At 62.8% G+C, this 425,384-nt stretch carries 375 protein-coding genes, 3 tRNA genes, 1 other RNA gene, 69 pseudogenes and 3 riboswitches (1 of these 451 running past the window's edge); of the genes and pseudogenes, 205 read left to right on the top strand and 243 right to left on the bottom strand.

Translation table 11 applies throughout. The features are described 5' to 3' along the window. Positions 1-513 precede the first annotated feature (513 nt). The 3 genes and pseudogenes from G5575_RS07405 to G5575_RS22150 all read right to left on the bottom strand — a co-directional run. Positions 514-1,269, bottom strand: coding sequence for a glycosyltransferase family protein (locus tag G5575_RS07405; RefSeq protein WP_164533683.1), 756 nt, complete (start codon positions 1,267-1,269; stop codon positions 514-516). Between the two features lies 1 nt (position 1,270). After that, positions 1,271-2,131 (bottom strand): glycosyltransferase family 2 protein, encoded by an 861-nt coding sequence (locus G5575_RS07400; RefSeq protein WP_164533682.1) that lies wholly within the window; start codon positions 2,129-2,131, stop codon positions 1,271-1,273. A 241-nt stretch (positions 2,132-2,372) separates the two neighbouring features. After that, positions 2,373-2,648: pseudogene (locus G5575_RS22150) on the bottom strand (aminotransferase class I/II-fold pyridoxal phosphate-dependent enzyme); the annotation flags it as partial. A gap of 313 nt (positions 2,649-2,961) precedes the next feature. On the opposite strand from G5575_RS22150, the gene G5575_RS07390 reads away from it, so the two are divergent. Beyond that, positions 2,962-3,474: a hypothetical protein gene (locus G5575_RS07390; RefSeq protein WP_164533681.1), complete on the top strand. Its 513-nt coding sequence runs from the start codon at positions 2,962-2,964 to the stop codon at positions 3,472-3,474. A 524-nt stretch (positions 3,475-3,998) separates the two neighbouring features. On the opposite strand, the gene G5575_RS07385 is transcribed toward G5575_RS07390, so the two are convergent. From G5575_RS07385 to G5575_RS07365, 5 genes and pseudogenes are all read right to left on the bottom strand, one after another. Continuing rightward, positions 3,999-4,751, bottom strand: a complete 753-nt coding sequence (locus G5575_RS07385; RefSeq protein ID WP_164533680.1) for an amino acid ABC transporter ATP-binding protein — start codon at positions 4,749-4,751, stop codon at positions 3,999-4,001. Continuing rightward, positions 4,748-5,427, bottom strand: a pseudogene (locus tag G5575_RS07380) (amino acid ABC transporter permease). The gene G5575_RS07385 and the pseudogene G5575_RS07380 overlap by 4 nt, the downstream one beginning before the upstream one ends. A 71-nt stretch (positions 5,428-5,498) precedes the next feature. Further along, entirely contained in the window at positions 5,499-6,269 is a 771-nt protein-coding gene (locus G5575_RS07375) for an amino acid ABC transporter substrate-binding protein (protein ID WP_164533679.1), read from the bottom strand. Between the two features lie 180 nt (positions 6,270-6,449). Continuing rightward, positions 6,450-9,043, bottom strand: a pseudogene (ligD, locus tag G5575_RS07370) (DNA ligase D). Positions 9,044-9,255: 212 nt separating this feature from the next. Continuing rightward, positions 9,256-9,459 (bottom strand): hypothetical protein, encoded by a 204-nt coding sequence (locus G5575_RS07365; protein ID WP_164533678.1) that lies wholly within the window; start codon positions 9,457-9,459, stop codon positions 9,256-9,258. A gap of 188 nt (positions 9,460-9,647) precedes the next feature. Between G5575_RS07365 and G5575_RS07360 the strand changes: the two genes are divergently transcribed. After that, positions 9,648-10,340 carry a DNA topoisomerase IB gene (locus G5575_RS07360; protein ID WP_328765888.1) on the top strand — a complete coding sequence of 231 codons (693 nt, stop codon included), beginning with the start codon at positions 9,648-9,650 and terminating at the stop codon, positions 10,338-10,340. A gap of 55 nt (positions 10,341-10,395) precedes the next feature. Here G5575_RS07360 and G5575_RS07355 read toward each other — a convergent pair whose 3' ends face one another. Beyond that, positions 10,396-11,004 (bottom strand): biotin transporter BioY, encoded by a 609-nt coding sequence (locus tag G5575_RS07355; RefSeq protein ID WP_164533677.1) that lies wholly within the window; start codon positions 11,002-11,004, stop codon positions 10,396-10,398. Positions 11,005-11,093: 89 nt separating this feature from the next. Between G5575_RS07355 and G5575_RS07350 the strand changes: the two genes are divergently transcribed. Continuing rightward, positions 11,094-12,098 carry an MBL fold metallo-hydrolase gene (locus G5575_RS07350; RefSeq protein WP_164533676.1) on the top strand — a complete coding sequence of 335 codons (1,005 nt, stop codon included), beginning with the start codon at positions 11,094-11,096 and terminating at the stop codon, positions 12,096-12,098. A gap of 82 nt (positions 12,099-12,180) precedes the next feature. On the opposite strand, the gene aroC is transcribed toward G5575_RS07350, so the two are convergent. After that, positions 12,181-13,296, bottom strand: coding sequence for a chorismate synthase (aroC, locus tag G5575_RS07345; protein ID WP_164533675.1), 1,116 nt, complete (start codon positions 13,294-13,296; stop codon positions 12,181-12,183). A gap of 128 nt (positions 13,297-13,424) precedes the next feature. Between aroC and G5575_RS07340 the strand changes: the two genes are divergently transcribed. Then, positions 13,425-14,270, top strand: a complete 846-nt coding sequence (locus tag G5575_RS07340) for an MBL fold metallo-hydrolase (RefSeq protein ID WP_164533674.1) — start codon at positions 13,425-13,427, stop codon at positions 14,268-14,270. Between the two features lie 25 nt (positions 14,271-14,295). On the opposite strand, the gene G5575_RS07335 is transcribed toward G5575_RS07340, so the two are convergent. Beyond that, positions 14,296-14,928, bottom strand: a complete 633-nt coding sequence (locus G5575_RS07335) for a histidine phosphatase family protein (RefSeq protein ID WP_164533673.1) — start codon at positions 14,926-14,928, stop codon at positions 14,296-14,298. Positions 14,929-14,940: 12 nt separating this feature from the next. Next, positions 14,941-15,747 carry an enoyl-ACP reductase FabI gene (locus tag G5575_RS07330; protein ID WP_164533672.1) on the bottom strand — a complete coding sequence of 269 codons (807 nt, stop codon included), beginning with the start codon at positions 15,745-15,747 and terminating at the stop codon, positions 14,941-14,943. A gap of 103 nt (positions 15,748-15,850) precedes the next feature. On the opposite strand from G5575_RS07330, the gene G5575_RS07325 reads away from it, so the two are divergent. Both G5575_RS07325 and G5575_RS21610 read left to right on the top strand, forming a co-directional pair. Then, a complete protein-coding gene (locus G5575_RS07325; protein ID WP_328765887.1) occupies positions 15,851-16,783 on the top strand; it encodes an FAD-binding oxidoreductase in 933 nt (310 codons plus the stop codon). Then, complete coding sequence (locus tag G5575_RS21610; RefSeq protein WP_328765886.1) at positions 16,705-17,265, top strand: FAD-binding oxidoreductase; 561 nt, start codon at positions 16,705-16,707, stop codon at positions 17,263-17,265. Before G5575_RS07325 ends, G5575_RS21610 begins: the two co-directional genes overlap by 79 nt. Here G5575_RS21610 and G5575_RS07320 read toward each other — a convergent pair whose 3' ends face one another. Then, a complete protein-coding gene (locus tag G5575_RS07320) occupies positions 17,266-17,655 on the bottom strand; it encodes a type II toxin-antitoxin system VapC family toxin (RefSeq protein ID WP_164533671.1) in 390 nt (129 codons plus the stop codon). It lies immediately after the preceding gene. After that, positions 17,639-17,959, bottom strand: coding sequence for a type II toxin-antitoxin system Phd/YefM family antitoxin (locus tag G5575_RS07315; protein WP_164533670.1), 321 nt, complete (start codon positions 17,957-17,959; stop codon positions 17,639-17,641). Before G5575_RS07315 ends, G5575_RS07320 begins: the two co-directional genes overlap by 17 nt. Before the next feature lie 113 nt (positions 17,960-18,072). On the opposite strand from G5575_RS07315, the gene G5575_RS07310 reads away from it, so the two are divergent. Next, on the top strand, positions 18,073-18,636 hold the full coding sequence (locus tag G5575_RS07310) for a hemerythrin domain-containing protein (protein WP_164533669.1): 564 nt from the start codon (positions 18,073-18,075) through the stop codon (positions 18,634-18,636). Positions 18,637-18,726: 90 nt separating this feature from the next. Next, complete coding sequence (locus tag G5575_RS07305; RefSeq protein WP_164533668.1) at positions 18,727-19,341, top strand: hypothetical protein; 615 nt, start codon at positions 18,727-18,729, stop codon at positions 19,339-19,341. A gap of 38 nt (positions 19,342-19,379) precedes the next feature. Here G5575_RS07305 and G5575_RS20195 read toward each other — a convergent pair whose 3' ends face one another. Together G5575_RS20195 and G5575_RS07300 are read right to left on the bottom strand one after the other, a co-directional pair. Next, a complete protein-coding gene (locus G5575_RS20195) occupies positions 19,380-19,529 on the bottom strand; it encodes a hypothetical protein (protein ID WP_207633014.1) in 150 nt (49 codons plus the stop codon). Then, on the bottom strand, positions 19,496-20,119 hold the full coding sequence (locus tag G5575_RS07300; protein WP_207633013.1) for an SOS response-associated peptidase: 624 nt from the start codon (positions 20,117-20,119) through the stop codon (positions 19,496-19,498). Before G5575_RS07300 ends, G5575_RS20195 begins: the two co-directional genes overlap by 34 nt. A gap of 62 nt (positions 20,120-20,181) precedes the next feature. On the opposite strand from G5575_RS07300, the gene G5575_RS07295 reads away from it, so the two are divergent. The 3 genes from G5575_RS07295 to G5575_RS07285 all read left to right on the top strand — a co-directional run bounded on the left by G5575_RS07295 (position 20,182) and on the right by G5575_RS07285 (position 21,477). Next, the gene (locus tag G5575_RS07295; protein ID WP_164533667.1) at positions 20,182-20,583 is read left to right on the top strand and encodes an NUDIX domain-containing protein; all 402 of its coding nucleotides are present in this window, start codon (positions 20,182-20,184) and stop codon (positions 20,581-20,583) included. A 153-nt stretch (positions 20,584-20,736) separates the two neighbouring features. Beyond that, positions 20,737-21,120, top strand: a complete 384-nt coding sequence (locus G5575_RS07290) for a TIGR02301 family protein (RefSeq protein ID WP_164533666.1) — start codon at positions 20,737-20,739, stop codon at positions 21,118-21,120. 78 nt (positions 21,121-21,198) lie between these two features. Next, positions 21,199-21,477 (top strand): hypothetical protein, encoded by a 279-nt coding sequence (locus tag G5575_RS07285; RefSeq protein ID WP_164533665.1) that lies wholly within the window; start codon positions 21,199-21,201, stop codon positions 21,475-21,477. A 135-nt stretch (positions 21,478-21,612) separates the two neighbouring features. Here the strand turns inward: G5575_RS07285 and G5575_RS07280 are convergent. Then, positions 21,613-22,925: pseudogene (locus G5575_RS07280) on the bottom strand (dihydroorotase). Positions 22,926-23,259: 334 nt separating this feature from the next. Between G5575_RS07280 and ygfZ the strand changes: the two are divergent. From ygfZ to G5575_RS07265, 3 genes are all read left to right on the top strand, one after another. Next, positions 23,260-23,820: a CAF17-like 4Fe-4S cluster assembly/insertion protein YgfZ gene (ygfZ, locus tag G5575_RS07275; protein ID WP_164533664.1), complete on the top strand. Its 561-nt coding sequence runs from the start codon at positions 23,260-23,262 to the stop codon at positions 23,818-23,820. Positions 23,821-23,889: 69 nt separating this feature from the next. Beyond that, positions 23,890-24,507, top strand: coding sequence for an HD domain-containing protein (locus tag G5575_RS07270; protein ID WP_164533663.1), 618 nt, complete (start codon positions 23,890-23,892; stop codon positions 24,505-24,507). A gap of 109 nt (positions 24,508-24,616) precedes the next feature. Continuing rightward, entirely contained in the window at positions 24,617-25,060 is a 444-nt protein-coding gene (locus tag G5575_RS07265) for a hypothetical protein (RefSeq protein ID WP_164533662.1), read from the top strand. Here G5575_RS07265 and G5575_RS20190 read toward each other — a convergent pair. The 4 genes and pseudogenes from G5575_RS20190 to G5575_RS07245 form a co-directional block, all read right to left on the bottom strand. Then, a pseudogene (locus tag G5575_RS20190) lies at positions 25,057-25,485 on the bottom strand (cell wall hydrolase); the annotation flags it as partial. The gene G5575_RS07265 and the pseudogene G5575_RS20190 sit on opposite strands and share 4 nt — an antisense overlap. Before the next feature lie 806 nt (positions 25,486-26,291). Beyond that, positions 26,292-26,849, bottom strand: coding sequence for a hypothetical protein (locus tag G5575_RS07255; protein WP_164533660.1), 558 nt, complete (start codon positions 26,847-26,849; stop codon positions 26,292-26,294). Between the two features lie 76 nt (positions 26,850-26,925). Then, positions 26,926-27,915 carry a putative PEP-binding protein gene (locus tag G5575_RS07250; RefSeq protein ID WP_328765885.1) on the bottom strand — a complete coding sequence of 330 codons (990 nt, stop codon included), beginning with the start codon at positions 27,913-27,915 and terminating at the stop codon, positions 26,926-26,928. Next, a complete protein-coding gene (locus G5575_RS07245; protein WP_164533658.1) occupies positions 27,878-29,209 on the bottom strand; it encodes a PEP-utilizing enzyme in 1,332 nt (443 codons plus the stop codon). The genes G5575_RS07250 and G5575_RS07245 overlap by 38 nt, the downstream gene beginning before the upstream one ends. A 69-nt stretch (positions 29,210-29,278) precedes the next feature. Here G5575_RS07245 and ispH point away from each other — a divergent pair, with 69 nt between their 5' ends. Together ispH and rnhA are read left to right on the top strand one after the other, a co-directional pair. After that, entirely contained in the window at positions 29,279-30,280 is a 1,002-nt protein-coding gene (gene ispH, locus G5575_RS07240) for a 4-hydroxy-3-methylbut-2-enyl diphosphate reductase (protein WP_235935658.1), read from the top strand. Beyond that, positions 30,277-30,717, top strand: a pseudogene (gene rnhA, locus G5575_RS07235) (ribonuclease HI); the annotation flags it as partial. The gene ispH and the pseudogene rnhA, both read left to right, overlap by 4 nt. A gap of 12 nt (positions 30,718-30,729) precedes the next feature. Here rnhA and G5575_RS07230 read toward each other — a convergent pair. The 9 genes and pseudogenes from G5575_RS07230 to G5575_RS07190 all read right to left on the bottom strand — a co-directional run bounded on the left by G5575_RS07230 (position 30,730) and on the right by G5575_RS07190 (position 38,499). Then, positions 30,730-31,725: a DUF808 domain-containing protein gene (locus G5575_RS07230; RefSeq protein WP_164533656.1), complete on the bottom strand. Its 996-nt coding sequence runs from the start codon at positions 31,723-31,725 to the stop codon at positions 30,730-30,732. Positions 31,726-31,737: 12 nt separating this feature from the next. After that, positions 31,738-33,764 (bottom strand): annotated as a pseudogene (gene glyS / locus G5575_RS07225) (glycine--tRNA ligase subunit beta). Positions 33,765-33,827: 63 nt separating this feature from the next. Then, complete coding sequence (locus G5575_RS07220; RefSeq protein WP_164533655.1) at positions 33,828-34,541, bottom strand: DUF2207 family protein; 714 nt, start codon at positions 34,539-34,541, stop codon at positions 33,828-33,830. A gap of 20 nt (positions 34,542-34,561) precedes the next feature. Then, entirely contained in the window at positions 34,562-35,716 is a 1,155-nt protein-coding gene (locus G5575_RS07215) for a DUF2207 domain-containing protein (protein WP_164533654.1), read from the bottom strand. A 127-nt stretch (positions 35,717-35,843) separates the two neighbouring features. Beyond that, on the bottom strand, positions 35,844-36,398 hold the full coding sequence (locus G5575_RS07210) for a LemA family protein (protein ID WP_164533653.1): 555 nt from the start codon (positions 36,396-36,398) through the stop codon (positions 35,844-35,846). A 72-nt stretch (positions 36,399-36,470) separates the two neighbouring features. Next, the gene (locus G5575_RS07205; RefSeq protein WP_164533778.1) at positions 36,471-37,409 is read right to left on the bottom strand and encodes a glycine--tRNA ligase subunit alpha; all 939 of its coding nucleotides are present in this window, start codon (positions 37,407-37,409) and stop codon (positions 36,471-36,473) included. A gap of 35 nt (positions 37,410-37,444) precedes the next feature. Further along, positions 37,445-37,666, bottom strand: coding sequence for a hypothetical protein (locus G5575_RS07200; protein ID WP_164533652.1), 222 nt, complete (start codon positions 37,664-37,666; stop codon positions 37,445-37,447). A 51-nt stretch (positions 37,667-37,717) separates the two neighbouring features. After that, entirely contained in the window at positions 37,718-37,894 is a 177-nt protein-coding gene (locus G5575_RS07195) for a hypothetical protein (RefSeq protein ID WP_164533651.1), read from the bottom strand. Positions 37,895-37,941: 47 nt separating this feature from the next. Further along, complete coding sequence (locus tag G5575_RS07190) at positions 37,942-38,499, bottom strand: tRNA1(Val) (adenine(37)-N6)-methyltransferase (RefSeq protein WP_164533650.1); 558 nt, start codon at positions 38,497-38,499, stop codon at positions 37,942-37,944. Between the two features lie 145 nt (positions 38,500-38,644). Between G5575_RS07190 and G5575_RS07185 the strand changes: the two genes are divergently transcribed. After that, the gene (locus G5575_RS07185; protein WP_235935656.1) at positions 38,645-39,601 is read left to right on the top strand and encodes a polyprenyl synthetase family protein; all 957 of its coding nucleotides are present in this window, start codon (positions 38,645-38,647) and stop codon (positions 39,599-39,601) included. Here the strand turns inward: G5575_RS07185 and G5575_RS20185 are convergent. The 4 genes from G5575_RS20185 to G5575_RS07170 form a co-directional block, all read right to left on the bottom strand. Next, positions 39,585-39,794, bottom strand: a complete 210-nt coding sequence (locus G5575_RS20185; protein ID WP_207633012.1) for a hypothetical protein — start codon at positions 39,792-39,794, stop codon at positions 39,585-39,587. The genes G5575_RS07185 and G5575_RS20185 overlap by 17 nt on opposite strands. After that, positions 39,773-40,477, bottom strand: coding sequence for a 4-(cytidine 5'-diphospho)-2-C-methyl-D-erythritol kinase (locus G5575_RS07180; protein ID WP_207633011.1), 705 nt, complete (start codon positions 40,475-40,477; stop codon positions 39,773-39,775). The genes G5575_RS20185 and G5575_RS07180 overlap by 22 nt, the downstream gene beginning before the upstream one ends. Before the next feature lie 6 nt (positions 40,478-40,483). After that, on the bottom strand, positions 40,484-42,214 hold the full coding sequence (locus G5575_RS07175; protein WP_164533649.1) for a tetratricopeptide repeat protein: 1,731 nt from the start codon (positions 42,212-42,214) through the stop codon (positions 40,484-40,486). 94 nt (positions 42,215-42,308) lie between these two features. Further along, positions 42,309-43,955 carry an electron transfer flavoprotein-ubiquinone oxidoreductase gene (locus G5575_RS07170; RefSeq protein WP_164533648.1) on the bottom strand — a complete coding sequence of 549 codons (1,647 nt, stop codon included), beginning with the start codon at positions 43,953-43,955 and terminating at the stop codon, positions 42,309-42,311. Positions 43,956-44,023: 68 nt separating this feature from the next. Here G5575_RS07170 and G5575_RS07165 point away from each other — a divergent pair, with 68 nt between their 5' ends. From G5575_RS07165 to moaB, 5 genes are all read left to right on the top strand, one after another. Continuing rightward, entirely contained in the window at positions 44,024-44,824 is an 801-nt protein-coding gene (locus G5575_RS07165) for a uracil-DNA glycosylase (protein ID WP_164533647.1), read from the top strand. A gap of 44 nt (positions 44,825-44,868) precedes the next feature. Then, complete coding sequence (locus G5575_RS07160) at positions 44,869-45,099, top strand: antitoxin MazE family protein (protein WP_164533646.1); 231 nt, start codon at positions 44,869-44,871, stop codon at positions 45,097-45,099. Continuing rightward, positions 45,086-45,409, top strand: coding sequence for a type II toxin-antitoxin system PemK/MazF family toxin (locus tag G5575_RS07155; RefSeq protein ID WP_164533645.1), 324 nt, complete (start codon positions 45,086-45,088; stop codon positions 45,407-45,409). The genes G5575_RS07160 and G5575_RS07155 overlap by 14 nt, the downstream gene beginning before the upstream one ends. A gap of 78 nt (positions 45,410-45,487) precedes the next feature. Then, positions 45,488-46,813: an MFS transporter gene (locus G5575_RS07150; protein ID WP_164533644.1), complete on the top strand. Its 1,326-nt coding sequence runs from the start codon at positions 45,488-45,490 to the stop codon at positions 46,811-46,813. After that, a complete protein-coding gene (moaB, locus tag G5575_RS07145; protein ID WP_164533643.1) occupies positions 46,791-47,327 on the top strand; it encodes a molybdenum cofactor biosynthesis protein B in 537 nt (178 codons plus the stop codon). The genes G5575_RS07150 and moaB overlap by 23 nt, the downstream gene beginning before the upstream one ends. Before the next feature lie 51 nt (positions 47,328-47,378). On the opposite strand, the gene G5575_RS07140 is transcribed toward moaB, so the two are convergent. Further along, positions 47,379-48,857, bottom strand: coding sequence for an MDR family MFS transporter (locus tag G5575_RS07140; RefSeq protein ID WP_164533642.1), 1,479 nt, complete (start codon positions 48,855-48,857; stop codon positions 47,379-47,381). Positions 48,858-49,198: 341 nt separating this feature from the next. Here G5575_RS07140 and G5575_RS07135 point away from each other — a divergent pair, with 341 nt between their 5' ends. Beyond that, a complete protein-coding gene (locus G5575_RS07135; protein ID WP_164533641.1) occupies positions 49,199-50,347 on the top strand; it encodes a PA0069 family radical SAM protein in 1,149 nt (382 codons plus the stop codon). A 159-nt stretch (positions 50,348-50,506) separates the two neighbouring features. Here the strand turns inward: G5575_RS07135 and G5575_RS07130 are convergent, their stop codons facing one another. Both G5575_RS07130 and G5575_RS07125 read right to left on the bottom strand, forming a co-directional pair. Beyond that, complete coding sequence (locus G5575_RS07130) at positions 50,507-51,184, bottom strand: HAD family hydrolase (protein WP_164533640.1); 678 nt, start codon at positions 51,182-51,184, stop codon at positions 50,507-50,509. Between the two features lie 18 nt (positions 51,185-51,202). After that, positions 51,203-51,784 (bottom strand): hypothetical protein, encoded by a 582-nt coding sequence (locus G5575_RS07125; protein ID WP_164533639.1) that lies wholly within the window; start codon positions 51,782-51,784, stop codon positions 51,203-51,205. Positions 51,785-51,931: 147 nt separating this feature from the next. Here G5575_RS07125 and G5575_RS07120 point away from each other — a divergent pair, with 147 nt between their 5' ends. Continuing rightward, positions 51,932-52,594, top strand: coding sequence for a ribonuclease HII (locus tag G5575_RS07120; RefSeq protein ID WP_164533638.1), 663 nt, complete (start codon positions 51,932-51,934; stop codon positions 52,592-52,594). A gap of 113 nt (positions 52,595-52,707) precedes the next feature. After that, positions 52,708-53,804: pseudogene (locus G5575_RS07115) on the top strand (DNA methyltransferase). Positions 53,805-53,875: 71 nt separating this feature from the next. Here the strand turns inward: G5575_RS07115 and G5575_RS07110 are convergent. The 3 genes and pseudogenes from G5575_RS07110 to G5575_RS07100 all read right to left on the bottom strand — a co-directional run bounded on the left by G5575_RS07110 (position 53,876) and on the right by G5575_RS07100 (position 55,609). Then, positions 53,876-54,274, bottom strand: coding sequence for a type II toxin-antitoxin system VapC family toxin (locus G5575_RS07110; protein ID WP_164533637.1), 399 nt, complete (start codon positions 54,272-54,274; stop codon positions 53,876-53,878). Further along, positions 54,271-54,501: an AbrB/MazE/SpoVT family DNA-binding domain-containing protein gene (locus tag G5575_RS07105; RefSeq protein WP_235935652.1), complete on the bottom strand. Its 231-nt coding sequence runs from the start codon at positions 54,499-54,501 to the stop codon at positions 54,271-54,273. The genes G5575_RS07110 and G5575_RS07105 overlap by 4 nt, the downstream gene beginning before the upstream one ends. A gap of 56 nt (positions 54,502-54,557) precedes the next feature. Then, positions 54,558-55,609 (bottom strand): annotated as a pseudogene (locus tag G5575_RS07100) (A/G-specific adenine glycosylase). Between the two features lie 73 nt (positions 55,610-55,682). Between G5575_RS07100 and G5575_RS07095 the strand changes: the two are divergent. The 12 genes and pseudogenes from G5575_RS07095 to gcvPB all read left to right on the top strand — a co-directional run bounded on the left by G5575_RS07095 (position 55,683) and on the right by gcvPB (position 68,780). Then, positions 55,683-56,105, top strand: a complete 423-nt coding sequence (locus G5575_RS07095; protein WP_164533636.1) for a DUF721 domain-containing protein — start codon at positions 55,683-55,685, stop codon at positions 56,103-56,105. A gap of 167 nt (positions 56,106-56,272) precedes the next feature. Then, a complete protein-coding gene (locus G5575_RS07090) occupies positions 56,273-57,085 on the top strand; it encodes a thioredoxin domain-containing protein (protein WP_164533635.1) in 813 nt (270 codons plus the stop codon). A gap of 170 nt (positions 57,086-57,255) precedes the next feature. Then, positions 57,256-60,709, top strand: a pseudogene (locus G5575_RS07085) (AAA family ATPase). Between the two features lie 212 nt (positions 60,710-60,921). Next, positions 60,922-61,314 (top strand): AtpZ/AtpI family protein, encoded by a 393-nt coding sequence (locus tag G5575_RS20180; protein ID WP_235935650.1) that lies wholly within the window; start codon positions 60,922-60,924, stop codon positions 61,312-61,314. Between the two features lie 21 nt (positions 61,315-61,335). Continuing rightward, positions 61,336-62,115 carry a F0F1 ATP synthase subunit A gene (locus tag G5575_RS07075; protein ID WP_164533634.1) on the top strand — a complete coding sequence of 260 codons (780 nt, stop codon included), beginning with the start codon at positions 61,336-61,338 and terminating at the stop codon, positions 62,113-62,115. 57 nt (positions 62,116-62,172) lie between these two features. Beyond that, the gene (locus G5575_RS07070; RefSeq protein WP_046108093.1) at positions 62,173-62,400 is read left to right on the top strand and encodes a F0F1 ATP synthase subunit C; all 228 of its coding nucleotides are present in this window, start codon (positions 62,173-62,175) and stop codon (positions 62,398-62,400) included. A 103-nt stretch (positions 62,401-62,503) separates the two neighbouring features. Next, the gene (locus G5575_RS20175) at positions 62,504-62,806 is read left to right on the top strand and encodes an ATP synthase subunit B family protein (RefSeq protein WP_235935648.1); all 303 of its coding nucleotides are present in this window, start codon (positions 62,504-62,506) and stop codon (positions 62,804-62,806) included. After that, positions 62,713-63,150: a F0F1 ATP synthase subunit B family protein gene (locus G5575_RS20170; protein ID WP_328765916.1), complete on the top strand. Its 438-nt coding sequence runs from the start codon at positions 62,713-62,715 to the stop codon at positions 63,148-63,150. The genes G5575_RS20175 and G5575_RS20170 overlap by 94 nt, the downstream gene beginning before the upstream one ends. A gap of 5 nt (positions 63,151-63,155) precedes the next feature. Then, positions 63,156-63,644, top strand: coding sequence for a F0F1 ATP synthase subunit B family protein (locus G5575_RS21040; RefSeq protein WP_164533633.1), 489 nt, complete (start codon positions 63,156-63,158; stop codon positions 63,642-63,644). A 472-nt stretch (positions 63,645-64,116) separates the two neighbouring features. Continuing rightward, a riboswitch (glycine riboswitch) is annotated at positions 64,117-64,207 on the top strand. Between the two features lie 146 nt (positions 64,208-64,353). Further along, positions 64,354-65,889, top strand: coding sequence for a glycine cleavage system aminomethyltransferase GcvT (gene gcvT / locus G5575_RS07055; protein ID WP_328765884.1), 1,536 nt, complete (start codon positions 64,354-64,356; stop codon positions 65,887-65,889). 2 nt (positions 65,890-65,891) lie between these two features. After that, entirely contained in the window at positions 65,892-67,235 is a 1,344-nt protein-coding gene (gene gcvPA, locus G5575_RS07045) for an aminomethyl-transferring glycine dehydrogenase subunit GcvPA (protein ID WP_164533631.1), read from the top strand. Next, a pseudogene (gcvPB, locus tag G5575_RS07040) lies at positions 67,232-68,780 on the top strand (aminomethyl-transferring glycine dehydrogenase subunit GcvPB). The gene gcvPA and the pseudogene gcvPB overlap by 4 nt, the downstream one beginning before the upstream one ends. A gap of 29 nt (positions 68,781-68,809) precedes the next feature. Here gcvPB and G5575_RS07035 read toward each other — a convergent pair. From G5575_RS07035 to G5575_RS07020, 4 genes are all read right to left on the bottom strand, one after another. Further along, on the bottom strand, positions 68,810-69,391 hold the full coding sequence (locus tag G5575_RS07035) for a hypothetical protein (RefSeq protein WP_164533630.1): 582 nt from the start codon (positions 69,389-69,391) through the stop codon (positions 68,810-68,812). A 22-nt stretch (positions 69,392-69,413) separates the two neighbouring features. Beyond that, the gene (locus tag G5575_RS07030) at positions 69,414-69,905 is read right to left on the bottom strand and encodes a peroxiredoxin (protein WP_164533629.1); all 492 of its coding nucleotides are present in this window, start codon (positions 69,903-69,905) and stop codon (positions 69,414-69,416) included. A gap of 61 nt (positions 69,906-69,966) precedes the next feature. Next, a complete protein-coding gene (locus G5575_RS07025) occupies positions 69,967-70,134 on the bottom strand; it encodes a hypothetical protein (RefSeq protein WP_164533628.1) in 168 nt (55 codons plus the stop codon). Further along, entirely contained in the window at positions 70,134-70,811 is a 678-nt protein-coding gene (locus G5575_RS07020) for a protein-disulfide reductase DsbD domain-containing protein (RefSeq protein WP_164533627.1), read from the bottom strand. The genes G5575_RS07025 and G5575_RS07020 overlap by 1 nt, the downstream gene beginning before the upstream one ends. 119 nt (positions 70,812-70,930) lie before the next feature. Here G5575_RS07020 and G5575_RS07015 point away from each other — a divergent pair, with 119 nt between their 5' ends. Next, positions 70,931-71,506 (top strand): YqgE/AlgH family protein, encoded by a 576-nt coding sequence (locus G5575_RS07015; RefSeq protein ID WP_164533626.1) that lies wholly within the window; start codon positions 70,931-70,933, stop codon positions 71,504-71,506. A 3-nt stretch (positions 71,507-71,509) separates the two neighbouring features. Here the strand turns inward: G5575_RS07015 and G5575_RS07010 are convergent, their stop codons facing one another. From G5575_RS07010 to coxB (G5575_RS06965), 11 genes are all read right to left on the bottom strand, one after another. Next, positions 71,510-74,392: an EAL domain-containing protein gene (locus tag G5575_RS07010; RefSeq protein WP_164533625.1), complete on the bottom strand. Its 2,883-nt coding sequence runs from the start codon at positions 74,390-74,392 to the stop codon at positions 71,510-71,512. Positions 74,393-74,556: 164 nt separating this feature from the next. After that, a complete protein-coding gene (locus tag G5575_RS07005) occupies positions 74,557-75,177 on the bottom strand; it encodes a GNAT family N-acetyltransferase (protein ID WP_164533624.1) in 621 nt (206 codons plus the stop codon). A gap of 6 nt (positions 75,178-75,183) precedes the next feature. Beyond that, positions 75,184-76,446 (bottom strand): M16 family metallopeptidase, encoded by a 1,263-nt coding sequence (locus tag G5575_RS07000; protein ID WP_164533623.1) that lies wholly within the window; start codon positions 76,444-76,446, stop codon positions 75,184-75,186. Between the two features lie 50 nt (positions 76,447-76,496). Next, positions 76,497-77,888 carry a threonine synthase gene (gene thrC, locus G5575_RS06995; protein WP_164533622.1) on the bottom strand — a complete coding sequence of 464 codons (1,392 nt, stop codon included), beginning with the start codon at positions 77,886-77,888 and terminating at the stop codon, positions 76,497-76,499. A 33-nt stretch (positions 77,889-77,921) separates the two neighbouring features. Next, positions 77,922-78,734 carry an SURF1 family protein gene (locus G5575_RS06990; RefSeq protein ID WP_164533621.1) on the bottom strand — a complete coding sequence of 271 codons (813 nt, stop codon included), beginning with the start codon at positions 78,732-78,734 and terminating at the stop codon, positions 77,922-77,924. A 63-nt stretch (positions 78,735-78,797) separates the two neighbouring features. Next, on the bottom strand, positions 78,798-79,634 hold the full coding sequence (locus G5575_RS06985) for a cytochrome c oxidase subunit 3 (RefSeq protein ID WP_164533620.1): 837 nt from the start codon (positions 79,632-79,634) through the stop codon (positions 78,798-78,800). Positions 79,635-79,636: 2 nt separating this feature from the next. Further along, entirely contained in the window at positions 79,637-80,200 is a 564-nt protein-coding gene (locus tag G5575_RS06980; protein WP_235935647.1) for a cytochrome c oxidase assembly protein, read from the bottom strand. Between the two features lie 58 nt (positions 80,201-80,258). Further along, complete coding sequence (locus G5575_RS21035; protein ID WP_268904376.1) at positions 80,259-80,384, bottom strand: hypothetical protein; 126 nt, start codon at positions 80,382-80,384, stop codon at positions 80,259-80,261. Continuing rightward, entirely contained in the window at positions 80,384-81,280 is an 897-nt protein-coding gene (locus G5575_RS06975; protein ID WP_164533773.1) for a heme o synthase, read from the bottom strand. The genes G5575_RS21035 and G5575_RS06975 overlap by 1 nt, the downstream gene beginning before the upstream one ends. 96 nt (positions 81,281-81,376) lie before the next feature. Next, on the bottom strand, positions 81,377-83,077 hold the full coding sequence (gene ctaD / locus G5575_RS06970; protein ID WP_164533619.1) for a cytochrome c oxidase subunit I: 1,701 nt from the start codon (positions 83,075-83,077) through the stop codon (positions 81,377-81,379). Positions 83,078-83,098: 21 nt separating this feature from the next. Beyond that, complete coding sequence (gene coxB, locus G5575_RS06965; RefSeq protein WP_456236459.1) at positions 83,099-84,016, bottom strand: cytochrome c oxidase subunit II; 918 nt, start codon at positions 84,014-84,016, stop codon at positions 83,099-83,101. A 325-nt stretch (positions 84,017-84,341) separates the two neighbouring features. On the opposite strand from coxB (G5575_RS06965), the gene G5575_RS06960 reads away from it, so the two are divergent. Next, the gene (locus tag G5575_RS06960; RefSeq protein WP_164533772.1) at positions 84,342-84,842 is read left to right on the top strand and encodes an invasion associated locus B family protein; all 501 of its coding nucleotides are present in this window, start codon (positions 84,342-84,344) and stop codon (positions 84,840-84,842) included. Beyond that, positions 84,842-85,087: a PilZ domain-containing protein gene (locus tag G5575_RS06955; RefSeq protein WP_164533617.1), complete on the top strand. Its 246-nt coding sequence runs from the start codon at positions 84,842-84,844 to the stop codon at positions 85,085-85,087. The genes G5575_RS06960 and G5575_RS06955 overlap by 1 nt, the downstream gene beginning before the upstream one ends. A gap of 178 nt (positions 85,088-85,265) precedes the next feature. Here G5575_RS06955 and G5575_RS06950 read toward each other — a convergent pair whose 3' ends face one another. Beyond that, the gene (locus G5575_RS06950) at positions 85,266-85,496 is read right to left on the bottom strand and encodes a DUF1127 domain-containing protein (RefSeq protein WP_164533616.1); all 231 of its coding nucleotides are present in this window, start codon (positions 85,494-85,496) and stop codon (positions 85,266-85,268) included. Positions 85,497-85,639: 143 nt separating this feature from the next. Between G5575_RS06950 and G5575_RS06945 the strand changes: the two genes are divergently transcribed. The 4 genes from G5575_RS06945 to G5575_RS06930 are packed head-to-tail and all read left to right on the top strand — an operon-like array spanning position 85,640 to position 89,597. Further along, positions 85,640-86,527 carry a LysR family transcriptional regulator gene (locus G5575_RS06945; protein ID WP_164533615.1) on the top strand — a complete coding sequence of 296 codons (888 nt, stop codon included), beginning with the start codon at positions 85,640-85,642 and terminating at the stop codon, positions 86,525-86,527. 36 nt (positions 86,528-86,563) lie between these two features. Continuing rightward, positions 86,564-88,177 carry an exodeoxyribonuclease VII large subunit gene (gene xseA, locus G5575_RS06940; protein ID WP_164533614.1) on the top strand — a complete coding sequence of 538 codons (1,614 nt, stop codon included), beginning with the start codon at positions 86,564-86,566 and terminating at the stop codon, positions 88,175-88,177. A gap of 47 nt (positions 88,178-88,224) precedes the next feature. Beyond that, positions 88,225-88,446, top strand: coding sequence for a DUF2093 domain-containing protein (locus G5575_RS06935; protein WP_164533613.1), 222 nt, complete (start codon positions 88,225-88,227; stop codon positions 88,444-88,446). Positions 88,447-88,448: 2 nt separating this feature from the next. Then, the gene (locus G5575_RS06930) at positions 88,449-89,597 is read left to right on the top strand and encodes a glycosyltransferase family protein (protein WP_164533612.1); all 1,149 of its coding nucleotides are present in this window, start codon (positions 88,449-88,451) and stop codon (positions 89,595-89,597) included. Positions 89,598-89,753: 156 nt separating this feature from the next. Here G5575_RS06930 and G5575_RS06925 read toward each other — a convergent pair whose 3' ends face one another. Then, complete coding sequence (locus tag G5575_RS06925) at positions 89,754-89,990, bottom strand: DUF4170 domain-containing protein (RefSeq protein WP_164533611.1); 237 nt, start codon at positions 89,988-89,990, stop codon at positions 89,754-89,756. 3 nt (positions 89,991-89,993) lie between these two features. Then, on the bottom strand, positions 89,994-90,698 hold the full coding sequence (locus G5575_RS06920) for an inositol monophosphatase family protein (RefSeq protein ID WP_164533610.1): 705 nt from the start codon (positions 90,696-90,698) through the stop codon (positions 89,994-89,996). A 385-nt stretch (positions 90,699-91,083) separates the two neighbouring features. Between G5575_RS06920 and G5575_RS06915 the strand changes: the two genes are divergently transcribed. Further along, entirely contained in the window at positions 91,084-91,599 is a 516-nt protein-coding gene (locus tag G5575_RS06915) for a DUF6101 family protein (RefSeq protein ID WP_164533609.1), read from the top strand. Between the two features lie 180 nt (positions 91,600-91,779). Here G5575_RS06915 and ubiA read toward each other — a convergent pair whose 3' ends face one another. After that, positions 91,780-92,706, bottom strand: coding sequence for a 4-hydroxybenzoate octaprenyltransferase (ubiA, locus tag G5575_RS06910; protein WP_164533608.1), 927 nt, complete (start codon positions 92,704-92,706; stop codon positions 91,780-91,782). A 155-nt stretch (positions 92,707-92,861) separates the two neighbouring features. On the opposite strand from ubiA, the gene G5575_RS06905 reads away from it, so the two are divergent. Both G5575_RS06905 and G5575_RS06900 read left to right on the top strand, forming a co-directional pair. Next, entirely contained in the window at positions 92,862-93,602 is a 741-nt protein-coding gene (locus tag G5575_RS06905) for a 16S rRNA (uracil(1498)-N(3))-methyltransferase (protein ID WP_235935645.1), read from the top strand. A 72-nt stretch (positions 93,603-93,674) separates the two neighbouring features. Next, complete coding sequence (locus tag G5575_RS06900; protein ID WP_164533607.1) at positions 93,675-95,045, top strand: glutamate--cysteine ligase; 1,371 nt, start codon at positions 93,675-93,677, stop codon at positions 95,043-95,045. Here the strand turns inward: G5575_RS06900 and G5575_RS06895 are convergent, their stop codons facing one another. Beyond that, positions 95,046-95,519 carry a hypothetical protein gene (locus G5575_RS06895; protein ID WP_164533606.1) on the bottom strand — a complete coding sequence of 158 codons (474 nt, stop codon included), beginning with the start codon at positions 95,517-95,519 and terminating at the stop codon, positions 95,046-95,048. 188 nt (positions 95,520-95,707) lie between these two features. Between G5575_RS06895 and purD the strand changes: the two are divergent. The 5 genes and pseudogenes from purD (at position 95,708) to G5575_RS21025 (ending at position 101,095) form a co-directional block, all read left to right on the top strand. Beyond that, positions 95,708-96,981 (top strand): annotated as a pseudogene (gene purD, locus G5575_RS06890) (phosphoribosylamine--glycine ligase). 112 nt (positions 96,982-97,093) lie between these two features. Further along, the gene (locus G5575_RS06885; RefSeq protein ID WP_328765915.1) at positions 97,094-97,999 is read left to right on the top strand and encodes a patatin-like phospholipase family protein; all 906 of its coding nucleotides are present in this window, start codon (positions 97,094-97,096) and stop codon (positions 97,997-97,999) included. Positions 98,000-98,046: 47 nt separating this feature from the next. Further along, positions 98,047-99,902: pseudogene (recQ, locus tag G5575_RS06880) on the top strand (DNA helicase RecQ). Between the two features lie 208 nt (positions 99,903-100,110). Beyond that, entirely contained in the window at positions 100,111-100,581 is a 471-nt protein-coding gene (locus G5575_RS21030) for a heparan-alpha-glucosaminide N-acetyltransferase (RefSeq protein ID WP_164533604.1), read from the top strand. A 34-nt stretch (positions 100,582-100,615) separates the two neighbouring features. Then, a complete protein-coding gene (locus G5575_RS21025) occupies positions 100,616-101,095 on the top strand; it encodes a DUF1624 domain-containing protein (protein ID WP_328765882.1) in 480 nt (159 codons plus the stop codon). Here G5575_RS21025 and G5575_RS06865 read toward each other — a convergent pair. The 3 genes and pseudogenes from G5575_RS06865 to G5575_RS06855 all read right to left on the bottom strand — a co-directional run bounded on the left by G5575_RS06865 (position 101,092) and on the right by G5575_RS06855 (position 106,158). Next, positions 101,092-102,357 (bottom strand): hypothetical protein, encoded by a 1,266-nt coding sequence (locus G5575_RS06865; protein ID WP_164533603.1) that lies wholly within the window; start codon positions 102,355-102,357, stop codon positions 101,092-101,094. The genes G5575_RS21025 and G5575_RS06865 overlap by 4 nt on opposite strands. 58 nt (positions 102,358-102,415) lie before the next feature. After that, positions 102,416-104,315: pseudogene (locus G5575_RS06860) on the bottom strand (ABC transporter ATP-binding protein). Next, a pseudogene (locus G5575_RS06855) lies at positions 104,312-106,158 on the bottom strand (ABC transporter ATP-binding protein). The pseudogenes G5575_RS06860 and G5575_RS06855 overlap by 4 nt, the downstream one beginning before the upstream one ends. A gap of 251 nt (positions 106,159-106,409) precedes the next feature. Between G5575_RS06855 and G5575_RS06850 the strand changes: the two are divergent. The 6 genes from G5575_RS06850 (at position 106,410) to G5575_RS06825 (ending at position 112,106) form a co-directional block, all read left to right on the top strand. Continuing rightward, on the top strand, positions 106,410-107,159 hold the full coding sequence (locus G5575_RS06850) for a sulfite exporter TauE/SafE family protein (RefSeq protein WP_164533602.1): 750 nt from the start codon (positions 106,410-106,412) through the stop codon (positions 107,157-107,159). Between the two features lie 13 nt (positions 107,160-107,172). Then, positions 107,173-108,084, top strand: a complete 912-nt coding sequence (locus G5575_RS06845) for a LysR family transcriptional regulator (RefSeq protein ID WP_164533601.1) — start codon at positions 107,173-107,175, stop codon at positions 108,082-108,084. 225 nt (positions 108,085-108,309) lie between these two features. After that, positions 108,310-109,119, top strand: coding sequence for a siderophore ABC transporter substrate-binding protein (locus G5575_RS06840; protein ID WP_207633010.1), 810 nt, complete (start codon positions 108,310-108,312; stop codon positions 109,117-109,119). 200 nt (positions 109,120-109,319) lie between these two features. Continuing rightward, positions 109,320-110,300, top strand: a complete 981-nt coding sequence (locus G5575_RS06835) for an ABC transporter permease (RefSeq protein ID WP_164533600.1) — start codon at positions 109,320-109,322, stop codon at positions 110,298-110,300. A 94-nt stretch (positions 110,301-110,394) separates the two neighbouring features. Beyond that, positions 110,395-111,351 (top strand): iron chelate uptake ABC transporter family permease subunit, encoded by a 957-nt coding sequence (locus G5575_RS06830; RefSeq protein WP_164533769.1) that lies wholly within the window; start codon positions 110,395-110,397, stop codon positions 111,349-111,351. After that, entirely contained in the window at positions 111,348-112,106 is a 759-nt protein-coding gene (locus tag G5575_RS06825) for an iron ABC transporter ATP-binding protein (protein WP_164533599.1), read from the top strand. Before G5575_RS06830 ends, G5575_RS06825 begins: the two co-directional genes overlap by 4 nt. Here G5575_RS06825 and G5575_RS06820 read toward each other — a convergent pair. The 6 genes from G5575_RS06820 to G5575_RS06795 are packed head-to-tail and all read right to left on the bottom strand — an operon-like array spanning position 112,087 to position 117,766. Continuing rightward, entirely contained in the window at positions 112,087-113,823 is a 1,737-nt protein-coding gene (locus G5575_RS06820; protein ID WP_164533598.1) for a PAS domain S-box protein, read from the bottom strand. The genes G5575_RS06825 and G5575_RS06820 overlap by 20 nt on opposite strands. A 52-nt stretch (positions 113,824-113,875) precedes the next feature. Continuing rightward, positions 113,876-114,706 (bottom strand): sugar phosphate isomerase/epimerase family protein, encoded by an 831-nt coding sequence (locus G5575_RS06815; protein WP_164533597.1) that lies wholly within the window; start codon positions 114,704-114,706, stop codon positions 113,876-113,878. Positions 114,707-114,721: 15 nt separating this feature from the next. Beyond that, the gene (locus G5575_RS06810; RefSeq protein ID WP_164533596.1) at positions 114,722-115,552 is read right to left on the bottom strand and encodes an amidohydrolase family protein; all 831 of its coding nucleotides are present in this window, start codon (positions 115,550-115,552) and stop codon (positions 114,722-114,724) included. A gap of 9 nt (positions 115,553-115,561) precedes the next feature. Then, positions 115,562-116,623 (bottom strand): D-TA family PLP-dependent enzyme, encoded by a 1,062-nt coding sequence (locus tag G5575_RS06805; RefSeq protein ID WP_164533595.1) that lies wholly within the window; start codon positions 116,621-116,623, stop codon positions 115,562-115,564. Continuing rightward, positions 116,620-117,381 carry an SDR family oxidoreductase gene (locus G5575_RS06800; RefSeq protein WP_164533594.1) on the bottom strand — a complete coding sequence of 254 codons (762 nt, stop codon included), beginning with the start codon at positions 117,379-117,381 and terminating at the stop codon, positions 116,620-116,622. The genes G5575_RS06805 and G5575_RS06800 overlap by 4 nt, the downstream gene beginning before the upstream one ends. Position 117,382: 1 nt before the next feature. Continuing rightward, positions 117,383-117,766 (bottom strand): RidA family protein, encoded by a 384-nt coding sequence (locus tag G5575_RS06795; RefSeq protein WP_164533593.1) that lies wholly within the window; start codon positions 117,764-117,766, stop codon positions 117,383-117,385. Between the two features lie 149 nt (positions 117,767-117,915). On the opposite strand from G5575_RS06795, the gene G5575_RS06790 reads away from it, so the two are divergent. Continuing rightward, positions 117,916-119,376: a M81 family metallopeptidase gene (locus tag G5575_RS06790; RefSeq protein WP_164533592.1), complete on the top strand. Its 1,461-nt coding sequence runs from the start codon at positions 117,916-117,918 to the stop codon at positions 119,374-119,376. 75 nt (positions 119,377-119,451) lie between these two features. Here G5575_RS06790 and G5575_RS06785 read toward each other — a convergent pair whose 3' ends face one another. Both G5575_RS06785 and G5575_RS06780 read right to left on the bottom strand, forming a co-directional pair. Further along, positions 119,452-119,895 (bottom strand): nucleoside deaminase, encoded by a 444-nt coding sequence (locus tag G5575_RS06785; protein WP_164533591.1) that lies wholly within the window; start codon positions 119,893-119,895, stop codon positions 119,452-119,454. Beyond that, positions 119,892-121,516 (bottom strand): annotated as a pseudogene (locus G5575_RS06780) (alpha/beta hydrolase). The gene G5575_RS06785 and the pseudogene G5575_RS06780 overlap by 4 nt, the downstream one beginning before the upstream one ends. 178 nt (positions 121,517-121,694) lie before the next feature. Here G5575_RS06780 and mutL point away from each other — a divergent pair. The 4 genes from mutL to G5575_RS06760 all read left to right on the top strand — a co-directional run bounded on the left by mutL (position 121,695) and on the right by G5575_RS06760 (position 124,634). Next, positions 121,695-123,467 (top strand): DNA mismatch repair endonuclease MutL, encoded by a 1,773-nt coding sequence (gene mutL / locus G5575_RS06775; RefSeq protein WP_164533590.1) that lies wholly within the window; start codon positions 121,695-121,697, stop codon positions 123,465-123,467. Beyond that, on the top strand, positions 123,464-123,973 hold the full coding sequence (locus G5575_RS06770) for a metallophosphoesterase family protein (RefSeq protein ID WP_164533589.1): 510 nt from the start codon (positions 123,464-123,466) through the stop codon (positions 123,971-123,973). The genes mutL and G5575_RS06770 overlap by 4 nt, the downstream gene beginning before the upstream one ends. A gap of 61 nt (positions 123,974-124,034) precedes the next feature. Beyond that, positions 124,035-124,316 carry a type II toxin-antitoxin system RelE/ParE family toxin gene (locus G5575_RS06765; RefSeq protein WP_164533768.1) on the top strand — a complete coding sequence of 94 codons (282 nt, stop codon included), beginning with the start codon at positions 124,035-124,037 and terminating at the stop codon, positions 124,314-124,316. A 12-nt stretch (positions 124,317-124,328) separates the two neighbouring features. After that, positions 124,329-124,634, top strand: coding sequence for a HigA family addiction module antitoxin (locus G5575_RS06760; RefSeq protein ID WP_164533588.1), 306 nt, complete (start codon positions 124,329-124,331; stop codon positions 124,632-124,634). 76 nt (positions 124,635-124,710) lie between these two features. On the opposite strand, the pseudogene edd reads toward G5575_RS06760, so the two are convergent. The 4 genes and pseudogenes from edd to G5575_RS06740 form a co-directional block, all read right to left on the bottom strand. After that, positions 124,711-126,527, bottom strand: a pseudogene (gene edd / locus G5575_RS06755) (phosphogluconate dehydratase). 120 nt (positions 126,528-126,647) lie between these two features. After that, a complete protein-coding gene (pgl, locus tag G5575_RS06750) occupies positions 126,648-127,343 on the bottom strand; it encodes a 6-phosphogluconolactonase (RefSeq protein ID WP_164533587.1) in 696 nt (231 codons plus the stop codon). Beyond that, on the bottom strand, positions 127,343-128,824 hold the full coding sequence (zwf, locus tag G5575_RS06745; RefSeq protein ID WP_164533586.1) for a glucose-6-phosphate dehydrogenase: 1,482 nt from the start codon (positions 128,822-128,824) through the stop codon (positions 127,343-127,345). The genes pgl and zwf overlap by 1 nt, the downstream gene beginning before the upstream one ends. Before the next feature lie 11 nt (positions 128,825-128,835). Continuing rightward, positions 128,836-129,777, bottom strand: coding sequence for a BadF/BadG/BcrA/BcrD ATPase family protein (locus G5575_RS06740; protein WP_164533585.1), 942 nt, complete (start codon positions 129,775-129,777; stop codon positions 128,836-128,838). A gap of 198 nt (positions 129,778-129,975) precedes the next feature. Here G5575_RS06740 and cobU point away from each other — a divergent pair, with 198 nt between their 5' ends. Further along, a complete protein-coding gene (gene cobU, locus G5575_RS06735; RefSeq protein WP_164533584.1) occupies positions 129,976-130,506 on the top strand; it encodes a bifunctional adenosylcobinamide kinase/adenosylcobinamide-phosphate guanylyltransferase in 531 nt (176 codons plus the stop codon). Here cobU and cbiB read toward each other — a convergent pair. The 4 genes and pseudogenes from cbiB to G5575_RS21600 form a co-directional block, all read right to left on the bottom strand. After that, on the bottom strand, positions 130,499-131,461 hold the full coding sequence (cbiB, locus tag G5575_RS06730) for an adenosylcobinamide-phosphate synthase CbiB (RefSeq protein WP_164533583.1): 963 nt from the start codon (positions 131,459-131,461) through the stop codon (positions 130,499-130,501). The genes cobU and cbiB overlap by 8 nt on opposite strands. Then, positions 131,462-132,912 (bottom strand): annotated as a pseudogene (locus G5575_RS06725) (cobyric acid synthase). It abuts the gene before it with no gap. 7 nt (positions 132,913-132,919) lie between these two features. Next, complete coding sequence (locus G5575_RS21605; RefSeq protein WP_328765881.1) at positions 132,920-133,429, bottom strand: hypothetical protein; 510 nt, start codon at positions 133,427-133,429, stop codon at positions 132,920-132,922. Next, the gene (locus G5575_RS21600) at positions 133,377-134,213 is read right to left on the bottom strand and encodes a cobyrinate a,c-diamide synthase (protein WP_328765880.1); all 837 of its coding nucleotides are present in this window, start codon (positions 134,211-134,213) and stop codon (positions 133,377-133,379) included. Before G5575_RS21600 ends, G5575_RS21605 begins: the two co-directional genes overlap by 53 nt. Positions 134,214-134,275: 62 nt before the next feature. On the opposite strand from G5575_RS21600, the gene G5575_RS06715 reads away from it, so the two are divergent. Beyond that, positions 134,276-134,998 carry a cobalt-precorrin-6A reductase gene (locus G5575_RS06715; protein ID WP_164533582.1) on the top strand — a complete coding sequence of 241 codons (723 nt, stop codon included), beginning with the start codon at positions 134,276-134,278 and terminating at the stop codon, positions 134,996-134,998. Here G5575_RS06715 and G5575_RS06710 read toward each other — a convergent pair. Continuing rightward, positions 134,938-135,390, bottom strand: a complete 453-nt coding sequence (locus G5575_RS06710) for a cobalamin biosynthesis protein (RefSeq protein WP_164533581.1) — start codon at positions 135,388-135,390, stop codon at positions 134,938-134,940. The genes G5575_RS06715 and G5575_RS06710 overlap by 61 nt on opposite strands. Before the next feature lie 241 nt (positions 135,391-135,631). Here G5575_RS06710 and G5575_RS06705 point away from each other — a divergent pair, with 241 nt between their 5' ends. Next, positions 135,632-136,528, top strand: a complete 897-nt coding sequence (locus G5575_RS06705; protein ID WP_164533580.1) for a cation diffusion facilitator family transporter — start codon at positions 135,632-135,634, stop codon at positions 136,526-136,528. Here the strand turns inward: G5575_RS06705 and cobO are convergent. The 8 genes and pseudogenes from cobO to G5575_RS06680 all read right to left on the bottom strand — a co-directional run bounded on the left by cobO (position 136,529) and on the right by G5575_RS06680 (position 143,884). Then, positions 136,529-137,135 (bottom strand): annotated as a pseudogene (gene cobO, locus G5575_RS06700) (cob(I)yrinic acid a,c-diamide adenosyltransferase). It lies immediately after the preceding gene. A 21-nt stretch (positions 137,136-137,156) separates the two neighbouring features. Then, a pseudogene (gene cobN, locus G5575_RS06695) lies at positions 137,157-139,864 on the bottom strand (cobaltochelatase subunit CobN). 26 nt (positions 139,865-139,890) lie between these two features. Further along, positions 139,891-140,121 carry a cobaltochelatase subunit CobN gene (locus tag G5575_RS22480; protein ID WP_328765914.1) on the bottom strand — a complete coding sequence of 77 codons (231 nt, stop codon included), beginning with the start codon at positions 140,119-140,121 and terminating at the stop codon, positions 139,891-139,893. Beyond that, positions 140,067-140,339: pseudogene (locus G5575_RS21015) on the bottom strand (cobaltochelatase subunit CobN); the annotation flags it as partial. The pseudogene G5575_RS21015 and the gene G5575_RS22480, both read right to left, overlap by 55 nt. Before the next feature lie 150 nt (positions 140,340-140,489). Further along, entirely contained in the window at positions 140,490-141,017 is a 528-nt protein-coding gene (locus tag G5575_RS20155; RefSeq protein ID WP_235935642.1) for a hypothetical protein, read from the bottom strand. A 95-nt stretch (positions 141,018-141,112) separates the two neighbouring features. Beyond that, positions 141,113-142,156, bottom strand: a complete 1,044-nt coding sequence (gene cobW / locus G5575_RS06690; protein ID WP_164533579.1) for a cobalamin biosynthesis protein CobW — start codon at positions 142,154-142,156, stop codon at positions 141,113-141,115. Positions 142,157-142,198: 42 nt separating this feature from the next. Beyond that, the gene (locus G5575_RS06685) at positions 142,199-142,870 is read right to left on the bottom strand and encodes an energy-coupling factor ABC transporter permease (protein ID WP_164533578.1); all 672 of its coding nucleotides are present in this window, start codon (positions 142,868-142,870) and stop codon (positions 142,199-142,201) included. Between the two features lie 131 nt (positions 142,871-143,001). Next, positions 143,002-143,213: riboswitch (cobalamin riboswitch) on the bottom strand. Between the two features lie 20 nt (positions 143,214-143,233). Continuing rightward, a complete protein-coding gene (locus G5575_RS06680) occupies positions 143,234-143,884 on the bottom strand; it encodes a hypothetical protein (protein ID WP_164533577.1) in 651 nt (216 codons plus the stop codon). Positions 143,885-143,983: 99 nt separating this feature from the next. Between G5575_RS06680 and G5575_RS06675 the strand changes: the two genes are divergently transcribed. Then, positions 143,984-144,235 carry a DUF2164 domain-containing protein gene (locus tag G5575_RS06675; RefSeq protein ID WP_164533576.1) on the top strand — a complete coding sequence of 84 codons (252 nt, stop codon included), beginning with the start codon at positions 143,984-143,986 and terminating at the stop codon, positions 144,233-144,235. Between the two features lie 63 nt (positions 144,236-144,298). Continuing rightward, the gene (locus G5575_RS06670; RefSeq protein WP_164533575.1) at positions 144,299-144,655 is read left to right on the top strand and encodes a DMT family protein; all 357 of its coding nucleotides are present in this window, start codon (positions 144,299-144,301) and stop codon (positions 144,653-144,655) included. A gap of 18 nt (positions 144,656-144,673) precedes the next feature. On the opposite strand, the gene G5575_RS06665 is transcribed toward G5575_RS06670, so the two are convergent. Then, positions 144,674-145,609 carry a zinc ABC transporter substrate-binding protein gene (locus tag G5575_RS06665; RefSeq protein ID WP_164533574.1) on the bottom strand — a complete coding sequence of 312 codons (936 nt, stop codon included), beginning with the start codon at positions 145,607-145,609 and terminating at the stop codon, positions 144,674-144,676. A 92-nt stretch (positions 145,610-145,701) separates the two neighbouring features. Here G5575_RS06665 and G5575_RS06660 point away from each other — a divergent pair. The 3 genes and pseudogenes from G5575_RS06660 to G5575_RS06650 form a co-directional block, all read left to right on the top strand. Beyond that, a pseudogene (locus G5575_RS06660) lies at positions 145,702-146,481 on the top strand (ATP-binding cassette domain-containing protein); the annotation flags it as partial. Positions 146,482-146,628: 147 nt separating this feature from the next. Further along, positions 146,629-147,447 carry a metal ABC transporter permease gene (locus G5575_RS06655; protein ID WP_164533572.1) on the top strand — a complete coding sequence of 273 codons (819 nt, stop codon included), beginning with the start codon at positions 146,629-146,631 and terminating at the stop codon, positions 147,445-147,447. Then, complete coding sequence (locus tag G5575_RS06650) at positions 147,437-147,850, top strand: Fur family transcriptional regulator (RefSeq protein ID WP_164533571.1); 414 nt, start codon at positions 147,437-147,439, stop codon at positions 147,848-147,850. The genes G5575_RS06655 and G5575_RS06650 overlap by 11 nt, the downstream gene beginning before the upstream one ends. Before the next feature lie 130 nt (positions 147,851-147,980). On the opposite strand, the pseudogene G5575_RS06645 reads toward G5575_RS06650, so the two are convergent. The 7 genes and pseudogenes from G5575_RS06645 to ileS form a co-directional block, all read right to left on the bottom strand. Beyond that, positions 147,981-148,357, bottom strand: a pseudogene (locus G5575_RS06645) (GFA family protein). A gap of 185 nt (positions 148,358-148,542) precedes the next feature. Then, positions 148,543-149,103: a 16S rRNA (guanine(966)-N(2))-methyltransferase RsmD gene (gene rsmD / locus G5575_RS06640; RefSeq protein WP_164533570.1), complete on the bottom strand. Its 561-nt coding sequence runs from the start codon at positions 149,101-149,103 to the stop codon at positions 148,543-148,545. A 117-nt stretch (positions 149,104-149,220) separates the two neighbouring features. Beyond that, positions 149,221-149,592 carry a hypothetical protein gene (locus tag G5575_RS20150; protein ID WP_235935640.1) on the bottom strand — a complete coding sequence of 124 codons (372 nt, stop codon included), beginning with the start codon at positions 149,590-149,592 and terminating at the stop codon, positions 149,221-149,223. Continuing rightward, a complete protein-coding gene (locus G5575_RS19300; protein ID WP_235935638.1) occupies positions 149,552-150,940 on the bottom strand; it encodes a pseudouridine synthase in 1,389 nt (462 codons plus the stop codon). Before G5575_RS19300 ends, G5575_RS20150 begins: the two co-directional genes overlap by 41 nt. Positions 150,941-151,097: 157 nt before the next feature. Then, a complete protein-coding gene (locus tag G5575_RS06620) occupies positions 151,098-151,796 on the bottom strand; it encodes a hypothetical protein (RefSeq protein WP_164533569.1) in 699 nt (232 codons plus the stop codon). Between the two features lie 47 nt (positions 151,797-151,843). Next, entirely contained in the window at positions 151,844-152,437 is a 594-nt protein-coding gene (gene lspA / locus G5575_RS06615) for a signal peptidase II (protein ID WP_235935636.1), read from the bottom strand. Between the two features lie 3 nt (positions 152,438-152,440). Beyond that, a complete protein-coding gene (gene ileS, locus G5575_RS06610) occupies positions 152,441-155,440 on the bottom strand; it encodes an isoleucine--tRNA ligase (protein ID WP_164533568.1) in 3,000 nt (999 codons plus the stop codon). Positions 155,441-155,596: 156 nt separating this feature from the next. Here ileS and G5575_RS06605 point away from each other — a divergent pair, with 156 nt between their 5' ends. After that, positions 155,597-155,833, top strand: coding sequence for a hypothetical protein (locus G5575_RS06605; RefSeq protein WP_164533567.1), 237 nt, complete (start codon positions 155,597-155,599; stop codon positions 155,831-155,833). Positions 155,834-155,841: 8 nt separating this feature from the next. Here G5575_RS06605 and ribF read toward each other — a convergent pair whose 3' ends face one another. The 4 genes and pseudogenes from ribF to G5575_RS06590 form a co-directional block, all read right to left on the bottom strand. Beyond that, a complete protein-coding gene (gene ribF, locus G5575_RS06600; RefSeq protein WP_328765913.1) occupies positions 155,842-156,543 on the bottom strand; it encodes a bifunctional riboflavin kinase/FMN adenylyltransferase in 702 nt (233 codons plus the stop codon). An 86-nt stretch (positions 156,544-156,629) separates the two neighbouring features. After that, positions 156,630-156,818: pseudogene (locus tag G5575_RS21595) on the bottom strand (bifunctional riboflavin kinase/FAD synthetase); the annotation flags it as partial. A 152-nt stretch (positions 156,819-156,970) separates the two neighbouring features. Beyond that, positions 156,971-157,837, bottom strand: a complete 867-nt coding sequence (locus tag G5575_RS06595; protein WP_164533566.1) for a TIGR01459 family HAD-type hydrolase — start codon at positions 157,835-157,837, stop codon at positions 156,971-156,973. 68 nt (positions 157,838-157,905) lie between these two features. After that, a complete protein-coding gene (locus tag G5575_RS06590; protein ID WP_164533565.1) occupies positions 157,906-159,171 on the bottom strand; it encodes an EAL domain-containing protein in 1,266 nt (421 codons plus the stop codon). Positions 159,172-159,360: 189 nt separating this feature from the next. Here G5575_RS06590 and G5575_RS06585 point away from each other — a divergent pair, with 189 nt between their 5' ends. Continuing rightward, positions 159,361-160,791 (top strand): sigma-54-dependent transcriptional regulator, encoded by a 1,431-nt coding sequence (locus G5575_RS06585; RefSeq protein ID WP_235935634.1) that lies wholly within the window; start codon positions 159,361-159,363, stop codon positions 160,789-160,791. Here the strand turns inward: G5575_RS06585 and G5575_RS06580 are convergent. The 3 genes and pseudogenes from G5575_RS06580 to G5575_RS06570 all read right to left on the bottom strand — a co-directional run bounded on the left by G5575_RS06580 (position 160,788) and on the right by G5575_RS06570 (position 162,476). Then, positions 160,788-161,646: pseudogene (locus G5575_RS06580) on the bottom strand (DMT family transporter). The gene G5575_RS06585 and the pseudogene G5575_RS06580 sit on opposite strands and share 4 nt — an antisense overlap. Before the next feature lie 116 nt (positions 161,647-161,762). Next, entirely contained in the window at positions 161,763-161,951 is a 189-nt protein-coding gene (locus G5575_RS06575) for a hypothetical protein (RefSeq protein WP_164533564.1), read from the bottom strand. 177 nt (positions 161,952-162,128) lie between these two features. Further along, complete coding sequence (locus G5575_RS06570) at positions 162,129-162,476, bottom strand: DUF427 domain-containing protein (protein ID WP_164533563.1); 348 nt, start codon at positions 162,474-162,476, stop codon at positions 162,129-162,131. Positions 162,477-162,657: 181 nt separating this feature from the next. Here G5575_RS06570 and G5575_RS06565 point away from each other — a divergent pair, with 181 nt between their 5' ends. The 6 genes from G5575_RS06565 to G5575_RS06545 all read left to right on the top strand — a co-directional run bounded on the left by G5575_RS06565 (position 162,658) and on the right by G5575_RS06545 (position 165,765). Beyond that, the gene (locus tag G5575_RS06565; RefSeq protein ID WP_164533562.1) at positions 162,658-162,948 is read left to right on the top strand and encodes a co-chaperone GroES; all 291 of its coding nucleotides are present in this window, start codon (positions 162,658-162,660) and stop codon (positions 162,946-162,948) included. A gap of 53 nt (positions 162,949-163,001) precedes the next feature. Beyond that, positions 163,002-164,642, top strand: coding sequence for a chaperonin GroEL (gene groL / locus G5575_RS06560; RefSeq protein ID WP_164533561.1), 1,641 nt, complete (start codon positions 163,002-163,004; stop codon positions 164,640-164,642). Positions 164,643-164,915: 273 nt separating this feature from the next. Beyond that, entirely contained in the window at positions 164,916-165,116 is a 201-nt protein-coding gene (locus G5575_RS06555; RefSeq protein WP_164533765.1) for a type II toxin-antitoxin system HicA family toxin, read from the top strand. A gap of 1 nt (position 165,117) precedes the next feature. Then, positions 165,118-165,312: a type II toxin-antitoxin system HicB family antitoxin gene (locus G5575_RS21010; RefSeq protein ID WP_207633008.1), complete on the top strand. Its 195-nt coding sequence runs from the start codon at positions 165,118-165,120 to the stop codon at positions 165,310-165,312. After that, on the top strand, positions 165,309-165,518 hold the full coding sequence (locus G5575_RS21005; RefSeq protein WP_328765878.1) for a type II toxin-antitoxin system HicB family antitoxin: 210 nt from the start codon (positions 165,309-165,311) through the stop codon (positions 165,516-165,518). The genes G5575_RS21010 and G5575_RS21005 overlap by 4 nt, the downstream gene beginning before the upstream one ends. 10 nt (positions 165,519-165,528) lie before the next feature. Further along, positions 165,529-165,765: a BrnA antitoxin family protein gene (locus tag G5575_RS06545; RefSeq protein ID WP_164533560.1), complete on the top strand. Its 237-nt coding sequence runs from the start codon at positions 165,529-165,531 to the stop codon at positions 165,763-165,765. Here the strand turns inward: G5575_RS06545 and G5575_RS06540 are convergent. From G5575_RS06540 to G5575_RS06510, 8 genes and pseudogenes are all read right to left on the bottom strand, one after another. After that, positions 165,762-166,250: a TSUP family transporter gene (locus G5575_RS06540; RefSeq protein ID WP_268904375.1), complete on the bottom strand. Its 489-nt coding sequence runs from the start codon at positions 166,248-166,250 to the stop codon at positions 165,762-165,764. The genes G5575_RS06545 and G5575_RS06540 overlap by 4 nt on opposite strands. A 118-nt stretch (positions 166,251-166,368) precedes the next feature. Further along, positions 166,369-166,428: pseudogene (locus tag G5575_RS21000) on the bottom strand (hypothetical protein); the annotation flags it as partial. An 83-nt stretch (positions 166,429-166,511) separates the two neighbouring features. Then, complete coding sequence (locus tag G5575_RS06535; protein WP_207633007.1) at positions 166,512-167,732, bottom strand: glycosyltransferase family 2 protein; 1,221 nt, start codon at positions 167,730-167,732, stop codon at positions 166,512-166,514. Between the two features lie 62 nt (positions 167,733-167,794). Then, the gene (locus tag G5575_RS06530) at positions 167,795-167,986 is read right to left on the bottom strand and encodes a hypothetical protein (RefSeq protein WP_164533559.1); all 192 of its coding nucleotides are present in this window, start codon (positions 167,984-167,986) and stop codon (positions 167,795-167,797) included. A gap of 1 nt (position 167,987) precedes the next feature. Beyond that, entirely contained in the window at positions 167,988-168,680 is a 693-nt protein-coding gene (gene hisG / locus G5575_RS06525) for an ATP phosphoribosyltransferase (RefSeq protein ID WP_164533558.1), read from the bottom strand. Then, on the bottom strand, positions 168,640-169,740 hold the full coding sequence (locus G5575_RS06520) for an ATP phosphoribosyltransferase regulatory subunit (RefSeq protein WP_164533557.1): 1,101 nt from the start codon (positions 169,738-169,740) through the stop codon (positions 168,640-168,642). Before G5575_RS06520 ends, hisG begins: the two co-directional genes overlap by 41 nt. Before the next feature lie 118 nt (positions 169,741-169,858). Then, positions 169,859-171,355 (bottom strand): histidine--tRNA ligase, encoded by a 1,497-nt coding sequence (hisS, locus tag G5575_RS06515; RefSeq protein WP_164533556.1) that lies wholly within the window; start codon positions 171,353-171,355, stop codon positions 169,859-169,861. Between the two features lie 163 nt (positions 171,356-171,518). Beyond that, complete coding sequence (locus G5575_RS06510; protein ID WP_164533555.1) at positions 171,519-171,782, bottom strand: hypothetical protein; 264 nt, start codon at positions 171,780-171,782, stop codon at positions 171,519-171,521. Positions 171,783-172,266: 484 nt separating this feature from the next. Between G5575_RS06510 and G5575_RS06505 the strand changes: the two genes are divergently transcribed. The 3 genes from G5575_RS06505 (at position 172,267) to G5575_RS06495 (ending at position 174,793) form a co-directional block, all read left to right on the top strand. After that, positions 172,267-172,896 carry a L,D-transpeptidase gene (locus G5575_RS06505; RefSeq protein ID WP_235935632.1) on the top strand — a complete coding sequence of 210 codons (630 nt, stop codon included), beginning with the start codon at positions 172,267-172,269 and terminating at the stop codon, positions 172,894-172,896. A gap of 62 nt (positions 172,897-172,958) precedes the next feature. Further along, positions 172,959-173,345, top strand: coding sequence for a TadE/TadG family type IV pilus assembly protein (locus G5575_RS22145; RefSeq protein ID WP_164533553.1), 387 nt, complete (start codon positions 172,959-172,961; stop codon positions 173,343-173,345). Beyond that, positions 173,231-174,793 carry a ubiquitin-activating E1 FCCH domain-containing protein gene (locus G5575_RS06495; RefSeq protein WP_164533552.1) on the top strand — a complete coding sequence of 521 codons (1,563 nt, stop codon included), beginning with the start codon at positions 173,231-173,233 and terminating at the stop codon, positions 174,791-174,793. The genes G5575_RS22145 and G5575_RS06495 overlap by 115 nt, the downstream gene beginning before the upstream one ends. A 10-nt stretch (positions 174,794-174,803) precedes the next feature. Here the strand turns inward: G5575_RS06495 and G5575_RS06490 are convergent, their stop codons facing one another. From G5575_RS06490 to G5575_RS06460, 7 genes and pseudogenes are all read right to left on the bottom strand, one after another. Then, on the bottom strand, positions 174,804-175,055 hold the full coding sequence (locus G5575_RS06490; RefSeq protein ID WP_164533551.1) for a hypothetical protein: 252 nt from the start codon (positions 175,053-175,055) through the stop codon (positions 174,804-174,806). Positions 175,056-175,314: 259 nt separating this feature from the next. Next, a complete protein-coding gene (locus G5575_RS06485) occupies positions 175,315-176,601 on the bottom strand; it encodes an amidohydrolase family protein (protein ID WP_164533550.1) in 1,287 nt (428 codons plus the stop codon). 13 nt (positions 176,602-176,614) lie between these two features. After that, positions 176,615-177,561 (bottom strand): annotated as a pseudogene (locus tag G5575_RS06480) (ABC transporter permease). 2 nt (positions 177,562-177,563) lie between these two features. After that, positions 177,564-178,645 (bottom strand): annotated as a pseudogene (locus tag G5575_RS06475) (ABC transporter permease). Continuing rightward, positions 178,642-180,171, bottom strand: a complete 1,530-nt coding sequence (locus tag G5575_RS06470; protein ID WP_164533549.1) for an ABC transporter ATP-binding protein — start codon at positions 180,169-180,171, stop codon at positions 178,642-178,644. The pseudogene G5575_RS06475 and the gene G5575_RS06470 overlap by 4 nt, the downstream one beginning before the upstream one ends. 49 nt (positions 180,172-180,220) lie before the next feature. Then, a pseudogene (locus G5575_RS06465) lies at positions 180,221-181,176 on the bottom strand (BMP family protein). Between the two features lie 153 nt (positions 181,177-181,329). Next, positions 181,330-183,196 (bottom strand): annotated as a pseudogene (locus G5575_RS06460) (adenine deaminase). A 200-nt stretch (positions 183,197-183,396) separates the two neighbouring features. Between G5575_RS06460 and G5575_RS06455 the strand changes: the two are divergent. From G5575_RS06455 to G5575_RS06420, 8 genes and pseudogenes are all read left to right on the top strand, one after another. Then, positions 183,397-184,430: pseudogene (locus G5575_RS06455) on the top strand (ABC transporter substrate-binding protein). 55 nt (positions 184,431-184,485) lie between these two features. Continuing rightward, entirely contained in the window at positions 184,486-185,310 is an 825-nt protein-coding gene (locus G5575_RS06450) for an ABC transporter permease (RefSeq protein WP_164533548.1), read from the top strand. Beyond that, complete coding sequence (locus tag G5575_RS06445; RefSeq protein WP_164533763.1) at positions 185,307-186,098, top strand: ABC transporter permease; 792 nt, start codon at positions 185,307-185,309, stop codon at positions 186,096-186,098. Before G5575_RS06450 ends, G5575_RS06445 begins: the two co-directional genes overlap by 4 nt. Positions 186,099-186,102: 4 nt before the next feature. Continuing rightward, positions 186,103-187,164, top strand: a complete 1,062-nt coding sequence (locus G5575_RS06440; RefSeq protein ID WP_164533547.1) for an ABC transporter ATP-binding protein — start codon at positions 186,103-186,105, stop codon at positions 187,162-187,164. Beyond that, positions 187,161-188,492 carry an amidohydrolase family protein gene (locus G5575_RS06435; protein ID WP_164533546.1) on the top strand — a complete coding sequence of 444 codons (1,332 nt, stop codon included), beginning with the start codon at positions 187,161-187,163 and terminating at the stop codon, positions 188,490-188,492. Before G5575_RS06440 ends, G5575_RS06435 begins: the two co-directional genes overlap by 4 nt. Beyond that, positions 188,479-189,873, top strand: a complete 1,395-nt coding sequence (locus G5575_RS06430; protein ID WP_164533545.1) for a M20/M25/M40 family metallo-hydrolase — start codon at positions 188,479-188,481, stop codon at positions 189,871-189,873. Before G5575_RS06435 ends, G5575_RS06430 begins: the two co-directional genes overlap by 14 nt. Continuing rightward, positions 189,870-191,667: pseudogene (locus G5575_RS06425) on the top strand (adenine deaminase). Before G5575_RS06430 ends, G5575_RS06425 begins: the two are co-directional and overlap by 4 nt. Further along, positions 191,660-192,549, top strand: a pseudogene (locus tag G5575_RS06420) (nucleoside hydrolase). The pseudogenes G5575_RS06425 and G5575_RS06420 overlap by 8 nt, the downstream one beginning before the upstream one ends. Here G5575_RS06420 and G5575_RS06415 read toward each other — a convergent pair. Further along, positions 192,546-193,711: pseudogene (locus G5575_RS06415) on the bottom strand (M20 aminoacylase family protein). The pseudogenes G5575_RS06420 and G5575_RS06415 overlap by 4 nt on opposite strands. Positions 193,712-193,784: 73 nt before the next feature. Between G5575_RS06415 and G5575_RS06410 the strand changes: the two are divergent. From G5575_RS06410 to G5575_RS06375, 8 genes and pseudogenes are all read left to right on the top strand, one after another. Continuing rightward, on the top strand, positions 193,785-194,465 hold the full coding sequence (locus G5575_RS06410) for a phosphoribosyltransferase (protein WP_164533544.1): 681 nt from the start codon (positions 193,785-193,787) through the stop codon (positions 194,463-194,465). A gap of 95 nt (positions 194,466-194,560) precedes the next feature. Then, positions 194,561-195,604 carry a LacI family DNA-binding transcriptional regulator gene (locus G5575_RS06405; protein ID WP_164533543.1) on the top strand — a complete coding sequence of 348 codons (1,044 nt, stop codon included), beginning with the start codon at positions 194,561-194,563 and terminating at the stop codon, positions 195,602-195,604. Beyond that, positions 195,601-197,219 (top strand): annotated as a pseudogene (locus tag G5575_RS06400) (FAD-dependent oxidoreductase). The gene G5575_RS06405 and the pseudogene G5575_RS06400 overlap by 4 nt, the downstream one beginning before the upstream one ends. A gap of 22 nt (positions 197,220-197,241) precedes the next feature. Next, positions 197,242-198,513: an ABC transporter substrate-binding protein gene (locus G5575_RS06395; protein WP_235935623.1), complete on the top strand. Its 1,272-nt coding sequence runs from the start codon at positions 197,242-197,244 to the stop codon at positions 198,511-198,513. Between the two features lie 54 nt (positions 198,514-198,567). Next, positions 198,568-199,482: a carbohydrate ABC transporter permease gene (locus tag G5575_RS06390; RefSeq protein ID WP_164533541.1), complete on the top strand. Its 915-nt coding sequence runs from the start codon at positions 198,568-198,570 to the stop codon at positions 199,480-199,482. Beyond that, positions 199,472-200,312 (top strand): annotated as a pseudogene (locus G5575_RS06385) (carbohydrate ABC transporter permease). The gene G5575_RS06390 and the pseudogene G5575_RS06385 overlap by 11 nt, the downstream one beginning before the upstream one ends. 11 nt (positions 200,313-200,323) lie before the next feature. Next, entirely contained in the window at positions 200,324-201,367 is a 1,044-nt protein-coding gene (locus G5575_RS06380) for an ABC transporter ATP-binding protein (protein ID WP_164533540.1), read from the top strand. A gap of 1 nt (position 201,368) precedes the next feature. Beyond that, the gene (locus G5575_RS06375; RefSeq protein ID WP_164533539.1) at positions 201,369-202,052 is read left to right on the top strand and encodes a hypothetical protein; all 684 of its coding nucleotides are present in this window, start codon (positions 201,369-201,371) and stop codon (positions 202,050-202,052) included. A gap of 89 nt (positions 202,053-202,141) precedes the next feature. Here the strand turns inward: G5575_RS06375 and G5575_RS06370 are convergent. After that, positions 202,142-202,218 (bottom strand) — tRNA-His (locus G5575_RS06370). A 300-nt stretch (positions 202,219-202,518) separates the two neighbouring features. On the opposite strand from G5575_RS06370, the gene G5575_RS06365 reads away from it, so the two are divergent. The 6 genes from G5575_RS06365 (at position 202,519) to G5575_RS06345 (ending at position 209,894) form a co-directional block, all read left to right on the top strand. Next, entirely contained in the window at positions 202,519-204,024 is a 1,506-nt protein-coding gene (locus G5575_RS06365; RefSeq protein WP_164533538.1) for a hypothetical protein, read from the top strand. 7 nt (positions 204,025-204,031) lie between these two features. Then, on the top strand, positions 204,032-204,946 hold the full coding sequence (locus G5575_RS21585; RefSeq protein WP_328765912.1) for a sensor histidine kinase: 915 nt from the start codon (positions 204,032-204,034) through the stop codon (positions 204,944-204,946). 130 nt (positions 204,947-205,076) lie between these two features. Then, positions 205,077-206,555, top strand: coding sequence for an ABC transporter substrate-binding protein (locus tag G5575_RS06360; protein WP_164533537.1), 1,479 nt, complete (start codon positions 205,077-205,079; stop codon positions 206,553-206,555). Positions 206,556-206,579: 24 nt separating this feature from the next. Continuing rightward, positions 206,580-207,527 (top strand): ABC transporter permease, encoded by a 948-nt coding sequence (locus tag G5575_RS06355; RefSeq protein WP_328765875.1) that lies wholly within the window; start codon positions 206,580-206,582, stop codon positions 207,525-207,527. Next, positions 207,524-208,363 carry an ABC transporter permease gene (locus G5575_RS06350; RefSeq protein WP_164533536.1) on the top strand — a complete coding sequence of 280 codons (840 nt, stop codon included), beginning with the start codon at positions 207,524-207,526 and terminating at the stop codon, positions 208,361-208,363. Before G5575_RS06355 ends, G5575_RS06350 begins: the two co-directional genes overlap by 4 nt. Then, complete coding sequence (locus tag G5575_RS06345) at positions 208,350-209,894, top strand: dipeptide ABC transporter ATP-binding protein (RefSeq protein WP_164533535.1); 1,545 nt, start codon at positions 208,350-208,352, stop codon at positions 209,892-209,894. Before G5575_RS06350 ends, G5575_RS06345 begins: the two co-directional genes overlap by 14 nt. Here the strand turns inward: G5575_RS06345 and G5575_RS06340 are convergent. The 10 genes and pseudogenes from G5575_RS06340 to G5575_RS06300 form a co-directional block, all read right to left on the bottom strand. Then, a complete protein-coding gene (locus G5575_RS06340; RefSeq protein WP_164533534.1) occupies positions 209,891-210,118 on the bottom strand; it encodes a DUF3072 domain-containing protein in 228 nt (75 codons plus the stop codon). The two genes, G5575_RS06345 and G5575_RS06340, sit on opposite strands and share 4 nt — an antisense overlap. 81 nt (positions 210,119-210,199) lie before the next feature. After that, positions 210,200-211,174, bottom strand: coding sequence for a Bug family tripartite tricarboxylate transporter substrate binding protein (locus G5575_RS06335; RefSeq protein ID WP_164533533.1), 975 nt, complete (start codon positions 211,172-211,174; stop codon positions 210,200-210,202). 98 nt (positions 211,175-211,272) lie between these two features. Next, positions 211,273-212,588: pseudogene (locus G5575_RS06330) on the bottom strand (GH1 family beta-glucosidase). 215 nt (positions 212,589-212,803) lie between these two features. Then, positions 212,804-213,502 (bottom strand): annotated as a pseudogene (locus tag G5575_RS06325) (Mrp/NBP35 family ATP-binding protein); the annotation flags it as partial. Then, positions 213,502-213,726: a hypothetical protein gene (locus tag G5575_RS06320; RefSeq protein WP_164533532.1), complete on the bottom strand. Its 225-nt coding sequence runs from the start codon at positions 213,724-213,726 to the stop codon at positions 213,502-213,504. The pseudogene G5575_RS06325 and the gene G5575_RS06320, both read right to left, overlap by 1 nt. Before the next feature lie 145 nt (positions 213,727-213,871). After that, entirely contained in the window at positions 213,872-214,525 is a 654-nt protein-coding gene (gene fsa, locus G5575_RS06315; protein WP_164533531.1) for a fructose-6-phosphate aldolase, read from the bottom strand. 79 nt (positions 214,526-214,604) lie between these two features. Further along, positions 214,605-215,789: an amino acid aminotransferase gene (locus G5575_RS06310; protein ID WP_164533530.1), complete on the bottom strand. Its 1,185-nt coding sequence runs from the start codon at positions 215,787-215,789 to the stop codon at positions 214,605-214,607. Positions 215,790-215,915: 126 nt separating this feature from the next. Then, on the bottom strand, positions 215,916-216,635 hold the full coding sequence (locus G5575_RS21580; protein WP_328765874.1) for an electron transfer flavoprotein subunit alpha/FixB family protein: 720 nt from the start codon (positions 216,633-216,635) through the stop codon (positions 215,916-215,918). A 17-nt stretch (positions 216,636-216,652) separates the two neighbouring features. Further along, positions 216,653-216,838, bottom strand: a complete 186-nt coding sequence (locus G5575_RS20120; RefSeq protein WP_235935622.1) for a hypothetical protein — start codon at positions 216,836-216,838, stop codon at positions 216,653-216,655. Next, entirely contained in the window at positions 216,838-217,596 is a 759-nt protein-coding gene (locus tag G5575_RS06300) for an electron transfer flavoprotein subunit beta/FixA family protein (protein WP_164533529.1), read from the bottom strand. Before G5575_RS06300 ends, G5575_RS20120 begins: the two co-directional genes overlap by 1 nt. 259 nt (positions 217,597-217,855) lie before the next feature. On the opposite strand from G5575_RS06300, the gene G5575_RS06295 reads away from it, so the two are divergent. Both G5575_RS06295 and G5575_RS06285 read left to right on the top strand, forming a co-directional pair. Next, positions 217,856-219,025: a M20 aminoacylase family protein gene (locus tag G5575_RS06295; RefSeq protein ID WP_164533528.1), complete on the top strand. Its 1,170-nt coding sequence runs from the start codon at positions 217,856-217,858 to the stop codon at positions 219,023-219,025. A gap of 268 nt (positions 219,026-219,293) precedes the next feature. After that, positions 219,294-220,359: pseudogene (locus G5575_RS06285) on the top strand (AbrB family transcriptional regulator). A 69-nt stretch (positions 220,360-220,428) separates the two neighbouring features. On the opposite strand, the gene G5575_RS06280 reads toward G5575_RS06285, so the two are convergent. The 3 genes and pseudogenes from G5575_RS06280 to G5575_RS22140 form a co-directional block, all read right to left on the bottom strand. After that, positions 220,429-222,060, bottom strand: a complete 1,632-nt coding sequence (locus tag G5575_RS06280; protein ID WP_164533526.1) for an alpha-glucosidase — start codon at positions 222,058-222,060, stop codon at positions 220,429-220,431. A gap of 106 nt (positions 222,061-222,166) precedes the next feature. Further along, positions 222,167-222,919, bottom strand: coding sequence for an SDR family NAD(P)-dependent oxidoreductase (locus G5575_RS06275; RefSeq protein WP_164533525.1), 753 nt, complete (start codon positions 222,917-222,919; stop codon positions 222,167-222,169). A gap of 64 nt (positions 222,920-222,983) precedes the next feature. Beyond that, a pseudogene (locus tag G5575_RS22140) lies at positions 222,984-223,915 on the bottom strand (2-hydroxyacid dehydrogenase). A 158-nt stretch (positions 223,916-224,073) separates the two neighbouring features. Here G5575_RS22140 and G5575_RS06265 point away from each other — a divergent pair. The 3 genes from G5575_RS06265 (at position 224,074) to G5575_RS06255 (ending at position 227,446) form a co-directional block, all read left to right on the top strand. Continuing rightward, entirely contained in the window at positions 224,074-225,495 is a 1,422-nt protein-coding gene (locus G5575_RS06265; protein ID WP_164533524.1) for a circularly permuted type 2 ATP-grasp protein, read from the top strand. A gap of 221 nt (positions 225,496-225,716) precedes the next feature. Further along, a complete protein-coding gene (locus G5575_RS06260; RefSeq protein WP_235935620.1) occupies positions 225,717-226,667 on the top strand; it encodes an alpha-E domain-containing protein in 951 nt (316 codons plus the stop codon). Then, the gene (locus G5575_RS06255) at positions 226,667-227,446 is read left to right on the top strand and encodes a transglutaminase domain-containing protein (protein ID WP_164533523.1); all 780 of its coding nucleotides are present in this window, start codon (positions 226,667-226,669) and stop codon (positions 227,444-227,446) included. The genes G5575_RS06260 and G5575_RS06255 overlap by 1 nt, the downstream gene beginning before the upstream one ends. A 9-nt stretch (positions 227,447-227,455) precedes the next feature. Here the strand turns inward: G5575_RS06255 and G5575_RS06250 are convergent, their stop codons facing one another. Beyond that, positions 227,456-228,391, bottom strand: coding sequence for an AEC family transporter (locus tag G5575_RS06250; protein ID WP_164533522.1), 936 nt, complete (start codon positions 228,389-228,391; stop codon positions 227,456-227,458). 138 nt (positions 228,392-228,529) lie between these two features. Here G5575_RS06250 and glpD point away from each other — a divergent pair. Both glpD and glpK read left to right on the top strand, forming a co-directional pair. Further along, positions 228,530-230,046, top strand: a pseudogene (gene glpD / locus G5575_RS06245) (glycerol-3-phosphate dehydrogenase). A gap of 106 nt (positions 230,047-230,152) precedes the next feature. Continuing rightward, a complete protein-coding gene (gene glpK / locus G5575_RS06240) occupies positions 230,153-231,640 on the top strand; it encodes a glycerol kinase GlpK (protein ID WP_164533521.1) in 1,488 nt (495 codons plus the stop codon). Between the two features lie 92 nt (positions 231,641-231,732). Here the strand turns inward: glpK and G5575_RS06235 are convergent, their stop codons facing one another. Beyond that, positions 231,733-232,542 (bottom strand): DUF1499 domain-containing protein, encoded by an 810-nt coding sequence (locus tag G5575_RS06235; protein ID WP_164533520.1) that lies wholly within the window; start codon positions 232,540-232,542, stop codon positions 231,733-231,735. A gap of 104 nt (positions 232,543-232,646) precedes the next feature. Beyond that, complete coding sequence (gene pdxH, locus G5575_RS06230; RefSeq protein WP_164533519.1) at positions 232,647-233,270, bottom strand: pyridoxamine 5'-phosphate oxidase; 624 nt, start codon at positions 233,268-233,270, stop codon at positions 232,647-232,649. Positions 233,271-233,366: 96 nt separating this feature from the next. Here pdxH and G5575_RS06225 point away from each other — a divergent pair, with 96 nt between their 5' ends. Both G5575_RS06225 and G5575_RS06220 read left to right on the top strand, forming a co-directional pair. After that, entirely contained in the window at positions 233,367-234,308 is a 942-nt protein-coding gene (locus G5575_RS06225; protein WP_164533518.1) for a DnaJ C-terminal domain-containing protein, read from the top strand. 17 nt (positions 234,309-234,325) lie between these two features. Further along, positions 234,326-234,640, top strand: a complete 315-nt coding sequence (locus G5575_RS06220) for a hypothetical protein (protein ID WP_164533517.1) — start codon at positions 234,326-234,328, stop codon at positions 234,638-234,640. On the opposite strand, the gene G5575_RS06215 is transcribed toward G5575_RS06220, so the two are convergent. After that, on the bottom strand, positions 234,637-235,575 hold the full coding sequence (locus G5575_RS06215; RefSeq protein ID WP_164533516.1) for an L-threonylcarbamoyladenylate synthase: 939 nt from the start codon (positions 235,573-235,575) through the stop codon (positions 234,637-234,639). The two genes, G5575_RS06220 and G5575_RS06215, sit on opposite strands and share 4 nt — an antisense overlap. A 65-nt stretch (positions 235,576-235,640) precedes the next feature. On the opposite strand from G5575_RS06215, the pseudogene G5575_RS06210 reads away from it, so the two are divergent. From G5575_RS06210 to G5575_RS06195, 4 genes and pseudogenes are all read left to right on the top strand, one after another. Then, positions 235,641-236,568: pseudogene (locus G5575_RS06210) on the top strand (histone deacetylase family protein). A 19-nt stretch (positions 236,569-236,587) separates the two neighbouring features. Further along, the gene (locus G5575_RS06205) at positions 236,588-236,839 is read left to right on the top strand and encodes an exodeoxyribonuclease VII small subunit (RefSeq protein ID WP_164533515.1); all 252 of its coding nucleotides are present in this window, start codon (positions 236,588-236,590) and stop codon (positions 236,837-236,839) included. 145 nt (positions 236,840-236,984) lie between these two features. Beyond that, entirely contained in the window at positions 236,985-237,584 is a 600-nt protein-coding gene (locus G5575_RS06200) for an SCO family protein (RefSeq protein ID WP_164533514.1), read from the top strand. Between the two features lie 20 nt (positions 237,585-237,604). Continuing rightward, positions 237,605-238,330, top strand: a complete 726-nt coding sequence (locus G5575_RS06195) for a TlyA family RNA methyltransferase (RefSeq protein ID WP_164533759.1) — start codon at positions 237,605-237,607, stop codon at positions 238,328-238,330. Here G5575_RS06195 and G5575_RS06190 read toward each other — a convergent pair. The 10 genes and pseudogenes from G5575_RS06190 to G5575_RS06145 form a co-directional block, all read right to left on the bottom strand. Continuing rightward, complete coding sequence (locus G5575_RS06190) at positions 238,327-238,842, bottom strand: CAP domain-containing protein (protein WP_164533513.1); 516 nt, start codon at positions 238,840-238,842, stop codon at positions 238,327-238,329. The genes G5575_RS06195 and G5575_RS06190 overlap by 4 nt on opposite strands. 3 nt (positions 238,843-238,845) lie before the next feature. Next, positions 238,846-239,694, bottom strand: a complete 849-nt coding sequence (locus G5575_RS06185) for an aminoglycoside phosphotransferase family protein (protein WP_164533512.1) — start codon at positions 239,692-239,694, stop codon at positions 238,846-238,848. Between the two features lie 186 nt (positions 239,695-239,880). Continuing rightward, the gene (gene uxaC / locus G5575_RS06180) at positions 239,881-241,299 is read right to left on the bottom strand and encodes a glucuronate isomerase (protein WP_164533511.1); all 1,419 of its coding nucleotides are present in this window, start codon (positions 241,297-241,299) and stop codon (positions 239,881-239,883) included. A gap of 402 nt (positions 241,300-241,701) precedes the next feature. After that, positions 241,702-243,555, bottom strand: coding sequence for a bifunctional diguanylate cyclase/phosphodiesterase (locus G5575_RS06175; protein WP_164533510.1), 1,854 nt, complete (start codon positions 243,553-243,555; stop codon positions 241,702-241,704). Positions 243,556-243,677: 122 nt separating this feature from the next. Next, positions 243,678-243,842: a DNA gyrase inhibitor YacG gene (gene yacG / locus G5575_RS06170; RefSeq protein WP_164533509.1), complete on the bottom strand. Its 165-nt coding sequence runs from the start codon at positions 243,840-243,842 to the stop codon at positions 243,678-243,680. Then, on the bottom strand, positions 243,842-244,480 hold the full coding sequence (locus G5575_RS06165; protein WP_164533508.1) for a Maf family nucleotide pyrophosphatase: 639 nt from the start codon (positions 244,478-244,480) through the stop codon (positions 243,842-243,844). The genes yacG and G5575_RS06165 overlap by 1 nt, the downstream gene beginning before the upstream one ends. Before the next feature lie 9 nt (positions 244,481-244,489). Further along, positions 244,490-244,707 (bottom strand): annotated as a pseudogene (gene infA, locus G5575_RS06160) (translation initiation factor IF-1). A gap of 75 nt (positions 244,708-244,782) precedes the next feature. After that, positions 244,783-245,745 (bottom strand): UPF0262 family protein, encoded by a 963-nt coding sequence (locus G5575_RS21565; protein WP_164533507.1) that lies wholly within the window; start codon positions 245,743-245,745, stop codon positions 244,783-244,785. An 8-nt stretch (positions 245,746-245,753) separates the two neighbouring features. Further along, a complete protein-coding gene (gene hisD / locus G5575_RS06150; RefSeq protein WP_164533506.1) occupies positions 245,754-247,046 on the bottom strand; it encodes a histidinol dehydrogenase in 1,293 nt (430 codons plus the stop codon). 4 nt (positions 247,047-247,050) lie between these two features. Continuing rightward, complete coding sequence (locus tag G5575_RS06145; protein ID WP_164533505.1) at positions 247,051-247,476, bottom strand: DUF2948 family protein; 426 nt, start codon at positions 247,474-247,476, stop codon at positions 247,051-247,053. A gap of 153 nt (positions 247,477-247,629) precedes the next feature. On the opposite strand from G5575_RS06145, the gene G5575_RS06140 reads away from it, so the two are divergent. Continuing rightward, complete coding sequence (locus G5575_RS06140; protein ID WP_164533504.1) at positions 247,630-248,346, top strand: DUF72 domain-containing protein; 717 nt, start codon at positions 247,630-247,632, stop codon at positions 248,344-248,346. A gap of 93 nt (positions 248,347-248,439) precedes the next feature. Here the strand turns inward: G5575_RS06140 and murA are convergent. After that, positions 248,440-249,731, bottom strand: a pseudogene (gene murA / locus G5575_RS06135) (UDP-N-acetylglucosamine 1-carboxyvinyltransferase). Between the two features lie 410 nt (positions 249,732-250,141). Between murA and G5575_RS06130 the strand changes: the two are divergent. After that, positions 250,142-250,216 (top strand) — tRNA-Thr (locus G5575_RS06130). A 34-nt stretch (positions 250,217-250,250) separates the two neighbouring features. Here G5575_RS06130 and G5575_RS06125 read toward each other — a convergent pair. The 3 genes and pseudogenes from G5575_RS06125 to G5575_RS06115 all read right to left on the bottom strand — a co-directional run bounded on the left by G5575_RS06125 (position 250,251) and on the right by G5575_RS06115 (position 253,339). Beyond that, a complete protein-coding gene (locus G5575_RS06125) occupies positions 250,251-251,330 on the bottom strand; it encodes an AI-2E family transporter (protein ID WP_164533503.1) in 1,080 nt (359 codons plus the stop codon). A 74-nt stretch (positions 251,331-251,404) separates the two neighbouring features. Then, a pseudogene (locus G5575_RS06120) lies at positions 251,405-252,143 on the bottom strand (phosphodiester glycosidase family protein). A gap of 158 nt (positions 252,144-252,301) precedes the next feature. Further along, positions 252,302-253,339: a LysR family transcriptional regulator gene (locus G5575_RS06115; RefSeq protein WP_164533502.1), complete on the bottom strand. Its 1,038-nt coding sequence runs from the start codon at positions 253,337-253,339 to the stop codon at positions 252,302-252,304. A 205-nt stretch (positions 253,340-253,544) separates the two neighbouring features. On the opposite strand from G5575_RS06115, the gene G5575_RS06110 reads away from it, so the two are divergent. The 8 genes from G5575_RS06110 to G5575_RS06075 all read left to right on the top strand — a co-directional run bounded on the left by G5575_RS06110 (position 253,545) and on the right by G5575_RS06075 (position 263,525). Next, complete coding sequence (locus G5575_RS06110; RefSeq protein ID WP_207633003.1) at positions 253,545-254,420, top strand: ABC transporter permease; 876 nt, start codon at positions 253,545-253,547, stop codon at positions 254,418-254,420. After that, positions 254,421-255,263 carry an ABC transporter ATP-binding protein gene (locus G5575_RS06105; protein ID WP_164533501.1) on the top strand — a complete coding sequence of 281 codons (843 nt, stop codon included), beginning with the start codon at positions 254,421-254,423 and terminating at the stop codon, positions 255,261-255,263. Positions 255,264-255,349: 86 nt separating this feature from the next. After that, positions 255,350-257,083: a DUF1800 domain-containing protein gene (locus G5575_RS06100; RefSeq protein ID WP_207633002.1), complete on the top strand. Its 1,734-nt coding sequence runs from the start codon at positions 255,350-255,352 to the stop codon at positions 257,081-257,083. A gap of 18 nt (positions 257,084-257,101) precedes the next feature. After that, complete coding sequence (locus tag G5575_RS06095) at positions 257,102-258,349, top strand: DUF1501 domain-containing protein (RefSeq protein ID WP_164533500.1); 1,248 nt, start codon at positions 257,102-257,104, stop codon at positions 258,347-258,349. Between the two features lie 46 nt (positions 258,350-258,395). Then, complete coding sequence (locus G5575_RS06090) at positions 258,396-259,457, top strand: ABC transporter substrate-binding protein (protein WP_207633001.1); 1,062 nt, start codon at positions 258,396-258,398, stop codon at positions 259,455-259,457. Between the two features lie 148 nt (positions 259,458-259,605). Then, positions 259,606-262,155 (top strand): membrane-bound PQQ-dependent dehydrogenase, glucose/quinate/shikimate family, encoded by a 2,550-nt coding sequence (locus G5575_RS06085; protein ID WP_164533499.1) that lies wholly within the window; start codon positions 259,606-259,608, stop codon positions 262,153-262,155. 117 nt (positions 262,156-262,272) lie between these two features. Then, the gene (locus G5575_RS06080) at positions 262,273-263,028 is read left to right on the top strand and encodes a cytochrome c oxidase assembly protein (RefSeq protein WP_235935618.1); all 756 of its coding nucleotides are present in this window, start codon (positions 262,273-262,275) and stop codon (positions 263,026-263,028) included. Beyond that, the gene (locus tag G5575_RS06075; RefSeq protein ID WP_164533498.1) at positions 263,025-263,525 is read left to right on the top strand and encodes a CopD family protein; all 501 of its coding nucleotides are present in this window, start codon (positions 263,025-263,027) and stop codon (positions 263,523-263,525) included. Before G5575_RS06080 ends, G5575_RS06075 begins: the two co-directional genes overlap by 4 nt. On the opposite strand, the gene G5575_RS06070 is transcribed toward G5575_RS06075, so the two are convergent. Continuing rightward, positions 263,506-264,093: a DUF2231 domain-containing protein gene (locus G5575_RS06070; RefSeq protein ID WP_164533497.1), complete on the bottom strand. Its 588-nt coding sequence runs from the start codon at positions 264,091-264,093 to the stop codon at positions 263,506-263,508. The genes G5575_RS06075 and G5575_RS06070 overlap by 20 nt on opposite strands. Positions 264,094-264,135: 42 nt before the next feature. Here G5575_RS06070 and coxB (G5575_RS06065) point away from each other — a divergent pair, with 42 nt between their 5' ends. From coxB (G5575_RS06065) to G5575_RS06055, 4 genes are all read left to right on the top strand, one after another. After that, a complete protein-coding gene (coxB, locus tag G5575_RS06065) occupies positions 264,136-264,768 on the top strand; it encodes a cytochrome c oxidase subunit II (protein WP_328765872.1) in 633 nt (210 codons plus the stop codon). Positions 264,769-264,832: 64 nt separating this feature from the next. Next, positions 264,833-266,485, top strand: a complete 1,653-nt coding sequence (ctaD, locus tag G5575_RS06060; RefSeq protein ID WP_328765871.1) for a cytochrome c oxidase subunit I — start codon at positions 264,833-264,835, stop codon at positions 266,483-266,485. Further along, complete coding sequence (locus G5575_RS21560) at positions 266,458-267,249, top strand: hypothetical protein (RefSeq protein WP_328765869.1); 792 nt, start codon at positions 266,458-266,460, stop codon at positions 267,247-267,249. The genes ctaD (G5575_RS06060) and G5575_RS21560 overlap by 28 nt, the downstream gene beginning before the upstream one ends. Then, positions 267,246-267,557 (top strand): hypothetical protein, encoded by a 312-nt coding sequence (locus G5575_RS06055; protein ID WP_164533495.1) that lies wholly within the window; start codon positions 267,246-267,248, stop codon positions 267,555-267,557. The genes G5575_RS21560 and G5575_RS06055 overlap by 4 nt, the downstream gene beginning before the upstream one ends. A 38-nt stretch (positions 267,558-267,595) precedes the next feature. Here G5575_RS06055 and G5575_RS06050 read toward each other — a convergent pair. Further along, a pseudogene (locus G5575_RS06050) lies at positions 267,596-267,984 on the bottom strand (PRC-barrel domain-containing protein). Between the two features lie 151 nt (positions 267,985-268,135). Between G5575_RS06050 and G5575_RS06045 the strand changes: the two are divergent. Both G5575_RS06045 and G5575_RS06040 read left to right on the top strand, forming a co-directional pair. After that, positions 268,136-268,393, top strand: coding sequence for a hypothetical protein (locus G5575_RS06045; RefSeq protein WP_164533494.1), 258 nt, complete (start codon positions 268,136-268,138; stop codon positions 268,391-268,393). Then, a complete protein-coding gene (locus G5575_RS06040) occupies positions 268,393-268,731 on the top strand; it encodes a hypothetical protein (protein WP_164533493.1) in 339 nt (112 codons plus the stop codon). The genes G5575_RS06045 and G5575_RS06040 overlap by 1 nt, the downstream gene beginning before the upstream one ends. Positions 268,732-268,777: 46 nt before the next feature. Here the strand turns inward: G5575_RS06040 and G5575_RS06035 are convergent, their stop codons facing one another. From G5575_RS06035 to G5575_RS06025, 3 genes are all read right to left on the bottom strand, one after another. After that, a complete protein-coding gene (locus tag G5575_RS06035) occupies positions 268,778-269,443 on the bottom strand; it encodes an OmpA family protein (protein ID WP_164533492.1) in 666 nt (221 codons plus the stop codon). A 97-nt stretch (positions 269,444-269,540) separates the two neighbouring features. Then, complete coding sequence (locus G5575_RS06030) at positions 269,541-270,308, bottom strand: SDR family NAD(P)-dependent oxidoreductase (protein WP_164533491.1); 768 nt, start codon at positions 270,306-270,308, stop codon at positions 269,541-269,543. Further along, positions 270,309-271,634 (bottom strand): hypothetical protein, encoded by a 1,326-nt coding sequence (locus G5575_RS06025; protein WP_164533490.1) that lies wholly within the window; start codon positions 271,632-271,634, stop codon positions 270,309-270,311. A 327-nt stretch (positions 271,635-271,961) separates the two neighbouring features. Here G5575_RS06025 and hemA point away from each other — a divergent pair, with 327 nt between their 5' ends. The 5 genes from hemA (at position 271,962) to G5575_RS06000 (ending at position 277,846) form a co-directional block, all read left to right on the top strand. After that, a complete protein-coding gene (gene hemA, locus G5575_RS06020; RefSeq protein ID WP_164533489.1) occupies positions 271,962-273,239 on the top strand; it encodes a 5-aminolevulinate synthase in 1,278 nt (425 codons plus the stop codon). A gap of 250 nt (positions 273,240-273,489) precedes the next feature. Beyond that, positions 273,490-274,152, top strand: a complete 663-nt coding sequence (locus tag G5575_RS06015) for a PAS domain-containing protein (RefSeq protein ID WP_164533488.1) — start codon at positions 273,490-273,492, stop codon at positions 274,150-274,152. Continuing rightward, a complete protein-coding gene (locus G5575_RS06010) occupies positions 274,041-275,162 on the top strand; it encodes a PAS domain-containing protein (RefSeq protein ID WP_164533487.1) in 1,122 nt (373 codons plus the stop codon). Before G5575_RS06015 ends, G5575_RS06010 begins: the two co-directional genes overlap by 112 nt. Next, a complete protein-coding gene (locus tag G5575_RS06005; RefSeq protein WP_164533486.1) occupies positions 275,056-277,479 on the top strand; it encodes a PAS domain-containing protein in 2,424 nt (807 codons plus the stop codon). Before G5575_RS06010 ends, G5575_RS06005 begins: the two co-directional genes overlap by 107 nt. 1 nt (position 277,480) lies before the next feature. Beyond that, a complete protein-coding gene (locus tag G5575_RS06000) occupies positions 277,481-277,846 on the top strand; it encodes a response regulator (RefSeq protein ID WP_164533485.1) in 366 nt (121 codons plus the stop codon). 62 nt (positions 277,847-277,908) lie between these two features. Here the strand turns inward: G5575_RS06000 and G5575_RS05995 are convergent, their stop codons facing one another. Then, positions 277,909-278,544 (bottom strand): response regulator transcription factor, encoded by a 636-nt coding sequence (locus G5575_RS05995; protein ID WP_164533484.1) that lies wholly within the window; start codon positions 278,542-278,544, stop codon positions 277,909-277,911. Positions 278,545-278,785: 241 nt separating this feature from the next. After that, positions 278,786-279,229, bottom strand: coding sequence for a large conductance mechanosensitive channel protein MscL (mscL, locus tag G5575_RS05990; protein ID WP_164533483.1), 444 nt, complete (start codon positions 279,227-279,229; stop codon positions 278,786-278,788). A 130-nt stretch (positions 279,230-279,359) separates the two neighbouring features. Between mscL and G5575_RS05985 the strand changes: the two genes are divergently transcribed. After that, positions 279,360-280,979: an ATP-binding response regulator gene (locus G5575_RS05985; protein ID WP_164533482.1), complete on the top strand. Its 1,620-nt coding sequence runs from the start codon at positions 279,360-279,362 to the stop codon at positions 280,977-280,979. On the opposite strand, the pseudogene sthA reads toward G5575_RS05985, so the two are convergent. The 5 genes and pseudogenes from sthA to G5575_RS05960 all read right to left on the bottom strand — a co-directional run bounded on the left by sthA (position 280,976) and on the right by G5575_RS05960 (position 284,935). After that, a pseudogene (gene sthA / locus G5575_RS05980) lies at positions 280,976-282,446 on the bottom strand (Si-specific NAD(P)(+) transhydrogenase). The gene G5575_RS05985 and the pseudogene sthA overlap by 4 nt on opposite strands. Before the next feature lie 80 nt (positions 282,447-282,526). Continuing rightward, complete coding sequence (locus tag G5575_RS05975) at positions 282,527-283,366, bottom strand: LOG family protein (protein WP_328765911.1); 840 nt, start codon at positions 283,364-283,366, stop codon at positions 282,527-282,529. Between the two features lie 192 nt (positions 283,367-283,558). Next, positions 283,559-284,134 (bottom strand): hypothetical protein, encoded by a 576-nt coding sequence (locus G5575_RS05970; RefSeq protein ID WP_235935615.1) that lies wholly within the window; start codon positions 284,132-284,134, stop codon positions 283,559-283,561. Positions 284,135-284,204: 70 nt separating this feature from the next. Further along, positions 284,205-284,546, bottom strand: coding sequence for a phosphatase PAP2 family protein (locus tag G5575_RS05965; protein ID WP_164533481.1), 342 nt, complete (start codon positions 284,544-284,546; stop codon positions 284,205-284,207). Beyond that, positions 284,543-284,935 carry a hypothetical protein gene (locus tag G5575_RS05960; RefSeq protein WP_164533480.1) on the bottom strand — a complete coding sequence of 131 codons (393 nt, stop codon included), beginning with the start codon at positions 284,933-284,935 and terminating at the stop codon, positions 284,543-284,545. The genes G5575_RS05965 and G5575_RS05960 overlap by 4 nt, the downstream gene beginning before the upstream one ends. Before the next feature lie 86 nt (positions 284,936-285,021). Between G5575_RS05960 and G5575_RS05955 the strand changes: the two genes are divergently transcribed. Both G5575_RS05955 and G5575_RS05950 read left to right on the top strand, forming a co-directional pair. Continuing rightward, entirely contained in the window at positions 285,022-285,948 is a 927-nt protein-coding gene (locus G5575_RS05955) for a diacylglycerol/lipid kinase family protein (RefSeq protein WP_164533479.1), read from the top strand. Continuing rightward, a complete protein-coding gene (locus G5575_RS05950) occupies positions 285,945-286,769 on the top strand; it encodes a metallophosphoesterase family protein (protein ID WP_164533478.1) in 825 nt (274 codons plus the stop codon). The genes G5575_RS05955 and G5575_RS05950 overlap by 4 nt, the downstream gene beginning before the upstream one ends. Position 286,770: 1 nt before the next feature. Here the strand turns inward: G5575_RS05950 and G5575_RS05945 are convergent, their stop codons facing one another. Further along, positions 286,771-287,523, bottom strand: a complete 753-nt coding sequence (locus tag G5575_RS05945) for a ZIP family metal transporter (RefSeq protein WP_164533477.1) — start codon at positions 287,521-287,523, stop codon at positions 286,771-286,773. A gap of 121 nt (positions 287,524-287,644) precedes the next feature. Here G5575_RS05945 and ffs point away from each other — a divergent pair. The 4 genes and pseudogenes from ffs (at position 287,645) to recR (ending at position 290,661) form a co-directional block, all read left to right on the top strand. Beyond that, an RNA gene (gene ffs / locus G5575_RS05940) (signal recognition particle sRNA small type) lies at positions 287,645-287,740 on the top strand. Between the two features lie 117 nt (positions 287,741-287,857). Next, positions 287,858-289,633, top strand: coding sequence for a DNA polymerase III subunit gamma/tau (locus G5575_RS05935; RefSeq protein WP_164533476.1), 1,776 nt, complete (start codon positions 287,858-287,860; stop codon positions 289,631-289,633). Beyond that, positions 289,630-289,953, top strand: coding sequence for a YbaB/EbfC family nucleoid-associated protein (locus G5575_RS05930; protein ID WP_164533475.1), 324 nt, complete (start codon positions 289,630-289,632; stop codon positions 289,951-289,953). Before G5575_RS05935 ends, G5575_RS05930 begins: the two co-directional genes overlap by 4 nt. A gap of 112 nt (positions 289,954-290,065) precedes the next feature. After that, a pseudogene (gene recR / locus G5575_RS05925) lies at positions 290,066-290,661 on the top strand (recombination mediator RecR). Positions 290,662-290,681: 20 nt separating this feature from the next. Here recR and G5575_RS05920 read toward each other — a convergent pair. After that, on the bottom strand, positions 290,682-291,140 hold the full coding sequence (locus tag G5575_RS05920) for a hypothetical protein (RefSeq protein ID WP_164533474.1): 459 nt from the start codon (positions 291,138-291,140) through the stop codon (positions 290,682-290,684). Positions 291,141-291,242: 102 nt separating this feature from the next. Here G5575_RS05920 and G5575_RS05915 point away from each other — a divergent pair, with 102 nt between their 5' ends. Then, the gene (locus G5575_RS05915) at positions 291,243-291,395 is read left to right on the top strand and encodes a hypervirulence associated TUDOR domain-containing protein (RefSeq protein ID WP_328765866.1); all 153 of its coding nucleotides are present in this window, start codon (positions 291,243-291,245) and stop codon (positions 291,393-291,395) included. A 188-nt stretch (positions 291,396-291,583) separates the two neighbouring features. Here the strand turns inward: G5575_RS05915 and rmuC are convergent, their stop codons facing one another. Continuing rightward, on the bottom strand, positions 291,584-293,008 hold the full coding sequence (rmuC, locus tag G5575_RS05910; RefSeq protein ID WP_164533473.1) for a DNA recombination protein RmuC: 1,425 nt from the start codon (positions 293,006-293,008) through the stop codon (positions 291,584-291,586). 120 nt (positions 293,009-293,128) lie between these two features. Between rmuC and def the strand changes: the two are divergent. From def to truA, 3 genes and pseudogenes are all read left to right on the top strand, one after another. After that, positions 293,129-293,643: pseudogene (gene def / locus G5575_RS05905) on the top strand (peptide deformylase). A gap of 110 nt (positions 293,644-293,753) precedes the next feature. Continuing rightward, complete coding sequence (gene fmt, locus G5575_RS05900) at positions 293,754-294,674, top strand: methionyl-tRNA formyltransferase (RefSeq protein WP_164533472.1); 921 nt, start codon at positions 293,754-293,756, stop codon at positions 294,672-294,674. A gap of 187 nt (positions 294,675-294,861) precedes the next feature. After that, positions 294,862-295,596: a tRNA pseudouridine(38-40) synthase TruA gene (gene truA / locus G5575_RS05895; protein ID WP_164533471.1), complete on the top strand. Its 735-nt coding sequence runs from the start codon at positions 294,862-294,864 to the stop codon at positions 295,594-295,596. On the opposite strand, the gene G5575_RS05890 is transcribed toward truA, so the two are convergent. The 8 genes and pseudogenes from G5575_RS05890 to G5575_RS05865 all read right to left on the bottom strand — a co-directional run bounded on the left by G5575_RS05890 (position 295,593) and on the right by G5575_RS05865 (position 300,164). Continuing rightward, positions 295,593-296,027, bottom strand: coding sequence for a hypothetical protein (locus G5575_RS05890; RefSeq protein ID WP_164533470.1), 435 nt, complete (start codon positions 296,025-296,027; stop codon positions 295,593-295,595). The genes truA and G5575_RS05890 overlap by 4 nt on opposite strands. A 20-nt stretch (positions 296,028-296,047) precedes the next feature. Beyond that, on the bottom strand, positions 296,048-296,170 hold the full coding sequence (locus tag G5575_RS20995; RefSeq protein ID WP_268904374.1) for a hypothetical protein: 123 nt from the start codon (positions 296,168-296,170) through the stop codon (positions 296,048-296,050). Positions 296,171-296,187: 17 nt separating this feature from the next. Beyond that, complete coding sequence (locus G5575_RS05885; protein WP_164533469.1) at positions 296,188-296,730, bottom strand: hypothetical protein; 543 nt, start codon at positions 296,728-296,730, stop codon at positions 296,188-296,190. After that, complete coding sequence (gene dapE, locus G5575_RS05880) at positions 296,727-297,527, bottom strand: succinyl-diaminopimelate desuccinylase (RefSeq protein WP_328765865.1); 801 nt, start codon at positions 297,525-297,527, stop codon at positions 296,727-296,729. The genes G5575_RS05885 and dapE overlap by 4 nt, the downstream gene beginning before the upstream one ends. Then, positions 297,425-297,871, bottom strand: coding sequence for a M20/M25/M40 family metallo-hydrolase (locus G5575_RS21555; protein WP_328765864.1), 447 nt, complete (start codon positions 297,869-297,871; stop codon positions 297,425-297,427). Before G5575_RS21555 ends, dapE begins: the two co-directional genes overlap by 103 nt. Before the next feature lie 91 nt (positions 297,872-297,962). Further along, positions 297,963-298,803 (bottom strand): annotated as a pseudogene (dapD, locus tag G5575_RS05875) (2,3,4,5-tetrahydropyridine-2,6-dicarboxylate N-succinyltransferase). Between the two features lie 101 nt (positions 298,804-298,904). After that, positions 298,905-299,303, bottom strand: a complete 399-nt coding sequence (locus G5575_RS05870) for a nitroreductase/quinone reductase family protein (RefSeq protein ID WP_328765910.1) — start codon at positions 299,301-299,303, stop codon at positions 298,905-298,907. A gap of 27 nt (positions 299,304-299,330) precedes the next feature. Beyond that, entirely contained in the window at positions 299,331-300,164 is an 834-nt protein-coding gene (locus G5575_RS05865; RefSeq protein WP_164533468.1) for a prephenate dehydratase, read from the bottom strand. Between the two features lie 254 nt (positions 300,165-300,418). Between G5575_RS05865 and G5575_RS05860 the strand changes: the two genes are divergently transcribed. From G5575_RS05860 to G5575_RS05850, 3 genes are all read left to right on the top strand, one after another. Continuing rightward, on the top strand, positions 300,419-301,345 hold the full coding sequence (locus tag G5575_RS05860) for a c-type cytochrome (RefSeq protein WP_164533467.1): 927 nt from the start codon (positions 300,419-300,421) through the stop codon (positions 301,343-301,345). A gap of 71 nt (positions 301,346-301,416) precedes the next feature. After that, positions 301,417-302,355, top strand: coding sequence for a 2-hydroxyacid dehydrogenase (locus G5575_RS05855; RefSeq protein ID WP_164533466.1), 939 nt, complete (start codon positions 301,417-301,419; stop codon positions 302,353-302,355). 160 nt (positions 302,356-302,515) lie between these two features. Further along, positions 302,516-303,124 carry a YqaA family protein gene (locus tag G5575_RS05850; RefSeq protein ID WP_164533465.1) on the top strand — a complete coding sequence of 203 codons (609 nt, stop codon included), beginning with the start codon at positions 302,516-302,518 and terminating at the stop codon, positions 303,122-303,124. Here the strand turns inward: G5575_RS05850 and G5575_RS05845 are convergent, their stop codons facing one another. Continuing rightward, positions 303,125-304,474: a leucyl aminopeptidase family protein gene (locus G5575_RS05845; protein ID WP_164533464.1), complete on the bottom strand. Its 1,350-nt coding sequence runs from the start codon at positions 304,472-304,474 to the stop codon at positions 303,125-303,127. It lies immediately after the preceding gene. A gap of 143 nt (positions 304,475-304,617) precedes the next feature. On the opposite strand from G5575_RS05845, the gene G5575_RS05840 reads away from it, so the two are divergent. Beyond that, entirely contained in the window at positions 304,618-305,379 is a 762-nt protein-coding gene (locus G5575_RS05840) for a tetratricopeptide repeat protein (RefSeq protein ID WP_164533463.1), read from the top strand. 55 nt (positions 305,380-305,434) lie between these two features. On the opposite strand, the pseudogene G5575_RS05835 reads toward G5575_RS05840, so the two are convergent. From G5575_RS05835 to G5575_RS05800, 8 genes and pseudogenes are all read right to left on the bottom strand, one after another. Further along, positions 305,435-306,440: pseudogene (locus G5575_RS05835) on the bottom strand (type II secretion system F family protein). Positions 306,441-306,443: 3 nt separating this feature from the next. Beyond that, a complete protein-coding gene (locus G5575_RS05830; RefSeq protein WP_164533462.1) occupies positions 306,444-307,415 on the bottom strand; it encodes a type II secretion system F family protein in 972 nt (323 codons plus the stop codon). Then, positions 307,412-308,914 carry a CpaF family protein gene (locus tag G5575_RS05825; RefSeq protein ID WP_164533461.1) on the bottom strand — a complete coding sequence of 501 codons (1,503 nt, stop codon included), beginning with the start codon at positions 308,912-308,914 and terminating at the stop codon, positions 307,412-307,414. Before G5575_RS05825 ends, G5575_RS05830 begins: the two co-directional genes overlap by 4 nt. Positions 308,915-308,943: 29 nt before the next feature. Continuing rightward, a complete protein-coding gene (locus G5575_RS05820; RefSeq protein ID WP_164533460.1) occupies positions 308,944-310,218 on the bottom strand; it encodes an AAA family ATPase in 1,275 nt (424 codons plus the stop codon). Positions 310,219-310,239: 21 nt separating this feature from the next. Further along, a complete protein-coding gene (locus G5575_RS05815) occupies positions 310,240-311,697 on the bottom strand; it encodes a type II and III secretion system protein family protein (protein ID WP_207633000.1) in 1,458 nt (485 codons plus the stop codon). An 8-nt stretch (positions 311,698-311,705) separates the two neighbouring features. Further along, positions 311,706-312,647, bottom strand: coding sequence for a Flp pilus assembly protein CpaB (gene cpaB / locus G5575_RS05810; protein ID WP_164533458.1), 942 nt, complete (start codon positions 312,645-312,647; stop codon positions 311,706-311,708). 161 nt (positions 312,648-312,808) lie between these two features. Beyond that, the gene (locus tag G5575_RS05805; protein ID WP_164533457.1) at positions 312,809-313,309 is read right to left on the bottom strand and encodes an A24 family peptidase; all 501 of its coding nucleotides are present in this window, start codon (positions 313,307-313,309) and stop codon (positions 312,809-312,811) included. A gap of 119 nt (positions 313,310-313,428) precedes the next feature. Beyond that, positions 313,429-313,602 (bottom strand): Flp family type IVb pilin, encoded by a 174-nt coding sequence (locus tag G5575_RS05800; protein WP_164533456.1) that lies wholly within the window; start codon positions 313,600-313,602, stop codon positions 313,429-313,431. 374 nt (positions 313,603-313,976) lie between these two features. On the opposite strand from G5575_RS05800, the gene G5575_RS05795 reads away from it, so the two are divergent. From G5575_RS05795 to G5575_RS05780, 4 genes are all read left to right on the top strand, one after another. Beyond that, positions 313,977-314,420, top strand: coding sequence for a pilus assembly protein N-terminal domain-containing protein (locus G5575_RS05795; protein WP_164533455.1), 444 nt, complete (start codon positions 313,977-313,979; stop codon positions 314,418-314,420). 84 nt (positions 314,421-314,504) lie between these two features. Continuing rightward, entirely contained in the window at positions 314,505-315,065 is a 561-nt protein-coding gene (locus G5575_RS05790; RefSeq protein WP_164533454.1) for a TadE/TadG family type IV pilus assembly protein, read from the top strand. A gap of 25 nt (positions 315,066-315,090) precedes the next feature. After that, positions 315,091-315,645: a TadE/TadG family type IV pilus assembly protein gene (locus tag G5575_RS05785; RefSeq protein ID WP_164533453.1), complete on the top strand. Its 555-nt coding sequence runs from the start codon at positions 315,091-315,093 to the stop codon at positions 315,643-315,645. Between the two features lie 64 nt (positions 315,646-315,709). After that, entirely contained in the window at positions 315,710-316,327 is a 618-nt protein-coding gene (locus G5575_RS05780) for an HAD family hydrolase (RefSeq protein ID WP_164533452.1), read from the top strand. Between the two features lie 38 nt (positions 316,328-316,365). On the opposite strand, the gene G5575_RS05775 is transcribed toward G5575_RS05780, so the two are convergent. The 13 genes and pseudogenes from G5575_RS05775 to G5575_RS05720 all read right to left on the bottom strand — a co-directional run bounded on the left by G5575_RS05775 (position 316,366) and on the right by G5575_RS05720 (position 329,437). Beyond that, complete coding sequence (locus tag G5575_RS05775; protein ID WP_164533451.1) at positions 316,366-316,761, bottom strand: VOC family protein; 396 nt, start codon at positions 316,759-316,761, stop codon at positions 316,366-316,368. A 3-nt stretch (positions 316,762-316,764) separates the two neighbouring features. Next, the gene (upp, locus tag G5575_RS05770; RefSeq protein WP_164533450.1) at positions 316,765-317,394 is read right to left on the bottom strand and encodes a uracil phosphoribosyltransferase; all 630 of its coding nucleotides are present in this window, start codon (positions 317,392-317,394) and stop codon (positions 316,765-316,767) included. An 11-nt stretch (positions 317,395-317,405) separates the two neighbouring features. Next, positions 317,406-318,622: pseudogene (locus G5575_RS05765) on the bottom strand (phosphopentomutase). Between the two features lie 3 nt (positions 318,623-318,625). Continuing rightward, a pseudogene (gene deoA / locus G5575_RS05760) lies at positions 318,626-319,938 on the bottom strand (thymidine phosphorylase). Further along, positions 319,938-322,316, bottom strand: coding sequence for an aldehyde dehydrogenase family protein (locus tag G5575_RS05755; protein WP_164533449.1), 2,379 nt, complete (start codon positions 322,314-322,316; stop codon positions 319,938-319,940). The pseudogene deoA and the gene G5575_RS05755 overlap by 1 nt, the downstream one beginning before the upstream one ends. Positions 322,317-322,325: 9 nt before the next feature. After that, complete coding sequence (deoC, locus tag G5575_RS05750) at positions 322,326-323,315, bottom strand: deoxyribose-phosphate aldolase (protein WP_164533448.1); 990 nt, start codon at positions 323,313-323,315, stop codon at positions 322,326-322,328. A gap of 41 nt (positions 323,316-323,356) precedes the next feature. Beyond that, positions 323,357-323,768: pseudogene (locus G5575_RS05745) on the bottom strand (cytidine deaminase). A gap of 2 nt (positions 323,769-323,770) precedes the next feature. After that, on the bottom strand, positions 323,771-324,772 hold the full coding sequence (locus G5575_RS05740) for an ABC transporter permease (protein WP_164533447.1): 1,002 nt from the start codon (positions 324,770-324,772) through the stop codon (positions 323,771-323,773). After that, a pseudogene (locus G5575_RS05735) lies at positions 324,772-325,868 on the bottom strand (ABC transporter permease). The gene G5575_RS05740 and the pseudogene G5575_RS05735 overlap by 1 nt, the downstream one beginning before the upstream one ends. A 113-nt stretch (positions 325,869-325,981) precedes the next feature. Then, a pseudogene (locus tag G5575_RS05730) lies at positions 325,982-327,528 on the bottom strand (ABC transporter ATP-binding protein); the annotation flags it as partial. A 24-nt stretch (positions 327,529-327,552) separates the two neighbouring features. Continuing rightward, a pseudogene (locus G5575_RS05725) lies at positions 327,553-328,553 on the bottom strand (BMP family lipoprotein). 191 nt (positions 328,554-328,744) lie between these two features. After that, on the bottom strand, positions 328,745-328,867 hold the full coding sequence (locus G5575_RS20990; protein WP_267911592.1) for a hypothetical protein: 123 nt from the start codon (positions 328,865-328,867) through the stop codon (positions 328,745-328,747). A gap of 105 nt (positions 328,868-328,972) precedes the next feature. Continuing rightward, positions 328,973-329,437, bottom strand: coding sequence for a CoxG family protein (locus tag G5575_RS05720; protein ID WP_164533446.1), 465 nt, complete (start codon positions 329,435-329,437; stop codon positions 328,973-328,975). A gap of 178 nt (positions 329,438-329,615) precedes the next feature. On the opposite strand from G5575_RS05720, the gene G5575_RS05715 reads away from it, so the two are divergent. The 4 genes and pseudogenes from G5575_RS05715 to G5575_RS05705 all read left to right on the top strand — a co-directional run bounded on the left by G5575_RS05715 (position 329,616) and on the right by G5575_RS05705 (position 333,350). Continuing rightward, positions 329,616-330,842, top strand: coding sequence for a cell surface protein (locus G5575_RS05715; RefSeq protein WP_164533445.1), 1,227 nt, complete (start codon positions 329,616-329,618; stop codon positions 330,840-330,842). 21 nt (positions 330,843-330,863) lie between these two features. Continuing rightward, positions 330,864-331,061, top strand: a pseudogene (locus tag G5575_RS22135) (DUF6384 family protein); the annotation flags it as partial. 16 nt (positions 331,062-331,077) lie between these two features. Then, positions 331,078-331,812: a DUF6384 family protein gene (locus tag G5575_RS05710; protein WP_164533444.1), complete on the top strand. Its 735-nt coding sequence runs from the start codon at positions 331,078-331,080 to the stop codon at positions 331,810-331,812. Continuing rightward, positions 331,809-333,350: a coiled-coil domain-containing protein gene (locus tag G5575_RS05705; RefSeq protein ID WP_164533443.1), complete on the top strand. Its 1,542-nt coding sequence runs from the start codon at positions 331,809-331,811 to the stop codon at positions 333,348-333,350. The genes G5575_RS05710 and G5575_RS05705 overlap by 4 nt, the downstream gene beginning before the upstream one ends. Positions 333,351-333,470: 120 nt before the next feature. Here the strand turns inward: G5575_RS05705 and G5575_RS05700 are convergent, their stop codons facing one another. Beyond that, positions 333,471-333,872, bottom strand: a complete 402-nt coding sequence (locus G5575_RS05700) for a VOC family protein (protein ID WP_164533442.1) — start codon at positions 333,870-333,872, stop codon at positions 333,471-333,473. Between the two features lie 3 nt (positions 333,873-333,875). Further along, the gene (locus tag G5575_RS05695; protein WP_164533441.1) at positions 333,876-334,547 is read right to left on the bottom strand and encodes a response regulator; all 672 of its coding nucleotides are present in this window, start codon (positions 334,545-334,547) and stop codon (positions 333,876-333,878) included. 176 nt (positions 334,548-334,723) lie between these two features. On the opposite strand from G5575_RS05695, the gene G5575_RS05690 reads away from it, so the two are divergent. From G5575_RS05690 to G5575_RS05670, 5 genes are all read left to right on the top strand, one after another. After that, the gene (locus tag G5575_RS05690) at positions 334,724-336,214 is read left to right on the top strand and encodes a coiled-coil domain-containing protein (protein ID WP_164533440.1); all 1,491 of its coding nucleotides are present in this window, start codon (positions 334,724-334,726) and stop codon (positions 336,212-336,214) included. Continuing rightward, on the top strand, positions 336,160-337,071 hold the full coding sequence (locus tag G5575_RS05685) for a hypothetical protein (RefSeq protein WP_164533439.1): 912 nt from the start codon (positions 336,160-336,162) through the stop codon (positions 337,069-337,071). The genes G5575_RS05690 and G5575_RS05685 overlap by 55 nt, the downstream gene beginning before the upstream one ends. Next, complete coding sequence (locus G5575_RS05680) at positions 336,966-338,267, top strand: SEL1-like repeat protein (protein ID WP_164533438.1); 1,302 nt, start codon at positions 336,966-336,968, stop codon at positions 338,265-338,267. Before G5575_RS05685 ends, G5575_RS05680 begins: the two co-directional genes overlap by 106 nt. Before the next feature lie 96 nt (positions 338,268-338,363). Next, positions 338,364-339,281, top strand: coding sequence for a sulfite exporter TauE/SafE family protein (locus G5575_RS05675; RefSeq protein ID WP_164533437.1), 918 nt, complete (start codon positions 338,364-338,366; stop codon positions 339,279-339,281). Beyond that, on the top strand, positions 339,278-340,039 hold the full coding sequence (locus G5575_RS05670) for a TIGR02186 family protein (protein WP_164533436.1): 762 nt from the start codon (positions 339,278-339,280) through the stop codon (positions 340,037-340,039). The genes G5575_RS05675 and G5575_RS05670 overlap by 4 nt, the downstream gene beginning before the upstream one ends. Here G5575_RS05670 and pdeM read toward each other — a convergent pair. Together pdeM and G5575_RS05660 are read right to left on the bottom strand one after the other, a co-directional pair. Continuing rightward, positions 340,036-340,755 (bottom strand): ligase-associated DNA damage response endonuclease PdeM, encoded by a 720-nt coding sequence (gene pdeM / locus G5575_RS05665; protein WP_164533435.1) that lies wholly within the window; start codon positions 340,753-340,755, stop codon positions 340,036-340,038. The genes G5575_RS05670 and pdeM overlap by 4 nt on opposite strands. 36 nt (positions 340,756-340,791) lie before the next feature. Continuing rightward, positions 340,792-343,288 (bottom strand): annotated as a pseudogene (locus G5575_RS05660) (ligase-associated DNA damage response DEXH box helicase). Between the two features lie 68 nt (positions 343,289-343,356). Here G5575_RS05660 and G5575_RS05650 point away from each other — a divergent pair. The 3 genes from G5575_RS05650 to G5575_RS05640 all read left to right on the top strand — a co-directional run bounded on the left by G5575_RS05650 (position 343,357) and on the right by G5575_RS05640 (position 344,310). Then, complete coding sequence (locus tag G5575_RS05650; protein WP_164533434.1) at positions 343,357-343,647, top strand: DUF6460 domain-containing protein; 291 nt, start codon at positions 343,357-343,359, stop codon at positions 343,645-343,647. After that, the gene (locus tag G5575_RS05645; protein ID WP_164533433.1) at positions 343,644-343,937 is read left to right on the top strand and encodes a hypothetical protein; all 294 of its coding nucleotides are present in this window, start codon (positions 343,644-343,646) and stop codon (positions 343,935-343,937) included. The genes G5575_RS05650 and G5575_RS05645 overlap by 4 nt, the downstream gene beginning before the upstream one ends. A gap of 199 nt (positions 343,938-344,136) precedes the next feature. After that, on the top strand, positions 344,137-344,310 hold the full coding sequence (locus tag G5575_RS05640) for a nucleoside/nucleotide kinase family protein (RefSeq protein WP_164533432.1): 174 nt from the start codon (positions 344,137-344,139) through the stop codon (positions 344,308-344,310). Here the strand turns inward: G5575_RS05640 and G5575_RS05635 are convergent. Beyond that, positions 344,307-345,336: pseudogene (locus G5575_RS05635) on the bottom strand (quinone-dependent dihydroorotate dehydrogenase). The gene G5575_RS05640 and the pseudogene G5575_RS05635 sit on opposite strands and share 4 nt — an antisense overlap. Before the next feature lie 71 nt (positions 345,337-345,407). Next, positions 345,408-345,764, bottom strand: a complete 357-nt coding sequence (locus tag G5575_RS20105) for a DUF952 domain-containing protein (protein ID WP_164533431.1) — start codon at positions 345,762-345,764, stop codon at positions 345,408-345,410. Positions 345,765-345,886: 122 nt separating this feature from the next. Here G5575_RS20105 and G5575_RS05625 point away from each other — a divergent pair, with 122 nt between their 5' ends. Together G5575_RS05625 and G5575_RS05620 are read left to right on the top strand one after the other, a co-directional pair. Continuing rightward, entirely contained in the window at positions 345,887-346,540 is a 654-nt protein-coding gene (locus G5575_RS05625) for a S24 family peptidase (protein ID WP_164533430.1), read from the top strand. Continuing rightward, positions 346,537-346,866: a DUF2087 domain-containing protein gene (locus G5575_RS05620; protein WP_164533429.1), complete on the top strand. Its 330-nt coding sequence runs from the start codon at positions 346,537-346,539 to the stop codon at positions 346,864-346,866. Before G5575_RS05625 ends, G5575_RS05620 begins: the two co-directional genes overlap by 4 nt. A gap of 2 nt (positions 346,867-346,868) precedes the next feature. Here the strand turns inward: G5575_RS05620 and G5575_RS05615 are convergent, their stop codons facing one another. The 4 genes and pseudogenes from G5575_RS05615 to G5575_RS05600 all read right to left on the bottom strand — a co-directional run. Beyond that, positions 346,869-347,162, bottom strand: coding sequence for a sensor histidine kinase (locus G5575_RS05615; protein ID WP_328765909.1), 294 nt, complete (start codon positions 347,160-347,162; stop codon positions 346,869-346,871). 14 nt (positions 347,163-347,176) lie between these two features. Next, positions 347,177-347,548: a histidine kinase dimerization/phosphoacceptor domain -containing protein gene (locus G5575_RS05610; protein ID WP_164533428.1), complete on the bottom strand. Its 372-nt coding sequence runs from the start codon at positions 347,546-347,548 to the stop codon at positions 347,177-347,179. After that, entirely contained in the window at positions 347,548-347,904 is a 357-nt protein-coding gene (locus G5575_RS05605; protein ID WP_164533427.1) for a DUF4118 domain-containing protein, read from the bottom strand. The genes G5575_RS05610 and G5575_RS05605 overlap by 1 nt, the downstream gene beginning before the upstream one ends. A gap of 77 nt (positions 347,905-347,981) precedes the next feature. Further along, a pseudogene (locus tag G5575_RS05600) lies at positions 347,982-349,579 on the bottom strand (lysine--tRNA ligase); the annotation flags it as partial. Positions 349,580-349,774: 195 nt separating this feature from the next. Between G5575_RS05600 and G5575_RS05595 the strand changes: the two are divergent. Continuing rightward, the gene (locus G5575_RS05595) at positions 349,775-350,191 is read left to right on the top strand and encodes a tellurite resistance TerB family protein (RefSeq protein WP_164533426.1); all 417 of its coding nucleotides are present in this window, start codon (positions 349,775-349,777) and stop codon (positions 350,189-350,191) included. 103 nt (positions 350,192-350,294) lie between these two features. Here the strand turns inward: G5575_RS05595 and G5575_RS05590 are convergent, their stop codons facing one another. Continuing rightward, positions 350,295-351,086 carry a transporter substrate-binding domain-containing protein gene (locus G5575_RS05590; RefSeq protein WP_164533425.1) on the bottom strand — a complete coding sequence of 264 codons (792 nt, stop codon included), beginning with the start codon at positions 351,084-351,086 and terminating at the stop codon, positions 350,295-350,297. A gap of 141 nt (positions 351,087-351,227) precedes the next feature. Further along, a pseudogene (gene metZ, locus G5575_RS05585) lies at positions 351,228-352,438 on the bottom strand (O-succinylhomoserine sulfhydrylase). A gap of 32 nt (positions 352,439-352,470) precedes the next feature. After that, positions 352,471-352,546, bottom strand: a riboswitch (SAM riboswitch). A gap of 75 nt (positions 352,547-352,621) precedes the next feature. Between metZ and G5575_RS05580 the strand changes: the two are divergent. From G5575_RS05580 to G5575_RS05555, 6 genes and pseudogenes are all read left to right on the top strand, one after another. Then, positions 352,622-353,723 (top strand): annotated as a pseudogene (locus G5575_RS05580) (2'-deoxycytidine 5'-triphosphate deaminase). Positions 353,724-353,740: 17 nt separating this feature from the next. Beyond that, positions 353,741-354,928 (top strand): Kelch repeat-containing protein, encoded by a 1,188-nt coding sequence (locus tag G5575_RS05575; RefSeq protein WP_235935611.1) that lies wholly within the window; start codon positions 353,741-353,743, stop codon positions 354,926-354,928. 177 nt (positions 354,929-355,105) lie between these two features. Beyond that, positions 355,106-355,708, top strand: coding sequence for a c-type cytochrome (locus G5575_RS05570; RefSeq protein ID WP_164533424.1), 603 nt, complete (start codon positions 355,106-355,108; stop codon positions 355,706-355,708). Further along, positions 355,705-357,477 (top strand): pyrroloquinoline quinone-dependent dehydrogenase, encoded by a 1,773-nt coding sequence (locus G5575_RS05565; RefSeq protein WP_164533423.1) that lies wholly within the window; start codon positions 355,705-355,707, stop codon positions 357,475-357,477. Before G5575_RS05570 ends, G5575_RS05565 begins: the two co-directional genes overlap by 4 nt. Positions 357,478-357,557: 80 nt before the next feature. After that, on the top strand, positions 357,558-358,403 hold the full coding sequence (locus G5575_RS21545; RefSeq protein WP_164533422.1) for a substrate-binding periplasmic protein: 846 nt from the start codon (positions 357,558-357,560) through the stop codon (positions 358,401-358,403). Continuing rightward, positions 358,400-359,011 (top strand): zinc metalloprotease, encoded by a 612-nt coding sequence (locus tag G5575_RS05555; RefSeq protein WP_164533421.1) that lies wholly within the window; start codon positions 358,400-358,402, stop codon positions 359,009-359,011. Before G5575_RS21545 ends, G5575_RS05555 begins: the two co-directional genes overlap by 4 nt. A 2-nt stretch (positions 359,012-359,013) precedes the next feature. Here the strand turns inward: G5575_RS05555 and G5575_RS20095 are convergent, their stop codons facing one another. The 12 genes from G5575_RS20095 to G5575_RS05490 all read right to left on the bottom strand — a co-directional run bounded on the left by G5575_RS20095 (position 359,014) and on the right by G5575_RS05490 (position 374,714). After that, the gene (locus G5575_RS20095) at positions 359,014-360,618 is read right to left on the bottom strand and encodes an ABC transporter permease (protein WP_328765861.1); all 1,605 of its coding nucleotides are present in this window, start codon (positions 360,616-360,618) and stop codon (positions 359,014-359,016) included. A gap of 60 nt (positions 360,619-360,678) precedes the next feature. Further along, the gene (locus G5575_RS05540; RefSeq protein WP_235935609.1) at positions 360,679-361,521 is read right to left on the bottom strand and encodes an ABC transporter ATP-binding protein; all 843 of its coding nucleotides are present in this window, start codon (positions 361,519-361,521) and stop codon (positions 360,679-360,681) included. After that, positions 361,518-362,528, bottom strand: coding sequence for an ABC transporter substrate-binding protein (locus tag G5575_RS05535; RefSeq protein WP_328765860.1), 1,011 nt, complete (start codon positions 362,526-362,528; stop codon positions 361,518-361,520). The genes G5575_RS05540 and G5575_RS05535 overlap by 4 nt, the downstream gene beginning before the upstream one ends. Before the next feature lie 32 nt (positions 362,529-362,560). Beyond that, positions 362,561-363,313 (bottom strand): ABC transporter permease, encoded by a 753-nt coding sequence (locus G5575_RS05530; RefSeq protein ID WP_164533419.1) that lies wholly within the window; start codon positions 363,311-363,313, stop codon positions 362,561-362,563. After that, the gene (locus tag G5575_RS05525) at positions 363,310-364,284 is read right to left on the bottom strand and encodes an ABC transporter ATP-binding protein (protein WP_328765859.1); all 975 of its coding nucleotides are present in this window, start codon (positions 364,282-364,284) and stop codon (positions 363,310-363,312) included. Before G5575_RS05525 ends, G5575_RS05530 begins: the two co-directional genes overlap by 4 nt. After that, positions 364,281-365,105: a DUF58 domain-containing protein gene (locus tag G5575_RS05520; protein WP_164533418.1), complete on the bottom strand. Its 825-nt coding sequence runs from the start codon at positions 365,103-365,105 to the stop codon at positions 364,281-364,283. The genes G5575_RS05525 and G5575_RS05520 overlap by 4 nt, the downstream gene beginning before the upstream one ends. 47 nt (positions 365,106-365,152) lie before the next feature. After that, a complete protein-coding gene (locus tag G5575_RS05515; protein ID WP_235935607.1) occupies positions 365,153-366,124 on the bottom strand; it encodes an AAA family ATPase in 972 nt (323 codons plus the stop codon). Between the two features lie 61 nt (positions 366,125-366,185). After that, positions 366,186-370,418, bottom strand: coding sequence for a VWA domain-containing protein (locus tag G5575_RS05510; protein WP_164533416.1), 4,233 nt, complete (start codon positions 370,416-370,418; stop codon positions 366,186-366,188). Beyond that, complete coding sequence (locus tag G5575_RS05505) at positions 370,419-371,834, bottom strand: hypothetical protein (protein ID WP_164533415.1); 1,416 nt, start codon at positions 371,832-371,834, stop codon at positions 370,419-370,421. Positions 371,835-371,918: 84 nt separating this feature from the next. Beyond that, entirely contained in the window at positions 371,919-372,362 is a 444-nt protein-coding gene (locus G5575_RS05500) for a pseudoazurin (RefSeq protein ID WP_235935606.1), read from the bottom strand. 164 nt (positions 372,363-372,526) lie between these two features. After that, positions 372,527-373,450, bottom strand: a complete 924-nt coding sequence (locus G5575_RS05495; protein ID WP_207632998.1) for an ATP/GTP-binding protein — start codon at positions 373,448-373,450, stop codon at positions 372,527-372,529. Between the two features lie 112 nt (positions 373,451-373,562). Beyond that, positions 373,563-374,714 (bottom strand): alpha/beta fold hydrolase, encoded by a 1,152-nt coding sequence (locus tag G5575_RS05490; protein ID WP_164533414.1) that lies wholly within the window; start codon positions 374,712-374,714, stop codon positions 373,563-373,565. Positions 374,715-375,021: 307 nt separating this feature from the next. Here G5575_RS05490 and G5575_RS05485 point away from each other — a divergent pair. Further along, positions 375,022-375,095 (top strand) — tRNA-Gly (locus tag G5575_RS05485). A 132-nt stretch (positions 375,096-375,227) separates the two neighbouring features. Here G5575_RS05485 and chvE read toward each other — a convergent pair. Beyond that, positions 375,228-376,301 carry a multiple monosaccharide ABC transporter substrate-binding protein gene (gene chvE, locus G5575_RS05480; protein WP_164533413.1) on the bottom strand — a complete coding sequence of 358 codons (1,074 nt, stop codon included), beginning with the start codon at positions 376,299-376,301 and terminating at the stop codon, positions 375,228-375,230. Positions 376,302-376,501: 200 nt separating this feature from the next. Further along, entirely contained in the window at positions 376,502-377,737 is a 1,236-nt protein-coding gene (locus G5575_RS05475; RefSeq protein WP_164533412.1) for a glycosyltransferase, read from the bottom strand. Positions 377,738-377,959: 222 nt separating this feature from the next. Between G5575_RS05475 and crtY the strand changes: the two genes are divergently transcribed. From crtY to G5575_RS05460, 3 genes are read left to right on the top strand one after another with little or no spacing between them, the layout of a single operon-like run. Further along, complete coding sequence (gene crtY, locus G5575_RS05470) at positions 377,960-379,138, top strand: lycopene beta-cyclase CrtY (RefSeq protein ID WP_207632997.1); 1,179 nt, start codon at positions 377,960-377,962, stop codon at positions 379,136-379,138. Next, positions 379,135-380,628: a phytoene desaturase gene (locus tag G5575_RS05465; protein WP_164533410.1), complete on the top strand. Its 1,494-nt coding sequence runs from the start codon at positions 379,135-379,137 to the stop codon at positions 380,626-380,628. The genes crtY and G5575_RS05465 overlap by 4 nt, the downstream gene beginning before the upstream one ends. Beyond that, on the top strand, positions 380,625-381,548 hold the full coding sequence (locus tag G5575_RS05460; RefSeq protein WP_164533409.1) for a phytoene/squalene synthase family protein: 924 nt from the start codon (positions 380,625-380,627) through the stop codon (positions 381,546-381,548). The genes G5575_RS05465 and G5575_RS05460 overlap by 4 nt, the downstream gene beginning before the upstream one ends. Here the strand turns inward: G5575_RS05460 and G5575_RS05455 are convergent, their stop codons facing one another. The 5 genes and pseudogenes from G5575_RS05455 to G5575_RS05435 all read right to left on the bottom strand — a co-directional run bounded on the left by G5575_RS05455 (position 381,549) and on the right by G5575_RS05435 (position 385,941). Next, positions 381,549-382,079, bottom strand: coding sequence for a sterol desaturase family protein (locus G5575_RS05455; protein WP_164533408.1), 531 nt, complete (start codon positions 382,077-382,079; stop codon positions 381,549-381,551). A 6-nt stretch (positions 382,080-382,085) separates the two neighbouring features. Further along, positions 382,086-382,847: a fatty acid desaturase gene (locus G5575_RS05450; RefSeq protein ID WP_164533407.1), complete on the bottom strand. Its 762-nt coding sequence runs from the start codon at positions 382,845-382,847 to the stop codon at positions 382,086-382,088. An 11-nt stretch (positions 382,848-382,858) separates the two neighbouring features. Further along, complete coding sequence (locus G5575_RS05445) at positions 382,859-384,061, bottom strand: ABC transporter permease (protein ID WP_164533406.1); 1,203 nt, start codon at positions 384,059-384,061, stop codon at positions 382,859-382,861. After that, a complete protein-coding gene (locus G5575_RS05440) occupies positions 384,058-385,017 on the bottom strand; it encodes an ABC transporter ATP-binding protein (RefSeq protein WP_164533405.1) in 960 nt (319 codons plus the stop codon). Before G5575_RS05440 ends, G5575_RS05445 begins: the two co-directional genes overlap by 4 nt. Then, a pseudogene (locus G5575_RS05435) lies at positions 385,014-385,941 on the bottom strand (polyprenyl synthetase family protein). The gene G5575_RS05440 and the pseudogene G5575_RS05435 overlap by 4 nt, the downstream one beginning before the upstream one ends. A 108-nt stretch (positions 385,942-386,049) precedes the next feature. On the opposite strand from G5575_RS05435, the pseudogene fni reads away from it, so the two are divergent. From fni to mnhG, 8 genes and pseudogenes are all read left to right on the top strand, one after another. After that, positions 386,050-387,098, top strand: a pseudogene (gene fni, locus G5575_RS05425) (type 2 isopentenyl-diphosphate Delta-isomerase). A 126-nt stretch (positions 387,099-387,224) separates the two neighbouring features. Next, positions 387,225-390,161: a monovalent cation/H+ antiporter subunit A gene (locus tag G5575_RS05420; protein ID WP_164533402.1), complete on the top strand. Its 2,937-nt coding sequence runs from the start codon at positions 387,225-387,227 to the stop codon at positions 390,159-390,161. After that, positions 390,161-390,493: a Na+/H+ antiporter subunit C gene (locus G5575_RS05415; protein ID WP_164533401.1), complete on the top strand. Its 333-nt coding sequence runs from the start codon at positions 390,161-390,163 to the stop codon at positions 390,491-390,493. Before G5575_RS05420 ends, G5575_RS05415 begins: the two co-directional genes overlap by 1 nt. A gap of 4 nt (positions 390,494-390,497) precedes the next feature. Continuing rightward, positions 390,498-392,125: pseudogene (locus tag G5575_RS05410) on the top strand (monovalent cation/H+ antiporter subunit D). Then, positions 392,122-392,298 (top strand): hypothetical protein, encoded by a 177-nt coding sequence (locus G5575_RS21540; RefSeq protein ID WP_328765858.1) that lies wholly within the window; start codon positions 392,122-392,124, stop codon positions 392,296-392,298. The pseudogene G5575_RS05410 and the gene G5575_RS21540 overlap by 4 nt, the downstream one beginning before the upstream one ends. Next, positions 392,250-392,611, top strand: a pseudogene (locus G5575_RS21535) (Na+/H+ antiporter subunit E). Before G5575_RS21540 ends, G5575_RS21535 begins: the two are co-directional and overlap by 49 nt. Then, complete coding sequence (locus G5575_RS05400; protein ID WP_164533400.1) at positions 392,608-392,889, top strand: K+/H+ antiporter subunit F; 282 nt, start codon at positions 392,608-392,610, stop codon at positions 392,887-392,889. Before G5575_RS21535 ends, G5575_RS05400 begins: the two are co-directional and overlap by 4 nt. After that, positions 392,886-393,245 carry a monovalent cation/H(+) antiporter subunit G gene (gene mnhG / locus G5575_RS05395; protein ID WP_164533399.1) on the top strand — a complete coding sequence of 120 codons (360 nt, stop codon included), beginning with the start codon at positions 392,886-392,888 and terminating at the stop codon, positions 393,243-393,245. The genes G5575_RS05400 and mnhG overlap by 4 nt, the downstream gene beginning before the upstream one ends. 4 nt (positions 393,246-393,249) lie before the next feature. Here mnhG and G5575_RS05390 read toward each other — a convergent pair whose 3' ends face one another. After that, complete coding sequence (locus G5575_RS05390) at positions 393,250-393,708, bottom strand: PTS sugar transporter subunit IIA (RefSeq protein WP_164533398.1); 459 nt, start codon at positions 393,706-393,708, stop codon at positions 393,250-393,252. A gap of 112 nt (positions 393,709-393,820) precedes the next feature. Here G5575_RS05390 and G5575_RS05385 point away from each other — a divergent pair. Next, a pseudogene (locus G5575_RS05385) lies at positions 393,821-395,285 on the top strand (NAD-dependent succinate-semialdehyde dehydrogenase). 51 nt (positions 395,286-395,336) lie between these two features. Here the strand turns inward: G5575_RS05385 and G5575_RS05380 are convergent. From G5575_RS05380 to G5575_RS19265, 6 genes and pseudogenes are all read right to left on the bottom strand, one after another. Beyond that, positions 395,337-396,225, bottom strand: a pseudogene (locus G5575_RS05380) (carbohydrate ABC transporter permease). Then, positions 396,222-397,100 (bottom strand): carbohydrate ABC transporter permease, encoded by an 879-nt coding sequence (locus G5575_RS05375; protein ID WP_164533397.1) that lies wholly within the window; start codon positions 397,098-397,100, stop codon positions 396,222-396,224. Before G5575_RS05375 ends, G5575_RS05380 begins: the two are co-directional and overlap by 4 nt. A 66-nt stretch (positions 397,101-397,166) precedes the next feature. Beyond that, the gene (locus tag G5575_RS05370) at positions 397,167-398,447 is read right to left on the bottom strand and encodes a type 2 periplasmic-binding domain-containing protein (RefSeq protein ID WP_164533396.1); all 1,281 of its coding nucleotides are present in this window, start codon (positions 398,445-398,447) and stop codon (positions 397,167-397,169) included. 145 nt (positions 398,448-398,592) lie between these two features. Beyond that, a complete protein-coding gene (locus tag G5575_RS05365; RefSeq protein ID WP_164533395.1) occupies positions 398,593-399,675 on the bottom strand; it encodes an ABC transporter ATP-binding protein in 1,083 nt (360 codons plus the stop codon). 175 nt (positions 399,676-399,850) lie between these two features. Beyond that, complete coding sequence (locus G5575_RS05360) at positions 399,851-401,482, bottom strand: glycoside hydrolase family 2 protein (protein WP_207632996.1); 1,632 nt, start codon at positions 401,480-401,482, stop codon at positions 399,851-399,853. Next, positions 401,479-401,697, bottom strand: a complete 219-nt coding sequence (locus G5575_RS19265) for a hypothetical protein (RefSeq protein ID WP_207632995.1) — start codon at positions 401,695-401,697, stop codon at positions 401,479-401,481. Before G5575_RS19265 ends, G5575_RS05360 begins: the two co-directional genes overlap by 4 nt. A gap of 217 nt (positions 401,698-401,914) precedes the next feature. On the opposite strand from G5575_RS19265, the gene G5575_RS05355 reads away from it, so the two are divergent. Next, a complete protein-coding gene (locus G5575_RS05355; protein WP_164533394.1) occupies positions 401,915-402,841 on the top strand; it encodes an ArsR/SmtB family transcription factor in 927 nt (308 codons plus the stop codon). A 98-nt stretch (positions 402,842-402,939) separates the two neighbouring features. Then, complete coding sequence (gene arfA, locus G5575_RS05350) at positions 402,940-404,451, top strand: arabinosylfuranosidase ArfA (protein ID WP_164533393.1); 1,512 nt, start codon at positions 402,940-402,942, stop codon at positions 404,449-404,451. A 24-nt stretch (positions 404,452-404,475) separates the two neighbouring features. Here the strand turns inward: arfA and G5575_RS05345 are convergent, their stop codons facing one another. Genes G5575_RS05345 through G5575_RS05330 form a run of 4 tightly spaced genes read right to left on the bottom strand, consistent with a single transcriptional unit; the run spans position 404,476 to position 408,375 of the window. Then, complete coding sequence (locus G5575_RS05345) at positions 404,476-405,615, bottom strand: AAA family ATPase (protein WP_164533392.1); 1,140 nt, start codon at positions 405,613-405,615, stop codon at positions 404,476-404,478. 50 nt (positions 405,616-405,665) lie between these two features. Continuing rightward, a complete protein-coding gene (locus G5575_RS05340) occupies positions 405,666-406,553 on the bottom strand; it encodes an NAD(P)H-hydrate dehydratase (protein ID WP_164533391.1) in 888 nt (295 codons plus the stop codon). Continuing rightward, entirely contained in the window at positions 406,553-407,311 is a 759-nt protein-coding gene (locus tag G5575_RS05335) for a histidine phosphatase family protein (RefSeq protein ID WP_164533390.1), read from the bottom strand. The genes G5575_RS05340 and G5575_RS05335 overlap by 1 nt, the downstream gene beginning before the upstream one ends. A gap of 11 nt (positions 407,312-407,322) precedes the next feature. Then, on the bottom strand, positions 407,323-408,375 hold the full coding sequence (locus G5575_RS05330) for a YihY/virulence factor BrkB family protein (RefSeq protein ID WP_328765856.1): 1,053 nt from the start codon (positions 408,373-408,375) through the stop codon (positions 407,323-407,325). A 263-nt stretch (positions 408,376-408,638) separates the two neighbouring features. On the opposite strand from G5575_RS05330, the gene G5575_RS05325 reads away from it, so the two are divergent. Both G5575_RS05325 and G5575_RS05320 read left to right on the top strand, forming a co-directional pair. Continuing rightward, complete coding sequence (locus tag G5575_RS05325) at positions 408,639-409,592, top strand: hypothetical protein (protein ID WP_164533388.1); 954 nt, start codon at positions 408,639-408,641, stop codon at positions 409,590-409,592. Next, entirely contained in the window at positions 409,582-409,968 is a 387-nt protein-coding gene (locus G5575_RS05320) for a hypothetical protein (protein ID WP_164533387.1), read from the top strand. Before G5575_RS05325 ends, G5575_RS05320 begins: the two co-directional genes overlap by 11 nt. 59 nt (positions 409,969-410,027) lie before the next feature. On the opposite strand, the gene G5575_RS05315 is transcribed toward G5575_RS05320, so the two are convergent. Further along, positions 410,028-410,669: a hypothetical protein gene (locus G5575_RS05315; RefSeq protein ID WP_164533386.1), complete on the bottom strand. Its 642-nt coding sequence runs from the start codon at positions 410,667-410,669 to the stop codon at positions 410,028-410,030. 273 nt (positions 410,670-410,942) lie between these two features. Here G5575_RS05315 and G5575_RS05310 point away from each other — a divergent pair, with 273 nt between their 5' ends. The 10 genes from G5575_RS05310 to G5575_RS05265 all read left to right on the top strand — a co-directional run bounded on the left by G5575_RS05310 (position 410,943) and on the right by G5575_RS05265 (position 421,635). Then, a complete protein-coding gene (locus G5575_RS05310) occupies positions 410,943-411,449 on the top strand; it encodes a ferritin-like domain-containing protein (protein ID WP_164533385.1) in 507 nt (168 codons plus the stop codon). A 253-nt stretch (positions 411,450-411,702) separates the two neighbouring features. Further along, positions 411,703-412,656, top strand: a complete 954-nt coding sequence (locus G5575_RS05305) for a sugar-binding transcriptional regulator (RefSeq protein WP_164533384.1) — start codon at positions 411,703-411,705, stop codon at positions 412,654-412,656. 127 nt (positions 412,657-412,783) lie between these two features. Continuing rightward, a complete protein-coding gene (locus G5575_RS05300; protein WP_164533383.1) occupies positions 412,784-414,094 on the top strand; it encodes an ABC transporter substrate-binding protein in 1,311 nt (436 codons plus the stop codon). A 216-nt stretch (positions 414,095-414,310) separates the two neighbouring features. Then, a complete protein-coding gene (locus G5575_RS05295) occupies positions 414,311-415,183 on the top strand; it encodes a carbohydrate ABC transporter permease (RefSeq protein WP_164533382.1) in 873 nt (290 codons plus the stop codon). A 9-nt stretch (positions 415,184-415,192) separates the two neighbouring features. Continuing rightward, positions 415,193-416,023, top strand: coding sequence for a carbohydrate ABC transporter permease (locus tag G5575_RS05290; protein ID WP_164533381.1), 831 nt, complete (start codon positions 415,193-415,195; stop codon positions 416,021-416,023). A gap of 154 nt (positions 416,024-416,177) precedes the next feature. Further along, positions 416,178-417,173, top strand: a complete 996-nt coding sequence (locus G5575_RS05285) for an ABC transporter ATP-binding protein (protein ID WP_164533380.1) — start codon at positions 416,178-416,180, stop codon at positions 417,171-417,173. Positions 417,174-417,177: 4 nt separating this feature from the next. After that, positions 417,178-418,659, top strand: a complete 1,482-nt coding sequence (locus G5575_RS05280) for a mannitol dehydrogenase family protein (protein ID WP_164533379.1) — start codon at positions 417,178-417,180, stop codon at positions 418,657-418,659. A gap of 30 nt (positions 418,660-418,689) precedes the next feature. Next, a complete protein-coding gene (locus G5575_RS05275) occupies positions 418,690-420,273 on the top strand; it encodes an FGGY-family carbohydrate kinase (RefSeq protein WP_164533378.1) in 1,584 nt (527 codons plus the stop codon). A 49-nt stretch (positions 420,274-420,322) separates the two neighbouring features. After that, positions 420,323-420,658 carry a hypothetical protein gene (locus G5575_RS05270; protein WP_164533377.1) on the top strand — a complete coding sequence of 112 codons (336 nt, stop codon included), beginning with the start codon at positions 420,323-420,325 and terminating at the stop codon, positions 420,656-420,658. A gap of 17 nt (positions 420,659-420,675) precedes the next feature. Continuing rightward, on the top strand, positions 420,676-421,635 hold the full coding sequence (locus G5575_RS05265) for a TIGR03885 family FMN-dependent LLM class oxidoreductase (protein ID WP_328765855.1): 960 nt from the start codon (positions 420,676-420,678) through the stop codon (positions 421,633-421,635). 81 nt (positions 421,636-421,716) lie between these two features. On the opposite strand, the gene G5575_RS05260 is transcribed toward G5575_RS05265, so the two are convergent. The 4 genes from G5575_RS05260 to G5575_RS05245 form a co-directional block, all read right to left on the bottom strand. Next, positions 421,717-423,405 carry an alpha-amylase family glycosyl hydrolase gene (locus tag G5575_RS05260; RefSeq protein WP_164533375.1) on the bottom strand — a complete coding sequence of 563 codons (1,689 nt, stop codon included), beginning with the start codon at positions 423,403-423,405 and terminating at the stop codon, positions 421,717-421,719. Positions 423,406-423,553: 148 nt separating this feature from the next. Next, a complete protein-coding gene (locus G5575_RS05255; protein WP_164533374.1) occupies positions 423,554-424,741 on the bottom strand; it encodes a zinc-dependent alcohol dehydrogenase in 1,188 nt (395 codons plus the stop codon). Beyond that, positions 424,741-425,214 (bottom strand): SRPBCC family protein, encoded by a 474-nt coding sequence (locus G5575_RS05250; protein WP_164533747.1) that lies wholly within the window; start codon positions 425,212-425,214, stop codon positions 424,741-424,743. Before G5575_RS05250 ends, G5575_RS05255 begins: the two co-directional genes overlap by 1 nt. Positions 425,215-425,292: 78 nt before the next feature. Next, a protein-coding gene (locus tag G5575_RS05245; RefSeq protein ID WP_164533373.1) for an SDR family NAD(P)-dependent oxidoreductase crosses the window boundary here: on the bottom strand, positions 425,293-425,384 show its end. 703 nt of this gene lie beyond the right edge of the window; the window shows 92 of its 795 coding nt (coding positions 704-795); the start codon falls outside the window, past its right edge; it ends in the stop codon at positions 425,293-425,295.

The raw sequence follows: 425,384 nt of genomic DNA, 5'->3' as shown, positions 1-425,384 counted from the left end.
ACCAGGTCGGCATTAACGAGCGCCAGGCCGCTAGCCCACACGCCTTCCGGCGGTCAAGGACGACAATGACATCACGAGTCCCAGGAACGCCGCCTTATTGGCCGACCGGCGGCTGACTGTTCGTCGACGCTTTTCTTCGACTCAGAAGATCGTTTTGCCGACGCCGATCGCCCTGGCGTGATCCAACAAGTATCAACGAGGCGAAGATCGACGGCGCCGATTCGAGGTAGGGAGGACGTATCGTTCCTTTACGTTAACACCAGGTCGGCATTAACGAGCGCCAGGCCGCTAGCCCACACGCCTTCCGGCGGTCAAGGACGGTCGACGAGGTGTGTAAGCTCGGGATCAAGAAAATCCAGCTGCCCCCGTATCCGGTCATAATTACAGGTGTTCCCAACAGGGCAGCGTCGAAAGCACCAAGACCCCAGCCTTCGGTGCGAGCCAACGACACGTAGCAGTTGCCGCGCTGATGCAAGGCTAACATCTGCGCGTCCTCTAGTGACTCATCTGGAATTACAAAGATTGGAGGAGTGGCTCCCTATCCTTCAGCATTCGGCGAAGCTCAAGCATTGGCGAAGGATGACGGCGCCGGAAGGCATTACGCCAATGACGGTGCCAGCGAGTAACATCATTCCGACTGGTCTTAACCAGCAAAGACACAGGATCATTCGCCCCAAATGCTCGTAAGAATGCCTGAACAACCAAGTTAGGCGCTTTGCGGTTGGACCAATGGCCAATGCTATAGAACATAAATCGGTCAGGCGATGTTGCGGTTGCTGGAAGCCATCTGTAATCCGCTTCACGCAGAACCTGACCCGGCAAGTCACCGAACTGGCTAAGATGAGGAACCACATGGATCGGGACAGTTACGCCGGAGTGGCGAAATACTTCGACATTCCACGAGCAGGGCACGACTACCGCGTCGAGTTGGTTGAGGATAGCTGGCCAGTGATCTGGAAGGCGTTCAAGCTCCCATACTGTGTAGCCCAAGACTCGCTTCCCCTTCGATCGCGCTTCTGCAACCCACGGAGCGTAGTATTCGGGAACCGTATGGATCACCATAAGATCGTAGTCGCCACCTTTCGCTAAAAGGCCAGCGAGTACTGAATCACCGAGCTGCAATTCACTAGATGGCGAATAGCCGTGTTTGTTAGGTAACATCGGTGTCCAGGAGATATTCTGACCGGCGCGATAGAATGCGAACAAATATGATTTTGCCGCAACAGCATAACCTGTATTGTCGGCCCAGGAGATGTATCTGATCTTCATCTTAACGCCCTGTAAGCCTATCTAGATAATAGCGACCGAATCCACGTAATAGGCCTAAGAGGCGCGATGCAAAAGAGAGACCGCGCCAAGGTGGCAGTGAGAAGGCCTGGATGATTGAGGAGATTACGGTGCGACTGCCCCATCGAAGCACATGCGATTTTGGGCTTTTTGCAATTAACGCACCGTCGCCAATGGCGTAGCTGTGAAACCTCTTTGCTGACCACCTGTTGAAGGGCGGTATTTTACTCGGATGCTGCATCTGAATGGTTGGACTATAGTAGGCGCAGGCATGACCGTGCAGCTCGAAGAGCCGATTCACAAGTTCGATTCCTTCTGCGGCCGGGTAGCGAGTGCCAGGTCCGAAACGTTCGTCAAAGCCGCTCACAGAAGCATAAGCCTTTGCGTCGACAAAAAGAGTTGCCTCAGTCACTGAAGAGAACATGGTTGCGGGCGTAAAAGCGCTTGGCTCGGTTTTCCAGCGCAACACATTTGCAAGCCCACCTTCGTCAACGGTCTGGCCAGTAATGATTTTTAAGGCCGGATTGGCGCTCTGAATACGAGCAAACTCGGCCAAAGCATTCGGTCGCAGTTCACAGTCGTCATCTGGGAAACTTAGCCAGTCGCCCGATGCCAGCGAGGCGCCGTGGTTTCGTGCTCTCGATGCGCCTCGGAAGTTTACCTGCAAGTGGTGGAGAGGTAACCGGGGCAAATATTTAGGGATCAACGAGGCAGCTCGGTCGTCGCTGTTCTGATCCACGATGATGACTTCGAAAGATGGCGCCCTTTCTTGATCGCAAAGGCTTTCAAGGCAGGCCACGAGAGTACCGTTATCAGACAGGGTAGCAATGATGAGGCTGAGCATGGTCGTACTGCCTCTCCAGCACGAGTGATGAGTTCACTTCCCGAAAGGAGTTCAGCAAGAGGCGCCATAACTATGGGGCTTGGCGACTCATATCCGGGCTTGTGTTAAGATCGGTGCCGCAGCATCTCAACAAAGCCGGTCAAGGAGCCTTGTGTGAAGTTGCGGAATGCGACTTTGTGATGACCGTTCACTAACATGGACTAGGAAGCAGCGTCGACCGATTAACTGACATACACAGATCTTATGCTACTTGCGCTGGCGGAAGCGTTATAGGCGTCGGCCTCGATGCCGTCGCCGAAGCACAGATAAGCCAAGTCGATGAAGGGTCGCGCGCCAGTGCGGACAAGACTCTCGCGATCTGATCCCACTGTGCATCCGAGCGATTTGCCCCGTTATGATTGCGGCAGCAGACATGGAGAAGGACGACGTCCTCGGCGATCAGTCGGTTAAGGTCTGCAAGCATTTGCTCGGATTTAATGCCGCGGGTTTCGGGGTCGAAATAGGGGTAAGTCGCGACCTTAAGGCCGGATTGATGGCGACCGGGTCTTGGCTGTTTAGGTAAGTCATGCGTTCATAATTAATGGCCTCGAAAAAACTTTTGAATCGTCGCTACACTTGAATAAGCCTAAATGGCCAAAAGAACTTTCGCGCTGCTAAGCATTTGAATTTTGTATCCAGCATACATACTCATCAGCTTCGTCGGCGGCTATGCGGACACTCGCTAAAGCTCTGCCAGCAACCGAAATTCCTGCTAACTCTTTGTTTTCATGCAACTTTTAACTAACCTGTGCGTCTATGCTTCGCGGTGGGGAAACACCATGGAGCCTCGAATGAAGAAGAATGTTCTGGTTACGTCTGTCGCATTCATCCTCGCGACCACTTCTATGACTTTCGCCCAAGACCTGAATGTCGGCGGCGCGGGTGCCGACGCGTCGGCTGGCGCCTCGGTAGAAACACCAAGCGTTGACGCAGACGCAAGCACCAGCACCTCGCTGGATGCAGGTGCCACCGTATCTAGCGATGCCAGCAGCACTGCCGACACATTGGGGTCGCTGATCGCATCTCTGTCAGGATCTGCCGACGTCGATGTTTCCGCTGTCACCGACGAAGCGTCCGTAACCATCGTGCTCTTGTCTTCCTACGCTGCCGACGCGCAGAGTGAAGCATTCGATGCTGCTCTGGAGGCCAATGCAGATGCGCAGGCCGAACTTCGTTCGAAGGTCGATGGTAACGCCGCTATTCAGGCAAAGCTTGCTGCTGAAGGCTTTACTTCAAGCGATGTCATCAGCCTGCAAAGCAATGCTGAAGGCAGCGTCACTGTAATCGTGGACGATCGCTCGTAATATAGCCTTAGTGTCTGGGAGCCCCTAGGTTAGCCCTGGGGGCTCTTCATTTTTGCCGATGTGCTAGTCGATCAAGTCTTTTGGGGCGTTAATTTCTCACCTGCGGAGGCGCATCTTCGTGGGTGTAATTTCTAGAACTTATAAAACATTGCCAGTTCGTATCAGGGTGGCACCCAGCCAGCGGTTAAAGATCGACCGAATTAGAGCAAATCTTGGGGAACAGACAAATATCCGACGATGGTTTCGAACTTCAAGATGTTTGAGCGGCATGGCTGAGCTAGGACCAAAATATATCCCAAACTTCGAATGATAGTGGAGCAAACGCTATTGGTGACGGGATCGCATGACCGACCAGCCAGTCAAAGGAGTAGACACCGTAATGGGCGTTCTAAAACAACGAACGAGTCTGACCGGGTAATGCAATGACCCCGTTGCCAACAGAGATCGCTTTGCTCGGTTCAGCTATTGACGACATTGTGGGTGCTGACGTTCGTCTAAGGTAGGGTTGTCTGGTTGGCGACTGGCTAGAGCGTTAGCGAGCTAAGCGTTGCGACGAAGCGCTTGGTACTCTCGTCTTGCGGCGCGCGAAACACCTGCTGTGCCGGGCCGGACTCCACGACATTGCCGCCTTCCAAGAACACCACATTGGTGGCGATGGTCGCGGCAAGACGGAGGTCATGCGTGGCCATCAGCATGGTTGTGCCTTCGCGGGCGAGCTGCGCCAAGACCTCCACCACTTCGATGGCGAGTTGCGGATCGAGCGCAGAGGTCGGCTCGTCGCAGAGCAGCACCTTTGGTGCCGGCGCCAAGGCCCGCGCAATGGCGACGCGTTGCTGTTGGCCACCGGAAAGACTCGAGGGCCAGGCGTCGGCCTTTTCGCGCATGCCGACCTTGTCGAGCAGTGCCATAGCCCTGCCCCGCGCCTGTTCGCGCGGCTGGCCGAGGACGGTCACGAGGCCTTCCATGACATTTTCCAGCGCCGTTTGGTGCGGAAAGAGCTGAAAGTTCTGGAACACCATGCCGGTCTTGCGGCGCAGGGCCAGCACGGCGTCCTGCCGCGGCTTGCTGCCGGGTGAAAGATGCACGTGGGCGTCGTCGATACGCACGTCGCCCGATTGCGGCGTTTCGAGCAGGTTGACGCAGCGCAACAGCGTGCTCTTGCCGCTGCCCGACGCCCCGATCAGCGCGGTGACGCCGCCCTCCGGCACCTCGATGCTGACGCCCCTCAGCACATGGTTGGTGCCAAAGCTTTTCTCGATCTTGTCCAGCCGGATCATGACGCGGCCTCGATGCTGCCGCCATAGCGCGACAGGCGTTTTTCGAGGCGCCCCTGCAGGTTCGAGAGGACGGAGCTCAGGACCAGGTAAATTAGCGCCACCTCCACATAAAGGATCAGCGGCTCATAACTCGTGGCGACGATGCGCTGTCCGGCACGGAAGAGCTCGGGCACGGTGATGGCCGCGGCGAGCGAAGTGTCCTTCACCAGCGAAATGAAAGTGTTGGAGAGCGGCGGCACGGCGATGCGGGTGGCCTGCGGCAGGATGGTGCGGCGCATGGCCTGCGACCAGGTCATGCCGATCGAGAATGCTGCCTCCCACTGACCCTTGGGCACGGCCAGCAGCACGGCCCGGATGATCTCGGACGTATAGGCGCCCACATTGAGGGTAAAGCCGATCAGCGCTGCGGGGAATGCGTCGAGCGTGACGCCGACGCTGGGCAGGCCGTAAAGATCAAAAAGAGCTGCACCAGAAGCGGCGTGCCGCGAATGATCCAGACATAGAAGCGGACGATCCAGGCGATCGGCGCTGGAGCGAAAAGGCGGAGCACCGCCGCAAAGAAGCCGACCGTGAGGCCGAAGACGAAGCTCAACAAGGTCAGCGGCACGGTGAACAACACGCAGGCCCAAAGCAGGGAGGGCAGCGAGTCGAGCATCAGGGACAGCCAATGCGGCATGGGCACTTTCCACGAAAAAGGGACCGGCCGATTCTCGGCCGATCCCCAAGGATGTTATCCGGTAAAGTCGCTTACTGCGACACGTCCTCGCCGAAGTACTTTTCGGAGATTTCGGCATAGGTGCCGTCGGTCTTGATGGCTTCCAGCGCCTCGTTGATTGCCGCCAGGAGTTCCGGCTTGTTCTTGGCAAGGATCACGCCAGAATAGTCGGCGTCCTCGGCCGTCGCCACGACCTTGACCGGCGCGTCGGGCTGCTGGGTCTTGAAGTCGAAGAAGGAAAGGCTGTCGTTGATGGTGGCGTCGGCGCGGCCCTGGATGACGAGGGCGATCGACTGGTCGAAGCCTTCGGTGCCGACGAGTTCGGCACCATAGCTCTGGGCGAGCTTGCCGAAGTTGGAGGTCAGCGACTGGGCCGAGGTCTTGCCGGAGAGCGATTCAAAGCTCGTGATGTCGGTATTGTCGTCCTTGACCACCAGCGCAGCCTTGGAGGCGATGTAAGGCTCGGAGAAATCGTACTTGGCCTGGCGCTCTTCGTTAATGCCGACCTGGTTGATGACGACGTCATAGCGGTTGGCGTCGATGCCGGCGATCAAGCCGTCCCATGGTCCTTCGACGAACTGGGCTTCGACGCCCAAATGCTCGGCGATGGCGCGGCCGATTTCGACGTCGAAACCGACGAGTTCACCGCTGGCATCGTGGAAGGTGAAGGGCGCGTAGGTGCCTTCGGTGCCGATGCGCAGCGCGCCGGCGGACTGAACCTGTTCAAGCGCATTCTGGGCGAAAGCGGGGGTGGCGAGGCCAGCCAGCAGAGCACCGGCCAAAAGAAGTTTCGAGAATGTCATGGTCGTCTCCTCAGCCGGCTTTCCCGGCGGTCTGGCGTGAAAATGGCTTAAAAGCGAAGTGGTTTCAACGGCTTGGATGGATGTTTTCCTGGCAGCACTGACGTTGCAATGGCATCCTTCACTTGCCTCTTCGGAGAGGCGAACGTTTTCGGGCAACCATCTTCGGCGTTACTTTGATGCTCATTCCGACACCGCCTTTAGCATCTTTGCCGTGAGCTTTTGCTTGAGCTTGAAATAGTCCGGCCAGGCATTGTCGCCCTGCGCCCGTTCGGCAGCCGCTTCGAGCGAAAAGATATTGGCGCCCTTGAGCCTTGGCACTTCGTCCCAGGTCACCGGCACGGCCACCGGCGCGCCTTCGCGGGAGCGCACCGACCAGGGCGCGATTGCTGTTGAGCCGCGCTCGTTGCGAAGATAGTCGATGAACAGCCGCCCCTTGCGCTTGGCTTTGCTGAGATTGGCGGTGAACCGGTCGGGCTCGTCACTTTCGAGCTTCTTGGCAAAGTCGCGGCAGAAGGTCTTGGCCTCGGCCCAGTCCATTTCCGGCTTGAGCGGCACGATGACGTGCACGCCTTTGCCGCCCGACACCATGGGCACGCTCTTGAGACCGAGGTCGGCGAGCCGGTCGCGAATGTCAGTTGCGGCACTGATGATGTGCGAGAAGTCGAGCCCTTCATCGGGGTCGATGTCGAAGACCAGCCGGTCTGGCTTATCGACGTCGTCGAAATGGCTGCCCCAGATATGCCATTCGAGCACGTTCATCTGCGTGCCGGCGACGAGGCCGGCCAGGTCCTTGATGAAGAAATAGTTCTGCTTGTCGCCGTCTTTTTCGGTGATGGTCTCAGAATAAATCTGCTCGGGGAAGCTGCCGGTATCGTGCTTCTGGAAGAAGCAATGCTTGGCCCTGCCTTGCGGACACCGCACGAGGCTCAGCGGCCTGTTGGCGATGTGGGGCAGCATGGCTTCGGCGACTTCGGAATAATAGTCGACCAGTTGCGCCTTGGTCGTACCCTGGTCGGGGTATACGACGCGATGCGGCGAGGTCAGCCGTACCCCGAGCCGTTCGGCGACTTCCTCGCCCTCTTCGTCCTTGAGCTCGATGCCCTGGGGTGGCTCGAATTCGTCGAGTGCCTGTGCCTTTTCCATATGCACCTCCTCCGCTGCCTTGTCTCCCCGCAGGGCAATAAAGCTCGGGTGGCGCAGGATGTCTTCGCTGGTCAGCTCGGTATAGGCGATCTCGGCCACGAGCTGCGGCTCCACCCAATGAACGCCGCGGGCGCGATCTCTCGCGGCACAGCTTCGAAAGGGTTGTCCTTGCGCGCCAGCCTGGCCAGTTTCTCATCCATTTGCCCCAAAAGCTCCTGGCTGAACCCCGTGCCGACCCGGCCGCGATAAAGCAGCTTGCCGTTCTCCCAGGTGCCCAGCAGCAGCGAAGCAAAACCCTTGCGCTTGGTCGAAGGCGACCAGCCGCCGATAACGAACTCCTGGCGCTTGAGGCATTTGATCTTGAGCCAGGATTTGGTGCGATCGCCGCGATAAGGCGCCTTGGCGCTCTTGGCGATGACGCCTTCATGACCATCTCGGCAGAGCGCATCGAGCACCTTTTGCCCGTGCCCGGCGACATGCGACGAATATTGGATCGGCGAGCCCTTGGCCAATTTGCCCAACATCTTTTCCAGACGTTCCTTGCGCTCGATCAGCGGTAGCTTGGTGACGTCTTCACCATCTGCCTCCAGCAGGTCGAAGGCGAAGAACTCGAGCCGTCTGCCTTCGGACAGCACCTTCTGCAGCGTTGAAAAGTCGGTGCGGCCCTTGTCATCAAAGGCGCAGATTTCTCCGTCGATCAGCGCCGATCCGATCTTAAGCTTCTGCAACGGCTCGACCAAAGCGGCGAACTTGTCGGTCCAGTCTAGCCCAGAGCGCGTGTAAAGCTGCACGCTGTTGCCAGCCACCGCGGCGAGGCACCGGTAGCCGTCATATTTCATCTCGAAGAGCCAGTCCTCGCCGGACGGCACGGTGTCGACGAGGGTTGCGAGCTGTACCGGGCGGAAGCCGGGCCCCTTGCCCTTCTTTGCGCTGGCGAGAATGCGCGTGGTCTGGTCCGCCTGTTCGGCCTCGTCGGCATCGGAATGCCAGACCGCGTCGGCCTTGACCTTGCTGGTCTTGATCGGCTTGGCGCCCGCAGCGATCTGCTTGAGATCGCGCCCGGTATCCACAGAGCGCGTGAAGCGGGTGGTCAGCGTGTCCTTGTCGCGCGCGTAAGCATCCTTGTGCTTGATCAGCAGCCAATTTTCGCGCGGCGGGCCGGACTTCCTTTTGGTGTCGCGGCCCTTCATGTGGACCAGCACCCACTCGCCATTGAGCCGTTCGCCATAGAGGCGGAATTTGAGGTCCCCCTTTTCAAGACCTTCATGCGGATCGCCCACCGGCTCCCAGGTGCCGCGGTCCCATAGCATCACCGTGCCGCCGCCATATTCCCCTTCGGGGATGGTGCCTTCGAAGCCGCCATATTCGAGCGGATGGTCTTCGACATGGACGGCAAGGCGCTTGTCTCCGGGGAAATTGGAAGGGCCCTTGGCGACTGCCCAGCTCAACAAAACGCCATCGAGCTCGAGGCGGAAGTCATAGTGGAGACGGGTCGCATCGTGCTTTTGCACCACGAACGAGCCCCTGCCCTCCTTGCTCACCGGCTCGGCGCCGGCCGGCTCCTGGGTTTTGGCGAAGTCGCGCTTGGCCTTATACTCCTTGAGGAGATCGGCCCCCGATGCTCGAGCCATGTCTTAGCTCGCTTTCTTTCGCTTGGATGCAGTCGCTTTTGCCGCTGTAGCTGCCGCCGTTTCGACGGGGATGGACACCAGCGACAGGCGAAGCTGGCCTTTCCAGATGGGACGCGAAGCAGGCATGGCCGATCCTCAGGGGTGCCGATTTTGCGACTCAACGCCGGATGTTCGCCCGCGTTCCGAGTCACGTTTCTGAGGTTGCGGAACGCTTAGCGCCGCCAATCATTCTGCGCCCGAGTGAGGCTAATGCCATGAGATTTGCGCACCAGGTGTTTGATCGTATGCGGGCTGACGAAATCGGTCCCGCCCCGACGCTTGCCTTTTCCTCCGACGACGGCCCCGGCTGGCAGCGGGTGAAGCGCGGCAAAGGCGTGAGCTATGTCGATGAAGCCGGCAACAAGCCCGAAGAACATGACCTCGCCCGCATCCGCGCCCTCGCCATTCCCCGGCGTGGTCGGACGTCTGGATCTGCAAGGATCAGTGCGGACATATCCAGGCGACCGGCCGCGACGAAAAGGGCCGCAAGCAATACCGCTACCATGCCGAGTGGACGCAGCTGCGCTCGACCAACAAGTTCGAGACGCTTCCCGCTTTCGCCAAGGTGCTGCCGAGCCTCCGCGCCCAGGTGGAGAGCGACCTGCGCCGACGCAGCCTCTGCTTCGAACGCGTTGTGGCCTCTGTCGTCTGGCTGCTCGATCATAGCCTGATCCGTGTCGGCAACGCCGCCTATGCGCGGCAGAACAAGAGCTTCGGTCTAACGACGCTCAGAACCAAGCATGTCGACATTACCGGCCATAAGCTGCACTTCCAGTTCAAGGGAAAGTCGGGCAAGCAGTGGAACCTCCATCTTGCCGATCGCCGCATCGCCAATACGCTGAAATCGCTGCAGGACATTCCGGGCCAGCACCTTTTCACCTATGAATGCGACACCGGCTACTCGACGATCTCGTCGCGCGACGTCAACGACTACCTCGCTGCCTTTGCCGGCCCTGAATTCACCGCCAAGCATTTTCGCACCTGGGCGGGCACGGTACGCGCCTTCGGGCTTTTCGCCGACACCGAGGTGCCGGAAACGAAATCGGCGCAGAACCGCGCGATGAACGCCATCATCGACCAAGTCGCATCGCGCCTTGGCAACACGCGTGCCGTCTGCCGCTCCGCCTATATTCACCCAGCGCTTGGCGAGACCTGGCTCAAGGGCGAGCTGCACCGATCCGGCCGGTTGAAGCCGATCGAGGGGCTCGACGAGGACGAGGTCGAAACCGCCGCTTTCCTGCGCAAGCTCGAAAAATAGGCAAAAGAAAAAGGCCGGTGTTTCCACCGGCCTTTGTTTGTTCGCGAGACGAAGCTTAGCGCTTCATCGCAGCCCAGAGGCCGGTCACGGTCAGCGTGGCAAAAGCCATCTTGAGCGCATCCCAGACCAGGAACGGCTGCACGGCCTTGGAGAAGGCGGAGGCAACGATATTGGTCTGGTCGACCCATGCAGCCTGGCCGGCCATGGCCACGAGCCAGGCAAAGCCGAAGGCATAGAGTACGGCCGTCGCGACCAGCATGGCGCCAAAGAGGGTCAACGGACGCGCCAGCGCGCCGCGGTCGGCGGCATAGCCGATGATGGCTGCCTGGGCGAGGAAGCCGAAAAGGAAACCGGCAGACGGACCGGCGAGATAGGCAAGACCGCCGCCGACAGCGAAAACCGGCAGCCCCAAGGCGCCTTCGAGCAGGTAGGCCGCAACGGTCGCGACAGCGAGGCGCGAGCCGAAGGCGGCTGCAATGGTGGCGATAGCAAAACTTTGCAGCGTCACGGCAATCGGCCATACCGGCACGCTGATCTTGGCAGCAGCAGTGATCAGCAGCGTGCCCAACAGAACAGTTGCAGCATTGATCGCCAGCTTGGCGACGTCGCCCTTGGGCTGGAACACGCCGAGCAGCGTGTTGGGCGTGGTCAAAGTGACGGCCATTTCATAACCTTCCATGCGAAAGATGCTCCGGCTCCCATCGGCGCCGGTTCGGTTCATCACGTTCATACTTTCTCGTTATCGTCGGCGCAATGGCAAGCACTCTCCAGTTCAACACGAGCTTTGATCCGCAAACCGGAACCCCGGTCCCCGTCGCGCCCGGCCTCGTCCGCATCACCGCCCCTAATGCGTCACCCTATACCTTCACTGGTACCAACAGTTTCCTCCTCGGCCACGAGCGCCTGGCTCTGCTCGATCCGGGGACCTCGGACCCTGCCCACATGTCGGCCATTCTTGCCGCAATCGGCGGACGTGACGTCGCCGCCGTAATCCTCACCCACACCCATCGCGACCACTCGGCATCCGCCGCGGCGTGGAGCAAGGCACTCAAGGCCCCGCTCTGGTTTGGAGGGCAGCACCGCCTCTCGCGGCCATTGCGCCGATTCGAGATCAACCCGATCCGCAAGTCCTGCGACTGGGATCTGGCCCCCGATCGCGTGCTGCACGACGGTGAAACTTTTGAGGCCGGAGACCTGAACCTAACCGCCTACGCGACGCCAGGCCACTGCGCCAACCACCTCGCCTTCGGCCTCATCGGGAGCGACCTGCTCCTGACCGGTGATCATATAATGGGCTGGAACTCGACGCTGGTTTCGGTGCCGGACGGCTCGATGGCCGATTACCTTGCCTCCCTGGACAAGGTCATCGCCCTCCCCTACCGCCGCTACGTGCCCGCCCATGGCGGCGAGATCGAAGACGGGGTCGAGTTTGCAACCGCGCTCAAGGCGCACCGGGAGATGCGCAACCGGCAAGTGTTGGAAGCCGTCAGCGGCGGCGCCCGAACCATTGGCGCCGTTGTAATGGCGATCTACCCGACGCAACCACCAAAGGTGCGGATTGCGGCCCGGATGACCATCGCGGCGCACGTGGAATATCTGGAGGAGCGGGGGAGATTAAGGTTCGCCGCGGACTGTTGGGCACGCATCTATATGCAGTTTGACCACCGACTTTCCCTCCCCTTGAGGGGGAGGGTAGCGCCGCTAGGCCGTCAGGCCGTAGCAAAGCTGGGTGGGGTGGAGCCAAGAACACAGTCTTGAGCGCGTAACCCCACCCCACCCTCATTCCCTCCCCCTCAAGGGGAGGGAGGCGATAAACATCAGCCTTACTTGGTTGAAAGGCTCAATTCCGCTGAAACCCCACGCCGCCCTCGCGTCCCGTCTGCCCGCGGTGGCGCAGCATGTGATCCGCCAGAACCAGCGCCATCATTGCCTCACCGACCGGGACTGCCCTTATGCCCACGCAGGGGTCATGCCGTCCCTTGGTGATGATGTCGGTATCCATGTTGGCGCTGGTGACAGTCTGCCGCGGCGTCAGGATCGAGCTCGTGGGCTTCACCGCAAAGCGGCAAACGATCGGGTCGCCATTGGACACCCCGCCCAGAATGCCACCGGCATGGTTGGAGAGGAAATATGGCCGCTCCGTTCCCGCACGCATCTGGTCGGCATTTTCGACCCCGGTGAGGCTCGCCGCTTCAAAACCCGTGCCGATCTCGACGCCCTTGACTGCATTGATGCTCATCATCGCCGAAGCCAAATCGGCGCTGAGCTTGCCATAGATCGGCGCGCCCCAGCCTGCGGGCACGCCTTCCGCCGCCACCTCGATCACCGCGCCGACCGAATTGCCGTCCTTGCGCAGACCATCGAGATAGTCCGCCCAAAACTCGGCCGCCTTGGGATCGGCGCAGAACATTGGGTTCTGGTCGACTTGGTCCCAGTCGAAATTGTTGTAGTCGATCTTGTGCGGCCCCATCTGCACGAGGCTGGCTCGGATGGTGACGCCGGCCAGCACCTGCCGCGCCACAGCCCCCGCCGCCACACGTGCCGCCGTTTCGCGTGCCGAGGTGCGGCCACCACCGCGATAATCGCGAATGCCGTATTTCTGGTCATAGGTGTAGTCGGCATGGCCGGGGCGATATTTGTCTCGGATATCGCCATAATCCTTGGAGCGCTGATCGGTGTTCTCGATCATCAGCGAAATCGGTGTTCCCGTCGTGCGCGGCCCGTCGGTGCGCTCGTCCTCAAAGACGCCGGAGAGGATCTTGACCTCGTCGGCCTCGCGGCGTTGCGTCGTATACTTGCTCTGCCCCGGCTTGCGACGATCGAGGTCGCGCTGGATCATTTCAGGCGTCAGCGTCAGTCCCGGCGGGCAGCCATCGACGACGACACCCAGCGCCGGCCCATGACTTTCGCCCCAGGTGGTGAAGCGGAAAAGATGCCCGAACGTATTGAAAGACATGGCGCGGCCCCGGTTATGCGGCGGTTTTAGGGGCGCGCCAATCGGGGTCAATGTTCCGTCACATTGATGTTTGGCATTGAGCGCAACCGGAGCAGGCAAACGTCATTAGCCGCAGCAGGAGGACAGCCATGACCGTTCAAATCGCCCTGCCGGACAGCGCTCTGGCTTCAAGCCACGAAGGTGGCGGAGCAGCGCACGAAGTCACCCCTGACCTTGCCTACTTGCGCACCATGCTCGTCAACGTCGTTTTTCTGGGTGTGCGCAATGCCGGCCCTGGTGCCTGGATCCTGATCGATGCCGGCATCATCGGCTCAGCCGGCGCCATTCGCAGCGCTGCGGAAGCGCGCTTCGGCAAGCATGCACCACCCGCCGCCATCTTCATGACGCATGGCCACTTCGATCACGTCGGTGCCTTGGAAGAACTCAGCGATTATTGGGACGTGCCGATCTACGCGCATCCCCTCGAAGCGCCGTATCTTACCGGCAAGGCCTCATACCCGCCGCCGGACACCAAGGCCGATGGCGGCATCATGCCAAAACTTGCGCCATTGTTTCCGCGCACGCCGATCGACGTTTCGGCCCGCCTTCGCGAATTGCCACTGGACCACAGCCTGCCTTACGTCTCGGATTGGAAGTGGCTGCACACGCCCGGGCACACGCCGGGCCATGTGTCCTTCTGGAACGAGCGCACGCTCTGCATGATCGTGGGCGATGCCTTCATCACCACCGGCCAGGAATCGGCCTATGAGGTGGCGCGGCAGACGCTCGAAATGCACGGTCCCCCGCGCTACTTCACCCCGAACTGGCAGGCTGCAGCCCTGTCGGTGCGCATGCTCGCCGCCCTGCAGCCGGACCTCGTGATCACCGGCCACGGTCGCCCCGCGGCTGGGCCGCAGATGCGGACCGCCCTCGAGCAGTTGGCAACCGAGTTCGAGACGATAGCTCCGCCGCAGCATCTGCAAGCTACCGAGTAGACCTCATCCGGAGCCCATGAGGTTCCTAGAGTAGCTCGTCCCAGGTATTGGTCGCCGAGTGCAGCGTCATGCGGCCGCGGGTGAAATGCGCGATCACGCCTTGCGGCGGCGGCCAGTTGAGCACGTCACCGCGCGGCGCGCCTTCCACCAGGTGCCGCAAGACGCGCAACACGCCGCCATGCGCGACCACCACGGAGTGAAGGGTGAGGACGCGCGCAAAGTCGATCAGGCGCTCCGACACATCCTCGTAGTTCTCGCCGCCATCCGGGCGAAAACCCCAATAGCTTTCGTCGCGCTGGCCCGGTGCCAGAGCTTGCGCATGCACTTCGGAATGAAGCTTGCCTTCGAGGGCGCCGAACGAAATCTCGATCAGCCGCTTGTCATGAATCACCGGCGGCAGCTCCACATCGAAGGCGGCCCGCATGCGATCCATGGTTTCGCTGGCGCGGCTCAGCGGCGACGCAAACCAGTTCAGCGAGCGCGGATCGACGCCATCGCGCTCCAGCAGTTCGCGCAGCAGCACGCCATTGGCGTCGGCCTGCAGCTGCCCGGTGCGGTTGAGCGGAATGTCGCGGCTGCCCTGGTAGCGCTGTTCGCGGTTCCAGTCGGTCTCGCCGTGCCGGGCGAAATAAAAGTCCGGCCACTCGATGGCAGTCATATGCTCTAAACCTTATTCGGACGCGTCGCCGGTATTGTCGAGCAGCTTCATGCCCACGACGTTGAAGCCGGCGTCGACATAGTGGATTTCGCCGGTCACCCCGCCCGCCAGGGGCGAGAGCAGGTACGTCGCGGCGCCGCCGACATCGTCGATATCGACATTCTTGCGCATGGCCGAATTGGCTTCCTGCCAGTGCAGCATGTCGCGCAGGCCGGAAATGCCCGATGCGGCCAGCGTCTTGATGGCGCCAGCGGAAATGGCGTTGACGCGGATGCCCTTCTTGCCGAGGTCGACGGCGAGATAGCGCACCGACGCTTCGAGCGCGGCCTTGGCAACGCCCATGACGTTGTAGTTCGGCACGTATTTGACGGCGCCATAATAGGTCAGCGTCAAGAGCGCCCCGCCTTCGTTCATCAGCGGCTCGGCGCGCTTGGCGACGGCGGTGAAGGAATAAACGGAGATATCCATGGTCAGCGCGAAGTTGTCGCGGCTGGTGTCGAGGTAGCGGCCTTCGAGCTCGTCCTTGTTGGAGAAGCCGATGGCGTGGACCACGAAATCGAGCGAGCCCCACTTGTCCTTGATCTGGCGGAAGGTTTCATCCATCGCCGCTTCGTCGGATACGTCGCATTCGACCAGGAAGTCGGAGCCGACTTCGGCCGCCAGCGGCTCGACGCGGCGCTTCAGCGCTTCGCCCTGATAGGAGAAGGCCAGCTCGGCGCCCTGCTCGCGCAATTGCTTGGCAATGCCCCAGGCGATCGAACGATTGTTGGCGAGGCCCATGATCAGCCCGCGCTTGCCTTGCATCAATCCAGTGGCCATTCTTCTTATCCGTTGCTGGAGTCGTTGCGCCGCTTGTGGCATATGGCGGGCCTGTCGGGCAAGTTCGCCGCCCCGTAAGAGGCAGCCAAACTCTGGTTTTCCCATGACCCTTTCCGCCGCCGAGATCGTCACCCAGCTTTCGAGCCTCGTCGGCGCCAATGCCGTCATCGGCGAGCCAGGCCGCATGACCACCTATCTCAGCGAACCGCGCAAGCGCTTCACCACGGGCGCCGCCGCCATCGTCACCCCTGGCTCGGTAGCCGAGGTGCAGGCCGTGCTGCGCTGGGCCAATGCCAACGATGTCGGCATCATCCCGCAGGGCGGCAATACCGGTCTCGTCGGCGGCCAGGTGCCCCGCCGCGGCGACGAAGTAATCCTCAGCCTCGCCCGCCTCGATAAGATCCGAGGCATCGACACCGCATCGGGAACGATGACCGTCGAATCGGGCGTCATCCTTTCCAAGGCCCACGACGCGGCCGAAGCCGAGGGCGTGATTTTGCCGCTCTGGCTCGCCTCGCAGGGCTCGGCCCGCATCGGCGGCGTCCTGTCCACCAATGCTGGCGGCGTCAACGTCCTTGCCTATGGCAATGCCCGCGACCTCACCATGGGCATCGAGGCCGTGCTTGCTGACGGGCGGCTCTATCAGGGTCTCAACTCGCTCAAGAAAGACAATACCGGCTACGACCTCAAGAACTTGCTGGTCGGCGCCGAGGGCACGCTCGGGATCATCACCGCCGCGACGCTCAAGGTCTTCCCCAAGCCCGAGGACTACGAAACCGCTATCGTCAGCCTGCGCGATCTCGATTGCGCCCTCGGCTTCTTCGACCTCCTGCGCTCCCGCGCCCGTCGCCGCCTCAGCGCCTATGAAATCGTGCCCCAGCTCGGCCTAGACCTCCAGCTCAAGCACGGCATGCTCGATCGCGACCCCACCCCCGGCCCCTCCCCTGGTATGCGCTGGTGGAAGTCTCTCGCCTCTCCAAAGGCGCCTCCGACACCCTTATTCGCGCCGTTGAAGCAGCCTTCGGCGAAGGCCTAATCGACAACGCCGTATTCGCCGAGTCGCTGGCCGATCGCACCCGCATGTGGGCCTTCCGCGAACAGATGAGCGAAGTGCAGTCGCGTGAAGGCGCCTCGATCAAGCACGACGTTTCCGTGCCGATCCACGCCGTGCCACAGCTCATCACCGAAGGCATTGCCGCGGCTGAACGCGTCGCCCCCGGTATCCGCGCCGTGCCCTTCGGGCATCTCGGCGACGGCAACATTCACTTCAACTTCAGCCAGCCGGTCGGACCTGATCCAAAAACCTTCATGGCCGAGTACGACGAGAAGGTGCACGAGGCCATCTACGAGATCGTCCTGCGCCTCGGTGGTTCCGTCTCCGCCGAACACGGCATCGGCCAGCTCAAGGTCGACCTCCTGCGCCAGGTCAAGGACCCGATCGCACTCGAAATGATGCGCGCCATCAAGACCGCCCTCGACCCCAAGGGCATCCTCAATCCAGGCAAGATGCTGGGCTGATCACCAGGTGATGACGGTGTCGCTGTAGCGCGACAGTGCTGCGTCATGGGTGACAAGGCTCATCGGTTCAGACAGCGCCTGAGCCAGGATCAAGCGGTCAAACGGATCACCGTGATATATCGCCACTGCGCCGACTGAGACTGCGTGGGCGGCTGTCACATCCAAAATAGCAAAGCCCGCCAACTGAAACTGCATCAGTGCCGTCTCGGCATTGAACGGGAACGCATTGTTGCGGCCCAGACCTGCCTTGATGGAAATCTCCCACAGACTTACTGCCGAAACAAACGTACTTCCCTGAGCACGTTCAATCTTTCTACGTATCTGTTGCGGCAGCCGACTGGGTAACGCAACGCTCCACACTGCAACATGAGTATCAAGCAGAAGCCGCATCATCACCCTGCTGGCCAGCATCCTTTTCTTCAAGCGCACGAAGAACCTCTTCATCCCGTGCTATGCTTGCCTCCAACATCGCGATATTTTCCGCATGCCGAACCTCGGGATCGGTCCACATAGAGATGTCGTACTTTCCCTCAGCCAGCCCTAGGCGGATCTTCTTTTTCGCCGCAATCGGCACCAGACGCGCCGCAGGCTTCCCGTTGCGGGCGATGATGATCTCTTCCTCGGCGCCGCTTTCGACCGCTTCCACAAGCTTTGAAAGCTGCGTCTTGGCCTGCAGCATGTTGACCGTGCTCATCGAAGGCTCCTTAGCTAAGCTTGGCTAACATAGGCCTTGAACCGTTCAAGGGCAAGAAGGTCACCCCCGTGTGCCTTCTTGATCGTCCCGCCCGAGCGACCCATCTACCGCCCATGTTGCTTAAAGATATTCAGTTCTTCGACGACGCCACCCGTCCGCCGATCCCCGCCCTGCCCGGTATTACCGAAAGGCAAAAGCTGCCTGGCCAGCATCTCAAGATGATCCACGATCATCTGCGCGACAACATGGTGACCCTTGGCCGCCTGATCGAACGCGCCGCCGAGGGCAAGGCCAGCGCCGAAGAGGTCAAGGCCGAGACTGCCGACCTCGTCATGGTCACCAATTATCGCCGCTTTGGCACGCTCTGCGGGCAATATTGCCAGTTCGTCCACGGCCATCACTCGATCGAAGACCAGGCCCTGTTCCCCTCCATCCGCGCGCAAAGTCCGGCCTTCAAGGCCATTGCCGACCGTCTCGAAGCCGAGCACGTGGTCGTGCACCAGCTGCTGGAAAGCCTGATCGACGCTCTTATCGCGCTCGCCGACGCGCCATCGCGCGAAAAATTCGACGATGCGGTGGAAGTCTATCGCGCCCTCGAACGCGTCCTTCTCAGTCACCTCGGCTATGAAGAAGAAGCGATCGGCGACGCGCTCGGATACTTTGACATCGGAGTCTAGGTCTAAAGTTGATGGGTTATCCTCGGCAACCGGCGCAATACTTGCTCGTTGGCTCCCCCAGGCAGAAGCCCATGAGAAGAGGAGTCTCACATGAACAAGAACCTGCTTAAATCGGTGGCCGTTTTCGGCCTTGCGCTCGCCAGCCCGGCTTTTGCGCAGCAAGATTACACCTTCCGCGAAGTGCCTGTGCCGGAGGATCAGGTCGCCAAGATCCAGGCCCAGTGCGATGTGCTCTACAATGAGCAAAACGCTGCCGGTGCATCGACCGATGCCGGCGCGACGACATCAAGCGACAGCAGCACGAGTGGCTCGACGGGCAGCGATGCGGCTGCGACCACGTCCACCTCCACCGATGCTGCCGGGGTCACCACCGGCATGGCCAGCGACGCTAATGCTGCAACATCGACCGCCACCACCACGGCCACCGACGCCGCTGGCGCCACGGCTGGGTCGGATACCAGCACCGATGTCGGCGCCAATGCCGGCGGCGGCGTGGGATCGAGCCCGGTCGGCAACATCGATTTCTCGACGCTTAACGTCTCGACCATCACGCTTGAGGACTGCAACCTTGGCGGTTTCACCTCCGCCGGTGCTGATGATGCTGCCGGCAATGGCGCGGCGGCCGCTGGCGGCTCGACCAGCACAGACTCGACGAGCACCGATGCCGGCGCATCGACCTCGACGACCACGACCACGTCGAACTAAAGGTGTCGACCCCCGCCTCGGCGGGGGTCACCCTTTCGCTAGAAGAGATCGAGCTGCCCGCCGCCTGCGGCTTTTTTCATTTTTGGTGGCGCTGGCACGAACTCTTCCAGGATCACGGGCGCGAGCAGATCAGGATCGTCGTCCCGTGCCGAGTTCACCCGCATCGAGACCGGATGAAACTGCAGCACGCCGTCTTCGAGCGGCAATGCCAGCTGCGCGGCTTCCTGGCGCGTACATCCCGTACGTTGAGCCAGGCATCCTGGGCTTCCTCGTCCAGCAAGATTGCCGGCATGCGATCGTGGATCACCGAGAGCTGCGGATTGGCCGCGACGGTGATGGTGGCAAGGCTATCCACCTCTTCCCCGTTCGGTCCCGACCAGGTGGCATAAAGGCCGGCCAGCGCCATCGGCTTTCCGTCGGCACGCGTAATGTAATAGGGCTGCTTTCGCTTGTCCGGCCCAGTATGCCATTCGTAATAGCCGCTGGCAGGAACGATGCAGCGACCGTGCTTGAGAGCATCGCGAAAAGCGGGCTTGCTCTCCATGCCCTCGGCGCGCGCATTGACCAGAAGCGGGAACTCGCGCGGATCCTTGACCCAGCCGGGCACCAGGCCCCAGCGCGCAAAATGCGGCTCGCGCCGGCCCTCGGCCTCCCAAATGCCGACCACAGGTTGCGTCGGCGCGATGTTGAAGCGCGGCACGACATCGATGCTCTTTAAGAGCTTGAACAGCTCGACCATCATTTCGGGCGGCAATGTCGAGGCGTAGCGGCCACACATGGCATGTCTCCTTCACCCTTGGACAGGTAATGTCTTAGGACACGAATCGCAAACCGGCTGCCATGACCGACCTCCCCAATGCTGCCAGCGTCGGTCTTGTCCGCGAAGGCAAGATCCTCCTGATCAAGCGCGCCTACGCGCCCTACCAGAACCTTTGGACCTTTCCCGGCGGCCGGCTCGAGCCAGGCGAGACCATCGAGCAATGCGCCGCCCGCGAATTGCAGGAAGAGCTCTCCATTGCCATTCGCAATCCAAAGCTGGTCATGCAACAGGCGCTAGGCCGCGAGGGCGAGTATCGCCTCGCCATATTCGTCACCAGCGACTTTTCGGGCGTCCTGCGCCAGTCCGATGAAATCTCGGCTCATATGTGGGCCGATCCGAGCATGGTTCATGCCCTGCGCACCACGTCGCGCCTCGATGACGTGATCAGAGAATGCTTCAAGGTTCTGGGCCAAAGCTGGTAGAGAGCGGATCATGAGTTCCAACGTCGACCCTCCCGCCTTGCGCAGCCCCTACCCCACCTCGCCCGTAAGGCGGGGGAGGAGTTCGGCCCGAGCACGCCACACATCTAGCAACATACTCGATGCGGCTCCTCCCTCGCCTTACGGGGAGGTCGGGTGGGGGCTTTTCGGTCAACCTTCAAGCGCCTCCTCACTGCTCTAGTTTTAGCCATCTCCCTCACGGCCCCCGCCCTCGCCATCGACCCGCCCTACCAGCGGCAGATGGAGCGGCTCGCCGAGATCATGGGCAGCCTTTACTACCTGCAGCCGCTCTGCGAAGCGGGCGTCGAGGACTGGCGCGAACAAATGGGCGAACTCATCGCCCTCGACGAGCCCGACGACGACCGCCGCCAGCGGCTCGCCGGTGCCTTCAACGGCGGCTATACGGCCTTTTCCCGTTTCCACAAACAGTGCACGCCCGCCTCGCGCGAGGCGCTGACCCGCCTCCTCACCGAAGCGCAAAAGCTCGCCCGCGAGATCCACACCCGCTTCGCAGAATAGCCGCAATTGCTGATGCGGCATTAACCTTCGGGTTACTTCTCGCGCGCGGCGGCCGTTATCCCATGATATGCCCTTCCCATGAGCACGACCAAATCCCTCTTCTCGCCAGCCTCCGGGCAAGGACCGTTTGATCTTGGCCAAGCCGAGCGCCAGCTGGCCCTCGAGTACCTGGCCGAAGCCTGGAACGAAGCCGAAGAAGACGGCGTCGAAACCGCAGCGCTCGCCCACGCCTCGCTTTTTGCCGCCCTTGCCACCTTCGTGCGCCAGCACGGCGACGAAGCCACCGCCGACCTCGTCGCTCAACTCCCCGACCGCATCCGCAGCGGGGAATACAATCTCGACCGGATTCTGCAGTAGATCGAGCAGGCCCCTCACCCGGCCTTCGGCCGACCTCTCCCCCAGAGGGAGAGGTGTCGCTTTGCGACTCTGAACCCTCTTCACCTCTCCTTAGGGGAGAGGTCGCCGCGTAGCGGCGGGTGAGGGGGCCTTCCCTTACCCCGCCAGCGCCTCCAAAAACCGCATCGGCTGCCCCTGGCTGGGGGTCACCAACTCCCCTGCCACATCACCGTCTTGCCACGCACCACCGTGCCAACTGGCCAGCCGGTAACCGTCACCCCATCATAGGGCGTCCAGCCGGCGCGGCTGCGGATCCAGTCATTGGTGATGGTCTCGCGGCGTTTTAGATCCACTACCGTCAAATCGGCATCATACCCCACCGCAATCCGCCCCTTGCCGGCAATGCCGAACAGCCGGTTCGGACCCGCACTGGTCATATCCACGAACCGCTGCAGCGACAGCCGCCCGGCATTGACGTGATCCAGCATGGTCGGCACCAGCGTCTGCACGCCCGTCATGCCCGAATGGCTTTGCGGATAGGGATGGTCTTTTTCCTCGCGCGTGTGCGGGGCGTGGTCGGAGCCCAAAATGTCGGCAACGCCATTGGCGACGCCCCTCCAGATGCCTTCGCGATGCGCCTTATCGCGCACAGGCGGGTTCATCTGGGCATAAGTGCCGAGCCGCGTATAAGCCGTCTCGTCCAGCGTCAGATGGTGCGGCGTCACCTCGACGCTCGCCACGTCCTTGTGGTCGGCGAGGTAGACCATCTCTTCCTTGGTCGAGATATGGAGCACGTGGATGCGCTTGCCGGTCTTGCGCGCCAGGTTGACCAGCCGCGTCGTGCAGCTCATCGCCACTTCCGGCGAGCGCCAGACCGGGTGGCTGGACGGGTCGCCCGGCACACGCAGATGCTTGAGCTCTTCGAGCATATACTCGTCTTCGGAGTGGAAGGCGGCGCGGCGGGAGATCGCGCGCAGGATCGCTTCCACCCCGGCATCGTCCTGCACCAGGAGCGAGCCCGTGGACGAGCCCATGAAGACCTTCACGCCGGCACAGCCGGGCAGTTTTTCGAGCGTGGCCAGTTCGCCGACATTTTCATGAGTGCCGCCGATGTAGAAGGCGAAGTCGCAATGCATGCGGTTGGTGCCTGCCGCGATCTTGGCCTCGAAGGTCTCGCGCGTCGTGGTCAGCGGATTGGTGTTGGGCATTTCGAAGACGCCCGTCACCCCGCCCATCACCGCGCCGAGCGACCCCGACTCGAGGTCTTCCTTGTGCGTCAGGCCTGGCTCTCGAAAATGCACCTGAGTGTCGATGACGCCGGGCAGGATATGCAGCCCCTTGCAGTCCACCACCTCGGCGGCCGAGCCCTCGATCGTGCCCAACGCCGCGATCTTGCCGTCACGCACAGCGATGTCCGCCAGCCCCTCGCCGTCCTGGTTGACCACGGTGGCGTTCTTGAAAAATGGTATCGTACTGCGCCATGTCTCGTGATCCTGTTGCGTGATGTGTCGGGTTTGTAGAGCGCCCTACACGACAAAAGCAACAAGGCAACGAGGCAAGCCATGACCACCTACCTTCGCGCCGACCGCGCCGTGTTTCCGCTTCTCGGGCGAGGACGCGCACCGCCTCATCAACGATGTCGTCACCGGCCAGATCCCGACCGAAGCCGGCACCGCCGCCTGGTGGGCGCTGCTGTCACCTCAGGGCAAGATTCTTGCCGAAGGCCTCGCGAGTTTTGCCGACGGCGGGCTTTGGCTCGACGTCCACCAATCCGTTGCCGACGACTTCTTTAAGCGCATGCGCATGTACAAGCTACGCGCCAAAGTCGAGATCGAAGACCTCCGCGCCACACATCGCGTCGGCTTCTCCACTGATGCCGGCGACCGCGACCGGGATCTTGGCTTCCGCGTCATCGCCCCGGTCGAGCAAACAGCCGATTGGGTCGCCGACGACACCCAATATCACCGGGCCCGCATCGCCTCCGGCATCCTGCACCAGGGCAATGACTTCCCTGCCAACGACACTTTCGCCCACGATATCGGCATGGACATCCTGGGCGGCATCGACTTCGCCAAGGGCTGCTATGTCGGCCAGGAAGTCGTCTCCCGCATGAAGCATCGCGGCACCGCTCGGCGCCGCCCGGTGATCGTTTACGACATCGACGCTCCAACCGGCTCTGCTATTGCGGCGAACGGGCGAGAGGCCGGCACGGTGGGCCAGGTCGTCGATGGTGGCGCCGTCGCGATCATCCGCCTCGACCGCATCAGCGATCCAAAGGCCGTCACAGTGGACGGCAAACCCGTCGAAATCGCCCTCCCTGCCTGGGCCACCTACCAATTCGGCGATACTGCCGCAGAAGAGTAGCTCCTCGTTCCAGAATCGACGTCATTTGCTAATGTCGGCGCTCACAGCGATCTGGCACTTCTGGCTCACATGACACGTCAAAGCTCCCGTGCCTGGCAGCGCATGCTGTCGGGCCGCCGCCTCGATATTCTGAACCCCTCGCCGGTCGATGTGGAGCTTTCCGACATCGCCCACGGCCTTGCCCGCGTCGCCCGCTGGAATGGCCAGACCTCCGGCGACTATCCCTTTTCCGTCGCGCAGCACTCCGTCCTCGTGCTCGAACTTTTCCGCGCCGCCAATCCCGAAGCCGGCCCTGCGGCGCAGCTTCAGTGTCTCCTCCACGACGCCCCCGAATATGTCGTCGGCGACATGATCTCGCCCTTCAAGGCAGTGATCGGCGGCAGCTACAAGGAGGTCGAAAAAGGTTTGCTGGCGGCCATTTACCTCCGCTTCTCGCTGCCCGCCACCATGCCCGGCGCCATCGGCAAGCTGGTCAAGAAAGCCGATCAGGAAGCCGCGTTCTTCGAGGCCACCAATCTTGCCGGTTTCGAACCGCCCGAAGCGCGCCGGCTCTTCGGCACGCCGGCCCAGGAAGCCTTCGAAGTCGACAATTTCGAGCGGCTGATCCGCCCCTGGCCGACGCATCAGGCGCATGACCAATTTATTGCGGCTTTCGAAGCCATTAGCGCCCTCATCCCCGCTCGCTGACCCCGTGCAAATTAACCTTTTGTTCACTTAGGCGTCGCCGCTCCCAAACTTGATGGTTACTGATCCGTTAAGGCCGCGTGCCGATGTGGAACAGTTTGGGGACTAAGCGATGAGCCTGCCGACCCGCCAAGTTTTGTTGGGAATTGCCTTGGGTGCCGTCTGCGCCACCGCAATCAATGCGATCGGACCCGGCTACGTGCTGGAGGCTGTCGCCGACGAAATGCCGGCCGGATTTGACACCAGCAAACTGGTCAAGTTCGATGATCGCTACTACGAGGTCAATTACGACGCCTCGGTGTCGACCGACCCGATCTCCACCGCCACGGTCAAGAAGATCGAGGCGGGCCGGGTTTCCTACGTCCAGATCGCGTCAACTGCGACGGGTACGTACTCGACCGACGCAATGACCTCGCCGCATGTGCAGTATCCTGGCATTTCCGTAGAGCCGGTGACCAAGAAGAACTTCTTCTTCTCGTCCTGGTCGCGCGGCAAGTGGACGTCGTTCGGATCCTATAACGGCCATTCCTTTATCCGGATCAGCCGCTGGCGCTAACCGAAGAGCCAGCCGGTCTTGAACTTATAGAAGACGTGCAGGCCAATCTGGGTAAGCTTGGTCATGCGCGGCGCCCAGGCGGGGCGAACATAGGTGGCGTGGTAATGCGTCGCTTCACCCACTTCGGTGAGATAAAGCTCGCCGCTCGTCACCTTCTGGGCAATTTCCTCGGCCTGCGCCCAAGGCTGCTTTTCGGTCACGGCGTCGGAAATGCCGTCACAGGCGAAGGAGAACTGGCAGGCATTGCGCTTGTGCTGGTTCTGGAAGACCACGCCGCAGATGGTGTTGGGATAGCGGTGATCCTTGACGCGGTTGAGCACGACCTGCGCCACAGCGACCTGACCGCGATAGCTTTCGCCGCGGGCTTCGAAGTAAATCGCCGTCGCCAGGCACCACATTTCCTTGTCCGACAGGTTCGCCATCGGCTCGCCCTGCAGTTCGAACACGGTCGCCGGAGCCGAGGCGCGGGCATAGGCCAGCTGTTCGGGCATCGACTGTGGCATGGTCACGTCTGAGGTAATGCTACCGGTCGTGGGGGCGATGCCGGCGATTGCGTCGAGCGCCGCGGCAGCACCGGGATGAAGCGATGCCACCGACATGCGGGGGCCGTCTTCCTCGATCTTGCCATCGGCGGCGGCAAAGCCCGACTGGCCGAAGGCTGCCGGGTCGGCAGGGCCGCGAAGGGCGGCAAGCTTGGTGCGGATTTCGGAGAAGCTGCGCGAGATCGCGAGCGGATCGGCCTCGGGCCGAACGCGATCGGTTTTTTCGGCCCGGTTGGGACCGGTAAAGCTGGCGCTGGCGAAGAGGTGGTCGACGGAGCCGGTGATGACGGGATCGGCGCCGGCAGAAAAATTGATGCTGGCTTTAGCAACAACCGGCTTGTCGGTCAGCATGGCAACGGCGGCATTGTCCGAGCCGGGACCGAAGGCGCCGCTAGCGAGGCCGAGATAGGCGAGGGAGACTGCAACACTCGCCGTCAGGGTTCTGACGGCCAGAAGTCTCCAGCTAACCGCTCTGACCGGGCGCGACGGCACCGGCCGGTGGGAAAGGGCCATAAGTTCTACTCAACGCTACGCTACACAACACAAGCCTGGCAAAAGTGTCACAATTGCCGACGAGGTTGATCATCTGCGATTAGGGTTAGCGCGAGGTAAATGTCTTTGCAGGCGGCGAAAGGGCGCTGATGTGGCAGCGATGCGGCAAACGAAATTGTCGCAGCCCGCACATGGAACTATTGGGCACAAGCCTCAACCACCGGCGCCACGACCTGGTCGAAGTCGGCTACGTTGAACCGGACATTGAGCGAGCGTGTAGACGCTGGCGTCACCCGAACCGTCAGATTGGTCGCGCCTTCCAGGGCATTGAGGAAGGCCACGGCATCGTTGTTGTTGTTGAGAAGGATCGCCGTATTGGCGGCATTGACCGGAAGCGTGCTCGAGCGGGCGCGCTGCAGGTCATACTGCAAGGTAAGACCGGTATCGTTGCCCTGGATCGACATCGTGTTGCCGGCAAAGCCGAAGGCCACCTGTAAACCACTGGCTTCACAGGAAACGGTAATCGTCGCGGGTGCCCGCCCACTCGGCCGGGCCGGGATCAACTGCTCGGATTCAAGCGTCACAGCGGCGCCCGTCGCAGCAGCCTCGGTGTTGCGAAAGAGACCGTCGTAGCAGGCCAGGCGCTCCGTATCCTCTTCGAGAACGGCGCATTGCGCGCCACCCGTCTGTGCAAAGACGGGCATGGGAAACGACATCAGCAGCGGCAATGCCAGAACGGTCAGAACTCTCTTCACAGGCGACTTGCCCCTTTCCTCCATGCCAGCCGTTTCCCGGCCGTGTTTTCTATATAGGTGCAGTCGATCGAAAATTTTAGCCCGACGACTGAGCCAGTGTCAGCCGCGCCACTGGAACACGATAGGGTGAACAGCTGACATAATCGACGCCCAATCCCGAAAAGTACTGCAGCGAAGCCGGATCGCCGGCGTGTTCGCCGCAGATACCGATTTTTAGCTTCGGGTTGGCGGCCCTGCCCCGCTGGATGGCGATCTGGATCAACTCGCCGACCCCTTTTACGTCCAGCGAAACGAACGGATCACGCTCGTAAACGCCCTTGCGCTGGTAGGCGGCCAGGAAGGCTGGCGCATCGTCGCGCGAAATCCCGAAGGTCGTTTGCGTGAGATCGTTGGTGCCAAAGGAAATGAAATCGACCATGTGGGCGATGTCGCCGGTGCGGAGGCACGCCCGCGGCAGCTCGATCATGGTGCCAAAGGAAAAACGCACCCGCTCCGATCGGCTGAGCCCGGCATTTTCCACGATGGCCATGGCGCGTTCCCGCACCCAGGAGACTTCGGTCGCGGTCGAAACGAACGGCACCATCATTTCGACGATGACGGGCTCGTTCTGCGTTTCGCTCGCCGCCCGCGCGCCCGCCAGCATGGCCTGCATCTGCATTTGCAGGATTTCGGGATAGGTGATGGCGAGGCGAACACCGCGATGCCCGAGCATCGGGTTGATCTCGGCAATGCGCTCCAGCCGCAACCGCAGCGCGCGCACCGCGACGCCCAGAGACGCGGCGGTTTCCTCGATTTCTTCGTCGGTGCGCGGCAAAAATTCATGCAGCGGCGGATCGAAGAGGCGCACCGTCACCGGCAGACCCTTCATCGCCGAAAACAGCGCCGAATAGTCGCCGGTCTGGTAGTCGACGAGCCCAGCCAAAGCGCGGGAGCGCGCATCCTCGTCTTCCGAGAGGATCATGCGGCGCAGCGCCACCATTCGTTCGGTAGAAAAGAACATGTGCTCGGATCGCGCGAGACCAATGCCCTCAGCGCCAAAGCTCAGCGCCGTCCTGGCCGATTCCACCGTCTCCACATTGGTCCGCACCGAAATGGAGCGGCTGGCATCGGACCAACCCAGAAGCTTGCCGATCGAGCCGCCGATCTGCGGCTGGGTCAGCGGCAGCGAACCGAGATAGACGGAACCATCGGTGCCATCGATAGTCAGCCCTTTCGCCGGCGCGGAACTCACGATCGCCGATGCGGCACACCATTTCGACGGCATCGACCGACAAGGTGCGCACACCGGCGACGCAGGGCTTACCGGTAATGCGGGCGATGACGCCGGCATGGCTCGACATGCCGCCGCGGGCGGTCAGGATGCCGGTTGCGGCACGCATGCCCTCGATATCGGCCGGGCCGGTCTCATTGACCACCAGAATGCAATGCTGCCCCCGCGCACGCAGCCGCGCCGCATCTTCGGGGTTGAAAACGATGATGCCCGTCGCGGCACCCGGCGACACGCCGAGCCCCACCGCGATCGGCGCCACGCCCTCCGGCGACTTCAACCGCGGATGGAGCATCAGGGCCAGGCGATTGGCGTCGACGCGGCTGACGGCGCTTTGCGGCGTCCACACCTTGCGATCGACCCGGTCCACCGCAGCATTGAGCTCTGCGCCCGGGGTCGCCTGCACGGGACGCGCCGAGATAAAGCGCAACGTGCCTTTCTCTACCGAAACCAGGCAGGCCATGTGCCGCCCCGCCTTGGCGTCGAGGAGGGCGATCAGCGCATTGACGCTTTCGGGCATGCGCGGCAGCGGGCTGCCATCGAGTGGCGCGGGTCCCAGCGCGCCCGTTGTCGCATTGCGCGTCAGAAACTGCTCATCGTCACCGCCTGCCATGACCTGGACCAGGACGATCTGGCGGCTGCGATCTTCTTCGCGCCCGGTCCAGGTTCGGTCCGAAAAGCCATAGCTTTCGAATGCCTGCTTGATCGCGCGCGCAAGAGGCCGGCTCGGGTCCACCGCGTCTTCCGGCAGATCGGGTGCGGGAATGCCGATACGCGCCGGCATCAACCCACCATTGTGGGCAGAGGCCGAGGTGCGCACAACGAGCTTTGGCGGCACGCCATCCTTGTCGACCAGCTTGAACAGGCAGGCGACCCAATGGGTCCGCAGCCTCTTGTCCTTGCGGCCGCGCTCAGCCTGCAGCTCGTCCCAGGCAGCACGAGTAATGGCGATGGTCGGGACCGTGGGGAAACCTGCATCGGCGACACGGAAAATCCAGCGCGCCTTGCCCGTCAGAAGCTTGAGCTGACTGGCGCTGAGGTTCGCTTTCGCCATTGCCGGGGCAATCGCAAACATTTCCTGCGCCAAACTCACTGTGCGGCTTCCCTGTCCATCGACCTGCTCATATTGCCCATGCCCTCAGCGACCGCAACAGCACTTGACTTGCAGGCAGCGCGAAAGCATCTGATCTGGCATGGAAAAAGGCCGCACCTCGACATTCTGCTCTGTGCGCCGCGCGGATTTTGCGCCGGCGTCGACCGCGCCATCCAGATCGTGGAACTGGCGCTCGAAAAATATGGCGCCCCGGTCTATGTGCGGCACGCCATCGTTCACAACAAGTATGTCGTCGACGGCCTCAAAGCCAAGGGCGCCGTGTTTGTCGAGGAACTCTCCGAGATCCCCGATAGCGCCGCACCCGTCGTTTTTTCCGCCCATGGTGTGCCTAAAAGCGTCCCGGCCGACGCCAAGACGCGCAACATGTTCTTTCTCGATGCCACTTGCCCGCTGGTCAGCAAGGTGCATGTGGAGGCGTCGCGCCATTTCGAGGAAGGTCATGAGATCGTCCTCATCGGCCACGCGGGTCACCCTGAAGTGATCGGCACGATGGGCCAGTTGCCGGAAGGCGCCGTGACGCTGATCGAGACCGTCGCGGATGCCAATGCCTTCATCCCGCGCGATCCGAACACCCTTGCCTTCGTCACGCAGACGACGCTCTCGGTCGACGACACCCGCGAAATCGTTGAAGCACTCAAGGCACGCTTTCCGGCGATCAACGGACCGCACAAGGAAGACATCTGCTACGCGACCACCAATCGCCAGGAGGCCATCAAGGCCGTGGCGCCGCTGGTCGATGCCATGATTGTCGTGGGGTCCAAGAACTCGTCCAACTCGCTGCGCCTCGTCGAAGTGGCGCTGCGCTCCGGCTGCAAGGTCGCAACGCTTGTCGACCGCGCCGAAGACATCGACTGGTCGCTTTATTCTGGCCTCTCCTCCCTCGGCGTCAGCGCCGGCGCCTCGGCGCCCGAAAAGCTGGTCGAGGAGGTCATCGACGCCTTCGCCCTGCGCTATGACGTTCGGGTCGAGACCAAGGTCACAGCCGAAGAAAACATCGCCTTCAACATTCCCCGCGTGCTGCGCACGATGGAAGTGGCCGTCGGCCGATGAGCGACCGCGTGGTGATCCACACGGACGGGGCCTGTTCAGGCAATCCCGGACCTGGCGGCTGGGGTGCGATCCTGCAGTTTGGCGCCCACCGCAAAGAGCTCAAGGGCGGCGAAGCTTTGACCACCAACAACCGTATGGAGCTCAAGGCCGCCATCGAGGCGCTGACCGCCCTCACAAGGCCCTGCAACATCGATCTTCATACCGATAGCCAATACGTCAAGAATGGCGTCCAGAGCTGGGTGCATGGCTGGAAGCGCAATGGCTGGCGCACCGCCGACAAGAAGCCGGTCAAGAATGTCGAGCTCTGGCAAGCGCTCGACGAAGCGACGCAGCGCCACGAGATCGAGTGGCACTGGGTCAAGGGTCACGCCGGCGACGAACTCAACGAACGTGCCGACGAGCTCGCTCGCGAAGGCATGGCCCCATTCAAGCAGAAAAAGCCGTCCCGCTCACGCCGCCGGTTTAGCTTCCCGCTTGGGCAGCATGCCCTTGATCGCCCTCCAGGCCGGCGCAATGACGTAGCCGGCCACCGGGATCAGCAGCGCGCCGATCAGGATGCCGAAGACGAAGTCCACTGCAGCCGTCGCCAGCCAGCCGGCAAAGCTGGCAATAGCCGGGAACGTGGCTTCGGCCCAATGGGCTGCTGTTTCGATGATGTGCTCGGGCCAGGCCAGGCCAAACTCGTAAAGCCCATGCACGACGATGCTGCCGCCGACCCAGGTCATGGCAGCGGTGCCGATGATGCTGAGGATGCGCATGAAGTGTGGCATGGCGACGACGATGCCGCGGCCAAGCGCACGGCCACCGCCGGTGCGGCCGTTCTTGGCCAGAAACAGGCCAAAATCGTCGCCCTTCACGATCAGCGCCACGACGCCATAGACGGCAAAGGTGATGCCGATGCCGGCCACCGCCAGGATCGCCGCGCGCGTCCAGAAGTCCGGCGTTTCGATCGCGGCGAGGATGATGGTCATGATCTCGGCCGAGAGAATGAAATCGGTCTTGATCGCGCCGCCGACCTTCTGGTCTTCCAACGTCTGCGGGTCGATCGCCGCCGGCTCAAGCGACGCCTCATGATGCTCGGCCTCGTGCGGCATCAGCGCGTGGAATATCTTTTCGGCGCCTTCATAGCAAAGATAGGCGCCACCGATCATCAGCAACGGCGTGATCAGCCAGGGCGCGAAAAGGCTCAGCAGCAGCGCCGCCGGCAACAGGAACAAAAGCTTGTTCTTGATCGAGCCCCAGGCGATCTTGCCGACAATGGGCAATTCGCGATCGGCCTTGAAGCCTTGCACATAGTTGGGGGTCACCGCGGCGTCGTCGATCACGGCGCCGGCGGCTTTTACGCCTGCCTTGGCAGCCTGCCCGGCAATGTCATCCAGCGAGGCGGCAGCGATCTTGACGATGCCCGCAATGTCGTCGAGCAGAGCTAAAAGACCGACTGCCATCAAAAATCTCCGTTAGCCGGCGACCTTCGAAAAGTCCGCCACAAGGTGCATGGTAACGCGAAGGCGAGCCAAGAGGTTCAAGCGATTAACGCGCACGGCCGGATCGGCGTCGTTGACGAGCACAGCCGTAAAGAATGCGTCGACCGGTGCCCGCAGTGTCGCAAGTTCCGCCATGGCGCCCTTGTAGTCGTCCTTGGCGACATGCGCGGCGACGGCGGCGTGCACGCCATCGACGGCAAAAGCGAGCGCTTCTTCCTCGGGCAGGCGGAACGCAGCCTGGTCCACCGGACCATCATAGCGCGTGCCGTCCTTCTTTTCCTCGGCCGCGAGGATATTGGCGGCACGCTTGTAGCCGGCCAAAAGATTTGCGCCATCGTCTGTCGCCAGCAGCGTCGACAGCGCCTCGGCGCGCTGGCTGATCTGCAGAATGTCGTTGCTGTCCGAAGACAGAACCGCATCGACCAGGTCATGCCGGGCCCCGGCGTCGCGCAAGGTTACCTTGAGGCGATCGTGGAAGAAGGCGAGGAGATCGGCGTCGACCTTGAGCGTGAAGCGCAGGTTATTTTCGGAAATGATGCGAATGATGCCCAGCGCTGCGCGGCGCAGCGCGAAGGGGTCGCGTGAGCCGGTCGGCTTTTCGTCGATTGACCAGAAGCTCGTCAGCACATTGAGCTTGTCGGCCAGCGCCACGGCGATCGACACCGGTTCGGTCGGCACGCGATCGGAGGGGCCGACGGGCTTATAATGCATTTCGACGGCGTTCGCGATTTCCGATGGCTCGCCTTGCGCGGTGGCGTAGTAGCGCCCCATCAGTCCCTGCAGCTCGGGAAATTCGCCGCGACCATCCCGGTGACGAGATCGGCCTTGGCGAGCATGGCCGCACGCTTGGTCTTTTCCACGTCGGCACCCACCTGCGGCGCGATCTCGGCGGCGAGCGCCACAAGCTTTTCCACCATGGCGAACTGGGTGCCGAGCTTGGCGTGGAACACCATGTCTTCGAGCTTGGGCAGGCCGTGCTCGAGCGGAATGGCAAGGTCACCCTGATAGAAAAAGGCGGCGTCCGAAAGGCGGGCGCGAATGACGCGCTCATTTCCTGCCACGACGATCGAGCCGCCGTCGGCAGGGATGGTGTTGCTGGTGATTATGAAATTGGGCGCCAGCTTCCCCGACGCATCGCGCAGGCAGAAGCATTTCTGGTTGGCACGAATGGTGGCGATGATCACCTCTTCGGGGAGTTTGAGGAACTCCGGATCGAACGAGCCCATCATTACATTGGGCCATTCGACGAGGCCCGCGACTTCCTCGAGCAGGCCTTCGTCCTGAATAACCGTCAGCCCCTGTGCAAAGGCCAGGTGATCGGCATCGGTGCGGATGATTTCCTTGCGACGATCGGCGTCCAGCACCACCTTGGCGCGTTCCAGCGCCACGACATAGTCGTCGAAGCGCTTGACGCGGATGGCCTCCGGCGACAGGAAGCGATGGCCGAAAGTCGTCTGCCCCGACTGCAAGGTGAAGGCGGTGAACGGCACCACGACCGGCTCGTCGTTCTCGGTGCCAAAGGTTGCCGTCACGGCGCGCAACGGCCGCACCCAGCTGGCCGTCCCCGAGCCCCAGCGCATGGATTTCGGCCACGGAAAGTCAGCCAGGATTTTCGGCAAGATGCCCGAAAGCAGGTCGACGGCATCTGCGCCGGGCTTGTCGATCCGGGCAACATAAAAGTCGCCCTTCTTGGGATCGCTCTCGACCTTGGCCTCTTCGATCGAGCTCAAGCCAGAAGCGCGCAGGAAACCATCGATCGCCGGCTGCGGCGCCCCAACCTTGGGCCCCTTCTTTTCCTCGCGCGTATCGGGCGAGCGCACCGGCAAGCCGGACACAGCCAGCGCCAGCCGCCGCGGCGTCGCAAAAGCCTTGGCGCCCTCATAAACCAGACCCGCATCGACCAGAGCATTGGTCACGGCCTTCTTCAGGTCCTCCGCCGCGCGGCGCTGAAAGCGGGCGGGAATTTCCTCGGAAAAGAGTTCGAGCAGCAGTTCAGGCATGGCGGCAACCGGGTAGGTGAAGGCAAAGGGTGCTTAGCGCGAGGGCGCGGTTCTGTCGATGGCCTACCAGCCGCCGCCGCCGCCGCCGCCTCCGCCACCGCCGGAGAAGCCGCCGCCGCTTGAGCCGGAGGAGCTGGCCTGTACCGGTTGGGCGGCGACCATGGCCGCGGCCATGCCGGAGCTTGCGGCAGCGACGCCGCGCGACAGGCCGCCATTGCTCCAGCCGCCGTTGCGGCCCGAGTACCAGACCGGCGAATAGCTTCCTTGCGGCTGGGCATTGCGGGCGAGCTCGGCCTCGAAGTGATCGGACCAGGGTTTTTCAACATCGAGCGCGATGGCATAGGGCAGGATGCGCTCGAAGCGCTCCACCGTCAGCGGCGGCTCGTTATTGATGTTGAGCCGGTTCTTTTCGGCCGTGTCGAGATAAAGCCGGAAGCCTTCGATCTCGTCCATGATCTTGCGGCCCTGCACCGTCGGCGCGCGCATCAAGACGGCAAAGATCACCGTCATGACGACGATCGACCCCGCAGCGATCGCGGCGGTGTTGATGGTCACGGTGGTGAGGACAGCGAGCGCCGCACTGGCAAAGTTGAAAAGGAAAATGCCCACGAAGACGATCAGGATGATGCGCTGCACCACATGGCCGGACTTCATGACGTTGAAGAGAACGCTGCCGATCACGCCGACGAAGATGCCGCCAAAAACCGCTGCGACCAGCCAGACCGGATCGAGCGCGTCGAGCGCCACCATGCCGACTAGGGCCAGGATGGCGAGCACGACGCTGAGGACGGCAAAGCTCAGTTGTTGTTAAACCAGATCTTGCGATTTTCCGCTTCGATGGCGCCGGTAAACTCGCTGCGCTTGGTGCCGAGTTCAACGCCACTGGTTTTGTCGAAGCTCACCGAACCGCGCTTGGAAAAATACTCGAACAGCACCTTTTCGCCGGTCGGCAGCTTTTCCCCTGGCTGCTTGCCGGTGGCGGACACGGTCAATGTCTTGGCGGTGTTGTCAATGGTCACCAGCCCCTTGACCCCGAGGTCGAAGATCGCTGCCGTCATCGCCGTCCAGCCAGAGTTTGCAAAACCCCACTTGTGCACATAGTGCACCAGCGCCGGCGAAAAGCCCTTTGGCGGGTGAAAGAGCGGGATCACCGTGCCCTTGGGCGGGTCGCGGCCGATGCGGGACCAGGTGGTAAAATTGAAGGCGAAGAGTGCAATGACCGCCAGGATCGGCAGCCAGATCTCGCGCGTGTCCGAAACGTTCTGCAACAGGGCATCGGCCCCTTGAGGGTAGGCGACGATGCCCGCCGGAAAGGAAACGGCGAAGCTCATTCCCTCCCCGGGTCCGAGTTCCCGCTCGGTGCGGAAGCTCGCCGTCGTGTCGCTTTCGCGCGTGATGGCGACTGCGGTTTCGGTGGACCCGGCCGCGCCGGTGTAGGCGGCAAGGTTCTGGATGGTTGCGCCCTCAGGCAGGGTCACCCGAGCCACGGACTGGAGTATCGGAAAGTCCCAGTAATTGCCCGTGGCATTCCAATAGATCTCGTCGCCATCAGCGCTGGGCCGCGCCATGCGGTCCATCGTGTACCTGATGGTATAACGGTGCACGCCGGTGTTTAGCAGCGCTTCAGGATTGCCGATCCAGATGCGCTGGAACTCACCCATGCGCTCGACCCGGAACATTTCGTCCCTGCCATCGCGACCGACAGTCTCGACATCAAGATCGATGCGGATCTTGGTGCCCGATGCGCTCAGCATCGTCACCGGGATGTCGCGGTAGATGCCACGACGGATGTCGATGCCCTCGGCATTGACGTCGATCGTTTCGAGCACGGCCACGGACCCATCGGTGCGCAGCGTCACGTCCGATGCAAAAGAGCGGATCTCCTCGCGTGCCAAGCTTGGCAGCGCGAGCGCGAGGAGAACAGCCAGGGTGGCGAGTATACGCGACAGCATGATCTTTATCCCGGGAGACATGCCACACTCGATGTCATCCCCGCGAAGGCGGGGATCCATCCTGAGACCTTAAGATGGGCCCCGGCTCAAGGCCGGGCTGACAGCCGGTAGGTGTGGCTATAAAGGCCTAAAACTTTACCGATGGCACGGCGCGCTCGGCTTCGTTATCGAGCTCGAAATATTCCGCCTGCCGGAACCCAAAACTATTGGCGATGATGTTGGACGGTACGCTCTCGACCTGGATGTTGAGGTTGCGCACGGCGCCATTGTAGTAGCGGCGCGAAAGCTGGATTTCGTCCTCGACACCCTGGAGCGCCGTCTGGAATTCGAGGAAAGTCGTGTTGGCCTTGAGGTCCGGATAGGCCTCGGCAACGGCAATGAGTCGGCCCAGCGCCGTCGACAGCTCGCCTTCCGCCTTGGCGCGGGTTTCCGGGCTGGCCGATTGGGCGCTGGTCGCCTTGGCGCGGGCGCTCACCACGGCGTCGAGCGTTTCGCGCTCATGGGCCATATAGCCCTTCACCGTTTCCATGAGGTTTGGAATGAGGTCGGTGCGGCGCTTGAGCTGCACATCGATACCCGACCAGCCTTCCTTGACCATCTGCCGATTGGACACGAGGCTGTTGTAGATGACGATCGCATAGCCGATAAGGCCGACCACGATCGCTAAGATGACCCATTCCATATGCCCAAACTCCCCAAGACGATGGGGCGGACATTGTCAGGTCAGATCGGGCAAATCAATCGGGGGCCGAAGCTATTCCGCGCCGCCGCCAGCGGTCTGCAGCCAGGCCTCGCCGCAGGCCTTGGCCAGTTCGCGAATGCGCAGGATATAGCTCTGCCGCTCGGTCACGGAGATGACGCCGCGCGCGTCCAGCATGTTGAAATTGTGCGAAGCCTTGACGACCTGCTCATAGGCCGGAATGGCCATGGTCTGACGGTTCGCTTCGGCGCCCTTGGCGAGGATGGCGCGGCATTCGCGCTCCGCATCCTCGAAGTGGCGGAACAGGATTTCGGTGTCCGAAGCCTCGAAATTGTACTTGGACTGCTCCTGCTCGTTTTGCAGGAACACGTCGCCATAGGTGACCTTGTCGGCGCCTGTGCGGCCGTTGAAGTTGAGGTCGTAGACGTTTTCGACGCCCTGCACATACATGGCGAGGCGCTCGAGCCCATAGGTGATTTCGCCGGGCACCGGCGAGCATTCAAATCCTGCCACCTGCTGGAAGTAGGTGAACTGGCTCACTTCCATGCCGTCGCACCAACATTCCCAACCCAGGCCCCAGGCGCCCAGCGTTGGGCTTTCCCAATCGTCCTCGACGAAACGAACGTCATGAACCGACTGGTCGAGCCCGATCGCTGCCAGCGAGTCGAGATAGAGCTGCTGGATATTGTCCGGCGAGGGCTTGAGGATCACCTGGAACTGGTAATAGTGCTGCAGCCGGTTGGGGTTCTCGCCATAGCGGCCGTCCTTGGGACGGCGGGAGGGCTGCACATAGGCAGCTTTCCAGGGCTTCGGCCCCAGCGCACGCAGGGTCGTCGCGGTGTGGAAGGTGCCGGCGCCCATCTGCATGTCATAGGGCTGGAGGATGACACAGCCCTGCTCGGCCCAAAAATTCTGCAGGGTCAGAATCAGGCCCTGGAACGAGTTCCGGGGTCCATATGGGCGGGGCGGTCGGTCATCACAAAGTCCCTTGATTGCGGGACAATGCTCTAGTTTGACGCCCCCAGCGGTCAATGCCGCTTGTCGTCGTTGGGGCGATAGGTGCCGTCATCGTCGCGCTTGAGGTCAATGACGTCAGGCCGCTGCCGCTCGGCCAGATCGCGCTCGCGCCGCAGGCGCTTAGCTTCGGCCGCATCGGCGTTGAACTTGCCCGACCAATCCATCCAGATGCGCCGCACGCCGAGATAGATGACGACGGCGATGAAGGTAAACAGCAGGATGCGCAGCAGCATGTCGGACCGATCTTAAAACGTGCACCCTGATTTAAGCGGCCCCTGCCCCGATTACCAGTCGAGCGCGGCCTCGCCACGAAAGATCGCGTCAAAATGCGGCACGAAGCCATTGCCCTCCGCGCCATGGAGGGCACGGCCCGCCAAAAGCGTCAGCGGCGCACGCGAACCCTTGCTGCCGCGCACTAGAATGCGGGTCGCGGGAGCGTCGGGCCTGGAGGCCAGCGGCAAGACTGTCAAACCACCAAAGCGGCCATCGAGTGCCTTGAGCAGCGCGGTCAGCCCTTCCGCCGGATAGATGAAGATCGCCGTTCCCCGGCCCGTGCACTGGCCGCGGCGCAGCGGCCCCAAAGATCGAGCGCGTCGGTTTCCATGTGCCTCGCATCGGCGCGAGCCAGATCGGGCGCCAGCGTCCCCTGCCCTGCAGCAAAGAATGGCGGGTTGGCGATCACGCCGTCATAGCCGTTGTCGGCCCACCCCGCCGCCCGCCGGGCATCCGCCACCGTCAGGTCCGCCTCGATCACCCGGGCACGCGCTTCCAGCCCATTCCCCGCAACATTGTCCCGGGCCAGCGCCGCTGTCGCCGCATCGCGCTCCAAAAGATCGGCCCGTTCCGCTCGCCCCAGGCTCAGCGCCACGAGACCCGCGGTCCCCACTCCGGCCCCCAGATCCAGCAGCCTGCCCGTTCCAGCGGGCGCTGCGGCGCCCAGCAAGACACTGTCGAGCCCGGCGCGAAAGCCGTGGCGCGGCTGCGACAGAGTGAGCCGTCCGCCCAAAAAGGCGTCGCGCGTCGCCGTTTGGTGTTTTACAAAATCTGTTGTCTGGTCTAGGGACATCGCATGCTTTAGGCGGGGTTTGGCGGGACCATATACGGGTCCGCCCGTTTGCCACCAGTGCCTGCATGGCAACAAGGACCTTTAGGCGGTGTCAGTTCTGCCCCAAATCAACCCAGCGCCAGCAATGAACCCGGTGGAGCGCCTGATGGCCGCGACCGCCGACGACATGGCGCGCGTCAACGAACTGATCCTTGCGCGCGCTCATAGCCATGTCGACATGGTGCCCGAGCTTGCACGCTACCTCATCGATAGCGGCGGCAAGCGCCTGCGCCCGATGCTGACCGTCGCCGCCGCCATCCTCTTCGGCCGTGGAACGGGCAATGAAGTCAATTTCGCGGCGGCCGTCGAATTCATGCACAATGCCACGCTGCTTCACGACGATGTCGTCGATGAAAGCGACATGCGCCGCGGCAAGCCTGCTGCCCGCATGGTCTGGGGCAACAAGGCCTCGATCCTTGTTGGCGATTTTCTCCTCGGCCAGGCCTTCATGATGATGGTCGAAACCGGCGACATCCGCTCGCTGGGCGTCCTCTCCGCTGCTTCCGCTGTCATGGCCGAAGGCGAAGTGTTCCAACTCGCCAAGACCGGCGACCTCCAGACCTCGTCGGAGGATTATGCCGAGGTCATCCGCGCCAAAACGGCCGTGCTCTTTGAAGCCGCCTGTGAAGTGGGTGCCATCTCCGGCGGCGCCGACGAAGCCGGCTGTAAGGCACTGGCGCTTTATGGGCTCGAACTCGGCAATGCCTTTCAGCTGGTCGACGACGCGCTCGACTATGGCGGGCAGTCCGGCACCTTGGGCAAGAATGTCGGCGACGACCTGCGCGAAGGCAAGATGACGCTGCCGGTGATCTTGGCGCTGCAATCGGCCAGCGACAGCGAACGCGCCATCATTGCTAATGCTCTGGGCAATGCCGAGGCCAGCGATCTTGAAGTTCATCAGGTGGTTGCGATCTTTACGCGGTACGACACTCTCAAGCGCACCTTCAGCAAGGCGCAGGAGCATGCTGCCGCAGCGGTGGCCGCGCTTAACGGTCTTCCGGATAGCGAAATGAAGTCGATCCTCATCGACGTCGTCGAGCACAGCGTCAGCCGCGCCAGCTAAGCCCTCGCGCCAGGACCGGCGCGGCGGCGACCCAATAGTCCGGATGAAGCTTGCGGATTTCGTTGGCCGCCTCGTGTGCCGGACCCTCGGCGCCGAAAAGCCCGAAGACCGTTGCCCCCGATCCCGACATGCGTGCCAGCATGCAGCCGGAAGTCTCCGCCAGTTCCTCGATCAAGACGCCGATCTCGGGCACGAGCTTGACTGCCGGCGGCTGCAGGTCATTGCGGGTTTCCCCAGCCACAGCCCCAGCTGCGCCGGCCGCGTCATCGGCGATGGCAGCGCCGGCAGCGGATAATTGTCATGGGCGCGCAAGCGCCGGAACACATCGGGCGTCGAGACCGCGATCAGCGGGTTGATCAGCGTGATGTAGAGCGTCGGAAATTCCGGCAGCGGCGAAAGGATTTCGCCGACGCCTCGCGCCACCAGCGGGCGCGACATCAGGCATGCCGGGACATCGGCACCAAGTTTGGCAGCCAGATCGAAGAGTTCCGGCACGGGCACCGGTTCCTCGGCAGAAGCCGCCATGATGCGCAGGGCGGCCGCCGCGTCGGCCGAGCCGCCGCCGATGCCGGCTGCCACCGGCAGGTTCTTGGTCAGATGCATCCGCAGGCCCGGCAACGACTGGTCCGGCCATTGGTCCCGGAAGGCCGCAGCCGCGCGCAAGACCAGATTGTTCGGACCCGTGCCCAGCGCCCGGCCGAATGGACCCGAGATCGCGAGACTATCGCTTTCGGCCTCTTCCGCACTTAGCTCGTCACCGAGGTCGGCAAAGACGATGAGGCTTTCGAGATCATGATAGCCGTCTTCACGCCGGCGCGTGACATGAAGCGCCAGGTTCACCTTGGCCGGTGCCGACTCCGAAAACACGGCGGACATCGAAACCTATTCGGTTTCGGTCTGCGGCGTCAGCCCTTCGGCAAGTTTGGGCGCAGCGCGCGCGGCAACCTTGCCCTCCTTGTCGACCGAGGTGGCGATGTTCCACTGGAAACGGGCCTCGCGCTTGCGACCCACCTTCCAATAAGCATCGCCCAGATGATCGTTGATCTCGGGGTCGTTGGGCAGGATGGAGACGGCGCGCTCCAGCGTTTCGACCGCTTCGTCGATGCGATCGAGTTTGTAGAAGGCCCAGCCAAGCGAATCGATGATGTAGGCGTCCTCGGGCCGCGCAGCGACAGCTTTCTCGATCATGCCAAGCGCCTCGTCCAGGTGCATGTCCTGGTCGATCCAGCTATAGCCGAGATAGTTCAGCACCGAAGGATGATCCGGATTGAGCGTCAGTGCCTTCTGGAAATCCGCCTCGGCTTTCGGCCATTGACCATCACGCTCATAGGCAATGCCGCGAACATAGTAGAGCCCCCAGTCGGACGCGGCCTCGCCGCCCGAAATGCGCAGCGCTTCGCTATAGGTTTCGGCAGCGTCGGCCCAATCTTCATTGGCCGAAAGCATGTCGCCCAGCGAGGACACGGCCTGAAGATCGTCGGGGTTGAGGGCAACGATGTTGCGCAGGCGGCGGATGCCCTCCTCGCGATTGTCGCCGGCGTCGAGATTTTGCGCGATGCGGATCACCGCGGTCGGCTTCATCGGCGAACTGACCGGGATGGCGTCGTAGAGCGCGTTGGCGGCTTCATGCTGACCGGCAAGGTCGAGCAGTTCGCCGACCGACATCTTGATCAGGTCGCCGGCTGGGTCGAGGTAGATGGCAAGCCGCAGGAACACCAGGGCAAGGTCGGCACTGCCATCGCGTGACAGCGCAACGCCGATGCCGTGGAACATTTCTGCGGCACCGACCTGGACGCTAGATGGGAAAAGATCGGGCTTCTCGCCGGCTTCAAGCGTCGCGCGCAATTGCGTGGTGATCGGGTGCTTGACGCCCTGCGCTTCGAACTCGTCGATAACGTCGAGCGCCGCATCCACCTGACCATCCGCGGCAAGCATCTTGGCATAGGCTTCGACGATGCGCGGCACGAATGGTTCGGCCTCGAAGGCCTGTTCGGCATAGCGCAGGGCCTTGTCGGTGTCGCCCGAAACCTGCGCCATCAGCGCGCGGTGGAACACCAGGAAATCTCCAAGTCCATCGGCTCCAAGCTTGCCCATTAGCGCATCGGCTTCCTCTCCACGGCCGTCGCCGACCAGCGCCCAACCGCGGAGGATGCCAGCGGTAATGCCGGCAAAGCTGTTCTGGCCGACTTCGGCCAATTGCCGCTCGACGGCACCATAGCGGCGTTCTTTGAGCGCCTCGGTGGCGACGACCAATTCCGCCAGTTCGGAAACCGGCTGCAGTTCGATCAAGTGCTTGGCCGTCGTCGATGCTTCGGCAATGCGGCCGTCGGCGGCCAGCGCCACAAAGGCACGATCAAGCAGGATTGGATTGTCCCAGTCGGCTTGCGCTGCCTGATGGAAGGTACGCGCCGCTTCATCGGTGCGCAGGTCCTTCATGGCCTGCTGCCCAGCCAAAAAGCCGCCCGATACGCTGGGGCGGAACATGCGCAACAGATCCTGCGCCGCAGTATTGATATCGAAAAGGCTGGTCTGGGCCGCAACGGGCGAGACCATCAACGCCAGGAAACCGGCCGCTGCGACACGCAGGGCACGACGGGAAAAGTTGAGATTCACGAGGCTTGGGTCTCCCTATGCCGTTGCCGGCAGCTTTGGGGGAAAGATTGTCCGTTTTGGGACCGCGCCGCAAGGCTATGCGCCAAAAGGCCGGTCACATTCCGATGTAGTTGGGTCCGCTGCCGCCTTCGGGCGGCACCCAGGTAATGTTTTGCGCCGGATCCTTGATGTCGCAGGTCTTGCAGTGCACGCAGTTCGCGGCATGGATGCGGAACACCGTTGCTCCACCTTCCTCCGCCACCTCGTAAACCCCGGCAGGACAATAAAGCGGCGCCGGCTCGCCATAGCGCGGCAGGTTTTCGCGGATCGGGATGGTCGGATCGGCAAGCTTGAGATGCACGGGCTGGTCTTCGTCATGCGCCAGATTGGCGAGATAGACCGAGGCCGCGCGATTGAAGGTCAGCTTGCCGTCCGGCTTGGCATAGCTGCGCGGCGTGACGTCCGCGATCGGCGTGAGCTTTGCAAAGTCTTCGCCGCCATGCGAGCGCAGGTTGAGCGGCGACGATTTGAAGATCGCGCGCCACCAGAGTTCGGCGCCGATGGCCAGGGACCCTGCCACCGTGCCAAGCCGGGACCAGAGCGGCTTGGCATTGGCCACCTCCTGCAGCTCGCGGGCAATGCCGGTGCGCATGATGGATGGTCCAAAATCCTCGATAAGATCGTGCTGCCGGCCCTCCGCCAGTGCGGCTCCGACCGCATCGGCAGCGCCAATGCCGGAAAGGATCGCGTTGTGAATGGCCTTGAGCCGCGGCGCATTCATGAAGCCTGCCGCGCAACCGATCAGCCCACCGCCCGGAAAGGCCAGCGTCGGTACCGACTGCCAGCCACCGGCGGTCAGCGCCCGCGCGCCATAACTGATGCAGGTGCCGCCCTCGAGCAGCCTGGCCACCGACGGATGGGTCTTGAAGCGCTGGAACTCGTCGAAGGGCGAAAGCGTCGGATCGCGGTAATCGAGATAGGTGACGAGCCCGACATAGAGCTTGCGATCCTCGGCGTGATAAACGAAGCCGCCGCCCGCCGTGTCGTTGCCCAGTGGAAAGCCAAGATAGTGGTCGACCTGGCCGGGATGGTGCCGATCTGCCGGCACTTCCCAGATTTCCTTGATGCCGAGGCCATATTTCTGCGGTTCGCGATCAAGCCTGAAGTCGCTCTTGATACGCTTGGCCAATGAGCCCCGCGCGCCCTCGGCGATCAGGGTATACTTGGCTTCGAGCGCAATGCCTTCGGCAAAGCTCGACTTGGGATTGCCGTCGTGGTCGCGACCGAGGTCGCCGGTGATGATGCCGCGCACCGGCCCGTCGCCGGTCCTGAGCACATCCACCGCTGCCGTCATCGGGAAGATGTCGACGCCCAGTTCCATCGCCTGTTCGCCCAGCCACTGCACCAGCCGGCCAAGGCTGACGATGACACCATCGGGCGTTTTCATCTGCGGCGGCACCAGGGCGTGAGGCAGCGTGAAGTCACCCGTGGCCGTCAGGAAGTGATACGTGTCCTTGGTGACATCGGGCCCAACCGGCGCGCCCTTCAGCCGCCAGTCCGGGATCAGCGCATCGAGCCCCACCGGATCCATCACGGCGCCACTCAGGATATGCCCGCCGATCTCGGCCGACTTTTCCACCACCGTCACCGCAAGTTCGGGATGGCGCTGTTTTAGCCGGATTGCCGCAGCCAGGCCCGAGGGGCCGGCGCCGACGATCAAGACATCGGTGGGAAGCGTTTCGCGAGTGCCGGCTTCTGCCATTGAACAAGTCTCTTCGGGGGCCAGGGCGCGACTGGTCGCACCCGACGCGGTGTGACATAAGGAGCCCGATGTCTCAAGATCGACCGCCGCTCAACAACGCCGAATTGCTTTCGGTGCTCGATTGGTATCGGGCCGCCGGGGTTGACATGGCCGTGGGCGAGGACCCGGTCGACCGCTTCGCCCAGCGTGCCCCCGCGGCAACGCCGCAGGCAAAAGCTCTGCCCGCAGTTGCCGCGCCAAAACCTGCCGGCCCGGTCGGTGGTGACCCTGCGCAAGCGCGACAGCTCGCCGCTTCGGCACAATCGCTTGATCAGTTGCGTACCATCCTCGACGCCTATGACGGCTGCGGCCTCAAATTCCGCGCCACGCAGCTGGTCTTCGCCGACGGCAATCCGGACGCCGAGATCATGCTGATCGGCGAAGCCCCGGGCGCCGAAGAGGACCTCCAGGGCAAGCCCTTCGTCGGCCGCGCCGGCCAACTGCTCGATCGTATGCTTGGCGCCATCGGCCTCGACCGCACAAAGGTCTTCATCGTCAACACCGTCCCCTGGCGCCCGCCCGGCAATCGCGCCCCGACACCGGAAGAAATCGAACTCTGCCTGCCCTTCCTCGAACGCCAGGTGGAACTGGTCTCGCCCAAGCTTGTCCTGACGCTTGGCGGCCCGGCCATGCAGACCGTGTTCAAGAGCAAGAACGGCATCATCAAGATGCGCGGCAAGTGGGAAACGCTCTCGATCGGCAGCCACAAGGTCGACACCTTGCCAACCCTCCACCCCGCCTACCTGCTCCGCAATCCGCCCGCCAAGCAGCAGGCCTGGCGAGACCTGCTGGCTCTCAAGGCGAAGATGGTGGAATTGGGGCTGGGTTGAAGCTGGCACGATCCGGGATTAGATTAATGCAAGGAGCACACGTCATGTCTCGATCAGCCCGGCGCTACACCCCCGAAGAAGAAGCCGCCATGCGAGCACAAGGTCTTAAGCCGGTAACGGTTTGGGTCTTCGACACTGATCGGCCAGGTTTTGCTGAAGAGTGTGCTCGACAGTCTCGTTTGCTTGCCGAAGCGGACGCACGAGACCCGACGATTGACAGCTTTATGGACGCTGCGAACCGGGATATGGATTTGCCGCCCTATGAAGAGGACTGACATCGTCACCGTCGTATTGGCGGGTGACCTGGGGAAGCCTCGACCTGCTCTCGTTCTGCAGTCTGATCTCTTTTTCCAAAGTGCCAGTGTTGTCGTTGCGCCCATGACAAGCGACATCAGCGATGCGCCATTTGCGCGCGTGACGGTGCATCCCACAGGGGCCAACGGGCTGAGAAAGCCAACGCAGATCATGTTGGACAAAATTACAAATCTGCGGCGAGAAAAGGTGGGCAAGATCATCGGCACACTTGAGAACGACCGGATGGCGCAAGTCGAAAAAGCGCTATCGATTTTCCTCGGACTTGCCTGATCAAATTAGCTATAGCCACGTTGTCGTCACGTTCAGGTGATTTGAGGCCTGAACCCTCCAACGAAGGCCGATAGCGTCATGGCTTCCGTCATCAAGATCTATGCTCTGTTTCTTGGCTCCGCGCTCCTGATGTTCGGCGGCGGCCTGCAGGGCCTGCTGCTGTCCGTGCGCGGTGCGGAAGAGCAATTTTCGCTGCTGGCGCTAGGCCTTATCGGCACCGGCTGGTCCGTCGGCTTCGTCGCCGGGTCGCTGCTGGTGCCGCAGATCGTGCGCAATGTCGGCCATATCCGCGCCTTCTCGGTGATGGCGGCAATCGGTACGATCACCATCCTTCTCAATCTCCTCTGGATCAACGATATCGGCTGGATCCTTCTCCGCGCCCTTTCCGGCTTCTGCTTTGCTGGCGCGGCGATGATCGTTGAAAGCTGGCTCAACGAAGTCGCCGACAACAAGAACCGCGGCACAATCTTTTCAGTCTATGTCACCATCAACATGGCCGCCTCGACGCTGGGGCAGATCGCCATGTCGATCACCGGCACCGCCGGCTACATTCCCTTCGTCATCGGCGCCATCAGCTTCATCTGCGCCGTGCTGCCCACGGCCCTGACCTCGAGCCCGCAGCCAAAGCCCCTGAGCAATGCGCGCATCGATGTGCGGCTGCTCTACAAAACCTCGCCGGTCGCCGCCATCGCGGCTTTTTCCGTCGGCATGGCCAATGGCGCCTTCGGCACGCTGGCGCCCGTTTATGGCTATGAGCGCGGGCTCGATGCCGGCGGTATCGCCCTCCTTTTTGCGGTCGCCGCGATCCTCGGAGCCGTCGCACAGGTGCCATTCGGCCGCCTCTCCGACCGTATCGACCGCCGCCTGGTGCTGATCGGATTGTCGAGCTTTGCAGCGCTGGTCGGCGCCCTCACCGTCATCATCAATCCCGAGGCGGGCTGGGGCATGTATGTGCTTTTTGCCGCCTATGGCTTTGCCGCCAACCCGATCTATGCCGTCGCCGTCGCCCATGCCAACGACTTCGCCAAGGACGGCGATTTTGCCAAGATCGCCGGCGGCATGCTGCTTATCCTGGGCATCGGCCTTGCCATCGGACCCGCGGTCGCCTCGATGATCATGGGCGCCTGGAGCCCGGTCGGCCTCTTCGTCGTCACCGCCACCTTCCATGCGGCCTTGGCCATCGCGGCCTATCTGCGCATGCGCATTCGCCGCAGCGTCGATGCTGCCGATCGCGCGCCGTTCCAGCCGATGAGCGACCGCAATGCAACGCCGGAAAGTTTTGTGCTGGACCCGCGCACCGATAATGATACGGACGTTTCTCCGATGCACCGCGAAGCGGCGGTGCCCGAAGAGCTGATCGAAACAATGGAGCCCGGAAGCGATGTTCAAGACGGCAAAGTTTGAGGATCGCGCCTTCAAGCCCCTCCGGATCGCCGTCATCGCCGTATCCGACACGCGCACGCTCGAAACCGACACGGGAGGCGCACTCCTGAAATCGCTGCTCGAGGCGGACGGGCACCAGTGCTTCGAGCGCCAGGTCGTGCGCGACGATATCCAGCTGATCCGCGCTGCCCTCCAGTCCTATGTCGCCCATCCCGATGTCGACGTGATCCTCACCACCGGCGGCACCGGCTTTTCCGGCCGCGACGTCACGCCCGAAGCCATCGAGCCCCTATTCGACAAACGCATGGAAGGCTTTTCCGTGCTGTTCCACCAATATTCGGCGACCACGGTCGGCACGTCCTCGCTGCAATCGCGCGCCACGGCGGGCCTCGTCGGCGAGACCTTCGTGTTCTGCCTCCCCGGCTCGCGCGGCGCCTGCCGCGATGCCTGGGAAGGCATTTTGAGCCACCAGCTCGATTACCGCCATGCCCCGTGCAATTTCGTCGAGCTGATGCCGCGCCTTAGCGAACGCTGATCCCGGCAGCATCCCAAACGAAAACGGCGCCCCTTGAGGCGCCGTTGTTGTTCAGTGACCGTGGCTCATGCCGCCTGGCATGTCGGGCGGCCGGCGCACGAAGAACGCCGTCACGATCATGCCCAGCGAAATAATGGCGCCGCAAAGGAAGCCCGCGCGAATACCTGCCGCCAGTGCCTCCACACCGCTCAGCCCCTCGGCTGCTTGGGCCGCGGTGGTCAAACTCATCACGGCGACGAACAGCGCAATGCCGGCCGCACCCGCCACCTGCTGCACTGATCCAAGGATCGCACTGCCGTGGGAGTAAAGCGGCATCGGGACAGAACCGAGCGCCGAGGTGAAGAGCGGCGTGAAGGTCAGAGCCAGGCCAAAGCTCAGCGTCATGTGGCCAACGACGACAGCCCATATCGGAGTGGTCGTGCCGACCAGCGTCAGCGCCCACATCACTGCCGAAACCAGGGCAACACCGGGCACCAGTAGTGGCCGTGGCCCGACCCGATCATAAAGCCGACCAACGACAGGTCCCATCAGGCCCATCAGCAGACCACCGGGCAAGAGCATCATGCCGGTCTGCAAGGTATCGAGCCCCAAAACGTTCTGGGTATAGATCGGCAGGAGGATCGAGGAGCCGAGCAGCGCCACCATGGCGATGGCCATGGTCAGCACCGCAATCGAATAATTGGTGTGCTGCAAGGTGCGCAGATCAAGCAGCGCCTTGTTTTGCTGTGCGAGGCGCATCTGGCGCCAGATGAAGACCGCCATGGCAACGAGGCCAATGGCGATTGGGGCCCAGGACGGGATTGGCGAGGGATGGTTTGCCCCTTCGCCCAGGCTCGACAGTCCATAGACGATGCCGCCGAAAGCAAGCGCCGAGAGGATCACCGAAAGCACATCGAGCGGCGCGTAGCGCGGGGTCGTGACATTGCGAATACGGGTAGCGCCGAGGATCAGCGCGCCGATGGCGATCGGCAGGGTGAAGTAGAACATGAAGCGCCAGTCGAAATGGCCGAGGATGAAACCACCGATGGTCGGCCCGATGGCCGGCGCGACGGACATGACGATGGAGATATTGCCCATCATCTTGCCCCGCCCTTCCGGCGGCACCAGGGTCATCACCGTCGTCATCAGGAGCGGCATCATGATCGCCGTGCCCACGGCCTGGACGACACGACCCGCGATCAACAACTCGATCCCGGGTGCTAGCGCGCAGATCAGCGTGCCCAGCGCGAAAACCGACATGGCCAGCATGAAGATCGGGCGCGTATTGATGCGCTGGAGCAGGAAACCGGTGATCGGGATCACCACTGCCATGGTCAGGAGGAATGCCGTCGTCAGCCACTGTGCGGCGCCAGCAGTCACGCCGAGGTCGTTCATCAGGTGCGGAATGGCGACGCTCATGATGGTTTCGTTCAAGAACACCACAAAAGTCGAGACCAGCAGGATGGCGATGACCAGCCGATTCCGTGCTGCATTGTCGGGATGGTGAGGCGCGCTTTGCGGCAGCGCATCCATGGTCGCGTCCATAGTCATCTCGTGTCCCTTTCAAGGATCGTGTCGCCCTCACGACGGAGGAGGCCATCAGCCTTCGACATCTTTTCCAAACTTCCGTGACAAGCCTTGTCAGCAAAGCCGCACGCGCCGCGCGAGCGGACGATTGGCGAGCGGTTGATGGGCTTGGCGGAGCGCGGTTGTCTACGCTCACGAAGTCGCGACGTCCAGTCTTGTAATGCATGAGCGCTATGCCGATATGTCGTCCAGGCAAGCACGCTCACATTGTCGTGTTCTTGTTTTGTTCTCCGAATGCTGATAGCCATATCGGTGTCGCCCGTAGATGATTCATCCTCTCGGCGCGCTAGTCTGGAGAACCGAAAATGGCCCTCTATCAGGCCCCCTCTTTCGAAGCCCTGGAACGCCTGAGCCTCAGCCGCGATGCCGATCTCGCACGGCGTGAGCTGCTGCAGCCAGAACGCATTCGCGGTCGTGGCGCACAGACCAATCGCGTTGGCCGGTTCGAAACGCATCAGCGCGACAGCTTCGATGACGGTTGGGGCACGGTCGAGCCGCTGCCCATGTTCGAGACGGTGGAACATACCGAGCGCGCCAAGACCATCATTACCTCCAATGACAGCCCGGACATTGCTTTCGAGCGCTCGATCAACGCCTATCGCGGCTGCGAGCATGGCTGTTCCTATTGCTTTGCCCGTCCCACCCACGCCTATCTCGGCCACTCCGCCGGGATCGACTTCGAGCGCGACATCTATGTCAAAGCCAATGCCGTCGAAGCTCTGCGCGCGGAAATTTCGGCCAAGAACTATAAGCCAAAGCCCATCGCCATGGGCACCAATACCGACCCCTACCAGCCGGCCGAGCGCAAGCACAAGCTGACACGGGGCATTCTGGAAGTGATGCTGGAAACCAAGCATCCGGTCATGATCGTCACCAAGTCGGCGCTGATCATCCGCGACCTCGACCTGCTTACGGAACTGGCAAAGCTGGGCCTTGTAAAGGTGGCAATCTCGGTCACCTCCATGGACCACAAGCTTTCCCGCAAGATGGAGCCGCGCGCCTCCTCCCCGGCCCGCCGTCTCGAAGCCATCCGGCTCTTGAGCGAAGCGGGCGTGCCGACCGCCATCTTTGCTTCGCCGATGATCCCGGCCATCAACGACATGGAGCTCGAACGCATCCTCGATGCCGGCAAGGCCCAGGGCGCCGTCAGCGCCTCGATGGTGCTGCTGCGCCTCCCCGGCGAAGTGCGCGATGTCTTCCGCGAATGGCTCTTGCGCCACTTCCCCGATCGCGTGCGCCACGTTCTTTCGCTCGTCCGCGACACCCGCGGCGGCAAGGACTACGACGCGCGCTGGGGCACCCGCATGACCGGCGAAGGTCCCTATGCCGTCCTCCTCCGCCAGCGCTTCGAAAAGGCATGCGAACGCTACGGCCTCAACACCAAGCATCCCAGCCTGCGCACCGACCTCTTCGAAGCCCCAAAGCTCGAAAGCAAGCAGATGAGCTTGTTTTAGGGCACCCCCTATCGCCGCGCTCTGATCATTTCAGTAGCCCTCATCCTGAGGCGCGGAGCGCAAGCGGAGCCTCGAAGGACGAGGGCGTGGCACCGAAGCTCCACTCGCCCACCCTCGTGGTTCGAGGCTGCGCTTGCGCTCCGCACCTCACCATGAGGGTTAATCGGCAAACAGCCTCGACCGAATCAACTCCAACACACCCGCGTCTCGATAATCCCGCACGCCAATCACCGCCCCAGCATCGACCAACTGCGCCGGCGTCAATCCCGTCGCCATTCCAACCGTCGCGATCCCGGCCGCAATTGCTGAGGCAATACCTGTCCGCGAATCCTCGAACGCCACGCTGTTCGCCGCCTCCGCACCCAGCAGACGCAGTCCTTCCAAATACGGCAGCGGATGCGGCTTGCCATGCGCCAACTCGTCGCCGATCACCACATGCCTGAACCGGCTTCGCACGCCGATTGCATCCAGCAACAGATCGGCATTGGGCCGCGGTGCATTGGTAACCGCCACCATCCGCACGCCGTTCTCGTCTGCCCAGTCCAATAGGTCGAAAAGGCCGTGCACCGGCTCGATCCCCGTGGCTGCCAGTTCGCGAAAGCGCGCTTCCTTGCCCATCATCACATCGCGTCGGCGGTCCATCGTCTCGCTTGGCAGGAACCGCTCCGCGATCGCCTCATTGGCAAAGCCCTGCAATTCGCGCCCGAACCGTTCACGGTCGAATTTGTGCCCCCAAGGCGCAAAGGTGTCGTTGAAGGCCCGCAGGTGAAGCGGGTCACTTTCCACCAGCGTGCCATCGATATCGAACAGCAGCGCGGCGCCGGGTTTAAGATGCATGGATTGTCCGTCAGAGCGTCAGTATTGCGCGACTTTGCGGGCATAGGTGGACATAAAGTCAAGCGAGGCCAGCACGCCCCGCAGCGAGAGCCGCACCTCAACCGGCTTTTCCACACCGATTAGCGGCACCAGAAGCGTCACCGACGTGCGTTCCTTCATCGTGTCGATCAATGCCTCGGCCCGCGCTGCGTCCAGCACAAAATACTGGTTGATGGTGTTGTAGCGGGTCTCGAGTTCTTCGCCGACGCCGAGCTCGATATCCGGCTGACCGCCGAAACGTAGCACTATGGGCCGGCTCTCGTCATAGCCGCCCTCGTCCAGCGCCACGGTGATCGCCAGATCCAGCGCCCCATCCAGGCGATTGCGGACCAGCGTCAGCTTATAGGCCGGCAGATTGGCGCCGTTGAGCTGCTGGCTGCCAGTCGAGGCAAAGCAGGAAAAGCCGTAAAAGTCGGTGGCATCCTCGTTGATGGCATCGGGACAGGCTGAAAGCCAATCGCGATTATATTCGCGCAACTCGCCATAGGGGTGGTGAAAAGGCTCGGCGCTGGCCGGTGTTGCAAGGGCCAGCACGAGGGCTAGGCAGGGCGCAAAGCGCATGTGATCATCTCCCGGCTTTGCCCCCGGCTCGACTCTAGTATCAGCAGGGAAATGCATCGCAAACATGACATGGTCATGCGCGCTGAATTCCACAACTGTCGTGACGACCTGATCGGAGGCCGCCCATGAAGATCGTCGTCGCCGAGCTTGTTGCTGCCGAGCCGACCGTCCCCGATTTCAGCCACGAAAAAAAAATTGCTGAAGGCCGGCGCCCGCTTCGTTGCCGGTGTCGACGAAGCCGGGCGCGGCCCGCTGGCGGGTCCCGTCGTCGTCGCCGCCGTGCGGCTCGATCCGCGCCGCATCCCCGATGGCCTCAACGATTCAAAAAAGCTCACGGCCGAACAGCGCGAAGCGCTTTACGAAGAGATCGTCGCGACGGCCGATGTCGCCATTGTCAGCGCCCCGCCCAGCGATATCCTCACCCTCAATATTCGCGGCGCCACCCTTGCCGCCATGACGCGGGCCGTGCGCGCCCTGCCCCGGCCCGTCGATCGCGTCCTGGTGGATGGCCGCGATATTCCCCCGGGCCTACCCTGCGAGGGGATCGCGCTGATCGGCGGCGACGGGCGCAGCGTCTCGATCGCCGCGGCCTCGATCGTCGCCAAGGTCACGCGGGATCGCATGTGCAAGATCATGGATTGCGATGCGCCCCATTTCGGCTTTGCCGGGCACAAGGGCTACTCCACCGCGGCTCATCTGACAGCGCTTAACTCCCACGGCCCTTGCCGCCACCACCGCGAGGAATTTGCCCCGGTGGCGGCGCTTCGTTACGCAAACGACCATCCTGGCCGCCGGTTAACGCCCTGCTAACCCCTTGCGAACGCTCCATTAACTTCGGTGCCCTATAAAGAACTGGTTAGTCCTTTGTTAGGGTTAAGTGTATGTTGCGTACCGCGCGTACGGCCCGTTTGGCCGATGCGGAAATGGAAGGCACGCGCCTTCCGATCGATACTATTCTTGTGGGCGATTGCATCGAGCACATGAATAGCTTGCCGGCCGGCTCCGTCGATCTGATTTTCGCCGATCCACCCTATAACCTGCAGCTCGAGCAGGCGCTGACCCGTCCTGACCAATCCAAGGTCGATGCGGTCGATGACGAGTGGGACAAGTTCGATAGCTTTGCCCATTATGACGCCTTCACCAAGGCCTGGATGACGGCAGCCCGCCGCGTCCTCAAGCCCGACGGCGCCATGTGGGTCATCGGCTCCTACCACAATATCTTCCGCGTCGGCACGGCGCTCCAGGACCTCGGCTTCTGGATGCTCAACGACGTGGTCTGGCGCAAAGCCAACCCGATGCCCAATTTCCGCGGCACGCGCTTCACCAATGCGCATGAAACGCTGATCTGGGCGGCCAAGTCGCAAAAAAGCCGCGTCACCTTCAACTACGAAGCGATGAAGCTCGCCAATGACGACACGCAGATGCGGTCCGACTGGCTCTTCCCGCTTTGCACCGGCGCCGAGCGGCTCAAGAACGAAGACGACGACAAGCTTCATCCGACGCAAAAGCCGGAAGCCTTGTTGTTCCGCATTCTCAATGCCACGACCAAGCCGGGCGACATCGTGCTCGACCCGTTCTTCGGCACCGGCACAACCGGCGCCGTCGCGCGCAAGCTGGGCCGCCACTTCATCGGCATCGAGCGCGAGCAAGCCTATATCGACGGCGCTCGCACCCGTATCGCAACCATCCGTCCGGGCGTCTTCGAGGCCCTCCAATCGGTCACGCCAAAGCGCAAGGAAGCCCGCATTCCCTTCGGTTCGCTTGTTGAACAAGGTGTGTGATCGAACCAGGTGCGCAACTTTTCGACTTAACGAAACGTTACTTTGCCATGGTTCGTGCAGACGGCTCGCTCGTCTCCGGTCCGCACCAGGGTTCGATCCACAAGGTCGGCGCTTTGGTCCAGGGCTCGGAGGCATGCAACGGGTGGACTTTCTGGCACCACGAACAGTCTGGCGTTGTCGAGCCGATCGATAGTCTTCGGAGCGACATCCGCCAACGCCTTGAATCGCTTTCTGCCTGATCCTGACCTCCAATCATTCAGGCCTTACTAAACGACCGCCGGTTTGCCCCGGCGGTCTTTTTCTTTGTGGGTCAGGGTGCAATCAGCGTTACGCTGGGGAAGTAGGTCTCGTAGCGACGACGGTCTCGGGTCAGCAGAGTTATATTCCTTGCTACAGCGTGCCCACCGATGAAAAAATCTGGCAGTACACCTGTGCGAGTGCCGCCGTGACGCCGATAACGTTGAAAGGCCTTTGCTGCAAGAAATAGAGCCTGCCTGGGCAAGTCTACGTGACGGACCTGCATATCAGTTAGCAACCGCTCGACCTCGCCGAGGTCGTCGTAGCGCACGGCGATTTCGGCAAAAATTACATCGTTGATAATGAGCGGTCCAGCGAGACGAGCGGCGTCGAGCCTGTTGACCGACCATGCGGCCCAGTCTGGGTCACCGGTGATCACATCAAGCAGGACATTGGTATCGACGAGCGTCAATCTTCACCGCGGGTCATTGCCATGACCTCATCGGTGCTCATTCCCGGACCAGCATGGCCTAGAAACTTGGCAAAGAAGCTTTCTGACTTGGGTTCGTTTGCCACTAAAACGACTTCGCCGCTTTGAAGCTGCCGAAAATCTATCTTGCTTCCCGGCTGCAGCCCGAGGTGCTGACGGATTGGCTCAGGAATGGTGATCTTGCCGTCTTCGGTCATCACTTCGCTCATTGTCGGCTCCTCACAGGCATTTCGAAGATAGTACCCTGCCTCGATGCCAACAACCCCTAGCCCAATCCAGCCTGGGCCAGAACCTTGCGGAAAAGGGTCGGCAGGGCCTCGCCCTTGAGCGCCGCCGGCTCCGACCACCAGCCCCCGTCCAGGGCCTCGGGCAAAACTATCGCCGACCAGATCTCGAGTTCGAGCCGGAAGTGGGTAAAGACATGCACGACCTGCCCGCGATGGCGCCATTCTCCCGTCGCCGGATAAATCGGTTCGCCCGCATCCTCCGCCCAGATGCTGGTCGGCACTTCCGTCATGCCGCCAAGAAGGCCCTTGCCCGGCCGCGACTGCAGGTAAACATCGCCCGACGCATCGGTCATCACGAAGGCATGGCCGCGCCGCACCGGCTTCTCTGCCTTTTCCGGCTTGATCGGATAGCGCTCGGGCGCGCCTTCCCTGGTCGCCAGACAGCCCGGCTGGATCGGGCAAACGAGGCAATAGGCCGTGCGCGGCGCGCAGATCGTTGCACCCAGATCCATCATCGCCTGCGCAAAGTCCCCTGCCCGCGCCGGCACGGCAATCTGCAGCGCGCCGCGCAAGGCGTCCTTGGCGTTACGCACCGGCACGGGGAGCGCATAATAGCGCGCCAGCACGCGGTCGAGATTGCCATCGAGCACGGCGATGCGCTCGTCAAAGCAGATCGCCGCGATGGCGGCGCTGGTATAAGCCCCCACGCCGGGCAGCGTCTGCAGTCCCGCCGCCGTGTCCGGAAACACCCCGCCATGATCGCGCACCACCGCCTGGGCGCAGGCATGAAGATTGCGTGCCCTTGCATAATAGCCGAGCCCGGCCCATTCCCGCAGCACCGCATCGAGCGGCGCCGCTGCCAGATCCTCGACCCGCGGCCAAAGGCTCGTGAAGCGCAAAAATACTTCTGCACTGCGGCCACCGTCGTCTGCTGCAGCATGACTTCGCTCAGCCACACCCGATAAGGATCGGGCCGCATTCCGGCCTTTCGGTCTTGCGGCGAAACGCGCCAGGGCAGATCGCGCGCGTGGCGATCATACCATTCGAGCACGGCCTCGGCATTGAGCGGATGGGGATTGGTCAGGAGCATGGCCGAGCCTATACTTGCCCGCCTCAACCCTGTCATTCCCGCGCTTGCGGGACCCTCTCACATCCGAGCGAGAATGGCCGACGATCTGCCCACGCCCAAGCGCCGCAACAAGACCCTCTCGGTCGCTGACGCGCTAGCCGGCGCGCTTGATCCTATGCTCAAGAAGCGCGGCTTTGCCAGCCGGGACATCATCACCCACTGGCGCTCGATCGCGCCGAAACCCTTCGACAGCACGACGCAGCCCGACAAGCTCAGCTGGCCGCGCAGCGCTGATGGGGCGGAAGGCGCGGTGCTTTATTTGCGCTGCGCTCCGGGCACCGCCGTCTTCGCCCAGCACGAAGCCCCCGCCATCGCCAAGGCCGTCAACCGCTATTTCGGCTATGTGCTCGTGGGCGAAGTGCGGCTTTCGGCCGAGCCATTCACCCCCAGTTCAGCCGGCAAGGTGCAAAAACGCAGCAGCCGAGCCAAAGCACGGTTGCCAAGGTCGACGCTTTGACGGCCCAGGTCGAGGACGATGCCTTGCGACAGTCTCTTCAGGCTCTGGGCCTCGCGCTTTCGAGCCGAAACAAGCGCTGATATTCACCCTCAAGTGATGCTTGTGCCCACTTGCCGACACCTTCGGCCCGTGTAGTGTCCCCGCATCTTAAAAAGGAGCGTCTCCAAGTGAAGTTCAATCGCCGCGAAACCATTCTTCTAGCTGCTGCCGCCTCGGCGCTGAGCCTTGCCGGCGCTGCGACCGCGCAGGCGGCCGAAGGCGATATGATCGACATTGCCAAGCTGATGGCCCCCGCCGGTGGCCTCGAAGACAAGTTCGAGGGCAGCGCCGACGCTCCCGTGACCGTCATCGAATATGCTTCGCCCACCTGCCCGCACTGCGCGACCTTCCACAACACGGTCTATGAGCCGTTCAAGGAAGAATACATCAATACGGGCAAGGTCAAGTTCGTCCTCCGCCCCTTCGCCCGCAATGCTATCGACGCGGCGATCTTCCTTCTCGCCGAAGCTGCAGGCCCGGTCGCCTACCACAACGTCATCGCCACCTATTTCAAGACGCAGAACGAATGGGGCATGTCCGACAAGCCGCGCGACGCCCTCTTCACCGTGGCGCAGCAGCTTGGCTTTACTGAGGAAACGTTCAACGCCGCCTTGACGAATCAGGACGGCTTCACCGCGATTGAAGCGCAGAAAAACCAGGCTCTGGACGAGTTCGGTCTGACGGGAACGCCGACATTCTATGTCAACGGCAAGACGCTTTCGGGAGGCAAGACGCTCGAGCAGCTCGCTGCCGAGATCGACCCGCTCGTGCCCGCCGATTTTGTCCCCACCACCCCCGACGCAGCCGCAGCGGCACCCGCCGCAACCACTGCACCTTCGACCGAAGCGGCACCAACCAACACCATGGCTCCGGCAAACGAAACTGCCCCCGCCAACACCATGGCGCCAGCCACCGAAACACCCGTCGCTCCTGCACAGTAACTCTCAGCAGGACTCTAAGCTCTTGCGCCTCCCTCCCCTCGATGGGGAGGGAATGAGGGTGGGTGGGGCCAAGCACACGATCCATTGTGCCTGACCCCACCCCACCCAGCTTTGCTACAGCCCTTCGGGCTTAGCGACGCTACCCTCCCCATCAAGGGGATGGATAGAAAGTGAAATTCTTCCGCCTCCGCCTCCACGGCTTCAAATCTTTCTCCGACGAAACCGTGCTCGTCATGGAGCCGGGCCTTACCGGCATTGTCGGCCCGAATGGCTGCGGCAAATCCAATCTTGTCGAAGCCATGCGCTGGGTCATGGGCGAAAGCTCATACAAGGCCATGCGCGCCTCGGGCATGGATGACGTCATCTTTTCCGGCTCCGGCAATCGGCCGGCCCGCAATACCGCCGAAGTCACCCTCGTTCTCGATAATGCCGACCGCACGGCCCCGGCAGCGCTCAACAGTGCCGACATTTTGGAAGTCACCCGCCGCATCGAGCGCGAGGCCGGCTCGGTCTACCGCGTCAACGGCCGCGAGGTCCGCGCCCGCGATGTGCAATTGCTGTTCGCCGATGCCTCGACCGGCGCGCATTCGCCCGCCATGGTACGGCAGGGCCAGATCGGCGAGCTGATTGCCGCCAAGCCTACCGCGCGCCGTGCCCTGCTCGAAGAAGCCGCCGGCATTTCGGGGCTTCATTCCCGCCGCCACGAGGCCGAATTGCGCCTTCGCGCTGCCGAAAGCAATCTCGAGCGCGTCGACGACATCATTGCCCAGGTTCAAACCCAGCTCGAACAGCTCAAGCGCCAGGCACGCCTTGCCACTCGCTACCGTGCTTTATCCGGCGACATCCGCCGCGCGGAAGCCACCTTGTTTCACATCCGCTGGGTCGCCACCCGCGTCGCCGAAAAAGAAAACGAAGCCGCGCAGTCCGTCCTGATCCGCCAGCTCGCCGACGCCAACCACGCCCAGCTCACCGCGCAGCGCCATGCCGAGATTGCAGAGGCCGCGCTTGCTCCGTTGCGGGAGCGCGAGGCCGTCACGGGCGCCGTGCTGCAGCGCTATACGATCCTTGCCGAGCAGCTCGCCGAAGAAACGCGGCGCCTCGCCCAGCGTCGCGCCGAACTCGAAAACCGCTTGCGCCAGATTGCCGGCGACGGTGCGCGCGAGCGCGAGCTTGTCGCCGAAAGCGAGACCACGCTCGCCTCTTATAAGGAAGAGCAGGATCGGCTCGCCGCCGAGCAAGCCGCTTCAAAGGCCGACCAGGAAAAAGCTCGCGGCGAAGCCCAGGCCGCTCAAGCCCTCGTTGCCGAAGCCGAGACGGCGTTGCGCACCGCCGCGGACGCGCTTGCCCAGAACCGGGCGCGCCGCAGCCAGGCGCAGCGCAACCTGCAGGATGCCACGGCCCGCCACGGCCGCACCGCCGCCCAGCTTGCAGAAGTCGATCGCGACATTGCCCGCGTACTCGCAACCCTGAAGCTGACGAAACCGTCACCCAGCGCCGCGCTGCACTCGATGCGGCGCAGGCCACCATGGCCGATGCCGAAACCGAGGCCCTCCAAGCCGAAGAGCAAGCCACCGCGGCCCAGGCCAAGCTCGACGCCGCCCGCCCGCGTCTCGCCCAACTCGATGCCCTGGTCGCACGCCTCGAAGCCGAGGCATCGACGCTTGCCAAGATGCTCTCGACCGGCGGGACCCTGTTCCCCGCCGTGGTCGATGAACTCAAAGTTTCCCCGGCTATGAGACGGCCCTCGGCGCGGCTTTGGGTGATGACCTCGAAGCCAGCGGCGACGCCGGCGCACCGGTCCATTGGTCCGCGGCCCTCGACGGTCGCGACGACCCCGCTTTGCCGCAGGCGGCAGAGCCGCTTTCCCGCTATGTCAGCGGCAGCGCCCTGCTCAAGCGCCGCCTCGACCAGGTCGGCTTGATCGATGCGGCCGACGGACCGGCCTTGATGCGGGCGCTGCGTCCCGGTCAGCGGCTCGTCACCCTCGACGGCGCGCTTTGGCGCTGGGACGGCTTCGTTGCCGCTGCCGACGCACCCAGTGCTGCGGCACAGCGCCTGGCGCAGCGCAATCGCCTTGCCGAACTGGACGAGGAAATCCTCCAGGCCAAAGGCGAACGCAATGGCTGGCGCCGCGATGTCGACGCTCTCGCCTCAACCCTCGAAGCCGCCCGCCAGGCCGAACGCTCCCTCCGAGAAGAGTGGCGCCGTGCCCAACACGCGATCGGCCTTGCGCAAGCCGATCTCGACAAGGCCCAGCGCGCGCTGGGCGACCTCGCCACCCGCCGCGCCGGCCTCGACGAAGCCCAGTCCCGTCTCACCACCTCGCTGCGCGAAGCCGAAGCGGCGCTCAACGCCGCCCGCCAGTTCCTCGCCGAAACCGCCGACGAAGCAGGCCTCTCCGCTGAAGTGACGACACGTCAATCGCAGCTCGCCACACTCCGCGAGCGGGCCGACCAGGCCCGTCTTCGTCTCAGCACGATCGACTCTGCCGCAACCATGCGCGCAGCTCGCCTCGATCAGCTCGCCCGCGACACCCAGTCCTGGCAAAGGCGCAGCGCGGGCGCGCGGGCCCAGCTCGCAACCCTCGACCAGCGCACGTCGGAAGTTGAGGCGCAGCTTGAAAGCCTCGTCGCGTCTCCGGAGGGTTTTTCGTCCCGCCAAGCCCAGCTCGACGAGCAAATCGACATTGCCCGCGCCGACCACCAGACGGCCGGAGACCGCCTTAGTGCCGCACAGACCACCTGGCGCGATGCCGATCGTGCGCTGAAATTGGCCGGTGACGCGCTCAATGCCGTACGCATCGAGCTCACCCGCATCGAAGAACGCGTCAAAGGCTCGATCGCCCAGCGACAGCAGATCGAACGGCAAATCGAAGAGTCCCTCGGCATCCCGGCTGCCAGGACGCTCGAAGCCTCCGGCATCCGGCCCGAAGAAGCGCTGCCCAATGAACATGCGACCGAACAAAAGCTGGAGCGTCTTAAATCCGAGCGCGAGCGCCTGGGCGGCGTCAATCTTTCCGCCGAACAGGAAGCCGTCGAAGTTCAGCAAAAACTCGACACCATGATCGCCGACCGAGACGACATCATCGATGCCATCGCCAAGCTCCGCAGCGCCATCGGCCAGCTAAACCGCGAAGGCCGCGCCCGCCTCAACGAGGCATTTGGGCGGGTCAACACCTTCTTCCAGGAGCTCTTCACCACTCTCTTTGGTGGCGGCACGGCGGAACTGAGCTTTGTCGAAAGCGATGACCCGCTAGAAGCGGGCCTTGAAATCATCGCCCGCCCGCCCGGCAAGAAGCCGCAGACCATGACGCTGCTCTCGGGAGGCGAGCAGGCGCTCACGGCCATGTCGCTGATCTTTGCCGTCTTCCTCACCAATCCAGCGCCCATTTGCGTCCTCGACGAAGTCGACGCCCCGCTCGACGACGCCAATGTCGAACGTTTCTGCAACCTCCTCGACTCAATGCGCCAGCGCACCGACACGCGCTTCATGGTCATCACCCACAATCCCATCACCATGGCCCGCATGGATCGCCTCTTCGGCGTCACCATGGCCGAGCGCGGCGTTTCGCAGCTCGTGTCGGTCGATCTCACCACCGCCGAGAGTTTTCGCGAGGCCGTCTAGCGACAGAATCCCCCAGGCTCGCCACGACTGCGCCACGATCAAAGTGTGGACAGCATGCCGCACCCCTGCACCGCGACGAAAACATTATATAAAACAGCACCTTACGGCGCCACAGCTCGCCTTGACACCGAAAACCCCCACCACTATGTTGCGCGCGACTTAAAAGGCGTCCCGGAAAGCCCGGGAAATGGCCGGCCACGAGGAAGCTGCGGATGACAACACCGCCGGGTGACCAGGGCCGACCGGACAGCGCCAAGGGGGCGACGAGCGATCTTGCATCGCGCATCGCCTCTGCCAAGCGGGAGCGTATCCAGGAGGACAACAGAGCCACCCGGGATGCTTCTCCGGAAATGAGCGGTATGGCGCGCGGCTTGCGCATCGGTACCGAGTTCATCTCCGCGGTTCTGGTGGGTGCCGGCATCGGCTATCTCATCGATCTTGGCCTGGGGACCAGCCCCTGGGGCTTGCTCATCTTGTTGCTGATGGGCTTTGCCGCTGGAATCCTGAACGTCATCCGAGTGGTGGCGGAAATGAATGCCGCATCGCCTGCCCCGCCGGGGTCCGATCTTGGACCCGACGCGGACGACGAAGAGCGGAACGTATAGTGATGGCGAATAGAGGGCTTCATGGCCGGTACTGACCCGATCCACCAGTTTGTCATCTATGACATCTTCAAGCTCTTCACCGTTGGCGGTGATGCAGCCGAAGGCACCGGTACAACCCTCGCCTTCACCAATTCCTCGCTGTTCATGGTGCTGACCGTTGCCGCGATCGTCGGCTTCATGCTGTTCGCCACCTCGGGCTCCAAGCTCGTGCCGAGCCGGCTCCAGCTTTCCGCCGAGCTCTTATATGAATTCGTGGCGGGCATGATCCGAAGCGCCGCCGGCACCGCCGGCATGAAGTTCTTCCCGCTGGTCTTTTCGCTCTTCACCTTCATCTTCGTGGCCAATATGTGGGGCATGGTGCCCTACTTCTTCACGGTCACCAGCCACATCATCGTCACCTTCGCGCTGTCGATGCTCGTGTTCCTCACCGTCATCGTCTACGGCTTCGTCAAGAACGGGCCGAAATTCCTCAAGCTCTTCGTGCCGTCGGGCGTGCCCGGCTACATCCTTCCCATCGTGGCGCCGATCGAGGTCATTTCCTTCCTCTCGCGTCCGATCAGCCTTTCGGTCCGTTTGTTCGGCAATATCCTTGCCGGCCATATCACGCTCAAGGTCTTCACCGGCTTTGCCGTGATGATGATCGGTGGCCTTGGTGCCCTGGGCTGGGGCGCTGCCATCCTGCCCATGCTGATGGCCATCGCCCTGACCGGTCTCGAGTTTCTCGTCGGTGCAATTCAGGCTTACGTCTTCGCGCTCCTGACCTGCATGTATCTCAACGACGCGATCCACCCGTCCCACTAATCCCCATTCCCGGCGGGTGGCCCGCCGGAAACCCAAGTCGCTTGAAAGGACTACAAAATGGAAGCTGAAGCCGCAAAGTTCATCGGTGCCGGTATTGCTTGTTTCGGTATGGCTGGCGCCGCCATTGGCGTGGCCAACATTTTCGGCAACTTCCTGTCGGGTGCCCTGCGCAACCCGTCGGCTGCTCCGAGCCAGTTCGGTAACCTGATTTTCGGTTTCGCCGTGACCGAAGCTCTGGGCATCTTCTCGTTCCTGGTTGCCCTGATCCTGCTGTTCGTCGCCTAATTTCGCGACCGACGCCGATCCCGCGGCCGGGCTCTCGTCCGGCTGCGCTTCTTCCTCCGACCGCCCTGGTCGGATGAACTGCATTTAACGGGACCTCGACCAGATGGTAACGCAAGTCTTCGCTCAGGAAGCGGAAACGCCGACCGAGCAGAACCTCGATCAGGCGGTTGACGCCTCCCATGGCGAGCCGGTTCCCGGCGCAACGGGCCATGATCCCACGGCCGATACCCATTCGACCGCAGAAGTTCATGCCGACGAGTCGCATGGCGTGTTCCCGCCCTTCGATCCGGCGACGTTCCCCAGCCAGCTGCTCTGGCTCGCCATTACCTTTGGCGCGCTTTATGTAGTGATGAGCCGGGTGGCGCTGCCGCGTCTCGGGGGATCCTCGAAAACCGCAAGGCCCTGATCGATGCCGATCTGGCCGCGGCCGATGCCGATCGCGCCAAGACCGATGCGGCGATCGCTTCCTATGAGTCGGCGCTGGCTGCCGCCAAGAGCAATGCTCAGGCGATCGCCACCCAGACCCGCGAAGCCATCAATGCGGATCTCGCCGCCAAGCGCGCTGCGGCTGAAACCGATCTTGCCAGCAAGGTCAGCGCTGCCGAAGCCCGCATTGCCGGGACCAAGGCGGAAGCCCTTACCCATGTGGACGAGATCGCGGCGGAAACGGCCCAGGCCGTGGTCGCCCAGCTCGTCGGCGAAGTCTCGCCCGAGAGCGTTCGCGCGGCCGTAGCGAAGGTGAAAGGATAATGGTTATGCCAGAATGGTTGGATAACAGCTTCTTTGCCACCGTTGCCCTGGTCATCTTCCTCGGCATGATGGTCGCCTTCGGCGTGCCGCGCATTATCGGCAAGATGCTCGATGGCCGCATCCGCCAGATCGAGGACGATATCGCCGAAGCCAAGCGCCTGCGCTCGGAAGCGGCGGCCCTGCTGGTCGAATACGAACAAAAGCGTCTGTCGGCCGAGAAGGAAGCCGAAGGCATCGTCGCCGCTGCCCGCGAAGAGGCCTCCCGTCTCACCGCTGAAGCTCAGGCCTCGCTGGCCGATCTCGTCACCCGCCGCACCAAGGCCGTGGAAGACAAGATCGCCCAGGCCGAAGCCCAGGCCATCGCCGAAGTTCGCGCCCGCTCCGCCGACCTCGCCATCGAGGCCGCCCGCACCGTCCTGTCCGACGAGATGAACCGCAACGGCAACCGCGTCGTCGACGCCGCTATCGCCGATGTCGGCAATCGCCTGAACTAAACGGCTCTGTGTTTTGATCTCTAAAGGCGGGCAGCAGTGCCCGCCTTTTTCTTTGCATCGAACCCATCGACCAGTAGCCCTCATCCTGAGATGCGAAGCGCAGCGCAGCCTCGAAGGACGAGGGCGTGGCACGCAAGCCTCCACTCCCTAAACCACCCCACCCTCGATCCCTCCCCCTCAAGGGGAGGGAAGCGCATGCCCGAGGTCAGTGTTTATCCCCCTCCCCTCGATGCACCGGTCAGCAGACACGCGCGATGGGATTGTTCATCGCCTCCCTCGCCTTGAGGGGGAGGGAACGAGGGTGGGGTGGGGTCGCGCCTTCTACATGTGTGCATTGCCCCACTTCGTCGATCGTCGCTGGGCCGATAGGCCCTAGCAAGCTGAGGTAAGGGCGCCCCCACCCTGCTCAAATCAAAGGCTGTTAGCGACCCCTGCATAAGGATTGACCCCGCTCCAAATCTCCCGCATGGTCCCCTCGACTGCGGGAGAGACTGGCCATCAGCGCCAGCGCCGAAGGAGCAACCGCCCCGGAAACTCTCAGGCAAACGGACCGCAGTCGGGTCAAACACTCTGGAAAGCAGGCTTTCGGGCCTCTCCGAAGGAGCAACCGGCGCTCAGCTGGGAAATCTCTCAGGGCAAGGACAGAGGGGGCACGAACATTCCGCTTCATCGCGGGATCTTGTCGTGTCACCCGAACCCCGAGTTGCTCATGGCCGATAATAGCGCCGACAATCTCAAGCAGACCCCGCTCTTTGAACGACATGTTGCCGCCCTTGGCCGCATGGTGCCGTTCGGCGGCTATGCCCTGCCCGTTCAATATCCCACCGGCATCATGGCCGAGCATAAATGGACGCGCGAACAGGCGGGCCTCTTCGACGTCAGCCATATGGGTCCCGCCTTCCTTGTGCTGGCCGATCCCAGCGGTGACACCGATGCGGATCACGCCACCCTATCGGCAGTCATCGAGCCGCTGATCTGTGGCGACATTGCCGGCCTCCGCCCCGGCCAAGTCCGTTACACCCTGCTCTTGAACGAGACCGGCGGCGTCATCGACGACCTCATGGTCGCTCGATCCCCGGCGACATCCGGCGGCCTCTACCTTGTGGTCAATGCCGGCACCAAGGAGCACGACTTCGCTCTCATCGAACAGGCCGCGGGCGAGCGCGCGAGGCTGATCCGTGCCGACGAGGACCATGCCCTCCTTGCCCTCCAAGGTCCCGAAGCCGTCAACGTCCTCTCCGCCCTTGTGCCGCAAGCCGCAGACCTCGGCTTCATGACCCACGGCGCATTCGCCTGGGGCCAAGAAGAACTCCTCATCTCCCGCTCCGGCTATACCGGTGAGGATGGCTTTGAAATCCTGGTCAACAACAGCGCCGCCAGCGAACTCTGGGACGCGCTTCTTGCCGATACCCGCGTTCGCCCCATCGGCCTTGGAGCCCGCGATAGTCTTCGCCTCGAAGCCGGTCTGCCGCTCTATGGCCATGACCTCGACGAAACCATCTCCCCGATCGAAGCCGACCTCGGCTTTGCCGTTTCAAGCGCCGCCGCCGAGGCCGCCGACTTTCCAGGCGCCACGCGCATCCTTGCCGAACGCGAGGGCCAGCTTTCCCGCAAGCGCGTCGGCCTCCTGGTGGAGGGTGCGCCCGCGCGCGAAGGCGCCGAAATCCTCGATGGCAATGGTCAGCCCGTTGGCGTCGTCACCAGCGGCGGCTTTGCGCCGTCGCTGGGCAAGGCAATCGCCCTCGGCTTCGTCCCCCTTCATTCACCGCCCCCGGCACCAAGCTTCAGGTTTCTGTCCGCGGCCGCGCCCAGCCGGCCGAGGTCGCGTCGACCCCCTTCGTTCCCCACCGCTATTTCCGCAAATCGCTCTGAGGCTCCCATGACCACCAAGTTCACCCAAGACCACGAATATATCCGCATCGAAGGCTCAACCGGCATCGTCGGCATCACCAACTACGCGCAGGAGCAATTGGGCGACATCGTCTTCGTCGAATTGCCCGCCGTCGGCACCGTTCTCAAGAAGGGTGACGAGGCTGCCGTGGTGGAGTCGGTCAAGGCTGCGTCCGAGATCTATGCGCCGGTCTCCGGAGAGGTCGTCGAGGTTAACAGTCTGCTAACCGACGCGCCTGGAACGCTGAATTCCGACGCCGAAAACACGGGCTGGATGTTCAAGATTGCGATTTCGGAAGCCTCCGAAATCGAGAAACTGCTCGATGCCGATGGCTATGCGGAGCTGACGCTCTAACCATGCGCTATCTCCCCCACTCCGCCGCCGAACGCGCCGAAATGCTCGGCGTTATCGGCGCCACCGATATCGACGCCCTGTTCAGCGCCGTTCCCAAATCCGCGTTGCGCAGTTTCGACCTCGACCTCCCGGCCCACAGCCCGGAATTCCTGGTCGAACGCCACATGCGTGCCCTCGCCGCCAAGAACCATGCGGCCGGCGATGGCCCCTTTTTCGTGGGCGCCGGCGCTTATCGTCACCATGTCCCGGCCACCGTTGACCACCTGATACAGCGTTCGGAATGGCTCACCGCCTATACGCCCTACCAGCCGGAAATCTCGCAGGGCACCCTGCAGATGCTATTCGAGTTCCAGACCCAGGTCGCCAAGATCACCGGCATGGACGTCGCCAATGCCTCGCTCTACGACGGCTCGACCGCGACGGCCGAAGCCGTGCTGATGGCGCGCCGCATCACCAAGAAGAACAAGGTCGTTCTTTCCGGCGGTCTCCATCCCCATTACCGCGACGTGGTCAAAGCCTACCTCAAGGACGACCCTGACCTTGTCTGCCTCTCTCCCTCGCCGGAAGGCCAGGGCGATATCCTGAGCCAAGTGGATAACAAGACCGCGGCCATCGTCATCCAGACGCCAGACTTTTACGGGCACCTGCGGGACCTTAAAGGTGCCGCAGAGGCCGCCCATGCGCAGGGCGCCCTCCTGATCGTCGTCATCACCGAAGTGGTGTCGCTGGGCCTCCTTGAAGCGCCGGGCGCCCTGGGTGCCGACATTGTCGTTGCCGAAGGGCAAAGCATCGGCAATGCCCTCAACTTCGGCGGGCCCTATCTTGGCCTCATGGCCACGCGCAAGGACTTCATCCGGCAGATGCCGGGGCGGCTCTGCGGCGAAACCGTCGATGCCGAAGGCAATCGCGGTTTCGTTCTCACGCTCTCGACCCGCGAGCAGCATATCCGTCGCGAAAAGGCGACATCCAACATCTGCACCAATTCCGGTCTCTGCGCGCTGGCTTTTTCGATCCACATGGCGCTCCTGGGGGAAGCCGGCTTTGTGCGCCTGGCGCGGCTCAACCACGCCAGCGCTATCAAGCTGGCTGACGCGCTTACCGCAGTGACCGGCGTCGAGGTTCTCAACGACACCTTCTTCAACGAGCTGACCATTCGCGTGAGCGAACCCGCCGCCCCTCTCGTCGAGCGCCTCGCCCGGCGCGGCATCCTTGCCGGCGTCCCAGCCAGCCGGCTGTTGCCAGGCGATGCGGAGGTCGAGAACCTCCTGGTCCTCGCCGCAACCGAACTGACCACGGACCTCGATATCGAGGCACTGACCACCGCGCTCGCGGAGGAGCTGGCATGAGCATGAACACACAAGGCCGTCCCACCGGCATCGGTACCCTGGGCACCTCGGCATCCGGCTCGGCTCTCCTGCCCGACGAACCGCTGCTGTTTGAAATCGGCGACACCGAGCATTCCGGCGTCGACCTGCCAGAAGTCGACCTTGCCACCGATCGCCTCGGCGGCTTCGGTCGCAAGAGCAAGCTCGATCTGGCCGGCCTCACCGAGCCGGAAGCCATGCGCCACTATGTGCGGCTCAGCCGGCTCAATCACTCGATCGATTCGGGCATGTATCCGCTTGGCTCCTGCACCATGAAGCACAATCCGCGCCTCAATGAGAAAATGGCGCGGCTCCCCGGCTTCAGCGACATTCATCCGTTGCAGCCGGTCTCCACGGTGCAAGGCGCGCTCGAACTCATGAACGAGCTCAGCCACTGGCTTCTTACTTTGACCAACACCGCTGCGGTGGCTCTGTCTCCAAAGGCCGGCGCGCATGGCGAGCTGCTCGGCATGATGGCGATCAAGGCCGCGCAGGAAGCCAAGGGCGAAGCGCATCGCACGATCGTCCTCGTTCCCGAAAGCGCTCATGGCACCAATCCGGCCACCGCCGCCTTTCTCGGCTACACGGTCAAGCCGGTGCCCGCCCGCGCTGATGGCACGGTCGATGTGGAAGCGGTCAAGGCGGCGCTATCGCCGGATGTCGCTGCCATCATGCTGACCAATCCCAACACCTGCGGCCTCTTCGAACCGCAGGTCATCGAGATCGCGCAAGCGGTGCACGATGCCGGCGCCTTCTTCTACTGCGACGGCGCCAATTTCAACGCCATCATGGGCGGGCGTGGTGCGTCCGGGCGATCTGGGCATCGACGCCATGCACATCAACCTTCACAAAACCTTCTCGACCCCGCATGGCGGTGGCGGTCCGGGTGCGGGTCCGGTCGTGCTCTCGGCGGCCCTGGCGCCGTTTGCTCCAGTTCCGTTCATCAAAGGGGTCCAGGACCGCCTTGAACTTATCGAGCACATCGAGGCAAATGCTCTCGGTCGCGTCACCGCCTTCCACGGCCAAATGGGCATGTATGTCCGCGCCCTCACCTATATGCTGAGCCACGGCGCCGATGGTCTGGCCCAAGCAGCGCAGGATGCGGTGCTCAACGCCAACTACATCAAGTCACGGCTGGAACACGCTTTTTCGGTGCCGTTCCCGGACTATCCGACCATGCATGAAGCCCTTTTCGACGACAGCTTCCTCAAGGACAGCGGCGTTTCCACCCTCGATTTTGCCAAGGCCATGATCGACGAAGGCTTCCATCCGATGACCATGTATTTCCCGCTGGTCGTCCACGGCGCCATGCTGGTCGAACCGACAGAAAGCGAGAGCAAACAAACACTTGACCGCTTCTGCGACGTGATGCTGGAGCTGGCCAAGGACGCAAAAGACGGCAATTCGGCGCGCTTCACCTCCGCTCCCACCAAGGCCCCGCGCCGCCGGCTCGACGAAACACGAGCCGCCCGCCAGCCGATCCTCAAGTGGGAACGGCCGGTCGATCTTCCCAAGGCTGCTGAATAAGAAAAGGCCCGGGAAACCGGGCCTTTTTGCTACTTGGTGTCGAAACCGACCCAGATGGTGATGGTCTCACCACCCAGATACGGGATGGTGACGTTTTCCACCACCTTGACGAATTCCGCCGTCTGCGCCGGCGGTACGATCGGCACGGCCACGGTGTATTTTTCCGAAAAGATCGCCTGTCCGTCGCGCTCGACGGCAAAGCGGATCGGAGCATTGATCGAAGTCTGGGTGCCCGCCGGCCCGAGCAGCACGCGACCGCTTGCGCCCATATTGACCGTGATCTTGCCGTTGGAGACGATGCAGTTGCGCGACGTCTCGTCGATAACGCCTTGATATTGCAGGGACCGTGGGTCGCCAGCCCGGCCACCGCCGTAATAATACATGGCCTCGCCGCCGAGCCTCACCTTGATCGGCGGGCATTCGGTCGCGATCACGGGCAGCGCGCTGGTCTGAGCCTGCGCAACCGCTTGCGGGCTGGCCGTAGCGTTCTGAAGGTTCGCGTTCGCTGCAGAACCCCCGCCCATCATGCCGCCCATGGAGCAACCGGCGAGCAAAGCTGCCAAGGCGCCGAGAGCGGAGAAGCGGAGCGCGGATGTGAATGTTGTCGTCATGGTCGAACCTGGCTCCTGACGGTTAGGCAGCGGCTTCGAGGGCCATCAGGATGGCTGGGGCGCCGGTCGCCGTGATGCCGGGCGCATCTTCCACGAACACATCTCCGACGATCCCATCCTTGATGATCATGGCGGCGCGAACATAGCGCACACCCATGCTGGACTTCGAAAAATCCTTGTCGAGCCCGAGTGCACGCGCGAGATCGGCATTGCCATCGGCGATGAAGTCCAGCGTGTCGAGCGCGTTGGAGGCCTCGGCCCAGGCTTTCATTACGTGGTGATCATTGGTCGCGACGCAGACGATGCGGCTAACGCCGGCAGCCTCGAGCTTTGCCGCGTTGGAGATAAAGCTCGGCAAATGGTTGACGTGGCAGGTTGGCGTAAAGGCACCGGGGACGGAAAACAGCACGACCGTGCCTTGCCCGAGAATAGCATCGCTGGTCGTGTCTTCGATCCCGGAGGCTGTGATCAGCTTGATCCCGACCGAAGGGATCGCATCGCCGCGTTCAATCATAGATGAAAATGCCCCATATACCGGCAGCACGTGCCGCCAAGCTTCGTTTCGTCCCGGCTCGTCATCGACCGGGCTCGCCCTCGTCGTTGATCGAAACCGTATCCACCCCGTCGCCAGCCTCGATCGACCGGCTCACCATATAGGCGCCCCTGTCGGTCATGAAGGTGAGTTCCACATCCATGCCGTCGAGGGCACTATTGTCGGTTTTGCCCAGGATGGGAAGGAGCACTAATCCGGCTTGCGGACTTTTTGCGGCGCGCCAAAAAGGGTTTCGCCACTGTCTGTCGCCGCAATCAGGCTTTGAGAATCCAACAGATCCGGCGCGACTTCTACTGCAAGTTGCTCACCAGCCATTTCGACGTCACCAATTGGCTCGCCGCTTCCGTCCCAAGCCAGTGGCACCTCGGCCAGCGCCTGCCGAATGCGCAGCGCGCTCGGTCGATCCGGCTTCTTATCGAAGATGGGAAGCGCGAAACGGGCCTGTGCCGGGATGCAGATATCGGAGCAAACTCCAAGTGTAATGGCGACGTCCAGTCGCGCCGCCGGATCGGTCACGTCAATGGCGAGCGGCAGGACCGTGTGGCCGTAATAAACGTAGTCGAGATAGCCGTTCTTGTCCTCGCGCAAGGGATACGGCCACAGCACCCGATGGGAGCCGATGCCCGTAGATGCGGTAAAATCAAGATCCAGGGGAAGACCGGTTTCCCCGGGCACGCGCCAATAGGTCTTGGTGTCGTCGGGCATGTCTAGCTCAAGCGCGACCAGGGTTTCGCCGCCGTCAGTGATCTCGCCGGTACTGATGAGACGCATCGCCACGCCCGGCGCCACCTCCTGCCATGGCGTTTCTGCAGCGCCGACAGGAGCGATCAGAGCAAGCGCGGCACTGGCGAGGACGGGTAAACGCATAGCGCGGAATTAACGCAGGAAAAGGTGAACGAACACCCACCCCGGCTTCATGGCTTCGTGAAGCCTTGCTGCCTGCTGGCAAGCTTGGCACAGGGCAGCGCGGCGCTTACATTAGCGGCATGAATTCACTCGAAGGCCAATTTCTCGTCGCTATGCCCGACATGGAAGACGAGCGTTTCGCGGAAAGCGTCATCCTCGTCGTCGGGCACGGCGCCGAGGGCGCCATGGGGCTCGTCGTCAACCACGAGCTCGCCAATCTCACCTTTGCCGATATCATCGACGAGCTCGATCTCGGCGATCCGGACGCGGTCATTCGCCTCCCGGACAGCATTCGCCAGCGTGCCGTGATGCGTGGCGGTCCGGTAGAAAAAGGCCGCGGCTTCGTGCTGCACAGTGGCGATTACCACAGCGGCAACACCTATAAAGTCACCGAGGAAGTAGGGCTGACCGCCACGCTGGATGTGCTCAAGGCCATGGCCTTCGGTCCTGCGCCCAAGCGCTCGCTCTTTGCCCTGGGCTGCTGCGGCTGGAGCGCCGGGCAGCTCGAAAGCGAGATCACCGCCAATGGCTGGCTGACGGTGCCGTTTAACCGCGAGCTGATCTTCGATGTGCCGGTCGAGGACCGATACGATCATGCCCTGGCCAGCCTTCATATCACCCGAGCGACGCTGAGTTCAGAAGCCGGCCACGGCTAGCAATTACTTCGCGAGCTGCGCCGCCAGGTGCTTGCCAAATTCTGGCGCGGTCATGGCCGCGCCGAAGGCGAAGCCCTGCCCCAGGCGGCAATTGAGACCCTTCAGCAGTTCGATGTCGCCCGGCGTTTCGACGCCCTCGGCAATCACCATGAGATCAAGGTCCTGCGCCAGGGTGACGATGGACTTGATGATCGGCGCCTGCGTGTGGCCGAGCGATTTGTTGTCGCCCATGGAGACGAAATCAGCCGGGATCTTGATCGTGTCGAATGGAAAGCGGTGAAGATAGCTAAGCGACGAGTGGCCGTTGCCGAAATCGTCGAGCGCCAATCCCAGGCCCATGCCGCGCAGAGCCTCTAGCATGAAAGCGGAATGCTCGGGATTGGTCATCACCTGCGACTCGGTCAGCTCCAGCTTGAGGTGATTGGCGATGCCGGGGTTGTCACCGATCACCGCCCTGATGTCGTTGAGGAGGCTTCGATCTGCCAGCTGGCCGGGTGAGAGGTTCACCGAAACAAAGAAGTCTTCCGGCATGCTCTGGATCGTCGTCATCCAGTCGCGCATCTGAAACGCGGCCTGCTCAAAGGCGATGCGGCCCAGCCGCTCGATCTGGCCAGAGCGTTCGGCAAGGGTAATGAACTCGCTGGGCGGGACGATGCCGCGCGTCGGGTGCAGCCAGCGCATCAGCGCCTCGGCCCCGGCGATCTTGCGGGTCGTGATATCCATCACCGGCTGGAACTGCACCTGCAGTTCGCCCTGCGTCATGCCGCGCTCGAGATCTTCCTCGCTGGCCTTGTTGTAGGAGGCGATCGATCGTGCCGAGGCGCGATAGGCCTCGATGCGGTCGCCGCCGAGGCGCTTGGCGTAATACATGGCGAGTTCGGCATCGCGAAGCACATCGGGCGCGCCCACCGGGTTGCTGTCATAAATGGTGACACCAATAGAAGCGGTCAGCGTCAGATCGCGATCGCCGAAGTTGAACGGTGCCTTGAGCGCCTTACGGATCTGCTCGGCGGTTTCCGCAATCTTGGCCGCAGCCTGTTCGGAGGCAAGGATGACGGCGAACTGGTCGCCGGTGATCCGCGCCACCGTGTCGAGCGGTCGCATGATGCGGGATATACGACGGGCGATCGCCAGAAGCACCGAGTCCGCTGCCGAATGGCCGATCCGCTCTTCGAGCTCCATGAAGCGATCGATGTCGATCAGGAACACGGCCGGCTTGGTGCCGCCCGGCGTCTTGGCGCGCACAAGGGCGCGTTCCAGGCGGTCGAGGAAGAGCTGGCGGTTGGGCAGGCCGGTGAGGCTGTCATGAACCGCGTCGTGCAACAGGCGCTCGCGCGAGGCCCGATCTTCGGTCACGTCCTGCAGCGTGCCGACGATGCGGTTGACCTGTCCGTCACCACCGAGCACCGGCTTCACGCGCATGCGGAAGGAGCGATAATTGCCATCGTGGCCGGCAACGCGGATGTCGGACGAAACCTTGCCGCGTCGCAGTTCGACCAGAGTGTCGAAAGCGGTGCGGAAGCGATCACGATCGTCGGGATGGACACGATCGAGCCAACGCTTGATGGCGCCGCGCATGGCGCCACGCTTCTCCCCCAGACGCGTGGTCAGTTCATCGCTGACCGTGACGCGGTCGCGCTCGATGTTCCAGTCGAAAACGAAATCGCCGGAACCGGTGAGCGCCAGGGCGCGGCGTTCGACTTCGCTCAACGTGCCGATCGTCACCTGCCCTTCCGAAAAGGCATGCTGCACCGACGTGAAGCCAAGCAACATGACGATAAGCACCAAGCCACCCGCAACAGCAGGCTGCGCAACGTCATTGGTGACCTGCCCCGAGATCACCAGCCAGGCATAGAACAAGAGCGCAATATAGATGATCCAGGTGGGCACGAGGAGCACGGCCCGATCGTAGCCGCGCAGTGCCAGGAGCAGGATCAAGAAGAAGCCCGAAATGCCGAGCAGAGCCATGACCAGGCGGGAGATCGTTGCGGCAATGGATGGGTCGAAGAAGGCAAAGGCAAAGAGCGCGAGAAACAGCGCTCCGAGCCCGAGCGCCAGATGGATGAAGCGCAGGTGCCAGCGGTGAAGATTGAGGTAGATGAAAAGGAAGCCCGCTAGCGTCGTCGCCAGTCCAGCTTCCGCCGCTGCACGCAGCGGCTGCATGCCGGAGGCGGATAGGCCGAGAATACGGCCCAGCAGCCCGAAATCGATCAAAAGGTAAGCCAAAACGGCCCAGGCAAAAGCGGCCGTCGCCGGGAACACGCCGCGACCCTTGACCACGAACATGATGGTCAAGAACACGGCCGCCAGTGACGCCACGCCCAGCACCACGCCACGGAACAAGGTGAAGGAGTTGACATAATCGCGATAAGCGCCAGGCTCCCAGAGATAAAGCTCGGGCAGGCGCGGGGAGGAGAGTTCGGCCACCACGGTCATGGTGGCGCCAGGGTCGAGCGTCACCTCGAAAACGTCGCTCTCGGGATCCGCAATACGCTCCGGCCGGATGCCGGCGCTCGGGGTCACCGCGGCAATACGAGCGGCGCCCAGATCGGGCTGGAAAACCCCTGAACCCGGCAGCCGGAAGAAGGGCGCCACCAGCAGGCGCTGGATCTGCTGGTCGCTGTCATTTCGCAATGCGATCAGGGCGAAGAACGGATTGGTGTTCGGGTTTCCGGCCACCACCTCGATACGGCGAATGATGCCGTCGGCGTCCGGAGCGGTCGAAAGCTGAACGCGTCCACCCTGCCCAGGCACCACTTCGATGACGTCGGAAAGATTGACGGCGTTGACATCCTCGGGGACCGAAATGACCTCGAATCCCCGGGCCGGGGCAAGGCAGAACAGCGCGATTGCGAGGAGAAACGCGAAGACAGACAGATGACGCATCAGGTGCAGCTAATTCCTGCGCTAGGCTTCTTTGTGGCGGCGATCCCGGAAAGTGCAGCAAGCCCAAAGAGGCAAGTGGTGGCGACCTCCAGCGGCGCTAACTTGGTACGGGAGATTGTTCTGCGCCACAAGCGCCGAGCCATGTTGCGCAATGGCAACACCGGCTAAGCGACCCAGCCTTGGCGCTGCGCGAAACGCGAGGTTTCCCAGCGCTCGCGATTGAGGCCCATCAATACATGGTCCTCCCAGCGGCCATTGATCTGCAGGTAGGACTTGGCGAAGCCTTCCTCGACGAAGCCGTTCTTTTCCAGCACGCGCCGCGACGCCGCGTTGGTGGGCAAAAATGCCGCATGAATGCGGTGGAGGTCCAGCGTCTCGAACACAAAGGGCACGACGATCGCTACGCCCTCGGTCATCATGCCCTTGCCCGCATAGTTCTGGCCCATCCAATAGCCAAGGCTGACGAACTGGGCGGCGCGCCGGCGGATGTTGGAAAGCGTGATGCCGCCGACCAGGGTTTCCACGCCATTTTCTCCGCGGAACAGGAAGAATGTATAGTCCGTCCCCTCCTCCGCCTCTTCGCGGGCGCGGCGCACGCGCATGGCAAAGACGCGGCGCTGCAGATCGAGTTCGGTCCAGCGAGGCTCGAAGGGACGAAGGAAATCCTGGCTCGCGCGGCGCAGGGCATACCACTGCGCATAGTCATGCATCTGCGGCAGCCGCAGCGACAGGCGCGGACCGCGCAGGGTGATAAACGGCGCCGGGGATGACCAGGGCCACAGCATCGGAAATTACCCGCGCAGCATTTCGCCGATGCTTTCCACATCGGCGAGGCCGCTGATCGGTCCGATCCCGGCCACGGTCGGCGACGGTGCCGAGAAAATCTGCTCGGCGACTTCGCGGACGCGGTTGGCAGTGATGCGGTTGATCCGCTCGACCGTTTCCGCCATCTGGATCGGACGGCCCCAAAGAATCTGCTGGCGCGCGAGCTGGCCGGCACGGGCCGATGGGCTTTCGAGCGACATCAGCAGACCGGCGCGAATCTGGTTGCGCACGCGCACCACTTCCTCGTCGCTGATGCTTTCGGTGGCGCGCTTCAGCTCATCGAGGATCACCGGCACCAATTCGCCAACTTCGTCTTCGCCCGTCGCCGCGGCTACGCCGAAAACGCCGCTATCGGCGAAGGCCCAGTGGAAGGAATAGACCGAATAACAAAGGCCGCGCTTTTCGCGCACTTCCTGGAACAGACGCGAGCTCATTCCGCCGCCGAGAATCGAGGCCAAAACCTGCGCGGCGTAGAACCCGTCCGAGTTATAGGCGCGGCCTTCGAAACCCAGGACGATATGGGCCTGCTCATGGTCCGAAATCAGCCGCTCCTGGCCGCCCTTGTATTCGGCGCGCTGCGGATCGGGCGCACCATTAGGCAGAAGATCGGCGTAGCGGGCGCGGGCAACGTCCACGAGACCTTCGTGGTCGACATTGCCAGCGGCCGCGATGACCATGTGATCGCCCACATAATTGCGGCGCATATATTTGCGGATGGTCTCGGGCGAAAAGTCACGCACCGAATCCACGGTGCCCAGGATCGTGCGACCGATCGGTTGGCTGGGATAGGCGGCCTGCTGAAAGAGGTCGAAGACATGATCGTCGGGATTGTCGCGCGCCGCGCCGATTTCCTGGACGATTACCTGCTGTTCGCGGGCCAGTTCTTCCTCGTCGAAGACCGAGTTCTGCAGAATGTCGGACAGGATGTCGGCGGCCAGGACCACATCGTCCTTGAGGACGCGGGCAAAGTAGCCGGTATGTTCGATGGAGGTCGCGGCGTTGAGGTCGCCACCGACATTCTCGATGGTTTCGGCAATCTGCAGCGCCGAGCGCGTCTTGGTGCCCTTGAAGGCCATGTGCTCGAGTAGATGAGAAATGCCGTGTTCGGCCTTGCGCTCGGAGCGGGCGCCGGCCTTCACCCAGACACCCAATGAAGCGCTTTCCAGATGCGGCATGTCATCGGTGAGCACCACCATGCCGTTTTCCAGGGTCGTCGATTGTACGCTCACACCAGTCCTCCTGAGCCTTCGGCGTTAAAGGCCGCGGCTCGTCTATTCGTTCACGCGCGGCTGCGGGCTGCGATGAAATCTTCAATCTGGCGCTGCTCGTTGGGCAGCACCGTAAGCCGTTCGGGCCGGCCGAAAAGGTCGCTCATCCAGGCGGGCAAAGCCGGGTCGATGCCGGATGCTTCCTTGACCGCCGCCGGAAACTTGGCCGGATGCGCAGTCCCGAGCGTGACCATAGGCGTCCCCGAATGCGGCAGAGCCAGAGCGACGCCGAGGCCCACAGCCGTATGCGGATCGAGCAGATAGCCGCTCCGCTGCTGCGCTTCGGCAATGACCCGGCGCGTTGCCGTTTCGTCGGTGGTGCCGGCGTCGAAATCGCGACGGATGGCAGCGATCGATTGCTCCGGCAAATCGAAGCCGCGCGACTGTTTAAGCGCCCCCATCATCTGGTTGACGGCCTGTGCATCGCGACCAGCGCTTTCAAACAGCAGCCGTTCGAAGTTGGACGATATCTGGATATCCATGGACGGGCTGATGGTTGGCGCGACGCCCTCCATTTCGTAGCGTCCCGTGGACAAAGTGCGGCGCAAAATGTCGTTGGCATTGGTGGCGATCACCAGGCGCTCGATCGGCAGGCCCATCTGCTTGGCACAATAGCCGGCAAAGATGTCGCCGAAATTGCCGGTCGGCACGCAGAAACTCACCTTGCGCTTCGGCGCGCCAAGCGACACGGCAGCGGTAAAATAGTAGACGATCTGCGCGACGATGCGGCCCCAATTGATGGAGTTGACGCCTGACAAACGCATGCGGTCGCGGAAAGCGTGATGATTGAACATCGCCTTCACCGCATCCTGGCAATCATCGAAGGTTCCTTCGATGGCGATGTTGTGGACGTTGTCGTCGAGCACCGTGGTCATCTGCCGGCGCTGCACTTCCGAGGTGCGGCCGCGCGGATGAAGGATGAAGATGTCGGTGGTCTGCCGGCCGCGGAAGGCTTCGATGGCTGCCGAACCCGTGTCGCCAGACGTCGCGCCGACGATGGTCGCGTGTTGCCCGCGCTCGGCCAGAATGTGATCCATGATGCGGCTTAGAAACTGCATGGCCACGTCCTTGAAGGCCAAGGTAGGGCCGTGGAACAGCTCCAGCACGAAGTGGCCGGGCTCCAGCTCGACCAGTGGCGCAATCGAAGGATGGCGGAAGGTGGCGTAAGCGCCGTCGATGATTTCCTTGAGCTTGTCCGCCGCAATCTCGCCTTCGGTGAAGCGCGAGATAATGGCGTAGGCGACCTCGGCATAGGGTTTGCCGGCAAAACTGGCGATCTCGTCCGAGCTGATCTGCGGCCAGCTTGCCGGCACATAGAGCCCGCCATCGGTGGCGAGACCAGCCAGGACGGCGTCGGAGAAACCGAGCGCTGGCGCCTGGCCACGCGTAGAAACAAACTGCATAGGGGAAAAGGGCCCTTTAAGAATTGGTGCAACCTAGTCAAAGCGGCGCGTAGCCGCAAGCTCAGGTGCCTGCGGCGCGGGGCGACTGCGTTGCCAGAGCCAGGCGCCGACCATGACGACTGCAATAATGGCAAAGCCATACCAGGTGAGCGCATAGCCGAAATGGCTATTGGGGAAGGCGATCACGGTTTCGCCGCCCTGCGGCAGGTCGCCCTCGCCGCCGGCCAGAAGGTCGACATAGAAGGGGGCGAAGGGCGCCAGTTGCGGGTCGACCATTGCGGCCAGGCGCTCGGGGTTACGCACCCATTCGATGCGATTGGACATGTCGGGTTCAGGCGCCATCATGCCGATGGCTTCCCCGGGCCGGAAGAGCCCCACAACAGTCACCGATCCGGGATCGTCGCCGTGCAGGTCTCCGAGCGCCGCCTGCTCCTGGTAGTCCTGCGGAACGAAGCCGCGATTGACGAAGACCGTGCCGCCGCCGTCGAGCTCGAAGGGCGTCACGACCCAATACCCTGGACCCGAGAAGCGGCCGCGCGGGGTGGAGAGGCTGGTAAAAACCGTCACCGTCTGCGTGTAGCGGTAAGTGCCGGTGAGTGTGACGGGCTGGAAGTTCCACTCGTCCATGACGAGGCCGTCCCACTGTTCGGCTGCGGGCGCCGGGATGGGTTCGGCCGCAAGACGGCTGTCGACAGCGGCGATCAACGCTTCCTTTTCGCCAAGCCGCTGCATCTGCCAGTTGCCCAGGAAAGCACAGACCACAGCCAGCGTCAGCATAACGATGGCGAAGAGCCAATCGGACCAACGGAGGTTGCGCAGGGCTGTGGACGGGGACGGTGCTGACACGCTTTGAGCTCCAAAGAAAAAGGGCGCAGCCTCGCCGCGCCCTCTTCGAATTTTTGTGTTCCGCTAGTGGTTCAGCGGCACGCCCCAGCTGCCCCACACATAGATGGAGGCAAAGAGGAAGAGCCAGACGACGTCCACGAAGTGCCAGTACCAGGCGGCAAATTCAAAGCCCAGGTGACGCTCGGTGGTGAACTGACCCATTTCGGCGCGAACGAGGCAAACCAGGAGGAAGATGGTACCGATCAGGACGTGGAAGCCATGAAGGCCCGTCGCCATGACGAAGGTCGAGCCATACATGTTGCCGGTGAAGGAGAAGCCGGCATGGCTATATTCGAGGTACTGGACGCAGGTAAAGAGCGCACCCAGGGCGACGGTCAACACCAGACCCCAACGGAGACCCTGGCGGTCGCCTTCGAGAAGGGCGTGATGCGCCCAGGTCACCGTGGTGCCGGAGGTCAGAAGGATCAGCGTGTTAAAAAGCGGCAGGTGGAAGGGGTCGAACACTTCGACGCCGGCCGGCGGCCAATGTCCACCGGTCGCGGCGACGCGGGCATATTGCTCGACGTCGTCAAGGCGGAAGAAGCCGTCGAAATAGGCCCAGAAGAAGGCCACGAACAGCATAACTTCGGAAGCAATGAACAGCATCATGCCATAGCGATGATGCATCTGGACGACCGGGGTATGGTCAACGCCGTTTTCGGCTTCCTTGACCACATCGGACCACCAGGCAAACATGACGTACAGGACGCCAAGGAACCCTGCGGCAAAGAGAAGCCAGGTATCGAAGTGCAGCCAGGAGATCAGGCCGATCATCATCACGAAGACGGCGACAGAGATCCAGAATGGCCACGGACTGGGCTCAACCATATGATAGTCATGGTTTTTTTCGATGGTGGCCATGTTCAGCTTCCCTCGTTGTCTGAAGCGTAGAAGGTATAAGAGAGCGTAATCTCTTTGACGGTTGCCAGTTCGTGGTTCTTGTCGAGATCGGGATCGACAAAGAAGACGATGGGCATTTCGACGGTTTCGCCAGGCTGAAGCGTCTGCTCGGTGAAGCAGAAGCACTCGATCTTGTTAAAGTAGACGCCGGCCTTTTCAGGAACGACGTTGAAGATTGCCTGGCCGGTAACCGGTTTGTCGGAATTATTCGTGGCGATATAATTGACCGTGTCGACGCGGCCAATTTGGTCCTTGAGCGGCTTTGCAGCCTGCACCGTCCATGCCAGAGCGGTGTCGACGTTCACGTCGAACCGTGTGGTCATTTCCCGCGCAATTACGCCCTTAGGGTTATCGGACGCGACCTGGGTTGTGCCGCCATAGCCGGTGACCTGGCAGAAGAGCTGGTAAAGCGGCACGGATGCGAAGGCGAGGCCGACCATGCCGACCGCAAGGCCGCTCAGCATGACGCCAACGCGCTTGTTCTTGCGCCCACGTTCTTCGTGCATGGCGAGAAGTGCGTCCGTCATCAGAGCGACCGATCGAAAAGCGCCGGACCCATCTTGACGATGGTCAGTACGTAAAAGGTCAGCGCGAAAAGCGCGAGGGCAGCGGCGAGCGCCAGGGAGCGGCGGCGGCGCTGCTTGCGGAAGGCAGCGTCCTGCTCGGGGTCAGGCCATTGGGGACGAGCTTGGCGCCGGTTTCGCTGGACATCAGATTACTCCGAGCCGAAGGGCGATGGTATCGGTGAGCAGTGCCAGGAACAGCACGAAGAGATAGCTCAACGAATAGGTGAAAAGGGTACGCGCGGTTTTGCGCATGGTGATGCTGTCGGGTGCGCGCAGCAGGCGCAGCGCCAGCCAGACAAAGCTCAGGCCGGTCACTACAGCTACGGCGCCATAGATCCAGCCGGCAAAGCCGAGCAGCAGCGGCAGCATGCCGGCGGCAGCGAGGATGACCGAATAAACGAAGATCTGGACCTTGGTGGACTTTTCGCCGGCGACATTGGGCATCATCGGGATGCCGGCAGCGCCATAGTCGCCCTGCTTATAGAGTGCGAGCGCCCAGAAGTGTGGCGGTGTCCAAAGGAAGACGATCAGGAAGAGGACGACGCTTTCCCAGCCGATCGTGCCGGTGACTGCGGCCCAGCCGACCATGGGCGGGAAGGCGCCTGCTGCGCCACCGATGACGATGTTCTGCGGCGTCGAGCGCTTTAGCCACATCGTATAGATGACGACGTAAAAGAAGATGGTGAAGGCCAGAAGCCCACCGGCCACCCAGTTGGTGGCAAGACCCAGAAGGGTCACCGAAAAGACCGAGAGGATGATGCCGAAAGCCAGAGCTTCGCCTCGGGTCGCACGACCGGAGGGGATGGGCCGGTTCTGCGTGCGGCGGCTCATGATGGCGTCGATATCGGCATCATACCACATGTTGAGCGCGCCCGAGGCGCCGCCACCGATGGCGATGCAGGCTATGGCGATCAAGCCGACAATCGGGTTGATGCCGCCGGGCGCCACCAGCATGGCAACAAGAGCAGTGAAGACCACCAGCGACATGACACGGGGCTTCAGCAGCGCGAGGTAATCCTCCACGCGTGCTCCGCCAGTCATGGCGGCAAAATCCCTGTTGTCGTCGATTGAAGTCAAAGCTCTTTCCTTTATTTGCGGACCGCGCCCTGGCGCGGTCCGCTTGATCAAAACGAGTGCTTAGTGGGCGTCCTTGCTGTCCATCTTGGGCAGGGTCGAGAACTGGTGGAACGGCGGAGGCGAGCTCAGAGTCCATTCCAAAGTCGTCGCACCATCACCCCATGGATTGTCGCCGGCGAGGCGCTTCTTCCGAACGGCTTCCCAGGTCGCGTAGAAGAAGATGATCATCGCAACGAAGGTGACGTAGTAGCCGATCGAGGAAACGCGGTTCCACAGGGCAAAGGCATCCGGGTAGTCGACATAGCGGCGCGGCATACCGGCAAGGCCAAGGAAGTGCTGCGGGAAGAAGATCAGGTTCACGCCGATGAACATGACCCAGAAGTGCAGCTTGCCGAGGAACTCGTTGTACATGTAGCCGAAAATCTTCGGGAACCAGTAGTACCAGCCGGCAAAGATCGAGAAAACGGCACCGAGCGACAGCACGTAGTGGAAGTGTGCGACCACGTAATAGGTGTCGTGCAGGGCACGGTCCGCACCGGCATTGGCAAGCACCACGCCGGTCACACCGCCAACGGTGAACAGGAAGATGAAGCCGATGGCCCAGAGCATAGGAATGCGGAAGGTGATTGAGCCGCCCCACATGGTGGCGATCCAGGAGAAGATCTTCACGCCCGTCGGCACCGCGATCACCATGGTGGCGGCAACGAAATACCGCTGGACGTCGAGGCTGAGGCCGGTCGTGTACATGTGGTGAGCCCACACAACGAAGCCGACGAAGCCGATAGCAACCATTGCGTAGGCCATGGCCATATAGCCAAAGACCGGCTTGCGCGAGAAGGTTGCCACGATGTGGCTGACGATGCCGAAGCCCGGCAAGATCATGATGTACACTTCGGGGTGGCCGAAGAACCAGAACAGATGCTGGTAAAGGACCGGGTCGCCGCCGCCTTCGGGATTAAAGAAGGTGGTGCCGAAGTTACGGTCGGTCAGCATCATGGTGATGGCGCCAGCCAGGACTGGCAGAGCCAGCAGCAGCAGGAAGGCGGTCACCAGCACGGACCAAGCAAAGAGCGGCATCTTGTGCAGCGTCATGCCCGGAGCGCGCATGTTGAGAATGGTAGTGATGAGGTTGATGGCACCCAGGATCGAGCTGACGCCAGCGACGTGCAGCGAGAAGATCACGAAATCGGTTGCCGGGCCGGGATGACCTGAGGTCGAGAGCGGCGGGTAAGCGGTCCAGCCGCCACCAAAGCCGAGCGCACCGGCCGGGCCCTCAAAGAACATCGAGAGGATGGTCAGCAGCAGCGCTGGGGGCAGGAGCCAGAAGGCGACGTTGTTGATGCGCGGGAAGGCGGTGTCCGGCGCGCCGATCATCAGTGGGGCAAAATAGTTGGCAAAGCCACCCATGGTCGCCGGCATAACGGTGAAGAACACCATGATCAGGGCGTGGGCGGAAACGAACACGTTGAACATGTGCTTGCCGCCGTCGATGGCAGCATCGCCTTCAAGGCCATAGGCCATGGCAGCCAGACCGTGGAAGATCTGAATGCCGGGTTCCTGCAGTTCCATGCGCATGGCGCCGGAGAGCAAGCCACCGATCACGCCGGCAACGATGGAGAACACCAGGTACATGATCCCGATGTCTTTGTGGTTGGTCGAATAGACCCAGCGGCGCCAGCCGGTGGGCGTGTGGTGATCGTGGACGTGGCTGGCGTGGTCATGCCCGGTGGCATGGGCCTCGAGGTGAGCGGTGTCGGTCATGTTGCTGTTCCCCTGACCCTATTATTGCAGCGGCGGCAGCGTTGCGGCTGCGGCAGCATAGTCACGGCTTTCAGTGAAAGCGGTGATGAAGGTTTCAAACTGCTCGGCGCTGACGACGCGAACGCCGATCGGCATGAAGGCATGGTCCTTGCCGCACAGTTCCGAGCACTGACCGTAGTACATGCCCTCTTCGCGTGCATTAAACCAAGTTTCATTGAGACGGCCCGGCACGGCGTCGATCTTGATGCCGAAGGACGGAACCGCAAAGGCGTGGATCACGCCCGATGGGCTCGCGGTCACCTGCATGCGCACGGTGGTGTTTACCGGAACGACCAGCTCGTTGTTCACGGCCAGAAGGCGCGGCTGGCCGGGCTTGAGCTCGGCGATTTCGGCTTCCGAGAGGATGTTGCTGTCGAAGGCAACGCCCTGGTCGACATATTCGTAGTTCCAGTACCACTGCTCGCCCGAAGCCTTGACGGTGAGCGAGGCTGCCGGAACGTCGACATCGCCAAACGAGAAGATGTTGGCGCCAAGATACTTGCGCTCGCCATCGGGAACGGTGAGCTGGTCGGAGAGAACGCCGAAGGAGGGGATGGCGATCACGACCAGCACCAGGATCGGCACGACCGTCCAGATGATTTCGATCGCGGTGTTGTGGGTGAAACGCGCCGGCACCGGATTGGCCTTGGCGTTGAAGCGCACCATGATCACGATCAGAAGGACCAGCACCAGCAGCACGATCAGCGAGATCGTCCACATCAGCGGGCCATCGTGGAAAGCCACGATGGAGTCCATGATCGGGGTCACCGACTCCTGCATGTGGATCTGGCCCGGAGCGGGATGACCCCGACCGATTTCCTGGGCACCGGCAAGTGCCGGCATCAGCGCCATTGCGGCCGCCGAAAAGGCACCCATATTCTTCAAGAACTGCCCGGTCACCATATACCCCCTATCAGCATGTTCTGGCGGCGTGCACCAAAGAGGGTCAAAAAAGCGGCATAGGGAAACGCCGCTCCGACTCAACTTCGGAGCGTAAAACTCTGGTTGAGCTAAATCACATCGGCGGAGCCAAGTCTATTGCGGCCATGGCGGGGTTGGCTGCGGCAAATTGCGACCCGAGCGGGTTTTGACCGCCTCAAGGACGCCGCAGTTTCTGCTCAGAAGGTGCGGGAAACCGGGCTTTGGTTGACAGCCTCCGTCCCTTGCCTGAAACAAACCGGGCTATGAAGCGGCGCGCCGATTCGCAGGAGAATTGATAGAAGTGATGATCTGGGCAAAGCGGCTTTCTACGCTCGGCGCGATGGTGACAATGCTTGCGGCGGCTCCCGCCATGGCGCAGGGCACGGTCCGCGCCGAATACGGCGACTGGCAGATGAGCTGCGATACGCCGCCCGGCGCGAGCTCGGAACAATGCGCCATTATCCAGAACGTTCTGGCCGAAGATCAGCCCAATGTCGGCCTCTCGGTGATCGTCCTGCGCACCGCTGACCGCGAGGCGCGGCTTTTGCGCGTCCTCGCCCCGCTCGGCGTGCTGTTGCCAAACGGGCTTGGCCTTAACGTCGACGGCACGGATATGGGCCGTGTCGCCTTTGTGCGCTGTCTGCCCAATGGCTGCATCGCCGAGGTCGAACTCGATGACGAGATCATCGGCGTCTTGTCCGAGGGCGAAAGCGCGATCTTTGTCGTGTTCAAGACGCCCGAGGAAGGCGTCGGCATTCCCGTGTCGCTCGAAGGGTTCTCCGAAGGCTTCGCCGCGCTGCCGTGATGAACGAGGATACGCGCAGCAGCCAGCGGCACCGCACGCTTAAGGGCGGCAAAATCGTCGTCAATGACGGCTTTTCCACCTTCAACTGCACGATCCGCAATATGTCCGAGACCGGGGCCAAGCTCCTCGTGCCCAGCGTGATCGGCATTCCCGAGCGCTTTTCGCTGGCGCTTGACGATGGCCGCAGCTTTGCCTGCGAAGTGGCGTGGCGGACCGAAACGGAACTGGGCGTCCGCTTCTCCTAAGCATCGAAAAAAAAGCCGGACGCGTGCGGGCACGGTCCGGCAAGTCTTCAGGAAACAAGGCCGGCGGCAAAACCGGCCCGGAGATGGCACGAGCACTCGTAATGTCCGTACCAACAGGGTGCGCGACCTTCTCGGCCGCGAAAGCGTCAGAACCGGGCGCTGCGGGTGCGCGCGGCGTTCAGCACCATGGCAGGGTGCGGCCGTTGCCGACCTGCATGGCGTCGGCGATATCGCTGCGGCTGATGCCGAGGTCGCGGAGCTGGGCGGGGTCCATGTCGAGCAAGCGCTGCAAGGCGAGGCGGCGGGCGCGCGCGGCCTTCTGCCTGGCGAACCAGGCAGGGATCATGCGCAAAATGTTGGCTGGCGAGGCGGCCGCAACTGACCGCTCGCCGGGAAGCGAGAGAGCCATTTCGAGAACTCCAAATCTTGGATGACGCCGGGGAGGCCGGCGGCGCGGTGCGCTGTTGCACCGATGCTGGCGAGATAACGCGCTAGACTTCTATTCGTCTAACAAATAGATATCATGTTCGTGATCAATTCGGGTGATGAATGATGACCGCCCCGCTCGACCTCGACCAGCTGCAGAGTTTTTGCGCCATTGCCGATTGCGGCAGCTTCACCGAAGCTGCGCGCCGGGTCAACAAGACGCAGTCGGCGGTCTCGATGCAGATCAAGCGGCTCGAGGAACGGCTCGGCCATCCGCTCTTGTCGCGCGAGGGGCGAACGGTGACGCTCACGCATCATGGCGAAGTGCTGTACGAACGCGCCCGCAAGATGCTGCGCACCAATGCCGAGATCCTCGACCATTTCAACGATGGCGATCTCGCCGGGTCGATCCGCTTCGGCGTGCCGGACGATTATGCGGTGCGGCTCCTGCCGGTGATCCTTTCGAGCTTCCAGCGCACGCATCCGCGCATTGCCGTGGACGTGACCTGCATGCCGTCCGAGCAATTGCTGGAAGGCATGAAAGTGGGGCGCTACGACCTTATTGTCTTCACCCAGGGGACGGACCAGAACTTTGGCGAGCTGTTCCGCACCGAACGCATGTTCTGGGTCGCGAGCCATGGCGGGCGGGCGCTGGCCAATGAGCCGCTGGCCATTGCCTGCGGGCCGCAATGCTGCATCTGGCGCAAGGACGCCATGGATGCGCTGGAGCGATCGAGCCTCGACTACCGGATCGCCTATACATCCTCAAACGCCACCGCGATCAGCTCGGCGGTGCTTTCCGACCTTGCCATCGGCTTTTTGCCGGAAAGCGCGCTGCAGCCGGGAATGCGCGTGGTGGCGGAAGAGCACAAGCTGCCGCGGCTCGCCGATGCGCAGATTGCCCTTATGCGCGGCAGCCATGCCTATGGCGGCATCTACGATGCCCTCGCGACCCATATCGTGCAGTCGATGGGCAATCTCGAACCGCAAAGCCAGGCTGCGGCGGCGGAGTAACTTGACCCGACTCCCGGTTTGGCGCACGACGGAAGCATGTCCCAGGTCCTGACCAACGCCACAGAATTTACCGTTTCCGAGATTGCCCAGGCGGTGAAGCGCACCGTGGAGGACGAGTTCGGCCATGTGCGGGTGCGTGGCGAAATTTCCGGGTTTCGCGGGCAGCACTCGTCGGGCCACTGCTATTTCACGCTCAAGGACGATGCGGCGGCGATGGACGCCGTGGTGTGGAAGGGCAGCTATGCCCGGCTGAGCTTCAAGCCACAGGAAGGGCTCGAAGTCATTGCCACGGGGCGGCTGACGACCTTTCCGCGTTCCAGCAAATACCAGATCGTTATCGACAATATCGAGCCGGCCGGTGCCGGGGCGCTGATGGCGCTGCTCGAGGAGCGGCGCAAGAAGCTGCTTTCGGAGGGTCTTTTCGCCAAGGAGCGCAAGCGCGCCCTCCCCTATCTGCCGCGGGTCATCGGGGTGATCACCTCGCCCACCGGGGCGGTGATCCGCGATATCCTCCATCGGCTGGACGATCGGTTCCCGAGCCATGTGCTCCTTTGGCCGGTGCGGGTGCAGGGGGAAACCTGTGCGCCCGAAGTGGTCAATGCCATTGAGGGTTTCAACGCCATGCTGCCGGGCGGGCGCATTCCGCGGCCGGACCTTCTTATTGTGGCGCGCGGCGGCGGCTCGATCGAGGATCTTTGGGGGTTCAACGAGGAAGCCGTGGTTCGCGCCGTGGCCGGGTCGGGCATTCCGGTGATCTCGGCGGTGGGCCACGAGACCGATACGACGCTGGTCGATTATGCCTCCGACATGCGCGCGCCAACGCCAACCGCCGCGGCGGAAGCGGCAGTGCCGGTTCGGGCGGAGCTGATCGCCTATGTCGAGGATCAGGGTGGGCGGCAGCGGCAGGCGGCGCGACGGGCGCTGTCGAGTCTCAAGGATCGCTTGCGCGCGGCATCTGCTGGGCTGCCGCGGGCGACGGACCTGGTCGCAACGCAGAGGCAAAGCCTCGATTACTTTTCGAGCCATCTCTCGACCGCGCTACGACATTCCGTGCAACTCCGCTCCCAAACCCTCACCAAGGTTTCGGCAAGGCTCGAACCTCGTCTCATGCGGCAGCGTCACAAGGAGCTTTCGGAGCGGCTGAAAACCTTGGGCAGCCAGGGTGAGCGCGGACTTAAGACCACTGTCGAGCGGGCGCGGCTGACCTTTGATCCGTGCTCGAAGAAACTGCCGCAGGCCGTGGGCACGTCCTTGGAGCGCAAGCAGAGCGCGTTGCACCGGATCGCGCCGCGGCTCAACAAGGGACCGCTTGTGGCCGAGTTGCGGCAGGCCCGCAGCGAACTGGCGCCGGTGATAGACCGCTATTTGCGATCGGGGCCCGTGATCACGGCGGGACGGATGCAGAGGCTCGAGCAGTTGGCCAAGCTCATGGAGACACTAAGCTATCGCAATGTCCTGGCGCGTGGCTATGCGATCGTCCAGGACGGCGAAGGCGTTTTGGTCAGCAGTGCCAGCCAGCTCAAGCCGGGCGACGCGATCCACATCATGCTGGCCGAGGGCGAGGTGGACGCCACCGTCAATGGCGCGCCGGCGCGGCGCAAAAGCGCAAAACCGATAGCCGACAGCGATGTGCAGGATAGCCTCTTTTGAGCTGAGCCCGCTTGGACTATATCGGGTCAGTCGCCAGGGAGATGGGCATGAACATTTTCGACAAGGGCTTTGCGCCCGCCGAAGCCAGCTTGCGCTATCTCGATGGCGATTATGTCGTGCTCAAGCCCGGCCCCTTCGTGCGTTGCGCCATTTCCGGCAAACCGATCCCACTCGACGAACTCTTCTACTGGAGCGTCGACCGCCAGGAAGCCTATGCCGACGCCGTCAGCGCAAACCTGGCCTTTGAGCGCTTCGGGCGGGGCAAGTAGGGATGAACGAGGCAGCGACACGTCAGCGCTTCCTCAGTATCTCCAACGGCCACGGCGAAGATGCGATCGCCGCACAGCTGATCGCCCAGATGCCGCCGACCGTTTCGGTGGAAGCTTATCCGATGATCGGCAGCGGCAAGGCCTATGACGGCATCTGCCGCGTCGTCGGTCCCCGCGCGACGCTGGCTTCGGAGGGCTGGCGCAATGTCAAAGGCTCGCTGCGGCGCGACGTGGTCAATGGCGGCCTAGCCACCGTGCCCCCTGCCCTCCAGTTCCTGCGCTCGATCCGTGGTCGTTACGACCGGCTGATCGTTATCGGTGACATGGTAGGCGTTCTGGCCTGCCTTCTTACCGGCAATCGCAGGTTGCTTTATCTCGATGTCTACAAGACTGGCGCGGCGCGGCTCTATTCCGGGCTGGAGCGCTGGGCAATCCGCCGGACCTGCGACCTCGTCTTCTGCCGCGCCGAAAGCCTTGCCGCGCTCTTGCGACAGGACGGCGTCGATGCACGGGCGCCGGGCAATCTGATGATGGATACGATCCCGCGCGGGCAGTTCGATGCCGCGTCGCGGCGGCGCCGGGCTTCAGGGGTCACGCTATTGCCGGGCAGCCGCGCCCTGACCGGGGAAAGCTTTGCGCTCCAGATTGCGGCGCTGCGGACCGTGCCGGAAGAACTGCGGCCGGATGTCTTCCTGGCGGTCGCGGGAAGCGTCAAGGTGGACGAGCTGGCAAAGGCCGCCGGCTTGCAACGGGAAGCCATGCTCAGCAGCGATCCGGACGATCTCGGCATACTCAGCGATAGCACCATCACCGTCCACATGGCGCGCGGCCGGGCGATGGGCAATCTGCTCGATGCCTCGGACGTGGTGCTGAGCCAGGCCGGCACGGCGAGCATCCAGTCGCTGGGCCTCGGCAAGCCGGTCATCACCTTCATCAACCCGCGCGATCGCCGCTCCCGTTTCGAGGACGAGCAAAACCTCTTTGGCGCGGCGCGTATCGTGGTCGATGCGGAAACCGATGCCGTCGGCTCGGCCCTCACCAGGCTCTTGCGCGATGGCGACGAGCGAGCGCGACTGGGCGCTATCGGCCGTGAGCGGATCGGTGGTCCGGGGGCGATGAAGGCGGTGTTCGAAGCGCTTGCGCTGGGCTGAGACGTCGTTCACCCCCTTCCGAGCCGGTTCTAAAGGCTGACATCTCCCAGTAGACCTCATCCTGAGCTGGCGAAGGACGAGGTCGTGGCACGATCTGGCTTACCCGACCTCGTGGTTCGACAGGCTCACTATGAGGTGTCACAGAATGAAAGGGCTCTAAGCTCCCGGCGTTTCGGGGTTCAGCAGGCGGTGCAGGTGGACAATGAAATAGCGCGTCTGGGCGCTGTCCACCGTTTGCTGCGCCTTTTGGCGCCACACGGCATAGGCCGAAGCATAATTGGGGTAGACGCCGACGATATCGACCTGGTCGAGATCGGCAAAGGTGACGCCGTCGAGACCTGAAAGCTCGCCGCCGATGACGAGGTGGAGAAGCTGTTTTTCTGGTTCAGCCATGTTTCATCCGTTCGATCTGGATTGGTCACTGACGTCGCCCGGGCAGCCGTAAACCTTGAGCAAGGCTGCGTGGACGGTGGGTTTTAGGCTCATGTCGCTGATGGCGGCAAGCGCCCCGTGACGCACATCTCGTTTGTTGAATTGTGGGAACCCGACGCAGACATCGGCAAAGTCGAGCCCGCATTCACTCAGGATCACGGCGGCGCCGGCGATATCCCAATCCTGCGCGCCGCGGCGAGCGACGGCGGCATCGAGCCGGCCGGTCGCCACCTGCACCATGCGGTAAGCCAAGGAACCATAGGCAGGACCGCGCTCGTAATCGAGCCCGGCAGCCTGCATTTCCTGATGCACAGCCCCGGGCGCAGGGATGAGCGGCGACGCGCCTGCGCGCCGCGAGCGCACCATGGGCGCGCCATTATATTTCGCGCCACCGCCCTTGAAGGCTTCATAGAACTCGTTGCGCGCCGGGGCGTAGACGACACCGGCGACGGCGACGCCATTCTCCACCACGGCGAGCGAGACCGTCCAGTAATCCTCGCCGCGCAAAAATGCCCGCGTGCCGTCGATCGGATCGACGACGAAGACCCGTTCGCAATCGAGGCGGCTGGGATTATCGGCGGTTTCTTCGCTGAGCCAGCCGTAATGTGGTCGAGCCTTGAGGAGATTTGCCGCGAGGAAACGGTCAACAAGAATATCTGCCTCGCTCACGGGCGAGTCATTTTCCTTGGACCAGGACTTTACCGGCTGGCGAAAAAGCCCGAGGCGATGATGCCCGCCGCGACCGCCGAGGAGCGGAGCAGTTCGAGATCTTCAGCATAGGGGGAGCAAAAGCCGGCATATTGCCGGGCCTTTTAGGCCGGGCGCCGGGCTTGGGCAAGGGAGCGCGCACCCACCGGCGGTAACAGCACGGTAAACGGGCCTGCAAGCGACGCGGTTAAGAGCCTATGACTAGGTGCAACACACCGCTAACCCTCCGGGAAAACAACATAAATTTAACCGAGCCGATTAAGGCGGCAGGTAAGGGGCGGGGTAGATTGGCCACACAAACGAAGAGCAAAAAAGACGCTCTCGAAGTTACAGGAAGGCTTTGGAAATGATGCATGGCGTTGCGATGGAAGGATCGTCGGTGGTGCTGGCGTTTGGCCGCTCGGCTTTGGCTGAGCGCCGGTTTGTAGCTGCCAACGACAACGGCCCCAAGGATCCGGTCAAGACCGTAACGGTGCGCAAGCACCTCGAACAGAGCGGCGTGGCCATCAAGATCAAGGTGCCGGTGACCGAGTTCATCGGTGTCGCCGTGGCGACCAGCATTTCGGAAGAAGGCGTTCTTACAAGCGCGATCGAGCTGGTGCATTCCGACTTCGAGCTCAACTACAAGGTCTTCGAAGAAGAGGGCAACCACAACGTCGTCGCCGAATGGCAGAACTGGGGCAAGAAGCTGCGCCTGCCGCTCTTCATCAAGGCCGGCGACGGCTCCTACCTGCCCTATTCGCAGCAGGTCGATGGCGTCATGGTCGGCCAGCCCGCGCCACGCCGCAAGCTCGCCGCCGAAGCTGCCCGCCGCCCGCGCTTCCTCAACCGCCGCCAGCCCGGCCAGGCTGACAGCAACTGAGTTTCTCCTGCCTCCAAAGCAAGTTGAAGGGGTCGACCGGTGGTGCGGTCGGCCCTTTTGGCTTTGGTGGGATGCAACCCCCACCCCGCCTCCCCCTGCAGAAGGGGAGGAGTACCATTGTGGCTAAACCACCGGTCGAACTCCTGCCCCGTCTTCCGGGGAGGTTGGGTGGGGTCTGCCTTACCAAACCCACTCCGCCAGCAGCGCCAGCGTCAGCGCGACACCGACATAATGGTTGTTCTTGAACCGCAGCAGCGGATTGCCGGGAGCTGCCGCGTCTAGCGTCCACAACTGCCAGGCAAGCAGTCCGGCTGAGACCAGCGAGAGGGTTGCGAACACGAGGCCACCGCCGGCCATGAGCACGGCGATGTTCCACAGGAGAAACGCCCCGGCATAGAGCACGGCGACAGCGGGACGGACATTGGCGCCGAACAGGCGCGCCGTGGATTTGACGCCGACCAGGGCATCGTCCTCGACATCCTGAAGGGCATAGATGGTGTCGTAGCCGATGACCCAGAGGATGGTGCCGGCGTATAGCAGCACCGGCGCCCAGCCGAGGCCGCCGGTCTGGCTCGACCAGCCAACCAGGGCGCCGAAGGAGAAGGCAAGGCCCAAAAATAGCTGCGGCCACCAGGTGACGCGCTTCATGAAGGGGTAGATCGCGACCAGCACCAGCGAGGCGATAGAGGCGTAAACGGTGAAGCGGTTGAACTGGAACAGAATGGCGGAGGCGAGAAGCGCCTGCGCCACGAGGAAGTAGAGCGCCTCCATGGTGGTGACCTGGCCGGATGGGATCGGCCGCGAGCGGGTACGGGCGACTTGCATATCGATGTCGCGATCGACGATGTCGTTAAAGGTGCAGCCGGCGCCGCGCATCAACACCGCACCGAAAAACATCAGGATCGCCGCCCACCAGCCAAATCCCAGGTCCGGAGCGGCAACGACCGCAAGGCCGATGCCCCAGGCGCAGGGCCAGAACAGGAGCCAGAAACCGATCGGCCGATCCCACCGGGCGAGGCGCCCATAGGGTTTGACACGTTCGGGGGCGTAGCGATCGAGCCAGTTGGTGGGCTGTGCGTCGGCGACGGTGGTGGATTGCTCGGGCATGGTTGCTCTGGTGCAAGCGACCTCGTCCTTCGACAAGCTCAGGATGAAGTCTCACGAAACATCAGAGTCACGTCTACTCTAATCGCGGCAGACACAGTAGACCTCATGGTGAGCCTGTCGAACCACGAGGTCGTGGCAGTTTGCCACGGAAGAAGATGCCCCGCTCCCACGCCACCCTGCCCCGCCTTTATGTGCAGCCCGATCTTTCTGCCGGCGCCGCGCTGACGCTTGAAAAGGAGCAATCGCTCTACCTCGCGGCAGTGCTGCGCAAAAGCGTTGGCGACGAGGTGGTGTTGTTCAACGGCCGCGATGGGGCCTGGCTCTGCCGGCTGACGAGCGATGCCAAGAAGTCGGTGACGTTAGAAACGATCGAGCAGATCGCCGCCCAAACGCCGCCATCGGACCTTTGGTACGGCTTTGCGCCGCTCAAGAACGAGCGGCTCGATTATGTTATCCAGAAAGCGGTGGAAATGGGCGCGGGCACCATCCAGCCGGTGATGACGCAGTTTACCCAGGTGCATCGGCTGAAAACCGAGCGACTTTCGGCCAATGCCATCGAGGCAGCAGAGCAGTGCGAGGTGTTGAGCGTGCCGACGATTGCCCCGGAAGTGACGCTCGAGCGGTTGCTGGATGGCTGGGACCCGGCGCGCAAGCTGATCTTTGCCGACGAAAGCGAGGTTTCGGCATCGCCGATTGCGACGCTGGAAAAGCTGCGGGGAAGTCCAGTCGGCCTGCTGGTCGGCCCGGAGGGTGGATTTTCGGACGCGGAGCGCGCGAAACTTCGTGCCTTGCCCTTCGTTGTGCCGACCAGTCTCGGACCGCGAATTTTGCGCGCCGATACGGCGGCCGTTGCTGCATTGGCGGTGATTCAAGCCACCATCGGCGACTGGCGATAAAGGCGATTGCTTTCCGGCCCGCCCTCGCTATTTTCGCGCCAAGTTTTTCGAAGCCTGAACCAAGAGGGCCCCATGGCCGGCGCCGACACCTTTTCGCCCCCAATCGAATCGCGGGCCGACCTGATCGAGGCGATGGAGCGCGGCAGCAAGCCGGCCGACCAGTGGCGCATCGGCACCGAGCACGAAAAGCACGTGTTCCACACCAATCCGCTGCGCCCCGTCGCCTATGAGGGACCGCAGGGCATTCGTGCGCTGCTCGATGGCGTCGAGCGCAAAACCGGCTGGGTGCCGTTTTACGATGGTGAGAACCCGATCGGGCTGCGCAACAATGAAGTTGCGGGCGGCATCTCGCTCGAGCCCGGTGGGCAGTTCGAGCTCTCCGGCGCGCCGATGGACGACCTCCATGGCACGGCCGCAGAGCTCGACGAACATTTGCGCGTGGTCAAGAAAGTCGCCGAGCCGCTCGATATCCATTTTCTGGGACTTGGTGTGACACCGCTCTGGTCGGTGGAGCAGATAGAAGCCATGCCCAAGTCGCGCTATGCGATCATGACGAAATACATGGGAGAGACGGGTACGCTCGGCACATCGATGATGTATCGGTCCTGCACGGTGCAGACCAATCTCGACTTTTCCGACGAAGCCGACATGGTCAAGAAGCTGCGCGTATCTGTGGCGCTGCAGCCAATCGCCACGGCTCTCTTCGCCAATTCGCCCTTTGTTGACGGGCGCGACAGTGGCTTTTTGAGTTTCCGCAGTGAAATCTGGCGCAATACCGATGCCGATCGCACCGGCATGCTGCCCTTTGCTTTCGAGAGCGGCTTCGGCTTTGAGCAATATGCCGATTATGCGCTCGACGTGCCGATGTATTTCGTTATCCGCGACGGCAGATATGTGAACGTCGCGGGCGAGAGCTTCCGCCATTTCCTCGATGGTAAGTTGCCGCAGTTGCCGGGCGACAAGCCCACGATCAAGGACTGGGAAGATCACCTTTCGACCCTGTTCCCGGAAGTGCGGCTCAAGCAGTTTCTTGAAATGCGCGGCGCTGACATGGGCGATCACGATCATGTCATGGCGCTCTCGGCCTTCTGGACCGGGCTTCTCTACGACGAAATCTCTCTCGAAGCGGCGTGGGAGCTGGTCAAGGACTGGACCGACGAAGAGCGCGACTACCTGCGCCGCGAAGTGCCGCGGCAGGGACTGGCGACGCCGTTCGACCGCTCCACGATTTTCGACGTGGCCGCGCAGGCGGTCGGCATTTCCGAAGCCGGCCTCGTCCGCCGCAACCGGCTCGATGCGCAGGGGCGCGACGAGTCGATCTACATGAAGCCGCTGGAGGAGACGATCCGCAGCGGCAAGACCCCGGCCGAGCGCTGGCTCGAAAAGTTCAACGGGTCTTGGGCAGGCGACGTGACGCCGGTCTTCCGCGAAGCGGAGATGTAGCTACTGCTGGTTGTAGGGATCGTATTGCAGCAGCCAGGAATAAAGCCACTTCTCACCCGCGCCCACTGAGGCGACGTCGTCGATCTTCCAGGCGCCGTCATTGATCATCGAAATGCTGAGCGTAGTCGGCACGCTGGCCGTATCGAAACTGACCAGCGCCACGGCGCTCTGCCCCTGCACCACCGGCTCCGTCACGGAGAGATTGACGAGGCTGGCATCGGTGCCATTGAGGAAGGGGTTGAACTCCACGATTCCCGGCGCCTCTGGATCGATGGCCGCGCCCGTGACGTCGACCGCGTTGAGCTCGAGATTGTTGGCGATCAAGGCTTGGAGATGGTCTGAGTAATGCTCCTCGAGATTGACCACCTCGCCGCTTTGCAGCGGCTGGTAGATCGCATCCAGCAAAGCGCGCGGTGAGTCCGCCGGGGCCATCCCGAACAGCATCGGCACGAGGCCAAAAAGGCTCCAGTCCATCGGCGGCATCTCCTTGCGCGGCGTGGGCAAGGCTTGCGGGGCGAAGAGGGTGAAATTTAGGCCTACCACTTTGTAATGTCGCGGCTGCAAGCCCCTATGTGGGCGGGCGTTTGCAGGGCATCGGCAAGCTAGGCTTGCCTCACCGGCTTTCGTGGTGCATCAGGCAAGACAAAGCTCGGGAGGTTGGCATGCGCGTTTTGATCATCGGTTCTGGTGGGCGCGAGCATGCCCTGGCCTGGAAGATCGCGCAGTCGCCGCTGGTCGAGGCCTTGTTCGTCGCGCCGGGAAATGGCGGAACCGAAAAGGTCGCTACCAATCTGTCCGTCGACATCAACGATCATCAGGCGGTGATCGCCGCGGCGCGAGACAATGACGTGGATTTCGTCGTCGTCGGGCCTGATGCCCAAGTCGTTGCCGGGCTCGGCGACGCCGTGCGGGCGGCGGGGATCGAGTGTTTCTGCCCAAGCGCCGCAGCAGGGCAGCTTGAAGGCTCCAAGAGTTTCACCAAGGCCCTTTGCGACGAATACGATATCCCGACGGCACGCTATCGCCGGTTCGAGGATGAGGCGTCGGCGCTGGCCTATATCTATGCCGAGGGCGCGCCGATAGTCATCAAGGCCGACGGCCTTGCTGCAGGCAAAGGTGTCACCGTGGCCATGAGCGTCGAGGAAGCCGAGGAAGCCGTGATCGACTGCTTTTCGGGCGCGTTTGGCACGTCCGGCGCAGCCGTCGTCATCGAGGAGTTCATGGAGGGCGAGGAAGTTTCGCTTTTCGTGCTTTGCGATGGCGAGACCATTCTGCCGCTGACCACGGCACAGGATCACAAGCGCGCCTTCGATGGCGATGTGGGGCCAAACACCGGCGGCATGGGTGCCTATTCGCCGGCGCCGGTGATGCGCCGCACCGAGTTCGACGAGACGATGGCGCGCATTATCGAGCCGACGGTGCGCGGCATGGCCAAGCGCGGGACGCCGTTCCAGGGCGTGCTCTTTGCCGGCCTGATGCTGACCGACGAGGGGCCAAAGCTCGTCGAATACAATGCCCGCTTCGGCGATCCGGAATGCCAGGTGATGATGATGCGGATGGAAAGCGACGTCGTGCCGCTGCTTCACGCCGTGGCAACAGGTACGCTCGAGGGGCACGACGTCCGGTGGAAAGACGCCTTCGCCTTGACCGTGGTTATGGCCACCAAGGGCTACCCCGGCGACTACAACAAGGGCAGCGAAATTGTGTTGCCAGATCAGTTAGATGACGAGACGCTGACAGTGTTTCACGCCGGAACAAAGCGTGATGGAAACCGTTTGATTGCCAATGGCGGGCGCGTGCTCAACGTCACCGCCTTAGGGGTTCGGTTTCCGAGGCACAACAGCGTGCTTACGCAGGCGTGGACAAGATTGTTTGGCCAGAAGGCTTTTGCCGCCGAGACATCGGCTGGCGGGAGCGCGCCCGCGAAGAAGCCTGAACCATTCTTCAATCTCCCTCCGCTACGCTCGCTTCGCACCGTCTTTGACCAGACCCCGCCGCAACGCCCTTTGACGCCGCTGCAGTTGCGCGGCAAGGCTTTGGCCGAGCGGATGCGGATGAAGGGCGTGGAGCGAAACAGCATGAGCGCGAATGGTGGACCGCGGATCGGTGTCGCCCTGGGCGGCGGCTCGGCGCGGGGCCTGACGCACATTCCCTATATCGAAGCCATGGACGAGCTGGGGCTTAAGCCATCGGTGATTTCCGGCACCTCGATCGGCTCGCTGATCGGCGCCGGTTGGGCTTCGGGCATGACCGGCAAGGAGTTGCGCGAATATAGTTTCGAAGTGCTGGGCACCCTGCGCACCATCGCCGGTAGGCTCTGGGCTTCGCATATGCGGCTTGGGGGCCTCCTCAAAAACGGCATTCCCATGCAGCTCGACGCCACCCAGATCGTCGACGCTTTTACGCCGCCGAGCTTTCCCAAGGAATTTCGCGATCTCAAGATCCCGCTCCACGTGGTGGCGACGGATTTCCAGAGCTGGCACCAGGTGGTGTTCAACTCCGGCCTGTTGCGGCCTGCAATCGCCGGATCGATCGCCATCCCAAGCCTCTTCAAGCCCGTCGTGCACAAGAACCACGTGCTCGTTGATGGTGGCGTGGTCAATCCGCTGCCGCTCGACCAGGCCGACATCGACACCGATTTTCTGATCGGCATCGACGTCGTAGGCGATCCGTCGGTTGGGCTGAACCGGACCGATCACAAGGCGCTCGACCTCTGGTTCGGTTCGGCCGCGATCATGATGCATTCGCTCACCGCCCATATGATGGCCGCCTATCCGCCCGACATCTATGTGCGCCCGCATGTAGCCAATTTCGGCGCCATGGAGTTCTGGCGCGTCAAGGAAATGCTGAGCCAATCGGAAAGCGAGAAGGATCGCTTCAAGCATCTCGTAACGCACAAGATCGAGGCATATCTGCAAAACCAAGTCAGGCCGGTGGACAGCAAGGGCCTGTGATCGCCCAGGCGGTTGCTACTCCCGCGTCTGCGTGATTCAAAGACGGCGTGGAAGCCATTGAGTCTTACGATCTGTTTTCGCCCCGCCGTCAGGAACGGCCGACGCCGCTTGCCGTGTTGCGCGACATCTTTGGTCACAAGGAATTCCGCGGCCAGCAGCACGAGGTGATCGACCATGTCGCCGGTGGCGGCGATGCCGTGGTGCTGTTTCCGACCGGCGCCGGCAAATCGATGTGCTATCAGATCCCGGCTATCTGCCGGCGCGGCGTCGGCATCGTCGTTTCGCCGCTGATTGCCTTGATGCGGGACCAGGTCGAGGCGCTGAAACAAGCCGGCGTCGCCGCGGCGGCGCTCAACTCCTCGCTGTCTCAAGAAGAGTCGGCCGAAGTGCGCGGCAAGTTGCGGCGCGGCGAGCTCGATCTTCTTTATGTCGCGCCCGAGCGGGTCGCGACGCCAGGCTTTGCCAATATGCTGTCGGGAGCTGACATTTCGCTATTCGCCATCGACGAGGCCCATTGCGTGTCGCAATGGGGGCACGATTTCCGGCCCGAATATCGCGAGCTGATCCACCTGGTCGAGCTCTTTCCCGGTGTGCCGCGAATTGCGCTGACCGCGACGGCTGATCCCACCACGCGCGAAGACATCATCGAGCGGCTGGGGCTCGAACAGGCCAAGGTCTTCACCACCAGTTTCGACCGACCCAACATTTCCTATTCCATCGTCGAGCGCGACAAGCCACGCGAGCAGCTGCTCGACTTCCTTTCCGGCCACAAGGGCGAAAGTGGCATCGTTTATTGCCTCTCGCGCGCCAAGGTCGAGGACACGGCCGAGTGGCTTTCGGCTAAGGGCATTCCCGCCCTCCCCTACCATGCCGGCCTTCCCGCTCACGTCCGCAGCGCCAATCAGGACGCCTTTCTCAAGGACGACAATATCTGCATGGTGGCGACCGTGGCCTTCGGCATGGGCATCGACAAGCCGGACGTACGCTATGTCGCCCATATGGACCTGCCAGCCTCGATCGAAAGCTATTACCAGGAGACCGGCCGCGCCGGCCGCGACGGGCTGCCGTCGGATGCCTGGATGAGCTATGGCATGGCCGATGTGGTGCAACGGCGCCGCATGATCGACGAGGGCAATGCGCCTGATGAGGTCAAGCGCCTTGAGCACGGCAAGCTCAATGCGCTGCTCGGCGTCTGCGAAACCGCCTCCTGCCGACGCCAAGCAATCCTCAGCCATTTCGGCGAGGCCCATGCCGGGGCTTGCGGCAACTGCGACACCTGCCGCTCGCCCGTCGAGTCGTGGGACGGTACGGAAGCAGCCATCAAGGCCCTCGCCGCGATCTACCGGACCGGCCAGCGTTTTGGCGCGGCGCATGTGATCGATGTCCTGGTCGGCAAGGAAACCGAAAAGGTCACCCGCTTCGGGCACCAGAACCAGCCGGTCTTTGGCCAGGGCCGTGAGCTCGATGCAAAAGCCTGGCAATCGGTCGTCCGGCAGATCACGGCCATGGGGCTGGTCGTCGTCGATCATGCCAATCACGGCGCCCTTACCCTGGGTGCGGATGCCCGGGCGGTGTTCAAGCGCGAGCGGCTGGTCACCTTGCGCAAGGATCGGCCGAAAAAAGCGTCGAGGTGCGGCGGTCGCTCGCCAACGCCGTCGTCGTGCCCGAGCATGCGCGCCCCTTGTTCGAAGCGCTGCGCGGCGAACGCACCCGGATCGCCAAGACACAGGGCGTGCCGCCCTATGTAATCTTCCACGACGCAACCCTGCGCGCCATGGCTCTGGCAGAACCCACACATCCCCATGACATGCTGAACCTGCCCGGCGTAGGGCAGGGCAAGCTCGACCGCTATGGCGATGAATTTCTGGCCGTGGTGCGGCGGCATTTGGCGGAGGGCGCGTGAACGAGAGCCGAGGTTTCTCCCTCCCCTAGAGGGGGAGGGTAGCGCAGCTTGGCCTCGGGCCTAGCGAAGCTGGGTGGGGTGGGGCAAAGCTCGCAGGATCCAGTGTTCAACCCCCACCCCACCCTCAATCCCTCCCCCTCAAGGGGAGGGAGGCGCAAGAACCGGCTTTCTGGCGTAAGCTGGACGACGGTCCAAAGGTGAGCGACGCATGAGCCAGACTGCCAATCCGAAGCGCCCGCGCCTCCTCGTTGTCGATATCGCCCGTGGCGTCGCCATCATCGCCATGGCGATCTACCATCTCTCCTGGGACCTCTCCTTTTACCGCTTCATCCCGGTGGATGTCGGCTTCGACCCGGGCTGGGTCCTTTTCGCGCGCACCATCCTTTCCGCCTTCATGTTCCTGGTGGGCGTTGGACTGGTGCTGGGGCATGGCGATGGCGTGCGCTGGTCCGCCTTCTGGAAGCGCTGGGGCTTCGTGGTCGGCGGCGCGCTGATCATCACGGTTTCGACCTGGTTCACCTTCCCCGAAAGCTTTGTTTATTTCGGCGTGCTGCATGCCATCGCGGCGACGAGCCTCCTGGCGCTGCCATTTCTCTTTACGCCACTTTGGCTGACAGGGCTGGTGGCGGCCGTCATCATCGCCCTGCCCTGCCCTTTTTTTTTCAGACCCGCTCTTTAACGAGCGTATCTTTTCCTGGCTCGGCTTCTGGGTCGTGCCGCCGCCGACCAATGACCTCGTGCCGCTTTTCCCCTGGCTCGGCGTCGTGCTGCTGGGCGTCCTTGCCATGCGGCTGGTTAGGCAAACCGCATTGCTCGATAAGCTTGCCGCCATCCAGCCGCGCAATCGCTTGGCGCGCGTTCTCGCGTGGATGGGGCGGTGGAGCCTCGTCATCTACCTCGTGCACCAGCCGCTGCTCCTTGCGATCATCATGCCGCTGTCGATGGCCATGGGCACCCAAGAGGCAGGCCGCGAGATCGATTTCCTCCGCTCCTGCCAATCGAGCTGCGAAGCTTCGGGCACGACGGCGGCATTGTGCGCCACCTATTGCCAATGCGGGCTCGAAGGGGTCGAGCGCGACAATCTTTGGGAGCAGGTCTTTACCGGTATCCTCACCGCTGAAGACCAGGCGGTGCTCGATCGCAATAACCGGCAGTGCTCGCAGCTGATCTATCCGGACCTCAACGCCAACTAATCGGCGAAGTAGCTCATGGCCTCGGGCGTCAGCAGGTCGCCAAGCTCGGCCAAAGGCACTGTGACGAGGTCGCCGTCGCAAACGCCGATCACATGCGGGAAGCCCGAATTGGTGAAGACCACGCTCGGGCCAGGGGCAAAGCGAAGATCGACATAGCCACGGATGGCGTCTTCGCCGAAGCAGGTTTCTTCCAGTTCGGGTTCCTCGCCCAGGAGATCGGCAGGAATGCGCTCGCGGATAAAGGCGATCAGAGCGTCGTCCGGCTGCCAGTCATATTCCTCCGGATTTTCCCGTGCCGCGGCGACGTCGACCGGACCCGGCTCGCTATAGGATGACGCTGTCCACCCTCGCAGAACTTGCGAAAAGTCGAAGGGTTTGCCGGTGGCGAGGTCATAGGTGAAGCTGACGACGTGGTTGTCGGGATGGGCGCCCCCGCACCAGGTGCTGCCGCTTTCTTTCCAGCTGATCAGCTTGGAATTGCCGAAGCTGAACTCGACATTTTCCTCGTCCATATAGCCGAGCGAGGCCTGATCCAAGTTCCATTGGTTGCCGCCAAAGGCGATGTAAGCGGTGGAGAGGCAATCGAGCGCCCAGAGGCTGAGGGCGGCGTGCTTCTCGTCGAGGATGGCGTTGGCGGCGTCCACATCGCCATTGCCCGGAAGGTCGATCACATGAGGAAATTCGAACTTGGTGCGCGGATCGACCATCATGGCGATCTCGGCGTCGCCGACCCGCCCGCGCGATTGCTCCACAAGGGGTACGTCGGTCAGGGCCAGCTCGTAGACAGCCTTAGTCGGATCGAGCGTGGGCTCATAATAAACGTCAAAGAAATTGTCGCGCAGCGTTCCTGGGATTGCTTCGCCCTCGAAGGGCCGGCGGCCCAGTTCTTGGGCGGCAATGGCTTGTTGCTTGGACTTGTCGATGCCCGTGCGCGTGCCGGTCAGCGTCGTGCCGTCGAGCGTCAGCTGCCATTGGGCGATAACGGGCACGTCGGAGGCGTCGCCATCGTCGTCGAACGTGCAGGTATCGGGCGTGCAAAGACCTTCTTCGGAGAGGGTCCAGCCGTTTCCGTCGTTGGATACGGGGTTGAGCGGCACTGACTTGCCCTCGTCGAGGAAGGCAAAGCGCCCCGCCACGGCGCCGTCCGATGGTTCGGTGAACTCGAACACCGCTTCGCGCGTCCCGATCGTGCCGCGATAGGTGACGGCATCGGCAAGGGCCGGCGTGGCGAGGAGGGGCAGGAGAGCAAGGGCGAGGCGCATGGATGGCTCCGAAGAATGCGCGACCCTAGCATGCAGTCTCCGTGCTGCGTAGGCTCTCTCAGGTACTCGCCGCCTTGGCGTTTGCCTGCGTCACCAGCTCATCGGGAATATCGTCGAAGCTGGCGTAATTCATGTTGTAGAGGCGCGAATAGAGGCCGCCCAGCTCCATGAGCTGGTCGTGGTTGCCTTCCTCGATCTTCTCGCCGTTCTGCAGCACAATGATGCGGTCGGCGCCGCGGATGGTGGCGAGACGGTGGGCGATCACCATGCCGGTGCGGCCTTCGAGCAGGATTTCGAGCGCCTTCTGGATCTGTCGCTCGGTATAGCTGTCGATATTGGCAGTGGCTTCGTCGAGCACGAGGATCTTGGCGTCGGCGACGAGGGCGCGCGCAAAGCTCAGGAGTTGGCGCTGGCCGAGCGAGAGATTCGAGCCGCGCTGTTCAAGGACCGTGTCGTAGCCGTTGCGGAAGCGGGAGATGAAGTCGTGGGCGCCCACCGCCTTGGCGGCGGCAATGACGTCGTCGAGGGTGGCCGACTGCTTGTTGTAGCGGATGTTCTCAAAGATCGTGCCGGTGAAGAGGAACGGCTCCTGCAGCACCATGGCGACCTGTTCACCCAGCGATTCCTGGGTGACGTTGCGCACATCGTGGCCGCCGACAAGGACGGCCCCGCCCTGCACTTCGTAGAAGCGGTGGACCAGAGACATAGCGCTGGTCTTGCCCGAGCCAGTCGGACCCACCAGGGCAACGGTTTCGCCCGGATTGACGCGGAAGGACACGTTTTTCAGCACCGGGCGCGCCGGGTCATAGCCGAAGGTCACGTCGTTGAAGGCGACCGAGCCGTCCATGTCTGAGGTAAGGACAACGGCGCCGGGCTTGTCGTCGATCACCACCGGCAGATCGAGCACTTCGGTGATGCGGCGGCCCGAGGTCATGGCGCGCTGCATGATCGAATATTGCATGGTCAGCGAGCGGATCGGGTCGAAGAAGCGCTGGATATAGAAGAGGAAGGCGACGATGACGCCGACCTGCAGCGATCCATTGAGCACCAGCGAGCCACCGACCACGATGACGGTGGCCATGGAAATGCCGGTGAGGGAATCGACGATCGGCACCATGACCTGGGCGAACTTCGAGCCGGTCAGTTGGGTGCGGAGGTTGTCATAGGCCTTATCGTCATAGAGGTCGAAATTGACCTTCTGGCGGTCAAGATTCTGCACCGTGCGAACGCCATTGATGCCTTCGGCCATGGCGCCGGCGGTCAGCGAATTGGTTTCATGCGCGGCCCAGAAGGCGCGCTTCGCCGGCGGCAGCCAGAAAATGCGGATGATGAAGAGGATCGGCATGGTGATCAGCGTCAAGAGGCCAAGCCAGGGATCAAGGCTGAGCAAGACGATGATGATGCCGAAGAGAAGGACGATGTCGCCCACCGAAACCACCGAGGTTTCGAGGAATTCCTGCATGGAATTGACGTCGCCCTGAAGCCGGCTCATCAGGCGGCCGACTTCGGTCTTGTCCATGAAGCTCAGCGACACGCGCTGCAGCTGCGCGAACATGGCGCGGCGCATGTCGAAGAGGACATTTTCAGCGACCTGACCGACTTGCGACTCCTGGATCCAGGATGCAGCGAAATTGATGGTGATGACGACCGCAAAGGCGACGATGGCGTGCAGCAGGTTGGCAGTATCGCCGCCGGCCACGAGGGGTGGTGTCGATGGCATTGCCGATGATCAGCGGAATGGCGAGTTGTGTGGCGGTAAAGATCAGGACGGCGGCAACCGACAGGTAGATCTTGTGCCGGTAGGGATGGACGTACGCCCAGATGCGGCGCACCGTTTGCGGATCATATGCCTTGCCGAAGACCTCTTCCTCGATGCGGTGCGAGCCGACCGAGGCGCGCGGCGGGCGCTGGCCGGGAAAGGCTGCGGCCTCGCGTTCGTCTTCTTCCATGACGCTCATTCTGCAGCCTCCAGGTCGTCGGCCGGCCGGGTCTGGAGATCGTAGAGGGCGCGATATTTACCCCCGCGCTCCAGAAGTTCGGCATGCGATCCCTGTTCGACGATACGGCCGTCTTCGAGGAATAGAATGAAGTCGGCATGCATGAGCGAGGACAGGCGGTGGGCAATGACCAGCGTGACGCGGTCTTTGGCATAGCGGCGGATGGCAGAGCGGATGCGATGCTCGGTGCCGGCGTCGATGGCAGCCGTGGAGTCGTCGAAGACCATAACGGCAGGTTTGAGCACCAGCGAGCGAGCAATCGAGAGGCGCTGGCGCTGGCCACCGGAGAGCGACACGCCGCGTTCGCCGACAACGGTTTCGTAATCGGCCGGCAGGCCCATGATGTAATTGTGGAGCTGGGCGCTTTCGGCGGCGCGCTCGATCTTGCGTTCCTTGGCCCAGGGGTCGCCATAGGCGATGTTGTTTTCGATTGTGGTGGTGAAGAGGAACGTGTCCTGCTGCACGACGGCAACCGAGCGGCGCAGCGACTGTAGCGTCACGTCGCGAATGTCCTGTCCGTCAATCAGGATGCGCCCGGCCGTCACGTCGTAAAAGCGCGGAATCAGGTGCGCGAGGGTGGATTTGCCCGAACCCGGCGCGCCAACGATGCCGATGGTCTGGCCGGCATGGGCTTCAAAGCTGATGCCGTTGAGCGTCGGGTGCGAGGCGCCGGGATAGGTGAACTCGACATTTTCGAACCGCAACGTCCCTTTGCTGACCGTCAGCGGCGCTGCCTCCGGCTTGCTCTTGATCTCGATCGGCGCGTCGAGAAAGGCAAAAAGCGGGAGCCGCAGGTCGAGGCGCGGGCAAAACCGTTGACCATGAGGCCAAGCTGGCGCACCGGCATTTGCAGGATCGTCATGAAGGTCAGAAAGCTCGCCAGCGTCCCGACGCTGAGCTCGCCGGCAATGACCTTGGTGCCGCCGACCCAGAGCACGAGGCCCATGGCGGCAAAAAAGGAAAAGGTCATCATCGAGGTGTTGCGAACGCGAACAAGAACGCGTTGATGCGCCAGCTCGAGCGCCGATTGCGACGCGGTATCGAATTTGTCGAGCTCGTGCTTCTGGCCGGAAAAGGCCCGGACGACGCGAATGCCGCCCAGATTTTCTTCCATGACGCGGGTCAGGACGGAAAGGCGCTCCTGCAAGACCAGCCAGGTCTTGCGCAGCACCAGTTGCGCGACCGACGAGCGCCAGGCGACGAAGGGCACAAAGCTCAGCGCCAGGAGGCCGAGCAGGATATCGGTGCTCAAGAGCATATAGGCGCCGACGCCGATCAGCACGGAAAGCAGGATGACCCGGATGAAACCGGTCGCAAAGAACATGCGCACGCCATCGAGATCGAGCAGGCCGAGGGTGATGAGGTCGCCCGAATGCACGCGGTCATGATAGGAATAGGAGAGCCGCTGCACCTTGTCGTAAAAGGCGAGGCGCAGCTCGTAGCCGACATAGTGGCCGACCGATTCCGAAAAATAGTTCTGCACCAGGGTGAAGAGCCCGCGCGCCACGGACACGACCAGCAGCGTCAGCGCGGTCCAGATCAGCGCTTGTTGCGCCCCCTCGCCGGCCACGGTGAGCGTTGTCTGCGCCTGGTCAACGGCGTGCCCCAAAAGACGCGGGATCATCAGCTGCAAGGTCGAGGCGATAATGGTTGCCCCAATGGCAAGGCTCGCCTGCCAGTAATGGCGCAGCGAATAGAGCGTGATGCGCAGAAGCGGGCTCTGCCCCCTTCCCCGGTGAGCGGCGGCCACATGGGCAAGTGCATCGCCGCGTGAACGATCGCGGCCAGCCTTGAGCGTGATCAAGGAACTATCCAGACATAATTTGTGGAGCCCGAGGGGGAGGCGGGAAAACCGTCGGCCGGCGATCGGGCAAATCAAAATTCGCGAGTGTCATAAAAGAGCGATTGCGTCTGCCATTCAAGATCAAAAGTGCGGAAAGTTTAGGCAGCGTGACTGCAACCTTTTGCCTAGACGCCTTGGCCCTGCCCCGGCCAGCAAGCCCCCTTGCTTAAGTCGCGATGGCGCGATGCGCCTGTGAAGCGCATGAGAAGACCATGAGTGGATTGATTATTCCGGCGCTGGTCGCCCTTGCGGTGTTTCTGACTTCGACGCTTTCCGGCGTTTTCGGCATGGCCGGAGGCTTGATCCTCCTCGCGCTACTATTGACCTTTTTGCCGGTTGCGACCGCGATCGCGCTGCAGGGCGCCATCCAGATCATCGCCAATGGCTCGCGCGCCTGGTTCTCGCGCTCCTATATCGACTGGCGCGCGCTCGGCTTCATCTGCACCGGGCTAGCCGCCGCGGCGATCCTCCTTTTCATTCTCCGCTACACGCCCGATCTCGCCACCGTCTGCATCGCCATCGGGCTGATGCCGATTCTGGTCTGGATTCCCAAGCATTGGCTCTCGCTCGACGCCACCAAGCCGGTGCACGCCTTCTTCTGCGGTTTCCTTGCGGGCGGCCTCAACCTGGCGGTCGGTGTCTCTGGCCCCACCGTCGACATCTTTTTCATCCGGACCGAAATGGACCGGCGCAAGGTGATCGCTACAAAGGCCGCGACGCAGGTGATCTCGCACGCGGTCAAGGTCGTGTTCTACTCCACCCTCGCCACCGCCATGGCCTGGGGCGACTGGGTGATGGTGCTGATCGCTGCGCCCTTCGCAGTGGCGGGCACCAATCTTGGCTATCACCTCCTGCAGCGGCTGACCGATGTCGGTTTCCGCAAATGGACGCGCTGGATCGTCACCGTCATCGGCGCCTATTATCTCCTGCGCGGCTTGAGCTTGCTCGCGGGCATGCAATGAGTATGGTGCCGCCATGGCACCGTTCGACAGCGTTACTGCACGCCTGATTTTGCTTTTGGCCGAGACCGGATCGATCGGGCGGGCGGCGGAGCGTGAGGGCATCGCCTCCTCTGCGGTCAGCCGCCGCGTATCCGACCTCGAAGCGCGTTTGGGCGTCGTTCTGTTCGACCGCTCGGCACACGGCGTCAGGCTGACCACGGCCGGCGAGGCCTATGCCGGAGGCTGCCGTACCGTGTTGCGCTCGATCGCCGATCTTGATGCCATCATGGACGATTTCGGCTCCGGTCAGCGGGGCAGCCTGCGCCTTGCCTGTACGAGCTCTGCCCTCACCGGGCGACTGCCGGAACTCCTGGCCAAATTTGCCGTCAGGCATAATGGTATCGACATCGCCATCAGCGAAATGGGCGCTGCAAAGGCGCTTCTGGCGCTAGACGAGGGCCAGGCGGACGTCGCCATCGTTTCCGACAATTACGATTTCTCCCGCTTCGATATCCGCCCCTTCGAGGATGAGCGGGTATGGGTGCTGGTGCCGCCCGAACATCCTCTGGCGGCCCAGATCGAGCCGCGCAAATCCGTGCGCTTCGATGCGGTGCTGCCCCATGCGATCGTGGGCATCCACCATGCCGGATCGCTCAATCGTCTCCTCGTGGAAGCGGCGGAAAAAAGCGGCGTTGCCTTGACGGAAAGCCTGCGCGTCGAAAGCTTTCCTGCCCTCGTGCGCATGGTGGAAGCCGGGTTCGGCATCGGCTTTCTGCGCTCGACAAGCCTTCATCTTCTCGCCGGCACCGACCTCGTCTGCGCCCCCTTGGCCGAGCCTTGGGCGATGCGGCAATTGCTGGTGGCGCGGCGCAAGTCGAGCCCGCTTTCGGCCGCAATGAAGAGCTTCATGGCCCTCGCCAGCGAGACTTATCTTCCGAGCGCGTAGATAACACGACAAAATAGATCATATTATCCTTTGACAGGCTTGCGAGCGCGAAGATAGGAAAGCGGACAAGCGTCGTCACCATATCGGCGCCTCCCGCAATTTCCTCAGGAGCACTCGCTTGAGCGCGCTTTTCCGCACCACCGCCCTCCTCGCCACCCTTGTTGGCGCCCTGTCGCTGACGCCGGCCTTTGCCCAGGACAAGGTAATCTCCACCCCCAGGGCGACGTGACGATCTCCGGCGTGCCCGAGAAAGTGCTGGTCCAGGATTGGGCCGTCTTCGATGACCTCAGCGCCATGGGTATCGCAGTCGCCGGCGTGCCCTCCTCCAATGCGCCGACCTATCTGGCCGACCAGATCCCAGCCGACGCTATCCAGATCGGCTCGCTGTTCGAGCCCGACTTCGAAGGCATCGCCGCGGCGGAAGCCGACGTCTATTTCGTTGCCGCCCGTTCGGCAGCAGCCTTCGAAACTTCCAAGGACATCGTCCCCACCATCGACCTTTCGGTCGACAACACCGATATCGTCGCCGGCGTCAAAGCCAATATGGTCAAGCTCGGCGACATCTTCGACATGGCCGACCACGCGACGGCGCTCAATGACGAGCTCGATGCCAAGCTAGCTGAAGTCACGGCTGCGGCCGAAGGCAAGGGCACCGCATTGGTGCTGGTCACCAATGCCGGCAAGCTCGGCGTCTATGGTCCCGACTCGCGCGTCAGCTGGATCTACAACAATGTCGGCATGGCTTCGGCGCTGGCCGACGTGGCCGATGGCGACCATGGCGGCGATGCCGTCTCGTTCGAATTCCTGCTCGAAGTGAACCCGGACTGGGTCTTCGTGGTCGATCGCGATGCCGGCACCGGCGAAAATGCCGGCTCGGCCGAAGCGCTGCTCGACAACGAGCTCTTCAACCAGACCACGGCGGCCAAGGAAGGCCAGATCGTTTATCTCGATCCGCAGGTCAGCTACATTTCCATGCACGGCTACCAGGGCGTCATGCTGCTGCTCGACCAGGTGCTGGAAGGTTTGAACAGCTAAGATCGAGCACAGCGCCTGGGCTCTGCGCTCCCTCCCCTTGAGGGGGAGGGTAGCGAAGCTAGCCGGTAGGCCTAGCGAAGCTGGGGTGGGGTGGGGCACTGTCCCACTCTCCACTCGTAGGCTCCACCCCACCCTCATTCCCTCCCCCTCAAGGGGAGGGAGGCGCAGGAGCCTGCCACCATGATGGATAAACGGGCCTAATGTCGAACTACCATCAACCCGAGCCATTTCTGATCCTCGCCATTGTTGCCACGGCCCTCCTCGCTCTCGTCAGCCTCTTCGTCGGCGTCAGCGATGTGTCGCTGCCTGCTCTGCTGGCGGGAACGGCGGAGCCGCGGGCGGTCGAGGTTTTTCTGGTCAGCCGGGTGCCGCGGACGTTGGCGCTGGTTCTAGCCGGCGCGTCCATGGCGATCGGCGGGCTGGTGATGCAGATGGTCGTCCGCAATCGCTTCGTCGAGCCCTCTACCACCGGCACCAGCGAATCGGCCGCTCTCGGCTTTCTCACCGTGACGCTGCTCGCGCCGGGCTGGCCGCTGGTGGCCAAAATGGCCGTTTCGGCCCTTTTTGCGCTGGGTGGCACGGCCCTATTCTTGCGCATCCTCAAGGCTGTCCCGTTGCGCGATGTGCTCCTCGTGCCGCTGGTCGGCATCATGCTGGGCGGGGTGATCGGAGCGCTGACGGCCTTTATCGCCTATCGCGCCAACCTCATGGCATCGCTTCTTGCCTGGAACATGGGCGACTTTTCCGGCGTCATCCGCGGGCGCTACGAGCTCTTGTGGATCGGGCTCGTCTGCTGCGTCCTCGCCTATGTGGCCGCCGATCGCTTCACCGTTGCCGGCATGGGCAAGGATTTCACCACCAATCTGGGCCTCAACTACAAGCGCGTCATGACGCTGGGCCTGGTGATAGTCTCGCTGGTCAGCGCCGTAGTGCTGGTTTCGGTCGGCTCAATCCCATTTCTGGGACTGATCGTGCCCAATATCGTCAGCCTCATGGTGGGCGACAACATGCGGCGCACCGTGCCCTGGGTGACGGTCGGCGGCGCGGCCATGGTGCTGGCCTGCGACATCGTCGGAAGGTTGATCCGCTTCCCCTATGAAATCCCGATCGCCGTCGTCATGGGCGTCGTCGGTGCGGCCGTGTTCTTGTATCTGCTGCTGCGGACGCCGCGCCATGCATGACCTCCGCAGCAGACCTCATCCTGAGCTTGTCGAAGGACGAGGTCGTAACACCAAGGCCGCCACTGGCTCGACATCGTGGATCGACAAGCTCACCATGAGGCCTTCAAGACCGTTGATCGTCCTTGCGGCGCTAACCCTGCTGGCGCTGCTGTCCATCGCCCTTTTCATGACCCTGGGCGCCAAAGGCAATTGGAGCTTCGTGCTCGGATTTCGCGGCAAGAAGCTGCTCTCGCTGGTGCTGGTGGCGTACGCGGTCGCCGTGTCGACGGTGCTGTTCCAGACCGTCACCAACAACCGCATCCTGACGCCCTCGATCATGGGCTTTGATGCACTCTACATGCTGATCAAGACATCGACCGTCTTCTTCCTCGGCGTCGGGGCGCTCACCTCGATCGATAGCCAATTGCAATTCGTGGTCGAAGTGCTGGCCATGGTGACTTTCTCGGGCTTGCTTTTCCGCTGGCTGTTCCTGGGCGAAGAGCGAAGCCTCCACCTTCTCGTGCTCGTCGGCATCATCTTCGGCATCCTGTTCCGTTCAATGAGTGCCCTGATGCAGCGCATGCTCGATCCGGGCGCCTTCAACGTGTTGCAGGACACGATGTTTGCAAGCTTTGCGACCACCGATCCAACGCTGCTCGGCATTTCCACGGTGATCGTTCTTGCCGTCAGTGTCGTGGGCTGGCGGCTGATGCACAGCTTTGACGTGCTGTCGCTCGGACGGGCGCATGCGATCAACCTCGGCGTCGACTACAAGCGCACCGTGGCCATCATCCTCGTGCTGGTGGCGATCCTTGTCTCCGTGTCGACGGCGCTGGTGGGCCCAGTCACCTTTTTCGGCCTCCTCATCGCAACGCTCGCCCATGGCCTGATCGGACAGAGCAAGCACCGCTATGTGCTGCCCGCTGCCGTGCTGCTGGCCATCGTGGCGCTGGTGGGCGGGCAGACGCTTCTGGAGCGGGTGTTTGCTTTCGACACGGCGCTGTCGATCATCATCGAATTTTTGGGCGGTGCCGTCTTTATTTTCCTCGTGCTCAGAAGGTCCGCGCGATGATCGTCGCCAGCAATGTTTCGAAAAGCTACGGCGCCGCCTGCGTGGTCGACGGCGTGTCGCTGCAGCTGCCCAAGGGCGGCATTACCTCCATCATCGGACCCAACGGGGCGGGCAAATCGACCCTCCTCTCCATGGTCAGCCGGCTGATGGCCATGGATGCTGGCACAGTGACGGTGGGCGGTCTCGATGTCAGCAAGGCCGCGAGCGACGAGCTGGCGCGGCGCCTGTCGATCCTGCGGCAGGACAATCACATGACCGCCCGGCTCACCGTGCGCGATCTCGTCTCCTTCGGGCGCTACCCCTATACCAAGGGCCGGCTGACGCTCGACGACAAGGAGCATATCGAGCGAGCGATCAGATATCTCGATCTCGCAGCCCTGTCGGAGCGGTTCCTCGATGAGCTCTCCGGCGGACAGAGGCAGCGAGCATTCGTCGCCATGGTGCTGGCGCAGGACACCGACTACGTGCTGCTCGACGAGCCGCTCAACAGCCTCGACATGAAGCATGCCAGCGCCATGATGAAGCTGATGAAGCGCGCCGCGACGGAGCTGGGCAAGACCGTGGTTCTGGTGCTGCACGATATCAATTTTGCCGGCTGGTATTCGGACTATATCGTCGCGATGAAGGATGGACGCGTCGCGGCGCAGGGCCCCGCGGCAGAGATGATCCAACCGCAGGTGCTTTCCGAGATCTATGAAATGGAGATCGCCGTGCACGAGCTCGCCGGCCAGCGGATCAGCGTTTATTACGGGTAAGCATGGAGGAGAAGGCGACGACCCGTCCCCTGCCCTCGGCCTTGGCCGCATAGCAGGCCGCGTCGGCCTCGCCCATGAAACCTAGCGGCGAGGCAGGGTCCCGACCGATCGTCGTGATGCCGGCGCTGGCCCCGACCCGGTATTCGCGGCCAGCCCAGTTGAACAGCAAGGCCGCAATGCCGCGCACGGCTTTTTCGGCGACGCGCGTGCCATCGGCCAGGGATGTGCCCTCCAGCAAGAGCACGAATTCGTCCCCGCCGATGCGCGCGACGATATCGTGGCTGCGGCACGTGTCGCGCAGGGTGCTTGCCACCTGCCGCAGTAGCGCGTCGCCTGCTGCATGGCCCGCGGTATCGTTGACGGGCTTAAAGTGGTCGAGATCGATATAGACGAGGCAAGCCGTTCGATCCTGATGCCGGCACGCGGCGATGACGCGTTCCAGCGACTGCTCGAACGCTGCCCGGTTGGTCAGCCCACTCAGGGCATCGTGGCTCGCCGAATAGGCCAACTGCCGCTGCATCATGCGGCTCTGCGACACGTCCTGGAAGACAAGGACGGCGCCGGCCCGCGAACCGCCATCGGTGCGGACGGGAGCAGCGGTGCAGCGCACATCGCGCACCGAACCATCGCGATTGGTGAGGATGGCGTCGTCATCGACCCGGACGGGCTGATCGTTCTCGAAGCAGGACCAGACCGGGCAGTCGATGACTTGGCCTGTCCGCTCGCTGTGAATGCGGAACACTTGGTTGACCGCCATGCCGCGCGCTTGCGCCATGGTGAAGCCGGTCAGCTGTTCGGCGGCGGGGTTCATGAATTCGATATGGCCACGCGAGTCGGCCGAGATCATGCCATCGGCGATGGACTGCAGCGTCAGCCGCAGCCGCTCCTTTTGGGAGGCAAGATCCTGCTCGACCGTCTTGAGGAGAGTGATGTCGGTATCGGTGCCGACGGTGCGTGTCGGATTGCCGTGCTCGTCCCACTCGATCGGGCCACCGCGGCTCAGGATCCAGATATAGCCGCCATTGCGCGTTTGCTCGCGGTATTCGAGCGCCTCGAATTTCTTGTCGCCTTGGTGCTGGCGGTCCGCTTCCATCACCAGACGGTCGCGATCATCGGGATGCACCCGTGCCAGCCACGACGCGCGGTCACCGTCGACCTGTTCTTCGGGCGAAATGCCACGCATGATGCGCCACATGCGCGAATAAAACATGGTGTTGCGGCGCAGGTCATGGTCCCACACACCTTGCCGCGCGCTTTCCAGCGCATAGTTCCAGCGGCTCTCCGAATAAGCGAGCGCTTCCTCGGCCCGCTTCTGGAGCTCGATGCTGGTAAGCTGCACGGTGATGTAGTCGGCCCCGCTGGTCACGCCCGGGAAGCGGGAGGCGGCCAGCATCACCCAGATCGGATGTCCATCGGCATGACAGAAGCGGTGCTCGCCCCGATAGGTTGTGACTTCGCCGCGCGCCAGGCGACTGAACTGGAGGCGCAGGCCGACCTGTTCCTCGGCGGGAACAAGGTCGCTCAGGTTCCGTGGGTGTTCCGAAACGTTTTGAAGCGCGAGAAGATCTTCGATCGCCCGATTGGAATAGATCAGCTCGCCCTTGGTCGTGGCGACGAGCATGCCGACCGGCGCCGAGTCGAGCACGCGCGTCAGCGCCTCGACCGTGGGGGTCTGGTGCTCGCTAGGTGCCGGAGATTTGGGCCGCGCCTTCCTCATGGCGCCATCATCGGACAATCGGCCTTAATAGATCGCTTCCGCCGCGATTAAATCAGCCGATGCGACTGAGGATAAAGTCGCGCTCTTCGGCAAGGCTATGCCATTCGCTGGGGTGATCGGCATCGAAGATCAGCGTATATGGCCCCCTATAGCCTGCGTCTTCGGCGATCCCAACGCACTGGCCGTAGTCTGCTTCGTCCAAGGCCCCGGCGGTGAAATCGGCCTTGGCGTGGCAAAGTTCGGCGCGCGGGAAGATCGAGGCCAAGCCCGCATATTTGTCGGCGCCCTTCCAGTTGCCGAAATCGGCAAGCAGGCCAACCTGCCCCTCCAGCCGGTCGAGCAACTCATGCACCGCCGCCGGCGTCGACAGAAGGTCGAACCAATTCTCGGTAACGAGGCGCAATGACGAGCCGGCATTGACGGCGACCAGTTCGCGGAAACCCGCAACGGACCGGGCTAGCGCCTCGGGCGAATACGGCTGGTTGCCGGCAATGATCCGGGCATTCTCGGCGCCGAGCTGATGGGCGACATCGAGCCAGCCGGCGATCCAGCGCGTGTCGCGCGGGCCATTGACCGGATCGGCCATGTCGCCCGCGTCGATCAGCAGCGTCTGCAGCGTGACCTTTGCCGTATCGAGCTGATTGCGCAGTTCGGCAAGGTAGACGGGATCGCGGCTCCGCAGGTGAAAGGAAACGATCTCGAGCCGGTGGTAGCCGTGGTTCGCCAGCACCGAGAGCAGGCCCAAAAGAGACTCGTCGCCCTCGCCATAAGTGTCCTCGCCATCGCTCACCGCATCGGTCGAAACATCATGCGGATAGGTGGTGCCGAGGAGGCGGTGCAGCGACCAGGTGGAGACGGCGATGCGATTGTCGGCGGCGGCCATTTGGTTCTCCTTGGGTCAGACCCGGTAGATGCGCTCGGCATTGCGATGAAAGAGTGCGGCCTGTTCGTAGTCGCTGGCCTTCGCCACGACCGCACGGGCCGCGTTGACCCAATTGGTCAGCGTACCGCCCGTGGTCGTCGCAACCGGATGGTCGGAGCCCCAGATGACGCGGTCCCAGCCAAAGCTTTCGATCATGTGCTCGATATAGGGACGCAGCATTTCGGCATCCCAGCCGGGGGCGCAATGATTGACGAGGCCCGAGACCTTGCCGACCACATTGGGCAGTGCCGCGACCTCGGCCAGCGCCGTGCGCCAGGGGTCGAGCCCCTGTCTCGCAATGTCGGGATTGCCACAATGATCGAGCACGAATTGCAGCTCCGGCAGGAGCTTGGCCAGCCGCACGCCCAGATGAAGCTGATCGGCACGGAGGCATAGATCGAAGGTCAGGTTTAGCGGAACGAGGCGCTTGAGGTTTTCGGCAAAGATCGGTGCCAGACTGACATCGTCAGGCACTTCATGAAGAATGCGCCGCAAGCCCTTTACCTTGCCGTCCCCGGCCGCAAGCGTACGATCCAGCAGCGCGGCAAAATCCTCGTCTTCCGGGCGGCAGGCCGCGACGGCGCCGACGATGCCGGAAAGGCCCACGACAAAGGCCGTTTCGCTCTCGATATCGGCTTCTGCGACATCGACTTCCATATGAAGCGCCGATTCGATCCCGAGCGCCCTGGCCTCGGCGAAATAGGCCTCGGCGATCCAGGGCTTGTTGAGCTTGTGGCCAGGGCCGATCCATTCATAGGTGAACCGGTCGGGATAGATCAGGTGCAGATGGGTATCGAGGATGCGCATCCCCTATGGCTAGTCCACCCTGCCCCGCGCCGCAACGGGAACCGTTTCGACCAGCGCTCCATCGCGGATGAGATGGACGTGGTCGAAAAGATTGGTCACCGGACAGCAGTGATTGGGAATGATGCGGATGACATCGCCGATCCTCGGCTTTCGCGCGTAGGCGGAAACATCGATCGTGCCGTGCTCTTCGCTAAGACCGACAACCTTGGCGTGGGGATACTCGACGACATGGCCATGGCCGACGAGACCGAGAAGATCGCTGGTCAGCGACTTGGAGCCCGCATCGATGATGGCGCGGTTTTCGGTCGGTCGCGAGACAACCGTTGCAAGAACGGTCAGCGCGCAATCCTCGAACGTTGCGGCGCCGGCGGCCACTTGCGAGCGGTCCATATAGATATAGGTGCCGGGCCGGTATTCAGTGGCGGGACCGGCTTCGGCCATATGGCCGATATCCGGCGTGCCGCCAGTGGTGATGGCAGGAAGGTCGACGCCTTCCGCCTCGAACAGGGCCTTAGCCTCCGCCATCCACGCGGCCGCCTCGCGATATTTGCCCGCGGCGGGATAGGTCATCAGCCCGGCAAAGTGGAGGCCGGAGTGGCTCGCTAAGATGCGCGCCAGATCGAGCGCCGCCTGCGCCGACTGCACGCCGCAGCGCCCCATGCCGGTGTCGCATTCAACGAACACGCCCAGCTTGTGGCCGGGATCGGCGAAGGTTTCCGCCAGACCCGCGACCGTTTCGGTGCTGTCGGCAACAGTGCGGATGGTGATGCGGTCATGCAGCGCCTTGAGGCGGGCGCGCTTGGCGGCGCCGATGATGTTGAAGGTGAGGAGCAGGTCGTTGAGGCCGGCATCGGCCATAACCTCGGCTTCGCCCAGCTTTTGCACGGTAATGCCGACGGCGCCCAGTTCGACCTGGCGTTTGGCAAAGAGCGGAAGCTTGTGCGTCTTGATATGCGGGCGCAGCGCAATGCCTGCCACATCGGCCGCCGCCTGCGCCTTTTGGAGATTAGCTTCGGCGCGATCGAGATCGATGAGAACGGCGGGCGTATCGAGGTCGGTAAACTGGGTCATTGCGCTCTGAGCACTTCATCGACGAAGCGGAGATTGCCGGCAAGGAGCCCGGCATCGACCGGCACGGTGACGCCGGTAATGCCGGAGGCGGCGTCGGAAGCAAGGAACATCGTCGTATTGGCGACTTCCTCGGGGCTGACCATGCGGCCCAGCGGATAGTGCGGCAAGACCTTGTCGAGGAGGCGCGGATCGCCTTCGAGCCGATGGTCCCAGGCCGGCGTGCGAACCGAGCCGGGCGCGACCACATTGGCGCGCACGCCACGGCCGCCCAGCTCGACGGCGATAGCCTTGGCATAGGCGATAAGGCCTGCCTTGGCGGCGGAATAGGCCGGATTGCCGAAATGCTGGAAGGCATTGACCGAGGAGATGAAGACGACACTGCCGGAGCCGCGCTCGGCCATTGCCTTGGTGATCGGATCGACCAAAGCATAGGCGCCGTTGAGATTGATCGCCATTTCGCTTTGCCAAACGGCATCATCGAGCTGGCCAAGATGTTCGGCGCGGGTGAAGCCGGCATTGGCAATGACCACGTCGGGGGCACCATGCGTCGCGATATCGGCAAGCACCGCGGCGCGCGTCGCCTCGGCATCGGACTGGTCGAAGATCAGCTCGCGCGACGCGGAAAGCTCGATGATCGGCTCGCGGTCGGCCGCGATGATCCTGGAACCCGCCGCATGAAATGAATGCACCAGCGCGCGGCCGATGCCGCCGCCAGCGCCGGTGATCAGAACGCTTTTGCCTTCCAGCCCCAGATGCATTTTACGGTCCCTTGTAGGCGACGCAATCGATCTCGACCTTGCAGTCGACCATCATGTGGCTCTGCACGCAGGCGCGGGCCGGCGGGTGCTCGCCAAAATAGCTTTTGTAGACGGCGTTGAAGCTCCAGAAGTCGCGCGGATCGTCGAGCCAGACACCGCAACGGACGACATGCTCGAGGCCAAAACCGGCTTCCTCAAGAATGGCGATGACGTTTTTGATGGTCAGATGGGTCTGCTCGATAATGCCGGTGCCGACGATCTCGCCGTCCTTCATCGGAACCTGGCCCGAAACATAGAGCCAGCCACCCGCCTCGACGGCACGCGCAAAGGGAAGGTTCTGGCCACCTGCCCCGGACTTTTCTGCGCCATAGCGGATGATCGGCATGCCTGCTCCTGAAAGTGAATTTCGTTTGTTGGCGCATTGTAGAGCGAAAAGCCGGATATCTGGCAAGTGGGCACGCAAAACATGAAAATTTCTTACGTGATCCTTGTGCTGGCGTCGTGTAGCGTGCGGGCACAAGAAAAAGGTGCCCCTTGCGCATTTTCACTGCCGCCCTCGCCACTGAGACCAATACGTTTTCGCCTATAGCCATCGACAAGCGCGCCTTCGAGGCCTCGCTTCATGCCAAGCCCGGCCAGCATCCGGCAACGCCGACATTGTGCACGGCGCCGATCACGGTGGGGCGCGAAGTCTGCGCACGAGAAGGCTGGACCTTGATCGAGGGCACCGCCAGCTGGGCCGATCCAGCGGGGCTGGTGGCGCGGGCAACCTATGAGGAGTTGCGCGACGAAATCCTGGGCCAGCTCGAAGCGGCAATGCCGGTCGATGCCGTAGTCCTTGGCCTCCATGGGGCGATGGTGGCGCAGGGCTATGACGATGCGGAGGGAGACATCCTGACGCGCGTGCGCGCCCTCGTCGGGCCAGACGTGCTGGTCTGCGCGGAACTCGATCCGCACAGCCACCTCACCAGAGAGCGCGCTGCGGCGGCCGACTTCTTTGTCTACTTCAAGGAGTTTCCCCATACCGATTTCGTCGATCGGGCGCGCGATCTTTGGAATATTGCGGCACGGACGCTAAGGGGCGAGGTGCGGCCGGTGATGAGCGTCTTCGATTGCCGGATGATCGATGTATTCCCGACCTCGAAGCAACCGATGCGCGGCTTTGTCGACCGGCTGTTCGCACTCGAGCAAAGCGAGCCGGGCCTGTTGTCGCTCTCGGTCGTGCACGGTTTCATGGCCGGCGACGTGCCGGAAATGGGCACCAAGGTCATCGCCGTCACCGACAATCAGCCAGACCTCGGTGCGGCGCTTGCCGAGCGCCTGGGCCGCGAGCTTTTCGCCATGCGCGGCACGTTCATGGTCAGCCAGGTTGATGAACAAACCGCCGTGGACGCCGCAATCGCAGCGCCGCGCGGGCCGGTGGTGATCGCCGATGTCTGGGACAATCCGGGCGGCGGCACGGCAGGAGATGCGACGGTGATCCTCGGCGAGCTGATCCGGCGCGGCGTCCAGGATGTAGCGGTCGGAACGATCTGGGACCCGATCGCCGTGCAGATTTGTTTTGCGGCCGGCGTCGGCGCGCAGATCCCGCTGCGCTTCGGCGCAAAATCGGCGCCGATGACCGGCGATCCGGTCGACGCCGTGGTGACGGTCAAGGCGCTGCGCAACAACGCCAAAATGCGCTTCGGCGAAAGCTTTGCACCCTTCGGCGACGCCGCCTGGGTAAGCTTTGACGGCATCGACGTGATCCTCAACTCCACCCGGGCGCAAAGCTTCGACCCAAGCCTATTTTCGGTGATGGGGGTCGAGCCTACCGAGCGCAAAGTATTGCTGATCAAGTCGACCAATCACTTCTACGACTCGTTCTCGAGGATCGCGTCGGAAATCGTTTATTGCTCGGCGGGGAAGCCCTATCCCAACCGGCCTGCGGAAACGGATTACCGCAAAGCGCCGAGAAACATATGGCCGATGGTGGAGGATCCTTGGCTTCATTGAAGGCCCCCCTTATCCGGCCTTCGGCCGACCTCTCCCTTCGGGGAGAGGTCGCCGCAAAGCGGCGGGTGAGGGGCCTTACCGCAGCTTCCTGAAAAACGCCGTCAGCATCGCCTCTGCCCTGCCCGCGGACACCCCGCTAATCACCTCCGGGTGGTGGTGACACGTGGGTTGATCAAACAAGCGGATGCCGTTTTCGACGGCGCCGGCCTTGATGTCCTCGGCGGCAAAGTAAACGCGGCGCAGGCGGGTGTGGGCGATGGCGCCTGCGCACATGGCGCAAGGCTCGAGCGTTACATAGAGGTCGCAGCCATCGAGGCGGCCGGTATTGCGTGCCGCCAAGGCCGCGCGGATGGCCAGCATTTCGGCATGCGCCGTCGGGTCGCGCAGCGCCTGCATGCGGTTGCGTTCAGCGGCAAGGATGCGCGTGCCTTCCATGATCACGGCGCCGATCGGCGCCTCGCCGACATCGGCTGCCTCCTGGGCAAGGCGCAGGGCGAGATCCATCGGGCTTTCGGTCATGGCTCACCCGCAGCATAAGGTTCGGTGCCGATCGCAGCCTTCAGCGCTTCGATCTCCCCATCCGTCCAACCCTCGGGCTGCGTTACCTCCATCCAGGCATCGATATAGTGCTCGGGCGCATAATTGTGCCCGTAGCCAAGCGGCGCGGTCTGCGCCAGCGCCGTGTCGAGCGCCAGTTGCAGGAAGGTGATGAGCGGATACCAGTTGAGCGCCGGCGAGACGTCGGGCCCGCGCGGCCAATCGAGCCAGGCCGGCGTTTGCCAATCCGCGGCAAAGGAAAAAAGACGATGGGGTCGCTGGCATATTGGAGAAATACGATGCGCATCGGCCCCCAAGCCACCGTGTCCCAGCCCTCGGCGCCGGACTGGTTCATGAAGCGGATAGAGGAGGAGTTGCCAAAGCGCGGCAGCCAATAGGGCGTGCCGGGCTGGCGTCCCTCCGTCATCCGGCTCCAGACCGAACTGGAAAAGGGCGGGCCTGCCCAGAGCGCGCCCTGGAACGGGTCGGCCAGCACATTGTAGACCGTGGTCGAGTTCTGCGATGCGAGGGCGCCGAGGCTCAGTCCATAAAGATAGAGGCGCGGGCGCGCATCGCGCGGCAACTGCGTCCAAAAATCATAGACGGCGTTGAACAGCGCCTGCCCGGTTTCGGCGCCATATTCGGGCTCGACCAGCAGCGACAGTGCGCTGGTGAGATAGGAATATTGCACGGCAACGCTGGCGACATCGCCCCCATGCAGCAGTTCGAGCGTGTCGATGCCCGCTGGATCGACCCAACCCGTGCCCACCGGCATGACGAGGACAAGGACGGAGCGCTCGAAGGCGCCGATGCGCTGCAATTCCGCCAGCGCCAGCGCCGCTCGCGCTTCCGGCGTCTCCGCCGAGCGCAGGCCGACATAGGTGCGGAGCGGCTCGATGGCGGGCTTGCCCGTAAGCGCTAAGATGTCCCCAGCGGTTTGGCGGGTGCGAAGGTAGGGCCGCGCGTCGCTGCCGATGGTTTCCCAATCGATCAAGGATTGGCTGCTGCCGCTTTCATACCATTGGGCGGGCGGCGCCTGGTCGGTCGAGACCAATTCATCGAGGCCTTGGTAGAAGGCGTCGGCGGCGCGCAGGGCATTGCGCCAGAAGAGATTGTTGACCAGCGATCCGACCACGATCGCTACCAGAACGGTGGCGAGGACCGCAGCCGCACGCGGCGGCAACAATGGCGCAAGCCATCGCCAAACCAGGCGGATCAGCGTCACCAGGAGCTTGCCCAAGACCATCAGCGCCGCCGCGATCGGCAGCGCCACGGCAGCGATCACCAGCGGCTGAAAACCATCGACCGGCTGCAGGCCCATGACGGCGCGCACGGAGTTCTGCCAAAGGCTCGAATAGCTCAGCCCGAGCAGCACGAGGCCGAGCGCCAGGAGCGCCACCAGCGCGCCGAGAATGCGGGTAACGCGTCCCGGCGGCACTTTGAGGCCCAAAAAGCCCCACAGCCAGTGGCCGAGATTGCCGGCGCCATAGCCCACGGCAAAGCAGCAGCCGGACAGGATGCCCTGGACGCTTTCGGTGCGCGGCAGCAGCGAGGGCGTGAGCGACAGGGTGAACGCAACAGCGCCGAGCAGGAGACCGGGCATGGAGAAATAATGCGCCGTCACATCCCAAAGGGCATTGGCGCGGCTGGTCCAGCTCGCCTTGGGGGATGGATGGGTGACGCTCATGCTTTAGCTCAAGCGGGAATCCGGGCATGGGTCAACCACCGGAGTGGGAAGAGCGCCGCCCCTGCCCTATATTGGTGGCCCAGGAGAGTCGCCCTTGCCGATACGCCAACTACCCGAGGACCTGATCAACCGCATCGCCGCCGGCGAAGTGGTGGAGCGGCCCGCCAGCGTCGTCAAGGAGCTGGTCGAGAACTCGATCGATGCCGGCGCGCGTCGCATCGTCGTCACCACCGCCAATGGCGGCATGGACCTGATCCGCATCAGCGATGACGGTCACGGCATGGACCGGCAGGATCTGCTGCTGTCGGTCGAACGGCACGCCACGTCCAAGCTCAGCATGGACGATCTCGACGACATTCGCACCCTCGGCTTCCGCGGCGAGGCGCTGGCCTCCATCGGGTCCGTCGCCCGCCTCTCGGTAGCCTCGCGCACCGCCGATGCCGAAAGCGGGCTGGTGCTGGTCGTCGTCGACAATGGGCGGAGGTCCGGCCCCATTCCGCAGGCGATGAACCGAGGCACCGTCATCGAAGTGCGCGACCTCTTCGCGCAGGTGCCGGCGCGGCGCAAATTTCTCAAATCCGCGCGCGCGGAAGGCGCCGCGATCACCGACGTGGTTAAGCGCCTCGCCATGGCCAATCCCCAGGTCCATTTCGTGCTCGAGGGCACGGACCGCACCGCGAGCAACTGGCCTTCGGTGGGCGAAGGCGCGCTGCAGGCCCGGCTCGGCCAGGTCATGGGCGCCGATTTCGTTGAAAACGCCGTCGTGCTTGCGACGCAGCGGCACGGCATCGTCGTCGCCGGCATGGCGGGGCTGCCGACCTATACCCGCGCCAATTCGCTATCGCAGTTCTATTTCGTCAACGGCCGCTCGGTTCGCGACAAGGTGCTGGTCGGCGCCGTGCGCGCGGCCTATGCCGACTACACCTTCCGCGACCGCTTTCCGGTCGTCTCGCTCTATGTCGCCATCGACCCGACCGAGGTCGACGTCAACGTCCATCCAGCCAAGGCCGAACTGCGCTTCCGCGACCAGGGCGCGCTGCGCGGCGCGGTGATCACCGCGATCGGACAGGCGCTCGCCGCAGCAGGGTTCAAGGCCTCGACCACGGTCGCCGAAGACATAATTGAAGCCTTCAAGGCGCCGGAAATGGCCGAAGCCCCGGCGCGAAGCGCCTGGGAGCCACAAGCGACGCCGATCGCCCGCCTCGCGCCAAGCGAACAGCTTCAGGGTTTTGCCGAACCCAGCGCCCGCGTCGAGCGCTTCGAGCCGGTGGGCGAAGTCGTCGACTATCCGCTCGGCACCGCCCGGACGCAAATGTTCGACAACTATATCATCGCGCAAAATGGCAGCGGGCTCCTGCTCGTTGACCAGCACGCAGCCCACGAACGATTGGTCTATGAGCGCTTCAAGGCGCAGATGGCGTCCGGCCCCGTCGCGAGCCAAAGGCAGCTGATCCCTGTAATCGTCGAGCTGCCCGAAGAAGATTGCGGACGCCTCGAGGAAGCAGCGCCCGAACTCGAGCGCTTCGGGCTTTACCTCGATCGCTTCGGCCCTCGCGCCATCGCCGTGCGCGAGACTCCTGCCCTTCTTGGCACGACCGACATTGCCGGTCTCGTCCGCGATCTTGCCGATGGCCTTGCCGAATGGGACAGCACCGCGGCCCTCTCCGACCGAATGGAGGCAATCATCGCCCGCATGGCCTGCCATGGCTCGGTGCGCTCGGGCCGGCGGCTTCGCGTCGACGAGATGAACGCGCTACTCCGCGACATGGAAGCCACGCCCCATTCAGGCCAGTGCATTCACGGCCGCCCGACCTATGTCGAGCTCAAGAAGGGCGACATCGAGCGGCTGTTCGGGCGCAGCCGATGACGCTCTGGTTCACCAGCGACACGCACTTTGCCGACACCCGTGTTCTCAAGATTGACCGCCGCCCCTTTGCCAACATGGCGGAACACGATGCAGCCCTGATCGCCAACTGGAACGCGCTGGTCGCGCCCCAGGACGAAATCTGGCACCTTGGCGACTTCGCGCGAGGCACGACCGAAGAGGTCGAGGCGCTCCTGGCGCAGCTGCACGGCACCAAGCACCTGATCATCGGCAACAACGATCCTGAGCCGACGCTCGCGGCCAAAGGCTGGGCCAGCCTTCAGCACTACCGGGAAATGCGCATCGACGAGCAGCTCTTTATCCTCTGCCACTACCCATTCCGAACCTGGAACCAGATCGGCAAGAAGTCGGTCAACCTCCACGGCCATTCGCACGGCAAGCTGACGCCGGTCACGCGTCAATTCGACGTCGGCGTCGACCCGCAGGGACTAAGGCCACGGCGGATCGAGGAAATCGTCGTGTCGCGACGGAAGAGCAAAGCCGACTAGCCTCTAGCATATACGTATCAACTCGTGATACGTATATCATCCAATGGCCTGCGGGTTGACCGTGATCGCATCTTTCAAAGGCAAATTTGCGCAAGCCGTATCGGCGGGAGAGTGTCCGAAGGGCTTTCCTCGCGAGGTCCTTCGATCGGCTCAGCGCAAGCTGGCATCGTTAGCTGCGGCCACTACTTTGGGTGATCTCCGCGTTCCGCCGGGTAATCGCCTGGAAGCGTTAACCGGCGACCGCTCAGGTCAACACTCCATCCGCGTAAACGACCAATGGCGCATCTGTTTCAGATGGGCGGACGGGCGCGCGGAAGATGTCGAGATCGTGGATTTTCATTGAGAGGATGTATCGATGACCGTCAGGATCACACCGCCAGTTCATCCGGGTGAATATCTGCGCGAGGAACTTCTGGAGCCGTTGGGCCTGACCTCCTATGCCCTCGCTGCCCGTCTTGGTGTGCCGCGCACCCGTATCGAACGACTGGTCCGCGAAGAGACAGGCGTCACACCGGATACCGCATTGCGGCTGGGACGGTTCTTTTCCATGACACCGGAATTCTGGATCAACATGCAGGGCCTCTACGACTTGACCATCGCCGAAGCCGCTGCTGCAGAGGCGTTGCGGGCCATCGAGCCGATTGTCCTGCCGGCCGCTTGAACCGGTAGAGAGGGGAAGTCCCCTCATTTTCCCTCCGGGCCTTCTCCCGCAAGGGAGAAGGGAGATCAAACGCCGTCTAGTTGAAAACGCTCGCTCCACGATCCGCAACGCCCACCAGGCTTCTGAAGCCTGCAAAGAGGTCGCGGCCCATGCCGAAGTGTTGGCTGCGGAGGTCTTCGGTGGCGGGGGTGCGGCTGAAGAATTCCTTTTCGTCGCCGAGGAAGGTCAGCGTGCCTTCATTGGCATCGAGGCGGATGAGATCGCCGTCGCGGATCTTGCTGATCGGGCCGCCATCGACCGCTTCGGGGTCATGTGGATGGCGGCCGGCACCTTGCCCGATGCGCCGGACATGCGGCCGTCGGTCAAGAGAGCCACCTTGTGGCCGCGGTCCTGGAGGACGCCGAGCGCCGGGGTGAGCTTATGCAGCTCCGGCATGCCGAGCGCCTTGGGGCCGGAGAAGCGGACCACGGCAATGACGTCGCCGGTCAGCTCGCCCGCCTTGAACGCAGCCTGCAGACCTTCCTGCCCATGGAAGACGCGGGCGCGCGCTTCGACCACGCGGTGCTCGGGCTTGACGGCCGAGACCTTGATGACGGAGCGCCCGAGATTGCCGGTAAGGAGTTTGAGGCCACCCGTCGGCTGGAACGGGGTCTTGGTCGAGGTCAAGACCTTGGGCAGCGCCGACTCTGCGGGTGACTGTTCGAAGCTCAGCTTGTCGTCGAGCAGCTTGGCTTCGACCGTGTAGTTGGACAAGCCATCGCCCCAGACGGTCTTGACGTCTTCATGGAGGTGCCCGCTTTCGAGCAGCTCCTTGATCAGGAAGCCCATGCCGCCAGCGGCGTGGAAGTGGTTCACGTCGGCAACGCCATTGGGATAGACGCGGGCGAGGAGCGGCGTTGCGTCGGATAGATCGCTCATGTCGTCCCCCAGTCACACCTGGATGCCGGCCGCGGCCGCCATGGCGATGATATGCATGGTGTGATTGGTTGAGCCGCCGGTGGCGTGAAGCCCAACAAGGCCGTTGACGATGGCCTTTTCGTCGAGCACATGCCCGATCGGGGTATAATTGTTGCCAAGGCTCGTTAGCGACAATGCGCGCTTGGTGGCCTCGCGGGTCAGTGCGTCGCGCAGCGGGGTACCCGGATTGACGAAGCTGGCGCCGGGGAGATGCAGACCCATGATTTCCATCAGCATCTGGTTGGAATTGGCGGTGCCGTAGAACGTGCAGGTGCCGGCCGAATGATAGGACTTCGACTCGGCTTCCAGCAGTTCGGCGCGGCCGACCTTGCCTTCCATATAGAGCTGGCGGACGCGGGACTTTTCATCGTTGGGCAGGCCCGAGGGCATGGGCCCGGCGGGCACGAAGACCGCCGGCAGGTGACCGAAAGCCAGGGCGCCGATGACGAGGCCGGGCACGATCTTGTCGCAAATGCCGAGGTAAACCGCCGCGTCGAACATGTTGTGCGACAGCGCAATGGCGGTCGACATGGCGATGACGTCGCGGCTGAACAGCGACAGGTCCATGCCGGGCTGGCCTTGCGTCACGCCATCGCACATGGCCGGTACGCCGCCGGCGACCTGGGCCGTGGCGCCGATCTCGCGCGCCGCTTCCTTGATGATGTCGGGATAGAATTGATAGGGCTGATGCGCCGAAAGCATGTCGTTGTAGCTCGTGACGATGCCGAGATTCAGCGTCTTGTTGCCGGCTAGCGCTGCCTTTTCGGAAGGCGAGCAGGCGGCAAATCCGTGGGCGAGGTTGCCGCAGGAGAGTGCTGCGCGATAAACGCCCTGCTCCTTGGCGATGTCGAGGCGGTTGAGGTAGTCGCGGCGCGTGTCGCGGCTGCGCGCGGCTATGCGGTCGGTCACGTCCTGGATGGCCTGACGGACGGTCATGGGTCACTTCTCCATAAAGGCAAGGCGCGCCAGAAGGGGGCCGCTGGCGCGGTAGTCCTTGCGTCGATTGGGTGCCCAGTCAGCGGCCGGCGCGGTCGATTGGGGACCGCACCGGGAGGGTCATGGGCACCAGTAAACTGTCACCGGCGCATCCGAGCGCAAGACGGCACGGATCGGCATGTCTGCCACCGGGCCTTCACCCAGGGCTTGCTCCAGCACCGCAGCCTTTTCCTCGCCTTCTATGTGCAAATAGAGGCCATCGGTTTCGAGCAGGCGCGGCAGGGTAAAGGTGATGCGCGGCTCGCCGGCGCCGGGCGCGCGGATGGCAAGCGTCGGGCCCTGGGCGCTTAGCGCCTCGTCGAGTGTGTCGCCACCGGGAAAAAAGCTTGCCGTATGGCCGTCATTGCCCATGCCGAGGATCACCGCGGCGAAAGGCTTGGGCAGGCTGGCCATGAGCGTATTGGTCTTGGCGACGGCGGCGTCGGTCGGCTCGTCGCCGCCGGAATAAAGCGGGAAGAAGCGGGCGACAGCCGCGGGTCCTTGCAGCATCTTCTCGTTGACCAAAAGCGCGTTGGAGCGGTCCGAAGTTTCGTCGACCCAGCGCTCATCGACAAGGGTCACGATGACCTTGTCCCATTCGATGTCCTTGGTCTTGCCCAGGGCATTGAAGAATTTGCCCGGCGTCGAACCACCGCTCACCGCGATGGCGGCAGTGCCGCGCTCGGCGATCGCCGCGCGGATGCGGTCGGCCACGGACTCTGCCAGTTCCTTGGCGAGGGTAGCCTTTTCGGCAAAGCTGCGCCGGTCGATGCTCATCAGAGGTCGCCCTCGTACCAGGTGCGGCCGTCGCGTTCGATCAGCGCCACGGCGCCGCTCGGGCCCCAGGTACCGGCGGTATAGGTCTGCGGCGCTTCGGTCGAGCGGTCCCAGGCCTCGCGGATCGGATCGACCCAGCGCCAGGCGGCTTCGAGCTCGTCGCGGCGCATGAACAGCGTCTGGCTGCCGCGGATCACGTCCATCAACAGGCGTTCATAGGCTTCCGGGGTCCGCTCGGAGAAGGTTTCGGCAAAGCTGAGGTTCAGCGGCACTTCGCGCAGACGCATGCCGCCCGGGCCCGGATCCTTGATCATCATCATGAGCTTGACGCCCTCGTCGGGCTGCAGGCGAATGATCAGCTTGTTGGGCTTGGGCGCGCCTTCGGCATGGTCGAAGATCGAGTGCGGAATGGGCTTGAACTGGATGCAGATTTCCGAGACGCGCTCGGCCATGCGCTTTCCGGTTCGCAGGTAAAACGGCACGCCGGACCAGCGCCAGTTCTCGATTTCGGCCTTCATGGCCACAAAAGTCTCGGTGCGGCTGCCCTTCTTGTCGTCGGGCAATTCGTCCTGGTAACTGGCGACCGATGCGGTTTCGGCTTTGACGCCGCGATACTGGCCGCGCACCGTCTTGCCGACCACGTCGCCATTGGTGATCGGGCGCAGCGCGCGCAAAACCTTGAGCTTTTCGTCGCGCAGGGCATTGGCGTCGTCGGACGCGGGCGGCTCCATGGCCACAAGGCAGAGCAGCTGCAGCATGTGGTTCTGGATCATGTCGCGGAGGGCACCGCTTTCGTCGTAATAGCCGCGCGTGCCGGCGCCGACGCTTTCGGCCACGGTAAGCTGCACGTGGTCGATATGGGCCGAGTTCCAGACCGGCTCGAACAGCGTATTGGCAAACCGAAGCGCCAGGAGGTTCTGAACCGTTTCTTTGCCGAGGTAATGATCGATGCGATAAACCTGATCTTCCTGGAAGATCTTGGCGACGCCGTCATTGATCTCCATCGAGGACAGGAGGTCGTGGCCGAGCGGCTTCTCGATAACGACGCGCGCATCGCGGCGATAAAGATTGTTGGCGGCCAGGTATTCGGCGATGGGCTCGAAAAGGTCGGGCGCGACGGCGAGATAAAAGGCGCGGATGATCTTGGCGTCGTCACGCAGGGCAGCGCCGAGATCGCCGGAGTCCTCGGGCTTGGAGGCATCCACCGGCACATAGGTGCAGATGCCGACGAAGCGGTCGATGATATTAGCGTCCTGATAGTCTTTTTCGACAAACTGGGTCAGCGCTTCGCGCACCAGCGTCTGGAACTCGGCTTCGCTGAGCTTGGAGCGGGAAGCGCCAATAATGCGGCTCTGCTCGTCGAACTGGCCGTCCTTGAAGCGGTGGTAAAGCGCCGGGATGAGCTTGCGCTTGGTCAGGTCACCGGTGGCACCAAATACCACATAGTCGAAAGGCTGGACGGGAATGATACGGCTGGACAAGAGATAAGTCCCTAGTTCGAGGCGAAGTTCTGCCGGGCGAGGATCACCGCGCCATGCAGGGGTTCGAATTGCGGCAGGGCGACGAACTGGCCATAGCGGTTCTGAAGTCGCGGGAAGAGGCGCTGGCCGAGGCCGCCGACGATGGCCATGACCTCGGCGCCGTGGCCTTTGAACCAGCGCACATAGGTGTCGATATAGCTCATCTGGATCTCGAGCAGTTTTTCGGCGACCGGATCGCCCTGTTCGAGATAGTCGAACCAGAGCGGCATGAGCTTGCCGAATTCGCCCGGAGCCCGGCCGATCAGTGCGTCGTCGCAGCCTTCGCTGCCGTCGCGGCTCAAAATCGTGAGGTCCATGGCAGTGGCAAAGGACCAGGTCATCACCGCCTGGTTGTCGCCGCCAAGCGCCGCCACAACCGCTTCGGTCAGCGGCGAAGCCTCGACGAGGCCATCTGCTGCCTCGACCGAATAGCGGACCAGTTCACGGCCGAGAATGGCGCCCGACATCTGGTCGCCAATGTGAAAACCCCAGCCGCCGGCCTGGTATCGGGTGCCTCCAACAATCGACATGGCGGCCGAACCGGTGCCGATGATGACGACGCCACCTTCGCCACCGCCCAGCGCGCCGGCGTGGGCGATGTCGATATCGTCGTAGACTTTTACGCCAGCGAAGGGCCAGGGACGCGCGGCGAAACTGGCGCGTGCCGTGTCCATGCGGCCGCCGGCCATGCCGAAGCAAGCATAGGTGTTAGCGGTTTCAGCATAATCGACGCCGGCCGAGGCGAAGACATCGCGCGTACCGTCGGAGATCGCTTCGTAGGCGGGTTCGCCGGCGTCGATCTGCAGGTTGGAGCGGCCGTTCTTGACTTCGGCCAGCGTTTGCAGATTCTCGTCTGCGAGCCGAACCCGGCAATTGGTGCCGCCACCATCGACGCCCAGGTAATATCGCGGCACGAAAGCATTCTCCGAGGTTTTTGCGGGAAAGCAGAGCGGGCCGGAGCCGGCACTCTGCGGTGCCCACACTAGGGGGTGATTTCGGCGCGGACCATAATGCGAAAGCCGCTAAGACGAAAGTAGCATGCACGAGTTTTTGCGCCTGCCAAGAGATCGCCATGCATGCCATGTCTGCTTGGGGCAAAGAGGAGACCGATGATGACGAGACATTGTCTGGTTCTGGGCGGTGCCCGATCGGGGAAAACCGCCTTCGCCGAGCGGCTGGCGCTCCATTCCGGCTCCCGTCCCGCCTATCTCGCCACCGCCACGGTTTTGGACGCGGAAATGGCCGATCGCATCGCGAGCCATAAGTCCGGCCGAGGCGCACGCTTTGCGACCATCGAGGAACCGATCGAACTTTCGCACGCCATCATCAAGGCGGGGCAGGAGCATGACGTCATCCTGGTCGATTGCCTGACGCTCTGGCTCACCAACCTCCTCATGGCCAACGAAGACATCTCTACCGCCGTGAGCGAGCTTTGCGCGACATTGGTGGAGTTCCGGCAGGCCAAGGTGGTGCTGGTCAGCAACGAGGTCGGCCTCGGCATCGTGCCCGACAATGCCATGGCCCGCACTTTTCGCGATCTGGCCGGCTCGACCCACCAGCGCGTCGCAGCGGTGTGCGACGACGTTTATTTCATCGCTGCCGGCTTGGCCTTGACGATGAAGGGCGAGCAGCCGGTCAGCTGACGAGCACGATCACGGCGACAAAGGTGCTCAGCGCCAGGAGCACATTCAGCGTCTGGCGATACAAACCCAATGCGCGCTCGATATCGGCAGCATTGAGCTCCGCCCTCCCCGCACCAAACGCTGGAAGATCGACCACTTCGCCATCATAGGCCCGCGGGCCGCCCAGCTTGAAGCCCAGTGCGCCCGCGAAAGCCGCCTCGGGCCAGCCGGCATTGGGTGAGTCATGCTTGCGCGCATCTCTCCGCGCTGTGGCCCAGGCGGATGAGGGACTGGCGTCCGGCGTCAAAAAGCAGGCGGCGGTGATCAGCACCACTGTCAGCCGCGCCGGGATCCAGTTCAGCACGTCGTCGAGCCTGGCGGCGGCCCAGCCATAATCGCGATAGCGCGCGTTAAGATGCCCAATCATGGAATCTGCTGTGTTGACAGCCTTGTAGAGCGCGATGCCGGGCAGGCCAAAGAGGACCAGAAAGAACCAGGGCGCGACGACCCCGTCGGAGGTCGATTCGGCCAACGTCTCCAAGGCGGCCCGCGCGACCCCCGCCTCGTCCAGAACTTCCGGATCGCGGCCGACGATATGGCTCACAGCCTCGCGGCCGGCGGCAAGCGACTGGCGCATGGCTTGTGCCACCGCGCCCACGGCCCGCCCAAGTTCCTTTTGCGCCAAAAGGCTTGTGGCTAGCAGCATTTCCACGACCCAGCCAAAGGGCAGCCAAGAGAGCACGGTGCGGATGCCAACGCTGACGATCAGCACGGCCAGCAGCACCAGGGCCAGCGCGACCACGCCCGCAAGCTTGCGCTGGGCGGGGCTGCGAGTCTCGATATTGAGCCGCTTTTCGAAAAAGTCGATCAGCGCGCCGAACCACATGACCGGATGGCCGATGCTGGCGGTAAGGCGCTCGGGATAGCCGATGCGGCGTTCCGCAAGCAGCGCCAGCGGCGCAATCAGCACATCCATCTAGATCTCCGCGGCCAGAGCAAGCAGTCCATCGATGTCGAGGTGCCGTTCAAGATGCGCTGCCAAGGCGTCGAGCGTCGTTTCGATCCCTGACTCATAGCTGAGGTCCGGCTCGCGGCATTGCCGAGGAAGGCCCGGCGAAATCCATCGGCGGCAAAAAGGCCATGCAGATAAGTGCCCATCACAATTCCGTCGCCGCTGACAGCGCCCTCGGGCTCATCGCCGATCCGCGCGAACGGACGCGCGCGTCCCGCCCCGGAGGTGACGCCCATATGCATGTGATAGCCCGACAACTCCTGCCCTGTGCCGAGGTGAATGCCACGCTCGAGCCGCAACTGCTTGGTCGGCGCCAATACCGTATCCACATCAAGCAGTCCTAGACCCTCCGAGGTCCCAGGCGCGCCCTCGATGCCATTGGGATCGGCGATAGTTTTGCCCAGCATCTGATAGCCGCCGCAGACGCCGAGCACGAGCCCGCCGGCACGATGGTGGGCGGCAATGTCGATATCCCAACCATTCTGGCGCAAGGCTTGGAGGTCGGCGCGGGTGGATTTGGAGCCCGGCAACAGCACCAGATCGGCGTCGCGCGGCAGCGGCGTGCCGGGCTGCACCAGTGTCACGGCAACACCGGGCTCGGTGCGCAGCGGATCGAGATCGTCGAAATTGGCGATGCGCGGCAGGCGCGGCACGACGATGTGGAAGCTCCCCTGCCCGGACGAATACGCTTCCAGCGCCAGGGCGTCCTCGGCGGGCAGCCGACAAGCGTCGGCAAAGTGCGGCACCGGACCAAGGCACGGCAGTCCGGTACGTTCGGCGAGGAAAGCCTTGCCGCTTTCAAACAGTGCCGGATCGCCGAAGAACTTGTTGATGAGGCTGGCGCGGACAAGAGACGCATCGGCTGGATCGACCACGGCCAGCGTGCCGACGATCGAGGCGATGACGCCGCCGCGGTGAATGTCGGCGATCAGCACGACGGGCACTTGTGCGGCTTGCGCAAAGCCAAAATTGGCGATGTCGCCCCGACGCAAATTGACCTCCGAGGCGCTACCGGCGCCTTCGACGAGGATGATGTCGGCAGTGGCAGCCAGTTCGCCAAATGCATCCAACACTTCGGGCAGCAATTGCACGCGGTCGGACCAATATTGCCGGGCCGATAGGCTGGTCCGGCGCTGGCCGCGCACCACGACCTGCGAGCCGGTCTCGTCTTCGGGCTTCAACAGAACCGGGTTCATGGCGGTGATTGGCGGGCGTCGGGCCGCCCGCGCCTGCAGCGCCTGGGCGCGGCCGATCTCGCCGCCATCGTTGGTCACGGCAGCGTTGTTGCTCATGTTTTGCGGCTTGAACGGCGCGACGCTGAGGCCACGATTTGCCAGCGCCCGGCAGAGACCGGCGACGATCAGCGATTTGCCGACATCGGAGCCGGTGCCCATGAACATGAGAGCTTTGGTCATGGCCGCTTTATGCTGAAGCAATGACGTGGGCGTAAGAGCCCATGACGCGGCCAAGCTGGGCGCCCATCGGCAACTGGCGAATGGCTTCGGCATCGAGCGCTTCGAACAGCGGCGGCAAGCCGGACTGCTTCGCCGACGAATAGTGGAATTCGTGCCCGTTCAAACCCGCGGGCCAGGGCAAGGCGCTCTCATGCAGCAGGCGCCGATAGCCGAGCACGCGCTTGGGCCGGTCGATGCGGGTGACGGTGGGCAGGAGGCCGGACATGGCGTAACTCGCGCCCGTCTTGTCGACCAGCGCTTCGCCCAGAACCATGAAGCCCCCGCACTCGCCATAAATCAGCGCATCGCGGTCGCGGGCCTTGCGCAGGCCGGTATGGAAATTGTGGGCAGCAGCGAGCTGCGCACCGTGCAATTCCGGATAGCCGCCGGGCAGGAAAACGGCGTCAGCGTCCGGTGATGGCGCCTCACCGGCGAGCGGCGAAAAAAAGCGTGGCGCCTTGTGCGCGCCAGCCGTCAAGCAAGTGCGGATAAAGGAAAGCAAAGGCCGCATCCTGCGCGATGGCGATGTGCTGGCCCAGCGGCGGCAAGCTCGTCGGTAGCTCCGCTTGTGGGATCGGTGCAGCAAGGCTTTGCAGGGCATCGAGGCCGATGAAGTCGCCGATGGTTTCCGCGGCCAGATCGAGAAAGGTGTCGAACCCGGCAAGGTCGCCGGGAAGTACAAGACCGAGGTGGCGCTCCGGAACCACAAGTTCAGCGCGGCGCGGTATGGCGCCAAGCAAGGGAATGCCGGTGGCCTTGAGCGCCGTCGTCAGCATGCGTTCGTGCCGGACGGTAGCGACGCGGTTGAGAATGAGCCCGGCAATGCGGACGGCCGGGCGCCAGCGCGCAAAGCCGGACACGAGCGGCGCCACCGACTGGGACTGGCGATCGGCATCGACAACGAAGATCACCGGCAGCCCGAGCGCTTCGGCAAGATCGGCGGTCGAGCCCTGGCCATCGGCACTAGCGTCGAAAAGGCCCATCACCCCTTCCACCAGCAGTAGGTCTGCCCCCGTTGCCTGTTGCGCGGCAAGCGCGCGAAGCTGCTCCGGTCGCATTGCCCAGGGATCGAGATTGATCGCCTCGCGCCCGGCGGCCTCGCCAAGAAAGGCAGGGTCGATGTAGTCGGGTCCCGTTTTGGCCGGGGAAACGACCTGGCCTCGGCGGCGCAAGGCAGCGAGCAGGCCGAGCGTAACGAGGGTCTTCCCGGAGCCCGACCGCGGGGCGGCAATGACGAGACCCTTGGGTGCGACGACATTCATCGCGTCGTGCCCCCTTGAGCCGCAAGGAGGTCGCGGGCACAGTCGGCCCCGGAGGTCGCGCGATGAAAATCTTGATCCTGGGTGGCACGGCGGAAGCGCGGCAGTTGGCCAACCAGCTGATGCAAGCGGGCCATGAGGTGATCACCTCGCTCGCCGGCCGCACGCAGGATCCGATCCTGCCCAAGGGCGGCATCCGCATGGGCGGATTTGGCGGCGTGCCGGGGCTCAGCGCTTACCTGCGCGCCGCCCATATCGAGCTTCTGGTGGATGCAACCCATCCCTATGCCGGCCTCATCTCGGTCAATGCCGTTGCCGCGGCCGAGATAAGCGGCATAACGCTGATCCGGCTCATGCGACCACCGTGGACGCCCGGAGGCGGAGAGGATTGGACCATTCTCGATTCTGCGCAAGCTGCAGCCGACGCCTTGCCCAGCGACGCGCGCGTGCTGCTGACCACCGGCCATGCCGGGCTTTCCACCTATCTCGAACGCTATGACTGCCAGTTCTTCGTGCGGCTGATCGAGGCGCCGGACTTGGAACTGCCGCGACACGCCGAGCTTTTGCAGATGCGGCCGCCCTATACGTTGGCGAGTGAATTGGCGCTGATGCGGCGTCACGAAATTTCGCATCTCATCAGCAAGAATTCGGGCGGAGGGCAGACGTCGGCAAAGCTCGAAGCCGCGCGGCAGTTGGGCGTCAAGGTGTTCATGCTGGCGCGACCGATCTACGGACCGGCACGCGAAGTGGACAGCGTCGAGGCAGCCCTCGCCGCCATCGGCAACTGACGCGAGAGCGCACAGGTGACATTCGCCGAGCTTCGTTTTTCCGCGATCAGCGGCCCGGCCGTCAGCGCGGCCGCCTCGGCCACCGAAGGCAGGGCAATATGCTTGAGCACGATCGCCGAAGGCGTCGGCACTGCGTGAGCAAGTTCGTCCTCCTCGACGCCCATCAGCGGCACGCCAAGCCGCTTGGCCGCCTCGATCAAGGCCGGATGCGTACACTTGCGGCGAAGGGTCATGCAGGCAGCGATCTGATTACGGTGGAGGTTCTGCTCTGCCAACACAGCGTCGATCAGTGCCAAAACGTCGTCCGTTGTCGCCTGCGCCCGGACCCCGAGCCCCACGACAATGTCGGCCGTGTGAACCGGCCATCTCAGACCGGGAAAGACATCGCTCATTCTGCCTCGCTCAGCCCCGGATCTGGTCCCCGCCTGGGTCGACCGCACCGAGCTCTGTTTCAGTTCCTCGCGGGAACGCTGTGCTCTCTTTCGTTCTATGCGCGGCAAAGCACGTGGTCAATCAATGGCTTGCACCAGGCTCGCACCAACTCGGAATGCTTCTGAAAATCGTTTGCAAATACAAGGGGTTGTAGGCCGCAAAGGACGGGGCTATGGCAGAGCTCGTTCCCCGGAGGCCCCTATGACCACGACCGAAAAAACCGTTGCGATCGCAACGGCGAGCTTGGCTATCGGCCTTCTGGTGCTGGGTCTCAAGACCTGGGCCTGGTGGCTGACGGGATCGGTCGCGCTTTATTCGGACGCACTCGAATCCATCGTCAACGTGGTGACGGCGATCGTGGCGCTGGTCGCCGTGCGCTTGGCGCAGCGCCCGGCCGACGCCGCCCTGCCCTATGGGTACCACAAGGCCGAGTATTTTTCCGCTGTCGTCGTCGGCGTCATGATCATCGTTGCCGCCATCCTCATCCTGCGCGAAGCCGTGCTCGGCTTTCTTAATCCCGAATTGCCCGAAGCTGCGTTTCCGGGCCTTTTGATCAGCATGGGCGCTACTGCCATCAACGTGGTCTGGGCACTGGTCCTGATCCGTGAGGGTCGCAAGGCACGTTCGCCGGCGCTCGAAGCCGATGGCAAGCATTTGCTGACCGATGTGATTTCCACCATCGGCGTGCTGGTCGGCCTGGTCCTGGTCTACGCCACCGGCATAGCCCAGCTCGACGCGGTTCTGGCCGCCTTGGTGGCGCTCAACATTCTTTGGTCCGGCTGGGGCGTGATCCGCGACAGCGTCGGTGGTTTGATGGATGTGGCGGTGCCGCCCGACACGCAAAAGACCATTCGTGAGGTCATCGCCGCCAATGCCGATGGCGCCATCGAGGCCCATGACATCCGCACGCGCACGGCCGGCAAGCTGACCTTTATAGATTTCCATCTCGTCGTGCCCGGCGCCATGAGCGTCGAGCTTGCGCACACCATTTGCGACCAGATCGAAGGCAAGTTGCGCCAGGCGGTGGAAGACGCGCAGATCACCATCCATGTCGAGCCGGAAAACAAGGCCAAGCATTCCGGCATCGTGGTGCTTTAGCTAGAATTCGATACCCTTCTGCGCCTTCACACCGGCGCGGAAATGGTGCTTGATCTCGGTCATCTCCGTCACCAGATCGGCAATCTCGATCAGCTCGTCCTTGGCATTGCGACCGGTGACGATAACATGCTTGTCGTGCGGCTTGTTCCGGAGGGTCTCGACCACTTCCTCGATTGGCAGGTAGTCGTAGCGCAGGCAGATGTTGAGTTCGTCCAACAACACCATGTCGTAGCTCGGAGCGGCAATCAGCGCCTTGGCCTGGTCCCAGGCTTTTCGCGCCGCAGCCAGATCGCGCTGCCGGTCGGCGACGTCCCAGGTAAAACCCTCGCCCATGGCATTGATGGTGACTTGGTCGGGAAACTTGTCGAGCACTGTGCGCTCGCCGGTGTTCCAGACGCCCTTGACGAACTGCACGACCCCGACGCGCATGCCGTTGCCCAAAGCACGGAACACCATTCCGAACGCCGCGGTCGACTTGCCCTTGCCCTTGCCGGTGTGGACGACGAGCAGTCCCTTCTCCTCCGTCTTGGTCGAGAGGATTGTCGCGCGCCACCTTTTTCTTGCGCATCTTTTCGGCGTGATAGGCATCGCGCTCGGCCTCGCTCATGAGGTCCGTCTTTTTTGTTGTTTATCGTTCATCAAAGGGGTCCAGGAGGTCATAAACAGAATTCGACCGAGGCGACCAAAGGCCACGCTTGCGCGCCTCATCGAACTTGGCCAGCAGTTCGTCGTAACCGGCTAAGTTATTGGCAAGAATGAAGTTTCTAACCGTTTCGTCTTCGATGAAGGCTTCAAAAGCGAGGTCGAAATGATGGGTTTTCACGGCACCGGTGGTGGCCGCGAAAGCGAACATGAAGTCAACGGTCGCAATAATCTCAAACGCCCCCGATAGCCGTGACGCATGACGCCGGCGAGCCATTTCGGGTTCACCACGCGCGAGCGCATGACGTGGCTAATCTCTTGTTCGAGCGTTTGAATTCGTGGGTTATCGGGACGGGAATGATCGTTGTGATAGGCCGCAGGCTTAGTGCCGGAGGCGGTCTCGGCAGCGACTGAAAGCCCGCCTTCGAACTGATAATAATTGTCAGAATCCAGCAAATCGTGCTCGCGATTGTCCTGGTTGTGCACCACCGCATCGATCTGCCCAAGCCGCGCGCGGAAGCGATCACCAAGCGGGGTGCCATGCGCCTTGGCCCCATAGGCATACTGGCCCCAGGCGAGGAATTGCTCGGCAAGATCAGCCTTGCTTTCCCAGCGCCCATTGTCGATCAACTGCGCCAGCCCAGCGCCATAAGCCGTTGGCTTTGAACCGAAAATCCGGGCACCAGCCTCAAGCGATGCTTCGGTTTCCGTTTTGCCGGCAGCCATCAAACCCAGTGCTTCAGACCGCATGCGGGCGGCGATGGGGTTGTCGTCTTCGGGTTCATCCAAGGCGCCAACGGCACGGATGGCCCGGTCGAAGAGAGTGATCTGGGCAGGGAAGGCGTCGCGGAAGAAGCCGGAGATGCGAAGGGTCACGTCGACCCGGGGGCGACCGAGTTTGGCGAGCGGAATTATTTCGTAACCAGAGAGTCTTAGTGAGCCTGGGTCCCAGGTTGGACGGGCCCCGATCAGGGCCATCGCCTGGGCGATATCGTCGCCGCCGGTGCGCATGTTGGCGGTGCCCCAGACGGAAAGGGCGACCGATTGGAGGTAGTGGCCATGGTCCTGGAGGTGCCGGATGAACAGGTTTTCGGCCGATTTTCGGCCGAGTTCCCAGGCGCTCGGCGTCGGGACGGCGCGATTATCGACGGAGTAGAAATTGCGGCCGGTGGGGAGGACGTCAAGACGGCCGCGGGAGGGGGCGCCGGAGGGTCCGGGCGACACGAATTTGCCGTCCAAGGCATCAAGGAATGCGGCCATTTCCGCTGGACCGGAGGCGGCGAGGCGGGGCTCGATGATGGTGCGGATCGTGTCGAGGACCGCGGCAGTCGCTGTCCAAGGCTGCGGAAGTGTCATTTCTCCGCTCACCAGTGCTGCGGCGGTCGCCTCCAGTCGCTCCACAATGTCACCCAAGTGCCGATGTGCTAACGGAGGGTTAGCACTTTGGCCGGGCAGCGCGTGAAAGACGTCGGGGCCGGTCCAGGGATCGCTGAGGGTTGCGGTCAGCGGGTCGAAGCCGAGCTTGAGATCATCCGCCAGGGCGCGGATGATCGAATTTTCACCCGGCGCCTCGCCGCGCGGGACGCGGGCAAGGGCAACAGCCAGGTCGCGCGCCATGTCGCCTTGGGGCGAGGTGCCGAAGACGTGGAGCCCGTCGCGGATCTGGGCTTCCTTGAGGTCGCAGAGGAAATTGTCGATCTTGATCAGCGCCGCGGTTTCATCTTCGGGCAGGCCGATGTCCCGATCGAGGCGGCTGTCGCGGGTGAAATCGAGAATGCGGCGCTTGAGATCGGCCAGGCGGCGGCGATCCATGCCGGAGGCAGCGTAATATTCGTCGAGCAGTGCTTCGAGATCCTTGAGCGGCCCATAAGTCTCGGCTCGGGTGAGCGGTGGAACCAAGTGATCGATGATCACGGCGCCGGTTCGGCGTTTGGCCTGCGTGCCCTCGCCCGGATCGTTGACGATGAAGGGATAGAGGTGCGGCAGTTGCCCCCAGAGCGCATCGGGATAGCAATCGGCATCGAGCGCCGCGGACTTGCCCGGCAGCCATTCCAGCGTACCGTGCTTGCCGTTGTGGACCATGGCGTGAGCGCCCCATCCGTGACGGAGCCAGAGGTAGGCGGCGATATAGGCGTGGGGCGGGACGAGGGCCGGGTCGTGGTGGCTGGCGGTTTCGTCAAGCTGATAGCCGCGGGCAGGCTGGAGCAGCAGGACGACATTGCCGAAACGGTGGGCTGGAAGGTGGAAGGCGTCGGCGCGGACGAAGGGGTCGTTAGCGGGGTCGCCCCAGCGGGCGGTGACGGCGGCGCGGATGGCTTCGGGGAGAGTGTCGAGAAGCTCGGCGTATCGGGTTAGCGACAGGACGGCGGCCGAGGTCCCGCGCTGGGGATGGGCGTTGGTGGGACCGGAGGTGAGGAGGGTAATGAGTTCTGCAGAGGTTCTCGGGTAGGCCCCCTCACCCGGCTGCTGCGCAGCCGACCTCTCCCCGGAGGGGCGAGGTGAAAGCGAATATCCCGCCTTTTCCAGTTCCATCAGCATCCTGACCGTAGACTCGGGGGCGTCGTAGCCGACGCCGTTGGCAAGTCGGCCGTCGCGGATGGGGTAGTTGGCGAGGATGATCGCGATTTTTCGGTCGGCGCGGGGCGTGTGGCGGAGGCGAGTCCAGTTTTGGGCGAGGTCGACGGCGCGGCTTATGCCGCCGTGGTCCGGCGTGTAGGCGGTCAGGGGACCTGGCAGCGTTGGTGCCAGACCGCATCGGCTTTGTGACCGACGAGGAGTCCGGCGAGGCGGCCGTCGAGTTCGGGCATGACGAGATACATGGCCATATCCTTCGCGGAGAGGCCTTGCGGGTCGCCCGCCCATTGTACTTCGGATCGGCCGGACTGGATCAGCTGGATCACAGGGACATCGGTGTGGGCGAAGGGGTTTTGCGCTGGCGGGAGGTCGGCGATGCCGAGGGCGAAGGCGGTGAGGTTGAGGATGGCTGAGGGGGAAACTGGGCGAGGGTGGCTTGGACGAAGCGAACGTTGTCGGCGTCTTTTAGGGAGGAGACGACGATGGGGACGGGGTTGAGGTCGCGGGATTCAAGTTCGGCGATCAGGGCTTCGAGCGTAGCGGTGCCGGCGCCTTCGAGGGCGGCGCGGTAGAAGAGGATGGGGATGTTGGGGGCACGCCCCCGTGGTTCGAGGCTTCGCTTGCGCTTCGCACCTCACCATGAGGGCTACTTTCAAACGCTGCGCCTTGGGTAAGGCCGGTCTTGGGGTGCCAGAGGCCGAAGCGGGGGAAGTGGCGAGGCTCGGAGACATCTAGCAAGGCCCCCTCACCCGGCTGCTGCGCAGCCGACCTCTCCCCGGAGGGGAGGTGAAGAGGCGGCAAGTCGATGGAACGCTTGGAGGATCGCGTTGGCGTTTTGGGGGCCGCCCTGGATGAAGAGACGGTGGAGGCGGGTCCAGTCGTCGGGGTGGATGGTGGAGCGGGGTTGGAGGATGGGGTCGGGGTTGCTGTCGCCAGGGAGGAGAATGAGGGGGATGCGCCCGTTGGCACAAAGGGCGGTGAGTTCGTCGACGCCATATTGCCAATAGGCCGCGCCGCCGATGAGGCGGAGGCAGACGAGGCGGGCATGGCGGACGGTTTGGTCCAGCCACATATCGACGGACAAGTTGTTGGAGAGGCGCAGCGTATTGGCGAGGCGCAGCTCGGTTTCGCCGGAGCGATCGGCGGCAGCGGCCAAGGTGGCGAGTTCGCTGTCGGCGGAAGAGGCGAAGATGAAGGCGCCGGGGGTTTGGGCGAGGTCTATGGCCTCGCCTTCCTGCTGGATGGTGGCGGCCTGGGCGGATAGGAGGTGCATCAGGACTGCCGCTCCGCATTCCCCGAAAGACCCCCACCCAGCCTCCCCTTGAGGAGGGGGAGGAGCAGGATCGCGTTTGTGGGTAGATTGGCACGCTAGGCTGCCGCCTCAAGGCTTTGGGTAATGGCATAGCGATCCAGCGGGCTTTCGCCGATGACGACGAGCGCGGTTTCACGAGGTTCGCCGGCTTTCCAGGGGCGGTCGAAATAGGCGGTGACGCGGGGACCGACGGCCTGGATGGCGAGGCGGGCTTGGGCGCCGGGGATGGCGGCGAAGCCTTTGAGGCGGAGCACGTCGTGGTTGCGGATGGTTTTTTCGATGGTGGCGAGCAGGTGGTCCTTGTCTTGCACCGAGGCGAGTTTCAGCGAAAAGCTATCGAAATCGTCGTGCTCGTGGGTTTCGCCGCCGTGTTCGAGTTCGTGGTGGCTCGGGCGGTTGGCGATATCGGCCTCCGAGCCGATGCCCATGCCCAAGAGCGCAGCGATATCGACATGACCATTGGCGGCACGGACGATGCCGACGCCGGGGCGCAGTTCGGCGCGGATGTTCTGCTCGACTTTTTCGAGCATGGGGGCATCGACGAGATCGGTCTTGTTGAGGATGATCATGTCGGCGGCGGAGAGCTGATCTTCGAAAAGCTCGCCGAGCGGAGTTTCGTGGTCGAGCATTTCGTCCTGGCGGCGCTGCGCGTCGACGGCGGCTTCATCGGAGGCGAAACGGCCTTCGGCCAGCGCGGCAGCATCGGCGACGGTGACGACGCCATCGATGGTGACCTGCGCCTTGATCTCGGGCCAGTTGAAGGCGCGGATCAGGGGCTGCGGCAGAGCAAGGCCAGAGGTTTCGATGACGATGTGATCGAATTTTTCCTCGCGGGCGAGCAGGGCCTGCATGGTGGGGATGAATTCGTCGGCCACGGTGCAGCAGATGCAGCCATTGGAGAGTTCGACCATGTCCTCTTCGCGACAGGTTTCGTCGCCGCAACCGGCGAGAATGTCCTTGTCGACGCCCAGATCACCAAACTCGTTGATGATCAGCGCGATGCGCTTGCCCTTAGGGGCATGGGCGAGGAGATGGCGGACAAGCGTCGTCTTGCCGGCGCCGAGGAAGCCGGTGATGACGGTGGTGGGTATCTTGGTCATGGCAAATCCTTGAGCCCGGCGCCCGAAGGCGCCGGGGTATGATCAGGCATAAAGGCGCGAGGTGACGAGGCCGGTCTTGCCCAGGCCACGCACCAGCTTGGCGCCGGCGAGGACAAGAAGATCGACCAGCGGCTCAAGCAGCACGACCAGCATGTAGGCGCCACCGAAGCTGGCAACCGCCGAAAGGTTTTCGGCACCGAAACCCTGGCCATAGAGCGCCCAGAACGCGACCCAAAGCACGACGCCGCCCTGATAGGTGGCAGAGAGCGCGAGCGCCTGGCCGTAGCGCAGGTCGACATAGGCGGTATCCGGGCGGATGATCCGGTCGGCCACGAATTTGATTGCGACGAGCGGGGCGACCAGCGTCGTGACATTGGCAAAATATTGCGGGAGGTCGAAGGGCGCGAAGAAGAGGCCCTGCACCAGGAGGCCAAGCGCGAGACCAAAGGCGGCCGGGGCGGCCCCGAACAGCAGCAGCAGGGTCGAACCCAGGATCAGGTGAACCTCGCTGACACCCACGGCATAATGGGGGAAGACTTCGAAGAAAACGAAGACTGCGGCCGTGGCGATCGCGGTGCGGGCAAGCAGCGACAGGGCGCCGCGAGTGCGCACGGTGTCGACGGCAAATTTGACGGCCATGGCACCGGCAGCAGCGGCGGTGGCGTAGGCGAGAAGCATTTTTTCGGGCGAAACGAGATCGGGCTCGATATGCATGGACATGTTCCTGGAGAGCGAAATGAAGGGTGTACCGCGCAAGCGCGGGTATGCGATGGGGCCCTGCCCCACACGGCATCAGCCTGATGGCCTAATCATCTCGCCCCCTCCCTGTCCCACCGACAGTTGAGTGTTCCATACGGAGGCTGGCAGGTCTCCTGGCTCACGGCTCGAACGCGCTTTTCCCTCTTCCCGGCACAAGCCAGTGAGCATTGGATAGCACTCGCCGCTTACAGTTGCGGGGGCAGCCACGGAGTCAGTCCCTAATGGGTACGCTTCACCGTGTTCCCTATTATTTCCCTTGTTCACCTGAACGCCGGAAACCAGTCTCGAGGCAGAGGGTACGCCCGCTGCCCCGACGGGTCAATATTCAGGCTGCGGAAGGTCGTCCGGCCAGGCATAGCCGAGGCTCAAGACCTCAAGACGCGTGTCGAGAATTTCGAGCAGCCCTTCGTCGGACGGCACCTGGACCTCGCCCGAGACCGGGGTTACGTCGATCGCGGGGGAATATTCGTCGGCTGGCGAAAAGCGCAGCGACAGGTAGCAGGTGGCATCGTCGGCATTGGCGAGCTTGCCGTTTTCGATCTGCGCATAACCGCCATAGTCCCACCAGAAGCCGCCGATGATGAAAGGCGTGCCGTTGAGCTTTTCGACTTCGGCCGGAGTCATGCCGATGCGAACGCCGCCGGGTGCGGTCTGGCTGGGCGAGAGCTCGACATAGGAAAGGCGGGCGAAGTTTTCTTCGTCGAACCAGCCAAATTCCATCTTGCGGTCGGGATCGTCGCCAAAGACCGTGGTGGCCAGCATTTCTGTGCCTTCCGGGCCCGGAACCATGCCGGTGACGACGTTTTCGGCGCCAAAAGTTTCCTTGACCAGCTTTTCGGAACTGTCCGGACCGAAAACGCCCTCACAGGTGACCTGTTCGGGTTGGGCGGCAGGCTTGGTCTTGGCGAAAGCGGGCGTGGCGAGCGCCGCAAAGGCGGTGAGAGCGACAAGGCTTAGGCGGGCAAGCATGGCGAAAACTCCCTGGAGCGGCGGCATAATGACCCAAGCGCAGCCAAGCGACAAGGAACGACTCAGCGTATGAACCCCCGAGTTTTAGTGAGGTGCGCCATGAAGCCGATCAAGTTCGACCGCGACGAGACAAAGGCGATCGTCGGGGAGATCCAGGACTATTTCCGCGAGGAGTTGGACCAGTCGATCGGCGCCATTCCGGCGGAAATGCTGATGCAGTTTTTTGCCGAGCGGATGGGCGCTTATTTCTACAATCGGGGCCTTCACGATGCGCAGGCGCTGGTGCGCAAGAAGCTCGACGATGTCAGCGACGAAATCTTCGCGCTCGAGCAGCCGACCAAGGCGCGGTGATCCCCCTTCCCGGCAGCGAGGCGGAGGCGTAAGGAGAGCCGCCTTGTTCCCCAGGAGGAAGCCTTGGGCTTCAATTTCCCGTCGCTGGCGCCGATCGGCCTACTGATCGCGTCCAACCTCTTCATGACCTTTGCCTGGTACTGGCATCTTAAATTTCACAGCCTGGCGCTGTGGATGGTGGTGCTGATCAGCTGGGGCGTGGCGTTTTTCGAATACTGGCTGGCGATCCCCGCCAACCGCATCGGCAGCGCGGTTTATTCGGCCTCCGAGCTCAAGACCATCCAGGAGGTCATATCGCTTTCGGTCTTCGCCCTGTTTGCGGTGATGTATCTGGGCGAGAAGCTGACCTGGAACCATGCGGTCGGCTTCGGCTTCATCGGGCTCGGCGCGTTCTTTATCTTCAAGGGGCCGCTGAAGTAGCGACCCCTTGCGGAAAAGCTACTGAAGGCAGTCGACGAGGCCGGCGGCGAGGCCTCGCAGCAGTTCGGGGTAAAGGTTTGGGCCTTCGGTAAGGGCCGAGCCTTCCGGGTCTAGGGTTCCGGCCCTGGCTTCGGTGCCTTCGACGATGGTTGTGACGATGGCCGGCTCGAAATTGGGTTCGGCGAAGACGCAGGTGGCGCCGAGTTCGCCGACCTTTAGCCGGAGCGCGTCGATGCGGGCTGCGCCTGGCATGGCCTCGGGAGAGACGGTGACGGTGCCGGCGACGGCGAGGCCGAAGCGAGCCTCGAAATATTGATATGCATCGTGGAAGACGAGGAAGGGCTTGTCCTTGACCGGCAGCAGCGTGGCGTCGATTTCGGCTTCGAGCGCGCCGAGGGCGGCGATCTCGGTTTCGGCGTTTGCGCGGTAGGTCGCGGCGTTTTCCGGATCGGCGTCCGAGAGCACGCGGGCGATCTCGGTGACCATCAGCTCGGCATTCTGGGGGTCAAGCCAGAAGTGCATGTCGCCTTCTTCGTGCGCATGGTCGTGGTCGTCGTGATCATGTTCTTCATGGTCATGCTCCTCATGCTCATGCGCTTCGAAGGCGCCGCCTTCTCGGATGGGCAGGAGCGAGATGCCGGGGGCTTCGGAGAGTTCGACGGTTTCGGCATTGGTACTGAGCGTTTCGAGCGCATCGGCGAGGAAAAGCTCCATGCCGTGGCCTGTCCAGAAGACGATGTCGGCTGACTCTAACGCTGCTGCGTCGGATGGGCGGAGGGAATAGGTGTGCGGGGAGGCGGCGCCTTTAACGATAAGCGCTGGCTCGGCGACACCGGCCATGACGGCGGACACAAGGGAGTGAATGGGCTTGGTGGAGGCCACCACTTGCGGTGCGGCGGTGGCGAGGCTGGTGGATGCCAGGAGCGCCATTGCGGCAAGGGTGAAGGTCTTCATGGGTCGCCTCGATCGGTGATATGTTATGTTATTACGCTTGCGGCGGTGTTATGCTATAACGTATTTGGAGGCGTCAAGGAGCTTTGGGTCCGATGCTCGAAAAGCCATCGAAGGAAACGCTGATCACGCTGTCCGGTGCCGGAGTACGCAGTGGCGGGCGAACGCTTGTCGAGGGCGTGGACCTGACGATTGGGCGCGGCGAGATCGTGACGCTGATCGGGCCCAATGGATCGGGCAAGTCCACGACGGCGAAGATGGTCACGGGCGTGCTGAAACCGAGCATGGGGACCGTTTGGCGCAAGGCCGGGCTCACCATCGGCTATGTGCCGCAAAAGCTTTCGATCGACTGGACGCTACCGCTCACGGTGGAGCGGCTGATGACGCTGACGGGACGGCATGAAGACCGCGAGATCGGCATGGCGCTCGAGGCGGTGGGCGCGACGCGTCTGCGGCGGGCGGCGGTGCAGGAACTTTCCGGCGGCGAGTTCCAGCGCGTGCTGTTTGCACGAGCAATGATCCGCAAGCCCGATCTTCTGGTTCTGGACGAGCCCGTGCAGGGCGTCGACTTTTCCGGGGAGGAAGCGCTTTACGCGCTGATCCGGCAGATCCGCGACACGACCCAGGCCGGCATCCTGATGATTTCCCATGACCTCCATGTGGTGATGGCCGAGACAGACACCGTGCTGTGCCTTAACGGGCATGTGTGCTGCCGCGGCACGCCGGGCATGGTCAAGCAGAGCCCGGAATATTTGCGGCTGTTCGGCGCCCGGAACGGTCTCGCGATCTACGAGCATCATCACGATCACGAGCATCATGCGGATGGATGCGTGGTGGGGGACGAGCATGAGCATGCGGGGCACACGCATGCGCATTGAGATTATGGAAGCACCCCCACCCAACCTCCCCTGCAGAAGGGGGAGGAGTTAGATCGAGTCTGGGCACAGTTCTCGTCGCAAGCTCCGGACGCCTCCTCCCCCGACTTCCGGGGAGGCTGGGTGGGGGTATTTTGGGAGTGCTGGATGTTCGGTGATTTCTTTTCCCGCGCGCTGATCGCCGGCGTGGGTCTTGCCGGCGTGACGGGGCCGCTTGGCTGTTTCGTCGTTTGGCGGCGCATGGCCTATTTTGGGGATACTATGGCGCATTCGGCTCTGTTGGGCGTGGCGCTTTCGATCCTTCTTTCGGTCAACATGACGCTCGGTGTCTTTGCCGTGGCGGCGCTGGTGGCGGGGGCGCTGTTGTTGCTGCAACGGCAGAATACGCTTTCGACCGATGCACTGCTCGGCATTCTCAGCCATTCGAGCCTTGCCGTCGGGCTGGTCATCGTCGGCTTCCTGACGCAGGCGCGCATCGACCTCATGGGCTTTTTGTTCGGCGACATCCTTGCCGTGTCAGCCGAGGATATTTTCGTGATCTATGGCGGCGGCATCGCCATTCTTCTGATCCTGTTCCTCAATTGGCGACCGCTGCTGGCGGCGACGGTGAGCCCGGAACTGGCGGAGGCCGAAGGGCTCAAGCCCGAAGTGAGCCGCATCATCCTCATGCTGCTGATGGCGTCGGTTATCGCGATCGCGATGAAGCTCGTCGGCGTTTTGCTGATCACGTCTCTCCTGATCATTCCAGCGGCCACGGCGCGTCGCTTGAGTGCGACGCCGGAAATGATGGCCGCGGTCGCGGCCGTGTTGGGGGCGGTGGCGGTGATCGGTGGTCTCTTCGGGTCGCGGACCTGGGACACGGCATCCGGCCCTTCGATCGTGGTCATGGCGCTGGCAGTATTTTTGGTGTCGCTGGCGGTGCCGACGGAACGACTTTTTGGCAGGAGAGAAATCAATGGCGCATGAGCACACGATCCCTGCGGACCTGACGCGCAATCAGGGCCTCGTGCTCGCGGCGCTCAACCAAGCCCCTGCCCCGCTTTCCGCCTACGACATATTGGACCGATTGCGCGGCGACGGCTTGCGGGCGCCTTTGCAGGTTTATCGCGCGCTCGAGAAGCTGGTCGAGCGTGGGCTGGCGCATCGGCTGGAGTCGCTCAATGCCTTTGTCGCCTGTGCGGACGTCCATTGCCACCGCAAGGGCCTGATCGCCTTTGCGATTTGCGAAGGCTGCGGCAAGGTCGACGAGTTTGCCGATGCGGTGATCGAGGAGCGGGTTGGCGGCTGGGCGAAAGGCACCGGGTTCAAGGTCGAGCAGACCACGATGGAAATCCGCGGACGGTGTGCGGAGTGTTTGAAGGCCGCGTAGGCCTATAGCCTGTAGCTTTCTTGACCACCGGCGGTCACCCCGGCTTGACCCGGGGCCCATCTCTCTATCTCAGGATGGGCCCCCGCCTTCGCGGGGGTGACAGCTGGTGGTTGGGGCAGTCATTTGAGGGTCACGGATCTCTGGGAAACATCGGCACGCTGGGGATCACCGGCAGCCAGGGTTCGCGGCGGATGGCCCAGCCTTCGATTTCCGGCCTGATCTTGTTGGGCGCCTCATCGAGGGTTCCGAGATGGATCTCGATCTGATCGTCGCTCAGATTGAATGTGTGCGACCCGCAATTGGGGCAGAAGGAGCGCCCGGCAAAGGTTTTGTACTCGCCAGTGCTGCTAAACTGATGCGGGCGCCAATCGGCGTAATGCAAAAAGCCGAGCCCGTGACTTTGCGGCAATCGGCGCAGTGGCAGAGACCGCCTTTATAGGGTTCGCCACGCACTTCGTAGCGCAGCGCGCCGCAGAGGCAGCCGCCGGATCGTGTGATTTCTGACATGAAATTCTCCTTACAGAGGAGAACACGAGTGTGGCCGGGATGGTTCAGCCGCCTGCCTTAACTCACGCGAACTTCATGAGACCTCACCCTGACCCTTCGGCAAGCCCAGGATTTCGAAGGGCGAGGTTGGACGCTTGTGGCTGAGACCTCAGAGTTCGACATGCTCACCATGAGGTCTAGGAGTGTTAGGTGCTCGCCCAGGACATGAACCGCACGCGGGCAGCGCCGTAGTCTCGGGTGTCTTCCAGGGTGAAGCCTGGGGGCACCTCGACTTCGGCGGTGACCGCTTCTTCCCACACGATCGTTGCTTCGGGAGCGAGCCAGCCATTGTGCGAGAGTTCGACGAGAGCCTTTTCGCCCAGCGACTGGCTGTAGGGTGGATCGAGGAAGACGAGGTCGAACTGGCCAAAGGTGCCGGGCACGCCGAGCGCGGTCGCGTCGCGACGGAGAAGCTTGGTAATTCCGGCAGCACCAAAGGTTTCGATATGGTCGCGGATCAAGCCGCGGGCTTCGACGCCCGTATCAACGAAGGTGACGTGCGCAGCGCCGCGAGAGAGCGCTTCGAGCCCGAGCGCACCCGTGCCGGCAAAAAGGTCGAGGACGCGCAGACCGTCGAGGCTAGGACCAAGGCGGGAGCCCAGAATATTGAAGATCGATTCGCGGGCGCGGTCGGAGGTGGGACGGATGGAATCGTCCGACGGCGAGGTCAAGGTCTTGCCGCGAAACTTGCCGGCGACGATGCGCATTTGTTGATCCTTCAGAGACTAGGGTCTGCTGCGGCTAACCCCACCCTAGTTTCGCTACGGCCTGCGGCCTAGCTGCACTACCCTCCCCTTCCAGGGGAGGAAACGCACACTATTCGCTCAGCGACCGGTGGGACGGCGTGGACCCGAGGGGCGACCGCCCGTGGGACGACCACCTTGCGGACGCTGGCCGGTGGGGCGTGAGCCACCCGGCTTGCCGCCGAAGGGCTTGCTGCCGGGACGACCGCCAAAGGATTTGGCGCCGGGAGCACCGTCGCGGCGTTGGGGACGATCACCATAAGGCTTGTCGGTCGGACGCGGGCCGCTCCGCGGCTTGTCGCCGAAGGACCGCTGCGGACGATCGCCGAAGTCGCGCTTGGGCCGGTCGCTGAAACCGCCTTCGGGACGAGGACCACGGTTGGGCCGGTCGCCGGAGGGACGCTGCGGGCGATCACCGAAATCGCGCGCGCTTCGGGCGATCAGAAAAGCCACCCTCGGGACGCGGACCGCGGCTTGGTTTGTCGCCATAGGACCGCTGCGGACGATCACCGAAATTGCCGCGCGCCGGCTTGTCGCCATATGGGCGTTGCGGGCGGTCGCCATATGGGCGTTGCTGCTTATCGCCATAGGAACGCTGCGGCCGATCGCCGGTCGGACGCTGCGAGCGATCGCCGAAACTGCGCTGTGGCTTATCGCCATAGTCGCGCTTGGGCTTGTCACTAAAATCGCGTTTGGGGCGGTCACCAAAACCACCGCGGGCCGGCTTGTCGCCGAAGCTGCCGCGCTCAGGGCGGTCGCCACCCGGCTTACCGAAGCTGCGTGCCGGCTGATCGTCGCGATCAGTCCGGCCGCGGCTCTGCGGCTTGGGCGTATAGGCTTCGGGCGCGCGGCCATCGTCCTCGAAGTGGACGCGGCGCGGACGGCCGCTGGAGCGTTCTTCCTCGCCGCGGCCAGGAGCGATGCGGGTAGCGCCACGCGCAGGGTTGGGCCGTGAACTATCGCGATCGCGCGGCGAGCGAACGCGGAAACCTTCCTCGCGCGGCTGCTGGGCGAAAGGATCGGGCATTTCGCTTTCGAAATCGACGCCAGCCTCGGCCGCAAGCTTCTTGCCCAGCTGGTCGCGCAGCATCCGGGCCTTGACCATTTCGACGCCGTTCTCGGGGAGGTCGCCGAGCTGGAACGGCCCGTAGGAGATACGGATCAGGCGGTTGACCTCGAGACCAAGCGAACCGAGGACATTCTTGACCTCGCGGTTCTTGCCTTCGCGGAGGCCAAGCACAAGCCAGACATTGGCGCCCTGCTCGCGTTCCAGCGTCGCGGTGATCGGACCGTACTGGATGCCCTCGACGGTGATGCCGTCCTTGAGGCCGTCGAGCTGCGCCTGGGTTACCGAGCCATGGGCGCGAACGCGATAACGGCGCAGCCAGCCTGTGGAGGGCAGTTCGAGAACGCGCTTAAGGCCACCATCATTGGTGAGGAGCAGCAGGCCTTCGGTGTTGATATCGAGGCGGCCCACGGTGAGGACGCGCGGCAGGCCCTTCTTTTCGAATTCCTCGAAGATGGTCGGACGGCCTTCGGGGTCGCGCTCGGTCACAACGAGGCCGGCCGGCTTGTGGTAGAGCCAGACGCGGGTGCCCTGGCGCGCGGCCAACGGCATGCCGTCGACTTCGATCTTGTCCGTGTCGGTGACGTTGAAGGCCGGGGTAATGACCTTCTTGCCGTTGACGCTGATGCGGCCATCGGTGATCCATCCTTCGGCGTCGCGGCGCGAGCAGAGGCCGGCGCGGGCGATGACCTTGGCGAGGCGGTCGATGGTTTCAGGCTGTTTATCGTCGCTCATGGGCGAGGCTTTCTGTCATGCGGGACCCTTTTGTGTTGGACGCGCTTCCGAAGCGGAAAACCGGTTTCCACTTTTCCTGGAAGCGCCCCGTCGGGCGGCGCGGTAAAGGGAAAGCGGCCGGATGGGTCCGGCCGCTCGAAAATGCTGGCAGCGGTGCTTAGTTGCCCAGCTGCGTTTCGCTCGAATTCAGTCCGGTATTGAGGCCTGAGCTGATCGAGCCGGAACTTTGAACCTGCGTCTGCATGCTGCGCTCGAGAGCGCGGCGCACGTCGGCGGGGCAGCGCTGATCCCGCAGCGGGACCAGTTCGCCCGAATTGGCGCGGCAAACAAGCTGCGAGTCGCCGACCTGGGTAAAGTATTCCGCCGGCGGAAGGTAAAGCGGGCGCTGATTGTTGGCCGTGACGGGCATGTTGGCCTGCTGCATCTGCGCGGTAAGCTGGCGGGCCTCAGCTTCGGTCAGCGGCCGGCCGCCAAGGGTGCGCATGTCGACGACGCGGGCCTTGCGCATGGTTTCGATATCGGCAGAGGAGAGACCGGTCGTGTCGATCTGGACGGTATTACTGTTGACCGGCAGCGACGCGGCAGCGACCTGCGTGGTCGGCGCCGGCAGGCCAGCATTGCCGCCGCGCGGGAGGACCAGCGGGGCGCGGGCTGCGGTCAGGTCTTCCTTGGGTGCGGCACCGGGGATCAGGCCAACGCCGCGGGCAGTGTCGTTCAGCACTTCGCGCTCGAAGGTGCCGATGTCGGTCATGGCATTGGTGCCTTCGACGGTCGTGCAGGCGCCCAGCGCCAGCGTCGCGAGCAGGCCCAGCGCCATGAGCCCGGAGCGGGCGGCGGTCGACAATGCAAGATGCATGCAGTCATCCCCTAAGATATCGGCGCCTCTATAGCGCATTGTGTGCGCTAAGACCAGATTCTGGCAGCAAGGTGATTACGCCGGCTTTTTTCTTTCCTGCGGCCAAGGCCGAGTAGATCGGCAAAGAGCAGGATGACGCCCAGGGTAATCGCCATGTCGGCAATGTTGAAGATGTAGAACGACCAGCTTCCCCAGTGGAATTGGAAGAAATCGGCCACCCCGCCATAGATCAGGCGATCAAGGGCATTGGACAGGGCGCCACCGATGCAGAAGGCAAGGCCCAGGCGGACAAGGAAGACACTTGTGCGCCACCACCAGACCGATAGGGCGACAATGGCAACCAGCATGACCGCGCCAAGCGTCCAGACCGGGAAGCCATCGAGCAGGCCATAAGAAATGCCGGTATTCCAGACGAGGACATAGTCGAAGAATGGCGTGACGCTGATCACCTCGCCGCCCCGCCAGCCGGTAAGGGTCAGCGGATTATAGGCATAAGGGACCTGGATGCAGAGGGCCTGGCCGAAGGCATAGCATTCGGCGGCGATGTGAAAACCCTTTTGGGCGCGGTCGAGCCCGAAGGCGATGATCGCCGCCATCAGGGAGGCAATCACTGCCGCATCTATGCGCCGTGCCGTGGCCATGTCCTAAAGACCAGCCGCGGCGCGTTCGCGAAGGGCTTGGGCGTCGCGCAGGGTGACGTCCTTGTATTCCGGGTCGGTGCCGACTTCAGGAAGGACTTTCCAGGAGCGGGCGCAGCGGTTGCCTGTGGCGAGGGCGGGCACGACCGAGATGCCGGGCACGTCGTCGAGGCGGAAGGCTTCGTGGGGGCCTTCGTTCTGCTTAAGCTGGACCGCCGAAGTGATGGCGATTTCAGCAAGGTCCTGACCTTCGAGCGCCACGAGGTAGCGGGGGTCGGCGACAAAGACTTGCGGCGCGGCCTCGAGCGAGGAGCCGATGCGCTTTTCGCGGCGCTCAATTTCGAGCGCACCGGTGACGACGCGGCGGACGGCGCGGATGAGCTGCCACTTCTGCGCCAGGTCATCATCGAGCCAGTCGGCGGGAACGTCCGGGAAGAGGCGGAGGTGAACCGACTCGGTTTCGCCGGGATGCCGTTCGAGCCAGCATTCTTCCATGGTGAAGACCAGGATCGGGGCGAGCCAGGCGGTCAGCGCATTGAAGAGGTGATCGAGCACGGTCAGCGCCGAGCGGCGACGGATTGAGCTGATCGGATCGCAGTAGAGCGCGTCCTTGCGGATATCGAAGTAGAAGGCCGAAAGCTCGATATTCATGAAGTTGGTGAGGAGGGTCACCACCTTGCGGTAGTCGTATTCCTTGTAGGCCGTGCGCACGCCCGCATCGAGCTGGGCGAGGCGATGCAGCATCAGCCGCTCGAGCTCGGGCATATCCTTGGCGTCGACGACGTCCTCGGCGCGGAAGTGCGCGAGGTTGCCGAGCAGCCAGCGCAGGGTGTTGCGCAGCTTGCGGTAGCTGTCGACGGTGGTCTGGATGATCTCCTTGCCGAGGCGGAGGTCTTCCGAATAGTCGGAGGAGGCGACCCAGAGGCGGAGGATATCGGCGCCGTATTGCTTGATGATGTCCTGCGGGGCGACGGTGTTGCCCAGCGACTTGCTCATCTTCTTGCCATCGCCGTCCATGGTGAAGCCATGGGTCAGCACGCTGTCATAGGGCGCATGGCCGTTGGTGGCGCACGATTCGAGCAGCGAGGAGTGGAACCAGCCGCGGTGCTGGTCGGAGCCTTCGAGATACATCGAGGCCGGGAACTTGAGATGCGGCCACTTTTGCTTGTTGCGGAGCACGAAGGCGTGGGTGGAGCCACTATCGAACCAGACGTCGAGGACGTCCTTGATCATCTCGTAGTCGGACGCGACATAGTCCGAGCCGAGGTAGCGCTCGGCGGCGCCAGGCTTGTACCAGGCGTCAGCGCCTTCTTCCTCGAAGCTTTGCGCAATGCGGTGATTGACTGCTTCGTCGCGAAGGATTTCGCCGCTTTCCCGGTGCACGAAAACGGTGATCGGCACGCCCCAGGCGCGTTGGCGCGAGAGGACCCAATCGGGGCGATCGGCGATCATGGCACGCAGGCGGTTCTGGCCGGCAGCGGGGTAAAATTTGGTCGCGTCGATGGCGTTGAGCGCGCGGTGGCGCAGGGTGTCGCCCTCGGTGCCTTCGATGGCTTTGTCCATGTAGACGAACCATTGCGGCGTGTTGCGGTAGATCACCGGCTTCTTGGAGCGCCAGGAGTGCGGGTATGAATGCTTGACGCGGCCGCGGGCGACCATGGCGCCGCGCTCGGCAAGGGCGGTGATGACACGCTGGTTGGCGTCGCCCTTCTTGCCGTTGTCGTCGATGACGCGGGCGCCCTCGAAGCCGGGCGCGTCCTTGGTGTAGAAACCGTCGTCGCCGACCGGGAAGGGGATGGTCGGATCGATGCCTCGATCCTGCAGCAGGCGGGTCGAGGTCATCCAGATGTCGAAGTCGTCGAGGCCGTGCGAGGGCGCGGTATGGACAAAGCCAGTGCCGGCATCATCGGTGACATGTTCGCCATCGAGAAGCGGGACGTCGAATTTGTAGCCATCGGCGAAACCGCGGAGCGGATGGGCCGTGGTGATGCCGCTAAGCTCGTCGGCGGTGACGCTCGCGCGCTTTTCAAAGCCGCTGACCTTGGCCTTGGCAAAGACTTCGGCAGCGAGCTTGTCGGCGATGATGTATTTTTCACCGACCTTGGCCCAGTTTTCAGCCGGTGCCTCGGTGACCTCGTAGAGGCCATAGCCGATGCGGCTTGAAAACGAGATCGCGCGGTTGGCAGGAATGGTCCAGGGCGTCGTGGTCCAGATCACGACGGAAGCGCCGGCGAATTGCTGTTCGCCGCCCGCCGTATAGGAGACGGATGGGCCGGCGATGGGCGTATAGGTGCCCGAGCGCTGGGGCGCGGCGGAGGTCAGGATCGGGAATTTCACCCAGATCGTGTCGCTCTCGTAGTCGGCATATTCGATTTCGGCTTCGGCAAGCGCGGTGCGTTCCACCACCGACCACATGACAGGCTTGGAGCCGCGATAAAGCTGTCCCGACATCGAGACCTTCATCAGCTCGCGCGCGATCTGGGCTTCGGCGTCAAAGCTCATGGTGAGATAGGGGTTGTCCCACTCGCCCAAGATGCCGAGGCGCTTGAATTCCTCGCGCTGTATGTCGACCCATTGTTCGGCAAAGCTCCGGCATTCCTGGCGGAATTCGACCACCGGGACGTCGTTCTTGTCCTTGCCCTTGGCGCGGTACTGCTCTTCGATCTTCCATTCGATCGGCAGGCCGTGACAATCCCAGCCGGGGACATAGGCGGCGTTGTGGCCCAGCATCTGCATGGACCGGCTGACCATGTCCTTGAGCGTCTTGTTGAGCGCGTGGCCGATATGGATATTGCCATTGGCATAGGGCGGGCCGTCATGAAGCGTAAACAGCGGGCGATCCTTGGCCTGCTCGCGCTGCATCGCGTAAATGTCCATGTCCGCCCAGCGCTTGAGCCAGATGGGCTCGCGATCCGGCAGGCCGGCGCGCATCGGGAATTCGGTTTCCGGCAGGAAGAGCGTCGACGAGTAATCGGTTTCGGTCGCGCCGGTTGCGGTGTCGTTCATGGAAGAAAAGGCTTTCGGGGAAGATTTGCGGCGGGTTGTAGCAAGGGAGGCGGATCGGGGCAAAGAAAATTGGGCGCATGGCAGGCTGGCCTGCCCCTGCCGCAGCGGATCGAAAGCTTCGGCAGAGCTTCTTCAGTCGAACACAGGAGCTATCCCATGCAATTGTCCGACCAGGCGCTCTCCATTCTCGCCTTTGCCGCCTACCATCAGCTGGAAAGCGGCGACGTCGTCAGCGAGGTGGTTCTCGATGACGGTAAAGGTCACAAGGCGAGCGCAAAAGGCGTCGAAGAGCTGCAGGAGGCCGGCTTGCTGACGGTCAATGGCAGCCGCGGCACGTTCACCGATGAAGGCGCTGCAAAGCTCAAGGCCGTGGTGGACTCCCTCCGCCACTAAAGCCTGGTTCAGCGCGCGAAAAAGCCCAGCCGCACGTCGAGAGTGCTCAGCGGCTCTGCTGCAGCAATCATCTCGCGGGCCTTCTTGCCGTCGCGGTCCATGGCCGCGATCAGTTCGTCCAGCCCATTGAAGACTTCTTGCCCGCGGATGTGCCCGACCAGCGCCACCTGGATGGTCTGGCCATAGATATCTTCGTCGAAGTCGAAGAGGTGGGTTTCGAAAGGCGGCAGCTGATTGTCGAACATGGGCTTGCCGTAGGCGGCAACGCCGTCGAGCAGGCGATCCCCGAGGCGAGCGCGGACGGCGTAGACCCCCTGCGCGAGCTGGAAGCCGTTGGCCGTCTGGGTATTGGCCGTCGGATAGCCAAGCTCGCGGCCGCGCTGGTCGCCCTTCACCACGCAACCATCAAAGAACCAATGGTAGCCAAGGAGCCGATTGGCAGCGGTAACGGCGCCTTCGCTCAGCGCGGCGCGGATGCGTGAGGAGGAAATCGGCTCGTCGCCCTCGTCCATAAGGTCCAACGTTTCGACGGCAAACCCCAGGCGCTCGCCTTCGGCGCGAAGGAAGGCCGGGGTGCCACGGCGCTGGCGGCCGAAGTGGAAGTCGGAGCCGGTGATGACGCCGCGCACGCCGAGCTGGTCGACGAGAATGGTCTGGACGAAGTCCTCGGCCTCGGTCTGCGAGAAGGCGCGATCGAAAGGAAGGACAATGACGCCATCGAGACCCAGGGCTTCCCAGCCAGCCGGACCTTGGCATCGGCATGGGTCAGCCGGAACATGAAGGGCGCGGGCGCGAAAACGTCGCGCGGATGGGGCTCGAAGGTCAAAAGGAGCGCCGGGGCGTTGGCGGCGCGGGCGCGTTCGCGAAGGGCGGCGATGATGGATTGGTGACCGCGATGGAGACCGTCGAAATTGCCGATGGCGACATGAGCGCCACGGAGGTGCGCGGGTAGGTCAGTGGTGGTGGAGAGGCGGGTGAAGGTCACGGCGGGCTCGGGGTTCTATTGAGGCAACCCCCACCCAACCTCCCCTTAAGGAAGGGGAGGAGCAGGCTGGTGTAAGCTCAGAGTCGTTGCCACAAACTCGATAAGACTCCTCTCCCGCCTTACGGGGAGGTTGGGTGGGGGCAGCAGGACTTTCACCACGTCAGCCGCGGCAGGTAGCCGGCGGTGCGGGCGCGGCTGGGGGCGATGAGGTCGGCGATGGCGCGGGGATCGGGCTTGCCAAAGGCGTCGAGCTCGGCGGCGTGGATCGAGCCGGTGACGAAAAGGAGGTCGACGCCGAACTGGGCGGCGCCGGCCGCGTCGGTGCGGACGCTGTCGCCGATGGCAAGGACGCGGGACTTTGTCAGCCCCTGCCCTGCGGCGCGTTCAGCCAGGCGGAAAGCTTCTTCGTAGATCGGCTGGTATGGCTTGCCGGCCATGTGGACCATGCCGCCCATGGCCGAATAAAGGTCGCCCAAGGCACCGCCGCAATAGATGATCTTGTCGCCATGCTCGACGATGCGATCGGGATTGGCGCAGATCATCGGCAGCTTGCGGCTGAGCCACTGGCGCGCCCGATCGCGATACATTTCCGGCGTATCGTCGTCGGTGTCGAGATCGGTGACGACCACGACTTCGGCCTCGTCGGCGCCGGTACGGCGAAGGTCAAAACCTTCGTAAAGGGCATCGTCTTCGGTGGGCGGGCCGACGTGGTGGATGGCCCGGCCCTGATACTTGGCGATCATGTTGCGGGTGACGTCACCGGACGAGACGATGGCGTCATAGGTGTCGCGCGGGACGTTGAGGCGATCGAGCATGGCGATGATCGGGCCGGAGGGGCGCGGTGCATTGGTGATCAGCACCACCCTGCCCCCGTCGCGGCGAAAATTGCGCAGCGCCTCGACGGCTTCGGGGAACGCATGGACGCCATTGTGGATGACGCCCCAAACGTCGCTCAAGATTGCGTCGTAGCGGCCGGAAAGATCGGAAAGGCCGGCAATGGTGGGCAGGGGCGAGGGCATGGCGGCATCTCTCCTAGGCGAGGGTCCTGCCCTATGTGGCACTTTGCGCCGATCGATCAAGCGAAAAGCTATTCGGCGCGGCGCAGCGGCTGCGTCACCGGGCGGCCGGACTCGAGAACAAGGTCCTGGCGAACGGGCCCGGGTGCCGCGATATAGTCGCCCTGGACCAGGATGATGTCGTTGTCGAGCAGTTCGACGATCTGCCGCTCGGTGGCAACGCCGGTGGCCAGCAGCGAAACTTCGAAGCGCGCCAGATAATTGGCAATGTCCGAGATGTGGAAATCGGTAAAGACCTCGGGCGTGTCGAGAAAGCGGGTCGCATCGACGCGCAGCGAGCGGACGCCGAGGGCGGCCAATTCGGCAATGTCGAGGCGAAGGGACCGAAGGTTCGAGATCGAAAAACCGGCGCCCTTGCGCGCCACGGCTTCCACCACGGCGCGCTCGCGCGTGTTGAGGCTTTGCCAGTCGCTTTCCGGGACGAGAAAGGTCAGGCCCGAAGCAATGGCGCGATTGGCGTCGAGCGTCACCAGCAGCTGTTCGGCAGAAAATTCGTCGCCCAGGGTGGCGCGGGTCAGGGGAATATGGAGCACGACGGGCTGGCCGCCGGTCCTCGAGCGACGAGCAATGGCCACGGCTTCGACAAGGCCGACGCCTTCGATCTGGCGGATCAGGTCCTGTCCACCGCGGCGGCGCGGCATGAAATCGGAAGCGTCGGCGAGTTCGCCATCTTCGAGCATCAGGCGCGGCAGCATGTCATAGGCAGCGGCGCGGCGTTGCGGCAGGCGCGCTATGGGCTGGATATGGTGGATGAGGCGATTGTCGAGCAGCGCCTGGCGCAGCATTTCAAGCGGGATGATCGGCTCGGGTTCGCTGATCACCGTGATCTGGGTGGCAGCGCGCGGTGGCGGCGCGGCAATGATGCGCTCATTGGCATAGGGGCTGGGGCGCCCCTGATCGGCCTTGGCAACCTTGTCCTCCATTTCGGCAACCGCTTCGGCGACCTGGCGGATGACGGTGCCAAGGACGGAAATGTCGGCTTCGACGGTCTCGAGGCGCTGGCCCGGATTGGTGTCGGCGATGGCATTGATGCGCTGGCCGAGCACGGCGCCCGCCTGGGCATCGGTGGCAAGGAGGCGGGAAAGGTCTTCGATGGCGCGTTCGAGGCGATTTTCGGCGCGCTGGCGCAGGGAGCGTTCGAGAAAAACGATGCAGACGCAGCCGAACACGGCCGCCAGCAGGATGGCATTGGCGGGGGTGAAGGTCAGCCCGAAATAGGCCAGTGCGCCCAGACTTGCCGCCGACAGCATGATGAACGAATAAACCAAAGCCTGCACGGGCGGACCTGCATCCCTCTCGAGCGCCGGGATTCGGCCTTTCCCGTGTAGCATCTAGGCCGGAGCGGCAAAAGCGCGGCCGGCAAACTCTCCCGGTCTATTTAGACGGAATATTTACCCTAATCGGAAAACAATCGCTGCCAACCAGAACAACGGTCCGGCTGCGGACGAACCAGGGTGCATTTCTCGATGACGATGACGGCAGGCAGCGAAACGGCTTTGAGCGGTCAGCTTCTGTTGATCGACAGCGATGCCGATTGCGCGCGCCGTGTCGGGGAAACGCTGAGCGAAGCGCTGCTGGTTTCCCCTGAAGTCACCATTGCCGAAAGCGGACGCGGCGGCATCGAAAAGCTGCGGCAGACGCGCTTCGACATCATCATTGCCGACCTGACGAGCCTTGTTGACCTCGCGCCGGGCATCGAAGACGCCATGGGTCGGCTGGTGCGTTTGGCGGATGGGGCATTGGTGCTGGCGATGGCCGATAGCGGTTCGGTCAGCGCCGCGCTTGGCGCGATGCGGGCCGGGGCGCATGATTATGTGGCAAAGCCGGTCAGCGGAGCAGCCTTGGCTTCCCGCATCGGCGAATTGGCGCAGCGTCATGGGCGGCCGCGGTCACTGGGCTGCGAATCGGGACCGGAGGCCGTGGTCGCCGATTTTGCCGGCTTTGTGGGCGCATCGAGCGCCATGCAGTTCCTTTATGAACAGATCGGGCGAGTGGCGACGTCGTCGGCGCCGGTGTTCATCACCGGCGAAAGCGGCACCGGCAAGGATGTCTGCGCCGAGGCACTGCACGAAAAGGGGCCGCGAAGCGCTAGGCGATTCGTGGCCATCAATTGCGCGGCGATCCCGCGAGACCTCATGGAAAGCGAATTGTTTGGCGTGGTGCGCGGCGCCCTGACCGGCGCGCATGAGGATCGCAAGGGCGCGGCGGAACTGGCGGATGGCGGCACGCTCTTCCTCGATGAAGTGGGGGAGATGGACCTCTCGCTCCAGAGCAAGCTGTTACGGTTTTTGCAGACCGGGACGATCTCGCGGGTCGGCGAGACCAGCCCGCGCAAGGTTGATGTGCGGGTGATCTGCGCCACCAATCGCAACCCGATGCAGATGATTGCCGAGCGCAAGTTCCGCGAGGACCTGTTCTACCGGCTGCATGTTTTGCCCGTGCATCTGCCGCCGTTGCGGCAGCGGCCGAGCGACATCATGGTTCTGGCCCGGCATTTCCTTCATCGCTATGCGCGCGAAGAGCATAAGAGCTTTGCCGGCTTCAGCCCGGAGGCAAGCCAGCAGCTGACGGCGGCCGATTGGCCGGGCAATGTGCGGCAGTTGCAGAACCTCGTTCGCCGCCTGGTGGTGATGTTCGATGGCGGCGAGATCAGCGCGCACATGATTGCGGCCGCGGATATCGAGGCGAAAACGGCAGCGCCATCGGGCGTCGAAGCGCCCCGAAGCGAAGGCCGGCGCTCGGTGCTGCCGATGTGGCGGCAGGAACAGCGGATCATCGAGGATGCGGTCGCCGCGTTCGGCGGCAATATCTCGATGGCAGCAGCGGCGCTCGAGATCAGCCCGTCGACGATTTACCGCAAGCGCCAGAGCTGGGCGGAGATGCAGGCCGCCAGCTAAGGCGTATTGGCCTCGCGGGCGCGGCGGCGATCGAGGCCGAGCCAGCGTTCGCGCAGGATGACGGCGATGCCGGAGCCGACGATGATGATGGCGCCCACGACCATCGGAATGGTCGGCACATCGGCGAAGATGACCATGCCGATGATGATGGTGAGGATCAGCGACACATATTCGAAGGGCGCGATGACCGACATGTCGGCATAGCGATAGCATGAGGTCAGCAAAAGCTGGCCGATGCCGCCGAAAAATCCGGCGCCGATCAGCAGTGCCGCCTGTGCGGGCGTCGGCCAGACCCAGCCGAAGGGCAGCGTCAGCAGGCTCAGAATGCTGGCGCTGATGAAGAAGTAGGTAACGATGGCCTCGGTGCGTTCGGTCTGCACAAGGGTGCGGACCTGCAGCATGGCGAAGGATGAAAGGATTGCGCCCGACAGCGCCATGAGCGCACCGACCGCTTCGGCATCGCCGATAGCTTCGCCGCCGGAAAAGACCGTAAGGCGCGGCCAGAGAATGATGCAGACGCCAACCAGACCGATCAGCACCGTGGTCCAGCGGAAGATCTGTACGCGCTCATGAAGAAGCAGCGCCGAGAGGATGACGATGATCAGCGGCGAGGCATAGCCGATCGCCGTCGCCTCAGGCAGCGGCAGGCGGGTCAGGGCAAAGAAGGTGAGGCCCATCGAAGCGACGCCTATGAGGCCGCGCAGAACGTGCCCAAGCGGCCGCTTGGTCTCGAAAGCCTTGGAGAGCTTGCGCCGCCAGACCAGGAAGGCCAGCACCGGCAGCATGGCGAAAAACGAGCGGAAGAACACCATTTCCCCGGGGGATGGTTTCGGTGGCCTTGAGCATCGTGGCCATGACCACAAAGCAGGCCACCGATATGACTTTAAGCAGAATGCCCCTTAGGGGCGAGACTGGGAGCCGTGGCTCGACGGCGTGATCGGCGGCGCGGGCCACGGCAATTCCTTCAGGCCTTACTTGCCGGCTTCGAGCTTTTCCTTGGCAATGCGCGCAGTGGCGAATGCCTTATGCTCTTCGCCCACGGCGCTGCCGGTCTTGACGGGTTTGCCGGTCGCATCCTGGACTTCCCAGTGCCAATTGGTGTTGGCGCCCATGCCGCCCTTGCGGGTCAGCTTGATTTCGTAGGTTGGTTGTTCGCTCATGACGGGCCTTATGGACCAGAGTGGGTGGAGGGGAAAGAGATAAGTTGCTCGTGGCTAACATGCGAGTCGTCGTCGAGACCTCATGGTGAGCGTGTCGAACCACGACGACGGTCACGCAGATGGTGCCACGACCTCGTCCTTCGACAGGCTCAGGATGAGGTCTACTCGTTGATGGCTTTAGACCTCGGTGGTGCTGATCTTGATCCGGTCGCCGCCAAAGGTCAGGAGGTCGCGCAACGGCTCGTACTGGCCTTCGGCATAGGGGTGGTACCAGGCTTCGTCGACGCCGTCGGCGGTCAGGGTCTTGATGGTGTAATAGTGCGCGGCGCCCAGGCCATCGTCTTCGCTGGTGGTGTCGGATGCTTCCAGAATCTGCGGGTGTACGTCTTCGAGCGGCAGATAGACGCGAGGCTCCTCGCCGGGGCGTTCGAGCCGCATGGCCCGGATGGAGCTCGCAATTTCGCCATCGTCGAAATAGATATGCACGCGACCGTCGACCGGCGTGATAGTGGCGATTTCGGACATTGAAGTCTCCTTTGACGCAGTCATCTTCGGGTCTTCAACGCGTGAGAAAAAACTTCGGTTCACGCGCCTTGACTCTTCTCCGCCCTGCTCCCTATATCCGGCCAGCCTGTTAGCACTCGTTTCGTTTGAGTGCCAACCGGTCCGAAATTGCATTCAGAAATGATGCCAAGAGGAAATTATCATGGGCTTCCGTCCCCTGCATGACCGCGTGGTCGTCCGTCGCGTCGACAGTGAAGAAAAGACCAAAGGCGGGATCATCATCCCCGACACCGCCAAGGAAAAGCCCTCCGAGGGCGTGATCGTTTCCGTGGGCCCTGGCGCCCGTGACGAACAGGGCAAGATCAATGCGCTCGACGTCAAGGCCGGCGATCGCGTGCTCTTCGGCAAGTGGAGCGGCACCGAGGTCAAGCTTAACGGCGAAGACCTCATCATCATGAAGGAATCGGACATCATGGGCATCGTCGAAGCGTAAGCTTTCGACCCCATTTCGTCCCCTTCCAACCCACTCTTTAAGGAGCGCCTCACATGGCTGCCAAAGAAGTAAAGTTCTCCACCGACGCACGCGACAAGATGCTGCGCGGCGTCAACATCCTGGCCAATGCGGTCAAGGTGACGCTGGGTCCCAAGGGCCGTAACGTCGTTATCGAAAAGTCGTTCGGTGCCCCGCGCATCACCAAGGACGGCGTGTCGGTTGCCAAGGAAATCGAACTCGAAGACAAGTTCGAGAACCTGGGCGCGCAGCTCCTCCGTTCGGTCGCGTCCAAGACCAACGACGTTGCCGGTGACGGCACCACCACTGCCACCGTCCTGGGCCAGGCCATCGTCGTCGAAGGCGTCAAGGCCGTTGCCGCCGGCTTCAACCCGATGGATCTTAAGCGCGGTATCGACCTCGCTGTCGAAGAAGTCGTCAAGTCGCTCCAGTCTTCGGCCAAGGGCATCACCTCCTCCTCCGAAGTTTCCCAGGTCGGCACCATTTCGGCCAACGGCGAAACCTCGATCGGCGAAATGATCGCCGAAGCGATGCAGAAGGTTGGCAACGAGGGTGTCATCACCGTCGAAGAAGCCAAGACCGCCGAAACCGAACTCGATGTCGTTGAAGGCATGCAGTTCGACCGCGGCTACCTCTCGCCCTACTTCGTCACCAACGCAGAAAAGATGACTGCGGTCCTCGAAGACCCCTACATCCTGCTGCACGAAAAGAAGCTTTCGAACCTGCAGGCCATCCTGCCGATCCTCGAAGCCGTGGTTCAATCCCAGCGTCCGCTGCTGATCATTGCCGAAGACGTCGATGGCGAAGCACTGCCGACCCTGGTCGTCAACCGTCTGCGCGCCGGCCTCAAGGTCGCTGCCGTCAAGGCACCGGGCTTTGGTGACCGCCGCAAGGCAATGCTGGAAGACATCGCTATCCTCACCGGTGGCCAGGTGATCTCCGAAGACCTCGGCATCAAGCTCGAGAACGTGACCCTCGACATGCTCGGCACTGCCAAGCGCGTTGAAATCACCAAGGAAAACACCACGATCGTCGATGGCGCCGGTACCCAGGAAGACATCCAGGGCCGCGTTGGCCAGATCAAGGCGCAGATCGAGGAAACCACCTCGGACTACGACAAGGAAAAGCTGCAGGAACGCCTCGCCAAGCTCGCTGGTGGCGTTGCCGTGATCCGCGTCGGTGGTTCGACCGAAGTGGAAGTCAAGGAACGCAAGGATCGCGTCGACGACGCGCTCAACGCAACCCGCGCTGCCGTTGAAGAAGGCATCGTTCCCGGTGGTGGCGTCGCCCTCCTCCGCGCTTCGAACGCTCTTTCGGTCAAGGGTGCGAACGCCGACCAGGACGCCGGCATCGCCATCGTTCGCCGCGCTCTCCAGGAGCCGGTGCGTACGATTGCCAACAATGCCGGTGCCGAAGGCTCCGTCGTCGTCGGCAAGATCCTCGAGAACGCTTCGCCAACCTTTGGCTACAACGCTGCCACCGGTGAGTACGGTGACCTCGTTGCGCTCGGCGTCATCGACCCGGTCAAGGTCGTGCGTCATGCGCTCCAGGACGCAGCTTCGGTTGCATCGCTCCTGATCACCACCGAAGCGCTGATCGTCGAAGCCCCCAAGGAAGCAGCACCGGCAATGCCGGGCGGCGGCGGCATGGGCGGCATGGGCGGCATGGATTTCTAGTTCGCAAAAGCGAACTAGACTCTCCTTCGCTCACGGACCGTATCGCGGTCGGCGACATGCCGACCGCTGGTCCTCCGCGAGGGCGGCCGACGGCCGGGCGGCGTTGCCGCCTGATAGAACAATGTTTCAAGGATCGTTTCTTCCCAGTCACGATCTTTGTGGAAGGCCTCGGTGGAAACACCGGGGCCTTTTTCTTGCGCCGAACAACCTTGATGACCGGTGTCGTGTGTATTATTTTACACGGCAGATGTGAGGTTGGGATGCGTGATCCATATGCATCTGGAGCGGAACAGCCGTAAGCTGATCGCCATGTTGGAGCGAGAGGGTTGGTTTTTGGTGGAGGTCAAAGGCGACCACCACCAGTTCAAGCATGCCGAGCGGCCCGGACGGGTCACCGTCCCTCACCCGAACAAGGACATCCCCATCGGCACGCTACGATCAGTTTATCGGCAGGCCGGCTGGCTCGAGAGGTAACATGCGCTACGTCGCTTTTATTCACAAAGACAGTGACAGCTCTTATGGCATCAGCTTCCCGGATGTCCCTGGCTGCATTTCCGTTGGCGATACGATGGACGCAGTTATCGCCAATGGTGCCGAAGCCTTGGCCTTTCACATCAGCAGCATGGAGGCTGACGGTGAGCCGGTGCCCGCCCCCGGCCGCTCGAGGTGATCGTCAACGACGATGCTCTTGCGGAGGATCTGGAAGGTGCAAGCTTCGCGCTCGTTCCCCTGGTCCGCGACCTTGGCTCCACGACGAGGATCAATGTGTCACTCGATCTTGGTTTGTTGCGCGCCATTGACGAAGAGGCTCGTTCGAGGGGCCAGACCCGATCCGCTTTCCTCGCTTCAGCTGCCCGTCGCGAACTGATCGACTAAGGAGAAAGACATGCGCAGGCCAGGACGAGGGAATGCATTCGACGAGGCGGAGGCAGTGTTTAAGAGCGCTGCGCCCAAGCCGGATTTTGCGGTGCCGGCAAAAGCGGCCAGCCCTCCGGAAGGCAAGGAGCTGGTGTCGATCCGGCTGGATCGCGCCGTGCTCGAGCATTTTCAAGATGATGGCCCTGGCTGGCAGGAGCGCATCAATGCGGCGCTGCGCGCTGCGGCCGGACTCGATTCCGCCTAAGGGAAGAAGATCAGTTTCAGCGCCATGGCGATTGAGACGACCACGACGAGCGGGCGGATGACGGCGGCGCCATAGCGGATGCCGGTGCGTGCGCCGATATAGCCGCCTGCGATCTGGCCGATGGCCATGACGAGGGCGATCGGCCAGATGACCTGGCCTTGTGGAATGAAGATCACCAGCGCCGCAAGGTTGGAGGTGACATTGAGTGCCTTGGTGCTGCCGGTGGCGCGGGTGAGGCCAAGCCCGAAGAGCACGACGAAACCGACCGTGAAGAACGATCCGGTGCCGGGGCCGAAGATGCCGTCGTAAAAGCCAACGACGAAGCCGAGGACCGGAACGAAGGGTTCGAACGGCAGCCGCGAGGCGCGGTCGGCATCGCTGAGTTTTGGCGCGAAAAGGAAATAGAGCGCAATCGCGATCAGTGCCACCGGCACTGCCAGGTTGAGCAATGATGTATCGATGCGGCTGACGGTCAGGGCGCCCAAAATGCTGCCCGCAAAGCTTGCGGCAATGGCAGGCGCCAGGCGGCGCAGATCGACGAAAGCCGCGGCGCCAATAGGTGATCACGGCCATGATGGTGCCGATGACGGACTGCATCTTGTTGGTGGCAAGAGCCGCGACCGGCGGCAGGCCCGCGGCGAGAAGGGCGGGCACAGAGAGCATGCCGCCGCCCCCGGCAATGGCATCGACGAAGCCTGCGGCCAGGCCGACAAAGCCGAGCGCGACGAGAACAAGCGGATCAGAAATCATGCGTTTGGCAGGTCCGAATGGCGCCGCTGGCGATCGACAGGGTCGGTGTCGGCGACGCGGCGTTCGTAGATGGGAATGTTGATCATCGAGGACATGAAGCCGCTCATCATTAGCTGAAAGCCAGTGACCAGAGCCGTCATTGCTAGGATGACCGCCCGCAGCGTCGCGTGCGAGGTCAAGGGGCCGAAATCACGTTGCGCCCATTGGGTCAGGCCCCAGACCATGGCGGAAATTCCGCTCAACATCAGCAGGATCGCGATCAGAAGGATGCGCTCGAGCGTCAGCCATTCGAGCAAGCGGTCATAGGTGCCGGAGCGCGGGATAAAGCCGTAGCGGGAGGCAAAGCGGCGTCCGATGATGGCAAAGGCGATGGACTGGACACCCATGATGACGCAAAGCGCCGCTACGATCAGGGTGTGCACATCGAAGGTCACCGACCCGATGGTCACCGGGCCGCGGACAAGCTGGGAGCCGACGACGAGACCGATCCAGACCAGGGCGACGCCGGGATAAAGAAAGAGCCAGCGGGGCGAAAACAGCAGCAGGAAGCGCAGGTGGCGCCAGCCGTCGCGGAAGGAACGCAGATGCGGCGGGCGCGAACGGCCGTCTTTCTTGAGGGTCGTCGGCACTTCGCGCACGTCGAGCCGGCTGAGCGTTGCCTTGACCACCATTTCGGAGGCGAATTCCATGCCGGTGGTGCGCAGGTTGAGATTGCGGATGGCGTCGCGAGAAAAGCCACGCAGGCCGCAATGAAAGTCGCGGATCGGGGTTCGGAAGAACAGGCGACCGAGGAAGCTCAGCACCGGATTGCCGATATAGCGGTGGTGCCAGGGCATGGCGCCGGGGGCGACGCCGCCAGCGAAACGATTGCCCATGACGAGATCGGCGCCATTGCGCAGCGCAGCCACAAAGAGATCGAGATTGGCAAAATCGTAGCTGTCGTCGGCATCGCCCATGATGACGAAACGGCCTCGGGCGTGGGCAATACCCGAGGAAAGCGCAGCACCGTAGCCGCGCTGGTCGGCATGGACGACGCGGGCGCCGTGGGCCGTGGCGATTGCCTGCGACCCATCGGTCGAGCCGTTATCGGCGATCAGCACTTCGCCGGAGATGCCGGTGCGGGCAAGGAAGCTTTGCGCCTTGTCGATGCAGGTGGCCAGCGTTTCCGCCTCGTTGAGGCAGGGCATCAGGATGGTCAGTTCGAGCGTCTCAGCCACATGCGCCCCCGGCGGACATAAAAGTCTTGTGCCGTGATTTGGTCCGAAGAGGCAATGGCGGCTCAGTCGCCACCAACGCCCCCGTCGCCACCGGCGTCAGCAGTGTCGTTCGCGCTTTGATCGCGGTCGAAGGCAACGTAGGAACCGCCATCGCCGCCATCGGATGAACGGCGGGTCCTGGGATTGCGCATGCCGGCATAGGCAATGACGCCGACGCCGATAACCACGACGAGGAAGACGAGGGCGAGCTCCATCTCAGTCTCCCAGGCGCGAAAGAAGATCGTCGAGCGCCCTCTTGCGGGGTGCGGACCAATCGGCAGTCCTGGACACGATCAGGTTGGCTTCGCTTTTCAGCATTACGCCATCTTCCAAGACACGCAGGCCATTGGCGGCCAAGGTCGAGCCGGTGGAGGTGATGTCGACCACGATATCGGCGACGCCGGAGGCAGGGGCCGCTTCCGTGGCGCCGAGGCTTTCGACGATGCGGTATTCGGCGATGCCGGCACGGGCGAAATGCTGGCGCGTGATGGTGATGTATTTGGTTGCGATGCGCAGCCAGCGGCCATGGCGGGAGCGAAAATCGGAAGCAACATCGGCCAGGTCATGCATATGCGTGACGTCGATCCAGGCATCGGGGACGGCGACGACGACATCGGCATGGCCGAACTGGAGGTCGCGCGCGAAGTCTACCGAAGCGGGGCCGGTTTCGCTGGTTTCGTGGATCAAGTCGCGGCCGGTGACGCCCAGATCTATATTGCCGCGGATCAGTTCGCGGGCAATTTCGGACGCCGGGTAGAAGCGAACGGTCACGTCCGGCAGGCCTTCGATGGCGCCGAGATAAGATCGGGCGCCACCGGGGCGGGTGATGGTGAGACCGCGTTCGGCGAACCAGGCGCGGGTCAGTTCTTCAAGGCGGCCCTTGGAGGGGACGGCGAGGGTCAGGCTCATCGCGTCCACTCCGCTTCAAGGCGATCGACCCAAAGGGCGCAGCCGGAGGCGGCGATAGGCGCTGTTGCACCCAAGCGCTCCAGAAGGCGGTCATATTGGCCGCCGGAGGCGAGCACGGCGCCCCCTGCCCGCGCATTTCGAAGACAATGCCGGTATAGTAATCGAGGCGCGGCGAAAAGCTGGCGTCGAAGGTAACGCGCGCTTCGCCCAGGCCTTCGAGGTGCCTGCGGATGGTGCGAAGCGGGGCGCCGAGAAAGAGCCGGTGCTGCTCGCCAAGCGTTTCGAGCTGGCGCAAAGCGGAGAGGGCATCGCCCTTGATGGCGAGATAGGCGCGCAGGAGTTTCAGCGTCGCGGCCGGAACGTGCGCGGCGTCCAGGGCTTGCTGCTCAAGGAAGCGGTCGGCGATCTCGGCGGGGGTGCGGCCCTCGGACAGGCTGAGGCCGGCGGAGACCATGCGGGCTGTGACGTCCTCGACCAGATCGTCACGGCTCGGCTGCTCGCTGCGCGGCAGATCGGGCGCGGCTTCGAGGCGGGTGAGCAGGCGATCCATGGCCTCGGTGTGGCCAAAGCGATGACGGATGCGGGAGCGCCAGGCATCGGGCATATCCGCCTGCTGCAGCAGTGCTTCGAAGAGGCCGACGCCGCCCAGATGAACACTGGGCGCCACCCCATAGAGCGACAGCGCAGCGCGGGCAAAGGTCAGCACCTGATCGAGGGCGATGTCGCCATCGGGCTGGGCGAGAAGCTCGATGCCGGCCTGGTCGAACTCGGCGGGGCCGGTCTCGCGCTGGCGAAAGATGGGGCCAAGATAGGAGAAGGCCGCGGCCTCGCGCGTGCCGGCGGCAATGTAATCGGCAACGATGGGCAGGGTGAAATCGGGGCGCAGGCAGTATTCGGCGCCGCTCTGGTCGGTGGTGAGCAGGAGACGGCGCCCGAACTCCTCGCCGGCGAGATCGAAATAGGGATCGGCGGAAAGCAGCAGAGGCGGCGTGGCGCGGTAGCCGCCCTGGGCCTCGACCAGCGTCTCGAGCTGCGCGCGTCGCATCGCGGCGTTGGTCATAGGGCGCACTCCTGAAGAGACCTCATGGTGAGCCTGTCGAACCACGAGGTCGCTTGCACCGTGGCACGACCTCGTCCTTCGACGGGCTCAGGATGAGGTCTACTGAAAGCAGAACGCATCACTGCTCGCTCAGCAGCTTCTTGACCGCTTGCACAAGCTCTTCGCGCTTGATCTCGAACTGGCCGGGACGAGCGGCTTTCCACTCGGCGTTGTCGGTGATGGCTTGCGCCGCAAGCTTGCCGGCGATCAGGTCCTTGACCTGCAGCACGCCCTGTTCGCGCTCCTGCGATCCTTCGATGATGGCGATGGGGGAATTGCGCTTGTCGGCGTAAGCAACCTGCTTGCCGAAGTTTTTGGTGTTCCCCAGAAACATTTCGGCCCGGATGCCGGCATTGCGGAGTTCGGAGACCATGGCCTGGTATCCAGCCATCTGCTCCTTGTCCATGACGAGGACCACGACCGGGCCAAGGGGCTCGGCGGCGCCGAGATTGCCGGTAAGCTTGAGCGCATTGGCAAGGCGCGAAACGCCGATGGAAAAGCCGGTGGCGGGGACCGGTTCGCGGCGGAAGCGAGAGACGAGACCGTCATAGCGGCCGCCGCCACCGACAGAACCGAAGACAACGTCCTGGCCCTTTTCGTTCTGTACCTTGAAGGTCAGTTCGATCTCGAAGACCGGGCCGGTGTAATATTCGAGGCCGCGGACCACGGAAGGGTCAAGAATGACGCGACCGCCAAAGCCGGCGGCGCTGACGAGACCGAAGATGGAGGCGAGTTCCTGGACGCCCTGGAGGCCGGTCTCGGAGCCACCGATCAGGCCAGCGAGCGTATTGATTGTCGCGACCACATGGGCATTGCTGCCTTTTTCGACGCCGTCGGCGGGAAGGCCGCTATCGACATAGGCGAGAATCGGCTCGATCTGCTCCGGCGTGAGACCGGCGCCCTTGGTGAAGTCGCCGCTCTCGTCCTTGCGGCCGGCGCCGAGCAGCAGGCGAACGCCTTCGGGACCAAACTTGTCCAGCTTGTCGATGGCGCGAAGGACGGTGAGCTTCTGCTCGTCGGTGCTGACACCCGCGGTCGCAAGAACGCCGTCGAGCACCTTGCGGTTGTTGACGCGGACAACGTACTGGCCCTGCAGGCCCAGCGCATCCATGACGTCGGCCATCATCATGCACATTTCGGCGTCGGCTTCCGGGCCGCCTGCCCCGACGGTATCGGCGTCGAACTGCATGAATTGGCGGAAGCGGCCGGGGCCGGGCTTTTCGTTGCGGAAGACATAGCCCTGGCGGTAGGAGCGGTATGGCTTTGGCAGGCTTTCGAAGTTTTCAGCAAAGAAGCGGGCAAGCGGCGCGGTGAGATCGTAACGCAGGCTCATCCACTGTTCGTCGTCGTCCTGCAGCGAGAAAACGCCTGCATTGGGCCGGTCGGTGTCGGGCAGGAACTTGCCGAGGGTGTCGGTGTACTCGAAAAGCGGCGTTTCGACGGGATCGAAGCCGTAGCGCTCGTAGACTGCGCGGATCTTGCCGATCATGGCACCTGCGGCGGCGATTTCGCCGGGGGTGCGATCTTCAAAACCACGCGGCAGACGCGGCGTGATGAGCTTGGTCTTCTCGGACATTTTAGAGCCTTCGGTGATCGCGCCGTTCCTAGACGATTGGCACTGGGGAAACAACAGCGAACCCCCACCCGGCCTCCCCGAAAGCCGGGGAGGAGAAGAAAGGCGGCTCACTCGGAGACAGGAGAAAGTCGGCGGCCGGGTGGTGCCCGGCCGCCAACTTGTCTCAAGGCGAGCTCCGGCCCGATTGTTGGAGCCGGAAGGTATGAAGATCGACACCGGTCCAGTGGGCCGGTACCGCGGCCGGGTCGAGGCCGACATCGGCCCGCAGACTTGCCGGAACGTCGATGTGGCGTGTCTGGCTTTGGGCCCACCAGGCCTGGATTGCGGCGAGCACGACGGGGACGAGACCACGCTGACGCACGGCGTCGGCGATGGAGAACTCGAGGCGCAGTACGACACTGGCTTCGCTGAGCACGTTTGAAGACATTGGTTTTCCGGCGGGCACAACGCCAGCCGGCCTCTGTTGAGACGGTTGGAGAACACGCGGATTCCGGACGCAGAGCGACCCGGTTTCAGCAGATGGGCGTTGGAGGTTTAGAAGTTCGCGGGCCGGGTTAGGGGCGAGGGCACATCAGGCGTGAGCGTTAGGCTCGTACGGTATGATGGCGAGTGGGACCCGAGCGGCGGAACATCATGTTTGTCATGTCTTGCCTCCCTCGGGTTGGCAGTTGCGAACGAGTGCTGGATACATCACGCCGGCGTGAGCTGCAAGCTTAGATGTGGCAGCGTGTCGCAGAGCACGAATGTTGTTGCAGAGTTGCAACGAGGCTCGCGGTACCCCGCGCTTCTCGCCCGATGCAGTTCACCGGTCGTTAACCTCGTGCGCTTGCCCAGAGTTAACCAAGCGGCTTGACCTCTCCTTGGTGCTTCTGCGGCACATTCGCCGACAAAGCATTTTGGGGATGCAGACCATGAGCACACGTTTGACCCGCAGTCTTGTTGCCGCGCTTGCGGCCTTGCCCGTTCTGTTCTCGGCGCTGCCGACAAGCGCGGAGACGTTTTATCCGGGCTGGCGCTTTGCTCCGCCCCCGGGCGTCACCGTGGTCCAAGGTCGGCCACGCCATGCACTAGCCATGCAAGCCAATACGCAGGTCGCCTCGGTATACCTTCGGCAAGTGGTGCAATATCAAACCAATGAGCGCAGCGGCACGATCGTGGTCGATAGCCAGGCGCACTTCCTTTATTTTGTTCTCGGTGGCGGACAAGCGCTGCGCTATGGCATCGGCGTAGCGCGCGATGGTTTTGAGTGGAGCGGCACGCATCGGGTCACGCGCAAGGCGGAGTGGCCGAGCTGGACGCCTCCTGCCGAGATGCGCCGGCGACAGCCGGGTCTGCCGGCCTATATGGAAGGCGGCCGCGCGGACAACCCGATGGGCGCACGGGCGCTTTATCTCGGCTCAACGCTTTATCGCATTCACGGCACGATCGAGCCCTGGACCATCGGCACCAATGTGTCGTCGGGCTGTATTCGCATGGTCAATGAAGATGTCATCGACCTTTACGAACGCGTGCAACTTAACACGAAAGTGGTCGTCCTTTAATAAGGACTTTGCGCCAGACTTGCCCCGATGCCCCGAAAGGGGCCTTCGGGGTTGCGCGTTCCATGTCCCAGTTCACCAAACTACTTCGGCGTTTTGGTCGCGATGAACGCGGGGTCTTCGCCGTCATTTTCGGGCTGATGGCAATCGTGCTTATCGCGCTTGGTGGTGCGGTGGTCGACTATGTGTCGCTGGAGCAGACGCGGGCGCGGGCGCAGACGGCGCTCGATGCCGCCGCCCTGGCATTGCAGCGCGACATCGAAAAGGTCGGTGTTACCAAGAGTCCATCCGCGTCAGAGCGGAAAACATCGTCAAGGAGCGGATCGGCGACAGCCGCGTGTCGGTCAAGGTCGACCGGATCACGATCGAGCCGGAAAGCGGTCGGCTGCTTCTGGGAGGCCAGTTTGTCCTCCCCACCTCTTTCGTCAGCCTCGTTGGCGTCAACCAGCTGAGTGCAAGCTTCACTTCGGAGGCCATGCAGGGCTCGGTGAACATGGAAGTGTCGCTCGCGCTCGACATTACCGGCTCAATGAAGGGTACCCGCATCACGGATCTGCAAAAGGCCAGCTATGAGCTGATCGATACGATCCTTGCCAACAATAGCGGCGACACGACCGCAAAAATTGCCCTCGTTCCTTATGCGCAGTCGGTCAATGCTGGCGCCTATGCCGAGACGCTGCGGGGACCCATCCGGCAGCAGCGGACAATTCAAGCCATCAACTGGTCGACTGGCACGGCCAAAGTCATCACCAGCATCGAGAGGACCAACCTGGCCACGGTAAACGCCGTCAATCATGGCTTTCAGGTCAATGACTGGGTCTATATCAGCAACGTCGTAGGCATGACCCAGGTCAACAGCAAGGCGTTCAAAGTGTCCTCGATCGCCGCGGGGTCTTTCACGCTTACCGGCGTGAATGCCACCTCCTACACAAGGGGCACCGGTGGGACGGTGATCAAATGCCTGGCCGCAAATTGCGACCCGGTGATTACCTCGAATGGCCATGGCTATGCCGAAGGCGAGCAGATCATCATCACCGGTGCTCTCGGCCTTACCGACCTCAACAACAAGACGTTCAACATTTCGTCGGTGACCGCAAACAGCTTCGTTCTGGCGAATGCCACGTTCAACCGGCTCAATCTCTACATCGCCAACAGCGGACGGTTCTACTGCGATTGGCAGACGGCGGCGGTCGGGTGCACGCAGTACACGTTCACCAATGTCAACGGCGCGAGCCGGACCAATGCGGTGACCAGCTGCGTCACGGACCGCATTGCGCCGATCAACGACCGGAAGCCCAGCACCACGTTTGCCAGCAGGAACTATCCGGAGCCCAATAACGGCTGCATCGCCAACAGCGTCGTACCGCTGACGAGCGACGCGGGCGTGCTGGATGCCGCCATCGGAGACCTCGAAGCGTCGGGATCGACCGCGGGTGCCTTGGGCATTCTTTGGAGCTGGTACATGCTGGCGCCCAATTTCGGGGAAGTCTGGCCGGCAAGCCGCCCTGCTCCCTATAATGAAGACGACCTGCTCAAGGCGGTCATCATCATGACCGATGGCGAGTTCAACACCGTTCATTGCAATGGGGTGGTGGCGCGAAATTCCACCTCGGGCAGTTCCATCTATTCTTATGGCAATGCCGATTACATCAATTGTGCTGCACCGAACGGGGACGCCTATACGCAGGCTCGCGCCTACTGCAACGCCATGAAGAGCGGCACGGGCATTGTGGTCTACACGGTCGGCTTCGGCATCAGCAAAGGCAGCACGGCCGCCAACTTGCTGGAGACCTGCGCTACCTCCACGGCCAATGCCTTTCTGGCAGAGAATGGCGCAGACCTCATTACGGCCTTCCGGCAGATTGCGCGCAATATTTCGGCTTTACGACTAACTCTTTGATCGAGTCGTCTCAGCCCTGCTCGGCCTTTAGCTCCAGTCGCGTGCGGACGATGCTGATCAGCTTGGCGACGTCTTCGCGTTCGTCCGATGGGAGCTTGTCGACGATCTGCTCGAGCAGCGTCGCGGCGCGGTCGACCTGATCGTCCGTGACCGGTTCGGCGTGCGGCGCGGAACGGTTGCGTCGCTGCAGATCCCAGGCGCGGATCAGCATCCGCTCGTTTTCGGCCAGTTGATGGGCGATGTCGGCCGGTACCGTATTCATGGCGACCCTCATGTGGTTCTTGCCAGCGCTCGCTTTGCGCGCTTTTGGGCAAACCATAGCAGGGTCTTGCTGACAGGCCGCCAAAGTGGCTGGTCAGGGTTTTGTCAGTGTCGAAAAGAACGGCTCTGACCAAAAAGACCCCGGCCGCAGCCGGGGCAAGTTCTTCTCAGTTCCCTGCTAGGCAGGGATGCGCATTGACCGCCCGAAGCGGGGCGATGTCAAAAGCATTTTGCCCATCAGGCTAAGGCGATCGCCGGGATCAGTGCTGGGGGCCAACCTTGGACGGGTCGAGGCTCTGAGGGCGGCCATCGAGGCTCAGCGTGCTAAGGCGCGGCGCTGTGCGGGAGATGACCTTGCCACCCCTGATGACCGCGAGGCGGGTCGCCTTGAGGCGGATGGCCTCGATCGGGTCCGCGGCCTGGAGGAGGACCATGTCGGCCTTGTTGCCCACCTCGACGCCATAGCCATCAAGATGCAGGATTTTGGCCGGGCCTGTGGTGACCGCGGCAAAGCACTGGCGCATGGCGTCGCGGCTGGTCATCTGCGCGACGTGGAGGCCCGTATTGGCGACTTCGAGCATGTCGGCCGAGCCCAGCGAATACCAGGGGTCCATCATGCAATCCTGGCCGAAAGCACCAGTGATGCCGTAGCTCAGCATTTCGGGGAAACGGTTCATGCCGCGGCGCTTGGGATAGGTGTCGTGGCGACCCTGGATGACGATGTTGATGTTCGGATTGGCGATGGCGGCAACCCCGGCTTCGGCCATCAGCGGCAGGAGCTTTGAGACATAGTAATTGTCCATGGAATGCATGGAGGTGAGGTGCGAGCCGGCGACGCGGCCGCCAAGACCGAGGCGCTGGGTTTCGTAGGTCAGCGTTTCGATGTGGCGGCTGAGCGGGTCATCGGTTTCGTCGCAATGGAGATCGACCAGGAGGCCACGCTCGGCCGCGATTTCGCAGAGGGCGGTGACGCTGGCGGCGCCATCGGCCATGGTGCGCTCGAAATGGGGAATGCCGCCGACGACGTCGACGCCTATGTCGAGGGCACGGTTGAGGAGTTCGACGGCGCCGGGATAGCGGTAGTAGCCGTCCTGCGGGAAGGCGACGAGCTGCAGGTCGATATAGGGGGCGACGAGACGCTTGACTTCGAGCAGGGCTTCGACACCGAGCAGGCGGTCGTCACAGATGTCGACATGGGTGCGGATGGCGAGCAGGCCCTGCGACACGGCGAGGTCGCAATAGGCAAGCGCGCGCTCGATGACGGCCTCGTGGGTCAGAAGCGGCTTGAGCTCGCCCCAGATTTGAATGCCTTCGAGGAGACGTCCGCTTTCGTTGAGCCGCGGCAGGCCGAGCGACAGCGTCGCGTCCATGTGAAAGTGGCAATCAACGAAGGGCGGGGACACGAGTTGGCCTGCGGCATCGATGACTTCGCCGGCGTCGCCGCCAAGATTGGCTTCGATAGCGGCGATGCGCCCGTCGGAGACGCCGATATCCAAGCCGGTGCGGCCATCTGCGAGAGTGGCATTGGTGAGCTTTAGGTCGAACATGGCAGTCTCTCGGTTAGTGGCGCTGGCCCTTGAACCAGGGCTGCAGCAAGGCACGGGGATAGTCGGCGCGGCGGGCGACCAGGACCAAGGCCACGATCGACAAAAGATAAGGCAGCATCAGGAAGACCTGACCCGGAACGACCTGGCCGATTTCGGCCTGAAGGCGGATCTGGAAGGCGTCGAAGGCGCCGAACAGCAGCGCACCGAGCAATGCCTTGCCGGGCTGCCAGGAAGCAAAGACCACAAGGGCGATGCAGATCCAGCCACGGCCGTTGACCATGCCGAAGAAGAAGGCGTCGAAGGCCGACATGGTGAGGAAGGCGCCGCCCAGCGCCATCAGCGCCGAACCGGCGACGACGGCACCGATGCGCAGGGCGCGCACGGATAGGCCCTGGGCTTCGACCGAGGCCGGATTGTCGCCGACGGCGCGAATGGCGAGGCCAAGGGGGTGCGGTAGAGCACGAGGGCAACAAGGGCGACGAATGCCAGGGCGAGGAAGGTCAGCGGCGTTTGCTGGAAGAGCGCCGGGCCGACGAAGGGCAGATCGCTTAGGCCGGGGATGTTGAGCGGACCGAAAGGGACGATGCGCGGCGGCGAGGTTACGTTGGGCAGCGCGGTGCGGTAGGTGAAGTAGCTGAGGCTCGTGGCCAGCAGGGTGATGCCGATGCCCGAGACGTGTTGCGAGAGGCCGAGGATGACGGTCAGCAGCGCGTGCAGCAGGCCAAAGACGGCGCCGGTGAGCATGGCGACCAGGACGCCGCCCCAAAGACCGGCGCCGAGATAGACGGCGAGCCAGCCGGCCATAGCACCCGCGACGAAGATGCCTTCGATACCGAGATTGAGCACCCCTGCCCGCTCGCAGATCAGCGCGCCGAGGACGCCGAAGATCAGCGGGGTGGCGATGCGGATGGCGGCGGCCCAAAAGTTTGCGGAGCCGAAGATTTCGATCAGCACGTCCATGGCTATTCTCCGGTCACTGTCGCCGCAGGGCGTTCATAGCGCACGCGGAAACGGATGAAGAAAGCGCCGACGAGGACGCAGAGCAGCGACAGGGCGACGACGAGATCGGCGAGGTAATTGGAAATGCCGGTGGCTCGGCTCATGGAGTCGGCGCCGACGAAGACGGCGGCGACGAAGATGGCGGCAAAGACGGTGCCAACGGGCGACAACCCGGCCAGCATGGCAACGACAATGCCGGAATAACCAAAGCCGGGCGAAAGGTCGGCGGAAAGGTAGCCTTTGACACCAGACACCTCGCTGACGCCGGCAAGGCCGGCAAGCCCCCGGAGATCAGCGCGACCTTGAGCATGGTGGCATCGACCGGGATGCCGGCAAAGCGCGCGGCTGCCCGGTTTTCGCCGACGGCCTTAATCTCGAAGCCGAGCACGGTCTTGCGCACCATAAACCAGAGGATCAGTGCGCCGGCGATGCCGACGATCAAGCCCCAATGCATGCGCAGGCGGGGCACGAGTTTGGCAAACTTGGCCTCGGCAAGGAGCGGCACCGACTGAGGCCAGCCCATGGCGAGCGGGTCCTTGAGCGGACCTTCGATCAGCATCTGCACCAGGAGGATGACGACGAAGTTGAGGAGCAGCGTGATGACGACTTCATCGGCGCCGAAGCGCTGCTTGAGGATGGTGGGGAGCACCATCATCATGCCGCCGGCGAGGAAGCCCGCGATCATGACGGTGGGGATGAGCAGCGCTGGCGGCATCTGCAGAAGGCCACTGCCGACGAGAACGGCGGCGAGCGCGCCGATATAGAGCTGCCCTTCGGCGCCGATGTTCCAGAGCTTGGCGCGGAAGGCGACGGCGGCAGCAAGGCCGGTGAGAATCAGCGGCGTGGCGCGGTTAAGCGTTTCGGACAGGGCGAAGAGAGAGCCAAAGGCGCCCTGAATGATGAGACCATAGGCTTCGATGGGGTTGCGCCCGGCGAAGAGCACGGGAACCGCGACGAGGAGCAGTGCGGCAAGGCCTGCACCGAGCGACACCGAAAGCTTGAGCGCCACGGAAGCATCGGCGCGTGGTTCGAGACGGAAGCTCATGCGGCCTGCCCTGCCATCAAAAGCCCCACCGCGCCGCGATCCAGGAGATCGGACGGTCCAGCGTCGCTGACTTCGCCGGCATGAACGACAAGGAAGCGATCGGCGAGCGCGAACAATTCATCGAGGTCTTCGGAGATGACCAGCACGGCGGCACCGCGATCGCGGGCAGCGATGATGCGATAATGCACTTCGGCCTGGGCGCCGACGTCAAGGCCGCGCGTAGGCTGATTGGCGAGAATGATCTGCGGCGTGCGTTCGAGCACGCGGGCGAGGATCAGCTTTTGGACATTGCCGCCGGAAAGGAGCCGCGCCTCGGCGTCCGGGCCAGGGCAGCGGATGTCGTAGGCGGCGATCGCACTGGTGGCGCGGCTTTCCATGGCTTTGCGATCGAGCAGGCCCATGCGCGAAAAGGCTGCGCCACGAACTTCTTCGATGGCGATGTTGTCGGCGACGCTCATGGTGCCGACGACGCCATCATGCTGGCGGTCTTCCGGCATGCGGGCGACACCGGCCGCGACGAGAGCCCGCGGATCAGCAGTGGTGATCGGCTTGTTGTTCAGCAACACCTTACCGCTATCCGGGATGGCAAGACCCGAGATCAGGGCCGCAATACCGCCCTGCCCGTTGCCGGACACGCCTGCGAGGCCGACGATTTCGCCGGCGCGCAGGGCAAAGCTCACGCCGCGAAGAGACTGGCGTGCCGAGCCTTGCCTGAGATGCACGTCCGCAAACTCAAGGAGCGTCTGGCCGGGCGTGGCAGGGGTGCGGGCCACTTCAGCAACGGCCTTGCCCACCATGAGATCAGCGATGGCGCGACGGTCGGCGTCGGCGGTCACCAATTCACCCGCCTTGCGGCCGCCGCGCAGGACGAGAATACGGTGCGAAACGGAGAGCACTTCGCCAAGCTTGTGGGAAATGAAAATGACACCCAGGCCATTGGCAGCGAGGCGGCGGAGGACAGTGAAAAGACCCTCGGACTCCTGAGGCGTCAGAACGGCCGTGGGCTCATCAAGGATCAGGACCCGAACGTTGCGATAAAGCGCCTTGAGGATTTCGACGCGCTGCTTTTCGCCCACGGTCAAGGCAGCGACGGGCCGGTCGAGATCGACCTCGAGACCGCTTTCGGCGATGATCTGCCCGACCTTCTTGCGGGCCGCGGCTTTTCCGCCAAAAGCGAAGAGGCCTTCGGTGCCAAGGCGAATGTTGTCGAGGCCGGAAAGGTTTTCGGCAAGGGCGAAGTGCTGGTGCACCATGCCGATGCCGGCATCCAGCGCAGCGCCCGGCGATCCGGGTGGCAGGACTTGAAGCGTGCCCTGGGCATCGGCGGCACGGACGATGCCCTCATCCTGCACATAGTGGCCGAAAAGGATGTTCATCAGCGTCGTCTTGCCGGCGCCGTTTTCACCCAGGAGCGCCAGAATTTCACCGCGACGCAATTGCAGGTCGAGCGCGTCATTGGCGACGAGCTTGCCGAAGCGCTTGGTGATGCCTTCGAGCGAGAGGACGATGCTGTCGGAATAGGCCATGCCCGCCCCAGAAAGAAAAGCCGGGCACCCAAAGATGCCCGGCAGAAGACTACATGGTGGAGGACGGCTCGGCGTCGTTGATCTCGACCTTGAAGCTGCCGTCGAGGATTTCGGCTTCCTTGGCCTTGGCGGCGGCTACGGCTTCTGGACCAGCCAGAGCCTCGTCATAGACGGCGCTCGAGCCACCATATTCCATGAAGGCATAGATGCCGTAATCGGTGGCGGTGAAGGAACCGGCCTTCACATCGGCAATGGCTTTGTCGATCATCGGCTCGCCATGCCAAAGAGCGCTGGCGAGGATGGTGCCGGGATAATCGGCTGCGGTGTCGATGACGTTGCCGATGGCGAGGATGCCGCGTTCCTTGGCGGCATCGGAAACGCCGAAACGCTCGGCGTAGAGAATGTCTGCGCCAGCATCGACCATGGCGAAGGCAGCTTCCTTGGCCTTCGGCGGATCGTACCAAGAGTTGATGAAGCTGATCGAGAACTTGGCTTCTGGATTGACGGAAAGAGCGCCGGCCATGAAGGCGTTCATGAGGCGGTTGACTTCCGGGATGGCAAAGCCGCCGACCATGCCGATGACGTTGGACTCGGTCTTGGCGCCAGCGATCATGCCGGTCAGGTAGCTCGGCTCTTGGATGAAGTTGTCGAAGGTCGCAAAGTTGGGTTCGACGGGCGGCAGCGACGAGCCCATCAGGAACTTGACCTCGGGATAGTCTGCGGCCACAGCGCGGGCCGGCGCTTCGACAGCGAAGGCTTCGCCAATCAAAAGGGCGATGCCCTGCTCGGCATATTCGCGCATGACGCGCTCATAGTCGGTGGCGGTGGTGTTTTCGGAATAGACGTATTCGATCTCGCCGCGCTCCTGCGCCGCGACCAGCGCGTTATGCAGGCGGCTTGCGCCCATTGCTGTTCGACAGGCACGGTCCAGACGGCGGCGACCTTGATCACGTCCTGCGCAAAGCTTGCGCCGGAGAGCGCAACAGCGGTGCCGATGGCCAGCATCGACACGAAGGCGCGGCGTCCGAGTTTAAGTTGATCCATCATCATAGTTCCCGATCTGTGTAAAAAACGCCCACGCTTCCCGACTGCTCATCTAAGTGGCAAGGCATGGCTGTTGGCAAGGCCAATGATGGCTGGATTAACAGGCGCTTATGTTCACCAAACGATATCGTGCGTCTCTCCGGTGGCGACATTGACGAAGCCGTTGGGCGCAAGCGGCGATGGCGCGACAAGCACCCAGCGCCAAGGCGCACAGGTGAGCGTCGCAAAGGCGAGGCGTTCGGGAAAGCCAGGCCACCAGCGCGGCGAGAAGGTCGGCTCATACATCCAGTCGATGGTTTCGCCAGCCTTGTAGAGCTGCTGCATTTCTTTATCGAGTTCGGGTGCCGGGCGGCAGGTCAATGAGGCCGCCGACCTCGTATTTGACGGTCGCCAGGAGTTCGCCGCGCCCCACCAAGGCCCAGCCGCCTTGAGTTTCCCGCAAGGCGTTGACCGCCTTGGCCATCGCGGCGTCGGAGGAGCCGACCACCCAGATGTTGTGCTTGTCGTGGCCCATGGAACAGGCGAGCGCTGTATCTTGGGTGCGCGGCCCGGTGCCGAGCCAGAACATGGCCGAGGTTTTGCCTTCGCCGGAGAAGCGGTCGACGATGGCGAACTTGGTGATGTTTCGATCAGGGTCGCGCTCGACGAGACCATCGCGGACGGAGAGCTCGGTGGTGATGAAATCGTCGGCCCAGTGGAATGGCCGCAGCAGCGCAGCATTGACGCTTTGCCGGCCCTCGGGCGCGTGGATGGCAAAGTCGTCGGCGGTCATTTCGCGATCGATGGTGACGGTCTGCGTCGCCCATTGTGGCCAGTCGATGCTGAGGAGGGCTCCCACGTAGTCCCGGCCCTCGGACACCTGCTGTCCGTCGGCCCAGACTTCGGCGATGGACAGGGTTTGGACGTCGTCGAGAAGGACCAGATCGGCGAAGCGGCCGGGCGCGATCGAGCCGACCCAGGGCGTAAGGCGCATGTGGCGCGCCGGGTTGATGGTTACGAGCTGGATGGCGATTTCGGGCGCGAGGCCCGCCTCGATGGCGAGCCGTACATTGTGGTCGGTGGCGCCCAGCTTCATGGTGTCGGAGCAGGACCGATCATCGGTGCAGAGCGCGAACTGCGACCAGTCCTCCTGGCCGGACGCCAGCAGACCGGTGACGATCTCTTTGAGCGAATGCGGGCGAATTTCCATGAAGAGACCGCGCCGGAGCTTGTCTGCGACTTCCTCAGGGGTCCAGGCTTCGTGGTCGGAGGCCATGCCGGCTGCGGCGAAGGCGTTGATATCGTCGATGGCGCGCATGCCGGCCGCGTGACCTTCGACGACGCCGCGTTGTTCGAAAGTGGCGCCGATCATGCCCCAGAGTCGCTCATAGGACGGGTTTTCCGGGTTCCAGACGGCAGGCCAGTCCATGACTTCGTCGAGGCCGGCCACCATCAACTGGCTGGAAAGAAAGTCACGTTGTTCATCATAGCCGAAGTGACCGCCGCCCCATTCATAGGCGGTCGGCGGCACTGCCGAGCCGGGCAGCGGGAAGATCTTCATGGGCGAGCCGGCGAGACGTGCCTTGAGCCAGAATTCGAGGTTTTTCGGCCCATTAACGTTGGAAAACTCGTGGCTGGCTTCACAGGTCCAGGTACAACCAAAGGGCAGAACGAGAGCCGCTTCGTACTCGGGCGTCAGGTGGCTCGATTCGATGTGCTTGTGCACTTCGCCAAAGCCGGGGACAGCTGCCAGATGCGAGCGATCGATACGCTCGTCCACGATGCCGGGGTATTTTCCGGTCGGTCCCACCCAGGCGATGCGCCGGCCCGAAACCATGATTTCCTGGTCGTCATGCCAGCGGCGGCCGTGAACATCGAGGAGCCGACCGACATGGATGGCGCGCGTTGCCGGCCGCTGGCCCAAGGCGACAAGGGCAAGATTCTGGCGGATTCTGATTTCGTCAGCGGCGCTGATCAGGAGGTCTTCTGGCGCCTGGCTCATAAGGGTGGTCTCTCGTGCTCGATCTCGCCGGCAAACTCGTCAGACCGCCCCATCGGGTCAAGCAAATAGATGTAGTGCAAAGCTGATGCGCGCTTAAAGATTGAGCTTGCAGTCGCACCGCCGCAAAAATAGGCTTTGCGGCGGGGAGCATAATTCTCAATCAGTCGTCGTGCCTAGCCGACGCGAACAGGAAGCCGTCTATGAACAAGTTCTTCGTTACCGCTCTGGCGATCTCCGCCACGGCCATGCTGTCTGCTGCCCCGGCAATGGCACAGGGCAAGACGCTGACCATCTCCTGGTGGGGTTTCAACGGCGAAAAGCTCGAGTCCATCGTGCTGGCGCCGTTCCGCGAGCAGTGCGGCTGCGAGATTGTGTTCGAGACCGGCAACAATGGCGAGCGCCTCAACAAGATCCAGATCCGCAACGGCGCGGGCGTCGACGTCGCCTACTTCTCCGACAGCTTCAGCCAGCAGGGCATCGAAGCCGGCCTCTTCCAGAAAATCGACCCGGCCAAGCTGCCAAACCTTGCCGGCATCTATGACCTCGCCAAGGACCCGCAGGGGGCTACGGCCCCGCTTACACGATCGGCCGCGTCGGCATCGTTTATGACGCCTCCAAGGTCACGACCCCGATCACTTCGTGGGAAGATCTCTGGCGCGAAGACCTTGCCGGCTCGCTGTCGCTGCCCGGCATCACCACCACGGCCGGTCCGATGGTCGTGATGAAGGCCGGCGATCACGCTGGCGTCGATGCCTTTGCCGATGAAGACGCAGCCTTTGCGGCGGTCGAAGAGCTCAAGCCGAACGTGGTCAAGAACTACAATACCGGCTCGGAAATGATCAATCTGTTCTCGACCGGCGAGATCACTGCTGCCGTCGCACAGGACTTTACCCTCGGCCAGATCCAGGCAGCCGTTCCGACCGTCGAATGGGCCGAGCTTGAAGAAGGCGCGATCGCAACGCTCAACACCGTCAATATCCCGACCGGTGCTGCCGAACCCGAACTGGCCTACGAGTTCATCAACTTCATCCTGTCGCCCGAAATCCAGCAGCAGCTGGCCGAACAGGGCGTCGACGCTCCGGTCGTGACTTCGGTCGAACTGACCCCGGAACAGGCATCGCTCTGGACCTATGGTGCCGACGTGATCGCCGGCCTCCAGCGCATCGACTATGCCAAGATGAACGCCGCCAAGGGCGGTTGGGTCGACCGCTGGAACGAAATCTTCGGCATGTAATCGACCTTGGCGGGGTGGCCACGGCCGCCCCGCCGCTCTTCCTTAAGGCCATAGTATGAAACGTTTCGCCGGCTGGACTCAGGCCTCCCCTGCCACGCTGTTGGTCGTGGTATTTCTTGTTCTGCCGGTGCTGGCGACGATCGTCACCACATTCACGACGCCCGGCGGGCCCTTTGCCACCTATGCTGCATTTTTCGGCAGCGGCTTTCGTCGCGCCGTGCTGTTTCGCACTATCCAAGTATCGCTGGCCGTCACCGTGATCGCTTTGGTGATCGGATTTCTGACGGCCTATGTCGTCTCGCGCGCGCCGGGCTGGCTCAAATCCATCCTGATCATCGCCGCGGTGTTTCCGTTGCTGACGGGCGTCGTCGTCCGCTCCTTTGCCTGGCTCATTATTCTTGGCAAGAACGGCATCCTCAACTCGACCCTGATCAGTCTCGGACTGATCACCGAGCCGTTCCAGATGCTCTATACGCAGGGCGCGGTGATCGTGGCCATGGTCTACCTCTTCGTGCCGCTGATGATCCTGACGCTTGTCGGCGTGCTGGAATCCATTCCAGACGATCTGATCCAGGCCTCGTCCTCGCTTGGTGCAAAGCCCTCGGCGACCTTTATGCAGGTCACCCTGCCCCTTGCGGTTCCGGGCCTTATCGTCGGCGCCGTGCTGGTCTTTACGGGAAGCTTTACCTCTTATGCCACGCCGCAGCTTCTGGGCGGCGAACAGGTGATGATGATGGGAACGCTGATGTACCAGCAGGCAATGGTCACCTTCGATTGGGTCGCCGCCTCCACCATCGCCGCCGTCATGGTCGTCATCACCATCGCCATCGTTGCGGCGATGAACGCCATGGCCCGCCGCCTCAACCCGATGACCGCCTGATGACCCGCAATATCCATCCCTTGCTCATTGCCGGCACCGCGCTGGTCTTCATGTTCCTGGTCGGTCCGCTGATCATCGTTCTTGGCGCGGCGCTCAGCGACACGACCTACCTGACCTTTCCGCCGCAAGGCCTGTCGCTGCGCTGGTTCGAGAACATTTTTGCCATCGATGCTTTCCGCCGCACGATCCTGACGAGCCTGCAGATCGCACTTTTATCGACGACGATCGCCCTGATCATCGGCATTCCGGCCGCCTATGCGCTCAATCGCCATCGCATCCAGCTGCCGGGGTGGCTGTCGACGCTGTTCATCCTGCCCGTGCTGGTGCCCGAGCTGGTGCTGGGCTTTTCGCTGCTCAAGAACGTTGCCGTTCAGTTCAACTCGCCGATCTACCTCTCGCTGCTGTTCGGGCATGCGCTGATCGTCTTGCCCTATGTGGTGCGGGTGATCAGCGCCTCGCTGGCCTCATTCGATTTCTCCATCGAAGAAGCGGCGATCAGCTTGGGCTCGCCACCGCTCAAGACCTTTTTCACCGTGCTTTTGCCGAACGTGCGCTCCGGCGTCATCGCGGCCTTCATTCTCGCCTTCATCACCTCGATCAACGACGTCTCCATCTCGATCTTCTTGACGGGGCCGGGGCTTTCGACCCTTCCCATCCAATTGCTCGCGCATATGGAGCAGTTCTTCGATCCCACCGTGGCTTCGGTTTCGGTGCTGTTGATGATCCTTACCGTGGCCGTGATGGCCGTTGTCGAGCGTACGCTCGGCCTCACCTTCCTGGCCAAATGATCTTATGACCCACTCCCTTACCCTCGATTCCATTTCCGCGCATTACGGCACCACCAAAGTGCTGGAAGACCTCTCGCTTGCCGTCGGCGAAGGCGAACTCGTCTCCCTGCTCGGCGCCTCCGGCTGCGGCAAGACCACGACCCTGAGGCTCGTCGCCGGCTTCCTGCAGCCAACTTCGGGCACCATTACACTGGGCGGCCGCGACCTCACCCGCCTGCCGCCACACCAGCGCGACATCGGCCTCGTGTTCCAGAACTATGCGCTCTTTCCGCACCTGTCGGTGGCGGACAATGTCGGCTTTGGTCTCAAGCAGCGCGGTATTTCCGGGGAAGCGAAGACCAAGCGCGTCACCGCCATGCTGGAGCGGGTGGGCCTCGCCCATCTTGCCGACCGCCTGCCCGGCGCCCTCTCGGGTGGTCAGAAGCAGCGCGTCGCCCTGGCGCGTGCCCTCGTGATCGAGCCGCCTCTCCTAATGTTCGACGAGCCCCTTTCCAATCTTGATGCCAAGCTACGTATCGACATGCGCGTCGAGATCCGCCAGCTGCAGCGGGCCAATGGCACGACCTCGGTCTATGTCACCCATGACCAGGAAGAGGCGTTTTCCATCTCGGATCGCGTCGCCATCATGCATGCGGGTCGCATCATGCAGCTCGACACGCCCGAGCGGCTCTACCAGCGCCCGGCCAATGCCTTCGTGGCGCGATTTGTCGGCTTCGAAAACCTTATCCCCATGACGGTGGTGGAGCGCGATGGCGCAAAGATCACAGCCGAGATGGCGGGCGGGGTTCGCCTGACGCTCGGGCTTGAGCAGTTCGGTGATATTCCGGATCGCTTCATCCTGGCCTGCCGGGCCGATGGCCTCCAGGTCACCGACAATGCCGCCATGGAAGGCATTCCGGCAACGCTCGGGCTGCGCACCTATCTCGGGCGCGCCTATCAATATCAGGCCGAAACGCCGGCGGGCCCCCTGATTGCCAACGGTCCTCTGACCCGGCCGCTGGAGCCTGGTGTTGCCGCCAAGCTCGTGCCCGTCCCCGAACAGTGCACGATCCTATCGCCGGAATGACGATCCTTCTCACCAATGCCTGGGTTTTGACGCTCGACGACACTCTGAGCGAGCACAATCCGGGCTGGGTGCAGATCGACGGTTCGACCATAACCGGAATGGGGTCTGGCCCTCCGCCCTCAATTGCTGGCGCCGAGATCATCGATTGCGGCGGCGACATCGTCATGCCGGGCATGGTGAACACCCACTGCCACATGGGTATGTCGGTTTTCCGCGGCCTCGCCGAAGACGTGGATGACCGGCTTTATCGCTACATCCTGCCGCTCGAGCGCAAATTCGTTACGGCCGAGATGGTGCGGATCGGCTCGACCCTGTCGGCTGTCGAAATGATCCAAGGCGGCGTGACCACCGTCGCAGACATGTATTATTTCGAAACCGAGGTAGCAGAAGTCTGCGATCGCGCAGGGTTGCGCGCCATCGTCGGGCAGACGCTGGCCGATTTCGATCCGCCGGACCACAAGACTTTCAACCAGGGTTTTGCCTTGGTGGAGGACCTGGTCGATCGCTACCGCGATCATCCCCTGGTGACGCCCTCGATCGCGCCGCATGCGCCCTACTCTACCGGCCGCGCCGTCATGGAGCGTATCGCCGACTGGTCGCTTGCCAACCCGGATGTTCCGGTGCAGATGCATCTGGCGGAAAGCACGCTGGAAGTGGAATGGGCGCGAAAAACGCATGGTCAGAGCACGGTCGCGGTGACGCGCGATGCGGGGCTCCTCAAACCCAATCTCATCGCCGCGCATTGCCTGCAGCTCGACGACGCCGACATCACCATGATGAGTGAAGCGCAGATCTGCGTCGCGACCAATCCGCGCTCCAACGGCAAGGCAGGCCGAGGAATTTCGCCGGTGGAAAAGATGCGCAATGCGGGCCTACCCGTCGGCATCGGCAGCGACGGCGCGATGAGCGGCAATACGCTCGATCTCTTCTCCCAGTTTGCGCCGGTCTCGATGTTCGCCAAGCTTCTGGGCGGTTCGCGCAAGCCGCTGCCGGCGGTTGAAGTGGTGCGAATGGCGACCATCGAGGGCGCCCGGGTGCTGAGCCTTAACCTCAAGACCGGTTCGCTCGAGGTGGGCAAGCAGGCTGACCTCATCCGCATCAACCTCGCCGCGCCGCGTCTTCACCCGATCTACGATCCCTATTCGCTGCTGGTCTTTGCTGCGATGCCCAGTGACGTCACCCATTCGATGGTCGCCGGTCGATGGCTGATGCGGAATCGGCAGCTGGAAACGCTCGACCCTGTCGGCGCCGTGCGTGACGCCGTTCAGATCGCCAATTCCTTCAAGGCCGAAATGCGCCGCATCGACGAGAGCCATGACCCAGCTTGACCGCATCCTCGCCCATGTCGACGCCGACATCCCTGCCAGTCTCGACCGGCTGTTCGAGCTGATCCGTATTCCGTCGGTGTCGACCGAAGCGCAGTATGCATCGGACTGCCGGCGCGCCGCCGAGTGGCTGCGGGATCAGCTGTCGGCTCTCGATTTCGATGCCAGCGTGCGCGACACCGCAGGCCACCCCATGGTCGTGGCCCATGGCCCTGCCACCGAGGGGCCGCATGTGCTGTTTTATGGGCACTACGACGTCCAACCGGTTGATCCTCTCAACCTCTGGAACACGGCGCCCTTCGAACCGTCGCTTTCCCCGCAGCCGGATGGCGAGACCCACATTCTTGGCCGCGGCGCTTCCGATGACAAAGGCCAGCTGCTGACCTTTATCGAGGCTTGCCGGGCGTGGAAGGCGGAAACCGGTTCGCTGCCGATCCAGGTTTCGATGTTGTTCGAGGGCGAGGAAGAAGCGGGAAGCCCGAGCCTTGGCCCGTTTCTTGAACAGCATGGCGAGGACCTAAGAGCGGACGTCATGCTGGTCTGCGACACCGATATGTGGGACCGCGACACACCGGCCATTACCACGATGTGGCGCGGCTTCGTGTCGGAAGAGTTCACTATAAACTGCGGCGATCGGGACCTGCATTCGGGCATGTTCGGCAGTGCGGCGCGCAATGCCGCGCAGGTCATCGGCAGTGTTATCGGCAAGCTGCGGAACGATGAGGATGGCAGTGTCGCCATACCGGGCTTCTACGATGGGGTGGCGAACCTGCCGTCGGAGGTCGTTGAGCAATGGAACCGACTGCCCTTCGATGCCGAAAAATTCCTGTCCGATGTTGGACTGAAAACACCCGCCGGCGAAAGTGGTCGCTCGGTGCTGGAGCAGGTTTGGGCGCGGCCGACCTGCGAGATCAACGGGGTCTGGTCGGGCTATACTGGCGATGGCTTTAAGACGGTTATTCCGGCTCAGGCTAGCGCAAAGCTGAGCTTCCGGCTGGTTGCCGGCCAGTATCCGCACCGCATAAGGCAGCTTTTCCGCGACTATGTGAAAAGCCTTCTGCCACCCGATTGCACGGTGGCGTTCAAGGCCTATGCTGCGGCGCCTGCCCAGGCCATGCCGCTCGACGGCGCGCTTTTGAACGCGGCGCGCGCAGCGCTTACCGACGAATGGGGTCGCGAGACGGCGCTTGCCGGCACCGGCGGCTCGATCCCGATCCTTGGTGAATTCAAGCAGCGGCTGGGCATGGATGCGCTACTGATCGGCTTTGGCCGTTTCGACAATCGCATCCATAGTCCCAACGAAAAATACGACCTCTCAAGCTTTCACAAAGGCATCCGATCCTGGGTGCGCATTCTCGCAGCCTTCGCGGAGACAAAGCCATGATCCTCAACCGCTTCTCCGTCGCGCCGCTTCACGCCAGCACAATACACCTGGCGGCCGTCGCGGGTGGCCGCGCACCGGCGGACCTCGTGATCACCGGCGCACGGGTGCTCTCAACCTATTCCGAGCGTATTTCCGCGGATCGCGAAATCTGGCTGGCCAATGGGCGCATTGCTGCGGTCATGCCGTCGGGTGCGCATCGCAAGGTCCTGCACCCAAGGCTGTCTATGACGCGCGTGGTGGCATCATCGCGCCGGGTCTGGTCGATCCGCATATCCATATCGAAAGCTCGATGGTCACGGCTTGCGCCTATGCGGAAGCGGCGCTGCTCAACGGCACGACAACGATCTTTTGCGACAGCCACGAGATCGGCAATGTCATGGATGTGGCCGGTGTCGAGGCGATGCTGGAAGACGCGCGCCTGGCGCCGCTGTCGATTTTCCTTACCGTGCCCTCGACCGTTCCGGCGACCTCTCCGGAGCTCGAGACGGCCGGTGGCGACCTGACGCCGGAAAAGATCGGTGCCTTGTTCGACAAGTGGCCCGAGGCAATGGCTTTGGGCGAGAAAATGGACTTCGTGCCGGTCGCCATGGGCGATCCGCGCAGCCATGCCATCATCGCTGAAGCCTTGAAACGCAACCGCCCGGTGTCGGGCCATATCTATGGCCGCGAGTTCGTTGCGCCCTATTCCGCTGCCGGCGTGACCGATACGCATGAGGCCATCGACCGGGACATCTCCAATGATTTCGTCGATGCCGGCATCTGGGTATTCTTGCGCGGCGGCAATCCGGCGACGCCCTGGAACTCGATCGTCGAGGCGATCAAGCCGATCACCGAGCTGGGTGCCAGCCACAAGCGGTTCTGCGTTTGCACCGACGATCGCGATGCCGATGATCTCTTGAGCTTCGGCCTTGACTGGGTCGTGCGCGAGGCGATCCGCTGCGGCATGAAGCCGGAACAGGCTTGGTCCATGGGCTCGCTGCATGGCGCGACACGCTTCGGCATGGGGGACGAGATCGGCGGGCTGGGTGGCGGACACCGCGCGGACCTGGTGCTGCTTGATGACAGCATGAAGCCGGTCAGCACCTGGTATGGCGGCGAGCTCGTGGTCGACGACCGCAAGATCACGCCCCTGCTCGAAGAAACGCTTAACCAGCGCTATCGCTATCCCGAGGCGGCCTACAATACCGTTCACCTGCCCAAGGGCTCAAGCTCACGCCGGAACTACCGACCGCCCCGGTGGTTGCCAACGCCATTGGTATCGAAATGCCCGGCATCGTCTTGCCGCATCGGAAGGTCGCGATCGAGCCGGCCAATGACTGGTCGGCGATCCTCGAAAAGCACAATCTGAGCTTCGTCACCATCATCGAACGGCATGGCAAATCCGATGGCGGCATCGCGCATGGCCTCTTGCAGGATTTCGGCATCACCAACGGCGCGGTGGGCTCAAGTGTCGGGCATGACAGCCACAACATCATCCTCGCCGGCAGCAACGAGGCCGACATGGCGCTGGCGCTTGCAACCATCGAGGAGGCCAAGGGCGGCATCGTGGTGGTGCAGGATGGCGTCGTCACCGCCTTTGTCGGCCTGCCGGTCGCGGGCCTCATGTCGGATAAGCGCGTGCATGAGGTCGCGGCGGAAAACCAGGCGCTGAAGGCTGCATGGCAAAATGCCGGCTGCACCATTCCCTATATGGGATTCAACCTCATCCCGCTCTCGGTGATCCCTGAAATTCGCATCACCGACAAGGGCTTGGTCAAGGTCCCCGAAATGGTATTGGCGCCGCTCTATGAATAGAAAGGTCATCATCGATACCGACCCTGGTCTAGACGACGCGGTGGCCATTTTATTTGCGCTGGCGAGCGACCGCTTTGAGGTGCTGGGGCTGACGACGGTGGCGGGCAATATCGGGCTGGCACGGACGACGGCGAATGCGGGGGCCTGCTTGCCGCGATGGGCCGGAGCGACATTCCGGTCGTGGCCGGGGCGTCGGGGCCGCTGCGGCGCAAGACCATCGATGCGGTCGAAATCCACGGCAATGACGGGCTGGGTGGCGTCACGCTCCCGGCAGCAGCGCCGGTCTTGAGCGATAACGCGGTGGGCTGGATGGCCGAGACGTTGCTGTCGGAGCCGAGTGGCTCGATCGATATCCTGGCGCTAGGTCCTCTGACCAATGTCGCGCAGCTGATTGAAAGGCATCCGCAGGCGGCAAGCCGCATTGGGCACCTGATCGTCATGGGTGGCGCCATTGTGGAAAAGGGCAATGCCGGACCGACGTCGGAATTCAACTTTGCCGCAGATCCGGAAGCCACCGCCCTGGTGCTTGTGAGCGGTATCCGAACGACGCTGATCCCGCTCGATGTCACGCGTCGCATCCGCGCCGATCGGGACTATGTCGAGGGACTGCGCGGCACGGTGGCTGGCGATACTGCCGCGGCGCTGCTGACGGCCTATGTCCAGGATGAAAAGACCAGCCGGCCGCTGCACGATCCTTGCGTCATGGTGCTGGCGGTGGCGCCGGAGCTCTTCGGGGTCGACAGCTATCGGTTGTCGGTCAATGTCAGCGATGACACCGATGCCGGTGGGCTGATCCAGGACGAGGCTGGTTCGCCGGTTTCCGTGGCGATGCGGGTCGACGCTGCGGGCGTGCTTGCGCTTTTGGCGGAAGGGCTGCGCTAGCGCAGCTCCTCTTCGACCACTGCGGTCCAGAAGCGGGCGCCGGTTTCGATGGCTGCGTCGTTGAAGTCATAACGCGAATTGTGATGCAGGGCGCCGTCGACGGCGGGGCCATTGCCCAGCCAGACATAGCAGCCCGGGACGCGATTGCCGAACTCGGCGAAGTCATCGCCGGCCGTCGAGGGCGGGAAGTCGGTGACGACGGGTCGACCGGTGGCAGCCTCGGCAGCCCTGAGCGCTACCGAAGTTGGCTCGGCGGCGTTGACGACCGGGGAATGCGGCGTTTGAACTCGTAGCTGGCGCGGATGCCGAAAGTGGTGGCGATGCCCTGGGCCAAGGTGCCGATTTCAGCTTCGAGTTGATCGCGTACTTGAGGCGTATAGGCGCGGGCCGTGCCGCCGATGCGGACATCGTCGGGGATGACGTTGAGCGCCCGAAAGTCGCCGCCCGTAATGGCGCAGGCGCTGACCACCGCCGGCTGCAGCGGGTCGACGATGCGGGCGACGATGGTGTGAATGGCGGTGAGAAAATGTGCGGCCGCAGTCATGGGATCGCGCCCGAGATGGGGCTTGGCGCCATGGGTGCCGACGCCGTGGAAGGTGACTTCCCAGCTGTCTGAAGAGGCCAGTTGTGGTCCAACGACGACGGCCATTTCGTCGGTGGCGAGGCCCGGCATGTTGTGAAGGCCATAAACGGCGTCGATGGGGAAGCGATCGAGGAAGCCATCATCCAGCATGGCCCTGGCACCGCCACGGCCCTCTTCGGCGGGCTGGAAAATGAAATGGACCGTGCCGGAAAAGGCTCGGGTCCGCGCCAGGTGTTTGGCCGCAGCAAGCAACATGACCGTATGTCCGTCATGGCCACAGGCATGCATGGTGTTGGCGGTGCCGGACTTATAGGGAACATCGCCAAGTTCGGGCATGGCCAGCGCGTCCATGTCGGCGCGGAGTGCGATCGAGCGCGAACCATCGCCAACGCGCAAAGTGCCAACGACGCCGGTCTTGCCCATTCCACGGTGAACTTCGATGCCGGCGGCTTCGAGCTCTGCGGCAACGATCTGGCTGGTGCGCTCTTCTTCGAAGCCGAGTTCGGGATGGGCATGAAGGTCGCGCCGGAGGGCAATCATGGCATCGAGGTCGAATGGGTCGTTGTGGCCGTGGGACATGGGACTATAAGCTCGTCGGTAGAGGTTCGGCCTAGCATCCGCCCTCCGCCTTTGGCCAGCAAGGAAACCGTGATTGTCGCTTCTTCCCCACCAGTTCTGGCAGACCGTAGATCCAGCCGGCTCGCATGCTTCACCCGCCGAAGGATGGGTCGACAGCTATCCGGTATCGCTTCCGGATGGCCGCCAGGTTCTGCTGCCCATCCGGGTCTTGCCGGGGGACGGGACGGCAGCGGTGGCGTCGCTGATCATCAATCAGGCGAGCTTTGCGGTGGAGGACGCCATATCGGCCGCGCTGGCCGATCTGCTGCGGCCATTTTCGCCTGACGTCATTATCGGCGTGCCGACACTTGGCCTGCCCCTGGCAAACAATGTGGCGAGGCGACTCGGTCATGGCCGTATGGTAGCGCTCGGGACATCGCGCAAGTTCTGGTATCGCGACGAGCTTTCCGCGCCGATGTCGTCAATCACCAGTCCTAATCAGCAAAAGACGCTGTTTCTCGATCCGCGTTCCCTGCCGCTGCTCGAGGACAAGCGGATTGCCGTCATCGACGACGTCATCAGTTCAGGGACATCTATGGCTGCCGCGCTAAACCTGCTGGGGAGTGCCGGCCTTAAACCCGTGGCGATCGGTGCGGCCATGCTGCAGGGCACGCGGTGGCATGATCTGCTGGGCGAGTGGAAAGCCAAAATCGTCGCGCCGCTCGCCTCGCCGCGCCTCGGGCGCATAGCCACAGGGCACTGGCAGCAAATTTAGCTTCGGACCACATGGAGTCGCCGTTGACACGCACCGCGCCAATCCGCTAATACGCATTAACAGCTAATACGTATTAGCGTTTTGTGAGGATGGTTTTGGCAGCGACGAAGCGCCTGACACAAAGGGACATTGCACGCTTGGCTGGGGTCAGCCAGGCAACTGTTTCCCTCGTGTTGAATGGCGCGGTCAGTGCTGAAGGCCGCATTCCCCAAGAGACGCGCGAACGGGTCAACAAGGTCATTCGCGAAACCGGCTATGTCGCCGATCCGGTGGCGCGACGGATGGCCAAGGGCCTCAATCGTATCCTGGGCGTCTTCACCTACGAGCCGGCTTTTCCTTCGGCGCAGGCCGACTTCTTCACCCCTTTCCTACTTGGCATCGAGGAAGCGGCACAAGAACTCGGCTATGACCTCCTGTTGCTGACCGGCGCGGCGGCCGGCAAGCAGCGTAAGATTTTTGGCAACAATACGCGCCTTCGTCTGGCCGACGGATGCCTTGTGCTGGGCCGCGAGTTCGACCGCGATGAGTTGGCTCGTCTCGTGGCCGGCGACTACCCATTCGTCGCCGTCGGCCGACGCGACGATGCCGGAGGGCCGGTGCCCTATGTCGGCAGCGACTACGCCTCCGCCACCGCCGACTTGGTCGATCAGGTTCGACGCCTTGGCCACACCCGCATTGCCTATGTCGGCCCTTCGGAAGGCGCCGAGTCGACCATTGATCGCTGGGCCGGCTTTTCCGGAGCCATCGCCGGCCTTCACGTCGTCGCGCATATTCCCGATGTCGGCCAGCGGGGCGACAAGAACCTCGACTTCCTTCTCGCGAGTGGCGCCACCGCAGTGTTCTTCACCGAGCTTGCCGACGCAATCGAAGTGGAAGAGGCGGCGCGCCGTCGCGGCATCGAGGTGCCGGACGCACTCTCGATCGTCGTCCTCGGCAATCATATCCGCGCCGAAAAGCCCGGCCGGCGCTTCACTTCCTTTTCCATCCCGCGCGAGGCCATGGCCCGCGGCGCCACGGAAATGCTGGTGCGACGCGTCGAGCAAAACGCACCCATCGAGCAGATCCTGCTCCAATGCGACCCGGTCGAGGGGGAAACCCTCGGCCCTGCCCATCGAACAAGCCTTAAGACGAGACCATGACCCAAAAAGAACTCAGTGCAGATATCCTCGTCGTCGGCGGCGGCCTTGGTGGCGTCGCGGCGGCGCTCGGCGCTCTGCGCAATGGCCGGTCGGTCATCATGAGCGAAGAATTCGACTGGCTCGGCGGCCAGCTGACAAGCCAGGCCGTGCCGCCGGATGAACATAGCTGGGTCGAGCAGTTCGGCATTACCCGCACCTACCGCCAGCTGCGCACCGGCATCCGCCAGTTCTATCGCGACCATTATCCGCTGACGGCCGAAAGCCGCGCCTGGCCCGATCTTAACCCCGGCGCCGGCTTTGTCAGCCGTCTCTGCGCCGAGCCCCGCGTCGGTGTCGCGGTGATCAACGCCATGCTGATGCCCTATATCGGCGGCGGCAAGCTGCGGCTGTTGCAGCCCTATCGGCCGGTGGCGGCCGATGTCGCGGGCGACACGGTGCGTTCCATCACCCTGCGCCATCGCGACAGGGGGGGGCCGAAATCGTCGTTTCCGCGCCCTATATCATCGACGCCACCGAACTGGGCGACCTCCTACCGATGACGGGCACGGACTATGTCACCGGCTTCGAGAGCCGGCATGATACGGGCGAACCCAGCGCTCCCGACGTGGCGCAGCCCGACAATGTGCAGGCCGTATCGGTGTGTTTTGCGATCGACCATGTCGATGGCGACCAGACCATCGACAAGCCGGCCAATTACGACTTCTGGCGCAAGTATCAACCCAGCTTCTGGGGCGGTCCGCTGCTTGGCTTCAAGGCGCCGCATCCGCGCACGCTGGAGATCACCGAGCGCTCCTTCACGCCCAATCCGGATGACGATCCGCTGCTGGTCGATGCCGATCAGCGCCGCAATCCGGGCGATGGCAATCTCTGGACGTTCCGCCGCATCGCGGCCCGCCGCAACTTCGTTCCGGGCGCCTATGGGTCCGACATCTGCCTCGTGAACTGGCCGATGATCGACTATATGGAAGGCTCGATCATCGATGTTTCCGAAGAGGAAAAGGCGCGCCATCTCGCTGCGGCTGCCGAGCTTTCCTATTCGGTGTTTTATTGGCTGCAGACCGAAGCGCCGCGCGTCGATGGCGGCGTCGGTTTCCCGGGCCTGCGGCTGCGCGGTGACGTCACCGGCACCGACCATGGTCTCGCCATGGCGCCCTATATCCGCGAGAGCCGGCGCATAAAGGCGGTGACCACCATCGTCGAGCAGGATGTGTCGATGACCATCCATGGCAACCAGCTGTCCAAGCAGTATCGCGACAGCATTGGCGTCGGCATGTATCGCATCGACCTCCACCCTTCGACCGGTGGCGACAATTATGTCGACGTCGAGTCCGCGCCTTTCGAAATTCCGCTCGGGGCGCTCTTGCCCAAGCGGGTCAAGAACCTGCTGCCGGCGGGCAAGAATATCGGCACCACGCACATCACCAATGGCTGCTACCGGCTGCATCCGGTCGAGTGGAATGTCGGCGAAGTCGCCGGCCTGCTCGCCGCACACTGCCTCAACAACGGGCTCACACCACACCAGGTGCAGGAAAACGACGCCCGGCTCGCAGACTTCCAAACCCGGCTCTATGGCGAGGGGATCGAGATCCGCTGGCCGGACGTGCGCGGCTACTAGACGCTACAAACAGGAGGATACGTTGTCTAAATTCACATCGCTTAAATCAACGGCCGCACTGGCCGGCATCATCTTGCCCCTCGCCTGGAGCGGCGTGGCCTGGGCACAGGACGCGGTCAATCTGCGCATGACGATCTGGAGTGCCAACGAGGCGCATCTGGCGCTGTTCAACGAGATCGCCGCGAGCTTCAAGGCCGACAACCCCAATGTCACCGTGACCTTCGAGCCGATCCCGTTCGACAATTACACGACGACACTGACCACCCAGATCGCCGGCGGCAATGCGCCGGATCTCGCCTGGATCTTCGAGACCAGCGCTGCCGACTTCGTCAATTCCGGTGCGCTCTTCCCGTTGACCGATACGCTGAGCAATGCCGAGGGCTATGACCTGGCCGATGTTTCGACCGGTCCGCTCGAACTCTGGAGCAAGGACGGCACGCTTTATGCCTATCCGTTCTCGACCTCGCCATTCGGTGTTTTCGTCAACAATGACGTCATCACCGCTGCGGGCGCGCAAACGCCGGCCGAGATGATCGCGGCGGGCACCTGGACCTGGGACAATGCCATTGCCACCGCCGAGGCCCTGGCTGCCTCGGGCAAGAGCGGGCTCATCATCCGCGACTTCGACTACAAGACCTGGCAGAACCTAACCTCGGTCTATGCCGGTTGGGGCGCGGCGCCCTGGAGCGAAGACGGCCGGACCTGCACCTTCACCGAACAGCCGATGGTCGATGCGATGAGCTTCATCCATGACGCCATCTTCACCAAGAAGGCCATGCCCGGCCCCGGCGAAACGGCCGACTTCTTTGCCGGCGACGCGGCGATGACCGTCACCCAGATCAGCCGCGCTTCGCTGCTGCCCAAGGAAAACGCCTTCGATTGGGACCTCGTGCCGCTGCCGGCGGGTCCGGCCGGCGAATACGCCATGATCGGCCAGGCTGCGATCGGCGTCTTTGCCGCCAGCCCCAATGCGCAGGTCGCCGCGGATTTCCTCGGCTACATGACCAATCCGGAAAACTCGGCCAAGCTCAGCCAGTTCTTTCCTTCGGCCCGCCAGTCGCTGCTGACCGCCGAGGCCCTGGGCAAGACCAATCCGCTCCTTTCGCCCGAACAGCTCGACGCCGTGGTCATCAACGGCATCACCAATGGCAAGGTCATCCCCGGCCATACCGGCTTTGCGCAGATTCAACAGACCGTGCGCGCCGGCCTCGATAGCCTTTGGGTTGCCGATGCCGACGTTCCGGCCGTGATGGCCTCGATCTGCGACAGCATCAATCCGATGCTGATGCGCTGATCGATCCTCAACGGGGCCGCGCGCCGGCCCCGTCCCGACTCCCGGAGCCTTTCCATGACAACGGCAACGACACCAAGAAAACGTCCGTTCTGGACCATCGAGCGGCGCGATGCCATTGCCGGCTACACGTTTGTCGCGCCGCAGCTGATCGGCACGGTGGTCTTCGTGCTGATCCCGCTGGGCCTTGTGTTCTGGTATTCGCTGCACGAGTGGAACGTGCTGGCCAACAGCTTCAACTTCGTTGGCGACGCCAATTACCAGCTGCTACTGCGCGATCCGCAATTGCCGCGGGTGCTGACGGCCTCGGCGATCTTTTCGGCGGGGCTGGCGGTGCTCAACATGAGCCTCGCGCTGCTGCTTGCCGTGTTGCTCGACCAGAAGCTGCGCGGCATCGTGGTGTTTCGGACGCTGTTCTTTTCACCGGTGGTCGTCTCGCTGGTTGCCTGGACCATCGTCTGGAGCTTCCTGCTGCAGAACAATGGCGGCATCAACGGCTTCTTGCAGATGATCGGCATCCAGGGGCCGAACTGGCTGCGCGAGCCGGGGACGGCGATGGTCTCGGTGATCGTCGTGCAGGTGTTCAAGAATGTCGGGCTCAACATGATCCTGTTTCTGGCAGCGCTGCAGGGCGTGCCCAAGGAACTCTATGAGGCCGCGCGCGTCGATGGCGCTTCGGCGTGGAAGCAGTTCCGGCGCATCACCGTGCCGATGATCTCACCGACGATCCTTTTGACCTCGATCATCACCATTGTCGGCTCGCTGCAGGTCTTTGCGCAGATCGCGGTCCTGACCCAGGGCGGTCCGGGCGTCTCGACGACGGTGCTGGTCTATTACCTTTACCAGCAGGCCTTCCAGTTCCACTATTTCGGCTATGGCTCGACGCTGTCGATCCTGCTGTTTTTGATCGTTGCCGTGCTGACCTTTGTTCAGTGGCAGCTGCGCAAGCGGATCGTCTTTTATGAAAACTGAGCTTCCCCCGCGTGCAGATCGCGCTTTACGGGTTGATGTGCGTGCTGCTCATCCCCTTCGTCTTTCCGACCTGGTGGATGCTGACCTCTTCGGTCAAGCCGATCAGCGACATCTTCGCCTTTCCGCCCGATCTTTGGCCGCGCCGCTTCGACTGGACGACCTATGCCAAAGTGTTCGAGCTGCAGCCCTTCGGCCAGCAATACTGGAACTCGGCCTATATCGCGGCGATCGTCACCGCCGGCACGATGATCTTTTCGTCCATGGCCGGCTATGCCTTTGCGCGCATCAAGTTCCCGGGCAGCAATTTCCTCTTCACCGTGGTGCTGCTGGGGCTGCTGATCCCCTCGGAAGTCACCATCGTGCCGCTGTTCCAGATGTTTTTGGGCTGGGGCATGATCAATACGCATTGGCCGCTGATCCTGGTGCCGATCTTTGGCGCGCCGTCGGTCTTTGCCACCTTTGTCATGCGGCAGTTCTTCATCGCCCTGCCCGGCGAGCTCGAGGAAGCGGCGCGCGTCGATGGCCTCGGACGGTTCAAGATTTTCTGGATCATCGCGTTGCCGCTGGCAAAACCCGCGCTCGGCGCGGTGGCGATCTTCACGTTCCTCCATAGCTGGAACCTTTATCTCGAACCGATCGTCTTCATCTCCTCGCGCAACATGTTCACCCTGCCGCAGGCGCTGACCCAGTTCACCGACGCCTATGGCGGCGCCATGTGGAACATCCAGATGGCGGCGGCGACAATGACGGCGCTGCCGGTCCTGGCCGTCTTCATCATCGCCCAGAAGCAGTTCGTCGAGGGCCTCGCCCATACCGGCCTCAAGGGCTAAAGGAATTTTCGATGGCGCCAGTCACGCTCCACCACGTCAAGAAGAACTACGGCGACGTTGCGGTCATCCACGGGGTCGATATCGACATTGCCGATGGTGAATTCGTCGTGCTTGTCGGGCCGTCCGGCTGCGGCAAGTCCACCCTGCTGCGCATGATTGCGGGCCTCGAGACCATCAGCGATGGCGAAGTCTCGATCGGCGCCCGCGTAGTCAACGATCTCGATCCCAAGGACCGGGACATCGCCATGGTGTTCCAGAATTATGCGCTCTACCCGCATATGACGGTCGCGACCAATATGGGCTTTTCGCTCGAACACCGCGGCGCCAGCAAAGCCGAGATCGCCGAGCGGGTGAAATGGGCCGCCGATATCCTCGGCCTCGTGCCATTGCTCGACCGTTATCCGCGCCAGCTCTCCGGAGGCCAGCGCCAACGCGTTGCCATGGGACGCGCCATCGTACGCAATCCGCAGGTGTTCCTGTTCGACGAACCGCTGTCCAATCTCGATGCCAAGCTGCGCGTCGTCATGCGCGGCGAGATCAAGAGCCTCCACCAGCGCCTCGGCGTCACGACGGTTTATGTGACGCATGACCAGGTCGAGGCCATGACCATGGCCGACAAGATCGTCGTCATGAATGGCGGCAAGGTGGAACAGATCGGCAAGCCGCTCGATCTTTACGACCGGCCGGCCAACCAGTTCGTTGCCGGTTTCATCGGGTCGCCCGCGATGAACTTTGTCGGCGGCAAGATTACGCCAAATGGCTTTGAGGCGGCAGGCACGACCCTGCCACTGCCCGCTGGTGTCACCGGTGGCAATGCCGTCTATGGCATTCGCCCCGAACATTTCGAGCTCGCTACCGATGGCCTCCCAGCCACGGTGCTGCTGGTCGAGCCGATGGGATCGGAAACCCAGGTCACCATGACGCTGAGTGAACATAAGGTCATCGGCGTGTTCCGCGAGCGCGTTCAGGCGCAATCGGGCTCGACCATAACCGTACGGCCCAACCTTGCCCATGTGCATCTCTTCGACGCTGCGACCGGCTCCAGGATCAACTAACATGCCGACCTATCCCGAGACGCCGCTTTATCGCGCGATCATTTCCGGCGCTTTTCCGATCATCGTTTCGCTGCCGCGCCACGACATCGATCTTGCCAAGGCCGCGCTCGATGGCGGCGCCGGCGCGATCAAGGTGCACCTCAATGCTCATCACCGCGCCAGCGGCACGACGTTTGGCAACTATACCGAAGAGCGGCCGTTTCTCGAAGCACTGGCAAAGCTGGGCGCGCCAATGCTGGTAATGGCAGGGCAGGAAACGGTGCCGACCCTCGGCGAGATGAATGCCATGGCTGATCTCGGCTTTGAGGGCTTCAACGTTTATGTCGATCACCTGCAACCGCATCTTTTGGATTCGCGGTTGCGACCGATGCCGGCATTGTCGTCGACGAGCACGGACGAGGACATTTCGCGTCTTTCCGCGATACCCGGCGCAATGATCGAAGCCTCGATCATGACCTTCGACGACTATGGCAAGCCGCTGACCGAAGCCGACATCGCCCGCTACGAGCACATCGCCAAGCTCTCGAGCGCGCCGATCATTGCGCCAAGCCAGAAAAAATTCACGCCTGCGGACATGCCGGCCATGCAAGCGGCCGGGATCGCAGCGCCGTTACTCGGCGTGATCGTCACCGGCAGCACGCCACAGGAAATTTTGTCGAGCATCAGCGCTTTCGCCAAGCGGTAAAGCGCCCACATCCAAGATACTGTCGGCCACACGGCTCGCCTCGAAAAGGCGGGCCTTTTCTTCGTCTGACGCAAATATCGAGAGGAGAGTGGTACCGCCTCCCCGGATTGAACGGGGGACCTCTAGATCCACAATCTAGCGCTCTAACCAACTGAGCTAAGGCGGCAAAAGGTTTGGGGCGGCAAAAGCTCTGCCCGAAAACGCGCGGAACATAGGTCGAGATCGTCGCGATGACAAGCCGTGTTTTTGCCATTTGTGGATAGCCTAGTCGATCGCCTCGGGTCTTCCCCGCGCGCGTGACCAAACGTTAGGGAAACGGGCTTAACCATGGAATGCAAAGGTCGTCGTGCGCATCCGGGTGGCTCTGGATTCGTGGTGACGGGCACTATATTGAAGAACACTTAATGAACCTGGCGCATGTGTTCCGTTATGGGACAGGAGCCGAGTGGACGTTCGAAGGCAGTCTATGAATGAGCGCTGGAGCACATTGCCGGATGCACGCCGCGTTCTGCCTTTGGCGGAAGACGCGCGCCCGGCCTGGCTTTGGTCGCAGGACGGGCAGAAGCTGATCTGGTCCAACCGGGCAGCAGAGCTGTTTGCTGCCAAGATCAAGAAGAGCGCGCTCAAACTGGCGCCACCGGCCGTGCCAATCAAGGGGCAGATCAACCGGATCATGCGGCTCGGCACGACGGGCCGCAGCAGCCTGGCGCGCATCCAGTTCCTGACCGGCGAGCGGCCGGTTTCGGCCACGTGTTCGACAACGCCGCTGGTTTGGGAAGACAGCGAGCCGGTGCTGCTGATCACGGCAGTCGATCCGATCGCCGACGATATTTTGGCCCTGGCGCGCGGGGAAGCCGAGCCGGAGCTGGTGCAGCCCATCGAAGAGCCGCTACGCGACGAGCCGGTGCCCGACGCGGCCTATGAGCATGAGCTCGAAAGCTGGCGCGAGGCCGATGCGGAGACCGTTTGTGAGCCGGCGCCGGCAATGGAGCCAGACCCTGCGGCCGATGCGCCGGAGCAGTGGAGCGCGGCTTTGGCCGAGGATGAGCCTGTAGCTCCCGTTATCGAGCCCGTCGACCCTGTTGCCGACCCTTTTGATCCCGTTGTCGAACCGGTCGGCGCTGCTGTCGAAGACAGTCAGGGCGCCAACCGGCTCAGCAGCCTGATCGATCGCCTAGTAGCAGACGATGCCCTGTTTTCGCCATTGACCGAGGCGGATGACGTGGCGCCTGCCCCGGCCGCCGATGTTCCGGAACCGGCGCCGCTGCTGTTCAAGGTGACGGGGCGAGGCTTTATGCCGAACGTCGTCCAACCGGCCGAGCCCGTGGTGGAAGAAGCCGCGGTGCCCCCGCCACCCGATGCCGAAACGGTGGAGCGGGTGTCGCGCTATAATTTCGATGAGCTCTCCCGCATTCTGACGGATCGGGTCGGCAACCAGCCGCCGGCCACGACCAAGACGGAGACATCGACACCGGGCGCGCTGATCAATCTGGGTGGCGAAACGCTGGTGCTGAACCGGCTGCCGGGGCATCCTGGTGTTTCGAGACCAACAAATCCTTTTTGCAAACCGCGCCATCACCGAAATGGTGGGCTACGAGTCCGTCGAAAGCTTGCGCAAGGCCGGGCTTGCGGCGATGTTCCCCTCGGCGGGTGGCGACGACCAGAGTGCGGGACCAGTCAATCACCTGGTGCAGCGCGACGGTACGCTGGTGCCCGTGACGGCGCGGTTGCAGTCGATCTCCTGGCAAGGCCGCCCTGCCCTGATGTTGTCGGCGAGCACGACCGAAGTGCGAACCGGCCACGAAGACGCGGTCAAGGCTTTCGCGCAAAGCTTTGCCGATATCCGCGGCGATGGTTTTATCGACGCCAATCGCGCTGGCGTCGTCAATTTCGGCAGTGCCCAGGCCGCGAACCTGCTGGCGGGCGGCAAGGTACTAGCCGGACGGCCGATTGCCGATCTTGTCGGCAGTGACGATGTCGTGGCGCTTCGTGCTTTTCTCGAGCGCCCGGCACGGTTTGCCGAAACGGCGCGACCATGCCTCACCTTGCGCTCGGCGGATGGGCGCAGCGAAATTTTGCTTTTTGCGCTTGGTCAGGCCGGGGTCTTGTCCGGCTATTTCGGGCTTGTGCGCGGCCGCGAAACGGCGCCGGCGCGGATCAGTGCCGCAAGCGATGTCGATCCGGCACTGCTCGGGCGCATCAGCCGCGGCGTGCGGCGGCCGCTCAACACCATTGTCGGCTTTTCCGACCTCATCCGCTCCAAAGCCTTCGGCGCCCTCAACAACGAGCGCTATGAGGGCTATGCCGACGACATCGCCCGCGCGGCGCAGGAGATTGCCGCGCTCGTGGACGAACTCGACGACTATGCGCGACTGCGCGACGGACGCTACCTGCCGCAGCGGGCAAGCCTCGATCTCACCGCGCTTTTGGAAAGCTGCGTGCTGCGCATTCGTGACCAGGCCAATGCCAACCGCGTCATCGTCCGCAACGCGATTTCGGAAACCCTGCCAAGGATTACCGCCGATCGCGCGTCGCTGGCGCAAGCGGTGCTGAACCTTCTTGCCAGCGCCATCGACCAGACGCCGGTGGGCGGCGCCGTGGTGATCTCGGCACAGCGGCATGACGATGGCGCCATCGTCATCCAGGTGCGCGACAGCTCGGCAGGCGCGGTCGACATGTCCGAGCGCTTCGTGGTGTTCCGCGACGGTGTCGGGCGGGACGGGCAGGCGCTGGCGCCGGTGCGGTCAAGCGTTGGCCTTGCGCTCACGCGCTCGCTTTTGGCGGTCAATACGGTGTCATTGTCGGTCGATCCGGCGGGTGCGGAAGGGCTGTTGTTCAGCCTCAAGATCCCGGCCGACCTCGTCGACGAACGCTCGGCCGTTCGCGACAACTAAGGCAATGGGCAAATATGCCCTCCGCGTTCTCGGCAAGGGAAAAGTTTGGCCCTCGCAAAGGGTGCACGCAGCGGCAGTTTTGCCTATAGCTACGCGCGCGAGCGACTGCCGACTCGGTTGGAGAAAACCCATGAGCCTCAAGACCTCCCTCACCCTGGCCCTTGCCGGCCTCATGATGACCAGCGCAGCAGCCTTGGCCCAGCCGACCGAGATCAAGATCGGCGTTGCCTTCGAGCCGCCCGCACTCGATCCGACCGCCGGCGCGGCCGAGGCGATCGACGTCGTCGTCTACCAGAACGTCTTCGAGGGCCTCGTCCGCATCGACAAGGACGGCGCCGTGCAGCCGGGCCTCGCAGAGAGCTGGACGGTGAGCGATGATGGGCTCAACTACAGTTTCAAGCTCCATGACGGCGTCACCTTCCACGATGGCAGCGCCTTCGATGCCGAGGACGTCAAGTTCACCTTCGACCGCATCCTGGCCGAGGACAGCGTCAATGCGCAAAAGGCGCTTTATGCGCCGATCGCATCGGTCGAGGTTGTCGATCCCCTGACCGTCGACATCACCCTGTCGCGGCCGGATGGCCTGTTCCTTTTCAATATCGGGCGTGGCGATGCGGTGATCGTGGCGCCGGAAAGCGCCGACAACAATGCCACCGATCCGATCGGGACCGGGCCGTTTGCCTTCGTGCAGTGGGACCGCGGCAGCCGCGTGATCCTTGAGCAGTATGGTCCCTATTGGGGTGACAAACCGGCGCTGACCCGCGCCAGCTTCGTCTTTATCGGCGACACCGGGGCGATGACCAATGCGCTGCTGGCCGGCGACATCGACGGCACCAACAATTTTGCCGCCGAAGCGCTGCCGGTGTTCGAGGGCAATCCGCAGTTCAAGGTCCTGGTGGGCCTGACCGAGGGTGAAACCATCCTTGCGACCAACAACAGGAAGGCGCCCTTCGATAACCTCCTGGTGCGGCAGGCCATGGCGCATGCGCTCGATCGCGAGGAGATCATCGAAGGCGCAACCTATGGCTATGGCGCGCCGATCGGCACGCATTTCGCGCCGCAGAACCCGGACTATCTCGACCTCACCGGCACCTATCCGCATGACGTCGAAAAGGCCAAGGCGCTGCTCGCCGAAGCGGGCTATCCCGATGGCTTTTCAGCGACGCTGAAGCTGCCGCCGGTGGCCTATGCGCGGCTTTCCGGGCAGATCATCGCCAGCCAGTTCGCCGAGGTCGGCATCAAGCTCGAACTGGTCAATGCCGAGTTCGCGCAGTGGCTCGAAGATGTGTTTGCCAACAAGGACTTCGACCTCACCATCATCAGCCATGTGGAGCCGTTCGATATTGGCATCTATGCCAACCCCGACTACTACTTCGGCTATGACAATCCCGAGTTTCAGGCGCTCAACGAGACCCTCACCGCGACCACGGACGCGGCCGAGCGCACCAAGCTCGTACAGCAAATGCAGACCATCATCGCCGAAGATGCGGTCAACGGCTACCTGTTCGAACTGGCGCAGACCGGCGTCTGGAACGCCAAGCTCGAAGGCATGTGGCCGAACTCGCCCGTCGAAGGCGTGGTGCTGCGCGATATCCACTGGACGGAATAGTATGGGCTCGGGCAGGAGGGAGGCGTGCTAGCCTTTCTCCTGCGCCGTTTTGCCGGCTTCGTGCTGATGCTTCTGGCATCGGCAGCGGTGATCTTCCTGCTGCTCGACCTTTTGCCGGGCGACCCCGCCCGGTTCATCCTCGGCATCAATGCCAGCCCCGATGCGGTAGCTGCGCTGCGCCTGCAGATGGGGCTCGATGCGCCTGCCCTGGAGCGGTTCTTGCAGTGGCTGGGCGGCATGCTCGGGGGCGACTTCGGCATGTCCGTCACGCAGCGATTGCCGGTGGCGCAGCTGATCGTCGAACGGCTCGCGGTGACTTTGCCGCTCACCATTCTTGCCATGCTGATTTCCATGATCGTGGGCTTGCCGCTCGGCATCCTGGCGGCGCGGCGGCGGGGCAAGCCGGCGGATACGGCGCTGATGGTGCTAGCGCAAACCGGAGTGGCCGTGCCCAATTTCTGGTTCGGCATGCTGCTGACTCTGGTTTTTGCCGTGACGCTGCGCTGGCTTCCGACCGGCGGCTTCGTGCCCTGGCATGAGGATTGGATCGGGTCGCTGCGCAGCCTCGTCCTGCCCAGCCTGGCGCTGGCGCTTCCGCAAGCGTCAATCCTGGCGCGAGTGATGCGCACGGCTCTGGTCGACGTCATGGGCCAGGATTTTATCCGCACGGCGCGGGCCAAGGGCATGACCATGGATGAGGCGATCTGGCGGCACGGGGTGCGCAACGCACTCCTGCCCGTGCTGACGATCCTTGGCCTGCAGTTCGCCTACCTCGTTGCCGGGACGATCATTGTCGAAAACGTCTTCTTCCTGCCCGGACTGGGCCGTCTGATCTTCAACGCTGTGACCGAGCGCGATTTGATCCTGGTGCGCGGCGCCACCATGGTGCTGGTCGTCGTGGTGACGGCGACCATGCTGATCACCGACTTGACCTATGCCTGGGTCGACCCGCGCCTCAGAGTGCGCGCATGAGCTGGCGGCACAATCCCGGCCTCGTCGGCGGGCTGATCGCAATCATCATTTTTGCAGCTCTTGGGCTCACCTCGCTGTGGTGGACCCCCTACCCCATTCAAGCGATCAGCGTCGCCGACCGCTTTCAGCCGCTGGGGCCGGAACACTGGCTCGGCACCGACCATTTGGGGCGGGACCTCCTGTCCATGGTGATGCACGGCATCCTGACCAGCCTGCTGGTCGCTGCGTCCGGCGTCGTCATCGGTATTGGCGTCGGGGTGCCGATGGGACTTGCGGCAGTGGCCTGGGGCGGCTGGGTTGAATGGCTGGTGCTGCGCCTTTCGGACCTGGCTTTTGCTTTTCCCGCCTTGATCGTTGCCATCCTGATCGCGACGCTCCACGGACCGGGCGAGCTCAACGCCATCATTGCCATCGGCATCTTCAACATTCCGGTCTTTGCCCGGGTTGCGCGTGGCGGGGCGCTGGCGATCGCAACCCAGGATTATGTCGCTGCGGCGCGGCTTGCGGGCCTGGGCAATGCAGCCATCGCGGCGCGCCACCTGTTGCCGAACATCGCAAGCCTCATCATCGTCCAGGGCACGATTCAGCTGTCGCTGGGCATTCTGGCGGAGGCTGCGCTCTCCTATGTCGGCATCGGCACCCAGGCGCCGGAAACAAGCCTTGGCCTGATGCTACGCGACGTGCAGGGCGTGTTCCTGATCCACCCCTGGCTCAGCGTGCTGCCGGGCCTGACGATCGTTTTTCTGGTCATAGCGCTCAACATTGCGGGGGACGGCTTGCGCGACGCCATCGATCCGCGCCTTCGCCGCCAGGGGATGAACCATGGCGCTGGTTGAGATCGAGAACCTTTCGATCAGCTTCGGCGGCCGGCCGGCGGTGCGGGGGCTTTCACTTAACATCGAGCGTGGCGATCGCTTCGGGATTATCGGCGAAAGCGGTTCGGGCAAGTCGCTGACCGCTTTGGCGATCACCGGGCTGTTGCCTGAGACCGCGAAGGTCTCGGGACAAGTGCGTTTCGACGGCGCTCCGTTGCCGTCGAACGAGCGGGAGATGGCGCGCCTACGTGGCAAGCACATCGGCATGGTGTTCCAGGAGCCGATGACGGCGCTCAATCCGTTGATGACCATTGGCGACCAGATCGGCGAAGCGGGCACCCTCGCCGATATAGCCACGGACATTGACGGCCTCCTGCAGGAAGTGGGACTGCTGCCGCCTCATGGCGCTAGATTTCCGCATGAGCTTTCCGGCGGGCAGCGGCAGCGGGCCATGATCGCCATGGCATTGGCGAGCCAGCCGGAGCTGATGATAGCGGACGAGCCGACATCGGCGCTCGATGCCATCACCCAGCGCAAGGTGCTCGACCTGATCGGCGACATCTGCGAGCGGCGGCGAATGACGCTGATCTTTATCAGCCATGATATTCGTGCCGTCGCCGCGCTTTGCACCAAGGTCGCCGTGATGCGCGCGGGCGAAATCGTGGAGCAGGGTTCGATTAACGCGGTGCTTCAATCCCCGAAGGCCGAGTACACACAGCTTTTGCTGGCTGCGAGCCGCATGGAGCGGCGGCCCCGGAGCGCCCAAGCCCGCGAGGCTTTGCTGACGGTCGATGCGGTCAGCCGCGACTATGGACATGGCGGCTTCTGGCTTTGGCGCCAAAAACCAGTGCGCGCCGTGGACCGCGTGAGTTTCAGCCTGGGACGAGGCGAAAGCGTTGCACTGGTGGGCCCGTCCGGCTGCGGCAAGAGCACGCTGGCGCGCATGATCGTCGGCCTCGACAGTGCGACCGAAGGCCAGTTCCGGCTGGACGGCACGCTTTATCACGGTCGAGACCTTCCGCCTTTGCTGCGAGCGGGCGTTTCACTTGTTTTCCAGGACCCGTTCAGCAGCTTCGACCCCCGCATGACGGTGGGCACTTCGCTCGGCGAACCGCTTCGCTTGCTGGGCCAAATGACGCGTGAAGAACGGGAGCGTCGCCTCGTGGAAGCGATTGCATCCGTTGGCCTCGACCCGGTCATGCTTTCGCGCTATGCGCACGAATTTTCCGGCGGGCAGCGGCAGCGACTAGCCATCGCTCGTGCCATGGTGACCAAGCCACGGTTGCTGGTGCTGGATGAACCGGTGTCGGCGCTCGATGTGTCCGTGCGCGGCGATGTGCTCAACCTGCTTGCGCGGCTGCAAGAAGAGCACGGCCTTACCTACCTCATCATCAGCCACGACCTCGACATGGTCGCTGCGATGGCCGACCGGGTGCTGGTGATGGAGGCGGGCAGGATCATCGAACAAGGACGTCCGAACGATCTTTTCGCCCGGCCGCAACACGAACTGACGCGCGCCCTCATGGCCGCGCGCCTGCCGGATGTCGTTTAGTTATCGAGGCCCACTTCGCCGCGGAGAGTGTCGATGCGCTTGGAGGCTTCGGCTTTGCTGAGATCTTCGGCGAACTGTTCGGGCTGGTGGGCCTGCTCGGACAGGGTCTTGAGGTAGGAGGCCTGGGCGTCGGTCATTGGATCGTCGCCGGTGGTCCAGGTGTCAGGATCCTTCTCGAGATTGGAATGCTCGCTCGGTTCGATCTTTTGCGTGGGGGTGGACATGAGAGAACTCCTTGTTGTTCTCTAAATGTTCGCGAGCCCCTTCCGTTCCCGAAGGGGCCGGGCTTTCACCCGGCCGTGATGCTATTGGATGGAGACACCGGCTTCCTTGATGACCGGAGCCCAGCGGGCGACTTCGCTTTGAACATGGGCGGCCAAGTCTTCGGCGCTGGAGCCGACGACGACGGCGCCGGCTTCGGCCAGCCGGGCCTTGACGGCAGGATCGTTGACGGCAGCGACGGCGGCTTCATTGAGCTTGGCGATCACTTCGGGCGGCGTGCCGGCGGGAGCGAAGAGGGCGTTCCAGGTGTTGGTTTCGTAGCCCGGCACCCCAGCTTCATCCATGGTCGGCACATCGGGGAAGCTGGCGCTGCGTTCGAGCGTTGTCACCGCCAGGGGCTTGAGCGTTCCGGCCTTCATGTGTTCGCTGGCGGAGGGCAGATTGTCGAATATGATCGGCACGGCGCCGGAGAGCGCATCGACCAGAGCCGGGCCTGAGCCCTGATAGGGCACATGGACCATGTCGGTGCCGGTCATAGACTTGAAGAGCTCGCCGGAAAGATGAAGCGGCGTGCCGTTGCCGGACGAGGCATAGGCGTGCTGCTCGGGCTCGGCCTTGAGCTTGGCGATCAGCTCCTCGACCGAATTGGCCGGAAATTCGGGATTGACCAGCAGGACGTTGGGCACCGTCACCAGCAAGGAAATGGGCTCGAAGTCGGCGCTCGGATCAAAGGGCGGCGTGGCGTAAAGCGAGGCGCTGAGGGCATGGGTCGCAATGGTACCCATGAGGATCGTATAGCCGTCGGGCGCCGCGTCGGTCACGGCCGTAGCGCCAACGACGCCGCCGGCACCGGCCTGGTTCACCACGAGAACATTCTGGCCCAGCTGCGCGGTCATGGCTTCGGCGACGATGCGGCCGACAAGATCGGTCGAGCCGCCGGCAGCGAAGGGCACGACCAGGTTGATCGGCTGGGTCGGAAAATCCGACTGCGCAGCAGCGGGCGCGGCAAATGACAGCGCTCCCGCGATGAAGGCGGGCACAACAAAAGCGAGCTTCATGACTATGTTCTCCTCCTTGTGGCGCATTTTTGCGCCCGGGCCGAATTGAGACGGCTCGGGCACGAGGCTATCCGCGCGGGGAGATCAGAACAAGCGGCCTACTTGGTGTTGTGCAAGAGGCCCTGGAAGGAACGATAGCTGGCCTTGGGCGTGCGCTTTTGCGTGGCGTAATCGACATGAACGAGGCCGAAGCGCTTGTTGTAGCCCTCGGCCCATTCGTAATTGTCCAGCAGCGACCAGGCGAAATAGCCGCGCACATCGGCGCCTGCCGCGCGCGCCGCAAGAACAGCCCTGAGGTGATCGTCGTAATATTTCACGCGGCGCGGATCGTCATTGCCTTCGACCTCGGCCATGCCATTTTCGGTCACGTAGACCGGGATCTTGGTGTATTCGTTAGAGACCCGGATCAGCAGATCCTGCAGGCCCTGCGGATAGATTTCCCAGCCAATATCGGTCTTTTCCAGCGGACCCTTGACCTGGTCAACCGGACGGCCGGGCTCGGTCGAAGCCTTGTAGAGGCCGCGGGTATAGTAGTTGATGCCCAGCCAATCGAGCGGGCGCGACACGGTTTCCATATCGGCCTGGTAGTTGGCGGGCAGATAGGGCTCGAGCCACTTGGTCAGCACTTCGGGGTATTGGCCCTTGAAGACGCCGCCGAGATACCAGCGATTAAAGAGCGCATCACCGAAATTGGCGGCCTGCTTGTCGGCGTCACTCTCGGTCGCCGGTTCAGACTTTTCAAGGTTGAGCACGATGCCAAGGTTCTTGGCGCCGCCGGCACGCAGGGCATCGATGGCGGTGCCATGGGCGAAGAGCACATGGTGCATGGCGCGGGCCGCGGCGCGAAGATCGCGATAGCCGGGCGCGTGAATGCCGAGATAATGGCTGAGAAAGGCGACGCACCAGGGCTCGTTAATGGTGGCGGTGGCCTGGAGGCGATCACCGAACTTGTCGGCAACGAGGCTGGCATAGTCGGCGAACCAGCCGGCAATGTCGCGGTTCATCCAGCCCCCGCGATCCTGCAGGGCGGAGGGCAGATCCCAGTGGTAGAGCGTGGCGTAAGGCTTGATGCCGCGTTCAAGCATGCCATCGATCAGGCGATCGTAAAAATCGATGCCTTCCTGGTTGGTTGCGCCGGTGCCTTCGGGAATGAGCCGCGGCCAGGCAAAGGAGAAGCGATAGGCATCGAAGCCGCCGTCGCGGATAAGGTCGAGATCCTGCGGCCAGAGTTCGTAATGATTGCAGGCGTTAAGGCCGGTATCGCCGTTGTGGACATTGCCGGGGTGGCCGAAAACGTGTCCCAGATCGACTGGCCGCGACCGTGGCTCTGCGTAGCGCCCTCGATCTGGTAGGCGGCCGTGGCGACGCCAAAGGTGAATTCGGGACCGAAATCCTTGCGATCGAATGAAAACATAACCCCTCCCAACCGGCGCCTTGCCGCTTGTCTAAGGCGGATAGCACCGGCAGGATTGCGGTTGCAATCGATTTAAGCGGGTCTATGCCAAGGTGGCGATCAGGCGCTGGGCGATGGCGCGGTAGGCGGCAGCTTCGGGGCCGGTGGGGGCGGCGATGACGGGGGGTGCCGGCGTCGGAGTTTTCGCGGATAGACATGACCAGCGGGACCGGGCCGAGGAAGGGGATGGCGAGGTCTGCGGCGGCTTTTTCGGCGCCGCCGGTGCCGAAGATGTCGTAGCGATTGCCGGTGTCGGGGGCGATGAAATAGCTCATGTTCTCGACGAGGCCGAGCACGGGCACGGACATGCGGCGGAGCATGTCGATGGCTTTTTGCGCATCGATCAGGGCGAGGTCTTGCGGGGTCGAGACGATGACGACGCCATCGACCACGGTCTGCTGGAAAAGGGCGATATGGATGTCGCCGGTTCCCGGGGGCAGGTCGATGACGAGGACGTCGAGCTCGCCCCAAGCGGTTTCGCGCAGAAGCTGGCGGAGGCCGGAGGTGGCCATGGGTCCCCGCCAGACCACGGCCTGGCCGGGGACCAGCATAGAGCCGATGGAAATGGCTTTGATGCCAAAAGCCTGGTGCGGGGAAAAGATGCCGTCGTCGCGAATGGCGGGCTTGCCTTCGAGGCCGAGGAGCTTGGGAACAGAGGGGCCATAGAGGTCGGCGTCGAGAAGACCAACCCTGAGGCCTTCGGCGGCGAGGGAGAGCGCGAGATTGACGGCGGTGGTGGATTTGCCGACGCCGCCCTTGCCGGAGCCGACGGCGATGATGCGGCGTACGCCGTTGACCGGGGTTTTACCCGCAGGGACCGGTGCGCCATGGGAGAATTTTGGGGCATTGCCTTTTTCGGCGGTGATGGAGACCATTACCTTGCGAGCGCCGCCGAGGGCTTGCGCGGCTTTTTGCGCTTCGTCGCGAGCGGGGCCGAAGGCGGCTTCATGCCGGTGGCGACAGCTATGGCAAAGGCGATGGCGCCTGGGGTGACGATGATTTCAGAAAGGCCCGCATAGGTCGCAAGGTCCCCGCCGCCGGGAATTTCAACACGGGCGAGAGCGGTTTTGATCTGAGCGGCGAGATCGGTGTCGGCCATGGTTGTCGGGCACAAACGTGCCGCAACTCCGCTGTCATGCCGGCGCAGGCCGGCATCCATCCTGATGACGATCCCCGCACATGCATCTCAGGATGGACCCCGGCCTGCGCCGGGGTGACATCGCGTATGCGGGAATATTTGCGTGCTAGAGAATGCTCTGGCCCGTGCCAGCCCAGTCCTTGACGAAGCCGTCGATGCCCGAATTGGTCAGCGGGTGGTTGACGAGCTTCTTGATGACGTCGGGCGGGATGGTGGCGACGTCGGCGCCGGCGAGAGCGGCTTCGGTCACGTGGTTGGGGGAGCGGATCGAGGCGGCCAGGATCTGGGTCTCGAACTGGTAGTTGTCGTAGATGGTGCGAATGTTTTCGATCAGCTCCATGCCATCGAGATTGATGTCATCGAGGCGGCCGATGAAAGGGGAAATGTAGGTGGCGCCGGCCTTTGCAGCAAGCAAAGCCTGATTGGCCGAGAAGCAGAGGGTGACGTTGGTCTGGATGCCGGCATCCTTAAAATGCTTGGTGGCTTTGAGGCCATTGAGCGTCAGCGGCAGCTTGATGACGACGTTCTTGGCGATCTTTGCGAGGTGTTCGCCTTCGGCGACCATGCCGTCATATTCGAGGCTGGCGACTTCGGCGGAGACTGGGCCGGGGGTGATGCCGGCGATTTCCTTGATGACTTCCTTAAAGTCACGGCCGGACTTGGCGATCAGCGACGGATTGGTGGTGACGCCATCGACGAGGCCGGCTTCATGAAGTTCCTTGATGGCGGCGGTATCAGCAGTATCGACAAAGAACTTCATCGTTCCCTCCTAAAAGACGTTTCACTCCGGCCAGTTAGCCTGAATGTAATCATGGTGGCAGAGCGCCGCAAGCTTGGGCTCAGCGGACGGCGCCCAGGAATGCATCGGCGAGATCGCCGACGCGATCTTCCGGGATGCCTGCAACATTGATGCGACTATCGCCAGTCATATAGACGCCATTGGTGGCCTTAAGATGTTCGACGGCGTCGTTTGTGAGCCCGAGCAGCGAAAACATGCCGCGGTGGTCGGCGACAAAGTCGAAATCGGTGGAGTTGGAGCGCTCGCGGATCGCGTCCGCCAGCTTCTTCCGCAGCGAGATCATGCGGTTACGCATAACGGCCAGTTCTTCCTCCCATTCGGCGCGCAGGGAGGCGTCTTCGAGAATGGTGCGGATGATTTCGGCGCCATGATCGGGCGGCTGCGAATAGGCGCCGCGGATGATGTTAAGCAGCTGGGAATTGGTGGTTTCCGCCTGCTCGGCATTGCGCGCGACGAGAATGGCAGCGCCGACGCGTTCGCGATAGAGGCCGAAATTCTTGGAGCCCGAGAAAGCTACCACAGCTTCGGGAACCGAGGATAGAATCTTGCGCGTGCCATAGGCGTCGGCCTCGATACCGTCGCCGAAGCCAAGATAGGCCAAGTCGATGAAGGGCAGTGCACCGGTGCGGACAAGGCTTTCGGCGACCTGATCCCACTGCGCATCCGTGAGATTTGCGCCGGTCGGGTTATGGCAGCAGCCATGGAGCAGGACGACGTCCTCCGCGCCCAATCGGTCAAGCGCTGCAAGCATTTGCTCGAATTTGACGCCGCGCGTTTCGGGGTCAAAATAGGGGTAGGTCGCGACCTTGAGGCCGGAATTGATGGCGATCGGGTTGTGGTTGGCCCAGGTCGGGTCGGAAACGTAAACCGTGGCGCCGGGTCGGGCGCGGTTGATCAGCTGCATCAGGACCCAGAGCGAACCGGTGCCGCCGGGGGCCTGGGCAATGCGGACGCGGGAACGGTCGATGCTATCGGCCAGGACGAGATCGAGCACGGCTGCGCCGTAGCCCCTTGTTGCCGGCGATGCCGAGGTAAGTCTTTGTTTTTCGTTCGAGAGGATGCGCTCTTCGGCCTTGCGAACGGATCGCATGACCGGGGTCACGCCCTGTTCGTCCTTATAGACGCCGACACCGAGGTCGATCTTGGTCGAGCGGCTATCGGCCGCGTATTCGCCCATCAGCGCCAAAATCTTGTCGCCGGGAGCCTTGGTGAGGTTTTCGAACATGGTCGGAAAGTCCGGTCAGGGGAGCGGGTTGGTTATAGGCGGAAAGACAATTTTTGCAATTGGAAGAAAGGCCCCTCACCCGGCGCGGCGCGCCGACCTCTCCCCGAAGGGGCGAGGTAAGAGGGTTCAGCGTTTGAGGCCGAGCCTGTCGAGTTCAACAGTCAATTGTGGAAGGATTTCAAAGAGATCGCCGATGAGGACGATGTCGGCGATCTTGACGATGGGGGCTTCGGGGTCGCTGTTGATGGCGATGATCTTCTTTGCGCCCTGGATGCCGGCGAGGTGCTGGAGGGCGCCGGAGATGCCGACGGCGATGTAGAGGTCGGGAGCGATGATCTTGCCGGTCTGGCCGACCTGCCAATCGTTGGGGGCATAGCCCGCGTCGACGGCGGCGCGGGTGGCGCCGACTGCGGCGCCCAGGGTTTTGCCGAGCTTTTCGATCAGCGCAAAACCTTCGGCGGAGCCGACGGAGACGCCACCACCGACGACGATCTGCGCTGTGGAGAGGTCGGGGATGTCGCTTTCGCTGCGGTGTTGGGCGATCAGCCTGGCGGCAGAAACGACAGTGCTATCAATGTTTTCGACAGGGGCAGAACCGCCCTGCCCGGCTGGCTGGAAGGCCGAGGCACGGAAGGTAAGGACGTGCTTTGGCTGATTGTCGGTCACCGTTTGGAGCGCGTTGCCGGCATAGATGGGGCGGGTAAAGCGGGTCGGTCCGTCGACCGCGACGATGTCGGTCACCGGCTGGATATCGAGCCTGGCGGCGAGGCGGGGGATGACGTCTTTTCCCAGCGTAGAGGCGCCAGAAACAAGATAATCGTAGCTCTTCGATAGCTCGAAAAGCACGTTGGCGATGGCATCCGCTAACGGAGGGTTAACTTTACGACCAGCACCTTGCTAATGCCGGCGATGGCAGCAGCCGCCGTTGCAGCTTCGGGACTGGTGACTAGCAAATCGACCGGCCCGAGCTGGGCCGCAGCGGCAGTGATGCGGGCGGTGGCGGGCGACAGTTTCTGGTTGTCGAGTTCGGCGAGGACCAGGACGCTCATCAGATCGCCTCCATCTCGTTGACGACCGTGGCGATGACGCCAGCAAGGTCGGAGACCGAGCCAACGGTCTTGCCGGCGAGACGCTCAGCTGGCGGGGATATCTTTTCGACGGTCAGACGCGGGGAAAGGTCGACGCCGAACTCTGCGACAGGACGAACGGCGAGCGGCTTGGAGCGCGCCTTCATCACCATGGGGAGGGCAGCGTTGCGCGGCGTATTGAGGCGAAGGTCAGAGGTGACGATGGCGGGGAGCGGCAGGGCAATGGTCTCGCGGCCGTAATCGACTTCGCGGGTCACCTCGAGCTCGGTGCCGCCGAGCTTGATCTCGGAAGCAAAAGTGGCCTGGGGGCGATCGGTCAAGGCGGCGAGCATCTGGCCGACATGGTTGCTATCATCGTCGACCGCCTGCTTGCCGAGAAGCACAAGGTCGGGCTGTTCTTCGGCCACGACCTTGGCCAGGAGCTTGGCGATGGCGAGGGTTTCGAGCGGCTGATCGGTCTCCACCAGGATGCCGCGATGGGCGCCCATGGCGAGGGCGGTGAGGATCACGTCGTTGGAGGCCTTCGGACCGATGGACACGACGACGATTTCGTCGGCCTGACCCTTTTCAGCGAGCTGGACCGCGGCTTCCACCGCGTGCTTGCAGAAAGGGTTCATCGACATGCGAACGCCGGTGGTCTCGACGCCGGTGCCATCGGGGCGGACGCGGATGCGGACGTTGTGATCGACCACGCGCTTGACCGCGACGAGGATTTTCATGAGCTGCTCCACGAAGTTGGGGCTTCCATCGCAAAAAGGGGTGGGTGGGGCAAGGGAGCGAGGGGGAAAAAGGGTGCGGCTGGGGCGGAAATATTGGAACGGCGTGTTCGTGGAAGCGCCGACACCCCCTTCCGAGCTGCTCTAAGCCTGGCGGCTAAGCTTGGCTTGCCTTCCCCTCAAAGGGGAAGGTCGACCCGGTGGTTGACGTGCGAGCTAGGGACAGAGACATTGGCGTGTCTTTGTCCAGTTGGTTTGATTTATGCCTGTTCTTAACCGCGTCGCCGAGTTTCAAGCCGAGGTCGCCGAGTGGCGGCAGGATTTGCATCGGCATCCGGAGGTGCTGTTCGACGTGCATCGGACCGCCGGCGTGGTGGCGGAGAAGCTTCGGGCATTCGGCTGCGACGAGGTGGTGACCGGCGTCGGACGGACCGGGGTGGTCGGGATCATCAACGGAAGGGGCGGCGCCGGTGGGCGCACCATTGCGCTGCGGGCCGACATGGACGCATTGCCGATGACGGAAAAGTCGGGCGCCGACTATGCTTCGGTCAATCCGGGCAAGATGCATGCCTGCGGGCATGACGGGCATACGGCAATGCTTTTGGGCGCAGCCAAGTATCTGAGCGAAACGCGCAACTTCGATGGCAAGGTCGTACTGGTGTTCCAGCCGGCCGAAGAAGGCGGCGGCGGCGGCAAGGTGATGCTGCAGGACGGGCTGGTCGAGCGCTTCGGCATCGACGAGTTCTATGGCATGCACAATTGGCCCGGCATTCCGGTCGGACAATTCGGGATACGAGCCGGCGGCATCATGGCGGCGACGGATCGTTTTTATATCGACGTCGAGGGTGTCGGCGGACATGCGGCGCGGCCGCAGACGACGGTGGACCCGATCATCGTTTCGGCGCAGCTGGTGACGGCCTTGCAAACGATCGTCTCGCGCAATCTCGATCCGCTGGAAAGTGCCGTGCTCAGCGTCACCATGGTGGAAGCGGGCGAGGCAGACAATGTCATATCGCGCACGGCCAAGATCACGGGCACAGTGCGCACGCTCGATGGCGCGGTGCAGGATTTCATCGAGGCACGGCTTGGCGAGTTCGTGCCGCAGTTTGCCCAAAGCTTTGGGGCCAAGGCGTCGATCCGCTATGCACGCGGTTATCCGGTGACGGTCAATTCGCCGGAGCAGACGGCGTTTGCGGCGGACGTGGCGCGCGATGTGGTCGGCGCAAGCAATGTCGATGACGATGCGGCGCCGTCGATGGGCGGGGAGGATTTTTCCTTCATGCTCAACGAGAGGCCGGGCGCCTATATTTTTATCGGCAATGGCCCGACGTCGGAGCTGCATACGGATACGTATGATTTCAACGACGAGGCGATCCCGGTGGGGGTGAGCTATTGGGTCAGGCTGGTGGAACGGGCACTACCCCTAAGGTAAGGCACCCCCTCCCTAGCTCTGCTAAGGTCCTTCTGACCTAGCGGCGCTACTCCTCCCCTCTGAGGGGGAGGGTCGGTGCGGTGGTTGGGCAAGATAGTGCAACAAACTGGATGCCCCACCTTCGCCCTTGAGGGGAAGGCAAGCGGAGCTTAGCCGACAGGCTTAGCGCAGCCCGGAAGGGGTCGGGTCGTGCAGGTACTCTCTTACGCATGGGGCATTGCTGGGTTGGTGCCTGTTCGATCGCGGCGGAGGGGCGTAAGAGGCTCCCATGGCTTCGATGTTTTCCCTCCCCTCGCCCCGCACGCTCGTTGCGGTTTTCCTGACCATTGCGATTTCGGCTGCCGGTGGCGGCGTGGCGACTCTTCTCGGCCTGCCGGCCGGGTGGTTGATGGGTGGGGCATTGGCAGTGACGGTGGCGGCCATGATGGGGGCGCCGGTGACCCTGCCCTGGCCGTTGCGCGAAGTGACCTTCGTCCTGATCGGCATGTCGATGGGGGCGAGCGTTGCGCCCGATAGCTTGACGCTTCTTGCCAGCTGGCCGATCAGCCTCGGCTTTGGCGCTGGAACTCGTAATTATCATCGCCACGACCGGCTGGATGCTGAGCAAGGTGTTCAAGCTCGATCCGGGCACGGCTTATCTCAGCTCGTTTCCCGGGCACCTGTCGTTTGTGATGGGGATCGCGGCGAGCGGGGTCGGCAATGCGCGGCAGATCGTCATCATCCAGGTGATCCGCATCCTGATGCTCACTATTGCGGTGCCAATCGGGGCGGTGTTTCTGCCGATCGACCATTTCGAGCCGCCGGTGGCGACCGCTTTCCTGAGCCCGGTACAGCTGGTGTTGCTGGCGGCCGGATGCATCGCGGCGGGGCTGGTGTTCAAGTGGATAAGGGTGCCGGCCGGCATGGTGCTGGGGGCGATGGCCGCGGCGACCGCGGCAAAGCTCGGCGGGCTTTATACCGAATCCATGCCGGGGCCGCTGGTGATCATCACCTTCGTTTTGACCGGCGCGATGATCGGCTCGCGCTTCGTCGGCATTACGCGATCGGAGTTCATAGCGGCGGCCAAGGGCGGGCTGATCGCGACGGCCATGACCGTAGCCATCGTCACGATCGTGACGGTCGGCGTGGCGCAGGTGGTGGACATGCCGTTCGGCCAGCTCTGGCTTGGCCTGTCGCCGGGGGCGCTCGAAGGCATGGGGGCGCTCGGCATCGCGCTGGGCTATGACACGGCGTTCATCGCGGCCCACCATGTGATCCGGCTGCTGATGCTGAGCTTTGCGATACCCGCCGTGGTGTGGTGGGTGCGGCGACGGGAGCGGCTACCCCCACCTTAGTTCCGCTACGGCCTTTGGCCTAGCTTCTCTATCCTCCCCCTTGAGGAGGGGGAGGATACGCAGGAGCCGTTAGGCTGTGTACGCGACCCTGCCTTCGCCAGCGGGGGCTGGGAGGATGGCGGCGGCGTTGGGGCCGAGGATGAGGCTCGAGCGGTCGAGGGTGGCGTTGTGGCTGACCGGTTCCAGGGCAAGCTCGATGTCGTTGAGCGCAACCGTGCGTTCTTCGGCGGAGAGGTTGAAGACGCAGATGAGGTCTTTGTTGCCGGCGGTGCGGCGGTAGGCGAGGACGGGTTCGTCGGTGTCGAAGAAGGCGATGTCGCCGGTGACCAGAGCCGGGTGCGACTTTCGCCAGGCGAGGATTTGCCGGTAAAAGTTTAGGGTAGACGTTGAGTCCGCGTTTTGTGTTTCAACGCAGAGCGCCGCCGCGGCGTGCTTGACCGGAAGCCAGGGCGTGCCGGTGGTAAAGCCGGCATGATTCATGTGGTGTTCCCAAGGCATGGGCGTGCGGCAGCCATCACGGCCCTTGTCTTCGGGCCAGAAGCGCTTGCCGCGCGGGTCGGTCAGCTCTTCGTAAAGGATGTCGGCCTCAGGCAGGCCAAGCTCTTCGCCCTGGTAAAGGCCGACCGAACCCTTGAGGGTCGTGATCAGCGTCACAGCCTGGCGCGAGAGATCGCGCGGCGAGACGCTGTGCGGCGCCCAGCGGGTCATGTGGCGGACAACATCGTGGTTGGAAAAGCTCCAGCACGGCCAGCCATCGGAATCTTCCGCAAAGAAGGTCGAGACCTTGCCGCGGAAGTGGGCGGCGGTGAATTTGGGCCCCAGGAAATCGAAGGAATAGCACATGTGCAAAAGGTCGGTGCCGGACGTGTATTGGCGCATGAGCTCGACGCCGCGTTCGTCGTCGCCGACTTCGCCGACCGTGGTGGTGCCGGGATATTCGTTGAGCAGCGCGCGAACACGGCGCAGCCAGTCGAGATTTTCGGGCTGGCTCTTGGAATATTTGTGGCTCTGCATGTCGTAGGGATTGATCGCCGGCTGGCCGTTGAGCGCGACGAGCGGCGGATTGGAGCGCAGTTCGGCGTCATGGAAGTAATAGTTGACGGTATCGAGGCGAAAGCCGTCGACGCCGCGATCGAGCCAGAAGCGCATGATTTCGAGCACCGCTTCCTGAACCTTGGGGTTGTGGAAGTTGAGATCGGGCTGCGAGGTCAGGAAATTGTGGAGGTAATACTGCTTGCGCGAAGTGTGCCATTCCCAGGCGGAGCCGCCGAAGACGGAGAGCCAATTGGTCGGCGGGGTGCCGTCGGGGTTGGCATCGGCCCAGACATACCAATCGGCCTTGGAATTGGTGCGTGAGAAGCAGGATTCGGCGAACCAGGGATGTTGATCGGAGGTGTGGCTCACCACCTGATCCATGATGACCTTTATGCCCAGGGCATGGGCGCGGTCGATGAGGACGTCAAAATCGCGCAGGGAGCCGAAGAGGGGATCGACCTGCATATAGTCGGAAACGTCATAACCCATGTCCGCCATCGGAGACTTGGTGATGGGCGAAAGCCAGATGCAATCGACGCCCAGGCTGGCAATATGATCGAGGCGATCGATGATGCCGGCTAGATCGCCGATGCCATCGCCATTGCTGTCCTGAAAGGATCGCGGATAGACCTGGTAGATTACGCCGCCGCGCCACCATTCAGTCATAGACATTGCTCCAAGAATTCCAAATCGGGCGGCACGCTAACCGGTTTGCGCTGCGATGGGAATCGCGCCCATCGCATATCGCTTGTGCCGCACATGGGCGCTGGGTTTATTGCGGCGGCTGGCCATTTGAGGCGCTGACGCCGCCATCGACGGCAATCATGGCGCCGGTAATGAAGCTGGCGTCATCGCTCGCAAGGAAGGCGATGACTGCGGCGACTTCCTCGGGTTCGCAGTGCCGGCCGAGCGGGATGCGATCGTAGAATTGCTGGAGTGCTTCCTCATCCTCGAAGGCGTCTTCGGTCATCGGCGTGCGGGTGAGGCTGGGGCAGACGGCATTGACGCGGATCTGGCGCTTGCCCAGGTCCATGGCGAGGGCGCGGGTGAAGTTGACGACGCCACCCTTGGCCGCGTTATAGGGCAAGGTGTTCCAATCGCCGCCGGTGCCGGAAACGGACGCCGTGTTGACGATGCAGCCCTTGACCTTTTCAAGGTGCGGGATGGCGGCGCGGCAGCCATAAAAGACGCCGTCGAGATCGGTGGCGATGACCTTGCGCCAGTCGTCGTTGCTGATCTTAGCCGGATCGCCGCCCGTATAAACGCCGGCATTGTTGACGAGCACGTCGAGGCGACCGAAGCGGGCGACGGCGGCTTCGATCATGGCGTCGACGGCGTCGGAGTCGGAGACGTCGGCCTTGTGGGCGAGGACGGGACCCTTGAGGCTTTGCTCGGTTTCGGTGAGGTCCTTGATGTCGACGATGACGAGGCTGGCGCCTTCCTCGGAGAAGCGCTGCGCCGTCTTCTGGCCGATGCCGGACGCGGCACCGGTGACAAGGACGACTTTATCGGTAAAGCGGGCCATGGGGAGATCCTTCGACTTTTGGGTCGAGAGGAACGTGGCCGGGCCCGCTTGGCTGCACGCTGCGTCAGACCACCGCGCTGATCAGGGGTTCGCCGGCGAAATGGCGGTCTAGATTGGCGACGAGCAGCGCGCCCATGGCGTCGCGGGTCTGGTGGGTGGCGCTGCCCTGGTGGGGCGAGAGGACGACGTTTTCGAGCGCGAAAAGAGCTTCGGGCACTTTCGGCTCGTCGGCGAAGACGTCGAGGGCGGCGCCGCCGAGACCGCCGGATTGCAGAAGGTCGACCATGGCGGGCTCGTCGATCAGCGTGCCGCGGGCGACGTTGACGATGCGGCCCTCGGGGCCAAGCGCTTCGAGCACCTGGCGCGACACGATGCCTTCGGTGCCCTTGCCGCCGGGGGCGATGACGACGAGCCAGTCGCTGTCGCGCGCCATGTCGGCGAGGTCATCATAGAAAATATAGGGCACGGACTTTTGTTCGGACCGGCCATGGTAGACGACGCGCATCTTCATGGCTTGGGCGCGCGTTGCGATTTCCTTGCCGATGCGGCCGAGGCCAAGAATGCCGACGGTTTTGCCGGTGAGTTCGGAGAAGAGGCCGAAATCGGCGTTGGGCCATTTGCCGGCGCGCACGAAGCGATCCGATTGCGGGATGCGGCGCGCGCAAGCGAGATCATCAGCCCGATGGTCAGTTCTGCGACGGCATCGTTGAGCACGTCGGGCGTGTTGGTGACGCGAATGTCGCGCGCCTTGGCCGCCTTGGTGTCGATATTGTCGTAGCCCACGCCGAAGCTGGCGATGATCTCAAGATTAGGCAGCTTGTCCATGAGGTCGGCCTGAACGCCGGAGCCAGCGTGGGCGCGGATACGGGCGCCGTTTTCCGCGAGCCAGGCGTCCTTGTCGGTCTGCTCATGGAGCTTGTGCACCGTGTAGCGCTCGGCGAGGGCCTTTTCGCAGGATGCGAGCAGCGGGCCGGTCTGCAAAATTTCGATGGTCATGACTGCATCCTTCTCTGCGGAGCGGAGCTTAAGGGGCTGAAGCGACAGCACAAGTGCTGAATGCACTAAAGCCGTTCGGCGCGGAGGCTGGACGGGGTTGTTTAAATGTGTAGCAATATGAAGGCGATGGGACAGCCGTATGACAAAAGCGGAGCGTAATGGGCGACACAACGCCGTTTGACGAAATGTACAACCCGGACGGGTCGGTCCGTGAACCTTACCGCGCTCTGGCGGGCTGGCTCAGCGAGCAGCCGGACAAGGCGCTGGGGCTGATGCAGGCCGATGCCGAGGCGATCTTTCGTCGGCTGGGCATTACCTTTGCGGTTTATGGTTCGGACGAGGGCACCGAAAAGGTCATCCCCTTCGATGTCATCCCCCGCATCATCGCGGCGCAGGAATGGCGCAAGCTTTCGAAGGGTATCGAGCAGCGGGTCAAGGCGCTCAACGCTTTCCTTTATGATGTCTACCACCGGCAGGAAATTTTGCGCGCCGGGCGCGTGCCGGAAAAGCTGATCCTCAACAATGCAGCCTTCTGCCCGCAGATGATGGGGCTGGAGCCGGCCAAGGGCGTTTATGCTCATATCATCGGGGTCGACCTCGTGCGCGTCGGGGCCGATGGCTATTACGTGCTCGAGGACAATCTGCGGACGCCGTCGGGGGTCAGCTATATGCTGGAGGACCGCGAGGCGATGATGATCCTTGCGCCGGACCTGTTCCAACGCAGCAAGGTCGCGCCGGTCGAGAACTATCCGGAAAACCTGCGGCGGACGCTCGAGAGCGTGGCACCGGTCAATTCACGCGGCACGCCGGTGATCGCCGTGCTGACTCCGGGGATCTACAATTCGGCCTATTTCGAGCACTCGTTCCTTGCCGACCAGATGGGCGCGCAGCTTTGCGAGGGGCATGACCTCTTTGTCGATGGCGGCAAGGTCTATATGCGGACGACCACGGGCCCCGAGCGGGTGGATGTCGTTTATCGCCGTATCGACGACGACTATCTCGATCCGCTGACGTTCCGGCCGGATTCCATGCTCGGCGTGCCGGGCATTTTCGATGCCTATCGAGCGGGGAACGTGACGCTGGTCAATGCGCCCGGCACCGGGATCGCCGACGACAAGGCGGTCTATACCTATGTGCCCGAGATCATCGAATTCTACCTTGGCGAAAAATCGCTGCTGCAGAATGTGCCGACCTATAACTGCACCGACCAAGACGAGCGGGAGTGGGTGCTGGAGAACATCGCCGATCTCGTGGTCAAGGAGGTTCACGGCTCGGGCGGCTACGGCATGATGGTGGGGCCGACGGCGACCGAGGAGATGCACGAGGAATTCAAGCGCAAGATTCTGGCGCGGCCGGACAATTATATCGTGCAGCCGACCTTGGCGCTTTCCACCTGCCCCACGCATATCAATGGCGACGTCGCGCCGCGGCATGTCGATTTGCGGCCCTATGTGCTGGTGGGCGACGAGGTGCGGATCACGCCCGGCGGGCTGACGCGCGTGGCGCTCAAGCAGGGATCGCTGGTGGTCAATTCGTCCCAGGGTGGCGGGACGAAGGATACGTGGGTGCTGGAAGATTGAGTTTCTTGGATTTTCACCTGCGCCAATGTTCATCGCCTCCCTCCCCCTTGTGGGGAGGGACTGAGGGTGGGGGTTCTGCTGCGTCTCCACCACCAAAGGAGGCGGGGCGAACATCGACCCCCCACCCTAGCTTTGCTACGCCCCTGCGGGGCTAGCGCCACTACCCTCCCCACAAGGGGGAGGGAACGCAAGAGCACCGGTCTCGGCGGGGGTAGCTCCTCATGAGGATGCTTGGACGCACAGCGCAGAACCTGTTCTGGTTGTCCCGCTATGTGGAGCGGGCGGAGAATATGGCGCGGCTGCTCGAGGTCGGGTATCGCATGAGCCTGACCTCGCGGCGCGAGGGTGGGGCGAGCGAGCATCTGGTGTCGATGATGCAGGCGGCGGAGGTCGATGAGGGTTTTGCCGAGAAACACGACGTGGCCGATGTGGACACCGTCGCCCATTACATGATGTTCGACCCGGACAATCCGAACTCGGTCTACTCGTGCCTCATGGCGGCGCGGACCAATGCGCGGTCGGTGCGGACGGCGATCACCACCGATATGTGGGAGAGCATGAACGAGGCCTGGCTCGAATATAGCCAGATCAGGCCGCGCGACGTGCGGGGCGCCAAGCTGCTAGAGCTGTTGCAGTGGGTCAAGCAGCGCAGCCATGAGTTCCGCGGCGCGCTGCTCGGCACGATCCTGCGCGATGACGGGTTTTCGTTTCTGCAGATGGGCAATTTCGTCGAGCGGGCGGACAATACGGCGCGCATTCTCGACATGAAATATTATGTGCTGTTGCCGCGGGCGACGCTGGTCGGTGGGGATCTCGACATCCAGCAATGGACGCTGATCCTGCGCGCGGCTTCGGCACACCGGGCTTATCGGCATGTCTACCACGACCGCTACAAGGCCCATAACATTGCCGATTTCCTAATGCTGCGGCCCGAAATGCCGCGCTCGCTGGTTTATTGTGCGCGCTTCGTGCAGCAAAACATGGATACCTTGACGACGCTTTATGGGCGCAAAGAGGCGTGCCACGAGGTGGCGCAGGGCATGGTCGACATGGTGGCAAATACCGACATGGACGCGATCTTCGCCCATGGTCTGCATGAATTTTTGACCGAGTTCATCGCGCGCAACAACCGCGTCACCGACGCCCTTTCCGAGAGCTATAACTTTTACTGATGCGCATCGAGATCGAGCATAATCTGAGCCTTTCTCTTTCGCCCGGCAGCGGGCAATTGCTGCTGCATCTCCTGCTGACGCCCGGCTCCGGGCCAATGCAGACGGTGGAAAGCTGGAGCGTCGAGGCGCAGGGGATCGGCAATGCCGGACGCTTCACCGATGCCTATGGCAATGGTGTGCATCTGGTGAACCAGACCCGCATCGAGGGCGATGTTACGGTTGCGGCGCGCGGCGTGGTGGTGACGCGGGATACGCATGGCGTGCTGGGACGGCCGGAGGGTGAACCGGTTGTGGCGCTCTACAAGCGGGTGACGCCGCTGACCGAGGCACCGGCCGAGCTGCTTGCCGGCTTCGAGATCGAGGGCAATCGGCTCGATATCTTGCACCGGTTAATGTCACTGGTCGGCGAGTCCCACTCGACGGCGCGGCAAACGCAGATGCAGGCTGATGGTGGGCAGTTGCAATCACAGGGCGAGGAACCGGCGACGGCCGGGGACCTGGCGCATTGGTTTATCGGCGCGGCGCGCAGCCTCGACATTCCGGCGCGGTTCGTCGCCGGATACCTCGTCGGCGATGACGAGCATGAGGGTGGGCTCCATGCCTGGGCCGAAGCCTTCGACGATCGGCTCGGCTGGATAGGCTTCGACCCGGTATTGCAGCTTTGTGCCACTGAGCGGCATGTACGGCTGGCGGTTGGGCTCGATGGAGCGGCAGCCGTGTCGCTGCGCACGGTGCCAGCGGGTGAGATCAGCCAGAGCGCGCTGGTGACGGGCGGATAGAACGCGCCGCTAAAGCGACAGCACGTAGAGCCAGCCTGTGATCGTCAGGGCTGAGATGACGGTGCTGATCAGCAGCGTGTTGGCGGCGACGCTGACGCCGCGGTCATAATAGGTGGCAAAAACGTAGATATTGATGCCGGCGGGCATGGCCGAGAGTAGGATGCCGTAGCGGGCGATTTCCACGGGAACGTGGAGCACCCAGATCATCAGGGCATAGGCGATGGCGGGATGGATCAGGAGCTTGATCAGCGAGGCGCAAAGGGCCTGTTTCCAGTTTTCGCTGAGCTTGAATTCGGTGAGCGCGCCGCCGATGCCGAAAAGCGCTACCGGGACCACGGCGCTGCTCATCATGATGAAAAAGGCTTCGGCGGGTTCGATGAACTGGAGGCCGATGGTCGAGCCGATCAGGCCGGCGGCAATGCCCCAGATCAGGGGATTGGAGATAACGCGACGGATGGCGACGACCAGCGTCTTGCCCAGGCTTTGGCCATCGCGGCGGACGATCTCCATGGTGACCATGCCGACGGTTAAGAGAATGGCGCCGTGAAGACCAACAATGGAGAGGACGACCGGCAGGGCGCCGTCGCCATAGGCACGCGCCATGACAGGCAGGCCCACCAGGACGGTATTGGTGAAGGTGCCGGAAAAGCCGACCGAGACACTCTCGCCGGGGCGGTTTTTGAACACCTTGCGGGCGACGACGATGCCGACCACGAAACAGACGATCGCGCCGATATAGTAGGGAGCAATGATGCCGATGTTGAAAGCGGCGCGGAAATCGCTGGTGGTGATGGAATAAAACAGCAGGCAGGGCGTGGCGAAATTGTTGACGAAACCGATCAACGATCTGATGCCGTCCGCCGGGAACATCCGGAAATGTACCGCCAGATATCCCAGGCAGATGAGGGCGAAGATCGGCGCGATGACGGCGAGAATGGACAGCATGAGCCGCGGGCCTGGGACGGGTGACCCCTGCCCTAGCCGCTTGGCGGTGCCGGGTCAACTCGCACTTGTATGGAAGATCAACACGAAGCCTTGCGTGTTTGGTTTTCCCGATCTCTGCGTATAAACACAGGACTGAATATGGAGCGCGGCATGCTGGACGTTTTCGTCATTGGCGGTGGGATCAACGGCGCGAGCGTGGCCCGGGACGCGGTGGGCCGCGGCTTCAAGGTCGGCTTGGCCGAGATGAACGATCTCGCCTCCGGCACGAGTTCGGCGGCGACCAAGCTCGTCCATGGCGGCTTGCGCTATCTCGAATATTACGAGTTTCGGCTGGTGCATGAAGCGCTGGCCGAACGTGAGGTGCTGTGGGCTTCGGCGCCGCATATCATCTGGCCGCTGCGGTTCGTCTTGCCGCATCACAAGGGGCTGCGCCCGGCCATGGTGCTGCGGGCGGGGCTGGCCATGTACGACTATATGGGCGGACGGCGCCTCCTGCCGCCGACCAAGACGCTGGACTTGACCAAGGACGAGGCGGGCAAGCCGCTCAAGCCGGGTTACAAGCTCGCCTTCGAGTATTCGGACTGCTGGGTCAACGATGCGCGTTTCGTGGTGCTCAATGCGCGCGACGCCGCCGACCGGGGGCGCAGATCCATGTGCGCACAAAGGTCATGTCGGCGCGGCGCGAGGATGGCGGCTGGACGGTGGAACTCGATGGCGTGGAAGGCCGCCAGAGCGTGCGGGCGCGCATGCTGGTCAATGCGGCGGGGCCATGGGTCGACACTGTCATCAACGGCGTCATGGGCAAGAATGGGCCGGCCAATGTGCGGCTGGTCCAGGGCAGCCATATCGTCACCAAGAAACTTTTCGATCACGACCGCTGCTATTTCTTCCAGAACAGCGACGGGCGCATTTTCTTTGCCATTCCCTATGAGGAGGATTTCACGCTGATCGGCACCACGGATCGCGATTACCATGGCGACCCCAAGGACGTGCGGATCAGCGAGGAAGAGACCGATTACCTGCTTAAGGGCGCCAGCGAATATTTCCGCCGGCCGGTGATGCGCGACGACATCGTCTGGACCTATTCGGGCGTGCGGCCGCTGTTCGACGATGGAGCCTCGGCGGCGCAGGAAGCGACGCGCGACTATGTGCTCAAGGTCGAGGGCGATGCGGCGAGCGGCGCGGTGGTCAACGTTTTTGGCGGGAAGCTCACGACATCGCGGCGGCTGGCCGAGTCGGTGCTCGAAAAGATCGAAGAGGTCTTGGGCAAGAAGGGCGTGGCCTGGACCAAGGATGGGACGCTGCCGGGCGGCGACTTCGGGGTGAAAAGCTTCGACGCCGAAGTGCGGCGGCTTGGGCTCGATTACCCGGGCTTTGAGCAGCGCTTCCTCAAGCGGTTGATGCGGCTTTACGGGACGCGGGCGCGGGCGATTTTGGGCGATGCGCGGAGCGTTGCCGATCTCGGGCAGCATTTCGGCTCCGATCTTTATGCGTCAGAGGTCATCTATCTGGTCGAGGTCGAGTGGGCGCGGACGGCGGAGGACGTCTTGTGGCGCCGGACCAAGCAGGGGTTGCGGGTGGGCGCCGAGGATGTGGCGCGGCTTGAGGCTTATCTTGGTTCAAAAAGTAGAGACCCCCACCCCGCCTCCCCCTGAAGAAGGGGAGGAGTTCGGCTGGTGGGCAAACGAAAACTCGCCACACGCAAGATGTGGCTCCTCCCCCGCCTTACGGGGGAGGTTGGGTGGGGGCCTTGGAGGCAAAATGAAAAAATACATTCTGGCGATCGATCAGGGGACGACGTCGAGCCGGGCGATCGTGTTCGATGCGGAGCGCAGGATTGCCGGGGTGGGGCAGCGGGAGTTCACGCAGCATTTTCCTCAGGATGGCTGGGTGGAGCATGATCCCGAGGAGATCTGGGAAAGCGTCGTCTGGTCGGTGAAGACCGCGCTCGAGGAAGCGGGAATCGGGGCCGGGGACGTGGCCGGCATCGGGATCACCAACCAACGCGAGACGGCGATCATCTGGGATCGGGCGACGGGCAAGGCGATCCACAATGCCATCGTGTGGCAGGACCGGCGGACGGCAAGCTATTGCGCCGAGCTCAAGCGCGATGGCCACGAGGAGATGGTGACGCGCAAGACCGGGCTGCTGCTCGACCCCTATTTCTCCGGCACCAAGGTCAAATGGTTGCTGGACCATGTTGAGGGTGCGCGGGCGAAGGCCGAAGCGGGGGAGTTGGCATTCGGGACGGTGGATGCCTTCCTGATCTGGCGGCTGACGGGCGGCAAGGTGCATGCGACCGACGCCACCAATGCCGGGCGGACGCTGCTGTTCGACATCGGCGCGAACCGCTGGGACGAGGAGCTTCTGGCGCTGTTTAAGGTACCGGCGGCGATCTTGCCCGAGGTCAAGGACTGCGCCGACGATTTCGGCGTAACCGAAGAGTTCGGCGCGCCGATCCCGATCCTGGGCGTTGCCGGCGACCAGCATGCAGCAACGATCGGACAGGCGTGCTTTGAGCCGGGCATGGTCAAATCGACCTATGGCACAGGGTGTTTTGCGCTGCTCAATACGGGCAAGGACATGGTGCGCAGCGACAACCGGCTGCTGACGACCATCGCCTATCGGCTCGATGGCGAGACGGTTTATGCGCTCGAGGGCGCCATCTTTATTGCTGGGGCTGCCGTGCAGTGGATCCGCGATGGGCTCAAGCTCGTCAAGCATGCCAGCGAAACCGGACCCTTGGCAGAGTCGGCAGACCCCAGCCAGAACGTTTACATGGTACCGGCCTTTGTGGGGCTCGGGGCGCCGTGGTGGGATGCCGAGGCGCGCGGCGCCATTTATGGGCTGACGCGCAACTCGGGGCCGGCGGAAATCGCCAAGGCCGCGCTCGAGGCCGTTTGCTACCAGACGCGCGACCTGCTGACGGCCATGCGCAAGGACTGGAAGACCGAGAGTGGCGACACGGTGCTGCGGGTCGATGGCGGCATGGTAGCATCGGACTGGACCATGCAGTTTCTGGCCGATGTGCTGGACGCGCCGGTGGATCGCCCGGTGATCCTAGAGACCACGGCGCTGGGGGCGGCGTGGCTGGCGGGAATGAAGGCGGGCATCTGGCCCGGCATGGCGGAGTTCGCCGAGAGCTGGGCGCGGGACAGGCGGTTCGAGCCGGAGATGGCGGACGAGGTACGGGCGCGCAAGCTTAAGGGGTGGGATGAGGCGGTGAGAAGGACGCTGAGCGCGTCCTAGCCAGTAGACCTCATCCTGAGCTTGTCGAAGGACGAGGTCGTGGCAAGATTTGTGAGCCCGACCTCGTGGTTCGACAGGCTCACCATGAGGTCTCAAAGACTCGGTTCGGCCGGACCGGTTTCGACGTCGGGGGCGGCTTCTTCCTGGGTGACGACGGGGCCGGAAATGGTGGGGTTGTCGCGCAGGAATGCGGTGACTTCGTTGTCGAGGGCGACCAGGAAATCGCTGATGCGGTTGCCGTTGGAGCCGAAATCGTGCGGCGCGCCGATGGAGGCGGAGCGCATGTCGACGGCGGCGCCTTCGGCTGTGGGCGTGACGCGGAGCACGGCTTCTTCGCGCCAGCCGGGAATGGTGACGATACGCGCATTGATGCGGCCGATCTCACCCAGTTCGATTGGCTCGCGGCGCTGCCGGACATCCCAGCCCTGAGCGGTGACCAGGCGATCGACCAGGGCGAAAAGCTGGATGATATCGAGCGGGTAATCGCGGGTCGTGGCGTTGGGGAAAAGCCGCTGCTGCTCGGCTGGGGTCAGGAGGCTGGGCGGCGGAATGGTGGGCGTATCGGGCTCAAAGACTAGCGGGAGTTCGCCACGGGCGACGGTGGCGATATCGGTGACCGGCGGGTATTCGAGCGCCAGGCCGCCGTAATAGGCGAAGGGGAAAAGACAGAGCGTGCCGATCAGGAGGCCGGAGAGCGCCCTGCCCCAGCCCTGGTCGCCCGTGTACCAGAGGCGCACGAGCGCGATGACCGAGACGATGACGGTCAATGCCGCGACGACGCCGGCTAAGAGGATGACGGCGAGGAATGCGGGCGAATCGAGCAGGCGCTCGCGATGCATGATCACGGGCAGGATCAGAAGCGGCAGCGCCAGGCTCGCCAGCCGGCGCGCCCAGATGGCCATTTTCGATGTTCTGATGACTATCCGCACGGAAAGCGTGATCCTCGTTCGGCGGGAAGTTTAGGCTGGAGAAGTGAAGAACCCCTCATCTGCCCTTTAGGCAACGGTCAGGGATAAAGCCGTGTGCTGGTCCAGCCGTCGCCATCGCGGGTGAAGCGGACGCGGTCATGGAGGCGGTATTGGCCGTCTTTCCAAAACTCGATCTGGGTGGGGACGATGCGATAGCCGGACCAGTGGGCCGGACGGGGCGCGCCGGCATCGCCGACCATTTGGGTCAAGGCCTCGACCTCTTCGACCAGTTTCTGGCGGCTGGCGAGGGGGCGCGATTGCTTCGATGTCGCAGAGGCCGTGCGGCTGCCCGGCGAGCGGGTGGCGAAATAGTCGTCGGCTTCGGCGTCGGTCACGACTTCCACCGGGCCGCGCATGCGGATCTGGCGACGCAGCGACTTCCAGTGCATGACCATGGCGGCCTGCGGATTGGCGGCGAGCTGGCGGCCCTTGGCGCTTTCGAAATTGGTGAAAAAGCAGAAGCCGCGCTCGTCGCGCCGGTTGAGCAGCACCATGCGCACGTCCGGCAAGCCGGTCTCGTCAGCGGTTGCCAGTGCCATGGCGTGAGGATCGTTGGGCTCGCTGTCCTCGGCCAAAGCGAACCATTCTTCGAAGAGGGCGAAGGGATCGAGATCGGACCGATCGCTGTCGTCGAACAAGCGCTCCGTCAGGGTCTGCAGCATGATGATTTTTCCTGCGACTGGACAAGGCCAAGGGGCGTCGCCATATAGGGCTGGAATAGTGGCGTCGGCAACGCCTAACCCATTGATTGGAACCGAATGCGCGATCCTTACACCGTACTCGGGGTGTCGCGGTCCGCAAGCGAGAAGGACGTCAAGTCCGCTTATCGCAAGCTGGCCAAGAAGTATCATCCCGACCAGAACCCCGATGACCCGTCTGCTCATGGCAAATTCGCCGAGGCGACGCATGCCTATGACCTGTTGAACGACGCCGAAAAGCGGGCGCAATTCGACCGTGGCGAAATCGACGCCGACGGCAATCCGCGCTTTGCCGGCTTCGGTGGAGGCCAACGCGGCGCGCGGCCGGGTGCCGGCGCCGGAGCGGGCGGCTTTTCGGCCGAGGACATCCTCAAGGAGTTCATGAGCGGTTTTGGCGGGCAACCGCGGGGCGGGGCACGGCCGGGCGCCGGTGGCGCACAATGGGATCCGTTTACCGGCGCGGCCGGTGGCGGGGCTGGCGCGCGGATGGCGCAAAAGGGCGACGACATCGTCGTCAACGTGGCGGTGTCGCTCGAAGACGCGCACAAGGCCGCCTCGGTGCCGGTGCGGATGCCGACGGGCAAGGTGCTCAACGTCAAGCTGCCCGAAAAGGTGGAAGAAGGACAGCAAATCCGGCTTAAGGGCCAGGGATCTCCCGGACCCCTCGGGGAGCCGGGCGATGCGCTGGTGACGGTCAAGTTCGAGAAGTCGAAGATTTTCCGCCGCGACGGGCAGGATATCCGCACCGATGTGGCGGTGACGCTTTACGAAGCGGTGCTCGGCGCCAAGGTGCGGGTGCCGACGCTCGATGGCTCGGTGGAACTGAACCTGCCGCCGGGCGTCGATACGTCCAAGGCGCTCCGGCTCAAGGGCAAGGGGCTTTATGGCGACGGCGATCTTTATGTGAATGTGCGCGTGGTGCTGCCGCCCGGCGGCGATGCGGATCTTGAGGCGCTGGCACGGTTTATGCGGGACCAGAAGCCGTATTCGGTGCGTGATTGATGTTGAGGAGCCGCGTGGTGGTGGGAACCATCATTGCGGCTATCCTGATGGCCGGCGGCATGGCGCTGCTGGGAATGCCGGGCGGTTTCTACTCGCTTGCAGCAGCGCCCGTTGCCGAACTTTTGCGGGGACTGCCAGCCGGCAGCATGCTCGATGGCGAACGAGCCTGGCCCGTCGCGATCATGATGACGCTTGCTGTTCCCCCTGCCCTGCCTTTGGCACTGCTGCTGGTCGGCTGGCTGCGCCCGACGGCCAAGAGGCTCGAGACCATGGCGTGGGTTGCTACGGCGGTCTACCTGTGGGCGATTGCAGCGCTTGTTATATTTGCCTAGACGCGCGGCGCAGCCGCCCTGCGCAGGCGGTCGTTGATGGCTTCGCCGAGGCCGGTTTCGGGAATGGGCGAGACGGCGATCATCTCTGCGCCTGTTGCGTCCAGTTCGTGCAGCATCGAGAACAGGTTGCGGGCGGCTTGGTGGAGGTCGGCGCTGGGCGAGAGGTTGCGCGTTGGGCCGTCGTGGGTTTGCGCAGGGCCGAAGGCCAGCCAGGCCTCGCCGGGATTTGGCATAGCATCCAGGCGCATATGGGCGTTGGGGGCGTAGTGGCTGAGAAGCATGCCGGGCGCGGCGATTTCGGCGCCTTCTGCGGCCTGCTCGACCGGAAGGCCGATAAGGGCTTCGATCGTTTCGCGCGGCAGGGCGCCGGCGCGGAGCTGGATCAGGCGGTTGCCGTCGACGGCAAGGATGGTCGATTCGACGCCCGCCGTGCAGGGACCGCCATTAAGCACCTCGACCTTGCCGTCAAAACCGCGGCGGACCTGTTCGGCCGTGGTGGGCGAGAGCTTGCCGGAGGGATTGGCGGAGGGCGCGGCGAGCGGGCGCGCGGTGGCGCGGAGAAGCTCGAGCGCCACGGGATGATCGGGGACGCGCAGGGCGACGGTGTCGAGCCCTGCCGTGGCAACGTCAGCCAAGCCATGATCCGGGCGCAGGGGAACCACAAGGCTCAGCGGGCCGGGCCAGAACTTTTCGGCCAGTTGGCGCGCCAGCGGCGGGAAGTTGCCCAGCGTTTCGGCCATGGCGAGATCGGCGACGTGGACGATCAACGGATTGAAGCGCGGCCGGCCCTTGGTTTCGTAGATCGACAGCACCGCATCGGCATTGGTGGCGTCGGCGCCGAGGCCGTAGACCGTTTCGGTCGGAAAGGCGACGAGTGCGCCGGCGCGGAGGCGGGCGGCGGCTTGCTGGATCGCTTGGGCATCTGGGGCGTTCATGAACGTGGTTTGACAACAGCTCTCCTGCGCGTCAAGACGAGAGCGGACCTTGCGGGAGAGCGCATGTGACGACGCTTCTGGTCAGCCAGCCCAATTTTGCCGATCACCAAACGCCGCAGGGGCATCCCGAGCGGGCGGATCGCATTCGCGCTGTGGACGAGACGCTACAGGTACCAGAGTTCGGGAAGCTCTTGCGGCGCGTGGCGCCTTACGGCGACATTACCCTGGCAGAGCTGGTGCATGATGCGGGCTATCTCGGCCGCTTGCGAACGGCCCGACCGGCAGAGGGCATCGGGCAGATCGATGCCGACACGTTCATCTCGGGCGGATCGCTCGATGTGGTGGCGACGGGCCTGGGCGGGGCGCTTGCCGGGCTCGATGCGGTGCTGCTGGGCGAGGCCGAGAATGCCTTCTGCGCCATCCGGCCGCCGGGACATCACGCCGAGATTTCGACACCGATGGGCTTTTGCCTGATCAACACAGTGGCGGTGGTGGCGCGGGGAAGCGCAGCGCAAATATGGGGCCGAGCGGGTGGCGATCGTCGATTTCGACGTTCATCACGGCAATGGCACGCAGGACATCTTCAAGGACGATCCCAGCGTCTTTTACGCGTCGAGCCACCAATTGCCGCTTTACCCCGGCACCGGGCATCCAAGCGAAACGGGCGTCGGCAACATCGTCAATGCGGCGCTGGCGCCCCATTCCGGTGGCGAGGCGATGCGCGAGGCCTATCGCGAGCAGATCCTGCCGGCGCTGGAAAATTTTGCACCCGATCTGCTGCTGCTTTCCGCTGGCTTCGACGCGCATGAACGCGATCCGCTGGCGCAGTTGGAATGGATCGATGCCGACTTTGCCTGGGTGACGGGCAAGCTGATGGAGGTGGCCGGGCGGCGCTGTTCCAATCGCATTGTGTCGCTGCTCGAAGGTGGTTATGACCTCAAGGGCCTGAGCGGCGGCGTGCGCCAGCACGTGTTGACGCTGCTCAATGGCTGAATTTTAGACGGGGTTTTTGATGGCCGACACTGCACATGACGACGTGAAAACGCTGAGCTTCGAGGCGGCGCTGGAACAGCTCGAGGGCATCGTGCAGAAGCTCGAAAGCGGGCGCGCGCCCTTGGCGGAATCGATTGCGATCTATGAGCGCGGCGAGGCGCTGAAGGCGCATTGCGAAATGCTGCTCAAGACCGCGGAAGCGCGGATCGAAAAGATCACTCTCAGCCGCGAGGGCAAGGCGATCGGAACCGAGCCGCTGGACGCTCAGTAATCAAGAGACCCCCACCCGGCCATTCGAGCATAGCTCTCATGGCCTTCTACCCTCAAATCGTTCCACTGGAGCGATTTGTCCTACGGAACGGGGGCGAAGCCCCATCAGAAGGGGGAGGAGTTCGTCTGGTGGCTGAGGAACGATCATGACCAGCAACAAAACCTTGCGAAACTTCCGGACCGTGCTCTGGGTGCTGGTGGCCGTGGCGGCGATCGGGGCGACGGCGTTGTTTGTGTTTCGGCCACCGCAGCGGCCGCTGGGCGTGACGGGGCAGGAATTTGCCTTGGCCTCGACCAAGGGCGGTGAGTTCACGCAGGCCTCACTCGCCGGAACGCCGAGCCTAGTGTTCTTCGGCTATACGCACTGCCCCGAAGTCTGTCCGACGACGCTGGCGGAGACCACTGCCTGGCGCAATCAGCTGGGGCTGAGCGAAGAAGACCTGCGCATCATCTTCGTCACGGTGGATCCCGAGCGGGACACGGCCGAGATGGTCAAAACCTATGTGGAAGGCTTTGATCCGAGCGTGATCGGGCTGGTGGGAACGCCGGACGAGACAGCCAAGGCCAAGGCGGCATTCGGGGTGTTTTCGGAGAAGGCCAGCGATGTCGACACCGACTATTATACGGTCGACCACACGGCGCTGACCTTTCTCATCGGCGACGATGGGCGCTTCGAGGGCACGATCGCCTATGAGGAAGCCAGCGACACGGCGCTGGCCAAGATCGAGCGGCTGGTTCGCGGTTGAGCCGCATCCGACTCGATTTGATGCTGGAGCAGCGCGGGCTGATGCCGAGCCGGGCGCGGGCTCGCGACGCGATCTTGCGCGGCACCGTGACGGTAAATGGCGAAGCGGCGAAGAAGCCCAACCAGATGGTGGGCGATGGGGACGTGATCGCGATCAGCGATCCGGCGTCTGGATATGTGTCACGTGCGGCGCTGAAGCTGATTGCGGGGCTCGAGGCGGGTGGTGTCGCGGTCGAGGCTAAGGTTTGCCTCGATGTAGGGTCGTCCACGGGTGGCTTTACCCAAGTTTTGCTCGAGCGCAGGGCAAGGCGGGTTTATGCCGTGGATGTGGGCCATGACCAGTTGCATGCGAGCTTGCGGGCCGATGCGCGGGTGGTCAGCCTCGAGGGTACCAATGCGCGGGAGCTCGGGCGCGAGACGATCCCGGATGTGGTGGACCTCCTTGTTTCCGATGTGAGCTTTGTGTCGGTGACCAAGGTTCTTGCCGCGCCGTTAGGACTTTGTGGGCCGGAGGCGCAAGCCGTGGTGCTGTTCAAGCCGCAGTTCGAGGTGGGGCGGGACTTTGTCGGGTCAGGCGGCGTGGTTCGGGACGACGAGGCCAGTGCGCGGGCGATGGCCGAAGTGGTTCGGTTCGTCGAGGCGCATGGGTTCGGGCTCAAGGCGACGGTGGTGTCGCCGATTGCCGGCGGGGATGGGAACTTGGAGACGGTGCTGGTGTTCGCGAGGACACCCTCTTCCGAGCGTTAGCCGTACCAAGCCTCGAAGGGGCCACCCGCAATCAGCGCCCAGTAGAGCTTGCCGGAGCCCGTGCGGGCGAAGGCGAGGCCGAATTCGACGAATTTGGGGGACAAGAGCGTAGCGCGGTGGCCGCTAGAGGCGAGCCAGCCGTCGATGGTGGCCGGCAGGGTCTGGTAGCCCTTGGCGACGTTTTCGCCGACGGCGGTCTGGTAACCGGCGGCGCTGACGCGCTGGCGCAGTGTCGTGCCGAGATTATGGCTGAGCTTGTCCTGGCTTGCCATGAGGCTGGCTTGCGAGCGGGCGGCGGTTTCGAGAGCCGGATTGTAGCTCCAGGGTGCAGCGCCATGCTTGCGGCGGGTGGCGTTGATGGCGGCGACGATCTGGTCGCGCGTCAGATCCTCGGGTCGATCGGAATTCGATGCCGAAGCGGGACGCGGCGTGATCGGGGCGGTGCTGGCGCAGGCGGAGAGCACGGCGGCGCTGCCGAACAGGAGGACGGCACGGCGGGTCAGCTTGGTCATGGCTCAGGCCTGGTCATAGGCGGCAAGGAGATTGGGGAGGCAGGCGAGCTGGGTGGTGATGGCCTTGCCCTCGGCCAGATCCCAGGCGGCGGAGAGCGCTGCATGGGCACAGGCCCAGCCAAGCATGCGCTTGCGCGAATAGCCGAGGCGCTGCGCCAGGATGTCGGCACGCGTGGCGATGCGGCGCGGATCGGCGGCGATCACCGTGGCGCGCTCGGGATTGATGAAGACCGGGGCGATCTCGTAGGCCGGATCGCCGAAAACGCCCTTGGGATCGATGGCGAGCCAGCCACGATCGGAGGACAAGATGTTGTCGTGATGCAGGTCGCCATGCAGCGGGATCTGCGCGCTGGGGCGGTCGAAGAGTTTCAGCGCAATGCCGGAGGCGCGCGCGTAGAGGTCGCGGGCGGTGTGAGGCCAGGCGCGGGCCTCGCTGGCGAAAAGCGCAGCGAAGCGATCGCGCAGGTTTTCGAGATTGTCGGGGGCAGCGGCGCGCTGGCGGTGGAGGCTGGCGACGATGGTGGCGATGGCTATGGTGCCTTCGTCATCATGGCCGGCCCGGACCGGATCGCCCAGGGTGCCGCCGTCGAGCCATTCCATGAAAATGGTGTCATTGTGGCTGTCGAAAACCGTGGCTGCGCCATTGCCTTCGTACCACTGCAGCAGGCGAGAGCCCCTGCCCTCTTCCACCGAAGCGACGGCCTTGATGATCTTGAGAGCCGCGAAGTTTCGGCCGTTCTGCTCCACCCGGAAAATCCAGCTGCGCGGCGTTTCGGCCACCGGCGTGGACTTGGTCAGCGACCAGCGGATCATGGCGCGGCTAAGCGCCGTTTCGACGGGAGACTGATTCATGGGGGTTTTGTAGCAGAATCAGGATGTGGATTCGACTGGGGACGAGAGATGGTGATGGACGAATGGGAACGCGTTTGCCGAGGCGCCCGCACCCCCTTCCGAGCTACGCTAAGCCTAGCGGCTAAGCTACGCTTGCCTTCCCCTCAAGGGGGAAGGTGAACGCCGTTGGTGTGAGGTCTCAAAACGTCAGGCGATCTTGTAGGCGTCCTTGGCGGCTTGGTAGCTGAGGTGGATGGCGATGTCTTCGGCTGAAGATTTGCTAATGCGGTTTTCGGCGATCCATGTGCCCAGGAAATGGCAGACTTCGCGGCGCCAGACGTCGTGGCGGGCGGGGACGGAGAGGAGCGCGCGGGTGTCGTCGTTGAAGCCGGCGAGGTTGTAGAAGCCGGCGCTTTCGACGACCTGGTCGAGATAGCGGCGAATGCCTTGGGGCGAGTCGTGGAACCACCAGGGCGGGCCGATGAGCAGCGATGGCCAATAGCCGGCCATGGGGGCGAGCTCGCGGGCATAGGTGGTTTCGTCGAGGACGAACATGATGAGGCGAAGATTGGGCTCATTGCCGCAGCGGGAAAGAAGCGCGCGGAGGCCGCCGACATAATCGGTGGGGCCGGGTATGTCGGCGCCTAGATCGGTGCCGCGTTCACGCATCAACAGCGGATCGGTGTTGCGGCGGGAGCCGGCATGAAGCTGCATGACCATGCCGTCTTCAACCGAGAGCAGCGCCATTTCCGTCATCATCTGGGCACGGAAGAGTTCGGCGTCCCCGGCGTCGAGTCGGCCGGCGAGAATCTTGTCGAGCAGCGCCTGCTTTTCCACCAGTGGTAGATCGGCAGTCATGGCGGTGGGCACGCCATGATCGGTGGCGACGGCGCCGAAGCGGCAGAAATATTCGCGGCGGTTGCGATGGGCGTTGATGAGGCCGGCCCAGGTGGCGGTGTCTTCGCCGGTCAGTTCGCCGAACTTTTGAAGGTTTTCGGCGATGGCGGCGCGGCTGGGGTCAGTGACGTCATCGGGGCGATAGGTGGTGCGGACGCGACCAATATAGCCATCGGCTTCCATCGCCTGATGCTGGGTCAGAGGATCGAGGGCAAACTCGGTGGTGGCGATGACCTCGACATTGAAGCGGTCGAGGATGGTGCGCGGGAGGAGAGCGGGCGTGCCGAGCTGGCGGTCGATCTGGTCGTAGATGCTGCCGGCTGTGGCGCTGCTCAACTCTTCGGTGATGCCGAAAACAGCATGGAGGGAGTGGTCGATCCAGGTCTTGGACGGTGTGCCTGCGAAGAGGTGATAGTTGTCGGCAAAGAGCTGCCAGGCCTTGCGGCCGTCGGCCTCGACCGGCTGGCCATCTTTGCGCGGAATGCCCAGCGCGTCGTAGGAAATGCCGCGGCTCTTGAGCATGCGCAGTACGTAGTGGTCCGGCGTCAGGAACAGGGCCGTGGGACTGGCGAAGCGGCCATTCTGCGCGAACCAGGCCGGGTCGGTATGGCCGTGCGGACTGACGATCGGGAGATCCTTGACCAGCGGATAGAGGGCGCGCGCGTTGGAGCGGGCGGGCTCGGCGGCCGGGAAGAGAAGATCGGGATGGAGGTGCCTTGGCTGGGTCATGGCGGGGTTTTGCCACGTTCGATCCCGCCTTTCAACGTCTTCCATACAAGACGCGAGATCGGCCGCATTTTATGTAAATTAACCGCGTTTCAAGGCCTGTGTTCGGAGTGGGGCAAAGCCGGCGTATCGTTTTCGGCAGAGGGTGAGAAGAGCTCAAGATGGCGGCGACCCGACGTGTAACCGGCCCGATGGCCGGCAGCGTGTTGCGGAGCGAGCCATGGCCAATCTCGACTTTGACGGCGTTTCAACAAATCTCGATGGGGTGCGGCGTCGTCGCGCTACAGCAGGCATGTGCAACGGGCGCAGGTGATGCTCTTGGCCGCCTGTCTTTCGACGCTGGGCGTCGTAGCCGTGGCAGGAACGCTGCTGACGCAGATGTTCTGATGGGCGGTCGCCCCAGTCTTATGACGATGTGCTGAATAGCCGGTCTTCGCTTTTCTGATCCAGTCGTTGCGCAAAGCTGCGCAGCAATTGGGTGACGTCGCGGGCCGATACCGGGCGGGAGAAAAGATATCCCTGACCGAGCGTGCAGCCCAGTTGCCGCAGAATATCGGACTGGCGTGCGGTTTCGATGCCTTCGGCGACGACGCGCATGTCGAGCCGCTGGGCAATGTCGAGAATTGCGCTCACCACCACTTCGCCGGGCTGATCGACCCCAAGCTGCTCAACGAATGAGCGGTCGATCTTGATGATGTCGACTGGAAAACTCAGGAGATGCGTGAGTGAGGCAAAGCCGGTGCCGAAATCATCCAGCGCCACCAGCAGACCCTTGGCGCGAAGCTCCTCGACGGCATGCGGCACGGCCTGGTCGTTGCCGCCCATGAACACGGATTCGTTGACTTCGAGCACGACGTGGCGCAGCGGCACGTTGTGATAGGCGAAGATATCGGCCATGCGCTCGGCGAGGTCGCCGCGCTGGAAGTCACCGGTCGTGACGTTGACGCCGACATGCTGGAACGGGATTTCGGCATCGAGCCAGGTGCGGACGTCGCGCGCGACATTATCCAGCATCTGGCCGGTGAGTTCATAGGCGATGCGCGGATCGGCGAAGGCGGAATGAAATTCACCCGCCGAGGCGATGCGGCCTTCGGCGGTTTGCAGGCGCGCAAGGGCTTCAAGGCCTATGATCTCGCCTGTGTCGAGCCGAACGATGGGCTGGTAGAAGGGCAGGATGCGCTTTTCGGTTATAGCGGCATCGATCTCGCGGACGGCGGCGATGCGCTGCACCATGGCGGTGCGCAGATCGGGACGAAAACCGGCATAGCCGCCACGGTGGGTCTGCTTGGCCTGATATAGCGCGACATCGGCGTTCTGGATCAGGGTGTCGGGATCGGTGCCATCCAGCCCATAAACCGCGCCGCCCAGGGTCACATGGGCGGCAATCGACTGGTGATCGACGGTCACCATTCCGGACGCGGCCTCGATGATCCGGTCGCTGGCGCGCTGGAGGGATTCGTGATCGGCGCAATCGGAGACCAACAGCGCCATTTCGTCGCCGCCAAGGCGGCAGGCGAGGATATCGGAGCCCACGGTTCTTAGCCGCTCGGCGACAGCGCGGAGCAGTGCGTCGCCTGCCGCGTGGCCGATACTGTCATTGACGAGCTTGAGGTGGTCGATGTCGAGAAGGATCAGACCGAAAGGGTCGCCGGCAGCCATGCGTTCGTCGAGCACCATGTTGAAATGGGCGCGATTGGGCAGGCCGGTCAGCACATCGAAATAAGCGAGCCGGTAGCTGTGGGCCCGCACGCGTTCATGTTCGATGGCGAGGGCACAAAGATGGAGGCAAGTCCCGACCATCTTGCGTTCGAGCGGCGTGGGGCCGCGGGCTTCGCCATAATAGAAGGCAAAGGTTGCGACCACCTGGCCGGCATTGTTTCGAACCGGGCTCGACCAGCAGGCAAGAAGGCCGAGCGGCAGGGCCAGTTGCTTGTACTCGGCCCAAAGCGGATCGGAGGCGATATCGGTGACTTCCACCGGCTCGTTGCGCCAGGCGGCGGTGCCGCAGGAGCCGGCTACAGGAGTGGCGACGAGGCCATCGATGGCGGCGCAATATGATGGCGGCAGGTTGGGCGCGGCAAGCGTATAAAGGCGCTTGGCCTGATCGACGAGGAGGATCGACGTCTTGACCCCGGGCGCGTTGCGTTCGACGGCGCGGCATAGGATCGTGCCGATGTTGCGCAGCGCGTCCCCACGCGCCACCGCTTCCAGCACTTCGGTCTGGAGGCGCAACAGCAGTTCGGTTTCACTGGCAGCCATGATGGCTCTCGCGGATCGGCACCAGAGCTTATAACGCGGGTCTGAAGGGCAGGTTGTAATTTTGTTGAGATTTGATGCACGTTTGTTAAGTCCGTGCAGATCAATGGGGGCAAGCCCCGCGCCTAGTCTTCGTCCTTGTCGTCGCCAGGTTCATCGTCGCGGGCCGGGATGACGTAGGTGCCGCTCAGCCAGCGGTTGAGGTCGATATCGGCGCAGCGCTTGGAGCAGAAGGGCTTGAACTCTTCAACCGTGGGCTTGCCGCAGATGGGGCACTTCTTTTCGGCCATCAGACGCCCGAAAGGGTGGACTGGTTGAGCCAGTTGAAGTGCACAGGGTAGCCCTCGCCGGCAAGAAGCTGGGTCACTTCGTTGAGCGGCAGGCCGACCACGGCGGAATAGGAGCCGGACATCTTGACGGCAAAGGAGCCGGCAATGCCCTGGATGGCGTAGCCACCGGCCTTGTCGCGCCATTCGGCGCTGGCGAGATAGGCTTCCATTTCCTTGTTGGAGAGGCGCTTGAAGCGGATGCGGGTCTCGACCAGGCGGTGACGGCGGGCGCCGGAGGGGGTGATCAGGGTGACGCCGGTGAAGACGCGGTGCGAGCGTCCGGACAGCATGCGGAGGCAATCGGATGCCTCTTCCATTGTCTCCGCCTTAGGCAAGATGCGACGGCCGACGGCGACGACGGTATCGGCAGCAAGCACGAGCGAATTGGAGCCGAAGCCGGCAACGCGGGCCTTGTGCTGCGCCGTAAGAGCCTTGAGGTCGGCCAGGCGCTGTGCCAGCTTGCGCGGCAATTCGCCCTTTTCCGGTGTCTCGTCGACATGAGCCGGCACAAGATGCTCGGGCTCGACGCCGATCTGGTTCAGCAAGGCGAGCCGACGCGGCGAGGCGGAGGCCAGGATCAGTTCGGGACGTCCGGCCATCAGCTCAAATCACTTAAAACGATAGGTGATGCGACCCTTGGTGAGGTCGTAGGGGTCATTTCGCACAGGACCTTGTCGCCGGCGAGAACGCGGATGCGGTTCTTGCGCATGCGGCCAGCGGTGTGTGCGATGATCTCGTGTTCGTTTTCCAACTTGACGCGGAACGTCGCATTGGGGAGCAATTCAGTCACCACGCCCGGGAATTCGAGCACTTCTTCCTTCGCCATTCTATCTCCTGATCAAACCCATAGGGCCATCGCTCGCCGGCCACGGGTCGGAAAGTGGCCCCTACCTACTTCAATTCAATGGTTTTGTGAACCACCGGAAACCAGTGGCTCGAGCCGGCTCCTGACGCGCTTGCGTAGCCCATCGCGCAGATCCCGATACGCCCCCAGGACCAGCTCGCGATTGCCTTCGACCAGCGAAGGATCGGGAACGTCCCAGACTTCAACCGCACCGGCTTCGAGGCCCTTGCGGGCGACGGCGTCGGGGGCGTCGGCGGAAAGGGTGATGACGAGATCGAAATGGTTGGCAACCAGCTCGTCCAGGATATGGGGCGTATGGACGCTCATATCAATGCCGACCTCTTCCATGACTTCGTGCACGAACTGATCCGCCTTGCCGCCATGAACGCCGACCGAGCGGGCGATGACGCGGCCGGGAAAGGCCTGGCGGGCGAGCGCCGCGGCGATAGGCGAGCGCACCGAATTCATGGAGCAGACAAAAAGGACGGTGGGCAACTGGCTCGTCGCCTCATCGATGCGCGAGGCATAGGGCTGGACGGCGCAGATGAGGGTGAAGAGGCGCCGCGCCGTGTTGAGATCGATGATCAGCTTATTGGTGAGGCGGGTGCGCAGGAGCTCGGCGGCTTCGTTGTGCATGCCGCGGCGGGCCATGTCGACGGTTTCAATCTGGAAGGGCTGGGCCGAGCGGATAGCCTCGTAATAGGCGTCGCGGATGCGGAAGTAATCACGGATCAGCCGGCGGAACGGGGTCAGCGACAGGTAGTGCGCGGCGATCGGCTGGAAGGTTTCGGGGTCGCGGACATCGAGCACGATGGAATTGCCGATGATCGAGACATGGAGGGCATAGGGTCCAACAGCGGAGACCCGGGCCGGCTTGAAGCTATTGTCCTCAAGCAGGTCATAGATGGCGATGCGCCATTCGTGCACCTCGTCGGGATTAATCGAGATGATGGTGTTGGGATCGAGCGTGACGGTGACCAGCCGGTCCTTGTCCGTGGTCGCCGCCGCCTCTTTGCCCATCGAGATGCTCAATGGTTGAGCCGGATGGAAATGGAGCGCCCATGGCCGTCGAGATCTTCGACGCCGGCAATGGTCACGGCCGGTTCGGCGAGTGCCGAAAGCGAGGACGGGGTGCAGCCCAGGATCGAGGTGCGCTTCATGAAATCGAGGACGCCGAGGCCCGAGGCGAAGCGGGCGGAGCGGGCCGTGGGCAGGACGTGATTGGAGCCGCCGACGTAGTCGCCGATGGCTTCGGGCGTGTGGTGGCCAAGAAAGATCGCGCCGGCATGGCGGATGGCGCGGAGCAGCGCCTGGGGGTCGTCGAGCGCCAGTTCGACATGTTCGGACGCGATGCGATTGGCAAGGCCGGCGGCCTCGTCGAGCGAGGCGACGGTGATGATGGCGCCCAGTTCGTCCCAGCCTTCGCGGGCCATGTCGCCCTTGGGCAGGAGGGTAAGCTGGCGATCGACTTCGGTTTCCACCGCGTCGGCGAGGCTTGCGTCGGTGGTGACAAGAATGGACTGGGCCCCTGCCCCGTGCTCGGCCTGGGCGATGAGATCGGCGGCAACCCAGGCGGGGTTGGCCGAGCCGTCGGCGATAACGAGAACCTCGGAGGGACCGGCGATCATGTCGATGCCGACCTGGCCGAAGACCTGGCGCTTGGCGGTGGCGACATAGGCATTACCCGGACCGGTGACCTTATCGACACGCGGAATGGTGGCGGTGCCATAGGCAAGGGCCGCGACGGCTTGGGCGCCGCCGATGCGGTAGATTTCGGTGATGCCGGCGATCTCAGCTGCCGCAAGGATGGCTGGATTGATCTCGCCGCTGGGCGTGGGCACGACCATCGCGATGCGGCCGACGCCGGCGACATGGGCGGGCACGGCGTTCATCAGCACCGAGGAGGGATAGGAGGCAAGGCCGCCGGGGACGTAGATGCCGACGGCATCGACGGCGGTCCAGCGCGAGCCGAGGGTGACGCCGAGAGCGTCGGTATAGACGTGGTCCTCGGGCTTCTGCTTTTGGTGATGCGCGCGGATGCGGTCATGCGCCGTTTGCAGCGCCGCGCGGACATTGGACGGCACCTGGGCGGCGGCACTGGCAATTTCGTCGGCGGTGAAGCGCAGGGTTTGGGCCGTGACATTGGCGCGGTCGAAGCGGTTGGTCAGCTCGACCACGGCCTCGTCGCCGCGGTGGCGGACATCGGCGATGATCGCGGACACGGTATCGTTGACGTCCTGGCTCGACTCGCGCTTGGCGCCGAGCAGGTCGGTGAAGCGGGCTTCGAAATCTGGCTGCGTGCTATCGAGACGAAGGGGCATGGATCTAGTCGTGCTTGGGCTTGGCGGCGGCAGCCCAGGCGGCGCCGAGATCGGCCAGGCGGGCTTCAAGATATTCGACATCGAGGCGGACGGTGCCGCCACCAGCGAGGCGCAGCTCGACAATGCCGGAAGGCGCGTCGGTGGGCTCGAAATGGATGGCGAGCAGTTCGAGGACACCCTCGGGCGCCGCTGGGTCGAAGCCGGCATATTTAACATCGGTGACGCCATCGAAATGGAGCGCGGCGCGCTTGCGCAGGCCCTTGCCGCGACCCTCGTCGGAGGTCCAATCGAAGCGATTCATGAGGAGGGCAAAGCGGCGGTCGGCCTTGGCATAGCCCATGTCAGTGGTGCGGATCACGGCGTCCTGCACATGGGCGGACACGACTTCGAGGTCTTCGGCATCAAGCGCGATCAGCTTGAGATCAGTCATGGGAAGGCCTTGCTGGACTAGATGTGCTTATGTCGGCGCTGGGTTTTCGATCTACAAGGTTGCGCAAGCGGGGGCAATGCGAGTGTGCAGGGACGTGCCGAAACGCCGCCCGGCCCGAAAGGAACATCCGAGCTTCAGCGCGATTGAGCCCGCATGGGAACACACCTGATCGGAACAGCGGCTTGGAGCGTCGGGCATTCCCTGCCGGGTTTTGCCCAAGAGGGGAGCGCGCTGGAGCGGTATGCCTCGGTGTTTTCGGTGGTGGAGGTCAATTCGAGCTTTTACCGGCGGCACCAGCGCAGCACCTGGCAGCGGTGGCACGATGCGGTGCCGGAAGGGTTTCGCTTTTCGGTGAAGCTGATTCGCACTGCGACGCATGAAAAGGCGTTGGTTGGGGTGGAAGACGACATTGCCCTGTTCTTCGAGGATCTTGCGCCTCTAGGAGACAAGCTTGGTGCGGTTTTGGTGCAGTTGCCGCCAAAGCTGGCGTTCGACCCTTTGGTCGCGCGAGCTTTCTTCGAGGCGGTCAGGCGGCAGACCAGCGTGCCGGTATATCTCGAACCGCGGCATGTGAGCTGGGCGGAGGCGGAGGTCGACGACGGGTTGTTGGCCGATGTGGAGGTCGGGCGCGTGCTGGCGGATCCGCAGAAGGAGGAGCTGGCTGCGGCGGCGAAGGGTGCGCGCTATCTGCGGCTGCATGGATCGCCGAAAATCTACTATTCGGCCTATTCGGACGAGGCGCTGCGGCACTATGCCGGGCTGGTGACGTTAGCGCCTGAGCCGGTCTGGTGCATCTTCGACAATACCGCATCGGGTGCTGCGCTTCGCGATGCCATGCGCTTGCGCGAGATGGTCGGTGCGCCGCGTTAGCGACGCACAATCCCCCGCCATTCGAGCATAGCTCTCGTGGCCTGCTCGCCTCCGATCACGCCACCGGCGTGATCGGCCCCCGTGGGACGGCTCTCAGCCCGCTAGCCGTTCGATCTCGGCGCCGCAGCGGCTGAGTTTTTCTTCGAGGCGTTCAAAGCCGCGATCAAGGTGGTAGATGCGGTTGACCACGGTTTCGCCCTTGGCGGCGAGGCCGGCGATGACCAGCGAGACCGAAGCGCGCAGGTCGGTGGCCATGACCTGGGCACCCTTGAGCTGGGACCGGCCATGAACCGTGGCGAGCTGGCCATGAACCGCGATGTCGGCGCCGAAACGGGCGAGTTCGGCCACATGCATGTAGCGGTTCTCGAAAATGGTCTCGCGAATGTTGCTGGTGCCCTGGCTCATGGTCATCAGCGCCATGAACTGGGCCTGAAGATCGGTCGGGAAGCCCGGGAACGGGTCGGTGTCGACATCGACCGGCTTGATGCCGGAGCCGTTGCGGCGGACGCGAAGGCCATTGGCCTCAGGGGTGAGCTCGGCGCCGGTCTGGGCCAGGATATCGAGCGCGGCCTGAAGATGCTCGGGCCGGGCGCCCTTGAGCAGCACGTCGCCGCCCGTCATGGCCGCCGCCATGGCAAAGGTGCCGGTTTCGATGCGATCGGGGATGACGTCGACGGTCGCGCCATGGAGACGCTCGACGCCCTCGATGGTCAGCGTCCTCGTGCCGATGCCCGAGATCCTGGCGCCCATGGCGACGAGGCACTCGGCGACATTGGTGATCTCGGGTTCCTGGGCGGCATTCTCGATGGTGGTCGTGCCCTTGGCGAGGGTGGCGGCCATCAGAATAGTGTGCGTGGCGCCGACCGAGACCTTGGGGAAGTTGACGGTGGCACCGACAAGGCCACCCTGGGGGCGCGGGCGACCACATAGCCGTCGTCGATGTCGATTTCGGCGCCGAGTTCCTTGAGGCCGTAAAGGAAAAGATCGACCGGGCGGGTGCCGATGGCGCAGCCGCCGGGCAACGAAACGCGGGCCTCGTGGCAACGGGCCAGGAGCGGGCCGATGACCCAGAAGCTGGCGCGCATCTTGGAAACCAGCTCATAGGGCGCGGTGGTGTCGACGATGTCGGCGGCATGAAAGGTCATGCGCTGGCCGACCACGTCGTCCTCGCCGCGGCGGCGGCCCTGAACGGAGATGTCGACGCCGTGGTTTTCCAGAATGCGCTCGAGCTGCTTGACGTCGGCAAGGCGCGGCACGTTTTGCAGCACCAGCGGCTCTTCGGTCAGAAGCGAAGCGATCATCAACGGCAGGGCGGCATTCTTGGCGCCCGAGATGGGGATTTCGCCCACGAGCTCATTGCCACCGACCAAACGAATACGATCCATAAAGTGAAGTCCTCTTGATGGGCCCTTGGGGCCCGTTCCCTGGGGAGGCAAGGCGAGGTCTTCGTTGCCGCGTAGGCCAGACCAGCCGTTCTCATGACGGTGAAACGCGATGTTCGCCGGAAATGGTTTACGGTTTATTGTCCGTGTCCGTTCCGGGGTCCGGCTCGGGACCACTGGCATCGTCCCCGAGGGCACGTGCCTTGGCCTGATCCTTGCGGCGCCTCAAGTTCTCACGCAGCTTTGCGGCCAATCTTTGCTCGCGCAGCTCCGCCTGTTCCGATTTGCCCATGGTTTGCCGGTGATCGAGTCGATGGCTGGGTAATAGGCCCTTTTGCGCTTGCGTCGAGCCGGACCCTATGGCAAAGGAGCCCCCGTCGCCGCAGGGCCCTGCCCGCATCAGCCGACACGATGCTGCCGTAGCTCAGTGGTAGAGCACTCCCTTGGTAAGGGAGAGGCCGACAGTTCAATCCTGTCCGGCAGCACCAGTTTTCTCAACAGATTTGATGTGTAGCGCGCCGTTCAGGACGGCGTGGTCTCGTTGTTGGTTTTGACCAAACGATCGTCGGTGAAAAGGGACCAGACGGCGATAAAAAGGGCCGCAACGAGGGGGCCGAGGACAAAGCCGTTGGCGCCGAAGAGCGAGAGGCCGCCCAGGGTCGAGATCAGGACCACATAATCGGGCAGACGCGTCTCACGGCCGACGAGGATGGGGCGGAGGACGTTGTCGATCGTGCTGATCACGAGAGCGCCGACAAGGATCAGGATAATGCCCTTGGTGATGTCGCCGGTGAACAGCAGGTAAAGCGCAAACGGTCCCCAGACGAGAAAGGCGCCGACGGCGGGGGAGAGCGACAGCACGGCCATGACGACGCCCCAGAGCAGCGGGGCTTCAAGGCCCAGGAGCCAGAAGGTGAGGCCACCGAGGCCACCCTGGACGATGGCGATGACGATGTTGCCGCGCATCGTGGCCTTGACCACGGACGTGAACTTTTTGGCGATGTGGTCGGTGCGGCGGCGCTCGAGGGGAATGGCATCGCGCAGAGTTTGGGCGAGCTGTCGGCCGTCGCGGAAGAGGAAGAACAGCAGGTAAAGCATGATCGCAAGGCTCACCAGGAACTGGAGCGTGCTTTGGCCCAAGTCCACGGCCTTGGTGGCAAGGGTCTGGCTGGTACTGGCGAGGAGCGCCATCAGGCTTTCATGGATTTCGCGGGGATTGCCAAGGTTGAGGCTGTTCAGCGCATTGTTGACGTAGTCGGGGAGGACGCTTTGGGCCTGCGCGACCAAGTCGGCAAGGCTGAGATTGCTTTCCCGTATGCGCCGGTAAAGGCTCGCGACTTCGGCGGAAAGCGTTGTTGCCAGCATGATGATCGCCGGGACGACGACCACGAGGACGCAGATCAGCACGGAGAGGGCAGAAGCAACGCTTTTGCGGCCCCTGAGCCAGACGGTCAGCCGCCGATGCATGGGATAGAATAAGAGGGCGAGGATCACGGCCCAAAGGATCGCGCCGTAGAAGGGCAACAGCAGCCAGAAGAACACGGCCGAGATGATCACGATCGCGGCGATAAAGGCGGCGTTCTGGATGGTTGGCGTCGACAAGGGCAGCCCTCCGTTCGGTCCTTCGACCGCTGGCCTTGCTCTAAGCCGAATGGCCCCCGGTTCGTTGCACTGGGCTAACGATGGTCGGCAATTGGTTCGACGAGGCCGAACATGGGGCCGAAGCCGCCGTGCCAGGAGAAGTCGTTGCGGCCCCGTTCGGGATCGTAGAGGCCGGTGCCGCGGCCGCCGTCGAGATAAAGCGCGTCCTGGCAGTCGAGGCGATCCTGGAACAGGCGTCCGAGGTCGAAGAATTGACCGGGCGTTCGCTGATGGCGAAGCGGACGAGACCATCTGCGCAGATGCCGACGCCGCTGCGGGGCCGGCGCTCGGTCGATCCTTCGATCAGGATCGGGTTGAGCGCGCCGTCGATGACCAGCATGGGTCCGGACTGGGTGGCGATCAAGGCTTCGGGTTCGTCGTCGAGGTAGCGATCGGTAGGGAGGATGCCGGCGCCGGGGGCGTAACGAAGAAGATGCCGTTTGGCCGTTTGTAGAAGTTGGGCACGGAGCCGGAGGCGTCATCAAGTTGCTCTCGATTGGCTGGACGCAGGGTTTTCCCGCCTTCGACATAGAGGCCCATGGGGGTGAAGTCGGACCAGTACATGCCGGCATTGAGGCCGAAGACCAGGCGCTCTCCTTGCGCCTCCAGGGCGCGGGCGACGGCACCGAAGGAGCGGAAAGGAGCGCCTTCATCCTCCTGCCAGAAGAGCCGCAGATCAGCATCAGCGGGGTCGATGGTACAAACGAGGAAATCGGTCGAAGCGTAGCTTTCCTGCTCACACGGGCTGGCGGCCATGCTGGGCTGCGCGACCATGAAGAGCAGCGCGAAAGGAAAGGTCGCCCAGAGGGCCTTGCGAAGGAGCGAAAACGACAAACGGCCAAACTCAAGTTGCGGGTTTAAAGTCTGCGCCCGGCATAGTGGGACATCGACTAAGGCTGGGCGACCTACAATTTTGTTATCCGGAGCGCGCGTCAGAGGTCGCTTGGCGCGTCAATGGAGAGGAAGGGCGGGGTTTCGAGGAGGCCGGGAATGGCGTGTCGGGCGGCAACGCTCTGCAGAGTTTCGATCAGGCCCTTGTATGGTTCGGTGCGCCGATATTGTGAGGGGACCAGAGCGACGATGCGGCGGGGCGGCGCCTGGACGCGATAAAGGCGCAGATTGGTGGCGGTAAGGTTTTGCTGCACCGTGGTGAGGCCGGGCGCAAGGCAGACGCCGGCCCCTGCCCCGACAAGGCCGATGGCAGTGTCGAAGCTGCGGCACTTGGCGACGACGTGGTGCTGCGGCAGGAGCTTGTCGTACCATTCGGCGACGCGCTGGGCCTGCTGGCTGCCGAAGATGAACTGGATCGAGCGGTTAAGCATGGTCCATTGGTCGGGCGGAAGCTCGCGTTCCGGATCGGTCACGCCGTCGAGGACAAGGCTTTCCGGCACGACGAGGACATGGGGGTCCTCGACCAATGGCACCTGGACGAAACCGACGCTGGCCTGGGCGACCGAATTGGTGGCGAGGAGGCCGACATTGACGCGGCGGCTATAAAGCATGTCGAGGATTTCGGCGGGCGAACTTTCCTGGAGGTCGAAATCGAGACCCGGATAGTACTCCTGCATATGCCTCAGCGCCGGTGGTACGAGGACGCGCAGCACCGAATTGATGCCGGCAATGCGCAGGGTCAGCCGCTCGCCGCCGCTGAACTGGGCGAGGCCATCTTCAAGATCGCTTATCAGGCGCAACACCTGCTCGACCTTGGGCAGCAGGAACTGGCCTGCTTCGGTCAGCTCCATTTCGTTTGAGCGACGATGGAAAAGCAGCGTGCCGATATTGGCTTCGAGCTTGCCCAATTGCTGGGACAGCGAAGGCTGGGCAAGGCCGAGTTGCTTGGCTGCCTTGGTGAGGGTTTCGGAATGAGCGACGGCCCAGAAGATGCGCAGCTGATGGAGGGTGAGATCGCTGGCCTTGGGCTGCACGCGCGACAAGGATCGTCCTTCGCGTGGTTTGCCGTCCATTGCCATGACCATCCTCCGACCGCTTGAGCGGCGTTCTTTTTGCTGGTTTTCCAGTTTAAGGCAAAGCTGGCTGAGTTAAAGCCTTTATCGCCCACGGCCGGAAAGTTGGGACGCCAAGCGGATTTGCCTATGGCACCGATAGGCTCCGACGCGCTTGTGTGGATTTCCCGCTTGGGGCAGCATTGCCGGCCGTGATGAAAGAGTTGCCTTTATGATCGAAGAGCGGACGGAGCAGCCCATCGTGCGCCACCGGCCGCCAGCGATCGCGCCTGTCGCGGTGCCAATGTTTGCGCGCAAAGGTAACACTGCGCGGCGCCGCAGGCTGGAAAACGGCGCCGTGTTCGGCGTGCAGATCATTCTGGCACTGCTGCTGCTTGCCGGGATGTATGCGCTCAATGCCGTGGGCGGCAATTTGGTCATGCCCAATCCCAATGACATCGTCGCCGAAAGCGTCCTCATGTGGTCGGACGGCACGATGCTGAAAGGCCTGGGCGAGTCGCTGACGGTGATCAGCCTGGGATTTCTCCTCTCGGCGTCGACCGGCATTTTCCTGGGCGTGCTGCTGGGTGGCTTTCGCGTGCTGGGACGGGTGCTCGACCCCTTTGTCAACGCGATGAATTCGACACCGGGCGCAGCCTTTATTCCGCTGATCATCGTCTGGTTCGGGCTTTATACCGAGGCCAAGGTGGTGGTGGTGTGGAACGCGGCGTTTTTCCCCATCCTCATCAACACCACCGCCGGCATTGCTAATGCCAACAAGGAGCTGGTCGAGATGGCGCGGGCTTTCGGGGCTAAACGGGCGACGCTGTTCTGGAGGGTCATGGTGCCCGATGCACTGCCGTCGATCCTCAGCGGGCTGCGGATCGGGGCGGCGATCTGTACGGTCGGAACGGTGATTGCGGAGCTTACCATGGCGCAATCCGGTCTTGGCGGGCTTTTGGCGGCGGCGGGCAATCGGTTCCAGATGGACCGCTATTTTGCGGTGGTGATCGTCTTGATGGCGCTCGGAACGCTGATCACGGCCATGCTGCGGCTGGCGGAACGGCGGATCGGGCGCTGGCGCGTAAGCCTGGCAGATGGGCGCTAGATGAGCGCGCCAATTATTTCGCTGCGGCACGTGGGCAAGTCGTTCAAGGACGGCGAGGTCAGGGCGCTCGAGGATATTTCCTTCGATGTGCGGCCGGGCGAATTCGTCAGCCTTGTGGGACCGAGCGGCTGTGGCAAGACGACGTTGCTGCGCATCATCAATGGGCTGATCGCGCCTGACGAGGGCGAGGTGCACGTGATGGGTGCGGCGCCTCAGCCGGGGCCGGACCTTGCCATGGTGTTCCAATCAGCGCGGCTTTTGCCGTGGCTGACGGTGGCGGGCAATATCGAGTTCGTGCTGCAGCTCAAGGGGTTGCCGGGGAGCGAGCGACCGGCGCGGGCGCGGGCCTTGCTAGGCGCGGTCGGGCTGCGGGAATTCGCCGAGGCGTTTCCGCATGAGCTCTCGGGCGGCATGCAGCAGCGCGTCGGGCTGGCGCGGGCGCTGGCGGTTGAGCCCAAGGTGTTGTTGATGGACGAGCCGTTTGCGGCGCTCGATGCGATGACGCGCGAAGTGCTGCGCAAGGAATTGCTGCAGCTGTGGTCGCGGCGCGGCATCGCCGTAGTCTTCGTGACGCATGATATCGACGAGGCGATCCTCTTGTCGCAGCGGGTGGTGCTGTTGCGGCCACGGCCTGGTCGGATCGACGAGATCGTCGATGTCTCGTTCCCGGAACCGCGCTGGCAGCAAGATCCGCGAACGTCGCCTGCTTTCGTTTCCATGCGCGAGCACCTTTGGGACCGTATCCACGACATGGTTCGGGATGGTGCGGAGCTTGAGGAATTGGCCGGCGCCTTTGGCAATGTGGATTGGTCGACAGCCACGTTCCATAGGTCTTTCCTATAGCATTGATAGGGCGTTAGCCCGGCTTCGGCGCTGTCGCTTGCGCTCCCCTCCCCTAACATGTCAGCCGAGCAACAAGGGGAAAGCCGGTGCTGACCGGATATGCCGCACTCGAAAATCTCTCGCCGATCAGCGCCGCCGACTGGGGCTATGAGCGCGCGGCGCACCTGCTGGAACGCGCCGGTTTTGGTGGTACTCCCGCCGAGATAGAGCGGCTGGCGCGGATGTCTCCAGAAGCGGCGGTGGCCTCGCTGGTCGATTATGCGGCGGTGGACAATGCGCATCTGCCGGCTTTCGAAGAGTCCGGTTTCTGGGAGCCGTCGTTCAAGGACTTTCCGGTGAGCCGGCCGGCGGCAACCGAACTGGCCGAGCAAGCGGGCATGGCGATGGGCGTTGCGGTGAAGCCCGGCGGCGACCGGCCGCTGCAGCCAGTGACCAATCGTTTTTTCTACTGGCTTCGCGCCACGGTGCTGGAAACGCGGCGCCTGGCTTTCTGGTGGCTGGACCGGATGGTCACCACCAATCGGCCGCTCGAAGAAAAGATGACGCTGTTCTGGCATGGGCATTTTGCCACCAGCGAAGAAAAGCTGCGCGATTATCGCAAGATCCAACTGCAGCTCGAAACGCTGCGCAGAGGCGCAACCGGCAATTTCGGCGATCTCCTTATCGCAGTCGCAAAGGACCCGGCCATGCTGGTGTTTCTCGATGCGGCGCAGAATGTCAAAGGCGCGCCCAACGAGAATTTCGGCCGCGAGGTCATGGAACTCTTCACCATGGGCGTCGGCAACTATTCCGAGGACGACATCCGCGAGGCGGCGGCAAGGGCCTTCACCGGTTGGGGCAATGACGACCTCCAATTCGTCATCGATCCGGAAAAGCATGACGCGGGCACGAAACTCTTCCTGGGCCGGGAAGGCAATTTTGCCGGCGAAGACATCTTGCGCATCATTCTCGAGCAGCGGCAGACGGCGATCTACATCGCCTCGAAAATCTACCGCTTCTTCGTGCGCGAAGAGATTTCGCCCGAGTTTGCCGAGAAGCTGGGCAGTCTCCTGCGCGACAATGGCTATGAGATCGCGCCCTTTCTTCGCACGATCTTTCTTTCCGAGGACTTTTATTGCGAGGCGTCGGTCGCGACGCATATCAAGTCGCCGACCGAGCTTCTGGTATCGACCTATCGCAAGCTTGGGCTGATCGCGCTGCCGGGGATCCCCGACCCCTATACGGTGAGCAAGACGTTGGGACAGGTATTGCTTTATCCGCCTACGGTGGCGGGATGGAGCGAGGGCCGGGCTTGGATCACGCCGGGGCTTTTGTTCGAGCGGGCCAATTTTGCGCGCGAAGTGATGTTCCCCAACATCATCGAGTTTCGCGATCCCAACCATAATCCGGGCGGCGAGGTGCGGCGGGTCAACCGCAACATCATCGCGGGCATGGAGATCACTGCGGCAACAATGGAAGAGGGCGCGGCGCCAAGCAAGGTCGCCGGCATGCAGGAAGCGTTCAACACGCGCTATGCGAGCCTCATGGGCTATTCCGAAGCGCTGCGGAAACTTAGGCCCCTGCCCCGAATGGCGGCGCAATTCTCGCTGACCGACATCGTCACCGATGCCGGCGCGACCGACGCCGCCGAGGCCGTCGATGCGCTGATCCGGCAATTGCTGCGCGTGCCGCTGACGCCCCCGGCCCACGCTGCGCTGATCGAAACGCTCACCGCCGAACTGGGCACGGCCGATCTCGCCCAAGCGCAGACCTATCTCGAGCACCCGCTGCGCCTGGTGGCGCATCTGATCATGAGCTCACCCCAGTTTCAGCTCGCCTGACGCTCCGGAGGAACACGAATGGCCAAGACACCAAAGCTATCGAGCGGAGAGCGGGAACAGCTGATCGAGGCGGGTTTCGGCTCGATGGTGCTGGAAGGCGCCGGAGGCGTCGCGACGTCGCCGGTGTGGTCTAAGGTCGCCGATGCGCAGGCCGACAAGAACGAGCGGATCCTTGTCATCGTAGAGCTTTCGGGCGGCAATGATGGACTGAATACGGTCGTGCCCTATGGCGACGACGCCTACTACAAGGCGCGACCGAATCTGGGACTGCGCAAGGACAAGCTGCTGCGGATCGACGATCACTTCGGTTTCCAGAAGACCATGGGCGGCTTCGAGCGGCTCTACAAGGATGGGATGATGGGAGTGGTGCATGGCGTCGGCTATGACCAGCCTTCGTTTTCGCATTTTTCCTCGATGGCCTTCTGGCAGACCGGCGCGCCCAATAGCGGCGAGGCCTATGGCTGGCTGGGGCGCATGGCCGATGCCATCGACCCGCTAGGGCATACCACCAATTTCTTGGTCAATATCGACGACAGCCAATCGCTCGCCGTGCGGGCGATGAACCATGTGCCGCTGGTCTTCAACGATCCGGACAATTTCACCCGCCACATGTTTCATGAGCAGCAGGAGGCGATCGCCGCCGTGGATGCCCGCGGCAATGGCAGCGCCAACCCGTCGCAGGATTTCCTGTTCGACATCCTTTCGAGCGCCAACAGGTCCGAGCACCTGGTTCGCGACGCCTGGAATGCCTATTCGACGCCGATCGACTATGGCCTTGCGCCCTTTGGGCTCGAACGGGTGGCGGCGCTGATCGCTGCCAATTTCCCGACCAAGGTCTACTACGTCCCCTATCGCAATAATGCCTTCGATACGCATGTCTATCAGGGCGATCTTCATGCGCGGCTGTGGTCCTATACATCGGACCATATCTCCGCCTTCGTGAGCGACATGGAGCGGCTGGGCCGGGGCGACGACGTGGTCGTCATGGTGTTCAGCGAATTCGGCCGCCGGGTGGCGGAAAATACCAGCCTCGGCACCGACCACGGTACGGCGGGGCCGGCCTTTATCATTGGCAAGTCGGTGGCCGGTGGCCAGTATGGTGCGCCACCGAGCCTCACCGATCTCGACGAGGGCAACCTCAAATTCACCACCGATTACCGGCGCATTTATTCGACGCTGATCGAGGGCTGGATGGGGCACCGGGAGACCTCGGCCATCCTGCGCAACGATTTTCAACCGCTTCCGATCTTCGGCCGGGCTGCCTAGGCGCCTTGCCGTTTCTTAGCGCGGCGAGGGCCGCAGGAGTTTTGCAATGCATGTGACGACCAATAACAAGATGCGCAACGGAGCGCGCGTAGCAGCAGCCGCGGTTCTCAGCCTTTTGGCTGCCGGAACGGCGATGGCGCAGCCGGCCGACATGCTCGAGCTCAAGCTTGCGCTGGGCGTGGCGGACACGCAATTCAACCTGACTACGGGTTCGATCTTCCAGCTGGCCGAGCAGTTTGGCTTTTATGAAAAGCATGGGGTCAAGGTCACCATCGTGCCGCTCGACGGCACGCCGCAGGCGGTAGCAGCACTCAATGCCGGGGCTGTCGACATTGCCGATATCGGCATCGACACAGCATTACGCCTGCGTGCCGAGAACGACCTGCCGATCCGTGGTTTCGTTGCGACCGGCCGCGGCGCCGCCTTTCTGATCGCCACGAAATCGGACATCGAAACGGTCGAAGACCTCGCCGGCCGCTCCCATGCCATCGCCGATAATGGCAGCCTCGACCACACGCTCACCGAAGCCGTGCTGCGCAGCTATGGTGTTGCAACCGATGCGCCGGACTTCGTGGCCATCGGCGCGCCGGATGTTCGCATCCAGGCGCTGGCCGCGGGCCGGATCGACGCGACGACCGTGTCCTACGGCACGTATCTTTCGATCAACAACCCGCCCGGCATTCATGTTCTCGTCGAGCCGGATGACTTCTCGGAGCGCGCGCCGGCCCTGTCCAATTTCGTGGCCGCACTCGACACGACGATCGACACCAAGGGTGAGGCCATCCAGCGCTTTACCACGGCGCTGATCGACGCATCGCGCGCCATGGCCAACGACCCAGAGCGCTGGATCGCCGCCATCACTGAAGGCCGTCCGGACATCACGCCGGAAAACATCCGACTGACCAGCGACCTCGTCCAGACCCGCTGGTGCGTCAACGGCTGCGTCAGCCCTGTCGAGGTCACCAAGACGGTGGATTTCAGCTATGAAAATCCGGAATTTGCAGACGTGACCAAAGTGTCGCCGGACGACATCATCGACCAGAGCTTTGTGACCAAGGCGCTCGACGAGCTTGGCGAGTTCGAGGGCGAGACCATCGACGTTCGCTGACCCTTGATCCTGGCTGGCGGGGCTTTTCTCGCCAGCCATTTCGGCACGACCTCTCCTAACCAATCCATACCGACGCTAACCGGCCACAAGTTTTGGAACTGTGGCGGGTTCGCGGCGTTCGGAGAGCATCACGCCAAGGAGGGACTCAATGGCCGAGCAGCTTTCGTCGCACGCGAACCACAGAGGTTTTGGTTTCTGGTGGACGATGCTGGTGGCTGTGATCCTGGTGTTGTTCGGGCTGCCAATCGCTGTTGGCGGACTGTGGCTGATCACACTGGGTGGCTCATTCTACTATCTGCCGGCTGGGATCGGCCTGTTGCTCACCGCATATTTCCTGTTTCGACGGGAGATGAATGCGGTCTGGATTTACCTCATCACGTTTGTCGCGACCGTCATCTGGGCGTTGTGGGAACGTGGCTTCGAACCCTGGGCGCAGGTGCCGCGGCTCGTGGCGCCGACGGTGGTGCTGGTTCTGGTCTTGACGACATTGCCGACGCTGCGTCGATCGACGAGGCGGATGAGCACGGGCATGGCCGCCGCCGTGGTGACGCTTGCAGGCGCACTGGGCGCGATCAGCGTTGCCAATCACGGTGTCGAAACTGCCTTGGCGCAGGAAACCGAGACGACGGCTGAAGAGCTAACGACAGCGGCTCCTGCGCCCGAGGCACCGGCCGCCGCGTTGGAAGCGCCCGCTGCTCCAGCGACGCTCGAGCAAGCGGCGGCTCCCCTTGCCCCACCTCAGCCGACCTATGTGGCGCTTGAGACGGGAGCCGATTGGCCTGCCTATGGCGGCACGCATGAGGCCTTGCGCTATTCGCCGCTGACGCAGATCACGCCCGACAATGTGGGCGAGCTGGAACAGATTTGGGAGTTCCGCACGGGCGACCTGCCGGAGAACGGCGAGCCGTTCGGCAATCAGAACACGCCCGTCAAAGTCGGCAACCGGCTTTACCTTTGCTCGGCGCTGAACAAGATCTCGGCGCTCGACGCGGCGACGGGCGCTGAGTTCTGGACCTATGATCCGCAGACGCCGGTAGACGCCATCGGCTACAATGCTTCCTGCCGCGGGCTGGTCTATTTCGAGGACCCGACCGCCGAGGCGGACAGCCTTTGCGCGACCCGCGTCGTCAACCTCACGCATGATGCTCGCATGATCGCGCTGGATACGCAGACCGGGCAGCTTTGCCCCGATTTTGGCGAGGGCGGCATCGTCAATCTTCTGGTCGGCATAGGCGACACGGCGCCCGGCTTTTACGCGCCGACCTCGCCGCCGACGCTGGTGCGCGACGTGCTGGTGCTCGGATCGCAGGTCAGCGACGGACAGACGCGCGAGGCACCGTCGGGCGTGATCCGCGGGTTCAGCGCTGTTACCGGCGACCTCAACTGGGCCTGGGACATGGGTCGTCCGGGCGAGACCGGCCTGCCGCCGGAAGGCGAAATCTACACGCCAGGCACGCCCAACGTTTGGACCATCATGTCGGGCGATGACGACCTGGGCATGGTCTACCTGCCGATGGGCAATTCGGCCGTCGATTATTGGGGCGGCGATCGCTCCGAGGCGGAAAACACCTATTCCACGGCGATCGTGGCGCTGGATGTCGAGACGGGTCTCGAGGCGTGGCATTACCAGACGGTCCACTACGACGTCTGGGATTATGACCTTGGTGGCCAAGGCTCGCTGGTGGACTTTCCGACCGCTGACGGTCCCGTTCCGGCGATCATCATGCCGTCAAAACAGGCGCAGTTTTACATCCTCAATCGCGAAACCGGCGAACCGCTGGTGACGATCGAAGAGCGTCCGGCGCCGACGGGTGGCGTCGAGCCGGAGCGGCTGTCGCCGACCCAGCCCTATGTCACCGATTTCCCGAACCTTCTTAAGCCGGACCTGACGGAAGCTGACATGTGGGGCACGACGCCGCTCGATCAGCTCTGGTGCCGCATCCAGTTCCGCCAGGCGACCTATGATGGCGTTTATACGCCGCCGACGGTCGACACGCCTTGGATCCAGTTCCCCGGCTATAACGGCGGTTCGGACTGGGGTGGCGTGGCGATCGACCCGGTAAAAGGCATCATGATCGCCAACTACAACAACATGCCCAACTTCAACCAGCTGGTGCCGCGCGAAGAGGTCGACGCGGCCGGCGTGTTGCCGATCACCGATCCCAATTATGACGCGGAGGCCGGCGGCGGCTCGCATGGCAGCCTCAGCCCGCAGGCGCTGACGCCTTATGGCATTCGCGTCAACGCCGGCTGGCGCGTGCCGTTTACGGGCCTTCTGTGCAAGGAACCGCCATATGGCGGCATAGCCGCGATCGATCTCAACACCCGCGAAGTGCTGTGGGATCGCCCGTTCGGTTCGGCGCGCAAGAACGGACCCTTCGGCATTCCGTCGATGCTGCCGATCGATATCGGCACGCCCAACAATGGCGGCGGTGTCGTCACCGCATCGGGCCTGTTCTTTATCGCTGCCGCAACCGACGACATCCTGCGCGCCGTCGATATCTCGACGGGTGAGGAAGTGTGGCAGGTGACGCTGCCGGCGGGTGGACAGGCAACGCCGATGACCTATGAGGCGGGAGGCCGGCAGATCCTCGTCATCAATGCCGGGGGCCATGACTTCATGGAAACGCCGATTGGGGATTACTTCATCGCCTATGCACTGCCCGGCGACGTGGCTGCGCAAACAGAGCAACCTTAGGGATATGCCGGAGTAGACCTCATCCTGAGCCTGTCGAAGGACGAGGTCGTGGCAGAAAAGTGAGCCCGACCTCGTGGTTCGACAAGCTCACCATGAGGTCTCATTGGTCAGGACAGAATGGAACAAGTCTCAGCCTTTTCCTTCGACATGAGCTATTGCGGTACGCCTCCAACCCTTGGCGAGCTTTGGGGCCGGTGGAACCTCGATCCAGTCTTGCTGACCGGGTTGCTGTTGGTCGCCTTGGTGGGCTTTTTTGCGCTGCGGTCTGCATCCCGGCAGCGGCAGGCGAGTTTTTCGGGCGCCTGGGGTTTGGCGGCGGTGCTGTTCGTGTCGCCGCTCTGTGCGCTGACCGTGGCGCTGTTCTCGGCGCGGGTCGGACACCATATCTTGCTGACCATGGTCGTGGCGCCACTTCTGGCCCTGGCCCTGCCAGCTGCCTGGGGCAAACGCGCGGGGCTTGGGCCTGCGCTGGCAGTTTCCACCATTGCGCTATGGCTTTGGCATAGCCCCGATCTTTATGCCTCGGCCTTTTCGCATCCGGCGATCTATTGGGCGATGCAGCTAAGCCTCTTGGGGAGCTTTACCTGGTTGTGGCTCGGTCTTTGGCGCAGCGAGGCGGTGCTCGGTGCGGGTGTTGCGGCGCTGTCGAGTGCGATCCAGATGGGTCTGCTCGGCGCGCTGCTGGTGTTCGCGCCGCAGCCGCTCTACCTGCCGCATTTTGCAAGCTCTGCAGCCTTCGGGTTGGGGCCACTCGAGGATCAGCAACTGGCAGGCATTTTCATGTGGGTGCCGGCCAATCTGCCGCTGATGGCCATCCTGCTCTGGAGGCTGGTGGCCATCATTTCTCCGGCGCGCGAAACGCCTGCGCAATGACGGTTGTCTGGCTTAAATTCATCCACGTCATCGGCATTGGATTGTGGTCGGCAGGCCTTTTGGCCCTCCCCTTTCTTTACCGGCAGCGCGGTGGGTTGAAGGGCAAGGAGCTCTATCGCCTGCACAATTTTACCCGGACGTTTTACGTCGGCATCGTTTCACCCTCGGCCTTCGTGGCCATTGCGAGCGGTACGGCGCTGATCCTGCTGATAGGCACCTATGAAAACTGGTTTTCGGCCAAGCTCGTGGGTGTCGCGGCAATGACCGGGGTGCATATCTTTTCGGGGCTGATGATTTTGAAGCTCTTCGAGCCCGACCGCAGCTACCCCGCCTGGAGGCTGGCGCTCACAGTGACAGTGACGCTTGTCGCCATCAGCGCGGTGCTCACGCTGGTTTTGGGGAAGCCGCAGATCGAGTGGCCGAGCGCGCTGGATGCGTTTTTTTCGCCCGGCGCGCTGTCCAAGTTTGTCGGGGGCATCATTGGCGGGACGATATGATGAGGCCGACGCCGTGATCAAAGACCAGCTTGCCGCCGTGCCAGCCGGCGAAGGCGACCGCCATGGTACTAAGTGCCGAGAGCATAAGGCCATTTGGCAGTATATCCTCGGTGCCGTAGATGCGGAGGCCGGCATTGGCGCCGGTTATGGCGAGCATGACCATGGCTGCAACGGCGTGGTTCCAGCTCGCGACGCGGACCCTGATTCCGGGTACGGCCAGCAATTCGGCAGTGCCCGCAAGGGAGGCCAGGACCCCGAGTATGAACGCCGCGCCAGCGGACCAGAGGCCAACCTCGACCCAGAAGGGATCGGCGGTCCACCAGTACAGGATATCGACGCCAAGCGTGGCGACCACGAAGGCGATCGGGAAGTGCACCAGCATGGCGTGGATCGGGTGGCCGGCTACGGCGATGGCGGAGCTGATGTCCTTTTCTGCGACGGCGCGAATGGACGGATTGGGATGATCAGCGCGCGCTTCAATACCGTTTTCGCTGCTGCTCTTTTCCGCATTGGGGTCTTCCTCGGCGGCAATTTCCTGTTCCTGCGCGTCGCCCGTCTTGTCCGTCATCCCGCATCCTTGCCCAAAGCTCTGGTTTTAGCCGGAACGTGCGTGTTGCTGGCCGGTTGCAGCGGCGAGTTGTCGGCCCTGGACCCCGCCGGGCCGCGGGCGGCAAGTCTGGCGACGCTGTGGTGGATCATGCTGGGCGGCGCGGCCTTGCTGTTCGCGCTCGTCATGGTGCTGTTCGGGATTGCTTATCTTCGCCCGGGTTGGCTCTCGCGGATCACGCCGATGCAGTGGATCGTGGGCGGCGGGCTCGTGTTGCCGATCCCGATCCTCGTGCTGCTGACCGGTGCAGCGCTGGTGCTTGGGGAGCAATTGCTGCCCAAGGGCGACGCGCCGCTGCGCATCGAAGGGCAGGCGCGGCAATGGGCGTGGAGCTTCGGCTATCCGGGCGGCGCAGGACCTTACGATGGCACGCTGCACATGCCGGCGGGGGAGCCGGTGGATATCGCGGTGACCTCTGCGGACGTGATCCATTCGTTCTGGGTGCCGCGCCTAGGCGGCAAGATCGATGCCATACCGGGGCATGTGAATGTCATCCGGCTCGAAGCGGACGAGCCGGGCATCTATTGGGGGCAATGCGCGGAATATTGCGGGCAAGGACATGACGGCATGCAGTTTCGGGTCGAGGCGCATGCGCCGGAAGATTTTGCGGCCTTGATGGCGGGGGCGGCGCAATGACCGATCCTATCCGCCTTCATAAGGAACTGAGCGCCATCTGGGGCACGCCCGGGGCTGGGGGCGGTTGTCGAGCGTCAACCACACCGTGCTGGGCAAGCGCTTCATGGTCGTGGCGCTGACCTTCTTTGCGATCGGCGGCTTTCTTTCCATGTTGATCCGGGCGCAGCTGGCGACGCCCAACAGCGCCTTTATCGGGCCGGAAATCTACAACCAGATTTTCACCATGCATGGCACGGTGATGATGTTCCTTTTTGCCATCCCGATGTTCGAAGGCTTCGTCATCTACATGCTGCCCAAGATGCTGGGGGCTCGGGACATGGCGTTTCCACGGCTCACGGCCTACGGGTTCTGGTGCTATCTCTTCGGCGGGTCGATCCTGATCATCGCGCTTCTGGTGGGCGCGGCGCCCGATAGCGGCTGGTTTATGTATACGCCGCTCTCCTCGCGGCCCTATACGCCGGGGATCAATGCCGATGTGTGGCTCCTAGGGCTGACCTTCGTCGAGATTTCGGCGGTCACGGCAGCGATCGAGATCTTCATCTCGATCCTCAAGATGCGGGCGCCGGGCATGTCGCTGGCGCGGATGCCACTGATCGGCTGGTATATGCTGGTGACCTCGGGAATGATGATCGTTGGCTTTCCGCCGCTGATCCTGGGAGCAATCCTGCTCGAACTCGAGCGCGCCTTCGACCTGCCCTTCTTCGATCCGACACGCGGCGGCGATCCCCTGCTTTGGCAGCACCTCTTCTGGCTGTTCGGGCATCCCGAGGTCTACATCATCTTCCTGCCTGCGGCGGGCGCGCTGTCGACGATCATCCCCGTCTTCGCGCAGCGAACGATCCTGGGCTATCGCTCGATCATCGCGGCGATCGTTGCCATGGGCTTTCTGAGCTTCGGGCTTTGGGTGCACCACATGTTCACGGTGGGCATTCCCCATCTGGCGCTAGCCTTTTTCTCGGCGGCCAGCGCGCTGGTGGCGGTGCCGACGGCGATCCAGATCTTTGCCTGGATCGGCACGCTGGCGTCGGGACGACCGCGCTGGGATATCCCGATGCTTTATGTGGCGGGGTTTTTCTGCGTCTTCGTCATCGGCGGGCTGACCGGCGTCATGCTCGCCATGGTGCCGTTCAACACGCAGGCGCATGACAGCTACTTCGTCGTGGCGCATCTTCACTACGTGCTGGTCGGCGGCTTCGTCTTTCCGATGCTGGCCGGCATCTACCACTGGATGCCGCATATTTCGGGTCGACAGAGCCTTTACCGGCTGTCGGTGCCAGCCTTCTGGCTGATCTTCATCGGCTTCAACCTCACCTTTTTCCTGATGCACCTGACGGGCCTCATGGGCATGCCGCGGCGAATTTCGACCTATCCGTCGAACTGGGGCTGGGACTGGCTCAATCTGCTGAGCTCGATCGGCGGCTTCATCCTCACCATGGGTTTTTGCCTCGTCCTGGCCGATCTCGTGCTGCAATGGCGCTTCGGGCGCCGATATCGCCGCGATCCGTGGAAGGCACAAACGCTGGAATGGGCAACGGCAACGCCACCGGCGCCCTATAACTTTGCAGCGCTGCCCCGTGTCGACAGGCGTGCCGACATGCTCGAGCCGGCGAAGATCGGGCCGGTGCTGGCGGGGGCACGGGCTATCTCGGCTTCGTGCGCGATGGCGAGCAGGAAACGTTGGGCGTCGACATGTTCACCGGCGAGCCGGAGCACGTGATCGTCCTGCCGCGACGCACTTTCCTGCCGCTCTGGACCGCGCTTGCGACGGCAAGCGTCTTTCTGGCGCTGCTGTTCCGGCAATATTGGCTGGTGCCACCATTCGGCGCGCTGCTGACGCTGGGGATGTTCCTCCAATGGCCGCGCACGCTGGGGCGAAAAGAGGATACCGGACCGGTCGATATCGGCATGGGCGAGCAAGTGCCCTTTGACGTCGAGAGCAAAAGCAATGCCAGCGTCCTGGCCAATCTTGCCGCGCTGATCATGAATGGGACGCTGTTTACGTCGCTCCTGTTCGGGGCGCTGTTCCTTCTGGTGATCGCTCCGAACTGGGTTGGCGTGGCGCCCATGTCGCTGCCGCTTTGGGCAGGTATTATCGCCATCGTCCTGGCGATATCAGGTGCCGCGTTGGCGTGGCTGGCGCGCGGGCGCAATGCTGCGGGTGGAGAGGCGTTGCCGTGGCTAATCGGGTCCGCGGTGGCGATGGGTGCGGCAACGGTTCTGCTCGTCTTGCTGATGACGCTCGTCCCTGACCCCACGGGCCATGCCCGGAATGCCGTGGTGTTTACGCTCCTCGGCTATGGCGCGCTCCATACGGGGCTGGGCGCCTTGATGTCGGCGCATGGTGGCTGGCGGATCATGCAGGGCTATGTTTCGGCGCGACGGAGCACGGAGATGACCTTGGCTTGGCTCTGGTGCGGTTATGCGGCGGTGGCGAGCCTTCTGGTCGTCGCCATGGCAACTCTCTTGAGTGCCGCCACATGAGTGGGGCCAATCAAAGAGCGCTGGTCCTGCTGGTGGCAGGCTTTACCATCTGGTCGGTCGGGTTCGTCGCGCTCTATGCGCTGCAGGCACTCGGCTGCGCCTTTGGCTGGCCGCAGCATCGCGCCATCCTGATCGGCGCCTATGTGGTTTCGCTGCTGCCGCTGATCTGGCTGGCGATGATGAAAACGGTGCGGGAGGGTGAGCCGGCGACAAGCTTGTCGGTGGCGGCGCTTTGGGCCAATCGGGCGGCGCTGGCGTCCGGGGTACTGGTCTTCCTGCCCGTCACCTTTGTCAGCGCCTGCATTTAGAAAAACGGCGCCCGGTGAGCGGGACGCCTTGGGTTTGGCTAGATCCAGTATGGCGTCACGCCATAATAGTCGTAGATGCGGCGACCGTTTTCCTCGCCCCAAAAATTGTCGCCTTCGGTTTCGTAGCGGGGTGCGCCTTCGATCTGCTCCTTGCTGATGTCGACGCGATAGCCCCCAGCTGCTGATCGTAGTTCAGCTTGCCCCAGGGCAGCGGATAATGCTCGTCGCCGATGCCCAGAAAGCCGCCGAAGCTCAGGACGGCATAGGAGACCTTGCCGCTGCGCTTTTCGATCAGGATGCGCTCGATCGCGCCGATATGCTCGCCCGAAAGATCGTAGACCTTGGTGCCCTCGACCTTGTCGGAGGCGATCAGATCGTGAGTTTCCTTGAGATCGGCCGATGTCCGGTTGACGTCATCATAAGCCATTCGAGTACTCCTTTTTCGATGGATGTGAGGGGTAAACGCATCGCGGGAGTGCGGGTTCATTCGCAGGACCGGGCGATGGCGGAACCGCGGTCAAGTCCGGCGCATTCATCTTCCAAGCGGCCTTGTGCCGATAGGACAGAGGAGAAAGACCATGGTCTTCGACACTCTTAAGGATCGGATCGGTGGCCGCGACCACCTGACGCCGATGGAAATTGCGAACCAGACATCATTTACGGCACGCGAGAAAATCGAACTGCTCAACGAGCTCAAGGCCGAAGCAACCGGTGCGCGGACGGAAGGCGACCCGGTGGCCTTCGAGCCGGAAGAAATCGACGAAGCCCTGGCGCATGTGCATGAAGGCGTCGCCAACGGCGTCGGATCGGAAACGGTTTTAAGGGGAGACTACTGATGGCTGAGCCGCGCAATGTGAATTCGCCGCAGGTGGCAAATGTCGACTATCTGGTCGACGAGAATGGATCGCGCATCGACGTGCCTGATGGTTCGGGCATCAAGGTGGCCGGCGAGCACGAGCCTTCGGTCGGTGCAACCGGGCCAACCAATTGGTGGCTTTATGGCCTCGTGGCCCTCGCCATAATCATCGCGCTGCTGTTCGTGATGCAGATTTTCTCGGGCGCACCGAGCACTGACATGCAGCCTGGCTCGCCGACATCGGCACCGGTGGTCGAGACCCCGGCCTCGGCGGTCGACCCGGCCGTGGATGCACAGGCAACCACGACGGCACAATAAAAACGCGGCCCTGAGAGCCGCGTTTGCGTTTTTGATGCAGTGATGCTTAGCCGCGGATGGGCGAAAGCTGGATCTCGACGCGGCGGTTCTGCGCACGACCGCTTTCGTTGGCGTTGGAAGCGATCGGGCTCGAGGAGCCCTTGCCTTCGATGTAGAAGCGGCGCTGGTCGATGCCCTGGCTCGACAAGACAGTCGCAACCGAAACGGCGCGGCGCTGGCTAAGCGACAGATTGTGCTCGGCCGAGCCGGTGGAGTCGGTGTGTCCGTAAACGTCGACGATTGTCTTGTCGAACTTCTTGAGCACAAGACCGACCGAGACCAGGGTCTGGTTGAATTGCGGTTGAACCGTCGACTGATCGGTTGCGAAGGTGATGTTGGACGGCATGTTGAGGATGATCTGGTCGCCGACGCGGGTGACGGAAACGCCGGTGCCCTGCAGCTGGGCACGCAGTTCGGCTTCCTGCTGATCCATGTAGCTGCCGATAGCCGCGCCGGTGAGGCCGCCAACGCCTGCGCCGATCAGCGCGCCGACGCGCGGATCACCGCCAACGGCGGCGCCAACGATGGCCCCCGCAATGGCGCCGCCGCCGGCACCCAGGAGGCCGCCGCCAGCCGTATTGGAGAGCTGGGTCTGGCCCGTATAGGGATTGGTGGTGGTGCAGGCGCTCAGCGCCAAGGTCGCGGCAAGCGCCACGAGAACTTTCGATTTCATGGATCCCCCTAAGGATTCGCGGAAAAGTGGCCCTGTCTTGCCCTTGAATGCGGCGAGAGAGTGATAAAACAAAGATGCTGAACAGGCGGTGAATGCCTTAGGTGTTGGCCCAGCCACCATCGACAAGGAAGTGTTGCCCGGACACCATACGGCTGTCGTCGGCGGCAAGGAAAAGCGCGAGGCTGGCGCAATCTTGCGGCAGGAGCTGGCCGGGCAAGGCCTGCTGGGCGGCAATATCGGCCAGCGAGTCCGGCGTCAGCCAGAGATCGAGCTGGCGCTGGGTGATGACGGCGCCGGGCACCAGCGAATTGACGCGGATGTTGGACTGTCCCAGTTCGCGCGCCATGGAACGGGTGAGGCCGTGGACGGCGGCCTTGGCGGTTTCATAGAGCGGCAGCGACGGAGTCATCACCATCCAGCTGATCGAGCCGAAATTGATGATCGAGCCGCTGCCGGCGCGGATCATGCCGGGCGCGACGGCCTGGGCGGCAAAGAAGAAGTGTTTCAGGTTCACCGCCATGGCCTTGTCCCAATAATCGGGCGTGACCTCGGCCCAATCGTGGCGCTGGTCGTGGGCGGCGTTGTTGACGAGGACGGTGGCGTCGCCATGGGCCATGGCGAAAGTGCCGATGGCGTCCTGGTAGGCGGCAATATCGGTGACGTCGCAGGCGATGAAGCGTGCGGTTAGACCCGAGGCGGTGAGTTCGGCGGCAAGCGCTTCGCCGGCGTCGCGCGCGATGTCGACAAAGCCGACGCGTGCACCCTGCCCGGCAAAGCTGCGGACGAGGGCCTCGCCAATGCCGGAGGCGCCGCCGGAGATCACCACGGCACGATCGGCGAGGCTTGGATAGCTCGCGAGGACCACTTAGCGGAGCCGCTCGACCGAGGGCGTCATGGTGTGCGGACCGACATCGCGGGCCTCCACTTCGTCAAGCAGGGCGACGATCTTGTCGACATTGACCAGGTGCCGCTGCGCCATCGAGAAGTTGAGGGTCACATATTCGCGGCCGGGGCAGAAGGTGCAGATATTGGCGGCCGAATGCCAGGCGCCGCAGTAGATCGGCTCGATCATGCCATGGGTCATCGGCCCATAGGTGCGATGCGGGGGCACGAGGGTCAGAACGATGTGGGTGCCGCCGTTGAAGCGCCAAAAGCGCTTGCCGGGAAGGAAGGGCGCGATGCGGTTGAGCTTGCGCAGCGATGTGAACATCGAGTTGATCATCATCTGGAAGGAGGTGATGTCCTTCTGCTCGATGCCGGCCACCGTGTCGTCGACCATGCGCACATAGTCGACGAAATCGTCCATTACCGCGAATTTGGCAGCGAGGGCGCGGACGCGGAAGAAGTCGTCGTCGGAGCTGTTCCGCTTGGTGTCGAGCATGGTGTAGGCGGCGCCGATCACCGTCTTGCTCATCAGCTTTTCCTCGCCCTTGCCGTTGAGGGCGTGGGTGACGAGCGCGAACATCAGCGAGCGCTGGCGGACGCCAAGCTTGTTGGCGAGCTGGCGCAGGCGGTGGCGCTCAAGGGCGAGGGTCTTGAAGCCCCAGGGCTGTTCCTTGGGCGCAAGGATGGTGCCGAAGAGGATCGACATGAAGGCAAAGCTATAGCCGCGGAGGGCGCCCTTGAGGCGGTCGCCGAGGGGCAGGCGGTTCTTCTTGTCGGACTGGACGCCGTGGCCGGCGGCTGCGGAGCGGGTGAGGAGAGCGGAATCGGAGCCTTCGAGAAGCGCGTGGCTCGAGCGCACCTGGATCACCGAGGCGCGGCCTTGGTCATCCGGCCCGCCACGGCGGACGGCGGCCATGACGCGAAACAGGGGCAGGTCCTTGCGCTCGAAAATGTCCGCGGACTTGCTCAGCCACTTGTCGGGATAGCCATCGAGATCGTCGACCAGCTCGACCGAGGTAATGGCGTCGAGGAGGTGCTTGGGGAAAGGCTGGCCGGGCTGGGCGCCGACGAAACCATGGGTCAGTTGCGGGGCCAGCGCCACCATTTCGGCGACCATGTTGCCCAAGCCTTCCTTGTCATACTGGTTTGTCGAAAAAGCAGTAAAGAAGACGGTGTCCCGGCCTTCATACAAAAACCACTGGAAGTCGGTGAAGAGCGCCTGCGGGTTGCGCGCCACCGCGGCACGGGCGAGAACCAGGGCCTCGCTATGCTCGCCGGCGAAACTGGACGACGAAAAACTTTTCAATTCAGCATTCCCCCAAATGCATGGGCCGCAGCCTGATCTTGGCCCAGACAGAAGCGGCTATCAACACAATGTCGCCACGCAGGTTAACCCTCGTTTGGGTGGGGACGTGAAAAGCCAGCCACTGTGTTTGGCGCGACACGGTTTGCAGATCGCGGCAAATTCTTTAGAATGGCTCTCAACTTCGCTGGCCGAGTCCAGGCTTGACAAGGCGTTAGCGGGATCAGCGCGTCGAATTGACCTATGTCAATGACGGCGCGCGGCTATTAGTTGAGGAATACGTTGCCGGTCGGCGTCTGCCGCACCGCGCGGACGAAAAGGAACGGCCCCATGGATTATCGCGGTATTTTCGAGGATGCAGTGGACACGCTGCGGGCTGAGAAGCGCTATCGCGTTTTCGCCGATCTCGAACGTATTGCCGGGCGCTTCCCCAAAGCCGTTTATCGCGACGCCGACAATGCGCGCGAGATCACCATCTGGTGCTCCAACGACTATCTGGGCATGGGGCAGCACGAAAAGGTCGTCGCCGCTATGCAGGAAACCGCGGGCGCGATGGGCGTCGGCGCCGGCGGCACGCGCAATATTTCGGGGACCAACCGGCCGCTGGTCGAGCTCGAGCGGTCGCTCGCCGACCTTCACCGCAAGGAAGCGGCGCTGGTCTTTACTTCGGGCTTTGTTTCCAACGAAGCCGGCATCTCGACCATTGCGCGACTGATGCCCGATTGCGTGATCTTTTCCGACCAGCTCAACCATGCCTCGATGATCCAGGGCGTGCGCCAGTCGGGCATGGAAAAGAAGATTTTCCGGCACAATGACGTGGCGCACCTGCGCGAACTCCTGAGCCAGGTCGATCGGAAGCGGCCAAAGCTCATCGCCTTCGAGTCGGTCTATTCGATGGATGGCGATATCGCGCCGATCAAGGAAATCTGCGACCTGGCCGAAGAGTTCGGGGCGCTGACCTATATCGACGAAGTCCATGCCGTGGGCATGTATGGCCCGCGCGGCGGCGGCATTGCCGAACGCGATGGCCTGATGGAGCGCATCGACATTATCGAGGGCACGCTGGCCAAGGGTTTTGGCGTGATGGGCGGCTATATTGCGGCCAACCGCTCGATCGTCGACGCCGTGCGCTCCTACGCACCGGAATTCATCTTTACCACCGCCCTGCCCCCGGCGCTGTGCGCGGCGGCCCGCGCTTCGATCGAGCATCTCAAGGGCAATGGCCAGGAGCGGTTGATGCACCAGCGCCAGGCGCGGCTGACCAAGGCAATCCTCGCCGATGCCGGCCTGCCGGTGATGGAAACCGAAACCCATATCGTGCCGCTGATCGTGGGAGACGCCCGCGCTGTGAAGGCTGCGAGCGACATGCTGCTCGACAAGCACAATATCTATATCCAGCCGATCAACTACCCCACCGTGCCCAAGGGCACCGAACGGTTGCGCATCACGCCAACGCCCCTCCACACCGACGAAATGGTGTTCGAGCTGCGTCATGCTCTGGTGAGCGTCTGGACCGCGCTGGAACTGCCGCGCGAAAAGGCTGATGCCGCGATCACGGCCAGCAAGCTGACGAGCGGTGACCTGACCCTGCCGAGCCTCGGCGGCTAGGCCGGCGTAAGAGGATCGCTGTTTAAGTAACCCCTTATAAGGGAACTTGGGGCACCCCCTCCACCATGCGTTGCATGGTACCCCTCCCCGCTTGCGGGGGAGGAAATATGGGTCTTTGGCCCATCATAGCGCTGTGTGCGTTGAGGCTATCCCATGTTAGCCTGGATGCTCTCGACCTCGGATAGCGCGTTATCTTGCTATGACACGCAGCATATCGGCAGGACACTGGCTTCCGCCAAATGCGGGGACAATGGGCGATCGCATCCGCTCGATGGATTGGAGCGCGACTCCGCTCGGCGACCCGGACGCCTGGCCCATTGTCCTCAAGACCATCTTCAGTGTCGTCCTGGAGACGCAGTCGATCATGAGTCTGGTCTGGGGACCGGACGCAAGGCTCCTCTACAATCAGGCTTTTGCTACAAGCCTGTTGCCGCCGCAGTGGCAGTCGGCGGCACTCGGACAATCAGCGTTCGAGCTGTTCGCTCAACATCAGCACCGTTTTGCCGCCGATCTGGCCGCCGGCATGTCGGGCGTATCGCGGCAGACGCATGGCATGCGCTACCCCGTCGTGCGCGATGGGAAGGTGGAAGATGCCTGGTTCGACGTCACGTTCGCGCCCGTTCGAACGGAAAGTGGCGAGGTGGGCGGTGTCCTTTGGACACTGATCGACATTACCGCAGAAAAGATCGCGCAGGACGCCTTGCGGGAAAGCGAGGTCAGAGGCCGAAACCTTATCGGCAGCTGGGCGCAGGCTGTTTGGGAAACCGATGCAGAAGGCGTGGTGGTCGCCGACAGCCCCAGTTGGCGCGCCTATACCGGGCAGAGTTCCGACGAATTGCTGGGTATGGCTGGCTCGATGCGATCCACCCAGACGATCGCGGCTATGCAGAATGGCAATGGCATGATGCTGTGACAGCACAACGGGTGGTAGACGCCGAGTTTCGGCTGCGTGCGCCCGATGGTGGATGGCGCTGGACCAATGTCCGTGCGGTGCCAGTTTTGGACGCCCAAAAGCAAATAGAAAAATGGGTGGGGATGAACATCGATATTGACGAGCGAAACACTGCCGAAGCAGCGCTCGTTGAAAGCGAAAAGCGCTATCGCGCACTTTTTGAGTCGATGGACGATGCCTTTGCCATCGTTGAAGTGCTCAAAGACGCGGAGGGAAACTGGAGTGACTTTCGCTTCATCGAAGTCAATCCGGCCTTTACCAAGCATACCAACATGCCTTGGCCGGTTGGAAAGACGGCAACGGAATTGTTGGGCACGCCGAACCCGCGCTGGACCGAACTTTATGGCCAAGCCCTGGAAACCGGGACACCCATCAGAGTGGAGGAGCCTGAGGCAAGGCTCGGCGTTATCTTCGATCTCTACATCTTCTCGCTGGACCGGGATCGAAATCGCGTAGCCGTTCTTTTCACCAATATTACCGAACGCAAGAAGGCCGAGACTGCCTTAAAGGAAAAAGAGGCACGCCAGGCATTCCTGCTTGAGCTTAGCGATGCCCTTCGACCGCTCGATGACCCAGCCGACATCCAGCTCGCCGCGGCGACAGCTTTGGGAAAACGGGTCGGCGCAAACCGTGTCGCCTATGGCGAAGACACGGGAGATGGCGAGACTTACATCGTTTCGCCCAACTACGTCGATGGCGCACCCGATATGTCCGGCATCTTCCGATACGCCGACTATGGCTCCGACATTCTCGCCGATCTGCGAGCAGGACATATTCGCAACCAGCCTGACCTCGCCAATGATGCGCGGTTGAGCGAAGCGGAGCGGCAGGCTTTCGCGGTGGCAGGAATAGGCGCCTCGCTCAATGTGCCATTGGTCAAAGGGGTATCTGGTCGGTTGGCTCGGAATAAATTTCGAGACGCCGCATGTCTTTTCGCCTGCCGAGATCGAGCTTGCACAAGAGGTTGGTGAACGGACCTGGGCAGCGCTGGAACGCGCGCGTGCCGAGCAGGCTCTGCGCGAGAGCGAAGAGAAATATCGCTCCTTGTTCGACGCCATGGTCGAGGGGTTCAGCGTGGTTGAGATCGTGCGTGACGATGCCGGTCGTGCCGTGGACATCAAATATATCGAACTCAATCCCGCATTTGAGCAGCAAACCGGCCTGCTTCGCGAAGAGGTCGTCGGGCGAACACTGTCCGAGATTTACACCAGTGGTGACGTTGGGCGGTGGCTAAATCCGATTGCCGCCGTCGCCGACACGGGAAGACCCATTGTTCTCGAGGAGTATTCGGAGCGGGTGCATCGCTGGTTCGAGAGCAGCATGTATGATCGCGGTGGGGACCGGGTCGCGGTTTTTTACCACGATGTAACCGCCCGCAAGCAGGTTGAGCAAAAAGAGCACGAAACCAAGAAGAACCAAGATTTTCTCTTGCGGCTCAGCGATGCCTTGCGCGCCGAGACGGCGGCAGACGCGGTGGCGCAACGCGCTATCGATCTGCTTTTAGAGCATCTGCGGGTCGACCGATGCTTTATCGCCTACTATCGGCTCGAGGAAGACGAATTGGACTTTCGGTACCAGACCGGCCGAAAGGGTGTCCTGCTCTTGCCCGAAACTGTTCGCCTTTCCGACTTTCCGGACGCCTTCGAGACGGTGCGTGAGAGCACCATTGTCATCAATGATGATTTGGAAAGAGAAGGCGTCTCAAGCGCCGAACGAGATAATACCATGGCGCTGGGCATGCGGGCCCGGTTGGGATCCACTGTGCGGCTTGGACCGAAAAGGCCGGTCGCATCGCTGGTCGCCGAATGTGCCGAGCCACGATACTGGACCGATGCCGAGATTGCCTTGGTCGAGGACGCTGCAGAGCGGATTTGGGCAGCTATCGAGCAGGCACGAGCGCAAGAAGCACTTTTTGCGAGCGAGGAGCGGCTTCGTCAGTTCGGCGAAGCATCACAAGACGTCTTGTGGATCCGCGATTGCGAGCACCTGCAGTGGCAATATCTGACCCCAGCTTTCGAGACCATATACGGCCTGAAACGAGAGGAAGCGCTTTCGGGCAACAATTATCGCAGCTGGATCGAACTGATCCATCCGGAAGATCGCACCCTTGCCTCTGAAAACATTCGTCGGGTGCGGAACGGCGAACATGTGACTTTCGAATATCGCGTCAAGCGACCCAGAGACGGCGCCATCCGCTGGCTGCGCAATACCGATTTTCCGATCACCAATGCTGGCGGCGAAGTCATCCTGATCGGCGGCATCGGGGAGGATATTACCGCCGAAAAGCTGGTGCAGGAGGAACTCAAGGCCAGCGAGGAGCGGCTGCGCAACGCGACAGAGGTTGGCAAGCTCGGGCTTTGGGACTGGGACATGCGGTCCAATACCGTGCATTGGTCGGACCAACATTTTCGCCTCGAGGGCTATGAGGTGGGCGAAGTTGTGCCAAGCTACGAGACCTGGATCGCAAGGGTGCACCCGGACGACCGGGAGGGTGCCGAGGCCGCACTCTCACGGGCGCGCGACGCGCATGAGGAATTCAACCACGAGTTCCGCACAGTGCATCCCGATCGCAGTGTTCACTGGCTGCTTGGACGGGGGCAGTTTTTCTATGATGAGACCGGGGCACCCATTCGTATGGTGGGCGCGATGCTTGACGTGACTTTACAGCGCAACTGGCAGGAACGGCAGAACATCTTGGTCGCCGAACTGCAGCACCGAACGCGCAATCTCATTACCGTCGTGCGCAGCATCGCCAACGAAACGCTATCCACGAGTTCATCGCTAGAGGATTTTAAGCATGCTTTCGGCGACCGGATGGGCCGTCTTTCTGCGGTGCAAGGGCTGCTGTCGCGATCGGAGAGTGAGCCGATCACGATCGGAAAGCTGGTGGAGCTTGAGCTCGACGCTCTGGGAGCCCAGAGCGGTGAGCGGGTGGTGGTCTCCGGACCACCCATCGTCTTGCGCAACTCCACTGTGCAGACCATTGCGTTAGCGCTGCATGAACTGGCGACCAATGCGCTCAAATATGGAGCGCTGTCGATCGAGGGCGGTAGGCTCAGCGTCACCTGGCGTGAACTGCAAAAAGACGGCGCACGTTGGCTCGACTTCCTTTGGGAGGAGTATGGGATTTCGCCCGAGCCGCGTGCCCTCAGCGCGACGCCGAACGGGGGATATGGACGGCGGCTGATCGAGCATGCCCTGCCCTATAGCCTTGCTGCAGACGTAGAATACGAACTCGGCAGCGATGCTCTGCGTTGCGCGGTGAAGATGCCGCTGGACCAAGACTAAGATGACCAAGCCCAATATTTTCGAAGGCCGCAGGATCCTCGTTATCGAAGACGATTATTGGATCATGATGGACATGATCAACGAGCTGCAGGAACGGGGCGCCGAAATCGTGGGGCCGTTCCCGACCGTGCAAAAGGCGGTCGAGATGCTCGAGGAAGGGCCGGACCCGGATGGCGCCATTCTCGACATCAATGTGCAAGGACTGCGGTCCTATGCCGTGGCCGATGTGCTGAAGGAAAAGAAGATCCCGTTTCTGTTTGCCACCGGCTACGACAAGAGCGAGGTGCCGGCCGCCTATGAGGACGTGCCGGTGTTTCAGAAGCCGGTGACGGCGACGCAGATTGCTTCGGTGCTGATCGGCGGCTGAGGCCCGGGACTCGGAAAGATACAGCGGGGGCGACCCCGCTGAATTGTTCGCGCATCGATGCGTCAGCTGGTCAGGACGATGCGCATAAGGTCCGCGGTGTTCTTGGCGCCAAGTTTTTCCATGACGCGGGCGCGGTGGACTTCAATGGTACGCGGGGAAATGCCCAGTTCCCGGCCGGCTTCCTTGTTGGATTGTCCATTGGTGATGAGCTGCAGCACTTCGCGTTCGCGCGGGGTGAGCTGGCCGAAGCCGCGCACTTCCACGGGCCGGCGGCCGGCCTGCATGGCACCCAAGTGCACGTCCCTGCGCAGGGCGTCGCGGATCACGGTCAGCAGGTGTTCGCTGTCAATGGGCTTGCTCAGCACATCGGTGGCGCCCAGTTTCATGGCGGTGACGGCAGCCTCGAGTTGGGGATTGTTGGAGAGCATGACCACGATGGCGCCGGTGCGCATGGCCTTGACCCGGCGCAGGAGGCTGAGACCGCTTTCCTCGCCGACGGCGAGATTGATGACCGCCACGTCAGGCTGGCGCCGTTCGAGGGCGGAGAGGAAGTGGCTGGTGTCGAGGGAGAATACGGTCTGAAATCCTTCGAGCCGAAATAATACGCTCAGGGACTCGCAGATATGCGGATCGGGATCGACGATATGAACCAGGCGATCACGATTTAAAAATGCATGGTAGTAATTGTTTGTAGTCATGCCTTAGGCCCTTCAGCAAGTACTGTTGAGGCCCCGGGCGTAATCCTGACGATTGTTTGTCGACCGCCAGGATTGACCGCTACACCCGAGCCCATAACTGTACTTTGCTCTAGGTGAAGACGCCCTCCGATAGGGACTCTCCGTAATGAGAACTACTTATAGGATAGGACTAGTAGCTCTCTGTCCCGCCGTCAATGACATTATTCCTATTTCTAGGAATAATGTGCTAGGCATGACATCGTCAGATGCGCGGTGCGCCGCGGAGAGCGTCGCGGATTTCGGTGAGCAGGACCTCTTCGCGACTGGGGGCCGGCGTGGTTTGCACCGGCTCCTTGGCGGCTTCGCGTTTGAGGGAGTTGATGCCCTTGACCACCATGAAGAGCACGAAGGCGATGATGGTGAACTTCACCACCGCGTTGATAAAGAGACCGATATTGAGCGTCGCGACGCCGGCAGCCTTGGCGGCGGCGACGGAGGGCACCGGCACGTTGCTGGGATTGGAGAGGACAACGAAGAGGTTGGAAAAATCGATGCCGCCGATGATGAGGCCGATCAGGGGCATGAAGATGTCGTCGACGATGGACGAGACGATGGCTCCGAAGGCCGCGCCGATGATGACGCCGATGGCCAGATCGATCATGTTGCCTTTGACGGCGAAGTCCCGAAATTCCTTGAACACGCTCATGATGTTGTCCCCGCTGGATTAACCCAAGGCAGGTTTGCCAGAGTTTTGCGCAAAAGCAATGACCTTTTGGTCGGCTTGCATGGGGGCGGACGGGGGCGGATAAAGCAGGGGAACAGTTCGGTTGGAGCCGATGGTTTTTACCCAGAGCGATGCCACGGCAAGCCTTTTGGCGGCGATGGATTTTATCCCGCAAGGGCTTGCGATCTTTGATGCGGGCCTGCGCCTCTCCGTGTCCAACCGGCGCTACAATGAGCTCCTGTCGCTGCCGACGGACCTGACGCGATCAGGATCGGCGCTGTTCGACATTGCGCTCTATCTGGCCGAGCGCGGCGATTTCGGTGAAGGCGATGCGGCGCGGCTTGCGATCGAGCGGATCAATACGCTGACGGCCTCCCCCACCACGGTGACGCTGCGCATGACCAGCGCCGGGCAGACGCTGGAGTTTCATTCGAGCCGGCTGCCGGATGGTGGGCTGGTCATCAGTTTTTCCGACGTCACGGCGCGGGTGCGCGCGGAACAGCAGCTCGAGCAGGGTAATCAGTCACTGGAGCGGCGCGTGGGCGAGCGCACGGCGCTCTTGACCCAGGTCAACCGCGAGCTCGAGATCGCGCGGGCCAAGGCCGATGCGGCCAACCACGACAAGACGCGGTTTCTGGCCGCGGCGAGCCATGACCTCTTGCAGCCGCTCAACGCCGCGCGGCTTTATACCTCGACGCTGATCGAGCGCGCCAAATCGACAGGCTTTGCCGAACTTGCCAATTCCATCGAGGCGTCGCTGACGGCGGTCGAGGACATCATGTCGGCGCTGCTCGACATTTCGCGGATCGATTCCGGGGCGCTAAAACCCCAACCGGCGGCGATGCAGGCGCAGGATTTGTTGAAAAAGACCGAGGTCGAGTTTGCGCCCTTGGCGCGAGAGCGTTCCATTTCGCTGCGGATCGTGCCGACGCTGGCCAATGTTCTGGCCGACCGCTCGCTGGTCGGACGCATCGTGCAGAACCTTGTGTCCAACGCCATCAAATATACGCCGGTTGGCGGCAAGGTGCTGGTCGGATTGCGGCGGCGGGGGAACCGCTGGCGGCTCGATGTGATCGATACCGGGATCGGGTTTAATAAGGACCAGCAGAGGCTGGTCTTTGCCGAGTTTTCGCGGCTCGAGCGCGGTGCGCGCATGGCGCAGGGACTGGGCCTTGGCCTCTCGATCGTGCAGCGTCTGGTGACGGCGCTGCAGCTGACGCTGGAAGTGGACAGCGTCGAGGGTCGCGGCTCAAGGTTTTCGCTCTATCTGCCGGCGCTGCGCAATGTCCGGGTTGCAGGCGAGCGCGAACTGCCGGTGGCCGAGGTGGAGTTCGGGACGCTCAACCTCAAGGTGCTTTGCGTCGACAACGAGATCGCAATCCTCGAGGCCATGGAGGGCCTGCTCACCCATTGGGGCTGCGACGTGCGGACGGCGCTGTCGCTCAAGCAGATCGATCGCGAGCGGCTGCTGGAGGGCTGGTATCCGGACCTGGTGCTTATGGACTATCACCTCGACCAAACCTCGGGGCTTGATGCAATCGAGTGGCTCCGGCACAATGTCGGCGGGCACCTGCCGGCAGCGCTGGTGACGGCGGATCGAAGCGCCGCGGTACGGAGCCTCGCGGAGGATCGCGGCATTGCCGTGGTGACCAAGCCGGTCAAGCCCGCGGCGTTGCGGGCCACGATCAGCGGGCTGGCCAATCAGAGTGGCCGATCTGTGCGCGCCGGCTAGGTCGTGGGTGGCGGCGTTTCCGGGCTCATGTCGGGCGTGGGCGTAGCTTTGTCCATGACCGGAGCGACGGGCGTTACGCGCGGCATGCGGTTCCAGGCGTCGAGAGCGGCGATCTTGTAGGCCTCGGCAAGCGTTGGATAGTTGAAGGTGTTTTCGACGAAATAGTCGAGCGTGGCGCCAAGGTTCAGCACGGCCTGGCCGATATGGATCAGCTCGGTCGCCCCCTCGCCCACGATGTGGACGCCGAGAAGCTTTCGCGTTTCCAGCGAGACGATCATCTTCATCATGCCGGACTGGAGGCCCATGATGTGGCCGCGCGAGGTTTCGCGGAAGCGGGCGACGCCGCATTCATAGGGGATCTTCTGCTCGCGCACCTGTGCCTCGGTGAGGCCGATGGTCGAAATTTCCGGCACGGCATAAATGCCGTAGGGAAAGAAATCGGGAGCCGGTGGCATCTTGGCTTCGAACGCGTGGAGGGCAGCAATGCGGCCCTGCTCCATCGAGGTCGAGGCAAGCGCGGGAAAGCCGATCACGTCACCGGCGGCATAGATGTGCGGGATCTGGGTCTGGAAGGTTGCAGGGTCCACCTTAAGGCGGCCCCGCTCGTCGGGCACGACGCCGCAGCTTTCAAGGCCGAGACCTGCCGTGGCGCCGACGCGGCCGGCGGCATAGAGCAGCATGTCGGAGCGCACCTGGCGGCCATCGCTGAGATAGGCGACGGCCCAGCCTTGCGCGTCCTTTTCGACGCGATCGACCTTGCCGCCGAGCCGCATGGTGACGCCGCGCTGGCGCAGGTCGTGGGTAAATTCCTCGATGATTTCGCGATCGATGAAATCGAGGAAATTGTCGCGCGGCTCGATGATGGTGACCGGCACGTCGAGCGCGGAAAAGATGGTGGCGTATTCGATGCCGATGACGCCGGCCCCGACCACAGTGAGGCTGCGCGGCACACGCAATTCGGAGACCAGCGTGTCGCTGTCGAGCACGGTATGGTTGTCGAAGGCGATGGTGGGCGGCCGGTAGGGGCTGGTGCCGACGGCGATCACCGCGAAGTCGAAGGCGAAGACATGCGGCTCGCCATCGTGCCCGGTGACGGTGACGTGGTGCTCGTCCTTAAAGCGGGCGAGGCCACCAAAGGTGCGGACGCCGTTGCGTGCGAACTGGTGTTCGAGGACCTCGATCTCGTAATCGAGCGTCTTGCGCAGGCGAGCGCCGAGATCTTTGCCCTCGATCTCTTTTTTTTACGCGATAGGCCATGCCGTAGAAGCCGCGTTCGCGCCAACCGGACAGGTTGAGCACGGTTTCGCGCAAGGTCTTGGAGGGAATGGTGCCGGTATGGACCGACACGCCGCCGAGGCGGAGGCGGTTTTCGACAACAAGCACCGACTTGCCCAGCTTTGCCGCCTGGATGGCAGCGCGGCGGCCGGCGGGGCCGGAACCGATGACGACGAGATCGAAGCGTTCCACGAGCTATCCCCCAGATGCGGCGAAGCTAAGCGGGCAGTGTGACATTGCCGTTAAGTTTTGCCCAAGACCACCGATGCAGGTCAGGCCTGCACCATGGGCTCACCAAGGTCGGGCAGGCCATAAAAGTCGCGCACAATGGCCCAACCTTCCTCGGCCGTATCGACCACGGTGAAAAGATCGGGATCGGTCGGAGCTATGGTGCCCGCTTCGGCCAGGGCTTCGAGGTTGATGACCTTGGTCCAGAAGTCGCGCCCAAAGAGCAGGAGCGGCACCTTGTCCATGCGGCCGGTCTGGATCAGCGTCAGCGTTTCGAAGAACTCGTCGAGCGTGCCGAAGCCACCAGGGAAGACAGCAACGACCTTGGCGCGCAGCAGGAAGTGAATCTTGCGGGTGGCGAAATAGTGGAAGTTGAAGGACAGGTCGGGCGTCACGAAAAGGTTGGGCGCCTGCTCGTGCGGCAGAACGATGTTGAGGCCGATGGAGGGCGCGCCCATGTCGGTGGCGCCGCGATTGCCGGCCTCCATGACGCCGGGGCCGCCGCCGGTGACGACGACGAAGTCCTTGGACTGAAGGCTGAGCGAAGTCTGCGACGCCAGCTGGGCGAAACGGCGGGCCTCGTCATAGTAGCGGGAAGCCGCTTCAAGATTTTGCTTCTGCGTCTCGTTCTTGGCGGCCCAGGCCGGCTTGCCGGGCTCGGGGATACGCGCGCCGCCGAAGAGGACGACGGTGGAAATAATGCCGCGCTCGCGCAAGCGGATTTCGGTCTTGAGATATTCGAGCTGGAAGCGAACGCCGCGCGTGTCTTCGGAGGTGAGGAATTCGTCGTCGGCAAAAGCCAGCCGATAGGTCGGGCTGCGGGTCTGGGGGTGTCGGGGACCTTGTTGGCGGCCGCGACGTCCTCGCTCGACGTGCGCAATGATGTGGGATGGCGACGCTTGGCCAAGGCTTGCTCCTTGCTCGATGCCGCAAATCGCAGCCGGATTGGTTCTTAAGGGCTTAACCAGCGCTTGCGGATCGGGCAAGGCGCTGACGTGGTTTTCAGATCGGCGAAGGTCTAGCGAAGGAGGCCTTCGCGCTCGAAATCGTCCCAGCCGCGCAGTTTGACCCCGGTCTCATCGCGGCCGGCATCGGGAAAGCGGCGTCTTGACCATGCGCGCTTCTTCGCGCCGGATCCGGGCCTTGAGCACGGCGAGACGCCGGTTTTCGGCGGCGGTGAGGACGTCGTCTTCTCGCCAGACGTCGACGAGGTCGCGATCCAGAATGTCCTCGACATGGCGCGGATCAAAGACATGGAAGGTGATTTGCCTTGCCCGGCCGCGCAGCTTCACCGTCCGCGTACCGGCGCTGACCAGACGGCCGTCCTTAAGCCAGCGATGGCGTTCGGAGGTCTTGATGGCGAGGATGTCCTCGATCTCGCGCGGAATGATGGGCAAGTTCTCGATGCCATCGAGCGTCTGCTCGACGATGCGAATGGTGGCGTCAAACGGTCCCTGCGCGTCTTCGGCCATGCGCAAGGCGAGAACCGCGCCCTTGATGTCGAGGGAGCGGCGGACCGTGACCGGCAGTTTGGCGCGGATTTCAAGCAGGATGCCCTTGGCGCGCACCGAGGAGCCGAGGGTTGCCGCCGGCGTCAGGGTCCATTCGCGCATAAGGAGCAGGTCGACAACGATTTTGGGAGCGCGCGGCATGGCTGTCACATAGGCGAAGGCCCGCTTGGGTCAAGCCGCGATCGAGAGGTTGACGAAAACGTTTGCCCGATCAGGTTGTTTCGGGCGTCGAAATGACCTTGCCGCGACGCTGCAACACCGTGGCGATGGCGCTGCAAAGCAGGGCCCAGGCCGCGCCGAGGCACCAGCCGGCCAGGACGTCGGTCGGGTAATGGACGCCCATATAGATGCGGCTGATGCCCACGATCAGCGTCAGGAAAATCGCTGCGGAGAAAGCATAGATGCGCAGGGGACGATTTGGCGCCAGTCTTGCCAGCAACACGCCGATGGTGAGGAAGGTCACTGCCGAGAGCATGGAGTGGCCGCTGGGGAAGCTGGCGGTGAACTGATGCGACATGTTCACGAGGTCCGGGCGGGGACGGTTATAGGTCATCTTGAGCACGGTGCTGAGCAGCGTGCCGCGAGAACCGAGACGAGGACCAGCATGGCTTCGGTGCGGAGGCGCTGCATGACGAGGTAGATGCAGACCCCGGCAACGACCAGCCCCAGGATCACAAAACTGCCGAGCGAGGTTAGGTCGCGCACCATTTCGTGGACCCAGACGGGACCGATGACCTGATCGATATTGGTGGGATCGCGAAACCACATGAGGATGGTCTGGTCGAAGTGTTCGAGTTCGTCGTCTTCGACCCAATCGGCGATCTGGAGGAAAAACAGGATCAGGCCGCTGACGATCGCGATCGAGGCGAGAAGGCTTGCTTCGGCAGTGACGAACTTCTGCAGGCGGCGAACGTGGCTGTGCTGGACCAGTCTGTTGAGCATCGCGTTTTTCCGTTGATCGGCTACGCAACGCGGAGAGCGGGCGATGCGTTGCTGGCAGAGCTTTTTCCCCCAAGGATCGTGTCGCCATGTCTACCAAGCGCTACTACGTCCTTCTCAATGAGAATTCCGGCACGGCCCATGCCTTGGGCCTGACCAAGGAAAAACTGTCCGAAATGTTCGAGGCCAACGGGCTCGAGGCAACGATCGATGCCGATAGTTCGCGGTCGATGAGCGACCGGATCGAAGGCGCGCTGTCGAGCGATGCCGAGGTCGTGGTCGCGGCCGGTGGCGATGGCACGATCACGGCGCTGGCGGGCGCGATGATCGGATCGGAGAAAGATCTCGCTATTCTGCCCCTTGGCACGTTCAATGCGGTGGCCAAGGACCTGCACCTGCCGCTCGACCTGCCGTCGGCTGTGGCGGCTTTGGGGAGCGGCACGAGCCAGCGCATCGACGCGGCGGAAGTCAACGGTCGCATATTCTTGCAGAAAGTGGTGATCGGGCTGATCCCGGGTCTTGCCGCGGGGCGCGAGCATCTGCGGGGGCGCGAGACGGCGATGGCAAAGCTCGGTTTCATGCGCTACTTTTTCCGCCGCCTGGCCCGGGCCAAACGCATGGCGGTGGTCATAGAGCCCAGCAATGGGGCGCGGCGGGTGGAGCGGGTGCAGGCCATGGCGGTGGCGTGCAATGCCTATGACGAGGGCCTGGGCAAGTTCTTTTCCCGCAAGAGCCTCGATCGCGGCACGCTGACGCTTTACGTCCTCAAGCGCTTTACGGCGCGGGACTTCGTTCGCCTGGTGACAGGCATGTTTATCGGTCGCTGGCGCGATGACGAAGCGCTCAGCATGGAAAGCGTTAAGGAGGTCACGATCGACACGCGCAACACCCTGATCAAGGTCATGTTCGACGGCGAAGTCGAGACCTTCCAGACGCCGCTCAAGTTCACCATCCGCCCCAAGGCACTCTCGGTCATCGTGCCTGCCGAAGCCGAGGCAACGGCGGTGGCTGCATGAAGTTGCTGCATATTTCGGACCTCCATTTCGGCCACCACGACGACGAAGTGGCGGCAGGCTTTGCCGACGACATCAATGCGCAGAACCCCGATCTCGTGGTCGCGAGCGGCGATTTCACCCAGATCGGGACCAAGGAAGAATTCGAGCAGGCCCGCGAATTCCTAAACAAGCTCAAGGCGCCGGTGTTTGCCGTGCCGGGCAATCATGACGTGCCGGCGGTCAATATCCTGCGGCGCTTCATCAACCCGTACGGGCTCTACAAGAAATACATCTCGCCCGATCTCGAGCCCTTCCTCGAAATGGATGGCGTCGTGCTGGTCGGCATGCGCACCTCGCGCCGAATGCGGCTGGAATGGAACTGGGGTCATGGCACGATCTCGCGCGGCCAGCTCGACGATTTAGCCGAGCGCTTCGACAAGGCGTCTCCGAATGCGGTGCGGATCATCGTTGCGCATCACCCGCTGCTATTTCCGACCGAGCCGATGGTGCAAAAGACCAAGCGCGTGAAGCGCGCCGACGATGCCTTGGAATGCTTTGCAAGTCTTGGCGTGCGGCTCGTACTTTCGGGGCACTTCCACCTTTCCTATGTGCGCAAGCACGAGAGCAAGGACAAGGCGCGCGAGGGCCAACCGATGGGCGTCAGCAAGTCGGTGGTGGCGCCGATCATGGTGGCGCAGGCGTCGTCGGCCATTTCGACGCGGCTGCGGGGCGAGGCGAACGCCTATAACCTCATAGACATCGGCGAGCAGATCACCGTCACCGTGCGCGAATGGAAAGATGGCGCTTGGCGCACGCGCGACAAGGCGACCGAGCCGGTCTGAGCTAGGCGCCGCTCTGCCCAATGGCGAAAGCCACGAGAAGGCCGAGCACGACCAGCAAGCCAGTGCCGCCGCGCTCGCCTTCCACCGCTTCGGGGATCATCGTATCGGCGATCATGGTCAATAGAGCGCCGGCGGCGAGGGCATTGACCATGGCGATAAGCCAGGGCGAGGCATCGCCGAGGAGGGCGGCGCCGAGCATGGCGGCAAGAGCGGAAAGCACGGCGATGCCGGCCCAGAGGCCCAGCACGTAGGTCTTGCTGCGCCCGGCCTTTTTCATGCCTACGGCGCTGGATAATCCCTCGGGCAGGTTGGAAAGGAAGATGGCGACCAGCACGGCAAAGCTGACGCCATTGCCATCGAGAAGGCTGACGCCGAGGACGATGGATTCGGGTATGCCATCGAGCATAGACCCGATCGCGATGGCAAGGCCGCTATTGGATGTCGTATTCGGATCCGGTTCTTTGCCGGAGCGCTTGCGGTGCTTGCCGCCGTTGCGGGTGACGAGCCAATTGGCGACCGTATAGGCGGCCGATCCGGCGAGGGCGCCGCCGATTATGGGGTAGAGGCCGCCCTGATCGTAGCCGTCCATGATGAGGTCATAGGCGACGGCAGAGATGAGAATGCCGCAGCCGAAAGCCATGATTCCGGCAATGAGCCGCTTCGGCAGCTCGACCAAAAAGGCGATTGCGGCGCCGATGACCAGGGCGGAGGAACCCAACAGTCCCCAAAGTCCTGCTTGAACCCAGATCGGCATCGGCATCTCCAAGCAGCCAAGCTGGCGGCCTTGGGACAAGTGTCCGCGAGAGGGCTTTGTTCCGCGCCCGATTTTTGGACGGCACTTGCATCGGGCGCCAGAAATTCGCATATAGCGGATCGGGAGGTTGGCGCGGACGTGTTCCTCGCCAACCGGGTCAGGTCCGGAAGGAAGCAGCCCCAACGAGATCCTCACGGGTCGATGCCAGCCTCCTACTCATCTGTTCACACTCGTGCAAATCGACGCGAAAACGCCTATCGGCTTTTGCGGATGGGACCCCTTTGCCTTATGGTCCCGCGCATGAGACCTACGCCTCACAGCAAGGAGGGCGCATATGGCTGAAAAGCAGACGACGCCCTATCTGGTGCTGGCCCGTAAATACCGGCCGCGCAACTTCTCGACCCTGGTCGGGCAGGACGCGATGGTGCAGACGCTGGGCAATGCCTTTGCGCAGAACCGTATCCACCATGCCTTTATCCTCACCGGCGTGCGCGGCGTGGGCAAGACCACAACGGCGCGTATTCTTGCGCGCGCCTTCAACTACGAAGACGAGACGGGCCGCCATCCGACGCTCGACCTTTCCGAAGAAGGCGTGCATTGCCGCGCCATTATCGAAGGGCGGCATGTCGACGTGGTCGAGATGGACGCTGCCTCCAATACCGGCATCGGCGACATTCGCGAGATCATCGACTCGGTAAAATACGGGCCGGTCTCGGCGCCCTACAAAGTCTATGTCATCGACGAAGTGCACATGCTCTCGACGGCGGCCTTCAACGGGCTGTTGAAGACGCTCGAAGAGCCGCCGCCCTACGTGAAATTCATCTTTGCGACGACCGAGATTCGCAAAGTGCCGATCACCATCCTGTCGCGCTGCCAGCGCTTCGATCTTCGGCGCATTCCGGCGGACATCATGTCGGCCTATCTCGAGCAGATCCTCCATCAGGAAAATATCGGCTTCGAGCCCGATGCCTTGGCGATGATCGTGCGGGCAGGCGAAGGCTCGGCGCGAGACTCGCTGTCGCTGCTTGACCAGGCGATCGCCCATGGCAATGGCGCGGTCACCGCAGCGACGGTCAAGGCCATGCTGGGCCTCGGCGACCGGGCGAGGATCATCGACCTCTTCGAAGACCTGATGGGCGGGCAGATCGCGACGGCACTGACCTCGCTGCGCGAGCTTTACGATCTTGGAGCCGATCCGCAGACGCTGCTGGCCGACCTCGCCGAATTCACCCATCTCGTCACCCGCATCAAGGTTGTGCCGGCCGCTTCGGACGATGCGTCGCTGACGCCGGACGAGCGCAATCGCGGTCGCGATCTGGCCAGCCGGCTGCCGATGCGGGCGCTGACGCGCGCGTGGCAGATCCTGTTCAAGGGCAATGAAGAAACGGCGCGGGCGGGCAATGCCCTCCAAGCGGCGGAGATGACGCTGATCCGCCTCGCCTATGCCGCGGACCTGCCGAGCCCGGACGAGGTGATCGGCAAGCTGACGCAACAAGGGCAGCTGCCGAGCGCTCCAGCCATGGCGCCCTTGCCGCCGCGGGCACCGAGCGGTGGCGGCGCGGCTTCGGCGATGCGGATGGAAACGGTTCAGGTTTCGGCCGCACCGATGATGTCGGTGCCGCAGGCACAGGCCGTCGTATCGCCTGTCGCCATTGCCCAAATGCAGGCAGCCCCGCCGCAACCGGCCCTGGCGACGATTTCGAGCTACAAGGATATTATCGCCCTGGCCGTAGTTAAGCGCGACATGCTGCTCAAGATCGCGCTCGAGTCCCAAATGTTGCCTGTGGCTTTCGAGCAGGGGCGGATCGAGGTGGCGCTGGTCGAGGGCGCCAATCCGAAGGTGGTCACCGATCTTTCGGCGCGTCTACAATTGTGGACCGGCGACCGCTGGCTCGTGACCGTTTCGACCAAGCCTGCCGAAGGCGTGACCATCCGCCAGGAAAAAGAGCAAAAGCAGCAGGCAGCAACTGCGGCGGCGCATGACGACCCGCTGGTCAAAGCCATTTTTGAGACATTTCCCGGGGCCAAGCTGGTCAATGTGACGGTGCGCGACGACGATGCCGCCGTGCCTGACCTGCCGATGGCGCCACCAGAAGAGGACGACGAATGAAAGACATCATGGGCATGATGAAAGCCGCCAGCGAAATGAAAGGCAAGATGGAGGCCATGCAGGCCGAACTTGCCGAGCTGGTGGTGGAAGGCCGCTCGGGCGGCGGCATGGTGACGGTATCGCTGACCGGCAAGGGCGACGTGCGCGGCATCAAGATCGATCCGACGCTGCTCAAGCCCGAGGACGCCGAAGTGATCGAGGACCTGATCGTTGCCGCCTTCACCGATGCCAAGGGCAAGAGCGAAGCGGAAATGCAGCGCAAGATGGCCGAAGTCACCGCCGGCCTGCCGATCCCGCCGGGCATGAAGCTGCCGTTCTAGGTTCGGTGGCACGACCTCGTCCTTCAGCAGGCTCAGGATGAGGTCTATTGAGGCGTCGGACTTTGGTTCGACCCCAAGGTGAGCTTGTCGAACAACAGGTCGAACACATACCATGCCATCCGGCGGACCCGAGATCGAACAGTTGATCCAGCTCCTGGCGCGTCTGCCGGGGCTTGGGCCGCGTTCGGCTAGGCGGGCGGTGCTGCACCTGATCAAGCGCAAGGACCAGTTGATGGTGCCGCTTTCGGCAGCGCTGGACCGGGCGGTGGTTGCCGTAAAGTCCTGCGAAGTCTGCGGCAATGTCGATACGATCAGCCCCTGCTCGATCTGCGCCGATCCCCGGCGGGGCGAGAGCGGCATTCTGATCGTCGTCGAAGACGTTGCCGATCTTTGGGCGCTGGAGCGGGCCGGCGTCGGCCAGGTGCGCTACCATGTGCTCGGGGGTGTCTTGTCGCCACTTGATGGCGTGGGGCCCGATGACCTCAACCTCGAAGGCCTGATTGGGCGGGCGGGCGAATATGGCGAAGTGGTTCTTGCCATGAATGCCACGGTCGAGGGCCAGACCACGGCCCATTACATCACCGACCGGCTGGGGGCACGAACCTGCGCGTGACGCGCCTTGCTCATGGCGTGCCCGTGGGCGGGGAGCTCGACTACCTCGACGAGGGAACGCTGAGCCAAGCGTTGCGGGCCCGCACGGAAATCTGATCCCGCGCGGGCGTAAAGCTTTAGCGGAGCGTGTCGGCGTCAACCGCTTCTTCGTCCTCGATCAGGGCGCCGTCCTCGATTTCGTCTTCATCTTCGCCCGTCAGGGCTTCGCGCGCATCAACGTCGTCTGGTGCCAGGGCGTCAAGGTGGTCTTCCGGATCGATGGCAAGGGCCGGGTCGAAGTCGCCGTTTTCATCGGCATAATCGTTGTCGGCCTGAAGCTCATCGAGGGCGCGATCGATCTCGGCCATCATGTCCTTGGGGTCCTGATCGCCAAAATCGCCGCTTTCGCGCGTTGCCATTTCAACGCGCATTTCCTTGAGGCGTTCGACGCGTTCGGCAACCGGGCGATCGGAGCCATAGAGAAGGTCCTCGATTTCGTCCTGACTATAAGGAATGGACAGGCCCGGCTGTTCGTTGGCATCGAAAGGTTCGTCGATCGGGGTCAGCGGATCGGAATTGTCGCGTGGCTGGACCATCTGGGCCTCCGTTGAATGTTGGCTTGTCAACGTTCGGCGACGAAAGCGGTTCGGAACGAATCTTGAAGCCACCTCATTTTTCCCGCGCACAGGAGAATGAGAATGGCGTTTCGCAAGGGTTCAAAGGTCACGTGGAAGTGGGGTTCCAGCACCGCTGAAGGCAAGATCGTCGAGCGGTTCACCGAGAAGGTGACGCGGACGATCAAGGGCTCGGAGGTGACGCGCGATGCCAGCACTAAGGAGCCGGCTTTTTGATCGAGCAGGAAGACGGCGACAAGGTGCTCAAGAGCAAGAGCGAGCTGACGGCGAAGGGGAAGTAGAAGGGCACCGCCGCGCCTTCTAACTTGTGAGCTTTACCCCACCCCACCCAGCTTCGCTAAGGCCTGCCGGCCAAGCTTCGCTACCCTCCCCTCAAGGGGAGGGAGGGGAATGGAGCCGAGAGTTCAGGCTAAGTCGCCTGGGTCGCTGACGAGGCGCAGGGTGGGTTGGGGGTCGTCGTGGCCGCCGTCCCAGCCGGCGGGCAGGGGCTTGGAGGATTTGGCCCCAAGTTCGCGCAGCATTTCGACCTGGCGGACGACATTGCCGCGGCCGCTCGAGAGCTGGTCCTTGGCCTTGACGAAGCTTTGCTGGGCCTTGTCGATATTTTCGCCGACGCGGTCCATGGTCGACAAAAAGCCGACGACCTTTTCATAGAGCGCGCCCGCACGCTCGGCGATTTCGTCGGCGTTGCGGTGGCGCTTTTCGATGTCCCAGACATTGCGCACCGTGCGCAGCACGGTCATCAGCGTCGTCGGCGTCGTCAGCATCACGCCCTTGCTCATGCCGAATTCGACCAGCTTGCTGTCGTGCTGGATGGCGGTAGCTAACGCTGACTCAATGGGCACGAACATCATTACGTAGTCGAGGCTAGATTTGGCGGCACCGGCATAGTTCTTGGCACCGAGTGTGGTGATATGGCCGCGCACCGAAGCGATGTGGGCCTTTAGATGCCCGTCGCGCAGCACCTCCTCGGCATTGACGAAGGCCTCGAAGGCCGTGAGCGACACCTTGGAGTCGATCACCAGCCGATCATTGTTGGGCATGATGATTTCGACATCGGTGCGCAGGCGCGATCCGTCCTCGCCGGTATGCGATTGCTGGATGAAATACTGCTCGCCTTCGCGCAGGCCCGATTGTTCGAGGATGGTGGCGAGGATCATTTCGCCCCAGGCGCCCTGCGTCTGCGACGAGCCCTTGAGCGCGCGGGTGAGGTTGTTGGCCTCGGTGGTGATCTGCACATTGCTTTCGAGCAGCGCGCGGATCTGCTCGCCCATGGTGGCGCGATCTTTGATGAGGCCGGTGTGGAATTCGCCGATCTTTTCCTGCAGCGGCTTTAGGAGCGTATCGACCTGTTCGCGGTTCTGCTTGGTGAAGGTCTCGCTGTGGGATCGCAGCACGTCGCCGGCGATGGACTTGAACTCGTCGGTCATCTGCTGGCGCGCATCGGTGAAGCGCTTCAAATTGGCTTCGTTCTGGCGCTGCTGTTCGTCGAGGCGCGTGCGCATGGCGGCAAGCTCGGCCCCCAAATCGGCGCTGCGGTCGCGTTCGCTCGCCAGTTGGTCGGCAGCGCGTTCGCGTTCGCGGCTAAGCGTCAGTTCCAGATCGCGGATGCGAGTGTCGCGGCTGGCCACTTGCTCGGTGAAATTGGCGCGTAGGCCATCGGCGGCTTCCCGGGCGGACTTTTCGAGCCGCTCGGCATTGGCGCGGCTGCTGGCGATGACGAAGATCACCGCGGCGAGCAGCAGGAGCGCCACAAAACCGAGCAGTGCCATGCCCGCGGAAATGGGTACGGAGCCGAGAGTGAAGAGCGTGCGGTCGAGTTCGGTCATGCCCTAAGACTAGAGTGATTCTTTTGTTCGCAAAATGTTCTTGGGCTTTCCGCCCTGGAGTTGACCCACGGCTGGAAATGGCCATATCGGGGTCAATCCTCTTTTTGCCGGTGTTTTGTCATGGCTATCCGCCCGATCCTCGTCATTCCCGATGCCCGCCTGCGCGCCGTTGCCGATCCGATCGGCGAGGTCGACGACGAGATCAAGACGCTGGCCAAGGACATGCTGGACACGATGTATGATGCGCCCGGCATCGGCCTTGCAGCGCCGCAGGTCGGGGTCCTCAAGCGCATCGTGGTCATGGACCTCGCCGGAGAGGGTGAGCCCCCGCCCCGCTGGTGATGATCAATCCGGAGATCACGAGCTTTGGCGACCAGATGCAGGTGACCGAGGAAGGCTGCCTGTCGATCCCCGAGCTTTATTACGAAGTCGAGCGGCCCAACGACGTTACCGTCAAATATACCGATCTCGATGGCCAGGAAGTGACCAAGGAAGCCGAGGGAAAGCTCGCCGTCTGCATCCAGCACGAACTCGATCACCTCGATGGCGTGCTCTACATCGACTATCTCAGCCGGCTGAAGCGCGACCGGGTGATCAAGAAGTTCGACAAGCAGGCCAAGCGCGCTGCAGGCTAGGCCTCTGGTGGCTACGACCTCTTCCTTCGACAGGCTCAGGATGAGGTCCAGGAAGGTCGCTGCGCAAGCAAAGACCTCATGGTGAGCTTGTCGAGCACGAGGTCGGGTAGATGCGCGTCGTTTTCATGGGTACGCCCGACTTTTCCGTGCCGACGCTAACCGAGATCGTGTCTTCGGGCCACGAAGTGTTGGCGGTTTATACGCGGGCGCCGAAGCCGGCCGGCCGTGGGCAGGCGGAGCGCAAGAGCCCGGTGCATGAAACGGCCGAGGCGTTCGGTATCCCGGTGTTTACGCCGCGCTCGCTCAAGGGCGAGGCCGAGCAGCTGCATTTTTCCTCGCTCGGTGCGGAGGTCGCGGTGGTGGTGGCTTATGGGCTGATCCTGCCCAAGCCGGTGCTCGATGCGCCTGAATTTGGCTGCCTCAACCTTCATGGCTCGCTCTTGCCGCGCTGGCGCGGTGCGGCGCCGATCCAGCGGGCGGTGATGGCGGGAGACAAGCAGACCGGCATCGTCGTGATGCAGATGGACGAGGGGCTCGACACCGGCGCCATGGGGCCGACCGAGATCATTCCGATCGGACCGGACATGACCGCCGGCGAGTTGCACGACCAGATGATGCGCGTCGGTGCCGACCTCATGGGCCGGGCTCTGGCGGCGCTGGAACGCGGCAGTTTGCAGTTCACGCCGCAGCCGGAAGCGGGCACGACCTATGCAGCTAAGATCGACAAGGCCGAAGCGCGCATCGATTTTACGCAAAGTGCTGAAGCAGTGCACAACCAGATCCGCGGACTGTCGCCGTTTCCAGGGGCGTGGTTCGAGCTGGGGTTGGGCGGCAAGCCCATGCGGATCAAGGCGCTGCGGTCGACTTTGGCGAGCGGGTCCGGCGCACCGGGGACGGTGCTGGATGACCTCACGATTGCCTGCGGGACCGGCGCCGTGCGGCTGACGCAGGTGCAGCGCGAGGGCAAGGGCGCGATGGATGCGGCGACCTTTTTGCGCGGGGCCGGGACGCTGCCGGAGCGCGTTTCGTGACAGACTTCTTAGCGGCTCTTTCTTCCTCCCTCCCCTTGAGGGGGAGGGTAGCGAAGCTTAGGCCAAGGGCCTTAGCGCAGCTGTGTGGGGTGGAGCCGCAAACGCCGAACATCGCGCAAGCAGCCCCACCCCACCCTCGTTCCCTCCCCCTCAAGGGGAGGGAGGCGCTGGAGCCGATGGATCTGTAATGCGGTTCAAGCTCACCATCGAATATGACGGAACCCCGTTTTCCGGCTGGCAGCGGCAGTCGGAGCGGATGAGCGTGCAGCAGGCGCTGGAGGAGGCGATCGAGCGCTTTTCTGGTGAAGCGGTGACAACGCAGGCGGCGGGACGGACCGATGCCGGCGTGCATGCCCTGGGCCAGGTGGCGCATTTCGACCTGTCGAAGGATTGGGACCCGTTTCGGGTGCGCGAAGCGCTGAACTATCATTTGCGGCCGCAGCCGGTGGCGATCGTCGAGTGCGAAGCGGTCAGCGAGGCGTTCGAGGCACGGTTTTCGGCAAAGGCGCGGCACTACGAATACCGCATCCTCAACCGGCGGGCGCCGCCGGCTATCGAGCGCAACCAGGTCTGGCATGTGCCGATGCCACTCGAAGCCGAGCGCATGGACGAGGCGGCGCAGCTGATCCTCGGGCTGCACGATTTCACCACCTTCCGCTCGTCAGAATGCCAGGCGAAATCACCGATGCGGACGTTAGACGCGTTCGCGGTCAGCGGGGATAGCGAGGTGATTGCGATCACCGCCAGCGCCCGAAGCTTCCTCCACCATCAGGTGCGCTCGATGGTGGGGTCGCTCAAGCTTGTCGGCGAGGGCAAGTGGAGCCCGGCTGACTTTCGTGCTGCGCTCGATGCTGCCGATCGCAGGCGCTGCGGGGCGATGGCGCCGTCGAGCGGGCTCTATCTGACCGGGGTCGACTACTAGGCTGCAGGCACCGCGGGCATTGACTGCAACATGACGCCGCCCAGGATCAGGACGCCGATCAGCTGCGCGACGATCTGCACGACAATAAAGGTGGCCACCTGCATCGGCGAGAGGGTCAGGATGCGGCGGGCAATGTTGACTTCGACGATGATGCTGATGAGGCCGACGGTAAAGAGCATTACCTCGCTGCCGCCCACCAGGACGAGGATGACTGTGCCGAAGAGGGAAACGATGAAGTTGACCCAATTGTCGGCGACCATGAAGGGCACGAGGCCGTCGAGCCGTCCCATCTGCCGAAGGACGATATAGGCGGCGGCGATCTGGAGCGCGAAGAGGAGCGCCGCGAGCATGACGGCGCCGGTGGCCGCACCCGATTGAGCGGGCACGCCGAGCAGCATGGGGCCGAAGACGCTGATGCCGGTGCCCAGCACCAAAGCGATGAAGCTGCCGATTAGGCCGCGCTGGGTGAAATCGAAATAGCGCGGGCAGCGTCGGCGCGGCCGATGATCAGCGCCCAGCAGCCGCGCGCCGCGTTGACGGCTTCTTCGATAAAGGTCTGGTTTTGATAGGCCAAGGCTTTTACGACTCGTCTCAGGCGGCGGGAATGGCTGCTGCGCTAAGCATGTAGAGGGTCATCGGCAGGCCGACAAGCAGCACGGTGGTCAAGACGGCAAAGGCGACCGATACGCCGCGCGTCCACTGGCCCGCAGCACGTCCCAATCGAAAGAGCAGGACGGCAAAGCCAAGCCAGAGCAGCGGCAAAAGCGCGCCGAGGATCAGCGACACCAGCGTGCCGAGCACAAGATAGGCGATCAGCGCGAAAATCGCGGGGATCAGGAGCGGCAGTATCGGCGTCCTGGCGCGCAGAAAGTTGCGGGTGACGAAGATGCCGATCAAGAGCGCCGCGAGCCAGAGCGACTGCACCAGCATAATATTGATGAAGCCGGGAAGCGTCGGGACGCCGACCTGAAGCGAAGCCAGCATGACGGCAAGGAAGGCAAAAAGGTAGAACAGCGCGAGCGCGGTCACGAGGCCGGCGCGGGAGAGGCGAAAGAACGCTTCCCAGCCGGGCTCGTTGCGCAGCAGTTTCAGCCAGCCGGTCAGCGCGTCACGAAGCGTCAGCCACAGTGTCAAGCGGCACCGAAGAAGCGGCGCATGAAGCTTGCGTAGATTGCGGTCAGGCCATGAAGATCGGCGACGGCGATGTGTTCGTCGGCCTTGTGCATGGAGGGCCCGACAAGACCGCATTCGACCACGGGCCCATATTGGGCGATGAAGCGCGCATCGGAGGTGCCGCCAGCAGTGGAATAGTCGGGGCGTTTGCCGGTTTGCTCGGCGATGACGGAGGATAGGGTTTCGACATCGTCGCTGAGGGGCGACAGGAAAGACCGCGAGGGCGTGCCGAGGATGTCGAAAGCGATCGTCGTTCCGTTGTGATCGATGGCGTCGATTTGGCTGCGGACCCAATCTGCGAGCGTGTCAGGCGTCCAAAGGTCGTTGTAGCGAATGTTGAAGCGCAGCGTGCCCGACATCGGGATGACATTGCCGGTGGGGTTGCCGACATCGATGGTGGTGAGCTCGAGATTGGAGGCCGGGAAATGCTCGGTGCCGATATCGAGGGCTTTGCTCGATAGTGCGGTGGCGACGGCGGCGAGCACCGGCAGCGGATTGTTGGCCTTGTGGGGATAGGCGACGTGGCCTTGCGTGCCGGTGACGGTTACCTGTCCGGAGAAGGAACCGCGCCGGCCGATCTTGATGCTATCGCCCAGGGTTTCGGCGGAGCTCGGTTCGCCGACGATGGCGAAATCGAAGTCTTGGCCGTTCTCCTTCATCCAGCGCACCAGCTTTTCGGTGCCGTTGATTGCGTCGGCTTCCTCGTCATTGGTGATGGCGAGTTGGATGACGCCCGCATCAGGGGGATGGCGGCACAAGCGGCGACGAAGGCAGCGATGCCCGATTTCATGTCGGCGGTGCCGCGGCCATAGAGTTTGCCGTCGGCTAGGCGCGGGACGAAGGGGTCGGAGGTCCAATGGGCGCGATCGCCGGGCGGGACGACATCGGTGTGACCGGCAAAGAGAAGGCGCCTGCCGCCAGTGCCGCGCGTCGCAAAGAGGTTTCCTACTGGGTAGGAACCGTCGCTTTCGAAGTTGAGGCGGGTGGTGGAAAAGCCCAGCGCCTGGAGTTCGGCTTCCAGCAGGTCGAGGGCGCCGGCCTCTTCGGGGGTGACCGAGGGGCAGGCCACGAGGCGGGAGAGAAGGTCGAGGGGGTCGGTCATGGTTTGCTCCGCTCCCGTGGCGCCACCCCCACCAGGCCTCCCCATCAAGGGGAGGAGTTGGATCGTGCATGCGGAAGGTCCCTGCCCCATATCAGTCCCGCAGGAGGTCGTTGATGCCGGTCTTGCTGCGGGTCTGGGCGTCGACGGTTTTGACGATGACAGCACAGTAAAGATTGGGTCCGGGCTGGCCATTGGGGAGCGGCTTGCCGGGGAGCGAGCCGGAGACGACCACCGAATAGGGCGGCACCTTGCCGATGTGAATTTCGCCGGTGTGGCGATCGACGATCTTGGTGGAGGCGCCGATGAAGACGCCCATCGAGATCACCGAGCCTTCGCCGACGACCACGCCTTCAACGACTTCCGAGCGGGCGCCGATAAAGCAATTGTCTTCGATGATGACGGGACCGGCCTGCAGCGGTTCGAGCACGCCGCCGATACCGACGCCGCCCGAAATATGGACGTTTTTGCCGATCTGGGCACAGGAGCCAACGGTGACCCAGGTGTCGACCATGGTGCCTTCATCGACATAGGCGCCGACATTGACGAAGCTGGGCATGAGGACGACGTTGCGGCCGATAAAGGCGGGACGGCGGACGATGGCGCCGGGAACGGCGCGGAAACCGGCTTCGCGGAAGGAGCTCTCGCTCCAGCCCTCGAACTTGGTCTCGACCTTGTCCCAATAGTTGGAGCCGCCCGGCGCGCCTTCGATCACGATTGTCGTTGAGGCGGAAGTTAAGGAGCACGGCTTTCTTGAGCCACTGGTGCACCTGCCAGTTGCCGTCGATCTTTTCGGCAACGCGCAGCTCGCCACGATCAAGCAGGGCAAGGGCGCTGTCAACTGCATCGCGCACTTCGCCTTTGGTCCCGAAATTGACTTCGGCGCGGTTTTCAAACGCGGTGTCAATGACCTGGGCGAGTTGGGCGTGCGACATGGGGGCTCCTTGAAACTGTCGCGCGGACCATAGCCGGGGCGGATGGCGTGTCAACGACTTGTCTTCCCTTCCCCGGGCGGGAAGGAAAGACAGATCGGACTTTACTGCCGGGTCAGCTCAACCACCGGGATGGTGTCGCGTGTGGTCTTTTGTTCGTATTCGGCAAATTGGGGGAAGCGGCGGGCCATTTCGGCGTAGGTGGTGGCGCGTTCCCCTTCTTCGAGCACGCGCGCCTTGACGGGAACGCGTTCGATGGTCGTGCCGTCGCCAACGGAAATTGCAGCGTCGGGGTTGGCGAGAAGATTGTGGAACCAGTCGGGGTTCTTGGGTCCGCCTGCAAAAGACGCGAAGATGTACCAGGGGCCGTCGCCGTCGCGCAGATACATCAGCGGCTGCGTGCGCTCCTGCCCGGACTTGGCGCCCAGAGCATGAAGCAGAAGGACGGGCGCGTTCGCAAAATAGCCGCCGGGCTTGCCGCCATTGGCGTTGAAATCTTCAATAACCTGCTTGTTGAAATCGTTTATGGCTCAGCCTTCCTTCGGAGATGCCGGGTAAACGCCCAGAATGCGGAAATGGTCGGTGAAGAACTTGAGTTCATCGAAAGCGTGCTGCACGCCGACATCGTCGGGGTGGCCCTCGATATCGGCATAGAACTGGGTCGCGGTAAAGGCGCCGCCGACCATGTAGCTTTCGAGCTTGGTCATGTTGACGCCATTGGTGGCAAAGCCGCCCATGGCTTTATAAAGAGCGGCCGGCACGTTGCGGACGCGGAAGACGAAGGTGGTCTTGAGCTTGCCCGTGCCTTGCGGGGCTTCGTCGCGATCGCGCGACATGACGAGGAAACGGGTGGTGTTGTGGCCTTCGTCCTCGATATTGGCCTGCAAGAGATCGAGGCCGTAGATTTCGCCGGCAAGGCGCGAACCGATGGCGCCAACGCTAGGGTCGGCGCGGGCGGCGACTTCGCGGGCGGAACCGGCGGTGTCGGAGCCGTTGATGGTGCGCAAGTTATGGCTGGCGATGAACTTGCGGCATTGGCCCAGTGCGGGCGGCTGCGACTGGACGGCTTTGAGATCCTCGATGCGGCTGCCGGGCACGCCCAAAAGGTTCATTTCGATGCGAAGATAGGTTTCGCCGACGATGAAAAGGCCGCTTTCGGGCAGGAGGTGATGAATGTCGGTGATGCGGCCGTAGAGCGAGTTTTCCACCGGCAGCACGGCGCGGTCGGCGGCGCCCAATTGCACCGCGGCCATGGCTTCCTCGAAGGTGACATTGGGGAGGAATGTCCCGTCGGGAAAAACGTTGAGCGCTGCAGCATGGCTGAAGGCGCCGGGTTCGCCCTGGAAAGCGATGGTCTGGGTCATGGCCGAGGATCCTTGGGAAGCTGGGCCGGGTTTTGGCGCGGCCATGGTTCCAAGTCAATGTGAGCGGGCAGGAGGGAACAGACCGCGATGGGGAGAATTGACGCACCAAGGTTTGCCCTGTTGCGCCATGGGGGCCTTGATACTATCTTCCGCGCGCGTCGAGCAGGCCAGTTGAGGCCGATTTCCGTTAGGAGATCGGAAGTTGGGCTGGCTAGGCTAGAGGTCCACGGGGTTGGACGGGCAGAGAGTTTGCAATGGATTCGTTCGAGCTAAACAAGATTTTGGGCGCGGTGCTCGGCACCCTGTTGTTTGTGATGGGGGCTGGCTTTGTGGCCGAAGCCATCTATCACCCGATCGAAAACCGCGGGCCAGGCTATGCCCTGCCCGAGCCGGAGCCTGCTGCAGGCGAAGCCGTTGCCGAGGCTGAAGTCGAGCAGCCGATCGGTTTGCTCCTGGCCAGCGCCAGCGCCGATCGCGGTGCGACCGCCGTGCGCAAGTGCCAGTCCTGCCACAACTTTGGCGAGGGCGAGCCCAACAAGCAGGGTCCGAACCTTTATAATATCGTGAACAATACCAAGGCGCATGCCGAAGGCTTTGCTTATTCCGATATCCTGCTGCAGCAGAAGGCGGAGGGCCAGATCTGGACCTATGAAAACCTTAATGCCTTCCTGACCAACCCCAAGGCCTATGCCCCGGGCACCAAGATGAGCTTTGCCGGTGTGCGTTCGCCTGAGGAACGCGCCGATATCCTGGCTTACCTCCAGACCCTTTCGGCCAATCCCGTGCCGTTCCCGGAAGCCGAAGCAGCCCCGGCTGCCGATGGCGCCGAGCCGGCAGAGGGCGAAGCACCTGCCGCAACGCCTGGCGAAGCGAGCCCCGACGACCTGATCTCGGACGATCTGACGACGCCGGCCGAAGGCGGCAGCGAAGAAACCGTCCCGACCGCTCCGCCGGCTGCCGTCGACTCAAATACCGAAACGCAGAGCGACACCCCGGTTGTCGGCACTCCAGTGCAGTCGACCACGCCTGAAGCTCCGCTTTCGACCGGCGAAGGCAGTGCGACCCCGGCCACCAACGAAACCGGTGCGCAGCCAGCCACTCCGCCGCGCAACACCAATACGACTGGCCCGACCACGACCAATTCGCCCGGTGCGCAGCAGAACACCACCAACGCTCAGTAAGCGCTGGTTTTGGTTCAAGCCATATGCAAGCCGCGCCTTTTGGGCGCGGCTTTTTCTTTGAGGGACAATCCATGCTATTGCTGCACCTATCCGATGTCGACGAGGCAGGCTGGGCCAAGGCCTTTGCCGAAGCGCTGGGCCCCTACCCCGTCGTGCGGCGTGGCGATGCGTTCGATCCGGCGGATGTGCGCTATATCTTTGTGTGGAAGCCCAAGGCGGATGCCTTCGATGGTTTGAACAATCTAGCGGCCGTGTTGTCGCTGGGCGCAGGCGTCGATGCGCTGATGAAGCATCCGAACCTGCCGGATGCGCCGATCGTGCGTTTCGTTGACGCCGATCTCAGCCAGCGCATGAGCGATTATGTGGTGGCCCATGTCACCATGCATCATCGCCAGTTCAGCCGTTTCCAGGCGGACCAGAAGGCCAGGCGCTGGAGCCAGTTCTATCCGCCAGCGGCGAGCGAAACCACTGTCGGCATCATGGGCATGGGCGTGCTGGGGCAGGACGCGGTCAAGCGCCTGCTGCCGCTTGGCTTTACAGTGCGGAGCTGGAGCCGCACGCCCAAGGCGATCGAGGGGGTCGAGGGTTTTGCAGGATCCGAGCAGTTCGATACATTTCTCCAGGGCACCGACATCCTGGTCAATCTCTTGCCGCTGACGCCGGAGACGACCGGTATTCTCAACAGAGATACATTTTCCAAGCTGCGTCGCGATCGGCTGGAAGGCGGACCGGCGATCATCAATGCGGCGCGCGGCGGTCACCAGCGCGAGGCCGATATCGTGGCGGCGCTGGCGGACGGGACGCTTGGGGCGGCAAGCCTTGACGTGTTCGAGGTCGAGCCGCTGCCTCAGAGCAGTCCGCTCTGGGAGATCCCCAACTGCTACATTACCCCGCATACTGCCGCGATTTCGAGCATTCCGAGCGGCGTCAAATATTTTACCCGGATGATCCAGGATCACGAGGCGGGTCAGCCGCTGATCAACGTGGTCGACCGCAAGCTGGGCTACTGACGAAGAGTTCACTAGCGCCCGGCCGGAGAAGATTTCAGGGTTAAGCCATAACTTTGCGAGGTTAGATGACCGAAACTGCAGTGCCGACCAAGCTCAAGCTCTATGACCGGCTCAAGCTTGCAACCAAGAATCGTTGGGCAGAACCGATCCTGGCGGCGCTGTGTTTTCTGGAAGCGATGATCCTGCCGATCTTCCCCGAGATCATGCTGGCGCCGATGATCATTGCCGACCGCATGCGAGCCTGGCGGCTGGCGGCGATCTGCACGGTGTCGTCGGTGGCGGGGGACTTGCCGGCTATGCCATCGGCTATTTTTTGTTCGACAGCATCGGCCGCGGCATCATCGACTTCTACGGCGCCGGCAATGGCTTCGACGCGCTGCGCCAGAGTTTTAACGACAACGGCCCGCTGATGATCCTGATCGGGGCGCTGTCGCCCATCCCCTACAAGGTCATCACCATCACCTCCGGCGTGGCTGGGCTCGATATCTGGACCTTCGTCATTTATGGCCTGATCGGCCGCAGTATCCGCTATTTCCTGCCCTGCGGGCTGTTCTATTTCTTCGGGCCGGTGGCGGGCCAGTTCATCGAGAAGAACAAGAAGTGGGCGACGATCGGCATGATCGTGCTCGCCATTGTCGGCTTTGCCATGGCGCCGCTTATGTTCCCCAAGAGCCACGGGCCGGCGACCGAGACGGCGGTCGAGCAGATGAACGCCGTCGACGAGGTCGTGCCGAACGAATTGATCCCGGGCGCGCCGGCCGAGCAGTAGCTACTTGCCGTAGCGTTCGCGCAGCATGGTGTAGACGGCGCGAATGCCCTGGTCGGTGGCGCCGACCGGGCGACCCGGCCGGGCTTCGTTGACCCAGGCGAAGATGTCCATATGGAGCCAGGCCTTGGCGTTCTTGACGAAGCGGCGCAAGAACAATGCGGCAATGACCGAGCCGGCATAGCCGCCGGTGCCGACATTGTTGAGGTCGGCGATCTTGGAATTGAGCTGGCTATCGTAGTTGGACCAGAGCGGCATGTGCCAGAGCGGGTCTTCCACGGTGGCGCCGGCAGCAACGACTTGGGACGCCACCGTATCGTCGCTTGAATAGATGGCGGGGAGATCGGGCCCGAGGGCAACCCGGGCAGCGCCGGTGAGCGTTGCCATGTCGACCACGAGATCGGGCGATTCTTCGTCGGCGAGGGTCAGCGCATCGGCAAGGATCAGCCGGCCCTCGGCATCGGTATTGCCGATCTCGACCGTGAGACCGGCGCGCGAGCGGAGAATGTCGCCGGGGCGGAAGGCCGAGCCGGCAATGGCGTTTTCGACCACCGGCAGCAGCACGCGGAGGCGAACCGGCAGGTTGGCGGAAACGATGGTGTGGGCGAGGCCGAGGATATTCGCCGCGCCGCCCATGTCCTTTTTCATCATCAGCATGCCGGCCGCCGGCTTGATATCGAGACCGCCGGTATCGAAGGTCACGCCCTTGCCGACCAGGGTTACCTTGGGATGGCTCGGATCGCCCCAGGTGAGATCGATCAGGCGCGGCGCCTGGGCGCTGGCGCGGCCGACGGCGTGGATCATCGGGAAGTTGGCGCTCAGAAGATCGTCGCCCACGGTGACATGAACCGTCATGCCATTGCGGCGGGCAAAGTCGCGCGCGGCCTTTTCGAGGGCGTCGGGGCCGAGGTCATTGGCCGGCGTGCTGATGAGGTCGCGGGCAAGGGTCGCGGCTTCGACCTGGCGGTCGACTTCATCCTCGTCGGCGCCTTCGGGAAGGACGAGTACCGGGCTGGGCTTGGCCTGACGGTAGCGATCGAAGCGGTAGGCGCCGAGGCGGAAGGCGATGGCGGCAAGGGTCGGATCTTCGATCTCGCCAGCAAGCGCGTAGGTGCCTTCTGGAAGATTGGCGGAGGCTTGGCCCGCGAGGAATGGCGAGCGGCTAGTGGTGTTGCCCAGACCGAAGAGCCAGCCAGCAATACCGCTGTCGCTGTCGGGCAAGGCAAGCAGGCGACCCCGCTGACCGGAGAAAGAGTTTGCTTTCGCCCAAGCCAGTTGTGGCCCCGATAGACCTGCGCCGTCGAGCGCCCCTTCTGCAATGAAGTGGATGGGGGTGGCTTCTGGCTTGGTCATGGCGAACTCAATATCGAGCCCGTTTTAGCCCTCCCCGCCTTGCGCCGCAACGGCCCGAAAACTCACCTTAACCCTGCGTTAGGGTTAATGATCTATTGCTTGGGCAAGACTTTAGAGTGGCGCTTTTCGCCTGGAGGCTCGCCATGTCCCACCCGTACCGGATTGCGCGGACCCTGCTTTTGGCCGGTGTGGCCGCTATCGCCCTTTCCGCCTGTGCCTCCAATCGCGGGCAGCTCGGCAGCACCGATTATGCGGGCATGCCGGCAGCGCAGGCGCAGTCCAATCTTGGCCAGCTCACCGAGCGCTATCGCCGCAATCCCAAGGACCGCGTGGTCGCCATCCAGTATTCGGCGGCGCTGCGCGCTGCCGGGCAGCCGACGCAGGCCGCGGCAGCACTCGAGACGGCGATGATGGCTTATCCCAAGGACATTGCGGTTAGTGTCGCCTATGGCAAGGCGCTGACGGCGGCAGGACGTTTCGATCAGTCGCTGACGGTTCTGGACAATGTGATCCGCCCCGATGCGCCGGACTGGAATGCACTTTTGGTTAAGGGCGCGACGCTCGACCAGATGGGGCGCAATGACGAGGCTCGCCGGCTCTATGCACAGGCAGCGACGATTGCGCCTGGCGAGGCGTCGATCGAGACAAATCTGGGGCTTTCCTACGCCATGACCAACGAGTTGCCGCGCGCCGAGCAGCATTTGCGCCGGGCGGTCGGCATGCAAGGCGCCAATACGCAGACGCGGCAGAACCTGGCTCTCGTCGTGGGTCTGCAGGGCCGGTTCGACGAGTGCCGCCAGATCTATGCGGCCGAGTTGCCGCCGGAGCAGGTTGAAAGCAACATGGCCTATGTTCGGGCGCTGCTGACCCAGAAGAACCGCTGGGACCTGATCGAACAGGGTTGAACGCAAGCTCGAAGAATCAAAAGGCCCGGATCTGATTCGGGCCTTTTGTTTTGGCTCAGCCGCCGCTGCCGACAGTGTTGGCGACGGATCCTGCAAAGACCTTGATCATCGCCGGCGACAGGATGACGATGAACAGCACCGGCAGGAAGAACAGGATCAGCGGCACGGTGAGCTTGGGCGGAAGGGCCGCGGCTTTCTTTTTCGGCTTCCATCATGCGCGACTCGCGGCCTTCCTCGGCCATCACACGCAGGGCCTGACCGACGGAAGTGCCGTAGCGATCGGCCTGGATCAGGGCGGTCATCACGGCGCGGACACCGTCAAGGCCGGTACGGCGGCCGAGGTTTTCGTAGGCGCGGGTGCGATCTTCGAGGAAGCTGAGTTCAGCCATGGTCAGCGTCAGCTCTTCGGCGAGTTCAGCGCTCTGGTTGCCGATTTCCTTAGCGACGCGCTTGAAGGCGTGTTCCATGGACATGCCGGATTCAACGCAAAGCAGCAGCAGGTCGAGCACGTCGGGCCAGGCGCGGCGGATCGAGGCCTGGCGCTTCTGCGTCTTGTTGCGCAACATAATCGTGGGCAGATAGACGCCGACCAAGCCGGCGCCAATGGCATAGACAAGGTTGAGATAGGCGGGGCGATCGCCGGGCGCAAGAACGAGAAGATAGACCGCCGCCAGCGTGAAGACCACGATCGGGGTGGCGAAGCGCTGGAACAGGAATTTGGTCAGCTCCGCTTGGCCGCGCAATCCGGCCATAGCGAGTTTATCGACGGTATTTTCGTCCTGGAACGCTTTTTTGAGATCGAAGCGATCAACCGCGTTTTTCATGTAGGACTTGGCTTCGGTGCCGCGGCGAATAGAGCGCGCATCCTGCACCGCTCCACCGCGCAGGCGGGCCATTTCCTCGGCCCGCATCTTGTCGCGTTCGACGGCGACGCGCTTGATGCGGGTCTTGAGTTCGCGCTTGCCGATCAGCGACGAGCCAAAGGTGAAGACCACCGCGGCCGCCGAGATGGCGGCGAGCACGGCGATCAGGAATTCGCGGGAGGTGATCGTCTCGATCATGGGTCAGATCTCGAACTTGACCATGCGGCTCATCACAAAAATGCCGCTGGCCAGCATGAGGATGCCGATGGCAAGACAGATATTGCCAATGGGCGTCGTGATGAGCGGCAAGAGATAGGCCGGGGATACGATCGAGACCAGCGTTGCCACGACGATTGGAAGCGAACCGATAATGCCCGCCGAAGCCTTGGCTTCGGAAGACATGGCCTTGACCTTCTGCTTCATTTTCTTGCGGTTGCGCAGCACGCGGGCAAGGTTGCCCAGGGCTTCGCTCAGGTTACCGCCGGACTGCTGCTGCACCGAAATCACGACCACGAAGAAGTTGACCTCAGGCAGCGGCACGCGTTCGAGCAGAACCTGCACGGCCTCCGTCATGGACATGCCGAAGCTTTGCTGATCAAGGACGCGGCCGAATTCGGATTTTACCGGCTCCTTGGTGTCCTTGGCGACGACGCGCATGGAGTCGTTGAGCGGCAGGCCGGTCTTGACGCCGCGCACGATGGCTTCGATGGCGTTGGGCAATTCGTCCAGAAACCGGCTCTGATACTTGGCGCGCTTGCGCTTGACCCACATGCGCGGCAGCAAGTACCCGCCGGCCACGCCGAAAATGGCGGCGAAATAGAACGGCACCTGCACCACAACCAGAACGACGAACAGCACGGCGCCGAAGATCACGCTGTTGCGGATAAAGGTTGCGGGCTTGATGGTCAGGCCGGCCTGAAAAATCAGGTCCGGCAAGGTGACGCGCTTCTTCTCGTTGAGCTCCGCAGTCTGGGCTTTCAGCACCTGCTGCACGGACTTGCGGCGGCTGTCGCGCGTGCGGGTCACGTCGGCTTCACGGCGATTGGCGCGGATATCGCCCTGGAAGGCCTTCTTGCGCTGCTCGGCTCGCTTGTTGGGCAAGGCGGCAGGCACGAGCGCAAAGGTTGCCGCGCCGACCGTGATTATCGCCAGAACGAGCAGCATCAAGTTCATGCGCTGGTACCCAGAATGGCGTGCTCGTCGGTATTGGCCTTTTCAAGCGCCTCGACGAGGTTCGCCTCTTCGTTGAAATAGCGGGCGCGCTCGGTAAATTGCGGCTTGGTGATGCCGGTGGAGCGGTGCTTGCCAATCAGCATGCCGTTCGAATCTTCGCCCAGGATGTCATAAACGAAGACGTCCTGCGTGACGATCACATCGCCTTCCATGCCCAGCACTTCGGTGATGTGGGTGATGCGGCGCGAACCATCGCGCAGGCGGGCGGCCTGGACGATGACGTCGATCGAGGACACGACCATTTCGCGGATGGTGCGGCTCGGCAGCGAATAGCCGCCCATGGTAATCATGGATTCAAGACGGGAGAGGGCTTCGCGCGGGCTATTGGCGTGGAGCGTGCCCATGGAGCCGTCGTGGCCCGTGTTCATGGCCTGGAGAAGATCGAAGCTCTCCGGGCCGCGGACTTCGCCGACGATGATGCGTTCGGGACGCATACGAAGGCAGTTCTTGATGAGATCGCGCATGGTGATCTCGCCTTCGCCTTCGAGATTAGGCGGGCGGGTTTCGAGGCGCACGACATGCGGCTGCTGGAGCTGAAGTTCGGCAGAGTCTTCGCAGGTGATGACCCGCTCGTCCTTTTCGATGAAGGCGGTGAGGCAATTGAGCAGCGTCGTCTTGCCCGAACCGGTACCGCCGGAGATCAGCACATTGGCGCGCACGCGGCCCAGAATGCGCAACACTTCGGCGCCTTCGGGCGAGATCGAACCGTATTTGACCAGCTGCTGGAGGGTCAGCTTGTCCTTCTTGAACTTACGGATGGTGAGCGCGGCGCCATCGATGGCTAGCGGAGGCGCGATGACGTTGACGCGGGAGCCGTCCGGGAGGCGCGCGTCGCAGATGGGCGAGCCTTCATCGACGCGGCGGCCGACCTGGCTCACGATGCGCTGGCAGACATTCATCAGATGTGCGTCGTCGCGGAAGCGCACATTGGTGAGGCGCACCTTGCCACCGACTTCGATGTAGCACTTTTGGGAGCCGTTCACCATGATGTCGGCGATGTCGTCCCGCGCCAGCAGCGGCTCGAGCGGGCCATAGCCCAGCACGTCGTTGCAGATGTCCTCGAGCAGGTCTTCCTGCTCGGAAATCGACATGACGATGGACTTGAGCGCGATGATTTCCGAGACGATGTCGCGGATTTCCTCACGCGCCGATTGCGTGTCCATGGTGGCAAGCTGCGACAGATCGATGGAGTCGATCAGCGCGTTGAAGATCGCCGACTTGGTCTGGAAATAGGCCTGGGCGCGCTGCGCGTCGGCGGGCGCGCGAACGTCGAGCACTTCGTCAGTGGTGCGCATGCGCGCGCCCATGGCGTCATTGTCGGTAGCGCGGCGCTGCGCTGGTGCTGCCGATGGAGGAGGCGCGGCGGGACTGGGGATCGGACGCGGTATCTCGCCGACCCCGGGTGTGTTGCCGCCAAAAGTGGTGCGCTTGCCAAACATATGCTTCGTCCTTCGCGCCTAGGCCGCGCTCAAGCCCGCTTCCGGAACAGGGAGGGGAGCTTGAGCAGGCTGGCGGATTTGCCAGCGCCATGGCCAGGAGACCGTCCGGTCACCTGCATGCCGATGGCGTTGAAGATGTCGTTGACCTTGTTGTTCGCCGAGACCTCGGCGATCATCTGGCCGTTGTTTGCGGCGGTACCGAACAACGCCGCATCGAAACCGATCTGGCCGATAAGGCTGCATTCGACCGAGGTGGCGAACTCCCCTGCCCCGATTTCCGGGCGGCGCGGGATGCCTTGCTTGTTGATGATGAGCTTGGGCGCCGCTTCGGTCGGGCGCATGGCCTTGACCGCATCGGCAATGTTCTTGGCGTTGCGGAGACTGGCAAGATCGGGCTCGGCGACGATCACCACTTCATCGATCGACGACAGCGTCTGACGGGTCCAGGCGCTCCAGACATGGGGAATGTCGAGGATGATCACCGGCACCGACTTCTGGCAGATTTCGAGCACCTGCTCGAAGTCGCGTTCCTCGAAGTCCCAAGTCCGCTCCAGCGTGGCGGGTGCGGTCAGCAAGTTAATGTGGTTGGCAGCCTTGCTCATCAACCGGTCCAGCATGGTCTGGTCGACCTTCTGGTTGGCGAGAAGCGCATCGGCGAGGCCGTGCGGCGGGTCCTGGTTGAAGTTGAGACCGGCGGTGCCGAAGGCCAGATCGAGGTCGACGATCAGACAATCCTGGCGCAGCGTCGTGGCAATTGCCCAAGCGACATTGTGCGCAATCGTCGAACCCCCTGCCCCGCCCTTGGCGGAGATGAAGCCGACCGTGCGGCCGATAGGGTCGGCCCCATCGGAGGCGTAAAGCTCGGTAATGGCGCTGACGATATCCTGCGAGGTGGCGGGCAGGACGATATATTCGGAAATACCCGAGCGGATCAGCTCGCGATACAGCAGTACATCGTTGACGTGTCCGAGGACGATGACGCGGGTGGAGGCATCGCAGACTTCGGCAAGACGGCTGAGGGCGTCCGGGATCTGGTCCGGCGGCAGGCCGGTTTCGACGATGATGAGGTTGGGCGTCGGGTTGGACTTATAGGTCTCGACCGCGCCTTCGACGCCACCATTATGCGTCGTTAAGGCAACCTTGGACATGCGGCGGTCAAAGGCTGCGCTTTCCACCAGCTGGGCGGTCTGCGAATTTTCGCAGAAAGCCTGGATGGTGATGCGCGGCACGAGGCGGGCGCCGGTTGCGATCTCGGCGGCAGGCTCTTCGATCTTGGTCGGCTGTTCGGGGGTAAGGAAACTCATCAAACTACTCCTTCGCAGCGATCAATCGAGCGCAAAGCCGACCGAGCCGGAGAACCCGCCCCGGATCTCGCCGGTAGCACCGACCCCGTAACGCTTCTCAATGGCGCCGAGGAAAAACGCCTCGGCATCATCGGCGATGTAGGACTTGTCAGTAGGCACAGGGATGGCATTTGCCGGGGTCGTGGGCTGGACGAGGTAAGGCGTCACGAGAATCACGAGCTCGGTTTCCTGGCGGCGATAGGCATTGGAGCGGAACAGTGCGCCCAGGATCGGGATGTCGCCGATGCCAGGAATCTGGTCGACGGAGCGGCTGGCGCTTTCGCTCAGCAGGCCACCGATCGCCAGGGTCGAGCCTGCCGGCAGTTCGACCGAAGTCTTGACGTCGCGCGTCGTCAGCGCTGCCGCCGTGCCGGCCTGCAGCTCGGACACTCCGGTGTCGATGGTGAGCGCCACCTGACCGTTGCGGCGAACGGTTGGGGTGAAAGCGAGCTGAATACCGTATTGCTTGTACTGGATCGAAGTGCCGTTGATGCTCGATGTTTGGATCGGGATTTCGCCGCCGACGAGGAACTCGGCAGGCTGGCCGGACATGGCTGTCAGTGTTGGTTGTGCCAGGAGGCGCAGGGCACCGCGGTTTTCAAGCGCACGGATACCAGCATTGATCTGGACGCTGTCGCCCAGCGGGAAGGAGCCACCGATACCGTTGGATACGCTGGTCTGGGTGCTGTTGAAGCCAAAGGTTGAATTGCCCAGCGTGACCGTGCCGGAAAGATTGATGCCGAGTTGCTTGGCGACGTCGCGGCGAATTTCGGAAACGGTGACCTGCAGCATGACCTGTTGCGGTCCGGTGACCTCGATGATGGGGCTGCCGGTCGGGCCGTCGCTTTCGGAGAGCTGGGACGCCATGGCTTCGGCGACTGCCTTGTCCTCGGCGCTGTTTACCGTGCCGGTGAGAACGAAGTAGATCTTGTCGTTGATCGAATTGTTGGACAGCGTCTCGACCCGAATATTGGAGCCGGGAATGACACGCGCCAGGGTCGCTTCCAGCGCCCGCCCGACTTCGAGCGGCGGCTGGACGATGTTGACATCGAGGATGCTGATGGTGCGACCGGCATCGTCGATGAAGATGATATTGGTGGCGCCTTCGGCGATGCCCTGCACAATGGCGCGGGTTCGCGAGCGCATCACGCCTGCGGCGATCGATGGCTGCGAGACGACGACTTCAGCGACCCCTGCCGGCAAGTCGACGATCAGAGACTTGTTAAGCTCGATCTCGATGCTTCGCACGGCGCCATAGGCACCAGCAGAAATCGCGATCTGTGCCTCGGCCACGGGATAAGCGGGAGCAATCGGATAAGCATTGCCACCGGCATGGACTGCGGCGGGGGCTGCCGTTGCCAGGAACGCTCCCAGAGCTAGGGCGAGTGCCAGGCGCGGGCGGCTATGGCGCGTGTGAGGTTTTGCGAGTTCCATCTGCATCTTACGCCTTACTGCGGCTGAACGGTGGGCGCAGAGGGCGCCGGCTGGGTCTGGGGTTGAATGGGCGGCAGGCCGGTGTCGACCACATAAGGCTCTGCGGTGGTCGCCGGCGCGACGACGTTGCTATTGGCTGCGCTGCCGGTGACGACGCTTTGCTCGCGGCCGTAGCGGATGATGCGCACCGGCTGGTTGCTTGCGGCAATCCCCGGCGTGGGTTCGACACGGTTGAAGTCGGCGACCGAGCGCAGGGTCAGCGCCAGCTGGCCCAGTGTCGAGGCATTGATCAGCGTTTCGGCCTGGGGCGGCGTCAGCTCAAGCGTTGCGATGGTAGAATCGTCGAATGTCTGCGGCACGGGGCTCGTACCGTCGCCTTCCACATTGCCGCCGGTTGCGCCCATTTCGCCCAGGCGCTTGCCTATGGCGAGGACGCGAACGTCGGAAAGAATGACTTCCGAGCGCTGGCCGGTCTCGGTGGACGTCGTCAGCACCACGTCGACATGGTCATTGGGGACGACAAAGCCGCCGGCGCTGGAGGTGGCGGTCACGCCAACCGAGACGCCGCGCTTGCCTTCGCTGAGGACGGCGGAGAGATAGCCCTGATCGGACCGCACGAGCTTGGCCTCGCGGATCGGTTCGCCGGGGAAGAATTCAAAGCGCGCGACAGCTCCAGTGAGATCGACCGGTGCGTCGGGCATGGCGGCAATGGTCACATATTCCGGCCGCAGCGCCGATTCCGGCCATTCCTGCCATTCCAGCGTTTCGGCAGTCAGCCGCTCGCCCATGCCGATCGGCGTTTTGGCGACAAGAACCTCGGTCTTGGCTTCCTGAACGACCTCGGTGACGACCTGCGTGTCCGTCGCGGGTGAACTGCCGCCTCGCATCACGAGGATTGCAGCAAGCCCACCGGCCACAAGAGCCACCAACAACAGGATAATACGCGCCGGCCTCATGACCACTCCGGTTGTACGAGAGGGCAAATTGCGCCCAGTTCCACCGGCTTAACTATGAAAGGAAAGGGTCAAGGTTTAGTTAATCAGCACTTTGCAGAATGCGTTAACAACTTCTGAATACTCGCATTTTGCGAGGCGTGCCGGCTAAGCGACAAACGAATTCAGGCAGTCAGCCGTTCAAAGATCGCAGAGTTCGAGTAGATGATCATGCCGGCAGCAGCGAGCGCGATGCCATAAGGCACGCCTTCCTTGGGGTTGTGAAGGCGCGTCAGCCAGGGGAAGCGGGCAATCATCGGGGTCAGGGGCACGCTGCGCAGCGACAGGATCGCGAGGGTCAAGAGGCCGCCAAGGAGGGCCGCGTTGACCAGGTATTGCAGGGTCAGGCCAAAGCCGAGCCACAGCGTGGTCGCGGCAGCCAGCTTGGCGTCGCCGCCGCCGATCCAGCGCATTGCAAACATGCCGAAAGCAACAACCAGCACGACGGCCCCGGCCAGAAGATGCATGCCCAATTGTTCGATGGGCAGTTGAACGACGAGCGCCATGACGGCAAACCCGGCGACCAGCAAAAGCACCAGCTTGTTGGAAATGCGCATGGTCAGAAGGTCCGACGAGGCGGCCCAGGCCATGATGGCGGGGAAGAACAGGAGTGCCAGACTGGACATTGCGGTTTCAAACATTGACCCGGCCGCAAGCATATGTGGACAGGGTTAAGGAAACGACAAGCACCAAAGCAAACGGGGAGGCTGAAGCCTCCCCGTCCAAACTGCGACCTCGACCGCGATTAAACGGCGGCGTTGTTGAGGCGGGTGGAAATACGGTTGAAGAGGTTGCTGAGGTTGCCACCCAGAGCGGTAGCAGCAGCAATGATAGCTACGGCGATGAGTGCGGCGATCAGACCGTACTCGATTGCGGTTGCGCCTGACTCGTCCTGCGCAAAACGTGCGAAAATTTTCATACCCAGGCTCCTATTTTTTGAACGTCCTCGAGTGACGTCGCTGAACGGTCACGCATCGAACATGTCCTGAAGGCTAAACGTCACACGTTGAAATAGCGTTAATTGGCGGAAGGTTCAGAACCAGGTAGAGAGGGAGATTTTTCTTCGTTTGCAAGGCTCTACCAAGAAATATTGCAATTTATCTATCTGATTGGGAGCTAATAATTACACTAATCACTTCATTAGTTGTTTCATGTCCCGTAAAATCTGAAGCGACCACTTTTATAATAAGAATTAAACCTTGAAGTCGCCTCCAGAGCCAAGTGGAGGGCGTTTGCCAAACATTTACCATTCGCATGGAAGCTAGGCGCTACCTGTACCCGTGGATGCGTGCCATGTCCCGTCGCCTTGCCGCCATCGTTGTTGCTCTCGGCCTCGCCCTACCCATGCCCATCCAGGCCCAGGACGGCGCGCCGGTCAGCGTCAATGTGAACATGGCCCGCGTGCTGCGCATCAGCGCTCCGGCAGCAACGGTGATCGTCGGCAATCCCGGCATTGCGGACGTGACCATCCAGGACCCGCTGACCTTGATCCTCACCGGCAAGAGCTACGGCCAGACCAATCTCATCGTTCTCAATACCGCCGGCGAGCCAATTGCCGATACGCTGGTCGAAGTGGTGCAGATGCAGGCCGGGATCATGACGGTCTACCAGGGCCAGGCGCGCACAACGCTCTCCTGCGCGCCGGTGTGCCAGCCGGTTGTCATGATGGGTGACGATACGGGGTTCGCGAGCGAGACCCTTGCCTCGTCGCAACTGGTCCAGTCTGCAGCCAACTAAGACTCTTAACCTCGCGTTTACCGGCGGGGCAGACTTCCCGTTGCTCATAACCTTTGATTAGGCATGGCGGCCTAGCCTCGAAACATGATCGAGGCCTTCGCCAATTATTTGAGAAGCTTTCGCCGCCGACCGGGCGCTTTTGCGCGTGACGAGCGTGGTGTCACGGCTGTCGAATTTGCGCTCCTTGGCCTGCCGTTCTTCACCTTGATCGGCGCGATCCTCCAGACAGCGATGATTTTTCTGGCCAGCCAAGTGCTGGAAAGCGCCGTGAATGACACCGCGCGCGAGCTTCGCACGGGGCAGTTGCAGCAACGGAGCGCCACCGTCGAGACGTTCCGTACCGAAGTTTGTAACCGGCTTTACGGGCTCTTTCCGGGCTGTGCCGGCCTCCACGTGCGGGTGACGACCGTCACGGACTTTCAGTCTGCAACCACTGTCGCACCCGTCGATCCAAATTGCAGGGCCCCGTGCGATTGGACGACGTCGGAAGCTTACGTCAATCCGGGCGGCCAAGAGGTCGTGCAGGTTCAGGTGCATTACCGTTACCCCTTGTTTCTGAGCTTCGGCCCGCTCGGCATGTCCAATATGGGAGATGGCCGGCGCCTGATGGGATCTGCCACCGTGTTCAAGACCGAGCCATTTTAGCCATGATGGGACCGGTTGAGGCATGATGAGCCAGTTACGGCGCCTTGCCAGATCGCAAAGAGGTGCCGCAGCGGTCGAGTTTGCGCTGATCATGCCGATCATGCTGGCGGTCTATATTGGTTCAGTCGACGTCAGCACGCTGATCATCATCGATCGCAAGATACAATCGGCTGCCGGCGCTGTCGGTGACCTTGTGGCGCGATCTGACGGTGAAGTTCTGACCCGGGATCTTAAGGACTACTTCCGCGCTGCCAGCGGCATCATGACCCCGTACTCCTCGCAAGACGTAAAGCAGGTCGTAACGGCGGTCCGCGTCGACAGCACAGGCAAGCCAACAATTGCCTGGCAAAGCAAGTACGAACGCGGGACATATTCAACTGTCGGGGCAAGCGTGCCGCCGAAAGCATTTACACTCCCTGCCGAAATGATTGCCATTGCCAAGGGGCAGATGGTGATCGCTGCCGAGGCAAGTTACACCTTTACGCCGCTCTATGGCTTTGTCATCGGCCAGAAGATCAACCTTTACCGCTCCAACTTCTTCATGCCGCGCTTCGAGGGCGAGATCAAACTCGTGCCCTAGTGCGCTTGCCGGGCCCCGGCGCCATGCGACAAGCCGGGACCTCCTCCGGACCGGCATTGCGCATATGAACGATACCATTATTCCCGTTTTCGACCTGGGCGGCGTCTTCGTCGACTGGAACCCCGTCTACCTCTTCCGCAAGCTGTTCGAGACCGAAGAAGAGGCGATCTGGTTTCACCAGACCATCTGCACGTCGGATTGGAACCTCGAATTCGACGCCGGCGAAATCTATGCCGAAGGCGTCGCCAAGCTGGTGACGCGATTTCCCAAATATTGGCGCGAGATCAAGGCGTTCGACGAGCGCTGGACCGAAACCTTCGGGCCATTTATCCAAGGCACAATCGATATTCATAACGAGCTGATCGAGCAGGAAATCCCGACCTTTGCGATCACCAACTTTTCCTGGGAAAAGTGGATGACCCGATTAGGCGAATGGCCGTTCCTCGAAAAGTTCGATGGCGTCATCGTTTCCGGGCTCGAAGGCCTGGTGAAGCCCGATCCGCGCATCTATCGCGTGTTCTGCGAACGCTACGGTTTCGCGCCGGAATCCTGCGTCTTCATCGATGACAGCGAGCCCAATATCGTGGCGGCGCGCAAGTTCGGGATGCACGGCATCCATTTCCGCGAGCCCGCGGAGGTGCGCAAGGAGCTGATCGCGCTGGGGCTGCCGCTCAAGGCTTGAAACACAAAACCCCGGAGCGATCCGGGGTTTTCTTTACGTTATTGGAAGCGTCCGCCTTTTTGGATGACTTCGATCTTGTAGCCATCCGGATCGGTGGCGAAAAAGAAGCGGGCCACGGGCACGTTGCCGTTCTTGAAGTCGACCACCTTGCCGACCGTGAAACCCTCAGCCGTGAAACGCTCGTGCTCCGCCTGAAGGTTGTCGACGACGACGGCCAGGTGCCCATAGCCGTCGCCAAGCTGATACGGCTCGGTGCGGCCGTGATTGATGGTGAGCTCGAGTTCGAAGCCATCGAGCTCGTGGGCCATGTAGACCAGCGTAAAGTCGGCAAATTCCAGGCGATTGACTATTTCGAGGCCGAAGGCGCGGCGGTAGAAATCGACGGAGCGCGCTTCGTCGATCACCCGGATCATCGTATGGGCTAGCTTTGCCATGGCTTACTTGGTGCCATACATGCGGTCGCCGGCGTCGCCGAGGCCCGGGATGATATAGCCCTTCTCGTTGAGATGGCTGTCGATCGAGGCGGTGAACACCGGCACATCGGGATGGGCCTTATTGAAGCGCTCGATGCCCTCGGGCGCGGCGAGGAGGCAGAGGAAGCGGATATTGTTGGCGCCGCGCTCCTTGAGCTTGTCGATGGCGGCGGTGGCCGAATTGGCGGTTGCCAGCATCGGGTCGACGACGATGATCAGGCGGTCTTCGAGGTTGGACGGCGCCTTGAAATAGTATTCGACCGGCTCCAGCGTTTCATGATCGCGGTAAATGCCGATATGGGCGACGCGGGCGGCAGGAACGAGGTCGAGCATGCCATCGAGCAGGCCGTTGCCGGCGCGCAGGATCGAGGCGAAAACCAGTTTCTTGCCCTTGATCGAGGGCGAATCCATCTGCGCCATCGGCGTCTCGATGGGGATCATTTCGAGTTCGAGATCGCGCGTGACTTCGTAGCACATGAGGTGAGCGATCTCGCGCAGGAGGCGCCGGAAGCCGGCGATCGAGGTCTCCTTGTTGCGCATGATGGTCAGCTTGTGCTGGATCAGCGGGTGATCGATGACGGTTGCGTTGCTCATGTGATCACCTCTTAAAGGAAACTCTTGCCGTGGCGGCCGGGGGCGAGGCCGAGCCAATGGGCTATGCTCTCACCTATATCAGCGAAGGTAGGGCGAATGCCAATCTCCCCGGGCGGCAGGGCTGGGGAAAAACCAGGATCGGGATCTGCTCGCGCGTATGGTCGGTGCCCGGCCAGGTCGGGTCGTTGCCATGGTCGGCTGTGAGGATCAGGAGATCATCGTGCCGAAGCTTGCTGATGACCTCAGGCAGGCGGCGGTCGAACAGTTCGAGCGCGGCGGCATAGCCGGGGACATCGCGGCGGTGGCCGTATTCTGAGTCGAAATCGACGAAGTTGGTCATGATGAAGGCGCGGTCGGCGGCCATTTCCATGGCCACGAGCGTGCGATCGAAGAGCTGCGGGATGCCGGTGCCCTTGAGTTTGTGGGTAACGCCGGAGCCGGCATAGATGTCCGAGATTTTGCCGACAGCATAGACCTGATTGCCGGCGGCTTGATTGCGATCGAGCAGCGTCGGTTCCGGTGGAGAGATGGCAAAGTCGCGACGGTTGCCGGTGCGTTTGAAGTCGGTTGCGTCGTTGCCGATGAACGGGCGGGCGATGACGCGGCCGATATTGAGCGGCTTGGTCAGCTCGAAGGCGATTTCGCAAAGCTTGTAAAGCCGATCGAGGCCGAAATGGCTTTCGTGCGCCGCGATCTGGAACACCGAGTCCACCGAGGTGTAGCAGATGGGCTTGCCGGTTCGGATGTGCTCCTCGCCCATCGCGGCGATGATGTCTGTGCCCGAGGCATGCTTGTTGCCCAAAATGCCAGGGAGATTGGCACGGCGTACCAGTTCTTCGACAAGCTCGGGCGGAAAAACCGGCTCGCTCTGCGGGAAGTAGCCCCAGTCGAAGGGGACCGGCACGCCGGCAATCTCCCAATGCCCAGAGGGCGTGTCCTTGCCGCGCGAGACTTCGCGGCCGACACCAAAACGGCCGCCTTTCGGCGTGCCGGACAGGCCGGGCGGAAGGGTGCTGGTGGAGAGTTTGACGGCAGCGCCAAGACCCATGGCGTCCATGTTGGGGACGTGAAGCGGACCGGCGCGAAGTCCGTCGCGATCGGCGCGACCATCGGCAGCCCATTCGGCGATGTGACCGACTGTGTTCGCGCCCTGGTCGCCGTAGAGATTGGCATCGGGTGCGCCGCCGATGCCGACGCTATCGAGGAGGCAGACGATTGCGCGGGGCATGGGTTATTCCGTGGACCGAATGCGGTCGTACACAATAGTCGGATCGGGTACATCGGTCCCGATCCGATAGGCGGCTTTAATTCGTCGCTCCGCCTCGTCGGCCGCTGCCGGATCGTTGGCGTGCATTCGAGCTATGGGCACACTGTTGCGACCAACCGAGCGCCAAAGCGGCGCTAGATTGTCGAAACCCACTGCATGGTCGATCTTATCTTCTGGCCGGGTTCTGCCTCCGCCAAGGACTACCACAGCCATGCCAACAGCGTGCGTATCTATTGCAGCGATTTGTCCATCTTCGTCCGGATAGATCTCCCGAACAATGGTCGCCTGCGGCAAGTATTTATCCATGCGTTCTATAAAGTCTCGAGGCCCCCGAGGCCAGCTACCATACGCCCGAAGCGCTCGGCCGGCTCTCCGCTGCCAATTTTGTCTGCAATTTTGGTGGGAGCATCTAGCACTCCCACTAGGTCGGCGAGTTCCGTGCAAAGACTATAGGTTACGTCAAATAGCCTATTGTCTACGCCATTTCCCGTCAGGAATTCGACGGCATTGCGGACTTCGAGCCCGTTGCCGGCGGCACTAGCCAGCGGCTCGTTCATGTCAGTGATGAGGGCGCTGGTGGGGAGCCCGGCGCCATTGGCGACATCGACGAGGCTCTGCGCCAGTTCGCGCGATTTTTCGAGCGTCGGCATGAAGGCACCCGAGCCGGTCTTGACATCGAGCACCAGCGCGTCGAGGCCCGCCGCGAGCTTCTTGGACAGGATCGAAGCGGTGATCAGCGGTATCGACTCGACCGTGCCGGTGACGTCGCGGATGGCGTAGAGGGTCTTGTCGGCCGGCGCCAAGTCCGCCGTCTGGCCGATGATGGCGCAGCCGGCTTCGCGCACGACCTTGCGGAAGAGGTCGTTGTCGGGGCTGGTCTGGTAGCCGGGGATGGCGTCGAACTTGTCGAGCGTCCCGCCGGTGTGGCCAAGGCCGCGACCCGAGATCATGGGCACGTAGATGCCCATGGCGGCAAGGATCGGCGCCAGCATCAGCGAAACGTTGTCGCCGACGCCGCCGGTCGAGTGCTTGTCGGCGACGGGGCCATCAAGATCGGACCAATCGAGCACCGTGCCACTATCGCGCATGGCAAGGGTCAAGGCGACGCGCTCGGGCATGGTCATGTCACGGAAATAGGTGGCCATGGCAAAGGCCGCGGCCTGGGCATGGGAGACCGTGCCGGAAGCAAAGCCACCAATGAACTGGCGGATCTCGTCCGCAGCCAGTTCCTCGCCGTTCCGCTTCCTGATGATGACTTCTTGGGGAAGAAAAGCCATCACGCCCCGTAGGGGATCCAGACGTTTTTGACCTGTGTCGCCTTGCCAAGGAAATAGTCGCCGGCAAAGCAAGGGTCGGCGAGGTCGTAGTCGAGGCCGCGGCTGGTCCAGGTCTGCTTGAGGTTGCCGGTAGAGGATTTCTCGACCATGGCGGAGCCTTCGGCCGAACCCATGAACCAGAGCCCGTCGACGCCGTCGTGCTCGGCCAGGGTCTTGGCTAAAGCGACACCCTCGCCGGTGACGATGTTGACAACGCCAAAGGGCATGTCGGAGGTTTCGAGCACCTGGTAGAAGTCGGTGATCGAGAGCGGCGCACGAGCAGAGGGGACCAGCACAACCGTGTTGCCCATGGCGATGGCCGGCGCGAGGAGCGCGATCGAGCCAAGCAAAGGCTGCCTCTCGGGCGCGACGATGCCGAGAACGCCGAGCGGCTCGATCATGGCTGCGGCGACGGCTCGCATCGGCGGATTGTGCACGGCGCCATCATATTTGTCGGCCCAGCCGGCAAAGGCGAAGAGGCGTTCGATGGACGCTTCGACTTCGGCCGTGCCATCTTCGCCGGTCTGCGCCTCGATGCGGGCAGCGAATTCGGCGCGACGATAGTCGAGGTTTTCGGCAAGGAAGTAGAGGATTTGGGCGCGCGAATGCGCGGCGGTCGTGGCCCAGCCGGAGGCGGCGCGGGCGGCCTCCACGGCGTTACGGATGTCCTTGCGGTTGCCGTCGCCGACTTCGCCGATGCTGGTGCCATCGGGTGCGAGCACGGGGCGATTATAGCCGCTGTCGGGACGGGCTTGCTTGCCGCCGATATACATTTTGGCGGTCTGGTCCAGGGGGACGGCGTCGAGGGGGTTTGCCCGACCTCGTGGTTCGACAAGCTCACCATGAGGTCTCACGACGCCTGGCTGTAAATGCTTTTCCCATTTCGGCTTAAGATAAGCGCCCATGCCTTCGCGGCCGCCTTCGCGACCAAAGCCGGATTCCTTATAGCCACCGAAGCCGACGGCGGCGTCGAACTGGTTGGTGCCGTTGATCCAGATCACGCCGGCCTTGAGCTTGGGTGCGATGTCGAGGGCAAGATTGATGTTCTCGCTCCACACAGTGGCGGCGAGACCGTAGCGGGTGTTGTTGGCCAGTTGCACCGCTTCTTCGGGCGTGCGGAAGCTCATGGCAACAAGAATAGGGCCAAAAATTTCTTCGGCCACCAGTGAGTTGGCGGGCGAAACATTAGTGACGAGCGCGGGTTTCAGGAAGCAGCCCTGGGCCGGCACCTCGCCATCGGGCTCATAGACATGGGCGCCTTCGGCGACGCCGCGCTTCATCAGGTCGCGGATGCGCTCGACCTGCACCGGGGCAACCATGGCGCCGATATCGACGGATTTGTCGAGCGGATCGCCGACACGGAGATTGGCCATGCGGGTCCTCACCTTGGCGATGAAGCGCTCTTCGATCGATTCCTGCACCAGGAGGCGCGAGCCAGCGCAGCACACCTGGCCCTGGTTGAACCAGATCGCTTCGACAAGACCTTCGACGGCGCTGTCGAGGTCAGCGTCCTCGAAGACGATATAGGGCGACTTGCCGCCCAGTTCGAGCGACAGGCCCTTGCCCGAACCGGCGGTGGCGGCGCGGATGATCTTGCCGACTTCGGTTGAGCCGGTGAAGGCGATCTTGTCGACGTCAGGATGGTTGACCAGCGCCGCACCGGTATCGCCCTCGCCGGTGACGATGTTGACAACGCCCTTGGGCAAGCCGACGCGGTCGCAGATGTCGGCGAAGAGCAGCGCGGTAAGGGAGGTGAACTCGGCGGGTTTGAGGACCACCGTGTTTCCGGCAGCAAGGGCCGGGGCGATCTTCCAGGCCAGCATCAAGAGCGGAAAATTCCAGGGGATGATCTGGCCGCAGACACCGTAGGGAACGTGGTCGGGAAACTGGCTGGCCAGATGCGTTGCCCAGCCCGCATGGTGGTAGAAATGCCGCGCCACCAAGGGAATATCGGCGTCGCGCGACTCGCGGATCGGCTTGCCGTTGTCGATGGTTTCGAGCACGGCGAAAAGGCGCGCGTGCTTTTGGATCATGCGGGCGATGGCGTAGAGGTATCTTCCGCGCTGATATCCGGGAAGTGCGCTCCAGGCCGGAAAAGCGGCGCGGGCGGCGGCGACGGCGGCGTCCACATCTGCTGTGGTACCATTGCTGATGTCGGCGAGGTGCGTTCCGTTGGCCGGGTTGGTGCTGGCAAAAGTCTTGCCGGGGGCAGTCCAGGCGCCATCGATGAAGTGGCCAAACTTGCGGTTCTTGCTGTCGAGCCAAGAGTTGGCCTGCTCGGCGGACTCCGGCGCCGGGCCATAGTCGAGCGTGTCGAAGATTTGGGCGATCTTGTTCATGTCAAATCCTCAAACCAGCGGCTGGCGATAGTCGGCGGCATAGTGGCCGGTGAGGCCGTGTTCGAGCTGGCGCTCGATATCGGTCAGAAGGCTCGAGGCGCCGAAGCGGAAGAGGTGCGGCTGCAGCCATTTGGTGCCGAGCTCTTCCTTCATCAGCGCCATGTATTTGAGCGCGTCGCCCGCGGTGGCGATGCCGCCGGCCGGCTTGTAGCCGATCTCGATGCCGGTCTCTTCGGCGAACCAGCGGATCATGCGGATCATGGTCAGCGAGGTGACGAGATTGGCGTTGACCTTTTCCTTGCCGGTCGAGGTCTTGATGAAGTCGGCGCCGGCCAGCATGCAGACGAGCGAAGCCTTGGCTATGTTGGTTTGCGTGGCGAGTTCGCCGGTGCCGAGGATGGTCTTGATATGGGCGTCGCCGCAGGCCTTGCGGAAGGCGCGGACCTGGTCGTAGAGCGCCTGCCAATCGCCGCGCAGCACCATGCCGCGTTCGATGACGATGTCGATTTCCTCGGCCCCGTCTTCGACCGACATTTCAATTTCGCGCAGCTTGGTTTCGACCGGGGCCAGTCCGTGCGGGAAGGCGGTGGAAACGGCGGCGACCGGAATGCCGGTGCCGTCCAGCGCTTCAACGGCGGTCTTGACGAAAGAGTGGTAGACGCAGACGGCGCCCGGAAGTATGCGGCGGTCGGCCATGCCGAGCTCAGCGAGGATTTCGCGGCGCACCGGGTGGCGTGCCTTGGCGCAGAGGCGCTGGACACGGCCGGCAGTGTCGTCGGCGTTGAGCGTCGTCAGATCGATCAGCGTGATGGCTTTCAGCAGCCAGGCGAGCTGATGGTCTTTCTTGACGGTACGGCGGGCGCCGATGGTCCCGGCGCGGCGCTCGAGGGCGGAACGGTTCATGCGTACGCGGCCGACCCAATCAAGGTCGAGCGGGAAGCCGGGATTACGCCGATGCGTGGGCGCGGCGACGCTGTTGTCGACGACCTTCAAACTCATATCTGTCCTCCACTGCGGTGGATTGGCCGGTGATCCGGCTCTTACTTGTTCAAGAACTCGGGGCCGAAACTGTGGGGGAGAAGTTGCCCCAGAGTTTGGACCAAAGGTTGACCATCGACGCCGTGCGAGACGATTTCGACGTCGAGATCGGCGAATTCGCGGATGCGCTGGCGGCAGCCGCCGCAGGGCGTGACCGGCATGGCGCCAGGACCGGTTACATAAATGCGCTTGATGCGCTTGCCGCCGCCCGCCAGCCAGCATGGCAGCGATGGCGCTGGGCTCGGCGCAGTTGCCGACAGGATAGGCGGCGTTCTCGACATTGCAGCCGGCATAGATCTTGCCGTCATCGGCAAGGATGGCGGCGCCGACCTGAAAGTTCGAATAGGGCGCATAGGCGCGGGCGCGCACGGCTTCGGCGGCAGCGAAGAGGTCGGCATCCTGGGGATGGCTCACGCTCACCGCTCCTTGACGTAGGGAATGCCCGAGGCCTTAGGCGCGATGGCGCGACCGATGAAGCCGGCAAGGAGAATGATGGTGAGAATATAGGGCAGCATCTGGATAAATTGCACCGGCACCTGGCCGACCACGGCGAAGTTGATGCCCTGAAGACGGAACTGAAGTGCGTCGAGGAAGCCGAAAAGCAGGCAGACGAGGAGCGCCGGCCATGGACGCCACTTGGCAAAGATCAGCGCTGCGAGCGCGATATAGCCGCGGCCATTGGACATGTCGGGCGTAAAGCCAGCCGACTGGGCGATGGAGAGGTAAGTGCCGCCGATGCCGACCAGAACCGCGGTGATGACGAGAGCCTGGTAGCGCAGCAGCGTCACCGAGATGCCGGCGGTATCCAAGGCCTTGGGATTTTCACCAACGGCGCGCAGGCGCAGGCCGAAACGGGTGCGAAACAGCACGAAGGCGGTGAGTGGCACGGCGAGGAAGGCAAAATAGGTCAGGATATTCTGGCCCGAGATCAGCTCGGAATAGATCTCGGCCGGAATGCGCAGCAGCGCGTTGTTGTCCGGGTTGTCGGCGAAGGCGCCGAGCTCGGCGGCGTAGGGCCACTGAATGGGGCTAAGGCGCTGCGGCCCGGTGAGTGGCGGAGTTTCGCCGCCGCGACCGAACCAGGACTGGCCGAGAAAAGCGGTGAGACCGGCCGCAAGGAAGTTGAGAGCAACGCCGGAAATAGTCTGGTTGCCGCGAAGGTTGATCGAGGCGAGGCCATGAATGCCGGAAAAGGCCATGGCGACGCCGACACCAGCAAGAAGACCGATCCAGGGATTGCCGGTGACCGCGGTCGCGGCGGCGGCGCCGAAGGCCGAGCCCAAAAGCTTACCCTCAAGGCCGATGTCGACGATGCCGGCGCGCTCGGAATAAAGGCCGGCAAGGCAGGCGAGCAGCAGCGGGATCGAAAGACGGATGGTGGAATCGAGGATCAGCACCATGTCGAAGAAGAACTGCATCACTTGGCCTCCGCCGACGAGAAGCGCCCGAACAGGCGCTCCAGCGGAATGCGCAGCATGTCGCCCATGGCGCCGGTAAAGAGGATGACCATGGCCTGGATGGTGACGATCATGTCGCGGGTGACCGAGGGCATCGAGAATGCCAGTTCGAGCCCGCCCTGGGTCAGTGCACCGAATAGGATTGCCGCAAGGCCGACGCCGACGGGATGGGCGCGGCCCATGAAGGCGACGGCGATGCCGACGAAACCGGCGCCACCGACGAAGTTGAGGATGAGGCGGCCTTCGGCGGCCCCGCCCGTGTGGTTGACGGCGACGAGGCCGGCCAGGGCGCCGGAGATCGCCATGGTGATGATGATCATCTTGAAATGGAAATGCCGGCATAGCGGGTGGCGGTGGGGTTATGGCCTAGGGCGCGCATGGCGTAGCCGAACTTGGAGCGCCAGACGAGCCAGTAGAAACCCACCAGCGTGCCAATGGCGACGAAGATCGTGAGGTTGGCCGGGGCGCTGCCGAAGAAGGGAATGAAGTCGCGGAGGCGCGGGATGCGCGAGATCATCTCGATCGGCGCGCTCTCGTCGGACTGCACGCCGGCGGGACGCAGGATGCGCGAGATGATGAAGTTCATCAGCGGCGTGGCGATGAGATTGAAGAGGATGGTGGTGATGACGATATGGCTGCCGCGCTTGGCCTGCAGCACGCCGGGGATCAGCGCCCAGAGGGCACCGAAGGCTGCGCCGCCGATGATGAAAAGCGGAAACATCAGCGCCCAATGCATGCCATTGAGCGGCAGGGCGATGAGGATGACGCCCAGGCCGCCGAGATAGGCCTGGCCTTCGGGGCCGATATTGAACATGCCGGCGTGGTAGGCAAGCGAGACGGCGAGGCCGGCGAAGATGAAATCGGTGGTGTAGTACAGCGTATAGCCGAAACCGCGACCGCTGCCGAAAGCGCCGGTCAGCATGATGTTGAGCGCTTCAAGCGGGTTCTGACCGACGGCAAGAACGATGAGGCCGCCGATTATGAAGGCCAGAAGGACGTTGAGGAGCGGCAGCAGGGCGACATCGACCCAGAGCGGCAGCGGTACGCGCGTGCTCATGGCGAGACGTCCTTGCTGGAATTGTCTTTGGGGCTGAACTCGGTGAGCGTGCGCTCGACCGGGGTCACGTGCTCGGGCATGGTGCCGGGGCCAGGCGTGCCGCCTTCGCGAGTAACGCCAGCCATGAGGAGGCCGAGCGCGCCTTCATCGGCGGTGGCCGGATCGGCTTCGCCGACGATGTGCCCATCAAACATAACGAGGATGCGGTCCGAGAGCGAGCGGATTTCATCGAGTTCGACTGAGACGAGGAGGATGGCCTTGCCCTCGTCGCGCATCTTGATGATTTCGTTGTGGATGAATTCGATAGCGCCGATATCGACGCCGCGGGTCGGCTGGCCGATCACCAGAACGTCGGGATCGCGCTCCATTTCGCGCGCCAGCACGATCTTTTGCTGATTGCCGCCGGAGAAGTTGGCGGTCTTGAGTTCGGCATTGGTGGGCCGGATGTCGAACTTGGCGATGTGCTCGCGCGCCGCCGCCTTGGCGTCGGCAATGGAGAGGCCGGGGCCGCCGCCATACTTGTCCTGATAGCCGAGAACAGTGTTTTCCCAGGCTTGAAAATTGGTGACGAGACCCATGCGCAAGCGGTCTTCGGGCACGTGGGCGAGGCCGGCAGCGCGGGCGCGGGCAGCGCCGTCATCACCTTCGAGCGAGAGCGCCTGGCCGTTGAGGTAGACGGTGCCGGAGGTCTGGTCGCGCATGCCGGTGATGGCTTCGAGAAGCTCGCTCTGGCCATTGCCGGAAACGCCGGCAAGGCCGACAATTTCGCCGGCACGCACGGAAAAGCTCACATCCTTGACGCGCGGGATCTTGAAATCGTCGGCAACGACGAGGTTCTTGACTTCGAGCATGACCTTGCCGGGCGCAGCTTGGTCCTTTTCGACGCGCAAGAGGACGCGGCGACCGACCATGGCTTCGGCAATTTCGGCCGGCGAGGTCTGGGCAGTTTCGAGGGTCTTGACCATGGCGCCCTGGCGCATGACCGAGACTTCGTCGGTAATGGCCATGATCTCGCGCAGCTTGTGCGTGATGAGAATGATGGTCTTGCCTTCGTCGCGCAGGGTGCGGAGGATGCGGAACAGGTGATCGGCCTCGGCGGGTGTCAAAACGCCGGTAGGCTCGTCGAGAATGAGGATTTCGGCGCCTCGATAGAGCGCCTTCAGGATTTCGACACGCTGCTGCTGGCCGACCGAGAGATCCTCGATAATGGCATCGGGATCGACCTCGAGGCCGTAATCCTTGGCGAGGGCGCGCAGCTGTTCGCGCGCGCGGCGCAGCGAAGTGTCGAGCAGGCGCGAGTCCTCGGCGCCCAGAACGATGTTTTCAAGGACGGTAAAATTTTCGACCAACATGAAATGCTGGTGCACCATGCCGATGCCGAGCGCCAAGGCGTGGCGGCTGTCGGTAATGGCGTGGGGGTGCCGTTGACGAGGATTTCGCCGCTATCGGCGGTGTAGAAGCCATAAAGGATCGACATCAGCGTCGATTTGCCGGCGCCGTTTTCGCCGACGATGCCGTGCACCGTACCGCGACGGACAAGGAGGTCGATGTCCTTGTTGGCGTGGACCGGACCAAAATGCTTGTTGATGCGCCGCAGCTCGATGGCCGGAGACGCTGCAGCGACTGTTTCCAGTCGCTGCGATGATTGCTTGGTGACCATCAGGGGATCAGTTCCGACCCTGCATCAGACCGGGCAGGCCTGATCGGTGCGGTAGTCGTGAACTTCGAGCTCGCCGGCAATGATCTGTGCCTTGGCGGCTTCAACGGCGGTCTTCATCTCGTCGGTGATGAGCGAGGCGTTGTTGTCGTCGAAAGCGGCATCGACGCCATCTTCGGCAAGGCCGAGAACGATGGTGCCGGCAGACCAGGTGCCGTTCTGTTCGTCCATGAAGGCGTTGTAGGTGGCAACGTCGACGCGCTTGACCATCGAGGTCAGGACCGAACCGGGATAGAGGTGGTTCTGGTTGCTGTCGACGCCGATCGAGAACTTGCCGGCGTCGGCTGCGGCCTGCAGCACGCCTGCACCGGCACCGCCGGCAACCTGGTACACAACGTCGGCACCCTGGTCGAGCTGGGACTGGGCGACTTCAACGGCGCGCGGGCGATCGTTGAAGGCGTCAAAACCGGTGCCGATATAGGTTTCGAGGACGTTGATGTCGGGGTTCACCGCGACGGCGCCCTGCTTGTAACCGCAAGCAAAGGCTTCGAGCAGATCGAGATTGAAGGCCGGGACGACGCCGATGGTGCCGCTTTCGGACTTCATGGCGGCGAGCATGCCGACGAGGTAGGAGCCCTCCTGTTCCTTGAACAGAACCGAGCGCACGTTGGGCAGATCGACGACGGCGTCGAGGATAACGAAGTGCGTGTCGGGGAATTCGGGGGCCACGGTTTCAAGCGCGGTCACGAAGTTGAAGCCCGGGGTGACGATGGGGAGTAACCACGCTCGGCGAACTGGCGCAGGAACTGTTCGCGCTGGGCGTCGCTCGAAATTTCGAGTTCGCCGAAATTGCCGCCGGTCTCGGTCTTCCACTGGGTCGCGCCGTTATAGGCAGCTTCGTTGAAGGACGCGTCGAACTTGCCGCCGCCATCATAGATCACGGCGGGATCGGCGAAGGCAGCGCCGGCAAGAACCGCGCTCAGCGCCACGCCGCCAGCGATGGCCTTGGTAAGTTTGGAAATTGTCATTGTTTTATCTCCCTGTATCGCGACGCCGCAAAGGCCAGAGCCCTCTAAGCCGCCTGCGCTAGCTGGCGATAAAATCGTGCAATGACGCCCTTCGCAAGAGGGGAGGCGCGATATTTTTCCGGTTGGTCAAATTTGAGGTGCACTGCCGCAGATGCAGGCAGCTTTCGCCCACAATAGGGGCAAGCCGCCCGCTACCAGCGCGCCAGCATCGCCTCGAACAAACGGCCGAAATCGAGGTCGGCATAAAGCGTGACGAGCACGGCAAGCGCGGCAATGACGTAAAGAGCAATGCTGTCGCGAGACTGAGTGGTCATGGTGCAATTTGAGATAAATTGGAAAGGTCGGATTTATCTCTAACGCAGCGGCAGCGGCGAAATCGTGGCGCAGCAAAGGCGAATTTTGCTATGGTTAGCAGACGGTTAAGGCGTGCCCAGCGGTTCGATCTCGGCGCCCATGGCGGTGGCAAAGCGCTCGAAGAAGCCATCGATGATGCGCTGGGCGGAATTGCCGACGATGGCCTTGCCGAGCTTCATGACCTGGCCGGAAGCGCCGCCTTCGGCGGTGAAGGCCAAAAGTGTCGCATCACCGTCATCGGCGAGGGTGATGTTGGCGGCGCCTTCCGCCATGCCCATGAGCCCGCCCTTGCCGCGGCCGGACAGCGTATAGCTTTGCGCGGGGACGACATTGGAAAGGGCCAGCTCGCCTTTAAAGGTCGGCTTGACCATGCCCAGATTGACGGTGATCGCGAGGTCGAGCGTATCGGGACCGGACCAGGCGATGTGGCTGCAGCCGGGAATGGCGGCTTTGAGGACATCGGGATTGTTGAGGGCTGACCAGACGGCGTCGCGGCTGGCGGCGATGCGATAGCGTCCACCAAAATCCATCAGCCGAACCGAGCAGCGCGCGGGGCAGAAAACATTGCCGAACCCAATCTTTACGTGCGGCTTTTGCGCACCAATATGGACTAAATAGTCGGCTGATCCACGAGTTGCAATTGTCAGGGGGACGCCAGACGCAATCTAGTTTCCAGCGGGCCGCAATCCGTTCAGCGAGGAGCCGAGCATGACCGACCAAGCCACCACCACCGCAAGCACCACGACCCAGACCACGAAGGCGCTGAGCGAGCGGCCATTGCAGTATCTGGACAAGGCGGTGGGGGCGATCCGCGAGCTTGGCATCTGGCCGGAAACGCAGGGCGAACAGCCGATTATCGGGCTTTTGGAGCAGATTACCGAGCTCGATGAAACGCGCGTCATCCTGATCGGCCGAACGCTGAGCCAGGCTTCGGCTTTCAACGAAGTGGTGCGCGAGCAGGTCGCGGCGATGAAGATCGGCGAGCGCTACGAGGACATTACCAAGGGTTTCGATTCGATCCGCGACGACGCCAAGATGCTGGTGGACCAGTTGCAGGACAACAAACTCGACTTCGGCGAGCGCGTGCAGAATGTCTGGATGAAAGTCAGCCGCGGCGACATCGCGACGCGCTTCAACTCGATCCGCGACACGTATCTCGCGGTCAACCGGGACACCAAAGACCAGATCGACCGCGAACACACGATCCTCGAGGCCTATCGCGATTTCCGTGGCGCGCTCAAGCAGGCCGAAGTGATGGCACTCGAAGTGCTGGCGACCGCTGAAAAGCACCTCGAAGAGAAGAAGAACGTCCTTCAGGGATCAGCGAACGAGCTGGCCGCCTACACCGGCACCATTCCGGCGGACCGGGCGCGTCTCGAGATGGCGCGCGACGAGCGGTTGCGCGAGATGCAGAACGAGGAAAAGCGCTACCAGATCGCCAAGGATCTGGCCGACAACCTCACCATTTCCTACAACACGTCCGAAGTCGTAATGGCGCGGCTGATGCAGACCACCAATGCCAAGGAACGCGTCTACCAGCAGTCGATCTCGTTCTTTTCGACCAACGAGACGGTGCTGACGGCGCTTTCCGCATCGTTTACCGGCATGTTCGGGCTGCATGAATCGACGGCTACGCTCAATGCCATGAAGGAGGGCATGAGCAAGTCGCTCGAAACGCTTTCCGAGATCGGCGACCGGGTGCAGGAAGAAGCCGTGCGGGCCGGCTATGGCCCGACGGTGCGCGCCGATGCGGTCAAGAAGCTCGTCGATAGCGTCGTCAACTTCCAGGAAAAGAGCCGCACCATCATCAACGAGATGCGTGTCGCCTCGACCAAGAATTCGGCCGAAATCCGCGATGCCGTGGAAGACGGCAAGCGGCGCCTCGCAACGCTTGCGGCGGAGGGCAATGCCCTTCTGCTTGAAACCCGCAGCTAAGGGCTGGACTACCTCACCCCCATGAGCACCGTGACGGCGAAATCCGCAGCACCCCTCGATGAAGTCATGCTGGCGATGGACGTGGTCGACACGCTCCGTCACCGGCAGGACCTGGTGACGCGCGAACTCGACGGCGCGGCGCGCGAAAAGCAGCTGATCGAGCGGTTGCGCTCGGTTTATCACCAGCAAGGCATTGAAGTGCCGGACCACATCCTCAAGGAGGGTGTGGCGGCGCTTGCCGAGGGCGCGGTTCAGCTACGACCCGCCTGCCCCGGGCTTTGGGACGACGCTGGCGCGGCTTTATGTGAGCCGCAAGCAATGGGGCGTGCCGTTCCTCGCCATTGCCGGCTTGCTGCTGGTCATCGGCTTTGGGTTTTTCGGCATCTACCAGCCGCTGGAGCGCGGCCAGGCAGAACAGGCGCGCATCGAGCTCAGCGAAGGCCTGCCGGGGCAGATGGACGCGCTCTACGAGACCATTTTCGACGAAACCAAGGTGCAGCAGGCCGTCACCCAGGCCGAGGCCCTGAGGACGCGCGGCAAGGCGCTTGCGGCCGAGGGCAATCGCAGTGCGGCCGAAGGCGTCGTCGCGCAGATGACCGAGCTGCGCGACCTGCTGCGCCAGCAATATACGCTGCGCATCGTCGGCGATCTCGATGGGCTTTCCGGCTTCTGGCGCTCGCCGTCCAACAATACCGATGCCACCAATTTCTACCTCGTGGTGGAAGCGCTCGACGAGAATGGCAATCCGGTCAAGTTGCCGGTGCTCAACGAAGAAACCAACCGCACCGACACGGTCTCGACCTGGGGCGTGCGCGTGCCGCCCGCTGTCTACGACAGCGTGGCGGCGGACAAGCGCGACGACGGCATCATCCAGGCCAATATCGTGGCCCGCAAGATCGACGGCTTTCTCGAGCCCGAATACCTGATGCCGGTTTCGGGCGGCGCCGTCACGGAATGGGAAAACCCATGAGCATTCGCGGACCGCATGCGTTGGCAAGCCTTGAAGAGGCAATGCGCGACATCCGCCGCGAGGAGGACGAGATCTCGCGCCGCGTCGCGCGCTCGGCTGAGCGGGTCACCAAGATCAAGGAAAGCGAGGCCGAGCTGTTCCGGCAGCTGGCAAAATTGCGGCTTGATCCCGCCGTGCAATCGCAGCTCGACGGGCAAATTTCGAGCGCCGAGATGCGCGCCCGCGACATGCTCAAGGGTCATGGACGCGATGTCGCGAAGGCCGAGGAAGCGATCAGCGATCTCGATCGCAAGCGCGCCGCGCTGGTGGAACGCCGGAGCGCGGCGCTGGCGCTTCTGGAAGACCGGCGCGCTTCGCTCAAGACGCTGACCACATCGCTCGCCGCGCAGCTGCGGTCCGACCCGCAGTTCCAGGCCAAGCGAGCGGAGACCGAAGAACTCGATCGCATTGCCGAACAATCGATGCGCAAGACTGAGCAGGTGGAAGCCGATCGCGAAGCCAAGGGCAAGCCTTATCGCGACGACCCGCTGTTCATGTATCTTTGGGACGCCGGCTATGGCACGTCGGCCTACAAGGCCGGCAATCTCACGCGCTATTTGGATGGGCTCGTTGCCAGCCTCGTCGGCTACCACAAGGCGCGGCCGAACTATGCCATGCTCAACGAAATCCCGTTGCGCCTGCGCGAGCATGCCGAGCAGCAGGAAGCCAATGTGCAGGCTGCGGAGGCCGAGCTCGTGGCGCTGGAAACGGCAGCCGTCGACACCGCCGGCGGCAAGCCCTTGCGCGATGCCATCGCGGTGACCGAAGGCGAGATCTCCAAGCTCGATGCCGAGATCGTCGCCTGCGAAGACCAGCGCGACCAGGCGGCGGCAGCGTTGCGTGCCTTGGCTGAGGGGCGCGACCCTGCCTTCGAGAGCGCGGCGGCGGAGCTTGCGGCAGCGCTTGGACGCGAAGACATCAAGACGCTTCTGGCCGAAGCGCGGCGGACGCGGACCGGGCAGGACGACACGATCGTTGCCCAGATCGACGATACCCGCACGCGATTGCGCGAGGAAGAAGTGGAAAGCCGCGACCAGCGCGAGCGCCTCAAGACACTGGCGGCGCGGCGGCGCGAGCTCGAAGACATCCAGTGGGAGTTCAAGAAGCAGCGCTTCGACGACCCGCAGTCCAGTTTTGGCGAAGACCGGCTTGTGGGTGACCTGCTCAACGATTTCCTGCGTGGCGGCATTTCGGCGGCGAGCTATTGGGACCAGTGGCGCAAGAGCCAAAACTGGGCACCGGGCAATGAATGGGGCGCCGGGTATCAGCGGACGCGGCAGCCGCGCAGCAACAGCCCTTGGGGCCCCTCCAACGGGGGCGGCATGAGCTGGCCCGACAGCAGCTTTGGCGGCGGCGGCAACAGCAAGCCCCGCGGCGGCGGGTTCGGTGGCGGCTGGGGCGGCGGTGCCGGCGGTGGCTTTTCCCGTCCGCGTACCGGCTCGATGGGCGGTGGCGGCAAGAAGGGCGGCGGCGGGTTCAAGACCGGCGGCGGGTTTTAAAGCAATCAATTACCACGCACCGGATGTCACCCCGGCGAAGGCCGGGGCCCAGCTTGAGAGCTCAGGATGGGCCCCGGGTCAGGCCCGGGGTGACAATCGAGTTCGTGGCGCTGACTGTGATCAGTTCACTACCGACTTGGTCGCCATCAATTCCCAGACATTGCCTTCGCTATCCTCGAAATAGGCGGAGTAGCCCCATTCGGACTCGGTACCCGGCGTGATGATGGCGCCGCCGGCGACGAGGACGCGGGAGAGGATGGTGTCGACTTCCTCGGCGCTTTCGGCGCGGTGGCTGAGGACGAAGCCGGGCGTGCCTTCAAGGCTTTCCGGCTTGCCTGCGGTGGCTGCGATCTGGTCGCGCGGGAACAGCACGAAGGAAAAGTCGTCATCGAAGAAGAAGGCGACGTGGTCTTCACCGGCGCCGATCTGGTCGTCGGCAATGTCGAACAGGGCGCGGTAGAAGGCGAAGGCGCGTTCGAGGTCGTCGACGCCGATGGTGATGATCGAGATGGATGGCTTCATCGCTCAGGCTTTTTCTGCGCCGGTGGAGAACAGGGCTTCGAACTGGCCTTCCTCGATGCGGGCAGCAGCGATCACCGCCTGGGTGCGGCTATCGACATCGAGCTTTTGCAGGATCGCCGAGACATGCGCCTTGACGGTGGCTTCCGAGATGGTGAGCTCATAGGCGATCTGCTTGTTCATCAGGCCATCGCTCAGCATCATCAAGACGCGCACCTGTTGCGGCGTGAGGGTCGCAAGGCGCTTCATCAGGCCCGATTGTTCATCCTCGCCGCCCAGCGTCGTGCCGGTGGGGACGAAAACCTCGCCCGACAGGACGGTTTCGATGGCGCGGCGGATTTCGGTGGGGCCGACGGACTTGTGCAAATACCCGGCAGCGCCAAGCTCGAAGGCGCGGCGTACGACCGTATTGTCCTCGACTGCCGAAATGATCATCACTGGGATGTCCGGATATTGCGCGCGCAGCAGCAAGAGCCCGGAAAACCCGCGGACGCCCGGCATATTGAGGTCGAGCAGCACCAGGTCGCAATCGCGATCGGCGTCGAGCGCAGCACTGAGGTTTTCAAGATCGCCCGCTTCCTCGACGCTGACGGTGGCGTCGCCGCCGGCAAGGGTCTGGCGCAGCGCAGCGCGGAACAAGGGATGGTCATCGACTATGATGATGCGGCGGCGGGTCATGAGCGGGCCTTTCGTCTTCCGGGCCGATATTAACCCGGAACTACAAGGCTTTCCGGCATTCGTGAATGCATATTGCGACAATGCTTAACGGGTTCTTTACCATAAGTTCGCCAGTGTGGCCCCTATACCTTCGTGCTGAATCACGAGGGGGCCGTCTTTTTTGACAGGGACCACACATGCCCCGCGCTTACCCTCAATCGGAAACTGCCGGCCTTTCCCGTGACCCGGCTGCGGGCGAGTGGCAAGCCTTGCGCGGCGAACTGGTCGCCCTGCTCGACAAGGTCGAAAGCCGCTATGCACCGGCGGAAGCAGAAGCGCCCGAGCCGGCGGTGAGCGCCCTCTCCCGTCGCATGCAGCATCTGCGCGACCAGGTGGAAGCGCCTGAACCGACGCTGCGCCGCCGCGAGGCGCTGCGCACCGTCAAGCGCGCGGTCGACCGCTTCAGCGAGCGCGATGACGACGAAGCGCCCGTGGTGGATGACCTCACGTCCGCCATTGCCGAAATCCGCAGCCGCCAGGGCGCCCCGGGGCAGCCGGCACCAATGCCGATGCGGCGCGTTAGCGATGGCGGTGAAATCCGCGAACTCAATGGCCTCGTCACCGGCATGACGCAGCGGCTGGAGCGCCTCGAGGGCGAGCTCAAGTCGCAGCGCAGCAATGCTGGCAGCGTGCGCGAGGTCGCAAGCCAGGTCGAGCAGCTGACGCAGGTCGTGGAACTGCTGGCTGGCGCCATCGGCGAAACCGGACAGGTCAAGCGCCTCGAAGGGCAGATCGCGGCGCTCAGCGTCATGATCGAACAGGCGCCCAAGACCGACCTTTCGGCCATCAACCAGCGGCTCGACGATGTGTCGGCGACCGTGGGCAAGCTTGCCGAGTTGCAGGCGCAGCAGATGGAGCGCGAAATCGGCCGCGAACAGCGCGCCATGCCCGAAATCGCCAAAATGGCCCCGGCCATGGAAGGCATCGAGGCAAGCGTACGCTCGGTCTATGACCGGATCGATGCGATCGAGCGCAATGTGGCGATGTCCTCGGTCGATTTCGAACGGCTGACCGGCGAGATGGCCGCCTTTACCCAGGCGATGAAGGACAATACCGCGGCGCCCAAGGCGCTGATCGGCCTTGTGGAAACCATGGCCGACCGTATCGAGGCCATCGAAGGCAATGCTGAGGTGCAGGCGCTCAAGGGCGAGATCGCCGGCTTGCGCGCTGCGGTGCTGCAGGGGATCGAACCGCGCTTCGTGCGGCTGGAAAACCAGATCGAGGCGCTGAGCGACCGCATCGTGCCGGTGGATACCAGCGTGGTCGAAAACCAGCTGACGGCGCTGATGGCACGGATGGACGATGCTGGTGCGCAGCTCGATGGGCTCGCACGGCTTTATAATTCAGGCGATGACCGGCCGGACTTTGAGTCGCTGGCCACGATGGTCGCGGAGCGCACCAGCGAAGCTGTGGCGCGCAAGGCGACCGCCCCGGTCGCCATGTTCGGCGCCGACAGCCTAAAGAGCATCGAAGACCGCATTACCGGGTTGATCAAATCGGCGGCAAGACGCCGGACTATGAAAGCCTTGCGGATCTCGTGGCGACCCGGACCTCCGAGGCGGTGGCGCGCTCGGTGCCGGCGACGCCGGACACGAACGGCAATATCGACGCGCTCGAAAAGCGCATGACCTCGCTGCTCAATACTGCCGGCAAGGATACGGCGGAACGCTTGACGCGGCTCGAGGCCATGCTCGCCGAGCGCAACGAGGCGCCTGCGCCGGTTCCGGCGCCCGCCAAGGCCGCAGCGCCAGAGCTAAAGGACGATGCGTTCGAGGCGGTGACGCAGCCGCGCCAGGGCGGCACCGACAAGCTTGACTCCATCCTCCAGACTCTGAGCAAGGGTCCGAGCGACGCCATGCCGGTCAATCCGGCCGATGAACATCCGCTGGTGGATCGCGGACCCAAGCCGATGGCTCAGGCTCCGAGCCGTACGCCAGCGCCGCGTGCGCCTGCGGCCTCGCCGGCAAAAGAAGTTGCGGTCCCGGTCATCGATCCGGAAAGCGTGCAGCGTCCGCCGCGCCCGCAGTCGAGCTTCGCCGAACCGGACAACAATCCCTTCTCCGAGCCGCCCCGTGCGCCGGCGCCAACGCCGGAAGCGGCCGTAGGCTCGACCAGCACCAGCACCTTCGTCGCCGCGGCTCGCCGCGCGCAGCGCGCCAAGCAGGAAGATGTCAAACCAGCCGCCGGCAGCACCTCGCTGATCGGGCGGGCGCTGGCCCGCGTGCGCCAGAACAAGACCGACAAGGTTGAGAATGCCGAAGAGGTGTCGCTCGACGCCATGCCCGTGGCGCCGGTTGCCAAGCCTGCGGAAAAGCCGAAAAAGAAAAGCCGGTCCGCGCCAAGCGCGAGCCGAAGGCTGCGGCCGCACCGGTTGCCGACATGCGTATGCCGATGCCGCAGGTGGCGCAGGAAAGCTTCCTCACCAAGCATCGCCGTCCGCTGCTATTGGCGGCAACGCTGGTCGCGGTGTCGCTCCTGGCGCTGAACCTCGTGTTGCAGCGCATAGACACCGTCGACCCGGCGCCTGCGCCAGAAGCCGCTGCCGTTCCGGAAGAAGCGCCGGCGGGTGATGTTTCGACGATCGCACCGCCACGCGTCATCGACATGGTCGATCCGACCGCTACCGGCTCGATCAATCCGGGCGCGCCGATGACGTTCAGCAAGCCCGCCGACGCCAAGATCACGGCGCCTACGGCCCCTGCCCTGCTGCCGGACGAAGCCCCGGTCGCGATCGCACCGGCAAGCCTTGGTGCGGCGCCTTCCTTACCCGACCTTACCCCGGTCGCTCCGCCAGAAGAGGCTGAGACTGCAGCCGTGGCCGAGCCTTTCGAACTTCCGGCAGAAGCCGTGGGCCCGCTGCCGCTGCGCGAGGCGGCTGCCAATGGCGACGCCAAGGCTCAGTTCGAAGTGGCGGCGATCCTCGGCGAAGGCCGTGCGGTCGAAAAGAACCCCGAAGAATCTGCCAAGTGGTACGAGCGCTCGGCTGCGCAGGGCTTTGTTCCGGCGCAATACCGCCTGGGCAATCTCTATGAGCTCGGCAGCGGCGTCGAAAAGGATCTCGAACAGGCCAAGCTCTGGTACCAGCGCAGCGCCGAAGCGGGCAATCGCATGGCCATGCACAATCTTGCCGCGCTCCATGCCGGTGGGCAGATGGGCGAACAGGAATTCGAGGTTGCCTCGGAATGGTTTGCCCGCGCCGCGGCCTTGGGCATGACCGACAGCCAGTTCAACCTGGGCATGCTTTATGCCCGCGGCCTTGGCGTGGAGCAGGATTTCGAGCAGTCCTACAAGTGGTTCTCGCTGGCAGCGCTCAGCGGCGACAAGGACGCAAAGCAGGCGCAGGACGACATTGCCAAGTCGCTCACCGCCGAAGCCGTCAGCCGCATCAATGACGAGGTCAATGCCTGGAAAATCGCGCCGGTCGATTTTGCTGCCAACTTCGCCCCGATCGGCACCTGGACCAAGGATTTCGCGCCGGGCGATGCGATCAGCAGCCGGGAAGTCGTTTCCAAGGTGCAGCAGGCGCTCAACAAGCTCGGCTTTGACCTCGGCACCCCCGATGGCGTCGCCGGCCCCAAGACGCGCGACGCGATCAGCGCCTTCGAGCGCAATACCGGCATGAGCGAAAGCGGCGCCGTCAATCCGCGGCTCCTGGCTGTGCTCGGAAGCCAACCGGTCTGATGGCCGGGAGAAAGATTTGACACTGCCATGGCCCGGACATAAGCCCGGGCCATACCTCTTTTCCGCTGTGGCGGGCTTTTACGGGACCTAAGGATCTTGCAGATCTATCTGCCGATCGCCGAGCTTTCCGTGAACCTCTTCTTTCTCGTGGGGATCGGAGGGGCGGTCGGTTTCCTGTCGGGCCTGTTCGGGGTCGGGGGCGGGTTCCTGTTGACGCCCTTGCTGATCTTTTCGGGCGTGCCGACCGCCGTGGCCGTCGCCTCGGTGACGGGGCAGGTCGTCGCCGCCTCGACCTCGGGTGCCTTGAGCCATTATCGGCGCGGCGGCATCGACCTTCATCTGGCCATGTATCTCGTGCTTTCGGGCGTGCTCGGTGCATTTGGCGGCGTCGCGACCTTTGCCGTATTGCGCGATGCGGGGCAGCTCGACCTCTTTATCTCGCTCGGCTTTCTTATCCTTCTGGGCTTTGTCGGCATCCTGATGCTGCAAGAAGCGGTGCGCGCCCTCCTCAAGCATCGGCAGGGCATCGTCGTGCGCGAGCGGCTGCCCAACCAGCATAGCTGGATCCATGGCCTGCCGTGGCGCGTGCGCTTCAAGAAATCGCGGCTCTATATCAGCGTCCTGCCCGTGCTCGCGATCGGGCTCTTTATCGGCTTTGTCGGCTCACTGCTCGGCATCGGCGGCGGCTTCATCATGGTGCCGGCGCTGGTCTACCTGCTGCGGGTGCCCGGCAATGTGGTGATTGGCACCTCGCTGGCGCAGGTCGTGGCGATGATGTCGGCGACGACGATCCTTCACGCCGTGCAGAGCCAGAGCGTCGACATCCTGCTTGCCTTCTGCCTTATGGTGGGTGGCGTTGCCGGTGCGCAATTCGGTGCCGCCGCGGGCAAGAACCTGCGCGGCGAACAATTGCGCGGGCTCCTCGCGCTCCTGATCCTCGCCGTCGCCATCCGCTTCGGCCTCTCGCTGGTGCTGGCGCCGGCGGATCCGTTCAGCATGGCCGTTACGCGATGACGAGGCTGCTGGCACTTTTTGCGGTGCTCCTCAGCTTCGCTCTGCCGGCGCAGGCGCAGCGGCTGATTTCGGGCGTTTCCAACGACACGGTGCAAATCACTTCGAGCTTTGATGGCGAGCGGCTGACCTTTTTCGGCACGATCGCGCCGGAAGCGGGCGCGACCGAGCAGACGGTCAGCGGCCCGTTCCAAGTGGTGATCGTCGTCCTCGGGCCGACGCAGGATCGGGTGGCGCGCGAGAAGACCAACAATTTCGGCATCTGGCTCAATACCGAACAGGTCGAATTCCGGCGTTTCCCGAGCTATTTTCACGTGCTCTCGAACAAGCGCCTGCTCGAGATCAGCGATATCGCGACGCTTAACGCCAATTACATCCTGCCCGAATCCTACGCCATGGCGCCAAACCCGGCCGGCTTCATGAAGACGCTCAATTTCGGGCGCGAGCTGATCCGGCTGATGTCTGAGGACGGGCTCTTCGGCGTACAGGAAACCGGCGTGCAGTTTATGTCGGACACGTTCTACACGGCGCAACTGACCCTTCCGAGCAGCGCGCCGCCGGGGCCCTACATCGCCCAGACCTATCTTTTCAAGAATGGTGAGTTGATTGCCCGCAAGTCCGAAGGCTTTGCGGTGCGCAAGATCGATTTCGAGCGCTTCCTCGCTCAGTCGGCAACGCAGTATCCACTGCTTTACGGCATTGCCTGCGTGATCCTCGCGCTCTTTACCGGTTGGCTGGGCGGCGTGATCTTCAAGCGCTAGCCGTTGACCAATCGCTTGGTGGGCACCGGATAGGTGGTCGGTCGCGGCCGGAGCATGGTGACTTCGAGCGCGGGCATGTGGAAGAGGCCGAAAAAGGCCGGCGACAGGATGTTGATATTGCCGGCGGAGCTGCCATAGGCGGGCAGGATCATCAGCCGGTTGTCATGGACGAAGCAGGGCTTGCGCGCGGTGCGGCCGTCCATGGCGATGCGCGCGGCCGGGTGAAGATGGCCGCTGACATGGCCCTTGGCGCCCTTGGAGGGGTGGTGGATGAAGGTCAGGCCCTCGACCTGTATTTCCGGCAGGCAGGTGCCGCCGATGCAGTGTGCGATCGGGTCGTGGTTGCCTGAAAGCCAGATGCATTCGACCGTGTCGCAGATCGTATCCAGCCGCAGCCGATCGGCCGGGGTGAGCAGCGAACTCGAGTCCGGACGATGAAAGGTATCGCCCAGCGACAAGAGGCGCTTCGCGCCGGTGCGACGGAGGTCCGTCTCGAGCCGGGTGATGGTCATCGCCGTGTCATAAGGCGGCAGCATCTGCCCCTTGCGGGCAAAGCTTGCCATCTTCTCGAAATGCAGGTCGGCGACAAGCAGGGTCGACTGCGCGCGCCAGAACAGGGCGCCCGACGGCAGCGGTTCGAAATTGTGGCCGGCAAAACGCAGCAAGACTGTTTCCGTGACGGGGGCCGAAAGGGCAGCGCTTTGCATATGGTTCATCGTGGTCCCGCCGAAAAGGCCTATCGGCCCGGCGGGTCACTTCTCGCCCAAAGCCTCGCGGATAAGCTCGTCTGCAGCTTCCGCCATAGCTGATTCGCGGCCTTCGCCATGAATGATCTCGCGGCCGATATCGAGGAGGATGGGCACGGCCAGGGGCGAGACACGCTCCAGCGGCTTATGGACGATGTGGTGCCGGATGCGCGTCAGCATCTGGCCCAAACGCCCGATATCGAGGAGCCCGCGGGCGGCATCGTGGCGCGTCGCCTGGATCAAAATGTGGTCGGGCTCATGGGCGTAAAGCACGTCGTAGATCAGATCTGAACTCATCGTGATCTGCCGACCGGTCTTCTCCTTGCCCGGATGGCGGCGCTCGATCAGCCCGGCGATGACGGCACAGTTGCGGAAGGTGCGCTTCATCAGCGCCGATTCATCGAGCCAGGATTCCAGATCGTCGCCGAGCATGTCTTCGTCGAAAAGCTCGTCGAGCGAGAGGCGGTCGGTACGGATCAGCGCCGAGAGGTTGCCCAGCCCCCAGATGGCCAGCGAATATTCGGAGGCGACAAAGCCGAGCGGGCGGGCGCGCATGCGCTCGAGCCGCCGGGTCAGCAGCATGCCCAGGGTCTGGTGCGCAAGCCGGCCTTCGAAGGGGTAGCAGACCATGTAGTACTGCGTGCCGCGCGGAAAGGTCTCGACCAGGAGACTATCGCGGCGCGGCATGACCGAGATGTCGCGTTGCAGCCGCAGCCAGTCGGAAACCTGGTCGGGCATTTTGCTCCACTCATCGGGAGAATCCATGATGCGGCGGACGCGCTCGGCCAGATAGGTCGACAGCGGAAAGCGGCTGCCGCCATAGGTCGGGATCTTGGGATCCTTGGAGAAGGCGCGCGACACATAGGCCTCGTTGTCCTTCATGCCCTCGAAGGCGACGATCTCGCCGCCGAAAATGAAAGTGTCGCCTATGGTCATCTGGCCGAAGAAGTATTCTTCCATTTCGCCGAGGACACGGCCGCCGGCACCGATCGGGCCCGTGGTGCGGCCGGTCTTTTGCCCCCTGCCCCGCACCAGGCGCACCTTGATCATCGGCTCTTCGACGATGGTGCCGATGTTGAGGCGGTATTGCTGGGCGACCTTGGGGTTGGCGATGCGCCACATCCCGTCCTCGGTCTGGCGCAGGCGGGCATAGCGTTCATAGGCCTGGAGCGCGTAGCCGCCGGTGGCAACGAATTCGAGCACGCGGTTGAACTGTCCGCGCGGCAGGTCGCGGAAGGGCCAGGCGCGGAGGACTTCAACATAGAGATCGTCGGCAAAGAAGGGCGCGGCGCAAGCCATGCCGCCGAGGACGTGCTGGGCCAGGACGTCATAGCCGCCGGGCTGGGGGTCTTCGCTATCCTGATGACCTTCGGCGACGGCTTCCACCGCCGCCTCGCATTCGAGCACTTCGAAGCGATTGGAGGGCACCAGCAGGGCCTTGGACGCATCATCGAGCCGGTGATTGGCGCGGCCGATGCGCTGCAGCATGCGCGAGGAGCCCTTGGGCGCGCCGATCTGGACCACGAGATCGACATCGCCCCAGTCGATGCCAAGATCGAGGGTCGAGGTGCAGACCACGGCCTTGAGCCGCCCGTCGGCCATCGCCGCCTCGACCTTGCGGCGCTGCTCGACCGAAAGCGAACCGTGGTGGAGGGCGATCGGCAACATTTCCTCGTTGATGTCCCACAGGCCGGAAAACAGCATTTCGGCCTGCGAGCGGGTGTTGACGAAGAGGAGCGTCGTCTTGTGGGCGCGGATGATGTCGAGCAGTTCATGGTGGGCGTACTTGGCCGAGTGCCCGGCCCAGGGCAGCCGCTCTTCGGTTTCGAGAATTGCCAATTCCGGTGGCGCGCCGCCGACCATGCGCAGGAGATCGGTGGGTCGGTCGAGGTTCGGTTGGGCGATCCATTCCTGCAAGAGATCGGGCCGGGCCACGGTGGCGCTGAGCGCGGTGATGCGCATTTCGGGCGCAAGGGTCGCGAGCCGCGCAAGGCCGAGCGAGAGCAGTTCGCCGCGCTTGTTGGTGACCAAGGCATGGAGTTCGTCCAGCACGACGCGGCGGAGGCTGCCGAACATCAGTTCTGCCTTGGGGTGGCTGATCAGGAGCGCAAGCTGCTCGGGCGTCGTCATCAGCACATGCGGCGGGCTGGTGCGCTGGCGCGCGCGCTTGGCAGCGGAGGTGTCGCCGGTGCGGGCTTCCACCTTGATCGGCAGTTTCATCTCGTCGATCGGCGTCGACAGATTGCGCTGCACGTCGACGGCGAGGGCCTTGAGGGGGAAATGTAGAGGGTGTGAAGGCCATCGAACTTGCCGTCGACCAGTTCGGTCAGCGTCGGAAGGAAACCGGCCAGGGTCTTGCCGGCGCCGGTGGGGGCAATCAGCAATTGCGAGGCGCCGCGCTGGTAGGACGCAAGGACGTCGAGCTGATGTTGGCGGGGGCCCAATTGCGGGTGGCGAACCAGTCGGCGATGACTTTTGGCAAGGATGCCGGCAAAGTTGACACGAGTGACCTACTGCAATTGCTCCGCAAGACTATATGATGGCGTGAACACTGCCAAACGGAGCGGACCGATGACAGAAGACTATAGGCCTCAGACTCGTTCCGGCGCCGAGCGCTTGTTTGGCGGACGGCCGAGCTCGGTGGTGATGCGCCTGGTGCTGATATCGCTCCTGGTCGGCTTCGTGATGTCGGTCTTTGGCTTCAATGCCAGCGACCTGCTGCGCGGCGCGGTGGATGCGGTGCGCGAGGCGCTACGGGATGGTGGCGGCATCGTCCGGCAGATCATCGGCTATGTTCTTGCCGGTGCAGCGGTCGTGGTGCCGATATGGCTCTTGATGCGCCTCGCGCGGGGTGGCCGATGAGCGTCTTGCGGCTGACGCCGGCCGAGGCTCTGGCGCGGCTGGTGCCGCATATTCTGCAGATGGAAAGTGCAGCCGGTGGGCAGCGGATCGCCATTGGCCTCGCGGGTGGCCCGGGGGTCGGCAAGTCGACGCTCGCGGCAGAGCTCGTCACTATGGTCAACGCGGTCAAGCCGGGCAGCGCGGCGCTGGTGCCGATGGATGGCTTTCACATCAAGCATGCCAAGCTCGAAGAGCTGGGGAGACCGACCGCAAAGGCGCGCCGCATACATTCGAGGGCGCGGAGTTCGTGAGCTTTCTCCACCACCTCAAGCGCGCCACCGAGCCGGTGAGCGGGCCGGGTTATAGCCGCAAGATCGAGGATACGGTCGAGGACGCCTTTACCGTGCAGCCGGAGGCACGGGCGCTGGTGGTCGAGGGCAATTACCTGTTGCTGACCGAAGGACCTGGGCGGGCGTACGGTCGCTGCTCGATTACGCAGTCTTCATCCACGTGCCGCGCGACATGGTCGAAGCGCGGCTTTTGCGCCGGCATGGGGAAGAAGGGCTTTTCACGGAAGAGCGCAACCGCGCCCATATCGCGCGCAACGACCTGCCCAATTACGAGCTGGTCGAAGGCTCGCGCGATCGGGCCGACGTGGTGATCGAGCTGGTGGTCGAGGCTTAGAGGCGCCCTTCGGCCCAGTCGTCCACCTTGGTGCCGACGAGCTCAGAAATATTACGTTTACCTTGCGCGCGGACGGCAGCGACGAGGCCGCGCTTGACGCGGTCGAGCAGGTCGAGGCCGCCAAAGACCAGGGCCGAGTAGAACTGGATGGCGTCAGCGCCGGCTTCGAACTTGGCGAGCGCGGTTTGCGGGGAATGGACGCCGCCGACGCCGACGATGGGCAAGCTGCCGACGCGCTGGCGCACTTGGGCAAGGCGCTGGGTAGAGAGCGCGAACAGTGGCTTGCCGGAGAGACCGCCGGTTTCGCTGGCATTTTCCATGCCCGAGACCGGATCGCGGCTGATCGTGGTGTTGGAAACGATAAGGCCATCGAGGTCGGTGTCGAGGATAACACGGGCCACGGCATCCATGCCGGCGAGGTCGAGATCGGGGGCGATCTTGAGGAGTACCGGGACGCGCGTCCTGGCCTTGGCGCGGGCGCTCAGCACTTCGCCCAAAAGCCGCCGCAGCGCTTCGTCGGCCTGGAGATTGCGCAGGCCGGGCGTATTGGGCGACGAGACGTTGACAGTGAGGTAATCGGCGAGGTCGGCGAAGCGCTGGACGCCCAGCACATAGTCGGCGACGAAATCGGTGCTGTCCTTGTTGGCGCCGATATTGACGCCGAGCGCCGCAGGCACGCGCAGGCCCTTGAGGCGTTCGAAGGCGGCATCGTGGCCCGCATTGTTGAAGCCCATGCGATTGATGACGCCTTCGGCCTCGGGGATGCGGAACAGGCGCGGCGGCGGCATTGCCCTGCTGCGGTCGCGGGGTGACGGTACCAATCTCGACCATGCCAAAACCCATCAGCGCCAGCTGGCGCGGCACTTCGGCATTCTTGTCGAAGCCCGCAGCCATGCCGACGGGATTGGCGAGATTGAGCCCGCAAAGCGTGGTCGCGAGTTCGGCTGCGTCCTTGTCCTGTTGGGTCGGCGCAAGGCCCAGTCGCAGGGCGCTGATGGTCGCGCCATGCGCCGTTTCGGGGTCCATGCGCAGGAGCGTGTCGCGCGTCAGCGATTGAAGACCCTGAAGGCGCAGCAGCGGAGCAAGGGCGGAAAGGATCACCGGACAGCCTCTGGCAGGGTGCAATTGCCCTCGGCATCGACATCGACGGATGCCTCCCACTCGACCGCCGTTAGCGGCAGCGGGCCGCCATAAAGATGCGGAAACATCTGGCCGCCGCGTGACGGCTCCCAGACCAGCTCGGGCAGGTCCGCCGTGCGGACGGCGAGGATCACGAGGCCGGACTGGCCCTTGAAGTGGAGACGGAGGGTTTCGGCGAGCTGGGCGGCGGTCGAGAAGTGAAGATAGCCATCTTCGGCATCGATCGGCATGCCATCATAGTGGCCGGAAAGCCTTGCCGGCGCGAAGGAAGCGGCCGTGGCAATCTTGTAGATGAGGTCTGGCGTTTCGGTCACGTGCGGCTCCCTGCTGTGCTGTTTGCGGTAAAGCGGAAGGAGGCGCTTTACAAGCGGGGATAGGGTGGATAGATTAGGACGATTTTCCTTAACTATGACTGATTTCCTTTCTGGTGAGATCCATGCTTTCGCATCGCGCCATCTGGGACGGTATTGACGGCATCGCCCGACGTCAGGGCGTGTCGGTGTCGGCGCTTGCAAAACTGGCGGGGCTCGATCCGACCGCGTTCAACGTTTCCAAGCGCGTCAGCAAGGATGGACGCGAGCGTTGGCCCTCGACCGAAAGCATTTCCAAGATTTTGGAAGCAACGGGCGAAAGCTTCGATAGCTTCATCGAGGGGACCGGCGCCTATATCCAGGCCCATGGCGGCTTTGGCGAAAGTTGGCGCACGGCGACGGTGCCGCTTCTGGGCCTGGCGCAGGCAGGTGCCGGCGGGTTCTTCGACAGTGCCGGTTTTCCGGTCGGCCAGGGCTGGGACGAAGTGGCCCTGCCTTCGCCCGAGGACAACGGCATTTATGCGCTCGAAATTACCGGCGACAGCATGGAGCCGCTTTATCGCGAAGGGGACCGGATCGTCGTTTCCCCCACCGAGCAGGTGCGGCGCGGCGACCGCGTCGTGGTCAAGACGCGCGATGGCGAGGTGATGGCCAAGATCCTCCATCGCCAATCGGCCAAGCAGATCGAATTGCGCTCCATCAACCCGGCCTATGAGCCGCGGCTGATCGATGTCGCCGATGTGGAATGGATGGCGCGGATCATCTGGGCCAGCCAATGAGCGCGGGCCCTGCTGCCAAACAGCTGGAGCGGGTGGCGCGATGCTTTAACGCCAAGGGACGGCTGCAGCGCTGGCCGTCCAAGCGCAGCGAGCAGGTTCTGGTGCTTTGGGTGATCTGGTCGCAATTGCCCGACGATGTGCAGATGAGCGAAAGCGAAGTCAGCGCCATGTTGCGCGGCTGGCACGACTATGAGGACTTTGCGCTGTTGCGGCGCGACCTCTGCGACCTTGATCTCCTGCGCCGCACGCCGGACGGCCGGATCTATCGCAAGATCGCCCATGACATGCCGGAGGAAGCGCGGCTGCTGGCGCAACGGTTCGGCTGACCTCAGGCCGCGGTTTTGGCGGCGCGCGGGTCAGCGGCCGGGAAGGTCAGCGTCGTCACGGCGCCGTCCTTGTTGTTGAAGCTCAGCGTGCCGTCGAGGGTTCGCGCAAAGCTCGAAAGCACGCGGAAGCCGAGGCGGTCGCTGCCCGCCGGATCAAAACCTTCGGGGAAGCCCGGTCCGGTATCGGTGGTGGTCAGGACATAGTCCGACCCCACCTGCTCGACACTGACGACGAAGCGCCCGTTGCCGCCAGGAAAGGCATGCTTGACGGCGTTGGTGGCCAGTTCGCTGAGGATCAGCGAGAGGGTGATCAGCCGATTGACGTCGAGACGCGCAATGCTGCTTTCGACAACGGTCTCGACCCCGGGCTGCCGGCGCTCTGGAAGACGTCGCGCAGCAGGTCGCCGAGATAGGCGTCGATCGCAAGATCGATATTGGTCGGGTCATAGAGCCGGCGATGGATGCGCGCCATGGAGTCGAGGCGCGTCGATGCGTCCTCGAAGGCCGAAACGGCGTCGGGCGTGCCGCGCACCCGGCGTTTGTGCATCGACAGCAGCGCGCCGATAAACGACATGTTGTTGGCGGTGCGGTGCTGGAGTTCCTCGAACAGCGCCTTCTGCTGGTCAAGCAGCGCCGCAGTGCGCTGTTGTTCGGCGACGAGGCGGCGAAGCGCGGTGTTCATCACATGGATGATGAGGATATCGGCGGTGAGAATGGCAACGAAAAGAGCACCGCAATGGCGCTCTGGCTATCGAGCGCGAAGGTGCCGGCGGGTGGAATGAACCAATACCAGGCAGAGAGGATCGAGAGGATTGCAACCACGATGCCAGGCCCCGTGCCGCAGAAGAAGGCGGTGAGGAGAACGGCGGGGAAAAAGGTCAGGTAGGGAAAGCCCGCGGGCAGCACGCCATTAAGGGCAAAGCGCACCGCAAGGGCGATGGCGAAGGCCATGATGGCGGTGGCATAGGCGATCGCCGGACGCTTGCGAAACCACTCGCCGTGGCTCAAGAGCGTCGCACCAAGACTTCCTTCAAGCACGACAAGTCCTCAAGGGCGCCAAGGCCCGGCCACATTGGGAAAACCAAAACCGGAGCAGTCGGCCCCGGCTTCCTCGATCAGGCCGACACCATCTTGCCGGCCAAGGCGTCGGCAATCAGCCGGCGCGTGTTGTCGATACCATAAAGCGAGGCGAAAGAGCCAAAGCGTGGGCCGCGTTCCTGGCCGATCAGCACCTGATAGAGCATCTGGAAGAAGTCGCCGGACACGCCCGGGCCGCCCGTCGGGCTCTTCTTGGTGTGGTCCTGATAGCGCTCGAAGGTGCGCGCGACATCGAGCGCAGCGTTCTGGATGTCTTCGTTGCTCGCGTCGGCCGGCAGTTCCGCAAAGCTGGCCGAAAGCGCTTCCAGCGCCCGGCGCTCGACATCGTCGGGCGCGCGATAGGTCTTCTTCACGAAATCGCGGAAGTAGCGCATGGCATAGCCGACCAGCGCATCAAGATGCGGGTGGGTCTTGGCCGAAACGCCGGGCGCATAGGCCGAAATATAGCCCCACATGACTTCGGGCGTTTCCGGGTTGGACGCCGTCGCGAGGTTGAGCAGCAGCGCGAAGGTGACCGGCATGTCGATCTTGGGCACATTGCCGTAATGGACATGGAAGGCCGGGTTTTCGAGGCGTGCAGCAGCGTCCTGGCGCTCATAGGCGGCAACGAAGCTGGCATATTCGTCGACGGCGCGGGGGATGACGTCGAAGTGGAGGCGCTTGGCGACGCGCGGCTTCTGGAACATGTAAAGGCCCAGGCTCTCGGTCGGCGCGTAGGTCAGCCATTCGTCGATGGTGAGGCCATTGCCTTTGGACTTCGAGATCTTCTGGCCTTCGCTGTCGAGGAACAACTCGTAGACGTAATGCTCGGGCGGGGTGCCACCGAGGATGGCGCAGATGCGGTCGTAGATCGTCTGGTTGGTCTGGTGATCCTTGCCGAACATTTCGAAATCGACGCCGAGCGCGGCCCAGCGCATGCCGAAGTCCGGCTTCCACTGCAGCTTCACATGGCCACCGGTGACCGGCACGGTGGTGTCGCGGCCATCTTCGTCGGCAAAGGTCACGGTGCCGTTCTTGGCGTCGACTTCCTTCATCGGCACATAGAGGACGCGGCCGGAAAGGGGGAGATGGGCAGGAAGGGCGAATAGGTCGCCTGCCGTTCGGCCCCCAGGGTCGGCAGCATCACGGCCATGATGTCGTCATAGCGCTCGGCCGCGAGCCGCAGCACGGTGTCGAACTTGCCGGACCGGTAATATTCAGTGGCGCTGGCGAATTCGTAGTCGAAGCCGAAGGTGTCGAGGAAGCGGCGCAGCATGGCGTTGTTGTGATCGCCAAAGCTTGGATACTCGTTGGTCCACGGGTCCGGCACCGCGGTCAGCGGCTTTTGCAGATGCGGCTCCATCGCCTCCTTGGAGGGAACGGTTTCCGGGATCTTGCGCATGCCGTCGAGATCGTCGGAAAAGCACAAAAGCCGCGTCGGGATCTGGTCGCGGGTCAGGAGACGAAAAGCCGTGCGCACCATGGTGGTGCGCGCCACTTCGCCGAAAGTGCCGATATGCGGCAGGCCCGAGGGGCCGTAGCCAGTTTCGAACAGCGCTTCGCCCTTGCCGGACTTTTCGAGCCGTTTTACGATCTTGCGCGCTTCTTCGAAGGGCCAGGCGCGGGCAGACTGCGCGGGCTCAAAAACGAAGGATCAAGCGGGGGCAAAGCGGCAGGCGACACGGGCACTAGGCCTTTCGGGACGGGCAGAGAGAGGACGGAAAGCGTCATGTGCACGGGAACGCCTACGGCGTCAATGTCGCAGGTGGGTTGCGTGCCGCGGCGTGGCTTCCTAACTTTCTCGCCAGTTCAACAATCGAGACCGAAACCCATGAGCACTGCTGCCCACGACGCCCTCATCGACCTGATGATCGTCGCCGCCACGTCCGACAGTGCCATCACGGAAAAGGAACTGGTGCGGATTTCGGCATTGGTCGACCGCTTGCCGGTGTTCGAGGGTTTCGATCGCAAGCGGCTCGAAGATGTCGCCAATGCCTGTGCCGACCGGCTCAACCAGATTGGGCTCGATGCGGTAGTGGATGCTGCCATCGACGCCCTGCCGGTCAAGCTGCAGGACACCGCCTATGCCGTGGCGGTCGAGGTCACGGCGGTGGACCTTTATCTCGAGCAGGAAGAGCTACGCTTCCTCGAACTGCTGCGCGACAAGCTGACGCTCGATCGCTTGACCACCGCGGCAATCGAAGTGGCAGCGCGGGCACGACATCGGAAGCTGCCGGTCGCCTCTTAGACCTCATGGTGAGCCTGTCGAACCACGAGGTCGCAGCCACCGAGTGCCCGACCTCGTCCTTCGACAGGCTCAGGATGAGGTCTTTGAAAGTCTCGCGGGTGCCTTAGTAAAACCCCACCGGAAACCAGCGCAGGTAGAGCTCGTCCAGCGCGCCGTTTTCCTCAAGGCGCACAAGCGCCCAGTCAATGGCGTGGCGGATGGGGTCATTGCCCGCCGGCACAGTGATGGTCAGGCCTTCGCCGAACAGGTTCGGGCGAAAATAGGCGTCGCCGGCAAAACCACAGCAGTTGAGATTGTCGTTGAGCCAGAAGGCGGCGCGCATGGCGTCGCCGAAATAAGCGTCGACGCTGCCGGTCTTGAGCGCTTCGAGGGCATCGAGCTCGCTGTCGAAGCCCACCTGTTCGACCTCGGGCAGGTAGCGGGTCATGAACTGGGCATGGGCACTACCAGTGCGGACGGCCACACGCTTGTCGGCCAAGCCGGGCAGCGAGAAGCCCTCGATAGCATCAGCCGCTGTGACGAAGCGTCCCGGCAGGGCCAGATAAACCGAGGAGAAATCAAAGCGCTCGCCGTTTTCCGGCGTCATGGCAAGGCCAGCGACCAGCGCATCGCCTTGGCTATCGGCCAAAGCATTGGCGGCCTGGTCCCAGGGCCAGGCCTGGATGGTGCAGGCCACGTCGACTTCGGCGCAAATCCGTCGGGCGAGATCGATGTTGAAGCCGATCAGCTCGCCATTGCTATCGCGAAAGTTGAAGGGCGGAAAATCCGGCGTGGTCAGGAAACGGATGGCCGGGACCTGATTGGCCGGCAGGATCTCGCGTGCGTCCGGGTCGGCATGTTGCGGCAGGAGCTGGGCAAATGCGGGGGTGGCGAAGGCGAGAAGCGCGAAAGCCAATGCGCGGCCCACCCCCACCCAACCTCCCCTGAAGGAGGGGGAGGAGCTGCATCGCGTTCTGGACGGTATCTAACCCAAGGCACGATCATGCTCCTCCCCGTCTTTCGGAGGAGGCGGGGTGGGGGTCTTTCCGCATCGCCCTCAAACCTTATCCAACCCGAACATCAGGTCGGCAATCAGATCGTCCGGATCCTCGAGCCCGACCGAGAGCCGCACCAGTCCAGGCGTGACGCCGATTTCCAGCCGCACGTCTTCGGTCAACCGGGCATGGGTGGTCGTGCGCGGATGGGTGATCAGCGATTTACTGTCGCCCAGGTTGTTGGAGATCAGAACCACGGCGAGGTTATCCGAAAGCGCGAAGGCGCCGTCCTGGCCGCCCTTGACGTCGATGGCCATGAGCGTCGAGCCGCGTGTCATCTGCCGCTTGGCGAGTTCGTATTGCGGGTGGCTCTGGTGATGCGGATAGATGACCCGGTTGACCTTGGGGTGGTCGGCGATCGCGGCCGCGACTTTTTCGGCACTGTCGGTCATGCGCTCGACGCGCAGCGCATAGGTCTCGAGACCCTTGAGCAGCACCCAGGCGTTGAAGGCGGAAAGCGTGGCGCCGGTCTGGCGCAGGAAAGTGTGGACGTCGCCTTCGATCAGGGCCTTGGATCCCAAGACAATGCCGCCGAGCACCCGGCCCTGGCCGTCGATATGCTTGGTGGCCGAATAGGTGACGAGATCGGCGCCGAGCTGGAGCGGCTTTTGGTAAAGCGCTGTCGAAAACACGTTGTCGACGATGAGCTTGGCGCCATGCGCGTGGGCGATGTCGGCGACGGCCTGGATATCGACGAGTTCGAGCGTCGGATTGGTCGGCGTCTCGATGAAGACGACCTTGGTATTGGGCTGCATGGCGCGGGCGAAGTTTTGCGGATCGCGACCGTCGACCAGTGTCGACTGGACGCCAAAACGCGGGGCATAATCTTCCACCACATAGCGGCAGCCGCCAAAGAGCGCGCCTGCGCGGCAACGATATGATCACCGGCGCGGACCTGGCTCATCACCGCATTGGTGACAGCGGCCATGCCCGAGGCAAAGGCGCGGGCCGCTTCGGCGCCTTCAAGCAGCGCCATGCGGTCCTGAAACATGTCGACGGTGGGATTGGCAAAGCGGGAATAGTTGTGGCCGCCGGGGATCTTGCCCTGAAACAGCAGTTCGGCATGTTCGGAGCTTGGATAGGAATAGCCCGAATTCAGAAACAGCGCTTCGCTGGTTTCGTTGAAATCGGTGCGCTTGCCGCCGCCATGGACGAGCTGGGTTGCCGGCGACAGCGTCTTGGGATCGCGCAGGGGATTGTCGTTCTTGGACATCGGGCTCTTCCAACAAAAAACCGGCACGCGAATGGCGGCCGGTTACGGTCTTTAGCGAAATCTTTTAAGTGGCTGCAAGCGACCGGCCAAATCGCCACTGGGCTGTGATGTAAGGGCAATTGGCGGTTGGCGTCAATTGCAGGGGTTGCTAGGGATAGCCAAGCGCGGGGTGGGACGTTTTTGATGACCAAGACTTGGCCCAAGGGCGTCTTTCCGGCGCGGTTGATCGAAAAGCTGCGGGCCGAGGGCGCGATCACGGCGCGGCCCTTCGATGCCGACCAAGTGCAGCCGGCGAGCCTCGACCTGCGACTGGGTAACACGGCCTATCGCGTGCGCTCGAGCTTTTGCCGGGACCATCGCATTCCGTCGCCGAGCGCATCGAGGCGCTTAAACTGCACGAGATCGACCTGACGCAGGGGGCGGTGCTGGAGCGCGGTTGCGTCTACCTCGTACCTCTCGAAGAAAGGCTCGACCTTCCCCTCGATGTCAGCGCTTCGGCCAATCCCAAGAGTTCGACTGGGCGGCTGGATGTCTTTACCCGCGTCATCGGCGATCGGGCGCGTGGCTTCGATCAGTTGCCGGCGGGCTATAAGGGGCCGCTTTATCTCGAAATCAGCCCGCGCACTTTTCCGGTCCTGGTGCGCAGCGGCTCGCGCTGAGCCAGATGCGGTTCCGGTCAGGAGACAGCCGCTTGAGTGTTGCAGAGCACCAGGCGCTGCATCAATCGGATACGCTGGTGATCGGCGGCGAGCAGCCGGTGGATCATGGCGTGGCGCTTTCGATCGACCTGCTCGGCCAGGGCCGCGACGGCCTTGTCGGCTTCCGCTCCAAGCGCCACACCGCAGTGGTCGACGTGGACAAAAAGGACGCGTTCGACGTTCTCGACTTCTGGGAACCGCTTTATTCCCGTGGCCGCAGCGAGCTGATCCTTGATCCGGATGAATTCTATATTCTCGTGAGCCTCGAGGCCGTGCATGTGCCGCCGAGCCATGCCGCTGAGATGGTGCCTTTCGACCCGCTCGTAGGGGAATTCCGCGTTCATTATGCCGGGTTCTTCGACCCGGGTTTTGGCCACTCCGCTGCGGGCGGCTTCGGCAGCCGGGCCGTGCTCGAAGTGCGCAGCCGCGAAGTGCCCTTCCTCCTCGGTCATGGCCAGATCATCGGGCGGCTGATCTTTGAAAAGCTCGCCGAAGCACCGGACCGCCTTTATGGCACCGCTTTCGGCTCCAATTATCAGGCGCAGACACTCAAGCTTTCGAAGCATTTCAAGGTGTTCGGCGGCTGATTTTTGGGGAGTGAAACATGACCGTGCCGGGCTTTTGCCGTAACGCTGTTTTCGTTTCGCTCCTGCTTGGCACTTTGACACTGCCGGCTTTGGCGCATGAAGTGGGCGCCTGGGCGGGGCTCAGCGATGCGCCGGCCGAACGCTCGGAAGTGGCGGTCGCCAGCATGGACGGCAAGGCCTATGTCGTCGGCGATTTCAATGGCGAAACCGACCTCATGATCTTCGACATGGCCACGGAAAGCTGGGCCATCGCCGCCCCGTTCCCCTACCCGGTGCACCACGCCGCTGCCGCTGCGCAAGGCGGATTGATCTACGTCTTTGGCGGCTATGTGAATGGCTGGGACGTTACCGGCGAAGTCTGGGCCTATGACCCGCAAAGCAATACCTGGACGCCGCGCGCTCCGATGCCGACACCGCGTGCCGCTGGCGCTGCAGCCACGATTGGCGGAAAAATCCACGTGGTGAGCGGCAGCGACGTCGAGCTCGTCAATAGCACCGCGCACGAAGTCTACGATCCGGCGAGCGACAGCTGGTCCATAGCCGCCCCGATCCCCACCCCGCGCGACCACCTTGCGGTCGGCGTCATCCACGGGCAGCTGATTGCCGCCGGCGGCAGGGTCAATGGCGATCCAGCGTTCAACCTCGCCGCAACCGAGGTGTTCGATCCGCAAAGCAACAGCTGGTCGAGCGGGGAGGACATGCCCACCGCCCGCAGCGGCACCGCATCGGCGGTGCTGGACGGCGCCATGTTCGTGATCGGTGGCGAAAGCCGGACCGAGGTCTTTGACGCCGTCGAGGCCTATATTCTGGCGAACGACACTTGGCAGCAGCATGCGCCGCTCCCGACCGCACGGCACGGCTTCGGCGCCGCGGCCTATGAAGACCGAATCTTCACGCTGCTCGGCTCCCCCAGCCCGGCGGCGACAGTTCAGCGCAGGTCGAGGTCTTCCGGCCCTGATCGGCTGCCCATCCGATTTCCAAGACTAGTATGGGATCGCGGCAGTTTTTTCGCGCCGCACAAGGCCCAAGACTTTTTAAATCAGCTGCGTGCAGCGCCCGCGCCGCGCTGGCAGTCTTGTAGTACAATTAGCAGCAAACGATCACGCGCCAAAAACTTGAATGGAAGATTGCCGCACCGATCCTGCACATGGCACCGCAATAGTAACGGGCCACTATATTTTTGCCCTCGCCAGCAAATCTGCTAATCGCCCTAGACGCCCCTCTTACGACTAAAGCACTATGCCACACCAAAATTTTCGAGAAAGTGCACACACCCTCTTGCGGCAGAGGGTCGCACGGTCTTAGGCTGCAAAGAAAAGCGGCGAAACCAAGATTTCAAGTCAGCGCCGCAAGACGACATTGGACTACAGAGGAAACTCATTTTGAAAAAATCCATTCTAGCTGCAGCAACAGTTGCAGCGATGCTGGCTGTCGCCCTGCCGGTCCATGCCCAGCATGCGGGCGGCGCTGTCGAAGCACCGGACCTGACCGATCTTCCCGAAGTGGAAGCGGGGGAGCAGGTCACCGGCGGTGATATCGACACCTCCGAGCGCACGATCTGGGACGGTGTCTTTACGGCCGAGCAGGCGGAAGCCGGCGGCAAGCTCTATACCCAGTATTGCCAGGGTTGCCATGGCAAGACCGGCCGCGGTTCGCCCGGCGGTCCGGGCGTCACCGGCGCAAACCTCAACAAGAAGTGGGAAGAAACGTCGCTTCTCGACTTCTGGACCTTTGCCCACACCAACATGCCCCCGGCGCTGCCGGCAGGGTCGGTTCCGAGCAGGACTACGTCAACATCGTCGCCTACATCATGGAAATGCATGGCGCTGAACCGGGCGATAGCGAGCTTGTCTGGAACGAGGAGCAGCTGGGAAATATCTACATCGTCCGCAAACCCAAGGACTGATGTCTTCAGACGTGCCTACCAACTAAGAATGACGCCCGAAATTACTCGGGCGCCCTGTCTAAAAAAGGGAAGAGAATGAAAGCCACACTTTCTGTTCTGCTGGCATCGGTTGCGATGCTCAGCCTGAGCTCGGCTGCGCAGGCGCAGGTCGATATCAATGCAATGGAAATGGTCACGGACGAGATCCTGGCGAACCCGGCAGATGGCGATTGGCCGTCCTATGGCCGCGATGTCATGAACTATCGCTATAGCCCGCTCGACCAGATCAACAAGGATAACGTCAAGCAGCTGTCGCTGGTTTGGGGCCGTGCACTCGAGCCGGGCAACCTGCAGTCCGCGCCGCTGGAATTCGGCGGCGTGATGTTTATCGCTTCCCCGGGCGACGTGGTGCAGGCCATCGACGCGGCCACCGGCCAGCTGGTGTGGGAATACCGCCGTACCCTTCCCGATCGCGAAACGCTGAACTCGCTGGGCGAAAACAAGCGCGGCATCGCGCTTTATGAAGACAAGATCTACATGGTGTCCTGGGACAACTTCATCGTTGCCCTCGATGCCAAGACCGGCCAGGTCGCCTGGGAAAGCGATCGCGGCGGCGGTTCGGACCTCATTTCCAACACCACTGGCCCGATCGTGGCTGACGGTGTCGTGGTTGCCGGTTCCACCTGCCAGTATTCGGAATTTGGCTGCTACGTGACCGGTCACGATGCTGCCACGGGCGAAGAACTCTGGCGCAACACTTTCATCCCCAAGGCGGGTGAAGAAGGCGACGACACCTGGGGCGACTCCACCGAAGACCAGCGCTGGATGACCGGCGCCTGGGGCCAGATGACCTATGATCCGGTCACCGACCTCGTGTTCTACGGCTCGACCGGTGCCGGTCCGGCTGCCGAATTCCAGCGCAACACCGTTGGCGGTACGCTTTATGGCTCCAACACCCGTTTCGCGGTGAAGCCGAAGACCGGCGAAATCGTGTGGCGCCACCAGGTTCTGCCACGCGACAACTGGGACCAGGAATGCACCTATGAAATGATCCCGGTCGACATCAACTCGGCACCCGCCGAGGACATGGAAGGCCTTCTGGCCCTCGGTACCGCCGAGCCGGGCGAAAAGCGCGTTCTCACCGGCGTGCCCTGCAAGACCGGCGTGATGTGGCAATTCGATGCCGAAACCGGCGAGTTCATCTATGCTCGTGACACGGTCTCGGAAAACCTCATCGACAATGTCGACGAAACAGGTCTCGTCACCATCAACGAAGCGGCGATCCCCACCGAAGTCGATACCCCCACTTTCATGTGCCCGACCTATCTCGGTGGTCGTGACTGGCCGCCGACCGCGTTCAATCCCGAAACCAAGGTCATGTTCGTTCCGCTGACCAATATGTGCGCCAATGTTTCCGTGCTGGACCAGGAGCCGACCGGCCTCGACGTCTACAATACCGAGCTCGAATATGAGCTTCCGGAAGGCGTGACCAATGCGGGCCGTATCGACGCCATCAACGTCGAAACCGGCAAGACCGTCTGGAGCTGGACCGACATTACTCCGGTCTACGCCCCGATCGTTTCCACCGCTGGTGGCCTGATCTTCGTCGGCGGTTCCGATCGCAAGTTCAAGGCCATCGACCAGGACACGGGCGAAGTCGTCTGGTCCACCACCCTGCCCTCGCGTGCGACCGGTCACCCGATTTCCTATGAAGTCGACGGCCGCCAGTTCATCGCGATCCCAGCTGGTGGTCCTGGCTATGCAAGCCTCTTCATGGAAGCCTCGGGCACCACGGCCGACACCGCCTCGGGTAGCAACGCGGTCTATGTGTTCGCGCTGCCGGAAGCTGAAGAAGTTGCCAGCAACTAAGCTGCAGCAATGAGAAAACGAGGCCCGGCAAAGAACCTCTTTGCCGGGCCTTGTCTTTGCCCAACATACGGATGTCGCGCGTGAAAAACCTTCTCCGCCTGCTTGCTCTCGCCGTGCCGCTGATCGCCGGATCGGTTGCGGCGCAGCCCTTGACCGATGTGGTGCCGCGCGACCTTTACACCGACCGCCTGCGCCAGGACGGCAACAGCATTTCCTTTTGCTACAATCCGCAGGGGATGATGGCCGAGTTCGAGCAGGAACTGGCGCAGGTCATCGGCTCGGTGCTCCTGGTCGAGCCCAAGCTCATCACCATGGACAATCCGCGCATTCCTACCAATCCGCTCGATTACCGGCTGCCCTTCCTCGAAGAGGCCATATTCATCCTCTTGGCAGAGCAGTGCGACGTGATCATGGGCTATGTGCTCGCGACATCGGTGCCGGACTGGCTGTTGCTGACCCGGCCATATCTCTCGACCGGCAATTTGCTGGTGACCAAGCTTCCCGACATCGCGACCATCGATGATCTGCCCAAGGACCAGCGGATCGGCACGCGCAGCATGTCGGTTTCGGACAACCGGCTGCAGGCCTATATCGCGACGCTTCCTGCCGACCAGCGCTGGAAGCGGTCGACGCTCTACCACAACCAGCGCCTGCTCGAGCAGATGGAGAGCGGCGAGATCGGCGCGGCCGTGATCTGGGCACCGGCTCTCTACTATGCGACGGACGGGGCTCCGGAGGCCGCCGGCTACCACATCCTCCCCCTGCCCTTTGCCGATCGGAAGACCGAGATCGGTCTCGCGACGCGTTCCAACAACACCTATCTCAACTCGATCCTGGGCGACGCCATTGGCGAACTGATCGCGGATGGGACGCTTCAGGATCTGGCGGAAAGCTTCAATCTCGGTCCGGACAGCGTGCCGAATTGAGCTTCGAGCTTCCGCTTCAGATCATCATCATCCGCATCATAGGTCTTCTTCTCGTGGGCCTTGTGCATGCGCTGGTGCTGGTGGGGGCCGTCACCGCCCTCGGAGATCGCGGCCCGCGCTATGAGGGGCGATTGTCGCCCAACCCTCTAGTGCATGCCGCTCCGCTGGGCATCGTGGTTGCGGTCTTAACCCTCGGTGGCTGGATCCGGCAGCTGGACCTCGACCCGGCTCAGCTCCGCCAAGGCCGTGTGGCGCTTGCCGGCGCGGTTCTGCTGAGCCTCGTCGTGCCGGTGATCGTCTTCGTGCTGCTGCTGCAGTTGCGCGGTCTTGCGGTCGTTAATTTGCAGCCGTCCTACTCCAACGTCATCAATCTTGGCCTGCGCAGCTTTGCCGAGATGAGCGTCGTCTTTGCGGTGATGAACCTCATTCCGCTGCCACCCTTTGCCGGCGGCTATCTGCTGCAAGCGGCAGCGCCGAAGCTTTATGAGGCGGTGCAGCCAAAGACGACGATCATCGCATTGGTCGTGGTCGTGCTCGCGGTGATCGATCGCGGCACCGTGGTGCGGGCCGTGACGGGTTCGCTGGTGCGGGCCATCGCCAGCACGTGAGCCTATTCGAGCTCCGGCGCCGCACCGCCGCCGATCACCGTCTCGATGTCGGCAATATCGTACTTATCCTTGAGCCGGTCGACGGTGCCATCGGCCTCCAGCTGGTCGAGCGCAGCGGTCAATCGGCGCTTGAGGGTCAGGTCGCCTTTCCAGAGACCGATGCCAAGGGGATAGCGCTCCTCGGTGCCCGGCGCCCAGCTTACTGACCAGTCATTGGCGCCAGCAATCTGGCGCGCCACCAGGGCTTCGCTGATGCCGGCATCGAGCGTCCCATCGGCCAGTCCCGCTTGAAGCGCTTCGGCACTGTTGACGATGCGCGGGCGCAGACCCATCTGCCGCAGGCTGCGGCTCAGCGCCACGCGATCGAGCCCGCTGAGGCCGGCATAGAAACCGACGGTCTTGCCGTCGAGGCTGGTCAGAGGCTCGGGCGAAACGACAGCCCAGCCGGTGGATAGATAGGGCGCCGTGGCATCAAGATAGGAGAGCACCGGCGTCGTCAGCGCGATGCCGCCAGCGAGCACCTGGCACTGGGCGCGCGTCACGCGCCAGCTGCGCGGGTTGAAGTCTTTGGCCATGGCGGCGTTGGGCAGGATGTTGAGGCGGAGGTCGAGCCTTTGCGCCAGCTGCCCCAGCAATTCCACATCGAAACCCGGCTCGGCCGGATCCGCGGTGACGAGCGGAGGATAGAGCGTGGGCATGCAGGCGGTAATGCGCCCCGTTTCGCGGATGGCTTCGTACGAATTGTCCGGTGGCAGGAGGTAGATGGCGCCGAACAGGAGGCCGATGACGCCGAGCGTGCCGAGGTCGCCAACCCATTTCGGACGCGTGCTTATGCGAGGGCCGGCCATGTCATGCCTTCCGGAAATCGAGCAACGCCCAGATGAAGAACCCAACCGCCATGGCCGAAAGCAGGATCGGCCCGATCGCGGGATCGAACTGGTTGAAGCGAATGAAGGTCCCCGCAAGGCGTCGACCGCATAGGTGATCGGGTTCCACTCGACCAGCGTCACCAGCCATTCGGGATAGACAACCAGCGTTTGGGCGCGCGTTAGGGCTGGATCGAGCGGGAACACGGAACTGGACAAGAAATAGAGCGGCAGGATGACCGCGTTGGAGAAAACGCCGAAGCCTTCGAAGCTGCGGATGCGCGAAGCGATGATGACGCCAAAGGAGGTGAGCCCGAAGGCGAGAAGGAACATGAACAGCAGGCCGAGCAGCAACCGGTCCCACGTGATGACCACGTCGGCGAAGGGCGCCAAGGCCAGGACTAGGCAGCCATGGAAGACGGCGATGGTGGTACCGCCTAGGATCTTGCCCAAAAGTGCAGCCCAGCGCGGCAGCGGCGACACCAGCACTTCGCGCAGGAAGCCGAATTCGCGGTCCCAGATCACCGACACCGCCGACTGCACCGAGGTGTACATGATGTTGAGGACGACGATGGCCGGGAAGATGAACTGGATATAGGTATAGGGTACGGCAAAGCGCACTTCGCCGAAGACCTCACCCCGAAAATATGGGTTGAGGCCGATGCCCATGATCAGCACCCACATCAGCGGGCGGCTGACGCCACCGATGAGCTGGCCGCGATCGCGGATGGCGCGCTTCACCTCACGCAGCCAGATCGCGTAAATTCCCCAAGCAGGCCCATAGGGGCTCCCTTTCAGCAGTCAGTCGGCCGCGCCCAGATTGCGGCCAAAGAAATCGGATTCCGGATCGATCAGCACCAGCGTGCGGATGCGATCCCAAAGGTAGGCGCGCAGCTCGATAAAGCGCTTCTCGGCGCGCACGTCGTAGCTCCAGCGCGGGCGGTCGAGGCCCACATCGATGACTTCGAGAATGCGACCGGGACGCGGTCCCATCAGCACGACCTGGTCGGCGAGCAGGATTGCTTCGTCGACGCTGTGTGTGACAAAGAGCGCCACCGATTGCCGCGCGCTCCAAAGGCGCATTAGCTCGATCTGCATCAACTCGCGCGTCTGCGCATCGATGCTGGCAAAAGGCTCGTCCATGAGAAGGATGTCGGGCTCGGTAGCGAGGGCACGGGCCAGGGCCACGCGCTGGCGCATGCCGCCGGAAAGCTCGGACGGATAGTTGTCGATAAAGCGGGCAAGGCCGACCAGATGGATGTAGCGCTCGGCGCGTGCGCGGCGCTCGGCCTTGTCGGCAATGGATTCGGCCAGCGCAAACTCGACATTGCCGCGCACTGTAGACCAGGGGATCAGCCGGAAGGACTGGAACATGAAGCCCATGTCGGGCCCCGGTTTCGGCGTCGCTCCGGAAACGAGGACCCTGCCCTGATCGGGAAGGATGAGCCCATCGACGATGCGCAGGATCGTGGTCTTGCCGCAGCCCGAGGGACCGAGCAGGGACACGAAGGCGCCGTCCGGGACAGAAAGGTTGACATCCTTCAGCGCAACGGTGCCGGCGGCTTTGTCGCCAGCACCAAAGGTCTTGGACACGCCCGTGAGCACGATACGATCAGGCTGCGTCGGGGCGTCGAGTGCCATCATCGTGTGACCGGGTCCATCTTGTCGTCGGTGCCAAGGTCGGCCAGCACTTCGTCGATCAGCGTGAAGTCGGTCCACTCGGTGATGGTCACTGGCCGCACATTGGCGAAGTCTTCGCCCTGGTAGAGCGCGGTCACCGTGGCTTCGAGTTCATCCTTGCTGAGCCCGCCATTGGTGCTCCAGCTGTTCTGGAAGCTGGTGCCAAGTTCTGTCAGCGTCGCGGGGTCGGCGGATGGCAGCGCCGTTTCCATGGCCGATACCCAGGCCGCAGGATCGGCGGCATAATCGCGCGAGGCCTTGATCAGCGCGGTGATGACCTTCTTGACGTCATCGCGTCGTTCATCGAGCACCTCCTGGGTCACGATGTTGACCTTGCTCACCTGCGGCGCCGCCTCGTAATAGGCCGCCTGATCCACCAAAACATGCAGCCCCGTCGTGTCCGGTATCGAGCTCCAAACCCCAATGGAAACAGTGGTCGCATCCACCTGACCCGCCACCAAAGCCTGCGCCCGGACATTGGGCTGGCCAAGCGCGACAAACTCCACCGCACTTGTGTCCACCCCGTTCGCCGCCATCACCCGAGTGCTCAGCGACTGATCAAGGCTGCCTGGGCGCCCGATGCCGAAGCTTCTGCCGGCAAGATCGGCCGGGGTGGCGATCTCGTCCTTGGCCACGATCAGGAAAGGCAGCGACTTGTTGGGCGAGATAACGGCGCGAAGGTCATCGGCACCGCCGGCAACCAGAAGCAGCAGCGCATCGACCCCGATATTGGCCATTTCCCCTTCGCCGGCCTGGATGGCGGCAAGGGCAGAGGGCGTCTGCTGGACGCGGACCAATTCCACGTCGACGCCTTCGCGTTCGAAATAGCCCTGCTGCACGGCCAGATCCATGACCGAGTTCGGCACCAAAGGTGTCTCAAGATCGGTAACGATCAGGCGGAAGGGCTCGGCATTGGCGCTGGTGGCGGTGAGCAGAAGCGCGGTGATTGCTCCAAGAATGTTGGTCTTCACGATGTTTCCTCCTCTGTCTTGTTCGGTGCGTGTCAAAGAACGGCATCGCTTCGTCGCCAGCGGCCAAGACGATTTTCGAGATATCTGAGGGCTTCGGTGACGATGACGCCGATCAGCGCCAGGGTCAAAACGATGACGAAATACTCGGCCATGCGGAAGGTATTGCCATAGATGGCCAGAAGGCCACCCAGGCCTTTTACGGCGGTGTAAAGCTCGGCAACGACGGTGTTGATAAGGCCGATGGTGGCCCCGACGCGCAGGCCGACAAGGATGAAAGGCACGGCACCGGGCAGCACGATGCTGGTAAAAATACGCTGCCGCCTGGCCCCAACCGAGCGGGCCATCTCGATCAGCTCCTGGTCGGAATTGAGGGCGCCGGCATAGGTATTGATTAGGATCGGCATGACGGCGCCGAGAAAGATGATCAGGATCTTGGCCTGCGGCCCGAGCCCTAGGAAGACGATGATCAGCGGGATAAAGGCGACGCGGGGCGTGGCCGAGAGCGCATAGACGAATATTTCCAGTGTCTTGCCGAGTGGGCGGACCGTGCCCATCACAAGCCCGATCGGAATGCCGACAAGGATGGCTGCAGCGTAGCCGCCCAGATAGATCGAGATACTGTCGACAAGCGCAGTGCTCAGCCGGCCTTCGGAGATCAGAACGCCTGCCGCCAGCATGGTGGCCCAGGGCGACGGCACCAGATTACGCTCGACCACCGTCGAGGCAAGCCACCAGAGCGCGATCAGCGCCGCCAGAAAGATCAGCCGATAGAAGGCAATCCTCATGAGCGGCGGCCCCGCTTGGCATTGCGCTTTTCGCTTTCATCCGCCCCCTTGTCGCGCAGCTCGCGGCCGGTGAGGGTCAGGAAGACGCTTTCAAGACTGGGCGTGTCGAAGGAGACCTGGCGGATGCGGGTGCCGAATTCGGCAAGGAAGGCATCGGCAAAGCCGGGCGCACCGGCATCGACGATGATGCTGCCGTCCTTGGCCGTCTGCAAGCTGCCATAGCGCTCCGTCAGCGCCGCCGCCACGTCCGGATCGCGCGGCAGGACACGCGCCGTTTCTTTGCCGAACCGGTGCTTGAGCTCGGCGGGCGAGCCATCGGCAATGATCTTGCCGTGGTCGATGATCGAGACCTTATCGCAGTTCTCGACCTCTTCGATGTAGTGGGTCGTGACAACGATGGTGAGATCGCGCTGGCGGCGGAGCGTATCAAGATAGCTCCAGATGCCGGCACGCGACTGGGCGTCGAGACCGACGGTGGGCTCGTCGAGGAAGAGGATTTTCGGCTTGTGCAGCAGGGCGCGGGCGATTTCGAGCCGCCGCTTCATTCCGCCGGAAAAACTGCGCACGACGGCGTGGCGCCAGGGTTCGAGTTCCACCAAGGCCAGGAGTTCATCAATGCCGGCCTTCCGCTCGGCCGCCTTCACGTTGTAAACGCGGCCGTGGAAGTCGAGATTTTCGAAGGCGGTCAGGCGGTCGTCGAGGCTGGGTTCCTGGAAGACGACGCCGATATTGCGGCGCGCCTGCAGCGGCTTCTTGCGCACATCGGCGCCGGCGATCAGGGCGGTGCCCTCGTCGGCAGCCAGAATGGTGCAAAGAATATGGATGAGCGTCGTCTTGCCAGCGCCGTTTGGACCAAGGAGCGCAAAGGTGGCGTTGCGCGGCACCTGCAGGTTGACGTCTTCGAGCGCTGTCATGCGGCCATAGCGCTTGGTGAGGCCGGCAACATGGATGGCGGCTTCGGTCTCGGTCACAGCAATACCCCGGCAGCGCGCAGGTCGCGCAGAAAGAAACGTGAAATGTCGGCGGCAGAGGACAGGGCAAAAAAGCGCCCACCGCTTCTCACCAGCCGCTGCCGCAGCGTGGCCTGGAAGGCTTTGAGCGCGTTGCGGTAATCGGTGACCACGGCTTCGTCGATCACCGTTTCGACCTCGTCGCCGGTTTCGTCATCCACTAGCAAGACGCTGCCATTACCCAGGCTGGTGGGGTCAATTTCTTCGGGCGCAGCGACCTGGATGCCGAGGATGTCGTGGCCCTGGCCCTCGAGCACATCGAGGGCGCGCATCATGCGCTCGTCCCACCAGTCGCTTACCACAACCACATAGGCGGCCTTGCCCATGTCGCGCACGGCGCGCTCGATGTCGGCGCCGAAATCGGTGCGATCGCCCGGCTCGATGTCGCTGAACCAGTTGAAGAGGATGTCCGCGCGCGCCCCGCCCTGCAATGCCTGCGACCAGCGGAAGCCGCTATTGCCGGAGACCCCAACGCGCACCCGGTCACCGGACGAAAGTCCAACAAAAGCCGCGACCTGGGCGATCTGAGCGGCGGTGGCGAACTTTTGTGGCGTGCCGGCGAGCATGGAGCGGGTGCCGTCGAGCAGAATGAAAATGGGCAGCTGACGATCGACGAAATATTGGCGGATATAGCTTTCGCCCAGCCGCGCCATGACGCGCGGATCGAGATGGCGCACGTCATCGCCGGCCCGATATGGCCGGTGCTCGGCAAATTCGAGCCCTGCCCCCTTGGTGTTCGACCGCCGCTCGCCAATGCCTACCGACGGCGTTGCCCTAGTCATCAGGAAACGCGCGGTGGATAACTGTTCGAGAAGGGCGGGGGAAGGTTTCACAAGACGCCCTTGATGCTGGTGTCGAGGAGCTTGCCGAGCAGGTTTTCGAGCGACACGCCATCGGCTCGGCCCTCGAAATTGAGGTGCACGCGGTGGCGCGTGGTGGCGAGCAGCATGGCTTTGACGTCATCAAAGCTGACGGCGAAGCGGCCGTTGAGCAGCGCATGACCCTTGGCGGCCAGCACCAATGCCTGGGCGCCGCGTGGGCTCAATCCGAAGCGCAGGTAGCGCTTGACATCGGCGGTGGCATTCGCGGCCGCAGGCTGGGTGGAGATGGCAAAATTGGCAATGGCGCGACGCACGTGGTCGGCTAGTGGAACACTGCGAACGAGCGCCTGGACGGCGATGATGTCTTCGGGACTGAGATGCTGCTCGGTGATCGTTTCGGCTGTGCCGGTCGTGCTGTCGAGAATGGCGGAAAGGGTTTCGGCCGTGGGCAGCGGCACGTCGAGCTGAAGGAGGAAGCGGTCGATCTGCGCTTCGGGGAGAATGTAGGTGCCGTCCATTTCAAGCGGGTTCTGGGTGGCCAGCACGAAAAAGGGCTCGGGCAGCTTCATGGTCTGCCCGGCAGCGCTGACGGTGCGCTCCTGCATGGCTTCGAGCAGCGCTGACTGGGTACGCGGGGTAGCGCGGTTGATCTCGTCGGCGAGCAGCAGTTGCGTAAAGATGGCGCCACGCTGAAATTCGAGCATGTTGCGACCACTCGTATCGGGCACCAGAACCATCGACCCGGTAATATCGGCGGGCATCAGATCGGGCGTGAACTGCACGCGTGAAAAGGAAAGACCAGTGGCCTGCGCCAGGGTGCGGACCAGAAGGGTCTTGCCGACGCCGGGTGGGCCTTCAAGAAGGACGTGACCGCCAGCGATGAGGCCGATCATCAGGTCCTCGATGATGCGTTCCTGCCCCAGTACCGCCCGGCCGATCTCGTCGCGCGCGGCGCCGAGCGCTGCGAGGAGGCGGTGCATTTCCGCGTCCGCTTGGTCGGTGCTTAGGGCTGGTGACGACATCTGGGCTCTTCCCTCGGGCTTATGTGTGGACTGGTTCGCCGACCCGCGGGCGAGCAGTTGCTGGTGTTGTTTGGATCGGCCGACCGTTGCCGGTTGGCTGTCGTTTCGGCGCGAAAAGGCGCGTGTAGCGGACGGTCAGCTCGACCATGAATAAGGCAAGCGCGAAGGCAAGCCAGACCGGCCAGGCTGGCCACATGACCCAGCGATCCGGCAGGTTGCGGAGGACGGGCGATGCGACATCCACGGCGCCGCCGCTCTGCACGGCAAGTTGGCGGAGCGCTTGATCGGGAGCGGTAGAGCCAAGATGGGCTGGATAGTCGAGGGCAAGAGTTTGCGAGGTGGCAAGCTCGCCAGCGGTCAGGTCGAAACGGAAGCCTCCCGCCGAGCCGGGATAGTAGGCTGCGCGATAAAGGCCGGTGCCGGTCTTGCTCAGCGGCAGGATGGTCGGTTCACCAATATCGGACGTCACCACCAGCTGTGGTAAGGTGTCGAGCGCGGCGTTGCGCAGGGTAATGTCGGCAAGGATGCCATCGCCCTGGCGGACGAGGTCCAAGATCGCATCACCTTTGGCGACGCCGGGCAGGAACTGGCGGACGACTTGCGCCCATAGTGGGGCATAGTTGTCCATTTGCTGCCATTGAGACGACCAGGGTCCCACCGCTTCGGTGGTAAGTGCCAGCACCTGGCCCGCACCAAAGCGCCAGGAGGCGAGCAGCGGCATGGGTTCGCCCTTGCTGTCGGGCACCACCATGGAAAGCTGTGCGGCCGGCTTTGCCGTCGTCAGGACGAAACCGTCAATGGGAGGCATGGTGGCGGGGAGGCCGCGGAGAAAGGGCTCGGTGCGGCTGGCCCAAAGCGGCTGGGTCGTGCCGGTTTCGATGGGCGAGCCGGAAAGCAGCATGGCCTCTTGCGAGAGGATGGATGGGAGAGCCGCAAAGTCGTCGGTGGCGTGGAAGCTACCGCCGCCAAGCCTAGCGATTTCTTCAATGAGGCCGCGCTCGGCGCCCTCACCAATGGACACGGAGGACACGGTGATGCCGGCCGCGCGAATTTGGCTCAGGAGGCCCGGGAAGTCGCCGGGCTGGCTGAGCCCGTCGGTCATGACGATGATGTGGCGCGCTGGCGTGTCGACGCCCTCCAGCATGCGGTATGCGGCTTCAAGGCCAGGATAGACTGAGGTACCGCCGCCCGGATCGACGCTGGTCAGGGCGGCTGAAACGGCGGCAGGATCGCTGATGCGCGACAGCGGCAGGACGGTGGTCGCTTCGGAGTCAAAGACGATGATGCCGACCTGGCTGTTCTGGTTCAGCAGGTCGATGGCTGAAAGCGTCGCCTGCTTGGCGACATCGAGCCTGGTGCCATTGCCCACTGCCTGCTGCATGCTGCCGGAGCGATCGAGAACAAAAACGAGCGTGGCTTCGGGCGCATCGCGCGGCACGCGGCTCGAGAGTGGAGACGCGTCTTCGAGCGGCGTTTCGAGATAGCCGCCCGGTCCAAAACTGTTGGGCCCGCCAAGGATCAGGAGACCCATGCCCTGGTCGGCGACCGCGCTTTCAAGCTGCTCCTGTTGCAGCGTGGTCAGCGCAATGGCGGGAACGTCGATCAGGACGGCGCCATCATAGGCGGCCCAGTCGCGGGGGCGATAAGGAACGCGGTCGGGTTCGATCACCGTGCCGGTAATGCCTTGGCCTTCGAGCCAGGCCGCAAAAGTGGCACCGCGCGCGGGATCGTTGGCAATCACGGCAACCTGGCCGGCATCGCCCACTTCGATCCAGCGGGAAAGTGCGTCGTTTGCCGGGTCGCCGCTATCGGAGCCGGTGGCTGTCAGCCGATAGCGGGCGGCCCCTGGCGTGACGTCGGAGATGATGGTTTCGACGCGATTGTCGCCGGCAACGAGGGCAACCTGCTGCTCGACCAGGGTTTCACCGTCGCGCTCGAAGCGGAGCGTGGCGGGCTGGTCGCTGGCCGAGTGGACGATGCCGCCCAGCTGGAAGGTATCGCCGGAAAACACAGGATCGGGTGCTTCGAGGGCTGAAATGTAGAGAGCGTCTTCGTTCGGGGAGAAGGCCGATATGTCGAGCACGATGTCGCGCTGGCGAAGGGTGTCGGTCAGCGCTGAAAGATCGTCGTCTTCGCCGAACGTGTCGCCGCTGACGAAGATGTGGCCGGGAGCGTTCCAGGGGATGGAGGCCGCGGCCAAGGCGAGGCTTGATTGGGGCGCGCTTGCGAAGCCGGAATTGTCGTCACCAGCACTGGCAATAATTGTTCGGTCAACGCCGTCTGCTTCGATTCCGCCGGGAGCAACCACCTGCACCAGCGTCTCCCCAGCTTGTCGCGAGGGCAATGGCGCGTTGAACAGCGCCGCGACGGCCAAGGCGAGCACGACGACATGCAGCGCAAGGGCGATGCGACGGCGGGTGCTAAGCGGATTGGTGTTGCGCAGGCCGTCGGCCACAAGGAAGCGCTCGGCACCGCGACCCGACACGATCGCCTCGGCGAGCAGGGCTAGAGCGGCCAGCCCGATCAGGATTGGCCACAAGGGAAGCGGGAAGTCGGCAGGCTGGGTCGTGTCTCCGCCGACGCCGGGTTCAGCGGCAGCGGCATTGACGGCAAGCAGGGTGCGATGTTCGCCCTTGGCCACTTCGTAGAGCCCGGCAGCAGTCGGAACCCAGTTGGCGATGGCGATAGAGGAAGATGGAGTTTCGGCAGTGAGCCGGGTGATGGTGCCGCCTTCGAAGCGCCGATCAAGGCGGCAGGTGGCGCCGACTTGGCATGGTGCGCCGGGCGTCTTGGTAGCAAGCCCCAACCAGTCGACGAGATTGGCCGCAAACACCGGCATGGACGGCTGTTGCGACCAGTCGGCATTGCGGGGGTCGAAGGCCAGCGCGATGTTGCGGCCGAATTCGCTCGGCTCGGTGATTATCAGCGGCTGGTCGCCCGCGCGCAGCAGCACTTCGGCGTTTGCACTAGATGGCAGCGCAAACCCGTCACCGGTGGTGATCGAGGTCCAATCCACATCGCGCATCAGCGGATGGGCAGCGTTGGCCGCGGTGGGCGCTGTCGCAGGCATGGCTGTGAGGGGATCGCTGCCGATGCCGGCATTGCCGATCCACAGAACATTGCTTTCGGGTTGACGATCTACGAATTGGTTGTCGACGATCACCAGACCGAACTGGCCGAGATCGGCCGGCAGTTGCGGCGCCTGGAAAATCTGTGTGCCGTCGACGGCGCGCAGGGCGGTGAGCAGCGGCTGATTGCCGGCACCAAGGTAAAGGATGTCGAGGGTCGGCGGTGCCTCGGCGACGACGAAGCGGACGACATTGTCGAAACTGTTGCCGTCATCGGAGAGCGTCGCGCTGACGATGCCGGGCCCTGGCAGGTCGAGTGTCGTGGTAAAACTCTTGGTGACGGCGGCCTCGGCCGCGGCGGCGTCGGGATTGCCGATGGTGCGGCGGCTCCATTCGAGCGGCTGCTCCCCAAACGCGGTGGCGAAGCCGACCACGACCTCGGTGGAGGCCTGGCCGGGATCGAGGCGGACGGAGCCGGACAGCGACCAGCTGTTTGGCTTGTCGGGATCCTGCTCAATGGTCGCAGCGATGGCGGCATTAGGCGTGTCGCTGTCGAAAAGCGAGGTCTCCACCGAGACCGTGTCGGACAGAACCGGCAGATCAATCGACCTGTCGGAATAGATGACAATCCGCGTCGCCTCTCCTTCAGCGATCAGCGGACGCAGGGTTTCGGGCAGCTTGCTCCAGTCGGCGGGGCCATCTTCGGCAGCAATGCTGGCAACGGCCTCGGCCATGCCTGCGGTGCCGATGGGCTGGTTGACGAGGATCGGCTGCGTGTGCGCGCCGACGGCAAGCAGTGACTGCCGGCCGGCGCCTGCCGCCCCGGCCAGCCGGCTGCGCAGCGCTGCGCCCGCCTGGGCAAGAAGGGTTTCGCCGTCATCGAGTGCCTGCATTGGTCCCGAGCGATCCAGCACATAGATCCAGTGATCGACAGGTGGCGCGCGGTTGAGAAGCGGCTGCGCCAGGGCTGCAACCATGGCCAGCACGACGAGCAATTGCAGGAACAAAGACCAACTGGGGTTTGGCCATTGCCAGATGCGGTTGCGGCGCACCTGCCCCATCTGCAGCTGCCGCCAGATGACGAGGCTCGGTACCGCCATGTTGCGGCGGCGCCGGATGTGGAATGCCAACACCACCAGCGCCAAGGCTGCGAACACCAAAGCGAATGGGGCGAGGAGCTGCATCTAGCGCTCCGGCTCGGCGGCGGGTCGGTTGAAATAATGCGAGACGACAGGGCTGGCAGAAGGCGCGATACGCTGGCGTCTCACCACCTGGGCAAGCTGTCGATCCCAGACGGCGCCGCCGTCCGTTACGGCCTCCGTGGCGCTGAGCTCGGCGCTGGTCGGCACATGCATGCGGATGCGACTGCCTTCACTCACCTCGTCGGCAGCGATGGACATGGTCTGGGTCGGATCCGCCATAGTTTCGAGGAAGGCGCTGTTTTCGGCCAGTGCCTGCGATCCGCCACCGGCGATGTTGCTTTCGCCCTTGCCTGATTGCGCCGCTGCGCCGACAGGAAGCGATCCGGCACTCGTAAAGGCCTCGTCCTCCATCGGCTTGGCGAGGCTTTCGCCGCCACCGAGGCTGGCGTTTTCGAGAGTGCCTTCGCGATCGGAAACGGCGTTATCGCTTGGCGGTGAATTGCCCTGTGGGGTGGGCGTGGCGCTGCGTGCCATGCGATCATCGTCGAGCCTATACATGTCGGCCGACGAAATCCTGCTGCCTTCGCCATTGCGTTCGGCCAGGCGGGCACGCTGTTCGGCAGCCTGCTGCCGCGCCGTGTTGAAGGCCACGGCATTCTGGAGGACCGCGCCGGCATTCTGGCCCTGATCGAGCCATTCGGGATTGTCGCCAGCGTAGCCGGCCGCCGCATGCTCCATTAGTGCTTGCAATTGCGTCTCGATTTCGGCTTGCGAGGCGCCGTCGCGCGCCTTTTCAGCAAGCGCTTCGATGGAATTGGCGAGCGCCTCGAGATAGTCGCTGTTGCGACGCTCGGCATCATTGGCAATAAGTTTGGCCAAGACGTCGAGATCTTCCGCGGCAATGGCGTTCTGGGCTGGCGTTTCGGCCGGCTCGGCTGCGGCAGTAATGGGTTGAGGCGCGGCATTCAGCAGCCCATAGGCAAGCGCGGTTCCCGAAAGCGCGACCAGAAGTGCGGCCACGCTGATGCCGAGCAGGCGGGTCTGCATGGGAATGGCGCGGACGATGTCGATGCTATTGGCTGCGTCGCCAGCTTTGTGGAGCAGCGATCGGGTGACTGCGGTGTCGAGCCCGCGATTGGCCACGTAAATGGCGGATGAAAGTTGCTCAGACAGGCCCAGGGCGTGATCGACGCGGCGCGCCACGACGCCCGTGCGCGTTTGTCGTCCAAGGACGTTCAGCGTGAGCATGGCGAGGCAGGCCAGCGTCAGCCCGGCGATTAGCCAGGCGGCACTCGGCCATTCGGGACCAAGAAGGACTATCGCTCCTCCCAGAGCGGCAATTCCGATTGCCAGTGTGAAGACCAGAAGAGGCAGAAAACGCGCTTTCTTGCTGCGCCGTCCAACTTCGGTCAGGACCCTGAAGACTTGGTTCGAGCCAATTTCTTGTTGTTCAGACATCCATGTGCTCCGCAGGCGGGTCCTGCATCGCCCGGCCCCTCCTCAAGGGCCGGACGGCGCGCTAACCCGCCTTTGGAAAAAGGTTTACTGACCAACCATTGCGGCGAGTTCGGCGAAGGCATCCTTGACCTTGGCCGGGCCGCGAGCATTCGTGATGTCTTCAAGGTTTGCCGGGGCATCGCCCACAACGATCAGGCCGACCATGCCCATCGCGAAGTGCGGTGCGCACTTGTAGCCATAGGCGCCTTCAACGTCGAAAGTGACGCTGAATTCTTCGTTGATCTTGCCCTTGAACTCGTTGCCACCCTCGGGGAACATGTCCTTGATGGTTTCGGCGTTGTGGCCTTTGTCGGTCGGGATGAACTTGACCGTGTCACCCACTTCGATCTGCAGGAAGGCCGGCTCGAACACCATCGACTTGCCGTCGGCGCCCTTGTTGAGCATGTGCACTTCGTACTCGGCCGCGGAAAGCGAAAGGGTCGAAGCCAGCACCAAAGCGGCGGCGGTCAGAATGCTGCGAAATTTCAAAGCAATAACTCCAAATAGTAAGATGTGCGTCGCTTCATCTGCAAACGCATCGTGTTGTTGATTGAGTGAGCGGCACAGAGCTTACGCCCTGGCTGCCTGTCGGTGAAAACTGACGCCCTCCAACAAACATGTTAGGCCGTCAGCCCCTCCCTATCAATATGGCTTTAGTGGCATCGTATAACAACCGGAGGGCCGGCCGATTGAGGACCAACTCTCCAGATCGACCTTTTTGGCCAGTCGATGCTGAATTTCAGCAGCTGATTTTCCATCATCAATGGCACGTAAACGGCCTCGCCATCCGCCCCGAGGTCAGCGGTGCCCATGCCGAATTGACCGAGATCGGTCGGTTCGCCGCTTTCGGATACGCCGATGATGCGGCCGCCGAAGAAGTCGCTCACGACATATTGGTCGCCGACTTTGACAACGCCGTCGAGAAAGCCGAGCTTTTCGGTTCCCGCCATCGGCGTCACAGCCTTGGTTGTTACGTCGACCGAGACCAGACCGCCCGGCACCATGTCTTCCTGTTTTTCAGCCAGGGTGCCGAAGCTCGCAATGATCAGGCTATTTGCATCGGCCAGGATGCCGTTGGGACTATCGAGCGCCGGGTTTTCGACAAAGAGTTCGGCCGCATCGCCGCTGACGGAATAGATGCGATTGGCAAAGGTGTCGGTGACATAGACCGTGCCATCGTCCGAGGCGGTGACATCGTTGAGGAAGCTCGCGCCCTCGACCGCGATCGTGTTCATTTCGCCGCTGGCCAGATCGACGACGCGGACATTGGTCAGGTCAGCGACGTAGAGCTTGCCGCCCGTGATCGCCATGCCCTTGGGCGCATCGAGACCTTCGACCCAGGCATCGTCGATCATCTTACCGTCAAGGCCAATGGCCGAAAGCGTGCCATTGCCATCCGCCTCGGTCGCCTCGCCGACGATATTGGAGACGATCAAACGGCTATTTGCCTCGTCGAATATCACGGACTCGGGCGTGGAGAGCCCTTCCGTGCGCCACACCTCGGCCGCGCCGGCCAATGACACCATTCCGGCAAGTGCGGCGCTGCTCAATGCGGCGCTGATTACAGTCTTACGCAAAGCGATCCTCCTCCTTTTATTGAGGAGAATGCTAGGCCATAGATTTATTTTATCCAAGAGCCGGAAAGAGATACGCGCATCGGAGTGGCTGCGTTTCGACCCATACTTTAGTCTAGGCGCCGCCTGAACTCGCGTGGGCAGATACGGGTTGAACCTCCGAAACGAAGGCGGCGAGCGCGGCATTGTACTGCGCAGCGCATTCGAGCATGCCCATGTGATTGGCGCCCTCAATATGGCGAATGGCGGCGCTGCCCGCTTGCGCTGCAATCTCGACACTTGCCGAAGGTTTGGTGACGATATCCATTTCGCCGGCAACAAGCAGCACCGGCACACCGACCTTTGCCAGCGCCGCTGTGGCATCCCAGCGGAACATGGCCAGATTGCCCTTGGCGATTTCGCCCTGCGGGTTGCGTGTCGAGAGCAGCGACACATGGTTGAGTTGGCTTCGCGTGACGTATTTGCCAAAGCCGACCCGATTGGCGAGGTGGGTCATTCCGCTAAGATAGCTCTGCCAGGCGCTGAGCCAGGCGAGAGGGTGCAGCAGGATCGTGAGCCGGAACATGGGCTCGAGCAATGGCCAGCGGATCGCCTGCATGAAGCGGGGCAAGATCATGGTCCTGAGTGGATTGGTGAAGGTCGTGTTCAGCAGCGCCACCCCGGCGACACGTTCGCGGAACAATGTGGGATTGTCGCGCGCCAGGGTTTGGATGGTCATGCCGCCGATGCTGTGCCCTGCCAGCACGACCTTGTCCGCGCCGGACCAGGCGATCACCGAAGCAAGGCTTGCAGCGAAGTTTTCGAGGCTAACCGGTCCCTTGGAAAGCCCAAGTCCCGGTAGGTCCCAGACGATGACCCGGAAGCGCCGCCCGAGATCGCGCTTGGCATAATGCCAGATGGTGCTGTCCATCGACCAACCATGGGTCAGGATGACCGTGGGACCGGAGCGCAGGCCCGGGTCCTCGACATAAAGCGTGCTGCCGTTCGGCCCGGCAATGGTCTGTCCCGCGCCCCGATCAGCCTTGGACTTCTCGCCACGATCGGGCCGAGCCAGCAGCGGCGCAACAACAAGCTTTCCGAGGAACGAGAAAGCGGCCAGCCCGAGGGCCCAATACAAGCGCCAGTCTTCGCGCAGGCGGACGAGGTCTCCATCAGGCTCGCGCACGAGATCGCCGTCGTACCAGCTCCAGGCCAGATAGATCATGACCCCCAAAATTATAAGGGAGATAACAGTGGTGAAAAAGCGGATGATGGCTATCAGCGGCATGATGTCTCCGGCATTTGAAGGCGCAGTGCGTCCCTCGAAACTGGCCCGTCAATCATCGCTTTCGCTATTGGTTCCCCAGCGCCAAACCATGCGTATTCGGGTTCCAGAATGATGCGTTTGCATCGAAAGCATGGATCGGTCCGGGCGTGGTGACGTTGAGTCCTAAACCGGAGTTTCCCATGCTTGTCGCCCTGATCCTCACCCTTGCCGTCTTTTCGATCATGCTGGTGCTCGTGGATGGCGAGCCCGATTGATCGCTGACCGCCGCTTGACGCTCACCCCGATTTCCAGCATCTATCGCTGCATCGCGGGTGTAGCTCAATGGTAGAGCAGAAGCTTCCCAAGCTTACGACGAGGGTTCGATTCCCTTCACCCGCTCCACCTCTTCCCAACATCGGTACATAGCGCTGCGTTGAGACACGCTGCGTGTTGCTCGCTGCAGCACAGATCGGCCCCATAGCAAAAGGCCCCACCAGTTGGCGGGGCCTTTCCTATTTTTATGCCGGTTGCAGACTACTGCAGGTCGGCTTCGTTGATGTAGCCGGAGTCGACAACCAGTTCCTTGTAGTTGGTGGCGTCGACTTCGTAGGGGGTCAGCAGCAGCGAGGGGACGACCTTGACGCCGTTGTCGTAGGTGGTGGTGTCGAGATCTGTCGGCTCGTTGCCCGAGAGAGCAGCGTCGATCAGGTCAGCGGTGACGCGGGCCAGTTCGCGGGTGTCCTTGTAGACGGTCGAATACTGTTCGCCGGCAATGATCGCCTTGATCGAGGGAACTTCAGCGTCCTGGCCCGAAATGATCGGGTAAGGCAGGTCGCCCGAACCGTAGCCGATGCCCTTGAGCGAGGAGAGGATGCCGCGCGCAACGCCGTCGTTCGGAGCAAGCACGGCGTCGACACGGGTGCCGTCCGAGTACTGGGCGGAGAGGATGTTATCCATGCGAGCCTGGGCAGTGGCGCCGTCCCAACGGAGGGTACCGACCTGGTCCATGCCCATCTGGCCGGACTTGACCACCAGCACGCCGCTATCGATCAGCGGCTGCAGAACGCTCATGGCGCCGTCGTAGAAGAAGAAGGCGTTGTTGTCGTCCGGCGAACCGCCGAAGAGCTCGATGTTGAACGGACCCTGGTTCTCGGGATAGCCGAGACCCTTGAGGATCGAATTGGCCTGCAGCACGCCGACCTGGAAGTTGTCGAAGGTGGTGTAGTAGTCGACGTTTTCGGTGTCGCGGATCAGGCGGTCATAGGCGACGACCTTGATGCCGGCTTCACCGGCAGCTTCGAGTGCAGCGCTCAGCGTCGTGCCGTCGAGGGCGGCGATGATCAAGGCCTTGGAGCCCTTGGTGATCATGTTTTCGATCTGCGACAGCTGGTTGGGGATATCGTCGCCAGCATATTGCAAGTCGACGGTATAGCCCTTGGCTTCGAGCGCGGACTTGAGTTCAGCGCCGTCCGAGTTCCAGCGCAGGGTGGTCTGTTCCGGCATGGAAATGCCGATGCTGCCCTTGTCCTGAGCGAATGTGGCGACCGGTGCGCCGAACGCCAGAGCGCCGACCATCGCGGTTGCGACCAGAGATTTGATCAGATTCATTCTTCACTCCCAAACTGGCGGATCCGGGAAGGTGTGAGCAGCGGGTTCAGCCTCGGTGCTCGACGTGACGAGCAGAGGGGCAGCCAGTGCATGTTCACGAAATCGGCGCCCTTGCGCCAATGGCCCTCCCAAGCCAGGGCTCAAGAATTACGGGATCGGCACGCAATCTGCAAGTGCATTGAGGTACGTGCCTCTGGCGCTTAAAGGCGCCTTGATCGGGCTGAGCTTTGCGAGACGCCGCCACCGGTGAAAGCCTGTTCCACGATGCTTGCGGCGCCATCCGCACCGCCCGAGGATCGGATTTCGGCGGCGAGCTCACCGGCGCGCTCGCGATAGCTGGGTTGCGTCAGGATGTCTCCAAGAGCTGCGGCAATGGCGGCGCTTCCAGCGCGGTGCGACAGGACCTTGCCGGCGCCGGATCGATCGAGGCGCGCGCCGATCCCGGGCTGCTCGAAGGCGAGCGGCATGCAGAGGATCGGAAGACCGGCAGCGAGCGCATCGAGCACAGTGTTGATGCCGCCATGAGTGATGACTGCGTCGGCCTCAGCCATGATCTCGGCATAGTTGACCCAGGGCACGACGAGGTCCGCATCGATCGACGCCGCCTGTCGCTCCGTCAGCCCATTGGCGTGGGAAACGATCAGTTTGACGCCAAGCTGCCGGCAGGCCTGGGCGATACGCTTGAAGAGCGGAAGGCGATGGTTCTGGAGCGTCCCCAGCGACGCAAAGACGACGGGCTGCTGGCGTTTTGCCAGTGACGGCGATGAAGCGGTGGCGGCGCGCCTCAGCGGGCCGACATAGTGGAAGGCGGGTGAAAGTTCTTGACGCGGAAAGTCGAGGCCCGGAACCAGTTGGCTGATATCAGCCAAAGGGGAAAGGCAGTCCACCACCTTTTCATAGGGTCCAAGACCCCATCGTGCGGACCATTCTGCGACCGTGTGGTCATGCCTGGCCGTGAGCTTATCGGCCACCCAGGTGCCGACACGATTGCGCTCGATCGCCTTGGGCGTGTCTTCATAGGGCCAATCGAGGAAGGGCACGGGCACGAGCGGTTCGCGGTTGATCGGGTGCGCCGCTGCCAGGGACACATAGGGCAGTCCCAGATGCTCGGCCACCAGGGCGCCGGCAGGCTCGAGCTGATCGGTGACCACGGCGTCGATAGCGTTGCGGCGCAGCAAGTCCGGCGCCATGCGGCACAGCGAGTCCGTCATCGCAGCCATTTCGCGCACCAGTTTCAGGACGCCGAAGGGCAGGCCGGAGGATCGGGTTCGAGCCACGAAGGATGCAGGGGTCCAGCTGCATTGGCTGGCATCGATCGGGATCGACTGGAACACCGGGTCAACGGACGCTTGCGGGTGATGAACGAGAAAGCATTGGTGACCCAGAGCATTCAGCGCCGCGGCCAGCCCTGCGGCGGGGCCAAGGTGACCCTGCAAAGGCGGGCTGAAAAAGCTATGCGCACGAACACGTCTTTCGTCATCAGGGCAATGGCTGAGCAACCCGAAGGGTTTCCTGTCGCTCGGAGCGGCAACCGAGTGCAACAGATATTTGCAAGACCGTTTCGTCAACCGCTGTTATAGATGATCCAGTCGCGGCGGCGCTTCGTTCTCCCTTCAGCTGAACGGCAAAGCCGCGCCGCATCTCGACTGGAGTGTTTTTTGCCGCAACCTCAGGAACGACCGCTTGTTCTGGTGGGAGCGGGGCTTGCCAGTGCGATGATCGCGCAGCGCCTGTCCTTTGCCGGCAAGGGTCCAAGCATCCTCATGCTGGAGGGCAGCGACAAACCTTTTGGCGAACACACCTGGTCGTTCCACGATCATGATGTTGAGTCTGAGGATTTTGCCTGGCTGACGCCGCTGATCGCCCATCGCTGGAAAGGCCAGTCGGTCCGTTTTCAGCACCTCAAGCGACACCTCACCTCGGGCTATGCCTCGCTGACCAGCGAGTCCGTGGCTGCCGGTATGGCAAAGCTTTCCAATGTCGAGATCAGGACCGGCACGAGGGTCGGCACGATCCTGGCGGACCGGGTAGTGCTCGACGACGGCAGCGCCATCGAGGCCAGCTGCGTCATCGATGGCCGCGGCTATCAGCCGAGCCCGGCTCTTGTTCTGGGCTATCAAAAATTCGTTGGGCTTGAGGTTGAACTGACTGAGCCGCATGGGCTCGCCGATCCGGTGATCATGGATGCTTCGGTTGACCAGAAAGATGGCTATCGCTTCGTCTATCTCCTGCCCTTTTCGCCCACGCGGGTGCTGATCGAAGACACGCGCTATACCGATGGTGAGGCGCTCGATCTCCAGCAGTTGGCCGCCGATATCGGCACATATGCCGAAGAACAGGGCTGGACCATCAAGCGGGTCGAGCGCGAGGAGCATGGCGTCCTGCCAATATCGCTGGCGCACGACTTCGATCGTTTTTGGGCCGAAAAACCACAGGACATTCCCCAGGCCGGCATGCGCGCCGGGCTTTTTCACCCCACGACCGGCTATAGCCTGCCTGAGGCCGTGCGGGTCGCCAATCTGGTCGCCAGGATGTGGCCGTGTGCCAGCCCGGAACTGGCTTCTGCCATTCGCCGCCATGCCAAAACCCGTCACCGCCAGCAGAGCTTTTATCGCCTGCTCGATCGCATGCTTTTCCGCGCGGCGCGTCCGGAGCGCCGGCATCTTGTGCTGGAGCGATTTTACAAATTGCCGCAGCCACTGATCGAGCGGTTCTATGCGGGACGTAGTACAAAGGGCGATATCGCCCGCATCCTGGTCGGGAAACCTCCCGTCCCTGTCCATCGCGCGCTTGCGGTTCTCCGTGAAGCGCCGTTTTTGAAAGCCAGACATCGATGACCAGCACTCAGAAAACAGCGGCTGTCATCGGTGCCGGATTTGGCGGGATCGCCTTGGCCATCCGGCTCCAGAGTGCTGGCATCAGCACCACTCTGTTCGAAAAGCGCGACAAGCCGGGTGGACGTGCCTACGTCTATACCGACGATGGCTTCACCTTCGACGCGGGTCCGACGGTCATCACCGATCCCGATTGTCTTGAACAGCTTTGGGAGGTCTCTGGGCGCAAACTTTCCGACTATGTGACGCTGATGCCGATCACCCCCTTCTACCAGCTCTGCTGGGAAGACGGCTATCGCTTCGACTATGCCAATGATCAGGCCGATATCGACCGGCAGATCGCAGCCAAGTCGCCGGAAGATGTGGAAGGCTATCGACGCTTTCTGAGCTATTCGGAAGATCTTTATCGCGAGGGTTACGAGAAGCTCGGCACCGTGCCCTTCCTCAACTTTTGGTCGATGATCAAGGTGGCGCCGCAGCTGATGCGACTCGAAAGCCATCGCAGCGTTTACTCCAAGGTCAGCCAGTTCATCAAAGACGACCAGCTGCGGCAGGCCTTTAGCTTCCACTCGCTTCTCGTAGGCGGCAATCCGTTTCAGACGTCTTCGATCTATGGGCTGATCCATGCGCTCGAGCGCAAGGGTGGGGTCTGGTTCGCCAAGGGCGGCACCGGCGCGCTGATCGCGGGCATGGTCAAGCTGTTCGAAGATCTTGGCGGGGTCGTGCACCTTAATGCCGAGATCGACCGCATCGACATCGATGGCGATCGGGCCAAGGCGCTGGTTCTCAAGGATGGCACGCGTCATGCCTTCGATCAGATTGCCTCGAACGCCGACGTGGTCCACACCTATAAGCATATGATGCGCGGCACTAAGCGTGGCGAGGTCAATGGCAAGGCGCTTGAGGGCAAGCGCTTTTCGATGTCGCTTTTCGTGATCTATTTCGGGCTCAAGACCACGCATCCAGAGCTCAAGCATCACATGGTTCTGTTCGGACCGCGCTATCGCGAGCTGATTTCCGAAATCTTCGGCGCCGAAGGTCTTGCGGACGACTTCTCGCTTTATCTTCATGCCCCGTCCGTCACCGACGACAGCCTCGCGCCTCCGGGCTCAAGCGCCTATTACGTCCTTTCGCCGGTGCCGCATCTGGGGACGGCGGATATCGACTGGGAGGTCGAAGGACCGAAATATCGCGATCGGATCCTCAAATATCTCAACGATCGCTACATTCCGGGCCTACTCGACGACCTCGTGACCGTGCGGCATTTCACGCCCTTCGATTTCCGCGACGAGCTTAATGCGCATCTCGGCTCGGCTTTTTCGGTCGAACCGATCCTGACGCAGAGCGCCTGGTTCCGGCCGCATAACCGCGACGACGATATCTCCAATCTTTATATCGTCGGCGCCGGCACGCATCCGGGTGCGGGTATTCCGGGCGTCGTCGGCTCGGCCAAGGCTACAGCCGGATTGATGATCGAGGACGCCAAGGCATGAGCGACGCGGTCGTCGCCAGCAGCGAAGTCTCGATTGCCCAGGGCTCGCAGAGTTTTGCCGCGGCAGCCCGGCTCTTCGACAAGCAAACGCGCGACGACGCGGTGATGCTCTATGCCTGGTGCCGCTATTGCGACGACGTTGTCGACGGACAGACGCTAGGGCATGCGCAGGAAGCTGACTTCCGCTCGGGTCAAAGCGAGCGATTGGAACGCCTCAAACAGCGAACGGCGTCGGCTCTTAGGGGAGAACGGAGCGACGATCCGGTGTTCGAAGCCTTGCGGCGCGTGGTGGCGCGGCACCAGATTCCGCACCGACACCCGCAAGAACTGCTGGCGGGCTTTGCGATGGATGTCGCCGATCAGCATTACGAAACCATCGAGGATACGCTGGTTTATTGCTATCACGTCGCCGGCGTCGTCGGCGTGATGATGGCCATGATCATGGGCGTGCGCGATCCCAAGGTTCTCGACCGGGCCAGCGATCTTGGCCTGGCCTTCCAGCTCACCAATATTGCCCGCGATGTGATCGACGATGCGCGGGTCGGGCGCGTCTATGTGCCGGCCGAACTTTTGCGCAAGCATGGCATTTCGGACATCCGCCCCGATGATCGTTCGCAATGGCCGGCGCTTCACGCCGCAGCGCTAGAGCTGCTTGATCTTGCCGAGCGCTACTACGACTCGGCCTATGCTGGCATGTCGTCATTGCCACCGCGATCGGCCTGGGCGATCGGCGCTGCACGCCGCGTATACCGCGCCATTGGCAGCAAGCTTCGCAAAGGCGGACCATTGGCCTGGGAGACGCGCGTTTCGACCAGCAAAGCCGAAAAGATCAGGCTTCTGGGACTGGCTTTGGGCGATGTGGGCACCACGCGCGTGATCCGGCGCGACACACCGCGCACCGGCCTCTGGCAGCGCCCCTAGCTATTCCGCGGCGGAGCGCTGATCGTCTTCCTTGAGCGCGTTCTGGTCGAAGCCGCGCTTGTTGTCTTGCAGTTTCTTCACCAGACTATCCACCGGCTCGGCGTAAACAAAACCGAAGGAGACGCAGCCATCCCGCCCTTCCACCGCGTGGTGCAGGCGATGGGCCTGGTAGACCCGCTTCAAGTAGCCTTTGCGTGGCAGGTATTTGAACGGCCAGCGCTGGTGCACCAGCCCATCGTGGAAGAAGAAATAAAGGACGCCATAGATCGAGATGCCGACGGCGATCCACCAGACCGGCCAGAAGCTGGCTCCAACCCAAAACAGCGATATGGCAAAGACACCGAAGACCACGGCGTAAAGGTCGTTTTCTTCCAAGCCCTCGTCATGGGGTTCATGGTGCGACTTGTGCCAACCCCAGCCCCAGCCATGCATGATGTGCTCATGCGACCAGGCAGCGAACCATTCCATAAACACGACAGTGCCAAGAACCAGAAGCGTCGGGACGAGGTAGTGCAGAACAGTGTCGATCATCGAAACTCAGTTGGCGGTTGAACGCAGGATGGCGCGGCGATGTGCCGGCAACTTCCACCACGGCACCCAGGGCGCATCATGGTGTTCATGATGATAGCCGAAGTGGAAACACGTCATCAAAGATAAAAACGGCGAGAAGTCGTTGCTGCGCGCGCGATGCTGGTCGGAGAAGGGCTCTTCGTCGATCCGATGCGGTCGATAGGTGCCGAAGTAGAAGAGCTGCAGCGACGAAAGGATCGCTGGCAGGGCCCAGAATACCAGCATGGTGGGGAACCGTTCGCGCAGGATCACGAGGTAGATGACGACCGCGATCGTCAGAATGCCGAATTCCCGCCAGCCGAAATAGTGGCGGAAGAACTTATAGTACCACGGCCAAAAGCTCGAAGAGTGATCGGGGTCGAAATCCGGATCGTCTTCGGTGCCGGCATTGCGATGATGAGCGTGATGGTTCTCGTGCAGCTTTTCGTAGGAAAAGCCGGCATAAACGAAAACGCAGAACCGGCCGATCGCTCGATTGAGCCCCGGAGCCTGCGGCGCCAGCGTGCCATGCATGGAGTCGTGGGCGACGATGAACATGCCGACGCTCAGCCAGCATTGCAGCAGGATGACGACGGGCGCCAGCATCCAGAGCCCGTTGCTGGTCCAGTCGATGAAAAAGATAGCGGTGATGTGGACCGTCAGCCAGGCAGAGATAATCAGCGACGCGAGGGCGAGCCCCGTCAGGCCGTCGGTCGGGCTCAGCGTCTTGTTGCTTGTCGACACAGTCATCATCGAGCTCCTCAGAGCTTCAGGCGCAACCTTGAAACGAGGACGGCAACAAGCAGAGCCATGGATGCGACCGTCAACAACCATCCCAGGTCAGAAACGATATCGCGCAGCCCTTCGCCGCGCCACAGCACACCGTGATAGGCCTCGATCGTCCATGCATTGGGCGTGTACCATCCGATATCCTGCAACCATGGCGGCATCATGAAGCGTGGGACCATCGATCCGCCGATTGCCGAACAAACGAGGACGATGAAAGTCGCGATGGTATGCGCCTGCTGCTTGGACGTGCAGATGGAAGCGACCGCAAGGCCCAGTCCTGCCGCCGCGAAGGAGGCCGCGGTCGTGGTCAGCAGCCAAAGCGGCAGATAGGGGAGAATGTCGACGCGATAAACCAGGGCCGCGACGGCAAAGATCAAGATGACCTGGATGATGCCCTGCACGGTGAGGAACAAGAACTTGCCCATCACCACGACATCGGTGCCGGCCGGGCCGATCGCCACGCGATCGACAATGCCGGAGTTTCGCTCCTCGATCAGCGTCGCCGAGCTCTGCATGGCGGAAAAGAGAAGGAAAAGGATCGCGACGGCCCCGGCGTAATAGGTGACGGTCGCGCCCGAGGCGCGTTCAGGTCCGGTCATCTCTGTTTGCACGAGGCCGGCGGTGTCGCCAACAGAGGTGTCATCCGCGCTCAACTCAGCAATGGCTGCGTCCAGTCGCGCCTGTTGCTCGGGCGTAAAGCCCCCCACAATGGAGGCAATCTCCGGCGCTGTCCGCGACAAGGCGAGGTCCGGCATCTGGAGGCCGATCAAGCGCTGCACCTGCCCGGAAAGAATTGCACCGGCCAAGAGCTTTGCCGGATCGACGAGGATCAGAACGGGCGCCGTCCCCGTATCGTCGAGGTTTGAAGCGAGGATCAAGCCGACATCGGCCTCGCCGCTATCGACGCTGGCGATCGCTTCCGCCTCGCTGCTGAACGTTTCTTCCATGATGCGCAGCGATGGCTCGGCCCGCAGCGCGCTTTCCAGCCTCTCGGTCAGGGCTGATGGCTGCGCGACGGCCAGCGCTACCTGGAGCCGCATTTCGTCGCCAGTGGCTCCGGAAAAGATCGCGGCAAAGATCACGAAGATCGTTGGCGGCAGGAGAAAGGCCATGGCCAGGGCGCCGCGATCTCGCAGCAGGCTGAGGATCATGACCCGGAGCATGGCGCCGATCATGCCGGCTCGCTTTCCCTGGCGGCAGTGGCGGCATCACGCGATAGTCGAAGAAAGAGGCTGTCGAGCCCGGGTTCGCGCACCCGGATCTCGCGCGTCATAAGACCGGCACGCTCCAGGGCGGAGGTCAGGTCCTGTACCGTCCGCTCGTTGCTCTCGCCCATCATCGACCAGTTGAGGTTGCCGTTGGACGGCGCGAAGCCGGCGCGCTGAAGAGCCTCGGCCTGCGGCTTGGTGGCTGCCGCGCGCAACTCGATGATGATTTCGCGCTGGTTGCCGAAGGCGGCAAAAATCAATGTTCGCGGACTGCCATGCGGCGCAATCACGCCATGGCGCAAAAAGCCGACGCGCGAGCACAGGAGTTCGGCCTGGTCGAGATCGTGCGTCGCGAGCAACACGCCCATGCCCAGGTGACTCAGTTGTTTGATGACCTCATGGAGCCCGTTGCGCGCGTCGACGTCGACGCCGACAGTGGGCTCGTCGAGGATCAAAAGATCGGGGCGATGAAGGATGGCGGCGGCGATATTGACCCGGCGCTTCCACCCACCTGACAGGTGCTCCACCCTTTCACCCAGCCGCGCCTCGATGTCCGCTGCCTCGCCCGCCCAGCGCACCGCTTCCTGCGTTTGACTGCGGTTCAGCCCCGAAAGGCGGCCGAAGACCTCGAGGTTTTCCTGCGCGGTCAGATGCGGGTAAAGTGCGATCTCCTGTGGCACGAGGCCGATGCGGCGCATGGAATGGCGGCTGACCGGCCGCCCCATGATGGCGACGGCGCCGCCCACGGGGCGGATGCGACCGGCAATGGTTCGGATGAGCGTGGTCTTGCCAGCGCCATTTGGCCCCAGGAGCCCGAAGATTTCGCCCTTGGCGACTTGAAGATTGAGGCCTTTGAGGACCTCGCGGCTACCGTATCGTGTGCGCAGGTCGAGGACTTGCAGCGCCGGTAGCGCTTCGTTCATGGATGGGCCGCCTTGTATTTCTTGAACAAGCGCTGGACGAGTTCACGGATCGGGGCGGCATCGACGCCGCTTTCGATCAGTGCCTCGTCAGCATGCGCGAGATGTTCTTCGCAACTCAGATGCGCCCGATTGGCACCGAAAAGCGAAACAAGTGTGGCCTTGCTCCCGTCCTTAAGCACATCCTTGCCGAGTTCACCCGTCGAGCCGTTAAGATCAAGGAGATCATCGGCGGTCTGGAAGGCGACGCCAAAGTGACGGGCAAAGCGCTTCACCGCCTCGATGCGGGTGTCGTCCATGCCTCTGAGCACCGCGCCCATTTCCGCTGCCGCGACGAACAGCACGCCGGTCTTGAGCCAGTTCAGTTCCTCGACGTCGGTCGCCCCGACAAGGCGATCGCGGCCGTTGACGTCGATTTCCTGGCCTGCCACGAGCCCGTCCCAACCGACAGCGTCGGATAGCAAGCTCGCCAGCCGCAGGCGCTTGGCTTCCTCGACATGCTCAAGGCTGGCGATGATGCCGAAAGCCTTGGTGAGGAGCGCAATGGCGGCCAGGATCGCGGTCGACTGACCGAAGGCGATGGGTGGTGGGGCGCGAGCGCCGCAGTTGCGCATCGTCCATGCAGGGCAGATCGTCGAGGATCAGCGACGCGGTGTGCACCATTTCGACGGCGCATCCGGCATCGAGAACAGCTCGCTGCTCCCAGGCCTCCGGCTCAGCGATCAGATAAAGAAGAACCGGCCGGACCCGCTTGCTTTCGCCGAGGAGTGCGTGGCGGACGGCGCCAACAAGATTGGGCGGGACACCCGGCAGATCGGCAACAAGGGTCTCGAGACGATGTTCCACGGCGCTGCGCACGGACAGCGCATCGGCGACCGCAGCAACGCGGGAAGATTTCAGATCGAGTGAGGCATTGGAAAGCGTCATCGGTAAAGTGTCCCGTGTGGAGGAACCATAGTCGGTGAACCGAAAGTCCGTCCACCACGTAAAGTGCAATAAATGCGTCCGCGACCGTCAGCGCCTACAGGCGGGATGATGCGGCGGGACAGGCGGGTTGAAAACGTGTTGCAGGATCGAAAGAACGAACATCTCGATATCGTGCTTGGCGGCCTCGGCCGCTCGCGGGCCCAGACCGGCTTTGACGACATAGCATTCGAGCATGTTGCCCTCCCCGAGCTTGATATGGCCGACATCGATCTTGGTACGGTCTTTCTCGGGAAACGGATCAATGCGCCGCTCCTGGTAAGCTCGATGACCGGTGGGCCGGCCCGGGCTGCCGAGATCAACCGCAACCTGGCCATTGCGTGCCAGAACCTCGGCATCGCGCTGGCGGTCGGATCGCAGCGCATCGCCATCGAAGGGGCGGAACAGGGCGGGCTTGGATCCGAATTGCGGCAGCTGGCGCCTGACATTCCGCTGCTCGGCAATATCGGGGCGGCGCAGCTCAACCTGGGGTTTGGCGTCGAACAAGCCCGGCGTGCCGTCGACATGATCGGCGCCAATGCCCTCATCATACACGTCAACCCGCTGCAGGAAGCGGTGCAGCCGGAGGGCGATCGCGACTGGCGGGGCCTCCTTGGCAAGATCGAGCAATTGGCCAAAACCTTGGGCGTGCCGCTGGTCGTCAAGGAAGTCGGCGCCGGCATTTCGAGCAGCGTGGCGCGGCGTCTTGTCGATGCGGGGGTGTCGGTGATCGATGTGGCGGGCGCCGGGGAACGAGCTGGGCTGCGGTCGAAGCCGAACGGGCGCGTGCACCCGGGCAGGCCGAGGTGGCGCGGGCCTTCGCCGACTGGGGCATTCCAACAGCGCAAGCGATCCGGGAGGTGCGCGCCGCCTGTCCCGACACTCAGATCATCGGCTCGGGCGGCATTCGCAACGGCGTCGATGTGGCCAAGGCCATCCGCCTCGGCGCCAATCTTGTCGGCCAGGCCAGCGGCGTTCTCGACGCCGCCATTCGCTCCTCGGACGATGTCGTGGCGGCCCTCTCGATCACCATCGCTCAGCTGCGCGTGGCTTGTTTTTGCACCGGCTCGGCCAACCTTGCAGAATTATCTGGGGCCCAGCTTCAGGAAATCCGGCCCTGAACGCATCGAAAATCCTGCCTGCGTCCTTTAGAGGTGTTGATCTAGGCGAACCCATTGTTCACAAGGGAAATGAGCTGACGACTCTCTTCGGCAATTTGCGGACCAAGAAGGAATCTCGACGCGTTGATGCCACCCAGTTTCTTGCTCGTTGTCATCGTCGCTCTTCCATTTCTCTTCGCGCTTGTTGCCGCTGCCCTCCCTGCAAATGCCCGTAATGCCGAAGCCTGGCTCTCGGGCGCGCTGACGCTTGGTCTTCTTACGCTTGCCATCGCTTTTTATCCGCAGATCACCGATGGCGGGGTGGTGCGCTACGAGATCGAGTGGCTGCCCTCGCTGGGGCTGAACCTCATTTTCCGCCTGGACGGCTTTGCCTGGCTCTTCTGCGTGCTCATCACCGGCATCGGCTTTCTGGTGGTGCTTTACACGCGCTACTACATGTCGCCCAAGGATCCGGTGCCGCGCTTTTTCGGCTTTCTCCTGGCCTTCATGGGCGCCATGCTCGGCCTCGTCACTGCCGGTAACATCATCCAGCTCGCCGTTTTCTGGGAGCTGACGAGCCTCATCTCGTTCCTGCTGATCGGCTATTGGTACCATCGCAGCGATGCCCGCGACGGCGCCCGCATGGCGCTGATCGTGACGGCCACCGGCGGCCTCGCGCTCTTTGTCGGGCTGATGATCATCGGCCACATCGTGGGCAGCTACGATCTCGATGTGATCCTCGCCTCGGGCGACCTGATCCGCAATCACGAGCTCTATAATGTCGCGCTGATCCTGATGCTGCTCGGCGCCATGACCAAGAGCGCGCAGTTCCCGTTCCAGTTCTGGCTGCCCCACGCCATGGCGGCGCCGACCCCGGTCTCGGCCTATCTTCATTCCGCCACCATGGTGAAGGCCGGCGTGTTCCTCCTGGTCCGGTTCTGGCCCGTCATGTCGGGGACCGACGGCTGGTTCTGGATCGTGACCTTTGCGGGCCTCATCACGCTGATGATCGGCGCCTATGCGGCGCTGTTCCAGCGCGATCTCAAGGGGTTGCTGGCCTATTCGACCATCTCCCATCTCGGTCTCATCACCACGCTGATCGGCATGGGGTCGCCGCTGGCACTGGTTGCGGCCATCTTCCACATTGCCAATCATGCGACCTTCAAGGCCTCGCTATTCATGGCGGCCGGCATCATCGACCACGAGACCGGCACGCGCGACATCCGCCGCCTGAGCGGCCTCTATAAATTCATGCCCTTCACCGCGACACTGGCCATGATCGCCAGCGCTGCCATGGCCGGCGTGCCGCTGCTCAACGGCTTCCTTTCCAAGGAAATGTTCTTCACCGAAACGGCCGAGTTCGACCCCAATGCCTTCGTCAACCTGGCGCTGCCGATCGGCGCGACGATTGCCGGCATGTTCAGCGTCGCCTATTCGATCCGCTTCGTGCATGGGGTGTTTTTCGGCCCGCCGCCCACAGCGCTCGACCGTGTCCCGCACGAGCCCCCTGCCCTTATGCGACGACCGATCGAGCTTCTGGTGTTGATTTGCCTGGCTGTCGGCATCATTCCGGGCATCACCATCGGGCCTTATCTGGCGGCAGCGGTGGTCTCGGTTCTGGGCGACGAAACGCCCTATTACAGCCTTTCGGTGTGGCACGGTTTCAACCTGCCGCTGATCATGAGCATCGTGGCCTTGATCGGTGGCGGCGTGCTTTATCTGGCCTTCTACCGCTATCTCAACGGCGAACGCGACGGCACGCCGCTGCTGCATCGCTTCCGCGGCCAGCGCATCTTCGAAAAGGTGCTGGTCACCGTCACCTGGCGCTGGGCCCGCGCGCTCAACGGGCTGTTCGGGACACGCCGCCTGCAGCCGCAGCTCCTGATCATCATCGCGCTGGCCGTCCTGGTCGGCGCGCTGCCGCTCTGGAACCGCATCGGCTCGCTGGTGATGCCGGTGACGCCCTTTGATCCGGTCTTTGCCTTTATGTGGCTGGTCGGCGGCGCCTGTGCGCTTGCCGCGGCTTATCAGGCCAAGTTTCATCGCTTCGCGGCTATGATCCTCCTCGGCGGCGCGGGCCTTGTGACCTGCATGACCTTTGTCTGGTTCTCGGCGCCCGACCTGGCGTTGACCCAGCTCGTGGTCGAGATCGCAACCACGGTTCTGATCCTGCTCGGCCTGCGCTGGCTGCCGCAGCGCCTTCCCACAAGGGAAAGCGATGCCACCGTGCTGCGCGATCGTCTGCGGCGCTATCGCGATATGGTCGTCGCGCTTGCGGCAGGGATCGGTCTTGCGACCATGTCCTATCTCATCATGACGCGCCCTGCCCTTGACGGCATTGCCAGCTTTTTCCTCGAAAACGCCTATGGCCTGGGTGGCGGCACCAATGTGGTCAATGTCATGCTGGTGGATTTCCGCGCCTTCGATACTTTCGGCGAAATTGCTGTGCTGGGCGTCGTGGCGCTCACGGTCTTTTCGCTGCTGCGCCGCTTCCGCCCGGCTCGGGAAAGCATCGCCAAACCGCAGCAACAATTGGTGCAGAACGCCTTTGATAGTGACCAACCCGATCGCAATCCGGGCGACACGATTGCCGCTTACCTCCTGGTCCCGTCGCAGATCATGCAATGGCTGTTCCCGGTCGTGATCACCGTAGCCGTCTACCTGTTCATGCGCGGTCACGACCTGCCCGGCGGCGGTTTTGTGGGCGGCATCACCATGTCGATTGCCTTTATCCTGCAATATATGGCTGGCGGCACCCGCTGGGTGGAAGACCGGCTGCGCATCCTGCCGGTGATCTGGATCGGATCGGGTCTAGGCATCGCGCTTCTGACCGGCGCCGGCTCCTGGCTCTTCGGCTTTCCGTTCCTCACCACCTATTTCCAATATGCCGACATTCCACTGATTGGACGGGTCCCCCTTGCGACGGCGTTGCTGTTCGACCTGGGCGTCTTCATGCTCGTGGTCGGCTCGACCGTTCTGATTCTGATCGCGCTGGCGCACCAATCGGTCCGCTCGCCACGGGCCGCACGGGGTACGCGTTCCGCTCCGCCCGCAACGGCGCAAGCGAGCGAGGGGGCACGCTGATGGAACTGGTTCTGTCCCTCGCCATCGGTGTTCTTACCGCCTCGGGTGTTTATCTCGTCCTGCGCCCGCGCACCTTCCAGGTGATCGTCGGGCTGTCGCTGATCTCCTATGCGGTCAATCTTTTTATCTTCAGCATGGGCCGACTGCGCATCGACGCGGCGCCAATCCTTGATCGCGCCAATATGGATCCGGCGGCCTACACGGATCCGGTGCCGCAGGCCTTGGTGTTGACGGCCATCGTCATCGGCTTTGCCATGACGGCGCTGTTCCTTGTCGTCCTGCTGGCCGCACGTGGCTTTACCGGCACCGACCATGTCGATGGGCGGGATTAAGACCATGAACTTTTTCGATCATCTGGTCATCTTCCCGATTCTTTTGCCGCTCGCCACTGCAGTGCTCGTCACCCTGCTCGACGATCGCTTCCGCAATCTCAAGGTGGGCATCAGCGTCGGCTCGACGGCGCTCCTCGTCTGCATTGCCTTGCTGCTTGCCGTGCCGACGGTGCATCTGGGGCCTTCGGAAGGCGAGTTGATCAAGACCTATGCGCTGGGTGACTGGCCCATGCCCTTCGGCATCGTCCTCGTCGCCGACCGGCTCTCGGTGCTGATGGTACTGGTCACCTCGATCCTTGGCCTTGCGACCCTCACCTTCTCGCTGGCGCGCTGGTACAGCGCCGGTCCGAACTTTCCGGCAATCCTCCAGATCCTCTTGATGGGGCTCAACGGCGCCTTCCTCACCGGCGACGTCTTCAACCTCTTCGTGTTCTTCGAGGTAATGCTGGCCGCATCCTATGGCCTTTTGCTGCATGGCAGCGGCACGGCACGCGTCAAGGCATCGCTGCACTATATCGCCGTCAACCTCATCGCCTCGTTCCTGTTCCTGATCGGCGCCGCGCTGATCTATGGCACGACCGGCACGCTCAACATGGCGGACCTCATCCTCCGCATCCCCCAGGTTGCGGTGGAAGATCGCGCGCTGCTCGATGCCGGGCTGGGACTACTGGGCCTCACCTTCCTGATCAAGGCCGGCATGTGGCCGATCAGCTTCTGGCTTCCAAACGCTTATTCGGTCGCTGCGGCACCGGTGGCGGCGATGTTTGCGATCATGACCAAGGTGGGCGTTTACGCGCTCTTGCGCCTCTCCTACCTCTTGTTTGCGGCAGAAGCCGATGGCGTGGTCGGCTTCAGCCACAATGTGCTCTTCATCGGCGGGCTTGCCACCCTTGCCTTCGGGACGATCGGCGTCCTCGCTGCACAAACCAGCATGCGGCTCGCCAGCTATCTGGTGCTGGTGTCCTCAGGCACGCTGCTCGCCGCCATCGGCTTTGGCGGCGCCGGCGTCATGAGTGGGGCACTGTTTTATCTCGTCATTTCGAGCTTTGCGATCGGCGCCCTGTTCCTTTTGATCGAGATCATCGAACGCTCCCGTATCGTCGGCGCCGACGTCTTGGCAGTGACGATGGAAGCCTATGGCGAACGCGACGACGATGAAGAGCCCGAGGCCGAAGAAGCCGGCCTTGTCATCCCGGCAAGCACGGCCTTTTTGGGCGTGAGCTTCGGAATTTGCTGCCTGCTTCTTGCCGGCCTCCCCCGCTTTCTGGCTTCCTAGCCAAATTCGCCATGCTGAGCACCGCGCTCAACGTCGGCGACACCCCTCCGACGCAAGCGTGGTGGCTGACGGCGACGCTGATCGTCTCGGGGCTCTGCGTGCTTATCGCCATGGCCCGCAGCGGCATCAACATCTTTTGGGCAACGCTTGAGCCCGGCGCCGCAAGGGCAAGGCTTAGCGAAGTGCTGCCGATCGTCGTGCTGTTGGCGCTGTGCGTCGGCCTCAGCGCCATTCCCGCATCGGTGCTCGAATATCTCGAGAGCACCGCATCGCTCGTGACCATTCCCGAATATTACGTGATGGAAGTCATGGGCCAGGACGCCATAACCAGCCTCGTGCGGGGAAGCGCGCCATGAGCCGGCTCTTTCCCTACCCGCTTTTGACCATTGCCCTCACCATCATGTGGCTGCTGCTGCAGCAGTCGGCAGGGCTGGGCCATGTTCTTTGGGCTTCGTCGTTGCGTTTGCGGCGTCCCATGCCATGGCGCGACTGCAACCGCATCAGCCCCGCATCCGCCGCCCGGATCTGATCCTCAAGCTCCTCGCCGAAGTCACGGTCGATATCTTGCGCTCCAACATCGCGGTCACCCGCATCGTCATCGCCGGCGAGCGCCGCAAGACCACGGCGGCGTTCATCAAGATGCCCCTGGAGCTCAAGGACCCAGCGGGACTGGCCGTCCTCTCCTGCATCGTCACCGCAACCCCGGCAGCGCCTGGCTCGAATATAGTCCGGCGGAAAGCACGGTCCTCATCCATGTGCTTGATCTGATCGACGAAGCTGAGTGGATAGACACCATCAAGCGCCGCTATGAATCCCTGCTGGCTGTGGAGATCTTCCAATGAGCGCAGCCATCCTTTTCTGGAGCATCACCGTGGCCCAGGTCATGCTCGGCGCCGCCATGCTGGTGACGCTCTGCCGGCTGATCATCGGACCGCGGGCGCAGGACCGTGTCTTGAGTTTGGATTCGATGTATGTCGTGGCCATGCTGTTGCTGGTCACTTTCGGCATGAAGGCGGGCACGACGATCTATTTTGAAGTCGCCCTGCTGATCGGGCTTTTGGGCTTTGTCGGCACCGTGGCGCTGGCCAAGTTCCTGATGCGCGGCGAGGTCATCGAATGAATTTCGAAACCATCCCGCTTTGGGCCGCCATCATTATCTCGTTTCTGGTGCTGGCCGGTGCGGTGCTGACTTTCGTCGGTGCGATCGGCCTTATGCGCATGCCATCATTTTACCAGCGCATCCATGCCCCGACTTTGGGCACAAGTTTCGGGGCCATCGGCGTGCTCCTGGCATCCGCCATTCTCGCCAGCCTGGGCGAGGGACGGTTCATTGCGCATGAAGTCTTGATCTTCGTCTTCGTCAGCGTCACGACGCCCGTGACCCTGATGCTGCTGGCCCGCGCCGCCCTTCATCGCGACCGGGTGGAAGGATCATCCGAAGTGCCGGCGGTCTTGGAAAAGCCCGTCGATCAATAAAGCATCAAAGCTCTGCGTCAGCCTTCTGGAAGATCGCCAGCGCTTCTTCGGATGATTGCGCGCGGCGTAGCGCATTCGTGATCGGTTCCTGGCGTGCAATCTTAGCGACGCGCGAAAGAGCTTTCATCGGCTCGCCCGAGGCCTGTTCGGGCAGGATCAGCATGAAAGTGATATCGACCGGCTCCTGGTCCACGGCCTCAAAGTCGATCGGCCGCGCGAGCGTCGCGAACATGCCGATGGCATGGTCGAGCCCCTCGATGCGCGTATGGGGGATGGCAATGCCGTTGCCAAGACCAGTCGAGCCCAGATCCTCGCGGTCGGCTAAGCCCTGCTGACAATCCTGCCGATCGACCAGACCCAGTTCCGCAGCCTTTTGCGCAAAAAACGCGAGAAGATCGCGCCGGCTTGCTACATCGACGCCGACAAAAACGCGCTCGATCGGAAAGAGCTCAACAAGTTTCATGCTGGATAATCGGTCCTGTGCCATTCACCTTGGAGGCGCAAGGTAATGGACCGGGGCTGCTATGACCAGACCCGGCCTCAAGCTATGAAGAGAGCGAGCTCAGGGAGCGATCATGAGGAATATAGCGCTAAACGATATCAACGACTTAGACTGTTCGCGCTATGCCAAGGGGCTGTTTATTGGTGGGAAATGGGTCGTTGGTGGGGAATTCCGGTGATCAATCCGGCGACCGAAGAGGTGATTGCGGAGGTCCCGAACGCCTCCGATGAACAGGCTATGAACGCGGTTGATGCTGCGCATGCAGCAGCACCTGGCTGGCGCGCGACGCCGCCTCGGAAGCGCGCGGAAATCCTGCTGCGCTGCCATACGCTTATGCTAGAACGGGCAGACGAGCTGGCCATGCTGATCTCGCTCGAGAACGGCAAGGCGCTGAGCGATGCGCGGGGCGAGGTGACCTATGCGGCCGAGTTCTTCCGCTGGTATGCCGAGGAAGCGGTGCGCATTGCCGGCGAATACCGGATGGCGCCTTCGGGCAGCAATCGCATCTTGGTCGACATGGAGCCGATCGGCATCGCGGTGCTGATCACGCCGTGGAATTTCCCGGCGGCGATGGCGACGCGCAAGATCGCGCCGGCGCTTGCGGCCGGATGCACGGTGGTGCTGAAGCCAGCAAGCGAAACGCCGCTTACCGCCTATGCCCTGGCCGATATTTATGCCGAAGCCGGCGTGCCGGCCGGCGTGGTCAATGTGCTAACCACCAAGCGGGCCGGACCGGTGACAGCGGCCATGCTCAACGATGCGCGCGTGCGCAAACTTTCGTTCACCGGCTCGACCGGGGTTGGCCGTACGCTCCTGGCCGAGGCGGCGAAGACCGTTCTCAGCTGCTCGATGGAGTTGGGCGGCAATGCACCCTTCGTCGTCTTCGACGATGCCGACCTCGAGGCGGCGCTCGACGGCGCCATGGTCGCCAAGATGCGCAATGCCGGCGAGGCGTGCACAGCGGCGAACCGCTTTATCGTTCAGGACGGCATCTACGATCGCTTTGCCGAAGGGCTGACCAAGCGCATGGCGGCTCTGCGCGTCGGTGCGGGTACCGATCCGGCAACGGCCTGCGGGCCGATGATCACCAAAAAGCGGTCGACAAGATCGAGAGCCTTGTCGCCGACGCCGTGGGCAAGGGCGCCCGCGTTTTGACCGGTGGTGAGCGGACTGAGGGTCGGGGCTACTTCTACCCGCCGACCGTGTTGGTCGACGTGCCGGTCGCGGCCGAAATGGCGAGGGAAGAAATCTTTGGCCCGGTGGCGCCGCTTTATCGCTTCTCCACCGAGGACGAAGCGGTGGCGCTTGCCAATGACACGGAATATGGCCTTGCCGCCTATGTGTTCACCGGCGATCTCAAGCGCGGACTGGCCGTGTGTGGTCGGATCGAGGCCGGCATGATCGCCTTGAACCGCGGTCTTGTTTCCGATCCGGCTGCGCCTTTTGGCGGCGTCAAGCAAAGCGGGCTCGGCCGTGAGGGCGGTGTCCATGGCATTGCCGAGTTCATGGAGCCCAAATACATCGCGGTGTCGTTCTGACAGCGCGAGGCTGAGCGGCGCCTCGCAATGGCCGCTCAGCTTCTGTGCGTCTTAGCCCTTGACGCCGGCCGAGAGCATGATGGCCTGGGTCACGCGGCGCTGGAAGATCAGGTAAAGGACAGCCACCAGCAGTGCGGCAAGGATGGCCGCAGCCAGTTCGCGGGCATAGGCCACGCCGAAAGCGTCGTTGACCTGGGTGATGCCGACGGCAACGTTCATCATTTCCGGACGCGAGACCGCAAGGAACGGCCAAAGGAAATTGTTCCAGGCACCGATAAAGGTGACGATGGCGAGCGCTGTGGTGATGCCAGTTCATCGGCAGGTAGATGCGCGAAAAGATGCGCCATTCGCTGGCCGAGTCCATCTTGGCGGCCTCGCGGAACTCCTTGGGCACCGAGTCAAAGAAGTTCTTGTAGACGATGATCACCACGGGGTGGATCAGCTGCGGGAAGATGACGCCGAGCCAATTGTTGATGAGCCCGAACTGGGCCATCAGAATGAAGTGGTTAACGATGAGCGCGGCGACCGGAACCATGAAGCTCGCCAGGATCATGTACCATATCACCGTGCGGCCGGGGAAACGCAGCTGCGAGAGGGCATAGGCCGTGGTGGCGCTGATGATCAACGTCAGGATCGTCACGCCGACCGAGGTCACCAGCGAGTTGAGATACCAGCGGCCGATCATGGTGTTTACGAAGACCGACCAATAGGCTTCGAAGGTCCAGGTGCGGGGCAGGAAATCCACAGTCCTGGCGATGACCTGCGTCTCGGGCTTGAGCGAGGTGATGATGCCCCAATAAAGCGGGAAGGCCCAAAGGACGGCGAAGACGACCGTGACCAGCGTCAGGATCACCCCGCCGATATCAAGGCCCCTGCGGGTGCGATCGCGCGGGCTCGTGTCGGCGGCGAGTGCCGCGGTGCGGCTTTCAGCAACGCTCATTTTTCACCTCGGGCGCGGAGCAGCTGGAACTGCAGGACGGAGAAGACGATGACGATCACGAACAGCGCCACGGCAACGGTTGCGCCATAGCCGCCCTGGTTCTTCTGGAAGGCAAGGCTATAGATATATTGCACCATGACCATCGAGGGGTCCGGTCGTCCGCCCTGGACAAAGAGATAGACCTGGTCGAAGATCTTTAGCTGCAGGATCAGCTGAATGGTCAGCACCAGCGCCGTTACCGGCCAGATCAGAGGCCAGGTGATGCGGCGGAAGATGGTCCAGCGATTGGCATTGTCGAGCGAAGCCGCCTCGTAGATATCGGGCGAGATCGATCGCAGGCCGGCGAGGAACAGAAGAATATTGAAGCCACAGGTCCACCAGATGGTGACCAGCGCCACGGCTGGCATGAACAGCCACTGGGTGCGGAAGACGTTGATGTTCTCCCCGGCAATGGCAGAAATCGGATATTGCAAGATGCCGAACTGAATGTTGAACATCCAGTTCCAGAGGCGATAGACCACCGAGACCGGCAGGATATAGGGCAGAAAGAACATCGCGAGGATGAGGCTCTGCTGCCAGCCCTTGAGGCGCGACACCATCATGGCGATCGCAAGCCCGATCAAGGTATTGGGAATAACCGTCAGCGCGACGAAATAGGCCGTGTTGCGAACCGCGGTCCAGAAGCGGCGGTCGTCGAACATCTCGTAGTAGTTTTCAAGGCCGACCCAGCTTCCGGGCCCGATCAGGGGCGCATCGGTGAAGCTGAGATAGACCATCTGGATGGTCGGCCACAGGAACAGGATGCCATAGGTCAAGACGAAGGGAAGAATAAGCAGATAGGCGACCGCGACTTCGCGACGGTAGTTCCTGATCATGGTGCTCCGGGCCTCAAGAAGATGTCCGGCAGCTTTTGGCCGCCGGACAAGTGCAGGGAGGAGGGGTTAGTCGGCCTGGTCCTGAAGGTCGGCCTTCATTTCGTCGATGGCTTCCTGGGCACCCAGTTCGCCGTTCATGGCCGGAGCGATGTAGTTGGCAACGGCGTCATAGACGGGCGAGGCAACGCCAGCGAGCGGCGACTTGGGATCGAAGACGGCCGTGTCGGCCAGGATCGAGTAGGTCGCGTTTGGTTCCTTGGTCTTGAACTCTTCGCTATCGCGGACCGGGGTATAGGCCGGGATGTGGCCGGCATCGGCCCAGGCGAGCGAGTTCTTGTTGAACCAGGAGATGACTTCGAGAACGGCGGCCTTCTTTTCCGGGGTCACTTCCTTGCCGACATTGTTCGGGATGGCAAAGCCATGCGAGTCAGCCCAGGTCGCGGGGTGATCGAAGAAGGTCGGGATGGCGATAGCGCCCCATTCGAAGCCAAGCTCACCCTTGGCGGCAAGGTCGGTCATGGTGGGAACTTCCCACACGCCGTTGAGATGGAGAGCCGATTCACCGGAGGTGAAGAGAGCCACCGAGTTTTCGTATTCGGTCAGTGCAGGCGCGTAGCCGGCTTCAACCCACGAAGCCATGGTTTCGACAGCCTTGACGGCCTTCGGGATGGTTTCGTCGGGGAAGAAGGTGCCGTCTTCGCCCAGGAAGACGCCGTCCTGCTGGCCGAGCAGCGAGTAGAATACGCGCCACGGCGTACCGTCGCCCGAGGTCTGGACGGAGAGCGGGGTTTCCGAAACGGCCTTCAGCTTTTCCAGCGCAGCCATGAAGTTTTCGGCGCCATCGAGGCCGGTCGGCTTGCCATCTTCACCAAGGAGCCCGGCTTCAGCCAGCTTGTCCTTGTTGTAGTAGAGAATGATGGAGTGGATATCGAACGGCACGGCATACTGCTTGCCGTCGCTCTGACCAGCTTCCCAGTTGGCAGCGGCAAAGGTGTCGGCGGAAAGGCCGACGCTGGACAGGTCTTCGGCGCTCATTTCGGCAAGGGCGCCGGACTCGACCCCAAGCGGCACGCGCGAGAGGTGGTAGGTCATGACATCGGGACCTTCGCCGATGGCAGCCGAGGTCTGGACCTTGGTGTAGAACGGGGTGCCCCATTCCAGCGTCGTCGGCTGGATGGTGATTTCGCCGGCATGTTCGGTGTTGAACTGCTCGATCAGCGCTTTCATGCGCACGCCGTCACCGCCGCTGAGGAAGTCCCACCAGACGACGTTTTCCTGGGCCTGTGCGGCGCCAATCGACAGGGCTGCCACGGTAGACAGCATGGCAATCTTGAAAAATTTCTGCACGTAAAACCTCCCTTTGGGATTTGAACCCCACCGCCATTCCTCAGGCCTTGCGCTCACTGGCGAAGCGTTGCGCGCCTAGTTTCAGAAAACCGCTCGTGGCGGCTCTGAATTCTTGTTGGAGCCTCGTTGGGCTCCATCCGCAGGCCTATCGGGCCGCGTGATATGCCTTGCCGGTCGCATCGAAGACCATGGCGGCATTGCCATCGAGAGCAATGCGGATCGTGTCCCCCGCCTGAACGGCGCTTATGCCCTTGTCCTCGGCAACCAGCGTCGAGCCGTCGGACAGCTTTGTGTAAACGAGGGTGCGCTCGCCCAGGCGCTCGACCACGTCGACCACGCCTTGGATGGCGCCATTGGGGTCGACATGGGCCGCTTCGGCGCGAATGCCCAGGGTCAGGTTATCGCGCGGCAAGCCGGCGAGCGATACGGCGGTCTGTACCGGCGATTGGCCCGAGAAGGCAAAGGTCGCGCCAGAGCCGCCCTCGCCCACGGCCGAGACCGGCAGGAAGTTCATGGCGGGCGAGCCGACAAAGCTTGCCACGAAACGCGTCGCCGGACGGGAATAGACTTCCATCGGCGTACCGATCTGCTCGATGCGCTTGTTGTTCATGACGACGATGCGGGTCGCCAGCGTCATGGCCTCGGTCTGGTCGTGGGTGACGAAGATCATCGTCGCCTTGATGCGATTGTGCAGTTGCGCCAGCTCGAGGCGGGTGCGGACGCGGAGGCCGGCATCGAGATTGGACAGCGGCTCGTCGAGAAGGAAGGCCTTGGGATCGCGAACGATGGCGCGGCCGATGGCGACGCGCTGGCGCTGGCCGCCGGAAAGCTGGGCGGGCTTGCGATCGAGCAGCTGGGTGATTTCGAGCATGCGCGCGGCGTCTTCCACGCGACGGGTGATTTCTTCCTTTGGCGTGCCGACATTCTGGAGGCCGAAGGACATGTTGTTGCGCACGGTCATGTGCGGATAAAGCGCGTAGTTCTGGAACACCATGGCGACGCCGCGCTCATTGGGCGGAAGCTGGTCGACGCGCTGGCCGCCCAAGTGGATTTCGCCGCCGGTGACTTCCTCGAGCCCGGCAATCATGCGCAAAAGCGTCGACTTGCCGCAGCCCGAGGGGCCCAGGAAGACAATGAACTCGCCCGACTCGATGTGCATCGAGACCTTGTCCAGAACGCTGACCGCGCCATAGGACTTGCTGACCTCTTTGAGGACGATATCGGACATCAGGCATCTCTCCCAGCAGGCGATTTTCGCCTTCGCCGCGCTGTCCGGGACATCCCGGATGCGCGATCATTTGTAATATTTTTCAGATGGAAATCGCCGACAGTCAATCCCTAGGCGGCAAATAAATCGCGCTTTCGGATAAACATCAGATTTCCGGCATCAAACCCAAGCGCAGTCAGAGGATGGGTTCAGCATCCTGGGCGGCGGCACGCGCCTTCTTGCGGGCGCTGTCGATCTGCTCATGCGGCACGGACGCTGCGGCGAGCGTCGTGATATCCCGCAGGGTTTCGAATGGCAGCTTGGGCTCACGGGCGGCGGTTAGCAAGCCGTTCGTTTCCTGCTCGGTGTCGGTGACCTGGGTATAGCAATAGCCGGCGACGTGCGGCATCGCGGCGATGGCGGTGAAGATGTCGCGCAGACGGTCTTCGAAATCCTGCTCGTTGTCGACCGTCGAATAGCCGTGCCACTTTTCGCCCTGCTTGGGGAGGTAGCTGAGGCCGCCGAATTCGGTGAGCATGACCGGCTTGTCGCCGATCGGCAGGTCGTTGAGGACGATGCGGCGGCGGGCGGGACCCATGCCGCGCAGCATGGCTTCGATATCGGCCGGCTCGTGGAAGCGGCTCTTGAGTCCTGCCCCGTCGGGGGCATAGTCGTGGATCGACCAGATGTCGCTTTCGACCAGCTCCCAGCCATCATTGGAGATGGCGGGGCGGCTCGGATCGAGCGCCTTGGTGAGATGATAAAGGGCGCTGGCATAGTGCTGCTGGTCGGGGCGATCGGCGATCTGCGAGACGCCCCAGCTTTCGTTGAGCGGGACCCAGGCGACGATGCAGGGATGGCTCTTGTCGCGGCGGATGGCGGCCATCCATTCCTTGGACAAGCGCTCGATGGCGGAATTGGAGAAGCTATAGGCGCTGGGCATTTCTTCCCAGACGATGAGGCCGAGGACGTCGCACCAGTAGAGGAAGCGCGGGTCTTCGATCTTTTGGTGGATGCGGACGCCGTTGAAGCCCATTTCCTTGATGAGCTCGACTTCGCGTCTGAGCGCTTCGGGGCTTGGCGCGGTGAGGTGGGACTCGGGCCAATAGTTCTGGCCCAAAACCATGCGCAGGTAATAGGGCAGGCCGTTGAGGAGGAAGCGCTGGCCGCCGACGCCGACGCTACGCATGCCGAGATAGGAGTGAACGCGGTCGGGTTGCGGACCTTCGAGGACGATCTCGACATCGATGAGGTTGGGGCGCTCGGGCGTCCACAGGAGGACGTCGCGATGCACGCCGTTTTCGAGCTGCGGCAACGCGATTTCGAAGCGCAGCTCGCTATCAGCCACCATCATGGTCTGCTGGGCGAGGAGCTTGCCCTGGGCGGAGAGCTTGACGGTAAGCGCGACGGGCTCGGCGGGCATGGTGTTGAGGCGGAAATCGCCACGGACGCGGTAATTGGCGACATCGGGGATGAAGTGGATGTCGGTGAGGTGCAGATCGGGCACGACGCTCAGCCATACCTGCTGCCAAATGCCGCTGGTGCGATAATACCAGATCGAATGGGGCGCCTCGAGCCAGTCCTGCTTGCCGCGCGGAATGCGCACATCCTCAGGCGGATCTTCGGCACGAAGGACGATCGTCTGCTCGCCTTCGCCCAGGGCATGGGTGATGTCGAGGGCGAAGGGCACGTGGCCGCCTTCATGGGTGCCGACACAGTGGCCGTTGACCCAGACCGTCGCCGCATAGTCGACGGCGCCGAAATTGAGCATCAGTTTTTCGCCGGCGGAAACCTGCGGCGCGGTAAAGGTGCGATGGTACCAGATCACCGGGTGGAAGCCGGTTTCGCGGAGGCCCGAGAGCTCGCTTTCGGGGGAAAGGGGACGACGATTTGGCGGTTGAAGGCGTCGCGCTTGTTCCACCAGGCTTGCTTGATGCCCTGATTGGCGTCGTCATGGGCAAAGCCCCAGGTGCCGCAAAGGTCGATCCAGGAGTCGCGACGAAACTGCGGATTGGGGGCGAGCGGAGAAGCGGTGGTGGTCAAGTTATCCTCGTGAGCGGCGTAAGTTTTAAAAGGCGCCTTCGGCTAGACGACGCTGTCGGGTGCCCTTTTTCCTCGCACCGGATCTTCGCCTGCCGAATTTGAGTGGCAAACTGATGCAGCGTTTGTCCCTTGTCAAAGGGGTCAGAAAAGCCGCTTGCATCCGATGACTGGATCATGATCTTTGATACACAAAACGGTCACGAGATCTGGAACACCTATGAGCCGCAATTTTCTGGTCATCGATCCCGAGGACGGCATGGAGGTGCTCCGGGGTTTGGCCTCGCCCATTCGCATCCGCATGCTGAAGCTCCTGCATGTGCAGGGGCCGCTCAACGGCAACGACATCGCGGCCAAGCTCGACCTGCCACAATCGACCGTTTCGACCAATCTGCAGATTCTCGAAAATGCCGGGCTGATCCGCACCGAGATGCAGAAGGCGCGCAAGGGCAACCAGAAGATCTGTCACTCGACCTTCGACGAGGTGCTGGTGATGTTCAAGGAAGACATGAAGCCGCTGGGCAATAACAGCATTGAAGTCGCGATGCCGCTCGGGCTTTACACCAGCTGCGAAGTGTCGGCGCCTTGCGGCCTTTGCTCGGCTGATGGCATCGTTGGCTTGCTCGATGTGCCCGACACGTTCCTCGATCCGGGACGCATGAATGCGGGGCTGATCTGGTTCACCCGGGGCTTCGTGGAATACCAATTTCCCAACAATGCCAAGCTTGCAGACAGCCAGGTCGAGGTGATGGAGTTTTCACTCGAGCTCAGTTCCGAAGTGCCCGGCACGTCGGCCGACTGGCCCAGTGACATCACGCTCTCGGTCAATGGCACCGAGATCGGGACCTGGATGTCGACCGGCGATTTCGGCGACAAGCGCGGCGTCTATACGCCGGACTGGTGGAAGCTCAAGGGCAGCCAATATGGCAAGCTCAAGAGCTGGCGGGTGACGCAGGACGGCACCTATGTCGATGGCATGAAGATTTCGCCGGTCTCGCTGGTCGACCTCGATCTCGCCCATCACCACTCGATCCGGCTGCGCATTGCGGTCAAGCAGGACGCCAAGCATCCAGGCGGCATCAACATCTTCGGCCGCGGTTTCGGCAATTACGACCAGGACATCATCCTGCGCTTGCAAACCGCCTGAGCAAAAGTGTTACTAATGGGATTGCAGATCACTGGCCACATGGGTAGAACCGCTTTCGTGATATAAATCCGAAAATCGGAACCAGTGGAGGGGACCCCGTGAAAGCGACGGTTATCGCGAACAAGGATTATACGATCGCCAAGATCGACGATCGTGTCTATGGGGCGTTCCTCGAGCATTTGGGCCGCGCCGTTTACGAAGGCATCTACGAGCCCGACCATCCGACCGCGGACAAGGACGGCATGCGCGGCGACGTGATCGAGCTTGTGAAAAAGCTCAACGTGCCGGTGGTCCGCTATCCCGGCGGCAACTTCGTTTCCGCTTATGACTGGGAAGACGGCATCGGCCCGCGTGAAGATCGCCCGGTCCGTCTCGACCTTGCCTGGCACACGTCGGAAAGCAACCAGGTCGGCGTACATGAATTCGCCGATTGGTGCGCCACTGTCGGGACCGAGATGATGCTGGCCGTGAACCTCGGTTCGCGCGGCGTCGACGAGGCCCGCAACTTCCTCGAATATGTCAACCATCCCGGCGGGTCCTACTGGTCCGACCTGCGCATCGCCAACGGCCGCAAGGAGCCGTGGAACGTCAAGATGTGGTGCCTTGGCAACGAAATGGACGGCTCCTGGCAGGTCGGCCACAAGGACGCCGTCGAATACGGCAAGCTTGCCGCCAACACCGCCCGCGCCATGCGCATGTTCGACAGCAAGCTCGAGCTGATCGTTTGCGGCTCGTCCAATGCCGATATGCCGAGCTATCCCGATTGGGAACGCATCGTGCTCGAGCACACCTATGACCATGTGGATTACATTTCGCTCCACATGTATTTTGCCAACCGCGACGACAACACGCCGAACTTCCTCGGGCTGGCGGAAAAGCTCGACACCTATATTGAGACCGTTGCCGCCACCATCAAGCAGGTCAAGGCCAAGCGCAAATCCAAGCGCGACGTTTATATCAGCTTCGACGAATGGAACGTCTGGTACCATTCCAACAAGAAGGATCGCGAGATCCTCGATGGCAATGGCGGCTGGCCGCATGCGCCGGGCCTGCTCGAAGACATCTACAATTTCGAAGACGTGTTGATGGTCGGCCTGATCCTCAACACCTTCATCCGCCGCTCGGATGTGGTGAAGATCGCCTGCATCGCCCAGCTGGTGAACGTGATCGCCCCGATCATGACCGAAAAGGGCGGCCCGGCTTGGGCGCAGACCATCTACTTCCCCTACTACTTCGCTTCGGTCTTCGGTCGCGGCACGGCGCTGCAGCTGCAGGTCAATTCGCCCGGCTACGAGACGCCGCATGCGAAGGTTTCGCCCTTCGTCGACGTTGCCGGCGTGCGCAACGACGACGGCACGCTGAGCTTCTTCCTCGTCAACCGCCACACCACGGACAGCATCGAGACCGAACTCGAGCTTCAGGGTTTTGCCGGCGGCACGGTGATCGACCACCAGGTCATGACCCATCCGGACCTCAAGGCGGTCAATACCGCCAAGGACCAGGAGCAGGTCGCGCCGCGCAAGGGTGAAGGCGCAACGATCGCGGACGGCAAGGTGTCGGTCACCCTGCCCCCATACTCCTACCAGATGCTGCGCGTTCGCGTCGGCTAAGGGTCAAACCACATTGCGGACGGTTCAAGGATCGTCCGTAAAAGTGCCGATCTCGGACAATCCTTCGAGCCAAGTGGCCCCGTCGCGTCGAATAACGCGGCGGGGTTCAACGCCTGTCTGGTCCGCTATTGCCTCAGCCAAGATCGGGGAATGGGTCACGACCCAGACCTGGCTGCGCTGGGCGGCGCGGGCAATGGCCTGGGCCAGCGCCGGCAGGAGGTCAGTGTGAAGGCTCGCTTCCGGCTCGTTAAGGGCAATGAAGGGTGGCGGCCGATAGGCCAGCAATGCTCCCAAAAGCGCGATGAACTGCAAGGTGCCATCCGAAAGCTCGGCTGGTCCGAATGGTCTTTGCGGCATATCGGGAAAGGTCAGCGTGAACGAGGCATCTCGTTCCGGCGGCGGAATGTCGAGGCGCGCGCCGGGAAAGGCGCGATCGATCGTCTGGTCGATATCGACGGTATCGCCCCTGATGTGGCGGAGGGTAGCGAGAACGGCGGCAAGATTGCCGCCATCGGCATCGAGCATGGGCGCCGTCAGCGCAAGGGATGGACGGCGAAGCGGGGCGTCCTGGTCGGTGCGAAAACCATGATAGAAGCGCCAGCTCGCGATTAGGTGCCGCACGGCATCGAGTTCTGGCAAAGTGCCCCGCAGGGCGGAAAGCGCCGTTTCGCTGGCGAGAAGCGGCTGGTCGAGTTGCCGCCGTTTGCCCGCATCGTCGCGATACCATGCGCTCGGCCCCTTCCGTTCCAACAGCGTCACTGGGCGGCGCCCAGGCAAGATAAGGCTTTCGGATTTGATCTGCGGCTCGTGGGCGAACACCGCCTGATATTTGCTGTCGCCAAAGCCGACTTCGACGGCGTAGCGCGGCTGAACCGATGTTTCCTCGCTCGAAGGCAGAAGCGCGTCGAGCCCGACCTCGAAGCGCAGCCTCGGCTGGTCGATGACGCGGCGTTTGCCGCCCCAGATCGCCGAGGCCAGTCCCCCTTCCCGCGCAATGGCCATGGAAAGATCGCCGGTGGCGGCGCCATGGACGAGTTCCAGCGCGCGATAAAGATTGGTCTTGCCGACACCGTTTCCGCCGACCAGAACGGTCAGCTGTCGCAAGGGAAAGCGGATGGCGCGGATAGAGCGATAGCCAGCGATGTCGAGATCGGAAAGCGACATGGCCGCAGTCTGGCACAGAACCGCTTTTGCATCGACCACAATGGCTAACGTTATCGGGCTTCCGGAGTAAGATCGGCAAGGATGGAGGGGATCTCGGCGGGAATTTCGCGGGCCAGATAGCCCAGCAAGCCATGCTTTTGCTTCAGCCGATCGCCGGCTGCGGCGTGGAGGAAGACGCCCCATTGCGCTGCGAGGAGCGGCGCAGTGCCGCGCGCCAGAAGGCCGACGATGATGCCGGCCAGGGTGTCACCGGAGCCGGAAGTGGCAAGGCCGACATTACCCTCCTGACATAGGGCGATGTGGCCCGATGGATCGACAATATGGGTGACGCTGCCCTTCATCACCACGACCATGCCGGTAGCGTCGGCTGCCTGACGTGCGGCGGCCAGCGGATCGGCCATGACGGCGTCGCGGTCGATATCGAGAAAGCTTGCCATTTCGCCGGCATGGGGCGTCATCACCGAGCGGCCGGCAAACTTGCGCAACAGGCCTGTTTGATCTCGAAGGCCAGTAAGCGCTGCGGCATCGAAGACCAGGCTTTGGTTCTCAAGAGTTTCGAGAAGGACGGAGAATAAAGAACCGGCATTGTCGGCATCCAGCATGCCGGGACCGAGCAGCACGGCGTCCTCGTCCTGGATCATCGTGCGGATGCGCGCGCTGTTCTCGGCGCCGATATCGCCGCTCTCCGTTTCGGAGAGGCCGGTCACGCGCGCCTCGGGTATAGCCAGTGCCAGTCCCATGGCAGCACTGGTAACCGTCGCGATCTGCACCTTGCCGGCACCGGACCGCAGCGCCGACTCGCCGGCCAGCAAGACGGCGCCGGGAACTTCCCGATGGCCGCCCACCACCACAACACGGCCTCGCGCATCCTTATCGACTTCGTCCTCGGGCAAGGGAAGAGGATTGGCGCGCAAGAACTCGGCGGTGAGTTCGTCCATCAGATTTTGGTCCCGACAAGCGTCGGTTCGGCGGTCACTTCGGCGCCCTGTTCTTCGAGCGGGGCGACGAAATTGTAGCGTTCAAGCACCAGATCGCCGCCGCGCTTACCGCCTTCCTGGAGCCGGTATTCGGTGATCGAGCAGTTGGCGACATCGCCCTCGCGATCGATGGCGAGGATCTGTTCCTCGCTCATGCGCTCGATGACATAGCGGAGGCAGAGGACGACCACCTGATGGGCGACGATCATCACGTCTTCGCCGGCATGGTGGAGGCCGACCGTATCGAGAAGGCTGCGCAGGCGCAGCACCACGTCGCACCAGCTCTCGCCGGCTGGCGGGCGATGGTAGAACTTGCCCAATTCGGTGCGGAAGCGGACCTGGTCGGGATAGCGTTCCTGGATGCCGAGGGCGGTCAGCCGGTCGAGCACGCCGAATTCCTTCTCGCGCAGGCGCTCGTCGAGGTAGAATTCGGCATCGGCAAAGCCGCCATGCTGGCTGATGAGTTCGGCGGTCCGGTTTGCCCGAGCATAGGGCGAAGCCAGCACGACTTGGGGCAGGCCGTCCTCCGAGTGGCGCGCAAACCAGCGGCCGAGTGCGGTCGCCTGCTCTTCGCCGAGGGAGCTCAGGGGAACGTCGATATCGCGATGATCGATGTTGATCTCGGCAAGGCCCGCATCCATGGCGGCCTGGCGCGCGACATTGCCCATGCTTTCGCCGTGGCGGATGATCCAAAGCCGGCGCGGCCACTGATTGCGCATGCTGGCTCCGATCACTTGCGATCGCGGCGGCGCATGGCGCCGAGGGCCAGCGACAGAGGCAGGGCGGCGGTCATGGCGCCTAGCGAATGGCGGCGCTGCGGCTTGAATTTGGACTTTGCCGCCTTGAAACCGGCGATCCATTCCTCACTCTTGCCGGCCAGGTCGTCATCGCCGTGATCCTCACCGGCCTCTTCGCCGACCGTATCTGCCGCCGTGGCGTCGCGCTGGCCAAGCGGCGAGTCGGCGCCCTTGGTGGAATCGCGGCGGGTTTGTTTTTCGGCCTCGGAATTGAGCTCGGCACCGATGATGATGGCGGTGACGGAGATCCACATCCAGGTGAGGAGCGCGATGAGGCCGCCGAGCGAGCCGTAGGTGGCGTCATAGTTGCCGAAATTGGCGGCGTACCAGGAAAAGAGCAGCGAAACGATGAGGATGATCACGGTGGCAAGGATGGCGCCCGGCGAGACCCAGCGCCACTTGGCCTGCTGGCGGCTGGGGCCGAAGCGGTAGAGGGCGGCAAGGCCGAGCATCAGCACCAGGGCGAGCAGCACATAGGAGCCGATGCGCAGGAGCCATTCAAAGCCCTCGCCAAGCCCGATGAAGGACAGGACCGCGGGGACGACGACGGCGGCAAGGATCATCAGCATGGCGCCGACGATGCCGGCGAGGGTGAACAGGAGCGCCGTGCCATTGAGGACGAAGAAGTTTCGGCTTTCGCGCTCGTCATAGGCGACATTCATGGCCTCGAACATGGTCTTGACACCGGAGCTGGCGCTCCAGAGCGCGATGCCGACCGAGATCAGGAGCGCAATGCCGAGCGTGCTGCCGCCGGTGCTGGTGAGTTTGACCAATTGCTCGTTGACGATGGCCATGCCGCCTTCCGGGACGACGGCGGCCAGAAGGTTGATGTGTTCGGACACCGTCGCCGGATCGGCGAAGAGGCCGTAAATGGAGACGAAAGCCGTGATGGTCGGGAACAGTGACAGCAGCAGGTAATAGGTCACCGCTGCAGCGATCAGCGTGACGCGATCGTCGTTGATCTCGTGATAAGTGCGCAGCAGCACATCCTTCCATCCGGAGGGCGGAATCTGTTGCGGCCCGTCGGCCTGCCGCCCGCGCCCATTCGATGAAGTTTTTTGCTGACCCGCCATTGCCCATCTCCAAGCTCTCATCGGGGCAACGATGATGGAGGCGCGCGGTTGCCGCTTAATGTGTTCGAACGGTGACCTTTTTTGCTTCGGCTCGCGAAGCGGTCGACGATTTTTAAATCGCGATTAACTATACTGCTGCATGGTCCGTTAACCATAAATCTTAACTTGGTCGGGCGATGAAACTGAGCTTTTCTGCAGCACTGCTCTCGGCAGTTGCCTTGACCAATGCTGCGCATGCGCAAGAGTTCGGAAGCAAAGCGCTGGGCATCACCGTGGGCCCGAGCGTGTTCGCGGCACCCGATCTTGCGACCGGCGTCACCACCTCGGGCAGTGGCGATTTTTCGGAGACATCCACCGGGCGGGGCGCTGGTATCAATATCGGCGTCAGCGGCGGGGTGAGCGTCGGCCGCGTGGGCGGCTTCGATGTCGGCGTCGGCGTTTCAGGCTTTGGCACCTTCGCCAGTTCGGGCACGCGGCTGCGGGGCAGTTTCACGGGCCCCGGCACCGTCAGCATCGGCGGTTATACGACGCCGTCTGCCGCGGTCATCGTGCTCAACACCGACGCAGTTCCGGGCACGTCTTCGGCAAGCGCCACGATCGACCACACCAATCCCCAGGGCGGCGGCGAAAACATCGCGGTGACCAACACCAATCCGGGTGGCAGCGCCAATAGTTATGCGGTCACCACTGCGAGCGGCGACAATAGCTTTGCCATGGGCGGCGTCGCGACACAGCAGGGTACGGTCAACGGTGCAGCTGCTTACGGTGTGGTGGCCGCGACCGATGGCGCGGTCTTTCTGGGCTCGGGCGATTTGACGGGCTTGACCGTCACCACCGATGTGAGCCGTGGCTTCGTCTTTACCGGCCTCGATGCCACGGTGGCGTTTTCCACGAGCTTCAATTCCATGGCTGTGCAGGCCTATGCCGGCCCAAGCTATAAATTTGTCGGCCAGTCGGCCAATACGCGGATCAGCGTCGACATTCCTGAAGTCGCAGCGGGCCCCACCACTTTCCCCACCTATACGATGGAGCGCACCGAAGCGCTGTTTTCGAGCTATTTCGGCGGCGTGGTCGGCGGCAGCATTTCTGCTCCGATCGCCACCAACGTGACGGCATCGCTTGGTCTCTGAGGGTGGTGCCTACTATGTTCGCGACACCATGCGTGGCGATGAGCACTATTCGATCGCCAACGGCGGTGCGGTGACGACCGTCGTCAATGCCATTGGCATCGATCTGAGTGCCGACGGGCTTGCCTGGTCGGCGCGGATTTCGCCCGCCCTCACCATGGCCATCTCTCCCAGAAGGCAGCTGACGCTTGGCGCCACGGTCGACTACTTGTCGCGCGTCGCCACCATGTCGCGCGATGTTGCCGCCACTGCGACGAACACTTATGCCGGCGGCACGAGCGGCACGCTGGCCTATAACACTGCATCGCAAAGCACCGGCCTGATCTATGCTCCGCTCTGGAGCGTCACGCCGACCCTGTCGTTCACCGGCCAGTTCTAGATCGGATCGAACAAAGCAAAGCCCCGGCCGACAGTGCGTCAGCCGGGGCTTTTTGTTGCTTAGTTTGCAGACTGCCAGACGCTCGACACGTTGCCGACGCCGTTCTGGGTGGTCGAGGACTGGTTCGAACCGCCGACCGAGATCTGGTCGGTGTTGGACTGGTTGAAGGCGCCGGCCTGGGTGGTCAGCGAGATGTTGCGGCCACCTTCACCAAACTGATTGGTCGAAGACACATTGCCGAAGCCGGACTGCGTCGTGTCGGAACCGTTAAGGCCGCTGGCCGAACCGGACTGGTTGGTACGGGCCCAGTTGCGCTCACCCGACTGGGTCACGAAGGCTTCGTTGCTGTTGCGGGTCGAGGTCTGCTCGGTCACGGACTGGTTGAAGAGGCCGGTCTGCTTGGTCTGGACGCCGTTGAAGCCAAAGATCGAGGACTGGTTCGCGAAGGCCGAATTGACGGCGCCGTTCTGGGTGTTGACGACGATGTTTTCGCCACCGTTCGCGCGCTGCACAGCGCCGGCATAATTGAAGTCGCCGTTCTGCAGGGTGTCAAACTTGTTGTTGCCCGAGAAATTCGACGTCTGCTGGACTTCACTGTCGTTCAGCCAGCCATTCTGCGTCTGCTGCAGGGCGATGTTGCCGGCGTGGGCCGACGAGATGGATACTGCCAGCAAAGACGCAGCGATCAACAATGCACGCATATTACTTCTCCCAATTACTCAGTACTGCTGGGCATCGCCCGCCGCGCCGGCCTCGCCAACGTTGCTTTATAGATACCTGCAAGCTCGAATAAAGGAAGTATTAACCGACCTATATACGCCTCAACCCAAAATTAACCTTACTTGGTTTCGTTAATTCGACTGCATGCAATTTGAATAAAGTTTTATATTTGTCAGGAATTTTGCTGCAACTGCCGCGCAGCTGAGCCGTTGGCAGGCCAATAGCGGACTGCTCCGCTTGCACAGGAGAACAGCATGACGACCACGCAGGACATCTTCGTCGACGGCCTTCGCAACGCTCACGCAATGGAAAATCAGGCGCTCTCGATCATGAAGCCGCAGCTGGGCCGCATCGAGAACTATCCCGAAGTGCGGCAGATGCTGGAGCGCCACATCGCCGAAACCGAGGTGCAGATCCAGCGGCTGGAACAGGTGCTGGACGACCTCGACGAAAACAAGTCGACGCTCAAGGACCTCGGGCTTTCGGTGGTCGGCACCATGGCCAGCCTCGGCCACACGGTGGCGCCCGACGAAATCATCAAGAACAGCTTTGCCAACTTCGCCTTCGAAAACTTTGAAATCGCGGCCTACAAATCGCTGATCGCGCTCGCCACCCAGACCAACAATCCGCGCGCTGTCGAATTGCTCGAGATGAGCCTTGATGAAGAACTGGCAATGACCGACTGGCTCGACCAGAATATCGAAGCCGTGACCCTTCAATATGCCGCCCTGCGCGAAGCGGGCGAGCAAGTCAAGCGCTAGACGCCATGGTCGAACCGCATCAGCAGGACCTTACCGGAGACAATCCATCGCAATCGCGGGCGGCGCAAACGGTCGACCGCGCCGTGCTCGGCACGACGCCGCAAACGGCACGGTTGCGAACGATCTTTTCATCGTCCTCTTCATCGTCGTCGCGGATTCGGTCTTTTACTTCCTCAACCGCGGCTGATCAGACGGCTTGCAGCCTGCCCGCGATTGGCAATACCTATTGCCTTGGGGCAGGCAGCGGATTTCGATGGCACAGCGACAGGATAACAGCGCCAACCGGCTCGACGACGCGGCCCGCGCCGGCTGGCTTTATTATGTCGGGGGCAATACCCAGGACGAGATTGCCGCCAAGATGGGCATATCGCGCCAGTCCGCACAGCGGCTGGTGTCGCTTTCCATTTCCGAGGGCCTGATCAAAGTCCGGCTCGATCATCCGATCGGGCGCTGCCTCGACCTTGCCGAGCAGATCAAGACGCGGTTCGGGCTCAGCCATTGCGAAGTGGTCCCCTCCGATCCCGGCTCGACATCGAGCACGATCGGGGTGGCCGAAGCCGGGGCCGCCGAAATCGAGCGCTGGCTCAAGCGCCCCGACCCTATCGTCATGGCGATCGGTACGGGGCGGACGCTCAAAGCGGCAATCGAGCAATTGCAGCCGATGGAGTGCCCGCACCACAAGGTCGTCTCACTCACCGGCAATATCGCGCCGGATGGCTCGGCTGCCTTTTACAACGTCATCTTCAACGTTGCCGACACGGTCAAGGCGCGATCCTTTCCCATGCCTTTGCCGGTCATTGCCTCTTCGGCGCGCGAGCGCGAGATGCTGCATGGCCAGCCCATGATCACGGCAACGCTGCACCTTGCCGCGCAGGCGCACATCACCTTTGTCGGCATCGGACACTTGGGCGCAAACGCGCCATTGCTGGTCGATGGCTTCATCACCGAGGCCGAGCATCAAGAATTGCAAAAGGCCGGCGCGGTGGGCGAAATCTGCGGTTGGGTTTTTGATGCCGAGGGGCGCTTGGTGGAAGGCCATACCAATAATCGCGTCGCCTCGGCACCAATCCCCTCGCGCGAAAACGGGCTGGTGATTGCCCTCGCCATGGGCGCCAACAAGGCCGCGGCCATTCGCGCTGCCCTGCTGCGAAGCCTCGCTAACGGCCTCATCACCGACGAGAGCACGGCCGCAACGCTACTCGCCTGACGCCGGGCATTTGCTCACATTGTAAATTTTTGCGCAGATTATCGCTTCGCGCTGCTTGACAGCTTGTCGCAGCTGATGAACATTTGCCCATGACGGGAGCAAAAATCAGCTCTCCTGGGAGGACTTCATGACTGCAAAAACCCTTTTCGCGGGTGCGCTTCTGCTTGCCCTGACCGGCACGGCCTCGGCCCAGACCCTCACCATCGCGACCGTGAACAATGGCGACATGATCCGCATGCAGGGTCTGTCGGACCAGTTCACCGAAGAAACCGGCATCGAACTCAACTGGGTCGTGCTCGAAGAAAACACGCTGCGCCAGAACGTCACCACCGACATCGCCACCAATGGCGGCCAGTATGACATCATGACCATCGGCACCTATGAAGCGCCGATCTGGGCCAAGCAGGGCTGGCTGAAGCCGCTCGATACCCTTTCCGCCGACGCCAATTACGACGTCGACGACATTCTTCCCGCCATCCGCGGCGGCCTCTCGCTCGACGGCAAGCTTTACGCCGCCCCGTTCTATGGCGAATCCAGCTTCATCATGTATCGCACCGACCTGATGGAAAAAGCCGGCCTCACCATGCCGGACGCCCCGACCTGGGAATTCATCGGCGAAGCGGCCCGCGCGATGACCGATCGCGCCAACGACATCAACGGCATCTGCCTTCGCGGCAAGGCTGGCTGGGGCGAGAACATGGCCTTCCTGACCGCCATGTCGAACTCCTTCGGCGCCCGCTGGTTCGACGAAAACTGGCAGCCGCAGTTCAACACGCCGCAGTGGAAAGAAACGCTCGACACCTACCTGTCGCTGATGGCCGATGCCGGCCCGGCCGGTGCTTCCTCCAACGGCTTCAACGAAAATCTGACCCTGTTCCAGCAGGGCAAGTGCGGCATGTGGATCGACGCCACCGTCGCTGCCTCCTTCGTCACTAACCCCAATGATTCGACGGTTGCCGACAAGGTCGGCTTTGCCCAGGCGCCCGATACCGGCCTTGGCAAGCGCGGCAACTGGCTCTGGGCCTGGTCGCTGGCCATCCCGGCCTCGTCGCAGAATGCGGAAGCCGCCGAGCAGTTCATCGGCTGGGCAACCAGCAAGGACTATCTTGCAACCGTTGCCGAAGCCGAAGGCTGGGCCAACGTTCCCCCGGGCACCCGCACTTCGCTCTACGAAAACCCGGACTACCAGGCTGCAGCGCCCTTCGCAGCGATGACCCTGGCGTCGATCGACTCCGCTGATCCGACCGCCCCGACCGTCGATCCGGTGCCCTATACCGGCGTGCAGTTCGTGGCCATTCCGGAATTTGCGGGCATCGGCACCAATGTCGGCCAGCTGTTCTCGGCAGCCCTTGCCGGCCAGATGAGCGCCGATGATGCCCTGGCGCAGGCCCAGGAAGCCACGACCCGCGACATGACCCGCGCCGGCTATATCAAGTAGGTCCCTCCCGACTGCCGCCTGGCCGATCGCCCTCACGATCGGCCGGGTGGGATTTACAATGGTGGGGTTGCCCCAAGCACCCCCACCCGGCCTCCCCTTAAGCAGGGGGAGGAGCCGATCGAGCCTGTGGCACCATCTTGCCCATGAGCGGAGCTAACTCCTCCCCCTGCTGAAGGGGGAGGTCGGGTGGGGGTTCTCTCCACGAGGGGAATATAATTGGCCACTAAGCAGACCCGCGCCCTGGCGCGCACCATGATGGCACCGGCCGTCGTCGTGCTTTTTATCTGGATGATCGTCCCGCTGGTGATGACGTTGTGGTTCTCTTTCCAGAACTACAACCTCATTAACCCGATGATGACCGGCTTTGCCGGCTGGGCCAACTACACCTATGTGATCGGCGATCCGAGCTTCACCCAGGCGCTGGTCAATACTCTGATCTTGGTCGGCGGCGTGCTCTTGATCACCATTGTGGGCGGCACGTTCCTGGCGCTCCTGCTCGACCAGCCGATCTGGGGCCAAGGGATCCTGCGCATCATCGTCATCTCGCCCTTCTTCGTCATGCCGCCGGTCGCGGCGCTGATCTGGAAGAACGGCTTCATGCATCCGGGCTACGGCATGCTCGGGCATTTGTGGAAATTCTTTGGCCTGCAGCCGGTCGACTGGTTCAACCAGTATCCGTTGTTTTCCGTGATCGTCATCGTTGCCTGGCAATGGCTGCCGTTTGCGACGCTGATCCTGCTTACGGCCTTACAGTCGCTGTCCGAAGAACAGCGCGAGGCGGCCGAAATGGACGGCGCCAACGCGGTCAACCGCTTCCGCTATATCATCCTGCCGCATATGGCGCGGGCGATCACCATCGTGATCCTGATCCAAACGATTTTTCTTCTCGGGATCTTTGCCGAAATTCGCGTCACCACCGGCGGCGGACCAGGCTATGCCTCGACCAATATCGCTTTCCTCGTCTTCCGCACCGGTATCCTGAGCAATGACATCGGCGCCGGATCGGCGGGTGGCGTCGTCGCCGTCATCATCGCCAACGTGGTCGCCATCTTCCTGATGCGCGCCGTCGGCAAGAACCTCGACGCGTAGGAGAACACCATGGCCCGCCGCGTTCCCGTTCAAACCCGCATCGGCTTTACCATCCTCGCCTGGGCGATTGCGCTTCTCTTGTTCTCGCCCATTCTCTGGACCCTGGTCACGGCCTTCAAGACCGAGGCCGAGGCCATCGCCTCGCCACCGACCTTCCTGCCGCAGACCTGGACGCTCGACAATTTCGGGGCGGTCCAGGATCGGTCGGACTATGTCAAGCACGCCACCAACTCGATCATCGTCTCGGTCGGCTCGACGCTTCTGGGCTTGCTGATCGCCATTCCGGCTGCCTGGTCGATGGCTTTTGCGCCGTCCAAGCGCACCAAGGACATCCTGATGTGGATGCTTTCCACCAAGATGATGCCGGCGGTGGGCGTGCTGATCCCGATCTACCTGATCTTCCGCGACCTGCGCCTGCTCGACACCGTGCATGGCCTCACGCTGATCATGACGCTGATCAACCTGCCGATCATCATCTGGATGCTCTACACCTACTTCAAGGAAATTCCGGTCGATATCCTCGAAGCTGCCCGTATGGATGGCGCCGAGCTCTGGAACGAAATCCGCCACGTGCTGGTGCCGATGGCCGTGCCCGGCATTGCCTCGACGCTGTTGCTCAACGTGATCCTTGCCTGGAACGAGGCGTTCTGGACCATCACGCTGACGTCGGGACGCGCCGGCACCTTAACCGCGTTCATTTCGAGCTTTTCCTCGCCGCAGGGCCTCTTTCTCGCCAAGCTTTCCGCCGCCTCGCTTCTCGCCATCGCCCCGATCCTGCTGCTCGGCTGGTTCAGCCAGAAACAGCTGGTGCGTGGCCTGACGTTTGGCGCAGTGAAATGATGGCGGCTCTATCAGCTCTTGCGCATCCCTCTCCCTTGAGGGGAGGGACCGAGGGTGGGGGTCCATCAGTGAATCACTGCGCCACCCCCACCCCACCCCTCCCCCTCAAGGGGGAGAGAGCCAGACATCAAGCTTCTTAGTGAAGGACACTGAAATGGGTTCCATCACCCTCGAACACGTCAACAAGTCCTTCGGCGAAGTTGAGATCATCCCCGATATCTCGCTCGATATCCGCGATGGCGAATTCGTGGTCTTTGTCGGCCCTTCCGGCTGCGGCAAGTCTACGTTGCTGCGGCTGATCGCAGGGCTCGAGGATACGACTTCTGGCCATATCAGGCTCGATGGCCAGGACGTTACCGATGCGCCGCCGGCCAAGCGGGGGCTGGCCATGGTGTTCCAGTCCTATGCGCTTTATCCGCATATGAGCGTGCGCGACAACATCGCCTTCCCGCTCAAGATGGCGAAGATGCCGCAAGCCGACATCGACCGCAAAGTCGAGTATGCGGCGCGCACGCTCAACCTCGGCTCCTACCTCGATCGCCGCCCGCGTGCCCTGTCCGGCGGACAGCGCCAGCGCGTCGCCATCGGCCGTGCCATCGTGCGCGAACCCAAGGCATTCCTCTTCGACGAGCCGCTGTCCAATCTCGACGCCGCGCTGCGCGTCAACATGCGGCTCGAAATCACCGAACTGCACCAGCAGCTGAAAACCACGATGATCTACGTGACCCACGACCAGGTCGAAGCCATGACCATGGCCGACCGGATCGTGGTGCTCAATGCCGGCAATGTCGAGCAGTTCGGCTCACCCCTCGAGCTCTACAAGAACCCCGCCAATCGCTTCGTCGCTGGCTTTATCGGCTCGCCGAAGATGAATTTCGTCGATGGTGCGGAAGCCGCCAAGCACGGGGTCCATTCTATCGGCGTACGACCCGAGCATTTCCGCATCTCGACCAGCGAAGGTCCGTGGAAGGGGACGGTCAATGTCGCCGAACAACTGGGCTCGGACACGTTCCTCCATGTCCAGACCGATTTTGGCCTCATGACCGTGCGCGCCGATGGCGACCAGACTTTCAAGCACGGCGACACCATTTACCTGACCCCCGACCAGACCCGCATCTACCGCTTCGATGCGGCGGGAAAAGCGATTTAGTTCTATGACCAAACTTTCCCTCTCCAGCCTCTCCTCAATCACCAGCGCCGCCACACCCTCATACGACCGCGAGACCCAATCCCCGGGCATCGTTCATTTCGGCGTCGGCAATTTTCATCGGGCGCATCAGGCGGTCTATCTCGACGCCCTGTTCAATAGCGGCGAGGGCCATGACTGGGCCATTGTCGGCGCAGGGGTGCGCGAGGCCGACGAGGCCATGCGGCAAAAGCTGATGGCGCAGGACTGGCTGACCACGGTGGTGGAGCAGGAAGCGGATGCCAGTAGCGCCCGCATCACCGGCGTCATGGTCGACTATCTCAAGCCCGGCGACAGCCAAGCGGTCATCGCCAAGCTCGCCGATCCGGCGATCCGCATCGTGTCGCTGACCATCACCGAGGGTGGCTATTATATCGACCCCGCCTCGCAACGGTTCGATCCGAACCATGCCGACATCCAATACGATGCCGCCCATTTCGACGCGCCCAAGACGGCCTTTGGCCTGATCCTGGCCGGGCTCGTTCGCCGCCGCGATGCCGGAATCGAGCCGTTTACCGTCATGTCCTGCGACAATATTCCGGGCAATGGCCATGTCACCGAAAACGCCGTGGCCGGACTTGCAGCACTGATAGATCCGGCACTGGCCGAGTGGGTCAAATCGTCGGTCGCTTTCCCCAATGGCATGGTCGATCGCATTACCCCAGCGACCTCGGATCGCGAAAAGACGCTACTGGCCGAGCAGTTCGGCATCGACGATGCCTGGCCGGTTTTCTGCGAAAACTTCAAGCAGTGGGTGCTGGAAGACAATTTTCCCGCCGGTCGGCCGGCTCTGGAAAAGGTCGGCGTCCAGTTCGTCGACGATGTCGCGCCCTACGAACACATGAAGATCCGCATCCTCAATGGCGGACATGCGACTATCGCCTATCCGGCGGGACTGCTCGACATCCACTTCGTGCACGAGGCGATGGAGCATCCGCTGGTCTCTGCCTTCCTCAAGAAGGTCGAGAGCGAAGAGATCATCCCCATCGTGCCGCCCGTGCCCGACACCGACCTCAACGACTATTTTGCGCTCTGCGAACGGCGCTTCGCCAACCCAAAGATCGGCGACACCATCCGCCGGCTTGCGCTCGATGGATCGAACCGGCAACCCAAGTTCATCGTGCCCAGCGCCCTCGACCGCGCAAATGCTAACAGTCCGCTAACAGGTCTGGCCTTGGTGGCGGCATTCTGGTGCCGATATTGCTACGGAACGACGGAATCCGGCGCCCAAATTGCACCGAATGATCCGTCCTGGGATCGGCTGACGGCTCAGGCAAAGCGGGCCAAGGACGACCCCGCGGCCTGGCTCGAAATGACCGACATCTATGGCGAACTGGCCAAAAACCCCAGCTTTGCGGAAGCCTTCAGCCAGGCGCTCACCACGATCTGGCAGATCGGCACGACGGCGACACTCGAACGCTACTTGGCAGACGCTCTCCCGCTCCGGTAAGCTCCGGCCGGAGTGAGGAGTAGGAACGGCTTGGGGCAAGACCTCCTGGTAGGCGTCGATGTCGGCACGGGCAGCGCCCGCGCAGGCGTTTTCACGCCTCAAGGCAAGCTCCTCGGTCGCAGCGAACAGCCCATTTCGATGCGCCGCTCCGACGCCAATTTTGCCGAGCATGACAGCGAGCAGATCTGGTCCGCCGTGTGCCAATCGGTCCGCGGCGCGCTGGCGGAAGCCGGTGCAAAGCCGGTCGACGTCGTCGGCATCGCCTTTGACGCTACCTGTTCCCTGGTCGTCCGCGACACTGCGGGCGCGCCGGTGACCGTTTCGCGCGATGGCGAGGATCGATGGGACACGATCGTCTGGCTCGATCACCGGGCGCTCGAAGAAGCCGACGAATGCACGCGCACCGGTCACGAGGTGCTCCATTATGCCGGCGGGGTCATGTCGCCGGAAATGGAAGTGCCCAAGCTCATGTGGCTCAAGCGCCACCTGCCGCAGAGCTGGGCGCGCGCCGGGCAGATGTTCGACCTGGCCGATTTTTTGAGCTGGAAGGCCACGGGCTCCATCGCCCGGTCGCAATCGACGCTGACCTGCAAGTGGACCTATCTCGGCCATTCTTCCGAGCCCTGGCGACATGACTTCTTGCAGGAGGTCGGCCTCGAGGACCTGCTCGACAAAGCCGCCCTGCCCCAGACCGCCAGCGCGGTCGGTGCCGATCTCGGCGCGCTGACCGACGAGGCAGCCAATGAGTTGGGCCTCACTGCAAAGTGCCGCGTCGGTGCCGGTCTCATCGACGCGCATGCCGGCGCCCTCGGCGCGCTCGGTGCTTTTACCCATGATGTCGACACCATCGACCGGCACCTAGCGCTGATCGCCGGCACATCGAGCTGCGTCATGGCGCTTTCCGCCGAGGACCGCCCGACAACCGGCGTCTGGGGTCCGTATTTTGGCGCCGTCCTGCCCGGCGTCTGGCTCAACGAGGGCGGGCAATCGGCAACCGGTGCGCTTCTTGATCACGTCATCTCCTGGCACAGCGCCGGCGGCGAGCCGACGCGCGAGCGGCATCTGGCGATCTGCCGTCGCGTCATGGAACTGCGCGAGGCCGAAGGGTTGGCGCTGGCCGATCGGCTCCATGTGCTGCCCGATTTTCACGGCAACCGCTCGCCACTCGGCGACCCCTTCGCGCTTGGCGTCATTTCCGGATTAACCCTCGATAGCGACTTCGACAGCCTCTGCCGCCTCTACTGGCGCACTTGCGTCGCCATCGCGCTGGGCGTCCGGCACATTCTGGAAACGCTCAACACGCGCGGCTATGCCATCGATACGCTTCATGTCACCGGCGGCCACACGCGCAATCCGCTGCTCATGGAGCTCTATGCCGATGCCACCAATTGTACCGTGGTGGAGCCGCTGACACCCGACGCGACGCTGCTCGGCATGGCCATGGTCGCAGCCAATGCAGCCGGGCTTTACCCCAGCCTCGACCAGGCCTGCATTGCCATGCAGCAAGGTGGCCTCTCGCGCGCGCCAAACACTTCGGCGCGCAGTGCCTTCGACCGGGACTATGCCATTTTCCTTCTCATGCTGAAGCAGCGCCAGGCGATCGACGCCCTCTAGGGAACGAAAGGCCTGCGCTCCGATTGTCCGGCCAGCAGCGAGGACAAAGATGCACACTTTCCGTCAAATCTCGATCGGCGAAAATGCCAAGAATGCCGTAACCGTCGGCATCGAGCGCAACACCAGCGGCTCGACTGTTGCGGCCGTGTGGTGGCCAGCCCATGGCGACGTGGACGGTGACGAAGCAAGCTATGACAGCGTGCCCGAGGCGCTTGCCGCGGCGAAAGCCGCGCGTGCGCTGCATGGCTTTGCCGATGTTGTGGTAACGCTCCAGAGCGATGATCTTTGGGACCCGCAATGGGGCAGGCTGGCCGGTGCCCAAGCGCTGAGCGAAGACGAAATCTTCGAACTCGCCAGCGCCACCGAGGCCATGCGAGACGCCTGACGCTTGAGGGCGCGACTGTGACCGAGATCGGCTATCATGCATCGCACGAGCAATTCGCCCCCAGCGCCCTCCTCGACTATGTGAAGCGCGCCGAGGCGGCGGGTTTCGACAGCGCCAAGTCGTCGGATCATTTCCATCCCTGGGCGTCGAGCCAGGGGCAGTCAGGCTTTGCCTGGTCCTGGCTGGGCGCTGCCATGCAGGCGACGCGGTTTTCCTATGGCATGATCTCGGCACCGGGCTATCGCTACCATCCGGCGATCCTGGCCCAGGCTGCGGCGACGATTGGTGAGATGTTTCCCAATCGGCTCTGGCTGGCGCTCGGCAGCGGCGAAGCCATCAATGAGGCGATCACCGGAGAGACCTGGCCCGACAAGCCGGAGCGCAATGCGCGGCTGCTCGAATGCGTCGAGATCACGCGCGCGCTGTTTGCCGGCGAAACCGTCACCCACCGCGGACGGGTGACGGTGATCGAGGCCAAGCTCTATTCGCTCCCCACAAGGCCGGTGCCCCTCTTCGGCGCGGCGGTGACGCCGAAGACGGCAAGCTTCGTTGCGGGCTGGGCCGATGGGCTCCTGACCACGGGCGGCGATATCGAAAGCCTCAAGGACGTGCTCGAGGCATTCCGCAGCAATGGCGGCGCGGGCAAGCCGGTGCATGTGCAGCATGCGCTGTCCTGGGCCGAGACGGAAGAGCAAGCGGTCTCGCAGGCCCTCGAACAGTGGGGACCGGTCTCGGCCGGCGGCGATCTCAACTGGAACGTGGCGCGCCCGGAAGACTTCGACACCATCGGCAAGCTTTGTACGGAAGACAGCGTGCGCAAAAGCGTCGCCGTTTCGGCCGATCTCGGGCAGCATCGCCAGTGGCTCGCCGACCTTGCGGCGCTCGATGTCAGCAGCATCCAGCTCCACAATGTCGGCCACAACCAGGAAGCGTTTATCGACGTCTTCGGCGAAAAGGTTCTACCGCAGCTGCGCTAGCTCAGCCGTTCTGCCAGACCCAGGCAACGGCGCTCCAGGCGCCGAGGCGCAGCACTTCGCCATCCTGCGAATAGTCGCCAGTTAAAAAGGCGGCGCCGTTATGGCGCAGGCAATGTCGGTCGGGTGGTCCGTAGGGTTTAGCGCCATGCTGAGCGTGCCGCTTTCGAAAATCCAGTTGACGACGACGGCGTCGCCCTGCCGGCCGCTCCGGGCACCGAGGCATTTCGAGCCCGTCAACGGCCAGACATGCTCCTTGCGCCATTGCGCGAGTTGGCGAAAGCGTGCGAGCGAGGCCTGGCTTTGCGGTTGTTCGAAATCGGACCAGTCGATCTTGGCCATGGCAAAGGTTTGAGGATCGTTGGGATCGGGCAAGCCGCCGTCTTCGACGTCCTCGTTGAAGATTTCGCGCATCTGCTTGTAGCGGTCCTCGCGTTTGATCGCGGCGGCCTTTTCCGGCAGATCGAGAAAGAAGGGAAAATGAGTGCGCAGGTGCGCCTCTTCGCCCATGAAAAAGAGCGGGATCTGCGGCGCCAGCATCACGGCGAAATGCAAGAAGTCGAGCTTTTCCGGTCCGATACGATCCGGCAGGCGGGCACTGTCGGCGCGGTTACCGATCTGATCGTGGTTCTGGACATAGGAGACGAAGGCGGCAGGCGGCAGATGACTGCCGGGCTCGTTACGGGTCGAGCCGTTGCTTTCTCCCTCGGCCTCGCCATCATGGATGAAGCCGTCGGCAAGGCCTTTTTCGAGATCGGCGATCGGGTCCTTGGAGGGATCGTCATAGCCGCCCTTGTCTTCGCCGGTGACGAGGTAGTTAAGGACGTGGTGGATGTCGTCGTCCCACTGCGCGGTATAGGTTTTGGGGGTGCCGTCATCGTCGCGCTCGAGCCAGGAGGCGCTGTTGTCCATGTTCTCGATGATGAGCTTGGCGTGCGACTTGACCGAGCGGCAGGCATCGGCGAGCCCGGTCAGAAAATCGTCGCGGCACTCGGTCTTCATTTCGTGGACGCTGTCGAAGCGGAGCCCGTCGAAGTCGAACTCGGAGAGCCACATCATGGCGTTTTCGTAGTAGAACTGCCGCACCGCTTCCTGGCGGAAGTCGATGCCCGGTCCCCAGGGCGTGTTGATGTCGGGGTCGAACCATTCGCGCGCATAGTGCTCGACGAAATTGTCGAACTCGCCGAAGTGGTTGTAGACGACGTCGAGCACGAGGCAGATGCCAAGTTCATGGGCGCGATCGACCAGGGCGCGCAGCTCCTCGCGGGTGCCATAGGCTTCGGCAGGGGCAAAGATCAGCGTGCCGTCATAGCCCCAGTTGCGCGAGCCGGGAAAGGTGTTGATCGGCATGATTTCGAGCGTGGTGTAGCCGGCATCGCGGAAATGCTCGAGCTTGTCGCCAAGGGCCTCAAAGGTGCCTTCGGGGGTCGCGGTGCCGACATGGACTTCGCAGATCAGCGCTTGGTGCCAGGGGCTGAGCGGCTGCTTGCGGCCGCTGGGTTCGATGAGCTCCGACACCACGCTCCAGCCTGATGTGCCGCCCTCCTGTTGACGCGAGGCAGGGTCAGGGAAGTCGAGATCGCCGATGCGGAACTTGTAGCGGGTGCCGGGGCCGCAGTCTTTGGCAGTGACGGTCCAGAAGCCGTGCTCGGACTTTTGCAGGTCGATCGGCGAACTTTCGGGGAAGATCAGGGAAACTGCGGGAGCGCTTGGCGCCCAAAGATTAAAGGTCGTGCCGGAGGCACCGATCAGCGGCCCGAACGTGGCAGCCATAACTTACTCCATACCAATTATCCGGCGCGTCAACGAGGCAGTTCCGTCGCCGTTCCCCATCTTATACGGTAATATTGTTGAATAGGATCAGTGCTATAGCAAACGGCCGCCCGGAGGCGGCCGCTTTTGCGATCAGGAGGAAGGGGCCTTAAGCGCCTTTGGCCATGTCGGGGCGCAGCACGACCTTGGTCCACTCGTTCTGCTTGTCGTGGAAGTTCTTGTAGCCGGTCGGCGCATCCTCCAGCGAGAGATGGTGGCTGATCAGGAAGGTCGTATCGATCTCGCCTTCCTCGATGCGGCGCAGCAGGTCCTTGATGTATTTTTGCACATGGGTCTGGCCGGTCTTGATGGTGATGCCCTTTTCCATCATGGCGCCCAACGGCCACTTGTCGAGCATGCCGCCATAAACGCCCGGCACGGAGACGCGCCCGCCCTTGCGCACGGCCAAAATAGCCTGGCGCAATGCGTGACCACGATCAGCCCCGGGCGCGATCTTTTGCTTGACCACGTCGATGACATTGTCGGGCGTAAAGCCATGCGCTTCCATGCCGACGGCGTCGATGACGGCATCGGGGCCGATGCCACCGGTCATCTCCATCAAGGCTTCGCGGACATGGGTTTCCTCGAAATTGATGATCTTGGCGCCGAACTTTTGCGCCAGTTCGAGCCGGTGCGGATGGTGATCGATGCAGATCACCTGCGCCGCACCCATCAGCACCGCCGATTGCACGGCGAACAGCCCGACCGGGCCAGCGCCCCAGACGGCGACCGTATCGCCGGGCTGAATTTCGGCATTGTCGGCCGCCATCCAGCCAGTGGGCAGAATATCGGAGAGAAACAGCACCTGGTCGTCGGTCAGGTGATCGGGAATGACGATGGGGCCGACATCGGAAAAGGGCACGCGCACATATTCGGCTTGGCCTCCAGCATAACCGCCGGTCAGGTGCGAATAGCCGAAAATGCCGCTCATGGCGTGGCCATAAAGCATTTCGGAGGCATCCTGTTTCTCGACCGGATTGGAATTGTCGCAGGCCGAGAACTGCTGGTGCTGGCAGAAAAAGCACTGCCCGCAGGAGATGGTGAAGGGCACGACGACGCGCTGCCCCTTCTTGAGGGTCGACTTGGGGCCGGTCTCAACCACTTCGCCCATGAATTCATGGCCGAGAATGTCGCCCGATTTCATGCCCGGAATGACGCCGTCATAAAGATGGAGGTCCGAGCCGCAAATGGCGGTCGACGTGATCTTGATGATGGTGTCACGGGGATTGATGATTTCGGGATCAGGATGGGTGTCGACGCGAACGTCGTTGGTGCCGTGCCAGGTCAAAGCGCGCATTATTTGTTGTCCTTCTGGTCGCGGTAATAGGAGCCGGTGGCGATTTCACCTGTCTCCATCAGCATCTTGAAACGCTTGAGTTCATGGCGGGCCTGGATATTGGGCTCGGCGGCAAAGAGCTTGGCGACGAGGCGCCCGAGATCGCCGGCTGGCGGCACATAGCCGATCTCGGCAGAGACCACGGTGCCGCGCCCTTCCGGCGCATCGGTGAAGCTGACCTTGCCCGAAGTCTCGATCTGCGATCCTTCGACCGACCGCCAGCCGATCTGCTCGCCTTCGACCACATCGACCGTTTCGGTTTCGAGCGTCACCGTTTGGCCGGCCGGCGCACGCACGGTCCAGGCCGAGCGGTTCTCGCCGGTCATCTGGATGCTTTCGATGGCTTCCATGAACTGAGGCAGGTTGGTGAAGTCGCGCCAGAAGGAAAAAAGCTCCTGGCGGGGACGGTCGATGGTGACGCTGCGGCCGACAATGGCGAGGTCGCCATCCTTGTCGTCCTTTGCGTGCGCTTGGGGGCGTCGTCGTGGTTGTGGTGCGACATTGCTTGCTCCTCAATGTTTTCCGGTACCAGGCTCAGCTAGGCCGCGATGCATTTCGGCCAGCTGTCTATCGGGCAGGAAGCGGGTCATCAGCGCCTGCAGCT

The organism is Devosia aurantiaca (assembly GCF_011058215.1).
In the GTDB taxonomy this organism is placed as follows: domain Bacteria; phylum Pseudomonadota; class Alphaproteobacteria; order Rhizobiales; family Devosiaceae; genus Devosia; species Devosia aurantiaca.
This window is presented reverse-complemented; position numbering and strand designations above follow the sequence as displayed.

What these genes read in the sequence shown, in the direction of transcription:
- G5575_RS05920 (WP_164533474.1), bottom strand. Translation starts at nt 291,140, where the DNA reads ATGGTCCAGCCACGCGACAATTCCGATCCGCTGACCCCGATCGACGAA.
- G5575_RS07165 (WP_164533647.1), top strand. Translation starts at nt 44,024, where the DNA reads ATGTCTCAAGATCGACCGCCGCTCAACAACGCCGAATTGCTTTCGGTG.
- G5575_RS07320 (WP_164533671.1), bottom strand. Translation starts at nt 17,655, where the DNA reads ATGCGGCTTCTGCTTGATACTCATGTTGCAGTGTGGAGCGTTGCGTTA.
- G5575_RS07340 (WP_164533674.1), top strand. Translation starts at nt 13,425, where the DNA reads ATGACCGTTCAAATCGCCCTGCCGGACAGCGCTCTGGCTTCAAGCCAC.
- G5575_RS06505 (WP_235935632.1), top strand. Translation starts at nt 172,267, where the DNA reads ATGAGCACACGTTTGACCCGCAGTCTTGTTGCCGCGCTTGCGGCCTTG.
- G5575_RS21030 (WP_164533604.1), top strand. Translation starts at nt 100,111, where the DNA reads ATGAGCCAGACTGCCAATCCGAAGCGCCCGCGCCTCCTCGTTGTCGAT.
- G5575_RS06830 (WP_164533769.1), top strand. Translation starts at nt 110,395, where the DNA reads ATGAGGCCTTCAAGACCGTTGATCGTCCTTGCGGCGCTAACCCTGCTG.
- G5575_RS06565 (WP_164533562.1), top strand. Translation starts at nt 162,658, where the DNA reads ATGGGCTTCCGTCCCCTGCATGACCGCGTGGTCGTCCGTCGCGTCGAC.
- G5575_RS06950 (WP_164533616.1), bottom strand. Translation starts at nt 85,496, where the DNA reads ATGGCTCTCTCGCTTCCCGGCGAGCGGTCAGTTGCGGCCGCCTCGCCA.
- G5575_RS05510 (WP_164533416.1), bottom strand. Translation starts at nt 370,418, where the DNA reads ATGCAGCTCCTCGCCCCATTCGCTTTGGTGTTCGCAGCCTTGGCGCTG.
- G5575_RS07265 (WP_164533662.1), top strand. Translation starts at nt 24,617, where the DNA reads ATGAGCCTGCCGACCCGCCAAGTTTTGTTGGGAATTGCCTTGGGTGCC.
- G5575_RS06280 (WP_164533526.1), bottom strand. Translation starts at nt 222,060, where the DNA reads ATGACTGAATGGTGGCGCGGCGGCGTAATCTACCAGGTCTATCCGCGA.
- G5575_RS07190 (WP_164533650.1), bottom strand. Translation starts at nt 38,499, where the DNA reads ATGTCCCTAGACCAGACAACAGATTTTGTAAAACACCAAACGGCGACG.
- G5575_RS05740 (WP_164533447.1), bottom strand. Translation starts at nt 324,772, where the DNA reads ATGCAGTTCTTCTTCGACATGGTGCTGATCCTCGATTCCACCATCCGT.
- mnhG (WP_164533399.1), top strand. Translation starts at nt 392,886, where the DNA reads ATGAATTTCGAAACCATCCCGCTTTGGGCCGCCATCATTATCTCGTTT.
- G5575_RS07305 (WP_164533668.1), top strand. Translation starts at nt 18,727, where the DNA reads ATGAACAAGAACCTGCTTAAATCGGTGGCCGTTTTCGGCCTTGCGCTC.
- hisD (WP_164533506.1), bottom strand. Translation starts at nt 247,046, where the DNA reads ATGCCCCTTCGTCTCGATAGCACGCAGCCAGATTTCGAAGCCCGCTTC.
- G5575_RS22145 (WP_164533553.1), top strand. Translation starts at nt 172,959, where the DNA reads ATGTCCCAGTTCACCAAACTACTTCGGCGTTTTGGTCGCGATGAACGC.
- G5575_RS05365 (WP_164533395.1), bottom strand. Translation starts at nt 399,675, where the DNA reads ATGTCCGATATCGTCCTCAAAGAGGTCAGCAAGTCCTATGGCGCGGTC.
- G5575_RS06365 (WP_164533538.1), top strand. Translation starts at nt 202,519, where the DNA reads ATGAATGAGCGCTGGAGCACATTGCCGGATGCACGCCGCGTTCTGCCT.
- G5575_RS06255 (WP_164533523.1), top strand. Translation starts at nt 226,667, where the DNA reads ATGCGCATCGAGATCGAGCATAATCTGAGCCTTTCTCTTTCGCCCGGC.
- G5575_RS05785 (WP_164533453.1), top strand. Translation starts at nt 315,091, where the DNA reads ATGAGCCAGTTACGGCGCCTTGCCAGATCGCAAAGAGGTGCCGCAGCG.
- G5575_RS06375 (WP_164533539.1), top strand. Translation starts at nt 201,369, where the DNA reads ATGCCGACCTATCCCGAGACGCCGCTTTATCGCGCGATCATTTCCGGC.
- rmuC (WP_164533473.1), bottom strand. Translation starts at nt 293,008, where the DNA reads ATGACCGAACTCGACCGCACGCTCTTCACTCTCGGCTCCGTACCCATT.
- G5575_RS05460 (WP_164533409.1), top strand. Translation starts at nt 380,625, where the DNA reads ATGAGCGACGCGGTCGTCGCCAGCAGCGAAGTCTCGATTGCCCAGGGC.
- G5575_RS05260 (WP_164533375.1), bottom strand. Translation starts at nt 423,405, where the DNA reads ATGGCTGCCACGTTCGGGCCGCTGATCGGTGCCTCCGGCACGACCTTT.
- G5575_RS07355 (WP_164533677.1), bottom strand. Translation starts at nt 11,004, where the DNA reads ATGGCCGTCACTTTGACCACGCCCAACACGCTGCTCGGCGTGTTCCAG.
- G5575_RS06945 (WP_164533615.1), top strand. Translation starts at nt 85,640, where the DNA reads ATGACCGCCCCGCTCGACCTCGACCAGCTGCAGAGTTTTTGCGCCATT.
- G5575_RS07315 (WP_164533670.1), bottom strand. Translation starts at nt 17,959, where the DNA reads ATGAGCACGGTCAACATGCTGCAGGCCAAGACGCAGCTTTCAAAGCTT.
- G5575_RS05965 (WP_164533481.1), bottom strand. Translation starts at nt 284,546, where the DNA reads ATGACCTATAACCGTCCCCGCCCGGACCTCGTGAACATGTCGCATCAG.
- G5575_RS06915 (WP_164533609.1), top strand. Translation starts at nt 91,084, where the DNA reads ATGATGCATGGCGTTGCGATGGAAGGATCGTCGGTGGTGCTGGCGTTT.
- G5575_RS07375 (WP_164533679.1), bottom strand. Translation starts at nt 6,269, where the DNA reads ATGACATTCTCGAAACTTCTTTTGGCCGGTGCTCTGCTGGCTGGCCTC.
- G5575_RS07135 (WP_164533641.1), top strand. Translation starts at nt 49,199, where the DNA reads ATGGCCCTCTATCAGGCCCCCTCTTTCGAAGCCCTGGAACGCCTGAGC.
- G5575_RS06555 (WP_164533765.1), top strand. Translation starts at nt 164,916, where the DNA reads ATGCATCTGGAGCGGAACAGCCGTAAGCTGATCGCCATGTTGGAGCGA.
- G5575_RS06000 (WP_164533485.1), top strand. Translation starts at nt 277,481, where the DNA reads ATGACCAAGCCCAATATTTTCGAAGGCCGCAGGATCCTCGTTATCGAA.
- G5575_RS06885 (WP_328765915.1), top strand. Translation starts at nt 97,094, where the DNA reads ATGCGGATGAAGGGCGTGGAGCGAAACAGCATGAGCGCGAATGGTGGA.
- G5575_RS06190 (WP_164533513.1), bottom strand. Translation starts at nt 238,842, where the DNA reads ATGACCAAGCTGACCCGCCGTGCCGTCCTCCTGTTCGGCAGCGCCGCC.
- G5575_RS06095 (WP_164533500.1), top strand. Translation starts at nt 257,102, where the DNA reads ATGGCCAAGACACCAAAGCTATCGAGCGGAGAGCGGGAACAGCTGATC.
- xseA (WP_164533614.1), top strand. Translation starts at nt 86,564, where the DNA reads ATGTCCCAGGTCCTGACCAACGCCACAGAATTTACCGTTTCCGAGATT.
- G5575_RS07140 (WP_164533642.1), bottom strand. Translation starts at nt 48,857, where the DNA reads ATGACTATGGACGCGACCATGGATGCGCTGCCGCAAAGCGCGCCTCAC.
- G5575_RS06985 (WP_164533620.1), bottom strand. Translation starts at nt 79,634, where the DNA reads ATGGCCACCATCGAAAAAAACCATGACTATCATATGGTTGAGCCCAGT.
- G5575_RS06035 (WP_164533492.1), bottom strand. Translation starts at nt 269,443, where the DNA reads ATGAAATCGAAAGTTCTCGTGGCGCTTGCCGCGACCTTGGCGCTGAGC.
- G5575_RS05575 (WP_235935611.1), top strand. Translation starts at nt 353,741, where the DNA reads ATGACCGTGCCGGGCTTTTGCCGTAACGCTGTTTTCGTTTCGCTCCTG.
- G5575_RS06115 (WP_164533502.1), bottom strand. Translation starts at nt 253,339, where the DNA reads ATGGCAATGGACGGCAAACCACGCGAAGGACGATCCTTGTCGCGCGTG.
- G5575_RS06545 (WP_164533560.1), top strand. Translation starts at nt 165,529, where the DNA reads ATGCGCAGGCCAGGACGAGGGAATGCATTCGACGAGGCGGAGGCAGTG.
- yacG (WP_164533509.1), bottom strand. Translation starts at nt 243,842, where the DNA reads ATGGCCGAAAAGAAGTGCCCCATCTGCGGCAAGCCCACGGTTGAAGAG.
- G5575_RS06820 (WP_164533598.1), bottom strand. Translation starts at nt 113,823, where the DNA reads ATGAGGAAGGCGCGGCCCAAATCTCCGGCACCTAGCGAGCACCAGACC.
- G5575_RS05775 (WP_164533451.1), bottom strand. Translation starts at nt 316,761, where the DNA reads ATGGCAAAGCTAGCCCATACGATGATCCGGGTGATCGACGAAGCGCGC.
- thrC (WP_164533622.1), bottom strand. Translation starts at nt 77,888, where the DNA reads ATGCAGTTTGTTTCTACGCGTGGCCAGGCGCCAGCGCTCGGTTTCTCC.
- gcvPA (WP_164533631.1), top strand. Translation starts at nt 65,892, where the DNA reads ATGCGCTATCTCCCCCACTCCGCCGCCGAACGCGCCGAAATGCTCGGC.
- G5575_RS05825 (WP_164533461.1), bottom strand. Translation starts at nt 308,914, where the DNA reads ATGTTTGGCAAGCGCACCACTTTTGGCGGCAACACACCCGGGGTCGGC.
- G5575_RS05680 (WP_164533438.1), top strand. Translation starts at nt 336,966, where the DNA reads ATGCGTATGCCGATGCCGCAGGTGGCGCAGGAAAGCTTCCTCACCAAG.
- G5575_RS05455 (WP_164533408.1), bottom strand. Translation starts at nt 382,079, where the DNA reads ATGATCGACACTGTTCTGCACTACCTCGTCCCGACGCTTCTGGTTCTT.
- G5575_RS06320 (WP_164533532.1), bottom strand. Translation starts at nt 213,726, where the DNA reads ATGGCCGACACCGATCTCGCCGCTCAGATCAAAACCGCTCTCGCCCGT.
- G5575_RS05700 (WP_164533442.1), bottom strand. Translation starts at nt 333,872, where the DNA reads ATGAAGCCATCCATCTCGATCATCACCATCGGCGTCGACGACCTCGAA.
- G5575_RS06040 (WP_164533493.1), top strand. Translation starts at nt 268,393, where the DNA reads ATGGCTGAGCCGCGCAATGTGAATTCGCCGCAGGTGGCAAATGTCGAC.
- truA (WP_164533471.1), top strand. Translation starts at nt 294,862, where the DNA reads ATGCGGTTCAAGCTCACCATCGAATATGACGGAACCCCGTTTTCCGGC.
- G5575_RS06430 (WP_164533545.1), top strand. Translation starts at nt 188,479, where the DNA reads ATGACCCAGCTTGACCGCATCCTCGCCCATGTCGACGCCGACATCCCT.
- G5575_RS05300 (WP_164533383.1), top strand. Translation starts at nt 412,784, where the DNA reads ATGACTGCAAAAACCCTTTTCGCGGGTGCGCTTCTGCTTGCCCTGACC.
- G5575_RS05985 (WP_164533482.1), top strand. Translation starts at nt 279,360, where the DNA reads ATGGTTTTTACCCAGAGCGATGCCACGGCAAGCCTTTTGGCGGCGATG.
- ileS (WP_164533568.1), bottom strand. Translation starts at nt 155,440, where the DNA reads ATGAACGACACCGCAACCGGCGCGACCGAAACCGATTACTCGTCGACG.
- G5575_RS06530 (WP_164533559.1), bottom strand. Translation starts at nt 167,986, where the DNA reads ATGGAGCTCGCCCTCGTCTTCCTCGTCGTGGTTATCGGCGTCGGCGTC.
- G5575_RS05530 (WP_164533419.1), bottom strand. Translation starts at nt 363,313, where the DNA reads ATGAGGATTGCCTTCTATCGGCTGATCTTTCTGGCGGCGCTGATCGCG.
- G5575_RS05855 (WP_164533466.1), top strand. Translation starts at nt 301,417, where the DNA reads ATGCTATTGCTGCACCTATCCGATGTCGACGAGGCAGGCTGGGCCAAG.
- hisG (WP_164533558.1), bottom strand. Translation starts at nt 168,680, where the DNA reads ATGAGCCTGACCCTCGCCGTCCCCTCCAAGGGCCGCCTTGAAGAACTG.
- G5575_RS06250 (WP_164533522.1), bottom strand. Translation starts at nt 228,391, where the DNA reads ATGCTGTCCATTCTCGCCGTCATCGCGCCGATCTTCGCCCTCATCTGC.
- G5575_RS20990 (WP_267911592.1), bottom strand. Translation starts at nt 328,867, where the DNA reads ATGACCACTCAGTCTCGCGACAGCATTGCTCTTTACGTCATTGCCGCG.
- G5575_RS07005 (WP_164533624.1), bottom strand. Translation starts at nt 75,177, where the DNA reads ATGCTGTGGCCCTGGTCATCCCCGGCGCCGTTTATCACCCTGCGCGGT.
- pdeM (WP_164533435.1), bottom strand. Translation starts at nt 340,755, where the DNA reads ATGAACCATATGCAAAGCGCTGCCCTTTCGGCCCCCGTCACGGAAACA.
- G5575_RS05285 (WP_164533380.1), top strand. Translation starts at nt 416,178, where the DNA reads ATGGGTTCCATCACCCTCGAACACGTCAACAAGTCCTTCGGCGAAGTT.
- G5575_RS06800 (WP_164533594.1), bottom strand. Translation starts at nt 117,381, where the DNA reads ATGCATCTGGGGCTGGAAGGCAAAAGCGTTCTGATCACCGGCGCTGGC.
- G5575_RS05860 (WP_164533467.1), top strand. Translation starts at nt 300,419, where the DNA reads ATGGATTCGTTCGAGCTAAACAAGATTTTGGGCGCGGTGCTCGGCACC.
- G5575_RS05505 (WP_164533415.1), bottom strand. Translation starts at nt 371,834, where the DNA reads ATGTCTGAACAACAAGAAATTGGCTCGAACCAAGTCTTCAGGGTCCTG.
- G5575_RS05695 (WP_164533441.1), bottom strand. Translation starts at nt 334,547, where the DNA reads ATGACCCGCCGCCGCATCATCATAGTCGATGACCATCCCTTGTTCCGC.
- rsmD (WP_164533570.1), bottom strand. Translation starts at nt 149,103, where the DNA reads ATGCGCATCGTCGCCGGCAAGTTTCGCGGCAAGACCTTGACCTCGCCG.
- G5575_RS06785 (WP_164533591.1), bottom strand. Translation starts at nt 119,895, where the DNA reads ATGACCGAAAGCCCGATGGATCTCGCCCTGCGCCTTGCCCAGGAGGCA.
- G5575_RS07170 (WP_164533648.1), bottom strand. Translation starts at nt 43,955, where the DNA reads ATGGCAGAAGCCGGCACTCGCGAAACGCTTCCCACCGATGTCTTGATC.
- G5575_RS06520 (WP_164533557.1), bottom strand. Translation starts at nt 169,740, where the DNA reads ATGACCAACGCCGCGATGCGACGCGCGCAGCTCGAGACGCTGGTCGAG.
- G5575_RS07095 (WP_164533636.1), top strand. Translation starts at nt 55,683, where the DNA reads ATGGCCGACGATCTGCCCACGCCCAAGCGCCGCAACAAGACCCTCTCG.
- G5575_RS06085 (WP_164533499.1), top strand. Translation starts at nt 259,606, where the DNA reads ATGGCCGAGCAGCTTTCGTCGCACGCGAACCACAGAGGTTTTGGTTTC.
- G5575_RS05610 (WP_164533428.1), bottom strand. Translation starts at nt 347,548, where the DNA reads ATGAACACCGCGCTTCGCCGCCTCGTCGCCGAACAACAGCGCACTGCG.
- uxaC (WP_164533511.1), bottom strand. Translation starts at nt 241,299, where the DNA reads ATGACCCAGCCAAGGCACCTCCATCCCGATCTTCTCTTCCCGGCCGCC.
- G5575_RS06865 (WP_164533603.1), bottom strand. Translation starts at nt 102,357, where the DNA reads ATGCGCCTCGCCCTTGCTCTCCTGCCCCTCCTCGCCACGCCGGCCCTT.
- G5575_RS05950 (WP_164533478.1), top strand. Translation starts at nt 285,945, where the DNA reads ATGAAGTTGCTGCATATTTCGGACCTCCATTTCGGCCACCACGACGAC.
- G5575_RS06225 (WP_164533518.1), top strand. Translation starts at nt 233,367, where the DNA reads ATGCGCGATCCTTACACCGTACTCGGGGTGTCGCGGTCCGCAAGCGAG.
- G5575_RS05845 (WP_164533464.1), bottom strand. Translation starts at nt 304,474, where the DNA reads ATGACCAAGCCAGAAGCCACCCCCATCCACTTCATTGCAGAAGGGGCG.
- G5575_RS20155 (WP_235935642.1), bottom strand. Translation starts at nt 141,017, where the DNA reads ATGCACCTCCTATCCGCCCAGGCCGCCACCATCCAGCAGGAAGGCGAG.
- G5575_RS07350 (WP_164533676.1), top strand. Translation starts at nt 11,094, where the DNA reads ATGGCAAGCACTCTCCAGTTCAACACGAGCTTTGATCCGCAAACCGGA.
- G5575_RS06205 (WP_164533515.1), top strand. Translation starts at nt 236,588, where the DNA reads ATGGCCGACACTGCACATGACGACGTGAAAACGCTGAGCTTCGAGGCG.
- G5575_RS05780 (WP_164533452.1), top strand. Translation starts at nt 315,710, where the DNA reads ATGAACGATACCATTATTCCCGTTTTCGACCTGGGCGGCGTCTTCGTC.
- G5575_RS06110 (WP_207633003.1), top strand. Translation starts at nt 253,545, where the DNA reads ATGATCGAAGAGCGGACGGAGCAGCCCATCGTGCGCCACCGGCCGCCA.
- G5575_RS06810 (WP_164533596.1), bottom strand. Translation starts at nt 115,552, where the DNA reads ATGCGCATCCTCGATACCCATCTGCACCTGATCTATCCCGACCGGTTC.
- G5575_RS06005 (WP_164533486.1), top strand. Translation starts at nt 275,056, where the DNA reads ATGTGCCATTGGTCAAAGGGGTATCTGGTCGGTTGGCTCGGAATAAAT.
- G5575_RS06850 (WP_164533602.1), top strand. Translation starts at nt 106,410, where the DNA reads ATGAGTGGATTGATTATTCCGGCGCTGGTCGCCCTTGCGGTGTTTCTG.
- G5575_RS06980 (WP_235935647.1), bottom strand. Translation starts at nt 80,200, where the DNA reads ATGACGGACGCACTTCTCGCCATGCACGAAGAACGTGGGCGCAAGAAC.
- G5575_RS06815 (WP_164533597.1), bottom strand. Translation starts at nt 114,706, where the DNA reads ATGGCCGCCGCCGACAATCGCATCGCCGTCTCCACCTGGTCGCTGCAC.
- G5575_RS06485 (WP_164533550.1), bottom strand. Translation starts at nt 176,601, where the DNA reads ATGTTCGACCTAAAGCTCACCAATGCCACTCTCGCAGATGGCCGCACC.
- G5575_RS06185 (WP_164533512.1), bottom strand. Translation starts at nt 239,694, where the DNA reads ATGAATCAGTCTCCCGTCGAAACGGCGCTTAGCCGCGCCATGATCCGC.
- G5575_RS05705 (WP_164533443.1), top strand. Translation starts at nt 331,809, where the DNA reads ATGAGCATTCGCGGACCGCATGCGTTGGCAAGCCTTGAAGAGGCAATG.
- G5575_RS05840 (WP_164533463.1), top strand. Translation starts at nt 304,618, where the DNA reads ATGTCCCACCCGTACCGGATTGCGCGGACCCTGCTTTTGGCCGGTGTG.
- G5575_RS07330 (WP_164533672.1), bottom strand. Translation starts at nt 15,747, where the DNA reads ATGGCCACTGGATTGATGCAAGGCAAGCGCGGGCTGATCATGGGCCTC.
- G5575_RS05335 (WP_164533390.1), bottom strand. Translation starts at nt 407,311, where the DNA reads ATGCGCAATCAGTGGCCGCGCCGGCTTTGGATCATCCGCCACGGCGAA.
- G5575_RS21600 (WP_328765880.1), bottom strand. Translation starts at nt 134,213, where the DNA reads ATGAATGTCGTCGCACCCAAGGGTCTCGTCATTGCCGCCCCGCGGTCG.
- G5575_RS07335 (WP_164533673.1), bottom strand. Translation starts at nt 14,928, where the DNA reads ATGACTGCCATCGAGTGGCCGGACTTTTATTTCGCCCGGCACGGCGAG.
- G5575_RS07300 (WP_207633013.1), bottom strand. Translation starts at nt 20,119, where the DNA reads ATGTGTGGCCGCTACGCCTCGACATTGCCGCCCGAAATGATGGTCGAG.
- G5575_RS05465 (WP_164533410.1), top strand. Translation starts at nt 379,135, where the DNA reads ATGACCAGCACTCAGAAAACAGCGGCTGTCATCGGTGCCGGATTTGGC.
- G5575_RS06055 (WP_164533495.1), top strand. Translation starts at nt 267,246, where the DNA reads ATGAGTGGGGCCAATCAAAGAGCGCTGGTCCTGCTGGTGGCAGGCTTT.
- G5575_RS05270 (WP_164533377.1), top strand. Translation starts at nt 420,323, where the DNA reads ATGCACACTTTCCGTCAAATCTCGATCGGCGAAAATGCCAAGAATGCC.
- deoC (WP_164533448.1), bottom strand. Translation starts at nt 323,315, where the DNA reads ATGAGTTTGAAGGTCGTCGACAACAGCGTCGCCGCGCCCACGCATCGG.
- G5575_RS06340 (WP_164533534.1), bottom strand. Translation starts at nt 210,118, where the DNA reads ATGTCCACCCCCACGCAAAAGATCGAACCGAGCGAGCATTCCAATCTC.
- upp (WP_164533450.1), bottom strand. Translation starts at nt 317,394, where the DNA reads ATGAGCAACGCAACCGTCATCGATCACCCGCTGATCCAGCACAAGCTG.
- G5575_RS07150 (WP_164533644.1), top strand. Translation starts at nt 45,488, where the DNA reads ATGGCTTCCGTCATCAAGATCTATGCTCTGTTTCTTGGCTCCGCGCTC.
- G5575_RS06895 (WP_164533606.1), bottom strand. Translation starts at nt 95,519, where the DNA reads ATGGACTGGAGCCTTTTTGGCCTCGTGCCGATGCTGTTCGGGATGGCC.
- G5575_RS05345 (WP_164533392.1), bottom strand. Translation starts at nt 405,615, where the DNA reads ATGTCGCTTTCCGATCTCGACATCGCTGGCTATCGCTCTATCCGCGCC.
- G5575_RS06350 (WP_164533536.1), top strand. Translation starts at nt 207,524, where the DNA reads ATGAGCTGGCGGCACAATCCCGGCCTCGTCGGCGGGCTGATCGCAATC.
- aroC (WP_164533675.1), bottom strand. Translation starts at nt 13,296, where the DNA reads ATGTCTTTCAATACGTTCGGGCATCTTTTCCGCTTCACCACCTGGGGC.
- G5575_RS06710 (WP_164533581.1), bottom strand. Translation starts at nt 135,390, where the DNA reads ATGAGCGATGTCTTTCCCGGTCTGAGATGGCCGGTTCACACGGCCGAC.
- G5575_RS06900 (WP_164533607.1), top strand. Translation starts at nt 93,675, where the DNA reads ATGGCCGGCGCCGACACCTTTTCGCCCCCAATCGAATCGCGGGCCGAC.
- G5575_RS07130 (WP_164533640.1), bottom strand. Translation starts at nt 51,184, where the DNA reads ATGCATCTTAAACCCGGCGCCGCGCTGCTGTTCGATATCGATGGCACG.
- G5575_RS06960 (WP_164533772.1), top strand. Translation starts at nt 84,342, where the DNA reads ATGATCTGGGCAAAGCGGCTTTCTACGCTCGGCGCGATGGTGACAATG.
- G5575_RS05645 (WP_164533433.1), top strand. Translation starts at nt 343,644, where the DNA reads ATGAGCGTCTTGCGGCTGACGCCGGCCGAGGCTCTGGCGCGGCTGGTG.
- G5575_RS07160 (WP_164533646.1), top strand. Translation starts at nt 44,869, where the DNA reads ATGTCTCGATCAGCCCGGCGCTACACCCCCGAAGAAGAAGCCGCCATG.
- G5575_RS06235 (WP_164533520.1), bottom strand. Translation starts at nt 232,542, where the DNA reads ATGGCCATCTGGGCGCGCCGGCTGGCGAGCCTGGCGCTGCCGCTTCTG.
- G5575_RS05935 (WP_164533476.1), top strand. Translation starts at nt 287,858, where the DNA reads ATGGCTGAAAAGCAGACGACGCCCTATCTGGTGCTGGCCCGTAAATAC.
- G5575_RS05915 (WP_328765866.1), top strand. Translation starts at nt 291,243, where the DNA reads ATGGCGTTTCGCAAGGGTTCAAAGGTCACGTGGAAGTGGGGTTCCAGC.
- G5575_RS06175 (WP_164533510.1), bottom strand. Translation starts at nt 243,555, where the DNA reads ATGGCTGCCAGTGAAACCGAACTGCTGTTGCGCCTCCAGACCGAAGTG.
- G5575_RS05755 (WP_164533449.1), bottom strand. Translation starts at nt 322,316, where the DNA reads ATGAACAAGATCGCCCAAATCTTCGACACGCTCGACTATGGCCCGGCG.
- G5575_RS19300 (WP_235935638.1), bottom strand. Translation starts at nt 150,940, where the DNA reads ATGAGCGACGATAAACAGCCTGAAACCATCGACCGCCTCGCCAAGGTC.
- G5575_RS06585 (WP_235935634.1), top strand. Translation starts at nt 159,361, where the DNA reads ATGACGATGACGGCAGGCAGCGAAACGGCTTTGAGCGGTCAGCTTCTG.
- G5575_RS05255 (WP_164533374.1), bottom strand. Translation starts at nt 424,741, where the DNA reads ATGCGCGCTTTGACCTGGCACGGCACCAACGACGTTCGCGTCGACACC.
- G5575_RS06570 (WP_164533563.1), bottom strand. Translation starts at nt 162,476, where the DNA reads ATGTCCGAAATCGCCACTATCACGCCGGTCGACGGTCGCGTGCATATC.
- G5575_RS07210 (WP_164533653.1), bottom strand. Translation starts at nt 36,398, where the DNA reads ATGGAATGGGTCATCTTAGCGATCGTGGTCGGCCTTATCGGCTATGCG.
- G5575_RS06680 (WP_164533577.1), bottom strand. Translation starts at nt 143,884, where the DNA reads ATGCTTGCCCGCCTAAGCCTTGTCGCTCTCACCGCCTTTGCGGCGCTC.
- G5575_RS05445 (WP_164533406.1), bottom strand. Translation starts at nt 384,061, where the DNA reads ATGATCGGCGCCATGCTCCGGGTCATGATCCTCAGCCTGCTGCGAGAT.
- G5575_RS05800 (WP_164533456.1), bottom strand. Translation starts at nt 313,602, where the DNA reads ATGAAAATTTTCGCACGTTTTGCGCAGGACGAGTCAGGCGCAACCGCA.
- G5575_RS05390 (WP_164533398.1), bottom strand. Translation starts at nt 393,708, where the DNA reads ATGAAACTTGTTGAGCTCTTTCCGATCGAGCGCGTTTTTGTCGGCGTC.
- G5575_RS05415 (WP_164533401.1), top strand. Translation starts at nt 390,161, where the DNA reads ATGGAACTGGTTCTGTCCCTCGCCATCGGTGTTCTTACCGCCTCGGGT.
- G5575_RS06825 (WP_164533599.1), top strand. Translation starts at nt 111,348, where the DNA reads ATGATCGTCGCCAGCAATGTTTCGAAAAGCTACGGCGCCGCCTGCGTG.
- G5575_RS06145 (WP_164533505.1), bottom strand. Translation starts at nt 247,476, where the DNA reads ATGACTGATCTCAAGCTGATCGCGCTTGATGCCGAAGACCTCGAAGTC.
- G5575_RS21035 (WP_268904376.1), bottom strand. Translation starts at nt 80,384, where the DNA reads ATGTCCAGCGAAACCGGCGCCAAGCTCGTCCCCAATGGCCTGACCCCG.
- G5575_RS06605 (WP_164533567.1), top strand. Translation starts at nt 155,597, where the DNA reads ATGCAATTGTCCGACCAGGCGCTCTCCATTCTCGCCTTTGCCGCCTAC.
- fsa (WP_164533531.1), bottom strand. Translation starts at nt 214,525, where the DNA reads ATGAAGTTCTTTGTCGATACTGCTGATACCGCCGCCATCAAGGAACTT.
- G5575_RS20175 (WP_235935648.1), top strand. Translation starts at nt 62,504, where the DNA reads ATGGTAACGCAAGTCTTCGCTCAGGAAGCGGAAACGCCGACCGAGCAG.
- G5575_RS06770 (WP_164533589.1), top strand. Translation starts at nt 123,464, where the DNA reads ATGACGCTCTGGTTCACCAGCGACACGCACTTTGCCGACACCCGTGTT.
- G5575_RS06435 (WP_164533546.1), top strand. Translation starts at nt 187,161, where the DNA reads ATGACGATCCTTCTCACCAATGCCTGGGTTTTGACGCTCGACGACACT.
- G5575_RS05315 (WP_164533386.1), bottom strand. Translation starts at nt 410,669, where the DNA reads ATGCGTGCATTGTTGATCGCTGCGTCTTTGCTGGCAGTATCCATCTCG.
- G5575_RS07030 (WP_164533629.1), bottom strand. Translation starts at nt 69,905, where the DNA reads ATGATTGAACGCGGCGATGCGATCCCTTCGGTCGGGATCAAGCTGATC.
- G5575_RS05690 (WP_164533440.1), top strand. Translation starts at nt 334,724, where the DNA reads ATGCCCCGCGCTTACCCTCAATCGGAAACTGCCGGCCTTTCCCGTGAC.
- G5575_RS07020 (WP_164533627.1), bottom strand. Translation starts at nt 70,811, where the DNA reads ATGCGTTTACCCGTCCTCGCCAGTGCCGCGCTTGCTCTGATCGCTCCT.
- G5575_RS06925 (WP_164533611.1), bottom strand. Translation starts at nt 89,990, where the DNA reads ATGGCTGAACCAGAAAAACAGCTTCTCCACCTCGTCATCGGCGGCGAG.
- G5575_RS07295 (WP_164533667.1), top strand. Translation starts at nt 20,182, where the DNA reads ATGACCGACCTCCCCAATGCTGCCAGCGTCGGTCTTGTCCGCGAAGGC.
- G5575_RS05790 (WP_164533454.1), top strand. Translation starts at nt 314,505, where the DNA reads ATGATCGAGGCCTTCGCCAATTATTTGAGAAGCTTTCGCCGCCGACCG.
- G5575_RS05715 (WP_164533445.1), top strand. Translation starts at nt 329,616, where the DNA reads ATGACCGACCAAGCCACCACCACCGCAAGCACCACGACCCAGACCACG.
- G5575_RS05520 (WP_164533418.1), bottom strand. Translation starts at nt 365,105, where the DNA reads ATGACTAGGGCAACGCCGTCGGTAGGCATTGGCGAGCGGCGGTCGAAC.
- G5575_RS06440 (WP_164533547.1), top strand. Translation starts at nt 186,103, where the DNA reads ATGACCCACTCCCTTACCCTCGATTCCATTTCCGCGCATTACGGCACC.
- pgl (WP_164533587.1), bottom strand. Translation starts at nt 127,343, where the DNA reads ATGAGCATCGACCGGCGCAGCTTTGCCGAAAAGGCTACCCTCGCCAAG.
- G5575_RS06080 (WP_235935618.1), top strand. Translation starts at nt 262,273, where the DNA reads ATGGAACAAGTCTCAGCCTTTTCCTTCGACATGAGCTATTGCGGTACG.
- G5575_RS07230 (WP_164533656.1), bottom strand. Translation starts at nt 31,725, where the DNA reads ATGGCAGTCGGTCTTTTAGCTCTGCTCGACGACATTGCGGGCATCGTC.
- cpaB (WP_164533458.1), bottom strand. Translation starts at nt 312,647, where the DNA reads ATGAGGCCGGCGCGTATTATCCTGTTGTTGGTGGCTCTTGTGGCCGGT.
- G5575_RS06795 (WP_164533593.1), bottom strand. Translation starts at nt 117,766, where the DNA reads ATGCCGATCATCCGCTATGGCGCAGAAAAGTCCGGGGCAGGTGGCCAG.
- G5575_RS05955 (WP_164533479.1), top strand. Translation starts at nt 285,022, where the DNA reads ATGTCTACCAAGCGCTACTACGTCCTTCTCAATGAGAATTCCGGCACG.
- G5575_RS05340 (WP_164533391.1), bottom strand. Translation starts at nt 406,553, where the DNA reads ATGGACGAACTCACCGCCGAGTTCTTGCGCGCCAATCCTCTTCCCTTG.
- G5575_RS06905 (WP_235935645.1), top strand. Translation starts at nt 92,862, where the DNA reads ATGCCCCGCTCCCACGCCACCCTGCCCCGCCTTTATGTGCAGCCCGAT.
- G5575_RS05440 (WP_164533405.1), bottom strand. Translation starts at nt 385,017, where the DNA reads ATGAACGAAGCGCTACCGGCGCTGCAAGTCCTCGACCTGCGCACACGA.
- G5575_RS05995 (WP_164533484.1), bottom strand. Translation starts at nt 278,544, where the DNA reads ATGACTACAAACAATTACTACCATGCATTTTTAAATCGTGATCGCCTG.
- G5575_RS05945 (WP_164533477.1), bottom strand. Translation starts at nt 287,523, where the DNA reads ATGCCGATCTGGGTTCAAGCAGGACTTTGGGGACTGTTGGGTTCCTCC.
- G5575_RS07155 (WP_164533645.1), top strand. Translation starts at nt 45,086, where the DNA reads ATGAAGAGGACTGACATCGTCACCGTCGTATTGGCGGGTGACCTGGGG.
- G5575_RS05325 (WP_164533388.1), top strand. Translation starts at nt 408,639, where the DNA reads ATGAAACTGAGCTTTTCTGCAGCACTGCTCTCGGCAGTTGCCTTGACC.
- G5575_RS06975 (WP_164533773.1), bottom strand. Translation starts at nt 81,280, where the DNA reads ATGACTGGCGGAGCACGCGTGGAGGATTACCTCGCGCTGCTGAAGCCC.
- G5575_RS07105 (WP_235935652.1), bottom strand. Translation starts at nt 54,501, where the DNA reads ATGAGCGAAGTGATGACCGAAGACGGCAAGATCACCATTCCTGAGCCA.
- G5575_RS06300 (WP_164533529.1), bottom strand. Translation starts at nt 217,596, where the DNA reads ATGAAAATCCTCGTCGCGGTCAAGCGCGTGGTCGATCACAACGTCCGC.
- G5575_RS07215 (WP_164533654.1), bottom strand. Translation starts at nt 35,716, where the DNA reads ATGCTGTCGCGTATACTCGCCACCCTGGCTGTTCTCCTCGCGCTCGCG.
- hemA (WP_164533489.1), top strand. Translation starts at nt 271,962, where the DNA reads ATGGATTATCGCGGTATTTTCGAGGATGCAGTGGACACGCTGCGGGCT.
- G5575_RS07180 (WP_207633011.1), bottom strand. Translation starts at nt 40,477, where the DNA reads ATGTCCGCCGTGTTTTCGGAGTCGGCACCGGCCAAGGTGAACCTGGCG.
- G5575_RS05930 (WP_164533475.1), top strand. Translation starts at nt 289,630, where the DNA reads ATGAAAGACATCATGGGCATGATGAAAGCCGCCAGCGAAATGAAAGGC.
- G5575_RS05960 (WP_164533480.1), bottom strand. Translation starts at nt 284,935, where the DNA reads ATGCTCAACAGACTGGTCCAGCACAGCCACGTTCGCCGCCTGCAGAAG.
- G5575_RS05420 (WP_164533402.1), top strand. Translation starts at nt 387,225, where the DNA reads ATGCCACCCAGTTTCTTGCTCGTTGTCATCGTCGCTCTTCCATTTCTC.
- G5575_RS06930 (WP_164533612.1), top strand. Translation starts at nt 88,449, where the DNA reads ATGAACGAGGCAGCGACACGTCAGCGCTTCCTCAGTATCTCCAACGGC.
- G5575_RS05650 (WP_164533434.1), top strand. Translation starts at nt 343,357, where the DNA reads ATGACAGAAGACTATAGGCCTCAGACTCGTTCCGGCGCCGAGCGCTTG.
- G5575_RS06105 (WP_164533501.1), top strand. Translation starts at nt 254,421, where the DNA reads ATGAGCGCGCCAATTATTTCGCTGCGGCACGTGGGCAAGTCGTTCAAG.
- G5575_RS06450 (WP_164533548.1), top strand. Translation starts at nt 184,486, where the DNA reads ATGAAACGTTTCGCCGGCTGGACTCAGGCCTCCCCTGCCACGCTGTTG.
- groL (WP_164533561.1), top strand. Translation starts at nt 163,002, where the DNA reads ATGGCTGCCAAAGAAGTAAAGTTCTCCACCGACGCACGCGACAAGATG.
- G5575_RS06620 (WP_164533569.1), bottom strand. Translation starts at nt 151,796, where the DNA reads ATGCATCTTGCATTGTCGACCGCCGCCCGCTCCGGGCTCATGGCGCTG.
- fmt (WP_164533472.1), top strand. Translation starts at nt 293,754, where the DNA reads ATGCGCGTCGTTTTCATGGGTACGCCCGACTTTTCCGTGCCGACGCTA.
- G5575_RS07325 (WP_328765887.1), top strand. Translation starts at nt 15,851, where the DNA reads ATGACCCTTTCCGCCGCCGAGATCGTCACCCAGCTTTCGAGCCTCGTC.
- G5575_RS20120 (WP_235935622.1), bottom strand. Translation starts at nt 216,838, where the DNA reads ATGAGCGTCCTGGTCCTCGCCGAACTCGACAACCAGAAACTGTCGCCC.
- G5575_RS06140 (WP_164533504.1), top strand. Translation starts at nt 247,630, where the DNA reads ATGGGAACACACCTGATCGGAACAGCGGCTTGGAGCGTCGGGCATTCC.
- G5575_RS06165 (WP_164533508.1), bottom strand. Translation starts at nt 244,480, where the DNA reads ATGGCCGGACGTCCCGAACTGATCCTGGCCTCCGCCTCGCCGCGTCGG.
- G5575_RS06470 (WP_164533549.1), bottom strand. Translation starts at nt 180,171, where the DNA reads ATGGCCTATTCCGACAGCATCGTCCTCTCGCTCGAAGGCATCACCAAG.
- G5575_RS06360 (WP_164533537.1), top strand. Translation starts at nt 205,077, where the DNA reads ATGAGCCTCAAGACCTCCCTCACCCTGGCCCTTGCCGGCCTCATGATG.
- G5575_RS07390 (WP_164533681.1), top strand. Translation starts at nt 2,962, where the DNA reads ATGAAGAAGAATGTTCTGGTTACGTCTGTCGCATTCATCCTCGCGACC.
- G5575_RS05595 (WP_164533426.1), top strand. Translation starts at nt 349,775, where the DNA reads ATGAGCACTGCTGCCCACGACGCCCTCATCGACCTGATGATCGTCGCC.
- G5575_RS06675 (WP_164533576.1), top strand. Translation starts at nt 143,984, where the DNA reads ATGAAGCCGATCAAGTTCGACCGCGACGAGACAAAGGCGATCGTCGGG.
- G5575_RS06090 (WP_207633001.1), top strand. Translation starts at nt 258,396, where the DNA reads ATGCATGTGACGACCAATAACAAGATGCGCAACGGAGCGCGCGTAGCA.
- G5575_RS05355 (WP_164533394.1), top strand. Translation starts at nt 401,915, where the DNA reads ATGAGCCGCAATTTTCTGGTCATCGATCCCGAGGACGGCATGGAGGTG.
- G5575_RS07270 (WP_164533663.1), top strand. Translation starts at nt 23,890, where the DNA reads ATGACACGTCAAAGCTCCCGTGCCTGGCAGCGCATGCTGTCGGGCCGC.
- G5575_RS05625 (WP_164533430.1), top strand. Translation starts at nt 345,887, where the DNA reads ATGCTTTCGCATCGCGCCATCTGGGACGGTATTGACGGCATCGCCCGA.
- G5575_RS07010 (WP_164533625.1), bottom strand. Translation starts at nt 74,392, where the DNA reads ATGCGTCATCTGTCTGTCTTCGCGTTTCTCCTCGCAATCGCGCTGTTC.
- G5575_RS05490 (WP_164533414.1), bottom strand. Translation starts at nt 374,714, where the DNA reads ATGCCGCTGATAGCCATCATCCGCTTTTTCACCACTGTTATCTCCCTT.
- G5575_RS05795 (WP_164533455.1), top strand. Translation starts at nt 313,977, where the DNA reads ATGTCCCGTCGCCTTGCCGCCATCGTTGTTGCTCTCGGCCTCGCCCTA.
- G5575_RS06075 (WP_164533498.1), top strand. Translation starts at nt 263,025, where the DNA reads ATGACGGTTGTCTGGCTTAAATTCATCCACGTCATCGGCATTGGATTG.
- G5575_RS06685 (WP_164533578.1), bottom strand. Translation starts at nt 142,870, where the DNA reads ATGCATATCGAGCCCGATCTCGTTTCGCCCGAAAAAATGCTTCTCGCC.
- G5575_RS21555 (WP_328765864.1), bottom strand. Translation starts at nt 297,871, where the DNA reads ATGACCGACCCCCTCGACCTTCTCTCCCGCCTCGTGGCCTGCCCCTCG.
- chvE (WP_164533413.1), bottom strand. Translation starts at nt 376,301, where the DNA reads ATGAATCTGATCAAATCTCTGGTCGCAACCGCGATGGTCGGCGCTCTG.
- G5575_RS06715 (WP_164533582.1), top strand. Translation starts at nt 134,276, where the DNA reads ATGAAAATCTTGATCCTGGGTGGCACGGCGGAAGCGCGGCAGTTGGCC.
- G5575_RS21010 (WP_207633008.1), top strand. Translation starts at nt 165,118, where the DNA reads ATGCGCTACGTCGCTTTTATTCACAAAGACAGTGACAGCTCTTATGGC.
- G5575_RS06655 (WP_164533572.1), top strand. Translation starts at nt 146,629, where the DNA reads ATGTTCGGTGATTTCTTTTCCCGCGCGCTGATCGCCGGCGTGGGTCTT.
- G5575_RS06015 (WP_164533488.1), top strand. Translation starts at nt 273,490, where the DNA reads ATGGGCGATCGCATCCGCTCGATGGATTGGAGCGCGACTCCGCTCGGC.
- G5575_RS07185 (WP_235935656.1), top strand. Translation starts at nt 38,645, where the DNA reads ATGGCCGCGACCGCCGACGACATGGCGCGCGTCAACGAACTGATCCTT.
- G5575_RS05280 (WP_164533379.1), top strand. Translation starts at nt 417,178, where the DNA reads ATGACCAAACTTTCCCTCTCCAGCCTCTCCTCAATCACCAGCGCCGCC.
- G5575_RS06260 (WP_235935620.1), top strand. Translation starts at nt 225,717, where the DNA reads ATGAGGATGCTTGGACGCACAGCGCAGAACCTGTTCTGGTTGTCCCGC.
- G5575_RS06665 (WP_164533574.1), bottom strand. Translation starts at nt 145,609, where the DNA reads ATGAAGACCTTCACCCTTGCCGCAATGGCGCTCCTGGCATCCACCAGC.
- G5575_RS07125 (WP_164533639.1), bottom strand. Translation starts at nt 51,784, where the DNA reads ATGCGCTTTGCGCCCTGCCTAGCCCTCGTGCTGGCCCTTGCAACACCG.
- G5575_RS05820 (WP_164533460.1), bottom strand. Translation starts at nt 310,218, where the DNA reads ATGAGTTTCCTTACCCCCGAACAGCCGACCAAGATCGAAGAGCCTGCC.
- G5575_RS06845 (WP_164533601.1), top strand. Translation starts at nt 107,173, where the DNA reads ATGGCACCGTTCGACAGCGTTACTGCACGCCTGATTTTGCTTTTGGCC.
- lspA (WP_235935636.1), bottom strand. Translation starts at nt 152,437, where the DNA reads ATGGCCACGGCACGGCGCATAGATGCGGCAGTGATTGCCTCCCTGATG.
- G5575_RS06935 (WP_164533613.1), top strand. Translation starts at nt 88,225, where the DNA reads ATGAACATTTTCGACAAGGGCTTTGCGCCCGCCGAAGCCAGCTTGCGC.
- G5575_RS07400 (WP_164533682.1), bottom strand. Translation starts at nt 2,131, where the DNA reads ATGCTCAGCCTCATCATTGCTACCCTGTCTGATAACGGTACTCTCGTG.
- G5575_RS06835 (WP_164533600.1), top strand. Translation starts at nt 109,320, where the DNA reads ATGTCGAACTACCATCAACCCGAGCCATTTCTGATCCTCGCCATTGTT.
- ctaD (WP_164533619.1), bottom strand. Translation starts at nt 83,077, where the DNA reads ATGACCGACACCGCTCACCTCGAGGCCCATGCCACCGGGCATGACCAC.
- G5575_RS05805 (WP_164533457.1), bottom strand. Translation starts at nt 313,309, where the DNA reads ATGTCCAGTCTGGCACTCCTGTTCTTCCCCGCCATCATGGCCTGGGCC.
- G5575_RS06275 (WP_164533525.1), bottom strand. Translation starts at nt 222,919, where the DNA reads ATGGCCCGCTTTACCGATAAAGTCGTCCTTGTCACCGGTGCCGCGTCC.
- G5575_RS20180 (WP_235935650.1), top strand. Translation starts at nt 60,922, where the DNA reads ATGACAACACCGCCGGGTGACCAGGGCCGACCGGACAGCGCCAAGGGG.
- G5575_RS06195 (WP_164533759.1), top strand. Translation starts at nt 237,605, where the DNA reads ATGCTGGAGCAGCGCGGGCTGATGCCGAGCCGGGCGCGGGCTCGCGAC.
- G5575_RS06345 (WP_164533535.1), top strand. Translation starts at nt 208,350, where the DNA reads ATGGCGCTGGTTGAGATCGAGAACCTTTCGATCAGCTTCGGCGGCCGG.
- G5575_RS07310 (WP_164533669.1), top strand. Translation starts at nt 18,073, where the DNA reads ATGTTGCTTAAAGATATTCAGTTCTTCGACGACGCCACCCGTCCGCCG.
- G5575_RS05670 (WP_164533436.1), top strand. Translation starts at nt 339,278, where the DNA reads ATGACGAGGCTGCTGGCACTTTTTGCGGTGCTCCTCAGCTTCGCTCTG.
- G5575_RS06805 (WP_164533595.1), bottom strand. Translation starts at nt 116,623, where the DNA reads ATGACCCAGTTTACCGACCTCGATACGCCCGCCGTTCTCATCGATCTC.
- G5575_RS06705 (WP_164533580.1), top strand. Translation starts at nt 135,632, where the DNA reads ATGACCACGACCGAAAAAACCGTTGCGATCGCAACGGCGAGCTTGGCT.
- G5575_RS06955 (WP_164533617.1), top strand. Translation starts at nt 84,842, where the DNA reads ATGAACGAGGATACGCGCAGCAGCCAGCGGCACCGCACGCTTAAGGGC.
- G5575_RS06510 (WP_164533555.1), bottom strand. Translation starts at nt 171,782, where the DNA reads ATGTCTTCAAACGTGCTCAGCGAAGCCAGTGTCGTACTGCGCCTCGAG.
- G5575_RS06490 (WP_164533551.1), bottom strand. Translation starts at nt 175,055, where the DNA reads ATGAATACGGTACCGGCCGACATCGCCCATCAACTGGCCGAAAACGAG.
- G5575_RS21540 (WP_328765858.1), top strand. Translation starts at nt 392,122, where the DNA reads ATGAGCCGGCTCTTTCCCTACCCGCTTTTGACCATTGCCCTCACCATC.
- G5575_RS06045 (WP_164533494.1), top strand. Translation starts at nt 268,136, where the DNA reads ATGGTCTTCGACACTCTTAAGGATCGGATCGGTGGCCGCGACCACCTG.
- G5575_RS05515 (WP_235935607.1), bottom strand. Translation starts at nt 366,124, where the DNA reads ATGCACCGCCTCCTCGCAGCGCTCGGCGCCGCGCGCGACGAGATCGGC.
- G5575_RS05310 (WP_164533385.1), top strand. Translation starts at nt 410,943, where the DNA reads ATGACGACCACGCAGGACATCTTCGTCGACGGCCTTCGCAACGCTCAC.
- cobU (WP_164533584.1), top strand. Translation starts at nt 129,976, where the DNA reads ATGACGAGACATTGTCTGGTTCTGGGCGGTGCCCGATCGGGGAAAACC.
- G5575_RS06295 (WP_164533528.1), top strand. Translation starts at nt 217,856, where the DNA reads ATGCCTGTTCTTAACCGCGTCGCCGAGTTTCAAGCCGAGGTCGCCGAG.
- cbiB (WP_164533583.1), bottom strand. Translation starts at nt 131,461, where the DNA reads ATGGATGTGCTGATTGCGCCGCTGGCGCTGCTTGCGGAACGCCGCATC.
- G5575_RS06595 (WP_164533566.1), bottom strand. Translation starts at nt 157,837, where the DNA reads ATGCCCTCGCCCCTGCCCACCATTGCCGGCCTTTCCGATCTTTCCGGC.
- G5575_RS21565 (WP_164533507.1), bottom strand. Translation starts at nt 245,745, where the DNA reads ATGGGCAAAGAGGCGGCGGCGACCACGGACAAGGACCGGCTGGTCACC.
- G5575_RS07405 (WP_164533683.1), bottom strand. Translation starts at nt 1,269, where the DNA reads ATGAAGATCAGATACATCTCCTGGGCCGACAATACAGGTTATGCTGTT.
- G5575_RS06760 (WP_164533588.1), top strand. Translation starts at nt 124,329, where the DNA reads ATGACCGTCAGGATCACACCGCCAGTTCATCCGGGTGAATATCTGCGC.
- moaB (WP_164533643.1), top strand. Translation starts at nt 46,791, where the DNA reads ATGTTCAAGACGGCAAAGTTTGAGGATCGCGCCTTCAAGCCCCTCCGG.
- G5575_RS07075 (WP_164533634.1), top strand. Translation starts at nt 61,336, where the DNA reads ATGGCCGGTACTGACCCGATCCACCAGTTTGTCATCTATGACATCTTC.
- G5575_RS06335 (WP_164533533.1), bottom strand. Translation starts at nt 211,174, where the DNA reads ATGAAGCTCGCTTTTGTTGTGCCCGCCTTCATCGCGGGAGCGCTGTCA.
- G5575_RS05565 (WP_164533423.1), top strand. Translation starts at nt 355,705, where the DNA reads ATGAAAGCCACACTTTCTGTTCTGCTGGCATCGGTTGCGATGCTCAGC.
- pdxH (WP_164533519.1), bottom strand. Translation starts at nt 233,270, where the DNA reads ATGCTGCAGACCCTGACGGAGCGCTTGTTCGACGACAGCGATCGGTCC.
- G5575_RS07385 (WP_164533680.1), bottom strand. Translation starts at nt 4,751, where the DNA reads ATGATCCGGCTGGACAAGATCGAGAAAAGCTTTGGCACCAACCATGTG.
- G5575_RS07070 (WP_046108093.1), top strand. Translation starts at nt 62,173, where the DNA reads ATGGAAGCTGAAGCCGCAAAGTTCATCGGTGCCGGTATTGCTTGTTTC.
- G5575_RS06265 (WP_164533524.1), top strand. Translation starts at nt 224,074, where the DNA reads ATGGGCGACACAACGCCGTTTGACGAAATGTACAACCCGGACGGGTCG.
- G5575_RS06575 (WP_164533564.1), bottom strand. Translation starts at nt 161,951, where the DNA reads ATGAGCGAACAACCAACCTACGAAATCAAGCTGACCCGCAAGGGCGGC.
- hisS (WP_164533556.1), bottom strand. Translation starts at nt 171,355, where the DNA reads ATGTCCGAGAAGACCAAGCTCATCACGCCGCGTCTGCCGCGTGGTTTT.
- G5575_RS05720 (WP_164533446.1), bottom strand. Translation starts at nt 329,437, where the DNA reads ATGGATTTTGGTGGACGCTATCGCATCGCCGCCAGCCGCGACGCCGTC.
- G5575_RS06390 (WP_164533541.1), top strand. Translation starts at nt 198,568, where the DNA reads ATGACAACGGCAACGACACCAAGAAAACGTCCGTTCTGGACCATCGAG.
- G5575_RS06200 (WP_164533514.1), top strand. Translation starts at nt 236,985, where the DNA reads ATGACCAGCAACAAAACCTTGCGAAACTTCCGGACCGTGCTCTGGGTG.
- gcvT (WP_328765884.1), top strand. Translation starts at nt 64,354, where the DNA reads ATGGCCGATAATAGCGCCGACAATCTCAAGCAGACCCCGCTCTTTGAA.
- ubiA (WP_164533608.1), bottom strand. Translation starts at nt 92,706, where the DNA reads ATGCCCGAGCAATCCACCACCGTCGCCGACGCACAGCCCACCAACTGG.
- G5575_RS07365 (WP_164533678.1), bottom strand. Translation starts at nt 9,459, where the DNA reads ATGTTCTTCGGGCTTGTTGCCGGCTTCATCGACATAGCTCACGCCTTT.
- mscL (WP_164533483.1), bottom strand. Translation starts at nt 279,229, where the DNA reads ATGAGCGTGTTCAAGGAATTTCGGGACTTCGCCGTCAAAGGCAACATG.
- G5575_RS05970 (WP_235935615.1), bottom strand. Translation starts at nt 284,134, where the DNA reads ATGCCGCGCGCTCCCAAAATCGTTGTCGACCTGCTCCTTATGCGCGAA.
- cobW (WP_164533579.1), bottom strand. Translation starts at nt 142,156, where the DNA reads ATGACCAAGATACCCACCACCGTCATCACCGGCTTCCTCGGCGCCGGC.
- G5575_RS05865 (WP_164533468.1), bottom strand. Translation starts at nt 300,164, where the DNA reads ATGACCCAGACCATCGCTTTCCAGGGCGAACCCGGCGCCTTCAGCCAT.
- G5575_RS06310 (WP_164533530.1), bottom strand. Translation starts at nt 215,789, where the DNA reads ATGTTCGAAAACCTCACCAAGGCTCCCGGCGACAAGATTTTGGCGCTG.
- G5575_RS07285 (WP_164533665.1), top strand. Translation starts at nt 21,199, where the DNA reads ATGAGCACGACCAAATCCCTCTTCTCGCCAGCCTCCGGGCAAGGACCG.
- G5575_RS05450 (WP_164533407.1), bottom strand. Translation starts at nt 382,847, where the DNA reads ATGACTGTGTCGACAAGCAACAAGACGCTGAGCCCGACCGACGGCCTG.
- G5575_RS05620 (WP_164533429.1), top strand. Translation starts at nt 346,537, where the DNA reads ATGAGCGCGGGCCCTGCTGCCAAACAGCTGGAGCGGGTGGCGCGATGC.
- glpK (WP_164533521.1), top strand. Translation starts at nt 230,153, where the DNA reads ATGAAAAAATACATTCTGGCGATCGATCAGGGGACGACGTCGAGCCGG.
- ygfZ (WP_164533664.1), top strand. Translation starts at nt 23,260, where the DNA reads ATGTACAAGCTACGCGCCAAAGTCGAGATCGAAGACCTCCGCGCCACA.
- G5575_RS21040 (WP_164533633.1), top strand. Translation starts at nt 63,156, where the DNA reads ATGCCAGAATGGTTGGATAACAGCTTCTTTGCCACCGTTGCCCTGGTC.
- G5575_RS05290 (WP_164533381.1), top strand. Translation starts at nt 415,193, where the DNA reads ATGGCCCGCCGCGTTCCCGTTCAAACCCGCATCGGCTTTACCATCCTC.
- G5575_RS07035 (WP_164533630.1), bottom strand. Translation starts at nt 69,391, where the DNA reads ATGACGACAACATTCACATCCGCGCTCCGCTTCTCCGCTCTCGGCGCC.
- G5575_RS07200 (WP_164533652.1), bottom strand. Translation starts at nt 37,666, where the DNA reads ATGCTGCTGCGCATCCTGCTGTTTACCTTCATCGCCGTCGTCATCTAT.
- G5575_RS05400 (WP_164533400.1), top strand. Translation starts at nt 392,608, where the DNA reads ATGAGCGCAGCCATCCTTTTCTGGAGCATCACCGTGGCCCAGGTCATG.
- G5575_RS06380 (WP_164533540.1), top strand. Translation starts at nt 200,324, where the DNA reads ATGGCGCCAGTCACGCTCCACCACGTCAAGAAGAACTACGGCGACGTT.
- G5575_RS05375 (WP_164533397.1), bottom strand. Translation starts at nt 397,100, where the DNA reads ATGATCAGGAACTACCGTCGCGAAGTCGCGGTCGCCTATCTGCTTATT.
- G5575_RS07015 (WP_164533626.1), top strand. Translation starts at nt 70,931, where the DNA reads ATGAATTCACTCGAAGGCCAATTTCTCGTCGCTATGCCCGACATGGAA.
- G5575_RS06650 (WP_164533571.1), top strand. Translation starts at nt 147,437, where the DNA reads ATGGCGCATGAGCACACGATCCCTGCGGACCTGACGCGCAATCAGGGC.
- G5575_RS05305 (WP_164533384.1), top strand. Translation starts at nt 411,703, where the DNA reads ATGGCACAGCGACAGGATAACAGCGCCAACCGGCTCGACGACGCGGCC.
- G5575_RS06070 (WP_164533497.1), bottom strand. Translation starts at nt 264,093, where the DNA reads ATGACGGACAAGACGGGCGACGCGCAGGAACAGGAAATTGCCGCCGAG.
- G5575_RS05830 (WP_164533462.1), bottom strand. Translation starts at nt 307,415, where the DNA reads ATGAACTTGATGCTGCTCGTTCTGGCGATAATCACGGTCGGCGCGGCA.
- G5575_RS21560 (WP_328765869.1), top strand. Translation starts at nt 266,458, where the DNA reads ATGTTCACCGGCGAGCCGGAGCACGTGATCGTCCTGCCGCGACGCACT.
- G5575_RS06215 (WP_164533516.1), bottom strand. Translation starts at nt 235,575, where the DNA reads ATGAACGCCCCAGATGCCCAAGCGATCCAGCAAGCCGCCGCCCGCCTC.
- G5575_RS05540 (WP_235935609.1), bottom strand. Translation starts at nt 361,521, where the DNA reads ATGATGGCACTCGACGCCCCGACGCAGCCTGATCGTATCGTGCTCACG.
- G5575_RS05815 (WP_207633000.1), bottom strand. Translation starts at nt 311,697, where the DNA reads ATGCAGATGGAACTCGCAAAACCTCACACGCGCCATAGCCGCCCGCGC.